Here is a 457,606-nt window from a genome sequence, read left to right as displayed (position 1 = left end):
CGCGCTCACCGGCCCCGACCACCGCTGGCTGATCCCGGCGTCGGCACTGCTCGGTGTCATCGCGCTGCTGCTGGCCGACGTGCTGGGCCGGGTCGTCGCCCGCCCCGGCGAGCTGCAGGTGGGCATCGTGCTCGCCGTCGTCGGCACCCCGTTCTTCATCGCCCTGGTCCGCCGCCGCCGGCTGGTGCAGCTGTGACCCTGGCCGCCCCGACCCGCACCCCGGCGACCCACGCCCGCCCGCGCCGCACGCTGCGCGTGGGGCCGGTCTCGACCACCTACCGCCGGCGCTCGCTGGTCGTGCCGGTGCTGGTGCTGCTGCTCCTGCTGGTGGTCGCCGCGCTCAGCCTGGGCCGCGGTGACTACCCGATCAGCGTGCCCGAGGTGCTGGGCGCCCTGGCCGGCACCGGCGAGGACACCGCGCGCTTCATCGTGCTGGAGCTGCGCGCCCCACGCGTCGCCGTCGCCGTCCTGGTCGGGCTGGCGCTGGGGGTCTCCGGCGCGCTGATCCAGACCTTCGCCCGCAACCCGCTGGCCAGCCCCGACGTGCTCGGGGTGACCGGCGGGGCGGCCATCGGCGCGGTCAGCGTGATCGTGCTGGGCGGCAGCGGCACCACCGCCGCCGGTGTGCTGGGCGGGCTCGGGCTGCCGGCCGCCGCGCTGCTGGGCGGGCTGGTCATGGCCGGGCTGATCTTCGGCCTGGCCTGGCAGTCGGGCATCGACGGCTACCGGCTGGTGCTGGTCGGCGTCGGGCTCTCGGCGATGGCTCAGGCGGTCGTCTCCTACCTGCTCACCCGCAGTGCCCTGTTCGACGCCGCCGCCGCCAACGTGTGGCTCACCGGCTCGCTCAACGGCCGCGGCTGGGACCAGGCGCTGCCGCTGGCCCTGGCGCTGCTGGTGCTGCTGCCCGCCGCCCTGGCGATGACCCGGGTGCTGAGCGTCCTGCAGTTCGGCGACGAGACGGCGCGGGCGCTGGGCGTGCGGGTGCCGCTGGCCCAGCTGGCCGTCGTCCTGGTCGCGGTCGGGCTGGCCGCCTTCGCGGTCTCCGCGGCCGGGCCGATCCAGTTCGTGGCGCTGGTCGTGCCGCAGATCGCCGTCCGGCTGACCGGCGGATCCCGGCCCCCGCTGCTGACCTCCGGGCTGCTCGGGGCGCTGCTGCTCACCGCCAGCGACCTCGTCGCCCGCACCGTGCTGCCCGAGACCTTCCCCGTCGGGGTCGTCACGGCGGTCGTCGGCGCTCCCTACCTGCTCTGGCTGCTGGTCCGCGGAAGGCGGCGATCCACCCTGTGACCGCACTCGACACCCCCACCCCGACCGCCCGGGTGCGCCTGGCCGCCGACCGCGTGCGGCTGGCCTACGGCGACAAGGTCGTCGTCGACGACCTGGACCTGCAGCTGACCGACGGGTCGTTCACCGCGATCGTCGGCCCCAACGGCTGCGGCAAGTCCACGCTGCTGCGCGCGCTGGGCCGGCTGCTGCGCCCGACCGGGGGCAGCGTGCTGCTCGACGGCCGGGCGATCACCTCCACCTCCACCCGCGAGGTGGCCAAGGTCCTGGGCATGCTGCCGCAGACCCCGCTGGCGCCCGAGGGGCTCACCGTCGCCGACCTGGTCGCCCGCGGCCGGCACCCGCACCAGAGCTGGCTGCGCCAGTGGTCCAGCGACGACGAGGCCGTGGTCACCGAGGCGCTCACCTGGACCGACATGGCCGACCTGGCCGACGCACCCGTCGACGCGCTGTCGGGCGGGCAGCGGCAGCGGGCGTGGATCTCGATGGCGCTGGCGCAGGGCACCGACCTGCTGCTGCTCGACGAGCCCACCACCTACCTCGACCTCGCCCACCAGGTCGACGTCCTGGAGCTCATCGCGCGGCTGCACACCGAGCGCGGCCGCACCGTCGCCGTCGTCCTGCACGACCTGAACCTCGCCGCCCGCTACGCGCAGCGGCTGGTGGCGATGAAGGACGGCGTCCTGGTCGCCTCCGGCACGCCCGAGGAGGTGCTCACCGAGCAGCTGCTGGCCGAGGTGTTCGAGCTGGAGGCCCGCGTCGTCCCCGACCCGGTCACCGGCACCCCGATGGTGGTGCCGGTCCGCCGCCTGCGCCGCTAGTCGCGCGGGTCCTGCGGCCGGCCGGCCGGGGCCTCCTCCGGCAGCGGGGCCACGCTGTTGGGCAGCAGCCCGCGCGCCGGTTCGACCACCAGGTGGAAGTCCTCGCCGTGCCGGCTGATGCCGGCGACGACCGCCCGCTCGACCGCGTCGCTGGCGTAGGCCCGGCGCAGCACCAGCGGGTCGGAGCGGAGGTCCTTCGCCAGGGCCACCGCCATGCCCACCATCACCAGCGCGAAGGGCAGCGCGGCGATGATCGTCAGGTTCTGCAGCCCGGTCAGTGCGTCGTCCCCGCCGGCCAGCAGCATGATCGCCGCGACGGCGCCCATGACCACCCCCCAGAAGACGACGATGCCGCGACTGGGGTGCAGCGTGCCGCGCTGGGACAGCGAGCCCATCACGACCGAGGCCGCGTCGGCGCCGGAGACGAAGAAGACGGCCACCAGCACCATGACCAGCACCGTGGTGACGGTGGCCAGCGGGTACTGCTGCAGCACGCCGAAGAGCTGTCCCTCCGCCGTCGCCTGTCCGGCCACGTCGGTGCCGCCCTGCTGGGCGGCGATCCCGGCGCCGCCGAAGACGGCGAACCAGACCAGGCTCACCGTGCTGGGGACCAGCAGCACGCCGGTCACGAACTGGCGGATCGTGCGGCCGCGGCTGATCCGGGCGATGAACAGCCCGACGAACGGGGTCCAGCTGATCCACCAGGCCCAGTAGAAGACCGTCCAGCCGCGCAGCCACTCGGCCATCGCGTCGCCACCGGTGGCCTCGGTGCGCCCGGCCATCCGGCCCACGTCGGAGACGTAGGCCCCGATCGCCTCGGGCACCAGGTTCAGGATCAGCACCGTCGGTCCGGCGACGAAGACGAAGAGCGCCAGGACGACGGCCAGCACCATGTTCGTCGTCGACAGCCACTGGATGCCCCGGGCGATCCCCGACACCGCCGAGACGACGAACGCCGCGGTCAGCACGGCGATGACCGCCACCAGCACGCCGTTGCCCACGCTGCCGGCCCAGCCGAGGACCTCCATCCCGCTGCCGATCTGCAGCGCACCGAGCCCCAGCGAGGCGGCCGAGCCGAACAGCGTGGCGAAGACGGCCAGGACGTCGATGAGCGTGCCGGCCGGCCCCTCGGCCCGACGGCGCCCGATCAGCGGGATGAAGGCGGCGCTGATCAGCTGCCGCCGGCCGCGGCGGAAGGTGCCGTAGGCGATGGCCAGCCCCACGACGGCGTAGATCGCCCACGGGTGCAGCGTCCAGTGGAAGAGCGTGGTGGCCATCGCGGTGCGCACCGCCTCGGCGCTCTCCCCGGCGACGGTGCCGGGCGGGGGCGTCACGTAGTGCGCGAGCGGCTCGCTGACGCCGTAGAACATCAGCCCGATGCCCATCCCGGCGCTGAACATCATGGCCACCCAGGACACCGTCCGGAACTCCGGCGCCTCACCGTCCCGGCCCAGCCGGACGTGCCCGTACCGGCCGGCGGCCAGCCAGACGACGAACACCACGAACGCCGACGCCAGCAGCACGAACAGCCAACCGAGCTTCGTCTCGACCCAGGTCAGCGCGGTCCCGCTGGCACTGCCGAGCCCGGTCGGCGTGGCCAGGCCCCAGACGACGAAGGCCAGGGCGACCACGGCGGCGAACCCGAAGACGGCGGTGTCCAACCGGCCGTGGCCGTCGGCCGCGGTCGGCGGCTGGGCGAGCGCGGGGTGCTGGTGACCGTGGGTCGTGCGGGCGCGCCCGCGGGGTGGAAGAGGTGTGCTCACTGGCGGGTGCGGCCCCCGTGCGGGCGCCTCTCCTCTCGGCTCGGCGACGTGCCGGCCGTCCCGGGGCTGGAGACACCGGCCTGTGCGCTCACGATGCGCCGGACACGGACGCACCGCAATCCGGGGTCGATCGGGCTCCGGTGACCGTGAGTCACCGGAGTCGTGCACCCCGCCGTCGCCGTGACGGCCGCCGCAGGCCACACTGGACGGCGATGGACGTGCTCTCCGAGGGACCGGTCAGTGACGCGCTCTACTGGGTGCGGGGGCCCGGTCTGCACGCCCTGCTGATCGTCCTGGGCGCGGTCCTGCTGGCCCGGCTGGTCAGCTGGGCGGGGAAGCGGATCACCGACCGGATCGACGCCGCCGCGACCGACTCGGACGCCCTGGTGCGGTCCGAGGCCGCCAAGCACCGGCACTCGCTGACCCAGGTGCTGACCTGGGCGGCGATCGTGCTGATCTGGTCGGTCGCGATCTTCTTCGTCCTGGACACCCTGGGCCTGCCGGTCACCGGACTGGTCGCCCCCGCCACCGTGCTCGGCGTGGGCCTGGGCTTCGGTGCCCAGCGCATCGTCGGCGACGTGCTCGCCGGGTTCTTCCTGATCACCGAGCGGCAGTACGGCTTCGGCGACGTGGTCGCCATCCAGGTCAACGGCGGCGGCGACCCGGCCGAGGGCACCGTGGAGGACGTCACCCTCCGGATCACCCGGCTGCGCTCGGTGAACGGCGAGGTCGTCATCGTCCCCAACGGGCAGATCGTGAAGGTCGTCAACCTCTCCCGGGACTGGGCGCGCGCCGTGGTCGACGTCCCGGTGCCGGCCACCGCCGACGTCAACCGCGTCCAGCAGGTGCTGCGCGAGGTCGGCGAGCGGGCCTTCGCCGACCCCCGGCTGCACCGCCTGCTGCTCGACGCCCCCAGCGTGATGGGCGTGGAGAGCCTGGCCCTGGACGAGGTCAACCTGCGGATCGTGGCCCGCACCCTGCCCGGCAAGCAGTTCGAGGTGGGTCGTGACCTGCGCGCCCGGGTGGCGCTGGCGCTGTCCCGCGAGGGCGTCTCGCTCCGGGCCACCGCGCAGGAGGACGACGTCCGCGACGAGGCGCTGGCCGAGGACCGGGCCCGCAGCGGAGGTGCCGCGTGACCCGCCCGTCCGACGACCAGCCCACCACCGTGCTCCCGCAGCAGACGGTCGAGCAGCCCTCGGTGACCACCTCGCCGGCGACCCGCCGCAGCTACACCTGGCACCGCCGGATCCCGGCGCGGATCGGCCGGGCCCGCAGCTCCACGGTGATCATCGGTGCGCTGTTCGTGCTGCTGGGCGGGCTGAACTTCGTGCTCCCCACCGACCCCTACGTCACGGTGCCCACCGAGTACGGCGACGTCCGGGTGCGGTCCTCCCAGCTGGCCCGCACCCCGACCCCCACGCCCACGCCGACCTCCGAGGCGCCGTCCGGACCGGTGCCGACGGAGGAGCCGGAGACCTCCGCCCCCGCGCCGACCACCAGTGCCCCGGACACGACCGCCGGCGAGGACGAGGAGACGACCACGCCGGCACCGTCGCCGACGAGCAGCGGTGCGACGGAGGACGAGGAGACGACCGCGCCGACGACGACCGCGGAGCCCACCTCGAGCGCCCGGTCGGGCTCGACCTCGACCAGCGCGCCCACGCGGACGGCGGAGACGGCCACCCCCACGGGCACCGCCGACCCGACCGGCTGAGCCCTCAGGACGAGGTGACGACCGCGATCCCGGGCTCCCGGCCGATCGCGGCCAGCGCCGCCCCGGCGTCGTCCAGGCCGAGCTGCTGGGTGACCAGGCGCTCGGGGTGCAGCCGGCCGGCCGCGATCAGCGACAGCATCGCCGGGTAGTCGGCGGCGGCCATGCCGTGGCTGCCCAGGACCGCGAGCTCGCCGGCGATCACCAGCTCCATCGGGACCTCCGGGCGGCCCAGCGCCGGGGGCAGCAGGCCCACCTGCACGTGCCGGCCCCGGCGGCGCAGGCTGCGGATCGAGTTCAGGCAGGTCACGGCCGCGCCCAGGGCATCGATCGAGACGTGCGCCCCGCCACCGGTGAGCTCGGCGACGGCGGCGGGCACGTCGACGGACCCGGACACCACGTGCTCGGCACCGAACCGCCGGGCCAGCTCCAGCGCGCCCGGCGCCACGTCGACGGCGACCACCCGCGCGCCCGCGGCGACCGCGACCTGGACGGCGGACAGCCCCACGCCGCCGCAGCCGTGCACGGCCACCCACTCCCCCGGCCGCACCTGCCCCACCCCGGTGACCGCGCGGAAGGCGGTGGCGAACCGGCAGCCCAGGCTGGCGGCGGTGGCGAAGGACATGCCCTCGGGCAGCGCGACCAGGTTGACGTCGGCGGCCTCGAGCGCGACGAACTGCGCCAGCGAGCCCCAGTGGGTGAACCCGGGCTGGGTCTGGTTCGCACACACCTGGCCGGCACCCTCCCGGCAGGGCGCACAGTGCCCGCACGCGCAGACGAACGGCACGGTCACCCGGTCCCCGACCGCCCAGTCCCGCACCCGGTCCCCGACCGCGGCGACGGTGCCGGCGAGCTCGTGACCGGGCACGTGCGGCAGGACGACGTCGGGGTCGTGGCCCAGCCAGCCGTGCCAGTCGCTGCGGCAGATCCCGCTGGCCCCGACCTCGACGACCACGCCGTCCCGGGACGGCGTCGGGTCGGGCACCGTCCGGACGTCGAGCGGACCACCGAACTCCTCGAACACCAGCGCGCGCACGGGTCAGAGCCTGCCACCGGCGACCCGTCGTCCAAGTTTCAGGCAGGCTGATACCGTCGCCGAACCAACGCCTGGAGGGGCCATGACCGCACTGCTGCTGAGCGTCCACGTGATCGCCGCGATCGTCTTCGTCGGGCCGGTGACCGTGGCCGTGAGCCTGTTCCCGCGCTACGCCCGCGAGGCCGCCGGCGCCGGTGCGCCCGGCGCCCTGCCCGCGGTGCACCTGCTGCACCGGATCACCCGCGTCTACGCCGTCCTGGCCCTCGCGGTGCCGGTGTTCGGCATCGCCACCGCGCTGGCCCTGGACGTGCTCGGCCAGTCGTGGCTGGTGGTGTCGATGCTGCTCACCGCGGCCGCCGGCCTGCTGCTGGCACTGGTGGTGCTCCCCCGGCAGGCGTCGGTGCGCGCGGCCCTGGACGCCGGGAGCGGGGACACCGACGTGCGCGCGCTCGCGATGGGCGCCGGGGTGTTCAACCTGCTGTGGGCCACGGTCGTCGTGCTGATGATCGTGCGCCCCGGCTCGACGACGGGGGTGTGAGCGTGGACCTGCGCTGGCTCCGGCTGGCCTCCTGGGTCGAGACCGTCTCGCTGGTCGTGCTGCTGGTGAACCTCGCGACGGCGCACGCCGCGGCGGTGGCGTCGCTGATGGGGCCGGTGCACGGCTCGGCCTACCTGGCCACGATCGCCACGGCCTCCCTGCTGCCGCTGCCCCGGCACACCCGGCTGCTCACCCTGGTGCCCGGCATCGGCGGGCTGCTGGCGTTGCGCCGGACGGCGGCGGCGAGCACCGCACCGGGGGACTGAGGGCTACTGTCCCTGGCCGATGACCGAGCAGCCGCCCGCCCCGCCCTCGGACAGCCCGGTGATGCTCACCATCCTGGCCGGGCGCGCATGGGAGGCCCGGCTCAACACCGCGCTGCGGGCCCACGGGCTCACGCTGCGCCACCTGGGTGCCCTCGGTCACCTGGCCGGCACACCGGGGCTTTCCTACACCGACCTGGCGCGCCGGGCCCGGGTCACCGTGCAGAGCATGCACGCCACGGTCGCCGCGCTGACCGCGCTGGGCGCCGTCGCCGAGCCCGGCGGCGGCCGCGGCCGGGCCGCCCTGCTGGAGGTCACCGACCGCGGGCGGCAGCTGCTGTCCACCGGCCGGGACGTCGTCGCCGCCCTCGACGCCGAGTTCACCGCGGCCCTGCCCCCGCCGGCCCGTGCCGGACTGCCGCTCGGGCTGCTCGCCGGGCTGCAGGCCGCCCGGGACGCCCCCCCGGCAGACTGACGCCGTGGACGACCTCACCGCTCTCCGGCAGTCCTGCGACCGCGCACTGGCCGGGCACGGGCCGCAGACCGCCGCCGACCTGCTGGCCACCGTGCCCGCCGACACCGCGGTCGACCGGTACGGCGCAGGCGGGGTGGTGGCCGAGCTGGAGGCCGAGGTCGCCGGGCTGCTCGGCCAGGACGCCGCGGTGTACCTGCCCAGCGGCACGATGGCCCAGCAGGCCGTGCTGCGGGTGCACGCCGGGCGGCGCGCGCGGCAGACCGTCGTCTTCCACCCGCAGTGCCACCTCGAGGTGCACGAGGGGCAGGCGCTGGAGCGGCTGCACGGGCTGCTGGGCCGCCCGGCCGGGCACCGCGACCGGCTGCTCGCCCTCGCCGACCTGGAGGCCGTGGCCGAGCCGCCCGCCGCGCTGCTGCTCGAGCTGCCGCAGCGCGACCTGGGCGGGCAGCTGCCCGCCTGGGACGACCTGGTCGCGCAGACCGGCTGGGCCCGCGGGCGCGGTGCCGCGGTGCACCTGGACGGCGCCCGCCTCTGGGAGGCCGCCGCCGGGTACGGCCGCCCGCCGGCCGAGGTCGCGGCGCTGTTCGACACCACCTACGTCAGCTTCTACAAGGGCATCGGCGCGCTGGCCGGGTGCGCCCTGGCCGGGCCGGCCGACGTCGTCGCCGAGGTGCGCGAGTGGCGCAGCCGGATGGGCGGCACGCTGTTCGGCATGTGGCCCGGCGCGGCCTCGGCGCTGACCTGCCTGCGCCGCCGGCTGCCGCTGTTCCCCGGCTACCTGGAGCGGGCCCGCGAGGTCGCCGCCGCGGTGCGCGACCTGCCCGGCGTCGCCGTCGTGCCCGACCCGCCGCAGACGCCGATGCTGCACCTGCTGCTGCGCACCACGCCCGAGGGGTTCACCGCCGCCGCCCGCAGCCTGGCCGAGCAGGGGCTGTGGACGTGGGAGCGGGCGATGCCCACCGCCGACCCGGCCGTGCAGCGGGTCGAGCTGTCGATCGGCGACGCGACCATGGCGCTCACGGTCGAGGAGGTCCGGGCCGCCATCTCCACGCTGGCGGGCAGTTCAGCCACGCTGGCCGGCAGCTCGGCCACGCTGGCCGGCTGACGCACCGACAGGCGACCGGCCGGTTGCCTCGTGCACTCACCCCGGCGGTCGGACGCCGCGTGGCAGACGTCGGGGGCGTCGCATACCGTCGACCGCACGCGGTGCTCCATCCAGACGTAGCGCGGTCCCCCGTCGTCGCCGGTAGTCGGCACCAGCCCGGAGCAGCCCGGGACCCAGCAGAGAGACCAGATGACCGCAACGACTCTGGAGGGCTCCACGCCTCCCCCCGCCCGGGAGCCCCGCCCCGAGCGCACCCGTGACCGTCAGGTGAGCGTCTACGCCGAGCTCTCGCAGCAGGTGAAGGACGCCGGGCTGCTCGACCGCCGGAGCCGGTGGTACGTGGTCATGATCGCGCTGACCGCGCTGGCGTTCTCCGCCGTCTGGGTCGGCATCGTCGCCCTCGGCGACTCCTGGTGGCAGCTGGGCATGGCCGTGGCCCTGTCGCTGGTGCTCACCCAGTTCGCCTTCTTCGGCCACGACACCGCCCACCGGCAGGCGTTCGGGTCGCACGCGGTGAACGAGTGGTCGGCCCGGGTGCTCTCCTGCGGGATCACCGGCATCGGCTACGGCTGGTGGATGCAGAAGCACAACCGGCACCACAACGCGCCCAACCAGATGGGCAAGGACCCGGACATCGTCTCCGAGGTGCTGGCCTTCACCCCCGACGACGCCGCCGAGCGGACGACCGGGCTGCGCGGCTGGTTCACGCGGCACCAGGGCTGGGCGTTCTTCCCGCTGCTGGGCTTCGAGGGCACCGCGCTGCACGCCAACAGCATCGCGACGCTGTTCCGGGAGAAGTCGATGCCGCGGCGCCGGCTCGAGCTGTCGATCATCGCCGTCCGGCTCATCGCCTACGTGGTCGTGGTCTTCCTGATCATGCCGCCGCTGCTGGGCGTGGCGTTCATCGTCGTCCAGCAGGCCGTGTTCGGTCTGCTGATGGGCGGGTCGTTCGCGCCCAACCACAAGGGCATGCCGATCGTGCCGAAGAACGCCAAGGTCGACTTCCTGCGGCGTCAGGTGCTCATGTCCCGCAACATCCGCGGCGGCCGGGTCACCGACTTCATGATGGGCGGCCTGAACTACCAGATCGAGCACCACCTCTTCCCGAGCATGCCGCGGCCGAACCTGAAGAAGGCCCAGCCGCTGGTGCGTGCGCACTGCGCCAAGCACGGGATCAGCTACACCGAGACCTCGCTGGTCGGCTCGTACCGCGCCGTCGTGCGGTACCTGAACCGGGTCGGCATCGCCGAGCGCGACCCGTTCACCTGCCCGCTGGTGGCCTCGACCCGCAACTAGGTCGACCCGCTGCGACGGCCCGGCTCCCCCAGGGGGCCGGGCCGTCGTCGTTCACGCGGTCAGCAGGACCAGGACGACGACCAGCAGGAAGAACGCGGCGACGGCGGCCAGCCCCGCCCAGTGCCGGCGCTGGGTGCTGACGCCGTCCAGGACGCCGGCCAGGAAGCCCTCGGGCACCGCCACGTCCCGCCCGGCCAGGTGCGTGCGCAGCGCCGCCTCCACCCCCGCGGACGGCCGGTCGTCGGGCGGCAGCAGCTCCTCGACCCGGTCCAGCGCGCGCAGGGTGTCAGGGGCGACGGTCTCCTCCGGGACGCCCAGTTCGGCTGCCGTCTGCTGCACCGAGCGGCCCTCGCCCAGGCGCAGGACGAGCACCGCACGCTGCTGCGCGGGCAGCCGGCCGAGGGCCGTGGTCAGCGCACCCCGCACCGGCGGGGCGGGGACCGGCGCCAGGGACAGGCCACGCAGCAACGGCGTGGCCGCCACCGCCTCCCGCAGCTGGGTGCGCCGGTGCCAGCGGGGGTGCTCGGCCAGCAGTGCGGCGCGCGCGGCCGCAGGCCGGTCGGTGGTGGACAGCTCACCCCACCGGCGGTGGACGGCGCCCAGCGCGGCCGACGCGAGCTCGACGGCCTCGGTCGGGTCCCCGGTCAGCAGGACCGCCGTCCGCAGCAGCGCCGGGGCCTGGTCGGCCACGAACGCCGCGAACGAGCCGTCGTCGGTGCTGCGCATGCCGGCCCCTCCCGCCGTCGTGGGTGCCATGGTCACCCACGACGGACCGGGGTCAGCTGCTGGGCACCGGTTCCGGCCAGCCCGCCAGGTGCCCGATCCAGGCCAACGCCAACCAGGCACCGGTCAGCGACCCGGTGACCGACCCGTCGGTCAGCTCCAGCCGCCAGGGCGACGTCGACTGCCGCGGTCGCCGCGACCCGGTGCCGGGCACCGCACGCACCACCCGCCAGGTGTCGACCGGCAACCGGCGGGCGGGACGCCCGGGGCCTGCGACCCAGACCGCCTGCCGGGTGGCCTCCACCGGCTCGGCCGGCGCGGAGTCCGGCCAGCGCAGCTCCAGGACGCCGAGGCCCAGGTAGTCGGCCGGGTCGGAGGGCACCGCCCAGCTCGCGGGCCGGGCACCGAGCGCGGCGTCGGCGCCGAGGGTCATGACCGCGGAGACGGCGTGGAACACCCCGCCCAGCACACGGCCGACCCGGGCCTCCGGCGGCGGGTCCTCCGCCGTCCAGTCGACCAGCCGGCGCAGTTCCGCATCGCTCACCGGGTCAGCGTGCCCGACCGGGCCGCGCCCCGCCTGCGCACCACGACGGTCTGCCGGAGCCACCGCCCCCGGAGGGGCGTGCGCGGGAGGGGTCAGAGTGAGATCTCGGCGATGATGTGCGGGATCTGCGGCGGCAGCTCACGGGCCAGGAAGCCCAGCCGCCCGACCGAGGCCGCCAGCCGCTCCCCCGCCCGACCGTGCAGGTAGGACGCCCAGACGGCGGCCTGCGCCGGCTCGGCCCCGCGGGCGAGCAGACCCGCGGTGACGCCGGCGCGCACGTCACCGGACCCGGAGACGCCGAGCCCGGCGCCTCCGCTCTGGTCCTGCCACAGCCGGCCGTCGGGGTCGGCGACCCAGCTGGTCGCCCCGCCGAGGCCCACCACGGCGTGGGCCTGCTCGGCGAGCCGGCGGGCCGCGCCGGCCGGGTCCTCGTCGATCTCGTCGGCGTCGGTGTGCAGCGCGATGGCCAGCTCGGTCGGGTTCGGGGTGAGGACGACGCGGCCCGCCAGCCGGTGCAGGCAGCGGGGGTCGGCGGTGACGGCGGCGAGCCCGAGCGCGTCGAGGACGACCGGGCAGTCCAGCTCGGGCAGCAGCCGCTCGACGAACTCGCGGGTCTGCGGCTCGTCGGCCATGCCGGGCCCGACGAGCACCGCGGACGCCGACCGGGCCAGGTCCAGCACCAGTTCGGCGGAGTCGCCGCGGATGGCGCCCTCCTCGGTCGAGGGGACGCCGCGCACCAGCGCCTCGGGCAACGCGATGGAGATGTGCGGGGCGACCTTCGACGGGACGACGACCTGCAGCTTCCCGGCCCCGGACCGCAGCGCCGCCTCGGCGGCCAGCGTCACCGCGCCGAGGGTCTCGGTGCTTCCGCCGATGACCAGGATGGAGCCGCGGGACTCCTTGCCGCCGGTCGGTTCGGGCAGCTGCCAGCTGCGCAGCACCGGGGGCGTGACCAGCGTGGTCTCAGGCTGGGGACGGGACATCGTTCTCCTCGGTCACGGGGGCGCCGTCGCCCGGGCCTGCGTCGAGCAGGTGCTCCACGCCGTTGAAGCCGGCCAGGGCGAACGCCCCGCCGTCGGTGGACTCGTAGCGGGTGACCGAGGTGTTGGCGACCTGCTCGGTGCGGTCGACGTCCAGCAGCTGCGGCTCGCTCAGCTCCTCGAGCACGTAGCGGAAGACCATGACCACGGCCTGGTGCGAGACGCACATCAGCCGCTCGCCGTCGTGCCGCAGCGCCTCGGTGGCCAGCAGGCTGCGGATCCGCAGCGCGACGTCGGCCCAGCTCTCCCCACCCGGTGGCCGGTAGTAGAACTTGCCCAGCAGGTCGCGGCGGCGGGCCTCCTCGGGGAACTGCGCCCGGATGCCGTCGCGGGTCATGCCGTCGAAGGCGCCGAAGTCGCGCTCCCGCAGCCGCTCGTCGTAGCGGATGGTCAGCTCCAGCCCGCTGGCGTCGACCGCCCGCCGCGCGGTGGCGGCGGCGCGGGCGAACGGCGAGCTCAGCACGGTGGTGGGCTGCTGGTCCGCCGGCAGCCGGGCCAGCCACGCGCCCAGCGCGTCGGCCTGCTCCTCCCCCGTCGGCGACAGCGGGACGTCGGGGTCGCGGACGTCGAGGGTCAGCCGCTGCGCCCCGCTGCGGTGCGCCTGCGCGTCGGCCAGGTTGCCCGTGCTCTCGCCGTGCCGCACCACCCACAGCGCACTCGGCCCCGGTCCCCGTGCCATCGCGTCGTCCCGTCCGTCGTCGCGGCGCCCCTGCTGAGCACCGCCCGCCGTCCGACAGCCGATCACCCCCGTCGGCAAAGCGCGAGCCGGGGGCTGGACGCCGTCCGGGCGGGTGCGCAAGATGACCGGATGGCCTCCGAGGACGCGTTCGAGCGCCGGGCCTTCGCCACGCCCGCGGAGTTCGACAGCTGGCTGGACGCCGAGCACGACCGGGCGCCCGGGCTGTTCGTGCTCATGGCGAGGAAGGCCTCGGGCATCCCGTCGATCACCGCGCCGGAGGCGGTCGAGGTGGCGCTGTGCCACGGCTGGATCGACGGGCGCAGCAACCGCGTGGACGACGTCTGGTTCACCGTGCGCTACACCCCGCGCCGGCCGCGGAGCGTCTGGTCGCAGAAGAACGTGGCCACGGTCGCCCGGCTCGTCGCCGACGGGCGCATGCGTCCGGCCGGGCTCGCGGCGGTGGAGGCCGCCCAGGCCGACGGCCGCTGGGAGCGCGCCTACGCCGGACCCGCGACGATCACCGTCCCCGACGACCTGGCCGCGGCGCTGGCCGCCGAGCCCGCTGCGGAGGCGGCGTTCGCCGCGCTGGACGGCACGAACCGGTACGCGGTGCTGTGGCGGGTGCACACCGCCGCCACGCCGCAGACCCGGGCCAACCGGGTCGCCGCCCTGGTCACGATGCTCGCCGAGGGCCGGCGCCTCCACTGAGGAAGGACCCCACTGCCCCCCACCACTCGCAAGCTCGCGGTGGGCCCCTGCAGCGGGGCCGGTTCAGCCGGTGACGCGGCGGGCGCTCACGTAGCCGCCCTTGTCGACGCTGGTCACGGCGACGGGCTTGCCGGTGACGCTGGCGTGCACCATCTGGCCGTTGCCGATGTAGAGGCCGACGTGGCTGATCGGCGAGTAGAAGAAGACCAGGTCGCCGGGCTGCAGCTCGGCGCGCGACACCGCGACGCCCATCCCGGACTGCGCGCGGCTGGAGTGGGGCAGGGCGACGCCGGCGGCCGCGTAGGCGTACTGGGTGAGCCCGGAACAGTCGAAGGTGTCCGGACCACTGCCGCCCGTGGCGTACATGTCGCCGAGCTGGGCCAGCGCGGTCTGCACGGCGACGCCGGCGGCCGCGGTCGGCGCGGGGGCGGGGTCCGCCGCGGTGACGGCCGGGCCGGCCAGCGCGGTGTGCACGCGCACCTGGTCGGCCGCGGTGAGCCGGGCGAAGTCGCTCTCGTACCCGGCGAGCTCGTCCTCCAGCTGCTCCTGCTGGGCCTCCAGGTCGATCGCGGCCTGGGCAGCGGCAGCGGCGGCCGCGGCGGCGTCGCGCTGGGCCTGCTCGGCGGCGGCCCGGGCGGTCGCGGCCTGGGCGACGACGGTGTCGGCGTGCGAGGCGAGCTTGTCCAGCGTGCTCATCTGCTCGACGAGGTCGTCGGCCGAGCCGCTGGTGAGGAAGGCGGCGAGCTTGCCGCGGGTGGTGCCCACGTAGCCGGTCTGCGCGATGGAGCGGAGCTGCGGCTCCAGGGCGTCGAGCTGGGCCTGCGCGGCGGCGACGGCGACGGCCGCGGCGTCCGCGGCCGCCCGGTGCTGCGTGACGGCGTCGGTGGCCTCGTTGACCTTCTCCCCGATCGCCTCGAGCTGCTTGCCGGTCTCGGTGACGGCCTGGCGGGCCTGCGCCGGGCTCGTGGGGGCGGCCGAGGCGGCGGGGGTCAGCAGGACGACCGCGGCACCGGCGCTCAGCGTGAGCGCGGCGGTGCGGGTCCACGTCCGCCGAGTCGTTCGATGCACCAGGTGCCTCCGTCTGCGCGCGTCGCGCCCGGGAGGGGCGACATCACCACGCGCTTGTCGCAACGGAACGTAGGGAGGCATCTGCAGTCGGTCGGCCCGCCGCGCCGGGGGTCGATCGGTCCGCAGGGACCCTCAGTCCCACAGACCCCGCGCGCCACTCCGGTCCCGCGGCGAGCCACTCCTGCCCCACGCGTCACCGAGCAGCCGGCGGCGGGAGCGGGGGCGGGCGGGGGCGACGAGCCGGTCGGCGACGGCGCCGGTCACGAACGAGTAGACGGCCTTGCCGGCCACGTCGACGACCTGGTCCTGCCGGGACCACGTCCACGGCGGCGCCCCCACACCCGTGGCGTTCTCCAGCGTCTGGTCGACGGCCAGGCGCACCGAGGTGTGCCAGGCGTTGGCCCGCCAGCCACGCAGCCCGGCGGCCGACCAGACCCCGCGCAGGGCACCCACGGCCGCGCCGGTGCCCCAGTGCATGAGGTGGTTGCGCACCAGCGGGCGCGCGGACTCCGGCAACCGGACGCCGGTGGTCAGCGCGGTGAGCGTGCGGGCGGGCACGTAGCTGTTGGGCCGGTGCGTCACCTGCTGTTCCAGCTTCTCCGCCGTCGTCATCGCCGCCACGCCGACCAGCCCGGCCACCGCGCCCCGCACCGCTGCTCTCGCCCACATGGACAACGGCCTACCCCCACCGCCCCGGCCGCAAAGGCACTCCGCCGTCCTGACCGCCGGGACCCTCGCCGTCCCGGCCGATGGGGTCCGGGCCCGGGACGACGACGAGCCGCCCACCGGGTGACCGGTGGGCGGCTCGTACGGACGTCGGGGAGGTCAGCCGGCGGCGGGCTCGGAGGAGTCGAGGGCGTCGAGGGCCGCGACGTCGCGCAGGATCGCCTGGAGCTCGGCGGAGGTCCACGCCTCGCAGCAGTCGCAGGTGCCCGTGGGCGTGAAGCTGTGCAGGCCGAGGCTGCCGCCGGCCTGGTCCTCGGCGAGGGCGAGCTGGCCGTCCTCGGGGTTGCGGTGGCACCGGCACGACGAGGCGCACATGCCCAGCCCCCACCCGGAGACGATCACCGACGCACCGTGCTCGTGGACCTTGCCCAGCTGGAAGATGGAAGGCTTCTGGTTCGTCATGTCGGGCTCCCCTCGCCGTCCTGCCGTGGTGGCAGGGGGTCGTCGTCGGCGTGCTGGGGGGAAGTAGACAGGAACCGTGTTTCATGTCCGCGCTACGGGGGCATGAAACGCGGTTGCTCTGTTTTTCTGGGCCCAGTCGTCACGCTCGTCACAACGGACCCGTCCGTCACAGCGACGCGTAGAGCTCCAGGTGCGCCGCCGCAGCAGCGTCCCAGCTGTGGCCCTGGGCGAGGGCCCGACCCGCCGTCCGGCGCTGCTCGCCGACTTCCGCCAGCAGGCCGTCGGCGAGGCCGGCCGGGTCGGCGGCGAAGGTCGCCGCCGTGCCGAACACCTCCCGCAGCACCGGCAGGTCGCGGGTGACCACCGGGACGCCGGCCGCCAGCGCCTCCATCGCGGCCAGGCCGAAACCCTCCTTGACCGAGGGGAAGGCGAAGACGTCGGCGGCGGCGACCAGGGCCGGCAGCTCGCCGTGGTCGACCGGCCCGAGGACGACGGGCGCCACGCCCAGCTCCGCGGCGCGCTCGAACACCCGGGCGCGGTAGTCGCGGTAGTCGAAGAGCGTCTCCCCGCCGGCGACCACCAGGGACAGCTCCGGGCGCACGGCCTGCACCCGGGCCATCGCCTCGACCAGGTCCAGGGTGCCCTTGCGCGGCTCGATGCCGCCGACGGCCAGCACGTAGTGCCCCAGCCGGTCCCGCCAGACGCGCCGTCCCGCCTCCCCCGCGGGCCCGGCCGCGGCGGTGAACCGGTCGGCCTCGACGCCGTTGGGGATCACCGTGGCCACCCGGCCCCAGCCGGTCGCCACCTCGGCGGCGACCGCGGCGGAGACGCAGACCAGCGCGTGCGGGGTGACGACGGCGCGCTCGTGGCAGGCGGCGAGCTCCGGGGTGGTGAAGGTGTCCAGGTGGTGCACCGTGCGGACGCAGTCGGGGACGGCGTTGGCGCTGATGCAGTCCTGCGCGTGGACGACGTCGTAGGACTCATCGAGGAAGGCGGCTCCCAGGACCTGGATGGACCGCAGGATGCGCGCGCCGACGTCCTCACCCGGCACGTCGGGGAACGGCACCAGTCGCAGGGTGACGGCGGGGTTCACGGGGCGGAAGAAGGCGGCGTCACCGCCGCGGCCCAGCGACCAGACGCTCACGTCGTGCCCGGCGCGGGCCATCGCCTCGGCCAGCGCGAGCGTGTGCACGACCCCACCGCGCGGCCGGGTGGAGTAGGTCAGCAGCGCGACCCTCATGCGTAGGCCTCCGGCCGGCGTTCCCGCAGGTGGTCCAGGACGGTGCGGGCGCGGCCGACCTCACCGGCGACGTCCAGGTCGGCCAGCGCCAGTCCGGCCTTGGCCCAGGTGCGGGCCAGGACGTCGCCGCCGGGCCCGACCACCTTGGACTGGCCGAGGAAGCGCAGCCGGCCCATCGTCCCGGTCTGGTTGGCCGACACCCAGACCACCTGGTTCTCCGCGGCGCGGGCGCAGTCGTAGAGGTCGAACAGCCGGGACTGCCGGTCCTGCACCAGCCGGGGCGCGCGGTTGGTGAGGCTGGCCGGCCACGCCGAGAGGCAGGCCAGCAGCTGGGCGCCGTCACCGGCGAGCGAGCGGGCGGCCTCGGGGAAGGTCTTGTCGTAGTCGATGAGCATGCCGATCCGGCCCAGCGGGGTGTCGAAGGCGGTGAACGCGTCACCCGGTGCGTAGGCGGGCAGCTCACCGGCCGGCTGGTGCACCTTGCGGTGCCGGCCCAGGACGCCGTCGCCGGTCACGCACACCGCGCTGTTGAAGTGCTGCCCGCCCGCGGACTCGCGGTAGCCCAGGCAGACCACGACGTCCCCGGCGGCCTCGGCGACCCGGGCCAACTCGGGCGCGGCGGCGTCCAGGGCCGGGGGTAGTCCGGTGTCGTCGCCGCGGCCCAGGTCACCGAGGTACCCGCCGATCGTGGCGTCGGGGAAGACCAGCAGCTGCACGCCCCGGTCGCGGGCGTCGGCCAGGATCGCCTCGACCTTGGTCAGGCACTGCCCGACGTCCCGCCCGAAGTGCGCCGCGACCGCCGCGACCCTCACGCCATCCGGGCCGCCGACGAGGCGGCTGCCACGGCCAGCGAGCGGGTCAGGCCGGTCGGGGCGCCGGTGAGGTCGGTGATCCGGTCGGCGACGAACTCCGCGTCCCGGGCGATGCCGGCGAACCGGCCCGAGCCCCAGGTGTGCAGCCAGGGCAGGCCCAGGACGTACAGCCCGGGTGCGGAGGTGACGCCACGGACGTGGGTCGGGTAGCCCGCGCCGTCGAACACCGGCACCCGCACCCAGCTCCAGTCGGCGCGGAAGCCGATCGCCCACACCACCGAGGAGATCGCGGCCACGTCCAGCGACGTCGGGTCGGCGTCCGGCGCCCAGACCGGGGTGTACCGCGGCTCGGTCGGGGCGTCGGTGCCGGTGCGCTCGATGTGCGCGTCGACCAGGTTCTTGGCGTTGTCGTCGACACGGTCGGCGGCGTCCAGGTGCCGGGTCAGGTTCGGGGCGAAGGACAGCACCCCGCCGTCGAGCCCGGTGAGCGTGCCGTAGAGCTGCATGCCCTCGGTGGCGAACCGGCGGAGGTCGATGTCGCGGCCGCCGTCCCGGCCGGTGACGTAGTGGTTGGTGCCCATCCGGGCGGCCTCGCCGTCGCGGTGCTGCTCGACGGGCATGTCGTAGTGGCCCATGTCGTGCAGCCACCCGACCATGTCGCGGCCCCGGTACCGGCGGGCGATCCGCGGCGCGCTGCCCACGGCCAGGTGCACCCGGCGGCCGGCCAGGTGCAGGTCCTCGGCGATCTGCGCGCCCGACTGCCCGGTGCCGACGACCAGGACGTCGCCGTCGGGCAGCTGGCCGGGGTTGCGGTAGGCCTGCGAGTGCAGCTGGGTGACCCGCTCGGGCAGCTGCGCGGCCCAGGGCGGCAGCACCGGCAGGTGGTAGCCGCCGACGGCCAGCACGACCTGGTCAGCGGTGACGTCCCCGGCGCTGGTGGTGAGCAGGTAGCCGCCGTCCGGGGCGGGGGCGAGCCGGGTGACGGCGACGCCCTCGTGCACCGGCGGGTCGAAGGAGGCGGCGTAGCTGCGCACGTACTCGACGATCTCGTCGCGCAGCATGAAGCCGTCGGGGTCGTCGCCCGCGTAGGGCCAGCCGGGCAGCTGGCACTGCCAGTTGGGCGTGACCAGGCAGAAGGTGTCCCAGCGGGCGTCGGCCCACTCGTGGGCGATCGTCTCCCGCTCCAGGACGACGTGCTCGATCCCGCGCTGCACCAGGTGCCAGCTGACCGACAGCCCGGCCTGGCCACCGCCGACGACGGCGACCGGTACCCGGGCGGGCAGCCCGGTGCGGATGGGCTGGACCTCGGTGAGCGTCATGCCCCCACCAGCGCGCCGTAGGCGTCGGGACGGCGGTCGCGCAGGTGGCCCATCGACCGCCGCGCCCCGTCGAGGGTGGCCCGGACATCGACGGTGGCCACCGCCATGCCGGGTGCGACGCCGGTGGTGGCCAGCACGTCCCCGCCGGGCCCGACGACCTTGGCGCTGCAGACGAACCGCAGCCCACCGAAGGAGCCGGCCTGGTTCGCCGACACCCACACGATCTGGTTCTCCAGCGCCCGGGCCTGGTCGAAGAGGTCGAAGCGGCGGGTCCAGCGGTCCTCGGCCAGGTCGGTCGCGGCGGCGGTGCGCGAGCCGGGCCAGGCCGACATGCAGGCCACGATCTCCGCGCCGTCCATGGCCAGCGTGCGGGCGGCCTCGGGGAAGGCCTTGTCGTAGCAGATCATCATGCCGATCCGGCCGACCGGGGAGTCGAAGGCGCGGAAGCCGTTCCCGGCGGTGTAGCTGTTGCCCTCCCCCAGCGGCTGGTGGACCTTGCGGTGCACCCCGAGGACGCCGTCACCGGTCACCGCGACCGCGGTGTTGTACCGGGTGCCGCCGTCGGCCTCGCAGAACCCGGCGGTGACCACCATGTCCCCGGCGATCCGGGCCAGCCAGGCGACCTCGGGGCCGTCGACGTCCAGGGCGGGCGGCAGCGCGTGCTGCGGGAGCACCTGCGCGACGCCGTGCTCGCCGAGGTCGGCGAGGTACCCGCCGAGGGTGGCCTCGGGCAGCACGAGCAGCTGCACGCCGCGGCTGCGCGCCTCGGCGACGAGCTGTTCGATCCGGGCGAAGACCTCACCGAGGTCGCGCCCGAAGGGGGCGGCGACGGCGGCGACCGTGGTGGTGGGCATGGGTGCTCCTGTCCTCAGGCCGCGCCCAGGCCGGTGACCGGCCCGGGGACGGCGGTGGTGAGCGAGCCGTCGGGCCAGCGCAGCTGCACGCCGGCGCCGGGGACGAGCTCGCCGCAGACGGCGGTGGTGGCAGGCCCGGCGTCGGCGACGGGTGCGCCGGGGACGTCGGTGGTGAGGAAGGCGGTGCCGGGGAAGCAGGTGGCCCAGTCGCCGGCGCTGGCCGCGGCCGGCCGCGGGACGGCGGCGACGTCGAGCACCGCACCGCAGCCGCTGGCCTCGGCGAGCATGCCCAGGGTGCCGACCAGCCCGGCCATGGAGACGTCCTTGGCCGCGGCGGGGGCGGTGCGGGCGACGAAGGAGCCCATCGCCTGCAGCTCGGCGGTCGACCGGCTGCTGGTGGAGTCCCACTGCCGGCCGGTGTGCCCGCGCCGCCAGCCCCCGCCGAGGTCGGCGGTCAGCCGCACCTCGTGCCCGGCGCGGCCACCGCCGGCGGGCACCGGCCGGGACGTCCGGCCGAGCGCGGTGACGCTGAGGGACGCCGGGACGCCGAGCTGGGTGTGCCCGCCGAGGACCGGCACGCCCCAGGCCCGGCTGGCGTCGCGCAGGCCGGCGAGCACCCGGGCGGCGAAGGAGGCGTCCCGGGCACCGACCGCGTCCAGCAGCCCGAGCGGGGCGGCACCCATGGCGGAGAGGTCGTTGACGTTGACCAGCACCCCGCACCAGCCGGCCCACTCCGGGTCGCGCTCGACCATCGAGGGCAGGATCGCGTCGCACGCGGCGATCACGTCGGTGCCGGGCACCGGGGCGCCGTCGTCACCGACGAACCCGGCGCCGCCCAGGTGCAGGCCGCCGAGCAGCCCACCGAGCGGGGACTTGGTCGCCCGGGCGAGTGCGGCGATCCGCCCGATCGGCCAGGTCATCGTGGTGTGCGGCCGCCCGCCGAGGTCGGCGGCGCCGGTGGCCCGCCAGCCGAGCCGGGTGAACAGGACTGCGTACCGGTCCTGCACGGTCGCGTCGAAGCGCAGCACGCCGGCGGCCTCGGCCCGGGCGCAGGCGGCGGTGACCAGCGCGGCGCCCAGCCCGTGCGGCGCACCCGGGGTGACGACCAGCCGGGAGCCTGTCCACCAGCCGACGTCGGGCGCACCGGGATCGGCCGGGGCCAGCCGGACGCCGCCCAGCACCGCGCCGGTTGTTCCACGTGCAACCAGGGTGACCGCGCGCGGGTCGTCGTCCGTGCCGTCGCGGTCGGTGCCGGCGAACAGGCCCTGCTCCTCGACGAAGGCCCGCTGCCGGAGCGCCCGGTGGGCGGCGAGCCCGGCGGCGTCGGCCTCCTCGACCTGCCAGGCCGGACCGGCGGGGACGTGGCGGAAGTCGACGAGCAGCACGCTGCGCTCCAGCGCCGCCCGCTCGTCACCGGCGGCCATGTTCGCCAACACGGCCGCTCAGGCCCCGGCCGACTGGAGCGCGCTGCACGCGCCGCAGGCCGCGCAGCCGGCGCCCTGGTCGGCGCCGCGCATGTCCAGCCGACGCAGGCCGGCGGCTACCCGGTCGGTCACGTCCTGCAGCACCGCGGGGTCCGGGGCACCGACCCCGTCGGCGACGGCGAGGGTGCCGGCCAGCGGGCGGTACGGGACGACGAAGGGGTAGACGCCGGCCTCGGCCAGCTCGAGGGCGCCGGCGACCAGCTCGTCGGGGTCCTCCCCCAGCCCGACCAGCAGGTAGGTCGAGACCCGGTTGCGGCCGAACACCCGCACCGCCTCGGCCCACGCCGCGCGGTACTGGCTCATCGGCACGCTGGCCTTGCCCGGCATCCAGCGCGCCCGGACGGCGTCGTCCAGCGACTCGACGTGGATGCCGATCGCGGTGGCGCCGGCCTCCTTGAGCTCGGTGATCGCGTCGAGGTCCTCGGGTGCGGGTGGCTCGCACTGCACCTGGATCGGGAGCCCCGGCACCGCCGCGGTGATCGCCCGCACGCAGCGGGCGAGGTGCCGGGCGCCGCGGTCCCGGCCGTTCGTCGTCCCGGTCGTCATGACCATCTGCCGGACGCCGTCGAGCCGGACCGCGGCCTCGGCCACCTCGGCCAGCTGGGCCGGGGTCTTGACCGCGGTGGTGGAGCCCGCGGCGAGTGAGGCCTCGATGGCGCAGAACCGGCAGCGGTCGGCCTCGGCGTACCGGATGCAGGTCTGCACGACGGTGGTGGCCAGCACGTCACGCCCGTGCAGGCGGGCGAGCTTCTCGTAGGGCACGCCGTCGGCGGTGGTCAGGTCGTAGAAGCGTGGCCGGTCGATCGGCGTGGCCTCGAGCCCGAGGTCGGCGCCGTCCAGCAGCAGCCGGCCGCCGCTGATCGAGTACGGGGAGTCGGGGTTGAGCGGCAGTGCCGCGCCGTGCCCGCCGAGCAGCACGTGCCCGTCGTCGCTGGGGCCCGCACCCGCCCGGCGGGTCACCTGCGCGTCGACCCGGACGCCGAGGATCGCGACGTCCACCCGGGTCGACGCTCTCGTCGGCGTCTGGGTCATGACGGCGGGATCAGAGGTTGTAGGTCGAGTTGATGATGGCGCCCTTGCGGGCGTAGTGGATGAGCGCGTCCTGCACGTCGAGGGGGTGGCAGGGGATGGTGCCGGCGATGAGGTCCTCCTCGCGGAGGCCGTGCAGGCTGAGCCCGAAGCGGCAGACGTAGACCGTGCCGCCCTCCTCGATGAAGCGCTCGATCTGGTTGTTGATGTTCTGCTCGCCCGGGAAGCCGGAGTCGCCGGTCGTCGGGAAGCCGCGGGTGGCCATCGCGTTCATGGCACCGGGGCCGTAGAAGTACAGGACCGACTCGTAGCCCTTGCGGAGTGCGCGCAGCGCCTGCAGGCAGGCCACGAAGGCGACCGAGGACTCGTGCGCGATGCCGTGCACGAGCGTGAAGTAGGACTCGCCCTCGCCGGCCTGGTAGTCGGGGAAGATCTTGGTCGAGCCGTAGATGTTGCTGCCCTTGGGCAGCGAGGGGTGCGCGATCTCGCCCTTGCTGGTGTCCTGGGCGGCCTTGAGGTCCGCGTCGCTGATCAGCGGGGTGCCGGTGGTGGCGGGCAGGGTCGTGGTCATCGTGATCCTCCGGTGGGTGTCAGAAGCCGTGCAGGGACTCGAAGTTGCGGCGGAAGAACAGGTCGGTGAGCTCGCTGCCGCCGGTGGCCGCGAGCAGGCGGGCGTGCTCGCCGGCGAAGTCGCCCCAGGGCTGGTCGGAGGCGAACAGCACCCGGTCGGCACCGACGCCGCGGCGCTCGATCTCGGTGGCGAACCAGCGCGGGGCGAAGCCGATGGCCCAGCTGGTGTCGGTGTAGACGCGCTTGCCGGCGGCCACCCAGTCGAAGAAGAGGGAGCCGATGAGCTTGATGTGGCCGCTCATCCCGCCGCCCATGTGCACCAGGTGGACGGCGACGTCGTCGGCGTAGCGGTCGACCAGCTTGCCGACCTGGTCCAGGTCGCTGGCCGCACCGGGGCTGGTGTGCACGTGCACGACCAGGCCGTGATCCCGTGCTGCGCCGAAGATCACGTCGAGCTGGGGGAGGCAGCCCGGGTCGTCGACGCCGCCGCCGAGCAGGAAGGACAGCTTGAGCGCGGCGACGCCGTCCTCACCGGCGAGCGCGAGCGCCTTCTCGGTGGCGACGGCGTCCTGCGGGCGGGGGCTGGTCCACAGCCCGGCCACGATGCGGTCGTCGCGCTGGGCCGCCTCGACGACCAGCTCGTTGAGCGCGAAGGACGCCGTCGGGTCCGGGACGCCGTAGTTGGGGATGACCAGCGCACGCTCGGTGCCCTCGGCGTCCAGGTCGGCGATCAGCTCGTCGATCGTGGCGCGCGCGGTGGTGTCGGGGTTGACCGGCGGGCCGCCGTAGAAGGGGAACGCGGGGAGCACGCCGAGGTGCCGGTGCGCGTCGTGCACCAGCCGCGGGGCCCTCGTCGTCATGGCGAGAACGGTGCTGGGCGCGCGTGTCGCCGTGGTGACGTCCGGAACGAGATGCCGTTACGAAGGCCGCACCACGGCCCTCCCCGGTTTCCGCCGCGTGGCCGAGTCCGCACGGGGTCGCGGATGTGCGCTCATGGCCGCCTCCCGCGGGGTGAGACGGCCACGAGCGCACGACGGCGAGGCCCGGGTCCGCGAGTGTGCGCTCAGCGGGGTCCGCGAGTCGTCAGGACCCCGCTGGGCGCACGGTCGGTGCGTCAGGCCAGGTCGAGCTCGACCTCGGGGTAGAGCGGGTGGGCGTCGACCAGCTCGGCAGCGCGGGCGCGCACCCGCTCGGCGACGGCCGGGTCGAGCCGGTACTTGACCTTCGAGTCGCCCTCGGCCCGGGTGTTGCTCAGGACGTCGACCATCAGGTCGCCGACCTCGGCCAGCTCGGCCTCGCGCAGGCCGCGGGTGGTCAGCGCGGGGGTGCCCAGCCGGATGCCGGAGGTGTACCAGGGGCCGTTCGGGTCGGCCGGCACCGAGTTGCGGTTGGTGACCAGGCCGGCGTCCAGCAGCGCCGCCTCGGCCTGCCGACCGGTGAGCCCGTAGGCGCCCACGTCGGCCAGCACCAGGTGGTTGTCGGTGCCCCCGGTGACCAGCCGGGCGCCGCGCCGCAGCAGCTGGTCGGCCAGCGCCCGGGCGTTGGCCACGATCTGCTGCGCGTAGTCGGCGAACTCCGGACGCCGCGCCTCCGCGAGCGCCACGGCCTTGGCCGCCATGACGTTGGGCAGCGGGCCGCCCAGCACCATCGGGCAGCCGCGGTCGACCGAGGGGGCGTACTCCTCGGTGCACAGCACCATCCCGCCGCGCGGTCCGCGCAGCGACTTGTGCGTGGTGGTCGTGACGACGTCGGCGTGCGGCACCGGGTCGAAGTCGCCGGTGAGCACCCCGCCCGCGACCAGCCCGGCGAAGTGGGCCATGTCGACCAGCAGCGTGGCGCCCACCTCGTCGGCGATCTCGCGCATCGCGGCGAAGTCGACCCGCCGCGGGTAGGCCGAGTAACCGGCGACCAGGATCAGCGGCTTGAACTCCCGCGCCCGCTCGCGCAGCGCGGCGTAGTCGATGAGGCCGGTCGCCGGGTCGGTGCCGTAGCTGGACTGCTCGAACATCTTCCCGGAGATGTTGGGCCGGAAGCCGTGGGTGAGGTGGCCGCCGGCGTCCAGGCTCATGCCGAGCATCCGCTGGTCGCCCAGCGCCCGGCGCAGCTGGGCCCAGTCGGCCTCGCTGAGCGCGTCGACGTTCTTCACCCCGGCCCCGGCCAGCGCCGGGGTCTCCACCCGGTGGGCCAGGATCGACCAGAAGGCGACCAGGTTGGCGTCGATCCCCGAGTGCGGCTGGACATAGGCGTGGTCGGCGCCGAACAGCGCGCGGGCGTGGTCGGCGGCCAGCCGCTCGACGGTGTCGACGTTCTGGCAGGCGGCGTAGAACCGCCGTCCGGGCGTGCCCTCGGCGTACTTGTCGCTGAACCAGTTGCCCATCGCGAGCAGGACGGCGGGCGAGGCGTAGTTCTCGCTGGCGATCAGCTTGAGGCTGGAGCGCTGGTCGGCGAGCTCCTGACCGATGGCGGCGGCGACGGCCGGCTCGACCTGGGCGATGACGTCCAGGGCGCTGGTGAAGGCGGCGGTCTCGCGGGTGACGGTGCTGGTCACGGGGGCTCCTCAGGTCGAACGGGAGCCCAGGCGCGCGGCAGACGTCAGGTCGACGGGGCCGCTCCCCGGTGGTCGATCCCACCTGCGATGCGCCAGTCACGGCCCACCCCGAGGTTAACCGGGCCGGCGGCGACGCACCAGGTCCCCCAGTGCGCACTGATCGGCGTCCACGACCCGGATCAGACCCCGACGAGTGCGCAGCGGCGTGCGATCGGTCACGGTGTCGGGACGTCCGTGCAGCCCAGGCGCCCGTGGGCCGTGCGACGGACCACGCCGGATGGTTGACCTCTCAATCGCGCCCTACCGTCGGGGGACCGGGCAGCGCGCCGGCCGGGCCCCCACTGTCGCGGGCCGCTGGCGCCCCCACCCCACGGACGAGGAGCACCCCATGAGCACGAAGACGACCACGCGCCAGGACGTCGGCCTGCTGGCCCTGCGCGTCGGCCTGGGCGGCACGCTGTTCGCCCACGGCGCCCAGAAGCTGTTCGGCTGGTTCGGTGGCCACGGCATCGCCGGCACCACCGGCGCGATGACCGCGATGGGCTTCCAGCCGGCGAAGACCAGTGCCGTGCTCGCCGGGCTCGGCGAGGCCGCCGGCGGCGCGCTGCTCGCGGCCGGTCTGGCCACGCCGGTGGCCGGTGCCGCAGCCACCTCGACGATGATCGCCGCCGGCGCGGTGCACAAGGACGGCGGGTTCTTCGCCACCGAGGGCGGCTTCGAGTACACCGCCCTCCTGGGCCTGGCCGGCGCAGCGCTGTCGATCGCCGGCCCGGGGCGGTACTCCCTGGACGAGGTCCTGGGCGACCGGCTCAACCGCCCGTGGATGGCCACGACGGCGCTGACCGCCCTGGGCGGGGCCGCCGTCGCCCTCGTCGTCCGGCGCAACCAGGCGGTCAAGGCGGCAGCAGTGCCCACCGCCGACGACCAGCTCGCCGCCAGCGACCTCGGCGAGCACGCCGGCGCCTGACCCCGCTCCCGGTCGGCCGTGCGTGAGTCCCGCGGCCGGCCGGGGTAGGGGCTGGCCATGTCCATGAGCGCACCGTTCGACCCGGTCCAGCCCAGCACCGACGACGGCATCCCCGCCGCTGACGCCGGCAACGGCGCCCCGCCGCCCGCCGAGGGCTTCGGGATCGGCGGCGAGGAGCCCGACCGCCCGGAGCAGACCGGCGCGGAGTCCCCCGTTGCCGACCGTGGGTCCGACACCCCGTTCCGGACCCCGGACCCCACCGAGGTCCACCCCGCCGACTGACCCACCCGGGGGCCATGTCCGCGAACATGGCCCCGCCCCTGGGGGCGAAAGTGGCCACTTTCGTCTTCAAGGGCGTCAGCTGGCGCCCCTCACAGGGGGCGTCAGCTGGCGGGGCTGACGGAGCTCATGTTGAAGTCCGGGATGCGCAGCATCGGCATCGCGGCGCGGGTGAACCAGTCGTTCCACTCCCGGGGCAGGGTCCGCTCCGTGACGCTGGCCTCGGTGGCGCGGGAGAGCAGGTCGACCGGGGACTCGTTGAACCGGAAGTTGTTCACCGCCCCGACGACCTCGCCGTCCTCGATCAGGAACACGCCGTCGCGGGTGAGGCCGGTGACCAGCAGGGTCTGCGGGTCGACCTCGCGGATGTACCAGAGCGTGGTCAGCAGCAGGCCGCGCTCGGTGCGGGCGATCATCTCCGCCGTCGTCGCGGTGGCCGTGGGGTCCTCGAGGACCAGGTTGTCCAGGGCCGCCACGGCCGGGGCGCCCTGCTTCTCCGCCCAGGAGCGCGGGCGCACCAGGTTGGTCAGCACGCCGCCGGAGATCCAGTCGACGGCCGGGGTGGCCATGCCGTTGTCGAACACCGACGCGCTGCCCGAGGAGCCGCCGACCACCTGGAACGGCGAGGTCTCCAGCCCGGGGGCGTGCGGGTCGCTGCGCAGGGTCAGCGGCAGCGTGGCCAGCCGGTCGCCGATCCGGTTGCCGCCGCCGGCCTTGGCGTAGACGCTGCGGCCCTCGTCGGCGTCCCGGGCCTCCATCGCCCAGTAGGCGACGATCATCAGGTCGCTGACCGTGGACGGCGGCAGCAGCGTCTCGTACCGGCCCGCGGGGAGGTCGATGCGGTTGGCCGACCAGGCCAGCTTCTGCGCGACCTCGGCGGCCAGGTCGGCCACCGAGACGTCGGTGAAGTCGCGCGTGCCCACCCCGGCCCACACCGAGCGGGAGAAGTCGGCGCTCTTGCCGTTGAGCTCGACCCGGCCGGTGGGCTGGTCGTGCCGCAGCCGCAGGCCGGTCGAGGTGCCCAGCCAGGTGCTGGCCAGCTGGTGCTCGGCGAACCCGAACAGCAGCTCGCCGCGGTCACGGGCCTCGCCGAAGGCCTCACCCAGCGCGGGGGCGAAGTCGGCGAAGACGTCGATCGAGGTGGTCGCCGCGGGGGCGTCCCAGTCCCCCGACCCGGCCGGCGCCTCGGTGAGCAGCGGCATGGCGTCCTCGGCGGGGCCGGCGTCGCGGGCGGCCTGCTCGCTGGCGGCCACCAGCTCGGCGACGTCCGGCGTCCCGGTGCGGGCGACCGTGCCGACCGCCGTGCCGGAGCCGGTGTCGACGAAGGAGACCACCACGACCTGGCGCGAGCGCATCGCGCCGTTGGTGGTCAGGCTGTTGCTCGCCCAGCGGAGGTTGGCCTCGGAGCTGTCGGTGACGTAGACGACCTGGCCGTCGACGGTCGAGGCCGCCAGCGCCTGCTCGACGATCTTCTGCGGGCTGATGTTGCTCATCGCTCCGCTCCTCGCTCGCCGGCGCTCGCTGCGATGCTCACTCGCCGACTCGCTGGCGCTCGCCGGCCGAGGTGCTGGCTCATCGCCCACCCTCCTGCTTCGTGTTGAGGATGGTCGTGTTCTCGAACAGTGCGCTCGGGCAGCCGTGGCTGACCGGCGCGACCTGCCCGGGCTGGGCCTTGCCGCAGTTGAACGCCCCGCCGAGCACGTAGGTCTCCGGGCCACCGACCGCGGTCATCGAACCCCAGAAGTCCGTCGTCGTCGCCTGGTAGGCGACGTCGCGGAGCTGGCCGGCGAGCTGCCCGCCCTCGATCTTGTAGAACCGCTGGGCGGTGAACTGGAAGTTGTACCGCTGCATGTCGATCGACCAGCTGTTGTCGCCGACCACGTAGATGCCGCGCTCGACCCCACCGATCAGCGCCTCGGTCGAAGGGCCCTGCGGATCGGGCTGCAGGGACACGTTGGCCATCCGCTGCACCGGCACGTGGGCGGCGGAGTCGGCGAAGGAGCAGCCGTTGGAGCGCTCCATCCCGCGCAGCCGGGCCATGTTGCGGTCGACCTGGTAGCCGACCAGCACGCCGTCGCGGATCAGGTCCCACTGCTGGCCGGCCACGCCCTCGTCGTCCCAGCCGACGGTGGAGAGCCCGTGCTCGGCGGTGCGGTCGCCGGTGACGTTCATCAGCGGCGAGCCGTACTGCAGGTTCCCCAGCTTGTCGACGGTGGCGAACGACGTGCCGGCGTAGGCGGCCTCGTAGCCCAGCGCCCGGTCCAGCTCGGTGGCGTGCCCGATGGACTCGTGGATGGTCAGCCACAGGTTGGAGGGGTCGACGACGACGTCGTAGCGGCCGGCCTCGACCGAGGGCGCCTTGACCTTCTCCCGCAGCAGCTCCGGGAGCTGGGTCAGCTCACCGCGCCAGTCCCAGTGCTCCCCGGTGAGGAACTCCCAGCCGCGGCCCACCGGCGGGGCCAGCGTGCGCATCGACTCGAAGGTGCCGGTCGCCCGGTCCACGGTCGAGGCGGTGAACTCCGGGTGCACCCGCACGCGCTGCTGCCGGGTGCGGGTGCCGGCGGTGTCGGCGTAGAACTTCTGCTCCTTGACCTGCATGACGCTGCTGCTGACGTGCTCGACGCCGTCGGCGGCCAGCAGCTGCTCGGACAGCTCGGTCAGCAGCGCGGTCTTCTCCGCGTCCGGGACGGCGAACGGGTCGACCTCGTAGGCCGACACCCACTCCCCGTCGGCGTACACCGGCTCGGGGGCGAGCGCCACGCGGTCGGTGTTCATCGCCGCCGACACCCGGGCGACGGCGACGGCCTCCTCGGCCAGCCGCACCGCCTCGGCCGCGGTGAGGACGACGCCGGCGGCGAAGCCCCAGGTGCCCTCGTGCACGACCCGGACGGCGAGCCCGAGGTCCTCCCCGTCGGCCAGCGCCTCCAGCCGGGCGTCGCGCAGCCGCACGGTCTGGGTGCGGATCCGCTCGACCCGCAGGTCGGCGTGCTCGCAGCCCAGGTCGACCGCGCGGGTCAGCGCCGCGTCGGCGAGGGCGGACAGCGGGAGCGCGAGGAAGGACTCGTCGACGGAGCGTTCACCAGCCACGCACTGTGTCTACCAGGCACGGTCCGCACGGGCGTGCCGTCAGCCCAGCTCGCTGTCCACCCAGCACCAGCGCCACGCCTCGTCGGGCTCGGCGCTGACGATCACCGGGTGCCCGACCGCACCGAAGTGCGCCGCCGAGTGCCTGCGCGGCGAGGAGTCGCAGCAGCCGACGTGGCCACAGGTCAGGCAGCGGCGCAGGTGCACCCACGTCGTCCCCTCGCGGACGCAGTCCTCGCAGGCCGCGGCCGGGTCGGCCTCCCCCACCGGTGCCAGCCGCAGGTGCGCGCACTTCGCCTCGCGCGGCCGCGGGACCAGGGCCCGGTCCCGCTCGGTCGACTCCAGCTCCTCGTGCCGGTCCAGCAGCGACTCCTCGACGTCGATCTGGCCCAGCGCCGCCTCCAGCACGTTGCCCGGGGCGGAGCCCGCGTCCCGGGCCGCGACGACGACGTCCCGCTCGGCGTCGAGCATCTCCATCCGCAGCCGCGCGTAGATGCTCGAGGGCGTCTCCTGGTCGGCCAGCGGCCGGCCGAGGCGCTCCCAGCTGGCGTGCGACCGGGCGATCGAGCGGTCGCGGAGCCGGTGGACGACGCCGTCGGGCTCGTCGCCGGTGACCAGCTCGTCCAGCCGCCGCAGCCCGGCGGCGTTGGCGGCGTCGCTGAGCTCGGCGGCCCGCAGCGCGTCCTCGGCCGGGTCCGGTGCCGGCAGCCCCACCTTGCGCACCAGCCAGGGCAGTGTCGAGCCCTGCACGAGCAGGCTCCCGACGACGACGGTGAACGCCGCGAGCAGCAGCACCTCCCGGTCGGGCACGTCCTCGGGCAGCACCTGCGCGGCGGCGAGGGTGACCACCCCGCGCATGCCCGCCCAGGACACCAGCCCGGCGACGGCGGGGCTCCACGCCTCGCGGCGCATCCACGGCGTCCCGACGGCGAGGACGCCGGCCAGACCGAAGACGAACGCGAACCGGATGACGATCGTCGCCACCAGCACGCCGAGGCAGACGAGGACGATCCGCCCGGTGCCCAGGCCGCTGTCGGCCGCACCCGAGAGCAGGCCGGGCAGCTGCAACCCGATCACCAGGAAGACGCCGTTCTCCAGCACGAAGGCCACGGTGCGCCAGGTGATCGCCTCGGTGACCCGGGCCGACGCCGTCTGGATCTTCGGCGACCAGTGCGCCAGCGTCAGGCCGGTCACGACGGTGGCCAGGACGCCGGAGGCGTGCACCTCCTCCGCGGCGAGGAAGGCCAGGTAGGGGGCGACGAAGGACACCAGCGTGTCGAGCACCGGGTCCTTCAGCCGGGCCCGCGCGAAGCCGAGCACCGCGGCGACCACCCCGCCGACCAGCGCCGCCCCGACCACGGCCCAGACGAACTCCCCGGCGACCTCGGGGGCCGAGGGCGAGGAGGTCAGCGCCGAGACCGCGACGCTCAGCGCGATCAGCGCGGCGGCGTCGTTGACGAGGCTCTCGTGCTCCAGCAGCGTGGACACCCGCCGCGGCAGCCCGAGCCGGCGGCCCACCGCCGAGGCCGCGATCGCGTCCGGCGGGGCCACCACGGCGCCCAGCGCCAGCGCGGCCGCCAGCGCCACGCCGGGCAGCAGCAGCCAGGTCACCCAGCCCACGAACAGCGTCGTCACCACGACGAGCACGACGCTCATCGCGATGATGCTCGGTTTGTTGTGCTTGAAGTCGAACAACGACGTGCGTGACGTCGTCGCGTAGAGCAGCGGCGGCAGGATGGCGAAGAGGACGACGTCCGGGTCGAGCTGCACGTCGGGCACGTGCGGCAGGTACGACGCCGCGGCGCCGACCACCACGAGCACGAGCGGGGTCGGCCAGCCGAAGCGGTCGCAGGCGACGGCGACCACCCCGACGGCGATGACCAGGGCCACCAGCTGGGCGGTCAGCTCCATGGGGTCCGTTCCGTCACGGGGACGATCTTCTCAGTGCAGGTGCGACGTCCAGTCGGCCGGCACACGACCCGCCGGACCGGGCGCCGGCTGGTCGGCCGGGTGCGCGGTGGGCGCGACGAGCTGCGGGCCGCGCGCGAACTCGCCCGCGCCGTAGTCCCAGAACCAGTCCTCGCCGGGCTCGAAGCTCTGCACCACGCGGTGGCCGGTGCCCGTCGCGTGCGCGGTGGCGTGCTGGTTGGGCGAGGAGTCGCAGCAGCCGACGTGCCCGCAGGCCGCGCAGCGGCGCAGGTGCAGCCACCACGAGCCGGTGGCGTCGCAGTCCACGCAGCCGGTGCCGCTCGGCGGGACGGTCGGGTCGATCTGGTCCATGGGGTGCTCCTCGGGGGATCGGTGCCGCCGGCAGTCTGCCCGCCCGCGGGAGGTCTGGGGAAGGTCGTGCCCTGCTGCCGGGCCGGGAGCAGGGCACGAGGGGTCAGGCCTGGTCCTCGCCGCCGTCGAGCACCAGCTCGTTGCCGGTCATGAAGCTGCTCTGGTCCGAGGCGAGGAACAGCGCTCCGGCGGCGATCTCCGAGGTGTGCGCGACCCGCCTGAGCGGGATGCCGGCGGCCATCCCCTGCAGCATCTGCTGCGCGGCGGCCGAGTCCGGGGCCAGCGCCACCAGCCCCGGCGTCTCGGTCGGGCCGGGGACCAGGGTGTTCACCCGGATGCCGCGGCCGGCGAGCTCGACGGCCCAGGTCCTGGCGAAGGAGTGGACCGCGGCCTTGGAGGCGGCGTAGACGCTGAAGGACGGCGTCCCGTGCAGGGTGGCGGTGGAACCGGCCAGCACGATCGACGCGCCGTCGTTGAGCAGCGGCAGCGCCCCCTGCACGGTGAACAGGGTGCCGCGGACGTTGAGGTCGAAGGTCTGCGCGTAGTGCTCCGGGGTGATCTCCCCGAGCGCGGCGAACTCCCCGCCGCCGGCGTTGGCGAACACGACGTCCAGGCCGCGCCCGGCGGCGGCGATCTCGGCGAACAGCCGGTCGATCGCGGCGAGGTCGCTGGCGTCGCCCTGCACGCCGACCGCGCCGTGCCCGATCGAGGCGACGGCCTCGTCGAGCGCGTCCTGGCGGCGGCCGGTCAGGAACACGTGCGCGCCCTCGGCGGCGAACCGCTGGGCGGTGGCCAGGCCGATCCCGCTCGTCGCGCCGGTGACCAGTGCCGTCCTGCCCTCGAGCTGTCCCATGGTGGTGCCTTCTCTCGTGTCGGGGCGGGGTGACCGCCGCCCCGGACAACAACGTGACATGTCATCTGTTCCCGGACGGCGGAGGCGCCCATCGGCGCCCCCGCCGCACGCTCAGCCCTCGAGCACGGTCCAGAGCTGGGCGATCCGGCCGTCGACGACGCGGGCGACGTCCAGGCCGCCGAGCACCGGGTCGCCGTCCGGCGGGCCGAGCCGCCACGGCCGCATGCCCAGGTCGCCGATGCCGCGGAACGGACCGCTGGGGGTGAACCGGAACCCGGGCCCCTGCGCCAGCAGCCCGGTCACCGTGTCCGCCAGCGCCGCGCGCCCGGTGACCGTGGCCGCCGAGTCGGTGAACACGACGTCCTCGGCGAAGACCTCCGCGATCACGGCGGCCCGCCGGTCGGCGTCCGGCTCGTTGAAGACCTCGTCGACCATCCGGGTCAGCAGCTCCTCGGGGGTGGGCATCAGTCGGTGCCCAGCACGCCGCGCAGGAACGCGATGCCCTGGTTGATCGCGGCCTCGGCGGCGAAGGTGTGCCGCAGCGGCTGGAGGCCCACGAAGTCGTGGATGATCCCGCCGTAGCGCACCGCGGTGACCGGGACGCCGGCCGCGCGGAGCTTGGCTGCGTAGGCCTCACCCTCGTCGCGCAGCACGTCGGCCTCGGCCACGATCACCAGCGCCTGCGGCAGCCCGGCGAGCTCCTCGGTGGTGGCGCGCAGCGGGGAGGCGGTGATCTCGGCGCGCTGGGCCTCGTCGGTCGTGTACTGGTCCCAGAACCACTGCATGCCCTCGCGGGCGAGGAAGTAGCCCGTGGCGAACTGCTCGTAGGAACCGGTGTCGAAGGCGGCGTTCGTGACCGGGTAGTAGAGCAGCTGGCCCTGGAACTGCACGCCGCCCCGCTGCTTGGCCAGGATCGTGGCGACGGTGGCCATGTTGCCGCCCACCGAGTCGCCGGCCACCGCCAGGCGCGCCGGGTCCAGCCCGTTCTCGGCGCCGTTCATGGCGATCCAGTCGGCGACCGCCCACACCTGCTCGACCTGGGTCGGGTACCGGTGCTCGGGCGCCAGGTCGTAGTCGGGGAAGACCACGGCGGCCTGCGTGCCGACGGCGATCTCGCGCACCAGCCGGTCGTGGGTCACCGGGCCGCCGAACACCCAGCCCAGGCCGTGCACGTAGAGCACGACGGGCAGCGGGCCGGTGGCGCCCTTCGGCCGGACGATCCGCACCCGCACCTCACCGGTCGGGCCGCCGGGGACGACGAGGTCCTCGACGTCGGCCGGGGGCAGCACCGGCGGCGGGTCGGTCTGCACCTGGACGGCGATCTCGCGGCCCTTCTCCGGGGCCAGCTGGTACAGGAACGGCGGGGTCGAGTTGGCGTCGGCGAAGGCCTGCGCGGGCGCTTCGAGGACGGGCTTGACGGGGTCGGACACGGGGCTGCTCCTCGGCTGGGTCTCCACGGGAGACGGTCGGGGTCGACACTGACCGGACCGTCGAGCGGAAGTTACATGACATGTCACCAACTGCGGGAGCCCCCGAACCGGTCCTGACCGATGAACAGCAGGAGACCTGGTTCGCCTACATGCGGGTCGCGCTGCGGCTGACCTACGAGATGAACAGCCAGCTCCAGCGGGACAGCGACCTGTCGCTGCCGGACTTCCACGTGCTCAACGCCCTGGCCGACTCCCCGGGCGAGCGCCTGCAGCTGACGGCCCTGGCCGCCCGGATCAGCTGGGAGCGCAGCCGGCTCTCCCACCACCTGCAGCGGATGAGCGACCGGGGCCTGGTCGAGCGCGCCCCCTCGACCACCGACCGGCGGGCGACCGACGCCGTCCTCACCGACGCCGGCCGGGCCGCGGTCGCCGCCGCCACCCCCGCGCACGGCGCGTTCGTGCGGGCGGCGTTCTTCGACGGCCTGGACCCCGCGCTGCTCACCCCGCTGCGGACGGCCATGGAGCAGGTGCACGAGCAGGTGATCGCCCACGGCACGCTGCCCCGGCCCGCCCAGCTGCAGCACCGCCTGCCGGGGTTGACCCCGCCCGGCTGAGGGGTAACCGCCGCACATGCCCGACGCACCGGACGACGTCACGCTGACCTTCGGCGGCACCGCCACGACGCTGCTGCGCCTGGGCCCGTTCACGCTGCTGACCGACCCGAACTTCCTGCACCGCGGCCAGTGGGCACACCTGGGCTACGGCCTGCGCAGCCGGCGGCTCACCCAGCCGGCGCTGCTGCCTGCGCAGCTGCCGGCCCTGGACGCCGTCCTGCTCAGCCACATGCACGGCGACCACTGGGACCGGGTCGCCACCCGGTCGCTGCCCAAGGCCACACCCGTGATCACCACGCCCGAGGCGGCCGGCTGCCTGGCGAAGCGCGGGTTCACCGACACCTCGGACCTGCGCGCCTGGCAGACCCACGAGCTCACCCGCGGGGACGCCGTCCTGCGGGTCACCAGCGTGCCCGGCGTCCACGGGCCCGGCCCGCTGGCCCGGCTGCTGCCGCAGGTGATGGGCAGCGTGCTCGAGCTGGTGCGCGGCGGGGCGGTGACCTGGCGCGGCTACGTCACCGGCGACAGCCTGTTCCGGCCGGTGCTGGGTGAGGTGCTGCAGCGCTGCGGCCCGCTCGACGCGCTGGTCCCGCACCTGGGCGGCACCAAGGTCGCCGGCCTCACCGTGACCATGGACGCCCGGCAGGGCACCGACCTGGTCGAGCTGCTGCGCCCACCGGTCACCGTGCCGGTGCACTACGACGACTACGGCCTCTTCAAGAGCCCGATCGGGGACTTCGTGGCCGAGGTGGCCGCCCGCCGCGCGCCGGGTGAGATCCGCGTCGTCGGCCGCGGCGAGACGGTGTCCCTGCGCGCGTAGTGGAGCCCCAGCGGCTCACTTCTGGCGCGCCGGGACTCCATCGCGGACACGGCGGGCGGTGCGGCGGGCGTCCCGGTCGACGCCGTCGATGATCGAGCTGTTGACCCGGGTCTGCCAGGGCAGCCCCATCCAGTGCAGGCCCGGCACCGGCGAGGCGCCCCGGTCGTGCAGCGACAGCCCGGCGTCGTCCAGGGCGCCCGGGACGTCGACCCAGCCGGCCTCCGGCAGCGACCCGGTGCACCACAGGACGGCGGACACCCCGACCGTGCGGCCGTCGTCCAGCCGGAGCGCGGCACCCTCGGCGCCGACCACCCGCCCGGTGAGCCAGCCGATCGCGCCGTCGTCCCGCAGCCGGGCGAGGTCCCGGCCGCCGATCGCGTCGCCGCGCCGGCGGACGCCACGGGCCACCCGGCTGTCGCTGCCGGCGTTGAGCAGCCCGGACAGCAGCAGCCACCAGTAGACGCTCACGCCCAGCCGCCGCTCGGACAGGAAGCGCGGCTCCCGCGGCGCGACCACGGTGACCTGGTGCGTGGCGGCCAGCTCGACGGCCAGCTGCGCGGCGGAGTTGCCCGCGCCGACCACCAGCACCGGCCCGGGTGGGACGTCGGCGGGACGGCGGTAGCGCGAGGAGTGCAGCTGGTGCACCGCCGGGTCCAGCTGCTGGGCGGCGGCGGGCACCTGCGGGCGGGTGAACGGGCCGACGGCGAGCACCACCTGCCGGGCGTGGACCGGTCCGTCCGGCGTCTGCGCGCAGGAGCCGTCCGGGTGCCGCGTCAGCCGGGTGACCGGCGTGGCGGTGCGCACGGGCACCCCGAGCCGGGCCGCGTGGTCGCGCAGGTGGCCGGCCATCTCGGTGCGGCTGGGGGTGGGCGTCGGCCCGGCCGGGAAGCGGCCACCGGGGAGCTGGCTGAACCGGCGCGGGGTGAACAGCTGCAGGCTGTCCCAGCGGCGCAGCCAGCTGTCGCCCACCTCGCCGGCGTCGACGACCACGACGTCCCGGACGCCCTTCCGGGTCAGCCACCAGGCCGCGCCCAGCCCCGCCTGGCCGGCGCCGACGACGAGCACGTCGTGCACGGACGGCGGGGGGCTCGCCGGCCCGATCGTGCCACTCGACACTCGCCCCTTGACACGTTGGCTAACGCTGCTAGCTTTTGGCTAACGCAGTGAGCCACTGCGGCACCGGATGCCTGGAGGCAGACATGACCGAGTACCTGACCGTCGACGGCGGCACCCTCGCCTACGAGGTGACCGGCACGACCGGGCAGCTCCTCGTGCTCGCCCACGGCATGGGCGACAGCCGGGAGGCCTACCGCTCCCTCACCCCCGCCCTGGTCGAGGCCGGCTACCGGGTCGCCGCGGTGGACCTGCGCGGGTGCGGGGAGTCCAGCGCCGAGTGGGCGTCCTACTCCCGCACCGCCATCGCCGGCGACCTGCTCGCCCTGGTGCGCCACCTGGGCGGCCCGGCCGTGCTGGTCGGTCACTCCATCGCCGGCGGGGCGGTCACCATCGCCGCGGCCACGGCGCCGGAGCTGGTCACCGCGGTGGTCGAGCTGGCGCCGTTCACGCGCAAGCAGTCGATGAGCCTGGGCGACCTGCGGGTGGCCTCCTACCGCCGCGGCATGGTGCACCTGCTCGGCGCCACGGTGTTCGGCAGCGCCGCCCAGTGGACCAAGTACCTCGACGTCGCCCACCCCGGCACCAAGCCCGCCGACTGGGACACCCGCACGGCCCGGATCACCGCGATGCTCGCCGAGCCGGGCCGGATGAAGGCGCTGCAGGCGATGGGCAAGACCCCGCCGGTGGACGCCGGGGCGCAGCTGGGCAACGTCCGCTGTCCGGTCCTGGTGGTGCAGGGCAGTGCCGACTGCGACTGGGTCTCCCCGCAGGCCGAGGGCGAGGCGATCGTCGCCGACCTGCCCACCGGCCTGGGCCGGCTGGAGATGGTCGAGGGCGCCGGGCACTACCCGCACGTCCAGGCCCCGGCCCGGGTGGCCACCGCGATGCTGACCTTCCTGGCCGGCGCGCGTGCCTAGGGCCGGACTCGGCACGGCCGCGGTCGTCGCGGCCGGCGCCGACCTCGCCGACGAGGTCGGCTTCGCCGGCCTCACCATGGGCCGGCTGGCCGAGCGGCTCGGCGTGCGCACCCCCTCGCTCTACAAGCACGTCGCGAGCCAGGAGGACCTCAACCGCCGGATCGCCGCCCTCGCACTGGACGAGGCCGCGGTCGCGATCGGTGCGGCCGTCCAGGGCCGGGCGGGCCGGGACGCGCTGCGAGGGGCGGCCCGGGCGCTGCGCGACTTCGTGCTGGCCCACCCCGGCCGGTACGCCGCCACCATCGGCCTGGACCTGACCAGCCCCGACGACCCGGTCGCCCTCGCCGCGGCACGGAGCCTGGCGCCCTTCAGCGCTGTGCTGCGCGGCTACGACATCGCCCCGGGCGACGCGACCCACGCCCTGCGCGCGCTGCGCAGCATCTTCCACGGCTTCGCCACCATCGAGGCCGGCGGCGGCTTCCAGTGGGGCACCGCGACCGACGAGAGCTTCGACTGGCTCGTCGACCTCGTCGACCTGGGCCTGCGTGCCCGGCCCGCTCAGCAGACCCCGCCCACCCCCGCCCCGACCGCACACCGTGGAGCACCGTCGTGACCAGCACCCTGTCCGCCACCCCGACCGCCCCCGCCGCGACCGCTCCCACCGTGACCACGGCTCCGGGCGTGGTGACCGGCCAGCCCCGCGTCTGGCTGCAGGCCGAGGGGCTGGCCCTCGCCGTGGCCGCGCTCGTCGTCCACGGCACCACCGGCACCTCCTGGCGGCTGGTCCCGGCGCTGTTCCTCGTGCCCGACCTCGCCGCGTTCGGCCACCTCGCCGGCGACCGGGTGGGCGCGTGGACCTACGACCTGGCGCACACCGCCCCGCTGCCGGTGGCCCTGCTGGTCGCGGGCCTGGCCTGGGACGTCACCGGGCTCACCGTCGCCGGCGCCGTGGGTCTGTTCCACCTCGGCCTGGACCGCGCGCTGGGCTACGGCGTGAAGTACGACTCCGGCTCCGGGCACACCCACCTGGGCAGCAAGGGGCCCGGCCACTCCCGAGCACAGCACCGCTGACCCCCGCGCACGGACCGGCGGGGGGTGCGGGAGCCCGCCGGGTCAGGCCCCGCCGGACGGGGAGCGGGTGCTGAACTGGCGCCGGTAGTCCGACGGCGACGTGCGGAAGGCCGCCGCGAAGGCCTGGCGCAGGGTCACCGGGCTGCCGAAGCCGCACGCGGTCGCGACGTGGTCGACCGGGGCGTCCGTGGTCTCCAGCAGCCGGCGGGCCAGGTCCAGGCGACGCGACCGGACCCAGACCGCCGGCGTCGTGCCGGTCGAGGCCTGGAAGGCGCGGATGAACGTGCGACGGCTCATGTGGGCCGCCGCGGCCAGCTCGGCCACGGTCAGCGAGCCGTCCAGGCGGGTGAGCGCCCACGCCTGGACGTCGGCGATCGGGTCCTGCTCCGCCGAGGCCGGCAGCGGCCGCTCGATGTACTGCGCCTGCCCGCCCAGCCGGTGGGGCGCCACGACCAGGCTGCGGGCGACGCGGTTGGCGGCGTCCGCACCCAGCCGGACCCGCACCAGGTGCAGGCAGGCGTCGAGGCCCGAGGCGGTGCCCGCCGAGGTGAGGACGTCCCCGTGGTCGATGTAGAGCACGGCGGTGTCGAGGGCGACGTCGGGATGCCGGTCGGCCATCGCGCCGAAGGCCGCCCAGTGGGTCACGGCACTCCGCCCGGACAGCAGCCCCGCGTCGGCGACCGCGAGGGCGCCCAGGCAGAGCCCGGCGACGGTCGCGCCCCGCGCATGGCCGGCGCGGAGCACGTCCTGCAGCGCCGGGGTGGCGGGGCGACCGTCGGCTGACCACGAGGGGACGACGACGACGTCGGCGTCCTCGGCGGCGGCCGGTCCGGCGACGTCCCCGATCCGGTGGCCCTCCGCCGTCCGGATGCTGCCGGGCCGGTCGCCGAACAGGACGGTCTCCCACGCACCCAGCCCCTGCCGGCGCACCTCGTCGAACACCATCTGGGGCACCGCGAGGTGGAACATCGTCACGCCGTCGAAGGCGTGGATGGCGATCCGCACGGCACTCCCTCCGGTTGGCACAGTCCCATCGCAAGTGTGCCCCTGTGCCGATGTCCCGGATCCTGCGACGAGCGCAGAGTGGGGCCGTCCCCACCGCCGTCCCCAGGAGACCCCATGACCTCCCCCCGCCGCGCCCTCGTCGTCATCGACGTCCAGCAGCAGTACTTCTCCGGCCCGCTCGAGATCGAGTACCCGCCGCACGCGGAGTCCCTGCCCCGGATCGCCGCGGCCCTCGACGCAGCGGACCGGGCCGAGGTCCCGGTGGCCGTGCTCCAGCACACCGCCGGCGAGGGGGCGCCGGTGTTCGACCCGACGACGCCGGAGTGGCAGCTGCACCCCGAGGTCGCGCAGCGCGTGCAGCCCGGGTCGTTCCACGCGGAGAAGCAGTACGGCACGGTCTTCGCCGGGACCGGACTGCTGGACTGGCTGCGGGAGCGGGACGTCGACACGCTCACCCTGGTCGGCTACATGACCAACAACTGCGTGCTCGCCTCCGCCGCCGAGGCCGAGACGCACGGGCTGGCCGTCGAGGTGCTCTCCGACGCCACCGGCGCGATCGGCCTGTCCAACGAGGCCGGCTCGGTCGACGCCCGCACGGTGCACACCACCCTGCTGGCCCTGCTGCACTCGAACTGGGCCGCCGTCACCGACACCGCAGGGTGGACGCAGGCGGTCGAGGCCGGGACCACGCTGCCCGGGTCGAACCTGGTCGTCTCCGCCACCCAGGCCGCCGCCGGCTGACGCCCGGCGGCCACCGCACGCGAGCAGGTCCCCCGCTCCGGCCTCGCGCCTGCCCGCCGCACGGTGCGGCGGGCAGGCGGTCGGACCCGCCCCGAGGGGCCGGGGCGTGCCGCGGCCCGGTGGGAGTCAGCCCGCGACGACGGCCAGCTCGTTGGGCGTGGCGTCCAGCTCGACGGAGGCGACGACCTCGCCGGTGGCCAGGTCGAGGGCGTGGACGGCGTCGGCGGCCGGCTCGGTCACGTAGGCCATGCCGTCGTGGACCTTGATCGCCGGGTGCGGGTCCTGCCACTCGGCCGGCCCCTCCCACGGGTCGATGACCGGGTGGCTGGCCAGCAGCGCCCCGCTCGTCTCGTCCATGACGTGCACGGCGCCGTCGGTGCCCAGGAGCACGGCGTCGTCCTGCGGCCCGCGGGCCAGGTCCCGGAACGTGTACTGGACACCCTCGGGCAGCGGCACGACCTGCAGCCGGTCGGCCGCGGTGTCGATCAGGGTGACCGCCGACAGCAGCGACCCCTCCGCGTCCGGGTCGCTGCGGTAGTCGCCGAGGGCGACCGGGGAGGTCTCGGTGGTGAAGACGTTGCCGGTGCGGCCGAACTCGTCGGGGGCGTCGAGCTTGGTGAACTCCCCGTCGTAGACCAGCACGCCGTCCTCGCAGCCGAAGACGGCGACCTCACCGGCGACCGTGCCCTCGCCGTGGACGCCCGGGCAGTTCTCGGCGCGGGCGGTCTCCTGGCCGGCGGGGTCGAGCACCCGGACACCGGTGCGCCCGTCCTCGGTCCCGAGGGTGGTGAGCAGCGTGCCGTCCTCGAGCTCGATGGCCACGCCGTGGTGGGCCGCCTCGGACTCCCACGAGCGGGTCTCCGGCAGGCCCTCGGAGTCCAGCAGGGCGGCGGTCTCGAAGGAGGTGATGTCCCCGGTGCCGTCGGCGAAGAGGATCGTGCGGTCGCCGTGGACGACGACGTGCCCGGCCTTGGCGGCGGTGAAGACGTCGTCGGTCAGCTCCGGGCCGCCCGCGTAGGAGGTCCCACCGTCGGTCCACACCCCGGCGTCGAGGACCTGGAAGCCCTGCTCGGTGGTGACCAGGGCGTGCCGGCCGTCACCGGCGGCGTTGACCCGGGTGAACCCCTCGATCGGCAGGTCGCCGACCACCTCGAGGGTGGCCGCGTCGAGGACGAGCAGGCCCCCGTCGTAGGTGAGGGTGAGCCGCGGCTGGGCGGCGGGGACCTCGGCGGCGGCCTCGGACACCGCAGCCGCGGACGGCGCGGCGGACGGCGTGCCGGCGGCAGCGGAGGAGTCGGAGGAGCAACCGGTCAGGAGCAGGGCGGCGACGCCGACACCTGCCACCCCGACCGGGAAGGACGTGCGTGAGCTGGTCATGCCGGACACCTTATCTAGAACGATTGTCATGTTCATGGGTGGGTCAGCGGAGCCCGGCGACGATGTCCTCGGTGTTCGACCGCATCATCGCCAGGTACGTCTCCGCCCCCTCCCCGGGCCCGGACAGCGACTCGGTGAACAGCGGGGTGACGGCGACGTCGACCGCGGCCTGCTCGGCCAGCACCTGCGCCAGGCGGTCCGGCTGGGAGGAGTCGACGAAGATCGTCCGCACCCCGGCCTCGCGGACGCTGGTCGCCAGCTCGGCCAGGTCACTGGCGCTGGGCGCGGCCAGCGTCGTCCCGCTGGGCACGACCGCCCCGACCACGGTGAAGCCGAAGCGGTCGGCCAGGTAGCCGAAGACGTGGTGGTTGGTCACCAGGTCGCGGCGGTCCGCGGGCACCTGGGCCAGCTGGTCGGCCATCCAGGCGTCCAGCTCCGCCAGCTGCCCCTGGTAGTCCGCGACGTCGGCGGCCAGCACGTCGGCGTCCAGTCCGTCGACGTGCTCGGCGAGGGCGTCGGCGAGCACGCCGGTGACCGTGGCCATCCGCGCCGGGTCGGTCCAGAAGTGCGGGTCGACCCCGGAGGCGTCCTCGCTCACCCACTGCAGGGGCTCGATCGCCGCGCCGGCCTCCACGACCGGGACCCCGTCGGCGCGGGCGGCGTCGACCTGCGTGGCCAGCCCCTCCTCCAGACCGAGCCCGTTGGAGACCACGAGGTCGGCACTGCGCAGCCGCGCCGCGTCCTGGGCCGACACCTCGAAGGAGTGCGGGTCCGCCCCGCGCGGCATCAGGGTCACCACCTCCGCCTGCTCCCCCACCAGCTCCCCGACCACGTCGCCGAGGACGTCGGTGGTCACCACCACCAGCGGCCGGTCCGTGGCGCCGGCGCCACAGCCGGTGAGCGCGCCGGCGGCGACCAGCAGGGCGGCAGCCCCGCCCAGCCCGCGCCTCATCGGCCGGTCTCGGCGACGAAGGCCGGGGTGACGGCGGTCGGCAGGGTGCGGGCGATGCGGGCGCCGTCGGCGTAGTCGATCTCGTGCACCACCCGCGCCGAGGGCACGTTGACGTAGGCCCGGTCGGCGTCGACCTCGACCGTCATCGCGGCCAGGTCCTCCGGTGCGGCGGCCAGCACGTCGGTGGTGGCGGTGACGCCGGTCGCCGGATCGACGACCAGCACCCGGCCGGCGTCGTCGAGGGCGACGACGCGGTCCTCGCCGTCGTCGACGGCAACGGCGTGCAGGAGCGGTGACGGGGTGCGGACCAGCTGCCAGCTGCGGGCCCGGGTGTCCAGCAGCCACAGCCCACGGTCCCCGGACACGGCGGCCACGGTGGGGCGACCGGGTCGCTGGGCGAACGAGGTGGCCCGGTCGGCGGGGTCGACCGGCTCGGGGTAGGGCAGCGTCTCGAACACGACCTGCCCGTCGGCCTCGGTGGCCAGCACCGCACCGTCGGCGCAGGAGACCACCACCCCGACCCGGGTGCTCGCCCCGCCCTGCACGTCCGGGCACGGGACCTGCGCACCCGCGATCGGCTGCCCGGTGGCGTCGAGCGCGAGCACCTGGTCCCCGGTGCTGCTGACCAGGGAGCTCCCGAGTGGGAGGAGCACCCCGTCGTGGGGCGTCGCCGTGGTGCTCGCGGTCTGCGCCACCTCGCCCTGCCCCAGGGCGAGCCGGTCCAGGACGACGCCCGCGCCGGCGTCCGGGGAGAAGAGGGTGGTCACCTGCTCCGAAGAGCCCACCCGCACCTCACCGGCCCACTCCAGCGTGCCCACCACCCGCGGCTCGGCCCGGTAGTAGTGGGTGTGGTCGCCGTGGTCGACGGTCCAGGTGCCGGAGTCGACGACGGTGAGCGTCCCGGCGGGCTCGGAGGCGGCGAACAGGAAGCGTCCGTCGCTGACCACCGAGGCGGTGGGGCCCACCGTCCCCAGCGGGACGTCCTCACCGGTCAGCAGGTCCAGGCTGGAGGCCGCACCGGCCCGGTCGAGGTAGCTGATCCGCAGTTGCGCCTCGGTGAGCTCCTCGGCGCCGGCCACGAACCCGTGGACGGTCTCCGTCCCCGCGGGGACGGCCGCCTCGTCGGCGGCGGGGTCGCCCGAGGCGCACCCGGCGCTGAGCAGGGCCAGGGCGAGCGCGGGCGCGAGACGGCTCGCGCGCCGGGGGGCGCGGTCGGTGCGGGACACGGGGGATCTCCAGAGGTCGAGGACGGAGGTGGTTCAGCGGGGGACGGCGGCCCGCACGGCGACCGACACCGCGACCAGCGCGACGGAGCAGCCGGCGATCGAGGCGCCGCCGGCGGTGCTCGCGTGCCAGGACAGCAGCAGGCCGGCGACCACGGCGGTGACGCCGAAGGCCGCGCCCAGGGCCATCGTGGAGGGGACGCGGTGGGTCCACTGCCGCGCCGCCGCGGCCGGGGCCAGCAGCAGCGCCACCACGAGCAGGGACCCCAGCGCCTGGAACGAGGCGACGATCGCCGCGGTCACCAGCAGCCCGAGGACGACGTTCGCCACGTCGGGGCGCAGCCCCAGCGTCGTGGCCGTCCGCCGGTCGAAGGCCAGGGCGACGAAGGCGCGGTGGGAGACCGCGCACACGGCGAGGATGAGCAGCAGGGCGACCGCGAGCGTGGTCAGCTCGCCGGTCTGGATGGCCAGGACGTCGCCGAAGAGGATGGCGGTGAGGTCGGTGGCGAAGGACCGGGACCGGGAGACGATCACGACGCCCAGCGACAGCATGCCGACGAACAGCAGGCCGGTGGCGGTGTCCGAGGACAGTCGTGTCCGGCGGGCCACGACGCCCACCCCGACGCTCATCACCCCGGCGCTGGCCGCCGCCCCCACCAGCAGCGGCCAGCCGGCCAGGGCCGCCACCGCCACCCCGGGCAGCATCCCGTGGGCCACGGCCTCGCCCAGGAACGCCATCCCGCGGACGACCACCCAGGTGCCGACCACCGCGCAGATGACCGCGGCCAGACTCCCCCCGAGCAGCGCGCGCTGCAGGAAGGGGAGCGCGAAGGGGTCGGTCAGCCAGGCCACGTCCAGGGACCCTACCTGCTAGTGATTCTCACTATCGATAGTGTGGGTGGGTGGACTTCCCGACCGTGCGGCTCGAGCAGCTGACCGTCCGACGCGGCGCGGTCCTGGCCCTGGACGGGGTGGACGCGGTGTTCCCGGCCGCCGCGGTGACGGTGCTCGTGGGCCCCAACGGGTCGGGGAAGTCGACGCTGCTCGACGTCCTCGCCGGCGCCCTCCCCGCGACGTCGGGGCAGGTCCTCGGGCTGCGGCAGCTGACCGTCGCCTACGTGCCGCAGCACAGCGCCGTCACCCCGGACCTGCCGATCACCGTCGCCGAGACCGTCGCCATGGGCCGGTGGCGCGAGCGCGGGCTGCTGGGGCGGCTGCGGGCCGGCGACCGGGCCGTCGTCGACCGGTGCGTCGAGGTGATGGGCCTGCAGGACCTGCGCACGGCGCCGCTGACCCGGCTGTCCGGCGGGCAGCGCCAGCGGGCCCTGGTCGCCCAGGGCCTCGCCGCCCGTGCCGACGTCCTGCTCGTGGACGAGCCCACCGCCGGCGTCGACGAGGCCACCCGGCGCGCCCTCCTGGACGCGCTGGACGCCGAGGCCGCACGCGGCGCGGTGGTCGTGCACGCCACCCACGACGAGCCCGCCGTGGCCCGGGCCGACCACCGGCTGGCGCTGCGGGACGGGCGGGTCGAGGACCACCGGGGCGCACCCACGGCCGGTGGCCGACCTCCTCGGTGGTGACGGGGGACCTGCCCGCCGACGGTGACGTCCGACCTCCGGAGCGCCTGGCGTCGGCGGGGTGAGCGCACCCGCAGACTCCTCGTCCGTCCCGAGCGCCCGGTGAGCCGCGAGACGGGCGTCTGGGACCTGCTCGTCGTCGGCGGGGGCACCGCCGGCATCGTCGCGTCCACCACCGCGGCCTCGCTCGGTGCCCGCGTCCTGCTGGTCGAACGGGAGCGCACCGGCGGCGACTGCCTGCACACCGGCTGCGTGCCGTCGAAGGCGCTGCTCGCCTCGGCGACCGCAGCGGCCGACGCCCGCGGCGCCGCCCGGCTCGGGGTCGACGTCAGCGGCGTGGAGGTCGACTTCGCCCGGGTCATGCTCCGCGTGGAACGGGCCCTTCGACGGCGGCGGCTCCTGGCCGGACCTCGGGACGACGTCCCAGCTCTGCGACGGCTGGGTCACCGTCGTCCTCGGCGACCACCTCCACGCCTGGGCGACCGGGGACGTCCCCACCGCCGGCTGACGGAGTCCCAGCGCGCCAGAAGTGAGCCGCTGGGACTCCACTAGCGGCCGGCGAGGCGCATCGCGCGGGTCTGGACGTCGGCGCGCAGCGCGGCCTCGTCGACCGTGGTGCTCACGCCGTCGGCCACGACCTGCCGGCCGGCCACCCAGGTGTCGCGCACGTGCCGGCTGCCCACCGACCACACCAGGTGGGTGAGCAGGTCGGTGACCTCCCCGACGGGGACGAACGCGATGTCATCGGTGTCGACGTGCACCAGGTCCGCGCGCCGCCCGGCGGTCAGCTGACCGAGGTCCGGCCGGCCGATCGCGTCGGCCGCGGCGCCGGTGGCCAGCCAGAACGCCTCTGGGGCGGTGAGCGCCATGGCGTCCCGCTCACGCAGCCGGGCCAGCTGGGCGGCCAGCCGCAGGTCCTCGAACAGGTCCAGGTTGTCGTTGGACGCCGGGCCGTCGGTGCCGATCCCGACCCGGATGCCCAGGTCCAGCATGTCCCGCAGCCGGGCGGTGCCGCTGGCCAGCTTGGTGTTGCTGCCCGGGCAGTGCGCCACCGCGACGTCGTACTCCCGCCACAGCTCCAGGTCGCCGTCGTCCATGTGCACGCAGTGCGCGCCGAGCACCCGCCCGCCCAGGACGTCGTGGCTGGCCAGCAGCTGCGGCACGCTCAGGCCGTGGGTGGCCAGCAGGTCGGCGCCCTCGCCGGTGGTCTCGGCGACGTGGACGGTCAGCAGCAGGTCGTGCGCACGGGCGGCCTCGGCGGCCTGGGTCAGCACCGGCAGCGGCACCGTGTACGCCGAGTGCGGGCCGATGCCGAACTCGACCTGCGCGTCCGAGGCGGCGGCCAGCCGGACGGCGGTGTCCAGCTGCTCGTCGAAGGTGCCGAAGCCGGGCAGCCCGATCAGTGGGTTGGCGACCACCGCCCGGGCGCCGGTGGCCCGCAGCGCCGCGGCGATCTGCTCGGGGTGGAAGTACATCTCCACGCTGGTGGTGACGCCGTGCCGGAGCATCTCCGCCGACGCCGCGGTCATCGCGACCTCGACGTCGTCGGGGGTGAGCCTCGCCTCACGCGGCCACATCACCTCGCGCAGCCAGCGGTCCAGCGGCAGGCCCTCGCCCTGGCCGCGGAACAGCACCATCGGGGAGTGCGCGTGGGTGTTCACCATGCCCGGCACCAGGACGCCGGACAGCGCGGTGACCTCGGCGTCTGCGGCCTCCGGGGCCTCCGCGGCGGGGCCGACCCAGCGGATGACGCCGTCGTCCACGTCGAGCACGGCGTCGGGCACGACGGTGCCGGCGCGGTCCCCGACCACGACGGCGCGGGCGGTGAATCGCTGCACCATGGCGCGCACCCTACGGTCGCCCCCCGGCGCGGGGCCGGACGGCGCACAGGAGTCGCCGATACCGTGTGGCCCATGTCCGTCCTCGCCGCTGCCGCATCCGACGAAGGCGGGATCACCGGCTTCCTGCTCGACCTCGTCGAGAAGCTGGGTGCGCCCGGCGTCGGCCTCACCATCCTGATCGAGACGGTCATCCCGCCGATCCCCAGCGAGGCGGTGCTCGGCGCGGCCGGGGTGCTGATCAACGACGGCCGGCTGAACGTGGTGCCGGTGGTCCTGTTCGCCACGCTCGGCTCGGTGGTCGGGGCCCTGGTCCTCTACTGGATCGGCCGCGCCCTCGGCCCGCGCCGCTCGCACGCCTTCCTCGACCGGCTGCCGCTGGTCGAGACCGCCGACGTCGACAAGACCTTCGCCTGGTTCGAGAAGCACGGCCGGTCGGCGGTGTTCTTCGGCCGGATGGTGCCCATCGTGCGCAGCTTCGTGTCGGTGCCCGCCGGGGTGGTGAAGATGCCGCTGCCGCAGTTCCTGCTGTTCACCACCGCCGGGTCGCTGATCTGGAACAGCGTGCTGATCGGGCTGGGCGTGGCGGCCGGCGACTTCGTCCAGGCGAACCTGCACTACCTCGACTACGCCGTCGTGGCCGCGGTCGTGGCCTTCGTGGGCTGGTTCTTCTACCGCAAGTTCAGCGGCCGGATGGACCGGCCGGCCAAGGCCGGTGCCCACCTGCCCGCCGACCCGCGGGACGACGAGACCCGGTGACCGGCGGCCGCACCCGTCCCGCGGTCGTCGCCTTCGACGTCAACGAGACCCTGCTCGACCTGGCCCCCGTCGGCGCGGCGCTGGTCGAGCAGGGCGCGCCGTCCGACGTCCTGCCCGTGGTCTTCGCCCGCACGCTGGCGACCGGGTTCGCCGGCGCGGCGACGGACACCTGGTTCCCGTTCCGCGCCGCCTTCGAGTCCTCCGTCGCCCAGGTCACCGGTCTGCCGGGCGCGGCCTGCGCGGCCGTGGCCGACTCGTTCATGGAGCTCTCGCCGCACCCGGACGTCGAGCCCGCGCTGCGTCGGCTCGTGGGTGCGGGCGTACGGGTCGTGACCCTGAGCCACGGGGCGCCCGGCGTCGCCGAGGCCGGGCTGACCCGCGGCGGCGTGGCCGTGCTGGTCGAGCAGATGCTGACCTCGGAGTCGATCCGGGCGTGGAAGCCCGCCCGCGAGGCCTACCTGTGGGCGGCCGGGGTCTGCGGTGTCGCAGCCGAGCAGATGGCCCTGGTGGCCGCGCACTCGTGGGACGTGGCGGGCGCCCGGCGTGCCGGGCTCACCACCGGCTTCACCTCGGGGCGGTCGGAGCGGGTGTTCGCCGACGTCCTCGGCGCCCCGGACGTGCAGGGCGCCACCCTGGTCGAGGTCGTCGACGCGCTGCTGGCCCTCCCGCCCCGGTGAGGGTGGTCGACACCCCGCTGGGCCCCGCGCACGTGCACCGGCACGAGCCGGACGACGGGGTGCGCGGCACGCTCGTGCTCGGCGGCGGCGCGGGTGGGGGCGTGGACGCCGCCGACCTGGTCGCGGTGGCCGGGGCCGGCTGCGCGGTGGGCTGGCGGGTGCTGCGGGTCGAGCAGCCCTGGCGGGTCGCCGGGAAGCGGATCGCCCCGGCCCCGGCCCGGCTCGACGAGGGCTGGACGGCGGTGCTCGCCACCCTCCGGGACGACGCCGCGCTGACCGGGCCGCTGGTGCTCGGTGGCCGCAGCGCCGGCGCCCGGGTGGCCTGCCGGACGGCGTCGGCGGAGGGGGCGTCCGGCGTGCTGGCACTGGCGTTCCCGCTGCACCCACCGGGCCGGCCGGACAAGAGCCGCGCCGCCGAGCTCGCGCTGGCCGGCGTCCCGCTGCTGGTGGTGCAAGGCGCGACCGACGCGTTCGGCGGCCCGGACGAGGTCACCGCCGTGCTGCCCGCGGGCGGCCGGGTGCACGCCGTCGCGGGGGACCACTCGCTGAAGAAGGACGTCGCCGCCGTGGCGACCGCCGCCGCCGACTGGCTCAGCACGCTCTAGTGGAGTCCCAGCGCATCGTCTTCCGAGCGCTGGGACTCCCTCAGCACCTCAGCGCTTGCGGCGGCGCAGCACCAGGGCGAGGAGCAGGGCCAGCAGGCCCGCGCCGGCCGCCGGGGCGGCGTACCGGGAGAGCGCCGAGACGTCGCTGGCCTGCAGCCGGTCGATCGGCTTGGGGTCCACCTCGGACAGCGGACGGCGCGGGGAGTCCGGCGCACCCTTGGCCGGGCCACCGCCGGCGGGCCGGTTCGGCGGGGCGGTGGTGCCGGTCGGCGGCTTGCTCGGCGCCTTGCGCGGGGTGACCGGGGCGTTGACCGGAGCAGTGCCGCTCGCCGCCGGAGCGGTGCTGCTCGCCGCCGGAGCGGTGCTGCTCGCCGCCGGAGCGGTGCTGCTGGCCGCAGGGGCGGCGTTGGCCGCCGGAGCGGTGTCGCCGGCCGCCGGAGCGGTGCTGCTCGCCGCCGGGGCAGTGCTCGCCGCCGGGGAAGCGCTGACCGCCGGAGCCGTGTCGCCGGCCGCGGGCGCGCCGCTGCCTGCCGGGGTGGGGCTCTCGGCCGGCAGCGTGATGGCCTGCGTCGCCGGGTCGTCGGTCGCCGGGGAGTCGGCCGGCGGGACGCTGGCCGCGATCGGCGTGGTGGCCGGGCCGGCCACCGCCGGGACGACCGGCTGGGTGCCCGTGCTGGTCGGGCCACCGGCGGGGGCGTTCTTGCGCGGTGGGGTGAGCGGGTCGGGCAGCGTGCCGGCGGCCTTGGCCGGTGCTGCCTTCTTCGCGGGTGCCGCCTTGGCGGGCGCGGCCTTGGCCGGCTTGGCCGGGGTGGCCTTCTTCGCCGGGGCGGTCGCGTCCTGCTCGGCGGCGGCGGCCTTGTCGGCCGCCGCGCCGGCGACCTTCTTCGCCGCGGCGCCGGCCTTCTTGGCCGGCCCGCCGGCCGGGGTGTCGCCTGCAGATCCCTCGATCGACATCGCTGCCTCCTCCACCACTCCTGCGGTCGTCGCCGCCACCTTGGCCACCGCGGCGGTGGCCTTCTCCGCGATCGTCGGCTCCGCCGAGCTCGCGGCTGCCGGCTCCGTCGTGCCCGCGTCACCGGCGGCGATCTGGGTCGCGAGCCTGTCGGCGAACTGGTTGAGCATCTTGCCCGCGACGTCGGTCATCACGCCGCGGCCGAACTGGGCCGGGCGGCCGGTGATGGTCAGGTCGCTGGAGACGTCGGCGCGGGTGCTGCCGCCCTCGGCGGTCAGGGTGACCGTCACCGTCGCCGAGGCGGTGCCGTTGCCCCGCTGGTCCTTGCCGCGGGCGCCGAGGACGACGCGGTGCGCCGACTCGTCGGCCTCCACGACCGTGAGCTTGCCCTGGTAGGTGAGGTTGATCGGGCCGAGCTTGACCTTGATCCGGCCGCTGGACTCCGGGCCCTCGACCGAGTCGAGGTCGGCGCCGGGCAGGCACGGCAGGCTGCGCTCGGGGACCCTCAGCGCCCGCCACGCCTCGTCGATCGGCACGGGCAGGGTGAAGGTGTTCTCGAGCTGCACTGCGGGACCTCCGTGGACGGGCGGCGACGGGGGCGGGACGGCGATGTCGACCGGCGCCCCTACATCCGACCATGCCCGGGACCGCGGCGCAGTCGCGGGCCCGACGGCGCGCCGCAGCAGCTGCCCCGGTGGTGTGACGGACCGGTCCGGTCCCACCCTGGGAGGGGTCAGCCGGCGGCGGGGGTCCGGTGCCGCAGCCGCGCCGAGGCGGCCAGGAACACCAGACCCAGCGCGGCGAGCCCGACCCCGACGGCGCTGGGCGCCCGGTAGCCCAGGCCGGCGGCGATGACCAGTCCGCCCAGCCAGGCGCCCAGGGCGTTGGCGGCGTTGAGCGCGGAGTGGTTCAGCGCGGCGCCCAGCATCTGCGCGTCGCCGGCGACCTCCATCAGCCGCAGCTGGAGCAGCACGACCATCGTGGAGGCCGCGGCCGCGACGGCGAACACGGTGACGGTCAGCGCGACGATGTCACCCGCGGCCAGCACCATCACCCCGAGCAGCAGCCCGACGGCGACGGTGGCCCCGACCAGCGAGCGGAACAGCGCCCGGTCGGCGAGCCGGCCGCCCAGCGCCGTCCCCAGGACGCCACCGAGACCGAAGGCCAGCAGCACCACCGGGACGAAGCCCGCCGACGTGCCGGCCTCGTCGGTGACGGTGGGGGCGATGTAGCTGTACATGGCGAACATGCCACCGAAGCCGACCGTGGCCACCAGCAGCGTCAGGACCACCTGCGGACGGCGCAGTGCGCCCAGCTCGGAGCGGATCGTCGCCTCCGACCGCCCCGGGATCGACGGGACGACCGCGAGCACCGCGACCACCGACAGCGCGCCCACCACGACCACGGCCCAGTAGGCCGACCGCCAGCCCAGGTGCTGCCCCAGCCAGGTCGCCGCGGGCACGCCGGCCACGTTCGCCGACGCCAAGCCGAGCATCACCGAGCTGACCGCGCGGCCGCGCTGGTGCGCCGGCACGAGCGAGGCGGCGATCAGTGAGGCCACGCCGAAGTAGGCGCCGTGCGGCAGGCCGGCCACGAACCGGGCCAGCACCAGGCTGGTGTAGCCGGGGGCCACGGCGCTGAGGGTGTTGCCGGCGACGAAGGCGGCCATGAGGCCGATGGCCAGCGACCGGCGCGGCAGCCGGGCGCCGAGCGCGGCGATCGTCGGTGCGCCGACGACCACGCCGAGGGCGTAGGCGGAGATGAAGTGCCCGGCCGAGGGGATGCTCGCCTGCACGCCGTCGGCGATGTCGGGCAGCAGGCCCATCGTCACGAACTCGGTCGTGCCGATCGCGAACCCGCCGAGGGCCAGCGCGACGATCGCCAGCACCGCCGTCCGGGTCGCGGGGAGGGGCGGGGCCTGCGTCGTCGCGACGGGAGGGGCTGCACTCACAGCAGGGGCCAAGACGCGGCCCGGCGACGACATTCCCGTCGTCAGGGGACGACGTCCTCCTCATCCGGTGATGACGTTCCCGGTTGGGCAACAGCTCCGGCCCCGACGTGCCGATCATCCCCGGAGGACCACAGACAGGAGCTCTCCATGGCGGCACAGCGGCGTCCGGCCCCGGCGACGGGCACCCGCCCGGCAGCACGCAGGACCACGCGGCCGGCGGCCCGCCGCCGTGCGCAGCGCCGTCCGGGCAGTGCCGTCGGCTGGCTGGCCCCGGTGCTGCTGGTGAGCGCGGTCGCGGTGGTCGCCGGCGTCCAGGTGGCCCCGGTCGTGGTCGAGCTGACCGCCTCGGGCACCGAGGTGACCAACGGCGTCGCCCGCGAGACCCTGCTGACCACCACGCTGCCGGACACGAGCATCGCGATGTCGGGCACCGGGCAGGCCGGCTTGGGCGGTGAGGAGGTCTCCGCGGTGGCCGCGCAGGGCGCGCGCAGCAGCCGTTTCGCCGTCCCGCAGCCGCCCCGGCCGGTCGGCATCACGATGCCGACCGACGTCTCCTACGGGATCGTGCCGGGGTACACGCAGCGGCCCGACGCCTGCGGCAGCTCGACCACGCCCCGGCGGATCGTGCCCAACGCGGTGGCGGGTGCGGGGTCGGCGACGGTCACGTGGCTGGCCGACGCGCGCGAGGAGGTGCTGTCCTACCGGGTCTCGGCGGTCAGCCAGGAGCTGGTCGAGGGCGAGCAGGCCGGCCCGGTGCCGGTGGTGGTCGCCAAGCCCGGCACCTGCTCGGAGCTGGCCGCCACCATCCCCGGTCTCGTCCCGGGCGACGCGTACGTGATCTGGATGGAGGAGGAGGTGCGCTCCCCCTCCACCGGGGTGGCGCGGATGGTGCACGTGGGCACCTCCGACCCGGTCGTCATCGGCTGACGACCGGGCCGGGAGGTCAGTGCGCGACGACCGCGGCGCTCTCGGCGTCCGGCTCCTCGAGCTGCCACGGCCGGACGACGACGACCAGGACGGCGATGGCGAGCACCAGCGAGCCGACGATCACCGTGCCCATGGCCACCGCGTCGTTGCCGAGCAGGCCGACCAGCGGGGAGACCGCAGCGCCCACGCCGAACTGGACCGCGCCGAGCAGCGCCGCGGCGGTGCCGGCCTTGTCACCGTGCCGGGACAGCGCGAGCGCCGGGGCGTTGGGCAGGGCCAGGCCGACGGCGAACAGCACCGCCCACAGCGGGACGGCGACACCGAACAGGCCGCCGGTGTCGGTGAGGGCCAGCAGCAGCAGCGCACCGCCGGCCAGGGCACCGGCGACCGTGCCGGCGACCAGGATCTTGGCGGTGGAGAACCAGCGCAGCAGCACCGGGTTGAGCTGGGTGGCGGCGATCAGCCAGATGGCGCCGGCGCCGAAGAGCAGGCCGAACTGCTGCTCGTCGAGGCCGAACTCGTCCTGGTAGACGAAGGAGGAGCCCGACACGTAGGCGAACAGGCCGGCCATGGTCAGGCCGGCGACGAGCACCAGGCCGACGTAGGCCCGGTCGTGGAACAGCGAGCCGTAGCTGCGCAGCGTGCCGGCGACGCCGTTGCTGCTGCGGCGCTCGGGCGGCAGGGTCTCGCGGACGGCGAAGAAGCCCATGGCGATCAGCAGCACGCCGTAGACCGCCAGCAGGCCGAACACCCCGCGCCATGAGGTGAAGCGCAGGACCTCCCCGCCGATGGTGGGGGCCAGCACCGGCGCGACACCGAGCACCAGGAACAGCCGGGACAGCATCGTGGCCGCGGCCCGGCCGTCGAACAGGTCACGGACGACGGCGATCGCGATGACCGCACCGGCCGCGGCACCGGCGCCCTGGAGCACGCGCAGCAGGCCGAGGACGGCGACGTTCGGGGCGACGAGCACCAGCAGCGAGGCCAGGACGTGCAGCGACGTCCCGATCAGCAGCGGGGTGCGGCGGCCGTGGCGGTCCGACAGCGGGCCGAGCACCAGCTGGCCGAGCGCGAGCCCGACCAGGGTGCCGGTGAGGGTGAGCTGGACCGCCGAGGAGGTGGTCTCCAGCTCGTCGGTGATCGTCGGCAGCGCCGGCAGGTACATGTCGATGGTCAGCGGGCCGAGCGCGACGAAGGCGCCCAGCGTCAGCGCCGTCCGGGCGGTCTTCGGCTTCTCGGCCTTCGGCGACGGCAGCCCGTCGAGCTCTGCCTTCGTGACCGGCCGGGCGGCTGATCGCGTGTTGTCCTGCGTGGTGGTCACGGGGTCCCCTCATCGGTGCAGTGCGCACGCGGGACCGACGCTGGCCACGTTCGCGGTACGGAGAGCCACAAGCATGCACAGAGCAACGACATTCCCGCACCCGGCGAGGCGCCCCCGGGTCAGCGTGTCGCGAGCACCTCGCCGGTGGTGGTGAGCGTGATCAGCGGCGCGTAGAGGGCCATGGCGGCCAGCGCGCGCTCGTGGTCGGCGTCGGTGGCCCCGGCGCAGGCGTCCGTGACCACCTGCACCGGAACGCCGGCGTCGGCGGCCGGGAGCGCGGTGGACAGCACGCAGCAGTCGGTCGACACCCCGGCGAGCACCAGCGGCCCGTCGCCGGCCAGCGCGGCGAGCTCGGGGCCCCACTTGCCGAACGTGGTCGCGTCGAGCACCGGGGCCTCGCCGGGGTCGTCGACGAGGGCGTACAGCGGCGCGTCGGGTGGCTGCAGGGCGAAGGGGAACTGCGCGTAGTACGGCACCCACGCACCGCTTGGCTCGGCCGGCGCCACGAAGCGGGTGTGCACGACCCGGCCGGCGAAGGCCGCGGTCAGCCGGCGGATGGCGGGGTGCACCGCGGCGAACCCGGGCGCGCCCCACGGCGAGCCCGGGTCGGCGAAGACGTGCTGGACGTCGATCACCGCGAGCAACGGCGTCACGCGGCCTCCTGCGCCCGGACCGCGCCCCGGCGCAGCAGCAGCGTGCCGAGGAACCCGACGGCGAGGGCCACCAGCACGCCGAGGTTGGCGTAGGCCCAGGTGCCGTCCCGGCCACCCAGCCCGACCGGGCCCAGCAGGTAGCCCTGCCAGTCCAGCCACCCGGCGTAGGAGTTGGTGACCAGGCCCCAGCCCAGCACCGTGCCCAGGGCCAGCAGCAGCAGCGGCACCGGCTGGGCGGCGCCGTAACGGCCGCGCGGGTCGTAGAGGTCGGCCTCGGCGTAGTCGCGGCGGCGCAGCAGCAGGTCGGCCAGGAAGATGCCGCACCAGGCGGCGACCGGGACGCCGAGGGTGATCAGGAAGCCCTGGAACTGGGTGAAGAAGGTGCCCTCGGCGAGGAAGACCACCCAGACCGCGCCCAGCACCATCAGCACGCCGTCGATGGAGGCCGCCACCGGACGGGGCACCCGGGCGCCGGCGGCCAGCAGCGCCAGGCCGGAGGAGTAGATGTCCAGCAGCGCGCCGCCGACCAGGCCGAGCACGGCGACGACGGCGAAGGGCACCAGGAACCAGGTGGGCAGCAGGGTGGCCAGCGCGCCGATCGGGTCGGCGGTGATCGCCTCGGACAGCTCGGCCGAGGAGCCGGCCAGCAGCAGGCCGAACACCAGCAGCAGCACCGGGGCCAGGGCCGAGCCGAACGTCGTCCAGCCCACGACGCCGCGGGTGGACGCCGTCCGCGGGAGGTAGCGGGAGTAGTCGGCGGCGGCGTTGACCCAGCCGAAGCCGTAGCCGGTCATCACCAGCACCAGCGCGCCGACGAACAGCGCCGTCGAGCCGCTGGGGACCGCGCTGACCGCCGCCCAGTCGACGTCGTCGAGCACGAGGGCCAGGTAGACGACGGTGAGCACGCCGGTGACCACGGTGATCACCGCCTGCATGCGCATGATCAGGTCGAAGCCGAGCACGCCGCCGACCACCACGAGCGCGGCGACCACGAGCAGCGCGACCACCTTGGTGGCCGTCCCGCCGCCCCAGCCGAGCTCGGTGAGCACCGTGGCGGTCGCCAGCGTGGCCAGCGAGGTGAGCACGGTCTCCCAGCCGACGGTCAGCACCCAGGACAGGACGGCGGGGACGCGCCCGCCGGTGACGCCGAAGGCCGCCCGGCTGAGCACGAGGGTGGGCGCCGAGCCGCGCTTGCCGGCGATGGCGACCAGGCCGCAGAGGGCGAAGCTGGCGACGATGCCGACGACCCCGGCGACCACCGCCTGCCAGAAACCGATGCCGAAGCCGAGGGTGAACGCGCCGTAGGACAGCCCCAGCACGCTGACGTTCGCCCCGAACCAGGGCCAGAACAGCTGCCGCGGCGTGCCCTTGCGCTCGGCCTCGGCGATCACGTTGATGCCGTTGGTCTCCACCGCCAGCCGCGGCGTGGGCGCCTCGTACGGCGGCTGTCCGCCGGTCACCTGGTGCGCCATCTCGTCTGCTCCGTCCTGACCGGCGGTCCCGGGTCCTCGCGGCACCGTAACGACGCCGGTCCGGATCCGCTCCCGCGAGGAGGGACCGGGCCGTCGCCGTTCCCGTCGGGCCGCCCCGGCAGCACGCTGGGGACGACGACGGCGCCGGACCCAGGTGGGTCCGGCGCCGTCGGGGGCGGGGGTGGTCAGCCGCGCTGGCGCGCGCCGTACCGCTGGTTGAACTTCTCGACCCGGCCCGCGGTGTCCAGCACGCGCTGGTTGCCGGTCCAGAACGGGTGCGAGGAGGCGCTGATCTCGACCGGGACCACCGGCAGCGTCTCGCCGTCCAGCTCGATCGTCCGGCTGGTCTGGACCGTCGAGCGGGTCCGGAAGGTCTCGCCGGTCGCGGTGTCCTGGAACACGACGGTGCGGTACTCGGGGTGGATGCCGTTTCGCATGGGAGCTCCTGGGGTCTGCGCGGGACGTCCACCCCCGGTGGGGCGGGCTGATCGCGACACTCCTGAGAACCGTTCCACCACCCCACCTGTTCCCACCCGGCTCGAGCCGCGTCACCGGACGTGGAGCCGCGCCGCAGCGCGGCTCGACGCCAGGTCAGGCGGGTCGACCCGCCTGGCGCAGCGTCGAGCCGTGTGCACATGCGGCTCCTCCCTGCCGCGCGCGGGTCGACCCGGGCGGGCCGACGCGGAGCCGCGCCACGGCACGGCTCCACGTCCGCTCACGCGGGTCGAGCCGGACGGCGACCAGACGTCGGCAGCACGCCCGGACGACGCCAGGTCAGAGCCGGGGGTCGACCGGCTCGCTCTCCAGCGCCAGGACGGCGAACACGCACTCGTGCACCCGCCACATCGGCTCGCCGCGGGCCAGCCGCTCCAGGCCCTCGAGCCCCAGCGCGTACTCCCGCAGCGCCAGCCCGCGCTTGCGGCCCAGGTTCCGCTCGCGCAGCCGGACCAGGTTCGCCGGGGCCGTGTAGTCGGGGCCGTAGACCAGCCGCAGGTACTCCCGGCCGCGCACCTTGAGCCCGGGCTGGACCACGCCCCGTCGTCCCCGGGTCAGGTTCCCCGCGGGCTTGACCACCATGCCCTCGCCGCCGTCCGCGGTCAGCGCCGTCCACCACTCGGTGGCGGCCTGCTCGGCGGCCGGGTCGGTGACGTCGAGGACGTGGCTCGCCGTCGACCGCAGCAGCTCGGGGTCGGCGGCGGCCAGCCGGTCGGCGATCGACAGGTGCCAGGCGTGCGGCCGGTCGGCGAAGGTGCGCCCGGCCGCACCGAGCAGCTGGAAGGCGGCGAACGCGGTGCCGGTGAGCCCGTCGGTGGGCCAGCAGTAGCGGCGGTAGGCGTCGGTGAAGGCCTGCGCGTCGGCGGCGCGGGTGCGCTGGCGGTCGAGCAGGGCACCGACGTCCAGACCACGGCCGGCGGCCCGGGTCAGCACGTCGACGGCCACCGGGAGCGCGCCCCGGGCGGCCGCCCCGACCGAGGCGTACTGGTCGCGGACCAGGTCGCCGGCCTTGACCGACCAGGGCAGCAGCTCGCCGTCGAGCAGCACCCAGTCGCTGTCCAGCTCGTCGAACACCCCGGCGTCGGTGACGGCCGTGGCCAGCCGGGCCAGGAACGCCGTCGTCAGCTCCGCGCCCAGGAACGCCCGGCCGGTGCGGGTGTACAGCGCGCCGCGCTCCCCCACCGGCCGTCCCGGGTCGCCGGTGGCGTCCGCGCGTCGTACCAGGGCCACCGCGCGCGAGCCCATGTGCTTCTCCTGGCAGACGACCTCGGCGACGCCCTCCCCGCGGTAGTAGGAGAACGCCTCGGCCGGGTGCTCGAGCAGGTCCTCCCGGGCCGAGGTCGCCACCGGGCTCATCGTCGGCGGCAGGTAGGCCAGCTGCTGCGGGGCCAGGGCGAACCGGCTCATCACCTCGATCGCGGCGGCGGCGTTCTCCTCCCGCACCGTGACCCGGCCGGACAGCCGGGTCTCCACGGTCCGCTTGCCCAGCACGTCGGCGACGTCGAGCACCTCGGCCGGCCGCTCCGGCGCCGGCTCGGCGTCGGTGGGGAAGGGCCGGGCCGGCTCGTACCAGGTGCGCTCGGCCGGGACGTCGACCAGCTCGCGCTCGGGGTAGCGCAGCGCGGTGAGCCGGCCGCCGAACACGCAGCCGGTGTCCAGGCACATCGTGTTGTTGACCCACTCGGGCTCGGGCACCGGCGTGTGGCCGTAGAGCACCATCGCCCGCCCGCGGTAGTCCTGCGCCCACGGGTAGCGCACCGGCAGGCCGAACTCGTCGGTCTCCCCGGTGGTGTCGCCGTAGAGGGCGAAGCTGCGCACCCGCCCGCTGGCCCGGCCCTGCAGCTCCTCGGTCAGCCCGGCGTGGGCGACCACCAGCGCGCCGCCGTCCAGCACGTAGTGGGAGACCAGTCCGTGGCAGAAGTCGGCGACGTCGGCGCGGAACTCCTCGCTCTCCTCGGCCAGCTGGGCCAGCGTCGTCTCCAGGCCGTGGGTGACCTGCACGTCACGGCCACGCAGCGCCTTGACCAGCTTGTCCTCGTGGTTGCCCGGGACGCACAGGGCGTGCCCGGCCCGGACCATGCCCATCACCAGGCGCAGCACGCCGGGTGAGTCCGGGCCGCGGTCGACGAGGTCGCCGAGGAACACCGCACGCCGTCCGGCCAGCGGGACGGCGTCCACCGCCCGACCCTGCTCGTCGCGGGTGACCGTGTAGCCGAGCCGGCCGAGCAGCTGCTCGAGCTCGGCGCGGCAGCCGTGCACGTCGCCGACCACGTCGAACGGGCCGGTCTCGGAGCGCAGGTCGTTGTAGGCCCTCTCGTAGCTGATCACCGCGGACTCGACCTCGTCCACGCTGCCCAGCCGGTGCACCTTGCGGAAGCCCTCCCGGCCCAGCCCGGACAGCCCGCGGCGCAGGTCGGCGCGCTGCCGGGCGATCACCGACCGGTCCAGCTGCCGGTCGGTCCGGGTGGCGTTGCGTTCCAGACAGACGCCCTCGGGGACGTCGAACACGATGGCCACCGGCAGCACGTCGTGGTCGCGGGCCAGCTGCACCAGCGAGGCGCGGTCCTCCTTGCGGACGCTGGTGGCGTCGACGACGGTGAGCTTCCCGGCCCGCAGCCGGGTGGCGGCGATGAACTGCAGGACGGCGAACGCGTCGGCCGTGGCGGCCTGGTCGTTCTCGTCGTCGGAGACCAGGCCCCGGCAGACGTCGCTGGAGAGCACCTGGGTGGGCAGGAAGTGCCGGCGGGCGAAGGTGGACTTGCCCGAGCCGGAGGCACCGATGAGCACCACCAGCGACAGCTCGGGGACGGCGAGCTCGGTCATGCCGCCACCCCCCGGTCGAACACCGCGAGCTGGGTGGGCGGCCCGACCTCGGGGTCGTCGGGGCCGATGCCGAGGAACCGGACGGCGTAGCCCCGTCGTCCGGCCACGCCCTGGGCCCAGTCGGTGAACTCGGCGCGGGTCCACTCGAAGCGGTGGTCGCGGTGTCGCATGCCCCCGGCGGCCAGCGCCGGGTAGCGCACGTTGTGCTCGACGTTCGGGGTGGTGACCAGCACGGTCGCCGGGGCGGCGGCGGTGAACACGGCGTGCTCCAGGGCGGGCAGGCGGTCGGGGTCCAGGTGCTCGACGACCTCCATCAGCACCGCGGCGTCGTAGCCGGCCAGCCGCGCGTCGGTGTAGGTCAGTGCGCCCTGGAGCAGGATGAGCCGGGCGCGCTGGCGCTCGGGCATCCGGTCCAGCCGCAGCCGGCGGGCGGCGAGCTCGAGGGCCCGGGCGCTGACGTCGACGCCGACCACCTCGGTGAACGAGGGCTCGGCGAGCAGCGCCGGCAGCAGCGCGCCGCTGCCGCAGCCCAGGTCCAGCACCCGGTGCGCCCCGGCCGAGCGCAGCGCGGCGAGCACCGCCCCCTGCCGCAGCTGGGCCAGCTGGGCCAGCGGGGTCGGCGGGTCGGTGACCTCGGGGGCGTCGTCGAGGACCTCGGCGTCGTCCACCTCGGCCAGCCGGGCCAGGGCGGTCCCGGTCAGCCGCTTCTGGTGCGCCAGGTAGCGAGCGGCGATCAGCTCGCGTTCGGGGTGGGCGGCCAGCCAGCCCTCGCCGGCGCGCAGCAGCTTGTCGATCTCGTCGGCGCTGACCCAGTAGTGCTTGGCGCCGTCGAGCACGGGCAGCCCGACGTAGAGGTGGTTCACCGCGTCGGCGACGCGATGCGTGCCGGTCAGCCGCAGGTCGACGTGCCGGGAGGCGCCCCACTCGGGGAACCGCCCGTCCAGCGGCAGCTCGGTGGCCTGCACCCGCCAGCCCAGCGGGCCGAAGAAGCGCTCGGCCAGCTCGGCCCCGCCCCGGCAGGACAGCGCCGGCAGGTGCACCTCCAGCGGCAGCGGGGTGTCGGCCAGCTCCGGGCGTTCCTTGCTCACCCCGCGGCGGGCGCTGGCGAACACCTTGCCCAGCGCCACGGCCAGCAGGCTGGAGGCCGCGTAGGGGCGGTCGTTGACGTACTGCCCGAGCGCGAACCCCTCGCCGTCGCCCTTCCCGCGCACCAGCGCGATCGGGTCGACCTCCAGCAGCAGCACGACGGTGCAGCGGTCGTCGGTGGCCTCGGGGTAGAAGACGTGCGCCGTCCCGGTGGAGACCTCCACCTGCTGGGCCCGCGCGGGGTTCTTGTGCAGGAGGAAGCCCAGGTCGGTGGCCGGCCGGTGGGTGGTCGACAGCATCAGCAGCACCGCGGCAGTCTGGCCGGTCCGGGCGCCGGGAGCCATCGACTTGCCGGTGACCCACTCGTGACCTCGGTGTGCTTAGGTGAGCCTCACCTGACCGTCTCAGCAAGGAGCACGATGTCGTCCCGCCCCGCCCTCCGCAGCTCGGCCGTCCTGGCTGCCGCTCTCGTCCTCGCCGGCTGCGGCGGTTCCGACACCGGGAGCAGCAGCGAGGGCAGCGCCGCCCCGAGCAGCAGCTCGTCCTCGGCCTTCCCGGTCACCGTGACCACCGCGTTCGGCGACGTCGAGGTGCCCGAGGAGCCGGTCCGGGTCGTCGCGCTGGGCTGGGGCGACGCGGAGACCGCGCTGGCCCTGGGCGTGCAGCCGGTCGGCGCCAGCGACTGGCTGGCCTTCGGGGGCGAGGGCGTGGGCCCGTGGGCCGCCGGCGAGTACGACCAGGCGCCGGAGATCATCGAGACCCTCGAGCCCAGCTACGAGGCGATCGCCGCGCTGCAGCCCGACCTGATCCTGGACACCAAGTCCCCGGCCACGCCGGAGCGGTACGAGGCGCTGTCGGCGATCGCCCCGACCATCGGCCAGCCCGAGGGCGTCGACCCGTACCTCACCACCTACACCCAGCAGCTGGACCTGGTCGGCCAGGCGCTGGGGAAGACCGCCGAGGCCGACGCGGTCGCCGCCGAGGTCGACCAGGCATTCACCGACGCCGCCGCCGCCCACCCGGAGTTCGAGGGCGTCGAGGTGGCCGTGGCCGCCTACGGCTCGACCGGCTTCGGCGCCTACGTGCGCGGCGACGGCCGGGTGGACTTCATGGAGCAGCTGGGCTTCGTGAACGCGCCGGCCGTACAGGACCTGGCCACCGAGAGCTTCTTCGTCCCCGTCAGCGAGGAGCAGCTGCCGCTGCTGGACGCCGGCCTGACCGTGGCGTTCCCGATCTTCGTCGACGCCGCGCAGATCACCGGCAACCCGCTGTGGCAGGCGATCCCGTCGGTGCAGGCCGGCCACAGCGTCGTGCTCGAGGACCTGACGCTGGCCAACGCCTTCTCCCTCGCGACCCCGCAGAGCATCCAGTACGCGCTGGAGAACGCCGTCCCGCTCTTCGCCGACGCGCTCTGAGGCACCCGCGCCGGGCCGACCCAGCTCGCGGGGTCGGCCCGGCGCTGTTCCACGTGCAACACCGGTGTCAGGCCCGTCCCGCAGGGGCACCCCCGGACCATGACCTCACCCGATGCCCACAAGGTCGCCGAGCTGATCTCCGGTCAGCGGATCGCGATGCTCACCACCTCCGCCCCGCAGGGCACCCTGACCAGCCGCCCGATGGCGCTGCAGGAGGTCGAGTTCGACGGCGACCTGTGGTTCTTCGCCGAGCGCAGCTCCCGCAAGGTCGGCCACCTCGACGCCCACCCCGAGGTCAACGTGACCGTGGGCTCGGGCAGCACCTGGGTGTCGCTGACCGGCCGGGCCGTCGTGGTCGACGACCCGGCGAAGAAGCGCGAGCTGTGGAACGGCGGGGTCGAGGCCTGGTTCCCCGACGGCCCGGACGACGCCGCGATCGTGCTGATCAAGGTCGAGGGCAGCTCGGCCGAGTACTGGGACACCCCCGGCGGGCGGATCGCCACCGCGCTGAGCTTCGCCAAGGCCAAGGTCACCGGGCAGCCCTACGACGGCGGTGAGAACGAGACCGTCCGGCTCTGACCTCCGACCGGCAGCAGGCTCACAGCCGCAGCCGGGCAGGCGTCCAGGAAGGGCGACGACGGTGGGGACACGTCCCCACCTGGAGGTCCTCGTGCTCACCGTCGCCGTCCTGATCGTCTTCCTGCTGCTGCTCACCACCGCCGACCTGCTGCCCGGTCAGCCGGACGCGCCGGGACTGGTCGCACCCCGAGCCTGACCCGACGTGCGGGCGGGCTGCCGGCCGGTCAGGCTGCCCGCATGCCGAACGAGCTCCGGTCCTTCGCCAGCCGCTCGTACACCGTCGACCCGCAGCTCCGTCACCGGACGGCGGAGGCGACGCTGACCGTCCGCGGCCCGGACGGCCGGCCACTGGTGGACGCCGAGGTGACCGTCGCGCAGGTGCGGCACCGCTTCCTGTTCGGCTGCATCGGCTTCGACCTGGTGCCCCTGGCCAACGGCGAGGCCGACGCGCCGGGCTCGGTGTTCGGCGGCGCGGCCGACCCCGCGCAGGCCCAGGCGCTGGCCGACCGGTGGCTGGAGGTCTTCAACGCCGCGACCCTGCCGTTCTACTGGAGCGAGTTCGAGCGCGAGCGCGGCCGCCCGGACACCACGCGGCTGCGCCGGGCCGCGGAGTGGTTCACCGAGCGCGGCGTCGTCGTGAAGGGCCACCCGCTGGCCTGGCACACGCTGGCCCCGGACTGGCTGCTCGGCAGCTCGAGCGCGGCGATCGAGGCGGCGCTGCGCGCGCGCATCCGGCGCGAGGTCACCGACCTGGCCGGCGTGGTCGACACCTGGGACGCGATCAACGAGGTCGTGATCATGCCGGTGTTCGACAAGTACGACAACGCGCTCACCCGGCTCTCCCGCGACCTCGGCCGGATCAGGACGGTCCAGCTGACCTTCCAGGAGGCGCGGGCGGCGAACCCCTCGGCCACGTTGCTGCTCAACGACTTCGACATGTCCACCGCCTACGAGTGCCTGATCGAGGGCTGCCTGGAGGCCGGCGTCCAGATCGACGCCCTCGGCCTGCAGAGCCACATGCACCAGGGGTACTGGGGCGAGGACCGCACCCTCGAGGTGCTGGAGCGCTTCGCCCGGTACGGGCTGCCGATCCACTTCACCGAGTCGACGCTGCTGTCCGGCGACCTGATGCCCCCGGAGATCGAGGACCTCAACGACTGGCAGGTCGACGAGTGGCCCTCCACCCCTGAGGGCGAGGCCCGGCAGGCCGAGGAGGTCGTGCGCCACCACCGCACGCTGCTGTCCCACCCCGCCGTCCAGGGCTCCACCTACTGGGGGATCACCGACGCCGGTGCCTGGCTCGGCGCCCCGGTCGGCCTCCTGCGCGCCGACGGCACGCCCAAACCCGCCTACGACGCGCTGCACGACCTGGTGAAGGGCGAGTGGTGGCTGCCGCCGACCACGCTGCGCACCGACGACGCCGGCCGGGTGCCCGTGACCGGGTTCCTCGGCGACTACGCGGTGTCCGGCCCGGGCGGGACGGCGGAGGTCGCTCTGGACCAGGCCGGCCCCGTGGACGTCGAGGTGCGGCTCAGCTGACCACGGCGGACCCGGCCGGCATCGCGCGCCGCCGCCGCACCGGAGACGACACGGTGCATCCCGCGGGGCGCCGTCAGGAGCCAGGTGCGGACCTGCTCAGGCTCCCGCGCGCCGGGGCCGGGCGACCAGCCTCGGGTCAGGGAGCCCGGGAGCGGGACCGGCGACCGGCCCCGCTCCCGGGATGCCGCTCAGAGCGACGAGTTCTTCTCCACGATGCCGCGGCGCACCTCGGCGGGGCGCTGCTGCTCCCCGGCGTAGGAGGTCACGACGACGAGCGCACCGGTGATGGCCGGGATGGCCCACTGGAGCTGGTCGAGCTTCGCCTGCGCGGCCGCGACCTCGCCCTTGGCGGTCTTGGAGGCCTTGGTGCCGCGCTTCGACGGCGTCGCGCCGTTCTGGGAGACGATCTTGCCGAGCACGCGGCTGTAGGCGGTGACGCCCAGGGCAGCGGCGGTGAGCAGCGTCTTGACCGTGGACATGCCGGCCACGCCCTGCTGCTGGGCCATGCGGTCCTTGTTGCCGGCCAGCTGACCGACGCTGCCGATCAGGTGGGCGCCGATGGCGGCGGCGTTGACCGGGGTCCAGCGGTCCCAGCCGGCGTTGGCGACGGCGCCGGTGGCCTTGTCGCTGCCGGCCTCGGCCGCAGCGGCGTTCAGGGCGACGGCGTTGGCGAGCGTGCCACCGAACCAGGCGGCGAGACCGACGTCGTGCAGGGAACGGGACAGGGTGTTGGCCATGCGGGTGCTCCTAGGAGAGAGGGGTGGGGGTGGTCAGCGGCCGAGGAGGCCGCCGAGGCCCCCACCGCCACCGCCGGCGAACTTGGCGACGAGGTCCATCGGGTTGAGCCCGAACTTCTGCAGCAGGCCCGCGTGCTGGTCGGTGTCGACCTGGTCGGGCAGCTCCGAGTCGGCCTGCGCGGCCTGGTCGTTGTTGCCCTGGGACTTGAGGAGCTCGAGGATCTGGCTCTTGTCGATGTTCATGAGCCCCCGGTACCCGCCCGGACCGGTTGCACCCCTCCGATCTGCCCCGAACTCACCGGGATCTGGTGGGGAGCACGCGCCGGCGGGGTGGGCCCGCCGCGGTCATGCCGACGGACCCACCCGCTCAGGCGGTGAAGGCGCGCAGACCGTCGAGCAGGCGGTCGACGTCGGCGTCGTCGTTGTAGGGCGCCAGCCCGACCCGCAGGCCGCCGGTGTCGCCGAGCCCCAGGTGCCGGGATGCCTCGATCGCGTAGAACGAGCCGGCCGGGGCGTTGACCCCGCGCTCGGCGAGGAACCGGTAGGCGTCGGCAGCGCTGCGGCCGGCGAAGGTCAGCAGCAGGGTCGGCGTCCGGTGCTGCGCGCGGGACCACACCGTGACGCCGGGCAGGTCGCGGACGCCGTCCTCGATGCGGGTGCGCAGCCGGTCCTCGTGCTCCTCCAGCGCGGCCATCGCCGCGACCAGCCGGGTGCGCCGGTCGCCGTCGGGGCCGGCCAGGCCGGCGAGCAGGTCGATGGCGGCGGTGGTGCCGGCCAGCAGCTCGTAGGGCAGGGTGCCCAGCTCGAACCGTTCCGGGACGGCGTTGCTGGAGGGCAGCAGCTTGTCCGGGTGCAGGGTCTCCAGCAGCTCCGGTGCCGCGACCAGGCAGCCGCAGTGTGGGCCGAGGAACTTGTAGGGCGAGCAGACGAAGAAGTCCGCCCCCAGTGCGGTGACGTCGACCGGGGCGTGCGCGGTCAGGTGGACGCCGTCGACCCAGGTCAGCGCGCCGACCTCGTGCGCCAGGGCGGTGATCGCGGCGACGTCGGGGCGGGTGCCGATCAGGTTCGACGCGCCGGTGACCGCGACCAGCCGGGTGCGCTCGGACAGCAGCGCGCGCACCACCTCCGGCGCCAGCTCACCGGTGGCGGGGTCGAAGTCGGCCCACCGCACGGTCGCCCCGGCGGCCTCGGCGGCCTGCACCCACGGGCGGACGTTGGCGTCGTGGTCGAGCCGGGTCACCACCACCTCGTCGCCGGCGCCCCAGCCGGTGCTCAGCACGCGGGCCAGGTCGTAGGTGAGCACGGTGGCGCTGCGCCCGAAGACGACGCCGCCGGGCACTCCGCCGGTGAGGTCGGCGACCGCCTGCCGCGCCTCGCGGACGACGGCGTCGGCGTTGCGCTCGGCCTGGGTGACCGTGCCGCGGTTGGACATCGGCTGGGTCATCGTCGCGGCGATCGCGGCGGCCACGACGTCGGGCGTCTGCGACCCACCCGGGCCGTCGAAGTGTGCCGCCCCGTCGGTGAGGGCGGGGAAGTGCGCGCGGAGCGCGGCGACGTCGAACGCCCCGACGTCAGTGGGCACGGTGACGGTCATGCCCTGATCCTGCGGCACCCGCCGCGTCCCGGCCCACCGGCCCCGGCGACCGGTCCGCGCGCTGCCCGGTCGCGCCGTCAGGGGCCGAACTGCGCGGGGTCGGTCATCACCTCGACCAGCGTCGGGTGGTCGGCCCGGCGGGAGCGGTCCAGGCACTCCCTCAGGTCGGCGAGGGAGTCGACCCGCTGGCCGGGCACGCCGAAGGCGGTGCTGACGTCGGCGATGCGGGGACCGGCGATGTCGACCCCCGGCCAGCGCTGCTGCTGGACCGCGACCCCGCCGAAGCGGCGCAGCGCCGCGCCGACCGCGGCGTAGCTCTGGTTGTTCATCACCACGTAGGTCACCGGCAGGCCGCTGCGGGCCGCCGACCACAGAGCCGGCATGCCGAACTGGAAGACGCCGTCCCCGAGCACCGCGGCGACCTGCCGGCCCGGCATGCCCATGGCGATGCCGAGCGCCGCCCCCATCCCCCAGCCGAGCGACCCCGACGTCGACACGAAGTAGTCGTCGCCGGTGTGCTGGTGCGCCCGTTGCTGCAGGATGCCGCCGGCGGTGGTCGCGTCCCCGACCAGGGCCGTGCCGTGCAGCGACTCGGCGATCACGTCGACGACGTCGGCCGGGTGCAGCGGCGCCCCATGGGCGGTCGTCGGACGGCGTTCCACCGGCGGAGCGGGGGGCGCCTCGCGGGCGGTGGTGGCCGGGAGCGCCGCCGCGAGCGCCCGGAGGACCAGCCGCTGGTCGCCGACGAGCCCCGCGGTCACCCCGTGGACCATCCCGATGTGCCGGGGGTCGGTGTGGCTGTGCACCAGCGGCACGCCCGGCGGCAGCGGCGGCACCTTGGCCGGCTCGAACTCGTTGAACACCCGGGCGCCCAGGAAGACCAGCAGGTCGGCCTGCTGGACGAGCGGGTGGCCGATCTCGTACTGGCCGCGGAAGAGCCGGTGGTCGGTCGGGAACCCCGGCCGCTCGAACCCCCGTCGGTCCTCGTGGACGACCGGGGCGCCCAGCTGCTCGGCGAGTGCCACGAGGTCCTCGACCGCACCGGCCCGGCCCACCTCGCTGCCCGCGACCAGCAGCGGCCGCTCGGCCGCGGCGATCAGCTCCGCCGCCCGCTCCACGGCGTCCGGCGAGGGCGCCGTCCTGGAGTCGAACTGGAAGCCCCGCACCGCCGGCGGGTCGACGTGGTCGCCGCTCTCCAGCAGGTCCTGGGCCAGGGCCACCCACACCGGGCCCGCCGGCTCGGTGACCGCGGTCCGGAAGGCACGGTTGACGTCCTCGGGGACCGCCTCGGTGGTGAGCGACTGCCAGTCCGACTTCACGTACTGGTGCACGAGGTCGCGCATCCGGCGGCCGGTGGTGAACCCCTCCCGGGCCTGGATGGAGCTGGCCTTGATGCCGTTGAGGACCACCACCGGTGAGTACGCGAGCTGGGCCGCGTAGAGGTGGCTGAGCCCGTTGGTGAGCCCGACGTTGGCGTGCAGGTAGGCGACGCTGGGTGCCCGGGTCACCCGGGCCAGCCCGTCGGCCATCGAGACGGCGACGCCCTCGTGCGTGGTCAGGACCAGCTCGACGTCCCGGCGGGTGACCAGCGCGTCCAGGACGGCGGCCTCCGTGCTCCCGGGGCAGGTGAACAGCTTGTCCGCCCCCCAGTCACGGATCACGTCGAGCAGCGCCTCGGCGGGGGGACGGGACATGCGCGGGGCTCCTCGGGTGGAGTGGTGCTGGCACGGGCGGCCGGGCTCAGTGGTGGGCGGTGACCAGCTCCATCAGGTGCCGGCGCAACTGGCCGAAGGTCTCGCTGGAGCGGGTGACCAACTGGTCCCGCGGTCGGGCCAGGGGCACCGTGACGATCTCCTCGACCACGCTGGGCGGACTGCTCAGCACGACCACCCGGTCCGCCAGGTAGACGGCCTCGTCGATGTCGTGGGTGACCAGGACGACGGTGATGCCGAACTGGGCGCGGACCTGCAGGATGAGGTCCTCGAGGTCGAAGCGGGTCTGGGCGTCGACGGAGGCGAACGGCTCGTCCATCAGCAGCATGTCGGGCTGGTGGGCCAGTGCGCGGGCGATGGCCACGCGCTGCTGCATGCCACCGGACAGCTGCCACGGGTAGCTCTTGCCGACGTCGCCGAGGCCCACGGCGTGCAGCACCTCGCTGATCCGCGCCTCGCGCTGCTCCTTGGCCACCCCGGCCACCTTGAGCGGCACCGCCACGTTCTTGCTGACCGTGAGCCAGGGGAACAGCGAGCGGCTGTAGTCCTGGAACACCACGCTCAGCCGGTCGGGCACCGCCTGCAGGGGGGTGCCCTCGAAGCGGACCTCACCGGTGGTCGGGTGCAGCAGGCCGCTGAGGCAGCGCAGCAGCGTCGTCTTGCCGGCGCCGCTGGGGCCCACCACGCAGACGAACTCGCCCTTGGCGACGTCGAAGGAGACGTCGGAGATGGCCAGCCGCTCGCTGGGCTTCCCCACGTTGTAGGCCTTGCGCAGGGCGCTGACCGACAGCACCGGGCCCTCACCGGTGCCCGGCTGCGCGGGTGTGCCTGCGGGGGTGGGGACGGCGTGCGACATCGGGGTCAGCCCTTCTGCTCGACGGCGCGGGCGCCGATGTACCAGCCGAGGACGACACGCTCGACGGCGATGAAGAGGAACGTGAGTGCGCTGCCGACGAGGGCCAGGACGATGATCCCGGTCCACATCGTGGTGATGGCGAACCGCTGCTGGGCCTCGAGGATGAAGAAGCCGATGCCCTCGGTGGAGGCGATGAGCTCGCTGACCACCATCATGATCACGGCGATCGAGAGGCTGTGGCGCAGACCGGCCATGATCTGGGGCATCGCACCGGGCAGCACCACGCTGCGCACGGTGGTCAGCGGGGACATGTGCAGGACCTTGGCGGTGTCGAGCTTGATCGGGTCGATGCCGCGCATGCCGTCGAGGGTGTTCAGCATGGTCGGCCAGACGGCCGCGAGGACGACGATCGTGATCTTCATCGGGGAGCCGATGCCCATGATCGCCACGATGGCCGGCAGCAGGGCCGCCGTCGGGATGACGTAGACGAAGTACAGCACCGGGCTCACCGCGTGCCCGACCCGCTGGAACTTCCACAGCAGCGCGCCGATCGCGACGCCCAGGACGCCGGCGATCGTGTAGCCGATGGCGAAGTGCCGCAGGCTCGAGTACAGGTCGCTGCGGGCCTCCCCGACGACCCAGGTCTCCCAGAGCCGCTGCACGATGTTCTGCAGCGGCGGGAAGAACGTCGACGTGCTGTCCGCCGAGAGCACCCACCAGAGCACGAGCACCAGGGCGAAGAACCACAGCCGCCACAGGCCCTTCAGCCGCTGCAGCGGCCCTCCCCGGCGTCGTGGCGAGCGGGCCGTGAACTGCTGGGAGGGGGTCGTGCCGGCCGCCACCACGGGGTCCGACGTCGAGGGGACGTCCGCGGAGCCGGTGGGCTCCGGGCGCGCGAGCGAGGGGGCCTCGAACCGGGGAGGGGTGGTCATGTCAGGCCGCCTTCGCTGCCAGGTTGCGCTGGCTCTCGTGCCAGTGCAGGAGCCGCTGTTCGAGGGCGACGAACGCAGTGGTCACCAGCACCCCGGTCACGCCGGTGAGCAGGATGAACGCGTAGGTCGCCGGGAGCCGGTCGGGACCGGCGTTCACCGACGTCAGGATGCTGAGCCCGAGGCCGCGTGCGCCGCCGACGAGCTCGGCGATGATGGTCAGGATCAGGCCGACCGCCGCCGCGACGCGCAGCCCGGTGGCGATGAACGGCGCCGCGCTGGGCAGCGTGACCGTGGTGAACTTCCGGAAGCCCCGCAGCCGCAGGACCGCCGCGGTGTCGCGCACCACCGGGTCGACCGCGCGGACGCCGTAGATGGTCTGGATGGCCAGCGGCCAGAAGACGCCGAAGGCGACCAGGAAGACCTTCATCTCCAGGGTGGCCCCCCACACGACGATGGCCAGCGGCAGGATCGCGATGACCGGCACCGTCTTGAGGAACTCGATGACCGGGATGACGCTGAGGTAGGCGAAGCGGTTCAGCCCGAGCAGCGTCCCGATCGTGATGGCCAGCGAGCAGCCGATGAGCAGGCCCAGCCCCCAGCCGCGGACGGTCTCCCAGACGGCCAGCCAGAGGTCGGAGTCGGTCAGCTGGCGGCCCAGCTCGGCCATGGTCGCCGTCATGCTCGGGAAGGACGACGAGTCCAGGACGCCCGCGACGCTGAGGAGCTGCCAGCCGGCGAGCACCGCCGCGATCACGCCCAGCCGGGCGAGCGTGCGGAACCAGCCGGTGTCGACGGCGTTCACGTCCGACCTCCGGGTGACTCCCGTGGGATCTGGTCACGCATGCGGACTCCGTCCTCTCTGTGGTCGGTGGGCTGTCGTCGGGCGGCGAGCAGGGCGGCGGACCTCAGCGGGCGGGCCCGGGGAACCCCGAGACGTCGACGTGGTCGGCGATGGTCTGCAGCTCCGTGCACGCCTCCAGGGCGTTGATGCCGTGCCCGCGGCCGATCCCGCTGCCCTTGAAGCCGCCGAAGGGCATGGACACGTCGGAGGCACCGATCCGGTGCACGTTGAGGAAGACGCTGCCGGACTCCAGGCGGCGGGCGACGCCCAGCGCGTGCTCCCGGTCCCGGCTCCAGACCGAGGCGGCCAGCCCGAACTCGCTGTCGTTGGCCAGCCCGACGACCTCGTCGTCGGAGTCGAAGGGCAGGACGGGGACCACCGGGCCGAACTGCTCGCAGGTGACCAGCTCGGCACCGGGCGCCACGTCGGTCACCACGCTGGGCAGCAGGAAGTACCCGTCGTCCCAGCCGTCGGGGTCCAGCTTGCTGCCGAGGGTGGTCACCGTGGCGCCCGCGGCGCGGGTGCGCTCCAGCAGGCCCTGGATCCGCTCGAACTGCGGCCGGTTGTTCACCGGGCCCATCGAGCTGCGGGGGTCCAGGCCGTCGCCGACCACCAGCCGGTCGACCGCAGCGGTGTACCGCTCCACGAAGTCGGCGTGGTGGGACCGGTGCACGTAGATGCGCTTGACGTTGAAGCAGATCTGACCGCTGGCGGTGAAGACGCTCTGCACGAGCTCGTCGACGAGCCCGTCGTCGACGGTCGCGCTCTCCAGCACGATGGCCGGGTCGTTGCCGCCCAGTTCCAGGCTGAGGTTCTTGAGGTTCCCGGCGGCCGCGCGCATGACCTGCTGGCCGGTGGCGGTGCTGCCGGTGAAGAAGACCTTGCGGATCCCGTGGTGCTCGGCGATGGCCGCGCCGGCCTCCCCGCCGCCGGGCACCACGTTGACCACGCCCTCGGGCAGGTTCTCGGCCAGGACCGTCAGGACGGCGCTCAGGGTGAGCGGGGCGAGCTCGGAGGGCTTGACCACCAGGGTGTTCCCGGCCAGCAGCGCGGGGGAGATCCCGAGGAACGCCAGGTAGACCGGGCTGTTCCACGGGACGATCACCCCGGTGACGCCCATCGGGCGCCGCCCGGACCAGACGGTGCCGCGCGCGTCGGAGCGGAACACCTCGTCCTCGGCCAGCCGGTCGGCCAGGCCGGTGTAGTACCGGAGGATGTGCGCGGCGCCGCCGACGTCGACCCGGGACTCCCACAGCACCTTGCCCTGCTCGCGGGTGAGCAGCTCGGCGAGCGGGCCGGCGGCCGCGCTGACCGCGTCGGCCGCGGCCGACAGCCGGTCGGCCCGCTCGTGGGGGCTCATCCGCGACCAGGCCGGGAAGGCCGCCGCGGCGGCGGTGACCGCGCGGTCGACGTGCGCGGCGGTGCCCAGGGCGACCCGGCCGACGACCTCGTGGAGCCGGGCGGGGTTCACGACGGGCTGGGAGTCCGCGTCGAGCCGCTCCCCGGCGACCAGGACGGCCGACTCGTGGGCGTCGGCGACGCCCGCTGCGGTGAGGACGGCAGTGCTGGGCGACTGCTCCATGGTGGTCCCTCGGTCGTCTGCGGGTGGGTGCGGGGAGGCGGGGAGGTGGTGCGGCCGGCCGGGTCGGGGTGGTCGCACGGGACCGCCCCGACCCCGCCGGTCAGGGCTGGAAGACCAGCTCGGCCGGGTCGACGGTGCTGTCGATGGAGCCCTGCTCCTGCATGAGGTCCTGGATCTCGCCGATGGACTCCAGGTTGATCTCCGGCACGAAGTTCGACGGCATGACCTGCGCCTGGGCCTGCTCCTCGGTCAGCTCCAGGTACTCCACGAGCGTGGCCTTGGCCTCGTCCTGGTGCTCCCCGGCGTAGACGATGGCCTCCTGCATGGCCTTCTGGAACCGGGTGGCCACGTCGGCGTTGTCCCCGAGGTAGGACGAGGTCGCCGCGTAGCAGTAGACGGTGCCCTCCGGGAACAGGTCGGAGCTCGGTGCGGCCAGCTCCACCGCGCCGGCGTCCAGGGCCTGCTCCAGGAACGGCGAGGTGATCACCGCCGCGTCGACCCGCCCGTCGGCCAGGGCCTGTGGCATCTGCGGGAAGGGCAGGGCCACGTACTCGGTCCCGGTGGCACCGGTGTCCTCGATCAGCTTCTTCGCACCGATCAGGTTGATGCTGGCCAGCTGGACGACGGCCACGCTCTTGCCGCCCAGGTCGTCCAGGGAGTCGATCCCGCTGTCCGCGGCCGCGACCAGGGCACTGGAGTCCTCGGTGGGGCTGATCTGACCGTCGACCGGCGAGACGCACTTCAGGGCCGTCCCCTCGCGGGCGGCGTTGATCAGGACGGGCGTGGTGACGAACCCGAACTGGGCCTGGTCGGCCACCAGCGAGGCCACGACCGGGACCGGCGAGGCCGCCCGCTCGATGTTGACCTTGATCCCGTTCCGCTCGAAGGTGCCGTTCTCCATCGCCAGGAAGAGCACGGCGTTCGGGGTGAACGGGACGATGTTGACGGTGACCTCGGTCAGCTCACCGCTGCCGCCGGCCGCTGCGGGGGAGTCACCTCCGCCGTCGCTGCCGCAGGCAGCTGCCATCGTCGCGACGGCAGCCAGGGCGGTGACCTTCAGACCTGTGCGCACTCGGACCTCCATAGGTGGTGTGCGATGGCCGTGACGGCGGTCAGGAGCGGCGACTGCTGCCACGAACAGCCTCCGGAGAGGCTCGTGCCTGGCGGTTCACCAGGCGAGACACAACTCACACTATGGGTCTCAGCGCGACGTTGTCCACGTATGTGGACGCCGGTGGGCGATAGTTCCGCAGAGAGGAACAAACAGCCCACCTCCTCGATCATGAGGGGTCGCGCAGCCGCTCCTCGATCAGTGCCGCACCCCGCAGGACCGCCGGCGCGAGGGCGCGGATCCCCTCGACGTCCACCATCCGGCTCACGGGGGCGACGACGCCGAGCGCGGCCAGCGGCTGCCCGACGGTGTCCCGCAGGGCGACCGCGATCGCGCAGACGCCGTCGGTGCTCTCCTCCCAGTTGAGCGCGTACCCCCGGTCACGGATCTCGGCCAGCTCCTCGCGGAGCACCGAGAGGTCCGCGATGGTGGCGGCGGTCGTCCCGGAGGGCAGCTCCCCGTCGGGGTAGCGGCGGCTCAACTCCGCCTCGGAGAGGCCGGCCAGGATCGCCTTGCCCACGGCTGCGGCGTGCGCCGGACGGACGACCCCGGTCCGGTTCCCGACGCGCACGATCCGCTGGCTCTCCGCGCAGTCCAGGAAGCGGACGGTCGCCCCCTCCAGGACGGCGAGGCTCACGGTCTCCTGCGTCTCGGCGCGCAGCTCCTCCAGCACGGGCCGGGCGACCTGGCGGATGTCGATGCGGTTGACCGCGGCCAGCGCGATCTCGTACAGCGCCGGGCCCGCGCGGTAGGCACCGTTGGGCCGGTCCTGCAGCACGAACCCACGCCGGCGCAGGGCCGTCAGGAGCCGGTGCGCGGTGGAGCGGGCCACCCCCAGCAGCTCCGCGGCCTCCGCGACGCGCAGCACCTGGTGCTCGCCCATCAGCTGCAGGAGCCACAGGGCCCGGTCCACGGACGTCCCGGCGAGGTCGGCCGGGGCGGCGTCCGTGTCGCGCTCCGGTGCGGACGAGGGCTGGACGCCTCGCTGGACGGAATTCGGCATGGCGGGATCTTAGGTCCGGGCCGACCACCCGCCGCGATGTCGGCGGTTCGCACCGGCTCCGGCCCGGCCGATCTGTAGCGCTGTCAGGACATCTCGCCCTGTTCGTTCCGCTCAGAGAAACTCGTATGTCACATTCCGTGATCTGCGGTGTAGCTTCTGCACGTCCTGACCGGTCCGGAGACCACGTACCGGGTCCGGCGCCACCGGCCGTCGAGCGCGTGGCCACCCGGCGAGCACCGGCCGTGCGGTGCGACCACCGGCGCGGGACAGCTACAGCAGGCACCGCCGTCTCACTCGAGGAGCGACCCGCATGAGCACCGACCCCACCACCCCCCAGACCGGCGGCCACCAGGGCTACCTCCGCATCGCCACGGAGGAGGCCTTCGCCACCCAGGGCCTCTTCGACGCCTGGGCGCGCTACATGGACCACCCGGACGCCGACCCCGGCTTCGTCGGGCTGGCGGGCTTCTACACGACCAGCCAGGCCGACCGCCCCAGGATCGTCAAGGAGCGGCTGCTCGACCTCGGTGCGCGCCGGATCGCCGACATGGACGCCGCCGGCATCGACCGGGCGCTGCTGCTGCTGACCGCCCCGGGCGTGCAGTGGCTGGACCGGGCCGAGGGCGTGGCGCTGGCCGCTGCCGCCAACGACGAGCTGGCCGACGCCTGCCGCCGGCACCCCGACCGGTTCAGCGGTCTGGCCGCCGTGGCCCCGCAGGACCCGGCCGCCGCGGCGGAGGAGCTGCGCCGCGGGGTGACCCAGCTCGGCCTGCACGGCGGGGTGGTCAACGGCCACACCCAGGGCCGCTACCTGTCCGACCCGGAGTTCTGGCCCATCTTCGAGGCCGCCGAGGACCTCGACGTCCCGATCTACATCCACCCGACCGGTCTCCCGAAGGGCATGCTGCAGCCCTTCCAGGAGGCGGGCCTGGACGGCGCCATCTACGGGTTCGGCGTGGACACCGGCCTGCACCTGCTGCGGATCATCACCGCCGGCGTCTTCGACCGGTTCCCGCGGCTGAAGATCGTGGTGGGTCACGCCGGGGAGGCACTGCCGTTCTGGCTGTTCCGGCTGGACCACATGCACGCCGCCAACGTCTCCGCGCAGCGCTACGAGTCGATGAAGCCGACCCAGCGCACGGTGAGCGAGTACATGCGCGAGAACGTCTACATCACCACCAGCGGGATGGCCTGGGAGCCGGCCATCCGGTTCTGCCAGCAGGTGCTCGGCGCCGACCGCGTCATGTACGCGATGGACTACCCCTACGAGTACGAGGTCTCCGAGGTCCGCACCCACGACGACCTCGACATCGACGCCGAGACCAAGAAGATGCTCTTCCAGACCAACGCCGAGCGGGTCTTCGGCCTGGGCGTCCGCGCGCAGGCGTGACGACCGTGGCAGCGGTCCGGTGACCGGCCGGTCGGAGGCCGGCCAGGTCGTCGTCGTCGGCGGCGGCCCGGTCGGCACGGGGCTGGCCATCGGGCTGGGCCGGCTGGGCGTCCGCTGCGTCGTCCTGGAGCGGCGGGCCGACCCGCAGCCGGTGCCCAAGGGCCAGAACCTGACCCAGCGGACCATGGAGCACATGCGCGCCTGGGGCGTGGAGGAGCGCATCCGGGCCGCCCGCACCGTCCCGCTGGAGCACGGTGCCCGGGGGCTGACCGCCTACGGCACGCTGCTCGGGGAGCACACCCACGAGTGGCTGCGCCGCAGCGCCGTCCGCCGGTTCTACGCCACCGAGAACGAGCGGCTGCCGCAGTACGCCACCGAGCGGGTGCTGCGTGAGCGGGTGGCGGAGCTGCCCACCGTCTCGGTCCACCACGGCTGGCGGGTGGAGGAGGTGGGCCAGCACGAGGGCGGGGTGCTGGTGCGCGCCCGCGACGACGCCGGGGAGCTGCTGGAGGTGGCGGCCGAGCACGCGGTCGGCTGCGACGGCAGCCGGTCCGTGGTCCGGGAGGCAGCCGGCATCACCCAGGCCGGGACCGACCACGAGCAGCTGATGGTCCTGCTGGTGTTCCGCTCGACCCGGCTCGACGAGCTGGTCGAGCGGCACCCGGGCACGTCGTTCTTCAACGTGCTGCACCCGGACCTGCAGGGCTACTGGCAGTTCCTCGGCCGCGTCGACGCCCAGGGCACGTGGTTCTTCCACGCCCCGGTGGCCTCCCAGGCCGCCGACCGGTCGGCGGACTTCCGGCCACTGCTGTGGCGGGCGGTCGGAGCGGAGTTCGACGTCGAGGTCGAGCACGTCGGCTTCTGGGACATGCGGTTCGCCCTCGCCGACCGGTACCGGGAGGGCCGGCTGCTCATCGCCGGCGACGCCGCGCACAGCCACCCGCCCTACGGCGGCTACGGCATCAACACCGGGTTCGAGGACGCCGCGAACCTGTCCTGGAAACTGGCGGCCACCCTGGCGGGCTGGGGCGGGCCGCACCTGCTGGACTCCTACGACGCGGAGCGGCGGGCCGTGTTCGCCTCCACCCGGGACGACTTCATCGCCCGCTCCATCCAGGTCGACCGGGACTTCCTCGCCACGTTCGACCCCGACGTCGACCGGGCGGCCTTCGAGGCGGCGTGGGACCAGCGGGCGGCGGCCGCCGCGGCCGAGGTGGCGACCTTCGAGCCGCACTACGAGGGCTCCCCGATCACGGCCGGGCCCGGCGGGGGGCACCCCGGCGCCCGCGGCCGGCACGAGACGCGGGCCCGCCCCGGGCACCACCTCGCCGCGCAGCCCGAGGGGACCGACGCCGACCTGTTCGACCGGCTGACCGGGGAGGGGTTCGTGCTGCTGCGTGCCGGGGCCGGCGGGGACGACCTGGTCACCGCCGCCGCACGGGCCGGGGTCCCGCTGCGGGTCGTCGACGTCCCCGGGGACGTGCGGGACTCCTACGGCGCGGACCTCGTGCTGGTGCGCCCCGACCAGTTCGTCGCGTGGGCCGGGGACCGGTGCACCGACGCCGGGGCCGTCCTCGCCACCGCCACGGGGCACGCCGTCGCCTGAGCGCGGGCGGCCCTCAGGCGACGGCGGCCACGACCCGGTCCGGGCGCACCAGCACCGACCGGCGCCCGAGCCAGCGGACCAGCTCCGGCGACCCCAACTCCGCCACCGGGAGCACCCGTCCGGACCAGCTCGGGGGCACCGGCCCGCCGGCGGTGAGCACCGCCCAGCCCGGGCCCAGCAGGTCGTCCAGCCGTCGTCCACCGGCGACCGGCGGCTGGGGCAGCAGCCCGCCGACCGGCGACCCGGGCGCCACCCGCCGACGGCGCACCAGCGGGCCGGGGCGCAGCGGTGGGGTGCGGCTGGAGGAGGCGAACGCGGCCAGCCGCGGCACCCGGCGCACCCCGGCCAGCACGGTCCGGCGCACCCAGCTCGCCCGCGCGCCCCCGCCGGTCATCAGCCGGCCCAGCAGCACGGCGAGCCGGATCATCGCGGTGGCGTGCGGGGCGCGCTCGGCCTGGTGGGTGTCCAGCAGGGCGTCGTCGGCGCCGCCCAGCACCTCGGCGAGCTTCCAGGTCAGCTGGTGGACGTCGCGCAGCCCCAGGCCCAGCCCCTGCCCGATGAACGGCGGGGTGAGGTGGGCGGCGTCCCCGCACAGCAGCACCCGGCCGCTGCGCCAGCGGTCGGCCACCCGGGCGGCGAAGGTGTACTCGGCGGCGCGCAGCACGGTGCAGCCGGCCGCACCGAAGCGCGCCAGCAGCGCGGGCAGGTCGAGGTCGGCCGGGGTCTCCCCCGCGGCCAGCCGGAACTCCGCCCGGTAGCGGTCACCGGCGACGGGCATGAAGGTGGCCGGCCGGACCGGGTCGCAGACCTGGTGCACGCCGGGCCAGACGTCCAAGGGCGCATCGGCGACCAGGTCGACCACCAGCCAGCGCTCGGACGGTCCGAGGTCGCGCATCCACGACCCGATCAGCCGCCGCACCGTGCTGTTGGCCCCGTCGCAGCCCAGCACGGCGTCGGCGACCAGCACCTCCTCGGCACAGGTGACCCGGTCGGCCACGGTGAGCCGGACCGGTCCGGCGTGCTGGGCCAGGTGCACCAGCTCGACCCCGCCGCGCAGCCGGGCGCGGGGCTCGGCGGCCAGCGCCGTGCGCAGCACCGCCTCCAGGTCGGGCTGGCTGAACATCGACGCCTGCGGCCAGCCGTGCTCCCCGGCCCCGCGGCCGAACTCGGCGAGCGTGCGGTGGTCGCCGTCCAGCAGCCGCAGCCCGGCCATCGGCCGGCTGACCGCGGTGAACGCCTCGGCCACCCCGGCGGCCTGCAGCACCCGCAGCGCCTCGTCGTCCAGGTGCACGGCGCGCGGCTCGGGCCAGGGCTCCTCGTGCCGGTCCAGCACCAGGACGTCGACGCCCCGGCGGGCCAGCAGCAGCGCCGCGGTCACCCCGACCGGACCAGCGCCGACCACGACCACGGTCACGCCGGCCGGCCCTTCCAGTGGGTGAAGACCTGCTCGAGCTGTCCGGGGTCCAGCGGCTGCCCGGGCAGCGACCCGTCGGCGCCGGGGCGGAAGCCGTCCATCACCAGGGCCAGCACCCGGCGCCACTGGTCGGGGGCGACCCCGCGGGCGCGGTCCAGCACCGCGCCGACCAGGACGGGCACGAGGGCGACGTCGGCCACCTCGACGTCGGCGCGCACCTGGCCCAGCTCCTTGGCGCGGGACAGCAGGTCACCGACCACCGGGCTGATCCGCTCGGTCGCCCGCACGGCCAGCGAGGCGGCCTGCGGACCGAGCAGGTACTCGTGCAGCCCGCGGTCCTCGGCCTGCATCTGCAGCATCGCCTCCAGGAAGGTGGTCAGCCCCCGCCACGGGTCGGCCCGGGCGCCCGCGGTCTCGGCCAGCTGGACGACCTGCTCCACCTGGTCCTCGAAGAGGGCGAGCAGCAGGTCCTCCTTGCGCGGGAACCGCCGGTAGACGGTGCCCACCCCGACCCCGGCGGCCCGGGCCACCTCGTCGTGGCTCACCGCCAGGCCGGTCTCGGAGAACAGCCGCCGGGCAGCGGTGAGGACCCGCTGCCGGTTGCGCTCGGCGTCCCGCCGCAACCGGGTGGGGCCCTGGTCGTCCACGTCGTGCTCCCGGGGGGTCAGCGGGCCGCGAGGACCTCGGCCGCCGACGTCCAGTGCCGGACGCCGTACCGGTCGTTGTCGACGGACTGGAGCGTGCCGTCGCCGCTGAACATGCTGTCGAAGTACTGCATGCCCTGCCAGGCCGGGTAGAGGGCCTCGCGGTCGCGGGAGGCCAGCTTGCCGATCCGGGCCATCGTGCGCAGGAAGCCGATGCCGCCGGCGTACTGCGGCCTGTACGTCTCGCCGGTCAGCTCGGTCATCGTGTGAGCGAGGTCGCGGGAGGACACCGTGCTGCCGGCCACCTCCAGGAAGCGCGGCGTGGTGGGGTCCAGCGCGACGTCGGCGGTGAACGCGGCGGCGTCGTCCTTGGTGGTGAAGTCCAGCGGCTGGTCGGCGTCGTGCCAGTAGAGGACCCGGCCGCGGCCGAAGAGCACCAGCGGGGCCTGGCCGGTGAGCATGTCGGCGAAGGCGCCCACCAGCACCGACGTCGCCTGCAGCGGCGCGGCGTCCAGGCGGGTCATGAACTCCCGGCGCAGCTCGAGGTTGCGGTTGGTGCCGGCCGGCAGCCGCCGGTAGTCGGCGGAGTAGTCCGACGGGACGAACCGCGGGACGCCGGCGGAGACGGCGGCGGTGAGCAGCTGGGTCTGGGCGTCGAGGACGACCGGCCGCAGCCCGCTGAGGGCGGAGACGACGACGTCGGCGCCGGTCGCGGCGGCCTGCAGCGCGGCGGCGTCGGTGTAGTCGGCGGCCACCACCTGCAGGCCGAGGGACTCCAGGTGCGCGGTCTTGGCCACCGACGCCCCGGGCCTGGTCAGGGCGCGCACGGTGGCGCCGCGGGTGACCAGCGCCGTCGCGATGCGCTCGCCCAGGTCGCCGCTGGCGCCGGCCAGCAGGACGGTGGGCATCAGCGGGCAGCCCGGCTGCTCGGGCGGGTCACGGCGGACGTGGACGAGCTGCTCCGGTTCACCGGGCCACCGTAACACCAAGCGGAGAGCCCGCTCCGCTTCCGTGCCCGTCCCGCACGCGCCCCGGCACCGGGGCGCGTGCGGGAGGTCTGGTCAGGCGCCGAGGTCGCTGAGGTCCAGCGCGTCGGTCGGTGCGACGATCTCGACCGTCTCGCCGAACCCGTCGATGGTCACCGACTCGGCGTCCGCGCCGGTGGTCGTGGTCCTGAGCGGGTACTGCGGGTCCCCGGCGGCCACGTACACCTCGTTGCCGCCCTCCTGCGTCACGACCAGCACGTCCTGACCGTCGAGCTGCTCGGTCCGCACCTCGTCCTGGTAGGCACCGTCGCTGGGGTTGCGGAGCTCCTCGGCGAGACCGGCCAGGGTCACCTCGGCGAAGTCCGCGGCCTGCTCGGCGGGCACGACGACCCACCGGCCGTCCAGCATGGCGACGGCCTCGGCGGGGGCGCCGGAGGAGGTCCAGAAGTCGGCGCCGGCCTGGAGGTAGCTGACCCCACCCACGGAGAGCACCTGGACCGTCTGGTCACCGATGGTGATGCTCCCCGACACGTCCTCGCCCTGCAGCTGCAGGTCCAGGCTCTGCGCCTCGGCGCCGGTGCCGACGGTGCCCGACGCGTGCGCCGAGCCGGCCTGCTCCAGCGCGTCGGCCGCCGCGGCGGCGACCTCGCTGCCGGTGCGCGACTCGCTGCTGGGGGCGGCCGACGAGCTGGGGGCCGAGCTGGCGGCCGAGGACGTCGCGGCGGCCGCCGGCGCCTCGTCCGAGCCGCCGCAGCCGGCGAGCAGCAGGGCCGCGAGGCCGGCGGTGAGCCCGCCGGCGAGTCGGGTGCCGAGCCGGTGTTCGATGCGCATGGTTCTCCGTCCGTGGGACCGGCGACGCGCTCCTCGCGTCCCGGCGCGCACAGCATGCGCACAAGCCCACACTCCGCGTCCACCGTGCTCACTCGGGCGTGTCGGGTGCACACGTGCAGGTGGACGACCCACGACGACGGGGTCACGGACGGCGCGGCACGCTCCCGGCCGTCGTCGTGGTCCGCACCCGGGGCCTGCAGCGGTCAGCGGCCGGCGCGCTCGTCCAGCACGCCCGCGGTCAGGCAGACCAGCCCCCAGACGGCGGCCGAGGCGCTGACCAGTCCGCGCCGCCGCTCCCCCGCCAGGGCGACGGCGAGCGCCGCGGCGTCGGTGAGGTCGGCGGCCACCCGCCCGGCGACCGCGCGCCGGCGCAGCCGCCCGGCCGGCGCCGTCGCCAGCGCCACCCCGAGGACGACGTCGCGGGCGCAGACCATCCGCACCAGCGCGCGGCTGGAGGCGGTGACGTCGAGCCCGCAGGGCACCAGCAGCGCGGCAGGTGCCACCAGCACGGCGGCGGAGAAGGCAGCGGTGGCGGTACCGGCGAGGGCGGTCAGCGTGGGCACGGGCACTCCTGGTGGTCGGGGTCGGTGGTCGTCAGGGCCGGGCGGGCCGGGAGCGCAGCGCGATCAGCCCGGCGACCACCATCAGCACCGCGACCACCCACATCCCGGTGCGGAAGCTGCCGGTCAGGTCCTCCAGCCAGCCGGTCACGTACGGGGCGGCGAACCCGGCGAGGTTGCCGAAGGAGTTGACCAGCGCGATGCCGGCGGCGGCGCCGACCCCGGTGAGCAGCCGGGTGGGCAGGGTCCAGAACACCGGGATCGCGGCGTAGATGCCGACCGCGCAGACGGTGATGCAGGCCATCACCGCCAGCGGTGAGTCCATGTACAGCGCGGCGGCGATCCCGGCGGCGCCCACGAACACCGCGACCGCGACGTGCCCCTCCCGCTCGCCGGTCCGGTCGGAGTGCCGGGCCCACAGCACCATCGCGACGGCGGCGAACGCGTAGGGGACGGCGGTGACCAGCCCGACCTGCAGCAGCGAGAACGTCGTCCCGAACTGCTCCTGGAAGCCGCGGATCACCTGCGGCAGGAAGAAGGCCAGCACGTAGAGGCCGAAGACGATGCCGAAGTAGACGCCGCTCAGCGCGAGCACCCGCGGGTCGGTGAGCGCCTGCCGGGTGGGCACCTCGCGGCCCACCGCCTCGGCGTCCTCGGCGGCCAGGTGCGCCTCCAGCGCGGCCCCCTCGGCGGGGGTCAGCCAGCGCGCCCTCGTGGGCCGGTCGGGGAGCAGGAACAGCACGACCACGCCGAGGACGACGGCGGGCAGCCCCTCGACGAAGAACATGAACCGCCAGCCCGCGTCGAAGCCCAGCAGCCCCTCGCCGTGCTGGATGAGCAGCGTGGACAGCGGGCTGCCGATCACCGACGACAGCGGCACCGCCAGGAAGGTGAGCGCGACGATGCGGGCGCGCTCGGGCCGCGGGAACCAGTAGGTGAGGTACAGCAGCACGCCCGGGAAGAAGCCGGCCTCCGCGATGCCCAGCAGCACCCGCACGACGTAGAAGCTGAGCTCGCCCTGCACGAACGCCGTGGCCGAGGCGACCAGGCCCCAGGTGACCATGATCCGGGCGATCCACAGCCGGGCCCCGACCCGGTGCAGCACGATGTTGCTGGGCACCTCGAACACGAAGTAGCCGATGAAGAACAGCCCCGCGCCCAGCCCGTAGGCCGCCGAGCTCAGCCCGAGGTCGGCGTTCATGTTCAGCGCGGCGAAGCCGACGTTGACCCGGTCCAGGTAGTTGACCAGGTAGAGCAGCACCAGCAGCGGCAGCAGCCGGCGGGCGGCCTTGCGCACGACGCGACGGTCGACCTGGCTCACCTCGGACACGCGGGGACCCTATGCGGGGCGGCGGGCCGCCGGCCGCACGGCCGCACCGGCGCGGGCGGCGTCCAGCGGGACGGCGGAGCGCAGCACGGCCGGCCCCAGCCGCAGGACGCCGTCGGTGCGGGGCCGGCAGCGCACGCCGCCGCGGCCGCGCATCCCGCGGTGCGCGCCGGGGCCGAGCACCAGGTCCATCCACGCGCACGGGTTGGCCGGCCGCCCGCCGTCCAGGTGCACCTCCCCCGCGCCGCAGTCCAGGCTGAACGACTGACCGCGCAGCGCCTCGACCTCGGCGCCGCGCAGGACGACGTTGCGCCGGGCCGCCAGCGGGTCCCACGGTCCGCTGCCCAGCTCGGTGGCCAGCTCCTCCAGCGACTCGACGGCGAGCACGGTCACCGAGGCGTCGCGGTGGGCGGGCCGGGCGAAGTAGCGGTCGCCCACGACGCCGAGGTCGGCCCGCACCTCGATGCTCTCCTGCGACTCCACGGGCAGCGCCGCCGTCCCGGCGTCCGGGCGGCCGTCGTAGCGGTGCACCGGCGCGGCGAGCAGCCCGACGACCTCGACGTCGTGGTGGAACGGCAGCTCCACCACCTCGCCGGTCAGTCGGCGGTCTCCATCGACTCGAGGTAGTCGTCGTAGCCGGCGATGACGTCCTCCAGGTCGATGACCTCGGGGAAGTCGGCCACCTCCTGGTGCTTGCGCAGGAACAGCACGGTGCGCCGCACGACGTCCTCCTCGTCGTCGCTGCCCAGCCGGTCCATCACCTCGGGGGAGACGGTCACGAAGGTGCGGACGTCCTCCAGCTCGCTGGGCTGCACCACCAGGTAGGAGTTCTCGCCCTGTGCGTCGATCTCGATGTCGTCGTCGGCCATGCCCCCGCCCTACCCGCACCGGCCAGCACAAACGCCCGTCCGGACGTGACGAGGGGGACGTCACCGGCCGGTGACGTCCCCCTCGCGTGCCGGTCGGGTCAGCCGGCCATCGTGGCTGTGCTCATCAGGCCATCGTCGCGATGTCGATGACGAAGCGGTAGCGCACGTCGCTGGCCACGACCCGCTCGTAGGCCTCGTCGATCCGGTCGGCGGAGATGACCTCGATCTCGGAGCCCACGCCGTGCTCGGCGCAGAAGTCCAGCATCTCCTGGGTCTCGCGGATGCCGCCGATCATCGAGCCGGCCAGGCTGCGGCGGCCGCCGAGCAGCGGGAACGCCGGCACCTGCAGCGGCTGCTCGGGCAGACCGACGTTGACCAGCGCGCCGTCCAGCTTGAGCAGGCCCAGGTAGTCGCCCATGTCCACGTTCGCCGAGATCGTGGAGATGATCAGGTCGAAGGTGTTGGCCTGCGAGGTGAAGGTGTCGGGGTCGCTGGTGGCGAAGTAGGCGCTGGCGCCCAGGCGCAGCCCGTCCTCCTGCTTCTTCAGCGACTGGCTGAGCACGACGACCTCCGCGCCCATGGCCGCGGCGATCTTGACGCCGACGTGGCCGAGCCCGCCGAGGCCGACGATGCCGACCCGCTTGCCCGGGCCCGCGTTCCAGTGCCGCAGCGGGGAGTAGAGCGTGATCCCGGCGCAGAGCAGCGGGGCCGCGGCGTCGAGGGCGATGCCCTCGGGGATGTGCAGCGTGTACTCCTCGTCGACGACGATCTTCTCGGAGTAGCCGCCCTCGGTGGGCCGGCCGTCCTTGCCGATGGCGCCGTAGGTGTCGGTGAAGCCCTTGAGGCAGTACTGCTCCTCGCCGGCCAGGCAGTGCTCGCACTCGCGGCAGGAGTCGACCATGCAGCCCACGCCGGCGCGGTCGCCGACGGCGAACTTCGTGACCTCGGAGCCGACGGCGGAGACGGTGCCGGCGATCTCGTGACCGGGGGTGAGCGGGAAGAGGGTCTCGCCCCACTCGCCGCGGGCGGTGTGGATGTCGGAGTGGCAGATGCCGGCGAACGCGACGTCGATGAGCACGTCGTGCGGGCCCAGGTCGCGGCGCTCGATGGTGGTCGCCGTGAAGGGCGCTCCGGAGGAGGCGGTGGAACGGGCGTTGACGGTCAGCACGTGGTGGTTCTCCAGGGATGTCGAGAGGGGGACGTGGAGCGGTCCGGCGCACCCAGGACACGGGTCCGTGCGCCACGACGCGGCAGTGTTCCCTCCTCCTTCCCCGCAGGCCCCCACCGCATGCCTGGCGGGTGGCGTGCCCTGCCCCGGCCGCCCGACGGCGACCGGGGCAGGGGACGGTTCAGCCGCCGGCCCCTGCGAGCGCCCGCGGTCCGGCGGACCGCACGCCGGCGATGGGCAGCCGCACCGTCATCGTCGTCCCCACGCCCGGCTCGGTCCGGAACGACAGCGTCCCCCCGTGCCCGTCCTGCACCACCGTGCGCGCCAGCGGCAGCCCCTGCCCGGTGCCGCGGCCGACGGCCTTGGTGGTGAAGAAGGGGTCGAAGACCCGCGAGCGGACCTCCTCCGGGATGCCCACGCCGTCATCGGAGACCGAGACCACCACGTCGGCCCCGTCCCTGACCGTGCGCACCCGGACGACCCCACGCCGGCCGGTCTCCTCGACCGCGTCCGCGGCGTTGACGACCAGGGCGACGAAGGCCTGGTTCAGCTCGGCGACGTCGCACCACACCGGCGGCAGCTCACCGAGCTCCAGCTCCACGTCGGCCACCTGGGCCACCTGGTGCTGGGTCACCGTCACCGCCGCGCTCAACGCCTCGTTCAGGTCCGTCGGCACGTGCTGCCCGTGCCCGGGGTGGCTGAACACCCGCATCGCCCGGACGACGGCGGCCACCCGGTCGATCCCGGCCAGCGTCTGCGCGACGGCGCTGGGCACCTCGGTCTGCAGGAAGCCGATCTCGACGTCCTGCTCCGCGGCGCGCATCGCCGGCAGCAGGTCCGGGCTCCCGCCCGTCGCCGGGTCCTCCAGCGTCTCCCGGTACACCTCCACCAGGCCCATCAGGTCCTCGAACGCCTCGGCCAGGAACCGGGCGTTGTCCCCGACGTACTGCATCGGGGTGTTGATCCCGTGGGCCAGCCCCGCCGACAACCGCTCCAGCGACTCGCGCTGGGACGCCGCGTCCCGGGCCCGGCGGGCCGTGATGTCCCGGCTGCACACGAGGACGTCGAGCACCTGCCCGTCGTCGTCGCGCACCACCGTCCAGGTGGCCTCGACCCACACCCAGTGCTCGTCCCCGTGCAGGACGCGGAACGTCGACTCGCCACCGTCCCCCGCGGCCAGCTGGTCGCGGATGCCCGGCAGGTCGTCCGGGTGGACCAGCTCGGCCCAGTTGCGGCCCAGCACCGTCTCCGGCGACCACCCGAACAGTGCCTGGGCCGCCGGCGACACGAAGGCCAGCGCGCCCGAGGCGTCGTGCCGGCTGATCGCGTCGCGGGTCGCCCCGACCAGCAGCCGGTACATCGCCTCCGACCGCGCCAGCGACGCCTGGGCCTCCTGGACGTGCCGGGTGCGTCGCTCGGCCTGCGCCTGCAGGCTGGCGGCCTCCAGCACCCGGCTGAGCAGGTCGGCCAGCAGGCGCAGCCCCGGGGCACGGGCGAGGAGCTCGTCGGGACGCCGCCCCGGGTCGATGCCGCAGATGGTCCCGAACAGCGTGCCGTCCGCCGCCCGGATCGGCGCGCCGACGTAGGAGCCGATGGTCAGCGTCCGGGCGGCCGTGGTCCCGGCGTACTCCGGCACCGCCATCGCGTCCGGGGCGATCGCCGGTGCCGTGCCCGCGACCATGTGCTGGCACATCGACTCAGACCACGCCACCGAGTCCCCGGCGACCTTGCCGTAGGCGTCGTCCCGGACGGACAGGTACACCTGCCGCCCGTCGACGACCCGGGTGACGGACCAGAACGCCATCGGGACGGTCTGCGCGAGGAAGTCGACCACCTGGTCGGAGGCCTCCTCGAACGGGAGCAGCGCCAGGCCGCTCTCTGGCGACGTCATCACGCACCGCCCTCCGTGTCCGGGCCCCCGTCGGAGGACGACGCGGCGCCGGCGATCGGCAGCCGGATGGTCAGCGTTGTGCCGACGCCGGGTTCGGTGTCCAGGGACAGCGTGCCGCCGTGTCCGTCGGTGACGACCGAGCGCGCCAGCGGCAGCCCCTGCCCGGTGCCGCGTCCGACCTCCTTGGTGGTGAAGAAGGGGTCGAAGACCTTCGCCCGGATGTGCTCGGGGATGCCGCCCCCGGTGTCGCTGACCGAGATCAGCACGTCCGCGCCGTCCACCCTGGTGGCCACCCGGATGAGCCCGTGCCGTCCGGTCTCCTCGATCGCATCGGCGGCGTTGACGATCAGGTTCAGGAACACCTGGTTGAGCTCAGCGATGTTGCACCGCACCGGCGGCAGCTCCCCCAGGTCCAGCTCCAGGTCGGCGACCTGGTGGACCTGGTGCCGGGTCACCGTGACCGTGGCGGTCAGCGCCTCGTTCAGGTCGGCCGGCACGTGCTCGTCGTGCCCGGGGTGGCTGAAGGTCTTCATCGCGCGGACGATCGTGGCGACCCGGTCGATGCCGGCCAGCGTCTGGGTGATGGCGCTGGGCACCTCGCTCTCCAGGTAGTCGATCTCCATGTCCCGCTCCGCCGCCTGCATCGCGGGCAGCCGCTCCGACCAGGGCACCGCCGTCTCGGCGGTCAGCGTCTGCCGGTACAGCGCCACGAGCCCCATCAGGTCCGTGAACGCCTCGGACAGGAACCGGGCGTTGTCCCCGACGTACTGGATCGGGGTGTTGATCTCGTGCGCCAGGCCGGCCGACAGCCGACCCAGGGACTCCAGCTTGGAGTCCTGCTGGGACGCCGCCTCCCGCGCCCGGCGGGCGGTGATGTCCCGGCTGCACACCAGCACCTCGCTCACCCGGCCCCGGTCGTCGCGGATCACCGTGGACGTCGACTCGACCCACACCCAGTGGCCCTCGCGGTGCTGGACCCGGAAGGTCCACTCCCCACCGCTCCCGCCGTCACCGCCCAGCACCTCGACGAAGAGGTCGTCGATGTCCTGCGGGTGCACGAGGTGCGCCAGGTTCCGCCCGATCAGGTCGCCCGGGGTCCAGCCGAACAGCTCCTCGACGGCCGGGGACACGAAGGACATGTCGCCCGAGGGCGTGTGCCGGCTGATCACGTCACGGCTGGCCGCCACCAGCAACCGGTACATCGCCTCCGAGCGGGCCAGCGAGGACTCCGCGCGCCGCAGCGCACTGACGTCCCGCAGGAACGTGTGGAACCGCGATCCCCCGGCCCACGGGACGCGGGCGATGGACGCCTCCAGCTCGGCCTCGGTCCCGTCCCGGCGCATGACGCGCATGTCCTTCACCACGAGGGGGAAGTCCGCGCCGTCCCGGGACACCAGTTCGGCCAGGGGTCCGCGCAGGTCCGGACGGGTCCCGTCGACGACCAGCAGGTCCAGGAAGGAGCGCCCGAGCATCTCCTTCGCCGTCCAGCCGAGGGCCTCCTCGGCCGCCGCGTTCCAGGCGGTGACCGTGCCGTCGGCCTCCGTACCGACGAAGCCGTCGGTGTTGGCGGCCAGCGCCCGGCCGAGGTCGTCCTCGGACGGCGCCGGCTCCACGACGGCGAACTTGACGACGGCCCCGACCACCTCGCCGTCGACGAACACCTGCTGGATGCGCCAGTCGGCGTTCAGGTACGTCCCGTCCGCCCGCCAGAAGCCGCTCTCCGCGCTCGTCGGTGCCGTGCCGCTGCCGGCGGTCGCGATCGCGACCCCCATCGGGCACTCGTGGTAGGGGTAGGGGTTCCCGTCCTCGTGGGTCGCGTGCAGGAGCTCGTGCATGTTCTGCCCCAGGAGCTCCGCCGCCGGGTACCCGAAGAGCCGCTCGGCCGCCGGGTTGACGTACCGGCACCGGCCCTCGAGGTCGAAGGAGTAGATGCCGTCGAGGGAGGCGTCGAACACGGCGCGGTAGGGGCCCGTCGGGGCGAGCGCGTCGGCGACCTCCGCGGCCGTGAGCGTCCGGGCCGGGGCGGTCATGACGGCGCCCCGCCCGTCACGCGCACCGTCGTCCCGATCCGGCCCTGGTCGGAGAAGTTCTCCAGCCGCTGCACCAGCGAGGAGGTGACCTCCATGCCGCGGCCGACCAGCAGCAGGCCGGTGTCGGTGACGACGTCGTCGAACACGACCATGCCCGGGACGAGCTCGTCGACCGTCACGTCGCGCGGGGTGAGGGTGCTGCCGATGTCGTCGTGGGCCCGGGAGAGCGCGTCCAGCACGGCAGGGTCGTAGGCCCCGGCGTCGGAGCGCAGGGTGGCGATGGTGCGCTGCACCGACCGCTGCTGGGACATGCCCCGGTCGAAGTCCAGGGCCACCTTCAGGATCCGGGACGCCAGCGGCAGCTGCTCGCCGACGGGCACACCCAGGCGTGAGCCGACGCCGTCGAACCGGGCGGTCTGCCAGCCGATCGCCTCGGCGACGCCCTCCAGGCGGGGGATGGTGGTCACGAGGTCCCGACTGAGCTGGGGGACGCGGTCGACCATGGCCCGCTCGTCCTCGTCCAGCGGGCGTCCGGCGTCGAGCTTGGCGTGCACCTGCGCCGGCAGCGCCACCGCCCCGAGCAGGGCCAGCTGCGCGGTGATGTGCACCTCCCACGGCTCGTCGAGCGCCAGCGCCTCGGCCACCTCGGTGGCGGTGGTCGAGACCCGCAGCGCCCGCGCGAAGGCCACCGGCTGGGCCAGCGACAGCGTGGCGGCCAGCGCGTCGACGGTCCGGCGCAGCGTGGTGGCCAGCAGCTCCTTCTCCGCCGTGACCAGCCGGTTCAGCTCGACCGCGCTGGTGAGCTCGTCCAGGACGACGTCCGGCGGGCAGGGCTTGGTCAGGAAGCGGTAGATGTTGCCCTCGTTGACCGCGGCGATCGCCGACTGCGTGTCGGCCTGACCGGTGAGCAGGATCCGCACCACGTCCGGGTGCTGGGCCCGCACCCGGGACAGGAACGTGGCGCCGTCCATCTCCGGCATGCGCATGTCCGACACCACGACGGTGACCGGTTCGGTGGCCAGCAGCTCCAGGCCCTCGGCGCCGCTCAGCGCGGTGTGCACGGTGAACTTCTTCCGCAGCTGCCGGCGCAGACCGTCGAGGATGGCCTGCTCGTCGTCGACCAGGAGGATCGACGGGAGGGCGGTCGACGGGCTCGGCGCGGTCGGGGACAGCATGGGGTACCTCTCTCACAGCACGGGGTGCCACTGGGGCAGGTGGTGCTGCCGTTGTCGGCGTGACCGGGGTCTCCCTTGAGCCCAGGCGCCGACGAGCGGGCCCAGACGCGGACAACGTCCCCTCGGCGGGTTGGATGGTCGACATGCCGACCTCCCCCCACCTGGACCTGGGCGACGACCTGCGGGCCTTCGTCGACGCCTCGCCGTCGCCGTTCCACGCGGTCGCCGAGCTCGCCCGCCGGCTGCGCGCCGCCGGGTTCACCGAGCTGGCCGAGGCCGACCGGTGGGCGCTGGCCCCGGGCGGGGAGCACTTCGTCGTCCGGCACGGCAGCCTGATCGCCTTCCGGGTGGGCAGCGCCCCCTCGGCCGAGGCCGGGCTGCGGCTGGTCGGGGCGCACACCGACTCCCCCACGTTCAAGGTCCGGCCGCACTCCGACGTCCGGCAGGCCGGGTACCGGCTGGTCGGCGTCGAGCCCTACGGCGGCGGGCTGTGGCACACCTGGCTGGACCGCGAGCTCACCGTGGCCGGCCGGGTCGCGCTCCGGGGCGGGACGACGGCCCTCGTCCGGCTGCCCGGGGCGCCGCTGCGGCTGCCGTCGCTGGCGATCCACCTCGACCGCAGCGTCCGCGACGGCCTCACCCTGGACCCGCAGCGCGAGCTGGTGCCGGTCTGGTCGAACGACCTGAACTGGCCCGACCTGCTGGAGGGGATCGCCGCCGAGCTCGGCGCCGACCCGCTCGACGTCGTCGGGCACGACCTGGTGCTCGCCGACACCCAGCCCGCCGCGCGGACCGGCGCCGACGGCACCTGGGTCGCCGCGCCCCGCCTCGACGACCTGGCCTGCTGCCACTCCGGGCTGACCGCGCTGCTGGCCGCCCCGGCAGGCCGGCGCACCCAGCTGCTGGTGTGCAACGACCACGAGGAGGTGGGCAGCGGCTCGATGTCCGGCGCCCGCGGCAGCTTCCTCGAGGACGTGATCGGCCGACTGGTCGCGGTGACCGACGCCGGCGACGTCCAGGCGCTGCCCCGCACGATCGCCCGGTCCCGGCTGGTGTCGGCGGACATGGCGCACGCGGTGCACCCGACCCGCTCCGACCGGCACGAGCCCGACCACCGCCCGCAGCTGGGCGGGGGGCCGGTGCTGAAGGTCAACGCCAACCAGGCCTACGCCACCGACGCGGCCTCCAGCGGCTGGTTCGCCGAGCGGGCCGCGGACGCCGGGGTGCCGGTGCAGTGGTTCGTCACCCGGGCCGACCTGCCCTCGGGCAGCACGATCGGCCCGCTGACCGCGACCCGGCTGGGCATCCCGACCGTCGACATCGGCGCCCCGATGCTGGCGATGCACTCCTGCCGTGAGCTGGCCTCGGCCCGCGACGTCCCGCTGATGGTGGGCGCCCTGACGGCCTGCCTGGCCGACTGAGCCGTTCAGCCCGCCTGGCAGACGCCCGGCTCGAGGTCGGCCGGCAGCTCGCCGGCCTCGCACACGGCAGCCCGGTCGGCCGGCTGCCACGCGCCGCCGGCGTACCGGAAGACCTGCACGACCGGCCCGTCGGTCGGCCCGGAGATGCCGATGACCGCCCAGCTGCCCGAGCACACCGGGTCGGTCAGCTGCACGCCCGGCCCCTGGCTCGGCGCGACGGCGGCCAGGACGGCGGCGTCCGGGCAGGCCGGGGCCTCCGCCGCACCGGTGGCGGACGGGGTCGCGGCGGCCGCGGCGGAACTCGCGGCCGACGCGGACGGGACCGCGGTGGACGGCGCCGGCGCGGCGGGCTCGACGTCGGCGGAGCAGCCGGCCAGCAGCGCGATCACCGGCAGGACGAGCGCCGACCGTCGGGACGGGCGGGTGCGGGTGCCCGTGGACCAGCAGCTCCCCGGCCGTGAACGGAGCGCACGGGGGTTGGGGACGCCGCGCGCTGGGCAGGCCCGTGCACGGATCGCGCCTCAGCCTCGGGCACCCGGTTCCTGGACGAGGTGGGACGAACTGTGCGCGTGACCTTCGTGGTGCTGGGCGGGACCGGTGACCTGACCGGGCGCCTGCTGCTGCCGGGCCTGGCCGAGCTGTTCGGGGACGGGGGCGGCGACGGCGTCGACCTGCTCGCGGTCAGCCAGCAGGACTGGTCCGACGACGACTACCGCGACTGGGCACGCGCCCGGCTGGCCGAGCACGCCGGGCACGTCCCGGAGGAGACCCGGGAGCGGCTGGTCGCCCGGCTCGCCCACCACCAGGGCGACGTGACCACCCCGGCCGACCTGACCGAGGCGCTGGGCCGGGTCGATGGTCGGCCAGTCGTCTACCTGGCGCTGCCCAACACCGTCTTCCTGGCCACCCTCGAGGCGCTCACCGGGGTCGACCTGCCCGAGGGGACGACGATCGCGGTGGAGAAGCCCTTCGGCCGGGACGAGGCCGACGCCCGCGCGCTCAACGCCGTCCTGCACCGCCTGGTCCCCGAGCAGCGCACCTTCCGGGTCGACCACTTCCTGGCCATGCAGACCGTGCTCAGCCTGCTGGGGCTCCGTTTCGGCAACCGGCTGTTCGAGCCGATCTGGAACGCCCAGCACGTCGACCGGGTCGAGATCGTCTTCGACGAGCCGCTGGCGCTGGAGGGCCGCGCCCAGTACTACGACACCGCCGGCGCGCTGCGGGACATGCTGCAGAACCACCTGCTCCAGCAGCTGGCGCTCATCGCCATGGAGCCACCGCACGCGATCGACGGGGCCAGCCTGTCCGCCCGCAAGGCCGACGTGCTGCGCGCGGTGCGCCCCCCGGCCGACATGGCCCGGGACACCGTGCGGGCCCGCTACACCGCCGGCACCGTCGAGGGCCGCGAGCTGCCCGACTACGTCACCGAGGACGGCGTCGACCCGGCGCGGGAGACCGAGACCTACGCCGAGTACACGGTGACCATCGACAACTGGCGCTGGGCCGGGGTGCCGTTCCGGCTCCGCACCGGCAAGGCGCTGGGCTCCAGCCGGCAGGAGATCGCCATCTGGTTCAAGCCGGTGCCGCACCTGGCCTTCGGCCGCGGGACCCCGGAGCCGGACGTCCTGCGGATGAGCTTCGACCCCGACCACATCTCCCTGGAGATCAACCTCAACGACGCCGACGACCCCTTCGAGCTCGACCGCCGCGCGCTGGACATCGAGCTGCCGCCGGCGCCGCTGTCGGCCTACGGGCTGCTGCTGAAGGAGATGCTGACCGGCGAGCGCACCCTGTCGATCAGCGACGTCGAGGCCGAGGAGAGCTGGCGGATCGTCGAGCCGATCCTCGCGGCGTGGGCAGCCGGCGAGGTGCCGCTGCAGGAGTACCCGGCCGGCTCGGCGGGCCCGGTACCCGGCGGAGGTGCCGTCGCGCCCTGAGCCGACCGGTCCGCCGGGGACGGCGCCGGGGGCACCGGCCACCGGCCCGTGCGCGCGTAGGTTCGGCACGTGACGAGCGGAGCGCAGGAGACGGGCAGCGCCCAGACCGGGGAGAGCCTCGGCGACGTCTTGAGCCGCGTCGCCCGCGAGCTGCAGCACGAGCACGGGGACGTCGAGGGCACGCTGCAGGGCATCACCCGCGCCGCCGTCGACACCGTCCCCGGCGCCGACGAGTGCGGCATCAGCTACGTGGTCCGCCGGCGCGACGTCCAGCCCCGCGCCTGGACCAGCGACCTGCCCCGGGAGCTCGACGCCCTCCAGGGGACGCTGGGCGAGGGTCCGTGCCTCGACGCGATCTGGGACCACCGGGTGGTCTCGGTGCCCGACGTGGCCGGCGAGGGACGCTGGCCGCAGTTCACCCGTGGGGCGGCGGCCCGCGGCGTCGGCAGCCTGCTGTGCTTCCAGCTCTTCGTCGAGGGCGACGCCCTCGGGGCTCTCAACCTCTACGCGCGCCGCGCGGGCGCCTTCGACGCGGAGTCCGAGGACGTCGGCCAGCTGTTCGCCGCCCACGCCGCGGTGGCGCTGGCGGGGGCCGAGCACGAGTCGAACCTGCGAGCCGGGATGGACCACCGCGACCTCATCGGCCAGGCCAAGGGCATCCTGATGGAGCGGCACCGGCTGACCGCCGTCCAGGCGTTCGACCTGCTCGTCCGGACGTCGTCGCTGACCAACCGCAAGCTGCGGGACGTCGCCGACGAGCTGACCTCGACCGGTCACCTGGCGACCACGGGCGGGGAGTGAGCTACTCCCGCACCACCCAGACCTCGGCCGGGCCCTTCGGGGTGTCGTGCATCTGCGGCGGGGTGGACCGCTCGTACACGCCCAGGTACTGCGGCCCGTCGTAGACCAGGACCGAGGAGAGGACCGCCTCGTCGGGGACGTCGTCGACCTGGCCGTGGCGCGGCCCGCCCCAGTGGAAGATCAGCGGCATGGGGGAACGCTAGCCCGCCACCGGGCGGGCGTGACCACGAGGGCGCCTGCCCGGCCCTACGATCCGGACACCCGCCCGCAGGAGGAGCCGTGCCCGACGCCCCGCACCCCACCGGCCCACCGCCCGACGGCCTGCACGTCGAGCGGCACACCACCGGGTCGCTGCGGGCCCGCGGGCTGGTGGTCGGCGGGCAGCCGCACGGCTGGTGGGAGTGGTTCCGGCTCGACGGCAGCCTGATGCGGTCGGGCACCTTCGACCACGGCCGCACCGTCGGCACCTGGACGACGTACGACCGCAGCGGCACCCCCTACAAGATCACCGAGAAGGGCGACTAGGCGCGCTCCCGCGTCCCGTAGATGCCGGTGGCCTGGGCGGCGTCGAGCCGGGCGTCCTCGGTGCGGACCACCGACAGCTGGGTGCTCTCCGGCGGCAGCACGGTCTGCCACAGCCAGTCGGCGGCCACCCGCACCCGGTTGGCCATCGCCGGCAGCGCGTACAGGTGGTACCCGCGGGTGACGACCTTGGCCAGCGGACCACTCAGCGGGATCCCCAGCGGCTTGGCCACCGCGTCCCAGCCGCCGAGGTCGGCGACCAGCCCGAGGTCGCGGTGCCGGTAGGGCCGGGCGGTGCCCACCCCCAGCGAGGCGGCGATGTTGCGACCCAGCGCCACCCCCTGCCGCTGCGCGTGCTGCGCCGTCGGCGGGGTGTCGGGCAGTCCGTCGTCGCCCGGGCCGGCGGCGAGGTCGGGCACCGCGGCGGCGTCGCCCGCGGCCCAGACGCCGCGGACGCCGGGCACCGACAGCTCGGGGTCGACCACCAGCCGGCCCTTGCGCAGCGGCAGCCCGAGCCCGGCGACCAGCGGGCTGGCCGCGATGCCGGCACCCCAGACCAGGGTGCGGGTGGGCACCGTCGTCCCGTCGGTGAGCGTCACGGCGCGGTCGCTGGCCGAGGCGACCGACACCCCGAGCCGGACGTCGATCCCGCGCTCGTGCAGCAGGTCCAGGGCCAGCTTCCCGAGCTTGGGCCCGAGCTCGGGGAGCACGGCCTCGGCCACGTCGACCAGCACCCAGCGCACGTCCTCGGCGCGGGTGCGGTCCCAGCGGCCCTCGATCGTGCGCAGCCAGCGCTGGGTCTGGGCGACGAACTCGGTGCCGGTGTAGCCGGCGCCCACGGCGACCACCGACAGCAGCTCCGCGCGGCGCGCCCGGCCCTCGGGGGTGTCGGGCTCGGCGTCGGCGACGTCGAGCTGGTGCAGCAGGTGGTCGCGCAGGTAGACGGCCTCGACCAGCGTCTTCAGCCCACGCGCCTGCTCGGCCACGCCGGGGATGTCGAACCGGCGGGTGACCGAACCGGGCACCAGGACCAGCTGGTCGAAGCGCTCGGTGCGGGGCTCGTCGGCGGCGTCCTCGAGCGAGGGGCGCACGGTCACCGTGCGGGCGCCGAGGTCGACGGAGGTGACCCGGCCGAGCACCAGCCGCACGCTCGGCAGCGCCCGCCGGAGCGAGACGGCGATGTGCCGGGCCTCGATCACGCCGGTGGCGACCTCGGGCAGCAGCGGGCTGTAGAGCAGGTAGTCGTTCGGGCTGACCAGCACCAGCTCGACCCGGCCCGGCGGCAGGTGCCTCTGCAGGTGCCGCAGCGCGTAGAAGGCGGCGAACCCGCCACCGACCACGACGATCCGGGTGGGCTGTCCCTCGGTCACGCGCATCTCCTCGGTTCGGCTGCACCCGGACAGTGCCCGCCCGGGCGGCGGGTACGCACACCGGGTCCTGGGAGACTCGCCGGGTGGCTCCCCGACGCTGCCCCTGCGGCACCGGCCTGACCTACGCCGAGTGCTGCGGCCGCCTGCACGACGGGACGGCGATGGCCGGCACGGCCGAGCAGCTCATGCGCTCCCGCTACAGCGCCTTCGTCGTGGGCGACCCGGCGTACCTGCTGGCCACCTGGCACCCCTCGACCCGGCCGGGCCGGCTGGAGCTGGACCCCGACGTCCGCTGGACCGGGCTGGAGGTGCTGGGCGGCACCGGCGGGTCACTGCTGGCGACCGAGGGCGCCGTGACCTTCCGGGCACACTGGGTCGCCGGCGGGGTCCGGGGCACCCAGGAGGAGGACAGCCGCTTCGTCCGCGAGGGCGGCCGGTGGGTCTACCTGGACGGCGACGCCCGGTCCTGACCTCGCGGGTGGGGGTTCCACGTGGAACCCTGCCGGAGCTGCCCGGGCGGGCCGCGCCGACGTCGTCCCGTCGCCGAGACCAGGAGGCCCCGATGCCCCACCTGCTGCACCTCGACTCCTCCGCCGACCCGCGGCACTCGTCCTCCCGCGAGGTCACCGCCGCCTTCCTGCGCGGGTGGCGCGGCCGCGGCCCGGGCTTCACCGTCACCTCCCACGACCTGCACGCCGACCCGCCGCCGCACCTGCCCGACGCCGCGCTGCACTGGGCCCCGCGGCTGCGCACCGCCGGTGAGGTGGTCGACCCGGCCGCCGAGGCGCGCCAGCGGCACTACCTCGACGAGCTGATGGCCGCCGACGTCCTGCTGGTCGGGGCCCCGATGTACAACTGGTCGCTGCCCTCGACCCTGAAGGCCTGGATCGACCACGTGCACGTGCTCGGCACCACCGTGCCGTTCGGCGACTACGAGGCACGGCCGCTGGCCGGGCGGTCCGCGGTGGTGGTCTCCAGCCGCGGCGCCAGCTACGACGCCGAGGGCGAGCAGGCCAGCTGGGACCACACCGTGCCGCCGCTGGAGCTGGTGCTGGGCCGGTCGTTCGGGATGACGGTCTCGGTGATCACCCTGCAGCTCACCCTGGCCGACCGCGTGCCGGCGATGGCCGACCTGCGCGGCCGCGCCGCGGCCGAGGCCGACGCCGCCCGCAGCTACGCCGAGGAGCTGGCCGAGCGCATCGGCTGAACTGGTCCGTCCTCCGGGCGGAGGACACCCGGTCGGGGATTCGCCGGCCCGACGGGGACCCGCCAGGCAGGGGCCACCCCGCGGACACCTCCCACGCCCAACCTGGGCAGGGTCCGGGCCCCGTCCAGGGGCTCCTCGACACCCGAGGTGTCGCCGTGACCGCTGCCCCGACCCAGGCACGGACCAGGACCCAGCCGGGGGCGCCGACCGCCTCCCCCTGCACGCCGGCCTGCGCCGCCGACCCCCGCCCGACCGTGGACGCCGCCACCCGCCGCCGCCGCGCGGTGCGGCTGGCCGGCGCCCTGGCCGGGACCGCCCTCGCCGCCCTGCGCGCGCCGGCGGCCGGTGCCCGCGGCCGCCGCCGGCTGCTGACCTGCGCCGCGGCGCGGGTGCTGACCGCCGCCGGGGTCCGGGTCGAGGTCACCTCCTCCCCGGTCGCCTGGCCCCGCGCCGGCGCCGGCCGCGGACCCGGACAGCTCGTGGTCGCCAACTCCGTCTCCTGGGTCGACCACCTGGCGCTGCTCACCGTCGTCCCGGGCGTGCCCGTCACCGGGACCGGGCCGGCCGGGTGGCCGGTGCTGGGCGGGCTGCTCCGCCGCGCCGGCGCGGTGCCGGTCGACCCGGCGCGGCCGCGCACCCTGCCGCGAGCCGTCGGGCAGGTCGCCGACGCGCTGCGCGGGGGGACCGCGGTGACCGTGCGCCCCGAGCGGACGACGTCGTGCGGTGTGGACCTGGGCCGGTTCGGCACGGCCTTCCTGCAGGCGGCCGTGGACGCCGCCGCCCCGGTCTGCCCGGTCGCCGTCCGGTACCGGGTCGACGGCGGCGCCGGCACCACCCTGGCCGCGCACCTGCCCGGTGAGCCGTTGCGCCGCAGCCTGTCCCGGGTGCTCGCCGCCCGCGGTCTGGTGGTCGAGGTGCACCTGCTGCCGGCCCTCGACCCGGCCGGCGCAGACCGCCGCGAGCTCGCCGCGCTGGCCGAGTACGCGGTCGCCGCGGTCACCGAGGCCCGCACCCCGGTGGTCGCCGCGCACCCCCGCCGTCCCCGGGTGCCGACACCCGTGGTCCCCCGCCGCCGGGGAGCAGCGAGTGCTGCATGAGGCTCCGCTCCCGGTCGGCCTGACCACCGGACTGCGGGTGGTCGTGGTCGCCGAGACCTTCCTGCCGGCGGTCAACGGCGTGGTCAACTCCGTGCTGCGGCTGGTCGACCACCTCGCCGTCCGCGGGCACGACCCGGTCGTGCTGGCCCCCTCGGGCCGCAGCTACGAGTCCCGCTGCGGTGCCCGGGTCGAGGTGGTGACCGTGCCGTCGATGCGGCTGCCGCGGTACCGCCAGCTGACCCTCGCCCGCCCGGCCGCCGACCTGACCGCGGTGCTGGGCGGGATGGCCCCCGACGTGGTCCACCTGGCCTCGCCGGCCGTGCTCGGCCTCGCCGCCGGCCGGGCCGCCCGGGCCCTCGGCGTCCCGTCGGTCGCGGTGTTCCAGACCGACCTGGCCGCCTTCGCCCAGCGCTACCGGCTGCCCGGCGGCCCCGCGGCCGCCTGGCGGTACCTGCGCACCGTGCACGGGACGGCGGACCTCACGCTCGCCCCGTCCTCGGCGGCCGCCGCCCTGCTGGCCCGGCAGGGCATCGGGCCGGTCGCACTGTGGGCCCGCGGCGTCGACCTCGACCAGTTCTCCCCCTGCCACCGCGACGAGGCGCTGCGCGCCGAGCTCGCCCCCGGCGGCGAACTGCTGGTGGGCGTGGTCGCCCGGCTGGCGGTGGAGAAGCGGCTGGAGCTGCTCGCCCCGCTCAGCGAGCTGCCCGGGGTGCGGCTGGTGGTCGTCGGCGACGGCCCGCAGCGCCGGGCGCTGGCCCGCGCGATGCCCCGGGCACGGTTCCTCGGCCAGCTCGGCGGGGCGGAGCTGGGCGCCGTCGTCGCCTCCCTCGACCTGTTCGTCCACCCGGGCGCCGACGAGACGTTCTGCCAGGCGGTGCAGGAGGCGCTCGCCGCGGGCGTCCCCGCCGTGGTCGCGGCCTCCGGGGGCCCGCTGGACCTGGTGCGGCACCGGGAGAACGGCTGGCTGTGGGCCGGCGACGACCCGCAGGTGCTGGCCGCCATGGTCGCCGGGCTCCGCGACGACCCCGCGACGCTGCAGGCCGCCGCCGCGGCGGCCCGCCCGTCGGTGGCCGGGCGCACCTGGGGGCGGATCGGCGACGAGCTGATCGGGCACCTGCAGCGGCTGCGCACCGCCGTCCCGGCCGGCGCGCCGCGCTGAGCCCGGCGTCCCCCGACGGGGCGGTCCCTGCGCGGCGGGAGCGGCCGCGACCAGGCAGGATCGTCCCCGACAGCCCCCTTGACCGCGCGGAGTCCCGTTGAGCCAGCACGTGCGCCACAGCGTCCCCGAGGGCACGCCGTCCCCCGTCATCGACCTGTCCCAGTGGCGGCTCAACGCCCTGCCGGACACCAACTCCGACGAGGACTGGGACGACGACCGCGAGCTGTTCGACCCCCAGGGCAACCGGGTCGACACGTGGCGGGAGAACTACCCGTACAGCGAGCGGATGCTGCGCCGCGACTACGAGATCGAGAAGCGCGAGCTGCAGATCGAGCTGCTCAAGCTGCAGGGCTGGGTGAAGGACACCGGCCAGAAGCTGGTGCTGGTGTTCGAGGGCCGCGACGCCGCGGGCAAGGGCGGCACGATCAAGCGCTTCACCGAGCACCTCAACCCGCGCGGGTCCCGCACGATCGCCCTGGACAAGCCCAGTGAGCGCGAGCGGACCCAGTGGTACTTCCAGCGCTACGTGCAGCACCTGCCGGCCGCCGGCGAGATCGTCATGTTCGACCGCTCCTGGTACAACCGCGCCGGCGTCGAGCGGGTGATGGGCTACTGCACCGCTGACGAGTACCTGCTCTTCATGCGCCAGGCCCCGGAGTTCGAGCGGATGCTCGTCGACAGCGGCATCCAGCTGGTCAAGTTCTGGTTCTCGGTCACCAAGGGCGAGCAGCGCAGCCGGTTCATCGTGCGGCAGATCGACCCGGTGCGGCAGTGGAAGCTCTCCCCCACCGACCTGGCCAGCCTGGACAAGTGGGACGCCTACACCGAGGCCAAGGAGGCGATGTTCGTGCACACCGACACCGAGCACGCCCCCTGGACGGTGATCAAGAGCAACGACAAGAAGCGCGCCCGGCTGGCCGCACTGCGGCACGTGCTGGCCCGGTTCGACTACACCGACAAGGACCACGACGCGGTCGGCGTCCCGGACCCGCTGATCGTGGGGGCGGCCGCCGACGTGATCGAGGAGGAGGTCGTCGCCCCGGTCATGCCCCGGCCCGGCGACGAGCTCCCGCTCAGCGGGAGCTGACGCCCCGGCACCGCTGACCGGCGCCGGACAGCACAGCGCCCGCCCCGGCGGACCGGGGCGGGCGCTGTCGTGGTGCGGGGTGGGTCAGCGGTTGTCGTTCCGCCCGAGCGCGTCCTTGGCCTTGTCGGCCAGGCTGCGGTCGTCGTTCGTGCGACCGGTGGTGGTCGTGTCGTTGCCGACGATGCCGTCGGTGTCGACCTGCTCCTTGCGCACCGTGTCGGTGACCTGCTGCTGCTCGGTCACCGTCTCGGTGCCCAGGCGCACACGCTCGACCGGCACGGCCTCCTTGGCGACCACGGGCTGCTCGGCGTGGAGCACGACCTCGTGCTCCTCCTCCGAGATGGCCGGGCCGCTCATCGCGTCGCCCATGTTGGCGTCGGTGATCGGCTCACGCTGGATCGTGACCTCCTCGTGCGACACGGGGACGGTCTGCGTGACGTTCTCGGTCACGACGTACTTGCGCAGACGCGCACGCCCGGCCTCGACACGCTGGGTGCCGACGCTGAGGCGCTCCTCGGACAGCGTCATCGCGTCGTCCGTGGTCGGGCCGGAGGTGTCGTGACCGACGGTCCCGTGCTGGTTGCGGTCCTGCGCCCCGGCCAGGCCGGTGGTGCCGGCCGTGCCCGCGGTGCCGGCCGTACCAGCGGTACCGGCCGTACCAGCGGTGCCGGCGAAGCCGGAGGTGTTGGACGTCGTGGTGTCCGTCGTCGTGGTGTCCGTCGTCATGGTGTTCGACGTCGTGGTGTTCGACGTCGTGGTGTCACCGAGGGAGTAGTGCCGGTACAGGGCGCTCTCCTCCTCAGGGGACAGGTGGCCGTCCTGGTCGATCTTCGGCGCGTCCTTGACGGCGGCCTTGGAGACCGGGACGCGCAGGCCGTCACCGGTGAGCTCGCCGTCCCGGATCGGGACGAAGGTCTCCTTAGAGCCGAACAGACCGGTCTTCACGGTGACCCACTCGGGGTTGCCGGACTGGTCGTCGAGGAAGACCTCGGAGGCGGTGCCGATCTTGTCGCCGTCGTTGTCGTAGACGTTGGCGCCGATGACGCGGTCGAGCATGTCAGTGCCGATCATGGGGGCTGCTCCTCAGCTCGGGGACGTTCTTGCTCCTCACGCTCTGTGCCCCTCATCCGGCCCCGGAAACAGCCGGTGGGTGAACAACTGGAGGACGTGCTAGGGCGTGTCGCCCCCGCCGCCGTCCAGCCACGGCACATATGCGCTGGTCAGCCCGGCCGTCCGCCGCCTGACTCGCCGGGCGCCGGCCGGCGCGGACACGCCGTGCAGTCCGTCGTCCGGACGGCTGCCGGGCGTGTCGTCCAGGAACCGGCCCGGACGGCCGTGAGCATGGGGACGTGCCTCCCCGTTCGCAGTACGACGACCTGGTCCACCCGCGCACCCAGAAGAAGCCCTCTCCGCAGGTCGAGGCGGAGAAGGACCTCGTCGTCGAGGACCCCAGCAGCGGGTTCGTCGGCGCGGTGGTGCGCTGCGAGAAGGACGTCGTCCACCTCGAGGACCGCTTCGGCAAGGTCCGGGCCTACCCGCTCGGCCCCGGTTTCTGGGTCGACGGCCGGCCGGTCGTGCTGGTGCGCCCGAAGGTGAACACGATCTCCGGGCCGCAGCGGAGCGCGTCGGGGTCGACCTACGTCGTCGGCGCCCGGGCCCGGGTCGCCCGCGAGGGCCGCATCTACGTCGAGGGCAAGCACGACGCCGAGCTGGTGGAGAAGGTCTGGGGCCACGACCTGCGGATCGAGGGCGTCGTCGTGGAGCCGCTGCACGGCGTGGACGACCTGCCCGGCATCGTCCGGGAGTTCCGGCCCTCGTCGGGACGCCGGCTCGGCGTGCTCGTCGACCACCTGGTGACCGGCTCGAAAGAGACCCGGATCGCCGAGCAGGTCACCGGCACGCACGCGCTCGTCGTCGGCCATCCGTTCATCGACATCTGGCAGGCGGTGAAGCCCTCCGTCGTGGGCATCAAGGCTTGGCCGACGGTGCCGAAGGGCGAGGACTGGAAGACCGGCGTCTGCCGGCGCCTGGGCTGGGAGGACGACACGGGTTACGTGTGGGCGCAGCGGATCCTGGCCCGGGTCACCCGGTGGACCGACCTGGAGCCGGTGCTCATCGGCCGGGTCGAGGAGCTCATCGACTTCGTCACCGAGGACTGACGAAGGACCTTCCTGCCCCCACCACTCGCAGGCTCGCGGCGGGCCCCTGCAGGAAGGCCGAACGGCCGCCGTCCCGGAGGACGGCGGCCGTGGCGTGTGCGGGTGAACGGAGTGGGTCCGTGGGCGTCAGCGCCGCGGATCCACTCCGCTGTGTCACTCGGGGATGTAGTTGAACGTGTCCGGGTCGGGGCCGGTGCGCTCGTTGCGGTTCAGCATCGTGATCTCGCGCAGGTCGTCCTCGGTGAGCTCGAAGTCGAAGATGTCGAAGTTCTCCTCGACCCGGCTGCGGGTGACCGACTTCGGGAAGACGATGTCGCCGCGCTGGACGTGCCAGCGCAGCGTGACCTGGGAGGCGGTCTTGCCGTGACGCTCGGCCACCCGCAAGATCGTCGGGTCGTCGAGCACCTTGCCCTGGGCGATCGGCGACCAGGCCTCGGTGGCGATCTCGTGGTCGGCGTCGAAGGCCCGCAGGTCGTCCTGGGTCAGGTACGGGTGGACCTCGATCTGGTTGACCGCCGGGCGGATCTCGGTCTCGCCGAAGAGCTTGCGCAGGTGGTGGGCGTTGAAGTTCGAGACGCCGATCGACTTCGCCCGGCCGGAGCGGTAGATCTCCTCCATGGCCTTCCAGGTCTCGACGTAGTCGACGTCGATGCCCGGCAGCGGCCAGTGGATGAGGAACAGGTCCACGTCGTCGAAGCCGAGGGCCTCGAGGGTGCCGTCGAAGGCGCGCAGCGCGTCCTCGCGGGCGTGGAAGCCGTTGTTGAGCTTGGAGGTGATGAAGACCTCCTCGCGCGGGACGCCGGAGTTGCGGATGCCCTCGCCGACGCCCTTCTCGTTGCCGTACATCTCGGCGGTGTCGATGTGCCGGTAGCCGACCTCGAGGGCGGTCTGCACCGCCTGCGCGGTCTCCTCGGGCTTGACCTGGTAGACGCCGAAGCCCAGCTGAGGGATCTCGACGCCGTTGTTCAGGGTGATCGTGGGCACGGAGGCCATGGAGCTCTTCTTCCTGTCGACTGCGTGCGGTGCGGCGGCGCGCGGACACCCGGAGGTGGCACGCCGACCTGCAGGGCACCTACCCGGCCGATCCGCCGGCTACCCGCGAGGCATCTCACCGAGGCTGCGGGAATGGAGTCCCAGCGCTCGGGGAGTGATGCGCTGGGACTCCCTCAGCAGCTCAGAGCTGGGCGGCGACCATCGGCTCGAGGGTCAGCTCGGGGTTGCGCTGCTGGAGCGTGCGCAGGTCCCACTTGTCCATGAACAGCGCCAGCAGCTCGCCGTCCTCACGCTGGAGCACCTCGACCCCGCGCGCGGCGGCGACGGCGGGCGCGGACGCCGCGTCCGTGCGCACCGCGATCGTGTACGGCAGGTGGTCGATGGACACCGGCGCCCCGAACTCCTGCTCCATCCGGTGGACGGCGACCTCGAACTGCATCGGCCCGACGACGGCGAGCACGGGGGCGGCGTCCCCGCGGCGGTCCGAGCGGAGCACCTGGGCCACGCCCTCGGAGTTCAACTGGCCGATGCCGCGGCGGAACTGCTTGAACTTGGCGGTGTCCTTGCCCCGCACGACGGCGAAGTGCTCGGGGGCGAAGGTGGTCAGCGGCGGGTACGTCACCTTGGCGTCGGCGTAGAGGGTGTCGCCGACGTGCAGCGCGTTGGCGTTGACCAGGCCCACGACGTCGCCGGGGTAGGCGGTGTCGACGCTCTCCCGGTCCCGGCCGAAGACGTGCTGGGCGTACTTGGTGGCGAAGGGCCGGCCGGTGGTGGCGTGGGTGACCACCATGCCGCGCTCGAAGACGCCGGAGGCGATCCGGATGTAGGCCAGCCGGTCGCGGTGCGCGGCGTCCATGCCCGACTGCACCTTGAACACGAACGCGCTGAACGGCGCCTCCACCGGGCGGGCGGCGCCCTCGACGTCCGGCCGCGGGGTGGGCGCGGGCGCCAGGTCGACCAGGATGTCCAGCAGCGCACCGACGCCGAAGTTCGACACGGCCGAGGCGAAGATGACCGGCGTCGTCTCCCCGGCCAGGAAGCGCTCCTGGTCGTGGTCGGCCTCGGTGGCGTCGAGCAGCTCGCTCTCCTCGACCGCCGTCGTCCAGGCGTCGCCCTCGCGGGCCAGCGCGGCCGCGGGCGGCAGCACCTCCTCGGGGGCGATGGTGGCGCCACCGGCGGTGCGGGTGAAGCGGTGGTAGGTGCCGTCGCGGCGGTCCACGACGCCGCGGAAGTCACCGGAGATGCCGACCGGCCAGGTCAGCGGGGTGGGCACCAGGCCGGTGCGCTCGCTGACCTCGTCCATCAGCTCGAGCGCGTCCTTGCCCGGGCGGTCCCACTTGTTGACCACGGTGATGACCGGGATGCCCCGGTGCTTGCAGACCGCGAACAGCTTCATGGTCTGCGCCTCGAGGCCCTTGGCGGCGTCGATGAGCATCACCGCGGCGTCGACCGCGGTCAGCACCCGGTAGGTGTCCTCGGAGAAGTCGGCGTGGCCGGGGGTGTCGAGCAGGTTCACCACGGCGTCGCGGTACTCGAACTGCAGCGCGGCGGAGGTGATGGAGATGCCGCGCGCCTTCTCCATGTCCATCCAGTCCGACACCGTGCCCCGGCGGCCGGCCTTCCCGTGCACCGCACCGGCCGAGCCGATGACCCGCGCGTGCAGCGCGAGCGCCTCGGTCAGCGTGGACTTGCCCGCGTCGGGGTGGCTGATCACGGCGAAGGTGCGCCGGCGGGCGGCCTGGGACAGCACCTCGGGCAGCGGGGCGCTCGTGGTCTGGGTCGCGGTCATGCTCTCTCCCTCGTCCCGGCTGCGGCCGGGGGTGTTCCTCGTCGATCGTGCAACGCCGCCGGGCCCCGGCGGATGCCCACGGTCAGAAGTAGTCGAGCAACTGGGCGGCCGGACCGCTCGCGAGCAGGTCCAGCGCCGCCGGGTCGCCCGGCCCGCCGGCCAGCCCGGCCTGGGCCACGGCCCGCCCGGAGGTGCCGCCGCAGTACAGGACGGCGAAGCCCCGCACGTCCAGCACCAGGTCCGGCTCGCCCCGCGCGGGCACCAGTGTGCCCTCTCCGCCCTCGATCCCCAGCTCCCAGTCGCCGGTGTTCCACGGCGCGAGGGCGTCGGTGAGCCGGAAGGCGACCCGCCCGCGCACGTGCGCCGGCCAGCCGCGGGCCTCGACCGCGCGGACGACGTCGACCGGGCGGAGCATCCAGGCCGTCGTCCCGGGGTCGGTGACCCGCTCCAGGGGGAGGACGGCGGAGACCGCGTCGCCGGCCAGCAGCGGCACCCGGACGGTGCGGGCGACCGTGCGCCAGCCGGCCAGCACGCCGACCAGCGCCCGGGCCGCCGCCGGGGTGACCGCGAGCAGCTGGCGGACGTCGAGCCGGGCGTCGGGCCCGTAGCCGCGGCCGCGGTCGAGCACCAGCGCACCGGTCAGGACGCCGTCCTCGTACGCCAGCGTGACGGCGTCCGGGGCCTGTGCTGGCGGCTCGTCGAAGAACCCGCCGCGCCGGGTGAGCAGCCCGTCGCGCTCGCGGGCCAGCCGCTCGTAGAGGTCGGTGACGGCGGGGGAGTCGTCGGCGTCACCGGGGCGCAGCGCCACGCCCTCGTCGTCGCGCGGGCGGGGCAGCGAGGCGGTGTCCAGGTCGGCCGCGCGCAGCATCCCCCCGACCTCCCAGCCCGCGGACCGGTAGACCGCCGAGACGGTCGGGTAGAGCGTGCTGACCGCGGCGCCGCGGTCCCGGGCCTGGGCGAGCACCGCGCCCAGCAGCTCCCGGGTCAGGCCACCGCCGCGGCTCTCCGGGGCCACGGCGACGCCGCTGACCCCGGCCGCGGGCACCCGGCGTCCGCCCCACCAGTGCTCGTGCGGCAGCTCGACGATCTTGCCGAGCAGCCGGCCGCGCTCGTCGAAGGCGCCCAGCCGGGAGACCCCGGGCACCACCCGCATCGTCTGCGGCGGTGGCTCGGCGGCGCCGCCGAAGGCCAGCCGGCCCATCTCCCAGGCCGGCACGAGCTCGTCGCGGGTCAGCTCGCGGACGACCACGGTCACGCCGCCACCTCGGCGGCGACGGGACGGCGCAGCACGGCCCAGGCGACCACGGCCAGCAGCCCGGTGAGGGCGGCACCCAGCGCGGGGACGGCGAACGCGGACTCGGCCCCCCAGTGGTCGACCGCCGCGCCGGCCAGCGACGAGCCGGCGGTGACGCCGACGGTCAGGCCGGTCGTCGTCCAGGTCAGGCTCTCGGTGAGCGAGGCACGGGAGACCCGGGACTCGACCACCGACAGGCCGGAGACCAGCACCGGGGCGATGGTGAGCCCGGCCAGGAACGCGATGCCGATCAGCGCCGGCAGCGACCCGACCAGGTGCAGCGCCTGGGCCGCGACGGCGAACAGCACCGCCGTCCCCAGGAACCGGGTGACCAGCGACCCGGGCAGCTTCGCGATGCCGTAGACCAGCCCGGCGACCAGGCTGCCACCGGCGTAGGCCGAGAGCGCCAGGCCCGCCGAGGCCGGACTGCCCTGCTCCTCGGCGAAGCCCACGACCACGACGTCCACGGCACCGAACACCACGCCCACGGCCAGGTAGGTGACCGCGATGACGACCAGCCCGGGGCTGAGCACCGCGGGCCGCGCCTGACCGGCGACCCGGGGGACGACGGCGGGGGCGGTCGACTCCAACCGGGAGAGCACGAGCGCGCCGGCGACCCCCAGGAGCAGCCCGGTCAGGTAGCCCAGCGGCGGGGCGACCAGCGCGGCGAGGAAGGTGACCAACGGCGGCCCGACGACGAAGACGACCTCGTCGGCCACCGACTCGAAGGCGAACGCGGTCTGCCGCTGGGCCGGCTCGGGCAGGGCGTTGGCCCAGCGGCTGCGCACGACGGACCCGACGTTGGCCGAGCAGAGGCCGGCGAGCACTGCCAGGACGAACCAGGTCCAGCGTGGTGCGTCGGTGACCACCGCGGCGACGAAGGCCAGCCCGCCGGCCAGCGACAGCAGTGCCGTGGCCCGCACCACCGGCCCCTGGCCGCGGCGGTCCATCGCCCGGGCCCACTGCGGGCTGCCCACGGCGAAGGCCAGCGTGTTCGTGCCGGCGACCGCGCCGGCGAGGGCGTAGCTGCCGCTCTGGCCCTCCACGAGCAGGACGGTGCCCAGCCCGGCCGTGGCCATCGGCACGCGGGCCAGCAGCCCGGCGGAGGAGAAGGCACGGGTGCCCGGGACGGCGAACAACCGGGCGTACGGGGCGAACACGGTGCGGGCTGGCACGTCTGCTTCTCGCGCTTCCTGGCCACAGGCGAGTGCGGGGGTGCCCGCCGGACCCTCGGGTGGCTCCCCGAACGTAGCAGCCGGGCCGATCGCCGGCGGGCACGTCGGAGGGTGCGGGGACCACGGCCGACGCGCCGACCGGGTCGGCGGGTGCGACCCTCGACGCGCGTCGCCCGGCCCGGTCCCGGCGTGCGAGCCGCCCGACGAGCGCAGGAGCAGATGACCGCCGACGAGCCCACCGTGTGGGCGCACCGACCGCTCCCGGCGGCCACGGGCGGCCGCGGCACCTGGTCCTGGGACATCGCCCGCCCGCCCGACCTGACCGCGGCGCGCCGGACGCTGCGCCGGGGCCTGGCGGAGCAGCCGCTGCCCTCGGGCGCGGACGAGGACGACGTCGACCGCCTGCTGCTCGCCTTCGAGGAGCTCACCTCCAACGGGCTGCGCCACGGCGGAGCCCCGATCCGGGTCCGGGTCGACGGGTGCGGCGACGGCTGGCTCATCGACGTCAGCGACGCCCGGCCCCACCAGCCGCCCGTCTCGGCCGTGGACCGCGACCCGGCGCTGGGCGGTCTGGGACTGCACCTCGTCGCCCGGCTGTCGGCCGCCTGCGGCTGGGCGGTCAGTGGCCGCCGCAAGCACGTGTGGGCGGCGCTGCGACCAGCGGTCTGATCCACAGACGCACGGCCGACACGGGCAGGTGCTGGACTTCCTTGAACGTTCATGGATCAATGTGTGAGCCGATGCACACGCACGGTGATCACAGCTCCAGGAGGCCCCGCCCGTGTCCCGACGCACCCCTCGTCGCCTGCTCGCCGTGCTGGCCCTGTCGACGTCCGTCCTGCTCCTCCCCGGTGTCGCCCAGGCCAAGGGCGGGGACGACGGCGCCGTGACCGAGGACGGCGGTGGCGGTGGCGCCGTCAGCGGCGACTTCGCCGTCACGGTGAACGGCCGTACCTCCAACCCGGCCGCCGGCAAGGACTTCCGGGTCAGCGGCGTCGCCCCGACCAGCCCGGTCGTCGTCACCGGCCGCAACGTCACCTTCCGGATCGACCCCACGACGCTGGGCGTGTACGACTACACCCTCACCGGTGCGGCCAGCCCGGAGCGGATGGTGACCGCACCCACCGTCGTCTTCGCCTCGAAGGTGCCCGTCCTCACCCCGGCCCAGCGGACCGCCGTGCGGATCTCCGAGCTCCGACTGCGCGACGACAACCTCGTCGTGGTCTTCTCCACCGCCGCCGGGAAGCTGAAGGTCCAGGCCAAGGACGCCCCGCAGGGCGGGATCTTCCAGATGGAGCAGGAGTTCGGCACCCCCGTCGAGTTCGTGCACACCCTCGGCGCCGGCCTCTTCTACTTCGTCAACGAGTTCACCGGGAAGGTCAACTTCGGCGACGGCGTGGACGCCGACGCCACGCACCAGATGCTGCTGGGCAAGGACAGCCCGCAGGTGGCCACCAAGCTCGCCCAGACCGCGACCAGCACCCGCTGGTCGGTGACCTCCGGCGGCCGGATGGGCGGCGTGCTCGGCGAGGACGCGATCGAGCTGTCCGCCGGGGCTACCGACTGCACCAGCGACTGCCAGGCCCGCAACCGCGTGCAGGGCTCGCTGCCGGTGCCGCCGGACCCGACGAACCCCGTCCCGATCGGCTGACCCACGTCCGCCGTCCCGTGCAGACTGCCAGCACGGGACGGCGGAGGTCGTCCGCACCGACGCGCGGGGGTGCCATGCGGCTGGTCCTGGTCAGGCACGGGCAGACGACGTCGAACCTGGTGCACGCACTCGACACCGCCGAGCCCGGTGCGGAGCTGACCGCCCTGGGCCAGCAGCAGGCGGCCGCGCTCGTGGGCGACCTGGCCGCCGAGGAGGTCGACGTCCTGGCCGCCTCACCGCTGCGGCGGGCGCAGCAGACCGCCGCGCCCCTCGCCGCCGCGCACGGTCTGACCGTGCTCACCCTCCCGGGCCTGCGGGAGATCGGCGCCGGCGACCTGGAGATGCAGCAGGGGCCCGAGGCCGTGGCGCGCTACCTCGACGTCGCCTTCTCCTGGGTCGGGCACGACTCGCCGGAGCGCCTGCCCGGTGGGCCCGCGGGCGTCGAGGTGCTCGCCGGGTTCGACGCCGCCGTCTCGGCCCTGGAGGGCCACGGCACGGCGGTCGCGGTCAGCCACGGCGCGGTGATCCGGGTCTGGCTGGCCGCCCGGGCGCGCGGCCTGACCCTCGCGGGGGTCCGTGACCGCCCACTGGCCAACACCGGCGTCGTGGTGCTGGAGGGCAGCACGGCCGACGGGTGGGAGCTGCAGGGCTGGCACGAGCGGTCCGGCGCCGAGCAGCCGCTCACCGGCACCGGCGACGCCGGGGGCGCTCCGCGGGACGCCCTGGGACAGGAGCCCCCGCCCGGCCACTGAGCGCCGAGCAGGCCGGGCCCGCCAGCGCGCCACTCCGGGTGGGGCGACGGTCACGTCCACAGCTCCGCGGGCCATCGCGCACTACATTCGGACTGTGACGACCTCCAGCCCGCTCCCGGACCCGCAGCTGCGCCCGCAGCTCGTCCCGGTCGCCGCGGGCACCGGCGGGCTGGTCGACCGGCACGGCCGGACGGCGACCGACCTGCGCGTCTCGCTGACCGACCGCTGCAACCTGCGGTGCACGTACTGCATGCCGCCCGAGGGCCTGCAGTGGCTGCCCAAGGTCGAGCAGCTCACCGACGACGAGGTCGCCCGGCTGGTCCGGATCGGCGTCGAGCACCTGGGCATCCGCGAGGTCCGGTTCACCGGCGGCGAGCCCCTGCTCCGCCCCGGCCTGCCCGGCATCGTCGCTGCCGCGACCGCGCTGCTCCCCCGCCCCGAGGTCAGCCTCACCACCAACGCCGTCGGCCTGTCCCGGATGGCGCCGGCCCTGGCCGCCGCGGGCCTGGACCGGATCAACGTCAGCCTGGACACCCTGGACCGCGACCGGTTCAAGCAGCTCACCCACCGCGACCGGCTGCCCGACGTCCTCGCCGGGCTCAAGGCGGCCAAGGACGCCGGCCTCACCCCGGTGAAGATCAACACGGTGCTGCTGAAGGGCATCAACGAGGACGACGCCGTCCCGCTGCTGGAGTACTGCCTGGAGCACGGCTACGAGCTGCGCTTCATCGAGCAGATGCCGCTGGACGCCCACCACGCGTGGACCCGCAGCGAGATGGTCACCGCCGAGGACATCCTGGCGAAGCTGACCGCCACCCACACCCTGGTGCCCGACGTCGAGGAGCGCGGTGCGGCCCCGGCCGAGCGCTGGCTGGTCGACGGCACCGGCCTCACCGTCGGCGTGATCGCCTCGGTCACCCGGTCCTTCTGCGGGGCCTGCGACCGCACCCGGCTCACCGCCGACGGCCAGATCCGCAACTGCCTGTTCGCCCGCGAGGAGTCCGACCTGCGGACGGCGATGCGCGAGGGCGCGAGCGACCAGGAGCTGGCCGACCGCTGGCGGATCGCCACGCTGACCAAGCTGCCCGGGCACGGCATCGACGACCCGAGCTTCCTCCAGCCGTCGCGGCCGATGTCCGCGATCGGGGGCTGAGCACCGTGAGCCGACCGGGAGCGAGCATCGCAGCGAGCTCTGCGAGCGAGGAGCGGAACGACCGTGGAGGCGAACCGATGGGCACGGTGACCGTCCGGTACTTCGCCGGGGCCCGCGCCGCGGTCGGCGTGGACACCGAGACCCGCGAGGCCGGCTCGCTCGAGGAGCTGGTCGGGCAGATCGTCGACGCCCACGGCGAGCGCCTGGAGAAGGTGCTCACCGCGTGCTCGTTCCTGGTGGACGGAACCAGCACCCGGGACCGCGCGTTGGTGCTCTCGCCCGGCGCGGTGGTGGACGTGCTGCCGCCCTTCGCCGGCGGCTGACCGGGCAGACTGCCCCGGACGGGGCACCGGCGAGAGGAACCACGATGAGCGTGTTCGACAAGGCGAAGGCCAAGGCCGAGGAGCTGCTCGGCCGCGCCGAGCAGGTCTACGGGGAGTCCCACGGCGACGCCGCGGCCACCATGGACGGCGAGGCGCGCCGGCTCGAGGCCGAGGCCGAGGAGGAGCGGGCCGAGGCCCGGTCCCGCCACGACGGCGACGACGGCCTGGCCGGCGCCCGCTAGTCCCGGCTCAGGCCAGCAGGCGGATGGCGACCAGGGCGACGTCGTCCTCCGGGCGGCCGTCGACCAGCCGGGCGATGAGCTGGTCGCACAGCTCGTCCAGCGAGGCCCCGGCCAGCTCGGTCGCGGCCTCGCGCAGCCGCTCCATGCCGTCGTCCAGGTCGCCGTCCCGGCGCTCGATCAGCCCGTCGGTGTAGAGCAGCACGGTCGACCCGGCCGGCAGCGTCAACACCGCCTCGCTGCGCTCGGCCCCCGGGTCGACGCCCAGCAGCAGCTCACCGCGCCACGCGGCCGGCGCGGCCAGCGTGCCGTCGGGGTGGATGACCAGCGGGGGCAGGTGCCCGGCGTTGGTCCACCGCATCCTGGTCAGGCCCTGCCCCGCCTCGGCAGGGGTCCGCTCGAACCGGGCCACGGCCGCGGTGGCGTAGGTGCCCAGCGACAGCAGCTCCATCGAGGAGTCCAGCCCGCGCAGCACCTCGACCGGGCCGGCGTCGCTGTAGGTGGCGATGCCGCGCAGCAGCGCACGGAGTTGGCCCATCGCGGCCGCGGCGGCCGTGTCGTGGCCGACCACGTCGCCGATGACCAGCATCAGGGACCCGGAGGGCTGCCGGAACGCGTCGTACCAGTCACCGCCGATCCGGGCGGCCTCGGCGGCCGGGGCGTACCGGACGGCGATCTGCGCACCCTCGTGCTGCACCGGGCGGGTCAGCAGGCTGCGCTGCAGGGTCTCGGCGAGCTGGCGCTGCTGCCGGAACAGCCGGGCGTTGTCCAGCGCCTGCCCGATCCGGTCGGCGACCTGGCGGGCCACCAGCAGGTCGGCGTCCACCGGCTCACGGCCCCGGTCGAAGCACAGGGTGAGCACGCCCAGCACGCGGTCCCGGCCCCGCAGCGGGATGGCCAGGCCCGAGCCGGTGTCCAGCTGCTCGATCAGGTCGCGGGCCGGGCCCGGCGGCAGCAGGGCGAGCACGTCGGCGACGGGGGAGACGACGGTCTCCCCTGCCAGCGCCCGCACCACCGGCGCCCCGGCGGGCACCGACGCCAGCCGCACGGCGGCATAGCGCGCCACGACCGCACGGCGATCCGGGTCGGCGTGCCACCAGCCGACGTCGTGCGGGCGGTCCTCCTCGTCGACGACGGTGAGGACGCACCAGTCGGCCAGCGCGGGCACCAGCAGCTGCGGGAGCCGGGCTGTCGCGCTGCCGTCGTCGACGCTGCCGGCCAGCTGGGCGCTGACCCGGGCCAGCAGGGCCAGCCGCTCCTGCGCCTTGCGGCGGTCGGTCACGTCGGTGAAGAAGAGCGCGAGCCCGGTGCCGGTGGGCACGGCCTGGGCCTGGAACCACTGGTCGTACGGGGCCGGGTAGTACGCCTCCACCGACCGGGGTTCCCCGGTGGCGAGGGCCTCCCGGTAGGTCCGGCCGAACTCGTTGCGCTCGTTGTCGGGGAAGGCCGTCCACATCGACACGCCCACCAGCTCGGCCCCGGGGTGCCCGAGGGAGCGCTCGGCGGCGGCGTTGACGTAGGTGATCGTCCAGTCGGCGTCCAGGGCCAGGTAGCCCACCGGCAGCGACTCGACCAGGCGCACGACATCGTCCTGCTCGCGCACCACGCCGTCCTGCTCCGCCACCGGACCCCCGTCTGCTGCCTGCGCACTCGCGGCGGCTCCGCAGAGGTCACCGGCGCCCCGGGCGGGGACGCACCGGTCCAGTTATGTCACGCACGACAGACCAGGGCAAGCGCCCCGGTCGAGAGCCGCCTCACGGGCAGGCGACCCACTCCTCCTGGCCGTCGGAGAAGACCTGCCGCTTCCAGATCGGCAGCCGCGCCTTGACCTCGTCGACCAGCTCCGCGCAGGCGGCGAAGGCCTGCCCGCGGTGCGAGGCGCTCACCGCGCAGGCCAGCGCGACGTCGCCGATGGCCAGCAGCCCGATGCGGTGGGAGACCGCGACGGCGTGCACGTCGGGGCGGGCGGCGAACTCGGCGGCGATCTCGGCGATCAGCGCCGGCGCCGTCGGGTGCCCGGTGTACTCGAGCTCGGTGACCGACCGGCCGCCGTCGTGGTCGCGCACGACCCCGGAGAAGGAGACGACGGCGCCGGCGGCCGCCCGCTCCACGGCCGCCTCGTGCTCGGCGACCGACAGCGGTTCCTCGGTGACCCGGGCGAGCAGCGTGTCCACGGCGGCGAAGGTACGCGGTCAGGCGGGCGGGACGTCGAGATCGGTGGGGTCGGCCAGGCCGGTGCAGTCGACCTCGGTCACCTCGTGCGCGGCGAGGTACGCCCGGGCGCCCTCGTCACCGGTCGCCGTCGCCGCGACCCCGGCCCAGTGCTCGCGGCCCAGCAGCACCGGGTGGCTGCGGACGCCGTCGTAGGTGGCCACCGCCAGGGCGCCGGGCTCGGCGTGCGCGGCCACCCGGGCCAGGGCGGCCGGCGTCATCCCGGGCATGTCGACCAGCTGCACCAGCACCGCGTCGACCCGGCCGGGCCAGCCGCGCAGGCCGTCGAGCCCGGTGCGCAGGCTGGAGGCCATCCCGGACTCCCAGTCGGCGTTGGCCAGCACGGTGGCCCCGGTGAGGTCCGCGGTGCGCCAGACGTCGACCGCCCGGGCGCCGAGGACGACGAGCACCGGGTCGCACACCGCGGCCGCCGTCCGGACCGCCCGCTCGACCAGCAGGCTGCCCTCGAACTCGACCAGCGCCTTGGGCATGCCGTACCGCCGGCCGCCGCCGGCGGCGAGCACCAGGCCGGCCACGGGTGCGTCGGAGGTCATCCGGCGGCCGCCGCGCGGACCTGCTCGCTCGTCAGGCAGGGCTCGGCCTGGTCGCTGGCGTGGGCGACCCGGGCCAGCAGGCGGCGCAGCTGCGCGCTCTCGTCCTCGTCGAGGTCACCGAGGAGCCGGCCCTCCACCGTCCGCAGCGCGGACCGCGACCGCTCCAGCGCCGCGCGCCCCTGGTCGGTGACCACGACCTGGCGCACCCGCCGGTCGGCAGGGTCGGGGCGGCGGGTGACCAGGCCGGCGTCCTGGAGCTCGTCGACCAGGTAGGTCATCGCCGTCTTGTCGATGGCCAGCCGCTGGGCCAGCGCGAGCTGGGAGGACGGCGGCCCGGCGTGCACCGCCACCAGCACCTGGTAGCCGCGCGGGCCGCCGGGCAGGTCGTCGACCGCGGTGAGCGCGGTCTGCCGGAAGGCCGTGGCCACCCGGTGCAGCGACCACCCCAGCTCGTCCTCCAGCCCGGGGACGTCCTGCTCGCGGCTGCTCGTCACCGGTACATCGTACGGCGGTGCTACCGTCCTGCCAACAGATCGTCTGACTTACAGACGATCTCACCGGACGACGATTACGAGGCAGCCGGACATGAGCACGACCACGCACCCCGAGCACGACGTGACCGCCGACGACGCGGTCCGCCCGTTCACCATCGACGTCCCGCAGGCCCAGCTCGACGACCTGCAGCGGCGGCTGGACGCCACCCGCTGGCCCGACGCCGAGACCGTGGCCGACACCAGCCAGGGCCCGCAGCTGGCCAAGGTCCAGGCCCTGGTCGAGCGCTGGCGCACCGGCTACGACTGGCGGGCCACCGAGGCGCTGCTCAACGGCTGGGAGCAGTTCGTGACCACCATCGACGGGCTGGACGTGCACTTCCTGCATGTGCGGTCCCCCGAGCCGGGTGCGATGCCGATGGTCATGACCCACGGCTGGCCCGGCTCGGTCTTGGAGTTCCGCAAGGTGATCGGGCCGCTGACCGACCCGGTCGCGCACGGCGGCCGCGCCGAGGACGCCTTCTCGCTGGTGATCCCGAGCCTGCCCGGCTTCGGCTTCTCCGGGCGGCCCACCGGCACCGGCTGGGACCTGCCGCGCACCGCCCGCGCCTGGGTCACGCTGATGGCCCGGCTCGGCTACGACCGCTTCGTCGCCCAGGGCGGTGACCTCGGCGCCGGGGTCACCGAGGAGATGGCCGCGTTGACCGCGACCACGCCCACCGGCCTGGCCGGCATGCACCTGAACATGGCCATGTTCTGGCCCACGCCGCAGGAGATGGCCGAGGCGACGCCGGAGGAGCAGCAGATGCTCGTCGAGGCGCAGTACTACGACCAGGTGCTGTCCGGCTACGCCAAGCAGATGTCCACCCGGCCGCAGACCATCGGCTACGCCCTGACGGACTCCCCGGTCGGGCTGGCGTCGTGGATCTACGCCATGTTCCAGGACGTCGGCGGCGCGCACGGGGACGCCGAGGCGGTCTTCGAGGTCAACGAGATGATCGACGACGTCATGCTCTACTGGCTGACCAACACCGCGGCGTCCTCGGCCCGGATGTACTGGGAGCTGACCCAGGGCCAGTGGGGGCCGCCGGCCGGTGCCGCGCCAATCGACCTCCCGACCGGGATCACGATCATGCCGGGGGAGTACGTGCGGAAGTCCCGCCGCTGGGTCGAGCGCCGCTACACCGACCTGCTGCACTTCGACCAGGTCGCCGCAGGCGGGCACTTCGCTGTCCTGGAGCAGCCGGAGTTGCTGGTGGAGGAGATCCGGACGACCTTCCGCCGGCTGCGCTGACGCTCAGCGCAGGCAGAGGGCTCAGCGCGGGTAGACGGCGACCTCGGAGGCCTTGACCGAGGCCCACACCTGCGCACCGGGCGCCAGGCCCAGCTCGGCGAAGGAGGCGGCGGTGACGTCGGCGGTCAGCGCCACCTCCCCGGCCAGGTCGCAGCGCACCACCGAGCCGTGCGGCGTGGCCGAGACCAGGGTCAGCGGCCAGACGTTGCGCGGGCTGCCGGCCGGGCGCTCGAGGTACAGCGCCACCGACTCCGGCCGGACGGCGACGAACACCGGCCCGCGCGCCTCCTCGGCCACCGCGACCGCGCCGCCGCCGTCGAGGGCGACCGTCGTCCCCGCGCCCGTGCCGGCCAGCAGCACCAGCCCGACCAGCCGGGCCACGTAGTCGGTGCGCGGGCGGCGGGCCACCTCGGCGGGGGTGCCGGCCTGCACGACCCGGCCGTCCTCGACCACCACGACCCGGGTGGCCAGCGCCATCGCGTCGACCGGGTCGTGGGTGACCAGCACCGCGCTGCCGGCGTAGTCGGTGAGGTGCCGGTGCAGCTCGGCCCGCACGGTGAGCCGGGTGCGGGCGTCCAGCGCCGACAGCGGCTCGTCCAGCAGCAGCACCCGCGGCTCCCCCACCAGCGCCCGGGCCAGCGCCGCCCGCTGCGCCTGCCCGCCGGACAGCTGGCCGGGACGGCGGTCGCCCAGCCCGGCCAGCCCGACCCGGTCCAGCCAGGCCGTGGCCGCCGCGCGGGCCGCCGCCCGGGGGACCCCGCGGGAGCGCGGCCCGAAGGCCACGTTCTCGGTCACCGACAGGTGCGGGAACAGCAGGTGGTCCTGGAACACCATGCCGATCGGCCGCCGGTGCGGGGGCAGGTGCGCGGTGTCGTCGTCCCAGACCCGGTCCCCGTCCACGACCACCCGTCCGCCGTCCGGGGGGAGCAACCCGGCGAGCACCCGCAAGATCGTGGACTTGCCTGCACCGTTCGGCCCGAGCACCGCCAGCACCTCGCCGTCGGCCACCGACAGCTGGACGTCGACCTCCAGCGCCCCCCGCCGCACCACGACGTGCGCCTCCAGGCTCACGTCGCTGCCCCCGATGGAGTCCCAGGGCGCCAGAAGTGGACCGCTGGGACTCCATGGGCGGTCACGCACTCACCGTCCGGCCCAGCCAGCGGCCGCGGAGCAGCAGCAGGGTGGCCAGCGAGACCGCCAGCAGCACCAGGCTGAGCACGATCGCCGCCTCCGGGTCGCGCTGCAGGGCCAGGTAGACCGCCAGCGGCATGGTCTGCGTCGTGCCGGGGAAGTTGCCGGCGAAGGTGATCGTGGCGCCGAACTCCCCCAGCGCCCGCGCCCAGCACAGCACCGCCCCGGCGGCGACCCCCGGGGCCACCAGCGGCAGCGTGACCCGGCGGAACGTCGTCCAGCGGTCGGCGCCCAGGGTGGCCGCGGCGTCCTCGAAGCGGGCGTCGGCGGCACGCAACGCGCCCTCGACGCTGATCACCAGGAACGGCATGGCCACGAAGGTCTCGGCGACCACGACCGCGGCGGTGGTGAAGGGCAGCGAGAACCCGGTCGCCTCGAACAGCCAGCGACCCACGATGCCCTGCCGGCCGAGCACCAGGAACAGCGCGACGCCACCGACCACGGGCGGGAGCACCAGCGGCACGGTGACCAGCGCCCGCAGCACCGACCGCCCGCGCAGGGTCGACCGGGCCAGCACCCAGGCCAGCGGGACGCCGAGCAGCAGCGAGACGGCGGTGGCCAGCGTCGCCGACACCAGCGACAGCCGCAGCGCCTGCCCCACGCCCGGGCTGGCCAGCTGCGGGCCGATCTGCGACCACGGCGCCCGGACGACGAGGCCGGCCAGCGGCAGCACCAGGAAGGCGACCGCCAGCAGGGCCGGGACCAGCAGCGGCGCCGGGACACCGCCGTCGCGGCGCCGGCGGCTCACGCGGGCGGGAAGCCGGCGGCGCCCAGCGCGGCCTGCCCGGCGTCGGAGCGCACCAGCTCGCTGAAGGCGCGGGCCGCGGCCGGGTTCGGCGCGGCGGTCAGGACGGCGGCCTCGTAGCGGTTCACCGCCTGCTCGCCCTCGCGGAACGCGAACGCCACGACCCCGTCCCCGGCCGCCGCGACGTCGGAGACGTAGACCAGCCCGGCGTCCACCTCGCCCAGCTCCACCTTGGTCAGGACCGCGCGGACGTCCTCCTCGTAGGTGTCCGGCGTGGCGGGCTGCCCGGCCGCGGCGAGCACCTCCGCGGCCGCGGCACCGCAGGGCACCTCCTCGGCGCAGACGGCGAGCGTCACGTCGGAGGTGAGGACCTCGGCCAGCGACGGGAGGCCCGGCTGCCCCTCGGGCGGGCGCAGGCCGGCGGGGTTCGCCGGCGGGACGGCGAGCATGAGCCGGTTCGCCGCGAAGCCCTTCGGGTCCTCGACCAGGCCGGCCTCCTGCACCCGGGCCATCTGGGTCTCGTCGGCGGCGGCGAACAGGTCGGCCGGGGCGCCCTGGGTGAGCTGGGCGGCCAGCGCCGAGCTGCCGGCGAAGCTGAACTGGACGTCGACCTGGGGGTGCTGCTGCTCGAACTGCTCGCCGAGGGTGGTGAAGACGTCGGTGAGCGAGGCTGCGGCGAAGACGGTCAGCGTGCCGCTCAGGCCCTCGTCGGCGGTCGACGCGGTGTCGGTGGCGGTGCCGGTCGCGGCACCAGCCGGTGCGTCCGCCGCCGGGGGACCGGTGCACGCGCCGAGGGCCAGGACAGCCGCCGCGGCGACGGTCAGTCGCAGGGACCGGTTCGACATGACAGCTCCCGGGCAGGGGTGACCCGGGAGCGGCGCATCCGCAGGTGCGGAGATCCTACGGCCGATGTGCCGCAGGTGAGAAGGAGCGCCCGGGCGTGGGCCCGGCGGGACGACGACCATTGCCCCGCACAGCGGTCGGGCCTAGCGTGGCCGTGTCGCCGGTCACACCGTCGTGCCGGTCGCTCAGGAGGCGAAGCATGACCACGTACCCCGCACCCGGCAGCCCGGACAGCACGGTCACCCTCAAGGCCCGTTACGACAACTGGATCGGTGGCGCGTGGACCCCGCCGGCGAGCGGGCAGTACTTCGAGAACCCGACGCCGGTCACCGGCCAGGTCTACTGCGAGGTCGCCCGCGGCACCGCCGCCGACATCGACGCCGCGCTGGACGCCGCGTGGGGCGCCTTCGAGACCTGGGGGAAGACCTCGGTGGCCGAGCGGTCGAACATCCTGCTCAGGATCGCCGACCGGATGGAGCAGTCCCTCGAGCAGCTGGCCGTCATCGAGACGTGGGACAACGGCAAGCCCGTCCGCGAGTCCCTGGCCGCCGACCTGCCGCTGGCCATCGACCACTTCCGCTACTTCGCCGGCGCCGTCCGTGGGCAGGAGGGCGGGATCTCGCAGATCGACGAGGACACCGTCGCCTACCACTTCCACGAGCCGCTGGGCGTCGTCGGCCAGATCATCCCGTGGAACTTCCCGATCCTCATGGCCACCTGGAAGCTCGCACCGGCGCTGGCGGCGGGCAACTGCGTCGTCCTCAAGCCGGCCGAGCAGACCCCGGTGTCGATCCTGCACCTGGTGGAGCTGATCGCCGACCTGCTCCCGCCCGGCGTCCTCAACGTGGTCAACGGCTTCGGCGTCGAGGCCGGCAAGCCGCTGGCCTCCAGCAACCGGATCCGCAAGATCGCCTTCACCGGGGAGACCACGACCGGGCGGCTGATCCTGCAGTACGCCTCGCAGAACCTGATCCCGGCGACCCTGGAGCTGGGCGGGAAGAGCCCGAACATCTTCTTCGCCGACGTGATGGACGCCGACGACGACTTCCAGGACAAGGCGCTGGAGGGCTTCACGATGTTCGCCCTCAACCAGGGCGAGGTGTGCACCTGCCCGTCCCGGGCGCTCATCGAGCGGTCCATCTACGACGACTTCCTGGGCCTGGCCGCGATCCGCACCAAGGCCGTGCGTCAGGGCAACCCGCTGGACACCGACACGATGATCGGCGCGCAGGCCAGCAACGACCAGCTGGAGAAGATCCTGTCCTACCTCGACATCGGCCGGGCCGAGGGCGCCCGGGTGGTCACCGGTGGAGAGCGGGCGATGCTGGGCGGGGACCTCAACGGCGGCTACTACGTCCAGCCGACGATCTTCGAGGGCCGCAACGACATGCGGGTCTTCCAGGAGGAGATCTTCGGGCCGGTGCTCTCGGTGACCGGCTTCGACGGCTACGCCGACGCCATCTCGATCGCCAACGACACCCTCTACGGCCTCGGGGCCGGGGTGTGGAGCCGCAACGGCAACACCGCCTACCGGGCCGGACGGGACATCCAGGCCGGCCGGGTGTGGACGAACTGCTACCACACCTACCCCGCGCACGCGGCCTTCGGCGGCTACAAGGCCTCCGGCATCGGCCGGGAGAACCACAAGATGATGCTGGACCACTACCAGCAGACCAAGAACCTGCTGGTCAGCTACAGCACGAAGGCCCAGGGGTTCTTCTGACCGGCCCCGCGCCCGTCGACCGGGTCGCGCTCACCCCGGGGGCGGCGGACGTCGTCCGTCGCCTCCGGGCCACGCACGGCCCGCTGATGTTCCACCAGTCCGGCGGCTGCTGCGACGGCTCGGCGCCGATGTGCTTCCCGCGGGACGAGTTCATCGTGGGCGACGACGACGTGCTGCTCGGCCTGCTCGACGACGCCCACCCCGACGAGCCGTCGCCGGCGCACCGCCCGGGGGAGCCCATCCCCGATGAGGTGAGCCCGGTGTGGATCTCCGGCCCGCAGTACGCGGCCTGGGCGCACACCCAGCTGCTGCTCGACGTCGTCCCCGGGCGGGGTGCCGGGTTCAGCCTGGAGGCACCCGAGGGCGTCCGGTTCCTCACCCGCAGCCGGGTGTTCGACGAGGCCGAGCGGCAGTGGCTGGACAGCTGCCCGGCGCCGCGGGGGCGGGACGTGACCTGACCTCAGGGCACGTCGATGCTCACCTGGGTGGCCTTGACCGTGGCGACGGCGCGGACGCCGGGCTCCAGGCCGAGTTCGTCGGCGGCCTCGCGGGACATCAACGAGACCACCCGGAACGGCCCGGCCTGCAGCTCCACCTGCGCCATCACGGTGTCGCGCACGACCCGGGTCACGATGCCGGTGAGCCGGTTGCGGGCCGAGGAGGAACGGGTGGCGCCGGGCTGCGGCGCCTCGTGCAGCTCCGCGGCCAGCCGGGCCAGGTCGGCGCCGTCGACCTGGATCGGCCCGCCCTCCCGGGTCGCGGCGATCCGCTCGCCGTCGATCCAGCGGCGGACGGTGTCGTCGCTGACGCCGAGCAGTGCCGCGGCCTCTGCGATCCGGTAGGAGGTGGGCATACCCGGGAGGCTAGTTCCGCGGATGCGGCCCGACAACCAGCCGAGGACCGCAGCTGCGGACGGCAGAACTACACGGTTGTAGGCAACCCGGTAGAGGTGCCTAACCCCGCCCCTGACCTGGGAGTCGTTTGTCGATCTCAGGGCCCGGGAAGTCGGTGCCGGTGACCGCGACCGTCCAGCGTCCCGCCGCCCCGACCACCAAGGCCGGGGGGTCGGCGTCGGTACGCACCCGCCGCATCCGGCAGGTCGCCCGCGACGTCCTCGGCTTGACCGGCTTCCGCCCCGGTCAGGAGGACGCCATGAAGGCCGTCGCCGCCGGGCACGACACCCTCGCCGTGCTGCCGTCGGGCGCGGGCAAGTCCGCGGTCTACACCGTCGCCGGCCTGCTGCTCGACGGCCCCGTCCTCATCGTCTCCCCGCTGATCGCCCTGCAGCGCGACCAGGTGCAGCGCCTGGAGGAGCTGGGCGAGGACGCCGTCGGCCGGGCCGCCGTCCTCAACTCCGGACTGTCGGCGCTCGAGCACCAGGCCGTGCTCGACGGCATGCGCGACGGGACGGTCCGTTACTGCTTCCTCGCCCCGGAGCAGCTGGCCAAGCCCGAGGTGGTCGAGGCCATCCGCACCTCGGCGCCAGCGCTGTTCGTCGTCGACGAGGCGCACTGCGTCTCCGCCTGGGGCCACGACTTCCGCCCCGACTACCTGCGCCTGGGCGGGGTCGTGCAGCAGCTGGGCCACCCGACCGTGCTCGCGCTGACCGCGACCGCCGCACCCCCGGTGCGCGCGGAGATCGTCGAGCGGCTGGAGATGGCCGACCCGGAGGTCGTCGTCGCCGGGTTCGACCGGCCGGAGATCCGGCTGGAGGTCGAGCACCACGCCGACGCCCAGCACAAGCACCACGCGATCCTGGACAAGGTCGCCGAGCTCAGCCAGCAGGGCATCGGCATCCTCTACAGCGCCACCCGCAAGGGCACCGAGGAGTTCGCCCAGGCGCTCACCGGCCGCGGACTGCGCGCCGCGGCCTACCACGCAGGGCTGAAGAAGAGCGACCGCGAGGAGGTCCAGCGCCGGTACATGGACGACGAGCTGGACGTCGTCGTGGCCACCACCGCGTTCGGGATGGGCATCGACAAGCCCGAGACGCGGTTCGTGGTGCACGCCGAGCCCGCGGACTCCGTCGACAGCTACTACCAGGAGATCGGTCGCGCCGGCCGGGACGGCGAACCGGCGGTCGCCGTCCTCATGTACCGCCAGGAGGACCTGGGCATCCGCAAGTTCTTCGCCGCCGGGGCACCGGCCGAGCAGGAGCTGCAGCAGGTCGCCGGGCTGGTGCGCGCCGGCGCCGAGGCCGGGATGGACGGCGTCGACGTCCACGAGCTGCGCGCGGAGACCGGCCGGGCGGCCACGCCGCTGGTGCGCGACCTCAACCTGCTCGAGCAGGCCGGCGCCGTCGTCCTCGACGACGACGGGACGGCGTCACCGGCCCCGGACGCCCCCGCGCCGGGCGAGGCCGCCGCGGCCGCCCGACTCGTCGCCCAACAGCACATCAAGGTCGACGAGAGCCGGATCGAGATGATGCGCGGCTACGCCGACACCACCGGCTGCCGCCGCCAGTACCTGCTCGGCTACTTCGGCGAGCAACTCGACGAGCCCTGCGGGAACTGCGACAACTGCAGCGCGGGCTCCTCCCACCAGCAGCACACCGCCGACGCCGACCACCCGTTCCCGATCGACTCAGCGGTCGAGCACTCCGAGTGGGGCCCGGGCCTGGTCATGCGGCACGAGGACGACCGGGTCGTCGTCCTGTTCGAGGAGGTCGGCTACAAGACCCTGGCCCTGCAGGCCGTGATCGACCACGAGCTGCTCCGCCGCCGCGCCGGCTGAACCGGCCGCGGTCGTCTCGGCCAGCAGCCGGCGGAAGTCGGCCAGCCGCACCGGCTTGACCAGGAAGCCCTGGACGCCGGCCGCGGCGAACGCGGCGCGCTGGTCCTCCCCGGTGCTGGCCGTCAGCGCGACCAGGGTGGTCGCACCGGCGGGGCCGGGCAGCGCGCGGATGGCGGTGGCCGCCTCGACGCCCGACATCCGGGGCATCTGGTTGTCCAGCAGGACCAGGTCGAAGCGCTCGCGCTGCACGGCCGCCACGGCCTCGTCGCCGTCCTCGACCGTGACGACCTCGGCACCGGCGGTGCCCAGCAGCGCGGCGGCCACCATGAGGTTGACCTCGTTGTCGTCGGCGATGAGCACCCGCGGGGCCCGGTGGGTGGCCGGCTCGGCCGCTGGCGCCGGGCCGGGGGGCACCTCGCCCGACGGCCCGGAGGAGACGGGGGCCGTCGAGGTCGCTGCGGTGGGCAGCTCGACGTCGACGACGAAGGTCGACCCGCTGCCGGGCGTGCTGTGCACGTCGACCCGCCCGCCCATCAGCTCCACCAGCTGCTGGCTCAGCGCCAGCCCGAGGCCGGTGCCGCCGTACCGCTGACCCTGCGCGCCCTGCGAGAAGGGCTGGAAGAGCCCGGCCAGCTCGGCCGCGCTCATGCCGGCGCCGGTGTCCCGGACCGACAGACGCAGCCGGGTGCGGTCCCGGCCGCCCGGGCCGAGCTCCACGGAGACGGCGACCTCGCCCCGGGCGGTGAACTTCACCGCATTGCCGACCAGGTTCATCAAGACCTGCCGGAGTCGGCCCGGGTCGCCCACGAGCCGCTCGTCGGCGGGTGCGTGCAGGGACACCGACAGCCCCTTGCGGGCCGCCACCGGGGTCATCGCGCTGGTCACGTCGCGGGCCACGTCGCCGGGGCTGAACTCCTCGCTGGCCAGCTCGACCGCGGTGGTCTCCGCCTTGGACAGGTCCAGCACGTCGTTGAGCAGCCGCAGCAGTGCCTCGCCGGAGCTGCGCGCCACCGCGACGTACCCGCCCTGCCGGGCGGTCAGCCGCTCCAGCTCGAGCAGCTCCAGGGTGCCCAGCACGCCGTTGAGCGGCGTCCGGATCTCGTGGCTGGCCGCCGCCAGGAAGGCGGTCTTGGCCCGGGTGCTGGCCAGCGCCTGGTCGCGCGCCTCGATCAGCTCTCGGCCCCGGGCGCGTTCCTCGGTGACGTCCTCCAGGGCCACGACGGCGCCCAGGACGCGGCCGGTGGCGTCCCGCATGACGCGGCCGTCCACCGACAGGGTGCGCGGGTCCCGCCCCTCAGCGGCGATGACCAGCGGGACGCCGTGCACGTCCTCCCCGGCCAGCACCCGGCGCAGCGGCAGCTCCTGGGCGGCCAGCGGGGTCCGGCCGTCCGCCGCACGCAGCTCGGCCCCCGTGAGCCACTCCGCGGGGTCGACGTCGGCCTCCCCCGTGCGGCCGTGCAGCTGGTGGGCGGCGCGGTTGAAGGCGGTGAGCCGGCCCTCGGCGTCACAGGCCACGATGCCGACGTCGATGGTCTGCAGGATGGCCGTGGTCAGCGCGGCGCGGCGCTCGGCGTCGTCCCGGGCTGCGCCGAGCGCCACCTCCGCGGCGACCCGGTCGGTGACGTCCCGGAGGAAGGCGTTGTAGCGCCAGCCGTCCCGGCCGCGGTTGCGCCAGAGCGTCAGCTCGACGGGGAGCCGGCTGCCGTCACGCCGCTGCCCGGTCACCTGGACCTGCTGGCCCAGGATGCGGGCCTCCCCGCCGCCGCGGAGCCGGTCCATGCCCGCCCGGTGCGCCGCGCGCATCTCGGCCGGGATGATCAGGTCGGACAGGTCGCGGCCGACGGCCTCCTCCCGCGACCAGCCGAAGGTCTCCTCGGCCGCGGGGTTCCAGTCGACGACGCGGTTGTCCTCGTCGATCGAGACCAGCGCGTCGGCGCAGGTCTCCACCAGGCCCGCGGCCTGCTCGGCGACCTGGGCGAGCTCCTGGGCGGCGTGCACCCGGTCGGTGACGTCCCGGGCGGCCGTGTGCAGCTCCCGCACCCGGCCCACCTCGTCCAGGATCGGGGCCAGCCGGGCCTCCAACCAGCGCACCGACCCGTCGGCGTGCCCGGCGCGGAAGAGCACCGCACCGGCGTCGCGCCCGGCCAGGACCTCCCGGACGGCCTCCTCGACGGCCGGCAGGTCCTCGGGGTGGATGCGCAGCAGGTCCGCGGCCCGGACGCCGGTGACCGGCTCGTGGCCGAGCACGTGGCGCAGCGAGGGGGAGACGTAGTGGACGGTGCCATCCGGGGCGTGCCGGCAGAGGACGTCGGCCGACCCGTCGGCCACCAGCCGGAAGAGCGCTGCCTGGGCGGCCGCCTCCCGCGCCTGCTGCGCCTGCTCGATGAGGACGGCGGCCTGCCGGGCCAGGTCCGCGAGCGCCTCGGTCTGCCGCACGTCCAGCCGGCCGGGCTGCTCGGCGAAGACGCACAGCGAGCCGATGGCCACACCCCCGGTGAGCACGATCGGCGCCGAGGCGTAGGACCGCACGCGCCCGATGCGGCCGTCGACCCACGCGTTGCCGGCGAATGCGGGCTCCAGGAGCGTGTCCGGCACGTGCCGCAGGGCGGGGTCGCGCAGGGCGGCTGCACACATCGAGTCCGACGCGGCGGTGGCGGCCACGGCGGAGCTGCCGTCGGCGATCTGGTGCTGGTACGTCTCGTCCAGCAGGTTCACGACGGCGGTCGGGGTGCCGCACAGGGCCGCCGCCACCCGGGTGAGCGCCTGCAGCTGCTCCACCGGGGCGTGCTCGGGCAGGCCGTGGGCGCTCAGCAGGTCCGCGGCGCCCGGCACGGGCGAGGGGCACGAGAGGACCGGGGAGGAGGACACACCTCTCCATCGGCTCCAGCACGCCCTTCCTGGAGCCCACCCCTGTGCACCGGCTGCCCGTGTCCTGACGTCCCCCGGCGAGGTGAACCTGCCCACCCGGCAGGCGCTGACCGTGCGTGACCGGCGCGCACACTGCGATCATGGGCCCAGGGACCGGGCAGGACGTGCCCGGCCGGGAGGAGTGCGCACGTGAAGGTGCTGGGCATCAACGCGATCTACCACGACCCGTCGGCGGCCCTCGTCGTCGACGGAGTGGTCGTGGCCGCGGCAGAGGAGGAGCGCTTCAGCCGTCGCAAGCACGGCAAGCGCCCGCTGCCGTGGAGCGCCTGGGAACTGCCGGAGCTCGCCGCGGCCTGGTGCCTGCGCGAGGCCGGCATCCGCCCCGAGGAGCTCGACGCGGTCGCCTACTCCTTCGACCCGGAGCTGATGGGCACCCCGGAGGAGTCCGGGCTGTTCGACGACGGCGACGTCATGCGCAAGAAGTACGCGGAGATGGCCCCGGACTTCCTGGCCCACGCCCTGCCCGGGCTCGACCCGGCCAAGGTCCGCTTCGTCAAGCACCACGTCGCGCACGCGGCCTCGGCCGGTCTGGCCGCACCCGCCCGCGCCGGCCTGCGGGACAACTCGGTGCTGGTGCTCGACGGCCGCGGCGAGGCGCACAGCCACCTGGCCGGCCGCTACCGCGACGGCCAGCTCGAGGTGCTCGCCGGCCAGGCGCTGCCGCACTCGCTGGGCCTGATGTACGAGGACCTCACCGACCACCTGGGCTTCCTGCGCAGCTCCGACGAGTTCAAGGTCATGGCGATGGCCTCCTACGGCAAGCCGCGCTTCGTCGGCGCGCTGTCGGAGTTCATCCGGGCCACCGACGACGGCGGCTTCCGCACCGACAAGGTCGACTACTCCGAGTTCGCCCCCCGGCTGGGCAGCGGCGAGCAGTGGACCGAGGCGCACGCCGACCTGGCCGCCAGCGTCCAGCAGCGGCTGGAGGAGGTCCTCATCGACCTCGCCACCTGGGTGCACGCCCAGACCGGCGACGAGGTGCTCACCCTGGCCGGTGGGACCGCGCTCAACTGCGTGGCCAACACCCGCATCCTGGCCGAGAGCCCGTTCGAGCAGGTCTGGGTGCAGCCGGCCGCCGGTGACGCCGGGACCGCGCTGGGTGCGGCGCTGCACGTGGCCCGCGAGCTCGGCGAGGAGACCCAGCCGATGCCCGGTGCCGCGCTGGGCCGCGGCTGGACCGACGAGCAGATCGAGCAGGTGCTCATCACCGCCTCGATCGACTACGAGCGCCCGGACGACGTCGCCGAGGCCGTGGCCGAGGTCCTCGCCGACAACGGCATCGTCGCCTGGTTCCAGGGCCGCAGCGAGTTCGGCCCGCGCGCGCTGGGCCGCCGCTCGCTGATGGCGCACCCCGGCTTCGAGGGCAACCTCGAGCGGATGAACGACGTCAAGGGCCGCGAGCAGTTCCGCCCGGTCGCGCCGATGGTGCTGCTGGAGAAGGCCCCGGAGATCTTCAGCCGCGGCCCCATCCCCTCGCCGTACATGCTCTTCGTGCACGACGTGGCGCCGGAGTGGCGGGAGAAGATCCCCACCGTCACCCACGTCGACGGGACGGCGCGCATCCAGACGATCGACCCCGAGGTCGACCCGCTGGTGCACCGGATGATCTCGGCGTTCGAGCGGCGCACCGGCCTGCCGATCGTGGTCAACACCAGCCTGAACACCGCCGGACGCCCGATGGTCGACGACCCGCGGGACGCCCTGGAGTGCTTCGGCTCGGCCCCCGTCGACCTGCTCGCCATCGGCCCGTTCGTCGTCCGCCGCCCGAAGGCGACGCCCCGACCGGCCTGAGCCACCGCCGTTCCGGAACGCCCCGTCACCCCTTCGGGTGACGGGGCGTTTCCGCTGGTCGGTACAGGGAACCCACAGTGACGGCCCACCCAGCCCCAGTGGGCTCTCACATCTTGGAGGACCCATGTCCACTGCAGACCTGCCCGGCGCCGGCTCCCGCGGGATGACCTGGCCGCAGCAGCTGTCCCTCGCGTTCGGCGTGATCTACACGCTGATCGGCGTCATCGGCTTCTTCATCACCGGCTTCAGCGACTTCTTCGGCAACCACAACGGCATGGACATGGCCCACGAGGGCGACACGCTGCTCGGGTTCATGATCAACCCGGCGCACAACGTGGTCCACATCCTCATCGGCCTGGCCGGGATCGCCCTGTCCCGCACCCTGAAGGGCGCGCGGACCTACGGCCTGCTGCTCCTGGTCGGCTACGGCGCCGCGTTCGTCTACGGCCTGTTCGCCGTGGGTCAGGACTGGGACTTCCTGAACCTGAACTGGGCGGACAACATCCTGCACGTCGTGACCGCCGTCGTGGGCGCGATCATCGCCTTCGGTCCGGTCAACACCGTCACCGTCGAGCGCGGGCGGGACGCCTCGCTGCGCTGACCCCGCCCGGGGCCACCACCCCGGACCAGCACGCCACCGCCCGGACACCTCTCGGTGCCCGGGCGGTGGCGTGTCCGGGGCCGGGTCAGCGCGGGCGGGCCCGGCGCAGCAGGAAGGCGCCCACCCCGGCGAGGACCACGCCCACCCCCAGCTGGGCGATGCCCACCCCGGCGCGGTCGCTGCCGAACCAGGTGGGCGTGGAGAGCACCAGGACGACGGCGACGCCCAGCACGAAGAGGGCGACCAGCCGTTCGCGCCGGCTGCGGGGGTCCGGTGAGGTCATGCCCCGACCCTAACGAGGGCCCCGTCGGCCAGGATGGGGCGACCGTGCCGCCGCCCCGGTGCGCCCACCCGACCCGACAGGAGCCCCATGAGGATCGCCATGACCAGCGTCTTCGTCGACGACCAGGAGAAGGCGCTGCGGTTCTACACCGACACGCTCGGCTTCGTCGTCAAGAACGACGTCGCGGTGGGGGAGCACCGCTGGCTCACCGTCGTCTCGGCGCAGGGCCCCGACGGCGTGGAGCTGGTCCTCGAGCCCGACGCGCACCCCGCGGCCCGGGCGTTCAAGCAGGCGCTGGTCGCCGACGGCATCCCGTTCACCGCCTTCGCCGTGGACGACGTCCGCGCCGAGCACGAGCGGCTGACCGCGGCCGGCGTCGTCTTCACCCAGCCGCCGCTGTCCATGGGGCCGATGACCGTCGCCGTCCTCGACGACACCTGCGGCAACCTGATCCAGCTCGCCGGGGCCTGACCGTCCGGACGCCGGCGGACGGGCGTCAGCGGCTCCGGTTCGGCGGCTCGCCGGCGGCCAGGGCCGCGGCGGCCTGCACCGGGTCGTAGGCGCAGGCGTCGGTGACCTCGGAGGCGACGCCGCCGTTGCCCCCCGGCGACGGGGTGGCCGCCGGCGGTGCGCTGGGCGTGGCCGGTGCCGGGGCCGCCGACGTGACCGGGGCCGGGGTGGTGGTGTCGGCACCACCGGTCGGCACGGGACGCAGCGCCTCCTGGACCAGCGCCCGGATCCGGGCGTAGTCGGGGTAGGCCGGGTTGATCACCGTGTCGTCGAAGACGACGCTGCGGATCCCGGCCTCCTTGACCTGGAACGCCAGGTCCACGACGTCGCCGAGGACGTCGGAGGGGACGTCGGAGCTGACGATGTCCTGGGTGGTGCGGGCCAGCTCCTGGTACCGGGACAGCAGCGTCACCGGGTCGGCGGCGTCGACGATGGCCTGCAGCACGCACCGCTGGCGGTCCATCCGCAGGTAGTCCGACAGGCCGTACCGCCCGCGGGCGAAGTCCAGCGCCTCCACGCCGCCCATCAGCTGGTCGGGGCCGGGGGCGATGTACCGGTCGGGGAGGGCGCCGGTGGCCGTGTCGCCGTTGACCGGCACGTAGTAGTTCACGTTCAGGCGCAGCCCGCCCAGGGCGTCGACCAGCCGGCTGAACCCGTCGAGGTTGACCAGCACGTAGTAGTCGATCTTCAGGCCCAGGGCCTCACCGACGCCGAGCTTGAGGAAGTCCGCGCCGGCGTCGTCCGTGGGGCCGAGGACGTCGGGGTGCTGGGCAGGGCCGTTGCGGTAGACGGCGTTGAGCAGGCTCTCGGCCTCGCTGCCGGCGTCGAACCCGTCGGGGTAGACCGCCGCGAGCGGGCTGGACGCGGGGAAGGGGAGTTCCTCGAGGTTGCGCGGCAGGCTGAACAGCGTCGTCGCACCGGTGTCGACCTGCACGTTGGCCACGATCACCGTGTCGGTGCGCACGCCCTCGCGCCCCTCGCCGCCGTCGCCGCCCAGCAGCAGGATGTTGACCTCGTCCTGGCCGCCGAAGGCGTTCGACCGGTCGACGGGCTGGGTGACCGTGGCGCTGTCGCCGTCGTCGAAGACGCTGTCGACGAGGTCGCGCTGGGCGGTGGCCAGCTGCACGCCCCACGCGGCCGGGACGACGACGGCCGCGCACAGGAGCGCCACGACGCCGGTGCCCACGCCCCGCTGCCAGGGGCGCAGCCGCCGCGGCCGCACCGCGAGGTACCCGGTGACGACGACGGCCAGCCAGCCCAACGCCAGGACGACGATCCCGGCGATGATCCAGCGCAGCGCGGTCGAGTCGACGGCCAGCCGGACGACGTCCCGCTGGGCGTAGGTGGCCAGGAGGACCCCGCCGGCGACGAGCAGCAGGAACAGGGCGAGCAGGACGGCGCCGACCTTGCGGCGGCCGGTGGCCAGGAACGTCGTCCCCGGGACGACGGCGCCGGCGATGGTGAGCAGCAGGGCCGAGCCGAAACCGGAGGCCCGCCGGGCGGACCGGCGGTGCGCGTGCGGGGCGCGATCGGGGTCGACGTACAGCGAGCTGCCGGTGCGGTCCGGGAGGTCGGAGGGGTCGGTGCCGTGCCGGGACCGCCGGGGCGAGGGGGTCTCCTCGCTCACGCGACGATCACGCGCGCCGGGGAGTCGGTCATCTGACCATGATCGCACCGATCCCGCCGCGCGCCACCAGCCTGACCTCCCACAACTCCCCCACAGGAGGTGGTATCGGCCACGGCGTGTCGAGCGCGCCGGAACGTCCCGTACCGAGCCGCCGTTGCCCGGGTCACGTACGTTACGAGGTCCACAGGCGTTCCCGAGGAGGCCACCGTGTCGAAGACGCCGACCGAGGCAGCACTGCTGATCGAGCTGGAGTCGGTGGTGGAGGAGAACCTCGACCGGCACATCGGGCTCGCGCAGGAGTGGCACCCGCACGACTACGTCCCGTGGTCCCAGGGCCGCGACTTCGCCTTCCTGGGTGGTGAGGACTGGGCGCCGGAGCAGTCGAAGCTGGACGAGACCGCCAAGGCGGCCATGTTCACCAACCTGCTCACCGAGGACAACCTCCCCAGCTACCACCGGGAGATCGCCACCCGCTTCGGCCGGGACGGCGCCTGGGGCACCTGGGTCGGCCGCTGGACGGCGGAGGAGAACCGGCACGGCATCGCGCTGCGCGACTACCTGGTGGTCACCCGCGGCGTCGACCCCGTCGAGCTCGAGCGGGCCCGGATGGACTACATGACCTCGGGCTACGACTCCGGCGACAAGACCGCGCTGGAGGCCGTCGCCTACGTCTCCTTCCAGGAGCTCGCGACTCGGGTCAGCCACCGCAACACCGGCAAGGCGACCGGTGACCCGATCGCCGACCGGCTGCTCGCCCGGATCGCCAAGGACGAGAACCTGCACATGGTCTTCTACCGCAACATCGTCTCCGCGGCGTTCCACATCGCCCCGGACGAGACGATGCGCGCGGTCGCCGACGAGGTCATGCGCTTCGAGATGCCCGGCGCCTCGATGGCCGGGTTTCGCAAGAACTCGGTGCTGATCGCCAAGGCCGGCATCTACGACCTGCGACTGCACCACGACGAGGTCATCTCCCCGGTGCTGCGCGCCTGGAAGGTGTTCGAGCGCACCAACCTGGGCCCGGCCGGCGAGCAGGCCCGCGAGGAGCTCGCCCAGTTCATGACCGGCCTCGACGCACAGGCGACGAAGTTCGTCGAGAGCCGCGACCGCATGCGCGCCCGCATGCAGGCCCGCTCCGACACCGAGATCACCCCGCTCGCCCAGGCGTAGGCGGAGTGCGTCCGTCGGCCCGAGCCGCACGGACCCACTCCGCCTAGGCTCGGGAGCCGTGCGCCTCGCGACCTGGAACGTCAACTCCATCCGCAGCCGAGCCGACCGGGTGGAGGCGTGGCTGCAGCGCAGCGACGTCGACGTCCTGGCGCTGCAGGAGACCAAGTGCAAGGACGAGCAGTTCCCCACCGAGCGCTTCGAGGCCCTCGGATACGAGGTGGCCCACGTCGGCCACTCGCAGTGGAACGGCGTCGCCCTGCTCTCCCGCGTGGGGTTGACCGACGTCCAGGTCGGCTTCCCGGGGATGCCCTCGTGGGCCAAGGACGACGCCGAGCCGGTCGCCGAGGCCCGCGCGATCGGCGCGACCTGCGGCGGGGTGCGGGTGTGGAGCCTCTACGTGCCCAACGGCCGCTCGCTCACCGACCCGCACCTGGACTACAAGCTCGCGTGGCTGGAGGCGCTGCGGGTCGACGCCGCCGGCTGGCTGACCGAGGACGCCGAGGCCCAGGTCGCCCTGGTCGGTGACTGGAACATCGCCCCGCAGGACGACGACGTGTGGGACATGGCCGTCTTCGCCAACTCCACCCACGTGTCCCCGCCCGAGCGGGCCGCGTTCGCCGCGATGGTCGAGGCCGGGTTCGCCGACGTCGTCCGGCCGCACACGCCCGGGCCCGGCGTCTACACGTACTGGGACTACACGCAGCTGCGCTTCCCGCGCCGCGAGGGCATGCGGATCGACTTCGTGCTGGGCTCCCCCGCGCTGGCCCGCCGGGTGTCCGACGCCCGGATCGACCGCGAGGAGCGCAAGGGCAAGGGCGCCAGCGACCACGCTCCGGTCGTCGTCGAACTGGCCGACTGACCCCACCCCGGCCGCCCGTCCGACCCGGCCGACACCCCGGCGGCGGTTCCGCGGAACCGCCACCGGTCCCCCACCTGCGGGCTGACCTGCCGGAACTGTCAGCGGACACCGCTAGCGTCGAACACGTGTTCGATTCGGCGCCCGCCCCGTCCACCGTCCCTGCTGCCGGCACCCGGCCCGTCGCGGCCTCCGCAACGGCTCCGCCCGTGCCGTTGGACGAGCTCGCCGACCAGATCCTCACCGGCGCCGTGCGGCTGGCCGCGGCGACGGCCGCCTGGCTGGCCCTGGTGGCGGAGTTCGACGAGCGGGAGGGCTGGCAGGGCATCGGGGTGACCTCGTGCGCGCACTGGCTGGCCTGGCGGTGCGGGCTCACGCCGGGCACCGCGCGGCAGCACGTCCGGGTCGCCCGGGCCCTGCGCCGGCTGCCGGTGACCGCGGCCGCCTTCGCCGGTGGCGAGCTCTCCTACTCGAAGGTGCGGGCCCTCACCCGCGTCGCCGAACCCGGCACGGAGGCCGAACTGGTCGAGTTCGCCCGGCACGCCACCGCCTCCCAGGTGGAACGGACGGTGCGCGCCTGGCGCCGGGCCGACGACGTCACGGCCGGCCGGGTCGCCGACTGTCGCCGCTTCTCCTGGTGGACCGACGACGACGGCATGGTCTCCATCCAGGTGCGCATGGAGGCCGAGCACGGCGCCGAACTGCTGGCCGCGATCGAGTCCCTGGCCGAGCGGGACGCCCGCCGCGACCGTGCCGCCCGCCGCCGGCCAACCCCCGACGACGCGATCTCCGACCCCACGACCTGCGACACCACGACCTCCGATGCCACGACGACCGAGCCCACCGACGGGGAGTGCACGGACGGCAGCCCGGACGTCGTCCCGCTCCCGGTGCTCACGGAGCGGCGCTGCCGGGCACTCACCCGGCTGGCCGCAGCCGCGGCGGACGCCGACCGGCGGGCCGGTGATCCGCCGCGCCGCGAGGTGGTCGTCGTGGTGGACGCCGCGGTCCTGGCCGACGACGAGGCCGCCGGACGGGCGCACCTGGAGGGCGGTGCGGCGCTGAGCCCGGCCCAGGCCCGTCGGCTGGCCTGCGACGCGGCGGTCACGGCGGTCGTCACCGACGGCGGGGAGGTGCTGGCCCAGGGGAGGGCCCGCCGGTACGCCACCGCCGCCCAGCGCCGGGCGCTGATGGTCCGGGACGGCGGGTGCGCCCGGCCGGGGTGCGAGGAGACCCGCATCGAGCGGCTGCACGCCCACCACCTGCGGCACTGGCTGCACGGCGGCCGCACCGACGTGTCGAACCTGGTGCTGCTGTGCGACGTCGACCACGGACTGGTCCACGAGCACGACCTGGCGGTGGGTCGCCGCGGTGGCCGGCTGGTGGCCGTGGCACCTGACGGACACCACCCCTGGGGCCCGTTCCCCGACCTGGCCGGCAGCTCGGACAGCAGTCCCGGGGCCGAGGTGCACCAGCTGCGGTCCCGCGGGACCGCCGACGACCCGCTGCACGACCTCCTGCCGGCCGACGTCCGACTGCCCCGGGCGCTGCCCTCCGACGGCGAGCGGATGGACCTGCAGCACGCCGTCTGGGCCCTGGTCGCCTACCGGGACGGGGTGCGACGACGCGCCGCGTGACGGAAGGAGTGGGCTGGTCCAGCCGTTGGAACAGGCGATGACCACCGCGCTCGCCGCCCCGCCCGCCGCCGCCGTTGACGCCCCGCTCGCACCTGCACCCACCCGCCTGTGGACGCCCTCACGCGTCCTGGTGACCCGTTCCGCCGCCGAGCGCCCGCACGGCCGGCGCATCATCGACCGCCTCGAGGCCGCCGGGGTGTCGGACATCGAGCTGCTCACCGGCGATCGGCTGCCCAACCTGCGCGGTGACGGCGACCGCGCGGCGTTCATGGCGGCCAAGCAGACCCTGGCCGTGGTCGTCCCGCCGGCGTCCAAGCGCAAGCTGCAGCCGATCCCGCCGTCCGCGGACTGGCGGTTCGACCTGGCCGAGGGGTGCCCGGCGCACTGCCAGTACTGCTACCTCGCCGGCTCGCTGACCGGCCCGCCGATCACCCGTGTCTGGGCCGACCTCGACGAGGCGCTGGCCGACCTCGACGGCTACGTCGGCCACGGTGTGATCACCTCCGGCACCGCCGAGCGCGGCATGGAGGGGACGACGTTCGAGGCCTCCTGCTACACCGACCCGCTGGCGCTGGAGCACCTCACCGGCGGGCTGGCCACCGCGGTGGCGTTCTTCGGCACCCACGACTGGCCGGGCCCCGTGCAGCTGCGGGCGACCACCAAGTTCGACGACGTCGCCGGGCTGCTCGACCTCCCGCACAACGGCCGCACCCGGCTGCGTTTCTCGCTCAACGCCGCCTCCGTCGACCGGCGCTTCGAGGGCGCGACCGCCAAGGTGCCCGCCCGGATCGCGGCGCTGTCGGCCGTGGCCGCCGCCGGCTACCCGGTGGGCCTGACCATCGCGCCGATCATGCCGGTCGAGGGCTGGCGCGAGGAGTACGGGCAGCTGCTCGACGACGTCGCCGCCGCCCTGCCCGCGGGCACCGACCTCACCGTCGAGTGCATCACCCACCGGTTCACGCCGAACAGCAAGGCGACGCTCACCGACTGGTACCCGCGCACCAAGCTGGAGATGGACGAGGACCTCCGGACCACCAAGCGCGGCAAGTTCGGCGCGGTCAAGCACGTCTACCCCAAGGACGTGATGACCGAGCTGCGCAGCTGGTTCACCGGCGCGCTGGCGGAGAAGCTGCCCGAGGCCCGCGTCCTCTACTGGACCTGAGCGGTCAGTCCTCGGCCCGGGCGCGGATGGCGATGAGCGCGACGTCGTCCGCCGCCCCGGCCGCGGGCAGCAGTTCCTCGACGACCCGGTCGCACAGGCCCTCGACGTCCAGCCCGAGCACCGCGGCGCGGGCCAGCACGGCGACCAGCGCGGTGAGCCCGCGGTCCAGGTCGCGCTCCCCCTCGGCGGCACCGTCCTGCTCGATCAGCCCGTCGGTGTAGAGCAGCAGCGTCGTGCCGGGCGGCAGCGTCGTCTCGTGCTCGGGGCGCTCCCGGTCGGGCAGCACGCCCAGCGGCAGCCCGACCGGGTCGGTGAGCACGTCCACGGTCCCGTCGGGGTGCAGCAGCAACGGTGGCGGGTGCCCCGCGGAGGACCAGCGGACGACGTGGCGACCCTCGGTGATCCGGGCCACCAGGGCGGTGGCGAAGACCGTCTGGCCCAGGGTCTCGCAGGCGGCGTCGACGGTGCTGAGGACGCCGGCGGGGGAGCGCGTGCCGTCGTGACCGGCCATCCGCAGCATGGTCCGCAGCTGGCCCATCGTGGAGGCGGCGTCGACGTCGTGGCCGGCGACGTCGCCGATCACCAGGCTGGTCGCGCCGGTGGCGTCGACGAACGCGTCGTACCAGTCGCCGCCCACCAGCTGGGCGAGGCCGGCGGGGCGGTAGCGGGAGGCCAGGCGCAGGTCGTCGGGCTGGGGCAGCAGCGCGGGCAACAGCGCCCGCTGCATCGTCTCCGACACGGTGCGCTCCCGGGCGTGCACGCGCGCGTTCTCCACCACCAGGGCGGCGCGTTCGGCCAGCGCGGTGACCAGGTCACGGTCGGTGTCGCTGTAGGGCGGTGACCCCTGGGTCCGGGCGAGGGTGAGCACCGCGGCCACCCGGCCCCGGCTGCGCAGCGGCACCACCAGCGAGCTGGCGATCCCCAGCCGGTCGACGGCCTCCCGCTGGGCGGTCGTCAGGCCGGGGTCGCTGGCGTCGACCAGCTCGGCGCGGCCGGTGGAGGCCACGTGCCCGGGACCGACGGCCTCCCCGACCCGGCGGCCGACCGAGCCGACCCACTCCTGGAGGAACGCCAGCTGAGCCGGGTCGGTGTGCCGGGCGGCGACCGGCAGCAGCCCGCCGTCGCGCTCCACGGTGCACACGTAGGCGAGGTCGCCCAGGTCGGGCACGGCCAGTGCGGTGATCGCCTGCCAGACGCCGTCGGGGTCCAGGCCCGCGGTGAGCAGCTCGCCGATCCGGGCCAGGACGGCCGCCCGGTCGGCCTCCGCCCGCGCCAGCGCCCCGGCCTGCTCGGCCTCCAGGGTCGTCGCCCGCAGCTCCACCTCCCGGGAGGCGATGGCGGCCAGGTCGGCCAGCAGCTCGGCGTCGGCCGCCGTCCAGTCGTGCACCTCGGTGTCGATGAGGCAGAAGCTGCCCAGCACGTGCCCGTCGGGGGTGCGGATCGGGTGCCCGGCCCAGGCCCGCACGTGCATGTCGTCGATGGCGGGGTTGAGCCGGGTCCGGTCGTCCAGCCGGACGTCGGGCAGCAGGAGCGCGTCGCCGCCCAGCACGTGCTGGCAGAACGAGTCCTCCAGGGAGCCCTGCACCGGCGCTCCCTCGGGGAGGCCGTGCCGGCTGAGCCAGTAGGAGCGCGCGTCGTCGACGATCGTCAGCAGCACGATCGGCGCCCCGGTGAGCCGGCGCGCGAGCGCAGTCAGCCGGTCGAAGGACACCGTGGACTCGGCGTCGAGCAGTTCGGTCGCGTGGACCGCTGCCAGCCGCTGGGGGTCGGCGGCTGCGGTCACCTCGGGCGGTGCTGCACGAGGCCGACCGGCACCGGCCCGGGCCAGGCGGCCTCCAGGGCCTCCGCGGTCTCCTCGCGCAGCTCGGTGGCCGCACCGACGGTGTTGACCCGGACCGGACCGCCGGTCGCGGGCGCCTCGCGCACGTCGGCGACGACCACGGTGATGTTGTCCGTCGGTGGCCCGGCCAGCGCGGCGTCCCGCAGCCGCGCGGCGGTCTCGGCCGGGGTGCCGCCGGCGTCGAGCAGGTCGCACAGCACCTCGGGCGGGACGACGTCGGAGAGCCCGTCGGAGCAGACCATCACCCGGTCGCCGGGGCGGGCGTCGAGCCGGAGGACGTCGACGGCGGCCACGTCGTCATAGGCGCCGTGCAGGGCGGCGTAGACCGCGGAGCGCTGGGGGTGGACCTTCGCCTCGGCCGGGGTGAGCGAGCCGGCGTCGATCAGCGCCTGCACCAGCGTGTGATCGGTGCTGACCTGCTGCAGCCGTCCGTCAGAGAGCAGGTAGCCGCGGGAGTCGCCGATGTGCAGCAACGCCAGCCCCTGCGCGTCCACGAGCAGCGCGGTCATGGTGGTGGCCATCGTGCGCAGCCGCGGGCGCTCGGTGTAGGCCGCCCGGATCCGCTCGTTCGCGCTGGCCACGATCCGCAGCGGGTCGTCGGCGCCGTCGCCGGTGCTGCCGGTGGCCAGCGGGGCCAGCCAGTTGGCCACCAGCGAGGACGCGACGGCCCCACCGACGTTGCCGCCGACGCCGTCGGCGATGGCGATCAGCAGCGGCCCGGCGATGGCGGAGTCCTGGTTGTCCGGCCGCGGACCCCGGGTGGAGACGGCCGCGCTGTCCAGCACGAGCACCGCCCCACCTCCTCGTCCACGCCCGACCTGCGCGCACGCTGCACGCAGGGATCGACGAACGGTAGATCACCGACCCCGGCGACGCCCACGAGCAGCGCCGCAGGAGGGCCCGCGGCCCCCACCGGACCCTCGCACACCACCTGGAGCGGGCACGTACCGTCGGTCCCCGTGCTCGTGCTGCTGCCCCCCTCGGAGACCAAGCACCCCGGCGGGGACGGCGCCCCGCTGGACCTCGCCGCGCTCACCGCGCCGGAGCTGACCCCGGTGCGCGAGCAGCTGGTCGGGGCGGTCGTGGACCTGGCCGCCGACGTACCGGCCGCCCGGGCGGCGCTCGGCCTGTCCGCGGCGCAGGACGACGAGGTGGCGCGCAACGCCGTCCTGCGCACCAGCCCGACGATGCCGGCGATCGAGCGGTACACCGGCGTCCTCTACGACGCCCTCGACGTCCGGTCGCTCACCCGGGCGCAGCGGGCCCGGGCCGCCCGCCGGCTGGCGGTGGGCTCGGCGTTGTTCGGCGTGGTGCGCGCCGAGGACGCCGTCCCGGCCTACCGGCTCTCGGCCGGCAGCGCCCTGCCCGGGCTGCCCACCTTGCGCGCGCTGTGGAAGCCGGTGCTCACCGACGTGCTGGCCGGCACCGACGAGCTGGTCGTGGACCTGCGCTCGGGCGCCTACGCCGACCTGGCGCCGGTGCCGGGTGCGGTGACGGTGCAGGTGCTCAGCGAACGGCCCGACGGCACCCGGGCCGTGGTCAGCCACTTCAACAAGGCGCACAAGGGCCGGCTGGCCCGGCTGCTGGCGACCACGACCGGCGAGCCGGACTCCGTCGTCCGGCTGCGGGCGCTGCTGCGCCGGGCGGGGTTGCACGTGGAACACGACCGCGGGACCGAGCTGACCCTGGTGGTCCCGGCGGCCGCGGTGACCCGCTGAGCGGAGGTCAGTCCCGCTCGGTGCCGGCGGCGCGGTAGGCCCCGCCGCGGCCCGGCGTGGCGGCCGGCAGGTGTGCCCGGGCCTCCTCGAGCTTCTCCTGCCGGCGGGCGAGGAAGACGGTGACCACCAGGAACAGGCCGGACAGGATGAGGATGACGGCGGTGAAGGCGTTGAGGAACGGGATGTCGACGCCGGCGATGGTGAGCACGCCGATCACGATCAGCACGAGCGCGGCCAGCACGGCGCCGGCGGCCCGCAGCGGGCTCTTGCCGACCTCCTCGATGCCCTGCTCGGCCTTCTCCTGGGCGTAGTCCAGCGGCTTCTTCGCCCACTGGAAGCGGGTGGCCAGCACCGCCAGCCCGGCGAAGATCACGATGAACCCGGGCCCGGGCAGGATGAGCAGCCCGATGCCGGCGAGGGTGAGCAGGCCGCCGAGGACGGCGATCACGACGGTCTTCATCGCCCGGTTGTGCCCTACCCATCGGCGGGTCATGCGTCGGGTCGTGCGTGTCGTACCTCGCCGCCACGATGGCCGCATGACCTCACCCGGCGACCTCGCCGACCGCACCGGCCTCGACGAGCTGCTGCTCGGCGTCCCGGTCCCGCTGCCGGAGCTGCGCGCGGGCCCGGCGACCGTGCGGCTGGACTACACGCACTTCAGCCTGCGGATGCGCCCCGACCGGCGGCTGGCCGCGGTGACCGCGGTGGGCGTCGACGGCGCCCTGTTGCGCGACGTGTCCCGGGAGGGGATCGAGTGGCGGCTGGACCCGCGCTTGCCGGCCGGGCAGCAGACCGGCCCGCAGGTCTACGCCCGCAACGACCTCGACCGCGGGCACCTGGTGCGCCGGACCGACGCCGTCTGGGGCACCGCGGCGGAGGCACGGCAGGGCAACGAGGACACCTTCCACTACACGAACGCCGCTCCGCAGGCCGCCGCCTTCAACCAGGGCGAGGAGCTGTGGCTGGGGCTGGAGCAGCACCTGCTCACCCATGCGGCCACGTACCAGCGGCGGCTGGTCGTGGTCACCGCGCCGGTGCTCGACCCCGACGACCCCGTCTACCGCGGCGTCCAGCTCCCGCTGCGGTTCGTGAAGGTCGCCGCCTTCGTCGACGACGGCGGGCTCGCGGCCACCGGCTACGTCCTCGACCAGACCGCTCTGGTCGGCACCCTGTCCCGAGCGGTCGGCGAGCCGCCGCCGCTGGGCGCGTTCCGCACCTTCCAGGTCCCGGTCGCCGACGTCGCCGCGCTCACCGGCCTGGACCTCGACCAGCTCGCCGCCGTCGACCGGCTGCCGGCCGTGGCCGGTCAGGCCGCCGAGGAGCCCGGCGTCCCGGCGGGCTGGGTCCGGCTCACCGACCTCACGCAGGTGCGCTGGTGACCCTCAGCGCCGGCGGCGGAGGCCGCGCAACGTGCGGACGGCGACGACCAGCTCGGCCAGCTCGTGCCGGTCCCCGCCGGCCACCTCGGCCAGCTGGGCGGCCGAGCGCTGCTGGGTGACGTCCCAGGCGTCCGCCCAGCGCTGCACCAGGTCGACCGCGACGGCCTCCTCGTCGTCGCCGGGGTGGGACTCGCGCAGCGCCAGGACGTCGGCGGTCAGCGCCGCCTGCTCCGCGGCCAGGTCGTCGCGCAGGCTCGCCCGGGCCATCGAGGGCCAGCGCCGGTCGCGGGGGAGGGCGATGACCAGCTCGCGCAGCGGCACCAGGCCCAGCAGCTCGGCCAGGCACTGCGACACCTGCGCGGCCAGCGCGATCGGGGCGCCGGTGTCCTCCACGACCACGGCCAGGTCCAGGGCCGTGGGCAGCAGCGGGGCGACCGCGACCTCGGCGGCCAGCTCCGGCGGCACCCCGGCCGCGCGCAGCCCGGCGGCCCGCTCGGCGTGGGCCTCGGCGTCGGCGCCCAGCAGCCAGCCCGACAGCCCCGCGCACACCTCGGCCACCGGGGCGGCGAACCGCTCGGTCACCGCGGCCAGACTGGCCGCGGGCTCCGCGGTCAGCTCCGGCACCCGCAGCAGCCAGCGGGTGGCCCGCTCGGCCAGCCGGGTCGCCTCCAGGCGCAGCTGCACCTGGACGGCGGCCGGCACCCGGTTGTCCAGGTCGCGGGGGGAGTCCCACAACCGGTCGACGTCGAACACCGCCCGGGCCACCGCGTGCGCCCGCACCACCGCCGACAGCGGGGCACCGGTCTCCTCGGCCAGCCGGAACAGCCCGGTCACCCCGGCGGTGTTGACCGTCCGGTTGGTCAGCGCGGTGGTGACGATCTCCCGGCGCAGCGGGTGGCTGGTCAGCGCGGTGGGGAAGCGGCGGCGCAGCGGCTCGGGGAAGTAGTCGACGAGCAGGTGCTCCAGCGCCGGGTCGTCGGGCAGCCCGGAGTGCAGCACCGCGTCGGTGACCTCGATCTTGGCGTAGGCGAGCAGCACCGCGAGCTCGGGGTTGCTCAGCCCCTGCCCGTCCCGGCGGCGCTCGGCCAGCGCCCGGTCGTCCGGCAACGCCTCCACCGCCCGGTCCAGCCGTCCCGAGCGCTCCAGCGCGCGCAGGTACCGCTGGTGGGCGTCGAGCAGCCCGCGGGCCGCGGCCGACTCCCCGGCGAGCGTGGCGTTCTGCGCGTAGTTGTCGCCGAGCACGCCGACGGCGACCTCGTCGGTCATCTCGCCCAGCAGCCGGGCCCGCCCGACCGGGTCCAGCCGGCCCTCGTCGGTCACCCGGTTCAGGGCGATCTTGATGTTGACCTCGTGGTCGGAGGTGTCGACGCCGGCGGAGTTGTCGATGGCGTCGTTGTTCACCCGGCCCCCGGCCAGCGCGTACTCGATCCGGCCGCGCTGGGTCAGCCCCAGGTTGCCGCCCTCGCCGACCACCCGGACCCGCAGCTGCGCACCGTCGACCCGGACGGCGTCGTTGGCCTTGTCGCCCACGTCCAGCGCGCTCTCGGTGCCGGCCTTGACGTAGGTGCCGATCCCGCCGTTGAACAGCAGGTCGACCGGGGCCAGCAGCACCGCGCGCACCAGCTCCGCGGGGCTGAGCGCCGTCACGTCGTCGTCCAGGCCCAGCGCGGCGCGCATCGGCCCGGACACCGGCACCGACTTCGCGGTCCGGGGCCAGACCCCACCGCCCGCGCTGATCAACGAGCTGTCGTAGTCGGCCCACGAGGAGCGGGGCAGGCCGAACAGCCGCCGCCGCTCGGCGAAGGAGGCCGCCGGGTCGGGCGTGGGGTCGACGAACACGTGCCGGTGGTCGAAGGCGGCCACCAACTGCAGGTGCTCGCTCAGCAGCATCCCGTTGCCGAAGACGTCGCCGGACATGTCGCCGATGCCGACGACGGTGACCTCCTGGCTCTGCACGTCGACGCCGAGCTCACGGAAGTGCCGGGTGACCGACTCCCAGGCACCGCGGGCGGTGATGCCCATCGCCTTGTGGTCGTAGCCGACCGAGCCGCCGGAGGCGAAGGCGTCGCCCAGCCAGAAGCCGCGCTCCAGCGCCACGGAGTTGGCCAGGTCGGAGAAGGTCGCCGTCCCCTTGTCGGCGGCGACCACCAGGTAGGTGTCGTCGCCGTCGTGCCGGACCACCCGCTCGGGCGGTGCGACCCGGCCCTCGACCAGGTTGTCGGTCAGCGACAGCAGCGCGCCGATGAACAGCCGGTAGCAGGCCTTCCCCTCGGCCAGCACCGCGTCGCGGTCGGCCCCCTCACCGGGACCGCGCAGGACGACGAAGCCGCCCTTGGCCCCGGTCGGCACGATCACGGTGTTCTTCACCGTCTGCGCCTTGACCAGGCCGAGCACCTCGGTGCGCAGGTCCTCGCGGCGGTCGCTCCAGCGCAGCCCACCGCGGGCGACGGCGCCGAAGCGCAGGTGCACGCCCACCACCCGCGGCGAGCTGACCCACACCTCGCGGGCCGGCCGCGGCTCGGGCAGGTCGGGCAGCGCGTGCGGGTCGAGCTTGAGGGCCAGCGGGGCGGTCCCGGCGAGCACCTCGGCGGTGAACGCCGTCGTCCGCAGGGTCGCCTGCACCGCCGACAGCAGGGCGGTGAGCACCCGGTCGGCGTCCAGGCTCTCGACCTGGCCGATCGCCTGGGTGAGGGAGTCGACCAGGGCGGCGGTGCGCACCTCGCGGCCGGCGGCGAGGTCGGGGTGGAAGCGGGTCTCGAACAGCGCCACCAGCCGGGCGACGACGCCGGGGTGGGTGGCCAGCACCTGCTCGACGTAGGCCGCGCCGAACGGGAGCCCGCCCTGGCGCAGCCACTGCACGTAGGCGCGCAGCACCGCCACCTGCCGCCAGGTCAGCCCGGCCAGCAGCACCAGGGCGTTGAGGCCGTCGTCCTCAGCCCGGGCGGACCAGACCGCGGCGATGGCCTCGGTGAACCGCTCGGGCAGCGTGCCGGCGAGGGGCACGGTCGAGGTCGGTGCGGCCAGGCCGAAGTCGTAGACCCAGGCCATCGGGGCACCGATGCGGTCGATCTCGTAGGGCCGCTCGTCGACCACGTCGACGCCCATGTGCTGCAGCACCGGCAGCACGTCGGACAGCAGCAGCCGCTCGCCCACCCGGTAGACGGTCAGTCGGCGGTCGCCGTCGGCGGCGTCGGCGGGTGCCCACAGCCGCAGGTCGGTCCCGCCGACGGGGAGCCGGTCCAGCCGGGCGAGGTCCTCGACGGCGGCCCGGGCGGGGAAGTCCTCCTGGTAGGCGGCGGGGAAGGCGTCGGCGACCCGGGCGAGCAGCCGGGGAGCGTCCTCGCCGTACCGGGCGGCGAGGGCGTCGGCGAGGTCGTCGGTCCAGCTGCGGGCGGCCGCCGACAGCGCCGCCTCCAGGGCCGGGACGTCGACCTCGGGCAGGGTCGGGGAGCTGTGCCGGCGGACCGGCACCCGGACGACGAAGTGCAGCCGGGACAGCACCGACTCGCTCGACCGCACCGTGAACTCGACGTTCGTGCCGCCCAGGGTCTCCAGCAGCAGCCGCTGCATGGTCAGCCGCACCTGCGTGGTGTACCGGTCGCGGGGCAGGTAGACCAGCGCGGAGAAGAACCGGCCGAAGGGGTCCCGGCGCAGGAACAGCCGGGTCTGCCGGCGCTCCCGCAGGTGCAGCACGGCCAGCGCGACCGGCAGCAGCTCCTCGGTGTCGACCTGCAGCAGCTCGTCGCGGGGGTAGGTCTCCAGGACGTCGAGCAGCTCCTTGCCCGAGTGGCTGTCCGCGGGCACCCCGGAGCGCACCAGCACCGCCGCCGCGGTGCGCCGCACGAGCGGGACGTCGCGCACGCTGCTGTGGTGGGCCTCGGTCGGGAAGAGCCCGACGAGCAGCAGGCGCGCGGGGTGCCCGGTCTCCCCGGGCAGGTCGACCACGACCAGGTCCAGCCAGGCCGGGCGCTGCACGGTCGAGCGGGCGTCGCCCTTCGTCACCAGCACCCGGCGCGTCATGGCCTCGGGGGAGGCGAGCGCGGCCGGGGCGACGGAGGTGGCCCGCTCCGGCGAGCTGCGCAGCACGCCGAGCTCGGAGCCGGGGACCACGGTGGCGGTCGGCCCGTCCGCGCCGCCGCCCAGCTGGACGGTGCGCGCGCCGAGGAACAGGAAGTTGCCCTCGGTCAGCCAGCGCAGCAGCGCTGCGGCCTCGACCGGGTCGTCGGCCGGGTGCGCGGCGGAGTGGGCGGCGTCCCCGGCGGGCGGCAGCCCCTCGAGGACGTCGGCGACCTCGCGGGTGCGGGCGATCAGGGCCGCGGCGTCCAGGTGGCTGCGCCGGACGTCGGCCAGCACCGTGGCCAGCCCGGCGAGCAGGTCGGTGGCCGACTCCTCGTCGACCTGGCCCGACAGCACCACGGCCATCCAGGACTCGGCGAGCGCGTCGGCGCCGCAGGCCCCGGCGTCCGCGCTGTCGCAGAAGGCGAGCAGCCGGCCGGCGGCGTCGCGGCGCACGACCACGACCGGGTGGACGACGTGCTCGGGCGCGATGCCCTGGCGCACCACCTCGGCGGTGACGGAGTCGACCAGGAACGGCATGTCGTCGACGACCACCCGCAGCACGGCGGGCCCCCCGGCGGTGCGGTGGACGTCGAGCAGCGGCATGCCGACCGGTCGGGCGGCGGCCAGCCGGAGGTGGTCGACGGCCAGCACGGCGAGGTCGGCCGGGTCGTGACCGACGACCTCGGCGGCGGGCTCGCCGGCGTAGAAGCGGTGCACCAGGGTCGCGGCGTCCGCCGGCCCGATCCCGGGGACGTCGTCGGGCTCCTCGGCGAGCAGCCCGCCCGCCGCGGCCGCGGCCAGGTCCAGCAGCCGGCGCTTGGCGTGCTGGGCGGCCTCCAGGGAGGCCATGTCGACCGGGCCGTCGGCGGTCATCGACGGCGAGGGCAGGAGGTCAGGAGCAGCGGACCGATCGGACTCCGTACCCAGGCCAGCCATGCTCACCGACGCTAGCCGCCACCCCGCCGCGCTGCACGCACATCGGCGTGCCGCGCCGGGTCCCAGGCGTCAGCCGCGGACCTTCAGCGGCAGCAGCAGCTCGGCGATCCAGCTGAAGACGGCGATGAGGAAGCCGCCCAGCAGCGCGGCCACGAAGCCGTCGACGCTGAACCGGTCGGACAGGGCCGCGGTGAGGCCGAGCAGCGCGGCGTTGACGACCAGCAGGAAGAGGCCGAGGGTCGCCATGACGAACGGCAGCGCGAGCAGCCGGACCACCGGGCCGACGATCGAGTTGACGACGGCGAACAGCAGCGCGACCCACAGGTAGGTGCCGGCGCTGCCGAGGGTGGCCTGGTCGTTGCCGAGGACGTCGATGCCGTCGACCAGCCGGGTGACCGCGAAGATGATCACGGCCAGCACGACGACCCGCAGGGCGAACTTCCCGATCGTGTTCACGGCGCGCACGCTAGCGCCCGGCGGTCGCTGGGGCCGCCGTCCGGCGTCCTCGCGCGTCGCGGTCGGTCCCCCGACCGGGTGGGGGTCGGACAGGAGGGCGGCCTGGGCTCCGCACGGCGGCTGGAGCTGCTGCCGATCGGGGGGACCGAGCTGCTGCGCGCCCTCACGCCGTACCGCTGACGGGAACAACTCCCGCTCCCACCTGCTTGTACGGGGTGCCGGTCCGGACAGACCCCCGGGCCCCACCCCAGCGTCGCCGCGAGCGACCACTCGCCGAGAGGCGGCTGACGGACCGGCCATCGCGCGCCCCGTCGGGCCCAGCCCCCGGCGGGGCGCTGCGCACGTCCCGGCCCGGCGAGCGTGCGCGTACCGGGCACTGCGGACGGCGACGAGCCCGCTGGGCGCACACCCGCCGATGCCGGTGCGGCCTCCACGACACTTGCGACACTGGCCGGGTGGCTCCCGTCCCCGCAGTCCCGGCCGGACGGCGGCTCCCCCGGGGTGCGGTGCTGCGGGCCGCGGCCCTGCTGTGCCTGCTGACCGCCGGCATCGTGGTGGCCGTCCTCGTCGACGTCCCGGACGTGGCGACGGTGCGCGGCTGGCTGGACCGGCGCGGCCCGTCGGGCTGGGTGCTGCTGCTCGCCGCGTTCTCCCTCGCCCCGCTGGCACCGGTGCCCCGCACCGCGCTCTCGGTGCTGGCCGGGGTGCTCGCCGGGTTCTGGGGCGGCCTCGCCCTGTCGCTGGGCAGCGGCGTGCTGGCCGCCCTGGCCGGCTTCGGTCTCGCCCGCTGGCTGGGCCGGGAGACGGTGACGCGGCTGGCCGGGCCGCGGCTGGCCCGGGCCGACGCCCTGCTCACCCGCCGGGGCGCCGTCGCCGTCCTGGTCGGGCGGCTGCTGCCGGTCACGCCCTTCACGCTGGTCAGCTACGCCAGCGGCCTGTCCGGCATCCCGCTGGGCGCCTACCTGCTCGGGTCGACGGTCGGGATGGCACCGGGCACCATCGCCTACGTCCTCCTCGGCGCGACCGTCGGCTCTGCGGGGGACGGCGGCGGGCTGCTGCTGGCCCTGGTGCCGCTCTCGGTGACGCTGGTCGGGCTGGGGCTCGCGCGCTGGTGGCAGGTCCGGCGACGCCGGGCGACGGCCTGAGTTCGAACACGTGTTCGAGATCGGTGCTAGGGTCGGGACACGAGCACGGCGACGGTCGCGCCGCCCTCTGACGGCGTCTGGCGCTCTCTAGCAGGAGAGCTAGAGAGCCTGAGACGGCGGTCGAGACCGTCGTCGATGCCCTGGTCTACGCCTGTCTAGCTCCAGGGCAAGAGGACGGCATAGCCTCCTCGACATGGACCCCGTCCGGAACCCGTACGCCCCCGGCGCCGGACAGCGCCCACCCGAGCTGGCCGGCCGGGACACCGAGCTGTCGGCCTTCGACGTCGTCCTGGAGCGCATCGCCCGCGGCCGGCCGGAGCGCTCGCTCGTGCTCACCGGGCTGCGCGGGGTGGGCAAGACCGTGCTGCTCAACCAACTGCGCTCGGCGGCCATCACCCGCGGCTGGGGCACCGGCAAGATCGAGGCCCGGCCCGAGCAGTCGCTGCGCCGTCCGCTGTCGGCCGCGCTGCACATGGCCCTGCGCGAGCTCCGACACCCCGACCAGGAGTCCACCGACGCCGTGCTGGGCACCCTCAAGGCCTTCGCCCAGCGGCAGGCGCCCGCGGACGCCAAGGTGCGCGACCGCTGGCAACCGGGCATCGACGTGCCGGCCACCACCGGCCGGGCCGACTCCGGCGACATGGAGATCGACCTGGTCGAGCTGCTGAGCGACGTGGCCGGGATCGCCGCCGACGTGGGCAAGGGCGTGGCGCTGTTCATCGACGAGATGCAGGACGTGCAGACCGATGAGGTCTCCGCCATCTGCGCCGCCTGCCACGAGCTGAGCCAGCAGGGCGCCCCGCTGATCGTCGTCGGCGCCGGGCTGCCCCACCTGCCCGCGGTGCTGTCGGCCTCCAAGAGCTACTCGGAGCGGCTCTTCCGCTACCTGCGGATCGACCGGCTCGACCGGGACGCCGCCGACCGCGCGCTGCTGGCCCCTGCCGAGCGGGAGGACGTCACCTTCGAACCCGCCGCGCTGGACGCCCTCTACGACGCCGCCGACGGCTATCCCTACTTCGTGCAGGCCTACGGCAAGGTCACCTGGGACGTCGCCGCCTCCTCCCCCATCACCGCGGCCGACGTCGCGATGGGCGCCCCGGCCGCCGAGGCCGAGCTCGCAGTGGGCTTCTTCGGCTCCCGCTACGACCGCGCCACCCCCGCCGAGCGGGAGTACATGCACGCCATGGCCGAGCTGGGCGGCCCCACGGGCGCCGCGGTCGGGACGTCGGACGTCGCGGTCACCCTGGGCCGCAAGCCCGCCTCCCTCTCCCCCGCCCGCGACTCGCTGATCAAGAAGGGCCTGGTCTACTCCGCCGAGCGCGGCCAGATCGCCTTCACCGTCCCGCACTTCGGCCGCTACCTGCTCAGCCACGCCACCGACTGACGAAGGACGCGTTCCGTGCGCGGTGCACGCGCTGCGGCACGGGCAACGCGTACGGACGACGTGTGACGCAGGCAGCGGGCGCTCGGCGACTGACCACCCGGGCGGCCGGGTACCGGCGGCTGCGCCGACGGACCCGCCCGGGGGACGGGCGGGGAGGACGACGTGCCGATCTGGTTGGAGGCCGGTCTCTGGGGGCTGCTCGGCGGGGCCGCGCTGGTCATCGGCGCGCTGATCGCCTGGCTGGTGCGGGTGCCCGACGGGGTCGTGGCCGGCGTGATGGCCTTCGGGTCGGGCGTGCTCATCTCGGCGGTCGCCTTCGACCTGATGGCCGAGGCGGCCGACACCGGCGGGCTGGTCCCGACCGCACTGGGCTTCCTGGGCGGTGCGGTGGCCTACCTGGGGGCGAACGCGCTGCTGGCCCGGCGCGGGGCCCGGCACCGCAAGCGGTCGGGCGGTCAGCAGCCCTCGGAGGACGAGCAGCAGGGCAGCGGTGCGGCGATCGCGGTCGGCGCGCTGCTCGACGGCGTCCCCGAGTCCGTCGTCCTGGGCGTGGGGCTGCTCGCGGGCGGGACGGTGAGCCTGCCGGTGCTGGCCGCGGTGTTCATCTCCAACGTCCCCGAGGGGCTGTCCAGCGCGGCCGGGATGAAGCGCAGCGGCCGGTCGGCGCGGTACGTGTTCGGGGTCTGGACGGCGATCGCCGTGCTGAGCGGGCTCGCGGCCCTGCTGGGCTACGTCGCCCTCGGCGATGCGCCACCGGAGGTCATCGCCGTGATCACCGCGGTCGCCGCCGGCGCGATCCTGACGATGATCGCCGACACGATGATCCCCGAGGCGTTCGAGACGACCCGCAGCTGGACCGGGCTGATCACCTCGCTGGGCTTCCTGGTGGCCTTCACGATCCACCTCGCCTAGCGGTGTTCCACGTGCAACCAGCGCCGGACCGGAGCAGGGTGGCGGCGTGAGCACCCCCGCCGACGTGCGCCTGCCCGAGGAGATCACCGTCCCGGTGGAGGGCGGTGACCTCGCGGCGCTGTACTGGGCGGCCGACGCGCCGGCCGCACCGCTGGTCGTGCTGGTGCACGGCATCACCAGCAACGCCATGGTCTGGGCGCCGGTGGCGTCCGCGCTGGCCGGTGGCTGCCAGGTCGTCGCCCCGGACCTGCGCGGGCGGGGCCTGAGCGCCGGCCTCCCCTCCCCCTACGGCCTGGGCGTGCACGCCGCCGACGTCACCGCACTGCTGGAGGCCTTCGGGGCCGACGACGACGCCGGTGCCGACGTCACCGTGCTGGTCGGCCACTCGATGGGCGGCTTCGTCGCCACCCTGGCCGCCGCCGGGGCCGCCCGCGGCCTGGTGCACGGTCTGGTGCTCGTCGACGGCGGGCTGCCCTTCCCCGTGCCGCCGGCCGCGGACACCGACACGATGCTGGCCGCCTTCCTGGGCCCGACCCTGGACCGGCTGGGCGCCACGTTCCCCGACGAGGCCGCGGTGCTGTCGTTCTGGGCCGACCACCCGACGGTCGGCCCGTGGGTCGACGACCCCGACGTGGCGGCCTTCCTGGCCCGCGACCTGACCGGCACGGGACCGCAGCTGCGCAGCGCCGTCTCCCCCGAGGCGGTGCGCGCCGACGGCGCGGACATGCTGCGCAACGAGGCGGTGCTGGAGGCCACCGCCGACCTGCCCGTGCCCGCGACCCTGCTGTGGGCGACGCGCGGCATGGACGGCGGCAAGCCCGGCCTCTACGACGAGGGTCGGCTGGCCGACATGGGCCTGGCGGCGGCGCGGATCACCGCCCGCGAGGTGCCCGACACCGACCACGACTCGCTGCTGTGGAGCCCGCAGGGCGTCGCGGCGGTCGCCGCCGCCGTCCGGGAGGCCGCGGCGCGCACCGACTGAGCGCCGGTCAGCGCCCTCCGGGGTGCACGCGGACGGCCAGCAGCGCCACGTCGTCCTCCGCGCCCTGGGCGAGCAGCTCGGCGAGCAGGCCGTCGCACAGGTCCGGCAGCGGCTCCCCGGCCAGCGCGGCGACGGCGGCCCGCAGCCGGGCCCGCCCGGTGTCCAGGTCCTCGGTGCGGCGCTCGAACAGCCCGTCGGTGAACAGCAGCAGCGTCGACCCCGGCAGCAGGTCGACGACGCCGTCGGCGCGCTCCCCCGGCCAGTCGGTGCCCAGCGGCGGGCCGACGGGCGCGTCGAGCTCGACGACCGTGCCGTCGGGCTGCAGCAGCATCGGCACGGGGTGGCCCGCGGTGGCCCAGCGCAGCCGGCGCCCGCCCGCCCGGTCGGCGGCGGACCCGACCCGGCCGACCAGCGCGGTGGCCAGCGTCGCGACGCCCAGCCCGGCGACGGCCCGGTCGGCGCGGCCGAGGACCTGCGCGGGGCGCTCCTGCCGGTCGTAGGCGATCGCCCGGACCGTCGTCTTCAGCTGGCCCATCGTGGCGGCGGCCTCGAGGTCGTGGCCGACCACGTCGCCGATGACCAGCACGGTGTCGCCGTCGGGCTGCTGGAAGGCGTCGTACCAGTCGCCACCGATGGCGATGCCCTTGGTCGCCGGCCGGTAGCGGACGGCGATCTCCAACTGGTCGGGCTGCACCGGCTCGGACAGCAGGCTGCGCTGCAGCCGCTCGGCCACCCGCACCTGCGCACCGGCCAGCCGGGCGTTGTCCAGCGCCAGCGCCGCGCGGAAGGAGGCGACGGCGGCGGTGCTCAGCTCCAGGTCGGTGAACGGGCCGCGGTCGGGGCCGTTGACCAGGGTGAGCGCGCCGAAGAGCTCCTCGCGGGCGATGAGCGGGTACACCGCGACCGCGCTGGGCTGCAGCGCCCGGACCGCCTCGAGCGCCCGCGCGTCGCCGACCATCGTCGTCATCACCTCGTCGGTGAGCTGCTGGATGACCACGGGCGTGCCGTCGCACAGCGAGGTCGGCACCGGGGCGTTGGGCCGGTTGGTGCGCACCCGCAGGTCGGCGTAGCGGTCGACGGCGGCCTGCCGGGCGGGGTCGCTGTGGGCGCGGCCGATGTCGCGGCGCACGCCGTCCTCGACCACGGAGACCAGGCACCAGTCGGCGAGGGTGGGCACCACCCGGTCGGCGAAGCGGTGCACCGCCTCCTCGACGTCCAGGGTGGAGGTCATCGCCTGGCTGATGTCGCCCAGCAGCATCAGGTGCCGGCCGGCCAGCGCCGCCTCGGCCGCGGCCTCGGCGGCGTGCGCGGCCTCGACCTCGCGGGCGGCGGCGGCCTCCTCGCGGGCCTGCTCGGCCCGCCGACGCGCGGTGACGTCGTCGTAGGTGACGACCAGGCCGCCGTCGGTGCGGAAGGCGTCGACCTGGAACAGCACCCCGAGCGGGGCGAACCAGGCCTCGAACCCGGCGGGCTCGCCGGTCTCGGCGACGTGCCGGTAGTGGCGCTCGAAGTCGCCGCCCCGGGCCTCGGGGAACTCCTCCCACACGACCCGGCCGACCAGCTCCGCGACCGTGCGGCCCAGCAGGGCGGCGCCGGAGGGGTTGATGTAGCTGAACCGCCAGGCGTCGTCGAGCACGAAGAGCGGACGCGCCATCCCCTGCACCGCCCGCACGAGCAGGTCGGCGGGCGCGGGCGCCCCGGTGACGGTCATCAGGACACTCTGCACCATCGCCGCGGGCGCGCCGGGGAGCGCCGCCCCGGGGTGCCGCCGCGGGTCACCCGGCCAGGTGACCGCGCGGCGGCTGCCGGGTCAGCGCGGGGACGGCGTCTCGCCGGTGCCCCGGGCGCCGCTGGCGGCACCGAGCCCGCGCTCGTCGGCGTGCACGTCGCCGTACCCACCGCCGTGCCCACCGCCGTGCCCGTGGCCGTCGTCGACCATGGTGGCCTCGTCGAAGGGGCGGTCCCCGGCCAGGACGGCGTCCAGCTGCTCGCGGTCGAGCTCCTTGGTCCAGTGGGCGACCAGCACGGTGGCGATCGCGTTGCCGGAGAAGTTGGTGACCGCACGCGCCTCGGACATGAACCGGTCGATGCCGACGATCAGGCCGACGCCCTCGAGCAGCTCGGGACGGTGCGAGGACAGGCCGCCGGCCAGCGTCGCCAGGCCCGCGCCGGTGACGCCCGCGGCGCCCTTCGAGGCGATGATCATGAAGACCAGCAGGCCGACCTGCTCACCCAGTGACAGCGGGTCGCCCAGCGCCTCGGCGATGAACAGCGAGGCCATCGTCAGGTAGATGGCGGTGCCGTCGAGGTTGAAGGAGTACCCGGTCGGCACCACGATGCCGGCGACGGGCTTGGAGACCCCGACGTGCTCCATCTTGGCGATGAGCCGGGGCAGGGCGGTCTCGGAGGAGGACGTGGAGACGATGAGCAGGAACTCCCGGCCCAGGTACTTGAGCAGCTTCCACACGTTGATCCGGGTGAAGACCCACAGCACCGCGCCCAGCACGCCGAAGACGAAGATCAGGCAGGTCGCGTAGAAGCCCAGCATCAGGACGGCGAGGCTCTTCAGCGCGTCGACGCCGGTGGCCCCGACCACGGCCGCGATGGCGCCGAAGGCACCGATCGGCGCGACCCACATGATCATGGACAGCACCTTGAAGACCAGCCGCTGGAAGTGGCCGATCCCGCGCAGCACCGGCTCCCCCGCGGTCCCCATGGACTGGATGGCGAACCCGACCAGCAGCGCCACGAGCAGCGCCTGCAGGACCGAGCCGTCGGTCAGCGCGGAGACCAGCGTCTCGGGGATCAGTCCGAGGATGAAGTCGGTGGTGCCGCCAGCGCCCTCCGCGGTCTCGGCCAGCGACGAGCCGCGCCCACGCAGCTCGTCGGACAGCTGCAGGCCGTCGCCGGGGTGCAGCAGGTTGCCCACGACCAGGCCGATGGTCAGCGCGAAGGTGGACATCAGGATGAAGTAGCCCAGCGCCAGGCCGCCGACCTTGCCGACCTGGGCGGCCTTCCGGATCGAGCCGATGCCCAGCACGATCGTGCAGAAGATGACCGGCGCGATCAGCATCTTGATCAGGTTGACGAAGGCGTCGCCGAGCCACTTGAGGCCCACGGCGAAGTCGGGGAAGACCAGCCCGACGACGATGCCCAGGGCCACCGCAGCGATCACGGAGAGGTAGAGCCAGTGGGTGCGGTCCCGCCGGCGGCTGGGGGTGCCGGTGTCGGCACCCCGGTCGGGAGGCGTGCTGCCTGTGGCCATGACTGCTCCTGTGGAGTCGGCGACCGGGCTGCTGGCCTCGGATCAGGTCACCCGGACGGCGGGCGACCCGAGCACCTTCACCCGCACCGTGATCGACGTCACCCATTAGTCCATAACGTTCACAGCGGGGACCCCTCCCGGTGGACACTCGGCGCGTGCACCCTCCCGCCCCTCCCGGCCGCCGGCCCGGGCGCGGCAGCCTGGCCCGCCAGCTGCTGCTCCTGCAGGCCAGCGTCGTGCTCGTCGTCGTGGTCGTCGCCAGTGGGGTGGCCTACGGCTCTGCCCGGACGGCGGTGCGCGAGGCCGCCGAGGCCGAGGTGCTCGGCATCGTCGAGAGCCTGATCAACTCGCCGTTCGTTCGCACCGCGGTCTCCGGCCCGGACGCGACCGCGCTGCTCGAGCCCTACGTGGAACAGATCAGGGCCGACACCGGGACCTCCTTCATCACCGTGCTGGCGCCCGACCGCACCCGGTACACCCATCCCGACCCGTCCCAGATCGGCCGCCCCTTCCTCGGCACGATCGCCCCGGCCCTGGCCGGGCGGACGTTCACCGAGACGTACTCCGGGACGCTGGGACCCTCTGTCCGGGCCACCGGGCCGGTGCTCGACGAGCGCGGCCAGGTGGTCGCCCTGGTCTCGGCCGGCATCACCGTCACGACCATCGGCGACGACCTGCAGGGCGCCCTCCCCGGCATCGCCTGGACGGCGCTGGCGACGCTGGCCGTCGGCGGGCTGGGCAGCTGGGCGATCAGCCGCCGGCTGCGCCGGCAGACCCACGGCCTGGGGGCGGCCCCCCTGGCCCGGATGCTGGAGTACTACGACGCCGTGCTGCACGCCGTCCGGGAGGGGTTGCTGCTGGTCGACGGCGACTGCCGGGTGCAGCTGGTCAACGACGAGGCCCGGCGGCTGCTCGACCTCCCCGAGGACCTGACCGGCCGGCACGTCACCGACCTCGGGCTGCCCGCCGGGCTCACCGACGTGCTCACCGGGCAGCGGCTCACCGTGGACGCCGTCCAGGTCACCCGGTCCCGCGTGCTGGTGGTCAACCAGGCACCGGCGCGGCAGGCCGGGCGGACGGTCGGCACCGTGGTCACCCTGCGCGACCACACGGACCTGCAGGCGCTGACCGGTGAGCTGGACAGCGTCCGCGCCTTCGCCCACTCGCTGCGCGCGCAGTCCCACGAGGCGGCCAACCGGCTGCACACCACCATCTCCCTCGTCGAGCTGGGCCGCACCGAGGAGGCGATCGAGTTCGCCACCACCGAGCTGGCCGTCGCCCAGCGGCTCACCGACGAGGTCGTCGCCGCCGTGGACGAGCCGGTGCTGGCTGCCCTGCTCCTGGGCAAGGCGGCCGCGGCGCACGAGCGCGGGGTGTCCCTGGTGGTCGACCCGGACTCGGCTGTCGGCAGCACCGGGCTGCCCGGCGGCGACCTGGTCACCGTCGTGGGCAACCTGCTGGACAACGCGGTGGACGCGGCACTGGAGGGTCCGCCGCCGCGTGAGGTGCACCTGCTGCTGGAGGCCACCGGGGCGGCGCTGGAGGTGCGCGTCGAGGACACCGGCCCCGGACTGACCGCCGACCAGGCACGGCGGGTGTTCGACCAGGGATGGACGACCAAGCAGGCGCCCGCGGGTGCGCCGGCCGGCCTGGGGCGGGGTCTGGGCCTGGCACTGGTGGCCCAGACCGTCCGCCGCCACGGCGGCACGATCGAGGTGCGTCCCGGACCGGGCGCGGAGTTCACCGTCACCGTGCCGCTGCCGTCCCCGGCGACCGCCCGGTGACGGGCGCCCCACCGGTCCGGGTGCTGGTGGTCGAGGACGAGCCGATCGCGGCCGAGGCGCACCGGCTCTACGTCGACCGGACACCCGGCTTCACCGCGGTCGGCGTCGCCGGCACGGGCGCGCAGGCCCGGCAGGCGCTGACCCGGCAGCCGGTGGACCTCGTGCTGCTGGACATGCACCTGCCCGACGCCCACGGCACCGACGTCGTCCGCTGGTTGCGGGCCACCGGCCAGGACGTGGACGTGCTGGCCGTGACCTCCGCCCGGGAGCTGTCCACCGTCCGCGCCGCGGTCTCCGCCGGGGTGGTGGGCTACCTGCTCAAGCCGTTCACCTACCCCGCACTGCGCGACCGGCTGACCGCCTACGCCGCCTACCGGGACCGGCTGGCCGGCACCGGTGACCTGGACGGGCAGGACGACGTCGACCGGGTGCTCGGCGCCGTGAGCACCCCCCGCCCGGCGGCCCTGCCCAAGGGCATGTCGCCGCAGACGCTGGAGGCGGTGGTGGCCGCGCTGCGCGGGGGCACGGACACCGCCGACGGGCTGTCGGCGGCCGAGACCGCCGAGCTGATCGGCGCCTCCCGGATCACCGCGCGGCGCTACCTCGAGCACCTGGCCGACGCCGGGCTGGCCACCCGCAGCCCCCGGTACGGGACGGCCGGGCGCCCGGAGGTCGGCTACCGCTGGCGCTGACCGCCCCCGGGACGCCACCACCGACACGACAGGACCGGGGGAGCGGGGCGGCTGCCCTGCTCCCCCGGTCCCGGGGTCGTGCGGTGGAACGGTGGGTCAGTGCGCCATCACGATCGACAGCGCGCCCTTGCCGTACCCGGCCACCTCGGCGGTCAGGTCGATGCGGTTGAACGCGGCCGCCAGGCCGGCGATGTCGCCGGGGAGGGCCTCGCCGGGCGCGTAGAGCTTGTACAGCTTCGAGTGGGTGATGCCGCCGCCGTTGAACAGCGCCGCCATCACGTTGACCACCTCGTACAGCACCTCCAGGTGCATGTCCGAGAGCTCGCCGTCGTCGATGGCGTCCTCGAGGCCGCCCTTGGGCAGCAGCGCGAAGGCGCCGGCGCACCACGCGGCGAGGGGGACGTCCACCAGGACCAGCGCGGTGGTGGCCAGCGTCGGGTCGACGTAGACGGCCACGGCCGGCTTGTCGTTGAGCGAGAGCGGGTCGCCCGGTCCCACGGTGACGTCCTTGCCGATCAGCCCCTCGATCAGGTCCCGGACGTCCTTGGGGTTGGGCAGCAGCGCCGGCGCGGTGGGGGCGGTCACGAGAGGACCCCGTCCAGGGCGTCGCGGAAGGTGTCCTCGGTGAAGGGCTTGGCGATGAGGAACAGAGCGCCGGCGTTGGCCGCCTTGTCCCGCATCTCCGGCGAGCCCTCCGAGGTCACGAAGCCGAAGGGCACCTGGGAGCCCGAGGCGCGCAGCGCCTCGAGGCACTCGATGCCGGTCATCTCGGGCATGTTCCAGTCCGAGAGCACCAGGTCCGGCTTCTCGGCGGCGACCATGTCGAAGGCCTCCTTGCCGTCGGCGGCCTGGATGATGTCGTGGTCGTCGTACCCGGCCTGACGCAGGGTTCGGATGACGATCTGCCGCATGACTCGGCTGTCGTCGGTCACCAGGATCTTCACTGCTGCGGCACCTCGTTCCGCTCGGTGTGCGGCGCCACGGTGACGCCCTGCACGGAGATGGTCAGGGACTGGCCACGCCACTGGCCGGTGAGACGGCGGACGTCGTCCAGCCGTCCGGTCGGCGGCGCGGTCCCGATCTGGGGCAGCCCGAGGGCCGAGGGCCCGGGCAGCACGGACTTGATGTTGCCGCCGAGCACGTTGGCCAGCTCCCCCAGCGCGTCGGCGACGTCCTCGTCGTCCACGACCGTGGGCGGCCGGGTCATCAGCACGTTCTCGGTGAGCGCCGCGGCCGTGGCCGGGGCACAGGTGAGGACGACGGCGCCGTTCCACGGGCCGGAGATCGTCACCCAGGCGCTGACGACCTCGGCCGGCGGCGCGACGGGCACCGGCACGAAGGCCTCGCCGTCGCCCACCAGCGAGGGCCAGACCTCGTCGGCGATGCTCTGCACCGTCTCGACGTCCAGCAGCTCGGTGATCGGCTGGGCATGGGACAGGGTCACGCGGACACCTCCTCGGGGAGCAGGCCGAGCAGCGCGAGCTTGTCCCGCATCGCGTCGGCGGTGAAGGGCTTGATCAGGTACTCGTGGGCCCCGGCGGCCAGCGCCTTGACGATCTGGCCGGTCTCGCTCTCGGTGGTGACCATCATCAGCGTCACCTGCCGGTGGGCGGGGTTGGCGCGGACGGCCATGACGAACTGCAGTCCGTCCATCACCGGCATGTTCCAGTCGATGCAGCACAGGTCGGGCGTGAAGCCCTCCTCGAGCACGTCGAGGGCCTGTCGGCCGTCGCCGGCCTCGCGGACCTCGTAGCCGAAGTCCTTGAGGATCGTGCCGACGATGCGCCGCATGGCGCGAGAGTCGTCGATCACCAGAGCGCGCATGGTCAGGCTCCCTTCCGGGGTCGGTAGGCGGAGCCGCGGCCGAGGACGACCCGCTCCCAGTTGTCGTCGACCCCGAGGGTCGTCTCGGCGGCGCCGAGGAACAGCCAGCCGTCAGGCCGCATGATCTGCCGCACCCGGCCGAGGATCTGCTGCTTGGTGGCCAGGTCGAAGTAGATGAGGACGTTGCGCAGGTAGACCACGTCGAAGGTGCCCAGCCGCGGCAGCGGGGCCGCGAGGTTGCACTCGCTGGCGGTGACCATGCGGCGCAGCGCCGGCGCGATCTCCCACTCGTTGCCGGCGCGGGTGAAGTGCCGCACCAGCATCGAGGCCGGGAGGCCGCGGTTGACCTCCAGCTGGCTGAACCGGCCGGCGCGGGTGCGCTCGACCATCTGCCGGGAGAGGTCGGTGGCGGTGATGGCCACCCGGGTCGCGGCGTTGGGCAGCGCGTCGGACAGCAGCATCGCCAGCGTGTAGGCCTCCTGCCCGCTGGAGCAGGCCGCCGACCAGATCTGCAGCCGCTCGTCGGGACGGCGGGCGGCCAGCAGCTGGGGGAGCACGGTGGAGGTGAAGGAGGTGAACGGGTCGCCGTCGCGGAACCACGACGTCTCGTTCGTGGTCAGCGCCTCCACGATCCGCCGGGTGACCGCCGGGTCGGGCGTCTTGCGGACGCTCTCGACCAGCTCGCTCACCCCGGACAGCCCGCGCTGCTGGGCCATCGGGAGCAGCCGGGCCTCGACCAGGTACTCCTTGCCGGGCTGCAGGACGATCGCGCTCTCGCGGTGGACCAGCTGGCGCACCCAGTCGAAGCTCGTGGTGGTCAGGGTCATCGGATGCCTCCCATCGGTACGGCGGCGCGGCCGGCGGCGGACAGCGCACCGGGTCGCGGGGTGGGCAGGAGCCGGATGATCGCCTCGGCGACCCGGCCGAGCGGCAGTACCTCGTCGGCGAAACCGGCCTGGGTGACGGCGCCGGGCATGCCCCAGACGACCGAGGACGCCTGGTCCTGGGCGACGACGCTGCCGCCGGCGTCCCGGATCAGGCCGGCGCCGATGCGACCGTCGGAGCCCATGCCGGTGAGCACGACGCCCAGCACGGCGCCGTCGTAGGCGGCGACCGCGGAGCGGAAGAGGACGTCGACGGCCGGGCGGCAGAAGTTCTCCGGCGGGGCCTGGTTCAGCGCGGTGCGCCGGCCGGCCCCGTTGGTGCCCACGGTCAGGTGGAAGTCGCCGGGGGCGATGTGCACGGTGCCCGGGGCGAGCGGGGTGCCGTCGACGGCCTCGACCACGTCCAGGGCGCACAGCCGGTCCAGCCGCTGGGCGAACTGCCGGGTGAAGACCGGGGGCATGTGCTGCACCAGCAGGACGGGCACCGGCAAGTTCGCCGGCAGCAGCGGCAGCACCTTGGTCAGCGCCTCGGGGCCACCGGTGGAGGAGCCGATCACGAGGACGGCGGGGGACTTGGGGGCGCGGGTGCGGGCGGCCGGCGGGCGCACCGCGACCGGCGCGGCGGCGGCCACCGGGGCGGCCGCGGTGAGCGGGCGACCGGTGAGCGCCTTGATCTTGGGGATGAGCTGCTGGCGGACGCTCTCCATCGACTGCGCGACGCTGCCGACGTTGGCCGGCTTGGTGACGTAGTCGTTGGCGCCGGCGGACAGCGCGTCCAGGGTGGCCGACGCGCCGCGCTCGGTGAGCGTGCTGAACATGATGATCGGGACGCGGTTGCGCAGGCCACGGATGGCCCGGACCGCCTCGATGCCGTTCATCTCCGGCATCTCGATGTCCATCGTGATCAGGTCGGGCTTGAGCTGGTCCAGCTTCGCCACGGCCAGCCGGCCGTTCACGGCGGTGCCGACGACGTTGATCATCGGGTCCGCGGAGAGCACGTCGGTCACGATCTTGCGGACGACGACGGAGTCGTCGACGACCATCACCTTGATCTGTTCCACGCGTTCCCCCGCAGCCGTAGGTACCGGCCGGTGGGCCGCTCCCTCCCTGTATCGGCACGGGGGTGCCGGGGCTTGAGCGGACCAGGGGTCTCGTCCCGGATCAGGGGGTGGTGGCCCCCGGGGAGGTCAGCTCCCCTGCGGCAGCGCGCGCCCGGTGACCATCGCCCAGGGCGAGCCGAGCACGGTGAGCGACTCGTCGTCGAGCAGGTCGGCCATCGCCAGCCCCTGCACGCAGCCGGCGAGGGCGTTCCAGACGCCCTCGGCGCCGTCGCGCGGGGTGAAGCCGCCCTCGACGAACGCCGAGACGGTCATCAGCTGGGCCGCGGCCAGGGTGCGGGTGCGCCCGGAGACGTGGGCGGCCCAGGCGGCGCCGTGCATGGCGGCGGCCCAGGGGCGGCGCTGTGCACGACCGGCGTCCACGGCGGCCCGCCAGCGGCGGCGGTCCGTGTCGCCGGCGCCGCGGACGGCGTCCAGCAGCTCGGCCAGCCCGGTGGCCATCGGCCCGAGGTCCGGCCGCGGGCCGGGCTCCCAGGCGGTGCCGGTGGCGTAGGAGCCGGTCAGCGCCCGGCGGGTCGGGGCGTCCAGGGCCTCGGCGGCCCACCAGCCGGTGGCGGCGTCGGCCAGCACGTCGGCGGCGAGCGCGGCGACGGCGGGGTCGCAGTCGGCGACGACGGGGTGCTCCGGGCCCAGCACGTCGTCGCGGACGAGACGCTCGAGGGCCGGGGTGTTGCCGATCGTGCTGCGCTCGAGGAGCGTGACCAGCTGCGCCGAGCGGTCGTCGAGGTCCCCGGTGGGCTCGCCCATGTCGCGCAGCTGGGGGACCCCGGCGGCGGCGAGCTCGTGCGCGCGGCGGGCCCGGACGGCCAGCGCGGCGCGCTCGGCGTCGGAGCGGCCGGCGGCGGCGTGGGCACCGGCGAGCCGGTGCAGGGTGTCGGCGTCGGCGCCGAGGCCGGTCAGCAGGACGTCGGCGACCTGTGCGCCGCCGGACAGTCGGACCAGGTCGAAGCCGAGCGTCGCTGCGCTGACCAGGGAGTAGGGCACGTCGCCTCCAGGTGGGTGGTGCGGCAAGCGTGCGGGGACACCGCCACCTGCTGCCACGCCCCGCTCACCCGCTCGCGGGACGGCGAGGAGGGAGCGCCGCGCGTTCCTGTCCGACCGTCAGTGCCCGATCACAGCGTGTTCCAACCGCTGTCACCCGGTCGTGGCGCGCCGGTCGGGTCGCGCCAGGGCCGGCCGGCCGTGGCACGGGCTCAGCCGGTGCGGGCGCCCCGGGCGGAGTCGGCCAGGGCGACGGCGTCGTCCGCGCCGTCGAGGGCCTCCAGCAGGGCCTGCCCCTGGCGCAGGTGGGCGGTGAGCATCCGCCTGGCCACGGCGAGCAGCTCGGCGGTCTGCGGGTCGCACAGCGAGCAGATGACGTTGCTGCCCGACCGCCGACTGTCGACGATGCCGGCCCGGCGCAGCACGGTCACCTGCTGCGACAGGTGCGACAGCTCCAGCCCGGTGGCCGCGGCCAGCTCACCCACGGTGTGGTCGCCCTCGGCGAGCAGTTCCAGCACCCGGATGCGCGCCGGATGGGCCAGGGCCTTGAAGAGGTCGGCCTTGGCCTCGGCCAGCGGCCGGCCGGGGGTGAACGGCATACGCCCAGCATAGGGCGGCCGGGTAGCGTCTGACCGACTTGAGAGAGTCGTCAAGTCATCGAACTGACGAACTGGCAGAAGAGGTGCGATGGCCCGCTGGTGGCGGACGGACGACGAGAGCACGGACACCGACGCCCAGACCCTGGAGACGATGCCCATCGGCCTCGTCGAGCTGGACACGGAGTGGACGATCCGGTTCGTCAACCGCGCGGCGGAGTCGATGCTCGCCGTCCCACGGGAGGGGCTGGTGGGCCGGTCGTACTGGGAGGCCTTCCCGGCCAACGTCGACAGCGAGTTCGGCCGGGCGTACCACCGGGCCGTCTCCACCCGGCAGCCGCAGACGGTGGAGGCGTTCTACCCCGAGCCGTTGAACCAGTGGCACGAGGTGCAGGCGGTGCCCACCGCCCAGGGGCTCTGGCTGTACTTCTCCGAGATCACCGCCCGCCGGGCGGCCGTCGAGCGGCTGGCCCTGCTGGCCCAGGTGAGCGACGAGCTGGTGGGCACCCTGGACGCACCGGCCGCCGTGGGCCGCATCCCGCGGCTGCTGGTGCCGGCGCTGGCCAGCTGGGCCACGCTCACCCTGCTCGGCGAGGACGGCAGCCTGACCGACGCCGGCGGGGTGCACGCCGACCCCGCCCGCACCCCGCTGGTGCGCCGGTACGCCACTGCCGTGCTCGAGTCCTCCCCCGCGACGGCGCCGCTGCTGCGCGCGGTCACCACCAGCACCCCGGTGACCCTGTCCGGCACCCAGCTGACCGGCCCGGCCCTGGGCACGGTGGCCACCGGGGACGCCCGCGAGATGCTGCGGCTGCTCGGCCCGGACACGCTCACCGTGCTGCCCGTCCGCGGCCCCGACCACGTGCTCGGGGCGCTCACCCTGGGCCACGACCGGCACCGGACGGTCGACCCGGCCGACCTGGCCACCGCCGCCGAGGTGGCCGACCGGGCCGGACTGGCCCTGGACAACGCGCGGCTGTACGAGCAGCAGCGCCGGCTGGCCGAGGAGCTCCAGCGCAGCATGCTCACCGCGCCCCCGGAGCCCGACCACGCCGAGATCGTGGTGCGCTACCTGCCGGCCGCCCAGGCCGCCCGGGTGGGCGGCGACTGGTACGACGCGTTCGTCCAGCCCGACGGCGCGACCACGCTGGTGATCGGCGACGTCGTCGGCCACGACACCGCGGCCGCGGCGTCCATGGGCCAGCTCCGCAGCATGCTGCGGGGCATCGCCGTCACCGGCGACGCCGGCCCGGCGCAGCTGCTGGCCCAGCTCGACGCCGCGATGACCCAGCTGCAGCTGCACACCTACGCCACGGTGGCGCTGGCCCGCTTCGAGCAGAGCACCGACGACCTCGACCGCGGCATCACCCGCATGCGGTGGGCCAACGCCGGCCACCCGCCGCCGCTGGTCGTCCACCCCGACGGCACGGTCGCCGAGCTCGCCACCTGGCGCGGCGACCTGATGCTCGGCGTCGACCCGACGGTGCAGCGCAGCGAGTCGGTGATCAGCCTGGACCGGGGGACGACGGTCCTGCTCTACACCGACGGGCTCATCGAACGCCGGGACTCGGTGCTCGACGACGGCATGGCCCTGCTCCGGGCCGCCGCCGCCCGGCTCGCCGACCGCCCGCTGCAGGAGCTGTGCGACCGGCTGGTCGAGGAGCTGGTGCACACCACCCCCGACGACGACGTCGCACTGGTCGCCATCCGGCTGCACCGGCAGGACCGCCGGCGCCCGGCCGAGGCCGGCCCCCGCGCCGTCCCGCCGACCGTCGGTCCCGACCCCGCCGACGGCTGAGCGGCCGGCACGGCGGCCGGGGACCCGTCAGCCGGGTCGGCCGCCGGCCGTCAGGGTGAAGACGACGCCGCCGCGCTCGTCCTCGGCGACCGTCTCCTGGGGCTCGGTGACGACCACCAGCCCGAGCCGGGCGGCCGCCCGGTCCAGCGCGGCGCGGGCCCGGTCGCGGACCAGCCCCCGGTCGCCCGCGGACACCTGCCACACGCCCGGGGGCACCACCAGCCCGACGGTGACCGTCTCCACGGGCCCGGGGGCGCCGTCCTGGGCGCCCAGCAGGGTGACGATCTCCTCCTGGAGCGTCAGGACCCGCTCGACCCGGCCCCGCAGCGGGTCCGGTCCGACCCGCAGCTGCAGCGGCACCCCGGGGACGTCCTGCCCGGCGCGCCGGGCGGCGTCGTTCAACTCGTCCGCCGCGTCCCCGAAGTCGGAGGTCAGCCGCGCGAGCTCGTCCAGGTCCACGGGCGACGAGGGTAGACCGTCTGTGTTTACAACGTAAACCGGCCGGGTCACCGACCGGGTCCAGCGGGAGGGCCCCTCGCCCGGCACGGGTGCGACGGTGCCGGGCGAGGGGCCGGGTCCTCAGAAGGTGAACCGGGCGACGCTCCCCCGCAGGTCGCCGGCCATCCGGGACAGCTCGTCCACGGCCAGCCGGGTCTGGCCCAGCGCCGAGGTCGTCGCCGAGGCCGCCGTGGACACCCCGGTGATGGTGGTGGCGATCTCGGTCGAGCCGCTGGCGGCCTCGGCGACCGAGCGGGACATCTCGCTGGTGGTCGCGGTCTGCTCCTCGACCGCCGAGGCGATGGTCAGCTGGAAGTCGTTGATCTGCCCGATCACGCCGGAGATGCCGCCGATGGCCGCGATGGCCCGGGTGGTGTCGGCCTGGATGGCCTCCACCCGGCGGGCGATGTCCTCGGTGGCCTTGGCCGTCTCCTGGGCCAGCTCCTTGACCTCGTTGGCGACCACGGCGAAGCCCTTGCCGGCCTCCCCGGCCCGCGCCGCCTCGATCGTGGCGTTGAGCGCCAGCAGGTTCGTCTGCTCCGCGATCGAGGTGATGGTCTTGACCACGGCCCCGATCTCCTTGGAGCTCGCGCCGAGGGCGGTGATGGTCTCGGTCGTCGACTCGGCCTCCCCCACTGCCTGGGCGGCGACCCGGGCGGCCTCGTTGGCGTTCTGGCTGATCTCCCGGATCGAGGCACCCATCTCCTCGGCACCCGCGGCCACCGTCGCCACGTTGCGGGACACCTCGTCGGCGGCGGCGGACACGACACCGGACTGCGCCGAGGTCTCCTGCGCGGAGCCGGAGATCTGCGCCGCGGACGCCGACAGCTCCTCGGCGGAGGCGGCGACCGCGTCGGCGGAGGCCACCACCGAGGTCATCACCGAGCGCAGCCCGGTCATCGCGTCGTCCAGGGCGGCCGCCGTGCGGCCCACCTCGTCACGGGAGCGGACGTCGGCGGTGCGGGTGAGGTCGCCGACGGCCAGGCCCTCGGCGGCGTGCTGCACGCGCTGCAGGCCGGCGGTGATCCGCCGGGCGATGACGACACCGATGGCCAGGGCGAGGACGGCGCCGGCCACCACGGTGCCCAGCAGGACCCAGCGGGTGTGCTCGTAGGAGGCGGTCGCCGCAGCGGCGCTGGCGGAGGCGTTCTCCTGGCGCAGCGCGGCGAGCCGGTCCAGGTCGCTGACGATCGCCTCCGCGATGGGGGCGACCTCGGCGTCCCGCTGGGCGGCCCAGGCCGTCAGGTCGCCGCTGTCGGCGAGGGCGTCGAGCGCCGGGAGGGCCGCCTTGTACTCGTTGAGGCTGCCCAGCGCGCTGTCGATCAGCTGGCGGCTCTCCGCCGTCGGGTGGGTGGCGAGGTAGTGCGAGGCGGCCCGGGCGAGCATGTTGAACGCCTCCTGCCGGTCGCCCATGTACCGCTGCCGGGCGGCGGAGTCGGTCGCGACGGCGTAGTTCACCGAGGACAGCCGCAGGGCGTACAGCTCGGCCCGCACGGCCTCGACGTCGGCGGTGCCGACCAGCTCGTCGCGGTACATGCGCTCGGTCGCGTCGGCCGAGCCGCGCAGGCTGGTCAGCCCGACCAGGCCCACGCCCACGGCCACCAGGACGGCGACGGCCACCGCCGACAGGATCTTGGCCAGGATGCCGCGCACGCGGAACCGGGCGAGGACGGATGGTGCGCTCACGGGTGTGCCTCCTGGGGCGGTGGTGCCGGCGAGGCCGGCAGCGGTGTGGTGGATCGTCGGGCAGCCCGACCGGCACGGACCTGCTCCTCAGCGGCGTGTCGGCGCGTCGACCTGCACAAAGACCACTGACCACCGCTCCCGGGCGACGAGTCGACACGGGCCGGTGACCGCACCGCCACCCGCCCACGACGACGACGGCCGCCGCCCCTCCGGAGAGGTGCGACGGCCGTCATCAGGCGTTCCCGGCCCCGTCCAGAGGCTCGCCCCGAGCCTGCGAGGGGGGAGGAGGACGGGGTCCTTTCAGTAGGTGAAGCGGGCCACGCTCCCCCGCAGGTCGCTGGCCATCCGGGACAGCTCGTCGACGGCCTGCCGGGTCTGGCCGAGGGCCTGGGTGGTGGAGCTGGCGGCGGTGGAGACGCCGGTGATGTTGGTGGCGATCTCGGTGGAGCCGCCGGCGGCCTCCTGCACCGACCGGGACATCTCGTTCGTCGTCGCGGTCTGCTCCTCCACGGCGCTGGCGATGGTCAGCTGGAAGTCGTTGATCGAGCCGATGATCTCGCTGATCCGGCCGATCGCGGCCACGGCCCCGGAGGTGTCGCCCTGGATGGCCTCCACGCGACGGGCGATGTCCTCGGTGGCCCGGGCGGTCTCCTGGGCCAGCTCCTTGACCTCGTTGGCCACGACCGCGAAGCCCTTGCCGGCCTCCCCGGCCCGCGCCGCCTCGATCGTGGCGTTGAGCGCCAGCAGGTTGGTCTGCTCGGCGATGCTCGTGATGACCTTGACGACGTTGCCGATCTCCCGCGACGAGTCGCCGAGCTTCACGACGGTGGCGTTCGTGGTCTCGGCCTCGGCGACGGCCTGGGCGGCCACGCGGGCGGCCTCGTTGGCGTTCTGGCTGATCTCCCGGATCGAGGCACCCATCTCCTCGGCACCCGCGGCGACGGTGGCCACGCTGCGGGAGACCTCCTCGGCGGCGGCCGAGACCACACCGGACTGGGCGGAGGTCTCCTCGGCCGAGGCCGAGATCTGCGCGGAGGAGGCGGACAGCTCCTCCGAGGCGGCGGCGACGGCGTCGGAGGAGGCGGCGACCGCGGTCATGACCTGACGCAGGCTGGCGACCGCGTCGTCCAGCGCGCGGCCCATCGTGCCCAGCTCGTCCGTGGTGGTCAGCCCACTGCTGCGGGTCAGGTCTCCGGCGGCCAGGCCCTCGATGACGTCGCGCACCCGCTGGGTGGCCCGGGCGACCCCGGTCGCGACGAACCAGCCGAGCAGGAGGGCCAGGGCCATCCCGACGACCAGGACCACGAGGACGAGCGTGCGCGCCGAGTCGGCGGCGCCGGCGGCCTCCTCCGACGCCTCGACGGCCAGCTGGGTCTCGGCCGCGCGGAGCTCGTCGAGCACCTCGGTGGCCTCGGTCAGCAGCAGGTTCGAGTTGTTGGCAGTGACCCAGCCGGGCACGTCGTTGGCGAGGGCCAGCGGGGCGAGGGTGCTCTGGGAGAAGGCCTGCCAGTCGTCGACCAGGCCGCCGGCCTCCGCGGCGAGGGCCGCGCGGTCGGCGTCCACGTCCAGGCCCGTGTAGGCGTCCTCGTCGCCCTGGTAGGCGGAGAGGATCTCGGGGATCCGGTCCAGTGCCTGCTGCGTGTCGGCGGGGGTCTGGGCGAGAGCGGCGTTGCGGGAGGCGACCCGCAGCTGCTGGATGTCGTCGGCCATGTCCCCGACGACCGCGACCGCGGCGACGTGGTTCTCCACCAGGTCAGCGGTGTTGGCGGCACCCTCGTTCACCGACTGGATGCCGACGACCCCGATGCAGGTGCCCGCGACGGCGGCGGCACCGACCGCGGCGAGCACCTTGGTCCGGACACTGCGGTCGCCCCAGACGGAGCCGGATCGTGCGAGCGGGTGTACGGACATGGGTCTCTCCTGGGAGTGGGGTGGGGAAGGGTCGAACAGGGGGAGTGGGCCCGCCGGGGAGTGTGGGTACCGGCGGGTTCCGGAACAATGGTGGACCGGTCGGGGAATGGCGCACCCGACGTCCGTGTGCGTGTCGCGGGAACGGTGGAGAAAGGACGGCGACCGTCCCGGGGAACTGCTTTGTCGACAATCCCCGGGAATGGCCGACGCAGACGCGGGTCCGACGGGTCAGTACGTGAAGGTCGCGATGCTGCCGCGCAGGTCGCTGGCCATCCGGGACAGCTCGTCCACGGCCAGCCGGGTCTGACCCAGGGCCGAGGTCGTCGCCGAGGCCGCGGCGGACACCCCGGTGATGTTCGTGGCGATCTCGGTGGAGCCGCCGGCGGCCTCCTGCACCGACCGGGACATCTCGCTGGTCGTGGCGGTCTGCTCCTCCACGGCGCTGGCGATGGTCAGCTGGAAGTCGTTGATCTGCCCGATCACCCCGGAGATGCCGCCGATGGCCGTCACGGCGCGCGTCGTGTCGGCCTGGATGGCCTCCACGCGGCGGGCGATGTCCTCGGTGGCCCGGGCGGTCTCCTGGGCCAGCTCCTTGACCTCGTTGGCCACCACCGCGAAGCCCTTGCCCGCCTCACCGGCCCGCGCGGCCTCGATGGTGGCGTTCAGCGCCAGCAGGTTCGTCTGCTCGGCGATGCTGGTGATGGCCTTGACCACCGCGCCGATCTCCTGGCTCGAGGTGCCCAGCGCCTGGATCGTCTCCGTCGTCGTCTGTGCCGCCACGACCGCCTGCGAGGCGACCCGGGTGGCCTCGTTGACGCTCTGGCTGATCTCGCGGATCGCCGAGCCCATCTCGTCCGCGCCGGCGGCGACCGTCGCCACGTTGCGGGAGACCTCCTCGGCGGCCGCAGAGACCACCGACGACTGCACCGAGGTCTCGTCGGCCGAGGCGGAGATCTCCGCCGCCGACGCCGACAGCTCCTCCGACGCCGCTGCCACCGCGTCCGAGGACGCCACGACCGCGGCGACGACGCCACGCAGGTGCTGCTGGGCGGTGCGGAGCTCGGCGGCCATCCGGCCCACCTCGTCCTGCGCGGTCACACCGGAGTCGACGGTCAGGTCGCCGGTGGCCATGGCCGCGAGCGAGGCCTGGACCCGGCCGATCGGGCGGGACAGCGAGCGCTGGGTGAGCAGGCAGATGCCGGCGATGACCAGCAGGCCGGCGACCGCGGTGAGCACACCCAGCCGGGCGGAGCGGGCGATCGCGGCCTCGACCTCGGCGTCGGCGGCGTCCGAGGCGGCGTGCATGACGTCCTTGGCCTCGCTCACGGCGACGTCGGAGACGTCGTTGGCGGCCTGGATCTCCTCGTACCGCAGCCGGGCGCCGGCCTGGTCGGCGACCGCGCCGTCGGTGAAGGTGCCGATCGCGGCGGTGTAGGTCGCGAAGGTGTCCCGCAGCCCGGCGACAGCGGTGGCGGACTCCCCGGTGAGCGGCACCTCAGCGAGCTCGGCGAGCAGGCCGTCGGCGGTCTGGGTGTCGTCCGCGAGGTCGGCCAGCTGCTCCCGCGGGTCGGGGTTGACCAGCGCCTTGAGCCCGTCGACCTTCAGCTCGCTGGCCCGGGTGTCCAGCTGCAGGACCAGGGTCTCCGCCTCGGCCACGGCGGACCGGGTGGCGCTGGCGTCCCGGACGGCGGCGTTGGAGGTGAGGAGGCTGGCGAGCAGGGCGCCGAAGGCCACCAGGACGACGCCGAGCAGGACGCCGAACTTGACGACGAGCCGGCGGCCGGCGAACCAGGCGAGCGGGCCGGAGGGTGCAGAGGAGCTCATGGCGGTTCTCCAGGACGACGACGGACCCCCGGTCCTGGGTGGACGGTGGGGGGCGGAGAGCACCACACACCGCCGTTCACCGCGCGGTCGACCTGTGTTCTCCGAGTGCCATCGTGGGGCAATCGATAACGCGCGTTACCGCTTCCCGCGCCGTGTCGCAGAGTGCGGCGGAGAAAGGGCGGCCACCCGACAGGAGAGGGTTCTTGTCGACAATCCCCCGACCATTCCGGGAATGCACCCGGCACACACGACCGCGGCCGCTGTCCGCCCGGGGAAGGGGACGGGACAGCGGCCGCGGGGGTCGGTGTGGTCGGGGGGGTGCAGCCCCCTTCCAGGGGCCCGCCCTGAGCCTGCGAAGGGCGGGGAGGAAGGGGGTCCTTCGTCAGTAGGTGAAACGGGCGACCGTGGTGCGCAGGTCGCTGGCCATGCGGGACAGCTCGTCGACGGCCTGCCGGGTCTGGCCCAGCGCCTCGGTGGTCGAGCTGGCCGCGGTGGAGACGCCGGTGATGTTCATGGCGATCTCGGTCGAGCCGCCGGCGGCCTCCTGGACCGACCGGGACATCTCGTTGGTGGTGGCCGTCTGCTCCTCGACCGCGCTGGCGATGGTCAGCTGGAAGTCGTTGATCGAGCCGATGATCTCCGAGATGCGGCCGATGGCGGTGACGGCGCCGCTGGTGTCGCCCTGGATCGTCTCGACCCGGCGGGTGATGTCCTCGGTGGCCCGGGCGGTGGCCTGGGCCAGCTCCTTGACCTCGTTGGCGACCACGGCGAAGCCCTTGCCGGCCTCCCCGGCGCGGGCGGCCTCGATGGTGGCGTTGAGGGCCAGCAGGTTGGTCTGCTCGGCGATCGAGGTGATGACCTTGACGACGTTGCCGATCTCGCGGGAGGAGTCGCCCAGCTTCACGACGGTGGCGTTGGTGGTCTCGGCCTCGGCGACGGCCTGCGCGGCGACGCGGGCGGCCTCGTTGGCGTTCTGGCTGATCTCCCGGATCGAGGCACCCATCTGCTCGGCACCCGCGGCGACGGTGGCCACGTTGCGGGAGACCTCCTCGGCGGCGGCGGAGACGACGCCGGACTGGGCGGAGGTCTCCTGCGCCGAGGACGAGATCTGGGCGGAGGAGGCGGACAGCTGCTCGGAGGCGGCGGCGACGGCGTCGGAGGAGGCGACGACCGAGGCCATCACCGAGCGCAGCGACTCCTGCGCGGCGGCCAGCGAGGTGGCCATCTGGCCGATCTCGTCGGCGTCGCGGACGTCGGGCACCACGGTCAGGTCGCCGGTGGCCATCGCCTCGACGGTCGCCTGCACCGAGCGGACGGTGGACAGCAGCCGGCGGATCATGAAGACGCCGAGCCCGGCGGCCAGGAGCACCCCGACCAGGGCGGTCGTGACCACGAGGACCACCGCCTGGTCGACCTCGGCGGCTGCCTCGGCGTTGCGGGCCTGGGCCTGGGCCGACTGGGCCACGCCCTCGTCCTCGAGCGCCTGGGAGAAGTCGCTGACGATGGGGGACGCGACGTCCTTGTAGATGCGGCCGAAGCCCTCGAGGTCACCGGCGTCGGCGGCCGGGATCAGCTGGGTCTCGTTGATCTCGACCAGCTTCCTGAACTCGGTCTCGAACGTCGCAGCGGCGGTCTGGTCGATGACGAAGGGGGTGTAGGAGGTGACGGCGGCCTGGAGGTCGGCCAGCTTCTCCGCCGCCTGCTCGCTGATGGCCGGCCGGTCGGCGGGCGTGTAGACCGGGTACTGCAGCACCCGGGAGCGGTAGGCGGCGACCGCGCGCTGCATGGCGGCCAGGTCGTTCAGCGGCCGGAGGTTCTGGGTGTAGATCTCCTCCTGCACCGCGTGCATGGCGCGCATCCGGGAGATCGACAGCACGTTGGTGCCGGCGACGACCACGACGAGCAGCGCCAGGACCGCACCGATCTTCAGGCCCAGCGGCCGGTCGGTGAACCAGCGGGTCCACCGGGCGGGAGAGGCGGCGTTGGTCATGGTCTGGCTCCTGGCTGGCTGGTGTGGTCGGTCCGGGCCCGTCGGGCGGGGTGGGTCTCGTGCGGCCCCCGGGGTGCCGGCTCGGCGGCCGGGGGAGTGGTGCGGGTGGAGCGGTGCCGCCCCACCCCCGGCGGACCGGGAGGTGGGGCGACTGGGTCCTCGTTCAGGTGCCGACGGCCCGGTTGACGTCCAGGGACAGCAGCAGCTGGCCGGCGAGCTTGTAGGCGCCGCGGATCAGGTCGCGGGCGCTGCCGTCGAGGGTGTCCGGCGGGGCCTCGAAGTCCCGCACGTTGACGTCGACGACGTCGGCGATGCTGTCGACCAGCAGGCTGACGGCCTCGCCGTGCAGCCGGACGACGATCACGACCGGCTGCTCCCCGGCCGGGCGGGCCGGGCGGCCGAGCCGCTCGCGCAGCTCGATGGCGGTGACGACCTGGCCGCGCAGGTTGATCAGCCCGGCGACGGCCGGCGGGGCCAGCGGCACCCGGGTGATGCTCTGGCTGCGCAGCACCTCCTGGACGTGCTCGACCTCCACGCCGTAGAGGTCGCCGTCGAGCCAGAAGGTGGCCAGCTGGCTGGTGACGGGCACGGTGCGGGCGTCGGTGGCGGTGCTCACGTCAGACCTCCATCAGGTGGGCGCCGGCGGCCTCGAGGGCGGCGAAGGCGTCGGGCATGCCGGGCGGGGGGTTGTAGAAGGCGGGGTCGGCGGCGAGGATCGCGGCCCGCACGTCGAGCAGCTCGGTGACCCGGTCGCCGATGACGGCCGAGCCGAGCAGGCCCAGGTCGTCGATGTCGCTGTGCACCGAGGCCTCGCCGTCGACGATGTCGAGGATCTCCTCGACCACGATGGCCACGCTGCGGCCGCGGTCGGCGTAGACGATGACCTCGAGGGTCTCGCGGTCGTCGTTGCCGAAGGCGCCCAGGTGCCGGTCCAGCCGGACGATCGGCAGGATCGCGCCGCGGTACTGCACGACCTCCCGCGACCCGACCCGCTCGACGGTGTCGCTGCGCACCTGCTCGAGGCGGGTGACGGTGTCCAGCGGGATGGCGACCCGGCGGCCGCCGCCGATGGCGGCCAGCAGCATCCGCTGGCGCTCCTGGCTGGCGATCGCGGCGGTGATCGCCGCGCGGGTCTCCTGCCGGTCCGCGGACTCGGCGCGCAGTGCGCGGCGGGCCAGCGCCTGGACGTCGAGGATCAGCGCGACGGCGCCGTCGCCGAGGACGGTGGCGCCGGAGTACAGCCCGATCGCCTTGAGCTGGCTGCTGACCGCCTTGACGACGATCTCCTCGGTGTTGATGACGCGGTCGACCACCAGGCCGAAGCGGCGCCCCTCCGAGCGGAGGACGGCGATGACGACGTGGCCGTCGTGCCGGTCGGAGGGCAGGCCCAGGACGTCGGCCAGGCGCACGAGGGGGAGCAGCTCGCCGCGGAGGCGGTAGACCGACGCACCGCCGACCTCCTCGACCGCGGCCGAGGCCTTCTCGGCGTCCAGGGCGACGAGCTCCTGCAGGCTGATCTGCGGGATGGCGTAGCGGTCGCCGGCGCACTCGATGGTCAGCGCCGGGACGATCGCCAGGGTCAGCGGGATGCGCAGCCGCATGCAGGTGCCGCGACCGACGACCGACTCGACCTCGATGGTGCCGCCGATGCCCTCGATGTTGGTCTTCACCACGTCCATGCCGACCCCGCGGCCGGAGACGTTGGTGACCGCGGCGGCGGTGGAGAAGCCCGGGGCGAAGATCATGTTCAGCAGGTCCTGCGGGCTCATCCGGGCCACCGTCTCGGGCGTGAGCAGGCCCTTGTTGACGGCGCTGCGGCCGATCTTGGCCGGGTCGATGCCGGCCCCGTCGTCGGCGACCTCGACCACGACCTGGCCGCTCTCGTGCCGCGAGCGCAGGGTGAGCACACCCTCGGCGGGCTTGCCGGCGGCGATGCGGTCGGCGGTGGCCTCGATGCCGTGGTCGACGGAGTTGCGGACCAGGTGGGTCAGCGGGTCCTTGACCGCCTCGAGCAGGGTCTTGTCCAGCTCGGTGTCCTTGCCCTCCATCTCCAGCCGGATGTTCTTCTGCAACTGGAGGCCGAGGTCGCGGACGACGCGGGGGAGCTTGGACCAGATGTGGTCGATCGGCTGCATGCGCGTCTTCATCGCGCTCTCCTGCAGCTCGCTGGCGATCAGGTTCAGCCGCTGCGAGGCGCGGATCAGGTCCTGGTCGTTCTGCCGGCCGACGTACTGGACGATCTGGTTGCGGGTGAGCACGAGCTCACCGACGAGCAGCATCAGGTTGTCCAGCAGGTCGACGTCGACGCGGATGGTGCTGTCGGCGACGCCGCGGCCCTTGGGGCCGGCCTCGGCGGTGCCCGGCTCGGGGGCGAGCGGGGCGGCGGGCGCAACGGCGGCAGGCGGCGGGGTGACCGGCGGGGCCGGCGGCACCGCGGCGACGGGTGCCGGGACGGCGACGGTCTCCACCGCCGGCACCGGAGCCGGCGCCGGGACGGCGGCCTTGGCGCGGGAGGCACGCTTGGCAGGCGCCCGCTTGGCGGCGGGCTTCTCGGCCTTCGCGGGCGCCGCGGCGGGGGCCTCGGCGGCCTCCACCACGGACTCGGCGGCGACGACGGCCTCGGCGGCCTCGACCACGGCCGTCTCGGCGGCGGGGGTGGGGACGTCCTCGAGGGCGGCGGCGAGCACCGCGACGGTGTCGGCGACCTCGACGGTGCCCTCACCACCGGTGGCCTCGATGGCGGCCAGCAGCGCCCGGATGATGTCGGTCATCATCAGCAGCGCACTGGTGCGGGACGGCGTCAGGTCCAGTGCACCGTCGCGGAGCCGGGACAGCAGGTTCTCCCCGACGTGCGCGACCTCCTCCAGCCGGTTGAAGGCGAGGAAGCCGCTGGTGCCCTTGATGGTGTGGATCGTGCGGAAGATGCTCGAGAGCCGGTCCCGCGACCGAGGGTCCTGCTCCAGGGCGACGAGGTCCTGGTCCAGCTGGTCCAGGTTCTCGTGGCTCTCCACGAGGAACTCCTCGACGATGTCGTCCAGACCTTCCACGCCTGCCTCTTCCCTTGGTGCGCCGTGCGGGCCTGTCCCGTCCGGTGATGGCTGTTTCGGCGCCCCCGGGTCCACCTGAAGGTGAATCAACGGGAATGCGCACGCCGTTCTGGAATGGCCTGGTCAGACACTCGGAATGGTTCTTCGTGGCTTTGTCGACAATTCCTGACAGTGACCGTCCGCGCTGGTCAGCGGCGGGACTGCGGCGTACAGCAGTCAATCGGCAGGGCCCCGGACGACCGTGACCGCCGTCCCTGGGGGAACGGCGGTCACGGTGGGGGAGCAGGGCCGCAGAAGGCCCGGTGAGGCGGGTGGGACGGGCGGGTTCAGCCCTCCCGGGGCGGGCTCTTGACGGCCAGCACCGGGCAGTCGACCTCGAGCAGGATCCGCTGGGCGGCGCTGCCCATGAGCAGCTTCCCCACCGCGGACCGTCGGCGCAGGCCGATCACCAGCAGCTCGGCGGAGGTCTCGGCGACCACCGCGGCCAGCTCCTCGGCGACGTCCCGGCCGTGCACCGGCTGGCGCACCTCGAACGAGACCCCCGAGCCGGCCAGCTCCTCGTGCAGCCGGGTCAGGGCGTCGCCCTGGAGGAAGTCCTCGTCGACCAGGGAGTCACCGCGGGAGGCGTTGACCACCACCAGCCGGGCACCGCGCTGCCGGCTCTCCCGGATCCCGTGCGCCAGGGCGGCCTGGCCCCGGGGGTTGGGGACGTGCCCCACGACCACGACGGCGTCGTGCTGCTGGGTCATCGTGCGCTCCTCTCCTCGATCTCGGCATCGGCGTGCTGCAGGTCGTGCGGGGTCGTCCGGGGGCCGCGCACGGCCCGGAGCACGATCGGCACCACCAGGGCCAGCAGCGCCAGGAGGAGCACGATCCGGCTGAACCAGGTGTCGACCAGCACGCCCAGGTCACCGTCGCTGATCGCCAGCGCCCGGCGCAGGTTGGCCTCCGCGATCGGCCCGAGGATCAGCCCGATCACCGCAGGCGCCACCGGCCAGCCGTAGCGTCGCATGACGAAACCGAGCAGGCCCAGGATCAGCAGCAGCACCAGGTCCAGCGGGTCGGCGTTGACCGCGTAGGAGCCGAGCGAGGCGAAGACCAGGATGCCGGCGTAGAGGTAGGGCCGGGGGATCCGCAACAGCTTCACCCACACGCCCACCAGCGGCAGGTTGAGCACCAGCAGCATCGCGTTGCCGATGAGCAGCGAGGCGATGAGCGTCCAGACCAGCGGGCCCTCGGTGGTCAGCAGCGTGGGGCCGGGCTGGATGCCGTAGCCCTGGAAGGCGGCCAGGATGATCGCCGCCGTCGCCGAGGTGGGGATGCCCAGGGTGAGCAGCGGGACGAGCACGCCGGCGGCGGCCGCGTTGTTGGCCGCCTCCGGCCCGGCGACGCCCTCGATGGCGCCCTTGCCGAACTCCTCGGGGTGCTTGGTCAGCTTCCGCTCGGTGGCGTAGGACAGGAACGTCGGGATCTCCGCACCGCCGGCCGGCAGCGCCCCGAACGGGAAGCCGTAGGCGGTGCCGCGCAGCCACGGCTTCCACGACCGGCGGAAGTCCTCCCGGGTCATCCAGTTGCCCTTGTGGTCGATCACGTGCACCGCGCCGCGGCGCAGCCGGGAGGCGACGTAGAGCGCCTCCCCGACGGCGAACAGCGCGACCGCGACCACCACGACGTCGATGCCGTCGGACAGCTGCGGCACCCCGAGGGTGAACCGCTCCTGCCCGGTGATCACGTCGGTGCCGACCAGCCCGAGGTACAGGCCCAGGCACAGCGAGGCCAGCCCGCGCAGCGGCGAGGAGCCCAGCACGGTGGCCACCGCGACGAAGGCGATGACGGTGAGGGCGAAGTAGTCCGCGGCGGTGACGCCGATGGCCAGGTCGACCACGGTGGGAGCGACCAGCGCCAGCAGCAGGGTGGCGATGGTGCCGGCGACGAAGGACCCGATGGCCGCGGTGGCCAGCGCGGCGGACCCGCGCCCGGCCTTGGCCATCCGGTTGCCCTCGAGCGCGGTCATGATCGAGCTGGACTCGCCGGGGGTGTTGAGCAGGATCGACGTCGTCGACCCGCCGTACATGCCGCCGTAGTAGATGCCGGCGAACATGATCAGCGCACTGGTGGGCTCCAGCACGTAGGTGGCCGGCAGCAGCAGCGCCACCGTCATCGCCGGCCCGATGCCCGGGAGCACGCCGACTGCGGTGCCCAGCAGGACGCCGAGCAGGGCGAACAGCAGGTTGAGCGGGGTGATCGCGTCGGCGAACCCGCCCAGCAGGTCGTCGAAGGCCATCAGAACCAGCCCGTCAGGAACTCGAGGACCGTGCCGCCGGGCAGCGCCACGTTCAGTGCCTTCACGAACACGATCCAGGCCACGCAGCCCAGGGTCAGCCCGATGAGGAAGGGCCGGACGACGCCGACGGCGCCCAGCGCCCAGGACACCGCGGCGAACATCAGCGCCACCGCCAGCGGCCAGCCGATCACGTTGATCAGCAGGGCGTGGGCCAGGAACGCGACGGCGATGACCGCGACCGCGCGCCAGTCGGTGGGGGCGTCGGGGTCGACGTCCTCGCTGTCGTCGGCCGGGCCGCGGTCGCCGCGCAGCACGCGGAAGGCGAGCCCGACGCCGGTGACCAGGGTCAGCGCGCCGACGGCATAGGGGAAGAAGCGCGGGCCGACCGTGTTGCTCGAGCCGGGCACGGCGATCGCGCCGGCGTCGACCAGCAGGTAGACGCCGAGCGCGCCGAGCAGCACCGCCATCACGAGCTCGCCGGTCTGCCGTCCGGTCTGCTCCGGCGCCTGCGGGGGAGTCACCGCGGTGCTCACGAGACCTCCTCGCCGGCGCTGGTCGGCCGCGTTCGCGGAGCTGCTGTGCACATGGGTGGACTCGCGAGCCCGTTCACTCCTCGATCAGCCCGATCTCGATCAGCACCTGTCGCACCCGTGTCTCCTCCGCGGCGAGGAACTCGCCGTACTCGTCGCCGGTCTGGAAGGTGTCCAGCCAGCCCCGGTTGGCCAGCGCCTCGGCCCACTCGTCGGTGTCGTGCGCCTGCTGGACCACCCCGATGAGGTCGGCCCGGGCGTCCTCGCTCATCCCCGGGCGGGCCATCAGCCCACGCCAGTTGGTGACCTCGACGTCGAAGCCGCTCTCGATGATCGTGGGGACGTCGGGCACCTGCCCGGACCGCTCGGCCGTGGACACCGCCAGGCCCTTGAGCGTCCCGGCGGTGACCTGCGAGCCGTAGTCGGCGGTGCCGGAGATGCCGGCGGCGACCTGGTTGCCCAGCAGCGCCGACAGCGACTCACCGCCACCGGAGTAGGGGATGTAGTTGACCTCGCGCGGGTCGATGTCGGCCGCCTGGGCCAGCAGCCCGGCCAGGATCTGGTCGGTGCCACCGGCCGAGCCGCCGGCGATCGGGGTGCCGCGCGGGTCGGCCTTCCACGCCTCGACGAAGGAGGCCAGGTCGTCGTAGGGCGACTCCGCCGGGACGACGATCAGCTCGGTCTCACCGATCAGCTGGGCGATCGGGGTGACGTCGGTGAGCCGGGTGCTGGAGTCGTTGGTGTCGACGGCGCCCACCATGACCAGGCCCATCATCATCAGCAGCGCGTCGTCGTCCTGGCGGGCCAGCTGGCCCAGGCCGATGGTGCCGCCGGCGCCCTCGACGTTGAAGACCTGGACGTTGCGGGCCACGCCGCTGGACTGGATCACGCGCTGCAGGGTGCGGGCGGTGGTGTCCCACCCACCGCCGGGGCTGGCCGGCACCATCATCCGCAGCCGGGAGAGGTCCCCGGGCTGCACGACGGTGCCCGCGCAGCCGGCCAGCACCCCGAGCGCAGGGGCGGCCAGCGCGCCGGCGAGGAACGACCTGCGGGTCAGCGGCACGGTCGGGGGACCTCCGGTCCGGAGGTGACGGTGATCACCCACCGCACGCTATGCCCTGGGCAGATCCGAGTCACCCCCGCCCCGGATCAGGCGTCCAGCGCCCCGGCGAGTCGCGTGAGCAGGTCGCGCACGCCGTCGAGGTCGGGCACCCGGAAGCGGGCCACCGTCGCGCCGTCGCCGACCTTGACGCTGACGCCGTCCGGCGCGATCGCGGCGAAGCCGTCCTCGTCGGTGACGTCGTCGCCGAGGTACAGCACGCCCGCCGCACCCAGCTCGGTGCGCAGCCGCACGAGCGCCGACCCCTTGTCGGCGTCGGTGACGGCCAGCTCCAGCACGTCCTTGCCGGGCTTGGCGGTCAGCGACGAGTCGGACCCGGGGCCGGCGGCGGCAGCGGCGAGCAGGCCGGCGGCGGCGTCCCGGTCGGTCACCGTGCGCACGTGCACCGCGGCGCTCGCCGGCTTGACCTCCAGCCGGGCGCCGGGCACGGCGGCCACCAGCGGGGCGAGCGCGTCGGCCAGCGCGTCGCGGCGGGCGGCCAGGTCGCCGGGCAGCGGACCGTCGAACTCCGCACCGTGGCTGCCGACCCAGCGGAAGGGCCCGGTGAGCCCGCTGGTCGCCTGCAGGTCGGCGACCCCGCGCCCGCTGACCAGGGCGACGGTGACCCCCTCCACGACGGCCAGCCGGGTGAGCAGGTCGGCGACCCCGGGCTCGGGCACGGCCGTGCCCGGGTCGTCCCGCAGCCGGGCGAGCACCCCGTCGTAGTCGCTGGCCAGGAGCAGCGGCCGCCGCACGGCCAGCTCGTCGAGCGCGGCCTCCAGCGTCGTCACACCCGCACCCGTCACACCTGGGCCTGCAGCGACTCGATGTAGGAGTTCGCCCAGTGGTCGAGGTCGTGCTCGGTGATGTGCGCGCGCATCGCCCGCATCCGCTCCGCGGCCTCGGCCGGGTCCATCCGCAGCGCCCGCAGCAGCTGGTGCTTCACCCCGTCGATGTCGTGCGGGTTCACCAGCAGCGCCTGGGTGAGCTCGGCGGCGGCACCGGCGAACTCGCTGAGCACCAGCACGCCCTGGTCGTCGCCGCGGGCGGCCACGTACTCCTTGGCGACCAGGTTCATGCCGTCGCGGTACGGGGTCACCAGCATGACGTCGGCGGCCCGGTAGAGCGCGGCGAGCTCCTCGCGCGGCATCGACTGGTTGAAGTACTGCACCGCCGGCCCCGCGGTCGAGCCGTGCAGGCCGTTGATGTGCCCGACCTGCTGCTCGATCGTCTCGCGCATGGTCACGTAGTGCTCGACGCGCTCACGGCTGGGCGTGGCCACCTGCACCAACACGGTGCCCGGTGCGGTCACGGCGCCGTCGTCGAGCAGCTCGCCGAAGGCCTCCAGGCGGACGCCGATGCCCTTGGTGTAGTCCAGCCGGTCGACGCCGAGCACGATCTTGTCCGGCCGGCCCAGCTCCTCGCGGATCTCCGCGGCGCGGGCCAGCACCTCGGGGGAGCGGGCCAGCTCGTCGAAGGAGGAGACGTCGATGGAGATGGGGAACGACTTGGCCGTGACCGTGCGGCCCTCGTAGGAGACCGTGCTGCCCTCGGTGGGGAGGTCGTGCAGCCGGTGGGCCAGGTCGAGGAAGTTCGCCGCCGCGGCCGGCTGCTGGAACCCGACCAGGTCGGCCCCCAGCAGGCCCTCGATGATCGCCGAGCGCCACGGGAGCTGGGTGAACAGCTCGAAGGGCGGGAACGGGATGTGCAGGAAGAAGCCGATGGTCAGGTCGGGACGCCGCTGGCGCAGCATCGCCGGCACCAGCTGCAGCTGGTAGTCGTGCACCCACACGACCGCACCCTCGGCGGCCACCTCGGCGGCGCGGTCGGCGAACCGCTTGTTGACCTCGACGTAGCTGTTCCACCAGCTGCGCTGGTACTCCGGCTTCTCCACCACGTCGTGGTAGAGCGGCCACAGCGAGGCGTTGGAGAAGCCCTCGTAGTAGCGGTCGACCTCCTCGGCCGACAGCGGCACCGGGACCAGCTGCATGCCGCCGGACTCGAAGGGCTCCGGGGCGTCCCCGGCCGCGCCCGACCAGCCCACCCACGCGCCGCCGCGACCGGCGACGAAGGGCTCCAGTGCCGTCACCAGGCCACCGGGGCTGCGCTGGTAGCGCGTCGTCCCGTCGGCGTCGGTGACCTGGTCGACCGGCAGTCGGTTGGCGACCACGACCACCGGACTGTCGGCCCGGACCTGCGTTCCCGCTGAATCGCTCATCGCCGCCGACCCTAGGGGACGCGCGCGTCCCGTCGCGCGGTGGAGCGAACGGTCACCGGACCGACAGCCAGCCCAGCGCCGCGACGCCCACGCCGAGCACCAGCGACCCGGCCACGTAGCCGGCCGCCCGCAGCACCACCCGCTGCTCGACCAGCCGGACGACGTCGGTGCCGAAGGTGGAGAAGGTGGTCAGCGAGCCGCAGAAGCCGGTGCCCACGAGCGCCACGACGGCGGGCGGGACGTCGCGCAGGCCGAGCAGGACGCCGAGCACCGCACTGCCGACGACGTTGACGGTGAGCGTGCCCAGGACGCTGGCCCCGCCCCGCCGGGCACCGGCCACCCGGTCGGCGAACAGCCGCAGCGGCGCCCCGACGACCGCGCCGAGCACCACCAGCAGCGCGGTCACCGGCGCGCCTCCCGCGGGACCGGGACCGCGCGGCCCAGCCGGACACCGGCCGCCGCGGCCAGCACCCCGCCGACCACCGAGACGAGCACGTAGCCGACGGCCGCGGCCCCGCGGCCGGCGTCGGCCAGCTGCACGGCGTCCACGGCGAAGGTGGAGAACGTCGTCCAGCCGCCCAGGACACCCGTGCCCAGGAACGGGCGCAGCCAGGGCGAGCGCGGGTGCCGGGTGAACAGCGCGGAGGCCAGCAGCCCGAGCAGCAGGCAGCCGGTCAGGTTGACCACCAGGGTGGCCGTCGGCCAGGCGCCGGGGTCGTGGGGGAGGGCCAGGCCGAGCACCCAGCGGGCCAGCGAGCCCAGCGCACCGCCGAAGGCAGCGGCGACGTAGCCGATCAGCGGTCCTCCCCGGGCCCCCGGCCGCCTCCACGGCGACCGGGGGCAGCATGCCACCGGGGGCGCTGTTCCACGTGGAACGGACGCCGCCCCGGCCCGGGGCGGCGTCCGGGTGGGTCAGGAGGCGGCGGCCTCGATGTCGTCCATGACCAGCTCCGCGGCGGTGGGGCCCGAGGCGCTGCTCCACACCGAGCCGTCGACCTCCGATGTCGTCCCGGCCTGGACGGCGCCCAGCTGGGTGAAGGCCGGCTGGCTCTTCGCGGCCTCCAGCGCGCCCTTGCCGTCAGCACCGAAGGCGGCGACGAACAGCCGGTCGGCGTCGACCTGGCCGAGGTTCTCCAGCGACAGCGGGTCGCTGTGCGGCTTCGCGCCCAGGTCGGAGACGGGCAGCGGGTCGGCGCCGGCGGCCTGCAGCAGCGAGCCGGGCATCAGCGCGGAGTTCATCACCACCGCGCCGTTGGCCATCCAGCGCAGCACGGCGGCGCTGCCGTCCAGCGAGCCCGTGGCGGCCACCGCCTCGGCCCGGGCGGTGATCGCGTCCAGGTCGGCGGTGAGCTCGTCGTCGGCGCCGAGCGCCTGGGCGTAGACGTGCAGCGGCTCCTGCCAGTCCCCGCCGGTGGCCGTGTCCGGGACGACGGTCGGCGCGATCGCCGTCAGTGCGTCGTACTGCTCCTGGGCCAGGCCGGCCGCGGCGAGGATCAGGTCGGGCTCGGCCTCCAGGACCGCCTCCAGGTTCGGCTCGGCCACCGTCGCGACGACCGGGACGGCCGCGGCGGCCTCCCCGAGGTACGCCGGAGCGGCGTTCCCGCCGCGGCTGGCCGTGGTGCCGACCGGGGTGACGCCGACCGACAGGGCGACGTCGAGGGCGTTCTCGGCGAGGGTGACCACGCGCTGGGGGTCGGCCGGGACGGCGACCTCACCGAAGGCGGTGCTGACCGTGGTCTCCGACGATGCCGCCTCGCTGGCCGCGTCGGGCGCCGAGGCGGCCGACTCGGCGCTCCCGCACGCAGCGAGCGCCAGGGCGGCAGCGGCCAGGGTCGCGGCGGTGCGGACCGGACGGCGGCGCGCTCCAGGCAGATGGGTCACAGGGGTCCTCCACGGTTCGGGTACGGCACCGTCCGTCGGCACCGCGGCGGTAGGTTAGCCTGGCCTAACAGTCGGCCGACGAGGCCGGGGCGGAACGGGGGAGCAGGGTGCGTCCGGTGGTGGTGCGCGGCCTGGTGCCGGCCCTGGTCGTCCTCGCGGTGGCCGTGCTGGCCAGCCTGGCCGTCGGCGCCGGGGACGTCGGACCGTCGCGTGCGCTGGCCGTCCTGGCCGGTGGCGGGGACGCCGACGCCCGGTTCGCCGTCCTCCAGCTGCGGGTGCCGCGGACCGTGGTGGCCGTCGCGGTGGGCGTCGCGCTCGGGGTGGCCGGCGCCGTCCTGCAGACCGCTGCGCGCAACCCGCTGGCCGAGCCCGGCCTGCTCGGGGTCAGCGCCGGGGCCTCCTTCGCCGTCGTGCTGGTCATCGCCTCCGGGGCCAGCGCCGCCTCCCTGGGCCCGTGGGTCGCCGTCCTCGGCGCGGGGGCCGGGTGCCTGCTGGCGGTGGGCGCGGCCCGGCTGCGCGGCGCCGGTGACGACCCGGTGCGGCTCGTGCTGGCCGGTGCGGCGCTGTCCGCGCTGCTGTCCGCGGCGACCTCGGTGGTGCTGCTGCTGGACCAGCGCACCGCCGACGAGGTCCGGTTCTGGACGGTGGGCTCGGTGGCCGGCCGCGACCTCGGCACCCTGACCCAGGTCGGCCCGGTGCTGGCCGTCGGCCTGCTGGTCGCCCTGCTCGCCGCCCGGCCGCTGTCGGCCCTCGCCCTCGGCGACACGGTGGCCCGCGGGCTGGGCCACCGCCCGGCCCGGGCCCGCGCGCTGGCGATGGTCGCGGTCGCGCTGCTCGTCGGGGGCGCGGTGGCCGCCGCCGGCCCGGTCGTGTTCATCGGGCTGGTCGTGCCGTTCCTGGCCCGCGCGCTGGTCGGCCCGGACCTGCGCCGGGTGCTGGCGGTGACCGTGCTGCTGGGCCCCGCGGTGGTGCTGCTGGCCGACGTCGCGTCCCGGCTGCTGGTGCGGCCCTACGAGATGCCGCTGGGCGTGGTCACCGCGATGATCGGCGCCCCCGTGCTGGTGGCCGTCGTCCGGTCGACCCGGATGCCGGCGCTGTGACCGCGACCCTGCCCCGCCCCGCCGCCGCGCCCGCGCCCCCGGGCACCTGGCGGCTGGCGCTGCTGGGCCGCTCGGTGCTCCTCGACCGGCGGGCCGCCCTGGCCGCCGTCGTGCTGGCGGCGCTGGTGGTCGCCGCGGTCGCGGTGAGCCTGGCCGTGGGCACGGCCCGGCTGCCGCTGGCGCACACGCTGCCGGCGGTGTTCGGCTCCGGCAGCGACCGGGAGGTCCTGCTCGTGCAGCGGCTGCGGCTGCCCCGGGTGGCCGCCGCGCTCGCCGTCGGTGCCGCGCTGGGCACCGCCGGGGTGCTGCTGCAGACCCTGGCCCGCAACCGGCTGGCCACCCCGGACACGGTCGGCCTCAACGACGGCGCGACCGCCTTCGCCGTGGCCAGCGTCGTCGCCGTCTCCACCAGCGTCTCGCCGTCGGCGTTCGCGCTCGTGGGCGCGGCGACCGCCGCCGCGCTGGCGCTCGGGCTCGCCGGCGGCGCCGGCACGCACGGCTACCGGTTCCTCGTGGTCGGGCTGGGGGTCGGCGCCGCACTCGGCGCGGTCACCCAGCTGATGCTCGCCCGGGCCGCCATCGACGACGCCAACGCCGCCTTCCCGTGGAGCGTCGGCAGCCTCAACAGCCGCTCCGCCACCTCGGTGGCCGTGCTGGCCGTCGGGCTGGCCGTGGCGCTGCCGGTGGCGATCGTGCTGGGCCGGCAGCTGCGGTTGCTGCGGCTCGCCGACGCCGTCGTGGTCGGGCTCGGCACCCGGGTGAAGCGGGTCCGGCTGGCCGTCATCGCCACCGCCGTCGTCACCGCCGGGCTCGCCGTGGCCACCGCGGGGCCGCTGGGGCTGGTCGCCCTGCTGGCCCCGGAGATCGCCCGCAAGGCCGCCGGGCCACGGGTCGTGCCGGTGTTCGGCGCGGCGCTGGCCGGTGCCCTGGTCGTGCTGCTCGCCGACCTCGCCGGCCGCACCGTCGCCGCGCCGCTGGAACTGCCCGCCGGCCTGGTCACCGCCGTGGTGGGCGGGCCGTACCTGCTGTGGCTGTTGCTGACCACCCGATCGAGGAGGCTCGCGTGAGCACGCTGGAGGCACCCCGCCCCACCCGGGAGGACGCCGGAGCCGACCCCGCCGACCTCGCCACCGAGGCCCTGGACCTCGGCTACGACGGCACCCGCGTCGTCCACGCCCTGGACCTGCGGCTGCCGCCGGGGCAGGTGACGGCGATCGTCGGGCCCAACGGGTGCGGCAAGTCGACCCTGCTCGGCGCGCTGGCCCGGGTGCACGAGGCGCAGGGCGGCGCCGTCCTGCTCGACGGCCGCGACCTCGCCACCCTGCGGCCCCGGGACGCCGCCCGGCGGATCGGGCTGCTGCCGCAGACCGCCGCGGCTCCCGACGGGCTGACCGTCCGCGACCTGGTGCGCTACGGCCGGCACCCGCACCAGGGGCTGCTGCGCCAGTGGTCGCCCGAGGACGCCGCCGCGGTGCAGCGGGCACTCGAGGCCGCCGACCTGCTCGACCTCGCCGACCGGCCGCTGGACCAGCTCTCCGGCGGGCAGCGGCAGCGGGCGTGGATCGCCATGGTCGTCGCTCAGCAGACCGCGGTCGTGCTGCTCGACGAGCCCACCTCCGCGCTCGACCTGGGCCACCAGCTGGAGGTGCTCGAGCTGGTGCACGACCTGGCCGCCCAGGGCCGCACCGTCGTCCTGGTGCTGCACGACCTGTCCACCGCCTGCCGGCACGCCGACCACCTGGTCGCCATGCGCGAGGGGCGGGTGGTCGCCGAGGGCCCGCCCGCCGAGGTCGTCACCACCGGGCTGGTGCGCGAGCTGTACGGCGTCGAGGCCGCCGTGCTGCGCGACCCGACATCCGGGACGCCGGTGGTCTGCCCGGTCCGCCGGGTCGCCACAACTGGTTGACCCGTGCACATCGCGGGCACCCACCGGTCATGCAGATGCGACAGCTCCGCGACCTGACCGTCGCAGCCCAGGGCCTGGGCTGCATGGGGATGAGCGAGTTCTACGGGACCGGCGACCAGGCGGAGGCCGAGCGGACGATCCAGCGCGCCCTCGACCTGGGCGTCACCTTCCTCGACACCGCCGACATGTACGGCCCGTTCACCAACGAGCGCCTCGTCGGGCAGGCGATCGCCGGCCGCCGCGAGGAGGTCACCCTGGCCACCAAGTTCGGCAACGAGCGCGGCGAGGACGGCTCCTTCCTCGGCATCAACGGCCGGCCCGAGTACGTGCACGCCGCCTGCGACGCCTCGCTGCAGCGCCTGGGCGTCGACGTCATCGACCTCTACTACCAGCACCGCGTCGACACCACCGTCCCGATCGAGGACACCTGGGGCGCGATGGCGGAGCTCGTCGAGGCAGGCAAGATCCGGCACGCCGGCATCTCCGAGGCGGCCCCGGACACCATCCGCCGGGCACACGCCGTCCAGCCGGTGACGGCGCTGCAGACCGAGTACTCCCTGTGGTCCCGCGACCCCGAGGACGACGGCGTGCTGGCCGTCTGCGCGGAGCTGGGCATCGGCTTCGTCGCCTACTCCCCGATCGGCCGCGGCTTCCTGTCCGAGCAGATCCGCAGCATCGACGACCTGGCGCCCGACGACTTCCGCCGGCACAACCCCCGCTTCCAGGGCGAGGCGTTCGCCCAGAACCTCGAGCTGGTCGACCGCGTGCGGGAGATCGCCGAGGCCAAGGGCGTCACCGCCACCCAGCTCGCGCTGGCCTGGGTGATGGCGCAGTCCGGGCGCGACGGCAACCCGACGATCGTGCCGATCCCGGGCACGAAGCGGGTGTCCTACCTGGAGGAGAACGCCGCGGCCGCGGACGTCGAGCTGACCGCCGACGACCTGCGCGCCCTGGACGAGGCCGCCCCCGCCGGGTCCACCGCCGGCGACCGCTACCCGGACATGTCCTCCGTCCACCGCTGAAGAAGGACCACCGTTCCCCCCACACCTCGCAGGCTCGGCGCGGGCCCCTGAACGGTGGCCGAGAACCACGGCGTGTGAACGGTGGTCTGACGGCGCGGGAGGATGGGGGCGTGCAGTCCTCACCTCCCGGCCGGCGCCGATGAGCACGCCCCTGGTCGTCGTCCTCACCGTCGTCGCCGTCGCCCTGGCCGGGGTGGGTGCACTCAGCACGGTGCTGCGCCGGCGGATCGGCACCGCGCACCTGGCCGTCGCCGGGGTGCTGGAGCTGCTGCTGGTCGTGCAGGGGGTGCTCGCCGTCGTGCGGCTCGTCGGCGGGCACCGCCCGGCCGAGCTGACCACCTTCGCCGCCTACCTGGGCAGCGTGGTCCTGCTGCCGATCGCTGGCGTGCTGTGGGCGCGCACCGAGCCCACCCGCTGGGCCGGCACCGTGCTCGGCGTCGCCGCGCTCACCGTCGCGGTGATGCTGTGGCGGCTGGTCGACCTCTGGGCGGTCACCGGTGGCTGACTCCCCGCTGGGCGGGCCCGCGCCCGAGCCGACCGGCACCGACACCGCCCGCGGTCCGGGCCGGGTGCTCGTCGCGGTCTACGGCGTCTTCGCCCTGGCCGCCGGCGCCCGCGCCGTCGTCCAGCTCGCGGTGCAGTTCGACGAGGCGCCGGTCGCCTACCTGCTATCCGCGGTGGCCGCGGTCGTCTACCTCGTGGCCACCGTGGGCCTGGCCCGCGGTGGGCGCAGCGGACGCCGCACCGCGATGGCCGCCTGCGGGGTCGAGCTGGCCGGGGTGCTCGTGGTCGGCACGCTCTCCCTGCTCGACCCGGCTGCCTTCCCCGACGCCACGGTCTGGTCGGGGTTCGGCCAGGGGTACGGCTACGTCCCGCTGGTGCTGCCGGTGCTCGGGCTGCTGTGGCTGCGCCACCTGGCCGAGCTCGACGCCACGCAGGGGCGGCCCGGCCCGGGCTGACCGGGCCGGGCCACCGGCGTCAGAACTCGCCGCCGAAGTCCCCGCCACCGCCGTCGAAGCCGCCGCCGTCCTCGTACCCGCCGGCGTCGTAGTCGGCGCCACCGCCGTCACCGCCGTTGTCGCCGCCACCGTCGTCGGCCTGCTCGCCGTCCTGGTAGCCCTCGGCGTAGGCCTCCTCGTCGCCGCCCCCGAACAGGCCGCCGTCCCCGAGGCCGGTGTCGAACAGCGCGTCGGCCACCGCGGTGCCGACGACGAGCCCGCCGATCGTGCCCAGCATGCTGCCGCCGATCATGCTGCCCATGCCCATGCCGCCCCCGCCGAAGCCGCCGCCCCGTCCGTAGCCGCCCCCGCCGTAGCCCGGGCCGTAGCCGCCCTGGCCGTACCCGCCCCCGCCGTAGCCGCCCTGGCCGTAGCCGGGGCCGTAACCACCGCCGCCCCCGCCGAAGACGCGCTCCAGGGTGCCGGGCTGGCGGATCTCGGCGCGGGTGGCGGCGCGGGCGAGGCTCTGGGCGTCGTCCCCGCGGGGCCGCTCGGACGCCGGGCTCGCGGAGGCCAGCTGCTCGAGCACCTGCGCGCGCTGCTCGGGGGTCAGCTTGGCGAACGCCTCGGCGTGCGCGGCCTCCACCTGGTCCGGCGGGGCGGTGCGCAGCAGGTACCTGTAGCGCTCGATCGCCTGCTCGTCGGCCGAGCGGGCCGGCCGCTGCCCGCCGGTGGGCGCCGCGGGGGCCGGCTGCCGGGCGTACCCGTAGCCCCGCTCCTCCCCGGCGTACTGCTGCCCGGGGCCGTACGGCGAGCTGCTGCGCTGGCCGCGCCCGAACAGCCGGTCCAGGAGTCCCATGACGCGTCCTCTCTCGTGGTCCTCGTCCGGCGCTCGGCGCCGGCGTCGGTCGTCCCTACCCCGCACGGCGCCGGGTGACGCACCACCCGAAAGGCGTGCTCAGGCGCGGGGTCAGTGGTACGCAACGGACCGCCTCGGTAGGCTCGTGCGGTGCCGTCCGACAGACGACCGGGGGACCACGTCCCTGGCCAGGTCCCCCCCGAGGCCGCTGCCGCTCTGGCCAGCACCCTGACTGCGGGCACCGACCCGACCGATCGCACGCAGCAGGCGTCCGTCGTGGGCGCTGCCGAGGCGGTGGTCACGGGGAGTGACTCCGAGCGCGGTGCGCAGGCGGCCCTGCCGGGCGTGCTCTCCGACGTCCCGGTCGCCGTCCTGGTGATCGACCAGGCGGCCGGCACCGTCACCTACGCCAACGCCGCCGCCAACGAGCTCGCCGGCAACATCGGGCTGCCGGTCCCGGTCGACACCTGGGGCGCCTCCGCCGGGCTGACCGACCTGGGCGGCGCCCCGCTGGAGGACACCGGCAGCCCGCTGTCCCTGGTCGCCGCCGGGCGCCCGGTCGCCGGCGAGGCGGTCCGGCTGTCCCCTCGGCGCAGCTCCGACGAGAGCCGTGCCGCCGAGGCCGAGCCCGACCAGGTGCTGTGGGTGACCGGCTTCCCGCTGTCGCAGGACGGCAGCGAGCAGCGGCTGTCGCTGGTGGTCTTCCTCCAGATCGACGAGCCCGGCGCCTCCGACGACCCCGACGCCCAGCTGCAGGCCCTGCGCGAGCGCGCGGTCATCGCCACCGACATCGCCTTCACCATCACCGACCCGCGCCAGGAGGACGACCCGCTGGTCTGGGTCAACCCCTCGTTCAGCCGGATCAGCGGCTACTCCTACGAGGAGAGCGTCGGGCGCAACTGCCGCTTCCTGCAGGGCCCGGCGACCGACCCCGACAGCGTCGACCAGCTGCGCAAGTCGCTGCAGGGCCGGCAGCCGGTCACCACGACGCTGCTGAACTACCGCAAGGACGGCACGGCCTTCTGGAACCAGCTGTCGATCACGCCGGTCTTCGACGGCGAGGGCGAGCTGGTGAGCTTCGTCGGCGTGCAGACCGACGTCACCGAGCGCGTGCGCGTGGAGGACGACCGGCGGGCCGCCTTCGCCGCCGAGCGCGCCGCCCGCCGGGACGCCGAGCAGGCGCACGCCGCCGCCGACGCCGCACGGGTGCAGGCCGAGCGGGCGCAGAGCCGCCTGGCGCTGATGGCCGAGGCGACCAGCACGCTGAGCGCCACCCTGGACATGGACGACCTGCTCGGCCGGCTGGCCTCGCTGTGCGTGCCGCTGCTGGCCGACTGGGTGTTCATCACCCTGGTCGACGAGAACGGTGCGGTCACCGGCACCTCCGCGTCCCACCGGCGCGGCCTGGACGAGGAACTGGGCCGCTTCGCCGCGCTGCGCGTCGCCGACCTGCCCGAGGCCGCGCCCATCCGCCAGGTGCTCACCTCCAAGGAGCCGGTGCTCCTCCCGGAGATCCCGCCGGAGGTCATGGTCGCGGCCGCCCCGGACCCGGCGCTGCGGGCCCTGATGGCCGAGCTCGGCACCTCCTCGCAGCTCACGGTGCCGCTGGTCGCCCGCCGCCGGACACTCGGTGCGCTCACCCTCGTCGCCGAGTCCCAGGCCCGACGCTTCGGCGCCGACGACGTCGACCTGGCCCGCGACCTCTCCCGGCGCGCGGCCATGGCGATGGACAACGTGCGGCTCTACCAGCAGGAGCACACCGTCGCGGAGACGCTGCAGCGGTCGCTGCTGCCCGAGCTCCCGACGATCCCCGGGGTCACCGCCGCGGCCCAGTACCTCAGCGCGTCCAGCAGCGCGGAGGTGGGCGGCGACTTCTACGACATGCTGCACCTGCCCGACGGCAGCGTGGGGATCGCGATCGGCGACGTGGTCGGTCACGACGTCGCCGCGGCCGCGGCGATGGGCCACCTGCGCGGGCTGCTGCGGGCCTGCGCCTGGGACGCCGGCGAGGGCGACACCGGGGAGATCCTCGGCCGGGTCGACCGGCTGGTGCAGGGCCTGCACGTCGCGCCGATGGCGACCATGCTCTACGGGCGCGCCGTCCGCCCGACCGGGCCGGGGGAGCCGTGGCGGATGCAGCTGGCCAACGCCGGCCACCCGCCTCTGCTGCTGCGGCACGTCGACGGCAGCGTGGAGATGCTCGACGGCATCACCGGACTGCTGATCGGCGTCGACGCCACCCACGTGCGCGCCTCCCGCGAGGTGGCCATCCCGCCCGGCTCGACGCTGGTCGCCTACACCGACGGGCTCATCGAGCGGCCCGGCGAGGACCTCGACCAGGGGATCGCCTCGCTGGTGAGCCGGCTGCGCACCGCACCGGTGGACGCCTCACCGGTCGAGCTGTGCGTGCACGCGGTGGGGCCGCACCCCGACCGCCGGGACGACGTCGCGGTCATCGCCGTCCAGTTCGCCTGAGGAGGGACCCCCTCGCCCCCCACCGCTCGCACCGCTCACGGCGGGCCCCTGCGAGGGGGCCGCCGTCAGGTCGTCTCCGGGGTCCCGCCGCTGAGCAGGGCCGCCTGGAGGCCGTAGCCGCCGCGGTGGAACAGCAGTGGCGTGCGCGAGGCGTCCGCACCGAGGTCGAGCACGCGGGCCACGACGATCGTGTGGTCACCGCCGTCGTGCTCGGCGAACAGCTCGCCGTCGATCCAGGCCACGACCCCCTCGAGCACCGGCGAGCCGTGCGCGCTGGGCGCCCAGTCGACGCCGGCGAACTTGTCGGTGCCCGAGCGGGCGAACTGCCCCGACAGGGCCCGCTGGTCCTCCGACAGCACGTTGACGCAGAAGCGCCCCGCCTCGCGCAGCCGCGGCCAGGTGGTGGAGGTGCGCGACGGGGCGAAGGTGACCAGCGGCGGGTCCAGCGACAGCGAGCTGAACGACTGGCAGGTGAACCCCACCGGGCCCTCGGTGCCCAGCGCGGTCACGACGGTGACCCCGGAGGCGAAGTGCCCGAGCACGTCGCGCATCACCCTCGGGTCGATCACCTGGGCGGGGACGTCCGGTTCACCAGTCACACCGCTGATCCCACCACGGGCCCGGGGCCCGTCCCGCGAGGGGCGGCTCCGTTCCGCAAGCCGACGTCGCCGCCGAGGCGGTGCGGCTGTTCCCCCGGGTGCTGGGCAACGGGCACGCCCCACCGTCCCGGGTGGCCCTGGCCCCCTCGCTCACCGTGCGGGAGAGCACCGGCGGCTGAGCCCGGACCGGCGCCTCAGCCCGGCCAGCGGCGCAGCACCTCGCCGAACGCGGCCGTGGCCTGCTGCAGCTCGGCGACCTCGACGTGCTCGTCGACCGCGTGCATCGCCGCCGGCGTCCCCGGGCCCCAGACGACGATCGGTGCCTCGCCGACCACCGGCCGCAGGACCGAGGCGTCGGTGAAGTAGGTGGCCGGGGCGGACTCCACCGGGGCCGGCAGCCCCGTCACCCACGGGTCCCCGGCGGGCGTGCGCACCGGCGGGAGGTCGACCAGCACGTCGACCCCGGCCACCTCCGGCTGGGCCCGCCACCATCCGAGCAGGGCGGCGCCGTCGCCCACGGTCCGCTGGTCGACCACCACCTCGGCGCGGTCGGGCACCACGTTGGGCACCGTGCCGCTGCGCATCACCCCCGGGTTCCAGGTCTCCTGGCCGAGGAACGGCTCACGGGCCAGCGGCAGCGCACCCCCCGCCCGGCCGAGGACGGCGACGAGGTCCAGCAGCGCGTTGTGGCCCCGCTCCGGCGTGCTGCCGTGGGCGGCCACGCCCTCGGCGCGGACGGTCAGCCACAGCGCACCCCGGTGGCCGAGGACCACCCGGTTGCCGGTGGCCTCGGGCACCACGACCGCCCCGACCGCGAGCTCGGCGACGGCCGCGGACGCCGCAGCCGCCCCCCGCGAGCCGATCTCCTCGTCGCTGGTGAGCAGCAGCGCCACCGGCGTCCCCTCCGGTGCGGCGGCCAGGGCGGCCACCGCGGCGACCAGGCCGGCCTTCATGTCCGACCCGCCGCGGCCCCAGACCCGGCCGCCGTCCAGCTCGGCCCCGAACGGGTCGCGCTGCCAACCGCCGGGGTCGGTGGCCGGGACGGTGTCGACGTGGCAGGCCAGCAGCAGCCGTGGCCGTCCCGGGTCGGTCGGGGAGGTCAGCAGCGTCCACGGCTGGTCCCGGTCGGTCCCCTCCTGCCGCTGCAGGTGCGGGGCGGCGGCGCCGAGCACCTCGGCGACCACCCCCAGCACGTCCCGCTGGGCGGCGGCGTCACCGGAGACGGTGGGCCGGCGCACCAGCTCGCGGACCAGCTCGACGACGTCCGGTGCGGTGCTCACGGCCCGATCATGACCGGTCCGGGGTTCCACGTGGAACCCCGGACCGGTCAGCTGCGCCCGGCGGGCACCGGCTCCCGCACGGCGTCGAGCCGGGCGCCCTCGACGTCCAGGTCGGGGAGCAGGCGGTCCAGCCAGCGCGGCAGCCACCAGGCCGAGCGCCCGACCAGCGCCAGCACCGCCGGCACCAGGGTCATCCGGACGACGAAGGCGTCGACCAGCACGCCGACGGCCAGGCCGAAGGCGATCGCCTTCACCGTCACGTCGTCGATGTGCACGAAGCTGGCGAACACCGCGAACATGATCAGCGCAGCCGCGACGACGACCCGGGCCGCGTGCCGCATGCCGGCCACGACCGACTCCCGCGGCGCCCCGCCGTGCACGAACTCCTCGCGCATCCGGGAGACCAGGAAGACCTCGTAGTCCATCGCCAGGCCGAAGAGCACCGCCATGAGCAGGATCGGCATGAAGCTGATGACCGGACCGGTGGCCGGCACGCCGAAGACGTCCATCAGCCAGCCCCACTGGAAGACCGCCACGACGGCGCCGAAGGAGGCGCCGACCGACAGCAGGAAGCCGAGTGCGGCCTTCACCGGCACCAGGACCGAGCGGAAGACCAGCAGCAGGAGCACCAGCGCCAGCCCGACGACGACCAGGGTGAACGGCAGCAGCGCCCGGGTCAGCCGGTCGGAGACGTCGATGGCCACCGCGGTCTGCCCGGTGACCGCCACCTGGGCGCCGGTGCGGGCCTCCAGGTCGGTGCCCGTCTCACGCAGCGCGGTGACCAGGTCGGTGGTGGCCTCGTCCTGTGGGCCGCTCTCGGGGACCACCTGCACGATCGCGTTGGTGCCGCCGGGCAGCAGTTGCGGTGCGGCGTAGACGACGTCGTCCAGGCCGCCGTCGAACTGCCCCGGTGTGCCCGTGGGCGTGCCGCCGATGGTCACGGCCGCCTCGTTCGCGGTCTGCTCGGCGGTCGCGGGGTCCAGGTCGCTGAGGAAGACCAGGATCGGCCCGTTGACGCCGGGGCCGAAGTACCGGCTGACCGCGTCGTAGGCCTGCCGCTCGGTGGTCTCGGCCGGGGCGGTGCCGGCGTCGGGCAGGGCCAGCCGCAGCTGCAGCGCGGGGATCGCCATCACCAGCAGGCCGACCACGCAGACGGCCACGGTGAGCGCCGGACGCCGGGTGACCAGGGCGGCCCAGCGGGCGCCGCCGGTGCGTGCGGGGGCGCCGGCGTGCTCGGCCAGCGCCTGCTCCCGGCGGGCGGCCCGGGAGCCGGGCTTCGGCACGAGCCGGGCACCGGCGAAGCCGAGCAGCGCCGGCAGCAGGGTCAGCGCGACGAGGACGGCGACCAGCACGGTGCCGGCCGCACCCAGGCCCATCACGGTGAGGAACGGGATGCCGACCACCGCGAGCCCGGACAGCGCGATGATCACCGTCAGGCCGGCGAAGACGACGGCGGAGCCCGCGGTGCCGGTGGCCCGGGCGGCCGACTCCTCCGGCTCCATGCCGGCGGCCAGCTGCGAGCGGTGCCGGGACAGGATGAACAGCGTGTAGTCGATGCCGACCGCCAGGCCGATCATCAGCGCCAGCGTCGGGGCGGTGGACGACAGCGTGATCACCCCGGACAGCGCCAGCAGCCCGGTGAGCCCGATCCCCACCCCGACCAGCGCGGTCAGCAGGTTCATCCCGGCCGCCAGCAGCGAGCCGAAGGTCAGCACGAGCACCAGGACGGCGACGACGACGCCGACGAGCTCCGTGGGGCCCACGGTGACCGCGCCGGTGTTGAACGCGTTCCCGCCGACCTCCACCTCCATGCCGGCCGCGGTCGCCGCGCCCGCGGCCTCCTGCAGCTGCTCGAGGGCGTCACCGGAGAGCTGGTCGGCGCTCACGCCGTACTGCACCGACGCCAGCGCGGCCCGGCCGTCGGGGCTCACCGCCTGGGTGGCGAACGGGTCCTGCACCGCCGCCACCTGCTCGACCGTGCCGGCCGTGGCCACGACCTCGCCGATCGCCGCCGCGTACTGCGGGTCGAGGACCGTCGCGCCCTCCGGGGCGATGAACACCAGCTGGGCACCGGCGCCGGCAGCTCCCGGCGAGGCCTCGCGGAGCTGGTCCAGCGCCGCCTGGGACTCCGAGCCGGGGATGGTGAACTCGTCGTCGAACTCCCCGCCGACGGTCAGGAACAGGGCGATGACGGCACCCAGCACCACCACCCAGGCCGCGGAGAACAGAGCGCGCCGCCGGTAGGCGGCACGGCCCAGGCGGTAGAGCAGGGTGGACATCGGTTCTCCAGGATCAGCCGGGTCGGGAGGTGGTCGGAGTGGTGCTCACGGCGCCGCGGACGAGCATCAGCAGCGCGTCGCGCCGCATCCTGTCGGCCTCGGCCGGGTCGGTCAGGGACAGCACGGTCATGCCGGCGTGCAGGGCGAAGACCGCCCGCATCAGCTCGGCGGCGGGCACCCGCAGGTGCAGCCCGGCCTCGGCCAGCGCCGGGGTGATCAGCGCGACGAGGCTGTCCTGCAGCTGCCGGCGGTACCGGCGGAGCACCTCGGCGGCCTCGGGGTGGCGGGCGGCGTGCAGCACGTACTCGGTCGTGACCAGCGTCCAGACCCGGCCGACCCGGAACAGCGCGAGGCTGCGGTCGACGGCGGCGGTGACCGGGTCCGGCTCGTCGACCAGGCCGGTGAGCATGTCCGCGGCGCGGGCGAGGTCGCGCTCGACCTCACGGTGCATCAGGGCGGCGAACAGCTCGTCCTTGCTGCGGAAGCTGGAGTAGAAGGCGCCGCGGGTGAACCCACCGCGGCGGCAGACGTCCTCGACGCTGGCGGCGGCGAAGCCCTGCTCGGCGAAGGTCTCGAGCGCAGCGTCCAGCAGTCGCTCGACGGTGTCCTCCCGGCGCCGCCTGGGCCGCTCGGCCTCCGCGTCGGTCACGATGCAGGACTGTATTGGATGCAGCGGTGCATCGGTGTCCTCGTGACCTGCCGTCTGGCTCACTGTCGACGTCCTCCGGCCGGGACTCCCCAGGCCAGCAGCAGAGGCCGCCTTCCGGCACCGGGGTCGGTGCAGGAGGACGGCCTCTGCTGAGCTCACCCGAGCGCGGCCGGCCCGGGCGGGGCGCCCGTCAGGCCAGGGCGCGGCCCACGGCGACGGCGCGGGTGTCGGGGGCGGCGAGCCGGACGGCGTCGGCCGCCAGGTCGTCGCCGGCCTCCTGGGACCGCCGCTCGGCGTCGACCCGGGCGCGGTAGCTGTCGACCTCGCTGGCGATGCGATCGGCGTCCCAGCCGAGCACCCCGGCCACGGCGCGGGCCACCGGCTCGGCCGACTCCACGCCGCGGTGCGGGGTCTCGATGGAGATCCGGGTGCGCCGGGCCAGCAGGTCGTCCAGGTGCAGGGCGCCCTCGTTGGCCGCGGCGTACACCATCTCGACCATGAGGTACTCCTCCGCGCCGGGCACCGGCTGCAGCAGCGCCGGGTCCGCGTCGGCCAGGGCCAGCACCTCCGGGGTCAGCGAGCCGAACCGGTTGAGCAGGTGCTCGGCGGCGAAGTGCGGGATGCCCCAGCGCTGGCTGAGCGTGTCGAGGGAGTTGACCATCGCCTTGTAGCCCTCGGCGCCGACCAGCGGGATGTCCTCGGTGACGCTCGGCGGCACGCGGCGGGTGACGTCCTCGGCCACCGCGTCGACGGCGTCGGCGGCCATCGGCCGGTAGGTCGTGTACTTGCCGCCGGCGACGGCGATGACGCCGGGCATCGGGCGGGCGACGGCGTGCTCGCGGGAGAGCTGGCTGGTCGACTCCTCCTCACCCGACAGCAGCGGGCGCAGGCCGGCGTAGACGCCGGTGATGTCCGCGTGCGTGATCGGCACCGACAGCACCTCGTTGACGTGCTCGAGGATGTAGTCGATGTCGGCCTTCGACGCCGCCGGGTGCGCCTTGTCCAGCGACCAGTCGGTGTCGGTGGTGCCGATGATCCAGTGGCTGCCCCACGGGATCACGAACAGCACCGACTTCTCCGTGCGCAGGATCAGCCCGGCCTCGCCGTTGATCCGGTCGCGCGGGACGACGATGTGCACGCCCTTGCTGGCGCGCACGTGGAACCGGCCGCGGCCGCCGACCAGGGTCTGCAGGTCGTCGGTCCACACGCCGGTCGCGTTGACCACGACCTCGCTGCGGACGTCGACCTCCTGGCCGGTCTCGACGTCACGCACCCGGGCGCCGACGACGCGGCCGCCGGCGTGGGTGAAGGAGACGACCTCCGCGGAGTTCAGCACGGTGGCGCCGTAGGCGGCCGCGGTGCGGGCCACGGTGAGGGTGTGCCGGGCGTCGTCGGCCTGCGCGTCGTAGTAGCGCACCGCGCCGACGAACGCGTGCTCCTTCAGCGCGGGGAACATCCGGCGGGCGCCGGTGCGGGTCAGGTGCTTCTGCCCGGGCATGGGCTCGGACAGCGCACCGAAGCGGGCCAGGCCGTCGTAGAGCGCCAGGCCGGCGGTGACGTAGGGCCGCTCCCAGCCGCGGTGGGTCAGCGGGTAGAGGAAGGGCACCGGCTTGACCAGGTGCGGGGCGATCCGGTTCACCGAGAGGTCGCGCTCGTGCAGCGCCTCGCGGACCAGGCCGAAGTCGAACTGCTCCAGGTAGCGCAGCCCGCCGTGGAACAGCTTGGAGGACCGGGACGACGTCCCGCTGGCGAAGTCACGGGCCTCGACCATCGCCGTGCGGAGGCCGCGGGTGGCGGCGTCCAGCGCGACACCGGCGCCGGTCACCCCGCCGCCGACGACGAGGACCTCGAACTCGCCCTTGGCCAGTTCGGCCCAGGCCTCGGCGCGCTGCTGCGGACCGAGCGGGGGGACAGCGGTCATGTGTGATGCTCCTCGTGCCGGACCCGGGACACCTCGATGTGGCCTCTGGCATCCCACGGTAGGTCGGGACCGGCGTCCACGCCGAGGGTCGCCGTCCGACGATGTCGCACAGCTCGTGGCGCTCCGCCGCGGTGCGTCATGGCCTACGGTCGCGCCGTGCCCGGCAGCGTGCAGTCCATCGAGCGGGCGGCGGCGATCCTGCAGGTCGTCGCCGGCTCCGGCGGCACGCTCGGGGTCACCGACATCGCCGAGGCCGTGGGGCTGGCCAAGACCACCGCACACAGCCTGCTGCGCACCCTGCTGCAGGTGGGCTTCGTCGAGCAGGACCCGGCGACCGGCCGCTACGCCCTGGGGGTGGCGCTGCTGCGCCTGGGGTCCACCCTCGACACCAACGAGCTGCGCGCCCGGGCGTCGAACTGGGCCGACGCCCTGGCCGCCCGCAGCGGGCACGCCGTCCGGCTGGCCGCGCTGGCCGGCGACGAGGTCGTCGTCGTCCACCACGTCTTCCGGCCCGACGACTCCGCCCAGCTGCTGGAGGTCGGCACCGCGCTCCCGTCCGGCTGCGCGCTGGGCAAGGTCCTGCGCGCGCACAGCCACCCGCACACCGGGTCCCGATCGGGGGCCCGCTCGTCCGCGGTCGCCACGGAGCTCGCCGAGGTGCGGGCCCGGGGCTGGGCCGCCGACCGCGTCGAGCACCAGCCCGGGGTCGGCGGCATCGCCGCCCCCGTGCGCGGCGCCGGCGGGCTGGTGGTGGCCGCCCTGGGCATCACCGGGGCCCAGAGCGCGCTGTTCGACGTCCGCGGCACCCCGCGCCCGCTCGTGCTGTCGATGGTCACCGACGCGGCGCACGCGGTCTCCCGCGAGCTGGGTGCCCCCGGTGCCTGAGCGGTACGTGCTCGCCGTCGACCAGGGGACGACGTCGACGCGGTCGCTGGTCTTCGACCGGGGCGGGCGGATGGTCGCGGTCCGCCAGCGGGAGCACCGCCAGTACTTCCCGCGCCCGGGCTGGGTCGAGCACGACCCGATGGAGATCTGGGCGAACACCCAGCGCACCGCCGCCCAGGTGCTGGCCGACGTCCCGGGCACCGGCGAGGTGATGGCGCTGGGCATCGCCAACCAGCGCGAGACCACCGTGGTGTGGGACCGGGACACCGGCCGGCCGGTGACCCGGGCGCTGGTCTGGCAGGACACCCGCACCGACGAGCTGGTCACCGAGCTGGCCGCGCGGCCGGGTGCCGCGCTGGTGGCCGAGCGCAGCGGCATGGCCATCGCCGGCTACTTCTCCGGGCCGCGGCTGCGCTGGATCCTCGACCACGTCCCGCGCGCCCGGGAGCGGGCGGAGGCCGGGCAGCTGCTGTTCGGCACGATGGAGACCTGGCTGATCTGGAACCTCACCGGCGGCCCGGACGGCGGCGTGCACGTCACCGACGTGACCAACGCCAGCCGCACGCTGTTGATGGACGTGCGCAGCTGCCGCTGGGACCCCGACCTGCTCGCCTTCTTCGACGTCCCGGCCGCGATGCTGCCCGAGATCCGCCCCTCGGTCGGCGTCCTGGGGACGGCGACGGCGCTGTCGCCGGCGCTGCCCATCACCGGGGCACTCGGCGACCAGCAGGCGGCCCTGTTCGGCCAGACCTGCTTCGCCCCCGGCGAGGCCAAGTGCACCTACGGCACGGGCAGCTTCCTGCTGCAGAACACCGGAACCGAGCTGGTGCACACCCGCTCGGGGTCGATCAGCACGGTGGCCTACCAGCTGACGGGGGAGCCGGTGCACTACGCGCTGGAGGGCTCGGTGGCCGTGGCCGGCGCCCTGGTGCAGTGGCTGCGCGACGGGCTCGGGCTCATCTCCTCGGCCGCGGAGGTCGAGACGCTGGCGCGCACCGTCAGCGACAACGGCGGCTGCTACGTCGTCCCGGCGTTCTCCGGGCTGCTCGCCCCGCACTGGCGTGGCGAGGCCCGCGGGCTGGTCGCCGGGCTCACCTCCTACGTCACCAAGGGGCACCTGGCCCGCGCCGCGCTGGAGGCGACCGGCTGGCAGACCCGCGACGTCGTCCGGGCGATGGCGGCCGACTCCGGCCTGTCGCTGCCGGCGCTGCGGGTGGACGGCGGGATGACCACCAACAACCTGCTCATGCAGTTCGTCGCCGACGCCCTGGACACCCCGGTGGTGCGGCCGATGGTGGGGGAGACGGTCTCCCTGGGTGCGGCCTACGCCGCGGGGCTCGCCGTCGGGCTGTGGTCGGACGTGGAGGCGCTGCGGCGCAACTGGCACCGGGCGGCCCAGTGGTCGCCGTCCCCGGAGCGGGCACGCGCCCTCACCGCCGAGTACCCGACGTGGGAGCGGGCGGTCCAGCTCAGCATCGCGTGGGGTGCTCCCTGACCTGGTACGACCATGTCGCACCGCTCGTGTTGTCCGGGTCACACCGGCCCTCATACGGTCCGCACCACACCCGGTGACGGTGATCACCACGCCGGGTGGGACATCCACGGCCCGCATCGGAGCGGGCCCGTTGTGAGGAGCGCCTACACGTGGACAGCGTCGGTCTGCTGACCGTCTTCGCCAGTGAAGTCACCGGAACCGCCATCCTGATCCTGCTCGGCGTCGGCGTGGTCGCCAACGTCCTGCTGGCCAAGTCCGGCGGCCTCGGTGGCGGTTACATCGTCATCATCTTCGGCTGGGGGCTCGCCGTCTTCGCCGGCGTCTACGCCGCGGCCACCTCGGGAGCCCACCTGAACCCGGCGGTGACCGTGGGTCTGTGGGCCAGCGGGGCCGACGAGTACGCGCCGGGTGTGCCGGTGACGTTCACGGCCACCCTGGTCTACTTCGCCGGCGAGCTGGTCGGCGCGATCCTGGGCGCGATCCTCGCCTGGGCCGCCTACCGCAAGCACTACGACGCCGAGCCCGACCAGGGCACCATCCTCGGCACCTTCTCCACGGGCCCGGCGATCAAGAGCCCCGTGGACAACCTGGTCACCGAGATCATCGGCACCTTCGTGCTGATCTACATCATCCTGCGCTTCGGCGACACCCCGGTCGCGCTCGGCCCGCTGGCCGTGGCCCTGCTCGTCGTCGGCATCGGCGCCTCGCTCGGTGGGCCCACCGGCTACGCCATCAACCCGGCCCGCGACCTCGGCCCGCGCATCGCCCACGCCCTGCTGCCCATCAAGGGCAAGGGCGGCAGCAACTGGGGCTACGCCTGGGTGCCGATCGTCGGCCCGCTCATCGGTGGCGCGCTCGCCGGCGCCTTCTCCCACGTCTCCCTCTGACCTCCCCCACCCGCCCCCACAGGGCGAAAGTGGCCACTTTCGCCCTCTCCGACCAGGAGGACACCGACATGCCGCAGTACGTCGCAGCCATCGACCAGGGCACCACGAGCACCCGGTGCATGCTCTTCGACCACGACGGGAAGGTCGTCGCGGTCGGGCAGAAGGAGCACGAGCAGATCTTCCCGCGGGCCGGCTGGGTGGAGCACGACCCGGAGGAGATCTGGGTCAACACCCGTGAGGTCGTCGGCCAGGCCCTCGCCCGCGGCAACGCCAGCAACTCCGACATCGTCGCCGTCGGCATCACCAACCAGCGCGAGACGACGGTCGTCTGGGACCGCACGACGGGCAAGCCGGTCTACAACGCGATCGTCTGGCAGGACACCCGTACCGGGAAGATCTGCGAGGAGCTCGGCGCCCTCGGCGGCGGCGCCGAGCGGTACAAGGACAAGGTCGGCCTCCCGCTGGCCACCTACTTCGCCGGGCCGAAGGTGCGCTGGATCCTCGACAACGTCGACGGCGCGCGGGCCAAGGCCGAGGCCGGTGACCTGCTCATGGGCACCATCGACTCCTGGCTGATCTGGAACATGACCGGCGGGGTCGACGGCGGCAAGCACCTCACCGACGTCTCCAACGCCTCCCGCACGATGCTGATGGACTACCGCACGCTGGCCTGGGACGCCGAGATCGCCGCGGAGATGAAGATCCCGGTGTCGATGCTGCCGGAGATCCGGTCCAACTCCGAGGAGTACGGGGTCGGCCGCAAGTCCGGCTTCCTCGCCGGGGTGCCGATCGCGGGCTCGCTCGGTGACCAGCAGGCGGCCACCTTCGGCCAGGTCTGCTTCACCAAGGGCATGGCCAAGAACACCTACGGCACCGGCAACTTCATGCTGCTCAACACCGGCGAGGAGGCCGTCCCGAGCAAGAACGGGCTGCTCACCACGCTGTGCTACCAGCTCGGCGACGCCAAGCCGGTGTACGCCCTCGAGGGCTCGATCGCCGTCACGGGGTCGCTGGTGCAGTGGGTGCGGGACAACCTCAAGATGATCTCCAGCGCCCCGGAGATCGAGACCCTGGCCCGCGAGGTCGAGGACAACGGCGGCTCCTACTTCGTGCCGGCGTTCTCCGGTCTGTTCGCCCCGCACTGGCGGGCCGACGCCCGCGGCGCCGTCGTCGGCCTGACCCGCTTCGTCAACCGCGGCCACCTGGCCCGCGCGGTCCTGGAGGCCACCGCCTACCAGACCCGCGAGGTGCTCGACGCGATGAACGCCGACTCCGGGGTCGACCTGACCGAGCTGCGGGTGGACGGCGGGATGGTCGGCAACGAGCTGCTCATGCAGTTCCAGGCCGACATCCTCGACGTCCCGGTCATCCGGCCGGAGATCGCCGAGACGACGGCGCTGGGCGCGGCCTACGCGGCCGGGCTCGCCGTCGGCTTCTGGTCCTCGCTGGACGAGCTGACCGCCAAGTGGGCCGAGGACAAGCGCTGGTCGCCGGCCATGCCCACCGAGGAGCGCGAGCGGCTGTACCGCAACTGGCAGAAGGCCGTCACCAAGTCCCTGGACTGGGTCGACGACGACGTCAGCTGAACGCCGGGGCGCCCGTCGTCCCGGACACGACCGTGTGCCCCGTCGTGCACAGCACGACGGGGCACACCCGGGGGCAGACCTCCCCCGACCGGCCCGCGTCCCGCGTGGGCCTCGTTGCACTCGAGCCCTCGAGGAAGAGGATCGAACATGAAGGCTGCTCTACCGAAGACGTTGTTCACGATGGCCCTGGCCGCGGGCCTGACCGGAGCACTCGCGCCGGTCGCGGCGGCCACCGACGCCGAACCGGCCCCGCCGGGGGAGTTCGGCGCAGCAGCCGCCGTCACCGGGCCGCTGCCCGTGACGGCGGAGTCGTACCCCTTCGGCGCGGCGGACCGGACGGAGGTCCCCGAGGACCTGGCTGCGTCCGGTTACGTCGAGGAGGAGTTCCTGGCCAGCGGCACGTCCAACGTGTACAGCTGGCCGGCCGACGCACCGGCGGTCGTGCGCACCGCGGATGCGCCCTACACGACCCGCGTGCTCGTGCGACGCCCCGCCGAGGGCGCCCACTTCAGCGGCAACGTCGTGGTGGAGATGCTCAACCCCTCCAACCTCTTCGACCTGAACATCGGCTGGGCGGTGACCCATCGCCAGCTGGTCGAGAACGGGGACGCCTGGGTCGGGATCACCGCCAAGCCCGTGGCGGTCGATGCGCTGCAGACCTTCGACGCCGAGCGGTACGGGCAGCTGTCCTTCGCCAACCCGCTCCCGGTGACCGACCCGGCCAACTGCACGACCGTGGACGCGGACGCCGATCCCGCCACGCCGGAGACGCCGCTCCCCGCGGACACCACCCAGGCCACCGAGAACGGCCTCATCTGGGACGTCTACACGCAGGTCGGCAACTGGCTGCGGGAGGACGACCCGACCAACCCGCTCACCTACGGGGGAGCCGAGACCCGGGTGGAGCACGCGTACGGCTTCGGCTACTCGCAGACCGGTGGGTACCTGGTCAACTACATGAAGGCGGTGCACCCGCTCGTCGTGGCGGAGCAGGGCGTGCCCACCTACGACGGCTACCTCCTCGGCGTGGCCGGCGGCGGCTTCGCCGGTGCCTACCCGATGAACCAGTGCGAGGCCGCCCCGCCGGCCGACGACCCGCGCCGGGACCTGTACGGGATCGGGGTCCCGGTGGTCCAGCTGATGTCGCAGTCGGACTACCTGCGCGGCATCGGCTCGCGCCGTCCCGACAGCGACACCGCCCCGGACCGCTTCCGGCACTACGAGATGGCCGGTGCCGGTCACGCCACCCCGGACGAGCTGTACTTCTCCGCCTCGTCGGAGGACATCGTCGCGGCCGGCCGGACGGTGCCGCCGGTGGCCTGTGACCAGGGCCCGCGCAGCCGCTTCCCCAGCTCGATCTTCTTCGACGCGGCGCTGCGCAACCTCGACCGCTGGGTCCGGGACGACGTGGCCCCGCCGAGGGCGGACCCGATCGTCGTGCGCAACGGCGAGCCGGTGCTCGACGAGTTCGGCAACGTGCAGGGCGGCCTGCGCTCCCCGTACCTCGACGTCCCCCGGAGCACCTGGTTCGGCACCGCGACCGGCGCCTCGTTCTGCTACATCGCCGGCTACGAGGTGCCCTTCGACCAGGCCAGGCTCGACGCGCTGTACCCGACGCCGGAGGACTACGTGTCGCAGGTCTGGGACAGCGTCCACGACCTCGAGGAGGCCGGTTTCCTGACGTCCTCCGACGCCCGGCGGCTCTTCGCCGAGGCCGAGGACGTGGCCGGCGAGTAGACGCCGCTCCACCGCTGTCCTGCCACCGCCCCGCCGGCGAGCCACGCCGGTGGGGCGGTGCCGTGTCCGCAGTACGACCCGCGGAAGAACTAGCTTGTCAGACTGACTAGTCAGCCGTACTGTCTAGCTCGTGACGGACGAGCGGTGGCCCGGGGAGTGGATGCGGGGCGTGCTGTCGCTGTGCGTCCTGCGGGTCGTCGCCGACGGGCCCACCTACGGCTACGCCATCGCCGCGCGCCTGGGCGAGGCCGGGCTGGGCTCGGTCAAGGGCGGCACCCTCTACCCGATCCTGACCCGGCTGGAGGCCGAGGGGCTGGTCTCCTCGTCCTGGGAGGCCGGCGACGGGGGCCCGGGACGGAAGTTCTTCACGCTGACCGGGAACGGCGCCGAGGCGCTGCGCGAGCGGTCGGAGCAGTGGCAGGTCTTCACCGAGCGGGCCGCCGGCCTGCTGTCCACCCCCTCCCTCCCCGTCTGAGGAGCCCGTCATGGGACGCGTCCTGAACAGCACCGACCAGGCCTGGCGCGACGACCTGCTGCTGCGGCTGCGGCTGCTGGACGTGCCCGGCGCCCGGATCGGGGAGGTGCTCGCCGAGGTGGAGAGCCACGTGGCCGAGACCGGTGAACGCCCGCGGGAGGCCTTCGGGACGCCGAAGGAGTACGCCGGTCAGGTCGCCGCCGCGCTGGGGGTCACCCCGGTGGGCCCGTGGGCGCAGGTGCGCTCGGGGCTGTCCTGGCGGGACCTGTGCCTCGCCGTCGTGTGCGGCCTGTCCGGCTACGCCTTCGCCACCGCCCTGTGGGCGCTGGGGGCGGGGGAGCCGACCACCGTCGGCCTGCCCACCTGGCTGGTCGCCCTCACTGCCGCGCTCGTGCTGGGCGGCTGCGCGCTGCGCTTCGTCCTGCAGGCCCGGCACAGCCCGGACGCCGACCCGGTGGTCGACCCGCGCGACGGTGCCGACATGGTCCCGTTCGGCGGGCGACAGGTCGCGCTCCTGGTCGGCCTCCCGCTCCTGATGCTGGTCGGGATGGTCGCCGGCGGCCTGCTGACCCGGTGACCCGAGGCCGACCGCTCAGCCCTTCCCCGCGGCGGCCCACCGCTGGACGACGCGCTGCCCGCTCAGCGACGCGGTGACGACCGGCAGGACGAGCCGTACGGACCCTGTCCGTACGGCTGCCCGTGGGGAGCGGGCTGGCCGAACGGGGGCTGCCCGTACGGGGACTGCCCGTACGGAGCAGGCTGCCCGTCCTGCGGTCGCCCCTGCTCCCATGCGGTCACGGCCGGGAGTCTGTCAACGCCCGGCCGTGTCGCACAGCACGCCTCACCCCTTCAGGGCGGCGCTGACCACCTCGCGGGCCTCGACCTGCACCTGGGCCAGGTGCTCGGGGCCCTTGAACGACTCGGCGTAGACCTTGTAGACGTCCTCGGTGCCCGACGGGCGGGCGGCGAACCAGGCGTTCTCGGTGGTGACCTTCAGCCCGCCGATCGCGGCGTCGTTGCCCGGGGCGCGGGTGAGCTTTGCGGTGATCGGCTCACCGGCCAGCTCGGTCGCGGTGACGGCCTCGGGGGAGAGCTTGCCGAGCGCCGCCTTCTGCTCGCGGGTGGCCGCCGCGTCGATGCGCGCGTAGGCCGACTCACCGAAGCGTTCCGTCAGTGACGAGTGCAGCTGCGAGGACGAGCTCCCGGTGACGGCCTGGATCTCCGAGGCCAGCAGGGCGAGCAGGATGCCGTCCTTGTCCGTGGTCCACACGCTGCCGTCCCGGCGGAGGAACGAGGCGCCGGCGGACTCCTCGCCGCCGAAGCCGACCGAGCCGTCGAGCAGGCCGGGCACGAACCACTTGAACCCGACCGGCACCTCGACGAGCGTGCGGCCCATGTCGGCCACGACCCGGTCGATGAGGGAGCTCGACACGAGCGTCTTGCCGACGGCGGTGCCCGCGCCCCACTCCGGCCGGTGGGCGAACAGGTAGGAGATCGCGACGGCGAGGAAGTGGTTGGGGTTCATCAGCCCGCCGTCGGGGGTGACGATGCCGTGCCGGTCGGCGTCGGCGTCGTTGCCGGTGGCGATCTGGTAGTCGTCCTTGGCGCTGATGAGCGAGGCCATGGCGGACGGCGAGGAGCAGTCCATCCGGATCTTGCCGTCCCAGTCCAGCGTCATGAAGCGCCAGGTCGGGTCGACCAACGGGTTGACGACGGTGAGGTCGAGCCGGTGCCGCTCGGCGATGGCGCCCCAGTAGTCGACGCTGGCGCCACCGAGCGGGTCGGCACCGATGCGCACGCCGGCGCCGCGGATCGCGTCGATGTCGAGCACGGTGGGCAGGTCGTCGACGTAGGTGCCGAGGAAGTCGTAGGACTGCGCGGCGGCGCGCGCCCGGGCGAACGGGATGCGCTTCACGCCGTCGAGGCCGGCGGCCAGCAGCTCGTTGGCCCGGCGGGCGATCCAGCCGGTGGCGTCGGTGTCGGCCGGACCACCCGAAGGCGGGTTGTACTTGAAGCCGCCGTCGCGGGGCGGGTTGTGCGAGGGGGTGACGACGATGCCGTCGGCGAGCCCGGTGGTCCTGCCGCGGTTGGCGGTGAGGATCGCGTGGCTGACGGCCGGGGTCGGCGTGTACCGGTCGGCGGCGTCGACCAGGACGGTGACGTCGTTGGCGGCGAGCACCTCCAGGGCGCTGACCCAGGCCGGCTCGGACAGCCCGTGGGTGTCGCGGCCGACGAACAGCGGGCCGTCGTACCCCTGCTGCGACCGGTACTCGCAGATCGCCTGGGTCGTGGCCAGGATGTGCGCCTCGTTGAAGGCGCCGTCCAGCGAGGACCCCCGGTGGCCGGAGGTGCCGAAGACGACCTGCTGGGCGACGTCGGCCGGGTCCGGCTGCACCGCGTAGTACGCGGTCACCAGGTGCGGGACGTCGACCAGGTCGGAGGGCTGCGCGGTCTGTCCGGCGCGGTCGGAGCTCATGGTCCGATCTTGGCTCCCCGGACCCGTTCCGCGCGACCCGGGTCACCCTCTCCGGCGAGGCGGGCCGCCCTCAGGACAGCTGGGGCTGCTTGTCCAGGACCACCCAGACCACCTTGCGGTCGGCCGCGTAGTGGACGCCGTGGTCGAGGGTCAGGTCGGCGACCACGTACAGGCCGTAGCCGCCCTGCCCCTCCCGCCGGCCGCGCGCCGGGGTGGGCCGCCGTCCGGGGGCGCTGTCGGTGACCAGGACGATCCAGCGGGTCTCCTCGTCGGCGATGTGCAGGCTCGCCGGCGGCGCGCCGTGGCGCAGCGCGTTGGAGGCCAGCTCGTCGACCACCAGGACCGCCCGCTCCACGACGTCCTCGACGGTCGGTCCCGGCTCCACCGAGGACTGCAGGAAGTGCCGCAGCTGCTGGCGGACCCCGCTCAGGCCGCGCAGGGACGCCAGCTCCAGGGTCAGCCGGGAGCCCGAGACCGCCGGGACCGGGCTGTCGCTGTGCCAGCCGGCGTGCGCTGCGGCGTACTGCGCGGGGGCGCGGCCGGACGTGCCCGCCGACGCCCGGTCCAGCCGGACGGCGACGAGCGCGACGTCGTCGGCGGGCCGGCCGTCGACGAGCCGGTCGACCACCCGGTCGCAGAGCTGCTCCAGCGGCAGGTCGGCGGCCTCGGCGACGACCTCGCGGAGCGCGGCCACCCCGGCGTCCAGGTCGCTGCCCGGCCGTTCGACCAGACCGTCGGTGTAGAGCAGCACGGTCGCCCCGTCGTCGAGGTCGAGCACGCTCTCCCCGCGGGTGCTGGACGCGTCGACGCCGAGCATCAGCCGGCCGGGCGCCTCCGGGACCGGGACCGGGACGCCGTCGGTGTCCAGGACCACCGGGGGCGGGTGACCGGCGCTGGCCCAGCGCAGCCGGGTGGCGCCGGACGCCGACCGCTCGAGCCGGCCCATGCCCACGGTGGCGTAGGTGGCCAGCCCGAGCTGGGCGATCGCGGTGTCCATGGTGTCGAGCACCTGCGCCGGGCCCGCCGCACCGGACATGGCGATGCCGCGCAGGAGGCTCCGCAACTGCCCCATCGTGGCGGCGGCACCGATGTCGTGGCCGACCACGTCGCCGATGACCAGGTCGACGGAGCCGTCCGCGTGCCGGAAGGCGTCGTACCAGTCGCCGCCCACCTGGGCCGTGCCGGTGGCCGGCAGGTACCGGACGGCGGTCTGGCAGTGGTCGGGCTGCACGGGCTCGGTCAGCATGCTGCGCTGCAGGTCCTCCGCCAGCCGCCGGCTGCGCTCGGCCGACCTCCGCTCCTGGGTGAGCACCTGCACCCGGTCCAGCGCCTGGGCGCACTGGGCGGCGAAGGCCTGCACCAGTTCGATCTCGGCGTCGGAGAAGCTGCGCTCCTCGCGCCAGCCTGCGGACAGGGACCCGAGCAGCCGCCCCGCGGTGGTCAGCGGCACCACGATCCACGCCTGCTGCCCGGTCTGCTCGAACGCCTCCCGCATCCCCGGGTCCCAGGCCTCGGCCTCGGCCCGGCCGGCGAAGACCAGGGTCTCCCCGGTACGCGCGGCCCAGGCCGCGGGCAACCGGCCACCGAGGCCCAGGGTGCCGTACCGGCGCTGGGCCCCCTCTCCCATCGACGGGGTGAGCGTCAGGTCCACGACCCCGCGCTCGTCGTCGCGGAGGGCGATCCCGCCGCCGTCGGCACCGATCGCGGCCAGGCCGGCGCCGGCGAGGACGTCGGTGACGTCCGCGACCGTCTCGGCCGCCGTCGACTGCAGCACGACCTGGGCCATCGCGGCGAGCCGGCGCGCGGTCTCCTCCTGGGCGGCGAGCACGGCCCGCAGCTCCTGGGTGCGGGCGAAGAGATCGGCCTCCAGCACGTCCAGCCGGGCCCAGCCGCCGTCGTCCCGGCGCTCGGCCAGGCGCTCCCGCTCGGCCAGGAACTCGGTCACGTCCTCGACCCGCTGCAGCACCCACTGCGTGCGCCCCGCGGCGTCGAGGACCGGCGCGCTGATCAGCGACCAGGCGCGCGGCACCGACCGGCCCAGCGCGTGGTCGTGCACCTCGTAGTGGAACAGGGGCATGTGGTCGGGCACACCGGTGTCCCGGGCCCGTTCGAACGACGCCTGCAGCGGGTTGACGCCGTCGGGGTCCAGGGCCTCGGGTGCGGGCGGGAAGGCGTCGAAGACGTAGCGCCCCACCAGCTCCTCGCGGGTCCGGCCGAGCAGCTCCAGGTAGGCGGCGTTGGCCTCCACGATCACCAGGTCTGCCGACATGACCAGGTAGGCGGTCGGCTGCCTGGCGAACACCGCGGCGAAGTCGACCGCAGTCGACACCCCCCGGGCGCCCGTCTCGTCTCTCACCAGCTGGTCCCCGCCCGTGTCCGTCCGTGTCGGCGCGCCGTCGACCGCCGCGCCCCGAGCATCATCGCCTACCTCCGGCGACCGCACCGGACCACGCGTGGGGCGGGCCTCCCCGGCGAGCCGGCCGGACTGTCGCCGGACCGCCGTAGCCTGTCGGGGTGCTCGGGGACTGGCGGGAGATGGTCACCGACTCGGCCCTCGCCGACGCCGTCGGGCCCGACGTGCTCGACCGTGCCCGGCGGTACGTGGCCCGCGCGGTGCTCGACGTCCGGGTCGCCGAGGACGCGCGGCGGGTCACCGGGCTGGTGCAGGGCGGCGGCGACGTGCCCTACCGGACGACGGTGGTGCGCACCGACGGCGGCCGGGTGGGCTGGGCCGGCGCCTGCACCTGCCCCGTGGGCGACGACTGCAAGCACGCCGTGGCGGTGCTGCTCTACCTGCGCCCGCAGGTCCAGCGTGCGCCGGGCGGCGTGCTGTCCCGGCCCGGGCGCACCTGGGAGCAGGAGCTCGAGGAGCTGGTGGCGGCGGCGGCCGAGCGCGTCCCGCGCACCGCCGTCCCGCTCGGGCTCCAGTTCGAGGCGGTCGAGCAGGAGCCGGGCCGGGGACGGGCCTCGGTGGGCGCCCCGGGCACGCGGCAGCGGCTGGTGCGGCTGCGTCCGGTCACGCCGGGACAGCGCGGTCAGTGGGTGCGCAGCGGGGTGTCCTGGAAGCAGCTGCAGTACGACAGCGTCCAGGCCGGCTGGGACCGGGCCCACCTGGCGGCGCTCCGGGCGCTGTACGCCACCCACCAGGCCGCCCGTGGGCAGTACTACTCCTACGCGCCGGTCGACGTGTACCTGCACGAGTTCGGCCCGGGCCTGTGGCGGCTGCTGGCCGAGGCGGTGGCCGACGGCGTCGCGCTGGTCACCGCCGACCGCCCGCCCCGGCCGGTGGTGCTCGCCGCCGCGGACGCCGACGTCGCCGTCGACCTGCGGCAGGGCGAGGAGCGCACCGAGCTGTCCGCGCTGCTGCGCGTCGACGGCCGACCGGTCGACCCCGCGGCGCTGTCCTTCCTCGGCGTCCCGCCGCACGGGGTCACCGTCGACGGCCCCCGCCGCGACCAGGCGGCCGAGGGCGCCCCCGGGCTGGTGCTCGCCCGGCTGGACTCACCGGTGCCGCCGGCGCTGGCCGGCCTGGTGGCCCGCGGCGGGTCGATCGGCATCCCCGCCGCCGACGTCGACCGGTTCCTCCGCGACTGGTACCCGGGCCTGGCCCAGACCGTGCCGGTCGTCTCCGTCGACGGCTCGGTCGACCTGCCCGACGTCGCCCCGCCCCGGCTGGCCGTCGACGCCCGGTACCCCGGCGACGGCACCGTCCGCGTGTCCTGGGAGGTGCGGTACGGCCCCGACCGGTCGCACCCACCGGGCTCGCCGTCCACCCCCGGCGACGGCCGCGACCCCGCCGCCGAGCAGGCCCTGGTCGAGGCGCTGCCCGGTCCGGTCGGCGGCCTGCCCGAGCTGTGGACGACGGAGCGTGAGCTGGCCGCGTCGGTCGAGCTGGCCGGCGTGGAGGCGCTGGAGTTCACCACCGAGGTGCTGGCCGCGCTGCGCGCCGACCCCGGCGTCGACGTGACGGTGGAGGGCACGCCGCCGGACTACCGGCAGAACACCTCCGCCCCGCAGATCAGCTTCACCGCCCGGGACACCGGGGAGTCCGACTGGTTCGACCTGGGCGTCAGCGTCACCGTCGACGGCCAGAGCGTGCCGTTCGAGACCCTCTACAAGGCCCTCGCCGCCGGCCGCACCCGGCTGGTGCTGCTCAGCGGCACCCACTTCTCGCTGATGCGCCCGGAGTTCGAGCAGCTGCGGCTGCTGATCGAGGAGGCCCGCGAGCTGCGCGACGTCCCGGGGGAGGGCGTGCAGGTCAGCCGCTACGCCGTGGGGCTGTGGGAGCAGCTGATGGGCCTGGGCGTGGTGGAGGCGCAGAGCGAGCGCTGGACGCGGGACGTGCGCGGGCTGCTGGACGCCGAGCTCGCCACCCCGCCGCCGGTGCCGGCGGGGCTGGCCGCGGAGCTGCGGCCCTACCAGCACGAGGGCTACGGCTGGCTGTCCTTCCTCTGGGACCACCGGCTCGGCGGGGTGCTCGCCGACGACATGGGCCTGGGCAAGACGCTGCAGACCCTCGCCCTGCTCGTGCGCGCCCACGAGGCCGGTGAGCTCGACGAGGCCCCGGTGCTGGTGGTGGCCCCGACCAGCGTGATGTCGACCTGGTCGCGCGAGGCCGCCCGCTTCGCCCCGGGGCTGCGGGTGGTCACCATCGCCGAGACCGAGCGCCGCACCGGCCGGACGCTGGCCGAGAAGGTCGCCGGGGCGCACGTGGTGATCACCTCCTACGCGCTGTTCCGGATCGACGCCGAGTCCTGGACCGGGCTGCCGTGGCGGGCGCTGGTGCTCGACGAGGCGCAGTTCGTGAAGAACCACCAGTCGCGCACCTACCAGTGCGCCCGGCAGCTCACCGCCCCGGTGAAGTTCGCGCTCACCGGCACGCCGCTGGAGAACAGCGTGATGGACCTGTGGGCGCTGACCTCGATCGTCGCGCCCGGGCTGTTCCCCGACCCGTCGCGGTTCACCGAGTTCTACCGGCTGCCCATCGAGCGGGACGACGACGCGGAGAAGCTGGCCCTGCTGCGCCGGCGGATCCGGCCACTGGTGCGCCGGCGCACCAAGGAGATGGTCGCCGCCGACCTGCCGCCGAAGCAGGAGCAGGTGCTGGAGGTGGTGCTCAACCCCGAGCACGAGAAGCTCTACCAGACCCACCTGCAGCGGGAGCGGAGCAAGGTCCTCGGCCTGGTCGAGGACATGTCGAAGAACCGGATGACCATCTTCCGGTCGCTGACCCTGCTCCGGCAGCTGAGCCTGGACCCGGTGCTGATCGACCCGGCCTACGCCGACGTCCGGTCCAGCAAGGCCGACGCCTTCCTCGACCACGTACGCGAGGTCGTGGCCGAGGGCCACCGGGTGCTGGTCTTCAGCCAGTTCACCCGCTTCCTGCGCAGCATCCGCGACCGGCTCACCGACGAGGGCATCGACTGGGTGTACCTCGACGGCAGCACCCGCGACCGGGACGCCGCCGTCCAGGACTTCCGCACCGGGACAGCCCCGGTCTTCCTGATCAGCCTCAAGGCCGGCGGGTTCGGGCTGACGCTCACCGAGGCCGACTACGTGTTCGTGCTCGACCCGTGGTGGAACCCGGCGGCCGAGGCCCAGGCCGTCGACCGGGCGCACCGGATCGGCCAGGACAAGACGGTGATCGTCTACCGGCTGGTGGCGGTGGGCACCATCGAGGAGAAGGTCATGGAGCTCAAGGCCCGCAAGCAGGCCCTGTTCTCCCGCGTCGTGGACGACGGTGCCCTGGCCTCGGGCGCACTGACCGCCGACGACGTCCGCGGCCTGTTCAGCTGACCTGCGGGACGTCCGGAGGTCGTCGTCCGGGAGGGTTGAGCCGCCTGGCCGACCGTTGAGCCGTGCCGTGACGCGGCTCAACGGTCAGTGACGCGGCTCGACCCCTGGTGGGTCGGTGTTCGAGGTCCGCCCACCGGCAGAAGCGCCGCGGCCTGGGCCTCGGCGCCGGACATCAGCTGAAGTCGGAGGAGGCGGCTGCGACGAAGACGACCAGGAAGACCGCGAGGAAGCCGATGCCGACCCAGCCGAGCACGATGCCCGCGGTCGCCATGCCGCCGCCGCTCTCGCCGCGCTCCCGGATCTGCCGCTTGGCGACGTAGCCGAACACCAGCGCCAGGACGCTGCCGATCCAGTAGAGCCAGAGGATGCCCAGCACCATCGAGGCGATGGCCATCCCGTTGGTGCGCTGCGGGGGCGGGTAGCCGTACCCGTACGGCGGCGGGCCGTAGGGCTGGGCGTAGGGCTGCGGGACCTGGGGCTGCTGGCCGTACGGCGGGACCTGTCCGTGGGGCTGGGCGGTGGCACCGTGCGGCTGGGGCGCCTGCCCGTACGGCTGGGCAGCCTGCCCGTACGGCTGGGCAGCCTGCCCGTACGGCTGGGCAGCCTGCCCGTACGGCTGGGACGACTGCCCGTACGGCTGAGCAGCCTGCCCGTACGGCTCCTGCCCGTGGAGCGGCTTGTCGAACGGCTCCGTCGGGTGCCGCTTCGCCGCCTCGTCGTCCTGGCTCATCTGCTCGTCCCCCGCGCTCGGGTGCCGCCCCGGCGGGTCGGACCACTGTGGCCCGGACTGTAGGAGCCCGCGCGACCGCCGACCACCCGCCACGCTCCGAGGGGTGAGCGCGGCCGCACCCGGGTCGAGCCGGGCCGAGCAGGGTGGAACCGCGTGCGCACGCGGCTCCACCCTGCCTCGTGCGGGTCCACCCGCGGAGGACGGCTCAGCGGTCGACGCGGGCCGCGGTCCGGCGGACGGCGAGGCCCTGCAGCAGCAGGCTCGCCGCGAGCACGGCCCCGACGCCCTCGCCGGCGCGCAGCCGCAGGTCCAGCAGCGGCTCGCAGCCCAGCGCCTGGAGCACCAGGTCGTGCCCGCGCTCCCGGCTGCGCTGTCCGGCGACCAGGCTGGCCTGTACCGCGGGCTCCAGCTGGACGGCGGCCAGCGCGGCCAGCGACGCGGCGAACCCGTCGACGACGACCACCGCCCGCACCTCCGCCGCCCCCAGGGCGACCCCGGCGAGCACGGCCAGCTCCGGACCGCCGAGCTGCGCCAGCCCGGTCAGCGGGTCGGGAACCCGGCCGGCCCGGGCGACGGCGGCGGTGACCACCGCGGCCTTGCGGGCCAGCATCGCCGAGTCCGCGCCCGAGCCGAGACCCACCACGGCCGCCGGTTCCACGTGCAACAACGCACAGGCGAGCGCTGCGGCCACGGTCGTGTTGGCGACGCCGACCTCGCCGAGGGCCACCAGACCGGTCGCGCCGGCCTCCCGCCCCAGCGCCCGGCCGGCCGCGACCAGGGCCGCGGTGTCCTCGGCGGTCATCGCAGGGGCGTCGACGAGGTCCCCGCGCGGGCCGGCCGGGCGCGCGCCGACCGCGCCGGGCACCGGTCCACCGGCCACGCCGGCGTCCACCACGACCGCCGTCAGCCCCGCGCCGCGGGCGGCGGTGACCCCGACCGCCGTCCCGGCGACGGCGGCCTCGGTGACGTCCCGGGTGACCCGGGGGTCGAAGGCGGAGACGCCGTGGGCGGTGACCGGGTGGTCGGCGGTGGCCAGCACCAGCACGCCGCCGGTGACCCCGCCCCGGCCCAGGGCGACGGCCCGGTCGACGGCGGCATCCAGCACGCCGAGCGAGCCCGGCGGGGTGAGCAGCCGGTCCCCGCCGTCCCGGGCGGCGACGACGTCGGGCTGGTCGGGGCCGCGCAGCGCAGACGGCGGGGGAGCCGCACCGGCCCAGCGGTCGGTCATCACGACGTCGGCCAGCGGCAGCCGCTGCGACCAGCCGGCCCGCTCCAGCCCGGGCGCGGGCGGGCGCTCGTCGGGCCAGCCCAGGCACAGCCAGCCGAGGGTCTCCACGCCCTCGGGCAGGCCGAGCAGCTCGGCCAGGTCGGCGGGGCGGAACAGGGTCACCCAGCCCATCCCCAGGCCCTCCGCGCGGGCGGCCAGCCACAGGTTCTGGATGGCCGCGGCGCAGCTCCACAGGTCGGCGTCGGGGTAGGTGGCCCGGCCGAGCACCCCGGCGGCCGCGGTGCGGCGGTCGCAGCAGACGACGACGCCGAGCGGGGCGTCGCGGACGCCCTCCAGCTTCAGGTCCAGCAGCCGGCGGGCGGCGTCGGGCTCCAGCTGGGCGGCCTGGCGCAGCCGCTCGCGGTCGGTGAGGACGGCCGCGCGGTCGCGCACTCCGGGGTCGGTGATGACGACGAAGCGCCACGGCTGGCTGTGCCCGACGCTGGGTGCGGCGTGGGCGGCGGTGAGCACCCGCTCCAGGACGTCGGCCGGGACCGGGTCCGGGCGGTAGCGGCGGACGTCGCGGCGCGCGGCGACCACGCGGTGCAGGGCGTCGCGCTCGGCCGGGTCGAACGCCCAGCCGGCCGGGTCGGCCGCCCGTTCCGAGGCCGCCGTCGGGTCACCGATCAGCGGCACCGGCCGGGGGTGGACCGTCACGTCTCGACCTGCTGCAGGAACCGACGCAGCGTCTCCACGAACACCTCAGGGGCCTCGGAGTGCACCCAGTGCCCGGCGTTCTTCACCCGCACCAGCCGCACGAGCGGGAAGAGCCCGGCCATCCGCGGGCGGTCGGTGTCGAGCACGTAGTGGGAGTTCGCGCCGGCGATCCACAGCACCGGCCCGTCGAAGTGCGCGCCGGCCGGGGGCTCGGGGAAGCCGCGCAACGTGGCCAGGTCCCGGCCCAGGACGTCGAGGTTGAGCCGCCACCGCCAGCCCCCGCCGTCCCGCACGAGCGACTGCAGCAGGAACGACCGCACCATCGTGCTCGGGACGGCGGGCCGCAGTGCGGCGTCGGCGTCCTCCCGGGTGGCCAGCGAGCCGAGGTCGATCGCCTTCATCGCGGTGATGAACGCCGCGAACGGGGAGGCCTCCTCGTCGGGGTCCTCGGTGCGCCCACCGGTCTCCGGGTACTCGACCGGGGCCATGTCGACGACCACGAGGGCGCGCAGCAGGGCGGGGGAGCGCAGCGCGAGCAGCATGGCGACCTTGCCGCCCATCGAGTGCCCGACCAGGGTGACCGGCTCGCCGAACGCCGCGAGCTCGGCGGCGAGCAGCTCGGCCATGTCCAGGTAGTCGACCCGCTCGGTCCACGGCGAGTGCCCGTGGTTCGGCAGGTCCAGCAGCGTGACGCGGTGGCCGTCCTCGGCGAGCTGCCGGGCGATCGTCGTCCAGTTGCGGCCCTGGCCGAACAGCCCGTGCACGAAGACCACCCGCGGTCCGGTGTCGCCGAGGGTGCGGGCGGCCAGCCGGACGGGATCGGTCATGCCCCCATCCCATCAGACGCCGCGGACCCGATGTCGCTGCCGCGGATCGTCGGTGGCCCCGCCTACCGTCGCAGCGACCGGCCGCTCGACCCCAGGAGAACCCGTGCCCGGACGCCGACGGCGCTCCACCAGCTCGTCCCGCACCACCACCGCACGCGCGACCACACCTGCGAAGAAGGCCGCGCCGGCGAAGAAGTCCACGCCGGCGAAGAAGGCGACCGCCGCGAACAAGGCCGCTCCCGCCCGGAAGGCCACCCCGGCGAAGGCGGCGTCCCGCACGAGCGCCCCCCGGACGACGGCGGCCGCGAAGGCAGCCGCCGGGCTGCCGACCGCGCCGGCCGGGCAGCGGGTGTGGGCGCTGGCCGTGCCGTTCCGCGCCCCGGCGCCCGGCGCGACCTGGCACGCCGGGCTGTCGACGCACGTGTACGTCGGGGCGTCCCTGCCCGCGGCGCTGGCGCCCTACGACCCGGCCCCCCACAGCTTCGAGCGGTTCGTCGAGGACGAGCTGAACGCCGACCCCCGGCCGGTGCCGCCGGGCCGGCCGATGACCCCGCGGGCCGAGCAGACCACCGGGGCCGCCGTCATCGCCGCACACGCCGCCGCCGGCGGGAGGATGTTCCTGCTGGGTGACGACCCCGGTGTGGGCAAGACCGGCACCGCCGTCCTGGCCGTGCAGCAGATCGCCGCCCAGCGCCCGGTGCGCACCGTGCTGGTGGTCGCCGACCGGCCCGCGGCGATCACCGTGCCGCACTGGGCGCGGTCCATCGCGGCCTTCGGCGATGCCGGGCTGCGCTGGTGCGTGACCACCTGGGACCGGCTGGGCAAGGTCAACGGCGCGCTCAAGGCGACCGGCGGCCGGTTCGACGTCGTCATCGCCGACGAGGCGCACATGGTCCGGCACACCACGACCCAGCGGTGGAAGCACTGGAAGGCCGTCTCCGGCGCGGGCCGGGTCAAGGACGCCCCCTACGTGCTGCTGGCCACCGCCACCCCGGCGCACTCACCGCTCGAGCTGCCCTACCTGGCCCCGCACTTCGCCGCGGTCCACGGCGAGCCGCTGAAGGAGTGGGCGGACCTCCCCACCCGGCTGGCCGCGCACGGGTTCCACGTGGAACGTGCGCGCTACGGGTGGAGCTGGACCGAGGACGCCGACGAGCGCCGCGCCGACCTGACCCGGCTGCGCAGCTGGCTGGCCGACACCGACCCGCCGGCCACGCTGCACCGCCCCGCCCCGTGGGGTCCGGTGTCGGTGACCGGCACCCCGGTCGAGCTCACCCCCGCCGAGCGCGCGCAGTACGAGGCGGAGTGGTCGGAGTTCCGGGCCGAGATGCAGCTGGCCCGCCGCGCCCGGCAGAGCGCCCGCGGCCGGGCGGCGCTGCTGCGGTTCCGGCAGAAGGCCGGGCTGATCCGGGCCGCGGCCACCGTCGACTGGGTCAAGGCGCAGGTCGAGGCCGACCGGCAGGTCGCCGTCTCCGTGGAGTTCGTCGAGACCGCGGCCGACCCGATCCGCGAGGCACTGCTGGACGGCGGCATCGCGGTCGCCGGCATCTACGGCCGGGACCGCTTCGACGTCGAGGCCGAGCGGCTGCGGTTCCAGACCGGGGAGGCACCGGTGTGCGTGTTCACCGTGACCGCCTCGATCAGCCTGCACGCCGCCGAGCAGCTGCCCGGCGGGCTGACCGCCTCGACGACCCCGCGGGTGGGGCTGTTCCACCAGCCGCGGTTCTCCGGGATCGCCGCCCGCCAGCTCACCGGCCGCACCCACCGCGACCACCAGGTCTCCCCGTGGCGGGTCGCCTTCGCCGCCGACACCGTCGAGGAGGACGTCGCCCGGGTGATGGTCGAGCGGCTCGCGGTCACCGGCTCCACCGCCGGCGGCGACACCGCCGGGCTGCAGCAGATCGCCGAGCTGCTCGAGGCCGACTGGCTGCCCCCGGCGTCCCTCACCGGCACCGACTGACGCACCCCGGGGCGGGAGTGGCCACTCCCGCCCCGGGGTGCCCGGGAGGGCAGAGGGCAGAAGTGGCCACTCCCGCCCCCTCGGGGCGCGGGGGTCAGCGGGCGGGGAGGCGCATGGGGAGGTGGAGGATGCCGTCCTCGTCGTAGTCCGGGCCCGAGCGGCGGAAGCCGAAGCGCTCGTACCAGCCCTCCAGGTACGCCTGGGCGCCGATGTCGATCTGCCGGCCCTCGCTGAGCTCGATGCCGCGCTCGACCAGCCGGGCCGACAGCCCGCGGCCGCGCGCGGACACCGCGGTGGCGACCCGGCCGATGGCGCGGTCCTCGCCGTTGTGCAGCAGCCGGATGGTCGACAGCACCGTGCCGTCGCCGTCGGCGACCCAGAGGTGCTGCGTGGTGGGCTCGGTGTCCCGGCCGTCGAGCTCGGGGTAGGGGCAGGCCTGCTCGACCACGAAGACGTCGACCCGCAGCCGCAGGACGCCGTACAGCTCGGCGGGGGTCAGCTCGGCGAAGCGGGCGGTGCGCAGTTCGGTCACCGGGAGATGGTGACCGGTGCCCGGACGACGTCCGGCGTCGGGTCGGTCAGCCGGCGGCGGCGTACTGGGCCGCCACCTCGGCGTCGGTCAGGGCCGACGCGTAGATGCCCAGGTGCGCGATCGAGCCGGCGAAGTACCGGCTCGTCGGCATGTCGGGCCAGCCCTCGAGGCTGTCGTAGCCGGCCCGGAAGTACCCGGAGACCGGCTCGGCGGCGTTCATCGCGGGGTTGGAGACGACGATCTTGCCGTCCACGTAGAGCCGCGCGCCCGTCCACGGGGAGAACGTCGCGGTGACCAGGTGCCACGCGCCGTCGTTGTAGGTGCGCGGGCTGGTGATCGTCTGCGGACTGCCCCGGTAGACGCCGAACTTCAGAGTGCCGGCGTTGGTCATGTAGACCATCCGGTCCTTGGTCGTGGAGGTGTCCCCGTCGGTGCCGTTGCCGAAGCCGACCAGGTACCCGCCGCGGGTGGTGGTGGTGCGGAACCACAGCTGGGTGCTGAAGGTCTGCGGGTTGGCGACGTTGATGGGGGTGTGGACGAAGCCGGAGGCGCCGTCCAGGGTCACCGCGCGGGAGGCGCTGTTGCAGGCCGGTCCCGGGGCGCCGAGGGTCACGCCCCCGGCGTAGGTGCCGTTGCCGGGGTAGCTGCCGCGGTTGACCGCCACCGTGCCGCTGGTCTCCTGCAGCGGGAGGTACTGAGCGGCGGACTCACCGCTCGCGGCCGAGGAGCAGGTGAACCAGGGGACGGCGGCGAAGGAGTTGGCGTGGTTGGCCGTCGTCCCGCTGAACGCCGCCACCGCCGTGGTGGGCAGCAGGACGGCCACGACGAACGCGGCCGTCGCCCCGCGCACCGCCGTCCGGGCGAGGCGGCGGGGCCGGGGGCCGTCGTCGCCCGGGGGCACACCAGGACCAGGGGACGCGTCGGCCGCCGCGTCGTCGGGCGCGTCGTCGGGGGAGCGGTGCAGCAGGGCCAGGCCCATCAGTGCGACCAGCGCGAGTGCGGCGCCGGACAGCGGGAGCCAGCGGCCCTCCGCGGCCCACACCACGGGCAGGCCCAGGGCGGGCAGCCGCAGCGCGCCGACGCCGTGCACCGCCGCCGCGTCGACGAGCGAGGCGTCGGGGGTGACGTTGGCATCGCCCCGCAGCTGGAGCAGTCCGCTGTCGGTGACGGCGACCAGCCGGTGCAGCCGGAGGCCACCGGGGACGTCCGGGTCGTCGACGAGCAGGACCTGGCCGGGCTCCAGGGCGGCGGTGGCCACCGGGCGGACCAGGGTGACGTCGCCGGGCTGGACGCTGGGCGCCATGGAGCCGGACATCACGACGGTGGACTGCCAGCCGGCCACCGCGGGGACGACGGAGACCAGCACGAGCAGCACCAGCGCGCCCAGGACGGTGCGGGCCAGCGCGCTGATGACCAGTGCGCCACGGGAGTCCCGGAGCGCGGGCAGGGAGGCGCTCACGAGAACCTCGACTCCCAGACGAACGTCGCGCCGGCCGTCCCGCCCTGGGCGGACAGCGGGGTGTCCTGGTCCAGGGAGACGGTGATCTCGTAGGTCCGCGTCTGACCGGCGGCGGGCGCACTCCAGGACGCCCGGCCGTTCGACCAGCTGTCCGCGGGGAGGTCGGCCAGGCGTCCGGAGAAGACCTGGGACTGGGACTGGAAACCCGTGCAGCCGGCGGTGCCGCCGCCGGTGCCGATCCGGACGCCGACGTTCAGCCAGCTGGCCAGCGACCGGGTGCTGGTCGCGCCGGTGACGTACAGCCGGACGTCGGAGGTGCGGGCGGTCGGGGCCACGGTCGAGTTGGTGGAGCGCACGACGATGCACCGGGTGCCGGCGCTGTCCCCCGGCTTGAGACCGGTGACGGTGAACAGCCGGCCCTCGGCGTCGTCGTCGGTGAGCGTGATGGTGGCCGCGCCCGCCGTGGCCCGCAGGGCGGCCGTCGAGTCGGTGAAGCCGGCCGAGGCCGACTGCCAGACCACGGTCACGGCCAGCAGCAGGGCGCCGGTGGCCGACGCGACCGCGGCGAGCCGGGCCCGCGCGCGGCGGGACCTGGGGCGACGAGCGGTGGCGCTGCGCATCCTCGGTCCTCCCGGCGTCGGTGGGTCAACGGCTCCTGCGGTGGTCCCGCAGCAGTGACGCTAGGGGCAACGACCGGATCAAGGCAGACGTTGAGTGACTCGGTCACCCCGCAGGGTGACCATCCCGGGGCATGACGACGCCCCACCGGGTGGCCTCGGGACGCCGGGCCACCCGGTGGGGCGGGGGGGACGGAGCGGTCAGCGGTGCCCGTCGGCCGAGGCGCCGTTGCTGCTGGGACCGTTGCTGCTGGCGCCGTCCAGGACCACGCCGTCCAGCGGCACGTGGGTGACCGGGGCCGCGGGGCTCCCGTCGGACGCGCCGACGCCCAGCCGGCGCAGCATCGCGGCGACGTCCAGGCCGGTGAGGTCACCGGTGATCTGCATGCCCTGTGCCACGTTCGCCGCGACCGACCGGCCCAGCGCACCGGCGCCGTCGGCGGAGATGACCGTCATCTTGTCCACCGCGGCCAGCGGGGCCGACGCCGCGGACACCACGTCGGGGAGCACCTTCACCAGCAGGTCCAGGATCGCGGCCTCGCCGTAGTTCGCGAACGCGTCGGACCGGGCGTCCATCGACTCGGCCTCGGCCTTGCCGCGGGCCAGGATGGCGGCGGCCTCGGCCGCACCCTCCCGCTCGACGGCGTCGGCGATGGCCTCACGGCGCAGCTTCTCGGCCTCACCGCGCTTGGCGCCCTCGATCGCCTCGGCCTCGGCGAGCGCGCTGCGGCGGGCGCGCTCACCCTCACCGGACAGCCGCGCCTGCTCGGCGGCGGCCTGGGCTGCGGCGATGGTGGCCTGACGCTGGGCCTCGGCGGTGAGGATCGCGGAGTTCTTGCGGCCCTCGGCCTCCTGCTCCACCCGGTAGCGCTCGGCGTCGGCCGGACGGCGCACCTTGGTGTCCAGCTGCGCCTGGGTGAGGGTGGCGGTGCGCTCGGCGACCTTCTCCTGCGCGGCCAGCACCTCCTGGTCCTGGGCGGCCTGGCTCAGCGGGCCGGCCGCGGCGGCCCGGGCCTTGGCGGCGTCGATCTCCGCGTCGATCTCGGCCTGCTTGAGCGCCAGCTGCCGCTGGGAGATGGCGATGGCCTCGTCGGCCAGCAGCTGCTCCTGCTGCGCCGCCTGCCGGGCGCGGGCCTCGGCGATGGAGGCCTCCTTGAGCACCCGGGCGGCCTCGGGCCGGCCCAGGTCGGCGAGGTAGGTGCCCTCGGCCTGGATGTCCTGCAGCTGGAAGGTGTCCAGCACCAGGCCCTGGCCGGTGAGGGAGGACTCTGCCTCCTCGGCCACGGCGGAGGCGAACGCCGCCCGGTCGCGGATGATCTCCTCGATCGTCAGCCGCCCGACGATGGAGCGCAGCGCACCGGCCAGCACCTCGGAGGTGAAGGTGTCGATGCCCTCCTGCTGGTTGAGGAACCGCTGGGCGGCGGCCCGGATCGCGCCCTCGTTGCCGCCGACCTTGACGATCGCCACGCCCTCGAGGTCGCACTTGACGCCCTGCAGGCTCACCGCGCCGCGGATGCCGACCGGGATCCGGCGGCTGGACAGGTCGATCGAGTGCAGCTTCTGCACGACCGGGAGCACGAAGACGCTGGCCCCCATCACCACCTTCTGCCCGCTCATGTCCCGGCTGACCGCGCCGTCGGTGCTGGTGACCGAGCGGCCCTGCCGGCCGGTGACCAGGAACGCCTGGTTGGGGCCGGCGACCTTGATCCGGGAGAGCACGAGCAGGACGAGCAGCAGCACCAGCAGTGCGATGCCGCCGATGGCGATGAGCAGGGTCACGGGGTTCCTCCGGTGTCTGGGAAGGGGGTCGTCTCCGGGGCGGTCGAGACGACGTGCACGGAGGTCTCCGTGGGGGTGTCGACGACGTAGACCGGCGTGCCCGCGGGCAACGGGACGTCGCTGCGGGCGTGGTACTTGAGCTGCTGGCCGGCGACCGCCAGCCGCACCTCGCCGAACCCGCCGGCCGGGACCCGGCTGACGACGACGCCCTGGGCGCCGAGCAGCCGGTCGGGGGTGAGGGTCGGTTCGGTGGGCATGTCGCGCAGCGAGGCCGACAGCCGGACGGCGCCGGCGGCCAGCGGCAGCGCGACCACCAGCCCGGCGACCAGGGCGAGCAGCACGGTGGCCGCCCCCGGCAGCTCGGGCAGCAACGCGGTCGCCGCGGCCCCGCCGAAGCCGATGCCGCCGAGGAAGGCCGCGATCGCGGGTACCGAGAACGGGCCGTCGGCGTCACCGAGCTCGGCGATCTCCCCGGCGAGCAGGGACACGACGAGCACGAGCAGACCCAGCCCGCCGACGGCGAGGAAGGCCACGGCGACGGGGTCCACGTGGGCCTCCTCCTGGGGTCTCGGGCGGCCAGACTCCCAGGTCAGCGCATCGCGGACAACCTGTCTCACCCCTCTGGGGGCGGGAAACGGACGGTGCCGTCCGCGTCCTCAGCCGGCAGCGGCGTACTGGGCGGCGACCTCCGCGCGGGTCAGCCGGCCGGCGAAGACGCTCAGGTGGGCGATGGAGCCGGCGAACCAGTGGCTGGTGGGCACGTCGGGCCACCCCTGGAGGCTGTCGTAACCGGCCCGGAAGTACCCGGTGTTGTTCTCCGCCGCCGTGATCGTGGCGTCGGAGGCGACGATCGAGCCGTCGACGAAGAGCCGGATGCCGGTGTCCGTGGAGAAGGTGGCGGTCACCAGGTGCCACTTCCCGTCGTTGTAGGCCGCCGGCGAGATGACGGTCTTCGGGACACCGTCGAAGACGCCGAAGCGGAGGTGCCCGGTGGTGGTCATGTAGACCATCCGGTCCTTGACGCTGGACGTGGCGCCGTTGGTGCCGTTGCCGAAGCCGATCAGGTGGCCGCCGCGCGTGGTCGTGGTGGAGAACCACAGCTGCGTGGAGAAGGTCTGGCCCGGCGGCAGCGCGACGGTGACGCCGGTGTGGACGAAGCCGGAGGAGCCGTCCAGCCGGACCGCCCGCGAGGCCCCGGTGCACGGTGGACCGTCCACCCCGTGCGTCACCCCGCCCGCGTAGGTGCCGTCACCGGTGGCGGAGCCGCGGTTCCGCGCGACGGTCCCGCTGCTCTCCTGGAGGTCCAGGTACTGCGCCGCGCCGGCCGACCCGGAGGTGCAGGTGTAGTACAGCGCCGAGCGGAACACGTCGGGCCCGTTGGCCGTGGCGGCGGTGTAGGCCGCCGCGGCGGTCCCGTACGCGGCCGCCCCGGTGCCCGGCAGCAGGACGGCGACGGCGAGGACCGCCACCGACCGGCGCCGCACCCGCCGGGGACCCCGGTCGGGCCGCTGGTCGACCGACGGGCGGTGCAGCACCGACAGGCCCAGCAGGGCGGCCAGCGCCAGCCCGGCGCCACCGAGCGGCACCCAGCGCTGCTGTGCCGCCCACAGGACCGGCAGGCCGAGGCCGGGCAGCCGCAGGGCGGCGACCCCGTGCACCGCTGCCGGGTCGACGAGCGAGCCGTCGGCCGTCGGGTTGGCGTCGCCCCGCAGCCGCAGACCGCCGTCCTCCACCGACACCAGGCGGTGCAGCAGCAGTCCGCCGGCGCCGTCCGGGTCGTCGACGAGCAGCACCTGCCCGGCCGCGAGGTCGGAGGTGTCGACCGGCCGGGCCACCGTGACGTCCCCGGGCTGCACCCGGGGTGCCATCGACCCGGACGTGACCACCGCCGCCTGCCAGCCGACCACCGTGGGGACGGCGGCGACCAGCACGGCCAGCACGAGCGCGCCCAGCACGGTGCGGGCCAGCACGCTCACGACCAGCGCCCCCGCGGTGCCGCGCAGACCGGTGCGCACGGCGCCGGGCGCGGAGGGGACGGCAGGGGTCATGGGCAGGTGCTCTCGGGACGGGGACCACGCCGGGGCCGGCGCGCTCAGGGGGGGGCCGGTCCGGGGACGCGGTGGTCTCGACGGGGTGGACGTGAGCGGCGCCGGTCACCGGGGTCCTCCGCCGACCAGCCGTCGGGAGTCCTCCCGGCGGCCGAGCATAGGGCGGGCCGGATACGGAACCGGGCAGTTGTGGCCGTGTCGCAGGGGGTGTCGGCCGGAGCACGACGGCGCGGGCGGTCCCGGCGGTGGTGTTAGCGTCGCCCGCTGACACGGGGTGTCCCGCCCGGGACTGAGAGCACACCCGTCGAACCTGCTCCAGCTCCGGCTGGCGAAGGGATGTCACGGCGTGGACGCCACCTCTCTGCGCGCTGCACACGCGGCGCTGCGCAACAGCTCCCCCCTGGTGCACTGCCTGACCAACACCGTCGTCCAGACGATCACCGCCAACGCGCTGCTCGCGGTGGGCGCGGCGCCGGCGATGGTCGACGAGCCGGCCGAGGCCGGCGAGTTCGCCGCGGTCGCCTCGGCGGTGCTGGTCAACGTGGGCACGGTGCACCAGCGCACCGCCGAGGCCATGCGCATCGCCGCACGGGCCGCCGGGCAGGCCGGCACCCCGTGGGTGCTGGACCCGGTCGCCGTCGGCGGGCTCGCCTTCCGCACCGGGCTGGCGGCCGAGCTGGTCGGGCTGTCGCCCGCCGTCGTCCGCGGCAACGCCTCGGAGGTCATGGCCCTGGCCGGTGCCGGCACGGGCGGCCGCGGCGTGGAGAGCGTCGACGGTCCCGAGGACGCGCTGGAGGCCGCCGGCGAGCTGGCCCGGCGCACCGGGGCGGTCGTCGCGGTCAGCGGCCCGGTCGACGTGGTCACCGACGGGCACCGGGTGGTCCGGGTCGGCGGCGGCTCGGTGCTGCTCACCCGCACCACCGGCGCCGGCTGCGCGCTGGGCGGGCTGGTCGCCGCCTACGTCGCCGCCGCCGGGGACGCGCTCACCGGCACCGTCGCCGCCCACGCCCACGTGGCACTGGCCGCCGAGGCCGCCGCCGCGACCGCGGCCGGCCCGGGCACCTTCGCCGCCCTGTGGCTGGACGCCCTCGACGCCGTGGACGGCGACGCGCTGACCCGGGCACAGGTGAGCTGGTGACCCGCCGACTGGACCCCACGCTCTACCTGGTCACCGACACCCTGCTCTGCGCGCCCCGGTCGGTGCCCGCGGTGGTGGCCGAGGCCGTCGCCGGCGGCGTCACCGCCGTCCAGGTGCGGGACAAGACCGCCAGCCGGCGCGACCTGCTGGCGCTGACCCGCGCCGTGCAGGAAGTGCTCGAGATGACGCCGCACGTACCGCTGTTCGTCAACGACGCGGTCGACGTCGCGCTGATCACCGGCGCCGACGGCGTGCACGTCGGCCAGGACGACCTGCCCGCCGACGAGGTCCGGGCGCTGCTCGGGCCCGACGCGCTGATCGGGGTCTCCACCGGCAGCGACGCCGAGCTCGACGCCGTCCTGGCCCTCCCCGACGGCACCGTGGACCTGGTCGGCATCGGCCCGGTGTGGGCCACGCCCACCAAGCCCGACGCGGGGGAGTCGCTGGAGCCCGCCGGGGTCCGCGCGCTGGCCGCGCGCGCCCGGGCCGCGGGCCTGGTCGCGGTGGCGATCGGCGGCATCCACGCCGACAACGCCGCGCTCGTGACCGGCGTCGACGGCCTCTGCGTCGTCTCCGACGTCTGTGCGGCCGACGACCCGGCCGAGGCGGCCCGGCTGCTGCGCAAGGAGATCGGACGATGACGGCCGCGGTCGCGCTGACCGTCGCCGGCAGCGACCCCAGCGGGGGCGCCGGGGTCCAGGCGGACCTGAAGACCTTCAGCGCACTGGGTGCCTACGGCACCGCGGTGCTCACCGCGCTGACCGCGCAGAACACCCGGGGGGTCACCGGGGTGCACGGCGTCCCGGCGGACTTCGTGGCGCAGCAGCTGGAGACGCTGTTCGCCGACGTCACCGTGCACGCCACCAAGCTCGGCATGCTCGGCACCGCCGACGTCGTCCGGGAGGTCGCCCGGGTCCTGGCCGGCCGGCCCGGCGGACCGGTGGTCTGCGACCCGGTCATGGTGGCCACCAGCGGTGACCGGCTGATCTCGGCCGAGGCCGTGGACGCCGTGCGGGCCGACCTGCTGCCGGTCACCGACCTGCTCACCCCCAACGTGCCCGAGGCGGCCGCACTGCTCGACGTCGCACCGGCCACCACGGTCGAGGAGCTGGCCCCGCAGGCCACGGCACTGCTCGCGCTGGGGCCGGCGGCGGTGCTGCTCAAGGGCGGCCACCTGGGCGGGGACACCAGCGTCGACGTCCTGGTCACCGCGGGCGGGGTGCTGGAGACCCGGCGCCCGCGGGTGGACACCACCTCCACCCACGGCACCGGCTGCACGCTGTCCTCCGCCCTGGCCGCACTGGCCGCGCAGGACCGGCTGGCCGGCCGCGAGCCGGACTGGGCGCCACTGGTCGACCGCGCCCGCGACCACCTCCAGTCGATGTTGGAGGCGGGTGCTGCTCTCGGCGTCGGCTCCGGCCACGGCCCGGTGCACCACTTCGCCGGGTGGTGGGCGGCGTGAGCTTCACCGACGACGCCTGGGCCGCCACGGCGGCCCTGCGGACGGCGATCGAGGAGCTGGCCTTCCTCGCCGAGCTGGGCGACGGCACGCTCGCCCCGGCGGCGTTCCGGCACTATCTGGAGCAGGACGCCCTCTACCTCGCCGGGTACGCGCGGGCGCTGGCGCTGCTGGCCGCCCGGGCACCGGACCCCGACGCCGCCGCCTTCTGGGCGGACTCCGCGTCGGTGACCCGCACGGTCGAGACGGCACTGCACGCCGACCTGCTGGGCTCGGAGCTGCTGGGCCCTGCGTCCGCGGAGCTGCTGCACTCACCGACCTGCCTGGGCTACGTCTCCTACCTGGTGGCCACCGCCGCGACGGCGTCCTACGAGGTGGCCGCGGCGGCGGTGCTGCCCTGCTACTGGGTCTACGCCGACACCGGCGTGCGGCTGGCCGCGACCGCCCGCAGCACGCCCGGGCACCCCTACGCCCGCTGGGTCGCCACCTACGACGACCCGGCGTTCCAGGAGTCCACCCGCCGGGCGCGGCAGCTGGTCGACGACGCCGCGGCGGCCACGCCGTCGGCGGTGCCGGCGATGCACCGGGCGTTCGCCCTGGCCACCCGGTACGAGCTGGAGTTCTGGCGGTCGGCGCACGAGCAGGAGAGCTGGGCCCACCCGCTGGGCTGACTCAGCCCTCGTACAGGACCTCGCGCAGCACCCGGGCGGCCAGCTCGTCGCCGCCGGCCGCGGCGATGGAGAAGTGCTCGATGGCACCCTCGACGTCACCGGCGCCCAGCAGCAGGACGCCGAGGTTGTGGTGGGAGTGGATGTCCCCGCCCTCGATGCCGGCCCGGTAGGCGGCCTCGGCGGCGACGACGTCGTCCAGCTCCTCGCGGTAGATGTTGCCCAGCGGCAGCCAGCTGGCGACCTCACCGCGGACGGCGCCGCGCTCCAGGACGCTGCGGGCCTCCTCGACCCGACCGGTGACGCGGAGCAGGTCGGCCAGGCCGGCGCGGGCGGAGTGCGAGTGGTCGGCGCCGGCGCGCAGCTGCGGCTCCAGCGCCGGGTCGCGGCTCTCCACCCAGCGCCAGCAGGCGAGGGTCCCGGCGGCGGTCGGGTTGCCGGCGTCGGCGGCCAGCTGCGCCCAGTGCCAGGACTCCAGGTGCCGGCCGGCCTCGCGCAGCAGGTGCGCCAGCTCGAGCGCGGCAGGGGCGTCACCCCGCTCGGCCGCCTGGCGCAGCGACCGCTCGCGGAGGGTCTCGACGGTGTCGGGCCCGTCGGCGGTGGGGCCCTGCGCGGACGCGGCGGGGTCGCCCGGGGACCGGGCGACGAGGTGGTCGTCGTCCGAGGGGAACTGGGGGTCCAGGGGCACGTGGGGAGTCTGGCGTGCCCGGGGGCCCGCGCGCCTCACCCCAGCGGGCTGGTCCACCCGTTCAGGGGGTCCAGTCCGGGGGGTCGCCCGGCTGCAGCGCCGGGTCGTCGGCGGCCAGCGTCCGCACCGGGCCGGGCCTGGTCAGCGGGCCCTCGAAGCGCACCGTCACCCGGTTCAGCCCGCTGCCCCACACCCAGCCCGCGCCCAGCTCGGGGTGGACGACGTCCTGGCCGGGGTACCAGGCGTGCACCGCCGGTCCCGGCCGCGGGTCGTCGGGCACCGGCTCGACGTCCGGCTCGTCGGCGACGGGCTCCACGACCGGTGCGGCCTCGGTGGCGAAGAGGTCGCCCTGGGCGTAGGGCGAGAGCCCGGAGACGCCGACGCCGAGCAGCCGCAGCCCGCCGGTGCGGTCGACGGCGGCCAGCAGCCGGTGGGCGACCTCGGCGATCTGCCGCGGGTCGTCGAGGGCGTGCGCGAGGGTCTGCGAGCGGGTGAGGGTGCTGAAGTCGTAGCGGCGGACCTTGAGGGTCACCGTGCGCCCGGAGGTGCCCGAGCGCTGCAGCCGCGTGCCGACCCGGGCCGACAGCGCGTCGACCTCGGCGGCCAGCCGGGCGGGGTCGGTGACGTCGCGGGCGAAGGTCTCCTCCGCGCTGACGGACTTGGCCTCCCGGTCGGCGACCACCGGACGGTCGTCGTCGGCGCGGGCCAGCCGGTACAGCCCGGCGCCGTTGGCCTGCCCGACCAGACTGGTCAGGTCGACGAGGGAGAGCCGGTGCAGGTCGCCGACGGTCTTCACCTTGATCTGGGCGAGCCGCTCGGCGGTGACCGGGCCGACGCCGCCCAGCGCGCGCACCGGCAGCGGGTGCAGCACCGCCAGCTCCGTCCCGGCCGGGACGACGGTCAGCCCGTTCGGCTTGTCCAGCTCCGAGCCGATCTTGGCCAGCGACTTCGACGTCCCGATGCCCACCGACCCGGTGACCCCGCCGGTGGCCGCGGCCAGGCGCGCCTTGAGGTCGGTCGCCATCGCGGTGAGCCCGGCGACGCTCAGGTCGTGCCCGCCGGCGGCCAGGTCGACGTAGGCCTCGTCGATGGAGACCGGCTCGACCAGCGGGGACAGGTCGCGCAGCAGCGCCATGACGACGTCGGAGGTGCGCCGGTAGGCGGCGAACCGGCCGCCGAGGAACGCCGTCCCGGGTGGGCAGAGCCGCCGGGCCTCCGCGGTGGGCATGGCGCTGCGGGCGCCGAACGCACGCGCCTCGTAGGAGGCGGTGGCCACGACGCCGCGCCCGCCGGTGCCGCCGACGACCACCGGCCGGCCGCGCAGGGAGGGCTTGTCGCGCTGCTCGACCGCGGCGAAGAAGGCGTCGAGGTCCAGGTGCAGGATGCTCGGTTCGCGCCGCACGTTCCTCCCCCCTCCGCCGGCGTCCCGGCCGACCGTCGATGATGCCCCCATGGTCGAGCCGAGCGCATGGACGCAGATCACCCAGTCCGACCCGGAGCACTCGCACCGCTACGTCGAGCGGTTCCGCGCCATGGCCGCCCGCGGCGCGGACCTGGCCGGGGAGGCGCGGATGGTCGACGCGATGCTGCCGCGCGGGGCCCGGGTGCTCGACGCCGGCTGCGGCCCGGGCCGGGTGGGTGCGGTGCTGCACGCCGCCGGGCACACCGTGGTGGGCGTGGACGGCGACCCGGTGCTCATCGCCGCCGCCGAGGCCGACCACCCCGGCCCGCGGTGGCTCGTCGGCGACCTGGCCGAGCTGGACCTGGGCGAGCAGTTCGACGGCATCGTCTGCGCCGGCAACGTGATGGCGTTCCTGGCGCCCGGCACCCGGCAGGAGGTGCTGCGACGGCTGCGGGCGCACCTGGCCGACGGCGGCCGGGCGGCGTTCGGCTTCGGCGCCGGCCGCGGCTACGAGTTCGAGGACTTCCTCACCGACGCCCGGGCGACCGGCTGGGAGCCCGACCTGCTGCTGTCCACGTGGGACCTGCGTCCGTTCACCCCGGACGCCGACTTCCTCGTCGCCGTCCTCCGTTGACCTTCTGAGGGCGAAAGTGGCCACTTTCGTCCCGTCGTGGGGGCCAGCCGGGACGGCGCCCTCCTGGTGGCCGTGCTCTCCCCGGTGTAGGCACGGGGCATGACGTACCTGCCCGACCCGGCCACCTGGTCCCGCGCCGCAGACCAGGGGTCCGCCGGCCGCACCCGGTTCATCGCCACCGGGAGCCAGACCCGCGGCGACCTCGGCCTGTTCGAGGTGACCATGCCGCCGGGCGGCAGTGGGCCGGGCCCGCACCTGCACCGCACGTTCAGCGAGTCCTTCCACGTGCTCAAGGGGTCGCTGGCCGTGCTCGCGAACGGCGCGTGGACGACCGCGCACGCCGGTGACCTGGTGTACGTGCCCCGCTCGGGGGTGCACGGCTTCCGGTCGGCCGGGCCCGACGTCGGCGCCCGCTTCCTGATCCTGTTCACCCCCGGCATCCCGCGGGAGGAGTACTTCACCGGGCTGGTCGAGCTGCACGCCGACGGCCGGACGCCGTCCACCGAGGAGCTCGACGCCTTCGCGCTGGAGCACGACCAGCTCAACCTCCGCGACTGACCGCTCTCCGGGAGCGAAAGTGGCCACTTTCGCCCTCAGGGGGCTCAGGCGAGGGAGAGGTGGGTGGCGGACCGGCGGAGGGTGACCGTCTGGCCGTAGGAGAGGTCCAGGTGGTCGGCCTCCAGGCCGTCGCCGAAGACGACCAGCCGGTCACTCTCGACGGTCACCCGCAGCGCGTCGTCCGGGCCGAGCAGCCCCTCGGTGGACGACGTGCCGGTGACCGGCGACGGCCACGCCTCGCGCACGAACCAGGTCAGCTGGGGCTCCACCGGGCCGGGCAGCCGCAGCGCACTGTGCCGCTCCAGCCACACCGACCGGCACCAGCCGGTCGACCCGGTGCCGGTGGCCACGATCAGCCCGGACGACGCCTGACGCTCCGGCTCGGCCCCCGGGGCGGTGAGCCGCCAGCGGGCGGTCTGGTGGGTGGGGGAGCCCACGTAGACCTCGTTGAGCGCCCGCAGCGACTGCCCGTCGTCGGTGACCGCCTCGACCATGGTCAGCGGCGTCGGGGCCGGCCGGTCGCGCAGCAGCGCGGCCACGTCGTCCGGCCGGTGCCGCACCAGCACGCCGGGGTTGCGGCCGGGCTCGGGGTCGACGCCGATCACGGTCTGCCCGTCGAGGTACTTGGCGACGTTGGCCACCAGCCCGTCCTGGCCGACCACCAGGACGACGTCGTCGGGGGCGAACAGGAAGCGGGGGAGGTCGGCGCGCTCCACGCTGCCGCGGCGCCAGTCCAGCGGGATCCCGGCGGTCGCGGTGGCCACGGCCTGCGTCTGGGCGGCGTCCCGGGCCCGGACGTCGTCGACGTCCCGGCCGCGGGTGCGGAGGAAGAACGCGGCGGCGGCCGGGGTGCCGTGCCGGGCCACCAGCTCGGTGAGCTCGGTGGCCCGGGACACGACGACCACCCGCGGGGCCAGGCTCATCGCGCGCCCAGCTTGGCCAGCACCGGGGCCAGCAGGTCGGGGGTGAGCACCAGGCTCTCGATCCGCGGCAGGTTCGCCGCCAGCTGCTGTACCGCCTGCGCGACCAGCACCTCCGGCGCGACCCCGGCGTAGGCGGCCAGCTCGGCCTCCTTCGCCTCGGCGGCGGCCGCGCCCAGCACCCGCTGGGTCTGCGCCCGCACCGCCGCGGCCCGCTCGTCGCGGCGGGCCTGGGCCTCGCTGGCCACCTCCGCGGCGGCCGCGGCCTGCTCGGCCTCCCGCCGGGCGTTGACGCCGCGCTGGCCGACCAGCTCCTCCTCGCGGCGGGCCAGCTCGATCTGGTTGGCCAGCTCGTTCTCGCTGATCGACCGCTCGCGCTCGACGGCGTTGGCCCGGCGCTCGTAGGTGGCCCGGTCGGCCTGCTGCTGCACCTGCTCGCGGGTCGGCGTCTGCAGTGCCCGCTCCAGCTCCGGCTCGGGCCGGATGGCCACCACCCGGACGTCGATCACCGCGATCCCGGTCTCGGCCAGCCGGGCGTCGGCGGCCAGCCCGCGGGCCACGGCCTCGCGCACCGGCGTGACGCCCCGGGTGAGGGTGGTGGTCAGATCGGTGACGGTGAGCAGGTCGAGCGCGTGCTGCTGGGCCGACTCGGTGAGCAGGCCGGCGACCTGGTCCAGCGGGGTGCCCCGCCACCGGCCGGTCTCCGGGTCGATGGAGAAGTCGACGCGGGCCGCGGCCAGCGCCGGGTCGGTGAACCGCGAGGTCAGCGTCATCTGCACGGTGACGTCCTGGAAGTCCGCCGTCCGGGCGTGGAACAGCAGCGGCAGCTCGCGGTCGTCGACCGGGATCTCGCTGAGCACCGCCGACAGCGGGCGGAACCAGAAGCTGGCGCCGGTGCCGGCGTGCACGGTGCGGCCGTTGCGGACGTGCTGCACGTGCGCCGTCGCCGAGCCCCGCAGGTGGCGGGTGAACGGGTAGCGGGTGATGTCGGCCATCAGGGACTCCTCGGTCGTGCCGTTGTCGTCGGAATGACGATAAGTGCTCACCTCGCTTCTCGTCAAGCCGACGATTAGTCTCGTGCCGTGCCCGGCTACGACCCGACCGACTTCCCCGCCGTCGCCGTCACCGTCGACCTGGTGGCGCTGACGGTGGCCGCCGACGAGCTCGCCGTCCTGGTGGTGCGCCGGGGGGAGGAGCCCTTCGCCGGGCAGGAGGCACTGCCCGGCGGGTTCGTGCAGCCGGACGAGGACCTGCTGGCCGCGGCGCAGCGGGAGCTGGCCGAGGAGACCGGCGTCGGCCCGGCCAGCGCCCACCTCGAGCAGCTGGCCTCCTACGGGACGCCGGGCCGCGACCCGCGGATGCGGGTGGTCACCGTCGCCCACCTCGCCCTGGTCGCCGACCCGCCCGCGCCACGGGCCGGCTCGGACGCGGCGGCGGCCCGCTGGGCGCCGGTCGCCGAGGTGTCCCCCGGGCTGGCCTTCGACCACGACACCGTGCTGCGGGACGGCGTCGAGCGGGCCCGGGCCAAGCTGGAGTACAGCTCGCTGGGCGCGTCGTTCTGCGCACCGGAGTTCACCGTGGCCGAGCTGCGCCGGGTCTACGAGGCGGTGTGGGGACGCCGGCTGGACCCGCGCAACTTCCACCGCAAGGTCACCGGCACCGCCGGCTTCCTGGAGCCGACGGGGGAGACGACCACCCGGGACGGCGGCCGGCCGGCCCAGCTGTACCGCCGTGGCCCGGCGGCGGCGCTGCACCCGCCGCTGCTGCGCACCGACGGCTGAACGCCGCGCAGCCGGCACCGTCGGCCGTGCGGAAAGGGGCTGCGCGCGGCGTGCGACCACCGCTACGGTCCGGCGTCGTCCGGTACGTGCGCACAGGGCGCCGACGACGAACGGGAGACCGCGATGACCACCCTCGCCCCGGGGAGACCCCACCTGCTGCGGCCCGCGCGGGCCACCGTCACGCTCGTCCTGGGCCTGCTGGCCGTCCTGCTGCTGTCCGCGGCACCGGCCCGGGCATCCGCCCTCGGCGCACCGGCGGCGGTGGCGGACGCCAGCCCCATCGCGGTGAAGTACGCCGCCTCCGGTGGGCCCTCGGGCCCGCTGGGGGCACCGACCACCGCTGAGGTCTGCGGGCTGGTCCGCTCGGGCTGCTACCAGCACTACGCCGGCGGCTCGATCTACTGGTCACCCACCACGGACGCCCGGATCGTCACCGGGCCGGTCCGTGACCGCTGGGCCGCCACGGGCTGGGAGATGGGCCTCGGCTACCCGACCCGGGACACCTTCTGCGGTCTGAAAGGCGGTGGCTGCGGTCAGCACTTCCAGTTCGGGTCCATCTACTGGTCCCCGGCCACCGGGGCGTCCCGGGTGACCAGCGTCGTCCTGGAGAAGTGGACGTCCACCGGCTGGGAGAACGGTGTGCTCGGGTACCCGACCACCGAGTTGTTCTGCGGCCTGCCCGACGGCGGGTGCGGCCAGCACTTCCAGGGCGGCTCGATCTACTCGACGCCGGCCGGTGGCCCCGTGGTGGTCAGGACCGCGATCCGCGACCGGTGGGCCGCGCAGGGCTGGGAACGGGGCCCGCTGGGCTACCCGACCAGCGACACCTTCTGCGGGCTGCGGGACGGCGGGTGCGGCCAGCACTTCCAGGGCGGGTCGGTCTACCGGTCGGCGTCCACCCCGGCCGTCGTCGTCCCGACCGTCTTCCGGGACGCCTGGGCAGCGCAGGGCTGGGAGAACGGCCAGCTCGGCTACCCGACCGGGGAGACCTTCGACTACCGCGGCATGCTCGCCCAGTCCTTCCAGGGCGGCACGCTGGTGCGGCTGGCCGACGGCCGCGTGGTGCGCGGCTGAGCGGGGGAGTGACCCCGGCGCCGCGGCGCCGGGGTCACTCGCAGGCGACGCCGTCCCCGTCGCCGTCCATGGTGTCGGACCAGCCCGGGTCGCCGCGGTGCAGTGGTGCCGCGCCGGCGGCCCGGACCGCAGCGCAGTTCGCGAAGGGCTCGGTGACGGGGGCGCTGGACGGTGCCGCGGCGGTCCCGGCCGCCGGTGCGGCGTCCGGGCCGGGGACCGGCTGGTCGGGGCAGGTGTCCAGCACCCGGGTGATCGCGTCGTGCTCGGCCTGGGTCACCCACAGCCCGTACGTGGCCTTCACCGCGACCTGCCGGGCGACGTAGGTGCAGCGGTACCCGGTGACGTCGGGCAGCCAGGTGGCCGCGTCGGCGTCGCCCTTCTGGCGGTTGGCGGAGTAGTCGACGGCCAGCAGGTTGAGCGGGTCGTTGGCGAAGGCTGTGCGACGGGCCTCGTCCCAGGCGAAGGCGCCGGTCTGCCAGCCGTTGCTCAGCGCGACCACGTGGTCGATGTCGACGCTGCTGCCGTCGCCCTTCTCGAAGCGGATCGTCTGCCCGGTGTAGGGGTCGGCGAGGGTGCCGGTGACCACGACGCAGTCGCTGCCGGCCTTCAACGCCTCGTCGACGAGGTCGCGGGCCAGGACGTCGTTGCGGGTGTCGCAGCCGTTGCGGTCGACGTCGGCCCACTGCTGCCCGAACTGGTCGCGGTCGTACCCGGTCTCCGGGGCGCGGCCCTTGACCGCGAGCCGGGCCAGGACGTCGACCGCGGGCTCGCCCGCGGTGGGTGCGCCGGGCTGTGCCTGCCGGGCCGCCTCGGAGACGGCGTCCGGGGTCGTGGCGGGGGTGATGGTCTGGCAGCCTGCGGTGCCCAGCGCCGTGGCGGCGAGCAGGACGGCGATGCGGTGTTTCACGTGGATCCCCCGGGAGTCGATCAGCTCCCGACGCTACGAGCGGACCGGGCCGATCCTCCGCAGCGACGCGCGGTCACCCCGGGTGAGGACGGCGACAGGGGCCGGGCGAGGAGTTCGCCCGGCCCCTGTCGGTTCACCGTGCTGCGGTGGGGCTCAGCCCTTGCCGCCCTTGTCCTTGCCGCCGCCCTTGCCGTGGCCGCCGTCGGACGTGTCCTGCCCGGCCTCCACCTCGGGGGTCTCGGGCTCCTCGACCTCGTCGTCCGCGTCCGAGTCCTTGCCGGCACGGGCGGCCTCCGAGACGGCCTTGCCGTGGTCGCGGCCGGTCAGGGTCTTGTCATGGGCGACCGCGGAGACGGCGGCCCCGTGGTTGTCCGGGTGCGTCTCCTCGGCGCCGTCCTCGGGGACCTCGGGCGTCTCGGCCTCGGGGACCTCGGGCGTCTCGGCCTCGGGGACCTCGGGGGTCTCGGGCTCCAGGATCTCGGGGGTCTCGGGCTCGGGCACCGGCTCCGGAGCCGGCTCGGTGGGCGCCGGCTCCGGCGTGGGCTCGGTGGGTGCGGGCTCCGTGGGCACCGGTGCGGGCTCGACCGGGTCGGTCGGCGCGGGCTCGGTCTCCTCCGGCTCGGTGACGACCGGCTCGCTCACCGGGGGGTCCGCGGGCTCCGTGGAGACGTCGGAGATGCTGGCGACGGGGTTCGACTCGACGGCCTGCGCCGTGGCCGCAGCCCCACCCCCGACGACGACGAGTGCGGTGGCGCCGGCAGCGACCTTCGCGGCGAGGCCAGCGGTGCCGACCTTGCCCAGCAGACCGGTGAGAAGTGCGTGCACGAGGGAACTCCCTGGATTGGTGGACGGGGGGCGTCACGGTGGTATCGACACCACCCGGTCTCGCCTGAAGGCGATTCACCCGTCCGTGCACGCCGTCCTGCTGCGGCGCTGGTCAGCGGGCGGTGAGCGTGCCGCTCTGAAGACCTGGGTTCGTGGGGTCGGTCAGCCGACGGTGAGGACGCCACCCTCGAAGGCCTGCGCGGTGCCGTTCGGGACGGCGTAGGCGGCTCCGATCGGGTAGCCGTACCGGCCCGACTCCCAGCCCGACGCTGCCCAGGCCCGCTCGATGACCGTCGGGACCGCGACGCCCCCGGCGCCGGCCGCGCGGGTGTAGATCGAGCCGCCCCGGAAGTGCTGCCCGCAGCCGCCGTTGCGCAGTCCACAGAACGCCTCGGACGTCGGCAGCCCCAGCCCGCCACGCTCCCAGCCCTGCGCGGCGTAGGCCCCCAGGAGCGAGCTCGGCACGAGGTGGAGGTTCCCGTTGTACGTGTAGACCGTCCCACCCTGGAAGGCCTGTCCCCGGGTGTACAGGCCCTCGAACTTGTCGCTGGTCGGGTAGCCCAGTCGTCCGTTCTCCCAGCCCTCGGCCGCCCAGCGGTCGCGGAACGGCAACATCACCGTGAACGTCCCCGACCGGGACGTGTACACGGAACCGCCCATGAAGTGCTGGCCGCAGCCCCCGTCGCGCAACCCGCAGAAGGCCGGCGTGGTGGGCGTGTTGAGGACACTCCTCTCCCAGCCGAGTGAACCCCACTTGGCACGGATGGGGTCGGGCACCACGATCGTCTGACCCACCGACGCGTAGATCGACCCACCCTCGAAGTGCTGACCGTCGCCCCACGACTGCGTGCGGAAGGCGCCGCTGGTCGGGTAGCCCAGCGCCCCGTTCTCCCAGCCCTGCGCGGCCCACAACTCTCGCCGCGCACCGTCGACGACGAAGGTGCCAGCCGGCGTGGAGTAGACGGACCCGCCGCGGAAGTGCTGACCGCAGCCGCCACCGCGCAGCCCGCAGAACGTGCTCGAGGTCGGGTAGCCCAGCGGGCCCCGCTCCCAGCCCTGCGCGGCCCATCGGTCCGCCACCGGGCCGGCGACGACCGCGCTCGTGACGTAAGGGTCGGAGCTGGAGTAGACGGCTCCTCCGGTGAAGCGCTGGATGCAGCCGTCCTCACGGAGGGTGCACTCCTCCTCGGTCACCGGGAAGCCCATCGGGCCGCGCTCCCAGCCCAGAACGCGCCAGTCGTCCCTCGCCTCCTCGTCGACCAGCAGCGCACGACCCACAGGCGGTGACCAGTAGATCGACCCGCGCTCGAAGTGCTGCCCGCAACCGCCACCGGCGAGCCCGCAGAACGTGTCCGCGGTGGGCTGGCCGATGGTGCGGTAGGCCGGCTCGGCGCCACTGGCTGCCCACCTGGCGAAGACCGCGGGGTCGGTGACCGCGTAGGTCCCCCCGAGCCGCGCCCAGCTGATCGCACCGCGCTCGTAGTCCTGTACGCACCTGTACGCGTAGTCCAGCCCGTCACAGGAGAGCGAGCCGACGGCGGCCCCCAGGGTCCCCGACGGCCCACCCAGGGCGGCGTACTTCGCGGCGACGGCGACCCTCGCCGGCTCGTTGTCGTCAGCCGCCGACGCGACACCCGGCGTCCCGCACAGCACACCCACCACGGCCGCGGCCGCCACCGCCCACGACCACCGACGACGACGCAGCCCCGTGGGCACCGACACGTGCACTCTCCTGCCCTCGTGCGACGACCGGCGCCCGGGCGGACGAGGTGTGCCGCGGCAAGGTAGCCGGAGGAGAGGCGTGGAGGGAACCGCCTGGTGAGGGCGGCGTGTCGAGTCGACTCGGGGCGGTGACCGGTCGGCTAGTTCGCCATGTCGACGAAGCGGCTGTAGTGGCCCTGAAAGGCGACGGTGACGTTGGCGGTCGGGCCGTTGCGGTGCTTGACCAGCATGATGTCGGCCTCGCCGGCCCGCGGGGACTCCTTCTCGTACATGTCCTCGCGGTGGATCATCATGACCATGTCGGCGTCCTGCTCGATCGAGCCGGACTCACGGAGGTCGGACAGCATCGGCTTCTTGTCCTGACGCTGCTCCGACCCACGGTTGAGCTGGCTCATCGCGATCACGGGGAGCTCGAGCTCCTTGGCCAGCAGCTTGAGCGCACGGGAGAACTCCGAGACCTCCTGCTGGCGGCTCTCGACCTTCTTGCCCGAGGTCATCAGCTGGAGGTAGTCGATGACGATCAGCTTGAGGTCGTTGCGCTGCTTGAGCCGCCGGGCCTTGGCCCGGATCTCCATCATCGTCATGTTCGGTGAGTCGTCGATGTAGAGCGGGGCGTCGGCGATCTCGCCCATCCGGCGGGCCAGCTTGGACCAGTCCTCGTCCGACAGCGAGCCGGCGCGCATGTGGTGCAGCGGGACCTTCGCCTCCGCCGACAGCAGACGCATGGTGATCTCGTGCTTGCTCATCTCGAGCGAGAAGATCGCCGCCGGCATGTGGTGGTGCACCGACGCCGACCGGGCGATGTCCAGGCCCAGGGTCGACTTGCCCACACCGGGGCGGGCCGCGATGACGACCATCTGCCCGGACTGCAGGCCGTTGGTCAGCTCGTCGAGGTCGCGGATGCCGGTCGGGACGCCGCGGGCGGTGCCACCGCGGGAGGCGATGGCGTCCAGCTCGTCCATGGTGGGCTGCAGGACGTCGGCGAGACGCGAGTAGTCCTCGCTCATCCGCTTCTCGGTGACGTCGTAGATCTCCTGCTGCGCGCGGTCGACGATGTCGTCGACGTCGCCCTTGCCGCCCGCCGCGCCGTAGCCGAGCTGGACGACGCGGGTGCCGGCCTCGACCAGCCGCCGCAGCACGGCCTGCTCGGCGACGATCGCGGCGTAGTAGCCGGCGTTCGCCGCGGTGGGCGTGGAGGCGATGAGGGTGTGCAGGTAGACCGCGCCGCCCATCTTGGACAGCTGGTCGGTGCGGTTGAGCTCGGCGGCGACGGTGATCGCGTCGGCGGGCTCACCGCGGCCGTAGAGGTCCAGGACGACGTCGAAGACGATCTGGTGGGCCGGGCGGTAGAAGTCGGCACCGTGCAGGACCTCCACCACGTCGGCGATGGCGTCCTTGCTCATCAGCATGCCGCCGAGCACGGACTGCTCAGCAGCGACGTCCTGAGGGGGCTGCCGGTCGTACTCCGGAGCCGCGGCCCGCGGCCTGCTGATGTCGTCGAGTACCGCCACGTGGTCCCACCCTCCTCTGCCGTGCTCGGGGTGCCCGGGGGCTCCTCGGCGCGGCGCGTCCTGCTCGAACATGTGTTCGGCACACGACTACCACCGGGTGCCGACAGTCCTCGGTCCGGCGGGAGCTGGGGACGACGGTAGGAACCGGGGAGGGGGTCCGTCCAACACCGCTGTGCACGCCTCTCTGCACAACTTGTGGACAAGTCGGTGGATTGCGGTGGTCACCGTGTGGAGACGGCGGGGGACCGGAGTCCGTCGGGTGCCGTCAACCCGCCCGTCACCTGCACTCCGCTCTGTCCCGGGGTGTGGACAGGAGAAATCCGCCGACCGGCGGGGTGTTCTCCACCACCGGCGTGTCGGGTCGTCACCGCTGGTCACACGGGCACCGCACGCGGTGGTCCAGCCGCTCGGCCACGGGTGGCGGAGCACACCGACCACCACCTGCGGACCGCCCGGGTCGACCCCGCCGTCCACGGGCCGTCGGAGGCGCCGTGTCGACACGGGGGACGGGTGACCGGGCCCGGGAACGCCACGAGGGGCGCCGGACCGGAGTCCGACGCCCCTCGGGCGACCTCCTGCAGGAGCAGGAGGTGGTGGTTCAGCCGGCGACGACGTCCAGGGTGACCGGGACGCTGACCTCGGGGTGGACCCGCACCGTGACGGTGTGGGTGCCGACGCTCTTGATGCTGCTGGGCAGCTCGATGCGACGACGGTCCAGCTCCGGGCCACCGGCGGCGGTGACCGCAGCGGCCACGTCGGCGGTGGTGATGCGGCCGAACAGACGGCCACCGTCACCGGAGCGCGCGGGCAGGGTCACGGTCAGCCCCGAGAGGCGGGCGGCGAGCGCCTGGGCCTCCTCGAGCGTGCGCACGTCACGCGCGTCACGCGCACGACGCAGACCGGCGATCTGCTTCTCGGCCCCGCGGGTGGCGATCATGGCCAGCCCACGCGGCAGGAGGTAGTTGCGGCCGTAGCCGCCCTTGACCTCGACGGTGTCGCCGGAGGAACCGAGACCGGTCACCTCGGCGGTCAGGATCAGCTTCATGGTGCTCATGGTCAGCGCGCCGTGGAGGTGTAGGGCAGCAGTGCCATCTCGCGGCTGTTCTTCACGGCCACGGCGACGTCACGCTGGTGCTGGCTGCAGTTGCCGCTGACGCGGCGGGCACGGATCTTGCCGCGGTCGGAGATGAACTTCCGCAGCAGGGTCGTGTCCTTGTAGTCCACGTAGGTCGCCTTGTCCTTGCAGAACTGGCAGACCTTCTTCTTGATCTTGCGGGGGGGAGGCTTCGGCACTTGGGGTTCTCCTGGGAGATCAGTTCAGAGATGTGAGTGGGCGCCCGTGAGGGGCCCGGTTCAGAAGGGAGGCTCGTCCGAGGACGCCGGGGGAGTCGACCAGGGGTCGCTCGCACCGCCGCCGGAGAAGCCGCCGCCGCCGCCACCGCCACCGTTGCCGCCGCCGAAACCACCGCCGCCGCCGCCACCCTCGCTGCGTGCAGCGCGGGTGACCTTGGCCGTGGCGTAACGGAGCGAGGGGCCGATCTCGTCGACCTCGAGCTCGATGACGGTGCGCTTCTCGCCCTCCTTCGTGTCGAAGGAGCGCTGCTTGAGCCGCCCCGACACGATGACCCGCGAACCGCGGGTGAGGGACTCGGCGACGTTCTCCGCCGCCTGACGCCAGACGTTGCACCTCAGGAACAGCGCCTCGCCGTCCTTCCACTCCTGCGACTGACGGTCGAAGGTGCGGGGGGTCGAGGCGACGGTGAAGTTGGCGACGGCGGCGCCGGACGGGGTGAACCGCAGCTCCGGGTCGGCCGTCAGGTTCCCGATGACGGTGATGACGGTCTCGCCGGCCATGGTCAGTGGACCTCGGGCCGCATCAGCTTGGTGCGCAGGATGGACTCGTTGAGGTTCAGCTGGCGGTCCAGCTCGGCGACAGCGGCAGGCTCGGCCTGGATGTCGACGATGGCGTAGATGCCCTCGACCTTCTTCTGGATCTCGTAGGCCAGCCGACGGCGGCCCCAGATCTCGGTCTTGACGGTGCCACCGGAGTTGGTGACGACGGTCAGGAAACGGTCCAGGCTGGGAGCGATGGTGCGCTCCTCGAGCTCGGGGTCGAGGATGATCATCAGTTCGTAGTGACGCACGGAGAACCCCACCTCCTCTGGTCTCAGCGGCCGCAGGGGATCTGCAGCAGGAGGGTCGTACACGCGTCGCCCACCCCGCCGTGACCCACGGGAGCGGGCAGCAGACGGGACGAGCACCGCACAGGCTACCAGCGCGGCCACCTCAGGTCCTCCGCGCTGTGGACGGGCCGGTTCAGCGGGCCCGGGCACCGGCGCGCGCACTAGGGTCGCCGGGTGGCTGAGCAGCTGATCGGTGTGCACGTCGGACCGGGCCTGACCGAGGACAACGAGCTGGACGACGGCGGCCCGCTGGCCCGCGCCGCGGAGATGGACGCCGACGCCGTCCAGGTGTTCCTCGCCGACCCGCAGGGCTGGAAGAAGCCGCTGCCCCGCCCGGACGCCGCGGACCTGCTGGCCTCCGACGTCGCCGTCTTCGTGCACGCGCCCTACATCGTCAACGTCGCCTCGACCAACAACCGGATCCGCATCCCCAGCCGCAAGCTGCTCGCCCAGCACGCGGCGGCCTCGGCGGCCGTCGGGGCGACCGGCATGGTCGTGCACGGCGGGCACGTGCTCGCCAAGGACGACCCGGCAGCCGGCGTCGACAACTGGCGCAAGACGTTCTCCCGGCAGGCCGACGAGGGCGGGTTCGGCGTCCCGGTGCTGATCGAGAACACCGCAGGCGGGGACAACGCGATGGCCCGTGAGCTGGCCGCCGTGGCCAGGCTCTGGGACGCCGTGGGGGTGTTCGGCGCCGGGTTCGTACTGGACACCTGCCACGCCTGGGCCGCCGGCTGGGACCTCACCCGCGTGGTGGACGACGTCCGGGCGGTCACCGGGCGGATCGACCTGGTGCACCTGAACAACAGCCGCGACCCCGCCGCCTCCGGGCGCGACCGGCACGCACCGCTGGGCGCGGGGAAGATCCCGCTGGAGCTGCTGGTCGGCGTCGCCCGCGCCGCCGGCGCCCCGGTCGTGCTGGAGACCCCCGGTGACGCCGCCGGTCACGCCGAGGAGATCAGCCTGCTCCGCGAGGCCCTCGCCTAGGCGGCCACGAGCCGCCGGCGGCGCAGGACGAACCGGTCGGGGGTGCCGTCGAGGACCCCGCCGGCGGGGTCGTCGGTGCCCGGCCAGCTGCGCCGCACCAGGTCGGCGTCCGGGCGCCAGACGTCGCGCACCACGAGGCCGGCCAGCACCAGGACGACGACGTCCCGCACCCCGACGGACAGGTAGAACCACTCGACGCCGATGCCGCGGTTGTCGGTGCCGAGGTAGTACAGCATCGTGGTGAGCCAGACCAGGGCCTCGGTGACCTGCCAGACGAGCAGCTCACGCCAGCGCGGCCGGGCCAGCACCGCCAGCGGGAGCAGCCACAGCGAGTACTGCGGACTCCACACCTTGTTGAACAGCAGGAAGGCCGCGACCAGCAGGAACGCCAGCTGCGGCACCCGCGGGCGCACGGGTGCCGCCAGCGCCAGGAAGGCCACCCCGGCCGAGGTGGCGATCATCAGCACCGCGACGGTCGCGTTGAGCACCGACGGCGTCTGCCCGGTGGCCAGCGGCCCGTCGAGGGCCTGCCCGTCGGTGAGGTCCAGCAGCATCGCCCAGATGCTCTCCGGGTTGGCCGGACGGGTGTCGCTGAGGCTGAAGAACCGGGCCCAGTTCTCCGGCGCGGCCAGGGCGACCGGCACGTTGACCACCAGCCAGGCGAGAGCCGCCGCCACCGTGGTCGCCGCCCAGGCCCGCAGCCGGCCGGCGCGCAGGCACAGCACCAGCAGGGCGCCCAGCAGCAGCACCGGGTAGAGCTTGGCGGCGATCCCCAGGCCGATCAGCACACCGGCCAGCACCGGACGGCGACGGGCCCAGGCGAGCATCCCGAAGGTGGTCAGCGCGACGGCGAGTGCGTCCCAGTTGGTGAAGGCGTGCACCAGCAGCAACGGCGAGAGGCCCACCATCGCCGCGTCCCAGGGACGGCGTCCGGTCAGGCCCAGGACGCCGCGGGTGACCAGCAGCGCCAGCGCGGACAGCAGCAGGCAGGTGGCGACGTAGTACGTCTCCACCGGCACGGTGTCCGGCAGCAGGCCCGGACCGGCGGCCAGCGCGTCGTAGGCCCGGCCGACCACCGCGGCCAGCTGCATCAGGCCACCGGTGAGCACCGGGTACTCGACCGCGGAGTCCAGGTAGGGCACCAGGCCCTCGTCCTGGCCGTGGATGCCGAACAGCGGGACGGCGTCGTTGTAGCAGAGGTGGGTGTACTGCTTCGAGCCCGACCAGTCGCCGTCCGCGCACGGCGCCTGCTTGGCCCAGGCCAGCCCCAGCACCGCCACGGTGAACAGCAGGCACACCCGCAGCGGCGTCCAGAACAGCGCCTGACCGGTGACGGCGTGCCGGCCCCACGGGCCACCGACGGCCTCGCTGGCCTGCGCGACCACCGGGTCCACCCAGCTGGGGACGACGCGGTCGGGCTCACCCGGGACGGCGGCGTCGGCCCGCCGGCGGGTCACCGCGGAGGCGCCCGACGCGACGGGCCCGCCCTCCGGGAGTGCAGAGGACGGGCCCGTCGACGGTGCGGTCACGCGGTCAGTGTGCCCGCGTCAGTTGGTGCTCTGGGTGGGGACCGGCTGCACCGGACCCGACGGCACGGGCTGCTCGGTGTCGGGTTCCTCGGTGACGGGCGCGGGCGTGGTCTCCGCCGCTGCCGAGCTGCTCGCCGCCGCGGCCGACCTGCTCGCCTCGGCTGCCGCCTGACGCGCCCGCTCGGCCTCCGTCCTCGCCCGGTCCCGAGCCCGCTGCTCGGCCGCTCCGGTGGTCGGGGCGGCGGCGGTCGAGGACGCCGGTGCGGGGCGCTCCTGCTGCACCTGGGTCGCCTGCGCCTCGCTGCTGGTGGCCGGCGCCTCGGTCGTCTCCTCGGCGGCGTCGGTCACCGACGAGTCGGCCTTGATCACCGCCTTGGTGGGCAGCGGCTCCTCCGGGGTGCCGGCCAGCACGGTGTCCATGAACTGCTGCCAGATCGCACCGGGCAGGCCGGAGCCGTAGATGATGTCGTCCTGGGCGTTGCGGATGGGCGCGATGCCCTGGGTGCCCATCCACACGGCCGTGGAGATCGACGGGGTGAACCCGACCATCCAGGCGTCGGAGTTCTCCGCGCCCAGCCCCTGGGTGCCGGTCTTGGAAGCCACCGGGCGGTTGCCCTCCAGCAGGCGCTTGGACGCCTTGGCCACCCCGTCCATGGAGAACGTGGTGTCGCTGGCGACGTCGGCCGGGATGACCGACCGGGCGTTCTCGGCACCGGTCACGGTGCGCACGACCGCGCCGGTGCTGTCGGCGACCTGGGCCACGAAGTGCCGCTCGTGGTACATCCCGCCCGCGGCCAGCGTGGCGAAGCCGACGGCCTGGTCGATCGGGCGGACCTCGTACTCACCGATGCCGATGGCCCCACCGGTCTGGCCGTTCTGCGGGCTGGCCAGCGTCGGCTTGCCGCGCAGCGTCTCCGGCACGGTGGCGTCGTCCGGCCAGGTCGCGTCGATGCCCATCGCCGCCCGCGCCTGCTCGGCCACCTTCGCCGGGCCCATGTCGAAGGCCAGCCCGTAGAAGGTGGTGTTCAGCGACCGGGTGACCGCCTCCTTGATCGTGCAGGCGGCGCACTGCGCGTTGTTCGAGTTCACGACCTCGCGCTCGCGGTCCTTGAACTCCTGCGGGGACGTGCCGTCGCGCTTGGAGTCGACGCTGAAGCCGTTCTGCAGCGCCGTGGCGACCGTGTACGGCTTGAACGACGAACCCGGCTGCTTGTATGCCTGGGCGTAGTCGGTGGTGTCGACGGTCGGGTCGTCGCTGCCGTGCTGCTTGTTGCCGTAGTATGCCAGCACGCCACCGGTGCGGGGGTCGATCGCCACGAGGGCCTGCCGCAGGTCCTTGTCCTCGCCCTCCATCACGTCGTTCACCGCGGCGACGGCGGCCTCCTGGTGGCCCTTGTTGATCGTGGTGGTGACCCGCAGGCCGGCGCCCTCGACGTTCTCGAAGCCCATGTCCGGGGAAGCCAGCTCGTCGAGCACCTGCTCGACGATGAGGCCCTCCGGCCCGGACGGGATGCCCAGGTTGGCGCCCTTCTTGGGCTGCACCGGTGGGTAGACCATCGGCGTCCGCGCGGCCGGGTCGACCCAGCCGGACTCGACCATGGCGTCGAGCACCAGGCCCCAGCGCTTCTGCGCGCCCTCGGGGTTGGTCTCGGGGTCGTTGGCGCTGGGGTTGCGGATCAGCACCGCGAGCACCGCGCCCTGCTCGGCGGTCAGCTGGGACGCCGGCACGCCGAAGTAGGTGTTCGCCGCGGTCTCGATGCCGTAGGCGCCGCGGCCGAAGTAGATGGTGTTGAGGTAGTTCTCCAGGATCTCGTCCTTGGAGTACTCGTTGTCCAGCTTGACCGCGAGGAAGAGCTCCTTGAACTTGCGGCTGAAGGTCTGGTCGGAGTTCAGGATCGCGTTCTTCACGTACTGCTGGGTGATCGTCGACCCGCCCTGCGTGGAGCCGCCGGTGACGTTGTTGTAGGCCGCCCGGGCGATGCCGGTGAAGGAGATGCCCGGGTCGGAGTAGAAGCCCTTGTTCTCCGCGGCGAGCACGGCGTTCCGGGCCGGCTCGGAGATCTGCGCGAGCGGGACGCTGGTGCGGTTCTCCCCGTCGGACAGCCGGGCCATCTCGGTGACGCCGTCGGAGTAGTAGAGGACCGTCGTCTGCTTGTTGGTGATCGACTCGGGCGAGGGGACGTCGGTCGAGGCGTAGACGACGCCGACGAACACGCCCAGCAGCACGAGCATGCTGAGGAAGGCGCCGGCGAGGAACTTCAGGAACCGCCGCCGCCGCTGCTTGCCGGTGCGCTTGCGCTTCGCCCCACCCGGCGGACGGCCCGGGCCACCACTGCCCGAGCCACCCGGACGACGTCCCCCGGTCGGCGGCTTGGCCGGGGGTCGCCCGCTGCCGCCACCGGACCGGGCCGCCGGCGGACGTGCCTCACCGCTGCGGGAGGCCGTCGCCCGGGTGCGGCTCGGCGGCGCGGGCCGACGCGGTGCGGCGCCGCCGCCACCGTTCGCCGACCGCGCCGCCGGAGGGCGGCGCACCGAGCCGGCACTGGGGCCGACGCGACTGGTCTCGTCGAAGGGAGGCACGCGGTGGCCCCTTTCCTGCTGCTCGAGGGATGTCGGGTGGCGAGGGTGTCGCCCCGCCCGGCATCACCCAGGATGCCGTCTCTGGCTGTGTGCGGGCAGCGCACGGACCGGGATCCGGCTCCTGTGCACCACACGGCACACCGGACCCAGCCGTGCGGCGTCGACCGCTCCGTCGCGACGCGGCGCCGGCGCTGCGTGGTGGCCGTCCCGGGCCGGCCGGACCCCGGGGTCCGCCACCGCCCGTCGTCCGGGCACCGCCGTCAATGTACGCAACCCACGGCCCGTGCAGGCACTCCCGCGATGTCGCCATGGCCACGCGACGGGACGTCCCGACTTGCGGTCTGCGCCACACTCCGATGTATCGTCTCGATACATCGACCAGCCGAGAGTGAGGTGACACGGTGCTCGAGTTCGCCATCCTGGGGTTGCTGCACCAGTCGCCCGTGCACGGCTACGAGCTGCGCAAGGAGCTCGCCGCCGTCCTGGGCGGGCGGCGCAGCATCTCCTACGGCTCGCTCTATCCCGCGCTCAAGCGCATGCACGCCGCCGGGCTCATCTCCAGCGACGAGCCGACCCCGCGGGCCCTGCTGCCCGCCGACGCCCCGACGCTCACCGGCCGGCGCGGCAAGGTCGTCTACACGATCACGCCCGCGGGGCGGGAGCGCTTCGCCGACCTGGTCAGCGAGGCCGGCCCCGAGGCCTACGACGACGAGGGCCGCTTCGGGGTCCACCTCGCCAACTTCGCCCACACCGCGGCCGACGTCCGGCTGCGGATCCTCGAGGGCCGCCGCCGCACGCTCGAGCGCCAACGCGACCGGCTCCTGGAGTCGCTCCGCCGCACGCAGGAGCGCCTGGACCGCTACACGCTCGAGCTGCAGCGGCACGGCCTGGACTCCGTCGACCGCGAGGTCCGCTGGCTGACCGAGCTGATCGACAGCGAGCGCACCGACCCCGGTGCCGCACCGCCGGCGACCGAGCCGCCGGCCCCTCGGACAGCACCACCCGCACCGCACAGCTCGACCAGCACCACCTGATCCGCACCGCACATCGTCCGGGCCCCGCGCGGGGCCCGCCGGAGGGAGACAGTCCATGGCATCGGTCAAGGTCGCCATCGTCGGCGTCGGGAACTGCGCCGCCTCGCTCGTCCAGGGCGTGGAGTACTACAAGGACGCCGACGAGACCGCCACGGTCCCCGGCCTCATGCACGTCCGGTTCGGTGACTACCACGTCTCCGACATCGAGTTCGTCGCCGCGTTCGACGTCGACGGCAAGAAGGTCGGCCGCGACCTGTCCGAGGCGATCTCCGCCAGCCAGAACAACACGATCAAGATCGCCGACGTCCCGCCGCTCGGCGTGACCGTCCAGCGCGGCACCACCCTCGACGGGCTGGGCAAGTACTACCGCGAGATCGTCGAGGAGTCCGACGAGACCCCGGTCGACGTGGTCGCCGCCCTCCGCGAGTCCGGCGCCGACGTCCTCGTCTGCTACCTGCCCGTCGGTTCGCAGCAGGCCGCGGAGTTCTACGCACAGGCCGCCATCGACGCGAACGTCGCCTTCGTCAACGCCCTGCCCGTCTTCATCGCCGGGACGCCGGAGTGGGCGCAGAAGTTCACCGACGCCGGTGTGCCGATCGTCGGCGACGACATCAAGAGCCAGGTCGGCGCCACCATCACCCACCGCGTGCTGGCCAAGCTCTTCGAGGACCGCGGCGTGCAGCTCGACCGCACCATGCAGCTCAACGTCGGCGGCAACATGGACTTCAAGAACATGCTCGAACGCGAGCGCCTGGAGTCCAAGAAGATCTCCAAGACCCAGGCCGTCACCAGCCAGGTCGACCGGGACATGGGCAAGGACAACGTCCACATCGGCCCCTCGGACCACGTGCCGTGGCTGTCGGACCGCAAGTGGGCCTACGTCCGCCTCGAGGGCCGCGCGTTCGGCGACGTCCCGCTGAGCCTGGAGTACAAGCTCGAGGTCTGGGACTCCCCGAACTCGGCCGGCATCATCATCGACGCCGTCCGCGCCGCGAAGATCGCCAAGGACCGCGGCATCGGTGGCCCGATCCTGTCGGCGTCCTCGTACTTCATGAAGAGCCCGCCGGAGCAGTACGACGACAGCACCGCGCGGGACGCCGTCGAGGCCTTCATCCGCGGCGACGTCGAGCGCTGACGCAGGTCCCACACAGGGCCCCGGACCTCACGGTCCGGGGCCCTGGTCTGTTCGGCCTCCTCGCAGGGGCCCGCCCCGAGCTCGCGAGGGGTGGGGGGCGAGGAGGTCCTTACGCTTGAGCCCATGCGCTCCCTCCGCCGTCCTCGTCCGCTCGCGCGCCTGTCCTCCCGGGTCGCGGTCCTCGGCGTGGTCGCCGCACTGCTGGCCGGCTGTGGTGCGGACGAGGCCGCGCAGCGGACGCCCGGTGACCCGGTCAGCACCCAGGAGGCCGAGGTCCTCAGCCAGGTCCTGTACGCCGACCGCGAGGCCGGTGGCGCCGACTTCGAGGTCCGCGCGCCCTACGCCCAGGGCGCCGAGCTGACCCTCACCGGCGAGATCGACTTCCAGGGCGGCATCGGCCGTGCCCAGGCCGTGACCACCTACGGCGACGGCCGGCCCGAGGAGACCCGCACGCTGTTCTTCAGCGAGGAGGAGCTCTACCAGGGCGACGTCCCGGGGCTGGCCGAGGCGCTCAGCGGCGCCGGGCTCCCGGCCGCGACCTACGTCCGCCGGCCGGTCACCGCCACCGGCGCCAACGGGACCGCCTCGCTGCTGGACGTGCTGGTGCAGATGGTCACCCGCCTGTCGGCCGACACCGCCGACGACCCGGGGTCCTTCGGTGAGTACACCTGGCGGGGCGCGCAGCAGATCGACGGCGAGCTGGCCTCGCTGTTCCAGAGCGGCACCGGCGCCACGATCGCCGTGGGGACGGAGAGCCGGCTGCTGCTGCAGTACGTGACGCGGCTGCAGGACTTCGACGTCACGATCGACCTGTCCGACCACGGCGAGCGGGAGATCCCGCTGCCCGCCGACGCCGACACGGTCGACCTGACCGCGCACCCGGAGATCGCCAGCACGCTGGGCCTCTGACGAAGGACCCCGGACAGCACAGGAGGGGGCGGCCTCTTCCCCAGGTCGCCCCCTCCTGCGGGTCCCTTCCTACCAGCCCACGGCCCGCAGCGGGAGTCGACACGCGAGGGAGTCGACCCGACACGGGGGGTTCAGTTGGCGGAGGGGTCCGCGGGGGCCGTCGACAGCACGCCGAGCCGGCCGGACTGACGGCGCAGCACCGACCGCCACAGCTCGGGACCGGACGCGCCGGTCAGCAGGTCGCCGGGCAGCCCGGTCACGCAGGCCCAGGCGCCATCGGCGAGCTCGTCGGCCAGCTGCCCGTGGGACCAGCCCGCGTACCCGGCGAAGACCCGCAGGCCGCCGATCTCGCCGTCCAGCTCGTCGGGGTCGCTGTCCAGGTCGACCAGGTGCACCGCGCCGGCGACCTGACGCAGGCCGCTGTCCGCGGGCAGCGGGTCACTGCCCCGGCGGGTGGCCAGGCACAGTGCGGTGTCGGCCTCGACCGGGCCACCGATGTGGAAGACCTCCGGCGCCACGGCCAGCTCGGACCAGCCCGGCAGGACGTCGCCGATGCGCACCTCGCTCGGCCGCCCGAGCACGACGCCGATCGTGCCGGTGTCGGCGTGGTCGAGCACGTAGACCACCGCGCCGGCGAAGGTCGGGTCGACCAGACCCGGCAGCGCGACCAGCAGCGAGCCCGGGCGGACGTCGTCCAGGCACCCCACGGAGAGCGCGGGGACGTCACTGGACCGGCGTCGTCCGGCTGCCTGCTCGGCGGCGGGACGACGCTCGGGATCGGGTGACGAGGGCACCGGGTTCATCCCCTCCAGTGTGCATCAGCCAGGGCGGTGAGGGGCGGCACACCGACCCGCTCCCTGCGAGCGTGCCCGCCGTCCCCAGGCGCCCGCGCCGGGCTGGCACCTCACCAGCAGCGACGTAGTGTTGTCGGAGTGCAGCAGGCGCCCACCACCGTGCGTCACCTCCTGCTGCGCGGTGACTTCCGCCGGTTGCTGGCCACCCGCCTGTCCTCCCAGTTCGGCGACGGCGTCTTCCAGGCTGCGCTCGCCGGGACGGTGCTGTTCAACCCCTCGCAGGCCACCGACCCCGTCGACGTCGCGGCCGGGTTCGCCGTCCTGCTGCTGCCGTACTCGCTGGTCGGACCGTTCGCCGGGGTGTGGCTGGACCGCTGGAGCCGCCGGCAGGTGCTGATGGTCGCCAACCTGGTGCGCGCGGTGCTCGTGCTGGGCGTGGCCGCGCTGATCCTGGCCGGGGTGACCGGGCCCGGCTTCTACGTCGCGGGGCTGCTGGTCTTCTCGGTCAACCGGTTCGTGCTCTCGGCGCTGTCGGCCGGGCTGCCTCACGTCACCGACGAGCCGTCGCTGGTCTCGGCGAACGCGCTGACCACGACCTCGGGCGCCATCGCCGCGGTGCTGGGCGGCGGCCTGGCGATCGGGTCGACCGAGCTGGCCGGGTCCGGCGCGGGCAGCTACGCCCTGCTGGCGCTGGTCTCGGCGGTGCCCTACCTGGTGGCCTCGGCGGTCGTCTCCGGCTTCCCGCGGCCCTACCTGGGGCCGGACCACCTGACGCTGGCGGCCACCGTGAGCGCCCGCGACGTCCTGCACGGGATGGTGGCCGGCGCCCGGCACATGCTCGCCCACCCCCCGGCCACCGCCGTCCTGTCGGTGATGGCCGTGCACCGGGTGTTCTACGGGCTGCTCACGCTGATGACCCTGCTGCTCTACCGCAACGAGTTCACCGACGAGTCCGGTCTCTTCCCCGGTGGGCTGGCCGGGCTGGGCGAGGTCCTGGCCGCCGGCGCGGCCGGCACCCTGCTGGCCGCGGCCGTGACCCCGGCGGCAGTGCGCCGGTGGGGCAAGGCGCCGTGGGTGATCGGGCTGCTGCTGCTCGCCGGGGTCGGCCAGCTCGTGCTCGGCGGGCTGTTCACCCCGCCGGCGGTCGTGGCCGCCGTGCTCACCCTGGGCTTCGTCGCGCAGGGCATCAAGATCTGCGTCGACACCACCCTGCAGGAGTCGGTGGACGACGACTTCCGCGGCCGCGTGTTCTCCGCCTACGACACCCTGTTCAACGTCACCTACGTGGTCGCCCTGCTGGTCGGCGCGCTGCTGCTGCCCGCCTCGGGGGTCAGCTGGCCGGTGCTCATCGCCGTCGGCGCCGGCTACCTCCTCACCGCCCTCGCCTTCTCCCGCTGGTCCAAGCGGAGTGGATTCGTCGAGCTGACACCGGCTCATCCACTCCGCTCAGTGCACGAGGGCCGCGATCTCCCGGCCGCAGGACACCCGGTCGGCTCGCAGCCGCTGCACCGGGAAGCGCAGTAGCACCAGCCCGGCACCGTGCAGGGCGTTCTGCCGGCGCAGGTCGGCGGCCCAGTCCTCGGTGCTGAGGTGCCAGGCACGCCCGTCGGCCTCCACGCCCACGCCGTGCTCGCGCCACAGGGCGTCGACGGAGAACCGGCCGGCTGGTGTGTCGACGGGGGCGTTCCACTCCGGCTCCGGCAGTCCGGCGGCGACGACGACCCGGCGGAGGTCGCTCTCGCCGACCGAGCGCATGCCCCGGCGGGCGTCCTCCAGCGCGGACCGCAACCAGGGCCCGAGTCGCCGGCCCAGCGCCCGCGCCTCGGAGAAGAGGTCGTCGACCGAGACGAGTTCGCGCTGGAGCGCGTCGGAGACCACGTGCTCGACGTCGGACCGGCGCCGTGCGCCCAGGCTGACGTCGACCACTGCCCGGGCAGCGGTCGTCACCGGCAGACCAGCGACGACCACCGGCTCGAGGGGACGCCGGCTCTGGTGGACGACCACGAAGCCGTGCGAGGCCATGTGCTGACCGTGGGGGCGGGACACCTCGACCATCCCCGTCTCTGGCGGTGCGGCGAAGACGCCGGTCACCCCCGCCGTGCGGCGACGGGGCGGCAACTCGTCCACGCGTGCTCCCCACAGCACCAGCGCGCTGTGGTGGGACAGGCACGCGTCGGGCCCGGCGAACTCCAGGCCGACCTGCCACCGCTCACGGCGGGTCAGCCCGCCACCGTGCGACACGACCACCCCGCGGACCGGCTCCTGCCAGCGGCCGGTGCGCACCGCCGTGCGGACCCGCTGGTCGCTGATGCCCGCCGCCCGCAGGTCCCGCCGGTGGGCGACGCAGCGGTCGGTGGGGAAGACGGAGGCGCTGGGCACCACGGCAGGGTGACGGCGAACCGGTCACCCGCGCCGGCGCCGTCCACAAGTGGAGTGGATCCGTCGGCGTCACCGCGACGGATCCACTCCGCTCACGAGGTCTTGTTGCGCCACCAGGTGAGGAGCTCGGCCTCGGCCACGTCGGGGTCCAGGGGGCCGCGCTCGAGGCGGAGGTCCTTGAGGAAGCGCCAGGCCTCGCCGACCTCGCGGCCCGGCGGGATGTCCAGCAGCTCCATGATCCGGTTGCCGTCGAGGTCGGGCCGGATCCGCCCGAGGTCCTCGGCCTGCGAGATGTCCTCGATGCGCTCCTCGAGGGAGTCGTAGGTCGCCGACAGCATCGCCGCCCGCTTCTTGTTGCGGGTCGTGGAGTCCGAGCGCACCAGCTTGTGCAGCCGGGGGAGCAGGTCACCGGCGTCGGTGACGTAGCGGCGGACGGCGGAGTCGGTCCACTCGCCGTTGCCGTAGCCGTGGAACCGCAGGTGCAGGAACGTGAGCCGGCTGACGGCCTCCACGACGTCCTTGGGGTACTTCAGCGCGGTCAGCCGGCGGCGCACCAGCTTGGCGCCGACCACCTCGTGGTGGTGGAAGGACACCCGGCCGCCGGACTCGTGCCGGCGGGTGGCGGGCTTGCCGATGTCGTGCAGCAGTGCGGCCAGCCGGAGCACCAGGTCCGGGGACCCCGCCTGCGGGTCGGCCTTCTCCAGCGCGATCGCCTGGTCCAGCACGATCAGCGAGTGGGCGTAGACGTCCTTGTGCTGGTGGTGCTCGTCGATCTCCATCCGCAGCGCGGAGAGCTCCGGCAGCACGACGTCGGCCAGCCCGGTGGACACGAACAGGTCCAGCGCCTCGCTGGGGGAGTCGTTGAGCAGGGTGCGGGAGAACTCGTGCTGCACCCGCTCGGGGGTGATCCGGCCCAGCTCCGGGGCCAGCGCGGTCATCGCCTCGACGACCTCGGGGTCGGGCATCAGCTGCAGCTGGGCGACGAAGCGCACTGCGCGCAGCATCCGCAGCGGGTCGTCGGCGAAGGACTCCTCGGCCCGGCCGGGCGTGCGCAGCCGGCGGGCCAGCAGGTCCCCGAGGCCGCCGAAGGGGTCGGTGACGGTGCGGTCCTCGCCGAGGGAGACGGCCATCGCGTTGACGGTGAAGTCCCGGCGGGCCAGGTCGTCGACCAGGGAGTCGCCCCAGGCGACCTCGGGGTTGCGGGACTCCCGGTCGTACCGGTCGGCCCGGAAGGTGGTGATCTCCAGCCGTTCCCCGCGCACCTCCGCGCCGACCGTGCCGAAGGCGATGCCGGTGTTCCACGTGGAACTGGCCCAGCCGCGCAGCACCTCCAGCGTCTGCTCCGGGCGGGCGTCGGTCGTCAGGTCCAGGTCGCCCGTGGGCAGCGCGGCGTCGTCGGCGGCGGCCAGCAGCGCGTCGCGCACCGACCCGCCGACCAGGTGCACCTCGAACCCGGCCGCGGTGAACCGGCGGCCCACCTCGGCGAGGACCGGCGAGAGGTCCACGAGCTCGCGGACCGTCGCCTGCACCGCCGCGGGGACGGGCTGGGCGGGAGGGCGACGCGGATGCTCGACTGACACGACGAGCGAGGGTAGTGCGGTCGCGCGCGCTACCCTCTCCGCATGGCTGGGACGGGCGGGCGACAGCGCCCCGGCCGCCGACTGCGCCGGGTCGACGAGACCTCGGCCGGCGGCCTGGTGGTGGCCGACGACGCACTGACCGGACCCTGCGCTGCCCTGATCGGGCGCACCGACCGGCGCGGCCGCCTGCTGTGGTCCCTGCCCAAGGGCCACATCGAGGAGGGCGAGACGCCCGAGGACACCGCCGTCCGCGAGGTCGCCGAGGAGACCGGCATCATCGGCGAGGTCGTCGCCCCGCTGGGGATCATCGACTTCTGGTTCGTCGCCGACGGGCGGCGGGTGCACAAGACCGTCCACCACTTCCTGCTCCGGGCCACCGGTGGCGCGCTGTCCGACGAGGACGTGGAGGTCACCGAGGTGGCCTGGGTGCCGCTGACCGAACTGGGCGGCCGGCTGGCCTACGCCGACGAGCGCGCCCTGGTGGAGCGCGCGCCGGGCCTGCTGGCCGACACCGCGTGAGGCGGCGGGCCGCCGGCCGCGCCGACGGCCGCCCCGGCCTCGGCGTCGCCTCCTGCACGTCGTCCCGGGCCGCCGGGCGCACCGCCGTCCTCGGGGCGGTCCTGACCGTGCTGACCGGCGTGGTCGGCCTGCCGGCCGCACAGGCCGAGCCGGGCGGGCCCGTCCGCACCACCGCCGCCGCCGAGGCCCCCCGCCCGGTGCGGGTGGTGGTCCAGCGGCTCGAGCCGCGCACGGTGGTCCCGGGCGCACCGGTCCAGCTGGGCCTCACCCTGGTCAACGACGGCACCACCACCTACCGCGACCTGTCGGTGCGGCTGCAGCGCGGCGACGTGCTGCGCACCCGGGCCGGCCTGGACGCCGAGCTCGACTCCGCCGACACCGGTGGGGCCACGGCCGCCGCACCCTGGCAGGAGGTGGCCGGCGAGCTGGCCCCCGGGCAGTCCCGCACCGTCGAGTACGCGACCACCGCCGAGGCCCTGCAGCTCACCGAGGACGGCGTCTACCCGGTGCTGGTCAACGTCAACGGCAGACCCGAGGACGGCGCCGAGGAGCGGGTGGGGGAGCTGGCCACCCAGCTGGTCTCCCGGGTCGCACCGCCGGCCGACCCGCCCCGGCGGACGACGGTCGCCTGGCTCTGGCCGATCACCGACCGGCCGCACCGCGACCCCACCGGTGCCTTCGTCGACGACCAGCTCGCCGCCGAGGTGGCCGAGGGCGGCCGGCTCGACCGCGCCCTCGACGTCCTGGACCGGCTGCCCCGGGTGCCCGGTGGGACCCGGCCGGCGGTACCGGTGACCCTCGCCGTCGACCCCGCGCTGCTGGAGGAGCTGGCGGTCATGGCCGCCGGCCCCTACCGCGTCGGCGACGCCGACGGCACCGGCACCGCTGCCGCCGCCGCCCTGCTCGAGCGGCTGCGCGCCGCGGCGGACCCCTCGGTGGTCGTGCTGCCCTACGCCGACGTGGACGGCGACGCGCTGGCCGCCGGCGGGCTGACCGAGGTGCTGGCCCGCTCTCTCCCCGGCACGCCGGAGGGCACCGCCCGCCAGCCCGGGGTCCCCGGCGCCACCGAGGCCACGACCGGCAGCGCGGGGGCCGCGATCGTCCGGGACGTGCTCGGGGTCGAGCCGCGCACCGACGTCGCCTGGCCGGTCGAGGGCGCGGTCCGCCCCGACACCCTCGCGGCGCTGCGCACCGGCGGGGCGCGCGCCGTGGTGCTGGCCCAGGACTCGCTGACCGAGGGCGACCGCGCCGTCGGTGCTGAAGGGGGCTCTGCCGTGCCAGCGAGCAGCCTGCCCACCGCGGCGGGGCCGGTGACCGCCCTGGTCGCCGACCAGCGGCTCACCGACCTCGTCACCGACGCGACCGGCGGGTCGGCCGGCGGGCGGTTGACCGAGCAGAGCTTCCTGGCCGAGCTTGGCGCGCTGGCCACCCAGGCCGCGGACGCCCCGGCGACCCTGCTCGTCGTCCCCTCGCGCCGGGTCGACCCCGACCCGGCGACGGTCGCGGCGATGATGACCGACACGGTCGAACAGCCGTGGCTGACCGCCGTCCCGGTCCCCGACCTGGTCGGCGCGGGAGCGGCCGCCGACGCACCTGGCCCCGGCCCCGCCGGCGACCTGGTGCCCGAGGCCGGGACCGACGCGCCGCTGTCCGCCGACGACGTGGCCGTGATCGCCGCGGCGGCGCGGGTGCGCGACGACTTCACCGCCGCCGTCGGGGAGCCGGCCAGCGTGCTCGCCGGCTACGACGCCGCCATCGCCCGGGCCGCCTCGGCCGGCTGGCGGGGCGACCCGGTGGGGTTCACCGCCTCGGCCGCCCGGCTGCGGGACTCGATCGACTCGCTGCGCCGGCAGGTCACCCTGGTGGCCCCGGTCGACGGCACCTACAGCCTCGCCTCACGGGACGCCCCCCTGGTGCTCACCGTGCGCAACGACCTGCCCTTCCCCATCGACGTGGAGCTCGAGCTCATCACCCGCGAGAACGTGCAGCTGACCACCGAGGACATCGGCGTCACCACCCTGGAGCCCGAGTCCCGCCGCCTGCTGGAGGTGCCGGCCCGCGTGCAGCAGTCCGGCGGCTTCGCCGTCACCGCCCGGCTGACCACGCCCGGCGGTGAGCTGCTGGGCGAGGAGGTGCGGATGCAGGTCAGGAGCACCGCCTACGGCCCGATCACCCTCGGCCTCACCATCGGCGCCGCGGGCCTGCTCGGCCTGCTGTTCCTGCGCCGAGCCGTGCTCTTCGTACTGGCCCGCCGTCGCGGCGAGACCACCGGGGACGAGTCCCCGGCCGGTGGCGCCGGCGTGCCGCCCACCCGGAGCCCGGTGTGAGCAACGGTTCCCGCGCCGGCTCCCCGGAGGACCAGCGCGCCGACGCCGGGTCCTGGCAGCCCGCCGACCCGCAGCGGCACGACGACCAGCAGCGGCCTGGCGACCGTCCCCGTCCGGACGGCGCCGCCCGCCCACCCGCGCGGCCGGATCGCCCGGTCCCGCCCGTGCCCCTTCCGCCGCCCCCGTACAACGGCGCCCGCGGCGTCCCCCCGTCGTCCCCGGCCGGGGCCGCTGCCCCGGCGGTCCCGGTGCCGCCGCCGTCCCGCGACGTCCCGCCGTCCCGGGGCACGGGTCCCGCCGGCGACGCCGGGCCCGGACCGGCCCGGTCCGCCGCCCCGGCGCCCTCGCGCGACCGGGTGCCGCCGCGACCGCTGCCCCTGCCGCCGAACTACCCCTCGGCCCGTCCCTCGGGTGCCGGGCCCCGCACCGGCGCGGAGCTGCCCCAGGCACCCGGCCAGGTCCGTCGTCCGCTCCCGCCGGTCACGCCGCTGGACCCGGCCCCGGTGGCCGGCCTGCCGCCCGTCGTCCCGCGCCGGCGCACCGACCTGCCCCCCGTCCCGCCGCCGACCCGGGTGCGGCGGTTCGTCCCCGGCCCCGACGACACCCAGCTCATCCCCGCCTTCCCGCCGGTCCAGCAGGTCGACGAGGACGACGAGGAGGTCGCCGACCGCGAGGGCGCCCCCGGCGGCAGCAAGGGGATCCTGCGGGCCGCCGGCACCATGGCGGTCGCGACGCTGGTCAGCCGGCTCACCGGGCTGCTGCGCACCGTCGTCATCGCCGCCGCGCTGGGCGTGACCCTGGTCAACGACGCCTACAACACCGCGAACACCCTGCCCAACCTGGTCTACGAGCTGCTGCTGGGCGGCGTGCTGTCCTCGGTCGTCGTCCCGCTGCTGGTCCAGGCGCAGGTCAAGGACCGCGACGGCGGCGTCGGCTACACCCAGCGGCTGATGACCATCGCCACCGTCGGGTTGCTGGTGATCACCGGCCTGGGGGTGCTGGGCGCACCGCTGCTCACCCGGCTGGCCGACATCAGCGGGGACGCCGACCAGGTGTCGCTGGCCAACTGGCTGGCGAGGCTGCTGCTGATCGAGATCGTCTTCTACGGCCTGGGCGCGCTGGCCGCCGCGGTGCTCAACTCCCGCGGGGTGTTCGGCGCACCGGCCTGGGCGCCGGTGCTCAACAACCTGGTGGTCATCGCCACCGGTGCGCTGTTCATCGCCGCCAGCGGCCCCGGTGAGCTCACCCCGGTCACCATCAGCGACTACCAGGTGTGGCTGCTCGGCATCGGCACCACCGCCGGCATCGCCGTGCAGTCGTTGATCCTGCTGCCGCTGCTGCGCAAGGTCGGCGTGCCGCTGCGCCCGCGCTGGGGCCTGCGCGGCACCGGGCTGCGCGAGGCCGGCTCGCTGGGCATCTGGGTGGTGGCCTACGCGGCGATCAGCCAGGTCGGCGTGATCATCGCGATGCGCGTGGCCAACGCCGCCGGCCGGGAGGGCGGGCTGGGGTCCAGCGCCTTCGCCATCGCCAGCCTGCTGTTCCAGATGCCCTACGGGATCATCGGCGTCGCACTGCTCACCGCCCTGCTGCCCCGGATGAGCCGCGCCGCCGCCCGCCAGGACCTGGACGGCGTCGTCGCCGACCTCACCCTGGGCACCCGCCTGTCGGCCACCGGGCTGCTGCCGGTCACCGCCGTCCTGGTGGTGCTCGGCCCGGCGGTGGCCACCGTCGCCTTCGGCTGGGGCAACACCAGCGTCGAGCAGGCCCACTCGATCGGGATCGCGCTGGCCTGGGGGGCCTTCGGGCTGCTGCCGATGGCGGTCACCCTGCTGCAGCTGCGGGTCTTCTACGCCATGAAGGACGCCCGGACGCCGACGTTCATCCAGCTGGCCATGGTCGCCGTCCGGGTGCCGCTGCTGCTGCTGGTGCCGGTGCTGGTCAGCCCCGAGCACGTCGTCGCCGGGCTGATGATCGCCACCAGCACCACCTACCTGATGGGCTGGCTGGCCGGCAGCGTCGCCCTGCACCGCGCGCTCGGTGTCCGCGCCGGCCCGGACGCAGGCCGGACGGTCGCCCGGATGGCCCTGGTCTCCGCCGTCGCCGGCGTCCTGGGCTGGGTCGCGGTGTCCCTCGCCGGCCGATCGCTGGGGGAGTCGGTCCCGGGCTCGCTCGGAACGGTCCTCCTCGGTACCGTGGTCATCGGCAGCGCGGTGGTCGCGGGTGCCGTGGTGGTCGGTGTCCCCGAGGTGCGGGACGGTCTGGCCGGTGTCCGGGCGAAGCTCGGGCGATCACGGTGACCAGACCACCGGTGCCGAGCACGGGGGCGCCGTCCCCGGCAGGACAGGGCAGGGGGTCGGCAGCGTCCGTGACGTCGACGACCACAGGCCTGCCCGACCGGTACCGCCCGCTCGACCAGGTCGCCCCGGACGAGGAGACGCCCACCGGCGTCATCCGCTCCTGGCGGGCCCGGGACCGGGTGCTCAACCGCGACGTCGCGCTGCGCGTGCACACCCCCGGCGGCCCCGCCGCCCGCGAGTGGATCACCCGCGCGCTCACCGCCGGCGGGCTGGCCACGCCGGCACTGGCGATGGTCTACGACGCGGCCGAGGGCACCGGCGGCACCGAGCCCGGTGGCGCGGCCTACGTGGTCAACGAGTGGATCGAGGGCACCCGGCTGTCCGACCGGCTGGCCGAGAGCGGCCCGCTGGGCGAGCGCGAGGCCAGCGCCGTGGTCCGCCGGCTGGCCGAGGGCGTCGCCGAGGCGCACCGGGTCGGGCTCGCCGTCGGCGGGCTCACCGCCGAGCACGTCGTGCTGCGCCCCGGTGGCCTCGTCGGGCTGCTGTCTGTGCCGGCCGCGACCAGCACCGAGGAGGGCGACATCGCCGCCCTCGGGGCCCTCCTGGAGCTGTGCCTCACCGGCGGCGGCCCCACCCCGATCGCGTCCCCCGACCTGGCCGCCCTGGTGCGCCGGGCCCGCTCCACCGACCCCGCGAACCGGCTGTCCAGTGCCGGCGCGATGGTCGCCCTGCTGGCCGAGCGCCCGCGCACCGCCCCGCAGGAGGCCGCCCGTCCCGACGGGCTGACCGACAGCGGCTGGATGCGCCGGCTGCGCGACCGCCGCGACCTCGCCGACGCCGAGGAGACCGGCGGTCCCGTCCGGCTCGACCCGCACACCCTCCCGCCGGTCCCCGGTCGCGCCATGGCCCGCCCGCTGGCCTCCCGCCACGCGGCCGAGGTCGACGACGAGGACGACCTGGACTGGGAGACGACCTTCCCCGACGACGAGGAGGAGCTCGACGACGAGCCGGCTCCCACCGCCCGTCGCCGGCTGGCCGTCATCGGGCTGCCGCTGCTCGCCCTCGCCGTCATCATCGCGATCGGCTGGTGGGTGGGCAGCAACGTGCTCTCCGTCGCCTCCAGCAACGTCGACTCGAACGGTGGCCGGACGGTGCCCGGCGCCGGTGCCACCGCCGGCTCCTCCGCCGCAGCGCCGGCGCCCCCGGCGGCCACCCCGGGCACCCCGCTGCCGGTCACCGACGCCACCGTCTTCGACCCCCTGGGCGACGGCGAGCCGGAGAACGACGGCGACGTCCCGCTGACCACCGACGGCGACCCCGCCACCGCCTGGGCGACGCTGAACTACCGGAACTCCGCCGACTTCGGCAACCTGAAGGAAGGCGTCGGGGTCCTCTACGACCTGGGCAGCGAGCAGCCGGTGAGCAGCGTCGAGCTGCGGACCACCCGGCCCGGTTCCTCCGTGGAGATCCGCACCGGGGGCACCCCCGACAGCGACCTGGAGGACTTCACGGTCGCCGCCAGCGGCGACCTCACCGGCACCGACGACCTGGCCTTCCAGGCGCCGATCACGACCCGCTACGTGCTCGTGTGGGTCACCGGCCTGGTGCCCCAGGGCAGCACCTTCAGCGCCGACCTCGCCGAGGTCACCCCCCGCTCCGCCGGCTGAGCGCGAGCCACCGACCACCCCGTCCGGGGTGGCGGGCCGCCCGCCACGGGCCCGGCAGCAGGGTCTGCGGGGAATGCCCGACCTAGGCTGTCGGTTGTGCCGACCGTGACGAACGACCAGCCCGCCCCCGGCCCCGCGGTCTCCACCGACCCGGCGCACCCGGCGATCCCCCCGGCGGAGCACGACGGCGTCCGTGACCTGATCATCATCGGGTCCGGCCCTGCCGGTTACACCGCTGCCACCTACGCCGCCCGCGCGAACCTCCACCCGCTGGTGTTCGAGGGCTCGCAGTTCGGTGGCGCCCTGATGACCACCACCGAGGTCGAGAACTTCCCCGGCTTCCCCGAGGGCATCCAGGGCCCGCAGCTGATGGACGACATGCGCACCCAGGCCGAGCGCTTCGGCGCCGAGCTGGTGCCCTCCGACGTCACCGAGGTCGACCTCACCGTCAACCCCAAGATCGTCAAGGTCGGTGGGGTGGAGCACCGCGCCCACGCGGTGATCATCGCGACCGGCTCGAAGTACCGGTACCTCGGCCTGGACAACGAGCAGCGCCTGCTCGGCCACGGCGTCTCCGCCTGTGCCACCTGCGACGGCTTCTTCTTCCGCGACCAGGACATCGTCGTGGTCGGTGGTGGTGACTCCGCCATGGAGGAGGCCACCTTCCTGACCCGCTTCGCCAAGACGGTCACCGTCGTGCACCGCCGCGAGGAGCTGCGCGCGTCGAAGATCATGGTCAAGCGCGCGCAGGACAACGAGAAGATCCGCTGGGCCCTGGGCAAGCAGGTCACCGACGTCCACGGCGAGGGCGCGGTCTCGGCCGTCGAGCTCACCGACGTCGCCACCGGCGCCACCGAGCAGCTCCCGGTCACCGGCCTCTTCGTCGCGATCGGCCACGACCCGCGCAGCGAGATGTTCGCCGGCCAGGTGAAGCTGGACGACGAGGGGTACGTCGTCGTCGACCACCCGACCACCCGGACGAGCATCGACGGCGTCTTCGCTGCCGGTGACGTCGTCGACCACATCTACCGCCAGGCGATCACGTCGGCCGCCACCGGTGCGGCCGCCGCCATCGACGCCGAGCGCTGGCTGGCCGACACCTTCGACGAGCGCTGACGAAGTAGCAGGACCCCTTCGTCCCCCACGCTTCGCAAGCTCAGCGCGGGGCCCTACGAAGGGGCCGAGGGCATAGAACCGGCGACCGGCCGGTTCCACCACCAGCACCTCCGAGCAACCAAGGGAGCCACCATGGCAGGCAAGAACACCGTGACCGTGACCGACGCCAGCTTCGCCACCGACGTGCTGGGCAGCGACAAGCCCGTGCTCGTCGACTTCTGGGCCGAGTGGTGTGGCCCGTGCAAGATGGTCGCCCCGGTGCTGGAGGAGATCGCGGCCGAGCACGCCGACAAGCTCACCATCGCCAAGCTCAACATCGACGAGAACCCGCAGATCGCCCGCGACTACCAGGTCATGTCGATCCCGACCATGACGGTCTTCCAGGGCGGCAAGCCGGTCAAGAGCATCATCGGCGCCAAGCCCAAGGGCGCCATCCTCTCGGACCTGTCCGACTACATCTGACGAAGGACCTGCTCGCCCCCCACCATTCGCAGGCTCATGGTGGGCCCCTGCGAGCAGGCCATGGGCCCGTTCGTCCCTCGGGACGGGCGGGCCTCGTCCGTTCCCGGGGTGGGGTCGCGGCGTCCGTGGGCGGGTGGTCTGACGGCGTCAGGTCACCCGGTGCGCACACGTCGGTCACCACGGGCCACAATCGACGTCCGTACGCCGGCCGTCCCCCGACCGGAATCCGACCGTAGAGGAGCGACGAGCGCCGCATGGACGTCCTGCGACCCGGCAGCACCGGCCCCGCGGTGGCCGAGGTGCAGGCGGTCCTCCGGTCCCTCGAGCTGCTCGACGGCGACCCCGCCCAGCCCGCCGGCCCCACCGCCGAGTACGACCCGGCGACCGAGCTCGCCGTCCGGCACTTCCAGCAGGTCCGTGGGCTCTCCGTCGACGGGCGGGTGGGCGACGAGACCTACCGCGCCCTGCACGAGGCCCGCTGGTCCCTCGGTGACCGCCTCCTCCGGTACGACCCCGAGCGGCCCGTGCGCGGCGACGACGTCCGCCGGCTGCAGGAGCTCCTGCTCGAGCTGGGCTACGACGCCGGCCGCGCCGACGGCATCCTGGGCGCCGAGACCGAGTCGGGGCTGCGCACCTTCCAGCGCGACTACGGCCTGACCGCCGACGGCACCTGCGGGCCGGCCACGCTGCGCGCCCTCAAGCAGCTGGGCCGCCGGGTCACCGGCGGGCGGCCTCAGCTGCTGCGGCAGAGCGCGTCGATGGTGGCGTCCGGCTCGCACCTCATCGGCCGGGTCATCGTCATCGACCCCGGTCACGGCGGCCCGGACACCGGGTTCACCGCGGGGGAGACCACCGAGGCCGACCTGGTCTTCGACCTCGCCTCCCGGATCGAGGGCCGGCTGGCCGCCGCGGGCGCGACCGTCTACCTGACCCGGGGGCGCGACGGCGACCCCGCGGCCGGTGACCGCACCACGTTCGCCAACGACACCCGAGCCGACCTGTTCCTGTCCCTGCACATGGAGGCGCACGGCTCGGCGCACGCCCGGGGCGTGGCCAGCTACTACTACGGCACCGGGTCCGGGGCCAGCTCCACCGTCGGCGAGGAGTTCGCCAACCTGGTGCGGCGCGAGGTCATCGCCCGCACCGGCCTGCTCGACTGTGGCTCGCACCCCAAGACCTGGGACATCCTGCGGATGACCCGGATGCCGGCCGTCCGCGTCGACTGCGGGTACCTCTCCCACCCCGTCGACCGGTTGCTGCTCCTGGACGCCCGCACCCGCAGCACCATCGCCCAGGCCGTGGTCGCCGCCGTGCAGCGGCTCTTCCTGCCGGCCGACGCCGACCCGGCGACCGGCACGTTCCTCCTCCCCGCCCGGCGCTGACCAAGGACCTCCCGGCCCCCGGCCGCGTCCCGAGGCTCGCCCCGAACCTGCGAGGGGTGAGGAGGACGTCGTCCCCCCACTCGCGGCGGGACCCTGCAGGGAGGCCGGGCCGACGCAGGGCCGGGCGGCTCGCCGGGGACGGACCGGTCCGGCTGCGCTCCAGCCGCTTACACTTCGACAGGTGACCCCTCCTGTGCCCGACCCCTCGGTCGGTCCCGGTCAGGCCGGGGCGCGCTCACCGGGTGCGCCCTCGCACGTCTCGCTGCGGCATCCGCGGTTGGACCCCCTGGCAGACCGGTACGCAGCACGCACCCACGGCATGAAGAGCTCGGAGATCCGGGCCCTGTTCTCCGTGGTGAGCCGGCCCGAGGTGGTGTCGCTGGCCGGTGGCATGCCCGCCGTCACCGCCCTGCCGCTGGACGTCGTCGGCTCCATGATCGGCGAGCTCGTCTCCGGCATGGGCGCCCAGACACTGCAGTACGGCTCCGGTCAGGGCGACCCCCGGCTGCGTGAGCGGATCTGCGACGTCATGGCCCTCGAGGGCATCCTGGACGCCTCACCCAGCGAGGTGGTGGTCACCGTCGGCTCCCAGCAGGGGCTGGACCTGGTGACCCGCGTGTTCGTCGACCCCGGTGACACCATCCTGGCCGAGGGGCCGTCCTACGTCGGCGCCCTGGGGGTCTTCCAGGCCGCTCAGGCGCAGGTCCGGCACGTGGAGATGGACACCGACGGGCTCATCCCCGAGGCGCTCGAGCAGGCGCTCATCGAGTGCCGCGCGCGCGGCGACCGGGTCAAGTTCCTCTACACGGTGCCCAACTACCACAACCCCGCCGGCGTGACCCTCTCCGAGGAGCGACGCGAGGCGGTCATGGCGATCGCCGAGCAGTACGACCTGCTCGTCATCGAGGACAACCCGTACGGCCTGCTGGGCTTCGAGCACGAGCCGATGCGCGCGCTGCGGGCCCGCAACGACGAGCGGGTCATCTACCTCGGCTCGTTCTCCAAGACGTTCTCCCCGGGCCTGCGGGTCGGCTGGGTGCTGGCGCCCCTGGCCGTGCGGGAGAAGCTGGTGCTGGCCACCGAGGCGCAGGTGCTCTGCCCGCCCTCACTGACCCAGTACGCCGTCGCCCGCTACCTGGACACCCAGCCCTGGCAGCAGCAGATCAAGGTGTTCACCGAGCTGTACCGGGAGCGCCGCGACGCCACGCTGGAGTCGCTGGCGGCACTGATGCCCCGCGGCACCACCTGGAGCAAGCCCGACGGCGGCTTCTACGTGTGGCTGAAGCTGCCGGAGGGCCTGGACGCCAAGCTGATGCAGCCCCGCGCGGTCGCCGCGCACGTGGCCTACGTCCCGGGGATCGGCTTCTACGCCGACGGCTCGGGCCGTGAGCACATGCGGCTGTCCTACTGCTACCCCGAGCCCGACCAGATCCGCGAGGGCGTGCGCCGGCTGGCCCGGGTCATCGAGGCCGAGCTGGACCTGCACTCGACGTTCGGCTCGGTCGACACCGGCACCTTCCGGGCGGTCACCTCCACGCCTCGGTCGTCGTCCCGGTCGGCCTACCCGCCGCCGGTGATCGGGCCGGCGAACGGCGCCGAGGGCGGCGAGCCCTCCCTCTGACGACGACCCACCGACAGTTCCGTCATTGACGGAACTGTCGGTGGGTGAGGAGTCACTCCTGGTCGGAGCGTCCGGTGATCTCAGGGGCCATCATCCCGATGATGCGCTGCAGGTCGTCGACGGAGCCGAACTCCACGACGATGCGTCCCTTGGCCCGGCCGATCTGGATCTTCACCTTCGTCTCGAACATGTCCGACAGCCGGCCGGAGAGGTCCTCGACCCCGGGGGCGCTGATCTTGCGGGTCTGCCGGCGGGCAGCGGTGGGGGAGTCGGCGACCGCCATCGCGACGGCCTCCTCGGTGGCGCGCACCGACATCCCCTCGGCCACGATCCGGGTGGCCAGCGCGTCCTGCGCCTCCGCCTCGGGCAGGCCCAGCAGCGCACGTGCGTGACCGGCGGAGATGACCCCGGCCGCGACCCGTGTCTGGACCTTCACCGGCAGCTTCATCAGCCGGATGGTGTTGGTGACCTGGGACCGGCTGCGGCCGATCCTGCTGGCCAGCTCCTCGTGGGTGGCGCCGAACTCCTCCAGCAGCTGCTGGTAGGCGGCCGCCTCCTCCAGCGGGTTGAGCTGCACCCGGTGGATGTTCTCCAGCAGGGCGTCGCGCAGCATCGCGTCGTCGGTGGTGTCCCGCACGATCGCCGGGACCGTCTCCAGCCCCGCGGCCCGGGCCGCCCGCAACCGGCGCTCGCCCATGATGAGCTCGTACCGGCCGCTCGCGCCCTCCCGGACGACGATCGGCTGCAGCAGGCCGAACTCCCGCACCGAGTGGGTGAGCTCCTCCAGCGCCTCGTCGTCGAACACCTGGCGGGGCTGCTTCGGGTTCGGGACGACGTCGCCGACCGGGAGCTCGCGCAGCTGCGCCCCGGGGACGCCGGCCACCTCCTCCAACACGCGGGCGGGCAGCTCGTGCACCGACGCCGCGCGACCCTCCGCCGCACCGGTGACGGCCGCCTCCGCCGCCTCGGCGGCCCGGGCGGCGGGCGTGGCCGTCGCCGCAGGCGCGCTCGTGGGGATGAGGGCCGCCAGGCCCCGGCCGAGACCGCCGCGCTTCGTCACTGGTCCTCCTCGCTCGTGCCCGTGGTCCGCTGACGCGGCCCGGGGGTGGTGCTGGGGCCCATGGGGCCCGGCGTGGCCGCAGCGCGGCTCACGTGGCGTGCCGTCCACGGGGCGTGGGCGCGGTCACCGGCTCACCGAGCACCATGGCCGCCACCGAGGGCGGACCGGCGACCGGCGGCGGGGGAGGCGGCGTCGTGGGCTGGGCCGTGGCCGCCGGGAGCAGGGCGCCGCGCTCGGCGAACTCACGGGCCGCCTCCACGTAGCTGGTGGAGCCACGGGAGCCCGGGTCGTAGGTCAGCACCGACTGGCCGTAGCCCGGCGCCTCGCTCACCCGGACGTTGCGGGGGATCGCGGACTTGAGCACCAGGTCGCCGAAGTGGTTGCGCACCTCGTCGGCCACCTGGTCGGCGAGCTTGGTGCGCCCGTCGTACATGGTGAGCAGGATGGTGCTCACCGCGATCCCCGGGTTGAGGTGCTGGCGCACCAGGTCGATGTTCGAGAGCAGCTGGCCCAGGCCCTCCAGCGCGTAGTACTCGCACTGGATGGGGATGAGCACCTCGTCGCCGGCCACCAGCGCGTTGAGGGTGAGCAGCCCCAGCGACGGCGGGCAGTCGATGAGCACGTAGTGCGGCCGCTCGGTGGCGGGCAACTCGTGCAGATAGGTCTCGATCGCCCGGCGGAGCCGGTGTTCACGGGCCACGACGGAGACCAGCTCGATCTCCGCGCCGGCCAGGTCGATCGTCGCCGGGACGCAGAAGAGGTTGGGGCTGGCCGTGGTCGGGTGGGTGACCTCGGCGAGGGTGTTGTCGCCGACGAGCGCGTCGTAGATCGAGGGGGTGCCGATCGTGTGCTCGACGCCGAGGGCGGTGCTCGTGTTCCCCTGCGGGTCCAGGTCGATGACCAGGGTGCGCAGCCCGTAGAACGCGAGCGCGACGCCGAGGTTCACCGTGGACGTCGTCTTCCCGACGCCGCCCTTCTGGTTGGCGATCGTGACGACACGGATGCGGCCGGGCGCCGGGAACGGGTCCTGGTCGGCCGCGTGCAGCACCCGGGTGGCCCGCATGGCCTCCATGGCGATCGGGCTGTCGAAGTCCGGACCGACGGCCTGGTCGGCGGCGAGACTGGAGCGCAGCCGCTCACCGGGGTCAGTCATCGGTGCGTCCTCCTCACCACCGTGTTCCACGTGGAACGTCGATGTGTCGATCGTGCTCGTTCCACGTGGAACGAGCTCACCCGGACCTGCGTGCGGTCCGGGCAGGACCACTCCGGGTCATGACGACCACGGTAGTGGCTGCCGAGCCCAGCTCCCCGCCGACCGCGCGCGTGTGGACGTCCCGCATCCCCGCCGCCTCGAGCTCGGGGACCAGACGGGGTACCTCCGCGGCGGCCCGCTCGCCCACCAGGGCGATCAGCTGGGCGCCCGGGACCAGCAGTCCCTTGCACCAGCCCACGAGCCGGGGCAGCGGCGCGACCGCCCGAGCGGTGACGACGTCGACCGGCCCCACGGCCCGGACGACGGAGCGCTCCTCGGCGCGGCCGCGGACGATCCGCCAGGGGGCCTCCAAGGCGGTGACCACGTCGGTGAGGAACTCGACGCGGCGCGCCATCGGCTCGACCAGGGTCAGCGTCAGGTCCGGCCGGGCCAGCCCCAGCGGGATGCCGGGCAACCCGGCGCCACTGCCGACGTCGACCACCCGGGCACCTGCCGGCACGGCCTCGGCCAGCGCCGCGCTGTTGAGCAGGTGCCGGTCCCACAGCCGCGGGACCTCGCGCGGCCCGATGAGCCCGCGGGTGACCCCGTCCCCGGCCAGCATGGCCACGTACCGGACCGCCGCGTCGGTGGCCGCACCGAACACCGCTGACGCCACCGCGGGCATCTCCGGAACGTGATCGGCCGGATCGTCCTGCTGCTCGACCGGAGTGTCCGGGCCGGTCACGCGGTCACCCCGGCGGGCACACCGGGTCGCCGGGGCGCCGGGCCGCTGGCCTGGCCGCTCACCGGTCGGGCAGGACCACGACGCGGCGGTTGGGCTCCTCGCCCTCCGACTCGCTGTGCACCCCGGCCGCGCCGGCGATGACGTCGTGGACGACCTTGCGCTCGAACGGGTTCATCGGCGCCAGGCGCTCGGGCTGCCGGCTCTGCCCCACCCGCTCCGCCGCGGCCGAGGCCAGGGCGGTGAGGTCGGCGCGCCGCTTGGCCCGGAAGCCGCCGATGTCGAGCATCAGCCGGCTGCGGATGCCGGTGGACTGGGCGACCGCGAGCCGGGTCAGCTCCTGCAGGGCCTCCAGCGTGGCGCCCTCCGGCCCGATCAGCGTCTTGAGCTCGCCGCCCACGACCGCGACCGAGGCCCGGTCACCCTCGACGTCCAGGTCGATGTCGCCGTCGACGTCGAGGATGTCCAGCAGGCGCTCGAGGTAGTCGCCGGCCACGTCGCCCTCGCGGACGAGCAGGCCCTCACCGCTGTCGTCGTCCTCGTCCTGGTCGTCCTCGTCGACGTCGACGGGCTCGACCACGGCGTCGACCGAGGCGGCGTCGGCGTCGGGCAGGGCCGGGTCACCGGACCCGCCGACCGGGGTCAGCACCGCGTCCGAGGTCGCCTCGGCGGTCGTGGCGGTGTCGCTGTGGGGTGCACTCATGTCAGGTCCTCCGTGTGGTGCAGGCGGCCGGGCGAACCCGGTGGTCGAGAGCCGGGCACGCGACGGGTGGTGGCCCGGGTGCCCAGGCCGGTCAGCGGCGCTTGCTGCGCTTCCCGCGGTTGGCCGGGCCGGCGGCCGAACGGCTGCCCGAGGACCCGGACCGCGGCCGGTTGGCACTGCCGGACGGACGCCCGTTGGCCGAGCCCGCCGCGGTCGCGCCGGTCGCGGACGAGCCGGTGCCGACGGCGTCCGCTGCCGGGGGGACGACATCGCCCTCGACCGGGGAGGGGTCGACGACGGAGCCGTTCGCGTCCACCGTCGAGGCGGGGGCCACGGTGGCCGGCTTGCCGGCCTTGGGGCGGACGGGCTTGGCGCCGGGCTTGGGGGCCAGCGTCTTCGGGTCGATGGCCGGCTTCTCGGCGGCGGCCTTGGCGAGCGCGTCCGGGGAGCCCGGCATCGGCAGCGCCTTGAGGATGTAGAACTGCTGGCCCAGCGTCCACAGGTTGTTGGTGAACCAGTAGAGCAGCACGCCGATGGGGAAGAAGAAGCCGGAGACGAAGAGGCTGATCGGCATGCCGTAGAGCAGCAGCTTCTGCACCATGGCCGCCTGGCCCTCGACCGGGCCGGAGCGCTTCTGGATCTGCTTTTGCGTGAAGAAGGTCGTGAAGCACATGACCACGATCAGCACGAGCGCGACGATGCGGATGTTGCTGTAGCTGCCGCCGGTCAGGCCGAGGATGGCCTGCTCCTTGGCGCCGTCCATGTTGAACGAGGCGGAGATCGGCGCACCGAGCAGCTTGGCGCTCGCGGCCTGGTCGGTGAGCTCGTCGTCCCAGCTGTAGAGCCCGTCCTTGCCCGGGGCGAGCCGGCGCAGCACGTGGAAGAGCGCGATGAAGACCGGGATCTGCGGGAGCAGCGGCAGGCAGCCGGCCAGCGGGTTGACCCCGCGCTCCTTCTGCAGCGCCATCATCGCCTGGCTCAGGCCCTGCCGGTCACTGCCGTACTGCTTGCGCAGCTTGGCCATCTCCGGCTGGATCTCCTGCATCGCGCGCTGGGACTTGACCTGCTTGACGAACAGGCGGAACAGCAGCACGCGGATGGTGATGACCAGGAAGACGATGGACAGCGCCCACGTCCACCCGCTCGCCGGGTCCAGGAAGGTGGAGAACGCGGAGTGCCACGTCTTCATCACCCAGGCGATCGCGGTGTACATCCAGTCAAGCAACGCCAGCCTCCTGCTGCGCGGACCGGCGGGGAGCCGGCGGGGTGGCTCGGCCGGGGCGGCGTGCGCCCCGAGCCGGTGGAGCAGGTGCCGCGGGAGGTGCCGACGACTGCGCCGAGGTGGACGACGAGCGGCCCTCCCCGACGGTTCCATCGGCCTCGGACCGGGCAGGTCGTGCGGGCACCAGGTCGAGACCGCCGGGGTGCCAGGGGGCGCACTTGGCCAGCCGCTTCACGGCCAGCCAGCTGCCCCGCGCCGCGCCGTGCACCTCGAGGGCCTCGGCGGCGTAGGCACTGCAGCTGGGCTCGAAGCGGCAGCGCGGCGGGAACGCCGGGCTGATCGCGCGCTGGTAGAAGCGCACCGCGGCCAGCAGGGCCCGGGCGGGGGAGGCGGTCACGGCCGTGCGGCCCGCGGGCGGCTGCCCAGCAGCCGGTCCAGGCCGGCGTCCAGGTCGCGCGCGAGGACCGCCGAGCCGGCGTCGGCCGCCTCGGGACGGGCACGGACGACGAGGTCGGCGGTGGCCGGGAGCCGGTCGAGCTCTGCCGCCACGAGGTGGCGCAGCTGCCGGGTCACCCGGTGCCGGCAGACGGAGTTGCCCACCGTCTTGCCGACGACGAAACCGGCCCGCGGCCCGGCCGGGACGTCCAGCGGACGCCCGGCCGTGGCGACGGGCCGTTCGGGGAGGTAGTGCAGCACCAGGGTCGGGCGCCCGGCACGACGGCCGGACCGCACGACCGCGGTGAAGTCCGGCCGCCTGCGCAGGCGTGCCTGCGCCGGCAGCACCTCAGGCGGAGAGCTTGTCGCGACCCTTGCCACGGCGGGCGGCGAGGATGGCGCGGCCGGCCCGGGTGCGCATGCGCAGCCGGAAGCCGTGGGTCTTGGCCCGGCGGCGGGTGTTCGGCTGGAAGGTGCGCTTGCTCACGAGGGACTCCTACTGCTGACGACGTCGGTGCGGCGCGGACCCGGACGGGCAGCGCACGCGCGGGGGACGGGCAGGTCGCCGACCCCGGGGGCCCGCGACCGGCACCCGGCACCCCGGGGCTGGTCTGCTGCGCGCGGGCCCCGGGCCGCACCCCGGGTGGAGCGGGTGCGACGGGTCCTGCACACAGACTCCGACCAGCATAGCCGAGGACCGGCAGGTGCCGGGCGGTCGGCCCACCCGCCCGTGCCGCACCGCCGTGCGGGCGCTGGTACACCGCCCTCGCCCTCACCGTCCCCGTCCCCACCGCACCGCCGTCCGGGCCTGGGGACGACGGACGCGGCCACGGTGGGTGCCCGGGCGCCGGGACGTGTGCGCGGCTCGTTGCCGGGCTGTGGATGGGGCTGTTAGCGTCGCCGTCGCCCCGTGTTGGACGAATGGTCGTCGGTCCGTATGCCCACGCCGTCGTCCGACCGGTCACCAGCTCACTCCCCGACCACCCACCCACTGCGCTGACCAGCGGCGACGCAGGACCCGGCCGTCGGCACCACCGACACCGGCACCCGCGTCGCCGACCGTGCACAGACTGTGGACACTCATGTGGACGACGCCCTCCCGGGTGTCCACACCTGGGGAGTGGACGGGGGATCCAGCCGTTCACCGATCGTCGTCCGTCCCCTGTGGACGGACGCACCCGGCGGGACCGGGGCGCAGCACCCGGAGCACGAGGAGGGACACAGTCGATGGCCGACTCCACGGTCGACCTGGCGACGGTCTGGGACCAGATCCGCGAGCGTCTGGCGACCAGCCTGTCCCCGCAGCAGAACGCACTGCTCAACCTCACCCGGCCGCTGGGCCTGGTGGAGGACACCGCCGTGCTCGCCGCGCCCAACGAGTTCACCCAGACCGTGCTGGAGTCCCGGATGCGGATCCAGCTCGCCGAGGCCCTCTCGGCCGAGTTCGGGCGGGCCATCCGGGTCGCGGTGCAGCTGGAGGACGTGCCGGCGACGCAGGCCACCGAGGCGACCGCGCCCGCCCGCGGGCAGGAGGAGCGCCGCTGGGCCCCGGCCGAGCGCGAGCGCCTCGCCCCCCTGGGTCAGGCCCCGGACTGGTCGGCCGACGAGCGGATGGCCCAGGACCAGCTCGCCCAGGACCGCATCGCCCACGACCGAGCCTCCGCCGAGCTCGCCGCCCGGGAGCGGGCCGCCTCCGACCGGGCCGCGGAGGACCGGGCCGACCGTGACCGGGTCGACGACGGGCGCAGCGCCTTCGGGGTGCGCACCGACGCCGTCCGGGCCGAGGCCTGGCTGCCGGAGTCCGGCGACGGCCGCGACTGGTCCCGCGGGTCGGTGGCCGAGGAGACCCCGCGCGAGGCCGCGGGCGAGGCCGCGGGCGAGGACAGCGGAGCCGGTGTCGGCGTCCAGGCCCGCCTCGCCCCCTGGGACCGGGAGTCCGACGACCGCGGGGACCGCCAGGCCGGCAACGACGACCGCCGGCCCGCCGACCGCTCGGCCCGCGGCGGTGGCGCCGTCCCGCTGTTCGCCGACCGCCGTCCGGGTGGGCTGGACCCGGGTCTCAACGCCAAGTACGTGTTCGACAGCTTCGTCATCGGCAACAGCAACCGGTTCGCCCACGCCGCGGCGGTCGCCGTGGCCGAGGCGCCGGCCCGGGCCTACAACCCGCTGTTCATCTACGGCGACTCAGGGCTGGGCAAGACCCACCTGCTGCACGCGATCGGGCACTACGCGGCGCGGATGTTCCCCAACGTGCGGGTGCGCTACGTGAGCACCGAGGAGTTCACCAACGAGTTCATCAACCTGGTGCACTCCGGCCGGGCCGAGGACTTCCGCCGCCGCTACCGGGACATCGACTTCCTGCTGATCGACGACATCCAGTTCCTGGAGCGCGCCGAGCGGACGCAGGAGGAGTTCTTCCACACCTTCAACACGCTGCACAACGCCAGCAAGCAGATCGTGATCACCTCCGACCGGGCGCCGAAGAAGCTGACGACGCTGGAGGACCGGCTCCGCACCCGCTTCGAGTGGGGCCTGATCACCGACGTCCAGGCACCGGACCTGGAGACCCGCATCGCGATCCTGCGCAAGAAGGCGTGGGGGGAGCGGCTGCAGGCACCCGACGCCGTCCTGGAGTTCATCGCCAGCAAGGTGCAGACCAACATCCGCGAGCTCGAGGGCGCGCTGATCCGGGTCACCGCCTTCGCCAGCCTGAACAAGCAGCCGGTCGACCTCGCGCTGGCCGAGCTGGTGCTCAAGGACCTGATCAGCGACGAGCAGGGCCCGCAGATCACCGCGGCGATCATCATGGCCGCCACCGCCGAGTACTTCTCGGTGACCATGGAGGAGCTGCAGGGCGCCAACCGCAGCCGCACCCTGGTCAATGCCCGGCAGATCGCCATGTACCTGTGCCGTGAGCTGACCGAGCTGTCCCTGCCCCGGATCGGGGCCTCGTTCGGCGGCAAGGACCACACCACGGTCATGCACGCGGTCAAGAAGATCACCGGCCTGATGAGCGAGCGCCGCGCGACCTACACCCAGGTCACCGAGCTCACCGCCCGCATCAAGAGCCGCGCCCGCCAGTAGCGCCGAGCGCCGGGTGCCCGTCCCGGCCGGCGGGGGGACGACGTCCGACGTCCCCCCGCCCCCAGCCCGTTGCCCACAGGCGAGGGGCCTCGGCGTCCGCCCACAGGGGACACGGACGCCTCCGCGACGGGGTCGGACGGTCACCGGTTGTCGACAATCGAGCCGCCGGACCGCCGTCCCCAGCTGTCGACACAGGCTGGGGGAACACCGTCCCGGGGTCGCCGCGGCGTCCGTCCACATCGCCGATCCCGCGCTCGACCTGCACGTTCACCGGTCCAGGGGGTGCAGCAGGCGGTCCTCCGACCCCCGGGACGGTCGCCCACCGACGTCCCGTGTCGCCTTGTCCCCAGATCTGTACACAGGTTGGGGAGAGCGGTCGTCGTCGTGGACCGATCAGGCCCGCACCCCGTCCGCGCAGGTCAGGCCGTCACCCGTCGTCCCCGTGATGTCCCCCGGGAGTCCACATGTCGACACCTGCGGCCGGTGGACAACCCGTGCTTCCCCTGGGGATGGGGACGGACCTGCGGGTTTCCGGGGGAGACGGGGTGGAGAGACGCCGACGACGGTGCAGAACTGTCGAGTTGTCCACGTGTCGACACAGGTACGGGGCTCTGGGCCCACAGCGGGCCAACAGGGGGAAACCGCGGTTGACCTGCGAGAAGGGCGTCGTTCCCCAGCATCCACACCCGTGATGACGAAGATGAGCTATATCTGCCGAGGAGTTCTCGAACCACATTCAGGCTGGGGAGTGCCGGGCAGGGCTCCGCCCGCTGCCCGGCACCAGGGCAAGAGCACGCTCCACCAGGGACGAGAGACAGCACCCGGGGAGTCCGGGAGCGGGGGACTGGTCAAGCAGGGGGGCGCTCGGGGGAGGATGACGCCCACACCGCGCCGCAGGACCCAGCGCAGACCAGCACGGCACACCAGCAAGGGGTGGATCACGAGATGAAGTTCCGGGTGGCACGCGAGGTGCTCGCCGAGGCCGTGGCATGGACGGCACGCAGCCTGCCGCCGCGGCCGTCGGTGCCGGTGCTGGCCGGGATCATGCTGGAGGTCCAGGGCAGCCAGCTGTCGGTCTCCGGCTTCGACTACGAGGTCTCCGCCCGCTCGGAGATCGACGTCCAGTCCACCGAGGACGGCCGCACCCTGGTGCCGGGCCGGCTGCTGGCCGAGATCACCCGGGCCCTGCCGCCGCACCCGGTCGACGTCGTCGCCGAGGGCGCACGGATGTCGATCACCTGCGGCAACGCGCGCTTCAGCCTGCCGACGCTGCCGGTGGAGGACTACCCCTCGCTGCCGTCGATGCCCTCGGCCGCCGGCGTGGTCGACAGCGACGCCTTCGCCGAGGCGGTCAGCCAGGTCGCCGTGGCGGCCGGGCGCGACGACACTCTGCCGATGCTCACCGGCGTCCGGCTGGAGATCGAGGGCGACGTGGTCACCCTCGCCGCCACCGACCGCTACCGGCTCGCCGTCCGCGAGTTCGCCTGGCGCCCGGAGACCCCGGGTCTGTCCGCCGCTGTCCTGGTCCCGGCGCGCACGCTGGCCGACGCCGCCAAGACGCTGACCAGCGGACCGGAGGTCGTGCTCTCGCTGTCCTCGGGCGGCTCCGGCGAGGGCATCCTGGGCATGTCGGGCAAGGACCGGCAGACCACCACCCGGCTGCTGGACGCCGAGTTCGTCAAGTACCGCGCGATCATGCCCAACGAGTCGTCCTCCTTCGCCGAGCTGCCGGTCGGGCTGTTCACCGACGCCGCCAAGCGCGTCGCCCTGGTCGCCGAGCGCGGCACCCCGCTGCGCTGCGAGTTCACCCCCGGCCAGGTCACGCTCAAGGCCGGCGGCACCGACGACGAGGGCCAGGCCGAGGAGCGCTGCGACGTCGTGTTCGACGGCGACCCGCTGACCATCGGCTTCAACCCGACGTTCCTGCTCGACGGGCTGGCCGCGGTGCACACCCCGCGCGCCCGGATGGACTTCACCACCGCGCTCAAGCCCGCGGTGCTCTCCGGTGTCAGCGAGCAGACCGGGGACGACGACCGTCCGGCGGAGCGCCCCGGCAGCTACCGCTACCTGATCATGCCGGTGCGCCTGCCCGGCTGAGGCCCCGTCCCGAGGCTCGTCCCGAGCTCGCGAGGGATGAGGAGGACGGGGTCCTTCCGGCCCCCACGCCACGCTCCGCGCGGCGCGGGTCCCTGCAGCGAGGCCGCAGCGGACCCGGCCTCCGGCGCGTCCGGGGACCCCGGCGCGCGTCCGGGGCACCGGGCGAGCACGATGGGCGCCGGTGAGCCCCGGCCCCTGCGGCCGGCGGCACAGGACCCGGCAGCGTGGCGGGGACTCCTGGACACGCAGGACGACGACCGAGGGACCGACCGCGGCACACCGCGGGCCGGCGCAGACATCGAGTACGAGGAGGACCGGCGTGCAGCTGGGCATGATCGGGCTGGGCAAGATGGGCGGCAACATGGCCGAGCGCGTGCGTCGCGCCGGCATCGAGGTCGTCGGGTACGACCGGGCGCCGGGCACGCGCGACGTCGACAGCCTGCAGGGGCTCGTCGACGCGCTGCAGGCACCGCGGGTGGTCTGGGTGATGGTCCCCGCCGGTGACCCGACCCGGGCGACCGTCCGCGAGCTCGGTGAGCTGCTGTCCCCCGGCGACGTGGTCGTCGACGGCGGCAACTCGAAGTACACCGACGACAAGGTCCACGCCGACGAGCTGGCGGAGAAGGGCATCGGCTACGTCGACGCCGGCGTCTCCGGTGGTGTCTGGGGTCTGCAGAACGGCTACGCGCTGATGGTCGGCGGGACCGCCGAGGACGTCGCGAAGGTCCAGCCGGTCTTCGACGCCCTCAAGCCGCCGGCCGAGGCCGCCGAGGGTGCGCCGGTCAACCCGGGCGCGGGCTTCGTGCACGCCGGCCCGGTCGGCGCCGGCCACTTCGCCAAGATGGTCCACAACGGCATCGAGTACGCGATGATGCAGGCCTACGGCGAGGGCTACGAGCTGCTGGAGAAGGTCGACCTGATCCAGGACGTCCCCGGCGTCGTCGCCTCCTGGACCCAGGGCACCGTCATCCGCTCCTGGCTGCTGGACCTGCTGGTCCGTGCGCTGCAGGAGGACCCGGAGCTCGAGCGGATCACCGGCTACGCCGAGGACTCCGGCGAGGGCCGCTGGACCGTCGAGGCCGCGATCGACAACGCCGTCCCGATGCCGGCGATCTCCGCCTCGCTGTTCGCCCGGTTCTCCTCGCGTCAGGACGACTCCCCGACGATGAAGGCCGTCGCCGCGCTGCGCAACCAGTTCGGTGGCCACGCGGTGCGCTCGATCGACACCGGCGCAGCCGAGAAGCCCGCCTGACGAAGGACCCCCTCGCCCCCCAGCACTCGCAGGCTCGTGCTGGGACCCTGCGAGGGGGCCTGACCCCGTCACGCACGTCGAGCGCGGGGACCCGTACGCAGTCCGTTCCAGCACGTCGTCGGAGGTCCGAGCGATGTACCTCCGGCACCTGCAGGTCGGCCAGTTCCGCAGCTGGGAGCTGGCCGACCTCGCGCTGACCCCCGGGCCCACGGTGCTCGTCGGCCGCAACGGGCAGGGCAAGACGAACCTGGTCGAGGCGGTCGGCTACCTGGCCACGCTGGGCAGCCACCGCGTCTCCGCCGACGCCCCCCTGGTGCGGCACGGCGCCACCCAGGCCGTCGTCCGGGCGGCGCTGCGCAAGGACGAGCGCGAGCTGCTCGTCGAGGTGGAGATCAACCCCGGCCGGGCCAACCGGGTGCGGGTCAACCGCGCACCGCTGCAGCGCCCGCGTGAGCTGCTGGGCCTGGTCCGGACCGTGCTGTTCGCCCCCGAGGACCTCGCGCTGGTGCGCGGCGACCCGGCCGAGCGCCGCCGGTTCCTCGACGACCTGCTGGTCAGCCGCACGCCGCGGCTGGCCGGCGTGCGCAGCGACTACGACCGGGTGCTCAAGCAGCGCAACGCCCTGCTGAAGACGGCGAAGCTCGCCCGCGGCAACGCCCTGGCCACCCTGGAGGTCTGGGACGGCCACCTCACCGAGCTCGGCGGGCAGCTGCTGGCCGCCCGGCTGCAGCTGGTCGCCGACCTCGCCCCCTACGTCACCGACGCCTACGCGGGGGTGGCCGGACCGGGCGCCGACCGGGCCGCGCTGGGCTACACCAGCAGCGTCCCGCTGGCCGGCGACGGCACCCCGGCCGACCCCGACCGCGCGCTGCCCCGCGCCGACGAGCTCGCCGCGGCCCTGCGCGACCGGATCGCCGAGCGCCGCAAGGAGGAGGTCGACCGCGGGATCACCCTGGTCGGCCCGCACCGCGACGACCTGGTGCTGCACCTGGGCCCGGCACCGGCCAAGGGCTACGCCAGCCACGGGGAGTCCTGGTCCTTCGCCCTCGCGGTGAAGCTGGCGTGCTTCGCGCTGCTGCGCGCCGAGGGCGACGACCCGATCCTCGTCCTGGACGACGTCTTCGCCGAGCTGGACGCCGGACGGCGGTCCGCGCTGGCCGAGGTCGCCGGCAGCGCCGAGCAGACGCTGATCACCGCCGCCGTCGCCGAGGACGTGCCCGTGGCGCTGCGCGGCACCCGGGTGCAGGTCGCCGACGGCCGGGCGACCGTGCTGCCCGCCGAGGCCGACCCGGGAGCCGGGTCGGTGTCCGACGACGAGGAGACGGGAGAGGTCCACGGTGGCTGAGGAACGACCGGCACGCCCCTCCGACATCGCCCGGGCCGCGCTCGAGGCCGCCCGCGCGGCGTCGGCGTCCCGGCCCCAGCCCACCCGCCGCCGCATCGCCGGGCCCCGCCGCCGGTGGACCGGCCCGGGTCCCGGCGCCGACGACCCGCAGACCCTGGGCTCGCTGGTCGACTCCCTGATCAGCCAGCAGGACTGGACCGCCCGCACCCGGGTCGGCAGCGTCTTCGGCCGGTGGGACGCCTTGGTGGGGGCCGACATCGCCGCACACTGCCGGCCGGAGTCGCTCAGCGAGGGCGAGCTTCTGGTCGTCGCCGAGTCCACCGCGTGGGCCACCCAGTTGCGGCTGCTGGCCCCGAGCATCCTCGGCCGGCTGCGCGCCGGGGTGGGCGGGGACGTCGTGACCCGGCTGCGCGTTGTGGGTCCGACGGCGCCGAGCTGGAAGAAGGGCCCGCGCACCGTCCGCGGCCGGGGGCCGCGCGACACGTACGGCTGAGGTGCCCGCGACGGGGACCCGGCGAGGCAGACGCACAGCGAGACGCAGACGCACAGCGAGACGAGGAGCACCCGGCGATGAGCAGCCCGCGCGACCGTGACGGCGACGGCTTCGAGGACGGCCGACCGGCCGGCTGGCAGGAGCCGGCTCACCTGGGCGGTGACCCCGTCCCCGGCGGGCCGGTCCCCGGTGACCCGACCCCGCGTGACCCCGCCTCGAGCGACCCGGCCGGCCCGGGCACGCCCGGCGGCACCGGGTCCACCGGCAGCACCGCCGCCGACGGCGCGGGCTGGCAGCCGGCCGGGTGGGACCTGCCGGCGGTCGAGCCCGACCGCCCCGGCCTGCCCGCCGCTGCCCCGGCCCCCGCGCCGGCGCCGACCTCCTGGCCGGCCGACGAGCCGGTGACGAAGGACGACCCGGACGCCGGCCGCCCCCGCCGCGGTCTCGGTGGTCTCGGCGGCCTGTTCGGCGGCCGGTCGCGCGCCGGGGACGACGAGCGGAAGGACCCGGCCGAGGACGACCGCCCGGCCGACGAGCTCGAGCAGTACGACCAGGGCCCGGCGCCGGACCCGACCGACCCCTTCGGCACCCTGCAGTGGGCGCAGCAGTGGGGCTGGGTCCCCTCCGACGGCACCAGCCCGCAGGACGCCGAGCTGCTCCCGCTGCTGCAGAGCGCGCCGGTGCGGCCCGGGCGCGAGGACCGGCCCAGCCGCGTGCTGCGCGGCCGTGGCGACGGCCTGGACCTGGTCGCCTTCGACATCGCCTCCCCGGTGGGGCGCTCCTGGGTCAGCACCCACGCGGTCACCGCCGCCCCGGTGCTCGGCGCGGTGCCCACCTTCCGGCTCTCCCCGGCCCGGCTGTGGCGGCACGGCACCGGCGGCATGCTGCAGATCCCCAGCCCGGACCCCGAGTTCGACCGGCGCTGGCTGCTGATGGCCGTCGAGGACGGGCCGCAGGTGCGCCGGCTGGTCGCCGACCCGCTGGTCCGCCAGTCGCTGCTGGGCACCGACGACGGCGACGAGCTGTGGTCGGCCGCCGGCTTCGTGGCCGCCGTCCGCCCGGACCCGAACCGGCCGCAGCTCATCGAGCACCACGCCCGCCTGCTCGCCGCCCTCGCCGGCGCCCTGGCCGCTGCCGGGTGACGACCGGGGAGACCGCACGGCCGACGGCAGCACGGGAGGAGGCGCGAGGGGAGGAGGCGCCAGGGGGGAAGCCGCCGACGGCGGGGCTGCGCGAGCTGCTGCCGCTGCTGCGCCCGCACCGCCGCGCGCTCGCCGCGGCGGCCGCGCTGTCGCTGGTCTCCGCTGCCGCGGCGCTGGCCCAGCCCGCGCTGGTCGCCCGGGTCATCCGGGCGGTCGGCTCCGGGGAGGCCGTGCTGCCCGGGGTCCTGGCGCTGGTCGTCGTCCTGGTGCTGGCCTCGGTGCTCGGCGCCGGCCAGCAGTTCCTGCTCCAGCGGACGGCGGAGGGCGTCGTCCTGAGCACCCGGCGGCTGCTGACCGACCGGCTGCTCCGGCTGCCGGTCGCCGAGTACGACCGGCGGCGCACCGGTGACCTGATGTCCCGGGTCGGCTCGGACACCACCCTGCTGCGGGCCACGGTCACCAGCGGCGTCGTGGAGCTGGCCGGGTCGGTGGTGGTCGGCGTCGGTGCGCTGATCGCGATGGCGGTGGTCGACGTCTGGCTGCTGCTGGTCACCGTGCTCGCGGTGAGCGTCGGGGTGACGGTGGCGGTGCTGGCCTCCCGCCGGGTCCGTGAGCTGTCCCGGCAGGCGCAGGAGCAGGTCGGGGAGATGAGCTCGGCGGTGGAGCGTGCGCTGTCGGCGGTGCGCACCATCCGCGCCAGCGGGGCCACGGAGCGGGAGGTGGCCACCGTCGGCACCAGCGCGGAGCGGGCCTACGGCGCCGGGGTGCAGGTCGCCCGGCTGCAGGCGCTGGTCTCGCCGGCCGCCGGCATCGCCGTGCAGGGCGCGTTCCTCGCCGTCCTCGGGCTGGGCGGGTACCGGGTGGCCACCGGCTCGATCGCCGTGGCCGACCTGGTCGCGTTCATCCTCTACCTGTTCCTGCTGATCAGGCCGCTGGGTGAAGTGATCAGCAGCTACACCCAGCTGCAGACCGGGCTCGGTGCGCTGGCCCGCGTGCAGGAGGTGCTCGCCCTCGACCCCGAGCACGACGACGTGCCCGAGCGCCCGGGCCGCTCGTCGGTGGTGCTCCGCGTGCCGTCGGCCGCCGACCCGGTGCCGCTGCTCGAGCTCGACGGCGTCGGCTTCGGCTACCCCGACGGCACCCCGGTGCTCAGCGACGTCTCCTTCGCCGTCCCCGCCGGGAGCCGGGTCGCCCTCGTCGGCCCGTCGGGTGCGGGCAAGTCGACCGTCCTCGCGCTGGTCGAGGGCTTCTACCCGCTGTCGGCCGGCGCCGTCCGGTGGGCCGGCACCGACACCCGCGAGCTGCCGCGGGCCGCGCTGCGCGCCCGGATGGGCTACGTCGAGCAGGAGGCGCCGGTGCTGGCCGGCACCGTGCGGCAGAACCTGCAGCTGGCCACCCCGGACGCCACCGACGAGCAGCTGTGGACGGCGCTGGCCGACGTCGGGCTCACCGGCGTCGTCGAGCGCTCCCCGCTCGGGCTCGACGTCCCGGTCGGGGACGACGGCGTGCTGCTGTCCGGCGGGGAGCGCCAGCGGCTGGCCATCGCCCGGTCGCTGCTGTCCCGGCCGGCGCTGCTGCTCCTCGACGAGCCCACCGCCAGCCTCGACGCCCGCAACGAGGGCCTGCTGCGGGACACCCTGGCCGCCGCGGCCGCCGACCGTGCCCTGCTGGTGGTCGCCCACCGGCTGTCGACCGTGCTCGACAGCGACCGGATCGTCGTCCTGGACGCCGGCCGGGTGGTCGCCTCGGGCACCCACCACGAGCTGGTCGACACCAGCCCGCTCTACCGCGAGCTCGCCACCGCCCAGCTGCTCGTGTAGCGGGCGCGTTGCGTCTTCGTTCCACGTGGAACGAAGACGCGCTCGGGGGTCGACAGGTGACCGGAGGCACAGGAACATCCCTGGCACGACACAGGGAGGCACCACGATGGCCGAGGCCGTGCGCACCGAGGACGAGTCCGCGAACGGTCAGCCGAGCCTGAAGCGGGTGATGGGGCCGGGCCTGCTGCTGCTGTTCATCGTCGGCGACATCCTCGGCACCGGCATCTACGCCCTCACCGGCCAGGTGGCCGCCCAGGTGGGCGGTGTGGTGTGGCTGCCGTTCCTGGTCGCCTTCCTCGTCGCGCTGGTCACCGCCTTCAGCTACCTGGAGCTGGTCACCAAGTACCCGCAGGCCGCCGGCGCCGCGCTGTACACGCACAAGGCCTTCGGCATCCACTTCGTCACGTTCCTCGTGGCGTTCGCGGTGATGAGCTCGGGCATCACCTCGGCCTCCACCGCCGCCCGGGCGTTCAGCGCCAACGCCGCCGACGTGTTCGGGCTCGGCTTCGACTCCGGCATCGGCATCACCCTCATCGGCCTGGGCTTCATGGGCCTGGTCGCGCTGGTCAACCTGCGCGGCGTGGGGGAGAGCGTCAAGGCCAACGTGGTGCTCACCTGCGTGGAGCTCACCGGCCTGCTCATCGTCATCGGGGTGGGCGCCTGGGCCCTGGGTGCGGGGGAGGGCGACTTCTCCCGGGTGACGGAGTTCGACACCGGTGAGCGGTCCCTGGTCGGCGGGGTGATCGCCGCGACCGGGCTGGCCTTCTTCGCGATGGTGGGCTTCGAGGACTCGGTGAACATGGCCGAGGAGTGCAAGGAGCCGCGGAGCATCTTCCCCAAGGTGCTGCTGGCCGGGCTGCTGGCCACCGGCCTCATCTACGTGCTGGTGTCGATCTCGGCGATCGCGCTGGTGCCGGCCGACCAGCTCAGCCAGGGCGACACGCCGCTGCTGCAGGTCGTCGAGGCCGGGGCGCCCGGCTTCCCGATCGGGCTCTTCGGTGTCATCACGATGTTCGCCGTCGCCAACTCCGCCCTGATCAACATGCTGATGGCCAGCCGGCTGGTCTACGGCATGAGCAACCAGCACGTGCTGCCCCCGCTGCTGGGCCGGGTGAGCGCCACCCGCCGCACCCCGACCACGGCGATCCTGTTCACCACCGCGCTGGCCTTCGGGCTGATCACCTTCGTCGGCGCCGTCCCCGCACTCGGCGGGACGACGGCGCTGCTGCTGCTCGTCGTCTTCACCGTCGTCAACGTCGCCGTGCTGGTGCTGCGCAAGGACCCCGTCGAGGGCGACCACTTCCGCACGCCCACCGTGCTGCCGGTCGTCGGGGCGCTGGCCTGCGCATTCCTGGCCACGCCGTGGGCCGGTCGGCCCACCGAGCAGTACCGGATCGCCGGCGTCCTGCTCGGCATCGGCGTCCTGCTGTGGGTGGTCACCGTGCTGGTCAACCGGCGCACCGGGCCCGCCGTCCCGCCGCTGGACCCCGAACGGTTCACCTCCGGCGGCCCCGTCAACTGAAGGAGCCCCTCGCCCCCCACGACTCGCACGCTCGTCGCGGGACCCTGCGAGGGGGCCGACGGTGCCCGTGCGGGAGCCGCCGGTGCCGACCGAGGACGGCGTGTCCGGGTGGGGGGCAAGACCGGTGGTGGCGGATGGGTCGTGAGGGGCTCTCGCGTGACGTGAGGGCGTGGACGGCCGGTCCTGGCGTCCGCGACCCGGTACTCTGGAGGTGACACACCGCCAGCAGCCCTCTCAGAGCCGCCCTGCGCCGGTCGACGCCTGCGTCGACGTGGTCGCCCCCGGCCGAGCGGCTGCGCAAGAGAAGGGCCCCACGTGGTCGCAGCGCCCCAGAACGAGACCGCCTACTCCGGCAGCTCCATCACCGTGCTGGAAGGGCTGGAGGCGGTCCGCAAGCGCCCCGGCATGTACATCGGCTCGACCGGCGAGCGCGGCCTGCACCACATGGTGTGGGAGGTCGTGGACAACGCCGTCGACGAGCACCTCGCCGGCTGGTGCGACACCGTGCGGGTCACGCTGCTGGCCGACGGCGGCGTCCGGGTCGAGGACAACGGCCGTGGCATCCCGGTCGACATGCACCCGGTCGAGAAGCGCCCCACCGTCGAGGTCGTGCTGACGATCCTGCACGCCGGCGGCAAGTTCGACGGCAAGAGCTACGGCGTCTCCGGTGGTCTGCACGGCGTCGGCGTCACCGTGGTCAACGCGCTGTCCACCGAGCTCGACGTGACCATCTGGACCAAGGGGTCCGAGTGGCACCAGCACTACGACCTGGCCAAGCCGGGCACGCTGACGAAGGTCGGGCCGACCGACAAGCGCGGCACCGCGATCACCTTCTGGGCCGACGGGTCGATCTTCGAGACGACCACGTTCTCCTACGACACGATCGCCCGCCGCCTGCAGGAGATGGCCTTCCTCAACAAGGGCCTGAAGATCGTCCTGCGCGACGAGCGCCCCGGGCACAGCAAGGTCGAGTCCGGCGTCGGCGAGGAGTCGCTGGCCGAGCACGCCGCCCCGGTCGAGACCGTCGAGGAGGCCTTCGAGCCCACCGAGGTCACCTGGCAGTACGACCAGGGCCTGGTCGACTACGTCGCCTACCTCAACCGCCGCAAGTCCCCGATCCACAAGTCGGTCATCGGCTTCTCCGCCGAGGGCGTGGGCAAGAACGACACCGCGATGTCGGTCGAGGTCGCGATGCAGTGGTCGGACGCCTACTCCGAGTCGGTGCACACCTTCGCCAACATCATCAACACCCACGAGGGCGGCACGCACGAGGAGGGCTTCCGGGCGGCGCTCACCTCGATCGTCAACCGGTACGCCAAGGACAAGGGCATCCTCAAGGCCAAGGACGACGCCCTGACCGGCGACGACATCCGTGAGGGCCTGGCCTGCATCGTCTCGGTGAAGCTGGGCGACCCGCAGTTCGAGGGTCAGACGAAGACCAAGCTCGGCAACACCGAGGTCAAGGGCTTCGTCCAGAAGGTCTGCAACGACCAGATCGGCCACTGGTTCGAGTCCAACCCGGCCGAGGCCAAGTTCATCATCACCAAGGCCGCCTCCGCCGCCCGCGCCCGCCGCGCGGCGCAGGACGCCCGCAAGCTGGCCCGCAAGAGCCTGCTGAGCGTCAGCGGGCTGCCGGGCAAGCTCTCGGACTGCCGGTCCACCGACCCGCGCAACTCCGAGGTCTACATCGTCGAGGGCGACTCGGCCGGCGGCTCGGCCAAGTCCGGCCGCGACTCGATGTACCAGGCGATCCTGCCCATCCGCGGCAAGATCATCAACGTCGAGAAGGCGCGCATCGACCGGGTGCTGAAGAACACCGAGGTCCAGTCGATGATCACCGCGTTCGGCACCGGCATCCACGACGAGTTCGACCTCACCAAGCTCCGGTATCACAAGATCATCCTGATGGCGGACGCCGACGTCGACGGCCAGCACATCACCACGCTGCTGCTGACCCTGCTGTTCCGCTTCATGCGCCCGCTGGTCGAGGCCGGCCACGTCTACCTGGCCGCGCCGCCGCTGTACAAGATCAAGTGGGGCGGCAAGGTCGGCCTGGAGTACGCCTACTCCGACCGCGAGCGCGACGCGCTGCTCAAGGCCGGCGCCGAGGCCGGCCGCAAGATCCCCAAGGACGACGGCATCCAGCGGTTCAAGGGCCTGGGCGAGATGGACGCCAAGGAGCTGTGGGAGACCACCATGGACCCCGACACCCGGATCCTGCGCCAGGTCACCCTGGACGACGCCGCGGCCGCCGACGAGATCTTCAGCGTCCTGATGGGCGAGGACGTCGAGGCCCGCCGCAGCTTCATCACCCGCAACGCCAAGGACGTCCGCTTCCTGGACGTGTGAGGACCTCCTCGCCCCCCGCCACTCGTACCTCGTGGCGGGACCCTGCGAGGGGGCCGAAGGGCCCCATCCAAGGGCCCGATCGACCAGACGGGTGACCGTCTTTGACGCCACGCCGGGGCAGTGACCAGCTGCCCGGCGTGGCGACCGCCCCGGCGATGACTTCCCACTCGCTGGTTGACCTGGGCATTTGTCCACCGCTGTGCATCGACTTGTGGAGAACCAGACGTGACCGAGACCCCCAGCCGCGACCGCGTCGAACCGGTCGACCTCCAGCAGGAGATGCAGCGCAGCTACATCGACTACGCGATGTCGGTGATCGTGGGCCGTGCGCTGCCCGAGGTGCGCGACGGCCTCAAGCCCGTGCACCGCCGCGTGCTCTACGCCATGTACGACCAGGGCTTCCGCCCCGACCGGGCCACCGTCAAGTGCGCCCGCGTCGTCGGTGAGGTCATGGGCAACTACCACCCGCACGGTGACTCGGCGATCTACGACGCCCTCGTGCGGCTGGCCCAGCCCTGGGCGCTGCGCTACCCGCTGATCGACGGTCAGGGCAACTTCGGCTCCCCGGGCAACGACCCCGCCGCTGCCATGCGCTACACCGAGGCCCGGCTGACCCCGTTGGCCATGGAGATGCTGCGGGACATCGACGAGGAGACCGTCGACTTCCAGCCCAACTACGACGGCACCAAGGCCGAGCCGCTCGTCCTGCCCGGCCGGTTTCCGAACCTGCTGGTCAACGGCTCGGCCGGCATCGCCGTCGGCATGGCGACCAACATGCCCCCGCACAACCTGCGCGAGGTCGCCGCCGCCGTCTTCTGGATGCTCGACCACCCCGACGCCGAGCCCGAAGAGGCGCTCACCGCCTGCATGACGCACGTCAAGGGCCCGGACTTCCCGACCCACGGCCTGATCGTCGGCCGCGAGGGCATCGAGGACGCCTACCGCACCGGTCGCGGCTCGGTGCGCATGCGCGCCGTCGTCACCGTCGAGGAGGACTCCCGGGGCCGGGTGCAGCTGGTCGTCACCGAGCTGCCCTACCAGGTCAACCCGGACAACCTGGCCGAGGCGATCGCCGACGGCGTCCGCGACGGCCGCCTGCAGGGCATCAGCGAGATCGCCGACGAGTCCTCCGACCGCGTCGGCCGCCGGCTGGTCATCACCCTGCGCCGCGACGCCGTCGCCAAGGTCGTGCTGAACAACCTCTACAAGCACACCCAGCTGCAGACCACCTTCGGCTGCAACATGCTCTCCATCGTCGACGGCGTGCCCCGCACGCTGCGCCTGGACGAGCTGGTGCGCATGTGGGTCATGCACCAGATCGAGGTCATCGTCCGGCGCACCCGCTACCGGCTGCGCAAGGCCGAGGAGCGCGCGCACATCCTGCGCGGCTACGCCAAGGCCCTCGACCAGCTCGACGCCGTCATCGCCCTCATCCGGGCCAGCGAGTCGGCCGAGGCCGCCCGCACCGGCCTGATGGAGCTGCTGGACGTCGACGAGATCCAGGCCGTCTCGATCCTGGACCTGCAGCTGCGCCGCCTCGCCGCCCTGGAGCGGCAGCGGATCCTGGACGAGCTGGCCGAGATCGAGGCCCGCATCGCCGAGCTGCAGGCCATCCTCGACGACCCCGAGCGGCAGCGGCAGATCATCCGCGACGAGCTGGCCGAGATCGCCGAGAAGTACGGCGACGACCGGCGCACCCAGTTCGTGGCCAACGACGGTGACGTCTCCATGGAGGACCTCATCGCCGAGGAGCAGGTGGTCGTCACGATCACCCGCACCGGCTACGCCAAGCGCACCAAGGCCGACCTCTACCGCTCGCAGCGGCGCGGCGGCAAGGGCGTCATGGGGGCCCAGCTCAAGCAGGACGACCTGGTCCAGCAGTTCTTCGTGGGCTCGACCCACGACTGGATTCTGTTCTTCACCAACAAGGGCCGGGTCTACCGGGCCAAGGCCTACGAGCTGCCCGAGGCGGCCCGCACCGCCCGCGGTGCGCACGTGGCGAACATCCTGGCCTTCCAGCCGGACGAGAAGATCGCCCAGGTCATCCAGATCAAGGACTACACGGTCGCCCCGTACCTGGTGCTGGCCACCGCCCGCGGCCAGGTCAAGAAGACCCGGCTGACCGACTTCGACTCCCCGCGCACCGGCGGCGTGATCGCCATCAACCTGCGCGAGAACGACGAGCTGGTCGGGGCCGCGCTGATCAGCCAGGACCAGAACCTGCTGCTCGTCACCCGCAAGGCCATGTCGATCTGCTTCAAGGCCACCGACGAGCAGCTGCGGCCGATGGGCCGGGCCACCGAGGGCGTTCGCGGCATCTCGCTGGCCGACGACGACACGCTGCTGTCGATGATCGTCGTCCAGGAGGGTGTCGACGTCCTGGTCGCCACCGAGGGCGGCTACGCCAAGCGCACCGGCATCGAGCACTACCCGGAGCAGAACCGCGGCGGCAAGGGCGTGCTCACCGCCGACCCCAAGGCCCGCAAGGGCGCGCTCGTGGGTGCGCTGGCCGTGGTGCTCGGTGACGAGCTCTACGCGATCACCTCCGGCGGCGGGGTGATCCGCACGCCGGTCAACGGCGTCCGGCACACCCGGGACCGGGCGACCATGGGCGTCAAGCTCATGAACTTGCCGGAAGACGTCTCCATCGTGGCGATCGCGCGTACGACGGACAACGACGAGCCCGAAGCCTAGGGTGGGGCGGATGCCAGGTCGGGTCCCGGGACGACGGCGTCCTGGTCCCGGCCTGCGCGACGACCACCGCACCGACCGCGTCGCCGTCCCCTCCGGGACGGCGCCGGTGGGTGAAGCAACGCGGCGAGGGCCGCAGGCGGACAGGAGACTGGGATGAGCGACCGGGCGCGTAGTTCGGTGCGTACCGACTCCCGTGAGGGGTCGGGAACGGCCGACGCGGATCCGGCCGGCGCCCCCCAGGTCAGCGACGTGCCGGAGCAGGCACCCGCCGACGGACCGGACGGCGCCGCGGCCGAGACGCCGGCGCCCCCGGTGGCGGGCGGGTCCACCGCCGCCACCGCCCGTCCGCTCGCCGGGCAGCCCACGCCGGCCGACGAGACCCGCGCGGTCGCGACGCCGGTGCCCCCGGTGACGCCGCCCGCGACCGGGCAGGGCAACCGGATCTCCGCCGGCGTGCGGTCCGCCGCCCGCAGCGCCGCCCCGGTGGACGCCACGCAGTCGGTCAGCCTGCCCCCGGCCGGCGTCCGCCCGGCCGAGCCGACCCGGCCGGTCGACACCGCCCGCCCGGCGGACACCCCGCGCCCCACCGCTGGTCCCCGGACCGCCGGTGACGGCACCCGGCCCGCCGGCAAGGGCCGTCGCGGCCCGCGCCGGGCCCGGCTGCAGCTGCGCCACATCGACACCTGGTCGGCGCTGAAGATCTCGCTGGTCGTGTCGATCGCGCTGTTCTTCGTCTGGATGGTCGCCGTGGGCGTCCTCTACGGCGTGCTCAGCGGGCTGGGCGTCTTCGACAGCGTCAACGACCTCATCGGCCAGGTCAGCACCTCCACCGGTGGGGTCGCCACCGAGTCCTTCACCATCACCGCCGGCCTGGTCTTCACCGGCGCCGCCGTGATCGGTGCGGTGAACATCCTGCTGCTGACCGCGCTGTGCACCGTCGGGACGTTCGTCTACAACCTGTGCTCCGACCTGGTGGGCGGCCTCGAGCTCACCCTCGCCGAGCGCGAATGAAGGACCCCCTCGCCCCCCACCGCTCGCAGGCTCACGGTGGGGCCCTGCGAGGGGGCCGACCCCGGAGCCCCCTGTCAGGGGGCTCCGGGGGGCCAGGTAAGCTGTTCATCGGTCCACGGGCGTGTAGCTCAGGCGGTTAGAGCGCATCCCTGATAAGGATGAGGCCGGAGGTTCAAGTCCTCCCACGCCCACCCGTGCACCGACGGCGGGGGAACCCAGGACCACGCGGTCCGGTTCCCCTGCCCGAGGTCCCCCGAGCGGTCACCAGCGCCGCGGTGGCCACCACAGTCCGAGGAGGTCCCGCGTGCTGAAGAAGCTGGTGGTGGCAGCGCTCGCTGCCGGTACCGTGGTGGCGGTCCGCAAGCGCACGTCCACCAAGGGCGAGGCCGACCTCTGGGCCCAGGCCACCAGCGGCCCGGACGCGGTCAGCACCCCCCGCTCCTCGTGATCCACCTGCACTGAACCACCCGGTGCGCCCGCCGCGCCGCCCGGGGACGTAGCTCAATTGGCAGAGCACCGCCTTTGCAAGGCGGGGGTTAGGGGTTCGATTCCCCTCGTCTCCACTCCCTCACCAGGACGACGGGGCCCCGTGCAGGACCCGGGGCCGTCCTCCTGCGCGGCCGCCGCCGACCCCGCACCACGTCGGTGCCGCGGCGTGCACCGGCCGACGACCACCTCCGCGACGTCGAGGGTCCACCGTGCGTCGAGTCGGGTGCGAGCAGGGGCGCGTGTGGTCCAGGTCGACGCCGGGCACCGGCCCCGTCCGCGGTCGCACCCGGGCCGACGGGGCCCGGCGGCCCGCCCGCCCGTGCGCGGCACGGCTGCCCGGGCGGCTGCAGGAACGGGCACCCAGCGGGGCGGGGGTGGTCAGTGGGAGAGTGGTCCCGTGACTGAGCAGACTCCCGCAGCACGGCGTGCCGTCCTGCACACCAACCGTGGCGACATCACCGTCGACCTGTTCCCCGACCACGCGCCCAAGACGGTCGCCAACTTCGCCGAGCTGGCGGAGGGCACCCGCGAGTGGATCGACCCCCGCACCCGGGAGAAGACCACCGCCAAGCTCTACGACGGCACCGTCTTCCACCGCGTCATCGACGGGTTCATGATCCAGGGCGGCGACCCGCTCGGGCAGGGCACCGGCGGCCCGGGCTACAAGTTCGGCGACGAGTTCCACCCCGACCTGGCCTTCAACCGCCCCTACCTGCTGGCCATGGCCAACGCCGGTCCGGGCACCAACGGGTCCCAGTTCTTCATCACCGTCACCAACACCCCGCACCTGAACAACAAGCACACGATCTTCGGTGAGGTCTCCGACGAGGCCAGCAAGAAGGTCGTCGACGCCATCGCCACGACGCCCACCTCCCGCGGCGACAAGCCGGTGGACGAGGTCGTCATCGAGTCCGTCGAGGTGCAGCGCAGCTGAGCACGGCTGAGGGCAACGGGGGCGCCGGCGCGGGAGACCCGCAGCCGGCGCCCCCTGCCGCGACCTGCTACCGGCACCCCGACCGACCCACCGGCGTCTCCTGCGTGTGCTGCGGGAGGCCGATCTGCCCCGAGTGCATGAACCCGGCCTCGGTCGGCTTCCAGTGCCCGGACGACGTCAAGGCCGGCAACGCCGGGGTCCGGCGGCCCAAGCGCACCACCGGACTGCGGGTCGCCAGCCGGCGCTTCGGCCCGGTCACGCTGACCCTGATCGGGGTCAACGTGCTGGTGGCGCTGGCCACCGCCGTCTCCGCGGTGAGCCAGGGGGTCAACCCGCTCCGCAGCTTCGCCTCCCCGCTGCAGAACGCCTTTGCCACCGCGCCCGTCGCCATCGACCAGGGCGAGTGGTGGCGGGTGGTCACCAGTGCCTTCACCCACGTCAGCCTGGTCCACCTGGTGTTCAACATGCTCGCGCTGCTGGTCTTCGGCTCCGAGCTCGAGCGCCAGCTCGGCCGCGGCCGGTACCTCACGCTCTACCTGGTGTCCGCCCTCGGCGGCGCCGCGGCGATCCAGCTCTTCGCCCCGCCGTACCAGGGGGTCGTGGGCGCCTCGGCGGCCATCTACGGCCTGCTGGGCGGGCTGGGCGTACTGCTGCTGTCCCGGCGGGAGGACCTGCGCGGCCTGCTCACCCTGCTGGCCATCAACCTGGTGGTCAGCTTCCTGCCCGGCATCTCCTGGCAGGGGCACCTCGGCGGCCTCGTGGCCGGGGCGCTGGTGGCCGCGGTGATGGTGTTCGGCCGGCGCAACCGCCCGGTCGTCCTCGGCGGGACGGCCCTGCTGGTCGTCGTCCTGCTGGTCCTGGTGTTCGGCGGGCTGCGCTAGCCCCTCCCGCCGCGGAGACCAGCGGTCAGGAGCCGGCCCCGGCGGCGTGCAGCACACCAGCGACCACGCCGGGGTCGGCGCCCAGCTCGCGGCGCCCCAGCACGACCAGGACGGTGTCGTCGGTGCGGTCCTCCAGCTCCAGCGTGGTCGACCGCACGCCCCACCGCCGCTGGCTGCGCACCTGCGCCCGCAGTGCCGGCCAGGCGATCGCCGTGCTGCCGGTCAGCGCCCGCGCGGTCACGCCGACCGCGTCGGCCCGCAGGCGGGGCCGCACCAGGGCGTCGCGGAGGGCCAGGCCGAGCAGCAGCAGCGCGGCGCCCCCGACCAGCACCCGGCCGACCGGGTCGACCACCAGGGCGGCCAGCGCGAGTCCGAGGCCAGCGACCGCCACCGCGACCGTCTCGCCGACGCGGGGCGACCACTGCACCCGGCCAGCTTGTCACCCCGTACGGCCCGGCTGCCGACCCGGCGCGTGCGCGGCCCCGGCGGGCTCGTCGTCCACAGGCGGACCCACCGTCGAAGGGCCGGATCCTCACCGAACAGCGTCGTTCGCTCACTGGCTGGAGTTGTCGACAAGAGGCCGGGACACGCCGACGAACAAGCCGTCACGCTGTTGGTTTGCGATCGCCGGAGGCGGGTAGTAGGGCGCCGCCGACCAGGGGAACACCCCTGTTTTCCCACAGTTGTGTACACAGCTGGGGACGGACTTCCACGGGTGTAGTCACCCCCGTGTGGTTTGCGCCCCAGTGGTCACACCAGGGGCATCCGTGCAGGTCAGCCGCGCATGACCGGGCTCGCAGACTCCACATGTCGTGGACAACCCCGTGGACGGACCGCCAGGCAGCCTGTGGACAAATGCCGCGGCTGTGCACAGACGATGTCGGCGCCGACCGCTGACGAGCGTCTGACCTGCACGTTGACCGCTTTGTCGACTCTGTCGCGGGGTGACCGCAGCGCTCCGTACGGTCACCGTCGTCGTCCCCAGCGCGGCGGACGACGGGACCGCCGGGAGCCCGTCCTGGAGGCGCCCCGGGAGCGTGCCCCGGGGACGACGAAGGCCCCCGTCCGGAGCGGACGGGGGCCTGTCGGACCGAGGGTCAGGGCGCGGTCAGCGCCAGCGCATCGACATGATGAGGCCGGCCACCATGAGGCCGAAGCCGATGGCGAAGTTCCAGGGGCCCAGGGTGGTCATGAGGCCGATCCGGTCGCCGGCGACGTAGTAGACGACGATCCACAGCAGCCCGACGAGCATCAGCGCGACCATCAGGACGGCGTACCAGCGGGGGCTCGGCTGGACGGCGCGCGCCCGGGCGGCCGACGAGGGGAGGACCCCCTCCGGCGGCGTGTACACCGACTTCTTGCGCACCTTCGACTTCGGCACCTGCGGACTCCCTCCCGGGCCGTGGCCTGTCGCCCCGGCGTGAACTGCGTCCAGCCTAAGCTGCAGGGCGAGCGGAGCAGCTCTCCCGTGCGGGCCGGGTCACCTGATCCGGCGCCCGGCGGAGCCGCGCGGAGCCAGCAGGGGAGGTCGACGTGCGCCGGTCGGTCGGCTCGCTGCGGATCAGCCCGTGGACGGCGCTGGTGCCCGTCGTCGCCCTGGTGGCCGGGTTCATCTTCGCCACCTCGAGCACCACGGCCCAGGGCACCGACCTGCGCGCCGGCCAGAGCTCCCGGCTGACCGACCTCATCGCCCAGCGCGAGGGCTCGGTCGCCGACCAGCAGGCGACGCTGGCCGCCCTGCAGGCCGACGTGCAGGCGCTCACCGACCAGGCCGCCGGGCGCAACGGCGCCGTCGCCGAGGCGCAGGCGCTCGGCCGTTCGGGGCAGCCCTCCGCCGGTCTCACCGCCCTCGCCGGGCCCGGGCTCACCGTCACCCTGGACGACGCCGAGCTCGAGCCCAACGGCGCGCTGCCCACCGGCGCCGGGCCCGACGACGTCGTCATCCACCAGTCCGACGTCCAGGGCGTGGTCAACGCGCTGTGGGCCGCCGGCGCCGACGGGGTGTCGATCATGGGCCGGCGGCTGACCGCCACCAGCGCGGTCATCTGCGTCGGCAACACCCTGCTGCTGCAGGGCCGCACCTACTCGCCGCCCTTCGTGGTGACCGCGGTGGGCAGCGCGGAGGAGATGCGTGACCAGCTCGACGCCTCGGGGCAGGTCCGCGTGCTGCGGGACGCCGCCGACCGCTACGGGCTCACCTACGACGTCCAGGACGAGCGCACCGTGACGCTGGCGCCCTACGACGGCACCCTGGACATGCAGTACGCCCGCGCCGACTGAGCCGGGCGGCGGGTGACGTCCGCGGGCCGGGCGTGTACACCTGGACCCGGCAGCGCGCGCCCTGGCGCCCGCCGGTCCTGTCGTCGTCGTCCCCTGGAGCCCTGAACCAGCCGTGAGCCTCCCTGACGCCCCTGCCGCCGGCACGGAGCCCGCACCGGTCCGCCCGGTGCTGGTCGTCGACAACTTCGACAGCTTCGTCTACAACCTCGTCCAGTACCTGGGCCAGCTGGGCGTGCCCAGCCTGGTCCGGCGCAACGACGCGGTCACCGTCGCTGAGCTCGAGGACCTCGACGTCGCCGGGGTGCTGCTCTCGCCCGGCCCCGGCACCCCCGTGGACGCCGGGGTGACCGTGCCGATGGTGCGGGCGGCCGCCGAGGCGGGCCTGCCCGTGCTGGGCGTCTGCCTCGGCCACCAGGCCATCGCCGAGGCCTTCGGTGGCGTCGTGGGCCGCGCACCGGAGCTGCTGCACGGCAAGACCAGCCAGGTCGTGCACGACGGCGTGGGCGTGCTGTCCGGCCTGCCCTCGCCCTTCACCGCCACCCGCTACCACTCGCTGGCCGTCGAGGCCGACACCGTCCCCGACGAGCTCGAGGTCACCGGGCACACCCCGTCGGGGATCGTCATGGCGCTGCGGCACCGTGAGCTGCCCATCGAGGGCGTGCAGTTCCACCCGGAGTCGGTGCTCACCGAGGGCGGCCACCAGCTGCTGGCGAACTGGTTGGTGGGCTGCGGGCTGGCCCCCGACCCGGCGCTGGTCGAGGCGGCCTCGGCCGCGACGCGGAGGCTCAGCACCGCCACCGTCTGAGCCGGTGACGACAGCGGGCCCCTCACCCGGTCGGGAGAGGGGCCCGCTGTGTTCCTTGGGGGTCAGCCCGCGGGGGTGGTGGTGGGGGTCGCCGGTGCCGAGCTCGACGGCGGGGTGCTGCTGGGCGTCGCCGGGCTGCTGCTGGTGGCCGGCGGAGTGCTGCTGGGCGCCGGCTCCTCCTCGACCGGGACGGGGACGGCGATCTGCAGCTCGATCGAGTCGTCGACGGAGACCGACGAGCCCGGGCCCGGGTCGGTGTCGATGACGCTGCCCGGGGCGACGGTGTCGTCCTCTCGGTTGAACTCGGTGATGAGCCCGTTGTCGATGCCGGCGCTGATCAGCCGCTCCCGGGCGGCGGCCGTGGTGAGCCCGCGGACGTCGGGCAGGTCGATCGTCCCGGTGGACACCTGGAGCGTGATGTCGGCGTCCGGGGCGGCCTGGGTGCCGGCGGGCGGGTCGCTCTCCACGACGGTGCCCTCCGGCTGGAGGCTGTCGACCTGGTCGGTGCTGATGCTGCCGGTGAAGCCGGTGGCCTTGAGCCGGTCCCGGGCGTCGGCGGTCTCCCGGCCGGCCAGGTCCGGCACGGTCAGGCTGTCCGGGCCGGCGCTGACCACGAGGGCGACCGGCGACCGCTCGGCCAGCTGGGTGCCGGAGGTGGGGTCGGTGCGCACGACCTGGCCCTCGGCGACCGTCGCGCTGGCCTCGTCGGTGACCTCGCCGACGGTCAGGCCGGCCGTCGTCAGCGCCGTCGTGGCCTCCTCCTCCGTCTGCCCGACCAGGTTGGGGACCGCCACCTGGACGACGGCCGGGGCGGTGGGCTCCCGGTCGCCGCCGCTGTTGAAGACCACGATCCCGGCGATGACCAGCCCGAGCAGCAGCAGCCCGCCGACGACGGCGGCGATGAGGGTGCGCCGCTTGCCGCGGCCGTCGTCCTGCTCGTCCCACTGGTCGTCGTACCGGCCGGCGGAGGTGGCGCCGATGATCGTGGTGCGGTCGGCCTCGCTCATGACCGGCGTGGCCTCGACCCGCTGGCCGGCGACGGCGCGCAGCAGGTCGGCCCGCATGTCGGCGGCCGACTGGTACCGGTTGGCCGGGTTCTTGCTCATCGCCTTGAGCAGGATGGCGTCGAGGGCCGGGGGGATCTCCGGGTTGATCGTCGACGGCGTCCGCGGGTCCTCGCGCACGTGCTGGTAGGCGACCGCCACGGGGGAGTCGCCGGTGAACGGCGGGGTGCCGGTGGCCAGCTCGTAGAGCAGGCAGCCGGCGGAGTAGACGTCGGAGCGGGCGTCGACGCCCTCGCCGCGGGCCTGCTCGGGGGAGAGGTACTGGGCGGTCCCTATCACCGCGGCCGTCGAGGTCATCGTCGCGGCGGAGTCGGAGACGGCGCGGGCGATGCCGAAGTCCATCACCTTGACCGTGCCCTGCGGCGTGATCATGACGTTGCCGGGCTTGACGTCGCGGTGCACGATGCCGTTCCGGTGGCTGAAGTCCAGGGCGGCGCAGATGTCCGCGGTGAGCGACATCGCGCGCTCGGGGGGCAGGCGCCCCTCGGTGCGCAGCAGGTCGCGCAGCGTCTCGCCCTCGACGTACTCCATGACGATGTAGGGGGTGGCGCCGGTGGCGGTGCGGTCCTCGCCGGTGTCGTAGACGGCCACGATCGCCGGGTGGTTCAGCGACGCCGCGGCCTGGGCCTCGCGGCGGAAGCGCACCTGGGACGACGGATCGCGGGCGAGGTCCTGGCGCAGCACCTTCACCGCGACCTCACGGCCCAGCCGCAGGTCCCGCCCGCGGTGCACCTCGGCCATGCCGCCCCGGCCGAGCACCCCACCGATCTCGTAGCGCTCGCCGAGCACCTGGGGGGTGGTCATCGGGATCGGGGGTCCTCTCGGGGAGTGCGGAGCGGTGGTCGCGACGCCGGGACCACCCGACCGCGGAGCGGCGGGCCGTCGGCGAGCCTAATCGCTGGCCGGAGCCCCACCGGGAGGACGCGGACGGCGCGGAACGCGTGTGTCACCGGTGGCTCACGGGGCGGTCGACGTGCCCACGGCCTCGCCCAGCGCCGCGGTGGACTCGGTCGTCGTGGACTCGGTCGTCGTGGGCGCGGCCGAGCTCGTGGGCGCTGCGCTCGTGCTCGCCGTGGTCGCGGTCGTCGTCGGGGCGGTGGTCACCGGAGCGCTGCTGCTGCCGCCGGACGGGACAGGCGCGACGGGCGTGCGGCTGGTCGACGTGGCGCTGGGGACGGGTGCCGGCCGGCCGCCACCACCGGGGGCCCCGCCGCCAGCCGAGGTGGGCGCGCTGGTGGTCTGCTGCCCAGCGTCGCTCGTCGGCGCGGTGCTGGTCTCCTCCGCGGGGGGCGCGTAGTCCTCGGTCGCGTAGTAGAGCGTGACGATCGAGCCGCGGTCCACCTGCGAGACGTCGGGGTCGACCGCGGCCACGTCGTCCTCGGCCAGCTCGATCCCGGCCGCGGCGAGCTGCTCGTCGGTGGCCTCCTCGGCGGCGACCACCAGCCCCGCGGTCTCGAGCAGGTCGGTCACGTCGTCGAGGTTCTCGCCGATGTAGGACGCCGGGTCGATGGTGACCAGGTCGGTGCCCGTGGGGCCGGCCGGTGCCGAGGTCACCGCGGACGGTGTGGAACCGGTGAGGGCAGCGGTGCCGTCGGCGTCCCGCTCGTCCCCGCCGGAGTTCAGGACGACGACGCCGGCGACCGCCAGCGCGAGCAGCAGCGCCACGGCCGCGGCCCACAGTGCGCGGGTGCGGCGGCCGCCCGCGGGGTCGTCGTCCTCGCCGTCCCAGTCCTCGGCCGGGGTCGCCCCGCCGCCGGTCGGGGGACCGTGCAGCGGGGGCATGGTGCGTGGGCCCGTGGCGGGGATGACCCCGGTCGCGGCGTCCGCCACCGGGATCACCGTGGTCGCCGCGCCGTCGGCGGCGAGCACCTGGGTGACGCCGGTGGGCGGGGGCACCGCGCGACCGGCGGCGACCTCGCGGACGGCCGCGGCGAAGGCGCCGCCGTCGGGGAAGCGGGCGGCCGGGTCCTTGGACAGCGCCCGGTCGATGAGCTGGCGCACCGCGGGGGGCACGTCGCCCGGCAGCGGGGGCGGCGGCCGGTTGATCTGGGCCAGTGCGATGGCCACCTGCGACTCGCCGTCGAAGGGGCGCACACCGGCGACGCACTCGTAGCCGAGGACGCCGAGGGAGTAGACGTCGGAGGCCGCGGTCACCACGTGGCCCTGCGCCTGCTCCGGCGACAGGTACTGCGCGGTGCCCACGACCATGCCGGTGCGGGTCAGCGGGGCGGCGTCCCGGGCGTAGGCGATGCCGAAGTCGGTCAGCTTCACCACGCCGTCGGGGCGGACCAGCAGGTTGCCCGGCTTGATGTCCCGGTGCACCATCCCGGCCGCGTGCGCGGCCGACAGCCCGTCGCCGGCCTGGCCCAGCACGTCGAGGGTCTGCTCGGCGGTGAGCCGGCCGCGCTCGGCCAGGATCGTGACCAGCGGCTTGCCCTCGACGAACTCCATGATCAGGTAGGCCAGCCGCTGGCCGTCCTCGGTGGTCTCGCCGTAGTCGTAGACCGAGGCGATGTTCGGGTGCGACAGCGCCGCGGTGTGCCGGGCCTCGTTGCGGAACCGGATGAGGAAGCTGGAGTCACCGGTGTACTCGCTCTTGAGCACCTTGACGGCGATGATCCGGCCCAGCGTGCGGTCGCGGGCCTGCCAGACCTCGCCCATGCCGCCGGTCGCGATCGGCTCGGTGACCTGGTACCGGCCGGCCAGCACGGTGCCCACGCGGACGGCCATCAGTTCCCCTGTCCGAGGCGGGCTTCCAGCACGGCGCGCGCGATCGGTGCCGAGGTGTCGCCGCCGGTGCCGCCACCGTTCTTGACGAAGACCGCGACCGCGATCGTCGGGTCGTCCGCCGGCGCGAAGCCGATGAACCAGTTGTGGTCCGGGGCGTCCGTGCCCGTCTCCGCCGTCCCGGTCTTGCCGGCGACCTGCACGCCGTCGATGCGGGCCCGGCGGCCGGTGCCGTTGTCGACCACGCTGCGCATCATCGTGGTCAGCTGCTCGGCGACCTCCGCCGACACCGGCTGCGACATCTCCTCCGGGTCGGTCTGGTCGATGACCGACAGGTCCGGCGCCTGGATCGAGTCGACCAGGAACGGCTTCATCAGGCTGCCGTCGTTGGCCACGGCCGAGGCGATCATCGCCGCCTGCATCGGGGTCAGCTGCACGCTGGACTGACCGATCGAGCTCTGCCCGAGCTGGGCGTCGCCCTCGAACGTGCCGAGGGTGCTGCCCGCGACCTCCAAGGGCATGTCGAGGGTCTCATCGTCGATCCCGAACGCCGCGGCCATCTCCCGCACCCGGTCCTCGCCGAGGTCGATGCCCAGCTGGGCGAAGGCGGTGTTGCAGGAGATGGTCAGCGCGTCGATGAGCCGCTGCTGGCCCGAGGGGTCGCAGGCCTCGTTGCCGAAGTTCTGCAGGTCGGTGGTGGTGCCGGGCAGCACGTAGTCGCGGGGGGCGGCGATCACCGTGTCGGGCGTGTAGTCACCGCCGGCCAGCGCCGCGGCCGAGACGACGACCTTGAAGATCGAGCCCGGGTGGTTGCGCTCGTCGGTCGCCTGGTTGCTGCGCGGGTCGACGGCGCCGGAGCCCTCCTCGGGGGTGATCTCCGAGTCGTAGGCCCGCACCGCGTCCGGGTCGTGCACCGACAGCCGGTTCGGGTCGTAGGTCGGGGTGCTGGCCAGGGCCAGGACGGCGCCGGTCGCCGGGTCCAGGGCCACGACGGCGCCGGTGACGCCGTCCAGGCCCTCCATCGCCGCCTGCTGGACCGCGGGGTCCAGGGTCAGCTCGACGTTGCCGCCGGAGGGGTCGCGGCCGGTGAACAGGTCGGCCACCCGGCGCCCGAAGAGGCGGTCGTCGTCCCCGTTGAGCACCGCGTCCTCCGCCTCCTCCAGCCCCTCGGCGGTGCCGAGGATCGACTGGTAGCCGGTGACCGGGGCGTAGAGCGGGCCCTGCGCGTAGGTGCGGGTGTAGCGCAGCGGGTCGTCGGGAGCGCTGGGCACCGAGGAGGCGATCTCGTTGCCGGCCACCACGATGGCGCCGCGCTCGCGGTTGTACTGGTCGGAGATCCGGCGGGTGTTGCGCTCGTTGTCGCGCAACCCGTCGGCCCGCACGACCTGGATGACGTTGACGTTGACGATCAGCAGGGTGAACAGCACCAGGACGGCGATGGCCACCTTGCGCAGCGGGGCGTTCACGGCCCGACCACCTCCGTGGGCGCCTCGGTCAGCTTGGCCACCGGTGCCGCCGGCGGTGCGGACGGGCGGCGGGCGGCGTCGCTGATCCGGACCAGCAGCGCGATCAGGCCGAAGTTTGCGACCAGCGAGGAGCCGCCGTAGGCGACGAACGGCGTGGTCAGGCCGGTCAGCGGGAGCAGCCCGGTGACCCCGCCGAGGACGACGAACACCTGCCAGGCGAGGGCGAAGGCCAGCCCCGCGGCCAGCAGCTTGCCGAAGCCGTCGCGGACCACGAGCGAGGTGCGCAGGCCGCGCTCGACCAGCACCAGGTAGAGGACGATCAGCGCGACCAGGCCGAACAGGCCCAGCTCCTCGCCGATCGCGGCGGCGATGAAGTCGCTCTTGGCCACCGGCACCTGGTCGGGGCGCCCGCCGCCCAGGCCCGCGCCGAACAGCCCACCGGTGCCGAGGCTGAACAGCGACTGGACCATCTGGTAGCCGCCGGTGTCGGCGTAGGCGAACGGGTCAAGCCAGGTGTCGACGCGCACGCGGACGTGCGAGAAGGCCTGGTAGGCCACGTAGGCGCCGCCGGAGAACAGCAGCAGGCCGATGACCAGCCAGCTGGCCCGCTCGGTGGCGACGTAGAGCATCACCACGAAGATCCCGAACAGCAGCAGCGAGCTGCCCAGGTCGCGCTCGAAGACCAGCACCAGGATCGAGGCCACCCAGGCCAGCAGCACCGGACCGAGGTCACGGCCCCGGGGCAGCTCCAGGCCGGCCACCCGCCGGCTGGCCAGGGCGAGCACGTCGCGCTTGTCGACCAGGTAGGCGGCGAAGAAGACGATCAGGCAGATCTTGGCGAACTCACCGGGCTGGATGGAGAAGCCGGCCACCCGGATCCACAGCTTGGCGCCGTTGATCTCGGAGTTGGGCAGCACCGCGGGGATGGCCAGCAGCACCAGGCCGACCAGCGCCAGCGTGTAGGCGAAGCGGGCCAGCACCCGGTGGTCGCGGACCACCACCAGCACGGCGATGAACAGCGCCAGCCCGACCGTGGCCCACAGCAGCTGGACGGGGGCGTCCTCCCCGGAGTTGTTGCGGCCCAGGGTGTTCCCGGCGATGTCGAGCCGGTGGATCATCACCAGGCCCAGGCCGGAGAGCATCGCGATGCAGGGCAGCAGCAGCGGGTCGGCGTAGGGGGCGAAGCGGCGCACCACCAGGTGGGCGACCAGCCACAGCGCGCTGAACCAGATGCCGAAGGTGGCCAGCTCCGGGCGGAGCGCGTCGGTCAGCGTCAGGTCGACGATGCACTGCGCGGCCATCGTGAGCAGGACGGCGAAGCCCAGCAGCAGCAGCTCGGTGTTGCGCCGCTTCGGGGTGGGTCCGGTGCCGACCGGGGCCGCGTTCGGGTCCGTGCCGGCAGCGCTCGTCAGCCCAGCCACTAGTCGGACTCCCGGCAGTCCACCCCCGGCTCACCGGAGCGGGACTGTCCCGTGACCGGAGCCGAACTGGTGGTCGCGGAGGAGGTGAGGACCGGGTCGCTGCTCGTGGGCGCGCCGCCGGACGTGGTGGGGAGTGCGGGGTCGGTGACCGACGGGGCGCCGGGGAGGCCCACGGTCGGCGGGGTGCTGCTGGGGGCCGGGCTCGTGGTGGCCGGGCTGGAGGTGGGGGTCGGGCCGGCGGAGGGGCAGGGGGGCAGCTGCTGACCCTCCAGGTTGGCCAGGATGCGGTCGGCGTCGGCCCGGTCGGCTGCGTCGATCCCGCCGGCGACCCGGTTGCGGGCGGCCTGGGTGAGGTCACCGGTGGCCAGGGTGGTCGCCGTGTCGAGCCGGTAGAGGTCCACCCCGACGACCGAGGTGTCCAGCCCGCGGAAGACACCGACCCGGTCGCCGTCCGCGGTCTCGGCGACCCCGATGAACCAGTGCCCCATCACGAACAGGTAGCCGCCGATCGCGGCCGCGCCGAGCACCACCACCGCCGTCAGCGCGATCAGGGCCGTGCGCAGCGGACGGCGGCGGCGGACCGGCGGGGAGACGGTGGCCTGGACGGCGGTCGGGGTGCCGGCCGGCGGTTTGGACAGCGCGGCGCGCCCGGCGGCCGAGCGCGGGTCGACCTCGCGCTGGCCGACGTTGTCCCCGGCGGCGCCGTCGATGACCGGGTCGATGCGGGCACCGCGGCCGTCGTCCTCCACGACGTCGGCGACGATGCAGGTGATGTTGTCCGGGCCGCCGCTGCGCAGCGCCAGCTCGATCAGCCGGTCGGCGGTGGCCTGGGCGTCGGGGTCGCGCATCGCCTGGGCGATCGTCTCGTGGCTGACCACGCCGGAGAGGCCGTCGGAGCACAGCAGGTAGCGGTCGCCGGACCGGGCGTCGCGCATCGACAGGTCGGGCTCGACGTCCTGGCCGTTGAGGGCGCGCAGCAGCAGCGAGCGCTGCGGGTGGCTGTTCGCCTCCTCCTCGGTGATTCGGCCCTCGTCGATCAGCGACTGCACGAAGGTGTCGTCGTGGGTGATCTGGGAGAGCTGCCCCTCGCGCATCAGGTAGGCGCGGGAGTCGCCGACGTGGCACAGGCCCAGCCGGCCGCCGGCGAACAGGACGGCGGTGAGCGTGGTGCCCATGCCCTCCAGCTGCGGGGACTCGCGGATCACCTCGCGCAGGTGCTCGCTGCCGTCGAAGACCGCCTGCCGCAGCGCCTGGAGCAGGTCGCCGGACGGGGCGTCGTCGTCGAGGTGCTCGAGCGCGGCGATGACCACCTTGCTGGCCACGTCACCGGCCGCGTGGCCGCCCATGCCGTCGGCGACGGCGAGCAGCCGTGGCCCGGCGTAGACCGAGTCCTGGTTGGTGCCGCGGATGAGCCCGCGGTCGGAACGGGCCGCGTAGCGGAGGACCAGGGTCATCGTCCCTCCTCGCTGGGGCTCGTCGGTGCCTGGACCCGGGGTGCGCTGCTGCTGCGTGACCGTACGAGCCCGGTCACGTGCGGAGCTCCAGGACGGTCTGCCCGATCTTGATCGGCTGCCCGGACCCGACCAGCAGCGGACCCTGCACGCGCTGCTGGTCCAGGTAGGTGCCGTTGGTGGACCCGAGGTCCTCGACGTACCACTGCCCGCCGCGGTTGGTCAGCCGCGCGTGCCGGGAGGAGGCGAAGTCGTCGGTGAGCACGAGGGTCGAGTCGTCGGCGCGGCCGATCAGGATGGCCTGCTCCCCGAGGGTGATCCGGGTCCCGGTGAGGGGGCCGGCGGTGACGACGAGGTGCCGGGGGCCCCGGGAACCCCGCTTGCGGGCCGGTGCCGCGCGGGGCGGCACCGACGCCACCCGGCCGGTGCGGCCACCGAAGAGGTCGGCACGCACCACCCGGAAGGCGGCGAAGACGAACAGCCACAGCAACAGCAGGAAGCCGAAGCGGAAGGCCTGGAGCACGATCTCCGACGTCACGATGCCATCCCGCTCGCGACGGTGTGCACCGACCCGGTCACGCGCCGTCCTGGCGGTAGACCAGCACCGAGTGGCCGACGCGGATCACGTCGCCGTCGAAGAGCTCCTGGAAGCCGACGCGCCGGCCGTTGACCAGCGTGCCGTTGGTCGAGCCCAGGTCCTGGACGGCCACGTGGTCGCCGTCGAGCTGGACGTCGGCGTGCTTGCGGCTGACCCCGGTGTCGGGCAGCCGGATGTCGGCCTCGGTGCCCCGGCCCAGCACGTTGCTGCCCTGCTCGAGCACGTGCTTGGTGCCCGGGCCGTCGACGACGAGCAGGTGGGTGACCTGGGCCGCGGGGTGGCCGGTGACCGGCGGGCCCGCGACCGGGGCGGCGCCGCGCAACGGGGGGAGCGGGGGGACACCCGGCGGCGGGGGTGCCATCGCGGCCGGCGCGGCGCGGGGGCCGTCGTCGCCGACGTGCGAGGCGACCTCGAAGACGCCGGTGCGCAGGTCCTCGTCGCGCTCGAGGCGGACCTCGACGTCGCCGAAGGTCTGGTAGCCCTCGCCCTCGATGTGCTCGCGGACCATGTCGGCGAGCTCGCCGGACAGCTGCTCGGACCACTCGGCCAGGTTGTCGTGGTCGGTGGGGCCGAGGGTCACGACGAAGACGTTGGGGGCCAGGACGCGGCCACCGCCGAGGACGGAGCGCTGCTCGTCGGCCTCGCGCTGCAGGGCGTGGGCGATCTCGGCCGGGTGGACCTTGCCCTTGAACACGCGGGCGAACGCCAGCCCGACCATGCCCTCGAGCCGTCGCTCGAAGCGCTGCAGCACACCCACAGTCGCTCCCTCGCGTTCGGCTGACCTCCCCTGCACCTGAGCGCCGATCGTAACCGGGGGAGGGTCGCCGGACCGTGCGCGCAGGCGCGAGTCCGGCGCACGGGGACGTCCGCCCGGGCTCGCTGGACCGTTCTACCAGGACGGCGCCCCGGGCGCCCCGGGCCGCGCCGGGGGACCCGTGTCGGGGGTGGTGGACGGGAGCCCGGCGGGCGGCTGCTAGAGTTCTCCCTCGCCAGGGCAAGTGGCGGAATGGCAGACGCGCACGGTTCAGGTCCGTGTGTCCGAGAGGACGTGGGGGTTCAAGTCCCCCCTTGCCCACCCAGACTGCTCCTCCGGGAGCGGGGACAGAGCGCCGGATGCCGACAGGCACCGGCGCTCTCGTGCGTCCGGGGTCAGCCTGGCAGCCGGCCGGGTCAGCCGGGCAGCCGGTCGCGGCCGGCACCCCGGTGGGCGGCCAGGCTCTGGCTGAGCAGGACCGCGCCCCAGGGCCCGATGACCCACACCGGCCACGGGTAGAGCACCTGCCCGGCGTTCACCGAGGTCACCGTCCACACGACGAGCACGATCACCGCGGTGACCGCCCAGTTCCGCCACGCGGCGGCCAGGTCGTCCCCGCCGGCGTGGGCAGTCCGCGCGCAGGCGCCGGACGCCGCCACGGGCTCCGCCGCCGCCAGGCCCACCGGAGCGGGCGTCACCGGCAGGTCGGTGGTCAGCTCGGCCAGCTCGCCGTAGGTGCGGGCCGCGTAGGCCCGGGACAGCCGCTCGTCGTACTCGGTGACCGTCAGTCGGCCGGTGGACATCGCGGCACCGAGACGGTCGGCGACCGCGGCCCGGTCGACGTCGGCGGCACGCAGGTGGGGCTCGGGCACGGGGTCCTCCTCGGATCGGCGTCCTCAGTGTGGTGCCGGACCCGGCCGCGGGACCACTGACGTCTGTCACCACCTGACGGCACGTTCCACGTGGAACGGACGCCGGTCGGCTGTGGTGAGCTGTCCTCCCCGGCCGTCTCCCCTGGAGGACCCCATGTCGCTGGACCCGTCGTCGCCCGAGCAGCTCTGGCCCCGCACCGAGCCGCTGGAGACCGAGGTGACCGCCGGCGACGCCCGGCTGGTCGTGGACCTGCGCGGCGGGGGGCTGCGCGAGCTCGTCGTGGGCGACTGGCCCGTGCTCGACGGCTACCCCGCCGGCACCGTGCCCGCGGGACGGCGCGGCGGCGTGCTGCTGCCCTGGCCCAACCGGCTGCGTGGCGGCCAGTGGTCCTGGCGCGGCCGGGACCTGCAGTTGGACGTGGTCAGCGAGGCCTCGCCCAACGCCGTCCACGGCCTGGTCACCGCCCAGCGGTGGGAGGTGCTGGCGCAGCGGGAGGACGCGGTCACCGTCGGGACGACGATCGAGCAGCGCACCGGCTGGCCCTTCCGGCTGGCCGCGGCGGTCGACTACGCGCTGGCGCCGGGGCAGCTGACCGTCACGGTGCGGGTGCGCAACGCCGGCGACCAGGACGCCCCCTTCGGAGCGGGCATGCACCCCTACTTCTCCGTCGGCGCGGACGCCCCCGGTGACGTGTCGGCCGCCGAGCTCTCCGTGCCGGCCCGCACCGCCCTGGTGCTCGAGGGCGGCCTGCCCACCGGCGACAGCCGGCCCTTCGACGGTGCGATCGGCCGGATCGGGGACCTCCCGATCGACACGGCGGTGACCGACCTGGTGCGCGACGACGACGGCTGGGCGCGCACCCGGCTCAGCGGCCCGGCCGGTGCGCTGACCGTCGCGGTCGACGGCGCCTGGCCGTGGCTGCAGGTCTACACCGGCGACACCCTGCCGGCCGACCAGCGGCGGCGCAGCGTGGCCGTCGAGCCGATGACCTGCCCGCCCAACGCCCTCGCCGACGACGTGGACGTGCTGGTCGTGGCGCCGGGGGAGACCTGGTCGGGCAGCTGGACGCTGGAGTGGACGCCGGCGTGACCGGTCCGCTCGAGGTCCTCGAGGTCTGGCGGTTCCCGGTGAAGTCGCTGCTGGGCGAGCGCCTGGAGCGGGCCGACCTCGGGCCCGAGGGCGTGAGCGGTGACCGTGGCTGGGCGCTGTTCGACGTGACCACCGGCTTCGGCCTCACCGCGCGCCGGGTGCCCGAGCTGCTGTTCGCCGCCGGCCGGCTGCGCGCCGACGGCACCGCGGAGGTGGTGCTGCCCGACGGCACCACCACCGCCGAGGACGACGTCCTCTCCGACTGGGCCGGTCGCCGGGTGACCCTGCGGCCGGCCACCGAGGTGCACGGGGACCGACGCTACGAGGACCCCGCCGACGTCGACGACGAGGGCGGGCGGTGGAACCCCTTCTCCGGGGCCGACGGCGCCTTCCACGACAACGCCGACGCCCGGGTGACGCTGCTGTCGACCGGCACCCTGGGCGACTGGGACCGGCGGCGGTTCCGGGCCAACCTCGTCCTGGCCGGTGCCGGGGAGGACGAGCTGGTGGGCCGGCGCGTGCAGGTGGGCACCGCGGAGCTGGACGTCGTCCGGCGGGTGCCGCGCTGCGTGATGACCACCCGGCCGCAGGGCGGCGGGATCGCCCGGGACACCGGGGTGCTCAAGACCGTCCACCGGGAACGCGGTGGGGCGCTCGCCGTGGGCGCGCTGGTCACCCGGCCGGGCACGGTCACGGTGGGCGATGAGGTCGCCGCGGGCTGAGCCGGGGAGGATGGGCGGGTGCGCACCATCGAGCTCCGCTCCGGCGAGGAGTCCATCCGGCTGGGTCAGCTGCTGAAGCTGGTCGACGCCGTGCCCTCCGGCGCCCAGGTCAAGGACGTGCTGGCCGCGGGGGAGGTGCGGGTCAACGGTGAGGTCGAGGACCGCCGCGGCCGGCAGGTCCACCGCGGCGACGTCGTCTCCGTCACCGATCAGGAGGACGTGCAGGTCAGCTGACCGGTACGACCCGGGCGCGCTGGGTGACCGACGCGGCGGTGCGCGGGTGAGTTCACACAGATGTCACACAACTGGCGAGCGGACTCCGGGCGAGCAGGGAAGCTGGGGGCAGCCCGGGCGGCGGTGCTGCGGAACCCGCCGCCCGGGACACTCTTCCCCCTCGTCGGCCCTGTCGGTCAGGCGAGGGCCGGCAGGCGCATCTCGGCGACGAGCGCCCGGTGGTCGCTCCCGGGCACGTGCACGACCTGCAGCCACTGCGGCGTGATCCGCTCGTCGACCAGCACGTGGTCCAGCGTCAGCCGCGGGCGGCCACCGCGGACCGGTGACCAGGTCGACCGCAGCCCGGCACCGGTCGCGCGGGCCACGTCGACCCAGCCGTGGCGCAGCAGCCGGCGGAACGAGGCGTGGTCGGGCGTGGCGTTGAAGTCGCCGGTGAGCACCCGCAGGACTCCGTCCTCGGGGTCGGGCAGCTCGCGCAGGTCCTGCTCCCAGTCGGCGACCCGGGCCGGGCCCTGCAGCGGCGGGTGGGTGTGCACCGCGGTGAGCTCGACGTCGAGGGCGCCGGGCACCGTCAGCCGGACCGCGGGCTGGCCGAAGCGGCCCGGGACCATCGTCCGCTGCTGGACCTCCAGCCGGGTCCAGACCGCACCCCCCGACCCCGGCGGCTGGTCGGGCCCGGCCGGCATCACGTGGCCGTGCGGCAGCAGGTCGGCGATCCCGGCGTCCACGAGCGAGGTCACCCCCTCGGGGGTGACCTCCATCAGCGCCACGACGTCGGCGTCGTGCTCCCGGACGAGGGCGACCACCGTCGCGGCGTCGGCGCGGCCGTGCAGCGTGTTCAGCGAGACGACCCGCAGTCGCGGCCCGGCGGCGTCGGAGACCGGCGCGCTCGGCCGTGCCCTCGGCAGCACGGTGGCGCCGAGCACGAGGGCCGACCCGGCGGCCAGTGCGGTGACGCCCCGCGACCGGCTGAGCAGGGCCGCGGTCAGCGGCAGCACCGAGGTCAGCGCCGCCTGCGGGGTGAAGGACAGTGCCGGCACCAGCGGGAAGCCCCGCTCGGCACCGAGCGCCCGGAGGGCGGCGAACCCGGCCCACGGAGCGGTGAGCGCGAGCGCGACGCGGGCAGGGACACGCGGGGAGGGGCTCACGGTGTCATCGTGCCGGGCCGGGGCGGACCCGTCGTGCAGCGGTGCCGTGTTCATCTTGGTCCTGTAGGACGGACGCCGGACGAGGGCAACGCAACGGTGACGCAGAGTTGAACGAGGAGTGAACGCCATGGCTGACGTGCAGCTGGAGATCGAGCAGAAGTTCGACGTCGAGGAGACGTTCGTGCTGCCCGACCTGTCCGGGGTGCCCGGTGTGGCCGAGGTCCGCGAGCCGGTCGAGCACCACCTCGACGCCGCCTACTACGACACCGCCGACCTGCGGCTGGCCCGCGCCCGGGTCACCCTGCGCCGGCGCACCGGCGGCACGGACGCCGGCTGGCACGTGAAGCTGCCGGCCGTGGCGGGCGCCCGCCGGGAGCTGCACTCCCCGGTCGGCCGCGCCGCCAAGACCCCGCCGAAGGCCGTGCTCGAGCCGGTCCTGGGCATCGTGCGGCAGGCGCCGGCCGCCCAGGTCGCGCTGCTGCGCACCCGCCGGGTGGTCACCGAGCTGGCCGACGCCGAGGGCCGGGTCCTGGTCGAGGTCGCCGACGACCACGTGACCGGCACCGCCTACCCCGCCGGCCCCGGCGAGGCCGCCGTCGTCACCACGTGGCGCGAGGTCGAGGTGGAGCTGGTCGACGGTGACGAGGCGGTGCTCGGGGCCGTCGCCGAGGCGCTCCTGGACGCCGGTGCCCGCCCGGCCGACTCCCCGTCCAAGCTCGCCCGGGTGCTCGGTGACCGGTTGACCGCGCTGGTGCCGGAGCGACCGGCCGCCGAGGCGCCGCGGAAGAAGGACAAGGGGAAGAAGGGCAAGAAGGGGAAGGGCGAGCGGCGCGCACCGGCTGCGGCCGCGGGCGACGTGGTCGCCGCGGCCCTGCGCAGCCAGGTCCAGGCGCTCTCCGACGCCGACCTGATGGTCCGCACCGGCCAGGCCGACGGCGTGCACCAGGTGCGGGTGGCCTGCCGCCGGCTGCGCAGCACGCTGGCCGCCTTCCGGCCGGTGCTCGACCGCACGCAGACCGACCCGGTGCGCGAGGAGCTGGCCGTCGTCGGCTCGGCGCTGTCGCCCACCCGGGACGCCGAGGTGGCCGTGGCCCACCTGCGCGAGCTGGTCGCTGCGCAGCCCGTCGAGCTGGTGCTCGGTCCGGTCGCCGCCCGGCTGCAGCAGGCCGCGGTCAAGGACGAGGCCGCCGGTGACGCGGCGGCCCGCAAGGTGCTCTCCGGGGCGGCCTACCTCCGGCTGCGGGAGGACCTCGACGCCCTGGTCGCCGAGCCGCCGCTGACCGAGACCGCTGTGCGCCCGGCCGACGAGGTGCTGCGCGAGGTGCTCGCGCGCACCACCCGCCGGCTGCAGCGGTCGGTCGAGCTGGCCGAGGGCGCCACCGAGGACGAGGCGCTGCACGACGTCCGCAAGGCCGCCAAGCGGCTGCGCTACACCGCCGAGGCCGCGGTGCCGGTGCTGGGCCGGCCGGTCGCGGAGCTGGTCACCGCGATCAAGGGCGTGCAGGAGGTGCTCGGCGACCGGCAGGACACCTTCATCACCCGCCCGCTGTGCGTCCAGCTGGGGCTGCAGGCCTTCGCCGCCGGGGAGAACGCCTGGACCTGGGGCCGCCTGCACGCGCTGGAGCAGGCCCGGTCCGAGCAGGCCGAGCGGGAGTTCTGGGTGCGCTGGCCCCAGCTGCGCCCCGCGCTGCGGGCCGCGACGAAGTAGCGTCGGGCGGACCGTCCGCCACCGCCCGAGGAGTCCCCGCTGTCCCTGATCCGACTGCTGGGGTTCGGCACGGTCGTGCTGCTGGCCATGGCCCTGCTGCACGGCTACCTCTGGTGGCGGCTGGTCCGCGGCACGACCACCCCTGGGCGCACCCGGCGGCGGCTGACCCTGCTGCTGGCCGGCCTCATGCTCCTGGTCGTGCTCACCGTGGTGCTGCGCGGCCAGGTGCCGCTGGCGGTGGCCACCCCGCTGAACTGGGTCGGCTACAGCTGGCTCGGGCTGGCGTTCTACCTGTTCCTCGCCGTCCTGGTGACCGAGCCGGTGCGCCTGGTGGCCCGGGTGGTGCAGACCGTGCGGCGCCGGCGGGCCCCGGCGGTGCCCGGGCCCGCCACCGTCGAGCCGGCCGCCGTCGAGCCGGCCGCCGTCGAGTCCCCCGCTGTCGAGCCGGTCGCGGCGGCCCCGGCCGGGAGCTCGGCCGTCCCCGATCCGGGGCGGCGGCTGTTCCTGGCCCGCACGCTCGCGGTGGGGGCCGGCGCGGTGGCGGTGGGGACGGCGGGCACCGGTGCGGTCTTCGCCAACTCCGCGCCCGTCGTCCGGCGGATCCCGATCCACGTCCCGCGGCTGGACCCGGCGCTGGCCGGGTTCCGGATCGTCACCTTCTCCGACGGGCACCTGTCCGCCACCTACGGCGGGCGGCGGTTCGAGCGGGTGGTGGAGACGGTCAACGCCCAGCGCCCGGACGTCGTGGCGATCGTCGGTGACCTGGTCGACGACTCGGTCGAGGAGCTCCGCGAGGACGTCGCGCCGCTGGGCGACCTGGTCAGCGACCAGGGCGTGTTCTTCGTGACCGGCAACCACGAGTACTTCGTCGACACCGCCGCCTGGCTGCGGCACCTGCCCACCCTGGGCGTGGAGGTGCTGCGCAACGAGCGGGTGGCGCTCACCCGCGGCGGGGCCACCTTCGACCTGGCCGGCATCGACGACCGGACGGCGGCCGCCTCCGGGCTGGTCGGCCACGGCGCCGACCTCGACGCCGCGCTGGACGGCCGTGACGACGCCGTCCCGGTGGTGCTGATGGCCCACCAGCCGGTGCAGGTCGAGCAGGCGCGGCTGGCCGGGGTGGACCTGCAGCTGTCCGGGCACACGCACGGCGGCCAGCTGTGGCCCTTCGACTACTTGGTGAAGCTGGACCAGCCGGTCACCGAGGGCTGGTCGCAGCAGGGCCCCACCCAGCTGTACGTGACCACCGGCGCCGGGTACTGGGGCCCGCCGATGCGGGTCGGCGCCCGCCCGGAGGTCACCGTCATCGAGCTCCAGCCCGGCCAGCCGGTGCGCCCGCGCCGCTGACCTGCGGGAGGTGTCCTGCGGACAGTCGAGCTTTGCCCCCAGGTGGGGGCAGGGCTCGACTGTCGTGAGGACCAGGTGGTCCCCGGGGTCACCGGCCCGGTCCGGGCCCCACCGCGCGTGGACGGGCCCCGTCAGCCGGTGAAGGCGGAGAGCTCGGCGAGACGGTCCGGCGGGACGGTCTTGAGCCGGGCGACGGCCTCCTTGAGCGGCACCAGGGCGATCTCGGTGCCGTGCAGGGCGACCATGTTGCCGAAGTCGCCGCGGTGCGCGGCGTGGGCGGCGTGCATGCCGAAACGGGTGGCCAGCACCCGGTCGAAGGAGGTCGGGGTGCCGCCGCGCTGCACGTGGCCGAGCACCGTGGTGCGCACCTCCTTGCCGCTGCGCGCCTCCAGCTCCCAGCCCAGCTGCTGGGCCACGCCGGTGAACCGCCGGTGCCCGAACTCGTCGATGCCGCCGTCGCGCAGCTCCATGGTGCCGGGCTTGGGGGTGGCGCCCTCGCTGATCACCGCGATGACGTGCGTGTCGCCGCGGTCGAAGCGGGCGCTGATCAGCTGGCAGATCTCCTCGACGTCGAAGGGCTGCTCGGGCATGAGGATCAGGTGGGCCCCGGCGGCCATCCCGGCGTGCATGGCGATCCAGCCGGCGTGCCGGCCCATGACCTCCACCAGCAGCACCCGCTGGTGGGACTCGGCGGTGGTGTGCAGCCGGTCGATCATGTCGGTGGCGATGCTGACGGCGGTGTCGAACCCGAACGTCAGGTCGGTGCAGTCGATGTCGTTGTCGATCGTCTTCGGGACGCCGACCACCGGCACGCCCTCGTCGGCGAGCCAGGCCGCGGCGGTCAGCGTGCCCTCGCCGCCGATCGGGATCAGCACGTCGATGCCGTGGGACTCGAGCACCTCGCGGGTGCGGCCCAGCCCGTCGTGCAGGGCCTTCGGCGCCGCGCGCATGGTGCCCAGCGTCGTCCCGCCGCGGGTGAGCAGCCGGTCGACCTTGCCGATGTCGAGCGGGGTGGCCTCGTCGTCGAGCAGGCCGCGCCAGCCGTTGCGGAAGCCGATGACCTCGCTGCCGTACTCGATCACCGACGTCCGGACCACCGCCCGCAGGACGGCGTTGAGGCCGGGGCAGTCGCCTCCGCCGGTCAGCACTCCGATGCGCATGAGCTCTCTCCTCCGGGCCAGGCAGTGGTCCAGACCACACCGTACGTCATGACGTCTTGACGACCGGACGTGTGCCGTACCGTTGCGCTCCGTGTCGAGCTCCGAAGGGGGACCCAAGTACCTCGCCGTGCGCGAGGCGCTGCGGCGTCGTGCCTCGGCGCTGCCCGAGCACACCCTGCTCCCTCCCGAGCCGGTGCTGTGCGCCGAGTACGGCGTCAGCCGGATCACCCTGCGCCGCGCGGTCGACGGGCTGGTGGCCGACGGGCACCTGGTGCGTGAACAGGGCCGCGGCACCTTCGTCAGCCGGCCCGGGATCCGGCACGAGTACCGCGAGAGCTTCGTGCACCGGATCGCCGGCTTCCACTCGGTGATGACCGAGCAGGGCGCGCAGGTGGGCACCACCGTGCTGACCCAGCGGGTGGTGCCGGCCGCGCCCGCGATCGCCGCCGAGCTGTCGATGGGGCCGGCCGAGGACGTCGTGGAGCTGGTCCGGCTGCGCAGCGTCGACGGGCTGCCCAACCACGTCGTCCGCAGCTTCCTGCCCGCCTCCCGCTACCCGAAGGCGGCGACCGAGGACTTCGGGCACGGCTCGCTGTACGAGTTCCTGCGCCGGGAGTACGAGGCCGACCTGGCGCACGCCCGGATCATGGTCGACGTCGGGACCGCGGCGGCCGACGAGGCCGGCGTCCTGGACGTGACCACCGGCTCCCCGCTGCTGGTCGTGCGCACCACCGTGCGCGACCGCAGCGGCCACCCGCTGGTGCACTCCTTCTCCCGGTTGCGGCCCGACGTCAGCCAGGTCGAGTTCGAGGTCTCCGTCGGCGGTCGGTGAGCCCGTCGCCGGGGTAGGGGGCTGTCATGACCGTCAGCTACTTCGCCCTGTACCAGACCCCGGACGACCCGACCGGCTTCGAGGAGCGGTACGCCGCCGTCCACGCCGGGCTGGTGGAGACGACCGCCGGCCTGGTCGAGAACCGCGTCCACTCGGTCACCCGTCAGGTCGTCGGCAGGCCCGCGTACCACCTGGTCGCCGAGTTCGTCTTCGACTCCCAGGACGCGCTGGACGCCGCGCTGGCCTCCGCCGAGTGGGCCTCGGCGTGGGACCAGGTGCCGGGCGGGACGGACTCCGTGGCGATGTTCGCGGCCCGGCCGCACGGTGCGGGGGCCGTGGACCCCGGCTGAGACGCCCGGCCCGGGTGCTCGAGGGCCCGGGTGTTCGGAGAGCTCAGGTGACCGGGTCCGCCGGGCCGGTGGCCAGCCACCGGCGGTGCTCCTGCAGCAGCTGCCGGTCCAGCGCGTGGCCCACGTGCAGGGCCAGGTCGGCGGCGACCGCGCACACCGAGGCGTCCAGCTCGCGCCGCTGGGTCCAGCCCAGCGCCAGCGCCCCGATCGCGCTGTGCTGGCCCAGCACCAGCGGCGCGGCCAGCACCGTCTCGGTGTCGGGGCCCAGCGGCGCCAGCTGCGGGAACTCGCCGCTGCCCTCGGCCCGGGTCGCCACGGTGACCAGCCGGCGCTCGGTCATCGCGGCGGTGAGCGGGTGCGGGTCGGTGAGCGCCAGGGTCGCCACCGGCTCGGCCGGGGGCGGGGCGCCGGCGGTCACCGACCAGACGCGCACGTCGGTGCAGCCGGACTCGGCCACGCCCAGCAGCACCGTGCGGCTGCCCAGCGGTGAGCGCACGAACCGGTCGACCGCGCGGAGCACCTCGGGCAGCGAGCCGGCGGTCAGCAGTGCGCCGCTGAGCCGGGCGACCAGCCGGGTGCGGTCGGCCTCGGCCTCGGCCTCGACCAGCATGCTGCGCGCGCGCTCGGCCGCGGCCCGGGCCGTGCCGTCGTCCCGGACGGCGGCGGCCAGGGCCTCGCGCTCGGCCAGCTCGACGGCCTGCACCTGCAGCTGGCGGGAGCCCTCGGCGGCCAGCCGGCTCAGCGTGTCCAGCTCGGCCGCCGTCCAGTCCCGGGGCTGCAGGTCGCAGGCGACCAGGACCCCGATCGGCCGGCCCTGCGCCCCCCACAGCGGCATCCCGGCGTAGGCGACCACGCCCAGCTCCTGCACCGAGGGGCTCTCCGCGGTCGCCGGGTCCTCCCGCGCGTCCCGCAGCACCAGTGGTCGCCCGGTCGCGGTCACCCGCTGGCTCAGCGAGTGGCTCAGCGGCATCGACCGGCGGGTCGCCCACGGCTCGGGCAGCCCGAAGGCCCCGGGGAGGACCTGGCCGGCCTTGGAGACCAGGACGACGAGCGACCGGTCGACACCCAGCGTGCGGGCCACGGTCGCGGCCAGCCGGTCGAATCCCTCGTCGGCCACCGCCGGGAGGGGGGCCCAGGTGGGCAGTTCGTAGTCGGTGCCCATCGCGTCCCCCTGCCTCGTGTCGTCGCTGTCGGCCGACCTGAGAACGCTCACCCGTTGGGAGCAGGCAGATGCTGTCAGACTCCAGGTGCCTGTGCCGGACGCCGGGAGGGGGCGATGTGCAGCAGTTGGGTGGACGTCCGGTGTCCGGCGTGCGCGCCGTGCTCGACGACCGGTCCGTGACCAGCGTCTTCCAGCCGATCGTGGAGCTCGACAGCGGCACGGTGGTCGCCTACGAGGCGCTCGCCCGGGGCCCGGAGGGTCCGCTGCACGCACCCGACGACCTGTTCGCCGCCGCCCGGGCCGAGGGGTGCCTGACCGAGCTGGACCAGGCCTGCCGGGCCGCGGCGCTGCGGGGCGCGGTCCGCGCGGGCCTGCTCGCGCCGCTGACCGTCTTCGTCAACGTCGAGCCCGACGCGCTGGACGAGGAGCCGCTGGCCACGCTGTTCGACCGGACCGACCGCTGGGCCGGCAGCCTGCAGGTGGTCCTGGAGATCACCGAGCGGGCGCTGGCCGCCCGACCGGCGGAGCTGCTGCGCACCGTGGCCCGGGTCCGCGAGCACGGCTGGGCGGTCGCCCTGGACGACGTCGGCGCGGAGTCGCTGTCCCTGGCGTTCATGCCGCTGCTGCGCCCGGACGTGGTGAAGCTGGACCTGCGGCTGGTGCAGGAGCGCCCCGGCCCGGCGATCGCGGAGATCATGAACGCGGTCAACGCCTACGCGGAGTCCAGCGGCGCGGTGCTGCTGGCCGAGGGGATCGAGAACGACCAGCACCTGGCCACGGCCCGGGCGCTGGGCGCGACCCTCGGGCAGGGCTGGCTCTTCGGCCGTCCCGGCACCGGGCTCGCGGCCGGCCGGCGGGCGGGTGCGCTGCGGCTGCCCCCACCGCACCCCGTCGACCCGCCGTGCGACGCCGTGTCGCCGTTCGCGTGCCTGCCGCCCGGTGCGCCGGTGCGGGAGGCGCCCAAGGCGCTGCTGGTCGAGGTGAGCAAGCAGCTGGAACGGCAGGCCATGCGGCTGGGGGAGACCTCGGTGCTGGTCACCGCCTTCCAGACCGCCGGGCACGTCACCCCGGCCACCCGGCTGCGCTACCGGGACGTCGTCGAGCGGGTGGGGTTCGTCGCCGCGCTGGCCGAGGACCTGACCGGCGAGCCGATCCCGGGCCTGCGCAACGCCGACCTGCGGGCCGACGACCCGGTGCGCAGCGAGTGGGACATCGTGGTGCTGAGCCCGCACTTCAGCGCCGCCCTGCTGGCCCGCGACCTGGGCGACACCGGGGCGGAGAGCGAGCGGCGCTTCGCCTTCGCGCTGACCTACGAGCGGGACACCGTCGTGCGCGCCGCGCGGGCGCTGCTGTCCCGGGTGGCGCCCCGGCCGGAGGAGCCCACGGCACCCGCCCCGGCGGCCGTCCCCCGCCTGAACGTCCCGCTCGGGGCCGGTGACCCCGGCGAGGGGCTGCTGCACCGGGCGCTGGCCGCGATCGACACCGGGGTCACCGTCGTCGACCTCCGGCTGCCCGACCAGCCCCTGGTCTACGTCAACCCCGCGTTCGAGCGGATGTCGGGCCATCCCGCCGCGGAGGTGCTGGGCCGCAACTGCCGTTTCCTCCAGCTGCCGGACACCGACCCGGCTGCGGTCGGCCGGCTCCGCGCCGCGATCGAGGCGGGGGAGGAGGTGCGCGAGGTGCTGCTCAACGGCCGGGCCGACGGCAGCACGTGGTGGAACGAGTGCCACCTGACCCCGGTCACCGACGCCGACGGGCGGGTCACGCGGTACATCGGCGTCCAGACCGACGTCACCGCGCAGGTGGAGGCCGAGCGCGCCCTGGTCACCGAGCAGGAGCGCAGCCGGCGCTACGAGCTCCAGCTCGCCCGGCTGGACGCCCGGCTCGGGAGCGCCCGGGTGCCCCTGCCGGCTCAGACGTCGACGGACTCGCCGGGGCTCAGCCGCTCGTAGGGCGTGGGCTGACCCGGGCCGCGCTCGCCGAACAGGCCGGCGAGCAGACCGAGGCCGGTGTCGTTGAGCAGCCCGTCGTGCACCGCGAGGGCCCGCTCGGCGCGCACCTCGCGCAGGTAGTCGATCAGCTCCCCGGTCCTGGACCAGGGCGCGTGCGCCGGCAGCAGCAGCGTCGGGACGGCGACCTCCGGGACGGTCAGCGCGTCGCCGGGGTGGAACACCTGCCCCTCCACCAGGAACCCGACGTTGCGCACCCGCGGGAGGTCGGGGTGGATGACCGCGTGCCACTCGCCGTGCACGGAGACCTCGAAGCCTGCGGCGGTGACGGTGTCCCCGTGGCCGACGGCGTGCACCCGGGCGTGGTCCAGCTGCTCGGCGACCGAGGTGTTGGTCCACACCTCCAGGGCCGGGTCGGCGTCCAGGGCGGCCCGCACCTTCGCCGGGACGAGGTGGTCGGCGTGCTCGTGGGTGACCAGCAGCGCCGAGGCGCCGGCCCAGGCGTCGTCCGCGGTGAACGCGCCGGGGTCGACGACCAGCCGGCGGTCGTCGGCGGAGAGGACGACGCAGGCGTGTCCGTGCTTGGTGAGCTGCACCGGGACCTCCAGGGGGTGGGGTGGGGTCTGCACCGTCGCATGCCGGGGCGCGCACGTGTCGGGCAGGCATCCGGTCGTGTGACGTCCGGGTTGCACGCTCAACCACGGGCGGTCGGCTGCCGACAAGAGGTCATGAGCACCTCGACCCCGACCCTGGTGGCAGCGCGCAGTCGAGCGCACGGACCGGCGGCGGCCCTGTGGCACGCGGTGGAGGTGCACCGGCCCGCGGCCGAGGTCGACGCCGCGTGCGAGCTGACCCTGTGCGGCGCGCTGGCGCGCGTGGACACCGACCAGCACTGGCCGCCGGCCGCGCCCGACGTCTGCCCGGCCTGCGCCACCGTCTGACCCCGCGCACCGCGGCGACCGGGCGCCACCGCTGCCGGTGAGGCGCCGGCCGGGTGCCTCGTTACCGTTCCCGGGTGCACCTGGCGCTCGAACTGCTCGTCCTCGCGTTCGGCAGCGCCTCCTACGTCGTCGGCGCCCGCGACGTCCTCGTCCGGGGGTACGCGCCGAGCGTCTTCAGCCGGGTCGTCTGGCTGCTGCTGGCCGGCATCAGCTCGGCCGGGGTCGTCGCCAGCGGGAGCGGCTCGGGAGCGGTCCTGCTCGCCGGCGTCTTCCTGGTGGGCAACGCCGTCATGTGCCTGCTCAGCCTGTGGAAGGGGACCCGCGAGGTCGGCCGCCTCGAGTACGCCTGCCTGGCGATCCTCGCGGTGAGCGTCCTGGTGTGGCTGGTCTTCGACGCCCCGGTGGTCAGCCTGGTCCTCAGCCTGCTGGCGCACCTCGTCGGCGGCGTCCCGACCTACCGTCGCGCGTGGCGGCGACCCGCCAGCGAGAGCGCCGGCTTCTGGTCGCTGTTCTTCGTCGCCAGCGTGTTCAGCCTGCTCGCGACCTTGGGGGAGCCGGCGCAGTCCCTGGTCTTCCCGCTCTACTTCGTCCTGTTCGACGGGGGCATGACCGCACTGGCCCTGCGGCGTCAGCGGTAGCGGACCGTTCAGCAGGGCGGCCCCTGGACGACGACGACCGGTCGCCCGTCGGCGAGACGGAACAGCAGGACGTCGCCGGCGACGTTGCAGTCCCGTCCCTCCGCCCGCCGCTCCTGTGCCGCGAACGCCGGTCGGTCGGCCGCCGGGACCCACTCGACCAGCGAGTCGCACGGCCACACGCCGACCAGCGCGTCGTCCCGTCTCAGCCACGGGCGGGCTGCGCGGTGGGTCACCCGGCGTCCGTGGGTCAGCAGCTCCCCGTCGGGGGCGTGGAGCACGTCCTCTCCGCCGGACACCGGTTCATCCTGACGCGGCGCGGGCGTGCGGTCCACCGAGATGACCGCGTCGGTGGCCGGTAGGACGAGCGGCCCCACCCACCCGGTCCTGGCCGGCTGAGGCCTCAGCGGCCGGTGAACCGGGCCGGCCGCTTGGCCAGGAACGCCTCGACGGCCTCGCGGTGGTCGGCGGTCGCGCCCAACTCGCCCTGCAGTCCCGCCTCCAGGGCCAGCGTCGTCTTCAGCGTGTCGGTGCCGGCGGTGGCCAGCACCGTCTTCACCGCCCGGTACGCGGCCGTCGGTCCGGTGGCCAGCCGGGTGGCGAGCGCCTGCGCCTCGGCGTGCACCTCCTCTACCGGGACGACGCGGTGCACCAGACCCCAGCCGGCGGCGGTCTCGGCGGTGAAGGGCTCGGCCAGCAGGAGCAGCTCGGCGGCCCGGGACCCGCCGACGCAGTGCACCAGCCGGGCGGCGACCGCCGAGTCGCTGGACAGCCCGATGCCGGCGAACGCGGTGCTGAGCTTGGCCCCGGCGGCGGCGACCCGCAGGTCACCGGCCAGCGCCAGCCCCAGCCCGGCCCCGGCACAGGCACCGTTGACCCCGACGACCACCGGCACCGGCACCGCGGCCAGCGCCAGCAGCAGCGGGTTGTACTCGGCGGCCACGACCCCGAGGGAGTCGGCGGCCCCGCCGCGGAGCACCTCGGCGTGCTCGGTGAGGTCCTGGCCCAGGCAGAACGCCCGACCGCTGCCGGTGAGCACGACCGCGCGCACCGACGCGTCGGCCGAGAGCTCCCGGACGACGGCCAGCAGCTCGGTGCGCAGCCGGGAGGTCAGCGCCGGTCGCAGCAGGGTCAGCGTCGCGACGCCGCCGGTGTCGGTGCGGGTGACGGTGGGCTCGGACATCGTCGTCCTCTCGGTCGTGCGGCGCGGTGGGGCGTCCCCGAGAATTCTCCGGCCCCGGTTCAACGCCCGGGCCTCGGGCTGCGTACTCCCTGACGACGGTCCTCCACGGGGCCGGCGCGGACGGCCCGGCCCTGGTCCGTCCAGGCAGTACCGACACCAGGAGATCACCATGTCCAGGATGCGCACGCGGGTCGCCACCGGAGCGGCTGTGCTCGGTCTCGTGCTGGTCACCGCGCCCGCCGCCCTCGCCACGGGGAACGGCCAGCCCGGGAGCCAGCCCGCCGCCAGTGGGTCCCAGGGAGACCGGCTGAAGGCGGTCGGCCTGACCCCCGACGGCCTCCGGCTGGTCTCCTTCGACACCGACCGGCCGGAGCGGGCCCGCGACCTCGGCGGCGTCCGCGGCCTGGCCGGGGACACCCGGCTGGTGGGCATCGACCACCGCCCGGCCAACGGCAAGCTGTACGGCGTGGGCGACAAGGGTGGGGTCTACACGCTGGTCGACGCGACGGCCACGAAGGTCTCCCAGCTGAGCACCGCCCTGGCCGGCACGGCCTTCGGGGTGGACTTCAACCCCGTGGTCGACCGGCTCCGGATCGTCAGCAACACCGGCCAGAACCTGCGGCACAACGTCGACGCACAAGGCGGCACCCTCGTCGACGGCACGCTCAGCTACCCGGCGGTGGCCCCGGCCACCACGCCCACGACGGCCACCGGCGTCACCGCGGCCGCCTACACGAACAACGACGCGGACGCCGCGACGGCCACGACGCTGTTCGACGTGGACACCGCGCTGGACCAGGTCGTCATCCAGTCCCCGGCCAACGCCGGGGTGCTGGCCGCCACCGGCAAGCTCGGGGTCGACGCCACCGGGGACGCCGGCTTCGACATCTACAGCTCGGTGCGCAAGGGCAGCACGGTGGACCTGTTCCCCTACGTCACCCTGCGGGTCGGGAACCGGTACGGCCTCTACGAGGTGTCGCTGCTGACCGGCCGGGTCACGGCGGAGGGCGACTTCCCCCGGGACCGCCAGGTCAGCGACCTGGCGATCGTGCCCAACCAGCGCTGACCGTCCCAGCCGGCCGACCCTGCCGCCCACCCCGCCGACCGGCGAGGTGGGCGGCAGGGCCGTCTCCGGGGACCGGGGCTGTACCGGCGGACGACGGCCACCTAAGGTGAGCCTTCCCTACGTCGGACGGCGCGGGATCTGGATCCGGAGGTCCCCATGGGGCAGGTGTTCGCCGCCAGCTACCTCATCGGTCTGCGTGAGGGCCTGGAGATGGTCCTCATCGTCAGCGTGCTGGTCGCCTACCTGGTCAAGACCGGACGTCGCCGGCACCTGCTGCCCGTGTGGGCCGGGGTGGGCGCGGCGGCCGCGCTGTCGATCGGCTTCGGCTGGGCGCTGAGCTACGTGTCCACGACCGTGCTCGGCGGCCCCGAGCAGGAGCTCTTCGACGCGGTCACCTCCGTGCTCGCCGTCGCGCTGGTCACCTGGATGGTGTTCTGGATGCGGCGCACCGCCCGCCGGCTGTCCGGTGAGCTGCGCGGGAAGCTGGACGGCGCGATCGGGCTGGGTGTCGGCGCCGTCGTCGGCATCGCGTTCCTCTCCGTGGCCCGCGAGGGCCTGGAGACGACGCTGCTGTTCTTCGCCTCCGCGCAGGGCGCGACCACCTCGGCGCCGCTGCTGGGCCTGGGCGCCGGCCTGCTGACCGCCGTCGTCGTCGGGGTCGGCCTGTACGCCGGGGCGATCCGGATCGACCTGTCCCGGTTCTTCATGGTCAGCGGTGCGCTGCTCGTCCTCGTCGCCGCCGGGATCTTCAAGTACGCCGTGCACGACTTCCAGGAGGCCGGCGTCCTGCCGGGGCTGTCCACGCTGGCCTTCGACGCCTCCGGCTGGCTCGACCCGGGCAGCTGGTACGGCGCCCTGGCCGCCGGCCTGTTCAACATCACCCCCCAGCCCACCGTGCTGGAGACCCTCGCCTGGCTCGCCTACCTGGTGCCGGTGCTCGTGCTCTTCCTCCTCCCCGCCCGCAAGAACACGGCCGGCAGCACGCCGGCCCCCGTCGTCTCGGAGACCCCGCAGCATGTCGAAGCCCGCTCGTAGGCGTACCGCCCTGGCCGTCCTGGCCGGGCTGACCACCCTCACCCTCGCCGCCTGCGGGGACGAGGGGGCCGACGCCCCCGGCGCCGCCGCCCCGGCCGCCGACGACATCGCGGTCGCCGCCAGCGACGACGCCTGCGACGTGGCCTCGACCGAGCTGCCCGCCGGCGTCCACCAGTTCACCGTCACCAACTCCGGCAGCAAGGTCACCGAGTTCTACGTCTACGCCGACGGCGACCGGGTGATGGCCGAGGTCGAGAACATCGCCCCCGGCGTGGCCCGCGAGCTCCGCGTCGAGCTGCCGGCCGGTCAGTACGAGACCGCCTGCAAGCCCGGCATGATCGGCGACGGCATCCGCTCGGCGCTCGTCGTCTCCGGCGAGGCCCCCGCGCTGAGCCAGGACGAGTCGCTGGCCCAGGCCGGCGTGGACTACCAGCGCTACGTGCAGTCCCAGACCGGCGCGCTGCTGGAGCGGACCACCGCCTTCACCGACGCCGTCAAGGCCGGCGACATCGAGGGAGCCAAGGCGCTGTTCCCGGTCGCCCGCACCTACTGGGAGCGGATCGAGCCGGTCGCGGAGGTCTTCGGTGACCTGGACCCGGTCATCGACGGCCGCGAGGGCGACCAGGCCGAGGGTGAGGACTTCACCGGCTTCCACCGCATCGAGAAGGCGCTGTGGGAGACCGGCGACGTCTCGGACATGGGGCCCTACGCCGACCGGCTGAAGGTCGACGTCGGGGAGATCGTGACGCTGGCGAACGACGTGACCCTCGACCCGCTGCAGCTGGCCAACGGCGCCAAGGCGCTGCTCGACGAGATCGCCACCGGCAAGATCACCGGCGAGGAGGACCGCTACAGCCACACCGACCTGTGGGACTTCTCGGCCAACCTCGAGGGCTCCGAGGCCGCCGTCCAGGCGCTGCGGCCCTACCTGGAGACGCACGACGCCGAGCTGGTGGCCGAGATCGACGAACGGTTCGCCGCCACGGAAGAGGAGCTGGCCCAGTACCGTTCCGGTGACGGGTGGACGTCCTACGAGCAGCTCACGCAGGACCAGCTGCGCGGGCTCAGCGACTCCATCACCGCCCTGACCGAGTCGGTCAGCCAGGTCGCCGCCGTCGTCGCCGAGAAGTGAGTCCACGTCTGCCATGAGCGCTGAGGGTCTGTCACGCCGCCGGTTCTTCGGGCTGGCCGGTGCGGGTACGGCGGGGGTCATCGCGGCCGGCGCCGCCGGTGGGGCGATCGGGCGGGCCACCGCCGGTGAGCCGGTGGCGCCCGCGGCGTCCACGGCCACCGACGCCGTCCCCTTCACCGGGGAGCACCAGGCCGGCATCGTGACCCCGGCGCAGGACCGACTGCACTTCGTCGCCCTCGACGTGATCACCGACGACCGCGCCGAGCTGGTCGAGGTGCTGCAGGCCTGGACGGCGGCGGCGCGGCGGATGACCGCCGGGCAGGACGCCGGCGAGGTCGGTGCGGTCGAGGGCGGCCCGTACGCCGTCCCCGACGACACCGGTGAGGCGCTGGACCTCCCGCCGTCCGGGCTGACCCTGACCATCGGGTTCGGGCCGACCCTGTTCACCACCGCCGACGGCGTCGACCGCTTCGGGCTGGCCGACCGCCGTCCCGCGCCGCTGGCCGAGCTGTCGGCCTTCCCGGGCGAGGCGATCGACCCGGCGATCAGCGGCGGCGACCTGTGCGTGCAGGCCTGCGCCAACGACCCGCAGGTCGCCGTGCACGCCGTCCGCAACCTGGTGCGGCTGGGCGCCGGCGTGGTCAGCGTCCGCTGGTCGCAGCTGGGCTTCGGCCGGACGTCGTCGACCTCGAGCGCGCAGGCCACGCCGCGCAACCTGTTCGGCTTCAAGGACGGCACCGACAACCTCAAGGCCGAGGCGCCCAAGGCCCTCGACCAGTTCGTCTGGGTGGCCGACGGCGACCCGGGTGCCGACTGGCTGGCCGGCGGGTCCTACGTGGTGACCCGGCGGATCCGGATGCGGATCGAGCAGTGGGACAGCGCCACGCTCGTGGACCAGGAGGAGACGATCGGCCGCACCAAGAAGGCCGGCGCGCCGCTGGGCCACGCAGCGGAGTTCGACCCGGTGGACCTGGCCGCGTTGCCCGCGAGGTCGCACGTCGCCCTGGCCCACCCGACCAACTCCGGGACGGCGATCCTGCGCCGCGGCTACAGCTTCGTCGACGGCACCGACGGGCTGGGCCGGCTGGACGCCGGGCTGTTCTTCATCGCCTACCAGCGCGACCCGGGGACCGGGTTCGTGCAGGTGCAGCGCAACCTGCGCACCGACGCGATGAACGAGTACGTGCAGCACACCTCCTCAGCGGTGTTCGCCTGCCCGCCGGGGGTCACCGGCCCCGACGACTGGTGGGGTCGCGCGCTCTTCTCCTGACCGCACCGCCGGCAGCACGGCGCGGCTGTGCTCGACGTTGCCGACCCACACGGCCTCCGGGTGGGTGTCGACGCCGGCCACGACGTCCTCGGCGGTGCGCAGCTTCGCGACCTTGTGCACCAGTACGCCGAAGCCGACCTTGGCCACGACGTCGGCCGCGGAGTAGGCCAGCTGGATCGTCGTCAACCAGGCGGCGGTGACGTCGACGAACACCGGGATCGCATAGACCAGCGGGTAGACGCCGAAGCCGGCCAGCAGCACGATCGTGGCGTTGCGCAGGCTCACCGCCGCCTCGCGGCCCATCGCGGGCAGCGACGAGCGCACCGCGCCGATCAGGGCGACGTAGAGGTAGGCGTAGAAGACGCAGCTGACCAGGCCCCACACGACGAGCGCGGTGGTGTCCCGGCCCTCGTCGACGACCTGGGCGCCCAGGTGGCCGGTGAGGATCATCAGGAACGCCGCCGTCATCGAGCTGGCCCGCAGCGACCGGACCCGGGCGCCGGCCAGCGCGCACACGGCCAGCAGCTCGGCGGTCAGCAGCGGCACCGTCACCGACCAGTCGACGTAGCGCGGCGACAGCGCCAGCCGGGCCCGGTCGTTGGGCACGTAGCCGGCGTCGGTGAGGTCGAAGCCGCTGCCCCAGCGCAGGAACAGCAGCAGGTAGGACACCGTGGCCACCGCCCCGATGCACAGGCCGGCCAGCACCGCGGGGCGGTACCGGACACCCACCTCGCCCCGGCTGGTCCAGCTGTACAGGGTGTAGGCCAGCAACGCGAAGCCCGCACCGGCCAGGGCGTACTCGACCAGGTCGTACTGGGCCCGGCTCAGCGTCTGCAGCTCGGGGATGGGGGAGTCGGCGAGGAGCACGGACCCGACTACCCCGGCGCCGCGGCGGGGAACCGCACCGGCTTGCCCTGCCGGTGCCCGAGCGGCCAGGCTGCCGGCATGACCCGCGTGGTGTTCGCGCCGGACTCCTTCAAGGGCACCCTCGGTGCCGCCGAGGCCGCCGACGCGCTGGCCGACGGCTGGCGCCGGGTCCGCCCGGACGACGAGCTGCTCACCGTGCCGCTGGCCGACGGCGGTGAGGGCACCCTGGAGGCGCTGGGCCACGACGTCCCGCGCAGCGCCTGGCGCACCCAGCCCGTGACCGGCCCCGACGGCCGCCCGGTGGACGCCGCCTGGCTGCTGCTGCCCGACGGGACGGCGGTGGTGGAGATGGCCCGGGCCGCGGGCCTGCCGCTGCTGGCCGAGCTCGACCCGCTCGGGGCCACCACCCGGGGCCTGGGGGAGCTGCTCGCCGCGGTCGTCGCCGACCCGGCCGTGCACCGGGTGCTGCTCACCCTCGGCGGCTCGTGCACCACCGACGGCGGCACCGGCGCACTCGCGGCGCTGGGCGCCCGTTTCACCGACGCCGACGGCGCCGACCTGCCGCCCGGGGGCGCGGCGCTCGCCCGGCTGGCGCACGTGGACCTGACCGGCCTGGTGCCCCCGCCACCCGGCGGGGTGCGCTGCCTGGTCGACGTCACCGCACCGCTGCTCGGCCCGCTCGGTGCGGCCGGGCAGTTCGGGCCGCAGAAGGGCGCGTCGCAGGCAGAGGTCCTCCAGCTGGACGCCGCGCTCACCCGGCTGGCCGACGTCCTGGGCGGGGACCGCGAGGCGCCGGGGGCGGGCGCGGCCGGCGGCACCGCCTACGGCTTCGCGACCTGCTGGGGAGCGGGCTCGGTCAGCGGCGCCCGCGCGGTCGCCGAGGCCGCCGGACTGGACGCCGCGCTGCGGGGTGCGGCCCTGGTGGTGACCGGTGAGGGCCAGTTCGACGACCAGTCGCTGCGCGGGAAGGTCGTCGGGCACCTGGTCGAGCGGGCGGGGGCCGCCGGGGTCCCGGTGGCCGTCGTCGCCGGCCGGGTCGCGGGAGACGGCGCGCTGCCGGTCGCCCGGGCGCTGTCGCTCACCGACCTGGCCGGCTCCGGGGCCGCGGCGATGGCCGACCCGGCGCGCTGGCTCACCGCCGCAGCCGCGCAGCTGGCCCGGGAACAGCCCCTCTCGACATGACGTTGGGGCGCCTGGGACGATTGTTGCGTCCCAGGTGTGTACGACCGCCCCTCCGGGGGCATCCCTCCGCCCGGTGCGTCCAGCCCGCCAGCGCCGGACGGTCGGGATCAGCACCGGACGAGCAGGCAGTGACGAGGGGACGGCGCACGTGACGGAGCCCATGAGGAAGGTCCTCGGGAACCGCTACGAGCTGCGCACGCTGCTCGCGGCCGGGGGCATGGGGCAGGTCTGGAGCGCCCAGGACCAGCTGCTCGGCCGGCCCGTCGCGGTCAAGGTCCTGCGCAGCGAGTACACCGGCGACGAGGTCTTCCTCGCCCGGTTCCGCTCCGAGGCCCAGCACGCCGCCGCGCTCAGCCACCCCAACATCGCCGCCGTCTACGACTACGGCGAGGAGCCCGCGGTCGACGGCTCCGACGAGCACCTGGCCTACCTGGTGATGGAGCTGGTCGAGGGTGAGTCGCTGTCGGTCCAGCTGGCCCGCGTCGGGAAGCTGACCCCCGACCGCACGGTCGACGTCCTGCGCCAGACCGCCGCCGCCCTCGCCGCCGCCCACGAGGCCGGCGTGGTGCACCGCGACGTCAAGCCGGGCAACGTGCTGGTCCGCGAGGACGGCGTCGTCAAGATCACCGACTTCGGCATCGCCTGGTCCGCGGGCAGCGTGCCGCTGACCAAGACCGGCCAGGTCGTCGGCACCGCCTCGTACCTGTCCCCGGAGCAGGCCGCCGGCGCGCACGCCACCGCCGCCAGCGACGTCTACTCCCTGGGCATGGTCGGCTACGAGTGCCTCACCGGCCGGCGGGCCTTCGACGGCGACAACTCGGTCACCATCGCCCTGCGGCACCTGCGCGACCAGCCCGAGCCGCTGCCCGAGGCCGTCCCGGCCGCCATCCGCACCCTGGTCGAGCGGGCGATCGTCAAGGACCCGGCGCAGCGCTACCCCGACGGCGCGGCCGTGGTCGCCGCCGTCGACGAGGTCCTCGCCGGCCGTCAGCTCCCGCCCGTGCAGCGCACCGACACCCAGAGCTTCTGGCTGCTGCCCGACGCCGCCGCCTACTCCGGTGCCTCCACCGCGCGCGCCGCTGCGGCCCCCGCCGGCGGGAGCCGGCTGAGCCGGATGCTGGTCCCGGTGCTGGCGCTGCTGGTCGGCGCCGGGGTGGCCACGGCCGTCCTGCAGACCGTCGCCCCGAGCGGGGAGACGACCGCCACGGCCGCCGCGATCGGCGCCGGCGGGCCCGGGCCGGTCGCCCCCACCTCCGCCACGGTCGAGGTCGTGGCCGCCGACCACGTCGGCCGCCCCGTCGCCGAGGTGCAGACGCAGCTGGAGGGCCTCGGCCTGCGGGTGCAGCTCGAGGAGGTCGTGACCGCCGACGCCGAGCCCGGCACCGTCGTCGCCGTCGTCGTCCTGGCCGACGGCACGACCGTGGTCCTGAGCTACGCCGTGGCCCCGGAGACCGCGGTCGCCCCGTCGCCGACCGCTCCGCGCCGGTCCGCCGAGCAGGTGGTCCAGCGCCCGGTCGACACCCCGGCCGCCACGCCCACCACCGCCTCGTCCACCCCCGCGCCCTCGACGACGGCCCCGCAGCCCGCCACGCCGACGCCGACCCCGACGACGAGCGCCCCGGCGGAGGAGACCACCGAGCCCTCCGAGGAGCCGGCGCCGGAGGAGACGACCCCGGTCGAGGAGTCCGACCCCACCGAGCCCACCGAGGGCACCGTGGAGCCCACCGACCCCGGCGAGACCGAGCCGGCCCCCAGCCCCACCTCCCCGGCGCCGACCACCGGCGACGAGGACGGCGACGCGGGCAACTGGAACGGCAACGGCAATGGCAACGGGAACGGGAACGGCAGGGGCGAGGACAAGGGCAAGCCGAAGGACGGCGAGGTCAGCGCCCAGGGCTGACGGTCAACCGCGGGCCCTGCGCCCCGGGAGCACCCGGCGTCCGGCGGCCCGGCCGCCCAGCACCAGGCAGATACCAGCCGCGGCCAGCGCGACCTGTCCCGGCCCCGCCTCGGGCCCGCCCAGCAGCACGCCGGCGGCCACCGCGCCCAGTGCGGCGGTGAGCAGCCGGTCCCGTCCGCTCCGCAGCCCGGCCACGGCCAGGACCACGGCGGCGACGACCGCCACCCGGGCGGGGACGTCGGCGCCGGTCAACGGACCGTCCCAGCGCAGCCCCAACGCCGCGGCGGCCAGCACCGCCGCGGCGGCCGACCAGCCCCGCGCCGGGGTCACTCGGTGCGCCCCGGCGCCAGCCACACGGCCGCTGCCGCGGCGGCGAGGGCGGCGGTCAGCCAGAAGCCGCGGTCACTGACCACCAGCGGGAGCCCGACCAGCACCCAGAAGGCACCCAGCGCCGCGACGCCGCCGGCACCCACCTGCCACGCCGTGCGCACGGGCAGGCCACGGCCCAGCAGCCCGACCACCGACGGCACCAGGGCCACGAGTGCGGCGAGGGTGGCGAAGGCCGACCAGGTCGGCACCGCGGCCCACAGCGAGGTCGTCCCGTCCTCGAGCACCAGCCCGGTCTGCAGCAGGATCAGCGCCAGTGCGCCCAGGCCCAGGGCGGCCAGCACGCGGCTGCCCCGGCCACCGGCCGCGCGCCGCACGCCGGCCAGCCGTTCGCCGGCGCGGTGCGCGGCGCCGGGCCCGGCGGTGGGCTCGTCACCGGCGGGGTGGCCCGGCGCGGTGACCGGGTCGGTCTGCGGGTGCGGCTCCGAGGCGGCGACCGGGGCGGTCAGCGGTCCGGGCACCGGCGGCGGGGAGTGCAGCCCCGCGGCGGGGGAGTCGGCTGCCGGCCCGGGGTGCTGGTCGCCGGCGGGCGGCTCGTCGCGGACCGCGGGGAACTGGGCGGTGCGGAACGGCTCCGGCGCGGCGGCCTGCTGCTGGCTCGGCGGCACCAGGATCGACTGCGTACGTGGGCCCGACGCCGGCGGCGGGGCACCCGGCAGGTCGCCGGCGGACGCGGCCGTGCTCCCGGTGCTGCCGTCGGTGTGTGGCTGGGGCTCGGGGATCGGCGGGTGCGGCTGGCTCATCGGACCTCCTCGGTGGGCGCCGGACGCACCGGCGGCCCCGGTCCCCACCGGTGCGGAGAGCTGGACAGGGCGGGAGCCACCGTAACCGCGGGCCCGTCGGCCGCAGGCCGTCCCGCGCCGGTCGGGGCCACCCTGCCCGGCCGCCGTCGCGCGCCTAGGGTCGGTGCGTGACAGCGCGCGCAGGCATCGTGGTGACCGGCACCGAGGTGCTCACCGGCCGGGTGGCCGACCGCAACGGGCCGTGGCTGGCCGAGGCGCTGCGGGGCCTCGGGGTCGACGTCGGCGCGGTCGTGGTGGTCGGTGACCGGCCGGACGACCTCACGGCGGCGCTGGCCTTCCTGGCCGGCAGTGGGGTCGACCTGGTGATCACCACCGGCGGCCTCGGCCCCACCGCCGACGACCTCACCGCCGCGGTGGTCGGTGACCACCAGGGGCGTCCCTCGGTGCTGGACCCGGAGCTCGAGCAGCGGATCGCCGACGTGGTGGCCCGGCTCAGCGCCCGCCGCGGCTGGCACACCGACCCGGCGGCCACCGCGGCCGGCACGGCGAAGCAGGCGATGGTGCCCGCGGGGGCCACGGTCGTCGAGCCGGTCGGCACCGCACCCGGGCTGGTCGTCCCGGTGGCGGAGGGGCGCAGCGGCCCGCCGGTGCTGGTGCTGCCCGGCCCGCCGTCGGAGCTGCAGGGGATGTGGCCGGCCGCGCTGGCCACCGAGCCGGTGCGCCGCGCGCTCGCCGGGGCCACCGAGCTGCGGCAGTCGACGCTGCGGCTGTGGGGCACCCCGGAGTCGGAGCTGGCCGCCACCCTCCGCCGGGTCGACGACCAGCTCGCCGGCCTGGAGGTCACCACCTGCCTGCGCGACGGCGAGCTGGAGATCGTCACCCGCTACGGCCCGGACGCCGCCCCGGCCCACGCGCGGCTCCGTGCGGCCGTCGAGGAGGACTTCGGCGCCACCCTGTACAGCGACGGTCCGACCCTCGACGAGCTGGTGACCGTCGCCCTGGCCGACGCCGGCCTGCGGGTCGCGGTGGGCGACTCCTGCACCGCCGGCCTGGTCACCGCCCGGCTCACCGCCCCGGCCGGCGCCTCGGCCTGGCTGCTGGGCGGCGTGGCCGCGTACGCGAACAGCGCCAAGGAGCAGCTGCTCGACGTCCCTGCCGAGCTGATCGCCGCCCACGGCGCGGTCAGCCCCGAGGTCGCCCGCACGATGGCCGACGGGGCGCGGCACCGGTTCGGCGCCGACGTCGGGATCGGCGTCACCGGCATCGCCGGGCCGGGCGGCGGGACGCCGGACAAGCCGGTGGGCACCGTGCACCTCGCCGTCGTCGCGCCGGAGCAGGTGCTCACCCGGTCCGTCGTCCTCCGGGGTGGGCGGGACGCCGTCCGGGAGCGGACGACGACCCTGGTGCTGCACCTGCTGCGCGAGCTGCTGCTGGGCGGGCCGCCGGCGTGACCGGCCGCGGTTCCACGTGGAACGACCGGGGCACTGGCCCGAGGTGACCACGCTGACCCTGCACGCCACCGGCCCCGTCGACCCCGCGGAGGCCTGGGACCGCTACCTGCACCCCGCCCGCTGGTCGAGCTGGTCGCCGTACATCACCGGCGCGGACACCGACGCGGCGACGATCACGCAGGGCGTCACCGGCCGGGTGCTCGGTCCGGCGGGCGTCTCGGTGCCCTTCCTGGTCGACGAGGTCGACACCGCCACCCGGCGCTGGCGGTGGACGGTGCAGGTCGGCCCGGCCCGGCTCACCCTGCTGCACTGGGTCACCCCCGGCCCGGACGGCGGGACGACGACGGGCCTGCGGGTGCGCGGGCCGCTGCCCCTGGTGGTCGGCTACGCCCCGGTGGCGCTGCTGGCCCTGCACGGGCTGGTGCGCGCCTGAGTGCGGCCCCGTCGCCGCGGCCTCGTACCGTGCGCCCTGTGAGCTCACCGTCCCGCGTCCCAGGTGGAGCGGTGACCGCGCGCGTCCGCCGCCGGGCGACGGCCCCGGCGGGCACACCGGTGGCGCCGACCCGCCCGCCGGTCCGCACCACGGGCGAGGACCGGCACACTGGGCGGGTGACCGACAGCCTCGTCGAAGAGACCCGACCGGCCGACGGGTACGACCAGCCCTCGCTGGACGGCGCCCGCCCGCCGCTGGACCTGCTGGTCTGGGACGCGCCGAACATCGACATGACGCTGTCCAACGTCATCGGGGCCCGGCCGACCGCGGCGTCCCGGCCGCGCTTCGACGCGATCGCCGCCTGGTTCGTGGACGGCGCCTCGGAGCCGCAGACGGAGGTGGAGGCCGCGGTCTTCGCCAACGTCCCGCCGCAGCACGCCACCTCGCTGCAGCGCTGGGTCGAGGCACTGCGCAGCTTCGGGTACGCGGTCTTCGCCCGGCCCAAGCTGCAGCAGGACGACGACATCGACCAGTCGATGCTCGACCACATCAGCGTCCGCGCGCACAGCCACCAGCTGCGCCGCCTGGTGGTGTTCTCCGGTGACGGCCGCAACTTCGCCGAGCCGTTGGAGGACCTCGCCCGCTCGGGCACCGAGGTCGTCGTCGTCGCCTTCAGCGAGGTCGCCGGCTACGCGATCAGCTCGGAGCTGCTGCGCTTCATCGACATCGAGGACGTGCCCGGCGCGTTCGCCGCGCCGCTGGACCGTGTCCGGCTCGACGCCCTGCCCGTCGACGGTGCCTGGCTCAAGCCCACGAAGAGCCTGCGCGACGCCGCCAGCGCCTTCACCGCCCGGCGCGGCTGAAGGCCCCCTTGCCGGGTCCCGCCGCGAGCTCGCTCGTGGTGGGGGGCAAGGGGGTCCTTCGTCAGCGGCGGGCGAGCCGCCGGACGCCAGGGGTGTACGCGAAGCCGTAGTAGTTGAACACCTCGGGCTCGGACTCCGCGGGCAGCTCCCCGTCGGTGTCGATCGACGGGGCGTTCTTCGCCAGGTCCTTGCTCACCTGGACCGTGATGTGGTCGGGCGCGACCGTGGCGTCGGTCAGCGGCACGAAGGTCAGCTTGTGCCGGCCGATGAAGCCGGTGACCACGGCGGCGAAGAACGGCTGGTCGGTGGTCGTGTCGACGTAGACCGACTCCAGGGTGCCGATCTTGGCGCCGGTGGGGTCGACGACGTTGAGGGTGCGCCAGTCACGGATGTTCTCGGCCGGGAACACAGGGTCTCCTTCGATCGCGGGCAACTGCTCCCGTGTGCCCATCCCCGGCGGTGATCAACCCCTGGCAGGCCGCTGACCTGGGAATCCGGTACCCCCTGGGGGTGTTCCACCTGGTGTGGACGAGGCAACGAGGAGGACGCCGTGAAGGGTGACCGCGTGGAGGTCGTCGTCGATGCAGGCGGCAGCGTGCGCACGTACGACATCGAGGCGACCCGGGCCGGTCGCCGGGTGGAGACCACGCACGGCCGCGGGGTCGTGGAAGTCGCCGAGGTGACCCGGGGCGGCACGACGGTGCGCACCGCCCGGTTCATGTCCGGCCGGGTGCTCGCCCTGGTCGAGCACCCCGCGCCCCGCCCCGGCGCCGAGGACGACGACGCGCCGGTGACCCGGCTCCGCGCCACCGCGTGAGACCGGCGGCCCGGCCGCAGGAGCTGGTGGTCGTGGTCGGGCTGCAGGCGTCGGGGAAGTCGACGTGGGTGGCCGGGCACCTGGCCGGCACCCACGTCGTGGTCAGCAAGGACCACTGGCCGCGCGCCCGGCACCGCGAGGCGCGGCAGCAGCGGGTGGTCGCGGAGCTGCTGGCCGAGGGCCGCAGCGTCGTCGTCGACAACACCTCGCCGTCGGTCGCCGAACGCGCCCCGCTGATCGCGATCGCCGCAGCGGCCTGCGTCCCCGTGCGGGCGGTGTTCCTCGACGTCCCGCTGGGGACGTGCCGGGAACGCAACGACGCCCGCACGGGTGCTGCTCGCGTGCCCCTGGTCGGGCTGCATGCTGCCGCGGGCCGGCTGGTCGCCCCCACGACGGCCGAGGGCTTCACCGAGGTGACGGTCGTCCGTGCAGTGGGCGGCGAGGGGGTCCTTCCTCAGGCCGCCGGGCCGGAGGAGGAGCGGGGGCGGGGGACCGCAGCCGCGGCCATCCCGGAGGGGAGCATCGCCCAGACGTGCTTGCGGCCGGGCTCGGCGGCCCAGCCGTAGTCGACCGACAGCTGGGCGACCATCGGCAGCCCCATGCCCCCGTAGGCGGGGTCGCGGTCGACCGCGGGCTGCGGCGGGGAGTCGGGGTTGCCGTCGGTGAGCACGATCAGCCAGCCCGTGGGCAGCGCGTGGATCACCGCCTCCACCGAGCCGCCGCCGTGCCGCAGGGCGTTGGAACTCAGCTCCTCGAACGTCAGCAGCAGGCCCTCACGGGCGTCCTCGGTCGACCGGGCGGCCAGTGAGGGGTGGGCGAGGCGGGCGCGCAGGTCCATCCGGACGCGAGAGGCGTCGTGCACCGTGGGCAGCTCCCACCGCCAGACGTCGCCCTCCTCGGAGGGGACGGGTGCGGAGGGCCAGACCAGTGCACTCACTCTTCGGTCCTCCCGCTGGGTCGGTGTCTCCGGCACCCATCGTGGCCGACGCCGACGTCTCCTGCACCACAGGGGGGTCCCGACGGGAGTCGTGTCGCTCAGCGGGACGGCGGGGCAGGGCTCTCGTCGACGGCGCCGGGGGTCCTGCCGGCGGGCCCGTCGGGCGTCTCGGGCATGCCCTCCACGTCCAGTCGTTCCAGCAGCCCGGTGAGCTCCAGCGGACCGGTGACGATGCGGCTGGTGGCCACGACCCGCACGTGCTTGCCGGCGGCCTCGGGGTGCTGGCTGACCCAGACGAGCGCGGTCACGCCGGCCGAGCCGAAGAAGGTGACCCCGGACAGGTCGATGGTCAGCACCCGCGCGGCCCGGCGCAACGCCTTGAGGAGGGTGGCCTGCAGCAGCGGGTTGCCGGCCGCGTCGAGCTCGCCGTGCACCTGCGCGACGAGCTGACCGGGCTCGGGCCCGTCGGTCAGCGCCACGTCGAACGACGCTGGTTCAGCTGCCGGCCTCACGGTGTTGATGGTTCCTCCTCGTCCGTCCGGGACGTCGTGCCCCGGGTGATCCTCTGCTCCGGCGCTGGTGGAGCGGGAGGGCGACCCTGCTCCGCTACCCCGATGGGGGTGCGCCACGCCTGCCGGCCGTCGATCACCTGGGGTTCCGCTCCGGTGGCGTTCCGTCCCCTCGTTCGCGGTCCCCCGCAGGCTGTGACACCGTGACACACCCGGACGACGAGGGCCGAGCCCAGGCCCGTCGTCCCGCGCGGGGGACGGCCTCCCGCGTGCGGCTCCTCGGGCGCGGCCACCGTGCCGCCGGAGGACCGCCGGGCGCCCCCGTGGCGACGAACGTCCCGGCACCCTCGAGCCGGGCGGAGGAGGAGCCACCTCGGATGTGGGACTACGTGCTGGACCGGCGCGGCCAGATCGCCCAGCAGGCGCTGCAGCACCTCAGCCTGGTCGTGCAGTGCGTGCTCCTGGGCACGGTGATCGCGCTGCTGGTCGCGATGGCGGTCTACCGGAGCCCCCGGGCCACCGCACTGGCCAACGGGGTGTCCGCCGTCGGGCTGACCATCCCGGCCTTCGCGCTGCTGGGCATCCTGCTGGCGCCCTTCGGCTTCGGCATCACCCCGGCGGTCATCGCCGTCACCTTCTACGCCGCGCTGCCGGTGCTGCGCAACGCCGTCGTTGGGCTGGCCGGGGTCGACCCGTCGCTGGTCGAGTCCGCCCGCGGCATGGGCATGAGCCGGCTGGCCACCCTGCTGCGCGTGGAGGTGCCGCTGGCCTGGCCGGTCATCCTGGCCGGCGTCCGCACGTCCACCCAGATGGTCATGGGCATCGCGGCGATCGCCGCCTACGTGCTCGGCCCGGGCCTGGGCGGCTTCATCTTCACCGGGCTCTCCCGGCTCGGTGGCGCCAACGCCGTCAACTCCGCGCTCACCGGGACGATGGCCGTCGTCCTGCTGGCCCTCGTCCTCGACCTGCTGCTCGTGCTGGCCGGTCGCCTCACCACCCCCAGGGGGATCCGTGTCTGACACCAAGGCGCCGGCCGGCGCCACCGTCGCCTCGAGCGGACGGCGGGCCAGCGGCCTGCCGATCCGGCTCGAGGGCGTCACCAAGCGCTACCCCGGGCAGGACAAGCCGGCCGTCGACGCCGTCACCCTGGAGCTCCCTGCCGGCAGGACGACGATGTTCGTCGGCCCCTCCGGCTGCGGGAAGACCACGCTGCTGAAGATGATCAACCGGCTCATCGAGCCCACCAGCGGCAAGATCTTCCTGGGCGACGAGGACGTCACCGGGCAGGACCCCGACCAGCTGCGCCGCCGGATCGGCTACGTCATCCAGGCCGGCGGGCTCTTCCCGCACATGACCGTGGGCGCCAACGTGGCCCTGGTGCCGAAGATGCTCGGCTGGGAGAAGAAGAAGGTCGCCGGCCGCGTCGACGAGCTGCTGGACCTGGTCGGGCTGGACCCCACGGTCTACCGCGACCGCTACCCCCGGGAGCTCTCCGGCGGGCAGCAGCAGCGCGTCGGCGTCGCCCGCGGGCTGGCCGCCGACCCGCCGGTGCTGCTGATGGACGAGCCGTTCGGCGCCGTCGACCCGATCACCCGCCAGCGCCTGCAGGACGAGATGCTGCGCATCCAGGACGAGCTGGGCAAGACCATCGTCTGCGTCACCCACGACTTCGACGAGGCCGTGAAGCTCGGCGACAAGATCGTCGTCTTCGACGTCGGGGCCCGGGTCGTGCAGCACGGCACGCCGGAGGAGGTCCTCAGCGACCCGGCCGAGCAGTACGTCGCCGACTTCGTGGGCGCCGGGGCGACGCTGAAGCAGCTGACCCTGGCCCGGGTCGAGGACGTCGAGCTCCGGCAGGTCACCACCGCGACCGTCGGCGGCGACTCCGCGGCTGCCGTCGCCGTGGCCCGTGCGGCCGGCGACGACTTCGTGGTCGTCCTCGACCAGCGGGGCCGTCCGGTCAGCTGGCCCACGCTCGCCGAGCTCGGCCGGACGACGTCCGTGCCGGGCACCGTCGACGCGCGTCTGCCGGTCGTCGGCCTGCGCTCGACCCTCAACGACGCACTGGACACCATGCTGGCCGCCAGCCAGGCAGGAGTGGTCGTGATGGGCAACCGCGACAGCCTGGCCGGCGTGCTCACCATCGAGAGCGTCATGGCCGCCATCCGGCAGGCCCGCGCGGCGGTCGCCGGGTGACCGCGGCGACCACCGGCCGGCCCGGCGTCGACACCGCCGGGGCCGGCGCGGCCGCCGACGCCCGGGACACCGCTGCCCCGGCGAAGGCCCGTGGTGGCTGGCGGGCACTGGCCGTCCAGCCGCTGCTGGTCCTGCTGGGTGTCGCGGCGTACCTCGTGTGGCGGGCCACCGCGACGCTGACCGAGACCGAGGCCCGTCAGCTCAACGCCACCGCGCTGTGGACCAGCATCCGCGAGCACCTCTCGCTGACCCTGGTCGCCGCGGTGCTGGTGCTGGTCATCGCCATCCCGCTGGGGATCGCGCTGACCCGCGGCCCGTTCCGCCGGCTCAGCCCGCTGGTGCTCGCCGTGGCCAACACCGGCCAGGCCGCACCGGCCATCGGCCTGTTCGTGCTGCTGGCCATGTGGCTCGGGTTCGGGTTCCGGACGACGGTGATCGGCCTGGTGCTCTACGCCGCGCTGCCGGTGCTGCGCAACACCATGGTCGGCATCCAGCAGGTCGACGCCCGGCTGGTCGAGGCCGGCCGGGGCATGGGGATGAGCGCCGCGGCGGTGCTGTTCCGGGTGGAGCTGCCGCTCGCCGTCCCGGTCATGCTCGCCGGGGTGCGCACCGCGCTGGTGCTGCTGGTGGGCACCGCGACGCTGGCCACCTTCATCGACGGCGGTGGCCTGGGCGTGCTGATCAACACCGGCATCACGCTGAACCTGAACTCGCTGCTGGTCTCCGGGGCCGTGCTCGTCGCCCTGCTGGCGCTGGCCGTCGACTGGCTCGGCCGCGTGGTCGAGCACGTCGCCCGACCGAAGGGGCTGTGATGGGCACCCGTCGCACGTGCGCCGTCGTCCTGCCGCTGGTCGGCGTCCTGCTCACCGGCTGCGGCCTGCAGAGCGCCAGCACCTTCACCCCGCAGGCCTCGGCCGGTGCCATCCAGCCGATCGCCGGGGTGGACGGCGACCCGATCACCGTGGGGTCCAAGAACTTCACCGAGCAGCTGGTCCTGGGCAAGATCGCGGTGATCGCGCTGCAGGTCGCCGGCTTCGACGTCGCCGACAGCACCAGCATCCCGGGGGCGGCGCCGTCCCGGGCCGGTCAGCTCAGCGGCAAGATCGACATGCAGTGGGAGTACACCGGCACCGGGTGGCTGAACTACCTGGCCATGCCCGAGGGCATCCCGGACCAGCAGGAGCAGTACGCGGCGGTGCGGGACGCCGACGCCGCCAACGGCATCAGCTGGCTGCCGCCGGCGGAGGCGAACAACACCTACGCCTTCGGCATCCGCAGCGAGGCGATCGCCGAGCTGGGCGGGGTGGCCTCGCTGTCCGACGTGGCCGCGCTGCCGGTCGAGCAGCGGACGTTCTGCGTGGAGTCGGAGTTCGCCACCCGCAGCGACGGCTTCGAGCCGATGCTGGAGACCTACGGCATCCCGCTCGGTGACCCGCAGGGCGTTCCGCGGGAGAACGTGCGGGTGCTGGACACCGGTGCGGTCTACACCGCCACCGACCGCGGCGACTGCAACTTCGGCGAGGTCTTCACCACCGACGGCCGGCTCGAGTCCCTGGACCTGACCGTGCTCGAGGACGACCAGGGGTACTTCCCGGCGTACAACATGGCGCCGGTGGTGCGCACCGAGACGCTGGACGAGCACCCCGAGATCGCCGACGTCTTCGCCGAGATCACCCCGCTGCTGACCGACGAGGTGATGATCGGGCTCAACGGCCGGGTCGACGTCGGCGGCGAGGACCCGGCGGACGTCGCCTACGAGTGGATGCGCAGCGTCGGTCTCGTCTCCTAGGTGGAGTGGGTCCGTAGCGGTGACCGCGACGGACCCACTCCGCTCAGTCCAGCGAGGCCAGCCGGCTGACCAGGAACTCCACCGCGGCGTCGCTGTCGACGCCCTCCGCGACGGCGACCGCCGTGTCCGAGGTGGACGGCGACCGGCGGTCCACCAGCGTCTGCCCGCGCCCGGCGCCGGGGCTGGTGTCCACCACGACGTCCCGCGGCACGGTGCGCAGGGTGCCCGGCACGATCGCCTCGGTGAGCGCCAGCGCGTCGTGCACCACCACCCCGTCGATGCCGTAGCTGGTGCGCGCGTGGTCCAGGTACTGCCGCAGGACGGCGGCGGCCTGGGCGCCGATCGGCCCGGCGGCGGCGAACCGGGCGATGCCGGCCTCGGTGAGCACCGTGGGCAGGGTGACGTCCAGCCCCACCAGCACGGTGGGCAGCCCGGCGGCGAACACGACCGCGGCGGCCTCGGGGTCGGCCCAGATGTTGAACTCCGCGGCCGCGGTGACGTTGCCGCCGCGGCCCGCCGAGCCGCCCATCACCACCAGCCGGCCGATCCGGGCGGCGGCGTCGGGGTACACCGACACCAGCAGCGCGATGTTGGTCAGCGGGCCGATCGCAGCCACCGTGACCGGGCGGTCGCTGCCCATGAGCAGCTCGGCCAGCGCCACCACGGCCGGCCGGGGGTCCACCGCGGCGACCGAGGGCGGCAGCACGACGCCGCCCAGCCCGGCCTCACCGTGCACGTGCCCGGCCCGCCGGGCCAGCGGCACCACCAGGGAGCTGCGGGCACCCGCGGCCACCGGGACGTCGGAGCGGCCGGCCAGGTGCAGCACCCGCAGCGCGTTCTCCGTGGTCTGCGCCAGGTCGACGTTGCCGTGCACGGTGGTCACCAGCTGCAGGTCGACCTCCGGGCTGGCGAGGGCGAGCAGCAGCGCCAGGGCGTCGTCGATGCCGGGGTCGGTGTCGACGACCAGGGGCAGCGGGGGAGGGGTGTCGGGCACCCGGTCATCCCACCAGACGCGCCGACACGCCGGTGTGCCGCCCGGGCCGCCGAGGTCATCGACCCCGGAATCCGCGCTCGACCTGGGCTTTCACGCCCGTGCTGTCGACAAGTGGCCGGGCCTGAGGGGGGTCGTCGACCGCTGCGCGGGGGTCGCACAACAGTTCGGTCACGCGCCCCGGCGGGGGTGTCCCGGACGGGCTCTGCGAGGTGTCCGCGTCCGTAACTTCTCCCTCAGCCGCGGTCCCTTCCCCGACCGCGGCGACGACGAGAGGGAGGCACGCGATGGACGAGGTCCGACCGGTTCCCGGCGACTCGCCCGTCGCCGTCCGCGTGCTGGTGCGCGACCACGCGGTGCGCGGCAGCGCCGCCCAGCGTGAGGCGGCACGGCGACGAGAGCTGGCCGCCCGCCCGGCTCCGCGCCGCACGCTCGCCCAGCGCGAGGCGGACGCCCGGACCGCGCCGGTCCGCACCGTCCCGGACCCGAGCGGGACCGTCCGCCGCCGTGTCGACGGCAGCACGGCGCCCGCCGGCCCCGCGGTCGACCCGCTCGAGCTCCTGGCCGCCGGGCACCTCGCGGCCGCCTGGCTCGCCGCCGAGCTGGCCGCCACGGCGTCGGGCACCGCCGAGGCGTGTGGCACCGACACGGCGACCAGTGGGTCCGGTGCGGCCACGCCGGCTGGCGCGCCCCGTGCGGTCACGGCGCCCGGCGCCACCGCCCCCACCCCGACGGCCTGCGCGCCGTCGACCGTTCCGGCCGGAACCGCCGGGTCCCCCGTGCCCGTGGTCGTCGCGACCCGGCGCAGGACGATCACCACCCGCGCCTCCCACTGGGGCGCCGGCCCCGGAGGCGCCCACCTGGCGTGGGGCCCCGCCCCCCGGGTCCACCGGCTCACCGAGGGCGCCGACCGGCTCCTGCCCACCGCGGCCGCCCCTGTGCGGCCGGTGGCCGCCGCCCCGCCCCGTGCCGCCGTCCCGCCCTGTGCCGTCGTCCCGGTCCGGTCCGACGTCGCCCGGACGGCCGTCCTCGACGCCGAACTGGAGGAGGCGATCGCCTTCGCCACCGACTTCGACACCGACCTGCTCACCACCCGCGCCCGGCTCGCCCCCCGGCCCTTCCGGCTCACCGCCCCGGTCCGCGGGGTCCTCGCCCGGCTGCGCCGGCTGACCCGTGCCGCCGCCGGCTGGGGCGCCGGACCCGCCGGCGCCCACCTGGCCTGGGACCGGCCCGTGCTGCCCCCGGTGCACCGGCTGACCCTCGCCCCCGAGCAGTCGCCGGCCGGCCCCGCCGCGCCCCGGCCCCTCCCGGCCGACCTGCGGCACCGCGCACCGGACGGCGACGAGCCCGTGCCGCTGCGCGAGCAGCCCGGCACCCCCACGCGCCCGGCCCCACCGCAGCGCTCCGCGTGGACCGGCGGCGTCCGGTCGCCGCTCTCTAGGGTGGCGGCATGTTCACGACTCGGCCGGAGCTCGCCGGCACGTTCGGGATGGTCGCCTCCACGCACTGGCTCGCCAGCGCCGCGGGCATGGCGACCCTCGAGGCCGGTGGCAACGCGTTCGATGCCGCGGTCGCTGCGGGACTCACCCTGCAGGTGGTCGAGCCGCACCTCAACGGGCCGGGGGGCGAGGTCCCGGTCCTCTTCGCCCGGGGCCCGCGGGCAGCCTCCGGCGCGGGGGAGCCCGTCGTCCTGTCCGGACAGGGGACCGCCCCCGCCGGCGCCACGATCGAGGCCTACAGCCAGCTGGGTCTCGACCTGGTCCCCGGCACCGGCCTCCTCGCCGCGACCGTGCCCGGCGCCATGGGCGCCTGGCTGACCCTCCTGCGCGACCACGGCACCCTGCCGCTGGACGCCGTCCTCCGCTTCGCCCTCGAGTACGCCGAGCACGGCCACCCGCTCCTCCCGCGGGTCGCCGCGACCGTCGCCTCGGTCTCCGCGCACTTCCGTTCCCACTGGCCGACCTCGGCCGCCACCTGGCTCGCCCCCGACGGAGCTCTCCCCACCGCCGGCCGCCTGTTCCGCAACCCGGTCCTCGCCTCGACCTACCGCCGACTGCTCGACGCAGCGCGCGGACCCTCCCGAGAGGCGCAGATCGACGCGGCACTGGCGGCCTGGTACCAGGGGTTCGTCGCCGAGGCGATCGACGAGTTCTCCCGGTCCGCTGTGATGGACGACTCCGGTCGTGCCCACAGCGGCTTCCTCACCGGAGCAGACCTCGCCGGCTGGCGCCCGACGTACGAGCCGCCGGTCACCCTGGACTGGCGTGGGTGGACGCTCGCGAAGGCCGGGCCGTGGTCCCAGGGCCCGGCGCTGCTCCAGGCGCTCGCGATGCTGGACGGCGTCCCGGCGGCGGGTCCCGGGGCCGGGTACGCATCGGGCACCGCCGATGCCGACCTGGTCCACGCCGGCGCGGAGGCGGTCAAGCTGGCGATGGCCGACCGCGAGGCCTGGTACGGCGACACGGCAGAGGCACCGGTGGACGACCTGCTGTCCACCGACTACACCGCACAGCGGCGGGCGCTGATCGGCGACCGGGCCAGCACCGAGCTGCGGCCCGGCTCGCCCGGGGGGCGCCCGCCGCGGCTGCCCCGGTTCGTCACCGAGACCTCGGGCCGGGAGCGGCCGTCGGCGGCAGCGGTCGCCGGGGTCGGCGAGCCCACCGTCGACACCCGCGGCACCACCCGCGGCGACACCGTGCACGTCGACGTCGTCGACCGCTGGGGCAACATCGTCTCCGCCACCCCCTCGGGCGGCTGGCTGCAGAGCTCGCCGACGATCCCGTCGCTGGGCTTCCCGCTGGGCACCCGGGCGCAGATGTTCTGGCTGGAGCCGGGTCTGCCCAACTCCCTGGCGCCCGGCAAGCGGCCCCGCACCACGCTCACGCCGTCGCTGGCGCTGCGCGGCGGTGTGCCGACGATGGCCTTCGGCACGCCGGGTGGTGACCAGCAGGAGCAGTGGCAGCTGTGCTTCTGGCTGGCCCACACCCTCGGCGGGCTGGACCTGCAGGCCGCGATCGACGCGCCGGCCTGGCACACGACCAGCTTCCCGTCCTCGTTCTACCCGCGGGAGATGACGCCCGGGGAGCTGGTCGTGGAGTCCCGGCTCGGCGAGGACACGATCGCCGAGCTGCGCCGCCGCGGCCACCAGGTCAGCGTCTCCGACGCCTGGTCGCTCGGCCGGATGTCGGCGGTGTCGATCGACCACGAGACCGGCGTGCTGCGGGCCGGCGCCAACCCGCGCGGCATGCAGGGGTACGCGGTCGGCCGCTGAGCAGCGACCTCGGCTCCCCGGCGGGCCGCGCCGGGGGGTGCCGGGGCACTCCGGCATGATCGGCCCGGGCACGGGCGCGCAGGACGCCGCCGGTGCCACGGTGCCGCGGTGTGAGGCTGGAGCGGGGGTCGAGCGATGTCGCTGCAGGACCGCGACCGGATCGCGGCCGGCGGTCGCATGGCGGTCGCGTCGACCAGCGGGCCGGGGCTCCAGCGCCTGCTGGACCTCGCCGCCGCCCTGCTGGCCGCGCCCTCGGTCGGGGTGGCGCTCGTCGGTGAGGTGCAGACCGTCGTCGGCACGTCGGGCCGGCCGGTCTGGCAGGTCGGCGTGCAGCGTCGGCTGAGCGACACCCTCGGCAGGACCGTCGTCGCCGCGCGGGCGCCGCGGGCCTACGCCGACGCGCGTGCCGACCCCCGGGTCGCCGACCTCCCGGCCGTGCGGGCCGGCGACGTGGTCGGCTATCTCGGCGTCCCGCTGTTCGAGGCGACCGGCGAGCACGTGGTCGGCGTCCTGGCGGCCTTCGGGCCGGAGCCGCGGACCTGGACCGACGCCGACGTGGCGATGCTGGTCCAGCTCGCCGGGCCGGTCGTCTCCGAGCTCGAGCTGACCGCGATGACCGCTGAGCTGGAGCGCAGCCGGCTGCGCGGCGACCTGGCCATCGAGGCGGCCGGCATCGGCATCTTCGACTGGGACCTGGCAGCCGACCGGCTCGACTGGGACGAGCAGATGCTGCGGCTGCTGGACTACGACCGCGAGGGGTTCCCGGGCACCATCCGCGCCCTCCTCGACCGGCTCCACCCCGACGAGGTCGACCGGGTCAGGTCGGTGATCGACGCCGCCGTCGCCGCGGGAGGGCCGTTCGAGCTGGAGTACCGCGCCCTGCTGCCCTCCGGCGAGGAGCGCTGGATGGCGAGTCGCGGGCGGGCGCTGCGCGACGGCACCGGGGCGGTGACGCGGCTGCTGGGCGCTGTCCAGGACGTGACCCGGCAGCGCCACGGCGAGGCGGCAGTGGCACGGGTGCTGGAGTCGATGCCGGCGGCCTTCTTCTCCCTGGCCCGGGACTGGCGGTTCAGCTACGTCAACGCGGAGGCCGAGCGCCTGCTGGGTCGCACCCGGGAGGAACTGATCGGCGGGGACATCTGGGAGCTCTTCCCGTCTGCGGTCGACAGCGACTTCGAGGTGCACTACCGCGGGGCGATGGACACCGGCGAACTGGCGGTCTTCCAGGCGTACCACCCCGCGCCGCTGGACGCCTGGTACGAGGTCCGGGCCTGGCCCAGCGCCGACGGGCTGTCGGTCTACTTCCTGGACGTGACGCAGCGGCACCGGGCCGAGGAGACCGCGCGCCAGGAGACCGAGCGGCTGGCGCTGCTCGCCCGGGTCACCGACTCGCTGTCCGACGCACTGATCTCCCGCCGCGGTGGCCGGGGGGCGCTGGCGCAGCTGATGCAGGCCGTGGTCCCCGGGCTGGGCGACTGGGTGATCGGCAGCCTGGTGGAGGACGACGGCCGACTGCGGGACGTCGGCGGCTGGCACCGCGACCCCGAGCTGCGTCCGGTGGTGGACCGGTACGCCGAGCTGCGCCTGGGTGCCCTGCGGTCGACCGCCCCGATCGTGGCCGCCCTGGCGACCGGTGAGCTGACGGTCGTACCGGACGTGGCCGCCGCCGTCGGGAACGGTCTGCCTCCCGGTGCCGTCTCCGAGGCCTACTGGACGTTGGACCCCGCGACGGCCGTCGCGGTCGCGCTGATCGCCCGCGGCCGCGTGCTCGGGGCGATGAGCGTCTACCGGTCGCGGGACCGCGCGCCGATGGACGCCGCCGAGCAGGCCCTGCTGAAGGAGGTCGCCGACCGGGTCGCGCTGGCGCTGGACAGTGCCGCGCTGCACGAGCAGCAGCGCCGGATGGCCGAGGAGCTGCAGCGCAGCCTGCTCACCGCCCCGCCGGAGCCGGACCACTCCGAGATCGTGGTGCGTTACGTCCCCGCCGTCCAGGCCGCCCAGGTGGGCGGCGACTGGTACGACGCCTTCCTGCAGCCCGGTGGCGCCACCGTGCTGGCGATCGGTGACGTCGTCGGGCACGACACGGTCGCGGCGGCCGCGATGGGCCAGCTGCGCAGCCTGCTGCGGGGCATCGCCTACAGCAGCGGCGGTGGCCCGGCCGCCGTCCTGTCCGACCTCGACCGGGCGATGGCTGGCCTGCAGGTGCGCACCCTGGCCACCGCGGCGGTGGCCCGGCTCGAGCAGACGGCCGAGGAGCGCGCGCAGGGCCTGACCCGGCTGCGCTGGTCCAGTGCCGGCCACCCGCCGCTGCTGGTGCTGCACCCCGACGGCCGGGTGGAGGAACTGGCGACCGAGCGGGCCGACCTCCTGCTGGGCGTGGCGCCTGAACGCCCCCGCCGGGAGCAGGTGCAGGTGCTGCGACGTGGGGCGACGGTGGTGCTCTACACCGACGGGCTCGTCGAGGGCCCCGACCTGCCCCTGGACGACGGGGTGTCCCGGCTGCGGCAGCTGCTCGGCGAGCTGGGGGAGCTGCCGCTGGACCAGCTCTGCGACCAGCTGCTGCAGCGGATGCGGCCGGGCGGCTCGGAGGACGACGTCGCCCTGGTGGCGGTGCGGCTGCACCGCGAGGACCGCCCCCGCCCGCAGGCCGCCGGCCCGGAGGTCGTGCCGCCCACCCCGTGAACGGACGGGCTCACCGGCGGGGGAGCAGCGCCCAGACGCTCTTGTGCCCGTCGGCGCTGTGCCAGCCGTGCGCGTCGGCCATCTCGGCGATCAGGTAGAGGCCGAGGCCGCCCTGGCTCGGGTCGCGCCCGACCGCGGGCTGCGGCGGCTGCTGCGCGTTGGCGTCACGCACCTCGATGAGCCAGGCGTCGGGGGTGCGACGGACCCGGGCCTGCACGCCCCCGCCGCCGTGCCGCAGGGCGTTGGAGGCCATCTCGTCGAAGGCCAGGACGACGGCCTCGTCGAGGTCGGTGGCCTCCTGGTCACCGGCGGACTGGGCGGCCAGACCGCGCCGCAGTTCCGAGCGGACCCGGGGCAGCTCAGCGACGTGCGCGAGCTCCCACGACCACCCGTCCTCGCCCGGTGGCGGGGGGGACGACGGCCACGCGAGGCCGGCCGACTCGCCCGTCACTCGGTCTCCTTGCGCTCTGGCCGCTGTGTGCTCAACGGCGAACCCCTGTCTTGTCTCCACGGCGGCAGCCCAAACCACGACACGCCTGTGATCTGCGACTCATGGTGCGACCGTCCTGGGCGCGGCAGGGTCGGGGCCGACGGACGTCCTGCGGGCACCGTAGAGCACCGCGGTCCTCCGCAGCAGCTCAGGCACACGCGGCGAGGTAGCGCGTCACCACCGAGGGGTCCCGCATGACCGCCCCCATCACGGCCACGCCGTGGGCACCGGCGGCGCGGCACCCGGCGACGTCCTCCGGTGTCACGCCGCCGAGGGCGAACACCGGGGGGCCGAGCGGCACCAGCGCGGCCAGCCCGGCGGCCCCGAGTGCCGGTCCGTAGCCGGGCTTGGACGCCGTGGCCGCCAGCGGGGACAGGAAGGCCCAGTCGCAGCCCTCGGCCCGCGCCCGGGTCAGCTCGGCCGCCGAGTGGCAGGACCGGCCCAGCAGCGCCGGGCGGTCCCGGGGCAGCGGGTCGGCCGCGGACAGGTGGACCGCCGCCCGCCCCGCGCCGCCCGCCGCACCGGCCCAGACCAGGACGCCGTCCACCGGGGCGAGCAGGCCGGCGAGCTGCTCGGCGAGGGCGGCGCGCTCGGGCGACGGGAGGTCCTTGTCCCGCAGCACCACCGCCCGGGCGCCGGCGTCGACGGCCGCGGCCACGGTGTCGACCAGGCCCCCGGCGCACTGGGTGCGGTCGGTGAGCACCAGCAGCCGCGGCAGCCTCACAGCTCCGGGCGCCCGGCCGTGGCCGTGGACTCCTGGGCGTGGAAGCGGCGGGGGATGCGGCCGGCCCCGCGGGCGAGCCGGCCGCCCTCGACGGCCTGGCGCATGGCCAGCGCCATCCGCTCCGGGTCCCGGGCCCGGGTGACGGCCGAGGCCAGCAGCACCGCGTCGCAGCCGAGTTCCATGGCCAGGGCGGCGTCGGAGGCGGTGCCGATCCCGGCGTCGAGGACCACCGGCACGGTGACCATCTCGCGGAGCAGCGAGATCGAGTGCGGGTTGCGGATGCCCAGGCCGCTGCCGATCGGGGAGCCCAGCGGCATCACCGCGGCGCACCCGGCGTCCTCCAGGCGGCGGCCCAGGACCGGGTCGTCGGTGGTGTAGGCGAAGACCTTGAAGCCCTTCAGCACCAGTTGCTCGGCGGCGTCGAGCAGCTCGACGGCGTCGGGCAGCAGGGTCTGCTCGTCGCCGATGACCTCCAGCTTCACCCAGTCGGTCCCGAAGGCCTCCCGGGCCAGCTCGGCGGTGCGCACCGCCTCCCGGGCGGTCCGGCAGCCGGCCGTGTTGGGCAGCAGTCGGACGCCGACCCGGTCGAGCACCTGCATCATCGAGTTGCCGGCGACGGCCTCGACCCGGCGCAGGGCCACGGTGACCAGCTGGGTGCCCGAGGCGCGCACGACCCGCTCCAGGGAGTCCATGCTGGGGAGCCCACCGGTGCCCAGCACCAGCCGCGAGGTGAAGGTCTCCCCGGCGATCGTGAACGGGTCGCCGGCCTCCTCGGCGGCCAGCGCCGGTGCCAGCTCGTCGGTCAACGGGGTGGTGGTCATGCGTCAGCCTCCTGCGGTGGGGGCGAGCACCTCGACGGCGTCGCCGGGGGACAGCCGGGTGGCGGCCCAGGTGCTGCGCGGGACGACGTCGCCGTTGCAGGCCACCGCGACCCGGTCGTGGCCGGAGCTGCGCTGGGCGACGAGGTCGGCCACGGTGGCGTCCTCGGCCAGGTCGACGGGGGAGCCGTTGACGGTGACGTTCACGGCGAGGTCCTCTCGAGCGGGTCGGCGCGCGCGAAGCGGTCGACGGTGAAGGGGGCGGCCAGCTCCGGGACCTCGCCGGTGGCCAGGTGCTCGGCGACGACGTCCCCGGTCACCGGGGTGAGCAGGACCCCGTTGCGGTGGTGACCGGTGGCGAGCACCAGCCCGGGCAGGCCGGAGGGGCCCAGCAGCGGGGCGTTGTCGGCGGTGCCGGGCCGCCAGCGGGCCAGCGTCTCGACCAGCTCCAGCTCGGTCACCCCGGGCACGACCTCGATCGCGTCGTGCAGCAGGTCGTGCACGCCGCCGGCGGTGACGGTGGCGTCGAAGCCGCGGTCCTCGGTGGTGGCACCGATGATCAGCCCGTCGCCGGCGTAGGGCACCAGGTAGACGTGCCGGCCGCGCACCAGCGCCCGCACCGTGCCCTCGAGCAGCCCCTCGGCGCCGGCCAGCCGCAGGATCTGCCCCTTGACCGGCCGCACCGGCAGCGGCGGGACACCGGGCAGCCCGCCGCTGTGCGCGCCCAGGGCCAGGACCACCTGGCCGGCCGGCAGCTCCCGGCCGCCGTCCAGGACCACCCCGGTGGCCCGGCCGCCGGAGACCCGCAGCTCGCGCACCCGGGCGCGCAGCACCTCGACGCCGCCGGCCTCGGCCGCGGCGAGCAGGCCGGCGTGCAGCGCCCGGCCGTCGACCGAGTGGTCGCCGTCGACGGCCAGCCCGCCGCGCACCCGCGGGGTCAGCGAGGGCTCCCGGCGGCGGGTCTCGCGCGGGGTGAGCCGCTCGGCGGCCAGGCCCAGCTCGCGCTGGTAGCCGTGCAGCGCGTCGAGCTCGCGCACGTCGTCCTCGTCGAACCCGACGACCAGGGTGCCCACGGTGCGCAGCCCGACCGGGCGCCCGCCGGCGGCCTCCACCTCGGCGGCGAAGTCCGGGTAGCGGCGCAGGGAGGTCAGGCAGAGCCGGAGCAGGTCGGTCTCGCCGTAGGCGGCCTCGGTGACCGGGGCGAGCATGCCGGCCGCCGCCTGGGAGGCGCCCGCGCCGGGGGACTCGTCGACGACGGTGACCGACAGGCCGCGCTGCGCCGCGCGCCAGGCGACCGACAGCCCGATCAGCCCGCCGCCGGCGACCACGACGTCGGTGGATGCCACGGGCTGCTCCCAACGCCGGCATTACCCGGCAGGTCCAGGCGGTCGGCGGCGCGTCAGCCACCCTCTCAGCCCGGTCCCGCCGAGCTCCCGCACACGGCCGCGAGCCGTGCCCGGCCACCATAGCCCGGTCCGTAGGGTGCTCTCCGTGCCCTTACAGGACGGGACCGTCCGGTGACCGACGAGCCGCTGGTGGCCACCGACGGGCTGTCGGTCGGCTACGGCGGGGAGCCGGTCTGCGCGCCGGTCTCGCTGGCCATGCTGCCGGGCACCGCCGTGGGGCTGGTCGGCCCGAACGGGGCCGGCAAGTCCACCGTTCTGCAGACGATGGTCGGCCTGCTGCCCGCGCTGGCCGGCACGGTCACCTTCGCCGGGCAGCCGGTCGACGAGCGATCCGCCGACTTCCGCCGCGCCGTCGCCGGCGTGCTGGACGACGACGCGTTCTTCCCCTCGCTCACCGGCGCGGAGCACCTGCTGCTCACCGCGCGGGCGCACGGCGTCGTCGACGCGGAACAGGTCGTGGCCGACGAGCTGGCCGCCTTCGGGCTCACCGAGCGGGCCGGTGCGCTGCCCTCGGCGCTGTCCTCGGGGCAGCGGCGGCGGCTGGCGCTGGCCGGGGCGCTCGTGCGCCCGGCCCGGCTGCTGGTGCTCGACGAGCCCGAGCGCCGGCTGGACACCGTCATGCGCCGCGCGCTGGCCGACCGGCTGGCGGCCCTGGTGGCCGCGGGCGCCACCGTGCTGTTCGCCTCGCACGACCCGGCCTTCCTGGACACGCTCGCCGACGCGGTGCTGGTGGTCGGCGACGACGAGTGCCGGCTGGTCGAGCCCGCGGACGCGGTCGCCGAGCTGCGCGAGGACTGATGGCGGTCCTGGCGCGGACGGCGGAGGAGTGGGACGGCGCCGCCGTCCGCCGGTTCACCCGGCGGGCCACCGCGGCCCGCGCCGACACCCGCTGGTGGACCCGGCTCGGTGACCTGACCTCCGGGCTGACCTCGGCCGCGATCGCGGTCGCGGTGGGCGGTGGGCTGGTCTCCGGGCTCCAGGAGCAGATCGCCGCCCGGCCGCCGGTCCCCGCGGCGGTGCTGCCGGGCGGGCTGACCGCGACCGCGGTCGCCGTGGCGGTGGCGGCCGGGCTGGTCGCCCTGTTCGCCCGGCTCGGGCCGGTCAGCGCGACCCCGGGCGTGGCCGCCTGGTGGCTGCCGCTGCCGGCCGGCCGCCGCGCGCTGCTGCGCGGGGAGCTGCGCCGGGGACTGGGGCTGGCCGCCGCCGTGGCGGTCGGCGTCGCGCTGCCGGTGGCGCTCACCGCGACCCGGACGCTCGGCGGGGTGCTCACCGGGCTGGTCGCCGGCGGGCTGCTCGCGGTGGTCGCGGTCGGCGCGCTCGTCGTCCGGCAGGCCGGGAGCGGCACCCGCTGGGTGCCTGCCGCCGCCGGGGGCGTGGTGGCGGCCACGCTGGTCCTCCCGCCGGTGGTCGGCTGCCTGGCCGCGGCGGCGGGTGCCCGGGTGGCCTGGCCGGCCGGGCCGGCGCTGCCGTGGGGGGCGGCAGCGGCGCTGCTGCTGGTGCTGGGCGCCGGCGCCGTGCTGGCGGTCGTGCGCGCCGACCGCCGGCTGGAACAGCTGTCCGCCGCTGCGCTGCGGGCGTCGGGGGAGACCGTGCAGTACGCGACCGCCTCGGTGTTCTCCCTGGACACCCGGGAGATCGGCCGCGCACTGCGCAGCCCGGTGCGCCGTCCGCGCCGGGCGCTGCACGGGCGGTGGGTGCGCCGGGCCGAGCACGCCGTCGTCGCCGGTGACCTCGCAGTGCTGGCCCGCTCGCCGTGGCGCTGGGGGCAGCTGGCCGTGGGGGCGGCGCTGCCCGTGCTCGCCGCCCGCACCCAGGGGCTCGGCGAGCTGCCGGCGCTGGTGGCGGTGGCCGTGGTGCTCGGCTGGTGGACCGCGGCGACGGCGGTGGGGGAGCCCAGCCGCCGGGCGTCGTCCGCACCCGGTGCCGACCGGTCGCTGCCGCTGGCCGCCGAGGTCGTCGTCCGCTGCCGGGCGGTGGTGCCGGTCGCCGTCCTCGCCGTCGTCCTCGGGGTCTCGGCGCTGCTGGTCGGGCAGGGCGCGGGCTCGCCGGTGGCCTGGCTGGCCCTGGGGGTCGCGGCCGCCCCGGCCTGGGCCGGCGCGGCGGTGCGCGCCGGCTACCGCCCCGACCTGGACTGGTCGGGCCCGGTGGTGTCCTCACCGATGGGCGCGCTGCCGACCGGGGTCGGCGCGACCCTGGTGCGCGGCCCGGACGTCGGGGTGCTGGGCACCGTGCCGGTCGGGCTGGCCCTGCTGCTCGGCGCGGTGCCGTGGTGGCTGGTGGCCGTCCAGCTCGGCTGGTCGGCGGCGCTGGCCGCGTTCGCCGTCCTCACCTCCGGGCAGCCCGACTGACGGGACCCGGCCCGGCTCGACCCGCCGCAGACAGGGTCCAGCCGCCGGCGCAAGCGGCTGGACCCTGCACCGGGCGGGTCGACCTCCCCGGGACCGTGGACGGCGGTCAGCCGAGGGCGGCGTCCCAGTGGCCGGTGAGCACGCTCGCGGTGAGCGCGGCGGCGCAGACGAGCACCACGGCGACGACGAAGGCGGTGTCCTGCGGGCGCAGCTGTGAGCCGCGGGCGTTGGTGCGGACGGTGCCGGAGTCGAAGCCGCGGGCGTCCATCGCCGTGGCCAGCCGGGTGCCCCGCCGGATCGCCCCGACCAGCAGCGCGAACGACGTGCTCGCCAGCAGCCGGGCGTGGGCGACCGGGCTCGCGCCGGCGTCCACCCCGCGGGCGCGGCGGGCCAGCCGGATCGTCTCGAACTCCGCGGCCAGCAGCGGTACCAGCCGCAGCGCGGCCAGCGCGCCGTAGGCGAACCGGGTCGGCACCCGCCAGTGCAGGGTCAGCGCGTCGGCAAGCCGCACCGGGTCGGTCGAGGCCACCAGCAGGATGCCCGGCAGCGACAGGGCGACGACCCGCAGCCCCCAGGTCGCGCCGCTCACCCACGCGTCCGCGCCGGACAGCGACCCGAACGCCACGTTGACCCAGGCGACCCCGACCGCGCTGAGCAGCAGCGGCCAGGTGCGCCGCAGGACGTCGCCGGGGCGGGTCAGGCCGGCCGCCGGCAGCAGCGCGAGCTCCGCGGCCAGCAGCACCGCCGGGGTGACCAGGTCACCGCTCACCAGCAGCACGACGGTGACCACCACGATCGCGGTCAGCTGCGCGACCGGGTTGACCGCCGACAGCGGCACCGGCCGGGCCGGGCCGAGCGCCAGGGGCAGGCTCACGCGGCCACCGCCGCGCCCAGCGCCAGCACGTCGTCGGCGAGCGCGGTGACCACGCCGGCGTCGTGGGTGACCAGGCACAGCGCCCGGTCGCCGTCCTGCTGCTCGGCCAGCAGCGCCACCAGCTCCGCCCAGGTCTCCCGGTCCTGGCCGAAGGTGGGCTCGTCGAGCACCAGCACCCGCGGGTCGGTGGCCAGCGCGGTCGCCACCGACAGCCGCCGCTGCTGGCCGCCGGAGAGGGTGAACGGGTTGGCCTCGGCGAGCGCGGCCAGCCCGAGCCGCTCCATCAGCTCCTCGGCACGCGCGGTGTCACCGGCGCCCAGGGACAGCTCGTCGCGGACCCGGCCGGTGAGGAACTGGTGCTCGGGCTGCTGGAACACCGTGCCGATCCGCTGCACCAGCTCACCCGCCCGCCACCGGTGCGGCGGCCGCTCCGGGCGGCGCAGCCCCGTGGTGAGCGCCGGGCCGGCGGTCACCCGGCCGGTGGTCGGCGCCCGCAGGCCGGCCAGCAGCAGCGCCAGCGTGGACTTGCCGGTGCCGTTCGGGCCGGTGACGGCCAGCGTCCGGCCCGCGCGCAGGACGACGTCGGTGGGCAGCAGCCCGGGGGCGTCGCTGCCGCGGTGGGTGTACCCGGCTCCCTCGGTGGCCAGCAGCTGCTCGCCGGGGGGGTGCTGCTGCCGCGCGGGCAGCCGCGGGGGCGCCGGCCGCCAGTCCCGGCCGTGCTCGACGGTGCCGCCGCCGGGCAGCAGCTCCACCACCCGGTCGACCAGCGGCAGCCACGACTCGACGTCGTGGTCGACCACGACCAGCGTGGCGTCCCGGGCGTCGACGGCCCGCAGCACCGCGGTGCGCACCTGGGCCGCACCGTCCGGGTCGAGCTGGGCGGTCGGCTCGTCGAGCAGCAGCAGCCCCGGCCGGGCGGCCAGGGCACCGGCCAGCACCAGCCGCTGCTTCTGCCCGCCGGACAGCGCGCCGGTGGCCCGGTCGCGGCCGAGGTCGAAGCCGACGGCGTCCAGCGCGGCGTCCACCGCCGGCCAGATCAGCGCCGGTGGGGTGCCGGTGTTCTCCAGCCCGAAGGCCACGTCGTCCCCGGCCCGGGTCATCACCAGCTGGGAGTCCGGGTCCTGGAAGACCATGCCGACCCGCTGCCGCCGCCGGTCGGGCACGGCGCCGTCGACGGTCAGCTCACCGATGGGGTCGCCGGCCTCGGGGTCCAGCAGGCCACCGAGGGCCCGCAGCAGGGTCGACTTGCCCGAGCCGGAGGCCCCGGTGAGCAGCACGCGCTCACCGGGGGCCACCGTCAGGTCGACGTCCCGCACCGCCCACGCCTCGCGGGTCGCGTGGCGGAACCCCCAGCCGGCCAGCCGCAGTGCGGCCGGCGCCGTCATGCGCGAGTGCGGCCGGAGGTGAAGGAGGACAGCGCGCCGCTGGCGCGCAGCGCGCGGGTCAGCGCCATGCCGCCGATGCCGGCGATCACCACGGTGCTGCTGACGACCAGCAGCAGGTAGACCGTCTTCCAGCCCACGGTCCAGTCCGGGTAGTAGTAGCCGAAGTCCAGGAACGTGGCGGCCAGCCCGGCCAGCGCCGCGGCCAGCAGCGCCTGCAGCCAGCCGAAGCGGCGGTAGCGGAACGCGGCGAAGCCCAGCTCGGCGGCCAGGCCCTGGAGCAGGCCGTAGAGGATGACGGTGCTGCCGAAGTGCGAGCCGAGCAGCGCCTCGACGACGGCGCCGACCAGCTCGGCGAACACCGCCGCGCCCGGCTTGCGGACGACGAGCGGTGCGACCACCGCGGGCAGCAGGAAGACGCCGTAGAGCACCGCCTGGGCGGGCGGGAAGCCGGCGAACGCGGGACCCGTGGCCGCGAAGACCAGGGCCCACAGCCAGAAGACGAGGCCGAAGGCCACGCCCAGCACGGCGGTGACGATGATGTCGACGGTGCGCCACGAGGACGTCCCGGGGGCAGCGTCGATCGGTCGGACGGCCTTCTCGGCCATGGTGCTCCTCCAGACTCCCTGCGCCGGCATGACCCGGATCAGGTTCGAGGGTCTGCGGTCTCCCGCACTCTCAGCGCCAAGGCGCTCCCCTGTCGTGTGTGTGGCCGGAGCCTAGACCGACGGCGCCCGACCGCGCGGGTCGAGCTCCCTGACCGACCGGTTCACCGCGCCCCGGGGCGGCCCACCGGTCGGCGGGGTGGCTCAGCCCTGCCGACGCTCCGGCCCGCCGTGCAGCCCCCGTCGGGCCATCGCCGCCGTCAGCGCCGTCCAGACGTTGACCGGTAGCACCCGGACGACCTTCATCAGCACCGCCATCGGCAGCGGGAAGACGATCTCGGCGCGGTCGCGGGCGATGCCGTCGGCGATGGTGCGCGCGGCGGCCTCGGCGCTGACCTTGAACGGCATGGGGAAGCGGTTGCGGTCGGTCATCCGGGTGGCGACGAAGCCGGGGTTCACCGTCTGGACGACGACCCCGCGCGGGGCCAGCGACCCGCGGAGGCTCTCCAGCAGGTTGATCAGCGCCGCCTTGCCCGCGCTGTAGGCCTCCGAGCCGGGCATGCCGCGGTACCCGGCGACCGAGGCCACGCCCACGACCCGCCCGGACCCGGCGGCGATCATCTGCGGGACGACGGCCTCCATCGTGTGCACGGCGCCCATCACGTTGACCTGCAGGTGGTCGGCGAACAGCTGGGAGTCCCACGGTTCCACGTGGAACGACGACCAGGTGCCGGCGTTGAGCACCGCGACGTCCAGCCCGCCCAGCGCCTCACGCACCGCCTGCCCGGCGGCGACGGTGGCCGCCCGGTCGGTGACGTCGACCGGGACGACGGCCATCCGGCCCGCCGCCACCTCGGCCAGCTGGTCGGCGCTGCGGGCGCTGATCGCCATCCGGGCGCCGCGGTCGGCCAGCTCGCGGGCCAGCGCGGCGCCGATGCCGGTCGAGGCGCCGGTGACCCAGATGCGTGCTCCGGACAGCTCCATGGGCACAGCGTGGAGGATGGCGGGCATGGCAGCGCGCAAGGGGTCGGGGAAGCAGGCGCCGTCCGGCTCGGTCGGGCACGGCGAGTTCGTCGCCTACCCCGGTGGGCCGACAGCGATCTACGACCTGCTGGAGCGGCTGTCCGAGGCGGCCGCCGACGCCCCCGAGTACGGCACGCCGGGGATCAGCCTGGACCGCAAGCGGCTCACCGTCCGCTGGTTCGGCGAGCCGCCGGCGGCCGTGCAGCGGGTGCTGGACAGCGCCGAGGGCTTCGAGCTGACCGTCGCGCGCACCGAGTTCCGCCCCGCCGACCTGCGGGCCGAGGCCGGGCGGCTGCTGGCCGAGCACCCCGGGCTGGTCACCAGCGCCCGGGAGCGCCCTGAGGGTGACGGCATCGACGTCCTGGTCGCCCCGCCCGCCGCCGAGGCCGCCGGCGGTGCCGGTGCAGCGCTCGAGCAGGCCGGCGTCCGGGCCGCCTTCCCGCTGGTCGCCGAGGCCGGCGAGGCGCCCGCTCCCTGAGCCCCCGTGCCGGGGCGTATGTCGTCCGGCAGGTCACACCCCACCGCTTTGCATGATCATGCAGTCGTGTGAATAATGTGTCTCGTGTCCAAGGTCCTGACCTCCCTGCCCGTCGGCGAGCGCGTCGGCATCGCCTTCTCCGGGGGTCTCGACACCTCCGTCGCGGTCGCCTGGATGCGCGACAAGGGCGCGGTGCCCTGCACCTACACCGCCGACATCGGCCAGGCCGACGAGCCCGACATCGGCTCGGTGCCCGGTCGCGCCACGACCTACGGCGCCGAGATCGCCCGGCTGGTCGACTGCCGCGCCGCGCTGGTCGAGGAGGGCCTGGCCGCGCTGACCTGCGGGGCGTTCCACATCCGCTCCGGTGGCCGCAGCTACTTCAACACCACCCCGTTGGGCCGCGCGGTCACCGGCACGCTGCTGGTGCGCGCCATGCTCGAGGACGGCGTCCAGATCTGGGGCGACGGGTCGACCTACAAGGGCAACGACATCGAGCGGTTCTACCGGTACGGGCTGCTGGCCAACCCCTCGCTGCGGATCTACAAGCCCTGGCTGGACGCCGACTTCGTCACCGAGCTCGGCGGCCGCAAGGAGATGTCGGAGTGGCTGGTCGCCCACGGCCTGCCCTACCGGGACAGCGCGGAGAAGGCCTACTCCACCGACGCCAACATCTGGGGGGCCACGCACGAGGCCAAGGCGCTCGAGCACCTGGACGCCAGCGTGGAGATGGTGCAGCCGATCATGGGCGTCCGCTTCTGGGACCCCGAGGTCGAGATCGCGACCGAGGACGTGACGATCGGCTTCGAGTACGGCCGGCCGGTCACGATCGACGGCAAGGAGTTCGCCTCCCCGGTCGACCTGGTGCTGGAGGCCAACGCCATCGGCGGCCGGCACGGCCTGGGCATGTCCGACCAGATCGAGAACCGGATCATCGAGGCCAAGAGCCGGGGCATCTACGAGGCGCCGGGGATGGCGCTGCTGCACGCCGCCTACGAGCGGCTGGTCAACGCCATCCACAACGAGGACACCCTGGCCAACTACCACTCCGAGGGCCGCCGGCTGGGCCGGCTGATGTACGAGGGCCGCTGGCTGGACCCGCAGGCGATGATGCTGCGCGAGTCGCTGCAGCGCTGGGTCGGCATGGCGGTCACCGGTGAGGTGACGCTGCGGCTGCGCCGGGGCGAGGACTACTCGCTGCTGGAGACCTCCGGCCCGGCGTTCAGCTACCACCCGGACAAGCTGTCGATGGAGCGCACGGTGGACTCCGCGTTCGGCCCGGTCGACCGGATCGGCCAGCTCACCATGCGCAACCTGGACATCGCCGACTCCCGCGCCAAGCTCGAGCAGTACGCCGCGATGGGCATGGTCGGCGGGGCGACCCCGACCTCGATCGGTGCGGCGCAGGCGGCGTCCACCGGGCTGATCGACGCCTCGGAGGCCGGCGGGGCCGAGGCCATCGCCTCCCGCGGCGGGATCTCCGCCCACGACGAGCTGCTCGACCGGGCCGCCATGGAGTCCGGCACCGACTGAGCGACCCGCCGGGCCCCTGCGCGCAGGAGCCCGGCGGACGCCGTCAGCCGGCGGCGGGGCCGTAGGTCAGGTGCGCCACGCCGTTGCTCAGCGACTCCACGCCCAGCAACGCCAGCGTCTGCGCCGTCCCCTCGGGGAAGAGCCGGATCCCGGTGCCCACGGCCACCGGGTAGACGTAGAGGTGCAGCTCGTCGACCAGGCCGTCGGCGAGCAGCGCGCGCACCAGGGTGGCGCTGCCGCTGACGTACAGGTCGCCGTCCGCCTCGTCCTTGAGCGCCCGGATGCGGTTGGCGTCGTAGCCGCCGACCACGGTCGAGTTCCGCCAGACCGACTCGGCGTCGGTCAGCGTCGAGCTCACGACGTGCTTGCGGGTGTCGTTGAAGAACGGCGCGCCCGGGTCGTCCTCGACGGTGCGCGTCGACCAGGCCGGGGCGAACATCTCGAAGGTCGTGCGACCCAGCAGGATGCCGGTCGAGGACCCGGTCAGCACGCCGATCGAGGCGGCGAGGTCGTCGGGGAAGCCGAAGTCCATCGTCCACATCGGGACGTCGACCACGCCGTCGACGGTGGTGAACTCGTGGACCTTGATCGCGCCCATGTGCGGTGGCTCCTCAGCGTCAGGACCGGCCGGCGCCGGTCACGTCACCCGTCCAGACGTCGGACGGCGCAGTTTCTCATCGGTCCGCCCGTCAGGACAGCACCGCGGCGGTGGTCGCCCGGATCACGCAGCGGCGGTCGGGGACCGGGGTGGCGTGCGTTAGGTTAGGCAACACTCACCCAGCAGCCGGCGTCCGCCGTGTCGACCCGCTGGGCGTCCCGCAGGTGGGCGCACGCCCGTACCGAGCACCAGGAGCACCCGCATGAGCACGCCCATCGGCCGGTCCGGCCTCCTCGCCACCGCCCTCGCCGCCGTCTGCGCGCTCACCGCCTGCGGTGCCTCCGAGCCGGTCCCGCAGGCGAGCGCCGCGCAGGCCGGCGAGGGCGGCACCACCTACCCGCTGGTGCTGGACAACTGCGGGCAGCAGGTGACGGTCGAGGCCCCGCCGCAGCGCGTCGTCTCCCTCGACCAGGGCGCCACGGAGATCTTGCTCTCCCTCGACCTGGGCGACCGGGTCGTCGGCACCGCCTCCTGGACCGACCCGGTGCTGCCCGAGCTCGCCGACGCCAACGCCTCGGTGCCCCGGCTGGCCGACAACGCGCCGAGCTACGAGGTCGTCCTCGGGGCCGACCCGGACTTCGTCACCGCCTCCTTCGGCCGGCACTACCTCACCGGCGGGGTCGCCGAGCGCGCGCGCTTCGCCGAGACCGGCATCGACTCCTACCTCTCGCCCACCGACTGCGAGGACGGGCGGAGCATCAACGGCGGCGGCACGCGCACCCGCCCGCTCACGGTCGACGCCCTGTACCAGGAGATCCGCGAGCTGGCCGCCGTCTTCGACGTCCCGGCCCGCGGCGAGGCGCTGGTCACCCGGCTGCAGGAGCGCGCCGCCGCCGCGACCGCCCGGATCGAGCAGTCCGACGTGACGATGGCGTTCTGGTTCGCCGACACCAAGAGCCCCTACGTCGCCGGTGGCTTCGCCTCGGCCGACCTGCTGGCCAGCACCGTGGGCGCGACCAACGTGTTCGGCGACCTGGCCGAGGACTGGCCCGCCGTGGGCTGGGAGACCGTGGTCGAGCGCGACCCGCAGGTCCTCGTCCTCGGCGACCTGCTGCGCGACCGGTTCCCCGGTGACCGGCTGGCCGACAAGGAGTCCTTCCTGGCGGCCGACCCGCTGACCAGCACGATGCCGGCGGTGCAGGAGGAGCGCTACATCGCCCTGCACGGGGCCGAGATGAACCCCTCCATCCGGTTCGTCGACGGACTGGAGAAGATCGCCGACGGGCTGGCACGGCTCGGGACGACGTCCTGAGCACCGGTCCCGCCGTCCTCACCACCGACGGGGCCACGACGCCGGCGGCCGGCGGGCGACCGCGCCGCGCGCTCGGGACGGCGCTGGTCGCCGTCGGGCTCGTCGCGGTGGTGCTGTCCGTCGCGGCCGCGATCACCCTCGGCCCGGCCGACGTCTCGCTGGTCAACGTCCGCGACGTGCTGCTCAACCACCTGGGCCTGGCCGAGGTCCCGGTCCGGGCGGCGAAGGACGCGATCGTCTGGGAGGAGCGGCTGCCCCGCGCCCTGACCGCGGCCGCGGTGGGTGCCGGGTTGGGCATCTGCGGGGCGGTCCTGCAGTCGCTGCTGCACAACCCGCTGGCCGACCCGTTCCTGCTCGGCATCTCCTCCGGCGCCTCCACCGGTGCCGTGCTGGTCGGGGTGCTCGGCCTCGGCGGCACGGCGATCGGGCTGTCCGGCGGCGCCTTCCTCGGGGCGGTGCTCGCCTTTGGTCTCGTCGTCCTGCTCGCCCAGCTCTCCGGCGGCGGCACCGACCGCGTCATCCTCGCCGGGGTGGCGGGCACCCAGCTGTTCTCCGCGCTGACCTCCTTCGTGGTGTTCGCCTTCGCCGACTCCGACGAGACCCGCGGCGTCATGTTCTGGCTGCTGGGCTCGCTGGAGGGGGTGCGCTGGGACGACGTCGCGCTCTGCGGCGCCGTCGTCGTCCTGGGCCTGGCGCTGTGCCTGGGCTCGGCGCACACCCTCGACGCCTTCTCCTTCGGCGACGACGTCGCCGCCTCCCTAGGCGTGCACGTGACCCGGGCGCGGATGCTGCTGCTCGTGCTCACCGCCGTGCTCACCGCGGCGCTGGTCAGCGTCGCGGGCGCCGTGGGCTTCGTCGGGCTGGTCCTGCCGCACGCCGCGCGCTTCCTCGTCGGCCCCCGGCACGCCCGGCTGATGCCGGCCACGGCGCTGATCGGCGCCGTTTTCATGGTCTGGGTCGACGCGGTGTCGCGGGTGGCCTTCCAGCCCACCCCGCTGCCGGTCGGCGTCGGGACGGCGCTGGTCGGGGTGCCGGCGTTCGTGCTGATCCTGCTGCGGCGCCGGCGGGCGCGGTGACGCTCGAGGCGCGCGGGGTCCGCTGGCACCGGGGCGGGGCGCTGGTCGTCGACGGGGTGACCCTGACCCCGGCCCCGGGCAGCACGGTCGGGCTGCTGGGGCCCAACGGCTCGGGGAAGTCCTCGCTGCTGCGGCTGCTGAGCGGCACCGCCCGGCCCGACGCGGGCGTGGTCACCCTGGACGGCGCCGCGCTCGGCTCGCTGCCCCGCCGGGAGGTCGCCCGCGCGGTCGCGGTGGTCAGCCAGCACGCCGACACCGACACCGACATCCGGGTGCGGGACGTCGTCCGCCTGGGCCGGATCCCGCACCGGGGGTTCCTCGGGTCGGCCGGCGCCGGGGACGAGGGGGCGGTGGCCGCCGCACTCGCGCACACCGGCCTCACCGACAAGGCCGACCGGCTCTGGCACACGCTCTCCGGGGGCGAGCGCCAGCGCGTGCAGATCGCCCGGGCGCTGGCCCAGGAGCCGCGGGAGCTGCTGCTGGACGAGCCGACCAACCACCTGGACATCCGCCACCAGCTCGAGCTGCTCGCCCTGGTCGCCCGGCTGCCGGTCACCAGCGTCATCGCCCTGCACGACCTGAACCTGGCGGCGCTGTTCTGCGACGAGGTCGTCGTGCTCGAGCGCGGGCGGGCCGTGGCCGGAGGCCCACCGCGCGAGGTGCTCACCGCCGAGCTCATCGCGCGGGTCTACGGCGTGCGCGCGCTGGTGGGCACCGACGAGCGCGGCCGGCTCAGCGTCCTGTTCGAGCCCGGCGCCCCCGACGCCACCTCCTGACCCTGGCTCGCGCCGTCGAGGCGTCGGCCGCCGAGGGGCCCCCGAGGCGCGGACCCCAGGGCGCTGTCCCGCTCCGCCGCTGTCCCGTTCGTGCCTCGTGCGGTCTTCCCCCCGCTCCTGCGGTCCTGCAGCAGCGCAGGAGCGGGGGGAAGACCGCAAGAGCGGGCTGGTCAGCCGAGGAACGTGCTGACCAGCAGGTAGCCGTTGAGCGCGATGATCAGCGCCGCGACGACCGACCCGGCGACCGTGGTGACCCGGCGGTTGACCCAGCCGCCCATCAGGTCCTTGCGCGAGGTGAGCCACAGCAGGGGCACCAGGGCGAACGGGATGCCGAAGCACAGCACGACCTGAGACCAGACCAGCGCCTTGGTCGGGTCGACGCCGAGGCCCAGCACCAGCAGCGCGGGGGCCAGCGTGATCAGCCGACGGACCAGCACCGGGATGTGCTTGCGCAGGAAGCCGGCCATCACCACCTGCCCGGCGTGCGTGCCGACCGAGGAGCTGGCGAACCCGGCGGCCAGCAGGGCGACGGCGAAGGCCAGCGCCGCGCCGTTGCCGAGCCGGTCGCCGAGCCCGGCGTGGACGCTCTCCAGTGACTCGATGCCGTCGCCGGGGGTGAACAGCTGGGCGGCGATCACCAGCATCGCGGCGTTGACCAGCCCGGCCAGGCCCATGGCGAGGACCACGTCGAGGCGCTGGGCCCGGAGCAGCCCGCGCCGTCCGGAGTGCGTCTTCCCGGCGGTGACCGTGTCGCCGTACCGGCCCGGCGTCAGCGCGGAGTGCACGTAGATGACGTGCGGCATGACCGTCGCGCCCAGGATGCCGGTGGCCAGCAGCAGGCTGTCGGTGCCGGCGAAGCTGGGCACCAGGCCGGACGCCGCGCCGCTCGGGTCGACCCCGGCGCCCACCAGCGTGTAGCCGAGACCACCGCCGATGACCAGCAGCAGCCCGGTGATCACCCGCTCGAAGGGCCGGAAGCCGCGCGACTGGGCGGCGAGCAGGACGAAGGCGACGACCGCGGTGATGATCCCGCCGATCCACAGCGGCACCCCGAAGAGCAGGTTGAGCGCGACCGCCCCACCGACGATCTCGGCCAGGTCGGTGGCGATGGCCACCGCCTCGGCCTGCGCCCACAGCCCCCAGGTGACCGGCCGGGGGAAGCGCTCGCGGCAGCAGGTGGCCAGGTCGCGCCCGGTCGCCAGCCCCAGCTTGGCGGTCAGCGTCTGGATGAGCATCGCCATCAGGTTCGCCACGACGATGACCCACAGCAGCGTGTAGCCGAACGAGGCGCCGCCGGAGAAGTTGGTGGCGAAGTTGCCGGGGTCGACGTACGCGACGGCGGCGACGAACGCGGGTCCGAGCAGCGGCCACATCCGCCGCTTCGCCTGCGGGGCGGGGCGGGGGCCGCGGGGCAGCGTGCTGGGGAGGACGGCGGCCTCGGTCTTCGACAGGTACACGTGCCCTCCCGGGGCTGGGGTGCGGGGTCGTCCCTCCTGTCCTGCCCGGCGCGGGAGGGCCATCGGGGCCGACCTGTGGCCCCCGGGGGTCAGGCCAGGCTCACCTGGCCGGGGCACGGACGGATCGCTGCCCGCCCGTGCCCCGTGGCGGTCAGGCCGGGACGATGAGACCGCTGGTCGCCGTCCGGGCGGTGGTGAGGCGCTGCTGCACGTCGGCCCAGTTCACGACGTTCCACCAGGCCTTCACGTAGTCGGCCTTCACGTTCTGGTAGTCCAGGTAGAACGAGTGCTCCCACATGTCGAGCAGCAGCAGCGGCACGAGGCCGGCCGCGAGGTTGCCCTGGTGGTCGTAGAGCTGGTTGATCAGCAGCTTCTGGCCGACCGAGTCCCAGGTCAGCGCGGCCCAGCCGGAGCCCTGCACGCCCATCGCGGTGGCGGTGAAGTGGCCCTGGAAGCCGTCGAAGCCGCCGAACTGGTCGTCGATGGCGGCGGCGATCTCACCGTCGGGGCGGCCGGCGCCGTCCGGGGTCATGTTCGGCCAGAACACCGAGTGGTTGACGTGCCCGGCCAGGTTGAAGGCCAGGTTCTTCTCGTGCAGGTTCACCGTGGCGAAGTCGCCGGTCGAGCGGGCGTCGGCGAGCTTCTCCAGCGCGGTGTTGGCCCCGGCCACGTAGGTGGCGTGGTGCTTGTCGTGGTGCAGCTCCATGATCCGGCCGCTGATGTGCGGCTCGAGGGCGGAGTAGTCGTAGGGCAGGTCGGGCAGGGTGTACTCGGGCACGAGGTCTCCTCGGGTCGGAACCGGACACCTCGGTCATCCCCGCCCGGACCGTCCTCCCCGTGCCGTCCGGTGGCCCCCCGGGGTCAGCCTCGATTCGGCTGGCGGACCAGGGTCCAGATCGGCAGCTCGTGGTCGACCGCCGTGCGGGTGGCGTGCGTGACGGCGAAGCCCGAGCGCTGCAGCCAGCGGACGACGGTGGAGGTGTAGACCGTCGCCGCGGCCGGCACCCCCTCGGCGTCGCAGCGGTCGAGCACCGGCTGCAGCACCGCCGCGCCGAGTCCCGCGTGCCGGGCCGAGGGCCGGGTGCCGACCGCGTGCAGCCACCAGTGCGGCTCGTCCGGCCGGCCCAGCGCGCCCAGCCGCTGGCTGGCCAGCACCACCGGCTGGCGGGCACCGAACACCCGCGGCAGGTCCCGGTCGATGACCGCCTGCAGGTCCGCGGCCGGCTCCCCGGCGTCCGGGGCGACCCAGGCGGCGACCGCGCTCACGTCGTCGGTCACCCACGCCGTCCCGGCCAGGACCGGGACCAGCCCGCCCCACAGCTCGCACCAGCGGGACAGTCGCTGGGTGCGGCCGTCCTCCGGCAGCGCCCAGCCGGTCCACCGGTAGTCGGGGTAGGCCTGCGACAGCGTGGCGGCCATGCGGGGGACGTCGGCGCGGGTGGCGAGCCGGACGACGGGGGGAGTGCTCACGCCCCCGATGAGACCACGTGCGGGGCGGTCCAGCCGCCGCACGCGGGAGGACCGCCGCTGACACACGGCGCGGGTAGCGTGCGCCGGGGTTGATCGACCGGGAGCAGGGGGCACGACCGTGGACGACGTGGTGGTGGGTGCGCTCCCGGTGGTCCTGCCGGAGACGGTCAGGGCGGCCTCGGACCCGGCGTTCGAGCGGTTCGCCCGCCTGGCCCGGCAGACGCTGGGCGTGCCGGTGGCCCTGGTCTCCTTCGTGACCGCCGACGAGCAGGTCTTCCCCGGCGCGCTGAGGCTCCCCGAGCCCTGGCAGGGCACCCGCCGGACGCCGCTGTCGCACAGCTTCTGTCAGCACGTGGTGCGCACCCGCGCGCCGCTGGTGGTCACCGACGCGCGCCTCGACCCGCTGGTGTGGGAGAACCTCGCCATCCGCGACCTGTCCGTGATCGCCTACCTGGGCGTCCCGCTGGTGGGTGCCGAGGGCGACGTCGTCGGGTCGCTGTGCGCGATCGACGACCGGCCCCGGGACTGGACCGGCACCGAGGTCGCGGTCCTGCAGGACCTCGCCGACGCCTGCAGCTCGGAGCTGCAGCTGCGCACACTGCGCGCCCGGGCCACCGAGGCCGCGCTGCGGGCGGCCCGTGCCCAGGCGCGGGCGGAGGTGTCGCTGGCCGACCGGCGCACGGTCGCCGAGACGCTGCAGCAGGCGATGCTCACCCACCTGCCCGAGCCCGACCACCTGGAGATCCGCGCCCGGTACGTGCCCTCGCACGCGGGCGACCAGGTGGGCGGCGACTGGTACGACGCCTTCCTCACCGCCGAGCGGGCCACGGTGCTCGCCATCGGTGACGTGACCGGCCACGACATCCGGGCCGCGGGCACGATGGGCCAGCTGCGCACCCTGCTGCGCGCCTTCGCCTACGACCGCGGCGAGGAGCCCTCCCAGACGCTGAGCCGGCTGGACCGGGCGATGACCGGGCTGGACGTCGCGGGCCTCGCCACCGTGCTGCTGGCCCGCATCGAGCAGGACGCCGGGGCCCGCGCCGAGGGCGCGTGGCTGCTGCGCTGGTCCAACGCCGGCCACCCGCCGCCGGTGCTGCTGCACCCCGACGGCACGACCACGCTGCTGGACCGGCGCCCCGACGTGCTGGTGGGGGTCGACGCCGGCCGGCGCCGGCACGACTGGACCGTCGAGCTCGCGCCCGGGGACACCGTCGTGCTCTACACCGACGGCCTGATCGAGCACCGCGACTGGGGCGCCGACATCGACCTCGGCATCGCCGCGCTGCGCCGCACGCTCACCGAGCACCACCACCTGCCGCTGGACCAGCTGCTGGACACCGTCGTGGACCGCAACGGCGACGGCCGCGAGGACGACATCGCCCTGCTCGCGGTGCGCTGCCACCCCGAGGACCGGGCCCGCCCGGCCGAGGCGGGGCCGAGCAGCCTGCGGGCGATCGGCTGACGCCCACCGGCGGCGTGTGGTCTCCTGGGCAGGAGATGACACCGCCCCCGAGCTCCCGCGGGCGCTGGGACGTCGTCGTCGCCGGTGCCGGGCCGGCCGGGCTCGCGGTCGCCGCGGCGTGCGCGGTCCGCGGGCTGCGGGTGGCGCTGGTCGCCCCGCACCTGCGGCCCTGGCACCAGACCTACTGCCTGTGGGCCGACGAGCTCGACGCGGCGACCACGGCCCTGGCCGGTCCCGCGGGCGGACCCGCCCTCGGCGCCCGCTACCCGGCCACCGTCGTGCGCACCAGCACCGGGCAGCGGGACCTCGGCCGCGGCTACGCCCGGCTGCACAACGACGTCGTCCACGGCCTGCTGCTCGACCAGTTCGCCACCGGCGGCGGGGTGACCGTGCCGGGCACGGTGACCGGCGTCCAGGACGACGGCCGCCAGGTGACGCTGGCCGACGGGACGACCCTCACCGCCGGGCTGGTCGTCGATGCCCGGGGCGGTGGACCGGGCAGCGCCCAGCAGCGGGCCTGGGGCGAGCGGGTCACCGGCGACGTCGGCGACCTCGTCCCGCCCGGCAGCGCCCTGTTCATGGACTGGGTCACGCTGCGGGAAGCGGCGGTGCCGCAGCCGCCGGTCTTCCTCTACGGGATGGCCCTGGACGACGGCACCACCCTGCTGGAGGCCACGTCGCTGGCCGCCCGCCCGCCGGTGCCGCTGCCACACCTGCGCGACAGGCTGCACCGGCTGATGGCCGAGGCCGGCCTGCGCACCGCCGAGGAACCGGAGAAGGTGGCGATCCCGCTGGACGCCGCGGTCCGGCGCGGCGCCGGCGTCCCGGTCGGGGCCGCGGCCGGCCTGGTGCACCCGGCGACCGGCTACAGCGTGGCCACCTCGCTGCGCACGGGGGCCGCCGTCGCCGACGCGGTGCTGGCCGGGGCCGACGCCGACGCCGTGCGGGCGCTGGTGCGCAGTGCCCGCCGGCGGGCGACCCTCGGGCTGTTCGCGCTGGGCCGGGAGGTGCTGCTCGGCCTGGACGAGGAGCAGACCGACACCTTCTTCTCGACCTTCTTCACGCTGCCCCCGTCGGCCTGGAACGCCTACCTCGACACCGGGTCCTCTCCGGCGGACGTCGCGGCCACGATGTGGCGGGTCGCCCGGGCGCTGCCGCCGGCGGGCCGCCGCTCCCTGGCCACCGGCGTCGCCCGGGCGGTCCGGCCCCGCAGCCGGGCCGTCACCGCCTGACCACCCGCAGCGTCTGCAGCGACGGGTCGGCGGCGTCGGGGACCAGCATCCCGGCGACCACCCCGCTGGTCAGGTAGTCGACGGCCTCCTGGCTGATCCGCTCGCCGGGGCACAGCACCGGGACGCCGGGCGGGTAGGGGCTGATCATCTCGGCGGCCACCCGGCCGACGGCCTGGTCGACCGGCACCTGCTCGACCGGGGCGAAGAACGCGTCGCGCGGTCGCATCACGCTCTCCAGCTCCAGCGAGCGCGCCGGCGGCAGCACGACCGGCGCCTGCTGCTCCATCGACGGCGCGGCCGCGACCAGCTGCTGCAGCGACTCGACCAGCCGGTCGACCATGGTGTCGTCGTCGGCGTGGGTGAGCCGGGCGCTGAACCGGCAGGCGTCCGCGGACCCCACGTCGACCTGGCACTCCGCGCGCAGCCAGTCACCGGCCTGGTAGCCGGAGATGCCCAGCGGCCGGACGTCGATGGTGAACACCAGCGGGTCGAGGTCGAACGCGCCGCCGGGGCGCACCACCTCGCGGCCCATCAGCGACAGCCCCTCGATCCCCTCGACCGCCGTCCGGAGCCGGGCCGCGCGCTGCAGGGCGGCGCCGAGCAGCTCCTCGCCCTGCTCGACCATCTGCCGCCGCCAGCCGTCCAGGGTCAGGTAGACCAGCGAGGAGGAGCTGGTCGTGCCCAGCAGGTCCTCGCGCTGCTTGAGCACCGAGGGGTCGACCCGGTCGCCCTTGAGGTGGAAGACCGAGCTCTGCTCGATCGCCGCGCCCATCTTGTGCACGCTGGTGACCACCAGGTCCGCGCCCGCGTCCATGCCCCACGCCGGCAGGTCGGGGTGGAAGGGCAGGTGGGCGCCCCATGCCTCGTCGACGATCAGCGGGACGTCGAACTCGTGACAGACCGCAGCGACGCCCGCGATGTCGGCGCAGCTGCCCCAGTCGGTCGGGGTGATCAACAGCATCCCCTTCGCGTCGGGGTGCGCCTCGAGGGCGGCGCGGACGTCGTCGGGCTCCGGCGGGTGGGCGATCGCCAGGTCGGTGTCGAAGTGCGGGTGCACCCACACCGGCACGATGCCGCTGACGATCACCCCGGCCATCACCGACTTGTGCGCGTTCCGGCTGATCAGCAGCTCCTCGCCCGGCCCGGCCACCGACATGATCGCGGTCTTGACCGACAGCGAGCTGCCACAGGTGGAGAAGAAGGTGGTGTCGGCGTCCACGGCGTCGGCCATCAGGTCCTCGGCCTGGCTGACCACCCCCTGGGACTCCCGCCGGTCGTCGAGCCCGTTGAGCGTGAGGACGTCGGAGGCGAACACCCCCTCGCCGACCACCTCGACCACCCGCGGGTCGGCACCACGGCCCTGCTTGTGGCCGGGCGGCCCGAACACGAGGTCGCCCCGCTCGCGGAAGGCCTGCAGCGACTCGATCACCGGTACGCGTGAGTGGTCCATGCGGGCGCGCTACCCACGTCGGGTCGATGACACCCCGCCCGGCAGGTACTTGAAGTCTCAATCACCTGCGCGCACACTGGGGTCCCATCGACCCGCAGGAGCCTCACGATGCCCGTCCAGCGCCTCAACCACGCCGTCCTCTTCGTCCGCGACGTCGACCGCAGTGCCACCTTCTACCGCGACGTCCTCGGCTTCCGCGTCAAGGTCGAGATGCCCGGCCGGGCGGTGTTCCTGCAGGCCGAGGGGTCGACCAACGACCACGACCTGGGCCTGTTCGCGGTGGGGGAGCAGGCCGGCCCGTCCGGCGCCGGGCGCAGCACCGTCGGGCTCTATCACCTGGCCTGGGAGGTCGACACCCTCGGCGAGCTGGCCCGCATCCGCGGCGCGCTGGCCGAGGCCGGTGCCCTGACCGGCGCCTCCGACCACGCCACCACCAAGGCGCTCTACGCCCAGGACCCCGACGGCATCGAGTTCGAGGTCTCCTGGCTGCTGCCGGCCGACCTCATCACCCCTGAGATCGAGGCGCTGGGGGCCACCACCCGCGCGCTGGACCTGGCCGGGGAGATCGCCCGCTACGGCGCCGACACCCGCGGCGGCATCGGGGTCAGCGTCCCCGCCTGAGGCGGCGCGCCGGGCGGCGCGACCTGCCACCCGGCCGAGATCTGCGTTCTCGTGGTCTCTCTGGCGGGGAAGCCCCGAGAGCGCAGATCTCGACGGACGCCGTCCGTGGGTCAGGGGCGGAGGAGCAGGATGCTGCTGACGGCGGTGGCGAGCAGCCGGTCGGCGGCGTCGACCAGGCGCGCCTCGGCCAGCGCCGTCCGGCTGCCCAGGTGGGTGACGGTGCCGGTGCAGCGCACCCGGCCGGTGTCGACGGTGATCGGGCGGAGGAACTTCACCGTCAGGTCCAGGCTGGTGTAGCCCACGCCGGCGGGCAGCCTCGAGTGCACGGCGCAGCCGGTCGCGGAGTCCAGCAGGGTGGCGTAGACGCCGCCGTGCACCGAGCCGATCGGGTTGTAGTGGAACTCCGCGGGCTCCAGGGCGAAGACGATCCGGCCCTCCTCGACCGACTCGAGCTCGAAGCCCAGGGTGGCGATCACCGGCGGGGCGGGCAGCTCGCCGGCCGCCATCGCCCGCAGCACCTCGATCCCCGAGGACGTGCGGGCGGCGGCGACCGAGGCCCTCGGATCGCCCCAGGAGTAGGTCCGTTCGCGCATCGGTTCACTGCTCACCCGGCGGACCGTATCCCGGCCCCGCTGCAGGGCCCGCCGCGAGCGTGCGAGTGGCGGGGGCGGGGGGTGCTTCGTCAGGCTCCGGCGGGCCAGCGGAAGAGCTCGTCGCCGGCGGCCACCGAGGCGCCCGCGGTCACCGGCGGCATCGAGTCGGCGGCGGCGTCCATCACCACGACCGGGCTGACCGGCGACATGCCCGCGGCGCGCACCGCCGCCACGTCCACGGTGACCACCCGGTCGCCGGCGGCGACGTCGTCGCCCTCGGTCACGTGCAGCGTGAACGGGGCGCCGTCCAGCCGCACCGTGTCGATGCCGACGTGCACCAGCACGCCGCGGCCCTCCGGGGTCAGCACGATGAACGCGTGCGGGTGCACCTTGAGCAGCCGCCCGCCCACCGGGGCCACGACGTCGACCAGCCCGGCGTCCGCGGCCGGGTCGATGCCCACGCCGGCGCCCACCATCGAGGCGGCGAACACCGGGTCGGGCACGTCGGTGATCGGCAGCACGGTCCCCGGCAGCGGGGCGGTGACGAGCAGGCTCACAGCAGGTCGTTGACGTCGTCGGCCAGCGAGTCCGCCTCGGGTCCGACGACGACCTGGACGATCCGCCCGGCGACCAGCACGCCGTGGGCGCCGGCCTGCTTCAGCGCGACCTGGTCGACCAGGGACGGGTCCTTGACCTCGGTGCGCAGCCGGGTGATGCAGCCCTCGACGTCGTCGATGTTGGCGGCGCCACCCAGTCCGGCGACGATCTGCTCGGCCTTGCCCATGGAGCTCTCCTCCCGGCGGCCCGGGGGCCGCGATCACGTCGTGGAGTCGTACAGGTAACGGCATCCGACCGGCGGCGTCCAGGGTGTTGACAGGCGGTGGGCGCGCCCACCATCCTCCCGGATCAACTGGTCATGACCGGACGGTACCGGTTGGTCGACGTCCGAGGGAATGGCCGGCGAACAGCTCGGCAGTTCGTGTCGTCCCGTCCCGCGCACCCACCCGAGGAGAGCCCCATGGCCAGCCTGACCGCCGCACCACCGAAGGAGCGTCGAGGCCTCGCCGGCCTCCAGCGCCTGGGCCGCAGCCTGATGCTGCCCATCGCCGCGCTGCCCGCCGCCGGCCTGCTGCTGCGCCTGGGGCAGGACGACATGATCGGCCGCTGGGAGTCCCTGGAGACCGTCGCCGCGGTGATGGCCGCCGCCGGCAACGCCCTGTTCGGCAACCTGCCGCTGATCTTCGCCGTGGGCATCGCGATCGGCTGGGCGAAGAAGGCCGACGGCTCGACCGCGCTCGCCGCGGTCGTCGGCTACCTGGTGCTGTCCAACGTCTTCGAGGCGATGAGCCCGGTCGTCCTGGGCGCCGCGGCCGAGGGCGAGGACCAGGAGCTGATCAACTTCGGGGTGCTCGGCGGCATCCTGGTCGGCATCATCACCGCCACGCTGTGGCAGCGCTACTACCGGATCAAGCTGCCCACCTACCTGGGCTTCTTCGGTGGCCGGCGGTTCGTCCCGATCATCACCGCGATCGTGATCATGCTGCTCGCGGTGGTCATGTCGTTCCTCTACAAGCCCTTCGACAGCGCGCTGACCAGCCTCGGCGAGGCCGTGGACGGCAACACCGTCGTCGGCGGCGGCATCTTCGGCACGGTCAACCGCCTGCTCATCCCGCTGGGGCTGCACCACATCGTCAACACCGTCGTGTGGTTCTCCCTGGGTGACTTCACCGTCGGCACCGAGACGTTCAGCGGCGACATCCCCCGGTTCCTCAACGGCGACCCGGACGCCGGGACGTTCACCACCGGCTTCTTCCCGATCATGATGTTCGCCCTGCCCGCGGCCGCCATCGCCATCTGGCACGAGGCCCGGCCGGAGCAGAAGAAGATCGTCGGCGGCATCATGCTGTCGACCGCGCTCACCGCCTTCCTCACCGGCATCACCGAGCCGCTGGAGTTCTCCTTCCTCTTCGTGGCCTGGCCGCTGTACCTGGTGCACGCGCTGCTCACCGGCACCTCGCTGGCGCTGACCAACGCCCTCGGCATCCACGACGGCTTCAGCTTCTCCGCCGGCGCGATCGACTACCTGCTCAACTTCGGCATCGCCACCAAGCCGCTGCTGCTCATCCCGATCGGGCTGGGCTACGCGGCGATCTACTACGTGGTGTTCCGCTTCGTGATCCGGAAGTGGAACCTCAAGACGCCGGGCCGCGAGACCGACGCCGAGGCCGTCGTGAGCAGCACCGACGACGGGGCCGCCCCGGCCGCGACGCCGGAGACGGTCGCGCCGAGCAGCACCACCGAGCCCAGGACGCAGTCCTGACCGACCGGCCCGCCCCCGTGCTGCGGGGCCGGCTGGTCACCGGCGGCTCGGTCACCGACGACGGCATCGTCGCCGTCGTCGGTGACCGGGTCTCCTGGGCCGGGTCGGCGGCGGACTGGGACGGCGAGCTGCCCCCGCCTGCCCCGGACCGGCTGCTGCTGCCGGGCCTGGTCGACCTGCACTGCCACGGCGCGGCCGGTGCCGGGTTCCCCGACGACGACGTCGACGGGGTGCGGACCGCCGCCGCCCACCACCGCGCGCACGGGACGACGACGCTGGTCGCCAGCCTGGTCTCCGCCCCCGCCGCGGTGCTGCACGAGCGGCTGGCGCTGCTCGCCCCGCTGGTGCACGCCGGTGAGCTGGCCGGGGTGCACCTGGAGGGGCCGTTCCTCTCCCTGGCCCGCTGCGGCGCACAGGACCCGGCCGCACTGGTGCCCGGCGACCCGGAGCTGCTGCGGTCGCTGCTGGCCACCGGGGTGGTCGTCTCGACGACGCTGGCGCCGGAGACCGCGCACGCCGCCGAGCTGGTCGCCGTCCTGCGGGAGCACGGTGCGCTGCCCAGCTTCGGGCACACCGACGCCACCGCCGGGGTGACCACCGCAGCGGTCCGGGCCGCATCCGCGACCGGCCCGCTGTCGGCCACCCACCTGTTCAACGGGATGCCCCCGATGCTGTCCCGCGCCCCCGGCCCGGTCGCGGCCTGCCTGGCCGCCGCGGCCCGCGGTGAGCTGGTCGTCGAGCTGATCGCCGACGGCGTGCACCTGGCCCCGGAGACGGTGGCCGCCGTGTTCGACCTGGTCGGTCCCGGACAGGTCGCGCTGGTCAGCGACGCGATGGCGGCCGCCGGCATGCCCGACGGCGCCTACCGGCTGGGGGCGCTGTCGGTCGAGGTCAGCGGGGGAGTGGCCCGGCTGTCCGGTGGCGAGGGCCCCGGCGCCATCGCCGGCGGGACGGCGCGGCTGGTCGACGTCGTCCGCTGCGCCGTGGCCGCCGGTGTGCCGCTGGCCGACGCCGTCCTCGCCGCGACCGGCACGCCCGCCGGGCTGCTGGGCCGCGACGACGTCGGCCGCCTCGTCCCCGGTGCCCGCGCCGACGTGCTGGTCACCGACCCCGACCTGATCCCCACCGCCGTCCTCCGGGCCGGTGCGTGGGTGCCCCGAGAGGAGAGCTGACCGTGGAGGTCGTCCTGCTGCCCACGCCCGAGGACTGCGGGCGGGTGGTCGCCGACGCCGTCGTCGGCTCGGTGCTGCCCGCACTGGCCCGGAGCGGGCCGGTCGTGCTCGGCCTGGCCACCGGGTCCTCGCCGCTGCTGGCCTACCAGGAGCTGTTGCGCCGGCACCGCGACGAGGGGCTGTCGCTCACCGGCGTGCAGGCGTTCCTGCTCGACGAGTACGTCGGCCTGCCCGCCGGACACCCGGAGTCCTACCGCGAGGTCATCCGCCGCGAGCTCACCGACGCCCTGGGGCTGGACCCGGCGGTGGTGCACGGCCCGGACGGCGCCGCGGCCGACCCGCTGCAGGCCGCCCGGGACTATGAGGCGCAGCTGCTGGCCGCCGGCCCGGTCGTCGTCCAGGTGCTGGGCATCGGCAGCAACGGGCACGTGGGCTTCAACGAGCCCGGCTCCTCGCTGGCCAGCCGCACCCGGGTCAAGACGCTGACCGAGCAGACCCGCACCGACAACGCGCGGTTCTTCGGCGGGGACGTCGACGCCGTGCCCCGGCACGTGATCACCCAGGGGCTGGGCACGATCCTGGGCGCGCAGCACCTGGTGCTGGTGGCGACCGGGGAGGGCAAGGCCGAGGCGGTCGCCGCCGCCGTGGAGGGGCCGCTGACCGCGTCCTGCCCGGGGTCGGTCCTGCAGCTGCACCCGCACGTGACCCTCGTGGTCGACGAGGCGGCCGGCAGCCGGCTGGTCCGCGCCGACCACCACCGCTACGTGCTCGCCCACAAGCTGGCCTCCCAGGGGTGGTGAGCGCGGCGGCGTGGGGACCCGGCCGCACTGGCACGATGACGGCCGTGTCCGAGCCCCTCATCGTCGACGGGGTGGTGCCCAAGCACGAGCAGCTGCGGGGCCGGCTGACCGAGCTGGCCGCCCGGCTGCCCGCCGGGTCGCCGCTGCCGGGGGAGCGCCAGCTGTGCGTGGAGCACGGGGTCAGCCGGATCACCGTCCGCGAGGCGATCGGGCAGCTGGTCAGCGAGGGCGTGCTGGTGCGGGTGCGCGGCAAGGGGACCTTCGTCGCCGAGCGGGCCGCCCGCTCGCAGCTGCACCTGGCGTCCTTCACCCAGGACATGCGCCGGCTGGGGTTGCGCCCGGGCACCGTCGTCCTCGACGTCGCCCGGCTCGCCCCGCCGCCGGCGACCCGGCGCGCGCTGCAGCTGCCGGCCGGTGCCCAGGCCTGGCACGTGCGCCGGCTGCGGCTGGCCGACGAGCAGCCGATGTCGATCGACGACGGCTGGTACGACGCGCAGAGGTTGCCCGACCTGGACCGGCAGGACCTCACCGGTTCGCTGTACACCCTGCTGGCCGAGACCTACGGCTGCACGATCGACCGGGCCGAGCAGACGGTGCGGGCCACCGACGCCGACCGGGAGCGCGCGGCGCTGCTGGGGATGTCCACCGGCCGGCCGGTGCTGGTCTTCGACCGGGTCTCCTACAGCGGCGACCGCCCGGTCGAGCACGCCGAGACGACCTACCGCGGCGACCGCTACGAGGTGCAGATGACCGTGGGGCTCGGCGACGGCTGACCCCGCTCATGGAGTCCCAGCGCGTCAGGAAGTGAGCGCTGGGACTCCATCGGCCCCGCTGCAGGGCGGGGGGCAGCAGGGTCCTCCGTCAGGCGGCGGCGCGGGCGCTGGTGAGCAGGCGGCCGTGCTCGGCGGCCTCCCGCTCGGCCGTCTCCTTGAGCTCGGCGGCCATCTCGGTGAAGGAGTCCAGCGCCGGGTTGACCCCGACCAGGGTGAAGTCCCGCTCGACGACGCGCAGGTCCATGCCCCAGACGTCCTCGAGGATGCGGCGCATCCAGCTGGTGGCGTGGTCCCAGCCCTCGCGCGGGGTGCCGGCGCTGTAGTTGCCGCCGCGCACGGTGACCAGCACCGCGGGCTTGCCGATCGTCGGGGCCTCGGCGCGCGGGCCGAACCGCGGGTCGGTGATGACCATGTCGACGTAGGTCTTCACGTGCTGCGAGACGCCGAAGTTGTACAGCGGGACGGCGAACAGCAGCGCCTCGGCATCGGCCAGCTCGTCGGCGAGCGTGGCGGCCAGGGCGGCGGCCTCGCTCTGGGCCGGGGTGCGCTGGTCGGCGGTCAGGTAGGACCCGCTGACGGCGTCGGCCCAGGCGGTGGCCGGGAGGGGCTCGGTGCCGACGTGCCGGCGGGTGACCGGGGCGTCGGGGTTCCCGGCCCGCCACTCGCGCTCGACGATGTCCGCGATCGCGCGGCTGGCCGACCCCTCGACCCGGATGCTGCCGTCCAGACGGAACAGAGACATGACTGACTCCCCGATTGCTAGTCGCTAGCCGTTTGCTAGTACTTCGGGAAAGCTAGCACTACGAGAAGCGAAGTGCACGGGGTCGCCACGCCGTACGATGGCGGGGTGACCGAGGAGCTGCTGCACACGCCGACCGCGTGCGACGGCGCCCTGGTGCGGGCCTTCGGCTTCCTGGGCAAGCGCTGGAACGGGCTGATCATCGGCGTGCTGGCCGGCGGTCCCGCGACCTTCTCCGGGCTGCGGCGGGCCGTGGGCGGGATCAGCGACTCGGTCCTGTCCGACCGGCTGACCGAGCTCACCCGGGCCGGGCTCGTGCAGCGCACCGTCGACGACGGCCCGCCGGTGTCGGTCGGCTACCAGCTCACCGAGGCCGGGCAGTCGCTGTCACCGGTCCTCGAGCAGCTCGCCACCTGGGCCCGCACCAGCCTCCCCGAGCAGGAGTGCACCGGCCGCTGCTGACAGGTCAGCAGCCGCAGCTCACCGCGGCCGGTGCGGTCAGCGGGTCGACGGGGGAGTGCTCGACGCCGTCCGCGGTCTCCACGGCGAGGCCCTCGCGGGCCCAGTACTCGAAGCCGCCGATCATCTCCCGCACCCGGTAGCCGAGGTGCGCGAGCGCCAGCGCCGCCCGGGTCGCGCCGTTGCAGCCCGGCCCCCAGCAGTAGGTGACCACCGGGACGGCGGGGTCGAGCTCGGCCGCCGCCCGTGCGCCGATCTCCCGGCCGGGCAGGTGGACCGCGCCGGGGACGTACCCCTGCGCCCAGGACTCCGCGCTGCGGCTGTCCAGCAGCACGAAGCCCGGCGCACCGGACTCGAGCGCCGCGGAGACGTCGGAGACGTCGGTCTCCACCGCCAGCCGACGGGCGAAGTGGGCGGCGGCGACGGCGGGCAGGGTCGTCCAGTCCAGGCTCATGCCGCCCATCGTGCGAGCTGCCCGGAGTCGTGGCGAGGCTCCCGACCGCCGTCCTCCGCAAGGAAACGGCCAGGGCGCGACGCCGACTGACATGTCAGTACGTCAGCCGCCCGGCCGGCGGCGCCGGGGGCGCTGCTGGGCGGCTCGGGCGTCGAGCAGGGCACGGGCACTGGTGGCCACCACCAGGTGCTCGTGGGACGTCGGGTCGTCGACCGGGCGCCCCAGGAGCGACTCGATGCGGGCCAGCCGCTGGTAGAGCGACTGGCGTTGCACGTGCAGCGCCTCGGCGGTCCGGGTCCTGCTCCCGCCGTGCCGGAGGTGGACGGCGAGCGTCTGCACCAGGTCGCTGCCGTGCGCTGCGTCCCAGGCCAGCAGCGGCGCCAGTGCGTCGTCCACCAGGACGGCCAGCGCGCCGTCGTCCAGCCGGCCCAGCAGCCGCAGCAGCGTCAGGTCGCGGGTGGCCGCGGTCCCGCGTCCGAGCAGCGTGGCCACCGGCAGCGCGTCGTGCGCCTCCCGCAGCGACCTGCCGGCGTCGGCCACCGGGACCTCGGGACCGACCGTGGTGACCGCCCCGGCGGAGGGGAGCACCGCCGCCAGCCACCCGGCCGGGTCCGGGCGGTCCGGCGCCGGCGGGACGGCGACCAGCCCGACGGCCTCGCCGCGGACCCGGTCGGCGAGCAGCTCCAGGCCGTGGGTCTGCGCCAGGTGGGCCCAGGTCGCCAGCACCTGCCGGGGATCGGGGGCCGAGGCGGCGATGCCCAGCACCCGCGCGTCCGGCGAGGGGTGGAAGCGCGCCAGGCCGGCGCGGACCAGCAGCTCCCGGGCCCCGGGCACGGCGTCGGCGAGGAGGTCGGCCAGCAGGGGCGCCGCGAGGTCCCCCGGCGACCCCGTCCCCGACTGGCCGACCGCCACCGCCGCGACGCTGGCCAGCCGCGCGGCCAGCACCCGGAGCCCGGGCAGGTCGGTGGCCGGGCCGGGGCCGAGGAGGACCTGCCCCCAGTCGACGTCCCAGATCCGCACCGGGGAACTCGCTGCGGGCCGGCGGAGCAGCCGCTCGGTGGCCCGCTGGTCGCCCAGCCCGGCAGCGGCGACCACCTGGCCCGACCGGGTGACCAGCGCGGCCGGGCCGCCGGTCGCGGCCGCGGCGCAGGACACCACGGCGGGGGTCCCCCCGCCGGCCGCGAGCGCCTGGTGCACCTGGTGGACCACGTGGTCGGCCATCCGCAGCCGGGGCGCCTCCGCGTGCAGGATCGCGCCGTTGGCCTCCTCGGAGATGCGGATGAAGGGCACGACCTGGCGCAGCACGTACAGCGGCAGGCCGTGCCGGGTGGCCTCGTCGAGGATCTCGTCCGGCAGGTCGGTCAGCGACCGGCCCAGCTCCATCGCCACCGCGGCCACCCGCCGGGCCGCCAGCTCGCGGACCCAGTGCCGTCGTGCCCCGGCGTCCACCCCGGCCAGGCCGAGTCCGGTGGTGAGCAGCAGGTCCCCGGCCGACAGCAGCGGGCCGATCTCGTAGATCTCGCTGGAGTGCACCCAGCGGACGGCGGTGCCGAGCTGGGCCGGTGCGACGGCGACCTCGGGCCGGGCCTGCCGGACCGAGGGGAGCAGCAGGAACTCGGCCAGCGTCAGCGCCACGACGTCCCCTCCCGGCCGGACAGGACGTCCTGGACCGGGGCGATGATCCCTGACGGGGTGCTCATTGCCCACCCCCTGCTGTTCAGCAACGCTCCCCTCAGGCGCAACCCGCACCCGCGGAGGTGTGCAGCACCCGAGGAGGCACCCATGACCGACCCCCGGCAGCAGGACCAGGACCGCGCGTGGCTGGAGGTGGCCCTGGCGGAGGCCCGGGCCGGGCTCGCCACCGGCGGCGTGCCCATCGGTGCCGCGCTGATCGGCCCGGACGGCACCGTCTGGGGCCGCGGCCACAACCGGCGCGTGCAGGACGGCGACCCGTCCGTGCACGCCGAGACGGCGGCGTTCCGCGCGGCCGGGCGCCGCCCCTCCTACCGCGGCGCCACGATGGTGACCACGCTGTCGCCCTGCTGGTACTGCAGCGGGCTGGTGCGCCAGTTCGGCATCACCCGGCTGGTGATCGGTGAGGCGCAGAGCTTCTCCGGCGGGCACGACTGGCTCGCCGAGCACGGGGTGGAGGTCGTCGTCCTCGACGACCCGGCCTGCACCGAGCTGATGACCGAGTTCATCGCCGCCGAGCCCGCGGTGTGGAACGAGGACATCGGCGAGGACGTCGTCCCGTCGGAGGCCGGCCGATGAGCACCAGCACGAGCAACCAGGCCGGGGCCCCGGCCGGTGCCGTCGACCCGGACTACCCCATCGACCCGGTGCCCGCGTCCGCGCGGCAGTCACTGTTCTCCCTGTCCGTGGTGCTGCTGGGCTTCACCTTCTTCACCCCGACGATGCTGGCCGGCGCGCAGATCGGGGCGGCCTTCACCGCCGGCAGCCTGGTCTGGGTGCTGCTCCTGGGCAGCGCGGTCCTGGGCGTCTACGTCGCCGTGATCGGGGGCATCGGCGCCCGGACCGGGCTGACCACCGTGATGATGTGCCGTTACACCCTCGGCACCCGTGGCTCGAAGCTCGCCTCGCTGCTGCTGGGCGGCACCCAGATCGGCTGGTACGGCGTCACCGTCGCCACCCTCGCCCAGCTCACCGCCAGCGCCCTGGGCTGGGAGGGCCGCGGGCCGGAGGTCGCGCTGATGGTGGTCGGCGGCGCGGTGATGGGCGCGACCGCGTACTTCGGCTACCGCGGCATGTACGCGCTGTCGCTGGTCTCGGTCCCACTGCTGCTGGTGCTCGCCGGGTGGGTCACCTGGCGGTCGCTGCAGGAGGTGGGCGGCTGGAGCGGGTTGGCGGCCATCGTGCCGACCGAGTCGATGACCGTGGCGGTCGCGGTGACGATCGTCGTCGGCACCTTCGCCTCCGGCGGCACGCAGGTCCCGAACTGGACCCGCTTCGCGCGCACCCCGTCGGCCGGTCTCTGGGCCTGCCTGGTGGCCTTCTTCCTCGGTGAGCTGCTGATGCTGGGCTTCGGCTCGATCGGCGCGCTGGCCTTCGGCGAGGGCGACTTCGTGCTGGTGCTCTACCAGCTCGGGCTGGTCGGGTGGGGGCTGGTCTTCCTGGTCGCCAACCTCTGGACGACGAACGACAACACGGCCTACAACTTCGGCGTGGCCGGCGCTGAGATCGCCGACTCCCGGTCGAAGAAGCCCTTCGTCGTGGGCGGCGTCGTCCTGGGCACGCTGCTGGCCGTCACCGGCATCTACGACAACCTCATCGACTACCTGGTGTGGCTGGGCATCCTGATCCCGCCGCTCGGCGGCGTGGTGATCGGCGACTTCCTGGCCCGGTGGCGCGGTGGCATGTCCGGTGACACCGCGCTGCTGCCCGGCGTCGAGTGGCGCAACGTCGGCGTCTACGTCGTCGCCTCGCTCGCCGCCTGGGCGAGCAACGAGGCCGAGTGGGGCATCCCGCCGGTGATCGGCGTGCTGGTGGCGGTCGCCGGGGTGCTCCTGGTGCAGCGCGGACGGCGCCCGGCTCCCGTCGGCTGAGCCGACTGCGGCACGGGACGGACAGCAGGGGTGGGGACCGCGGTCCCCGCCCCTGCTGTCGTGCGTGGCCTTGACACGACGGCCAACTGACATGTCAGATGTCAGTTGTGCCGATCGAACCCGTCTCCCGCGTGCTGCTGCGCGACCAGGCGGTGACCCTCATCCGGTCGGCGATCCTCAGCGGTGAGCTGCCGCCCGGCTCGGTGGTCAAGGACAGCGCGCTGGCCGGCCGGCTGGGCCTCTCGGTCGCCCCGGTGCGCACGGCCCTGGCCCGGCTGGCCGACGAGGGCCTGGTGGAGAGCAAGCCGCAGAGCCACACCCGGGTCACCCCGCTGGTCCTGCGGCAGGTGCGCGACGCCGCGGTGGTGGTCCGGGCGATGCACGAGCTCGCCGTCGCCGAGGCGGCTCCCGCGGTGACCGCCGCGGACGTCACCGCGATGCGGGCGGCCAACCGGCGGTTCGCCGTCGCCGTGGCCACCGGTGACCTCGACACCGCGCTGGCCGCCGACGACGAGCTGCACGAGGTCCTGCTGGCCCGCTGCGGCAACGGCGCCGTGCGGGCCACGATCGACCGCTTCACCCCCGCCGTCCGGCGGCTGGAGCGGCAGCGCTTCGCGGCGGCGCACGGCCACGGGTCCGTCGTCCTGCACGAGCGACTGATCAGCGCCTGCGCGAACGGCGACGTCGCCGCCGCCGTGTCCACCACGACCGAGATCTGGACCGCCCTGCTGTCCGAGCTGGAGGAGACCCCCGATGAGCGTTCCTGACCCCGCCCGGCCCTCCCTGGGGGACTTCCCCCGCCACCCGCTGCTGTTCGGACCCTCACCGGTGCACCGTCTCGACCGGCTGACCGCGCACCTGGGTGGTGCCGCGGTGTGGGCCAAGCGCGAGGACGTGAACTCCGGGATCGCCTACGGCGGCAACAAGACCCGCAAGCTGGAGTACCTGGTCGCCGACGCCCTGGCCCAGGGCTGCGACACCCTCGTCTCGATCGGCGGGGTGCAGAGCAACCACACCCGGCAGGTCGCCGCCGTCGCCGCGCACGTCGGGCTGAAGTGCGTGCTCGTGCAGGAGAGCTGGGTCGACTGGCCCGACGCCGTCTACGACAAGGTCGGCAACATCCTCATCTCCCGGCTGGCCGGCGCCGACGTCCGGCTGGTGAAGGCGGGCTTCGGCATCGGGTTCAAGGAGAGCTGGGAGACCGCGCTCGCCGAGATCACCGACCGCGGGGGCAAGCCCTACCCGATCCCGGCCGGCGCCTCGGACCACCCGCTGGGCGGGCACGGCTTCGCCAACTGGGCGCACGAGGTCGCCGCGCAGGAGGCCGAGCTCGGCGTCTTCTTCGACACCGTCGTCGTCTGCTCGGTGACCGGCTCGACCCAGGCCGGCATGGTCGCCGGCTTCGCCCAGCTCGAGGAGGCCGGTGCCCGGCCGCGCCGGGTGCTGGGCATCGACGCCTCCGCCAAGCCGACCGAGACCCGCGACCAGGTGCTGCGGATCGCGCAACGGACGGCGGCCGCGATCGGCGTGGAACGAGAGCTCACCCTCGACGACGTCGAGCTCGACGAGCGGTACCACGCCGGGATCTACGGCATCCCGGACGCGACGACGATCGCGGCGATGGAGCTGGCCGCGCGCACCGAGGGCATGGTCACCGACCCGGTCTACGAGGGGAAGTCGATGGCCGCGACGATCGACCTGGTCGGCCGCGGCGAGATCGACCGCTCGTCCACCGTGCTCTACGCCCACCTCGGCGGCCAGCCGGCCCTCAACGGCTACAGCGCGCTCTTCTCCTGAGTGAGCGTTGCCCGGCCACTCGGCTGGGCAGCGCCCCTCCTCACAGCGGGACGGCGAGACCCTCCGGACTCGGCTGGCGCAGCGCCTCGGCGATCGAGGGCCGCATCGGCTCCAGGCCGGTGCCGGCCAGGACGACGTCCCGGACGAAGGCGTGCCAGGCACCGGAGCGGCGGACCATGCCGTGCCCGCCGACGACGGTGAACCGGGCGACCCGGGCGCCGGCGCGGCGGGCGCGCACGGCGAACTCGGCCGACAGCCGGGCGGGCACCCAGCGGTCGCCCCGGCCGTGCAGGATGGCCACCGTCTGGTCGCGCAGGTGCATCACCGGCTCACCGGGCGGCGTCCAGGGGGCCAGGGCGCAGACCGCGGTGACCGATGGCTCGCCGCCGGCGCGCAGCGCGGCCCGGCCGCCCATCGAGTGCCCGACCAGCACGATCGGGACGTCGGTGCCGTGCTGCTCACGCAGCTGCCCGATCGCCCAGCGGACGTCGGCGTGCGCGTCGGCGGCCTCACCGTTCCACCCGGCCACGCGGTAGCGGAGCAGGGCGGTGGCGATGCCGCGCTCGGCGGTGGCCGCGTGCACGTAGGTCTCGATGGCGCGCATCCGCACCAGCGACAGCGCCCGCTCCTTGGGCGGTTCGATGCTGGCGACCGTGCCGCCGTGACAGAACAGGGCGATGCCCCGGGTCTCCCCGGTGGCGGCACGCTGCTCGAGCGCGGGCCGGCGCGGTGCGGGCCGGTCGGCGTCGGGGGTGACGGGGTCCGTCACCTCAACGGCGCTTGCGGCCGCCGCGCAGCCGGTCGCGCGTGCGGTCACCGAGGGCGCCCGCCTTGAGCAGCCCCTTGCTCACCGAGGTGGGCCCGTTGCGCCGCTCGAGGGTCTGGCCGAGCTTGCGGAGCAGGCCGCTGGCGATCGGGACGATGAAGGTGAGCAGGACCCAGGTGCGGAACCGGCGGGTGAGGAAGAGCCACATGATCAGCCCTCTGCCCGGATCGGCGGCTGCGCAACCGGGCCGGCCGGGAGCGGTCGCCCCCCGCCGAGGCGTGACCGGGCGCCGGGGTCAGTGCAGTCGCACGCAGATGACGGCGACGTCGTCGGAGGGCGTGTCGGCCAGCCGCATGAGCACGTCGCACAGGTCCGCGGGGTCGGCGTCGTCCGGCTGTGCGGTGAGGGTGGCCAGGAGCCGGTCGATCCCCTGGTCGAGGTACTGGTCGTGGCGTTCGATGAGGCCGTCGGTGTAGGCGACCAGCGTGCTCCCGCGCGGTGCCCAGACCGTGGCCGAGGCGCGGGTCGTGGTCGCGTCGACGCCGAGGATCAGCCCGTGGACGTCGTCCAGCAGGTGGACGGTGCCGTCGGGGTGGCGCAGGACCAGCGGCGGGTGCCCGGCGTTGGCGACCTCCAGCCGCCACCGGTCCTTCCCGCCCGTGGGCCGGTGGGCGTGCACGTGCGTCAGGGTGGCCAGCCCCGGGACCGAGAGCACGTCCATCAGCTCGTCGACGCGGGCCAGCACGTCGGCGGGGTCGGGGCGGGTGGCGTCGTGGGCGCTGGCCCGCAGCAGGCCGCGGAGCTGGCCCATGGTGGCCGCCGCGTCGACGTCGTGGCCGGCGACGTCGCCGATGCTGATCCCGATGCTGCCGTCGGGCAGGGGCAGCAGGTCGTAGAAGTCCCCGCCCACGGCCGCGGCGGCGGACGCCGACTCGTACCGGGCCGCGGCCTGGACGTCGGGCAGGTCGGGGAGGGTGGGCAGCAGCGCGCGCTGCAGGGCCTCGGCGACCGAACGCTGCCCCTGGTAGAGCCGGGCGTTGTCCAGGGCCAGCCCGGCCCGGCCGGCCAGGTCGCTGAGCAGCTCCACGGCGTCGCGGTCGAAGGCGCCGGTGCGGGCGCTGGTGAGCACCAGCACCCCCAGGGTGGCGTCCCGCGCCTGCAGGGGCAGGGCGACGAGGGACCCGATGGCGAGCTGGTCGATGAGCTGGTGGACGGCGGAGTCGGGGTAGCGCGCCCGGGCGTCGGCCGCGGACACGTCCGGGACCACGGTGGCGCCCCCGCTGCGCAGCGAGTCGGCCGCGGGGGAGTGCGGTGTCAGCGGGCGGCCGGTGACCCTCCTGCCCAGCCGGGAGAGCTCGTCGTCCAGGCCGTCCCGGTGCCGGAGCACGGTGGAGGTGACGACGTCGTCGCTGCCCAGCCGGGCGATGAACACCGAGTCGGCCAGGGTGGGCACGCACAGCTCGGCGATGCGCTGCATGAGGTCGTCGACGTCCAGCGTGCCGGTCAGCGTCGCCGACGCCTCGCTCATCAGCTGCAGCCGCCGGCGGGCGGTCTCGGCGGTCTGCCGGGCCTGCCGCTCCGCCTGCAGCGCGGCCTCACGCTGGTGCTCCAGCCGGACCTGGGTGCTCACGTCGTGCTGCACCCCGACGAAACTGGCCAGCTCGCCGGCGCCGTCGAAGATCGGCGTCAGGGTCAGCTGGTTCCAGAACGTGGACCCGTCGGCCCGGTAGTTCAGCAGCGTCACCGTCTCCTGACGCCCGGCCGCGACCGCCTCGCGGACGGCGGTCACCGCGTCCGGGTCGGTGTCCGGGCCCTGCAGGAAGCGGCAGTTGAAGCCGATCGCCCGGTCCGCGGGGTAGCCGGTCACCGCGGTGAACGCCGGGTTGACCCAGACGAGCGGGTTGTCGGGGCGGCGGGCGTCGGCGATGGTGAAGCAGACCTCGGTGGCCTGGATCGCCTGCTCCTGCAGCCGGCGCAGCTCCTCGTCGGTGTCCCGCGCCACCGGTGCCCCGGCGGGCCCGCCGCCGTCGAGCGGGAGCAGCACCACCAGCGAGAGGTCCCGGTGGGCGTGCTGGTCGGCGCCGGGTGGCGCCGGGTCGCGGTCCAGCGGCAGGCCGGTGATCGACAGCAGCTCCGGATCGGCGCCCGCGGCCGGGTGCACGCCGGGCAGCCGCACCGGTTCGCCGTCGACCGGCAGCCCCCGGGTGATGCGCGACAGCGGGGCGTCGGCGCCGTCCAGGGCGCCGCCGGAGGCGTCGGTCAGGCCGGCCGCGGCCGCCCAGGCGTCGAGGCCGACGGGCAGCCCGATGTCACCGGCCAGGGCGATCGCGGCCCGGTTCGCGAAGGTCACCGTCCCGTCGCGCCGGTCGACCAGCAGCACGGCGACCACGGACCCGCCCAGGACGGCGGGCAGCGTCCCCGCGTCCCCGGGCCCGGTGGCGGCGGCCGAGGTGGCCTGGGCCAGCACGTCCGCCCGGGCGTCGCGCTGGGCGGCGGTCAGCCGGTCCCGGCGCGGGTCGACCGGACCTGCGGAAGGGCCCCCGGCCTGCTCCTCGCTCGGCACCGGGGGGCCTCCGTGACGTGCTCCGTGCATGGTCGAACAGTAGGTGACGCACGACCGACCGGCGGTCGAGCGGCCAGGGGAGGTCCGGGTGGCCGGACTACCCGGCGGCGGTCAGCGCCTCGCGCACCGACGGCCAGCCGGCGAGCGTCTCGCGGACCGCGGGGTGGGCCTCCTCCGCCAGCGCCTGCGCGTGCGCCCGGGCCAGCACGTCGTCCAGCTCCACCGGCGCACCGGTGGCAGCCGACTCGACCGCCGCCTCGACCATGGCCAGGCTCATCACGTTCTCGTGCACCTCGCCCATCGGGGTCTCCCCGGTGCGCAGCGCGGCGCAGAACACCTCGAGGGCGCCGGCGATGTCGCTGTGCGGCGAGCGCGGCCGGTCGGTGGCGACCAGCCCGTCGGCGTCCAGCACCGGCTCGGTCTCGCCGTCCCACAGGGCGGTGCCGCGCTCGGCGCTGACCCGCCAGCTGCCGTTCCAGGACGTCTCCGCGCCGGGGGCGCACCACGAGCCGGTGTAGGAGTACCGCGAGCCGTCGGCCATCGTGAACAGTGCCGTGGCGTTGGCGTCCCCGGCGTACCAGCTCCACGGCGGGTTCCACGTGGAACAGGACGCCGACACCGGCTCGGCGCCCAGCAGGTACCGCGCGGTGTCGAAGGCGTGGATGGCCATGTCCACCAGCAGCGGCTGGTCCATCGCGTCCCGGAACCCGCCGAAGTGCGGCGCCTTGAAGAACTCCGTGGTCAGCGTGCCGACCGCGCCCAGGTCCTGCACCAGGCCGTGCAGTGCCGCGACCCGCGGGTTCCACCGCCGCGACTGGCTGACCATGAACAGCTCGCCGCTGACCTCGGCCGCCGCGGCCAGCGACAGCGCCCGGGACAGCGTGTCCGCGGCGGGCTTCTCGCCCAGCACCGGCAGGCCGGCCAGCAGCGCCGCGGTGGTGACCGGGTGGTGGGCGACCGGCACGGTCACGTCGACCACCGCGGCCGCACCGGTCTGCGCGGCCAGGGCGACCGCGTCGGTGCCGATCGGCAGCTCGGGCCGGCCCAGCTCGGCGGCGGCCCGGCCGGCGGCGGCGGTGTCCAGGTCGACGATGCCGACCAGCTCCACCTCGGCCGAGGCCTCGAGCGTGCGCAGCCACGCCCGGCCCATCGCGCCGGCGCCGACGGCGACCACCGGCAGGGGTGCGTGCTCCCCGCAGTCGATCCGGCGGTGGGTCACGCTCCGCCGTACCCGTGGCCGGTGAAGAAGTCCTCGGTGTCGTAGCGCAACAGGGTCGGGTACGCCCGCTCCGGGCGGTCGGTCCGGGCCCACTCGACGGCGTTGGAGATGACCCGGCGCACGCCCTCGTGGAAGTAGACGGGGTAGTCCTGGTCGCCGGGGCGGAAGTAGAAGATCTTCCCGTGCCCGCGCCGGAAGGTGCAGCCGGAGCGGAACACCTCGCCGCCGGAGAAGGTCGACAGGAACACCAGCTCGTCGGGGGCGGGGATGTCGAAGAACTCCCCGTACATCTCGTCCTCGTCGATGACCATCGGGTGCGGGACGCCGCGCGCGATGGGGTGCGTCGGGTCGACCGTCCACACCAGCTCGCGGTCGTGCGCGCTGCGCCAGCGCAGCGTGCACGTCGTCCCCATGAGCTTGGTGAAGATCTTGGACCAGTGGCCGGAGTGCAGCACGACCAGGCCCATCCCCGACAGCACGTGCCGGTGCACCCGCTCGACGACCTCGTCGGAGACGTCGGCGTGCGCCGCGTGGCCCCACCAGGTGAGGACGTCGGTGCCGGCCAACACCTCCTCCGTGAGACCGTGCTCGGGGTCGCCGAGGGTCGCGGTGCGCACCACGACCCGCTCGCCGAGGTTGGCCTCGATGCCCTCGGCGATGGCACCGTGCATGCCGGTGGGGTAGCGGGCGGCCACCTCGGGCTCGCGCTGCTCGTGCACGTTCTCGCCCCACACGGTCACGCGCAGGGGCTGGGCGGGGACGGTCACTTGACGGCACCTCCGGTGACGCCCGCGGCGATGTACCGCTGGGCGAGGACGAGCAGGACGACGGCCGGCACGGAGGACAGCACGGCGGCGGCCATGACGGTGCTCCAGTCGCTGACGTAGGTCCCGATGTACTGGTACAGCCCGAGGGTGATCGGGCGGACGTCGGCGTTCGTCGTCAGCGTCAGGGCGAAGAGGAAGTCGCCCCAGGTGAAGAGGAACGTGAACATCCCGGCGGTGATCAGGGCGTTCCGGCTGATCGGCAGGATGATGGAGAAGAAGGCGCGGATCGGGCCGGCGCCGTCCATCCGGGCCGCCTCGGTGAGCGAGGGCGGGATGCTGGCCATGAACGACCGCATGATGAGGATGCCGAACGGGATGCCGGCGCTGGAGTTGGCCAGGATCAGCCCGGGGATCGAGTTGAGCAGCCCCAGGTCGTTGTAGGCGCTGTACAGGGCGTTGGCCACGACGATCCCGGGGATCATCTGGCTGATCAGGATGCCGAACAGCACGATCCCGGCCCCGGGCACCTTGAAGGTGGCCAGCGCGTAGGCGGCCGGGGCGGCGATGAGCAGGCTGACCACGACGCTGCCCACCGAGATGACCAGGCTGGTCATCAGGTTGGCGCCCTGGTCGCTGAACGCGGTCGCGTACCCCTCGAAGCTCAGCGAGAAGGGGAACCACGAGGTCTGCGCCGCCGAGCCCGAGGGCTGCAGCGAGACGTTGAGCATCCAGTAGAGCGGGAAGAGCAGGACGGCCAGGATCGCGATGCCGGCGACGGTGTAGCCCCACGGACCGCGGGCGCCGGCGGTCCGCCGCCCGGACTTCTTCTGCGCGGGGGCGGTGTCGGGCAGGGGGAGGGCGGTGCTCAGCGACACGGGGACCTCACTCGTCCAGGGCGCGGCGGTTGGCGCGCAGGTAGAGGACCGCGAACACCAGCGAGACGACGATGAGGATGTTGCCGGCAGCAGCACCCTGGCCGAAGTCGAACTCCTGGAAGCTCAGGTTGTAGGACTGCGTGGCGATGGTCTGGGTCGAGTTGGCCGGCCCGCCCTGGGTCAGGCCCAGGATGATGTCCAGCGCCTTGAGCGTGTAGACGACGCCGAGCACCAGCACGACGGTGACGACCGGGCGCAGCAGCGGCCAGGTGACGTGCCGGAAGGCCCGCCAGCGGGTGGCGCCGTCCAGGGCCGCGGCCTCGTAGAGCTCCTCGGGGATGTCCTGCAGCCCGCCGTAGAGGATCGTCGTGTTGAACGGGATCCCGATCCAGATGTTGATCGCGACCACGGTGATCAGCGCCAGCGAGGTGCTGGTCAGCCAGCCCGGGTTGGCGTCGGTGACGCCCAGGCCGCCGAGCACCTGGTTGAGCACGCCGGTGTCCTTGTCCAGGATCCAGCGCCACACCGCACTGGCCGCGATGAGCGGGATCAGCCAGGGGAGGAGCAGCAGCGAGCGCAGCAGCCCGGACAGCGGGAAGCGCTTGCGGAAGAACAGCGCGATGGCCAGGCCGATGACGAACTGGCCGGCGATCGAGCCGACGGTGAACAGCACCGTGTTGACCGCGGCCTTGGTGAACACCGAGGAGCCGATGACCTCGCGGTAGTTGTCCAGGCCGACCCACGGCGCCTCGCCGGTGACGAAGGTGCGGGTCGTGTAGCGCTGGAAGCCCATCAGGGCGTTCTGCACCACGGGGTAGCCGAAGAACAGCAGCATGTAGACGACGGCCGGGACGAGGAAGCCGATCTGCAGCAGCCGCTCCCGCGACCGGGTCGAGGTCCGGCGCGGACGCGGCTCCTCGACCTCGGGCCCCGCCGGGCGGGCGGCGCTGGTCGCGCCGCCCGCCCGCTGCTGGGTGTCAGCCATTCTGTGCCTGCTGGAGCGCCTCCTCCGGCGAGGCGCCGCCGGTGAGGGCGGTCTGCACCGCGGTGTAGATCGCGGTGGCGGCCGTCGGCCACTCGTCCTGGAGCTTCGCGGTGCGCGAGCGCAGGTCCGGGACGACGTCGACGAAGGCCTGCATGCGCTCGTCCTGGGCCACGACCTGCTCGCCGAGCTCGGCCTTGGTGGGCACCGAGCTGTTGGTCAGGGCGTTGTCGACCATGTTCTCGTCGGAGTTGACGCACTGGACCACGGCTGCGGCCTTCGCCTTGCGGGCGTCGTCACCGGTCTCGGGCACGGTCCAGGTGGCGCCGCCCAGCGGGGCGACGACGGTGCCGCCGGCCTCGGGGGCCGGCAGCGGCACGACCTGGTACTTGACCTCGGGGTTCTCGGCCAGCACCGGGAACTGCCACGGACCGTTGATCATCATCGCCGCGTTGCCGGCGATGAACTGGTCGTTGACGTCCTCCTGGCCCCAGTTGAGCACCGACTCCGACGCCGACCCGCTGGAGAGCAGGTCGACCCACAGCTGCAGCGCCTCGGCGGTCTCGGGGGTGGCGATGTCGGTCTCGTCGCCGCCGTTGGACCACATGAAGGGCAGGAACTGCCAGGTGCCCTCGTAGGTCGGCGGCGCGGAGAACGCGATGCCGTAGCGGTTGCCCTCGGTCAGCGCCGCGGCCGCCGTCTTCAGCTCGTCCCACGTGGTGGGGGGCTGGATGCCGGCCTCGGTGAGGATGTCCTCGTTGTAGAACAGCGCCAGGCTCTGCGTCGTGGGCTGCAGGCCGTACAGCTCGTCCTCGAAGGTGTTGGCGTCCACGACGCCCTGGCTGATGCCCTCGGCGGTGACGCCCAGCTCGCCCAGCGGCGCCAGGGCCCCGGCCGCGGCCAGCTGGCCGACGTCGGGGTTGTCGATGCTGAGGATGTCCGGCAGCGTCTGGGACGACGCCTGCTGCAGGGTCCGGGCGATGATGTCGCCGCCGGGCACCGAGTTGCGCTCGATGGTGACGCCGTTGGCCTGGCCGCAGCTGTCGAGCAGCTCGCCGTAGTAGGTCGCGCCGGGGTCGGTGACGAAGGTGTCCTGCACGGTCAGGCTGGTCACCTCACCGCCCGCGCCGCCGCCGGCGGCGGCGTCGGAGTCGCTCCCGCCGCAGGCCGCGAGGGCCAGGGGTGCGGTCAGTGCCAGTACTGCCGCGCCGACGGTGCGGTTCTTCGCTCCACGTTGAGCCATTGCCGGTCCTTCCGGGAGTGCCGGCAGCCTCGCCGGTCACACGGGCTGTGGCGACGGCGTCGCCACAGTGGTGCGGAACGACGTCGATGCGTATCGACGCCGGTCGAGCTCAGGCCCGGGTGGGCCTGCATCGGGCGGCCGTGCGGCCGCCGGAGTCAGGGGGCGGCGAGGGTGGTCTCCCGCCGGGTCAGCCGCGGGGCCACCAGCTCCACCCCGCCGGCGGGGCCCTCGCGGCCGCGCTCGAGGTGCCGGAACAGGATCTGCATGGCGCGGGCCGAGACGTCCCGCGGCTCGGTGGACACGTTGGTCACCGGGGGGACGGTGGTCATGGCCACCGCGTCGGTGCACAGGCCGACGACCGTGACGTCCCGGCCGGGGAGCACGCCCCGCTCGGTCAGCGCCTGGACGACCCACGGCACCGCGGAGGAGGCGGGGACCAGCAGGGCCGGCCGCGGGCCGCCGATCCGCAGCGCCTCGGCGACGGCCGCCCGGGCTCCCTCGCGGGAGACCTCGACCGGGCTCACCGCCAGGTGCTCGACCCCGGCGGCGGCGGCCGCCTCCACCGCCGCCCGCTCGAAGCGCCCGACGTAGTTGGCCCCCCGGGCGATCTCCTCGGCGGACCAGCCCAGGACGACGACGCGGTCGTGGCCGGCAGCGACGACCTCGGCCACCGACAGCCGCGCGGCCTCCGGGTAGTCCAGGTCGACGCAGGGCAGGCCCTGGGGGTCGTCCGGGATGCCGATCAGGATGACCGGGACCCGGCTGGCGGCCGCCACCGGCAGCCGGGCGTCGGCGGCGGCGATGTTCATCAGCACGATCGCGTCGCACAGCGACCGACCGGCCAGCCGGGTCAGCGCCGCGGTGCCCTCGTTGTCGGTGACCAGCAGGACGTCGTGGTCCTCCGCTCGCGCGCACCCGGCGATCGTCTCGATGAAGGGCAGCAGCGCGGTGGTGTCCCCGGCCGTCCCGAAGGGGACGACCAGGCCGACGACCTGGGTGCGCTGGCTCGCCAGGGCCCGGGCGCCGGCGTTGGGCTGGTAGGTCAGCTGGTCGATCGCCGCCTGGACCCGCTTGCGCGTGTCGGCCGAGATGGGCCGGCGGCCGCTCATGACGTAGGAGACGGTGCTCTGCGAGACGCCCGCGAGGCGGGCGACGTCCCGGCTGGTGAACGCGGCCATCACCACCCCCTCCGATCATCATCGATACGGATCGACTGCGGAACCGGACGTTAGCAACGTCACGCTCGGCAGCGCAAGACCCTCTTTCCACGACGATCGGCTGACCTGGGAGCTCTCGCGGGCGACGGCTTGCCGAGGCGCGGGGCGGTGCCCTACCGTCCCTCCGCAGCAGCCGTCGAAGCGTATCGACGGGCCACTCGACGACGAGGCGGACGCACACGCATGAAGTTCACCGACGGCTACTGGCAGGACCGTGCGGGCTTCTCCGTGCTCCGCCCCCGCGACGTCCGGGCGATCACCGCCGCGGCCGACTCGATGACCGTGCTGGCCCCGACCGCGGTGATCCGCGAGCGCGGCAACACGCTCAACCAGCCGGCCGTCACGATCACCTACAGCTCGCCGGCCCCGGACGTGATCCGGGTGCGTATCGAGCACTGGGCCGGCGGCGTCCCGCGGCGTCCGGAGTTCGCGGTCGCCGAGGACCCGTCCCAGCACGTCAAGGTCGAGGTGGACGCCGAGGCAGGCGTGCTGACCTCCGGCGGGCTGTCGGTGCGGGTGCCGCGCGGGCCGGGCTGGCTGGCCGAGTTCGTCGCCGACGGCCGGGTGCTCACCTCCAGCGGGTCGAAGTCCGTCGGCATCGTGACCACCGACGCCGGTGAGCACCACGTGCACGAGCAGCTCGCACTGGCCGTCGACGAGCACGTCTACGGGCTGGGGGAGCGGTTCACCCCGTTCGTGCGCAACGGCCAGGTGGTCGACGTCTGGAACGCCGACGGCGGCACGTCCAGCGAGCAGGCCTACAAGAACGTGCCGTTCTACCTCTCCGACCGCGGCTACGGGGTCTTCGTCGCCCACCCGGAGCACGTCTCGTTCGAGGTCGCCTCCGAGGTCGTGTCCCGCACCCAGTTCAGCGTGCCGGGGCAGACGCTGGAGTACTACGTCGTCAACGGCCCGACGCCGAAGGACGTCCTCCGCCGCTACACCGCGCTCACCGGGCGGCCGCCGCAGGTGCCGGCCTGGTCCTACGGGCTGTGGCTGTCGACGTCGTTCACCACCGACTACGACGAGGCCACCGTGACCTCGTTCATCGAGGGGATGGCCGAGCGGGACATCCCGCTGAGCGTCTTCCACTTCGACTGCTTCTGGATGCGCGAGTTCCGCTGGTGCGACTTCGAGTGGGACCCGGAGGTCTTCCCCGAGCCCGAGGAGATGCTGGCCCGGCTCAAGGCGCGTGGCCTGCGGGTCTGCGTGTGGATCAACCCCTACATCGCCCAGGCCTCACCGTTGTTCGCCGAGGCCGCCGCGCAGGGCTTCCTGGTGCGCCGGGCCGACGGCAGCGTGTGGCAGTGGGACATGTGGCAGGCCGGCATGGGCCTGGTCGACTTCACGAACCCCGGCGCCGTCGCCTGGTACCAGGGCAAGCTCCGCGGCCTGTTGGACATGGGCGTGGACGCGTTCAAGACCGACTTCGGTGAGCGCATCCCCACCGACGTCGTCTGGCACGACGGCTCGGACCCGCAGCGGATGCACAACTACTACGCGCAGGCCTACAACGCCGCCGTGTTCGACCTGCTGCGCGAGGAGCGCGGCGAGGGCGAGGCCGTCGTCTTCGCCCGCTCGGCGACCGCCGGCGGCCAGCAGTTCCCGGTGCACTGGGGCGGTGACTGCTTCTCCACCTTCGAGGCCATGGCCGAGACGCTGCGCGGCGGGCTGAGCCTGGGGCTGTCGGGCTTCGGCTACTGGAGCCACGACATCGGCGGCTTCGAGGGCACCCCGGACCCGGAGGTGTTCAAGCGCTGGGTCGCGTTCGGGCTGCTGTCCTCGCACAGCAGGCTGCACGGGTCGAGCTCCTACCGGGTGCCGTGGGCCTTCGACGAGGAGGCCGTCGACGTGCTGCGCTCCTTCACGCAGCTGAAGCTGTCGCTGATGCCCTACCTGGGCGCGGTGGCCCGGCAGGCCAGCGAGGACGGGCTGCCGATGGCCCGCGCCATGCTGCTGGAGCACCCCGACGACCCGACGACGTCGTTCCTGGACCGGCAGTACCACCTGGGCGAGTCGCTGCTGGTCGCGCCGGTGTTCTCCGCCGACGGCACCGTCCGGTACTACGTGCCGGAGGGGGAGTGGACGTCGCTGCTGTCCGGGGACGTCGTCGCCGGCCCGCGCTGGGTCACCGAGCAGCACGACGCGCTGAGCCTGCCGCTGCTGGTGCGCCCGGACACCGTGCTGCCGGTCGGTGCCCGCAGCGACCGGCCCGACTACGACTGGACCGACGGCGTCGTCCTGCGCCTGTACCGGCTGCGCGACGGGCACCGCTCGCAGGTCGTCGTCCCCGGTGACGGCAGCGGTGGCGCGGACGCCGTCTTCACCGTCGAGCGCACCGGTGACCTCGTGACCGTCACCGCCGCGCACGCGCCGGGTGCCTGGAGCGTGCAGGTCGCCGGCGACGCCGCGACGGCCGTCCCGGCCACCGGGGCGGCGTCGGTGCAGCTGCGCCTCTGACCGCGCCGCGGCCCGGTCCCCGGACCTCCCGCCCGGCCGGGGTCGCGCCCCCGGCTCCCCAGGGGCCGGGGTCGCGACGACTTTGGCCCCTGGGGGCGCGCGGGGGAGAGTGGACGGCGTGACCTCCAGCGACGCGCCCGACCTGTTCGCCCAGCTCCGCCGCGAACCGGACGTCGAGGCCCCCGAGCTGGTCGCCGTCGACGCCACCGACCGGCTGCTGCTCGACGAGGCCGCGGACGCCCTGGCCGCGGGTCCCGACGCGGTCGCGGTCGTCGACGACTCGCACGGCGCACTGACCCTGGGTGCGGTCGTGCTGCACGGCGCCGTCTCCCCACGGGTGGGCACCGACCTGCTGCTCGGTGAGCTGGCGCTGGCCGCCAACGCCGAGCGCACCGGCCACGCCGGCAGCTACCGGCTGCTGCCGCTGGGCCCGGAGCTGGTGCGCGGGGCCACCACGGTGCTGGCCAAGGCGCCCAAGGGCCTGGACGCGCTGCGCGAGCTCGCCGAGGTCGTCGCCGCCGACGCCGACCCGGACGTGACCCTGTTCGTCGGTGGGCGGGTCAAGCACATGACGCGGGCGATGAACGACGTCCTGGCCGAGTCCTTCACCGAGGTGCGGGCCTCGCTGGGGCGGCAGAAGTCCCGGGTGCTCGTCGCCCGCGGGCCGCGGGCCGGCGTCACCCCGTCGTTCCCGCAGTGCCGCGAGCACGCCGAGCTGGGGCTCACCGTCTGCGCGCACGGCGCCGCGTTCGCCGGCGCGAAGGTCGACCGGGGCACCCAGGCGCTGCTGGCGGTGCTCGCCGGTGCGGTGCCCGACGCCGCGACCGCCCTGGACCTCGGCTGCGGCACCGGCGTGCTGGCCGCGGCGCTGGCCTCCGCCCGGCCGGGCCTGCGGGTGCTGGCCGTCGACCAGTCGGCGGCCGCGGTGGCCTCGGCGCAGGCGACGGCGGCGGCCAACGGGCTCACCGACCGGGTCACGGTCACCCGGGACGACGCCGGCAGCGGCCTGGCCGAGGGCAGCGTGGACCTGGTGGTCTGCAACCCGCCGTTCCACTCCGGGGTCGCGGTCGACGAGACCGTCGCGCACCGGCTGTTCGAGGGGGCGGCGCGGGCGCTGCGCCCGGGCGGGGAGCTGTGGTGCGTCTACAACTCCCACCTGCCGCACCGCCAGGCGCTCACCCGCCTCGTCGGCCCCACCCGCCAGGTGACCCGCAACCCCACCTTCACCGTCACGGCCAGCACCCGCCGCTGACGGCCCCCTCGCCCGCACGTGCCGTCGGCCCCGTCCAGAGGCTCGTCCCGAGCGTGCGAGGGATGAGGAGGACGGGGTCCTCCTTCAGTGGCCGGAACCGCCGCGGGAGACGACCGGGGGCAGGGTCGACCACGGGAAGTCGATCCAGGCCTCGGTGCGCTTCCAGGCGTAGTCGCAGGTCACCAGCGACCGGGGCTTCTCGTAGACGACCGCGGTGCGCACGTCGGTGACGTGGCCGGCGCAGAAGTCCTTGACCAGCTCGAGGGTCTTGCCGGTGTCGGCGACGTCGTCGGCGATGAGCACCTTCGCGCCGGTCAGGTCGACCACGTCGAGGGTCGGCGGCAGCACCACCGGTAGGTCCAGCCGCTGGTCGACGCCGGTGTAGAACTCCACGTTCATCACGAACAGGTTCTTGACGTCGAGCGCGTAGCCCAGCGCCCCGCCGAGGAAGAGCCCGCCGCGGGCGATCGACAGGATGATGTCGGGCTCGAAGCCGTCGTCGGCGACCTGCTGGGCGAGCTCACGGGCGGCCCGCCCGAAGTCCTCGTAGGTCAGGGTCTCGCGGGCGGGCTCCGGTGCGCTCACGCGGTGATCGTCGCAGTCCGCGCGGACGGGGGCCAGGCCGCCGTCCTCACGAGGCGGAGGTGCCGGTCGTCATGGCCAGCTCCTCGAGGGTCAGCCGCCGCTCCAGCACGGCCTCGGCGACGTCGTCGAGCACCGCGTCGTGCCCGTAGGCCCAGCCCCGGAGCAGCGCCAGCGCGTCGGGGCTGGGCAGTCCCAGCCCCACGTTGACGAAGCCCACCGCCTGCCAGACCTGTGCCCGGCGGCCGGCGCCGGGGGCGTCCAGCCAGGCCGGGCCGTCCTCGGTGTGCGGCTCGGCGGCCATCGCAGCGGCGAACGCGTCGGACAGCGCGGCGGTGACGGTCAGCGAGTCGGCCAGCCCGAGCGCCCGGACGTCGCCCGGTGCGTGCAGGTACATGTCCAGCGCGCCGACGTCCTGCAGGCCGCCGTGCAGCGGCAGGGAGATGACCCCGCGCACGGGGGTGTGCGCCACGAGCACGTCGTGGTAGCTGGGCCAGCGGGCCCGCAGCTCCGCCTCGTCGGCGAGCACCGGCATCCCGGTGGCGTGCGCGCTGAGGCAGGGACCCTCCCCGAGGGTGAACTGCAGCCGCTCGGCGGTGGCTGCCGTCGGGTCGCTGGAGCCCAGCGGCAGCCGCCGCTCGGCGGAGAAGTAGACGCTCAGCCCCACGCCGTCGACCGGCAGGACGGCGGCGCAGGCCCGGGCCAACCGGTCGGGCAGCAGCTCGGGGCCGGGCAGCTCCAGCTCGGCGGCGGTGACCTGGGCAGCGAACTCCCGTGCGAGGTCCATGGTGTCCTCCCGGCGGGGCCCGGGCAGGACCGGCCGCTTGCTGGACCCCCCGCCACAGCGAGGGCGCCGCGCCAGTGGCCACTACCCCGGCCGGTCGGGGTCCGACACACCGGACGAGGTCGGCCTGACCGCCGTCCCGGGGGGCGGGGACCGGTCACCTGCTCAAGCAGCTGCACCGGGGGCCGATGCAGAGGGTGGGACACCACTCGAGGAGGTCACGTGTCACCCCGTCCGTCGCGCGCCGGCCGCTCGTCCGCAGCCGTGGGTCTGCTGACCGTGCTGCTGACCTCGGCTGCCGCCGTGGCGCCGACCGTGGCCGCGGCTCCGGTGACCTCGCCCGTCCCGGCGTTCTTCATGAGCCAGGTGCGGTCCGGGGACAGCGGCTCGACGCTGCGGGTGCTCGCCCAGGACCGGTACGCCCATGCCGGGGCGGGCGGGGTCACCGTGTCCGACGTCGGCGGGGAGTCGCCCTACGAGTACAACGCGGTCGGACACCGGGCGGCCGACGGGCACCTCTACGGGATCGTGCGCTCCGGCCCGAGCAGCGACCAGCTCGTGCGCGTGGGGTCCGGCGGCGAGGTGACCCTGCTCGGCCCGGTCGACGGGTTGCCGGCCACGCCGGGGAGCGATGCGTACCTGAGCGGCACCTTCGGTGAGGGCGCCTACGCCGACACGCTCATCGTCAAGGACAACAACGGGGCCGGGCGGTTGTACCTCGTCGACGTCGCCGACCGGGTGGTGACCGGGTCGGTCGCGCCGTCCACCACCGTGCGGCTGTTCGACTTCACCTGGAGCGCGGGCCACCTGTGGGGCGGGGAGGTCGACGGCGGCACCAGGAGCGTCGTCCGGCTGGACGTCGCGACCGGGGCGGTCACGCGGATCCCCGCCGGGTCGGTCCTCCCGGCCGACGACTCCGGCGACTACGGGGCGGCATGGCGGTACGGCAACGGGAACATCGCGCTGCTGAGCAACGGCAGCGGCGTCATCACGCAGGTCCGGATCGGCGGTCCGACGTCGGCCTCCCCGACGCTCACCGCCGTCGCACACGTGCAGGCCGACCCCGGGGGGAGCAACGACGGCGCCAGCACGCTGGCCACGCAGCCGGCCGACCTGGTGCTGGCGGCCCCCACGCCGGGTCCCGTGCACCCGTCCAGCCCGGTCTCCTGGACGGTGACGGTCCGCAACGCCGGCCCCGGTCCCTCCTCGGGTTCCACCGTCACCTTCGCGGTGCCCACCGGGCTGACCGCGCTCCAGCTCCCTCCCGGGTGCACGGTCCCCGCCGGGACGGTCACCTGCGTGGTGGGCCCGCTGGTCGACGGTGGCTCCGACGACTTCACCTTCACCGCGACCTCCCCCGCCGCCGGAGCGGTGTCGGTGTCCGCGCCGATCGGCGTGCTGGGCAACGAGGAGGACCCCACCGTCAGCAGCGCGCTCCTGGTCCTCACCCCGGACCAGGTGCTCACCTCGAGCGGCGTCGGCACGCAGGAGCAGACCGTCCTCCCCGGTGTCCCGGCCGGCGGCGCGGTCACGCTGCTCGACGGCACCACCCCGGTCCCGACCCTCGACGTCCCGGGCGGGCGCTACGCCGTGGACGACGACGCGCTGACGTTCACCCCTGCGTACGGCTGGTCGGGCACCGCGGCGACGGCGAGGTTCCGGGTCACCGACGGCTCGGGTGCCACCGGCGTCGGCGGGTACACCGCGACCGTGCAGCCCCCGGCACCTCCCGCGGCGCCGGCGCTGACCTCGAGCGGCACGGGGACGGCGCCCCAGCAGGTGGTCCTGCCGCCGGCCCCGGACGGTGGCTCCCGCACCCTGCTCGACGACGACGACGCCCCGGTGTCGCGGGTCGTCCGCCCCGGGCAGGGCACGTACGACCACGACGCGTCCTCCGGCACGGTCACCTTCACCCCCGTCCTCGGCTTCCAGGGGCCGGCCACCCCGGTCCGCTACCGGCTCACCGACGCCTACGGCCAGTCGGCCACCGGGACCGACGCCCCGGTCGTCGGCCGGCCGGCCGGGCCACCGGCCGGCGCCGTGCTCACCTCCCGCGACGTCGGCACGACGCCGCAGCAGGTCGTCCTCCCCGCGGCACCGGCCGGCGGGTCGAGGACGCTGCTGGACGGCGCTGGGATGCCGGCCGCCGTGGTCGACGTGCCCGGCGAGGGCCGCTACGTCCTGGACCCGGCCAGCGGCACGGTCTCCTTCTCCCCGGTGCTGGGCTTCGCCGCCGTGGGCAGCGTCGCGTACCGGTCGACGGACGCCTACGGGTCCTGGTCCGACGGGTCCTACCGACCGGAGGTGCTCCGGCCGGAGCCGCCGGCCCCCGTCGCGGAGGCCACCACCGGGGTCGGCACCGCCCAGCAGCAGACCACCTCGCCGACGGTCCCCGAGGGTGGTGTCGTCACCGTCCTCGACGGTGAGGGCCGGCCCGCGACGTCGGTGACCCTGCCGGGCCAGGGCACCTACCGCTGGGACGCGCCCGCCGGCTCGGCGGTGTTCGACCCGGAGCTGGGGTTCCACGGCGCCGCGTCACCGCTCACCTACCGCGTGACGGACGCCTACGGGCAGTCGGTCGACGCGACCTGGACCCCGACGGTGCTGGCGCCCGCTCCACCGGTCGCCGAGCCACGGACGTCGACGGGAGTCGGGAGCTCGGTCCATACGGTCCTGCTGCCCGAGGCCCCGGTGGGCGGCGCCCGGACGCTGGTGGACGTCGACGGGGCCCCCGCGGCGACGGTGGTGCTCCCCGGCCGGGGGACGGTCGAGCTCGACCCCGTGACCGGGTCGGCCGTGTTCCGGCCGGCGCCCGGGTACGACGGCACGACGGTGATCACCTACCGGCTGACCGACGCCTACGGCCAGACCGCCGACGGCCACTGGTCGGCCACCGTCACCGCGGCGGCGCCCCCCGCCGACGCGCCGCTCCCGCCGGCCCCAACCCCGGCCCCGATCCCGGCCACCTCGACCCGGCCGACCTCGACGTCGCCCGTGGTGACCTCACCCACCCCGGGCCCGGCCACCTCGAGCCCACCTGCCCCGCGCGCGCCTGCCTCGGCGGCGCCCGCATCGACCCCGTCCGCCCCGACCCCGCCCACCCTCGGCGCCGCGGACGAGCCGACGTCGGCCCCTGTGACCCCGGGGTCACCCGAGCTGGCCTGGACCGGCGCCGACCTGCAGGTGCTGGCCGGGCAGGGCGTGGCGTCGGTCGCCCTCGGCCTGGTCCTGCTGGTCGCCGGCCGGGCTCCGCGCACCCACCCGGCCGGTCCGGCGGGCCGCGACCGGTCCCCGCGGGGGCGGCACGCGGCCGGGGGGACCAGTCCCCGGCGGCGCACCACCGGTGGGGGGCGCCACGCAGCCGGGAGAGCCGCCGTCCGGAGGCGGTCCGCCGGTCGGGTCGGCGGCCGGCCGGCCGAGAGCTGACGGTCGGTCCTCCCGGTCAGCAGAACCCGGGCGTGGCCTGCCAGGCCACCGGCGCGGCCGGCACCTCGTCGCGCAGCACGGTGCCCTCGATCAGCCCGTAGGGCCGGTCGTCGGCGTGGTAGACGACCGCGCCGGGCCCGTCGAGGTCGTTGTCCAGCCCGAACGCCGACAGGTCCTGCAGGAAGTGGTGCTTGTTCGGCATCGAGAACCGGATCTCGGCCACGTCGGGGTGCGCGGTGAGCGCCGCCTCGCCCATCGCGAACAGCGTCTGCTGCAGCGCGAGGGAGTGGGTGGCGGCGAAGGTCTCCAGCAGCGTCGTCCGGACGGCGTCGTAGGTGCCGTTCCAGTCGACGTCGGTACCGGTGTACCGCCACCGGGCGGTGACCGCGGTGGCCAGGATCCGGTCGGTGGTCTCCGGCAGGGTCGTGTACCGGTCGCGGGGGAAGCCCCAGAACTCCGAGCCGGTGCTCTTGAGGACGACGAGGTCGGTCAGCCCGGCCAGCACGTGCACGTCGTCCCCGTCCACCGTGACGACGGCGGTGCGCACCTCGCCCCCGGGACGGCGGAAGGCGTGGTCGTGCGGCTGCCCGCCGACGCTGATCCGGTCCCAGCCGTAGGACTCGATCGCCACGCGGGCGCCGGTGACCCAGGGCTGCGAGCCGGTGAAGTGGTCGGCCAGCCGGATCCCGAACTCCTCGGGGGAGCCGATGCCGTCGCGGGCGAAGGCGAACACGGTGTTCTTCTGCGCGTCGGTGGTCAGCACGTGGGCGTTGTCCCCGGCGGTGTGCGCGGCGGCGAAGTCACCCCGCAGCGCTGAGCTCACGTTGAGGTCGACCAGGGAGTGCCGCGGGGTGGAGCGGTCGACCGCGACGACGCGGACCTCCGCTTTCCCGTACTGGTTGGGTCCGAGCACGATCGCCATGAGTGCACCCTGCCCTGCTCGCGTTGCGCCGATGTTGCACGTGGAACCGGAGTGGACCCGTCGCGGTCACGCCGACGGATCCACTCCGTCAACTGCCTCGGTACGTGGAGTACGCGAAGGGGGAGAGCAGCAGCGGGACGTGGTGGTGCTCGGCCGGCTCGCGGACGGCGAAGGTCAGCACGACCTCCGGCCAGAACGTCTCCTCACCCCGCGCCGCGGCCCACGCGCCGGTGCCGAACACCAGCCGGTGCGGGCCGGCGCCGGTCGGGCCCTCGACGAGCCGGCAGCGCCCGTCGGCGTCCGTCGTCCCCTCGGCCACCGGCCCCTCGGCCGAGTGCAGCGCGACGGCGACCCCGGCGGCGGGCCGGCCGGTGACGGAGTCCAGGACGTGCGTCGAGACGCTCACCGCATCGCCTCGCGCACCCGCAGCGCGGTGATCTCCACCAGCTGCGCCTGCACCTCGACCCGCTCGGCCTCCGGGGTGTTGGACAGCCGGCGCTCCAGCTCGCGGCGCATCTCCTCGGGCGACCGCCCCGCCGCCCGGACGAGGAAGACGTGCCCGAAGCGCTCCTCGTAGGCCCGGTTGCCCTCGGCGATCGCGGTGCGCACCTCGTCGTCGGCGTCGGCCATGCCGCTCTGCTCCCGCCGGGAGGCCTCCGCCGAGGCCGACGCCCCCTCGACCCGGTCGCCGATCCGCGGGTGCGCGTCCAGCGCCGCGGAGACGTGGCCCCAGGACAGCGCCCGTGCGAGCTCGGCGGCCCGGGTGACCAGGGCGCCGACCGAGGCGTAGGGCCGGCCCGCGGTCAGCACCATGGCGAACGCCGGGGCGCCCAGCCAGCCGAACGCCTGCTCGGCCGCCTCCGCCTGGGGTGCGTCGTTGAAACGGGCCAGCGCATCGTCGCCACCGGGTTTGGTCACGTGGGGCAGGATGCCAGCTCAGTCGCCCTGCACGAGCACCTGAGGAGGTCCGGTGGTCCCCGAACACGTCCTCGCCGAGCTCGACCGGCGGCTGGACCCGGTCGACGCCGCCCGGCTGGCCGCCTACCCGGGGGAGTCGTCGTCCCGGCAGCCGGTACACACCTGCTACGTCCCGGCCGACGCCGTCGTCCCCGGGCTGACCGGGCACTGGGGGGCCGCGGCGCTGGCCGCGCTCGACGAGCACGGCCTGCCCGACCTCGGCCTGGACGCCGCCCTGGTCGCCGACGTGCTGCCGCGGGTGCGGGCCAAGCTGGCCACCGAGCCGGTGGAGGACCTGCGGGTCGACGCCGAGGACGGCTACCGGGGCGGCCCGGACGCCGAGGACGGCGACGTGACCGCGGCGGCGGCGGTGCTGGCCGCCGAGCCGGGGCTGCCGGTGTCGCTGGGGGTGCGCGCCAAGTCGCTGGAGGGCCCGACCCGGCACCGCGGGGTGCGCAGCCTGGACCTGTTCCTCACCGGCCTGGCCGCGGCCGGGCGCGAGCGCGCGGTGGTGACCCTGCCCAAGGTCACCGCGGTCGAGCAGGTCGCCGCGTTCCTGCCGGTGCTGGACGCCCTCGAGGCCGGCACCGGCCTGGGGCTGGACCTGGAGCTGCAGGTCGAGACCCCCCAGGCGGTGCTGGGTGCCGACGGGACGACGACGCTGGCCCGGATGCTGCACGCCGGCGCGGGCCGGGTGACGGGGCTGCACTACGGGACCTACGACTACAGCGCCGCGCTGGGCATCGCCGCGGCCCACCAGTCCTCCGACCACCCCGCGGCCGACGTCGCCAAGCAGGCGATGCAGGTCGCGGTGGCCGGCACCGGGGCGCGGGCGGTCGACGGCTCGACCAACGTGCTGCCCGTCGGGGGCACCGCCGAGGTGCACGCGGCCTGGCGGCTGCACGCCGGGCTGGTGCGCCGCGCCCTGGAGCGCGGTTTCCACCAGGGCTGGGACCTGCACCCCGCGCAGCTGGTCACCCGGTACCTGGCCACCTACGCCTTCTACCGGGCCGCCCTCCCCGCTGCCGCCGCCCGGCTGTCGGCCTACGTCGGCCGGGTCGAGGGCGGCGTGCTCGACGAGCCCGCGACCGCGCGGGCGCTGGCCTCCGTCGTGCTGCGGGGGCTGGACTGCGGTGCCCTGGACGTCGCGGAGGTCGAGGCGGCGACCGGCCTGGACCGCACGGTGCTCGACACGCTCGCCGGCCGGCGGGGGACGACACGTGGTCCTGGCTGACCGTGGGCAGGGGGCCGGTCGCGCTGGGTCCAGCGATGGTCCGGATCACCCGGACGAGGGGGTCAGGCCCGGGCCCCCGGCTGCCGAGATCAGTGGTGGGTGGGGCGAAGATGCCACCCGTCCCTGCGAGGAGTCGGCGTGAGGCGAGGTGTCGTGAGCGTGCTCGGAGGTCATCCACCGCGCTGGCTGCAGCGCGCCCGGGCCGGCAGTGCCGGGGCGGGCGCCGGCGCCCTGACCGCTGAGCGCACCCACGGCCACACCGCAGCCGTGGTCGGGTCCTCGGCCGAGCTCCTGGACGTGGCGCTGCCGTGGCTCGCCACCGGCCTCGCCGACGGCGACCTCACCGTACTGGCCTGCGACCCGGAGACCACCGACCAGCTGCGCGACGCGCTCGGCGCCGACGGTGCGGACCTGGTCAGCGACCCCGGCATCGCCCTGCACGGCACCCGCCCGCCGGACGCCGTCGGTGCGCTCCGCCTGCTGGTGGAGCGTGCGGGGGAGTGCACGACGGGCCGGGTGCGCGTCCTCGGGATGCCCTCCTTCGGCTCCGCCGCGCGTGACCGGCACGAGACCCAGCGCTTCGAGGCCGTGCTCAACCTGCTCTTCGCCGGGGCCCCCGTCGACCGCCTGTGCGTGTACGACCGGCGGGTGCTGTCGCCGGACGCGGTGGCCAGCGCCACCGCCACCCACCCGCACCTGCTGGCCGGCGGCAACGTCTTCACCAACCGCGGCTACCGGCGCCCGGAGACGTACGTCCGGTCGCTGCCGATCCCGCGCGAGCCGATGGAGGAGCGCCCGCCGGCCTTCGCCGTCGACGGCGCCCGGTCGCTCCCGCACTTCCGGCACCAGCTGCGCGCGGCGCTGGCCGCCCACGTGCCCGACCGGGAGCGGTGCCAGGACCTGCACCTGGCGGTCAGCGAGATCGCCGCCAACGCCTTCCGGCACGGCGTCCCCCCGGTCTCGGCCCGCGTCTGGGCCTCCGCCGACCGGGTCGTCTGCACGATCACCGACCGGGGCACCGGGGCCGCCGACGAGCTGGCCGGCTTCCAGCCCGCCCACGGCACCGACCTCTCCCGCGGCGGCATGGGCCTGTGGCTGGCCCGCAAGCTGTGGGACCACGTCGACCTGGTCGCGGCCCCCACCGGCCTGACCGTGCGGCTCAGCACCTCCCTGCGCTGACCCGCCCGCTCGGTCGTGGCGCCCCGTGGTGCCGGTGCCCGGCAGCTACCGTGGCGGGGTGATCGTGGTCACCGCGGCCGGGGGGCCCACCGGCACGGCCGCCGTCCGTGAGCTGCGCAGCCGGGGCGAGCAGGTGCGTGCGGTCGTCTCGCGCCGCGGCCCCCGCCCGGAGCTCACCGCCCTCGGGGCCGAGGTGGTCGTCGCCGAGCTGACCGCACCGATGTCCTGGTCGTCCGTGCTGGCCGGCGCCGACGCGCTGTACCTGGTCTGGCCCGCCTTCGACCCCGACGAGGCCGAGGGGGCGCCGGCGCTGTTCGCCGAGGCGCGCCGGGCCGGCGTCCCCCGCGTCGTCTACCACTCGGTGCTGCGCCCGCAGCTGCGCGCGCTGCCGCACCACGCCGCCAAGGACCGCGCCGAGGAGGCGCTGGACACCAGCGGTCTGCGCTCGTGGCGGGTGCTGCGGCCCTGCACCTACGCCGGCACCGACGACGACCAGCTCGCCGCGGTCCGGGCGTCCGGGGTGCTGCGCAGCCCGTGGGGCCTGCGCACCGGGCAGTCGCTGGTCGACCTGCGCGACGTCGCCGAGGCCGCCGCGGTGCTCCTCCTGGAGGACGGCCTGGACGGCGGCACGTTCGAGGCCGCCGGGCCCGAGGCGCTGACCGCCCCGCGGATGGCCGAGCTGATCGGTGAGCGGTTGGGGCGTGAGGTCGTCGCCGACGACGTCGTCCCGGGTGGCGAGGTGCCCACCTCGTACGTGGCCCGCTGCCGGCGCACCACGTACGACCACCACCGGGCGCACGGGTTCGTGGGCAGTCCCCGCGTGCTGACCAGCCTGCTCGGCCGCCCGCCCCGCGGCTACGCCGAGCACCTCGCCGACCTGGACCTGTAGGCGCCCCTCCGAGGAGGGGGTGCGTCAGCTGTGCTCGGTGCGCCGGTGGGTGGACTCGTGGACGACGTCGGGGCCGTCGTCCCGGCGGTCGACGACGGTGAACCGGTGCCACAGGCCCGACAGCTGCAGCGGCCGGGCGACCGTGGTGGAGTGCACGACCAGCGGCAGCTCGATCCCGCGGGGCTGGACCATCTTGTGCAGCTGCACCAGCGAGGCGATGCCGGCGGAGTTCATGAAGGTGACCCCGCAGGTGTCCAGCTGGACCTTCTTCAGCGTGGGGGCGCCGAGCATCAGGTCGGTCATCGCCCGGACCAGCGGCCGGCGGGCACCCTCGGTGAGCTCGCCGACGACGCGGATCTCGGCGGTCTCCGCGTCGTGCTCGGTGACGGTGACCTCGACGGTGTCCTCAGCATCGTCCATGCCCCGTCCTTGCCCGGGAGTGCCCCGGTTCACTCCTCGGACGCCGCGCCGCGGTCCAGGAGCAGCAGCGAGAGCGCGGCCAGCGACGGGGCGTCGGTGAACCGCCCGTCGCCGACCATCGCGCGCAGCTCGGCCTCGGACACGAACTGCTGGCGCATGTCGGCCTCGGTGTCCTCGCGCGCGGTGGGGCCGGGGGTCAGGTCACCGGCCAGCCAGACGTCGGTCTGCTGGTCGGTCAGGCCCGGGGCGATGTCGATCCGTCCCAGCAGCCGCATCGCCCCGGCACGCAGGCCGGTCTCCTCGGCCAGCTCGGCGCGGGCCAGCTCCTCCGCCGTCCCGCCGCCACCGCTGGGCCAGGTGCCCTGCACGAACTCCCAGGACCGGCGGCCCAGCGGGTGGCGGAACTGCTCCACCAGCCAGAAGCCGCCCCGCTCGGCGGCGATCACCAGTGCGGCGTCGGGCTTCTCGACCACGCCGTAGATGCCGGCGGAGCCGTCGGGTCGTTCCACGGCGTCCTCCCGCACCCGTATCCAGGGGTTCCGGTAGACCTCTCGGCTGCTCGTCGTCCGCACGCGACCTAGCCTGGCAGACCGGGAGGACGACGATGACCGAGCGCAAGCCCGAGGGCATGTCGTTCGGGTCCTGGGTCGAGCAGCAGATCGCCCAGGGCCGGGAACGGGGTGCCTTCGAGGGCCTGGCGGGGGCGGGCAAGCCGTTGCCGCGCCGGGACAGGGAGAAGAGCAGCTACGAGTGGGCCCTGGAATGGGCCCGCCGTGAAGAGGCCGACCCCGTGTCGATGCTGCCCTCGGGGCTGGTGCTGCGCAAGGAACGCGAGGACCTCCCCGCGCTGGTCGCCGCCCAGCCCACCGAGGAGCGGGCGCGGGCGGTGGTGGAGGCGCACAACGCGCGCGTCGACCAGTACTACCGGCGGCCGGTCGAGGGTGTCTGGATCGCGGTGGGCATGGCCGACCTGGACGAGGAGCTGGCCCGGTGGCGGGCGGAGCACCCCGCCGTGCCCGAGCCGCCGGTCGAGGTGCCGGCGCCACCCGCGCCGTCCCGCCGCCGGGGCTGGTGGCGGCGCCGGGCGGGCTGAGGCTCAGTCCTCCTCGTCGTCCTCCGCCTGGTGCCGGGCGGCCAGCTCGCGGGTGGCCATGCCGCCCTCCCCGCCCTCGTCGTGCTGCCCGGGGTGCAGGTTGACCTGGTCTGGGTCGTGCGCGGGTCCGGTCACGGCACCGAGCCTGCCCGTCCCGTCCCCGGGAGGCCAGCGCTGGCCACGCGGGCCGGTGGGTGCCTGACGCCCGATCGCCTTGTCGACCTGCAGGAACGGTCGTCGCGACATCTCCGCGGCGTGCCGCGCGGCGTGCGTGGCGGCACCACGCGGGCTGTCAAGGTCCACCGCGTCGCGTGACCAGTGGGGTCGCTGTGACGGACGGTGCGGGGGTGACGGGATGCGTGGTGCTCGATGGGGCGCGCGGCCACGACGGACGGCGCCCGGTGCGGTCGGTGCCCTCCTGGCCGGGCTGGTGGTGGGCATCGTCCCTGTGACGTCGGCGACCTCGGCCGCCGCTGCCCAGACCCCCGCGTCGTGCAGCGCGAGCGTGGCACTGGCCGACGGCGGCTTCGAGCTCCCCGTCATCCCGGACAACAGCTTCGCGTTCCTCCCCGAGAACCAGGTGCCGGGCTGGCGGACCACGGCCACCGATGGCCTCATCGAGCTGTGGCGGGCGCCCTTCCAGGGGGTGCCGGCCGCGGCGGGCAGCCAGTTCGCCGAGCTCAACGCCACCCAGCCGTCGACGCTCTACCAGGACCTGCCGACCACCCCCGGGCAGACGCTGCGCTGGGAGCTCGCGCACCGCGGCCGGTCGGGCACCGACGTCATGTCCGTCGTCCTCGGTGCACCGAGCGGGCTGCTGACCGGACAGGGCAACCTCAGCGACGGACGGACGGCGTGGGGCGTGCACTCGGGCACCTACACCGTGCCGGCCGGCCAGACCACCACCCGGTTCGGCTTCCGCGCCGTCACGTCGGCCGGCGGCAACCCCTCCGTCGGCAACTTCCTGGACAACATCTCCTTCGGCACCGGGCCGTGCGTGGTGGCCACCACCACCGCGACCACCCGCTACGGCGGCCCGACGGCCAACGTCGGTGAGCTCCTCACCTACACCGTCAGCGCGGCCAACGCCGGCGGCAACCCGGCCAGGAACGCGGTCGTCACCGACGTGCTCCCGGCCGGCGTCACCTTCGTGCCCGGGTCCATCCGGGCGATCACCGCCTCGGCGACGGAGGTCCGCTCGGACGCCGCCGGAGACGACCAGGGGGAGTACGACGCGGCCACCCGGACGGTGCGCGTGCGGGTGGGGCTGGGGTCGACCGCGACCGCCGGTGGCGTCATCCGGCCCGACGACAACCGCAGCATCTCCTACCAGGTGCGGGTGGACACCGCGAGCGCCGAGTCGACGATCACCGACGACGCCACCGTCTCCTTCGACGACGACCTGGCCGGCCAGCGGCGCACCTCGACGTCGAACCAGGTGGTCACGCGGGTCGACCCGGCAGCGGACCTCGCCGTGACCGCCACCCAGGTCACCCGTCCGCTGGTGGCCGGACGCACGGCCGAGTACACCGTCGCGCTGGTCAACAACGGGCCCAGCACCGAGCCCGACGCACGGGTCACCGCCACGCTCCCGGAGCTCGACGGCGCCACGGTGAGCACGGCGGACGGCACGTGCACGCTGTCCGGGCAGACGGTCACGTGCGACTACGACACCCTCGCCGTCGCGCAGTCCCGGTCGCTGACCATCACCGGCACCGTGCCGGCGGGCGCGGCGCCGGGCGCGCAGTACGCGTTCCTCACCGCGACGGCCTCCGGCACGTTCGACCAGGTGGCCGGCAACAACGTCCGGACGACGAGCGACACGGTCACGACCTCGGCCGACCTCGGCGTGACCCTGAACAGCAGCGGCGGGGCCATCGCCGGACAGGACGTCACCTACACGTCCGTGGTCACCAACGAGGGGCCGTCGGTGGCCCGGGGCGTCCGGCTGGTGGACCCGTTGCCGGTGGGGGCGTCCTTCCGTTCCGCGAGCGTCGACGGGACCCCGGTCAGCTGCGTGGTCGACCCGGGGACCGGCACGGTGGAGTGCCCGCTCCCCGACCTCGGCCCCGGCGCCTCGGCCACCGTCGAGATGGTGGTCAGGCTGTCGGCGTCGGGCAGCGACGTGGTCGACAACAGCGTGGTCGTGCTGGCCGAGACCCCCGACCCGGACGTCACGGACAACAACGCCTCCTACGCCGACCCGGTGGGCGAGCGGGCCGACCTCGCTGTGGCCCTGGACCTGCACACCGCCGTCCCCGGCCGGGTCAGGCCCGGCGAGACCTTCACCTTCACCCTCGCCGTCACCAACCTCGGTCCCTCCACCGCCCAGCACGTGTCGTTCCTCAGCGTCCTGCCGCCGGGCATCGACATCACCGACGTCGCCGGGGTGCCGTGCAGCACCACGACGTCCGGCTGCACGATCCCGGAGATCGCGGTGGACGGGACCGAGACCCTGACCGGCACCGCCGCGGTGCGTCCCACGGCGCCGGCCGGTCTCGCGTCGGCCACGGCGACCGCCGTGTCCCCGGTGCAGGACGTGGAGCCGCGCAACGACACCGCCACCGTCTCCCTCGAGGTGTACCTGGAGGCGGACCTGTCGGTCACGCAGGAGGCGGCCGACCCCCGCGGGCCCGACCTCGTCGCCGGCGAGCCGGTGCACGCCGTCGTCACCGTCCACAACGCCGGACGGACCCGCGCCGACGGCGTCGTGCTGCGGATGCCCGTGCCCACCGGGCAGCCGGTGCCGGAGCTGGGCGCCGGTGGCGGGACCTGTCACTACGAGGGCAGCGTCGTCGGCGGGGTCTCCGCCGACGGGGCCGTCGTGGTCTGCACCCTGGAGACCCTGGCGGTGGGCGCCGACTGGACGGTCACCTCGGACACGGTGCTGCGCGCCTCGTCCAAGGACGACCGGTTCACCCGCACCCGTCGGGTCTCCGCCGCCTCACCCGACCCGGACACCGGCGACAACGTGCACGTGCTCGACCGGCCCCAGGTGCGGCGCTCCGACATCGACGTCCGCATGACGGCCAGCGCGCAGCGGGTGGTGCAGACCCAGTCGGTGTCCTTCCAGGTCGTGGTGACCAACCGTGGTCCCTCCGACGCGCGGGACCTGCTGCTGCGCAACGCCCCGCACCCCGGTGTCCTCGTCACCTCCGGCGCCCCCAGCTCCGGTGCCTACAGCGCGGCCAACGGGTCGTGGCGGGTGCCGTACCTCGCGGTCGGCGACGAGGTCACCCTGGACGTCGTCGGGACCGTGCAGTCGGCGGACCCGGTGGTCGACGAGGCGCTGTTCCTGTCGGCGGAGGACGCGGACCCGGTGCGCGGCAACGACACCGCCTCGGTGACGGTCGACGTCGTCCCGGCAGCCCGTTCGCTGACGGTGACGCCCCTGTCGACGGTGGCCGCGCCGGCCGATGCCGCGGGGGTCCGGTCGGGCGACGGCATCGCGTACCGGTACCTCGTCGCCAACGACGGCAACGTGGAGATGACCGGTGTCGAGGTCACCGACCAGCTCGTCGGGGCAGCCACCTGCCCGCAGTCGTCGCTGGCACCGGGAACCGCCATGACCTGCACCGCACTGGCGACCCACCGGGTGACCCAGGGCGAGTTCGACGCCGGGCAGGGCGTCGTCTCCGCCGCCACGGTGACCGGCAGCGCGCCGGACTCGACCACGCCGCTGGCCTTCGGCCCCGTGGTGGCCACCGTGCCGGTGGGCCCGGCCACCCCGGCGCTGACCGCGGTCGCGGTGGCCCACCGCCCCGGTGTCGGTCCGAGGGACGCGCTGGTCGACGGGCAGTCGGTCCTGTGGAGCGTCTACGTGACGAACACCGGGGACGTCACCCTCAGCGACCTCACGGTCGAGGCGCTGGTGTCACCGGCGGCGGTGTGCGCCCGGACGAGCCTGCCCCCGGGCGCCTCCACCACCTGCACGGCAGCGGCGTACTCGGTCACCCCTGCCGACGTCACGGCCGGTGTCCTCGAGTACCGGCCCACCGTGACCGCGGCCGAGCCGCGCGGTGGCCCGCGGGCCAGTGCGTCGTCGTGGGTGTCGAGCCCGTCCGATCCCGCGCCGGCGCTGGAGACGGCCGTGTCCCGGGTGCCGGGCGGCGCCGCGCTCCCCGACGTCGGGGACGTCGTCCAGTGGCGCCACCGGGTGACCAACGTCGGCAACGTCGGCGTCCGGGACGTCGCGGTGGTCGACGCTGACGGCGGCCCGACCGCCTGCGCGGCCGCGCTGCTGCAGCCCGGCGCCTCGGTGCTGTGCCCCGTCCAGGTCACCCACGTGGTGACCGAGGCCGATCTCCTGGCCGGCCGGGTGACCCACACCGCGACCGCCCGCGGAGACGCCGCCGGGACGTCGGTGGAGTCCCTCCCCGACACCGCCTCGGTGCTGCTGGCCGCGGTCCGTGCGGAGATCGGCATGACGACCACCGTCACGACCGCCTCGGGCACCGACCCGGTCGAGGCCGTGCGTCCCGGTGACGAGCTGCTGTACCGGTTCCTGGTCCGCAACAACGGCAACGTCCGCCTCACCTCGCTGGAGGTGCGGGACTCCGCCGGTGTGCCCACGACCTGCCAGGCGGTGACGCTGGCGCGTGGTGAGACCACGACGTGCGCGGTGTCGGCGCCCTACCGGGTGACCGCCGAGGACGCGCGGACCGGCCGGCTGGTCCGGTCGGCGACGGCGGCCGCCGACCCGCCGGCCGGGTCGGGTGCGCTGCTGGCCAGCCACTGGGCGGAGGTCGCCGTCACGGTGGTCCCGCCCGACCCGGTCCCCGCGCCCGGCGACACCGCCCCGCCGGTCGGCCCCCCGGTCGCCCCTCCGGTCCCGCTGCCGGACCCCGCTGTCCCGTCGGCCCCGGCTCCGGTGCCCGCCCCGTCGATCGACGTCCTCGCGCCGGTCGCGGCCCCCGCCGACCAGGAGACCCCGGCCGCCGGGGCAGCCGGTGGCACCCCGGCCACCGGGGCACCCGGTGGCACCCCGGCGGCCGCGGGGTCCGGCAGCACGCCGACCGTCCCGCCCGCGGCCCTGGCGTCGACCGGCACGGACGTCGGTCCGCCGCTGGTGCTCGGTGCGCTGTCGGTCCTGCTCGGGTCACTGCTGCTGCTGCTGGTGCTGGCCCGCCGGCGGGTGGTCAGCCGCCGCTGGTGACCACCCGCCGGCCGGCCCGGGCCGGGGTGCTCAGCGCCTCGGCCCGGCCGGGACCGCGGCCAGGCGTTCCCGCAGGAACGCGACCACCTGCTCGCGCGCCTCGTGCGTGGGGTGCCCGGGCGTCTCGACGTCCGCGCTGGTCAGCACGCTGTGCTCGTTGGGCCCGATGCCGGCCTCGTTGCCGGGCCGGGAGTTCAGCTGCACCGGCAGCCAGCCGTCGCCGAAGGTCGCCCGCAGCGCGCGGAAGCGGTCCCGGGGCGAGGCGGTGTCCTCGCTGAACCGCAGGCCCATCAGGCACAGCCCTTCGCTGCGCACCCGCTCGCTGATCACGTCGGCCTCCCGCGCCGACATCCCGATGTCGCGGCGGTGGCCGGCGGTGAGCGGGAACGGCACGCCGGGCTGACTGGCCACCGGCGCCAGGACGGCGGGCTCGGCGGCCGAGGCCAGGGCGAAGCCGCCGCTGAAGCACATGCCGATCACCCCGACGCCCGGGCCGCCCACCCGGTCGTGCAGCCGGCGCGCGGCGGCCCGCACGTACTCCGCGACCGGCCGGTCGGCGCGCGTGGCGAAGGCGCGGAACTCCCGGCTGATGCAGGCCGAGGCGATGCTGCGGGCGGCATAGCCGGGGGACAGTGGCCGGCCGGGCTCACCGAACAGGCTGACGACGTCGACGGTGAAGCCGGCACCGACCAGGTGGTCGGCCAGGCCCAGCACCGCCGGCGTCATGCCGGGGAGCTCGGGCAACAGCACCACCCCGGGGCCCGAGCCCCGCGAGTGGATCGTGTGGGTGAGGCCGGCGTTGGTGAAGGACTCCTCGGTCCAGCCGGCCAGCACGTCGGGGGACGAGTCGGGGGATGACGGCACTGTCATCGCCTGATGGTGGACCCACCGGGTGCCCGCGGTCGAGACCCCCTCGCGCGCGGGTCGCCGCCGGGCCCCGCCACTGCGCAGACGTCGGGGTCACACCGCATGCGGAGAGCCCGACGACTGCGCACCACCGCCTGCGGGGCGGGAGCTCAGTCGGTGAGCGCCCGCAGCATCCGGGCGAGCTCGGCGCGGTCGTCGGCCGACAGCCGCGTGAACAGCTCGCCCGCGTCGGCGCCGCGGGCGGCGTCCACCTCCTGCTGCACCTGCCGGCCGGCCGGCGTGGGCGTGAGCACCACCGCCCGCCGGTCGGCCGGGTCGGGGGAGCGCTCGACCAGCCCGCGCTCCTGCAGCCCGTCGGCGACCTCGGTGGCCGAGCGCGGGGCGATCCGCAGCGCCTCGGCCAGCTCCGACAACCGCACGCCGTCGCGCCCGCACACCACCCGCAGCGCGCGGGCCTGGTGGGGGGAGAGGTCCCAGGGGGCGAGGGCGGCCATGAACCGGCGGCGCAGCGTGCGGGCCACGCCCATCACCAGCTCGCCGAGCACCGCCGTCCCGTCGTCGGGCGGGGAGGCGGTCATGCGGGAATCCTAGCGACATCGGTGCGGTTACCACACCGTGAGGTAACCTCACCATCGACAGAGAGGGGTGGTCGCCATCGCCGACACCACGACCCCGGGCCGGGGAGGCGGGCGCCCGGGCGGGCGGCCCGACCCGGCCGACCGCGCCCAGCTCGACCGCTCGCCCGTGCGCTGGAGCCGGGTCGCCGGGCTCTTCCGCCCGTACCGCTGGCAGCTCGCCCTCGTGGTCGGGCTCATCGTGGCCAGCTCCGCCATCGCCCTGGCCAGCCCGTTCCTCGTCCGGCTGGTGATCGACGAGGCCCTGCCCCGCCAGGACGTGCGGCTGCTGGCCTGGGCGGTGGGCGGCATGCTCGCCGTCGCCGCGGCCACCGCCGTCCTCGGCGTGCTGCAGACCTGGATCTCCACCACCGTCGGCCAGCACGTCATGCACGGGCTGCGCACCTCGGTCTTCACCCACCTGCAGCGCCAGTCGCTGGGCTTCTTCACCCGCACCAAGGGCGGGGAGGTGCAGTCGCGGCTGACCAACGACATCGGCGGCATGCAGTCGGTGGTCACCTCCACCGCGACCTCCTTCGCCGCCAACCTCACCACCGTCGTCGGGACGGCGGTGGCGATGGCCGCGCTGAGCTGGCGGCTGTCGCTGCTCTCGCTCGTCGTCCTGCCGCCGGCGATCTGGCTCACCCGCCGGGTGGCGGTCATGCGCCGCTCGATCACCGCCCAGCGCCAGCGGCACCTCGCCGACCTGCACTCCCAGGTCGAGGAGGGGCTCAGCGTCAGCGGCGTCCTGCTCGGCAAGACCCTGGGCGCCGGGCCCGCGCAGTCCCAGCGCTTCGCCGCGACGTCGGACGACCTGGTCGGGCTCGAGGTGCGCTCGCAGCTGGCCGGGCGGTGGCGGATGGCGACGATGAGCATCGTGTTCGCCGGCATCCCGGCGCTGATCTACCTGGCCGCGGGCCTCCCGGCGACCTCCGGTGGCATGACCATCGGCACGCTGGTCGCCTTCACCACGCTGCAGGGCGCGCTGTTCCGCCCGCTGATGGGCCTGCTGGACATCGGCGTGCAGCTGACCAGCTCGATGGCGCTGTTCAGCCGGGTGTTCGAGTACCTGGACCTCCCCGTCGACATCGACGACCCGGCGTCGCCGGTGCGGCTGGACGACGTCCGCGGCGAGGTGCGGTTCGACCGCGTCGGCTTCCGCTACCCCGACGGCCACCGCGACGCGCTGTCCGGCGTCGACCTCACCGTGCCCGCCGGCGCGACGCTGGCGCTGGTCGGGGAGACCGGCTCGGGCAAGTCCACGCTGGCCTCGCTGGTCGCCCGGCTCAACGACCCGACGTCGGGGCGGGTCACCATCGACGGCGTCGACGTCCGCGACCTCACGCTGGCCGACCTGGCCCGGGTGGTCGGGGTCGTGGCGCAGGAGACCTACCTGCTGCACGGCACCATCGCCGAGAACCTCCGGCACGCCAAGCCCGACGCCACCGACGCCGAGATGGTCGACGCCGCCCGCCGCGCCCAGGTGCACGACGTCATCGCCGCGCTGCCCGACGGCTACGAGACCGTGGTCGGCGCCCGCGGGCACCGGTTCTCCGGCGGGGAGAAGCAGCGGCTGGCCATCGCCCGCACGCTGCTGCGCGACCCGCGGGTGCTGGTGCTCGACGAGGCCACCAGCGCGCTGGACAACGAGACCGAGCGGGCCGTGCAGGCCGCGCTCGACGAGGCCAGCCGCGGCCGGACGACGATCACCATCGCCCACCGGCTGTCCACGGTGCGCGACGCCGACCTCATCGCCGTCCTGGACGCGGGTCGGGTCGTCGAGCAGGGGACGCACGAGCAGCTGCTGGCCGAGGGCGGTCGCTACGCGCGGCTCGCCGGCGCCGCCGTCCGCCAGGCCGAGCTCGTCGCCTGACCCGCCGACCGTGCACTCAGCGGGCTCCCCGGCCCGCCGGGACCCCGCTCGGCGCACAGTCGACGGCTGCCACAGCGCGCACCGGGCGTCGGCGCAGGGGTCCTGCGCCCACCGTCGTGCGCTCATGGCTGCCTCCGGGCCGGGGAGACGACCACCAGCGCACGACGGCGGACCCGCTCGCGACGGAGTGCGCCGAGGCCGGGGCCCGCGGGCCGGACCCCGCCGGGATGCACCGAGGCCCGGCCCCCGCGGGGGGACCGGGCCTCGGTGCGTCAGGCGGTGATCAGCCGTGGGCCTTCTTGGACAGGGCGTCCCAGGTGTTCCACTCGGCCAGCCGCGACTCGTAGTCGGCGGTGGCGATGCCGAGGGGGGCGTCGCCGAAGAACACGCGCAGCGGCGGGTCCTCGGCGTCGACGATCTCCAGCACGGCCTCGCGGGTGGCGACCGGGTTGCCGGGCGTGCCACCCAGCCGGGCCTTGCGCTGCTCGGCGGCCTTGACCCGGAACTCGTCGTAGGCCGGGTTCTCGGCGGCGTGCTTCGCCGAGGCGCCGCCCCAGTCGGTGGAGTACCCGCCGGGCTCGATGAGGGTGACCTTGATGCCGAAGTCGGCGACCTCGGCGGCGAGGGACTGGGTGAAGCCCTCCAGCGCCCACTTCGAGGCGTTGTAGATGCCGATGTTCGGGAACGCGGAGATGCCGCCGATGCTCGACACCTGCAGTACGTGCCCGCCGCCGTTGGCCCGGAGGAAGGGCAGCGCGGCCTGGGTGACCCAGAGCGCGCCGAAGACGTTGGTCTCGAACTGCTCGCGGGCCTCGGTCTCCGAGATCTCCTCGACCATGCCGAACTGGCCGAAGCCGGCGTTGTTGACGACCACGTCCAGGCCGCCGAAGTGGTCGTGCGCCTGCTGGACGGCGGCGAAGTCGGCTGCGCGGTCGTTCACGTCGAGCTGGATCGGCAGCACGCGGTCGCCGTACTGCGCCACCAGGTCGCCCAGGGTCGCCGTGTCGCGGGCGGTGGCCGCCACGTTGTCGCCGCGCTCGAGGGCCGCGATCGACCACTCCTTGCCGAAACCGCGGGATGCGCCGGTGATGAACCAGGTCTTCGCCATGGGTCTTCCTCTCGTCGTGGGGTCCGGGGGAGGCGGCGTCGGGGGCGCACGGGCCCGGGACGGCGTCGTCCTCGCCCCTCCGGAGGTGCCCAGCACCGGACGGCGCCCCGGTGTTCCGTCCTGCAACCACTTCCGGCGCCGGGACGTGAGGAAGACCGCACCCCGGAATGTTGAGCGAGGGCAACGACCTTGCCCAGGACATGGACCTGTTCTCCCCCGTGACCCTCGGCGACCTCGAGCTCGCCAACCGCGTCGTCATGGCCCCGCTGACCCGCATGCGCGCCGGTGCCTCGGGCGTGCCGAACGACCTGGTCGTCGAGCACTACGCGCAGCGCGCGAGCATCGGCCTGATCATCACCGAGGGCACCTACCCCCGGTTCGAGTCGCAGGCCTTCGTCGGCCAGCCCGGCATCGTGACCGACGAGCAGGTCGCCGGCTGGGCGCGGGTCGCCGAGGCCGTGCACGCCCGCGGCGGCCGCATCGTGATGCAGGTCATGCACGGCGGTCGGGTCACCCACCCCGACACGAACAACGGCCACCGGGTCGAGGCCCCCTCGGCCATCGCGATCGACGGCGAGACCCACACCACGAGGGGCAAGCAGCCCTACCCGGTGCCGCACGCGCTGACGGTCGAGGAGGCCGCCGAGGTCCGCGACTCCTTCGTGACCGCCTCCCGCCGGGCGATCGAGGCCGGCCTGGACGGCGTGGAGGTCCACGGCGCCAACGGCTACCTGCTGCACGAGTTCCTCTCCCCGGCGGCCAACACCCGCGACGACGTCTACGGCGGGTCGCCGGAGAACCGCGCCCGCTTCGTCGTCGAGGTCGTCACCGCGGTGGCCGAGGCCATCGGCGCCGGCAAGGTGGGGCTGCGCATCTCCCCCGAGCACAACATCCAGGGCGCGCTGGAGACCGACCGGGACGACGTCCTGGCCACCTACGGCACCCTGCTCGACCAGCTCCGCCCGCTGGGCCTGGCCTACCTGTCGGTGCTGCACGCCGAGCCCGCCGGTGACCTCGTCCAGGAGCTGCGCCGCCGCTTCGGTGGCCCGCTGATCGCCAACAGCGGCTTCTCCACCGTGACCACCCGCGAGGAGGCCGTGGCGCTGATCGAGGCCGCGCACGCCGAGGCCTGCGCGGTCGGCCGCCCGGCCATCGCCAACCCCGACCTGGTCGAGCGCTGGCAGGGCGGGCACCCGGAGAACGAGCCGAACGGCGCGACCTTCTACGCCGAGGGCGCGGAGGGCTACACCGACTACCCGTCCCTGCAGCTCAGCCAGAGCTGACGCAGGACGGCGGGGCCCGGCGGCGACCGGCGCCGGGCCCCGCCGCCTCCGGTCACCCGGAGAAGACCTCCATGAGGTGCGCCCGGACGGCGTGGTCGGACACCGGCCGGGTGCGCAGGCCGACGTGCCCGTCGGGTCGCACCAGGTAGGCCGCCGTCCCCGGGCCCGCGACACCGTAGGCGGCGGCGAAGCCGCCCCGTGCGTCGCGGACGACCGGCAGGTCGACCAGCGGCGGGACGACGGTGTCCGGCGCGGCGACCAGGTACGGGCGCACCTGACCGCCGGTCGACCGGCGCACCGACCCGGCCAGCTCCTCCAGCGCGGCCAGCTGCTCCGCGTCCACGCCGGACCCGGCGTACATCAGCAGGGTGGCCGCGGTGCCCCGGGTCAGGTCGAACAACCGCAGGTCGTGAGCGACACCGAACCGGCGCAGTCCCAGCACGTCCGGCGCCCGGTGGCCGGGCAGTGGACCACCGGTGAAGGCCGTGCCGTCGGTGACCTCCGCGACCAACGGGCTGTCCGCGTAGTTCATGGTCATCTGCATCTCGAGCAGGAACTGCTCCCGCTCGTCGTCCATGTCCATCTCGTCGGTGAACGCGACGGCGACGGCCCGGTCGACGATCGCCTTGCCCGCCGGGCGCCGCTCGGTGTCGTAGCTGTCCAGCAGCCCGGGGGCGGCCAGTCCCCGGACGGCGAGCGCCAGCTTCCACCCCAGGTTCCAGGCGTCCTGGATGCCGGTGTTCATGCCCTGCCCGCCCGCCGGCGGGTGCAGGTGCGCGGCGTCGCCGGCGACGAACACCCGGCCGTCGGAGTAGCGGTCGACGATGCCGTGCTTGACCCGGAAGACCGACGACCAGCGCAGGTCGGTCGCGGTCGTGCCCGCCGGACCGAGGTCGTCGATCGCGGCCTGGATGTCGGCGAGGCCGGGCGGGTCGTACTCCTTCCAGAACCCGGGCGGCACGACGCCGGACCCGATGGTCTGCTGGAGCCGCTGGGGGGCCAGCGTCGCGACCCGGTAGCGGTTGCGGCCGGCGAGCGGCACGCAGACCAGCATCCCGGTGAAGTCGCCGTCCTCCTCGATCCGGACCCAGCGCACCAGGTGGCCGGCCGGCACCTCCTCCGCCCCGGTGCCCCAGTCGACGTCGACGTCGCCGAGCATGAACAGCTGGGGGAACATCGACAGGCCGCCCTCGAAGGTGAGCCCGAGCTGCTCGCGGACCGCGCTGCCGGCACCGTCGGCCCCGATCAGGTACTGCGCCCGCACGGTCCCGGCCCGGCCGCCGGGGTGCTCCAGCTGGGCGGTCACCCCCTGGTCGTCCTGCAGGAAGCCGCGCAGCTCGACGCCGCGCTCCACCCGGACCCCCAGCGACGCCAGCTTCGCGCCCAGCAGCCGCTCGGTCTCGTACTGCGGCAGCCCGAGGTGGGCGAAGGGCAGCTCCTCCAGCCCGGACCAGTCCACCTGGTGGGTCCGCTTGCCGTTCACGAACACCGTCTGGCCGTGCAGCCACGTGCCGACGTCCATCGCCTCGGTCACGATGCCCTGGTCCTCCCAGATCTCCATCGTGCGGCAGTGGACGCCGATCGCCTTGTCCGCCTGGGCGGACGCCTCGCTGCGCCGGTCGACCACCCGGACGGCGATCCCCCGCCGGGCCAGCTCGATCGCGGCGGTCAGCCCGGTCGGCCCGGCGCCGACGACGAGCACCTCGGCGGCCGGTGGGGTCGCGACGGCCGCTGCGGCCCGCGGAGGGGCGGGGGCGGCCGCGACCGGCACCGGGGTCCGGGGTGCCGGTGCGACGGGAGCCGGTACGGGGACGGCCCGCTCGGTCGCGGTCCTCAGGACGCCCCCGACGCCGCGGACGCCGGCCTCCGGTGGCCGGTGCCGGATCTCGTAGAGCTTCCGCTCGAAGAACACCGACAGCCACCGGATGATCGGGCCGGTCCGGTCGGCGTGCGAGGGGTCGTCGACCCAGTTGCGGAAGTCCTGGTCGGACTCCCACTCGGCGAAGATGTGGTACAGCCCCGTGCCGGGTTCACGGAGCAGCTCCTCCCGGATCAGCCCCGGCGTCCCCTGCAGGCGTCCGGCGACCACGGCGTACGCGCGCTCGAACGCCTCCTCCTCGCCCTCACCGACCCGGGTGCTGATGTCGATGCGGACGTGGGCGGCCTGCTCCCCGCCGGCGATGCCGTAGCGCAGCTCGTAGGTGCTGCGGTCGGCGTCCTCGCGCAGGTCCCGCATGGCCGCGGTCAGTGCCTCGCGGGCGCTGGAACGGCCGAAGGCGTCCGCGGCCGCCCGGTCGGCCCAGTCGCCGGCGATCAGGAAGGTGCGCGGGTCGTCGGCGTCGCGCATCAGCTCCTGCCGGACGTTGCCCGGCTCCCCGGCGATGGCGACCGCGGCGGTGCGCCACGCCTCCTCGAACCGCTCCTCGCAGCCCTCGCGGACGCGCATCCGCAGCAGCGTGCGGACCGCCCCACCCGGCCCGGCCGTGTCCTGTCCGGTCGTGTCCTGCCCGGCCGTGTCCTGCCCGGTGGCGGTCGTGTCCTGCACCGTCGTCATGACGTCCCCTCTGGCTGGTGTCGGCGCAGCACCAGGCTGCTGTTGAAGCCCCCGAAGCCCCGGGCCAGGACGACGACGGTCCGCACGTCCTGCACCCGGCTCTGCTGCACGAGGTCCACGCCCGGCGCGTCCACCGGGTCGTCGAGGTGCGCGGTGCCGGGCACGATGCCGTCCCGGATCGCCAGCAGCGCGGTCGCCACGTTGAGCGCCGAGCCGCCGGCCATCAGCCGCCCGGTCCAGGACGACGGCGCCGTCACCGGCACCGGCGTGGCCCGCCCGCCGAACACCCGCTGGAGCGCCTCCAGCTCCAGCGCGTCCAGCTCCGGCAGCCCGGCCCCGTCGGCGAGGACCAGGTCCACGTCGTCCGGGGTGATCCCGGCGTCGGCCAGCGCGATCCGGATCGCCCGGGCGTACTGGGTGGCGTCGGGTGCGGGGTCCTCGTGGTGGTGGGCGTCGTGCGTGGCGCCGTAGCCGGCGACCTCACCCCAGACGTGCTGGGCGCCCCGTGCCCGGGCGGCGCCGGGCTCCTCCAGCAGCAGGATCGCGCCGCCCTCGCCGATGACGTGCCCGTTCGCCCGGCGGTCGAAGGGCTTGTAGGCGTCCTCGGGCCGGGTGGCCGTCGACAGCCGGCCGCTGGTCGCCTGGCAGAGCAGCGCGTACGGCGTCACCCCGGCCTCGGTGCCCCCGACCAGGACGGCGGGCGTGCCGCGGCGCGCCACCCGGCGGGCCCAGCCGATGCTGTCCAGGCCGCCGGCACCCTCGCTCACCACGACGCCCGAGGGGCCCTTGTAGCCGTCGCGGATGGAGAGCTGGCCGGTGCTGGCGGCGTAGAACCAGGCGATCGACTGGTAGGCGCCGACCGACTTGGGTCCCTTGGCCCACAGCCCCTGGATCTCGTGCTGGCTGAACTCGTTGCCGCCGGACCCGGCGGCCAGGAACACCGAGGTCGCGTAGGCGTCCTCGGGGGCCTCGTAGCCCGCGTCCTGCGCGGCCAGGGTGGCGGCCGCCAGGGACGTCCAGGTCCAGCGGTCGGTCTGCACCATCAGCTGCGGTGCCACGAACTCCTTGGGGTCGAAGTCGCGCACCTGCCCGGCGAGCGTCACCCCGTACTGCTCGGTGTCGAAGCCCTCGATCGGCCGGATGGCCGGCTCCCCGCGGAGGAGTGAGGACCAGTGCGCCTCGACGCCGACGCCGGTGGGCGCGACGACGCCGATCCCGGTGACCAGCAGCCCGGTCATGCGGTCCTCCTCGTCGGGGACGCCAGCACGATGGCCGACTGGAAGCCGCCGAAGCCGCTGCCCACCGACAGGGCGACGTCCACCTTCTGCTCGCGGGCGGTGTTGGGCACGTAGTCCAGGTCGCACTCCGGGTCGGGCACCCCGTAGTTGGCCGTCGGCGGCACCACACCGCGCTTGACCGCCAGGGCGGTCGCCGCGATCTCGATCGACCCGATCGCGCCGAGCGAGTGGCCGACCATCGACTTGATCGAGCTCATCGACACCTGCTGGGCGGCCGGGCCGAGGCTGCGCTTCACCGCGGCGGTCTCGTGGCGGTCGTTCTGCTTGGTGCCCGAGCCGTGGGCGTTGACGTAGCCCACCTCGTCCGGGTCGATCCGGCCCTGGTCCAGCGCCAGCCCGATGGCCTCGGCCATCTCGATGCCGTCGGGGCGCAGCCCGGTCATGTGGAAGGCGTTGCAGCGGTTGGCGTAGCCGCTGACCTCGCAGTAGACCTCCGCGCCGCGCTGCCGTGCGTGTCCGAGCTCCTCCAGCACCAGGACGGCGGCGCCCTCGCCCATGACGAAGCCGTCCCGGCGGGCGTCGAAGGGCTTGGAGGCGTGCTCGGGGTCGGCGTTGTTGGCCGTGGTGGCCCGGATGGTGTCGAAGCAGGCCATCGAGATCGGCGAGATCGGCGCGTCGCTGGCACCGGCGATGACCACGTCGGCGTCGCCGTCCTCGATCAACTGGGCGCCGTAGCCGACCGCGTCGATGCCCGAGGTGCAGCCGGTGGAGACCACGGTGGCCGGACCGTGGGCGCCGAAGCGCACCGCGAGCTCCGTGGCCCCGCAGCTGGGCACCAGGGCCTGGTGCAGGAACCGCGAGGCGTACCGGGGGTCGACCAGCCAGTGCGTCCCCGCGTCGCTGACCGCGACGTACTCGTTCTCCAGCCGCATGGTCGCCCCGACCGCGCTCCCCAGGGTCACGCCGACCCGGTCGGGGTCCGGGGCGTCGTCGGCGCCGCCGGCACCGAGGGTCAGCCCGCTGTCCGCGACGGCCTCGTCGGCGGCCACCATGGCCATCTGCACGAACCGGTCGTTGCGGTGCACCTCGTGGGCGGTGAGCCCGAGCTTGCGCCCGTCGAAGTCGACCTCCGCCGCCACCTGCGACCGGAAGCGGCTGGGGTCGAAGAAGGTGATCCGCCGGGTGGCCGTCCGGCCGGCGGTGATCATGTCCCAGAAGCCCTCGCGGCCCATCGACCCGGGCGCGACCACGCCGATGCCGGTGATGACGACCCGGCGCCGGTCGGCGCTCACCGGACGCCCATGGAGCCGGGGGAGGGCTCGGTGTCGACGTGGCCGAGCTCCGGCCGGGGGGCCAGCGGCCCGGCGAGGAAGACGAAGAAGGCCGTGGCCGCGCCGTCGTTGACGATGCGGTGCCGCACCCCGATCGGGACGTGCAGCGCCGACTCCCCGACCAGCCGGCGCTCCTCGCCGTCCAGGGTCACCAGCACGTCGCCGGAGACGCAGTAGAGGAACTCCTCCGAGTAGGGGTGCCAGTGCTCGGTGACGACCTCCCCCGGCTCGAGGGTCAGGGTGCCCAGGAACCCGGCGGTGGCCCCCACGCTGGTGGGGGACAGCAGCACCCGGATGTCACCGCCGCGGCGGCGGTTGGGGACCGTGTCGGCCCGCGACACGGTGGGCCCGCAGCGGACCTGCGCCGTGGGGTGCTGGATCGTCGTCATCTGTCTCCTCCGGTGGGTGCCGGACCCGTCAGCGCGGGTTCGGGGGCTGCGATGGGGGTGGACGCACCGGGCCCGGTGGCCAGGTACAGGGGCAGGCGCGGGTGGACCTGCCGGACGAGGGGCCCGAGCACGGGCACGGAGCCCACCTCGACGACCCAGGTGGCCCCGGCGCCGACGAGCGCGTGCGAGGTGGCCTCCCACTGCACCGGCGAGGTCAGCTGTGCCTGCAGGCACCGGGCCAGCCGGCCGGGGTCGCGGGTCGGCTGCGCGTCGGCGTTGGGGACCACCGGGACGACCGGGACCGACCAGTCCAGGTCGGTGAGCGCGGCGGTGAGGTGGTCGGCGACCGACTGGACCAGTGGGCCGTGGCAGGGCGCCCGCCCGCACAGCCGGACCAGGTCCAGCCCGGCCGCGGTGACGGCTGCGCGGGCCTGCTCCAGCTGTTCCCGACGGCCGGAGAGCACCACCTGGGCCGGGCCGTCGAGGGACGCCACGCAGAGCCCGCCGTCCGCCCCGGTGGACGCCACCACCGCTCGGGCGACCTCCTCGGCACCCGGCCCGACCACGGCCGCCATGCCCGCCCAGGAGGGGCGCGGCGCGTGCGTGAGGGCCTCCGCACGCAGGCCGACGAAGGCCACCACCTGCTCCAGCGGCAGGGCGCCGGCGGCGACCAGCGCAGCGCACTCCCCGACGCCGTGACCGGCCACGACGACCGGCTGCAGGCCGGCCGCGACCAGGCTGCGGTACCCCGCCACCCCGGTGACCAGCGCCGCCAGGTGCGCGGCCAGCGGGTCGGAGAGGTTGAGCGGGTCGCCCCACCAGGCGACGACGTCGCGCCCGAGCACGTCGGAGGCCTCGGCCACCACCTCGCGGGCGACCCCGTCGACGAGCCAGGCGTCCAGGCCGCCGGGACGGGCGCTGCACTCGCCCGGGAGGACGACCGCGGCGCCCGCGCCGCCGGTCATGTCGCCGGCTCCGCGCGCCGGGCGGCGGCCTCCACCTTGTCGCGGATCACGGCCATCTGGACCTTGCTGTTGGCGTCGATGCGCTCGGTCATGCCGGCGGTGTCGATCGGCGCCTCCGGCCGCATCCGGAAGTCCTGCTGCCAGCGCATCCGGGTGCCGGTGCCCTCCGGCGCGTAGTCCCACCGGATGTCCATGAACTCGAACGGGCCGGGCTCGACCCGCTTGGCCACGACCACGTGCGCGTCCTCGTCGAGGGTGCGCTCGGAGACCCAGCTCCACACCCGGCCGGACTCGTCCGGGTGCATCTTGAGCCGGAAGCGGAACGTCGAGCCGTGCTGGGCCAGCACCTCCACCTCGGCGTACTCGGTGAAGAGGTCCGGCCAGGACGGCAGGTCGTTGGTCATCCGCCAGACGTGGTCGATGTCCGCGTCGATGAGGATCGAGTTGTCGGTGTGGCCGACGGTGCGGCTGTCGTTCTCGAGGGTGCTCACTGGGTCCTCCGGCTGTGTGCCTGGGTCAGGGGGTCTGGCGGGGGCGGCCCCCTCCAGGGGCTCGCGCCGAGCGCACGAGGGGTGAGGGGGACGGGGTCCTTCTTCAGGCCATCTGCGACTGCGCCGAGGAGACGGTCGCGACGATCTCGCCGAGCGTGTAGCGGTCCGGGTCGTCGTCGGGCATCTCGGTGTCGAAGCGGTCGTGCAGCTCGGTCTGCATGGACAGGAAGGCGAGCGAGTCCAGGCCGATGTCGGCGAAGTGGGCGTCGGGGTCGGTGGTGCGCGACTCCGGCGGGAGCCCGGCCTTCGCGGCGAGCAGGTCCATCAGGTCCTCGAGGGTGAACGGGCTGTCGGGCATGGCGGTGTTCCCTTCATCGGTGGGTGGACGGGACGACCCCGGCCGGTCGGTGCCGGACGGCGCGGGGACGAGCTGGAGCGGACCGTGGGCGGCGGGCATGGGCGTCGCCGGGGACGCGGCCAGGGCAGCCGCGGAGGCCAGGAGCTCGGGCAGGCTGCGGTCGAGGAACTCGATGTCGTGCCGGTCGGCGCGCACCTCGGGGTGCCGGAGCATCGCGCGCTGCAGGGCGATGGTGGTGCGCAGGCCCGGGCCCTCGACCCGCAGCTCGGCCAGCGCCCGGTCCATCCGGCGGACGGCCTGGTCGCGGTCGGGGGCCCAGACGACGAGCTTGCCCAGCAGCGAGTCGTAGTGCGGGCTCACGTCGTCGCCCTGCCGGTAGCCGGTGTCGAACCGGGTCCACGGCCCGCCGGGGACCTGCAGGACGTCGAGGTGGCCGGGGGCCGGGGCGAACCCGCGGGCCGGGTCCTCGGCGTTGATCCGGCACTCGATCGCCGCACCCCGGGTCACGACGTCCTCCTGCTGCAGCTGGAGCCGGCGGCCGCCGGCGACCAGCAGCTGCTCCCGGACGAGGTCGACGCCGGTGAGTGCCTCGGTGACCGGGTGCTCGACCTGGATGCGGGCGTTCATCTCCATGAAGTACGCGCCGGCGGCATCGACGAGGAACTCGACGGTCCCCGCGCCGGTGAACCCCACCGACAGCGCACCGCGCACCGCCAGGGCACCGATCTCGGCGCGCCGCTCGGGGGAGAGGTGGGCCGCCGGCCCCTCCTCGAGCAGCTTCTGGTGGCGGCGCTGCAGCGAGCAGTCGCGCTCGCCGAGGTGGATCCCCGCGCCGTGCCCGTCGCAGAGGACCTGCACCTCCACGTGGCGGGCGCCGGTCAGGTAGCGCTCCACGTAGACGGCCGGGTCGCGGAACACCGCGCGGGCGACCGCCCGGGTGGCGGTGAAGGCCTCGGCGAACTCCTCGGGTGCCGACACGACGGTCATCCCGCGGCCACCGCCCCCGGCGGCCGCCTTGATGATCACCGGGTAGCCGATCTCGTCGGCGATCGCCAGCCCCTCCTCCGCCGTCCGGACCGGCTCGACCACACCGGGCAGCAGCGGCAGGCCGGCCTCGGCCATCAGCCGGCGGGCCGTGGCCTTGTTGCCCATCTGCTGCATGACCTCCGGCGGGGGACCGACGAAGGTGAGCCCCTCCGTGTCGCAGATCTCGGCGAAGTCCGGGTCCTCGGAGAGGAACCCGTAGCCGGGGTGGACGGCGTCCGCGCCGGTGCGCAGCGCGGCCTCGATGAGGTTGGGCACGTGCAGGTAGCTGTGCCGCGGGGCGGGCGGGCCGATGTGCACCGCCTCGTCGGCCATCTCCACCACCGCGGAGTGCCGGTCGGACGTGGAGTAGGTGGCGACGACCTCGATGCCCAGCTCCCGGCAGGCGCGCGCGATCCGGACGGCGATCTCGCCGCGGTTGGCGATGAGCAGCCGGCTGATCACTGCGCCGCCCCCGTCGGACGGAGGTACATCAGGACCTGCCCGTACTCCACCGACTCGGCGTCCCCGGCCAGGACCTCGGTGACGACACCCGCCTCGTCGGCCACGATCGGGTTCATCAGCTTCATCGCCTCGACGATCGCGAGCGTCTGTCCGGGTTCGACGGCATCGCCGACCCGGACGAACGGGTCGGCGTCCGGTGCCGAGGCGAGGTAGAAGGTCCCGACCAGGGGTGCGGTGACGGCGACCACGTCGTCCGGGACAGCGGGCGCGACGGCCCCGGCCGGGACGTCCCGGCCACCCGGGGTGCTCCGCAGGGCAGGCCCGCCCTCGCCGGCGGGACGGTCCTCGGCCGCCCACTCGACCTCGATGGCGATGTCACCGCTGCGCACGGTGAGCCGGCGCAGGTCACCGGGCAGGCTGCGGGCGAGCTCGACCACCTCCTCGCTCAGCGACCGGGTCGTGTCGTCCGCCGGCACCGGGGCGCCGCTCAGCACGGGCCGGGGGGCGAACTCGCTCGGGTGCACGGTCAGCACCCCGCCGGGACGACGGGCTGCAGCGAGCGCACGCGGCGGCCGCCGTGGCCGTCCATGCCGGACAACCGGCGCGACCGTTCGGCCAGCAGGGTGTCCACGTCGGTCCCGGACAGCTCGTCCAGCTCGCGGACGAGTGCTGCGCGGAGCAGGTCCGCCGCCGCGACCGGGTCGGTGTGCGCGCCGCCCGGTGGCTCGGGGACGACGGAGGTGGCGATGCCCGACCGGTACAGGTGGGTGGCGCCCAGCTGCATGGCCCGCGCCGCGGCGGGGGCCGCCGCCGCCGTCCGCCAGAGGATCGCCGCGCACCCCTCCGGGCTGATGACCGACAGGTAGGCGTTCTCCAGGACCAGCAGCCGGTCGGAGGTGCACAGGGCCAGCGCGCCACCGCTGCCGCCCTCGCCGGTGACCACGGCGACCACGGGCACCCGCAGCCGGCTGCTGCGCATGATGATCTCGGCGATCGCGTGGGACTGCCCGCGCTCCTCCGCCTCCGGCCCCGGGTGCGCCCCCGGCGTGTCGACGAGGGTGACGACCGGCAGCCGGTGGGCCTCGGCGTGCCCCAGCAGGCGCAGCGCCTTCCGGTAGCCCTCCGGGTGCGGCATCCCGAAGTTGTGGGCCACCCGCTCGCGGACCGAGTGCCCCTTCTCGTGGCCGATCACCACGACCGGCCGGCCCCCGATGGCGGCCACCCCGCCCACCACGGCGGGGTCGTCGCCGAAGGCCCGGTCGCCGTGCAGCTCGACGAAGTCGTCGAAGGCGGTGTGCAGGTAGTCCAGCGTCGTCGGCCGCTCGACGACCCGCGCCCGCTGGACGACGTCCCAGGGGTCGGTCTCCGCCGGCGGCGGGCCGGCGACCTCGGCGAGGACGGGGTCCGGTCCGTCGGCCGGTGCGTCCTCGGCCGGGACGCCGGCTGCGTCCTGGCCGTGCAGGGTGAGCAGCCGGATGAGCACCGGTCGCAGGTCCGCCCGGTTCTCGACCCGGTCCACCAGCCCGTGGGCGAGCAGGAACTCCGAGGTCTGGAAGTCGCGGGGGAGCTCGGCGCGGATCGTCTCCTGCACCACCCGCGGGCCGGCGAAGCCCACGTGGGCGCCGCGTTCCCCGATGAGCACCGACGCGAGGGTCGCGAAGGAGGCGGACACACCGCCGTAGGTGGGGTCGGTGAGCACGCAGACCGAGAGCAGCCCGGCCTCGCGGAGACGTCCGAGGGCCTCGCTGGCACGGGCCATCTGGAACAGCGAGAAGACGCCTTCCTGCATCCGGGCGCCACCGCTGGCACAGACGACCACCAGCGGTCGACCCAGCGCCAGCGCCAGCGCCGCGGCCCCGCTCACCCGCCGGCCCACCTCGACGCCCATGCTGCCGCCCAGGAAGCCGAAGTCCATGACGGCGAGCACCAGCGGGGTCCCGCCGATCCGCGCCTCGCCCACCAGGACCGCCTCGGACTCACCGGAGCGGTGCGCGGCGTCGCGGAGCCGGTCGGCATAGGGGCGCAGGTCGGTGAAGCAGAGCGGGTCCGAGTCGCCGCGGACCGCGTCGGTCTCGGTGAAGCTGCCGGCGTCGACGAGCATGTCGATCCGGGCCCGGGCGCTCAGCCGCAGGTGGTGGTCGCACTCCGGGCAGACGTACAGGTTGCGCTCCAGCCGCTTGTTGTAGAGCAGCCAGCCGCAGGACGGGCAGGAGGTCCAGCCGGTGTGCACCGGCGGGGCGGGCACCCCGGGTGTCGTCAACGAGGAACGGGTCATGACTGCCTCTCAACCGAGTCTCGTCGCCCTCACGCGGGCGACGAGGTCCAGTGGTAGAAGCGGTGCGCCATCGCGTCCTGCGGTGAGCGCCAGTTCGGGTCGTACGGCTCGATGTAGGGCCTGAGCTCGTCGCTCACCGCCCGGAACGACGGCAGCGACTGCGCGACCTGCATCGACTCCGACGGCGGTCGGTCGAAGCCGATCAGGTGCACGTAGAGGCCGTGGAACTGGAAGAGGGACCGGTGACGCACCCCGATGTCGTGGGGCATCGACGTCGCGTCGGAGCGGCCGAAGACGGCGGCCACCTCGTCGGCGTCGGTGGGGGCCATCTTCGCGATGATCATCGTCTCGTGCACGGCTGCTCCTGCGGCGCTGGCGGGACCGGACTGACACCGCAGACGCTAGGGCGGTGTCCGGGCCGCCGGCATCGGCCGGAAGGGCCGTTTCCGGGCTGCGCCGGAGGTGGTGGGGCCGGTCGGTGCGGGCCCCACCCGGAGGGGCAGGCGAGGGGGTGGTACCGCCCTCCGGACCGGACGGGGACGCCCGGCGGTCGGTCGACGGCCCCTCCCCGAGGTGCCCGTCTGCCACCTCCTGGGGCCGGGCACCCCCTACTCCGGGATGAACCGGTGGCCCGTCGGCGACGACGCGCGGTCAGCCGGTGGCGCTGTGCTGGGGCATCCCCTAGCTTGCGGTGGCACCGACCCAGGGCCCCCTGCCAGGTCGGGTGCCTGCGAGAGCGGAGTCGAGCGCATGGGCGTCAACCCGGTTCCCGGCGCGGCCGGTGCGGAGCCGGGTGGGCAGGCGCCGACCTCGCGCACCGGCGGTGGCCCCGGGCCACCCCGCTGGGGCGAGGAACCGGTGCCCGGCGGGCCGGTACGGGTCCGGGGCGCGGCGCCGTCGATCCGGGTGCTGATCTGCGACGACCACGAGGTGCTCCGCCGGGGTCTGCGCGCCGTCCTGCTCCGTGCTGCCGACGTCACCGTGGTCGCCGAGGCAGCCGGTGCCGCGGAGGCGCTCCTGCTCGCCACCAGCACGCGCCCGGACGTGACCCTGCTCGGGCTGGGGGCGCGCGGCCCCGTCGTCCAGGAGCTCGTCCGGACCCTGACCGCGCTGGGCACGCGGGTGGTCCTCCTCGGCGAGCCCGGACCGGGCGGGGACCTCATCGACGCACTGCAGGCCGGCGCGAGCGGGTACGTGCACACCACCGTGAGCGCCCAGCGCCTGATCGACGGGGTGCGGGCCGTCGCCCAGGGCGAGACGGTGCTGGACGCGGCCGCCACCGGGGAGCTGCTGCACCGTCTCGACGACTGGCCGCGGCCGGCCGCCGGGGGGCAGTCCCCGTCCGGCGGACCGCTCACCGCCCGGCAGCAGGCGGTCTCCCGGCTCGTGGCCGAGGGCCTGACCAACGCCGAGATCGCCGAACGGCTCAATGTCAGCCGGGCCACGGTCAAGGGCCACGTCACCGTGGCCCTGCGCCGCCTCGGACTCCGGGACCGGACGCAGCTGGCGATCCACCTGCACCGGGCCGGCCGGCAGGGGGACGGCGGCGCCGACCCCGAGTCCGGGCCCGTGACTGCCGGACCGGGACCGTCCACGTGACGATGGCCACCTGTGCGTCCGCTGTGTCCGGGGCGAGCGGAGACGGTCTGTGCGGTCCAGTTGTGCGCTACGGTCTCGCCGACTACGTGACGGGGGCCTGCCGTATCGCTCGCTGAGACGAGAGACGACGACGGCGGCGCTCGCGGGACGGGGGAGACGTGATGAGGACGGACCACGGCGGGTCCGGGACGGTTCGCGGCAGGCTGGAGCTGCAGCCCCTGGCGGACGACCCGAGGAGCCGCCTGCGGGGTGACGGGGCGAGCCCGCCGGGGCTGCGCGCGGCCGGAGGGGCTGCACGGCCGCGGGCGACCCGGCCGCCGCGACCGCTCGTGCGGGTGGTGCTGTGTGAGGACCAGGAGGTCTTCCGACTCGGCCTGCGGGTGGTCCTGGAGGCGCAGCCGGACATGGCAGTCGTCGCCGAGACCAGCCGCTTCACCGAGGCGCTCTCGGTGATCGACGGCCCGGGGGTGCAGGTGGTCGTCGTCGGGCAGGGGCTGGTGGGCTGCTCGAGCCTGCCCGTCCTGCGTGACCTGTGCCGGCGCGGGACCGCGGTGCTGATGCTGGCCGACGCCGGGCACGCCCCCGACGCGGGGCTGATGGACCTGCTCCAGGCGGGTGTCCGGGGGTACCTGCCCCGCCGGTCTGCGGCCCCACGGCTCGTGGAGGCCGTCCGCGCCCTCGCCCGGCAGGAGACCGCGCTCGACCCCGCCGTGGCCAGCCAGCTCGTGCGCTACCTGACCGGTGACGTCGTCCCCGCCGACGCCGAGGACCGGGCGCTGGACCGGCTCACCGAGCGGCAGCGCGACGTGGCTGCGCTGGTGGCCGAGGGCCTGAGCAACGAGGAGATCGCCAGCCGGCTGTTCCTGAGCCTGGCGACGGTCAAGAGCCACCTCACGGCCGTGATGCGCCGCCTGGACGTCCGGACCCGGACGCAGCTGGCGATCCTGCTCAACCGCGACCACTCCCCGGCGGCCTGAGGGAGGGCCGTCCTCCCCGCCCTGCGCGAGCTCAGGGCGGGGAGGACGAGGCCTGGGGGGCGACGGAGGTCAGGCGATGTCGCGGCGGGTGAGGAGCAGGCCGGTGAGCGCGGTGGAGACCGCGAGGAAGGCCGCCAGCACCCACGCTGCCTGGCCACCGTCGACGATGGCCGCGACACCCGGGGTGCGCAGTGCCGCGCCCTCCCCGGCCAACGCCGCCACGAGCGACCCGGCGTTGACCCCGGGCAGCACCGCCTGGGCTGCGTCGAAGACGCCGAGCAGCGGCGCGGCCACGTTGACGATCAGGTTCTCGACGGCCAGGACCCACACCAGCCCCAGCGCGATCGGCAGGGCGGTGCTCCGCAGCGCCGTCCCCAGCAACATCCCCAGCGCGCCCCAGGTGGTGGCGATGAGCAGCCCGCCACCGAGGGCGCGGACCAGCTGGGCGGGACCCGGCCAGTCGACGGCTGCCGAGGCCCCGCCGGCGATGGCCCGGGCCGCCAGCGCGGTGAGCAGGAAGCTCACCAGCACGGTCGCGGCCAGGACCACGACCAGCGCCAGCAGCTGGCCGGCGAGCAGCGTCAGCCGGCGCGGCCCCTGCCCGAGCAGCGTCGTGAGCGTGCCCCAGGTGTACTCGCTCCCGGCGAGCAGCGCGCCGAGGGTCAGCAGCAGGGCGCCGCCGAACAGCGGGAGCCCGGACAGCGAGTTCTCGACCAGGCGGTCGGGCAGCGTGCTCGCCAGCAGCGCCTCCGGTGGACTGCCCTCGTAGGAGGCGCCGCGCTTGTAGCTGATGTAGGGGACGAGGGTGCTGAACACCAGTTGCAGGGCCGGCCACAGCCCGAGCAGCACCCAGGTGGCGGGGCGACGCAGCAGCTTGAGCAGCTCAGCGGCGACGATCCCCCGGAGGGGTGCCGCCGTCGGCTCCGGGGACGGCGAGCCGCCCTGTGGCGTCCGGGTCCCGGTCGCCGTGCTCATCGGACGGCGCCCTGGGGCAGCCGCTGGGCGCGCTCGTGCGGTGCGTCCGGCGGCGGTGCGGCAGCGAGCTCGGACCCGGTCATCTGCAGGAAGACCTCCTCCAGGGTCTGCGCCTCCTGGCGCAGACCGGTCACCTCGACGTCGGCCAGGACGAGCGCGCGGTTGATCCGCGCGGCGTCCTCCGCGCCCGCCTGGACGACCAGGACGCCGTCCTGCACCGCCACCCGCTCGGCGCCCAGCAGCCCGGCCGTGACCGCGGCGGCCCGGTCCAGGGGCTCGGCCGCCACGACCAGGCGGCGGAGCCCGAGCAGGTCGCGGACGCTGCTCTCCACGACCAGGCGCCCCGCGGAGACCACCGCGACCCGGTCGCACACCTGCTCGACCTCGCCCAGCAGGTGGCTGGACAGCACGACGGTGCAGCCGTCGGCGGTGAGCCGCTGCAGCAGGGCGCGCACGTCGGTGATGCCGGCGGGGTCCAGCCCGTTGGTGGGCTCGTCGAGGATGACCAGCTCGGGGCCCTTGAGCAGGGCGGCAGCCACCCCGAGGCGCTGCTTCATGCCGAGCGAGTAGGTGCTGTAGCGGTCACCGGCGCGGTCGGTGAGGGCGACGGTGCCCAGGACCGCGTCGACCCGGCCTGCCGGCGCCCCGGCGTACCGGGCGAGGACGCGGAGGTTGTCCCGGCCGGAGAGGTAGGGGTAGAAGCCCGGGTTCTCGATGAGCGCGCCGACCTGGGCGCCCGGCGAGCCCGCCGGCCGGCCCAGCACCGTCGCGGTGCCGCTGGTCGGCCGGATGAGCCCCAGCACGGCCCGCAGGGTGGTCGTCTTGCCCGCGCCGTTGGGGCCGAGGAAGCCGTACACCTCCCCGCGCCGCACGGTCAGGGACAGGTCGTCGACGACCGTGCGGCTGCCGTACCGCTTCGTGAGCCCGTCCAGCACCACGACGTCGTCACGGACCGCGGTCCCGGGGCCGGACGTGCCGCCGGTCGTCTCGTGTGCGGGCTGCATGGGCGGGACTGTGCCCCTGGGAGCGGTGACCTGTCGACCGTTCCGCCGGAGGAGGACGCGCTTTCCACCGCGTGGACGGGACCGTCCCGCCCGGGGGCCCCTGCGCGTACGACCTCGGCACTGCCCGGTCGTGTCCTCAGGTCGCGGTCGGGTCCGGCCGGAGGTCGGGTCTGCCACTTGAGAGGGGCCCAGGACTCGACTCCCGTCGGCTTGGACCAGCCGGTCGCGTCGCACAGGGTGGTCCTCGCCAAGCGACCGGGTGCGGATCCGCGGACCACCCGGCTCGTCGACCAGCGCGGCTCGATCGGGAGGCAGTCATGCACGGCACCAACGAGGTCCGGAAGGTCAGAGGTCCGTGGTGGGCCCGCGGTCGGGCGGTGATGGTGGCCGCCGCACTGGTGCTCGCCGCGCTGCCGGCGACCACCGCGGCCGCCGGCGGTCACCGGGGCTCCACGCTGGTGGTGCGCCAGGGTGAGTCGATCCAGGCAGCGGTCGACCGGGCCCGGTCCGGGGACACCATCAAGATCCAGGCGGGCACGTACCAGGAGGCGGTCTGCGTCCACCGCAAGGGGCTGACCGTCGTCGGAGCCGGCGCGGGCCGGACCACGATCAGCTGGCCGGAGTGGAACAGGGTCAGCGACCTGCCGGCGGTCCCCAGCACCCCGTGCTGGACCGCGCAGGAGGCTGCCGACGCCGAGGGCGACCCGACCACGCTGGCCGACGACGTCTCCGGTCTGTTCTTCCTCGACCCCGACCGGCCGGTCACCGTCACGGGGCTGACGACCAAGAACCACCCGGCGAACGGGATCGCCACGTGGCGGGCCCGCGGCTTCGACGTCCACGACACCGCGAGCATCGGGCACGAGCGCTACGGCGTGCTCGCTGCCGCGTCGAGGCACATCTCGATCACCGGCAACCGCGAGCGGGGGGTCGTGCGTGCCGCGCCGGTCCTCGGCGGCACCGCCGGGATCAGCATCGGTGACTCCGACCGCGCAGGGGCGGTGATCCGCGCCAACCGCGTGGAGGGGTTCAACCTCGGCGTCTTCTTCCGCGAGTCGCGCGGCGGTGAGATCGTCGGCAACACCGTCACCGGCAACTGCGTCGGGATCCTGGTCTTCGACGACTCCGCCACCGAGGTCCCCGACACCCGGGGGAGCGTCGAGGGCGGTGACGTCACGATCCACAAGAACTCCTCGGTCGCCAACAACCGCTACTGCATCGCCGGGCGGAACGGCAGCCAGCTGGTCTCCGGGGTCGGGGTGTCCGTCACGAACGCCGACTCCGTCCGGATCACCAGGAACACGATCACCGGCAACCGCCCCGTCGTCCCGAGCGGTGCCGCACCGATCAACTACCCGGCCGGTGGCCTGAGCCTGGTCAGCTTCTCGCCCCCGCCGGGGACGAGCCCGGCCGGCGCACCGGACCCCGGCCTGGTCTCCCACGTCAAGGTCACCGGCAACACCTTCGCCGACAACGCGCCCGTGGACATCTGGGTGACCCGGCCGATCCCGAACACCCTGCTGCGCGGGACCGGACCGGGGGTCGTCATCCAGGGCAACCGCTGCACCACCAGCGACCCGGCGGGGTACTGCGGGCGCTGACCGACCCGGGCTCCGGCCCTCGAGGGCCCCGTGGCAGCCGCCACGGGGCCCTCCTGGCGTCCGGGCGGCCGAGCGGGTCCGGGGACGCCGACGGGCACCGTGCGCAGTGGCGCACGGTGCCCGTCGAGGGACTGCGGGGGAGAGGTCAGGCCGCGCGCTGGGCGGCGAACTCGGTGGTCTCGGCCTCGGAGAAGTGCCGGCCGCGGGTCGACACGGGCACGGCCCGCAGCGCCTCGGCCGGGGTGGCGAACTCGGCGGTGGCCGGCTCCGCGTCGGTGGCCGGCACCTCGGCCTGCACCTCGACGTCGGTCTCGGCCAGGGTCTCGGCCTCGATCGGGGTCTCGACCGGGGCCTCGGTCTCGTCCTCGACCGGGGCCTCGGCCTCGGCCTCGGCCTCGTCGGTGACCTCGGTGTCGGTCGAGGCCTCGACCGGCGCGGGGACCTCGGCCACCGGCTCGGGGGAGAGGACCACCGGGTTCTCGGCGATGTCGACGACCTCGGCCAGCCCCGCGGCGTGGATGCGGGCGATGGACTCCAGGGCGCCGGCAGCCAGCTCGGCGATGACCTGCGCGTCCGTGGTCGCCTGACCGGCCTCGGCAACGGCGTTGATGCTCATGTCCTCCTCCATCGGCAGTCCTCGGCCCGGTCGGTACCGGCCGGGCCGGGCGATCTGCGGACGGCGCGGCGGAACGGGTTCCGGTGCCGGCGGCACAGTGCCAGGCTGCCGGGGGTGAGCACCCGGTCCTGGCTGTCGCTGTGGTCGCAGGACTCCGCGCTGTCCATCGCCTCGGTGGGGTCGTTCCTCTCCATCGGCAGCGTCGGCTCGGTCCTCTCGATCGGCAGCGTGGGCTCCTCGACGTCCCTGTTCTCCGTGGGCAGCTGGCTCTCGGTCGGCTCCGTCCTGTCCGCGCAGTCGGTGACGTCGGTGCGGGCCTGGCGCTCGGTCGGTGGCGCCCGCACGGCCGGGTGCGCCGCCGCGGCCACCGTCCTCGCCGCCGTCCTGGTCCGGGGGCGCTGAGTGGCCGCCACCGTCGAGGAGTACCTGGCCGGGCTGCCCGCCGACGTCCGGGCCCGGCTCGAGGAGCTGCGCGGCGTCGTCCGCGAGGTCGTCCCGCAGGCGGGGGAGGCGATCAGCTATGCGATGCCGGTCTTCACCCTGGACGGCGCCCCGCTGCTGCACGTCGGCGCGTGGAAGCACCACCTCGGCCTCTACCCGGTCCCGCGGCTGGACCCGGAGCTCGAGGCCGAGGTGGCGCCGCTGCGCAGCGGTCAGGACACCGTGCAGCTCCGGCACACGGCCCCGCTGCCGCGCGACCTGCTGGTCCGGCTGGTGCAGGCGATGGTCGACCGCCGCGGCTGACGCCGGCTCAGGCGGCGTCCTCGAGCACCAGCGGGCCGGCCGCGAGCCGGGAGAACGCCGGCTCGTCGGCCCGCCACACCTGCCGCGTCACCGGGGCGCCGAAGGACGTGGGGGCGGCGAGGGAGAAGCCCAGGTGCCGGAACCGGGTGGACAGGGCGACCAGGTGGTCGACCTCGGCCAGCGTCGGGCGGCCCAGCGTGCCGTGCCCGCGGTGTCCGGCCAGGCCCAGCAGCAGCGTCTCGGCCAGGCAGGCGAAGGACTGGTCCCCCGGCAGGCCGATGTCCCCGCCGCGGCGGCGGATGCCGGGCGTGGCGACGATGCCCCCGTCCAGCACCAGCACGTCGGGCCGCCGGCGGGGCAGGTCGGGGGAGGTGTTGCGTGGCTGGGTGTCGTCGATGACGACCGTCCCCTCGCCCAGGTGCTCGCTGCGCAGCAGGGCGTCGGTGGCGCTGGTCAGCAGCACCACCAGCCCGGCGCCCCGGACGTCGGCCATGTCCCGCGACGTGCGCACGGCCCCCGCCCCGAGGTCGTCGACCTCCGCGGCCAGGGCGGTGAGCGTCGCCGCCGTCCGGCCGACGAGCAGCAGGTCCGGGACGCCGGCCCGGGCGAGCAGCCGGGTGACCGCGGAGCCCACCGACCCGGTGGCGCCGACCAGGGCGACGCCCGGCCGCGGCGCCGAGGGCAGCGCCCGCAGCACCGACTCGGCGGTGATCGCGGCGGTGAAGGCGTTGCCGTTGGTCACCCCGACGTCGGTGCGCGCGCGGAACAGCTCCCCGCCATCGGTCGCCGTCGCCGTCAGCGCCCCGAGGCCGACGACGCCGACGCCGGCCGCCGCGGCCCGGTCGACGGCCGCGGTGATCCGCCGGTGGGCCAGGGTCCGGTCGCCGAGCAGCTGCCGTGGGGTGAGCGGCACGCCCACGACCTGGCCGGTGGGGGAGTCGGGCCGCTCGGCCAGGGCGGTGGTGGCGAGGGTGAACGGCGGCAGCGGCAGGTGCCGGAAGGCCCACTCGAACGCGGGGACGGGCACCCGGCGCAGTGCCGGCACAAAGCGGCCCACCTCGGCGGCGACGTCGGTACGGGGGTGCACCAGGAAGGTGACGGGGACGGCTGGCTGCGTCGGGACGGGCACGGCTGCGGACCCTAGGGCCGCCCGGTGTCCGGCAGGTGACTGCCTGCGTTGATCCAGGTCACACGGTCAGCCGGCCAGCGCCTGGGTGTCCTGGTGGAGCACGGGGAGGACGCCGGCCGGTGCCGGGCGCCCGAAGTGCCAGCCCTGCCCGTCGTCGACGCCGAGCACCCGGAGCACGGCGTGCTCGGCCGCGGTCTCCACGCCCTCGGCCACGACCCGGACGCCGCCGCCGTGGGCGAAGTCGACCAGGGACTCGACCAGCCGGGCGAGCACCGGGTCGGTGTCCAGGCCGCTGACGATGCTGCGGTCGATCTTGATGACGTCGGGGTCGGTGACCACGATGTGCCGCAGGCTGCTGAAGCCTGCGCCCACGTCGTCGATGGCCAGCCGCATGCCGGCGGCACGCAGGGGCGCCAGCGCGGCCTCCAGCGCGGCGTAGTCCGCCACCTGGTCGTGCTCGGAGAGCTCCAGCAGCACCCGCGGGAGGGGCAGCGAGGCGAGCAGGTCCACACACTGCGGGGTGAGCAGCGTGGCGGGGGAGACGTTCATCGAGACGTATCCGGGGACGTGGTCCAGCAGCGCGGCCGCGCGGGCCAGGGCCTGCAGCTCCAGCCGGTCGCCCGCGCCGACGCTGTGCGCCTCGGCGAAGACGGTGTCGGGGGCGCGGTCCCACTCGCCGGGGAAGCGGCTGAGCGCCTCGGCACCCCGGCGCTCGCCGGTGGCCAGGTCGACGATCGGCTGCAGGACGACGACCGGGCCGCCGGCGGCCATCACCGGCAGGATCCGCTGCTCGATCTCGGTGCGCCGCTGCTCCTCGCGCAGCCCCGGCTCGATGATCACCGACGCCGCGTCGGCCAGCACCTCCATCAGCGCATGGTCCCTGGTCGACAGCTCGGGGTCCGAGCGCAGGCCGAAGGCGCAGAAGGTCCCGTAGACCGTGCCGTCGCTGAGCCGCACCGGGGCGGTGACGTAGCTGCGGATCCGCGGGATCCGGGCCGGCCGCAGCCTCATCGCGGCGGGGAAGTCGGTCACGTCGGGCATCACCGCGGGCAGGTCGCCGTCGAGCACGGCCTGGCAGAAGCTGGTGTCCTGCGGCTGGGTGAGCCCGTCCCGGAACACCAGCGGCATCGAGGACTCGACGATCTCGAGGTGCTGGGTCGCGCCGTCCAGCCGGCTGAAGAAGGCCACGCTCAGGCCGAGCGATCGCCGCGCGGTCTGCAGCAGGTCGGCGATCTGCTGCTCGGTCTCCGAGCGCTGTCTGCGCACGAGGGTCTCCCTGGTCGGTGGCCCCCCGCCCCGTCGTCTCGAGGTGGTTGCCCGACCCCACCATCGGCAGCGCGGGTGCGGACCTGCAGAGGCCGGCCCGTGCCTCACCCGGTCGGGTGCCGCCCAGGTCAGGCGGGGGTCAGCGCGGTGGCCGGGCGGACGGCGGACGGCGTCCCGAACCCCCGGGTGACCAGCCGGACGGCGAGGCTCATCTCCCAGGCGGTGACCGGCAGGGCGGCGACGAACCGCCACGGGGACGTGTCGTCGACCAGCCCGGCCATCACCGCGGTCGAGGACAGCAGCACCAGCGGCCCGCCCACCAGCCCGAGGACGGCGATCCAGCGCGGCACCAGCCGGGCCCGGTGCACCAGCAGCGCGAGCAGCAGGCTGTTGACGCCGATGACCAGCCCGGGGCCGACGAGGAAGGTCCAGTCGTGCAGGGCGACCAGGGCCCGGGCGACGGCGACGTCCTCCGGGCCACCGCCCTGCCGCAGGGTGACCAGGGACAGGGTGGCCACGGCGCCGGTGGTGATGACCGCGGCCTCCAGGACCCGGCCGCAGACGTAGCCCAGCGCGAGGCTCTCGCTCTCCCGCCGGACCACCGGGTACACGCAGACCGCGGTGCCGATGCACGAGGCGGCCAAGAGCACCTCCAGCCAGCCGCCGAGGAGCACGCGCCCGTCGGCCCCGGCCCCCAGCACGTAGCCCGGGTCGGTCAGCGCGGGCTGGTAGAGCACCAGCCCGGCGATCGCGGCCACCGCCGCCACCACGAAGAAGACCCCGGCCGCCCGCGCGTTGCCCCTGTCCATCACGTCACCTCTCGTCGGCGGTGTACGGCGTACACCCGCATGGCGGGACGGTAGGTGTACGACGTACACCTGTCAACGGGGTACGGTGCGCCGGTGGCCGACCAGGCGCGGCGGGTGCCGCTCAACCGCGACCGGGTGCTCGCCGCAGCCGTCGGCCTGGCCGATGCGGCCGGCATCGAGTCGCTGAGCATGCGGCGCCTGGCCCAGGAGCTCGGCGTGGTCCCGATGGCGTTGTACAAGCACGTGTCGGACAAGGACGCGCTGCTCGACGGCATGGTCGACGCCGTGCTCGGTGAGATCGAGCCGGGCGCCCCCGGGGCGGACTGGCGGGCGGCCGTGCAGCAACGGGTGCTGGGGGCCCGGCGGGCGGTGCTGCGGCACCCGTGGGCGCGCAGGGCGATCGAGTCGCGGACCTCCCGGACGCCCGTGGTCCTGGACCACATGGAGGCCCTGGCCGCGGCCTTCCGCGCCGGTGGCTTCTCCGCCGACCTGACCCACCACGTCATGCACACCCTGGGCAACCGGATCTGGGGCTTCAGCCCCGAGCTGTTCGACGCGCCGCACGACCCGGCCGCACCAGCCCCGGGTCCGGCCGAGCAGGAGGCGCGGGCCGCCGAGTTCGGCCGGCGGTTCCCGACCATCCTGGAGATCGCGGTGGCCGCCACCCGGGGTGACCTGGGGGCCGTCGGCGGGGGCTGCGACGAGCAGTTCGAGTTCGAGTTCGCCCTGGACCTGCTGCTCGACGGCTTCGAGCGGCTCCGGGACCAGGGCTGGACGTCTGCCGGCGATCCCCGTCGGGGCGGGGTGTGACCGGCCCGGCGCGACACAGCCGGTCCCGCGGGCCGGACCGGGTGGTGCCGGTGGCGTGCCATGATCTCGACGGCGGCCGCCGGTGTCCCGTGCCGCGCGCACACCCGTGTCCCGGGGGAGAGGTGTCACGCTGACCCGTCGACTGGCCGAGCTGCTGTCCCGCGGTGTGCGGTCCGAGCACCAGCGAGCGGTCCTGGAGCACGACTGGGCGGCCACCGCACTGGGCGACGTCGAGACCTGGTCGCCGACGCTCTTCGCCACCGTGGGCACGTGCCTGAACTCCCGCTTCCCGATGCTGCTCATCTGGGGCCCGGACCTCGTGATGGTCTACAACGACGCCTACGCCCCGCTCCTCGGTGCGCGGCACCCGGAGGCGCTGGGCAGGTCGCTGTCCGACGTGTGGGCCGACATCTGGCCGACCCTGCGCGGCATGGTCGAGCAGGTGCACGGCGGGGAGGCGACCTTCAGCGAGGACCTCCTGCTCGTCACCAGCCGGGACGGGTTCGAGGAGGAGACCTACTTCACCTTCTCCTTCAGTCCGGTCGTCGAGCCCGGCGGACACGTGGCCGGCATCCTCGACACGGTCGTGGAGACCACGTCGCGGGTGCTCGCCGCCCGCCGGATGTCGGTCCTGCAGCAGCTGGGCAGCCTGCCGCGCTCGGTGCACGGGAGCACCGAGGCGGCCTGCGCCGCCGCGCTCGAGGTGTTGGCCTCGGCCCGGGCCGACTGCCCGTTCGGACTGGTCCACCTGGTGGAGGACGACGGCCACGGTGCCCGGCGGACCGGCGCCTTCGGCCTGGACCCGGGGCGTTCGCCGTCCGACGACGCACTCCAGGCGGCCGTGCGACAGGCGGTCGCCACCGGCGCGGTGGTCCCGATCGGTGACCTGGGCGCCCGACTGCCCGGTCTCACCGGCACCGGCGCCGGCCCGGTCGGTCCGGCGGCCGTGGACACCGCCTTCGCCCTGCCGCTGACCGCGGCCGGCCGCGACCGCCCGGTCGGGGCGCTCGTGCTCGGCGCCAGCCCGCACCTGCGGGTGGACGCGGAGTACCTGACCTTCCTGGAGCTGGCCGCCGGACAGGTGGCCGCAGCGGTCGCCGACGCCCAGGCCGTGCTGGCCGAGCGCCGGCGCGCCGCCGAGCGGGCCGAGCTGGACCACTCGCGGGCGCAGTTCTTCACCGAGGTCGCCGTCACCCTGCAGCGCGCCGTCCTCGGGCCGACCGTGCTCCCGGCCGGCTTCTCGGTCCACTACGAGCCGGCCGCGGGCACGCTGGAGGTGGGCGGCGACTGGTACGACGTCGTCGACCTGCCCGGTGGGCTGTTCGGCGTGGTCGTGGGCGACGTCGTCGGGCGCGGGCTCGACGCGGCCGCCGTCATGGGCCAGCTGCGCAGCGCCGGGCGGGCGCTGCTGCTGGAGAGCCGCTCCCCGGCGCACGTGCTCTCCGCGCTGGACCGGTTCGCCGCGCTGGTGCCCGGCGCCACGTGCAGCACCGTGTTCTGCGGCGTGGTCGACCCCTCGGCGGCCACGCTGCGCTACAGCAGCGCCGGGCACCCACCCGCGATCCTGGCCGACGAGCAGGGCCGGGCCGAGCTGCTGGAGGGTGCGCGCGGTCTGCCGCTGGCGGTGCTGGAGGGCGCCGACCGGCCCGAGGCCCGGGTCAGCCTGCCGCCGGGCTCGACGCTGCTGCTCTACACCGACGGGCTCGTCGAGCGCCGCGAGGAGGCGCTGGACGAGGGCATCGGCCGGGCGGTGACGGCGCTGGTCGCCGGCCGGCACCTGGCCACCGACGTCCTGTCCGACCTGCTCACCGACCAGCTGCTGGCCGACGCACCCGACGACGACGTGGCGTTCCTGCTCTACCGCACCCCCGGCTGACCCCTCGGGCCGGCGATACGGGCCGAACTCCCTTGCCCGCGACCACCGGAGCGGCCACGCTGCGCCGCATGCACTTCCTGGACGGCAGCGAGGGCCCGGACGACGAGTGGGAGCGCCGGCACAGCGCCCCGGAGAACGAGGCGCCCGTGGCGGTGCCGGTCAGCGCGGTGCTCGCCCGCAGCGACACGGCGGCGGTCACGCTGACCGGGGTGCAGGTGTTCACCACCGGCCTCACCTTCACGCTCGGTGTCCGGTGCCGCCCGGAGGCGCTCGGGTCCGGGGACATCAGTGACCTGCTCTGGGGTCACCGGGGCCCGGGCCCGCAGGTGCTGGTCGGGGTGGAGCTGGCCGACGGCCGCCGCGCGAGCAACGTGCCGGGCAGCGTCCACGCCTTCGCCGACCCCGGTGACCTCGACGGGCTGGTGTTCCACCACGGCTCGGGGTCCGGTGGCCAGCTGTCGGCCGAACAGGTGTGGTGGCTGAGCCCGCTGCCGCCGGCCGGGCCGCTGCGCCTCGTCGTCCGCTGTGACGCGCTGGGCCTCCCGGAGACCGTCACCGAGCTGGACGGGACGGCACTCCGCGCCGCCGCCGAGCGCGTGGTCACCCTCTGGCCGTGGGTCTCCCCGCGGGGGGTCGAGCCGCCCCAGCCCCCGCCGGGGCCCGAGCTGCCCGCGGACAGCTGGTTCGCCCGCACGTGAGCCTCGTTCACCGCGGGGCCGGCCCGGGTAGTCGGGCACGCAGGTGACCGGTCCCGGTCACGACGCCCACGGGAGGGACTGGCCATGGCTGCCTGCGAGGTCTGCGGCAACGACTACCGGCTCAGCTTCGAGGTGCACGCCGCCGGCGCGGTGCACACCTTCGACAGCTTCGAGTGCGCGATCCACGCGATGGCACCCATCTGCGAGCACTGCGGCGTGAAGGTCGTCGGCCACGGCGTCGAGGCCGACGGCGTCTTCTTCTGCTGCGCGTCCTGCGCGCGCATGCACGGTGAGCTGGCCAGCGCCCAGGAGCTGGTCGACCACGCGGGTCTGGCGCCGGACGAGCGCTGAGCCGTGGACGTCGTCCGGACCAGCAAGCGGCTGTCCCGGGTGCTGCGGCACGACCCGTGCAGCGTCGGGCTGGCCCTGGACGAGCACGGCTGGGTGCCGGTCGCCGACCTGCTGACCGCGCTGCGGCTGACGCGGGCCGAGCTGGACGACGTCGTGGCCGGCAACGACAAGCGGAGGTACGCCTACGACGAGACCGGCACGCGGATCCGGGCCAGCCAGGGGCACAGCGTCCCGGTCGACCTGGGCCACGCCCCCGCCGTCCCGCCCGCGGAGCTGTTCCACGGCACGGTCGAGCGGTTCCTGCCCGCCGTCCTGGCCGAGGGGCTGCGCCCGATGGGCCGGCACGCGGTGCACCTGAGCCCGGACCGGCAGACCGCGGCGGCGGTGGGGGCGCGGCGGGGGAGACCGGTCGTCCTGCGGGTGGACGCGGCGGCGATGACCCGGGACGGCGCGACCTTCACCCGCTCGCCCAACGGCGTCTGGCTGGTCGACGCCGTCCCGCCGCGGTACCTGGCGCGGACCTGACGCTCAGCCGACCGGCTGCCCGGCCGCGGCGATCAGCTCGGCCACCCCGGCGTCCAATGCGGCCTGTGCCTGCACCGGGTCGGCGAGGTAGCCGGCCACCATGGCGCCGTCGCGCAGCACCAGCCACCGGCGGGCGGCGTCGGCCGGCTCGGGGTGGCCGACCGTGGTGAGCGCCGTCCGGACGCTGCCCTCCAGCCACTCCCGGTGCACCCGCACGGCCTGGCGCACCGCGCTGGCCGGGTCGGGGTGCTCGGCGGCGGCGTTGATGAAGGCGCAGCCGCGGAAGCCGACGCCGCACACCGTGTCCCCGACCAGCGAGGTGAGCGCGCGCAGCCAGCCGGCCGCTGCGGCGGCGTCGGCCGGCACCTCGCCGGCCCGCTCGCGCACCGTCGCGTCGACGCCCCGGAGGTAGGCGACCACGAGGTCCTGCTTGCCGGGGAAGTGCCGGTAGAAGGTGGCCCGGGTGACGCCTGCCTCGGCGACCACGCGGTCGACCCCGACGCCACGGATCCCCTCGGCGTAGAAGAGCGCCGAGGCGGTGCGCAGCAGGCGCTCCCGGGCCTCCGACGTCGGAGTCGCGGTGGTCATGGTGATCACGGTAACCCCCTGTTGACGCTGGTCAGGGCGCGTGCTGGAATCAGGGGGAGCAGGGAGAACGACCGTTCTCTCTCCCGGACGTCCGACCAGGAGGCCCAGCCATGGCTGCCGTCTACACCGCCCTCGCCACCGCCACGGGGGAGGGCCGCAACGGCCACACCCGCACCTCCGACGGCTCCATCGACCTCGACCTCAAGGTGCCGGCCGAGATGGGCGGCCCCGGCGGTGGCGCCAACCCCGAGCAGCTGTTCGCCGCCGGCTACGCCGCCTGCTTCCACGGCGCGCTCAAGATGGTCGCCGGCAAGCAGGAGGTGGCCTTCACCGACTCCGCCGTGACCGCCGAGGTCGGCATCGGCCCGAACGACGCCGGCGGCTTCGGCCTGGAGGTCACCCTGCACGTCGAGCTCGGTGGCATCGACCAGTCCGCCGCCGAGGCCCTCGTCGAGGCCGCCCACCAGGTGTGCCCGTACTCCAACGCCACCCGCGGCAACATCCCGGTCACCCTCGAGGTCGAGACGGCTTGATGACCGGCCCCGCTCCACGCAGGGGCTGCTGAGACCCGGGGGAGGGTGGTGCCGTCAGGGCCTGCCCTCCCCCGTTCGCGTCCCGGGTGGAATCCCACCGCCGCCGGGCGCCTTGGGACGGGCATGCAGATCGACCTCTCCGGGCGCACCGCCCTCGTCACCGGCTCCTCGCAAGGCATCGGCCTGGCCATCGCCACCGGTCTGGCCGGGGCCGGCGCCGCCGTCGTCCTCACCGGACGTGACGCCGCGAAGCTCGACGCCGCCGCAGCCGGCATCGACGGGCAGGTCACCACCGTGGCCGGCGACGTCACCACCGACGAGGGGACGGCGCAGCTGCTCGAGCAGGTGCCGTACGTCGACGTCCTGGTCAACAACCTGGGCATCTTCGGCGCCAAGCCCGCCCTGGAGATCACCGACGACGAGTGGCGCCGCTACTTCGAGACCAACGTGCTGACCTCGGTGCGGCTCACCCGCGCCTACCTGCCCGGCATGGTCGAGCGCGGCTGGGGCCGGGTGCAGTACATCGCCAGCGACTCCGCCGTCGTGGTGCCGGCCGAGATGATCCACTACGGGATGACCAAGACGGCGCTGCTCGCGGTCTCCCGCGGCTTCGCCAAGGAGGCCGCCGGCTCCGGGGTCACGGTCAACTCGGTGATCGCCGGCCCGACGCACACCGGCGGCGTCGAGGACTTCGTCCGCTCCCTGGTCGGCGACGACCTGTCCTGGGACGACGCGCAGCGCGAGTTCATGCGCACCCACCGGCCCCAGTCGCTGATCCAGCGGCTGATCGAGCCCGAGGAGATCGCGAACATGTGCGTCTACCTGGCCTCCCCGCTGGCCTCGGCCACCACCGGCGGCGCACTGCGGGTCGACGGCGGCTACGTGGACGCGATCCTGCCGTAACGCGGGCCCGCCACCCTGGGCGGCATGACGTTCGCCGTCCCGGTCGTGGACATCTCCAGCTACGTGCACGACGGGACGGCGGAGCAGCTCGCGGCCACCGCGGCGGCGATGGACGCCGCCTGCCGCACCGTCGGGTTCGTGCAGGTCGTGGGCCACGGTGTCCCGGACGCCGTCGCCGCCGGGCTGGCCGGGGCGATGGACGACTTCTTCGGGTTGCCGCTGGCGGCGAAGAACGGCTGGCGCACCCCGCCGGAGGTCAACCGCGGCTACAGCCCGCCCAAGAGCGAGTCGTTGTCGCTGTCCCTGGGCGTGGAGGCCGCGAGCCGGATGAACGACTTCTTCGAGGCGTTCAACGTCGGCGCCTCCCAGGCGACCTACCCGCACGCGCCCGGGCTGCCGCAGCCGGACTACGCGGAGAACACCTGGCCCGACGTCGCCGGCTTCGAGCCCGCCGTCGAGGCCTGGTTCACCGAGGCCGCCCGCGTCGCGCGCACCCTCACCCGGGTCTTCGCCGACGCCCTGGGCCTGGCACCGGACTTCTTCGACCGCCTCACCGGGCACTCCCTCGACGTCCTGCGGATGAACAACTACGCCCTCCCGGAGGGCACCGTGCGCCTCGACGGCGACCTGACCGGCATGGGCGAGCACACCGACTACGGCATCGTCACCGTGCTGTGGGCCGACCAGGTCGCGGGCCTGCAGGTGCTCGGCGGCGACGGCGGCTGGTACGACGTGATGCCGGCCGAGGGCGCCCTGCTGGTGAACCTCGGCGACGTCACCGCCCGGCTGACCAACGAGCGGTGGCTGTCGACGCTGCACCGGGTCAAGCCGCCGATCGTCGACGGCACCATCCAGCGGCGCCGGTCCGCGGCCTTCTTCCACGACGGGGACGTCGACGCGCTGATCACCACCCTGCCCTCCTGCCTGGAGCCCGGTGAGGAGCCGCGCTACCTCCCGCTGACGGTGGGGGAGCACGTGGCCGCCAAGCTGCGCGGCTCCCGGGCCGGGGTGGTCAACACCGCCGCCGACCGCGAGGCCGCCCGGGTGCTCGCCGCCCGGTCGTAGCGTGGGGCGCGTGTCCCGCGTCCTGATCACCGGTTCCACCGACGGCCTGGGCCTGCTGGCCGGACGACTGCTCGCCGCCGACGGCCACGCCGTCACCCTGCACGCCCGCAGCGACGCCCGCGCGGACGACGCCCGGGCCGCGCTGCCGGCCGCCGAGGGGGTGCTGGTCGGTGACCTCTCCACGATCGCCGGTGTGCGGGCGGTCGCCGCGCAGGCCGAGGACGCCGGCCGGTTCGACGCCGTCGTCCACAACGCCGCCGTCGGGTACCAGGAGCGGCAGCGGGTCGAGACCTCCGACGGCCTGGCCCACGTCTTCGCGGTCAACGTGCTGGCCCCCTACCTGCTGACCGCACTGATGACCCCGCCCGACCGGCTGGTGTACCTCAGCTCGGGCATGCACCGCGGCGGCGACCCGTCCCTCGGCGACCTGCAGTGGACCCGCCGTCGGTGGAACGGGTCGCAGGCCTATGCCGACAGCAAGCTCTGGGACGCCGTACTGTCCGCGGCGGTGGCCCGGCGCCGGCCCGACGTGCTCGCCAACTCCGTCGACCCGGGGTGGGTGGCCACCCGGATGGGCGGGCCCGGGGCGTCGGACGACCTGGCGCAGGGCCCGGTCACGCAGGCCTGGCTCGCCGTCTCCACCGACGACGAGGCCCGCACCAGCGGTGGCCACTGGTACCACCGCGCCCGGCGTGCGACCCACCCCGCGGTGTCCGACGTCGCCGTCCAGGACGGCCTGCTCGCGGCCTGTGCGGAGCTCAGCGGCGTCCCGCTGCCCTGATCCCGGCGCGTCGCGGGCTGCGGCTGCACCGGTTCCACAGCCGGGCGTGTGATCCTGGGGGTTGGTCGATCGCACCCCATCCCCCAGCGCGCCCCGGAGGTCGTCGATGGAGCCCGGCGAGTCCGCGAGGCCGTTGCCTCCCCGGCTGGACCCCCGCGCGGGGAAGACCCCGCGCACGCCCCGCGGCGCCACGGCGTCCCGGTCCGCGGAGGTCGAGCCGGTGAGCCCCACGCGCCGGCTGGCCGTCGGCGTCCGGGCGCTGGCCGCCGTGCTGAGCGTCCTGGTGCTCGCCGGCAGCGGCTGGGGCTGGTACCTGGCCAAGGTCGCCGAGGCCAGCCTGAGCCGCACCGACGCCATCCCGACAGACGGCAACGTCGACGCCGCGGGCAACGGCGGCGAGGCGATGAACCTGCTGCTGGTGGGCCGGGACTCCCGCGCCGGGCTGACCCCCGAGCAGCAGGCCGAGTACGTCACCGGCGACACCGCCGGGCTGCTCAACACCGACACGATGATGCTGGTGCACGTGCCCGCCGACGGGTCCGCGGCCTCCTTCGTCAGCCTCCCGCGAGACCTCTACGTGCCCATCCCCGGCAGCGGCGAGGGCAAGCTCAACTCCGCCTACGGCGGTGGCTACAACGCCGCCGAGGGCGAGGAGGCGGAGCGGGACGCCGCGGGCGCCCAGGCGCTGATCCGCACGGTCAGCCAGCTCTCCGGCCTGCAGATCGACCACTACGCCGAGATCAACCTCCTCGGCTTCATCAACCTGAGCACCATCGTCGGCGGCGTCGAGGTCAACATCTGCGAGGCCGTCGACGACACCGTCACCGGCGCGCACTTCGACGCCGGCCCCCAGACCCTCAGCGGCAGCCAGGCGCTGCTGTTCGTGCGGCAGCGGCACGGCCTGCCCAACGAGCTGGACCGGCAGCGCCGCCAGCAGGTCTACATCGCCGGCATGCTGCGCAACCTGCTGTCGAAGGACCTGCTGCTGGACCTGTCCAAGCAGCAGCAGATCGTCAAGCAGGTGGGCAGCAGCGTCACCTTCGACGACGGCCTCGACGTGTTCGACCTGGCGGCCCAGCTGCAGTCGGTGCAGCCGAGCGACATCAGCTTCCAGACCCTGCCCGGGCTCAAGGACGACACCATCGACGGCGCCGCCGTGCTGGTGCCCGCGGACCCGGCCGCGCTCAAGGACTTCTTCGCGTCGCTGAGCGAGCCGGCGGAGGAGCCGGCCGCCGAGACCCCCGCGCCGGTCGCCCCGGTCGCGCCGTCCGAGGTGACCGTCAGCGTGCTCAACGGCTCCGGTGTCACCGGCGCTGCGGCGACCGCGGCGACCGCGCTGGGCACGGCCGGCTTCGTGGCCAGCAGCGGCGGCAACGCCCCGGCGAACACCGACCGCACCGCGATCGCCCACGCCCCCGGTGACGAGGGCAAGGCCGCGGCGCTGGCTGCCCAGGTGCCCGGGGCTGCGGTGACCGCCGACGCCACGCTCGCGGCCGGCACGGTGCAGCTGACGCTGGGCAAGGACTTCAACGCCGTCGGCCAGGCGGTCGACGCCCCGCCCCCGGTCCCGGTCGAGCCCGGCACCTACGCCTCCAGCGAGCGCACCGCGGACGACACCAGCTGCATCGCCTGACCCCCGCCGTCCCGGACCCCCGGGACGGCGGACGTCACCAGAGGACGCGGTCGACCGGGCGGACCGCGGTCGGGGGCTCGGCGCCGATCATCTCGGTGAGGTCGATCTCCACGGTGCGCGTGATCGCCGTCATCGGGACGTCGTAGACCGTGTCGGCGAAGGGCTCCGCGAGGTCGTCGCCGACCTGGACGGCGAGCAGGAACATCAGCGCGACCAGCCCGGAGCCGATCGGGGTGGCCCAGCCCAGGTCGTTGACCAGGGCGAAGGGCAGCACGACCGCGAGCAGCTGGCTGAAGAACCGGGGCAGGAACCGGTACTGGACCGGCATCGGGGTGTTCCTGATCCGCTCCAGCCCGCCCTGGGCGTTGGACAGGGCCACCAGGGTCGACTCCAGCTGGACCAGCCGGAGGTCGCTGATCTTCCCCTGGCGGGCCCCGGCGCCGAGCAGCCGGCCGACGTGGGTGAGCACGGCGTTCTGCCTGTTCGTCGACCCCTCCACCGCAGCGGCCACGTCGGCCGGCAGGTGGCGGCGGGCCTCCACCGGGAACGGCTGCCCCCGCAGCGCCGTCCGCAGCACGTGGACGTAGGCGATCTGCGCCTGCACCACACCACCGGCCAGGCCGCGCCGGGCACCGTCGACGTCCTCGTCGATCAGCACCAGCGCCTCCCGGGCCAGGCTCCGGGAGTTGTTGACCACCTGGCCCCACAGCGTCCGGGCCTCCCACCACCGCTCGTAGGCGGCGTTGACCATGAAGCCGACGAACAGTGCGATCGCCGTCCCGAACAGCGTGGTCGGGATCTCCAGGCTGGAGAAGTGCGTCGCGTCGTTGAGGTACAGCGCCGTGATCAGCACGTCCCACGCCAGCAGCAGGGTGAACGGGACGGCGATGCTCCGCAGGGCGTGCACGGGGCGGGGCAGGCGCGAGATGATCACAGTGACTCCGGGGTCGGCAGGCCGGCCGTCGGCCCCGTCGCCGCTGATGCTCCCCGAGCCGCACCGCCGTCCGCGCGACCGGACGGCGTGAGCCCGCCCACGCCGTCCGGTGGGCCCGGGACGGCGGGGCGGGCGTGGTCTCAGGCGGCGACGGCCTCGGACCGGCGGGGGAGCAGCACGGGGAGCGCGAGACCGGCGAGGGCACGGACGTCGTCCTCGTCGTCGTCCGTGGCCGACCAGCTGGCGGGCTCGACCAGGGCGACGGGCTCGTCGTCCTCCACCTCGGTGGCCTCCGTGACCGGGGCGTCCCAGTTCTCGGCCAGCGCGGCGATGGTCGCCATCGCCTCGTCGAACAGCTGCTCGACGAGTGCGTGGCCGGCGGACGCGACCGCCTCGGTGGAGAAGGTGCCGTCGAAGAGGAGTCCAGTCACGCCGTGGTCATCGGCAGTCGACACGTCGACCCTGACGACCGGTGGCTCAGCGGCGCCAGAAGTCGAAGCGGTCGCGGCCCGGGCGGAAGCCGGCCTGCTCGACGACGTCGACAGCCAGGTCGAACCGCTGCCCGACCAGCTGCGGCTGGTGCCCGTCGCTGCCGAAGCTGACCGCGTCGCCGCCCTCGTCGCGGTACCAGCGCAGCAGCTCCACCGACCACAGCGGGCTGGTGGTGTTGACCTCCAGGGCGCGGCCGCCCGCCGCCAGGGCGCGGAACACCGCCCGGTACTCCTCCTCGAACACCGCCTCCGGGTACGCGTCGCGCCCGCCGGGCCAGTAGCGGCGCGGGAAGTCGCAGTGCGCGAGCACCTGGAAGACGTCGCTGCTCTCGATCATCGTCACCATCTCGGTGAGGTAGCGGCGCATCGTGGCGACCAGGTCGACGTCGGGTGCGTGCAGCACCCGGTTGACCCCGATCAGCCGCCCGTCGACCGGCAGCGAGTGCAGCGACCCCAGGACGCGGTCGACCGGCGAGGCCTGCAGGTGTGCCGCGACGCTGGCGCCGAACAGGTGCGGCTCCCCGGCCTCCACACCGGACCAGACCCGCAGTTGGGGAAACCGCTGCCGGGCCTCCCAGATCGTCTCGGCGTAGACGTCGACGTCGATGGGCAGCTGGTTGGCCGGGTGCCGGTCGGTGAGCCCGTCGGTGGTGGCGCGGTCGCCGGGGCTCCACACGGTGAAGTCCAGGTGCTCGGTGAAGGCGATCGCCGGCAGGCCGATCGCCACGGCGTGCTCGCAGGCGCGCAACAGCGAGGCCCGGGGCCCGGTGTCCCACGAGAACTCCGAGTGCACGTGGTTGTCGGGCGGCAGCATCCTGCCCATCCAACCGCCCGTCCACAGCGAGCGCACGCCGGGTCCCGGAGTGTCGGTGCCGCCGCCTACGGTCGGGTCATGACGACCGCTGTGCAGCCCGATCTCGCCGACGAGGCGCTGGGCGTCCTGCGCGAGCTGACCGGCCGCCCCGACGCCGTCTTCCGCGAGGGCCAGGACGACGCGGTCCTCGCGCTGGTCGAGCGGCACCAGCGGGCGCTGGTGGTGCAGCGCACCGGGTGGGGCAAGTCGGCGGTCTACTTCGTCTCCACCGCCCTGCTGCGCCGACGCGGCGCCGGCCCCACCGTGCTGGTCAGCCCGCTGCTGGCGCTGATGCGCGACCAGGTGGCCGCCGCGAGCCGCGCCGGCATCAAGGCGGTGGAGATCTCCAGCTCCAACGTCACCGAGTGGGACGACATCAACGCCCGGCTCGCCGCCGACGACGTCGACGTCCTGCTGGTCTCCCCCGAGCGGCTGACCAACCCCCGCTTCCGAGACGAGCAGCTGCCCGCCCTGGTCGAGCGGTGCGGCCTGTTGGTGGTCGACGAGGCGCACTGCGTCTCCGACTGGGGCCACGACTTCCGGCCCGACTACCGCCGCATCCGCGACCTGCTGGGCCAGCTGCCCGCGGGCACGCCCGTGCTCGCCACCACCGCCACCGCCAACGAGCGCGTGGTCGCCGACGTCGCCGAGCAGCTGGGCGCCGGTGGCGTCGAGGTCACCACCGTCCGCGGCCCGCTGGCGCGCGACTCGCTGCGCATGGGCGTGCTCCGGCTGGACTCCGACCGGGCCCGGCTGGCCTGGCTGTCCGCGCACATCGGCGACCTGCCGGGCAGCGGCATCGTCTACACGCTCACCGTCGCCGCGGCGGAGGAGACCGCCGCCCTGCTCCGCGACGCCGGCCACGAGGTGCGGGCCTACACCGGCCGGCTCGACGACGCCGACCGCAAGGACGCCGAGGAGGCGCTGCGGGAGAACCGCGTCAAGGCCCTGGTCGCCACCTCGGCCCTGGGCATGGGCTTCGACAAGCCCGACCTCGGCTTCGTCGTGCACCTAGGGGCGCCGTCGTCCCCGGTCAGCTACTACCAGCAGGTCGGCCGCGCCGGCCGCGCCGTCGACCACGCCGACGTCCTGCTGCTGCCCGGCCCGGAGGACATCGCGATCTGGCAGTGGTTCGCGACCTCGTCCATGCCGCGGGAGGACCACGCCGCCGCGGTGCTCACCGCCATGGCCGACGGCAAGGCGTGGTCGGTCGCCCGGTTGGAGACCGTGGCCGACGTCCGGCGCTCGCGGCTCGAGCTGCTGCTCAAGGTGCTCGCCGTCGACGGGGCGGTCGAGCGGGTGCAGGGCGGCTGGCGCTCCACCGGCGTGCCGTGGGTCTACGACGCCGACCGGTACGCCCGGGTCACCGCGACCCGGGAGGCCGAGCAGCGCTCGATGCTCGACTACGCCAAGCCCGTCGACACCGCCGAGTGCCGGATGGCCTTCCTGCAGGAGGCCCTCGACGACCCGACCGCGGCCCCCTGTGGGCGTTGCGACGTGTGCGCCGGCCCCTGGTACCCGACCGACGTGCCGGCCGGCGCCTCCGAGGCCGCCTCGGCCCGGCTGGACCGGCCCGGGGTGGAGCTGGCGCCCCGCGCCCAGTGGCCCACCGGCGCCGACCGGCTCGGCGTCGAGGTCAAGGGCAAGATCGCCGCGGGGGAGCAGGTGGCCACCGGCCGCGCCGTCGCCCGCCTCACCGACCTCGGCTGGGGACAGAAGCTCCGCACCCTGCTGGGGGACGACGGGGTGGGTGGGGTCGCCTCCCTCGCCGAGGACCTCGAGGCCCCCTCCATCGAGGAGGACCCGGATGCCGCCTTCGACGTCGCGCACCGGGTGATGAAGCCGGGCCTGGCCTCCGACGCGCCGCCGGACGAGGAGCTGCTCAAGGCCTGTGCCCGGGTGCTGGGCGCCTGGGACTGGGCCCAGCGCCCCGGTGCGGTCGTGGCCGTCCCCTCCCGGCGCCGGCCTGCCCTGGTGAGCGGCGTGGCCGAGGGCCTGGCCCGGATCGGCCGGCTGCCCTACCTGGGCGCCCTGGACCTCGTGCACGGTGGCCCGACCGGCGGGCCCGGGGGCAACAGCGCCTTCCGGTTGGCCGGGGTGTGGCAGCGGATCGTGGTCGGACCGGAGCTGCGTGCCCGACTGGCCGAGCTCGGTGACGCCCCGGTCCTGCTCGTCGACGACCTGGCCGACTCCCGCTGGACGATGACGGTCGCCGGCCGCGAGCTGCGCCTGGCCGGCGCCGCCTCGGTGCTGCCCTTCGTCCTGGCCCTCTCCGCCTGAACGGCCCCGTCCCAGAGGCTCGCCCCGAGCTCCCGAGGGGGGAGGGGGCGGGGTCCTTCAACTGTCCACAGGTTTTCGAACACCTGTGCGAAACCGGTAGTAGCCTCCCGGCATGTCGCTCGCGCACCAGCCGTCCATGTGGGACGTCGCTGAGGAGGCCTCGCCCACCCCGCTCGCCGGGCGGGTGGTCCGGCACCCGCTGAGCCAGTGGGCCTGGGTCGACCACCTGCCCGGCTGGGTCGAGGGCTCGGACCAGGTGTTCGACGTCCTGCTGGGCGACATCGGCTGGCGGGAGGACCGCCGCCAGATGTACGACCGCGAGGTGGCCGTGCCCCGGCTGCTCCGCTGGTACGGCGGTGAGGAGCCCCTGCCGCACCCGGCCCTGACCGCTGCCCGGTCGGCGCTCAGTGCGCACTACCGCCCCGAGCTCACGGAGGACTTCGTGACCGCCGGCATGTGCCTGTACCGGGACGGCCGGGACAGCGTCGCCTGGCACGGCGACCGGATCGGCCGGAGTCGCACCGAGGACACGATGGTCGCGATCGTCTCGTTCGGGTCGCCCCGGCCGCTCCTGCTCCGTCCGGTCGGTGGCGGGGAGAGCCTGCGTTTCACCCTCGGCCACGGGGACCTCGTGGTCATGGGCGGCTCGTGTCAGCGCACGTGGGAGCACTGCATCCCGAAGACGACGCGGGCGGTCGGACCGCGCGTCAGCGTCCAGTACCGCCCACGCGGGGTCGCCTGAGCCGTGAAGGCCCTGCTCAGAGCCCGTGCGACGGGGTGGCTGGACCCCCCTTCAGACCCCCCGTGCAGACCCCCTCAGAAGGCGTGTATCGTTCTCCATGCACCAAGCGAGAACGGACCGGGCCGCAGGGCCTGGGAAACCGCCGGACAGAACCCCTGAGGTTCGACTGCTGCGGAACTTGGTGTAAGGTGGAATCACCGCTACGAAGAACGGCCGAGCAATCGGTCGGGGAACGTGCGCGTCCGCTCCTTGAGAACTCAACAGCGTGCCGAAAGTCAGTGCCAAGTAACAAATCCCCATGCGATGTCTTCGGATGTCGTTGGGTTCCTTTGGTTGATTGAACGAGAGTGCCAACTCTTGGTCTCAGCTGCGATCAAATCATCTACGG

General features: G+C 74.8%; 429 protein-coding genes, 3 tRNA genes, 2 pseudogenes and 3 riboswitches (1 of these 437 cut by a window edge). Of the genes and pseudogenes, 196 read left to right on the top strand and 238 right to left on the bottom strand.

Annotation, left to right across the window (positions count from 1 at the left end):
* The 3 genes in view from O2W14_RS02165 to O2W14_RS02155 are tightly spaced (each overlapping or abutting the next) and all read left to right on the top strand, a layout consistent with a single transcriptional unit that may run on beyond the window.
* Nucleotides 1–196, top strand: partial view of a FecCD family ABC transporter permease gene (locus tag O2W14_RS02165; protein ID WP_269174447.1) — the end only. It extends 866 nt beyond the left edge of the window; 196 of the gene's 1,062 nt are visible here — the last part of the coding sequence; the start codon falls outside the window, past its left edge; its stop codon occupies nt 194–196.
* Nucleotides 193–1,287 (top strand): FecCD family ABC transporter permease, encoded by a 1,095-nt coding sequence (locus tag O2W14_RS02160; RefSeq protein ID WP_269174446.1) that lies wholly within the window; start codon nt 193–195, stop codon nt 1,285–1,287. The genes O2W14_RS02165 and O2W14_RS02160 overlap by 4 nt, the downstream gene beginning before the upstream one ends.
* Nucleotides 1,284–2,105 carry an ABC transporter ATP-binding protein gene (locus O2W14_RS02155; protein ID WP_269174445.1) on the top strand — a complete coding sequence of 274 codons (822 nt, stop codon included), beginning with the start codon at nt 1,284–1,286 and terminating at the stop codon, nt 2,103–2,105. The genes O2W14_RS02160 and O2W14_RS02155 overlap by 4 nt, the downstream gene beginning before the upstream one ends.
* On the opposite strand, the gene O2W14_RS02150 is transcribed toward O2W14_RS02155, so the two are convergent.
* Nucleotides 2,102–3,868, bottom strand: coding sequence for a BCCT family transporter (locus O2W14_RS02150; RefSeq protein ID WP_269174444.1), 1,767 nt, complete (start codon nt 3,866–3,868; stop codon nt 2,102–2,104). The two genes, O2W14_RS02155 and O2W14_RS02150, sit on opposite strands and share 4 nt — an antisense overlap.
* Before the next feature lie 212 nt (nt 3,869–4,080).
* Here O2W14_RS02150 and O2W14_RS02145 point away from each other — a divergent pair, with 212 nt between their 5' ends.
* Both O2W14_RS02145 and O2W14_RS02140 read left to right on the top strand, forming a co-directional pair.
* Entirely contained in the window at nt 4,081–5,004 is a 924-nt protein-coding gene (locus O2W14_RS02145) for a mechanosensitive ion channel family protein (RefSeq protein WP_269174443.1), read from the top strand.
* Nucleotides 5,001–5,582: a hypothetical protein gene (locus O2W14_RS02140; protein ID WP_269174442.1), complete on the top strand. Its 582-nt coding sequence runs from the start codon at nt 5,001–5,003 to the stop codon at nt 5,580–5,582. The genes O2W14_RS02145 and O2W14_RS02140 overlap by 4 nt, the downstream gene beginning before the upstream one ends.
* A gap of 4 nt (nt 5,583–5,586) precedes the next feature.
* Here O2W14_RS02140 and O2W14_RS02135 read toward each other — a convergent pair whose 3' ends face one another.
* The gene (locus O2W14_RS02135) at nt 5,587–6,615 is read right to left on the bottom strand and encodes a zinc-binding dehydrogenase (RefSeq protein WP_269174441.1); all 1,029 of its coding nucleotides are present in this window, start codon (nt 6,613–6,615) and stop codon (nt 5,587–5,589) included.
* An 82-nt stretch (nt 6,616–6,697) separates the two neighbouring features.
* Here O2W14_RS02135 and O2W14_RS02130 point away from each other — a divergent pair, with 82 nt between their 5' ends.
* The 5 genes from O2W14_RS02130 (at nt 6,698) to O2W14_RS02110 (ending at nt 10,292) form a co-directional block, all read left to right on the top strand.
* On the top strand, nt 6,698–7,153 hold the full coding sequence (locus O2W14_RS02130) for a hypothetical protein (protein ID WP_269174440.1): 456 nt from the start codon (nt 6,698–6,700) through the stop codon (nt 7,151–7,153).
* A 2-nt stretch (nt 7,154–7,155) separates the two neighbouring features.
* Nucleotides 7,156–7,419, top strand: a complete 264-nt coding sequence (locus O2W14_RS02125; RefSeq protein ID WP_269174439.1) for a DUF3817 domain-containing protein — start codon at nt 7,156–7,158, stop codon at nt 7,417–7,419.
* A 19-nt stretch (nt 7,420–7,438) separates the two neighbouring features.
* A complete protein-coding gene (locus O2W14_RS02120) occupies nt 7,439–7,891 on the top strand; it encodes a MarR family winged helix-turn-helix transcriptional regulator (RefSeq protein ID WP_269174438.1) in 453 nt (150 codons plus the stop codon).
* Nucleotides 7,892–7,895: 4 nt separating this feature from the next.
* On the top strand, nt 7,896–8,996 hold the full coding sequence (locus O2W14_RS02115; RefSeq protein WP_269174437.1) for a threonine aldolase family protein: 1,101 nt from the start codon (nt 7,896–7,898) through the stop codon (nt 8,994–8,996).
* A 189-nt stretch (nt 8,997–9,185) separates the two neighbouring features.
* The gene (locus O2W14_RS02110; RefSeq protein ID WP_269174436.1) at nt 9,186–10,292 is read left to right on the top strand and encodes a fatty acid desaturase family protein; all 1,107 of its coding nucleotides are present in this window, start codon (nt 9,186–9,188) and stop codon (nt 10,290–10,292) included.
* 51 nt (nt 10,293–10,343) lie between these two features.
* Here the strand turns inward: O2W14_RS02110 and O2W14_RS02105 are convergent, their stop codons facing one another.
* From O2W14_RS02105 to O2W14_RS02090, 4 genes are all read right to left on the bottom strand, one after another.
* Nucleotides 10,344–11,018, bottom strand: coding sequence for a sigma factor-like helix-turn-helix DNA-binding protein (locus O2W14_RS02105; RefSeq protein ID WP_269174435.1), 675 nt, complete (start codon nt 11,016–11,018; stop codon nt 10,344–10,346).
* A 52-nt stretch (nt 11,019–11,070) separates the two neighbouring features.
* The gene (locus tag O2W14_RS02100; protein WP_269174434.1) at nt 11,071–11,559 is read right to left on the bottom strand and encodes a hypothetical protein; all 489 of its coding nucleotides are present in this window, start codon (nt 11,557–11,559) and stop codon (nt 11,071–11,073) included.
* Between the two features lie 92 nt (nt 11,560–11,651).
* A complete protein-coding gene (locus O2W14_RS02095; protein WP_269174433.1) occupies nt 11,652–12,542 on the bottom strand; it encodes an NAD(P)H-hydrate dehydratase in 891 nt (296 codons plus the stop codon).
* Complete coding sequence (locus O2W14_RS02090) at nt 12,523–13,278, bottom strand: histidine phosphatase family protein (RefSeq protein WP_269174432.1); 756 nt, start codon at nt 13,276–13,278, stop codon at nt 12,523–12,525. The genes O2W14_RS02095 and O2W14_RS02090 overlap by 20 nt, the downstream gene beginning before the upstream one ends.
* Before the next feature lie 129 nt (nt 13,279–13,407).
* On the opposite strand from O2W14_RS02090, the gene O2W14_RS02085 reads away from it, so the two are divergent.
* Nucleotides 13,408–13,986: a YdeI/OmpD-associated family protein gene (locus O2W14_RS02085; RefSeq protein ID WP_269174431.1), complete on the top strand. Its 579-nt coding sequence runs from the start codon at nt 13,408–13,410 to the stop codon at nt 13,984–13,986.
* A 63-nt stretch (nt 13,987–14,049) separates the two neighbouring features.
* Here O2W14_RS02085 and O2W14_RS02080 read toward each other — a convergent pair whose 3' ends face one another.
* The 12 genes from O2W14_RS02080 to O2W14_RS02025 form a co-directional block, all read right to left on the bottom strand.
* On the bottom strand, nt 14,050–15,054 hold the full coding sequence (locus tag O2W14_RS02080; protein ID WP_269174430.1) for a C40 family peptidase: 1,005 nt from the start codon (nt 15,052–15,054) through the stop codon (nt 14,050–14,052).
* A gap of 132 nt (nt 15,055–15,186) precedes the next feature.
* Entirely contained in the window at nt 15,187–15,723 is a 537-nt protein-coding gene (locus O2W14_RS02075) for a hypothetical protein (protein WP_269174429.1), read from the bottom strand.
* A 156-nt stretch (nt 15,724–15,879) separates the two neighbouring features.
* Nucleotides 15,880–16,182, bottom strand: a complete 303-nt coding sequence (locus O2W14_RS02070; protein ID WP_269174428.1) for a hypothetical protein — start codon at nt 16,180–16,182, stop codon at nt 15,880–15,882.
* Nucleotides 16,183–16,348: 166 nt separating this feature from the next.
* Complete coding sequence (locus tag O2W14_RS02065; protein ID WP_269174427.1) at nt 16,349–17,422, bottom strand: MSMEG_0565 family glycosyltransferase; 1,074 nt, start codon at nt 17,420–17,422, stop codon at nt 16,349–16,351.
* The gene (locus O2W14_RS02060; RefSeq protein ID WP_269174426.1) at nt 17,419–18,234 is read right to left on the bottom strand and encodes a carbon-nitrogen hydrolase family protein; all 816 of its coding nucleotides are present in this window, start codon (nt 18,232–18,234) and stop codon (nt 17,419–17,421) included. The genes O2W14_RS02065 and O2W14_RS02060 overlap by 4 nt, the downstream gene beginning before the upstream one ends.
* Nucleotides 18,231–19,553, bottom strand: coding sequence for an MSMEG_0569 family flavin-dependent oxidoreductase (locus O2W14_RS02055; protein ID WP_269174425.1), 1,323 nt, complete (start codon nt 19,551–19,553; stop codon nt 18,231–18,233). Before O2W14_RS02055 ends, O2W14_RS02060 begins: the two co-directional genes overlap by 4 nt.
* Nucleotides 19,550–20,407: a carbon-nitrogen hydrolase family protein gene (locus O2W14_RS02050; RefSeq protein ID WP_269174424.1), complete on the bottom strand. Its 858-nt coding sequence runs from the start codon at nt 20,405–20,407 to the stop codon at nt 19,550–19,552. Before O2W14_RS02050 ends, O2W14_RS02055 begins: the two co-directional genes overlap by 4 nt.
* A gap of 14 nt (nt 20,408–20,421) precedes the next feature.
* Entirely contained in the window at nt 20,422–21,831 is a 1,410-nt protein-coding gene (locus O2W14_RS02045; protein ID WP_269174423.1) for an MSMEG_0567/sll0787 family protein, read from the bottom strand.
* Between the two features lie 18 nt (nt 21,832–21,849).
* Nucleotides 21,850–22,890: an MSMEG_0568 family radical SAM protein gene (locus tag O2W14_RS02040; protein ID WP_269174422.1), complete on the bottom strand. Its 1,041-nt coding sequence runs from the start codon at nt 22,888–22,890 to the stop codon at nt 21,850–21,852.
* A gap of 43 nt (nt 22,891–22,933) precedes the next feature.
* Nucleotides 22,934–23,491, bottom strand: a complete 558-nt coding sequence (locus tag O2W14_RS02035) for an MSMEG_0572/Sll0783 family nitrogen starvation response protein (RefSeq protein WP_237496471.1) — start codon at nt 23,489–23,491, stop codon at nt 22,934–22,936.
* 19 nt (nt 23,492–23,510) lie between these two features.
* Complete coding sequence (locus tag O2W14_RS02030) at nt 23,511–24,350, bottom strand: amidohydrolase family protein (RefSeq protein WP_269174421.1); 840 nt, start codon at nt 24,348–24,350, stop codon at nt 23,511–23,513.
* 254 nt (nt 24,351–24,604) lie between these two features.
* Nucleotides 24,605–26,038: a glycine hydroxymethyltransferase gene (locus O2W14_RS02025; protein ID WP_269174420.1), complete on the bottom strand. Its 1,434-nt coding sequence runs from the start codon at nt 26,036–26,038 to the stop codon at nt 24,605–24,607.
* A gap of 17 nt (nt 26,039–26,055) precedes the next feature.
* Nucleotides 26,056–26,148, bottom strand: a riboswitch (ZMP/ZTP riboswitch).
* 278 nt (nt 26,149–26,426) lie between these two features.
* Between O2W14_RS02025 and O2W14_RS02020 the strand changes: the two genes are divergently transcribed.
* Both O2W14_RS02020 and O2W14_RS02015 read left to right on the top strand, forming a co-directional pair.
* Nucleotides 26,427–27,005 (top strand): DoxX family protein, encoded by a 579-nt coding sequence (locus tag O2W14_RS02020; RefSeq protein WP_269174419.1) that lies wholly within the window; start codon nt 26,427–26,429, stop codon nt 27,003–27,005.
* Between the two features lie 63 nt (nt 27,006–27,068).
* Nucleotides 27,069–27,287, top strand: a complete 219-nt coding sequence (locus tag O2W14_RS02015) for a hypothetical protein (protein WP_269174418.1) — start codon at nt 27,069–27,071, stop codon at nt 27,285–27,287.
* Nucleotides 27,288–27,388: 101 nt separating this feature from the next.
* On the opposite strand, the gene O2W14_RS02010 is transcribed toward O2W14_RS02015, so the two are convergent.
* The 7 genes from O2W14_RS02010 to O2W14_RS01980 form a co-directional block, all read right to left on the bottom strand.
* A complete protein-coding gene (locus O2W14_RS02010; RefSeq protein ID WP_269174417.1) occupies nt 27,389–28,777 on the bottom strand; it encodes a metallopeptidase TldD-related protein in 1,389 nt (462 codons plus the stop codon).
* A 79-nt stretch (nt 28,778–28,856) separates the two neighbouring features.
* A complete protein-coding gene (locus O2W14_RS02005; protein ID WP_269174416.1) occupies nt 28,857–30,371 on the bottom strand; it encodes a TldD/PmbA family protein in 1,515 nt (504 codons plus the stop codon).
* Nucleotides 30,372–30,410: 39 nt separating this feature from the next.
* Complete coding sequence (locus tag O2W14_RS02000) at nt 30,411–32,279, bottom strand: cation:proton antiporter domain-containing protein (protein ID WP_269174415.1); 1,869 nt, start codon at nt 32,277–32,279, stop codon at nt 30,411–30,413.
* 30 nt (nt 32,280–32,309) lie between these two features.
* Entirely contained in the window at nt 32,310–32,648 is a 339-nt protein-coding gene (locus tag O2W14_RS01995; RefSeq protein ID WP_269174414.1) for a UBP-type zinc finger domain-containing protein, read from the bottom strand.
* A gap of 103 nt (nt 32,649–32,751) precedes the next feature.
* Nucleotides 32,752–33,501, bottom strand: coding sequence for an SDR family oxidoreductase (locus O2W14_RS01990; protein ID WP_269174413.1), 750 nt, complete (start codon nt 33,499–33,501; stop codon nt 32,752–32,754).
* 111 nt (nt 33,502–33,612) lie between these two features.
* Nucleotides 33,613–33,966, bottom strand: a complete 354-nt coding sequence (locus O2W14_RS01985; RefSeq protein WP_269174412.1) for a nuclear transport factor 2 family protein — start codon at nt 33,964–33,966, stop codon at nt 33,613–33,615.
* On the bottom strand, nt 33,966–34,931 hold the full coding sequence (locus tag O2W14_RS01980) for an alpha/beta hydrolase (protein WP_269174411.1): 966 nt from the start codon (nt 34,929–34,931) through the stop codon (nt 33,966–33,968). Before O2W14_RS01980 ends, O2W14_RS01985 begins: the two co-directional genes overlap by 1 nt.
* Nucleotides 34,932–35,011: 80 nt before the next feature.
* Here O2W14_RS01980 and O2W14_RS01975 point away from each other — a divergent pair, with 80 nt between their 5' ends.
* Together O2W14_RS01975 and O2W14_RS01970 are read left to right on the top strand one after the other, a co-directional pair.
* The gene (locus tag O2W14_RS01975) at nt 35,012–35,545 is read left to right on the top strand and encodes a MarR family winged helix-turn-helix transcriptional regulator (RefSeq protein ID WP_269174410.1); all 534 of its coding nucleotides are present in this window, start codon (nt 35,012–35,014) and stop codon (nt 35,543–35,545) included.
* Nucleotides 35,546–35,561: 16 nt separating this feature from the next.
* Nucleotides 35,562–36,365, top strand: coding sequence for an MBL fold metallo-hydrolase (locus tag O2W14_RS01970; RefSeq protein WP_269174409.1), 804 nt, complete (start codon nt 35,562–35,564; stop codon nt 36,363–36,365).
* Between the two features lie 15 nt (nt 36,366–36,380).
* Here O2W14_RS01970 and O2W14_RS01965 read toward each other — a convergent pair whose 3' ends face one another.
* Nucleotides 36,381–37,439: a flavin-containing monooxygenase gene (locus O2W14_RS01965; protein ID WP_269174408.1), complete on the bottom strand. Its 1,059-nt coding sequence runs from the start codon at nt 37,437–37,439 to the stop codon at nt 36,381–36,383.
* Nucleotides 37,440–37,564: 125 nt separating this feature from the next.
* Between O2W14_RS01965 and O2W14_RS01960 the strand changes: the two genes are divergently transcribed.
* From O2W14_RS01960 to O2W14_RS01950, 3 genes are read left to right on the top strand one after another with little or no spacing between them, the layout of a single operon-like run.
* A complete protein-coding gene (locus O2W14_RS01960) occupies nt 37,565–38,398 on the top strand; it encodes an alpha/beta fold hydrolase (RefSeq protein ID WP_269174407.1) in 834 nt (277 codons plus the stop codon).
* The gene (locus O2W14_RS01955) at nt 38,391–39,011 is read left to right on the top strand and encodes a TetR/AcrR family transcriptional regulator (RefSeq protein ID WP_269174406.1); all 621 of its coding nucleotides are present in this window, start codon (nt 38,391–38,393) and stop codon (nt 39,009–39,011) included. Before O2W14_RS01960 ends, O2W14_RS01955 begins: the two co-directional genes overlap by 8 nt.
* Nucleotides 39,008–39,469 (top strand): DUF4260 domain-containing protein, encoded by a 462-nt coding sequence (locus O2W14_RS01950; protein ID WP_269174405.1) that lies wholly within the window; start codon nt 39,008–39,010, stop codon nt 39,467–39,469. Before O2W14_RS01955 ends, O2W14_RS01950 begins: the two co-directional genes overlap by 4 nt.
* Before the next feature lie 42 nt (nt 39,470–39,511).
* Here the strand turns inward: O2W14_RS01950 and O2W14_RS01945 are convergent, their stop codons facing one another.
* Nucleotides 39,512–40,474 carry a GlxA family transcriptional regulator gene (locus O2W14_RS01945; protein WP_269174404.1) on the bottom strand — a complete coding sequence of 321 codons (963 nt, stop codon included), beginning with the start codon at nt 40,472–40,474 and terminating at the stop codon, nt 39,512–39,514.
* 114 nt (nt 40,475–40,588) lie between these two features.
* Here O2W14_RS01945 and O2W14_RS01940 point away from each other — a divergent pair, with 114 nt between their 5' ends.
* The gene (locus tag O2W14_RS01940; protein ID WP_269174403.1) at nt 40,589–41,215 is read left to right on the top strand and encodes an isochorismatase family protein; all 627 of its coding nucleotides are present in this window, start codon (nt 40,589–40,591) and stop codon (nt 41,213–41,215) included.
* Nucleotides 41,216–41,341: 126 nt separating this feature from the next.
* On the opposite strand, the gene aztD is transcribed toward O2W14_RS01940, so the two are convergent.
* Genes aztD through aztB form a run of 4 tightly spaced genes read right to left on the bottom strand, consistent with a single transcriptional unit; the run spans nt 41,342 to nt 45,619 of the window.
* On the bottom strand, nt 41,342–42,592 hold the full coding sequence (gene aztD / locus O2W14_RS01935) for a zinc metallochaperone AztD (RefSeq protein WP_269174402.1): 1,251 nt from the start codon (nt 42,590–42,592) through the stop codon (nt 41,342–41,344).
* A gap of 43 nt (nt 42,593–42,635) precedes the next feature.
* On the bottom strand, nt 42,636–43,544 hold the full coding sequence (gene aztC / locus O2W14_RS01930) for a zinc ABC transporter substrate-binding protein AztC (RefSeq protein WP_269174401.1): 909 nt from the start codon (nt 43,542–43,544) through the stop codon (nt 42,636–42,638).
* Nucleotides 43,541–44,770: a hypothetical protein gene (locus O2W14_RS01925; RefSeq protein WP_269174400.1), complete on the bottom strand. Its 1,230-nt coding sequence runs from the start codon at nt 44,768–44,770 to the stop codon at nt 43,541–43,543. The genes aztC and O2W14_RS01925 overlap by 4 nt, the downstream gene beginning before the upstream one ends.
* A gap of 33 nt (nt 44,771–44,803) precedes the next feature.
* Nucleotides 44,804–45,619 carry a zinc ABC transporter permease AztB gene (aztB, locus tag O2W14_RS01920; RefSeq protein WP_269174399.1) on the bottom strand — a complete coding sequence of 272 codons (816 nt, stop codon included), beginning with the start codon at nt 45,617–45,619 and terminating at the stop codon, nt 44,804–44,806.
* Nucleotides 45,620–45,669: 50 nt separating this feature from the next.
* Between aztB and aztA the strand changes: the two genes are divergently transcribed.
* Both aztA and O2W14_RS01910 read left to right on the top strand, forming a co-directional pair.
* A complete protein-coding gene (aztA, locus tag O2W14_RS01915; protein ID WP_269174398.1) occupies nt 45,670–46,347 on the top strand; it encodes a zinc ABC transporter ATP-binding protein AztA in 678 nt (225 codons plus the stop codon).
* 99 nt (nt 46,348–46,446) lie between these two features.
* Nucleotides 46,447–46,896, top strand: a complete 450-nt coding sequence (locus O2W14_RS01910; protein ID WP_269174397.1) for an FAD-dependent oxidoreductase — start codon at nt 46,447–46,449, stop codon at nt 46,894–46,896.
* Here O2W14_RS01910 and O2W14_RS01905 read toward each other — a convergent pair.
* A complete protein-coding gene (locus O2W14_RS01905) occupies nt 46,893–48,185 on the bottom strand; it encodes an amidohydrolase family protein (RefSeq protein WP_269174396.1) in 1,293 nt (430 codons plus the stop codon). The two genes, O2W14_RS01910 and O2W14_RS01905, sit on opposite strands and share 4 nt — an antisense overlap.
* Nucleotides 48,186–48,257: 72 nt before the next feature.
* Here O2W14_RS01905 and O2W14_RS01900 point away from each other — a divergent pair, with 72 nt between their 5' ends.
* From O2W14_RS01900 to O2W14_RS01890, 3 genes are read left to right on the top strand one after another with little or no spacing between them, the layout of a single operon-like run.
* Nucleotides 48,258–48,941 carry a DedA family protein gene (locus O2W14_RS01900; protein WP_269174395.1) on the top strand — a complete coding sequence of 228 codons (684 nt, stop codon included), beginning with the start codon at nt 48,258–48,260 and terminating at the stop codon, nt 48,939–48,941.
* Complete coding sequence (locus O2W14_RS01895) at nt 48,938–49,618, top strand: HAD family hydrolase (protein ID WP_269174394.1); 681 nt, start codon at nt 48,938–48,940, stop codon at nt 49,616–49,618. Before O2W14_RS01900 ends, O2W14_RS01895 begins: the two co-directional genes overlap by 4 nt.
* On the top strand, nt 49,615–50,223 hold the full coding sequence (locus tag O2W14_RS01890; protein ID WP_269174393.1) for an alpha/beta hydrolase family protein: 609 nt from the start codon (nt 49,615–49,617) through the stop codon (nt 50,221–50,223). Before O2W14_RS01895 ends, O2W14_RS01890 begins: the two co-directional genes overlap by 4 nt.
* A gap of 48 nt (nt 50,224–50,271) precedes the next feature.
* On the opposite strand, the gene O2W14_RS01885 is transcribed toward O2W14_RS01890, so the two are convergent.
* Together O2W14_RS01885 and O2W14_RS01880 are read right to left on the bottom strand one after the other, a co-directional pair.
* Complete coding sequence (locus O2W14_RS01885; RefSeq protein ID WP_269174392.1) at nt 50,272–51,741, bottom strand: SRPBCC family protein; 1,470 nt, start codon at nt 51,739–51,741, stop codon at nt 50,272–50,274.
* A gap of 167 nt (nt 51,742–51,908) precedes the next feature.
* The gene (locus tag O2W14_RS01880; protein WP_269174391.1) at nt 51,909–53,063 is read right to left on the bottom strand and encodes an MFS transporter; all 1,155 of its coding nucleotides are present in this window, start codon (nt 53,061–53,063) and stop codon (nt 51,909–51,911) included.
* Between the two features lie 210 nt (nt 53,064–53,273).
* Between O2W14_RS01880 and O2W14_RS01875 the strand changes: the two genes are divergently transcribed.
* Nucleotides 53,274–54,053: a hypothetical protein gene (locus O2W14_RS01875; RefSeq protein WP_269174390.1), complete on the top strand. Its 780-nt coding sequence runs from the start codon at nt 53,274–53,276 to the stop codon at nt 54,051–54,053.
* Nucleotides 54,054–54,069: 16 nt separating this feature from the next.
* On the opposite strand, the gene O2W14_RS01870 is transcribed toward O2W14_RS01875, so the two are convergent.
* The 6 genes from O2W14_RS01870 to O2W14_RS01845 form a co-directional block, all read right to left on the bottom strand.
* On the bottom strand, nt 54,070–55,374 hold the full coding sequence (locus O2W14_RS01870) for a multidrug effflux MFS transporter (RefSeq protein ID WP_269174389.1): 1,305 nt from the start codon (nt 55,372–55,374) through the stop codon (nt 54,070–54,072).
* 119 nt (nt 55,375–55,493) lie between these two features.
* On the bottom strand, nt 55,494–56,027 hold the full coding sequence (locus O2W14_RS01865; protein ID WP_269174388.1) for a cysteine hydrolase family protein: 534 nt from the start codon (nt 56,025–56,027) through the stop codon (nt 55,494–55,496).
* Entirely contained in the window at nt 56,024–57,499 is a 1,476-nt protein-coding gene (locus O2W14_RS01860) for a purine-cytosine permease family protein (protein WP_269174387.1), read from the bottom strand. Before O2W14_RS01860 ends, O2W14_RS01865 begins: the two co-directional genes overlap by 4 nt.
* Nucleotides 57,500–57,684: 185 nt before the next feature.
* Nucleotides 57,685–57,936, bottom strand: a complete 252-nt coding sequence (locus O2W14_RS01855; protein ID WP_269174386.1) for a type B 50S ribosomal protein L31 — start codon at nt 57,934–57,936, stop codon at nt 57,685–57,687.
* A 337-nt stretch (nt 57,937–58,273) separates the two neighbouring features.
* On the bottom strand, nt 58,274–60,817 hold the full coding sequence (locus O2W14_RS01850) for a polynucleotide kinase-phosphatase (protein ID WP_269174385.1): 2,544 nt from the start codon (nt 60,815–60,817) through the stop codon (nt 58,274–58,276).
* Nucleotides 60,814–62,202 (bottom strand): 3' terminal RNA ribose 2'-O-methyltransferase Hen1, encoded by a 1,389-nt coding sequence (locus O2W14_RS01845; protein WP_269174820.1) that lies wholly within the window; start codon nt 62,200–62,202, stop codon nt 60,814–60,816. The genes O2W14_RS01850 and O2W14_RS01845 overlap by 4 nt, the downstream gene beginning before the upstream one ends.
* Before the next feature lie 120 nt (nt 62,203–62,322).
* Between O2W14_RS01845 and O2W14_RS01840 the strand changes: the two genes are divergently transcribed.
* The 4 genes from O2W14_RS01840 (at nt 62,323) to O2W14_RS01825 (ending at nt 65,436) form a co-directional block, all read left to right on the top strand.
* A complete protein-coding gene (locus O2W14_RS01840; protein WP_269174384.1) occupies nt 62,323–63,318 on the top strand; it encodes an iron-siderophore ABC transporter substrate-binding protein in 996 nt (331 codons plus the stop codon).
* A 99-nt stretch (nt 63,319–63,417) separates the two neighbouring features.
* Nucleotides 63,418–63,897 carry a pyridoxamine 5'-phosphate oxidase family protein gene (locus O2W14_RS01835; RefSeq protein WP_269174383.1) on the top strand — a complete coding sequence of 160 codons (480 nt, stop codon included), beginning with the start codon at nt 63,418–63,420 and terminating at the stop codon, nt 63,895–63,897.
* 61 nt (nt 63,898–63,958) lie between these two features.
* Nucleotides 63,959–64,093, top strand: a complete 135-nt coding sequence (locus O2W14_RS01830) for a hypothetical protein (RefSeq protein WP_269174382.1) — start codon at nt 63,959–63,961, stop codon at nt 64,091–64,093.
* 41 nt (nt 64,094–64,134) lie between these two features.
* Entirely contained in the window at nt 64,135–65,436 is a 1,302-nt protein-coding gene (locus O2W14_RS01825) for an endo-1,4-beta-xylanase (RefSeq protein ID WP_269174381.1), read from the top strand.
* 188 nt (nt 65,437–65,624) lie between these two features.
* Here the strand turns inward: O2W14_RS01825 and O2W14_RS01820 are convergent, their stop codons facing one another.
* From O2W14_RS01820 to O2W14_RS01775, 10 genes are all read right to left on the bottom strand, one after another.
* Nucleotides 65,625–66,173, bottom strand: a complete 549-nt coding sequence (locus tag O2W14_RS01820) for a hypothetical protein (protein ID WP_269174380.1) — start codon at nt 66,171–66,173, stop codon at nt 65,625–65,627.
* Nucleotides 66,174–66,206: 33 nt separating this feature from the next.
* A complete protein-coding gene (locus O2W14_RS01815; RefSeq protein WP_163610050.1) occupies nt 66,207–66,416 on the bottom strand; it encodes a hypothetical protein in 210 nt (69 codons plus the stop codon).
* Nucleotides 66,417–66,540: 124 nt separating this feature from the next.
* Nucleotides 66,541–67,767 (bottom strand): cysteine desulfurase-like protein, encoded by a 1,227-nt coding sequence (locus tag O2W14_RS01810; RefSeq protein WP_269174379.1) that lies wholly within the window; start codon nt 67,765–67,767, stop codon nt 66,541–66,543.
* A gap of 77 nt (nt 67,768–67,844) precedes the next feature.
* Complete coding sequence (locus O2W14_RS01805; protein ID WP_269174378.1) at nt 67,845–69,461, bottom strand: thiamine pyrophosphate-binding protein; 1,617 nt, start codon at nt 69,459–69,461, stop codon at nt 67,845–67,847.
* A gap of 46 nt (nt 69,462–69,507) precedes the next feature.
* The gene (locus O2W14_RS01800; protein WP_269174377.1) at nt 69,508–70,335 is read right to left on the bottom strand and encodes an ABC transporter ATP-binding protein; all 828 of its coding nucleotides are present in this window, start codon (nt 70,333–70,335) and stop codon (nt 69,508–69,510) included.
* Between the two features lie 5 nt (nt 70,336–70,340).
* A complete protein-coding gene (locus O2W14_RS01795; RefSeq protein WP_269174376.1) occupies nt 70,341–71,267 on the bottom strand; it encodes an ABC transporter permease in 927 nt (308 codons plus the stop codon).
* Between the two features lies 1 nt (nt 71,268).
* A complete protein-coding gene (locus O2W14_RS01790) occupies nt 71,269–72,069 on the bottom strand; it encodes an ABC transporter permease (RefSeq protein WP_269174375.1) in 801 nt (266 codons plus the stop codon).
* A gap of 103 nt (nt 72,070–72,172) precedes the next feature.
* On the bottom strand, nt 72,173–73,690 hold the full coding sequence (locus O2W14_RS01785) for an aldehyde dehydrogenase family protein (protein WP_269174374.1): 1,518 nt from the start codon (nt 73,688–73,690) through the stop codon (nt 72,173–72,175).
* Nucleotides 73,691–73,790: 100 nt separating this feature from the next.
* Nucleotides 73,791–74,762 carry an ABC transporter substrate-binding protein gene (locus tag O2W14_RS01780; protein ID WP_269174373.1) on the bottom strand — a complete coding sequence of 324 codons (972 nt, stop codon included), beginning with the start codon at nt 74,760–74,762 and terminating at the stop codon, nt 73,791–73,793.
* 208 nt (nt 74,763–74,970) lie between these two features.
* The gene (locus O2W14_RS01775) at nt 74,971–75,804 is read right to left on the bottom strand and encodes an IclR family transcriptional regulator (protein ID WP_269174372.1); all 834 of its coding nucleotides are present in this window, start codon (nt 75,802–75,804) and stop codon (nt 74,971–74,973) included.
* Between the two features lie 310 nt (nt 75,805–76,114).
* Between O2W14_RS01775 and O2W14_RS01770 the strand changes: the two genes are divergently transcribed.
* Both O2W14_RS01770 and O2W14_RS01765 read left to right on the top strand, forming a co-directional pair.
* Nucleotides 76,115–77,194, top strand: a complete 1,080-nt coding sequence (locus O2W14_RS01770) for an amidohydrolase family protein (RefSeq protein WP_269174371.1) — start codon at nt 76,115–76,117, stop codon at nt 77,192–77,194.
* Between the two features lie 19 nt (nt 77,195–77,213).
* Nucleotides 77,214–78,800, top strand: coding sequence for an FAD-dependent monooxygenase (locus O2W14_RS01765; protein ID WP_269174370.1), 1,587 nt, complete (start codon nt 77,214–77,216; stop codon nt 78,798–78,800).
* 13 nt (nt 78,801–78,813) lie between these two features.
* Here the strand turns inward: O2W14_RS01765 and O2W14_RS01760 are convergent, their stop codons facing one another.
* From O2W14_RS01760 to O2W14_RS01705, 12 genes are all read right to left on the bottom strand, one after another.
* Nucleotides 78,814–80,214, bottom strand: a complete 1,401-nt coding sequence (locus O2W14_RS01760) for a bifunctional 3-(3-hydroxy-phenyl)propionate/3-hydroxycinnamic acid hydroxylase (RefSeq protein WP_269174369.1) — start codon at nt 80,212–80,214, stop codon at nt 78,814–78,816.
* The gene (locus O2W14_RS01755; protein ID WP_269174368.1) at nt 80,211–80,861 is read right to left on the bottom strand and encodes a TetR/AcrR family transcriptional regulator; all 651 of its coding nucleotides are present in this window, start codon (nt 80,859–80,861) and stop codon (nt 80,211–80,213) included. The genes O2W14_RS01760 and O2W14_RS01755 overlap by 4 nt, the downstream gene beginning before the upstream one ends.
* A gap of 17 nt (nt 80,862–80,878) precedes the next feature.
* Nucleotides 80,879–81,766: an NmrA family NAD(P)-binding protein gene (locus O2W14_RS01750; RefSeq protein WP_269174367.1), complete on the bottom strand. Its 888-nt coding sequence runs from the start codon at nt 81,764–81,766 to the stop codon at nt 80,879–80,881.
* A gap of 153 nt (nt 81,767–81,919) precedes the next feature.
* A complete protein-coding gene (locus O2W14_RS01745) occupies nt 81,920–82,675 on the bottom strand; it encodes a hypothetical protein (RefSeq protein WP_269174366.1) in 756 nt (251 codons plus the stop codon).
* A gap of 203 nt (nt 82,676–82,878) precedes the next feature.
* Nucleotides 82,879–83,238 carry a hypothetical protein gene (locus tag O2W14_RS01740; RefSeq protein WP_269174365.1) on the bottom strand — a complete coding sequence of 120 codons (360 nt, stop codon included), beginning with the start codon at nt 83,236–83,238 and terminating at the stop codon, nt 82,879–82,881.
* 31 nt (nt 83,239–83,269) lie between these two features.
* A complete protein-coding gene (locus O2W14_RS01735; protein ID WP_269174364.1) occupies nt 83,270–84,565 on the bottom strand; it encodes an MFS transporter in 1,296 nt (431 codons plus the stop codon).
* A 9-nt stretch (nt 84,566–84,574) separates the two neighbouring features.
* Nucleotides 84,575–85,147 (bottom strand): MOSC domain-containing protein, encoded by a 573-nt coding sequence (locus tag O2W14_RS01730; RefSeq protein ID WP_269174363.1) that lies wholly within the window; start codon nt 85,145–85,147, stop codon nt 84,575–84,577.
* A gap of 11 nt (nt 85,148–85,158) precedes the next feature.
* The gene (locus tag O2W14_RS01725) at nt 85,159–85,431 is read right to left on the bottom strand and encodes a hypothetical protein (protein WP_269174362.1); all 273 of its coding nucleotides are present in this window, start codon (nt 85,429–85,431) and stop codon (nt 85,159–85,161) included.
* A gap of 124 nt (nt 85,432–85,555) precedes the next feature.
* Nucleotides 85,556–86,599, bottom strand: coding sequence for an NAD(P)-dependent alcohol dehydrogenase (locus tag O2W14_RS01720; RefSeq protein WP_269174361.1), 1,044 nt, complete (start codon nt 86,597–86,599; stop codon nt 85,556–85,558).
* Nucleotides 86,600–86,780: 181 nt separating this feature from the next.
* A complete protein-coding gene (locus O2W14_RS01715; protein WP_269174360.1) occupies nt 86,781–88,490 on the bottom strand; it encodes an ATP-binding protein in 1,710 nt (569 codons plus the stop codon).
* Nucleotides 88,490–90,520, bottom strand: a complete 2,031-nt coding sequence (locus O2W14_RS01710) for a PAS domain-containing sensor histidine kinase (RefSeq protein WP_269174359.1) — start codon at nt 90,518–90,520, stop codon at nt 88,490–88,492. Before O2W14_RS01710 ends, O2W14_RS01715 begins: the two co-directional genes overlap by 1 nt.
* Nucleotides 90,517–91,695: an HD domain-containing phosphohydrolase gene (locus O2W14_RS01705; RefSeq protein WP_269174358.1), complete on the bottom strand. Its 1,179-nt coding sequence runs from the start codon at nt 91,693–91,695 to the stop codon at nt 90,517–90,519. Before O2W14_RS01705 ends, O2W14_RS01710 begins: the two co-directional genes overlap by 4 nt.
* Before the next feature lie 143 nt (nt 91,696–91,838).
* Here O2W14_RS01705 and O2W14_RS01700 point away from each other — a divergent pair, with 143 nt between their 5' ends.
* Nucleotides 91,839–93,116, top strand: coding sequence for a M18 family aminopeptidase (locus tag O2W14_RS01700; RefSeq protein ID WP_269174357.1), 1,278 nt, complete (start codon nt 91,839–91,841; stop codon nt 93,114–93,116).
* 5 nt (nt 93,117–93,121) lie between these two features.
* Here O2W14_RS01700 and O2W14_RS01695 read toward each other — a convergent pair whose 3' ends face one another.
* Nucleotides 93,122–93,505, bottom strand: coding sequence for a hypothetical protein (locus O2W14_RS01695; RefSeq protein ID WP_269174356.1), 384 nt, complete (start codon nt 93,503–93,505; stop codon nt 93,122–93,124).
* A gap of 180 nt (nt 93,506–93,685) precedes the next feature.
* On the opposite strand from O2W14_RS01695, the gene O2W14_RS01690 reads away from it, so the two are divergent.
* Together O2W14_RS01690 and O2W14_RS01685 are read left to right on the top strand one after the other, a co-directional pair.
* Nucleotides 93,686–95,053 (top strand): glucose-6-phosphate dehydrogenase, encoded by a 1,368-nt coding sequence (locus O2W14_RS01690; protein ID WP_269174355.1) that lies wholly within the window; start codon nt 93,686–93,688, stop codon nt 95,051–95,053.
* A 69-nt stretch (nt 95,054–95,122) separates the two neighbouring features.
* Nucleotides 95,123–95,854: a GAF and ANTAR domain-containing protein gene (locus O2W14_RS01685; protein ID WP_269174354.1), complete on the top strand. Its 732-nt coding sequence runs from the start codon at nt 95,123–95,125 to the stop codon at nt 95,852–95,854.
* 1 nt (nt 95,855) lies between these two features.
* Here the strand turns inward: O2W14_RS01685 and O2W14_RS01680 are convergent, their stop codons facing one another.
* Nucleotides 95,856–96,044 (bottom strand): hypothetical protein, encoded by a 189-nt coding sequence (locus O2W14_RS01680; protein ID WP_269174353.1) that lies wholly within the window; start codon nt 96,042–96,044, stop codon nt 95,856–95,858.
* An 89-nt stretch (nt 96,045–96,133) separates the two neighbouring features.
* On the opposite strand from O2W14_RS01680, the gene O2W14_RS01675 reads away from it, so the two are divergent.
* Nucleotides 96,134–96,379, top strand: a complete 246-nt coding sequence (locus O2W14_RS01675) for a toxin-antitoxin system YwqK family antitoxin (RefSeq protein WP_269174352.1) — start codon at nt 96,134–96,136, stop codon at nt 96,377–96,379.
* On the opposite strand, the gene O2W14_RS01670 is transcribed toward O2W14_RS01675, so the two are convergent.
* The gene (locus O2W14_RS01670) at nt 96,376–97,746 is read right to left on the bottom strand and encodes an NAD(P)/FAD-dependent oxidoreductase (protein WP_269174351.1); all 1,371 of its coding nucleotides are present in this window, start codon (nt 97,744–97,746) and stop codon (nt 96,376–96,378) included. The genes O2W14_RS01675 and O2W14_RS01670 overlap by 4 nt on opposite strands.
* An 83-nt stretch (nt 97,747–97,829) precedes the next feature.
* Between O2W14_RS01670 and O2W14_RS01665 the strand changes: the two genes are divergently transcribed.
* The 5 genes from O2W14_RS01665 to ppk2 all read left to right on the top strand — a co-directional run bounded on the left by O2W14_RS01665 (nt 97,830) and on the right by ppk2 (nt 102,296).
* A complete protein-coding gene (locus O2W14_RS01665; protein ID WP_269174350.1) occupies nt 97,830–98,216 on the top strand; it encodes a YchJ family protein in 387 nt (128 codons plus the stop codon).
* Nucleotides 98,217–98,308: 92 nt separating this feature from the next.
* Nucleotides 98,309–98,953 (top strand): FMN-dependent NADH-azoreductase, encoded by a 645-nt coding sequence (locus O2W14_RS01660; protein ID WP_269174349.1) that lies wholly within the window; start codon nt 98,309–98,311, stop codon nt 98,951–98,953.
* 155 nt (nt 98,954–99,108) lie between these two features.
* Entirely contained in the window at nt 99,109–100,050 is a 942-nt protein-coding gene (locus tag O2W14_RS01655; protein WP_269174348.1) for a lysophospholipid acyltransferase family protein, read from the top strand.
* Nucleotides 100,040–101,209, top strand: a complete 1,170-nt coding sequence (locus O2W14_RS01650; RefSeq protein WP_269174347.1) for a glycosyltransferase — start codon at nt 100,040–100,042, stop codon at nt 101,207–101,209. Before O2W14_RS01655 ends, O2W14_RS01650 begins: the two co-directional genes overlap by 11 nt.
* Before the next feature lie 97 nt (nt 101,210–101,306).
* Nucleotides 101,307–102,296: a polyphosphate kinase 2 gene (gene ppk2, locus O2W14_RS01645; protein ID WP_269174346.1), complete on the top strand. Its 990-nt coding sequence runs from the start codon at nt 101,307–101,309 to the stop codon at nt 102,294–102,296.
* Nucleotides 102,297–102,380: 84 nt separating this feature from the next.
* Here the strand turns inward: ppk2 and O2W14_RS01640 are convergent, their stop codons facing one another.
* On the bottom strand, nt 102,381–103,367 hold the full coding sequence (locus tag O2W14_RS01640; protein ID WP_269174345.1) for a PRC and DUF2382 domain-containing protein: 987 nt from the start codon (nt 103,365–103,367) through the stop codon (nt 102,381–102,383).
* A gap of 278 nt (nt 103,368–103,645) precedes the next feature.
* Here O2W14_RS01640 and O2W14_RS01635 point away from each other — a divergent pair, with 278 nt between their 5' ends.
* Nucleotides 103,646–104,455 (top strand): DUF3097 domain-containing protein, encoded by an 810-nt coding sequence (locus O2W14_RS01635; RefSeq protein ID WP_269174344.1) that lies wholly within the window; start codon nt 103,646–103,648, stop codon nt 104,453–104,455.
* 153 nt (nt 104,456–104,608) lie between these two features.
* On the opposite strand, the gene O2W14_RS01630 is transcribed toward O2W14_RS01635, so the two are convergent.
* The 4 genes from O2W14_RS01630 to O2W14_RS01615 all read right to left on the bottom strand — a co-directional run bounded on the left by O2W14_RS01630 (nt 104,609) and on the right by O2W14_RS01615 (nt 109,706).
* A complete protein-coding gene (locus O2W14_RS01630) occupies nt 104,609–105,448 on the bottom strand; it encodes an aldo/keto reductase (protein ID WP_269174343.1) in 840 nt (279 codons plus the stop codon).
* Nucleotides 105,449–105,629: 181 nt separating this feature from the next.
* Nucleotides 105,630–107,237 carry a peptide chain release factor 3 gene (locus tag O2W14_RS01625; protein ID WP_269174342.1) on the bottom strand — a complete coding sequence of 536 codons (1,608 nt, stop codon included), beginning with the start codon at nt 107,235–107,237 and terminating at the stop codon, nt 105,630–105,632.
* Nucleotides 107,238–107,319: 82 nt separating this feature from the next.
* A complete protein-coding gene (locus O2W14_RS01620) occupies nt 107,320–108,492 on the bottom strand; it encodes a GNAT family N-acetyltransferase (RefSeq protein WP_269174341.1) in 1,173 nt (390 codons plus the stop codon).
* Entirely contained in the window at nt 108,489–109,706 is a 1,218-nt protein-coding gene (locus tag O2W14_RS01615; protein ID WP_269174340.1) for an MFS transporter, read from the bottom strand. The genes O2W14_RS01620 and O2W14_RS01615 overlap by 4 nt, the downstream gene beginning before the upstream one ends.
* Before the next feature lie 219 nt (nt 109,707–109,925).
* Between O2W14_RS01615 and O2W14_RS01610 the strand changes: the two genes are divergently transcribed.
* The 6 genes from O2W14_RS01610 (at nt 109,926) to O2W14_RS01585 (ending at nt 113,827) form a co-directional block, all read left to right on the top strand.
* Nucleotides 109,926–110,375, top strand: a complete 450-nt coding sequence (locus O2W14_RS01610) for an ATP-binding protein (RefSeq protein WP_269174339.1) — start codon at nt 109,926–109,928, stop codon at nt 110,373–110,375.
* Nucleotides 110,376–110,487: 112 nt separating this feature from the next.
* Nucleotides 110,488–111,357 (top strand): hypothetical protein, encoded by an 870-nt coding sequence (locus O2W14_RS01605; RefSeq protein WP_269174338.1) that lies wholly within the window; start codon nt 110,488–110,490, stop codon nt 111,355–111,357.
* Between the two features lie 74 nt (nt 111,358–111,431).
* Nucleotides 111,432–112,109 (top strand): histidine phosphatase family protein, encoded by a 678-nt coding sequence (locus O2W14_RS01600; protein ID WP_269174337.1) that lies wholly within the window; start codon nt 111,432–111,434, stop codon nt 112,107–112,109.
* A gap of 94 nt (nt 112,110–112,203) precedes the next feature.
* Nucleotides 112,204–113,262 (top strand): GTP 3',8-cyclase MoaA, encoded by a 1,059-nt coding sequence (gene moaA / locus O2W14_RS01595; RefSeq protein ID WP_269174336.1) that lies wholly within the window; start codon nt 112,204–112,206, stop codon nt 113,260–113,262.
* Between the two features lie 77 nt (nt 113,263–113,339).
* Nucleotides 113,340–113,585 (top strand): MoaD/ThiS family protein, encoded by a 246-nt coding sequence (locus tag O2W14_RS01590; protein WP_269174335.1) that lies wholly within the window; start codon nt 113,340–113,342, stop codon nt 113,583–113,585.
* Between the two features lie 44 nt (nt 113,586–113,629).
* A complete protein-coding gene (locus tag O2W14_RS01585; protein ID WP_269174334.1) occupies nt 113,630–113,827 on the top strand; it encodes a hypothetical protein in 198 nt (65 codons plus the stop codon).
* A gap of 7 nt (nt 113,828–113,834) precedes the next feature.
* Here the strand turns inward: O2W14_RS01585 and O2W14_RS01580 are convergent, their stop codons facing one another.
* From O2W14_RS01580 to O2W14_RS01565, 4 genes are all read right to left on the bottom strand, one after another.
* Nucleotides 113,835–115,448, bottom strand: a complete 1,614-nt coding sequence (locus tag O2W14_RS01580; RefSeq protein WP_269174333.1) for a SpoIIE family protein phosphatase — start codon at nt 115,446–115,448, stop codon at nt 113,835–113,837.
* 130 nt (nt 115,449–115,578) lie between these two features.
* Nucleotides 115,579–115,998, bottom strand: coding sequence for a molybdenum cofactor biosynthesis protein MoaE (locus tag O2W14_RS01575; RefSeq protein ID WP_269174332.1), 420 nt, complete (start codon nt 115,996–115,998; stop codon nt 115,579–115,581).
* 18 nt (nt 115,999–116,016) lie between these two features.
* Complete coding sequence (locus O2W14_RS01570) at nt 116,017–116,589, bottom strand: nucleotidyltransferase family protein (RefSeq protein ID WP_269174331.1); 573 nt, start codon at nt 116,587–116,589, stop codon at nt 116,017–116,019.
* On the bottom strand, nt 116,586–117,083 hold the full coding sequence (locus O2W14_RS01565) for a MarR family winged helix-turn-helix transcriptional regulator (RefSeq protein ID WP_269174330.1): 498 nt from the start codon (nt 117,081–117,083) through the stop codon (nt 116,586–116,588). Before O2W14_RS01565 ends, O2W14_RS01570 begins: the two co-directional genes overlap by 4 nt.
* 91 nt (nt 117,084–117,174) lie before the next feature.
* On the opposite strand from O2W14_RS01565, the gene O2W14_RS01560 reads away from it, so the two are divergent.
* Nucleotides 117,175–118,374, top strand: a complete 1,200-nt coding sequence (locus tag O2W14_RS01560; protein WP_269174329.1) for an epoxide hydrolase family protein — start codon at nt 117,175–117,177, stop codon at nt 118,372–118,374.
* A gap of 21 nt (nt 118,375–118,395) precedes the next feature.
* Here O2W14_RS01560 and O2W14_RS19980 read toward each other — a convergent pair whose 3' ends face one another.
* From O2W14_RS19980 to modA, 4 genes and pseudogenes are all read right to left on the bottom strand, one after another.
* Nucleotides 118,396–118,851, bottom strand: coding sequence for a TOBE domain-containing protein (locus O2W14_RS19980; RefSeq protein ID WP_442928824.1), 456 nt, complete (start codon nt 118,849–118,851; stop codon nt 118,396–118,398).
* A 120-nt stretch (nt 118,852–118,971) separates the two neighbouring features.
* Nucleotides 118,972–119,412 (bottom strand): annotated as a pseudogene (locus O2W14_RS19975) (ATP-binding cassette domain-containing protein); the annotation flags it as partial.
* Between the two features lie 94 nt (nt 119,413–119,506).
* Complete coding sequence (locus O2W14_RS01550; protein WP_269174327.1) at nt 119,507–120,313, bottom strand: ABC transporter permease; 807 nt, start codon at nt 120,311–120,313, stop codon at nt 119,507–119,509.
* Nucleotides 120,310–121,155, bottom strand: a complete 846-nt coding sequence (gene modA, locus O2W14_RS01545; protein WP_269174326.1) for a molybdate ABC transporter substrate-binding protein — start codon at nt 121,153–121,155, stop codon at nt 120,310–120,312. Before modA ends, O2W14_RS01550 begins: the two co-directional genes overlap by 4 nt.
* 197 nt (nt 121,156–121,352) lie before the next feature.
* Here modA and exaC point away from each other — a divergent pair, with 197 nt between their 5' ends.
* Together exaC and O2W14_RS01535 are read left to right on the top strand one after the other, a co-directional pair.
* On the top strand, nt 121,353–122,876 hold the full coding sequence (gene exaC, locus O2W14_RS01540) for an acetaldehyde dehydrogenase ExaC (RefSeq protein ID WP_269174325.1): 1,524 nt from the start codon (nt 121,353–121,355) through the stop codon (nt 122,874–122,876).
* Nucleotides 122,873–123,334 carry a DUF779 domain-containing protein gene (locus O2W14_RS01535; RefSeq protein ID WP_269174819.1) on the top strand — a complete coding sequence of 154 codons (462 nt, stop codon included), beginning with the start codon at nt 122,873–122,875 and terminating at the stop codon, nt 123,332–123,334. Before exaC ends, O2W14_RS01535 begins: the two co-directional genes overlap by 4 nt.
* Nucleotides 123,335–123,336: 2 nt before the next feature.
* On the opposite strand, the gene O2W14_RS01530 is transcribed toward O2W14_RS01535, so the two are convergent.
* Nucleotides 123,337–123,729, bottom strand: a complete 393-nt coding sequence (locus O2W14_RS01530) for a TOBE domain-containing protein (RefSeq protein ID WP_269174324.1) — start codon at nt 123,727–123,729, stop codon at nt 123,337–123,339.
* 161 nt (nt 123,730–123,890) lie between these two features.
* Between O2W14_RS01530 and O2W14_RS01525 the strand changes: the two genes are divergently transcribed.
* Nucleotides 123,891–125,609: a RecQ family ATP-dependent DNA helicase gene (locus O2W14_RS01525; protein ID WP_269174323.1), complete on the top strand. Its 1,719-nt coding sequence runs from the start codon at nt 123,891–123,893 to the stop codon at nt 125,607–125,609.
* Nucleotides 125,610–125,651: 42 nt separating this feature from the next.
* On the opposite strand, the pseudogene O2W14_RS01520 reads toward O2W14_RS01525, so the two are convergent.
* A pseudogene (locus O2W14_RS01520) lies at nt 125,652–128,387 on the bottom strand (PAS domain S-box protein); the annotation flags it as partial.
* Nucleotides 128,388–128,666: 279 nt separating this feature from the next.
* Here O2W14_RS01520 and O2W14_RS01515 point away from each other — a divergent pair.
* Entirely contained in the window at nt 128,667–130,328 is a 1,662-nt protein-coding gene (locus O2W14_RS01515) for a carbamoyltransferase family protein (protein ID WP_269174322.1), read from the top strand.
* A gap of 124 nt (nt 130,329–130,452) precedes the next feature.
* Nucleotides 130,453–130,929, top strand: coding sequence for a DUF4383 domain-containing protein (locus tag O2W14_RS01510; RefSeq protein ID WP_269174321.1), 477 nt, complete (start codon nt 130,453–130,455; stop codon nt 130,927–130,929).
* Between the two features lie 85 nt (nt 130,930–131,014).
* On the opposite strand, the gene O2W14_RS01505 is transcribed toward O2W14_RS01510, so the two are convergent.
* Nucleotides 131,015–131,212 (bottom strand): hypothetical protein, encoded by a 198-nt coding sequence (locus tag O2W14_RS01505; protein WP_269174320.1) that lies wholly within the window; start codon nt 131,210–131,212, stop codon nt 131,015–131,017.
* 87 nt (nt 131,213–131,299) lie between these two features.
* Between O2W14_RS01505 and O2W14_RS01500 the strand changes: the two genes are divergently transcribed.
* Complete coding sequence (locus O2W14_RS01500) at nt 131,300–131,683, top strand: VOC family protein (protein ID WP_269174319.1); 384 nt, start codon at nt 131,300–131,302, stop codon at nt 131,681–131,683.
* 25 nt (nt 131,684–131,708) lie between these two features.
* Here O2W14_RS01500 and O2W14_RS01495 read toward each other — a convergent pair whose 3' ends face one another.
* Nucleotides 131,709–133,349: an LCP family protein gene (locus tag O2W14_RS01495; protein ID WP_269174318.1), complete on the bottom strand. Its 1,641-nt coding sequence runs from the start codon at nt 133,347–133,349 to the stop codon at nt 131,709–131,711.
* Between the two features lie 207 nt (nt 133,350–133,556).
* On the opposite strand from O2W14_RS01495, the gene O2W14_RS01490 reads away from it, so the two are divergent.
* From O2W14_RS01490 to O2W14_RS01475, 4 genes are all read left to right on the top strand, one after another.
* A complete protein-coding gene (locus O2W14_RS01490) occupies nt 133,557–134,519 on the top strand; it encodes an acyl-ACP desaturase (protein WP_269174317.1) in 963 nt (320 codons plus the stop codon).
* A gap of 58 nt (nt 134,520–134,577) precedes the next feature.
* A complete protein-coding gene (locus O2W14_RS01485; protein WP_269174316.1) occupies nt 134,578–135,378 on the top strand; it encodes an exodeoxyribonuclease III in 801 nt (266 codons plus the stop codon).
* A gap of 206 nt (nt 135,379–135,584) precedes the next feature.
* Nucleotides 135,585–137,012, top strand: a complete 1,428-nt coding sequence (locus O2W14_RS01480; protein WP_269174315.1) for an HNH endonuclease signature motif containing protein — start codon at nt 135,585–135,587, stop codon at nt 137,010–137,012.
* Nucleotides 137,013–137,049: 37 nt separating this feature from the next.
* Complete coding sequence (locus O2W14_RS01475) at nt 137,050–138,174, top strand: SPL family radical SAM protein (protein WP_269174314.1); 1,125 nt, start codon at nt 137,050–137,052, stop codon at nt 138,172–138,174.
* A 4-nt stretch (nt 138,175–138,178) separates the two neighbouring features.
* Here the strand turns inward: O2W14_RS01475 and O2W14_RS01470 are convergent, their stop codons facing one another.
* Entirely contained in the window at nt 138,179–139,957 is a 1,779-nt protein-coding gene (locus O2W14_RS01470; RefSeq protein WP_269174313.1) for a GAF domain-containing SpoIIE family protein phosphatase, read from the bottom strand.
* A complete protein-coding gene (locus O2W14_RS01465; RefSeq protein WP_269174312.1) occupies nt 139,954–140,805 on the bottom strand; it encodes a PP2C family protein-serine/threonine phosphatase in 852 nt (283 codons plus the stop codon). The genes O2W14_RS01470 and O2W14_RS01465 overlap by 4 nt, the downstream gene beginning before the upstream one ends.
* 168 nt (nt 140,806–140,973) lie before the next feature.
* Here O2W14_RS01465 and yaaA point away from each other — a divergent pair, with 168 nt between their 5' ends.
* On the top strand, nt 140,974–141,732 hold the full coding sequence (yaaA, locus tag O2W14_RS01460; protein ID WP_269174311.1) for a peroxide stress protein YaaA: 759 nt from the start codon (nt 140,974–140,976) through the stop codon (nt 141,730–141,732).
* Between the two features lie 7 nt (nt 141,733–141,739).
* Here yaaA and O2W14_RS01455 read toward each other — a convergent pair whose 3' ends face one another.
* Nucleotides 141,740–142,192, bottom strand: a complete 453-nt coding sequence (locus tag O2W14_RS01455) for a PGPGW domain-containing protein (RefSeq protein ID WP_269174310.1) — start codon at nt 142,190–142,192, stop codon at nt 141,740–141,742.
* Between the two features lie 76 nt (nt 142,193–142,268).
* On the opposite strand from O2W14_RS01455, the gene O2W14_RS01450 reads away from it, so the two are divergent.
* Nucleotides 142,269–143,111 carry a DNA/RNA non-specific endonuclease gene (locus O2W14_RS01450; protein ID WP_269174309.1) on the top strand — a complete coding sequence of 281 codons (843 nt, stop codon included), beginning with the start codon at nt 142,269–142,271 and terminating at the stop codon, nt 143,109–143,111.
* 3 nt (nt 143,112–143,114) lie between these two features.
* On the opposite strand, the gene O2W14_RS01445 is transcribed toward O2W14_RS01450, so the two are convergent.
* Nucleotides 143,115–148,043, bottom strand: coding sequence for an NAD-glutamate dehydrogenase (locus O2W14_RS01445; RefSeq protein ID WP_269174308.1), 4,929 nt, complete (start codon nt 148,041–148,043; stop codon nt 143,115–143,117).
* Between the two features lie 132 nt (nt 148,044–148,175).
* Nucleotides 148,176–148,562: a phage holin family protein gene (locus tag O2W14_RS01440; RefSeq protein ID WP_269174307.1), complete on the bottom strand. Its 387-nt coding sequence runs from the start codon at nt 148,560–148,562 to the stop codon at nt 148,176–148,178.
* A gap of 455 nt (nt 148,563–149,017) precedes the next feature.
* Here O2W14_RS01440 and O2W14_RS01435 point away from each other — a divergent pair, with 455 nt between their 5' ends.
* The 4 genes from O2W14_RS01435 to O2W14_RS01420 all read left to right on the top strand — a co-directional run bounded on the left by O2W14_RS01435 (nt 149,018) and on the right by O2W14_RS01420 (nt 152,985).
* Nucleotides 149,018–149,707 carry a TVP38/TMEM64 family protein gene (locus O2W14_RS01435; RefSeq protein WP_269174306.1) on the top strand — a complete coding sequence of 230 codons (690 nt, stop codon included), beginning with the start codon at nt 149,018–149,020 and terminating at the stop codon, nt 149,705–149,707.
* A 193-nt stretch (nt 149,708–149,900) separates the two neighbouring features.
* Nucleotides 149,901–151,091, top strand: coding sequence for an ATP-binding protein (locus O2W14_RS01430; protein WP_269174305.1), 1,191 nt, complete (start codon nt 149,901–149,903; stop codon nt 151,089–151,091).
* 162 nt (nt 151,092–151,253) lie between these two features.
* On the top strand, nt 151,254–152,003 hold the full coding sequence (locus tag O2W14_RS01425; RefSeq protein WP_269174304.1) for a ZIP family metal transporter: 750 nt from the start codon (nt 151,254–151,256) through the stop codon (nt 152,001–152,003).
* A 46-nt stretch (nt 152,004–152,049) separates the two neighbouring features.
* The gene (locus O2W14_RS01420) at nt 152,050–152,985 is read left to right on the top strand and encodes an alpha/beta fold hydrolase (RefSeq protein ID WP_269174303.1); all 936 of its coding nucleotides are present in this window, start codon (nt 152,050–152,052) and stop codon (nt 152,983–152,985) included.
* Nucleotides 152,986–152,992: 7 nt separating this feature from the next.
* Here the strand turns inward: O2W14_RS01420 and O2W14_RS01415 are convergent, their stop codons facing one another.
* Both O2W14_RS01415 and O2W14_RS01410 read right to left on the bottom strand, forming a co-directional pair.
* Nucleotides 152,993–154,696, bottom strand: a complete 1,704-nt coding sequence (locus O2W14_RS01415) for a SpoIIE family protein phosphatase (RefSeq protein ID WP_269174302.1) — start codon at nt 154,694–154,696, stop codon at nt 152,993–152,995.
* A gap of 99 nt (nt 154,697–154,795) precedes the next feature.
* Entirely contained in the window at nt 154,796–156,250 is a 1,455-nt protein-coding gene (locus tag O2W14_RS01410) for a cation:dicarboxylate symporter family transporter (protein WP_269174301.1), read from the bottom strand.
* 155 nt (nt 156,251–156,405) lie between these two features.
* Here O2W14_RS01410 and O2W14_RS01405 point away from each other — a divergent pair, with 155 nt between their 5' ends.
* Nucleotides 156,406–158,034: a sensor histidine kinase gene (locus O2W14_RS01405; RefSeq protein WP_269174300.1), complete on the top strand. Its 1,629-nt coding sequence runs from the start codon at nt 156,406–156,408 to the stop codon at nt 158,032–158,034.
* Nucleotides 158,031–158,726: a response regulator gene (locus tag O2W14_RS01400; RefSeq protein WP_269174299.1), complete on the top strand. Its 696-nt coding sequence runs from the start codon at nt 158,031–158,033 to the stop codon at nt 158,724–158,726. Before O2W14_RS01405 ends, O2W14_RS01400 begins: the two co-directional genes overlap by 4 nt.
* Before the next feature lie 96 nt (nt 158,727–158,822).
* Here O2W14_RS01400 and O2W14_RS01395 read toward each other — a convergent pair whose 3' ends face one another.
* The 8 genes from O2W14_RS01395 to O2W14_RS01360 form a co-directional block, all read right to left on the bottom strand.
* Nucleotides 158,823–159,311, bottom strand: coding sequence for a hypothetical protein (locus O2W14_RS01395; protein ID WP_269174298.1), 489 nt, complete (start codon nt 159,309–159,311; stop codon nt 158,823–158,825).
* Nucleotides 159,308–159,670 carry a response regulator gene (locus tag O2W14_RS01390; RefSeq protein ID WP_269174297.1) on the bottom strand — a complete coding sequence of 121 codons (363 nt, stop codon included), beginning with the start codon at nt 159,668–159,670 and terminating at the stop codon, nt 159,308–159,310. Before O2W14_RS01390 ends, O2W14_RS01395 begins: the two co-directional genes overlap by 4 nt.
* Nucleotides 159,667–160,170: a chemotaxis protein CheX gene (locus tag O2W14_RS01385; RefSeq protein ID WP_269174296.1), complete on the bottom strand. Its 504-nt coding sequence runs from the start codon at nt 160,168–160,170 to the stop codon at nt 159,667–159,669. The genes O2W14_RS01390 and O2W14_RS01385 overlap by 4 nt, the downstream gene beginning before the upstream one ends.
* A complete protein-coding gene (locus O2W14_RS01380; RefSeq protein WP_269174295.1) occupies nt 160,167–160,550 on the bottom strand; it encodes a response regulator in 384 nt (127 codons plus the stop codon). Before O2W14_RS01380 ends, O2W14_RS01385 begins: the two co-directional genes overlap by 4 nt.
* Before the next feature lie 2 nt (nt 160,551–160,552).
* Entirely contained in the window at nt 160,553–161,377 is an 825-nt protein-coding gene (locus tag O2W14_RS01375; RefSeq protein ID WP_269174294.1) for a CheR family methyltransferase, read from the bottom strand.
* Entirely contained in the window at nt 161,374–162,495 is a 1,122-nt protein-coding gene (locus O2W14_RS01370) for a protein-glutamate methylesterase/protein-glutamine glutaminase (RefSeq protein ID WP_269174293.1), read from the bottom strand. Before O2W14_RS01370 ends, O2W14_RS01375 begins: the two co-directional genes overlap by 4 nt.
* A 126-nt stretch (nt 162,496–162,621) precedes the next feature.
* Nucleotides 162,622–163,536, bottom strand: coding sequence for a hypothetical protein (locus tag O2W14_RS01365; RefSeq protein WP_269174292.1), 915 nt, complete (start codon nt 163,534–163,536; stop codon nt 162,622–162,624).
* A 209-nt stretch (nt 163,537–163,745) separates the two neighbouring features.
* Nucleotides 163,746–164,132 (bottom strand): ArsR/SmtB family transcription factor, encoded by a 387-nt coding sequence (locus O2W14_RS01360; RefSeq protein WP_269174291.1) that lies wholly within the window; start codon nt 164,130–164,132, stop codon nt 163,746–163,748.
* 88 nt (nt 164,133–164,220) lie between these two features.
* Here O2W14_RS01360 and O2W14_RS01355 point away from each other — a divergent pair, with 88 nt between their 5' ends.
* A complete protein-coding gene (locus O2W14_RS01355; RefSeq protein WP_269174290.1) occupies nt 164,221–165,927 on the top strand; it encodes a SpoIIE family protein phosphatase in 1,707 nt (568 codons plus the stop codon).
* Nucleotides 165,928–165,954: 27 nt separating this feature from the next.
* Here O2W14_RS01355 and O2W14_RS01350 read toward each other — a convergent pair whose 3' ends face one another.
* From O2W14_RS01350 to O2W14_RS01275, 16 genes are all read right to left on the bottom strand, one after another.
* Nucleotides 165,955–166,386, bottom strand: a complete 432-nt coding sequence (locus tag O2W14_RS01350; RefSeq protein WP_269174289.1) for a hypothetical protein — start codon at nt 166,384–166,386, stop codon at nt 165,955–165,957.
* Between the two features lie 120 nt (nt 166,387–166,506).
* Nucleotides 166,507–168,111, bottom strand: a complete 1,605-nt coding sequence (locus tag O2W14_RS01345; protein ID WP_269174288.1) for a methyl-accepting chemotaxis protein — start codon at nt 168,109–168,111, stop codon at nt 166,507–166,509.
* Between the two features lie 300 nt (nt 168,112–168,411).
* On the bottom strand, nt 168,412–170,022 hold the full coding sequence (locus tag O2W14_RS01340) for a methyl-accepting chemotaxis protein (RefSeq protein ID WP_269174287.1): 1,611 nt from the start codon (nt 170,020–170,022) through the stop codon (nt 168,412–168,414).
* A 228-nt stretch (nt 170,023–170,250) separates the two neighbouring features.
* Nucleotides 170,251–171,846, bottom strand: coding sequence for a methyl-accepting chemotaxis protein (locus O2W14_RS01335; RefSeq protein WP_269174286.1), 1,596 nt, complete (start codon nt 171,844–171,846; stop codon nt 170,251–170,253).
* 382 nt (nt 171,847–172,228) lie between these two features.
* Complete coding sequence (locus O2W14_RS01330; protein WP_269174285.1) at nt 172,229–173,836, bottom strand: methyl-accepting chemotaxis protein; 1,608 nt, start codon at nt 173,834–173,836, stop codon at nt 172,229–172,231.
* A gap of 163 nt (nt 173,837–173,999) precedes the next feature.
* Complete coding sequence (locus tag O2W14_RS01325) at nt 174,000–174,452, bottom strand: chemotaxis protein CheW (RefSeq protein WP_269174284.1); 453 nt, start codon at nt 174,450–174,452, stop codon at nt 174,000–174,002.
* Between the two features lies 1 nt (nt 174,453).
* Complete coding sequence (locus O2W14_RS01320) at nt 174,454–176,883, bottom strand: chemotaxis protein CheA (RefSeq protein ID WP_269174283.1); 2,430 nt, start codon at nt 176,881–176,883, stop codon at nt 174,454–174,456.
* Between the two features lie 326 nt (nt 176,884–177,209).
* The gene (locus tag O2W14_RS01315) at nt 177,210–177,632 is read right to left on the bottom strand and encodes a universal stress protein (RefSeq protein ID WP_269174282.1); all 423 of its coding nucleotides are present in this window, start codon (nt 177,630–177,632) and stop codon (nt 177,210–177,212) included.
* The gene (locus tag O2W14_RS01310; protein WP_269174281.1) at nt 177,629–179,167 is read right to left on the bottom strand and encodes a tripartite tricarboxylate transporter permease; all 1,539 of its coding nucleotides are present in this window, start codon (nt 179,165–179,167) and stop codon (nt 177,629–177,631) included. Before O2W14_RS01310 ends, O2W14_RS01315 begins: the two co-directional genes overlap by 4 nt.
* Nucleotides 179,167–179,700 (bottom strand): tripartite tricarboxylate transporter TctB family protein, encoded by a 534-nt coding sequence (locus O2W14_RS01305; RefSeq protein ID WP_269174280.1) that lies wholly within the window; start codon nt 179,698–179,700, stop codon nt 179,167–179,169. The genes O2W14_RS01310 and O2W14_RS01305 overlap by 1 nt, the downstream gene beginning before the upstream one ends.
* A 73-nt stretch (nt 179,701–179,773) precedes the next feature.
* Nucleotides 179,774–180,760: a Bug family tripartite tricarboxylate transporter substrate binding protein gene (locus O2W14_RS01300; RefSeq protein WP_269174279.1), complete on the bottom strand. Its 987-nt coding sequence runs from the start codon at nt 180,758–180,760 to the stop codon at nt 179,774–179,776.
* An 86-nt stretch (nt 180,761–180,846) separates the two neighbouring features.
* The gene (gene otsB, locus O2W14_RS01295) at nt 180,847–181,587 is read right to left on the bottom strand and encodes a trehalose-phosphatase (protein ID WP_269174278.1); all 741 of its coding nucleotides are present in this window, start codon (nt 181,585–181,587) and stop codon (nt 180,847–180,849) included.
* Between the two features lie 11 nt (nt 181,588–181,598).
* Nucleotides 181,599–183,014: an alpha,alpha-trehalose-phosphate synthase (UDP-forming) gene (locus O2W14_RS01290; protein WP_269174277.1), complete on the bottom strand. Its 1,416-nt coding sequence runs from the start codon at nt 183,012–183,014 to the stop codon at nt 181,599–181,601.
* Nucleotides 183,015–183,066: 52 nt separating this feature from the next.
* Entirely contained in the window at nt 183,067–183,420 is a 354-nt protein-coding gene (locus O2W14_RS01285) for a fluoride efflux transporter FluC (RefSeq protein ID WP_269174276.1), read from the bottom strand.
* A complete protein-coding gene (crcB, locus tag O2W14_RS01280; protein WP_269174275.1) occupies nt 183,417–183,866 on the bottom strand; it encodes a fluoride efflux transporter CrcB in 450 nt (149 codons plus the stop codon). Before crcB ends, O2W14_RS01285 begins: the two co-directional genes overlap by 4 nt.
* Nucleotides 183,867–183,926: 60 nt before the next feature.
* Entirely contained in the window at nt 183,927–184,895 is a 969-nt protein-coding gene (locus O2W14_RS01275; RefSeq protein ID WP_269174274.1) for an ABC transporter substrate-binding protein, read from the bottom strand.
* Nucleotides 184,896–185,002: 107 nt separating this feature from the next.
* On the opposite strand from O2W14_RS01275, the gene O2W14_RS01270 reads away from it, so the two are divergent.
* From O2W14_RS01270 to O2W14_RS01245, 6 genes are all read left to right on the top strand, one after another.
* Complete coding sequence (locus tag O2W14_RS01270; protein WP_269174273.1) at nt 185,003–185,995, top strand: FecCD family ABC transporter permease; 993 nt, start codon at nt 185,003–185,005, stop codon at nt 185,993–185,995.
* Nucleotides 185,992–187,062, top strand: coding sequence for a FecCD family ABC transporter permease (locus tag O2W14_RS01265; RefSeq protein WP_269174272.1), 1,071 nt, complete (start codon nt 185,992–185,994; stop codon nt 187,060–187,062). The genes O2W14_RS01270 and O2W14_RS01265 overlap by 4 nt, the downstream gene beginning before the upstream one ends.
* Nucleotides 187,059–187,901, top strand: coding sequence for an ABC transporter ATP-binding protein (locus O2W14_RS01260; RefSeq protein ID WP_269174271.1), 843 nt, complete (start codon nt 187,059–187,061; stop codon nt 187,899–187,901). Before O2W14_RS01265 ends, O2W14_RS01260 begins: the two co-directional genes overlap by 4 nt.
* Nucleotides 187,902–187,930: 29 nt before the next feature.
* Entirely contained in the window at nt 187,931–188,923 is a 993-nt protein-coding gene (locus tag O2W14_RS01255) for an aldo/keto reductase (protein WP_269174270.1), read from the top strand.
* A 139-nt stretch (nt 188,924–189,062) separates the two neighbouring features.
* A complete protein-coding gene (locus tag O2W14_RS01250; RefSeq protein ID WP_269174269.1) occupies nt 189,063–189,428 on the top strand; it encodes a hypothetical protein in 366 nt (121 codons plus the stop codon).
* Entirely contained in the window at nt 189,421–189,882 is a 462-nt protein-coding gene (locus tag O2W14_RS01245; protein WP_269174268.1) for a hypothetical protein, read from the top strand. Before O2W14_RS01250 ends, O2W14_RS01245 begins: the two co-directional genes overlap by 8 nt.
* Nucleotides 189,883–189,901: 19 nt before the next feature.
* Here O2W14_RS01245 and O2W14_RS01240 read toward each other — a convergent pair whose 3' ends face one another.
* On the bottom strand, nt 189,902–190,720 hold the full coding sequence (locus O2W14_RS01240) for a hypothetical protein (protein WP_269174267.1): 819 nt from the start codon (nt 190,718–190,720) through the stop codon (nt 189,902–189,904).
* Between the two features lie 276 nt (nt 190,721–190,996).
* On the opposite strand from O2W14_RS01240, the gene O2W14_RS01235 reads away from it, so the two are divergent.
* Nucleotides 190,997–193,195: a SpoIIE family protein phosphatase gene (locus tag O2W14_RS01235; RefSeq protein ID WP_269174266.1), complete on the top strand. Its 2,199-nt coding sequence runs from the start codon at nt 190,997–190,999 to the stop codon at nt 193,193–193,195.
* Nucleotides 193,196–193,260: 65 nt separating this feature from the next.
* On the opposite strand, the gene O2W14_RS01230 is transcribed toward O2W14_RS01235, so the two are convergent.
* The 5 genes from O2W14_RS01230 to O2W14_RS01210 form a co-directional block, all read right to left on the bottom strand.
* Nucleotides 193,261–193,794: a flavin reductase family protein gene (locus O2W14_RS01230; protein ID WP_269174265.1), complete on the bottom strand. Its 534-nt coding sequence runs from the start codon at nt 193,792–193,794 to the stop codon at nt 193,261–193,263.
* A gap of 194 nt (nt 193,795–193,988) precedes the next feature.
* Nucleotides 193,989–195,074 (bottom strand): M20 family metallopeptidase, encoded by a 1,086-nt coding sequence (locus O2W14_RS01225; RefSeq protein WP_269174264.1) that lies wholly within the window; start codon nt 195,072–195,074, stop codon nt 193,989–193,991.
* A gap of 47 nt (nt 195,075–195,121) precedes the next feature.
* The gene (locus tag O2W14_RS01220; protein ID WP_269174263.1) at nt 195,122–197,353 is read right to left on the bottom strand and encodes an MMPL family transporter; all 2,232 of its coding nucleotides are present in this window, start codon (nt 197,351–197,353) and stop codon (nt 195,122–195,124) included.
* A gap of 13 nt (nt 197,354–197,366) precedes the next feature.
* Entirely contained in the window at nt 197,367–198,065 is a 699-nt protein-coding gene (locus O2W14_RS01215) for a TetR/AcrR family transcriptional regulator (RefSeq protein WP_269174262.1), read from the bottom strand.
* A 127-nt stretch (nt 198,066–198,192) separates the two neighbouring features.
* A complete protein-coding gene (locus O2W14_RS01210) occupies nt 198,193–199,923 on the bottom strand; it encodes a glycerol-3-phosphate dehydrogenase/oxidase (protein ID WP_269174261.1) in 1,731 nt (576 codons plus the stop codon).
* Nucleotides 199,924–200,079: 156 nt separating this feature from the next.
* Here O2W14_RS01210 and O2W14_RS01205 point away from each other — a divergent pair, with 156 nt between their 5' ends.
* From O2W14_RS01205 to O2W14_RS01175, 7 genes are all read left to right on the top strand, one after another.
* On the top strand, nt 200,080–200,808 hold the full coding sequence (locus O2W14_RS01205) for an IclR family transcriptional regulator (protein WP_269174260.1): 729 nt from the start codon (nt 200,080–200,082) through the stop codon (nt 200,806–200,808).
* Nucleotides 200,801–202,303 (top strand): glycerol kinase GlpK, encoded by a 1,503-nt coding sequence (gene glpK / locus O2W14_RS01200; RefSeq protein WP_269174259.1) that lies wholly within the window; start codon nt 200,801–200,803, stop codon nt 202,301–202,303. Before O2W14_RS01205 ends, glpK (O2W14_RS01200) begins: the two co-directional genes overlap by 8 nt.
* Nucleotides 202,304–202,452: 149 nt before the next feature.
* On the top strand, nt 202,453–203,190 hold the full coding sequence (locus O2W14_RS01195) for an MIP/aquaporin family protein (RefSeq protein ID WP_269174258.1): 738 nt from the start codon (nt 202,453–202,455) through the stop codon (nt 203,188–203,190).
* A gap of 29 nt (nt 203,191–203,219) precedes the next feature.
* Nucleotides 203,220–204,776, top strand: coding sequence for a glycerol kinase GlpK (gene glpK, locus O2W14_RS01190; protein ID WP_442928817.1), 1,557 nt, complete (start codon nt 203,220–203,222; stop codon nt 204,774–204,776).
* Between the two features lie 147 nt (nt 204,777–204,923).
* Complete coding sequence (locus O2W14_RS01185; RefSeq protein ID WP_269174257.1) at nt 204,924–206,513, top strand: alpha/beta hydrolase domain-containing protein; 1,590 nt, start codon at nt 204,924–204,926, stop codon at nt 206,511–206,513.
* A gap of 130 nt (nt 206,514–206,643) precedes the next feature.
* Entirely contained in the window at nt 206,644–206,988 is a 345-nt protein-coding gene (locus O2W14_RS01180) for a PadR family transcriptional regulator (RefSeq protein ID WP_269174256.1), read from the top strand.
* A gap of 10 nt (nt 206,989–206,998) precedes the next feature.
* Nucleotides 206,999–207,565: an HAAS signaling domain-containing protein gene (locus tag O2W14_RS01175; RefSeq protein WP_269174255.1), complete on the top strand. Its 567-nt coding sequence runs from the start codon at nt 206,999–207,001 to the stop codon at nt 207,563–207,565.
* A 264-nt stretch (nt 207,566–207,829) separates the two neighbouring features.
* On the opposite strand, the gene pgm is transcribed toward O2W14_RS01175, so the two are convergent.
* Both pgm and O2W14_RS01165 read right to left on the bottom strand, forming a co-directional pair.
* On the bottom strand, nt 207,830–209,464 hold the full coding sequence (pgm, locus tag O2W14_RS01170; protein WP_269174254.1) for a phosphoglucomutase (alpha-D-glucose-1,6-bisphosphate-dependent): 1,635 nt from the start codon (nt 209,462–209,464) through the stop codon (nt 207,830–207,832).
* A gap of 70 nt (nt 209,465–209,534) precedes the next feature.
* Entirely contained in the window at nt 209,535–211,820 is a 2,286-nt protein-coding gene (locus O2W14_RS01165; RefSeq protein WP_269174253.1) for an ATP-binding SpoIIE family protein phosphatase, read from the bottom strand.
* 158 nt (nt 211,821–211,978) lie between these two features.
* On the opposite strand from O2W14_RS01165, the gene O2W14_RS01160 reads away from it, so the two are divergent.
* Complete coding sequence (locus O2W14_RS01160) at nt 211,979–215,260, top strand: DEAD/DEAH box helicase (protein ID WP_269174252.1); 3,282 nt, start codon at nt 211,979–211,981, stop codon at nt 215,258–215,260.
* A 172-nt stretch (nt 215,261–215,432) separates the two neighbouring features.
* Here O2W14_RS01160 and O2W14_RS01155 read toward each other — a convergent pair whose 3' ends face one another.
* The 3 genes from O2W14_RS01155 to O2W14_RS01145 form a co-directional block, all read right to left on the bottom strand.
* A complete protein-coding gene (locus O2W14_RS01155; protein WP_269174251.1) occupies nt 215,433–215,990 on the bottom strand; it encodes a DUF4190 domain-containing protein in 558 nt (185 codons plus the stop codon).
* 205 nt (nt 215,991–216,195) lie between these two features.
* The gene (bluB, locus tag O2W14_RS01150; RefSeq protein WP_269174250.1) at nt 216,196–217,914 is read right to left on the bottom strand and encodes a 5,6-dimethylbenzimidazole synthase; all 1,719 of its coding nucleotides are present in this window, start codon (nt 217,912–217,914) and stop codon (nt 216,196–216,198) included.
* A complete protein-coding gene (locus tag O2W14_RS01145) occupies nt 217,911–218,741 on the bottom strand; it encodes an alpha/beta fold hydrolase (RefSeq protein ID WP_269174249.1) in 831 nt (276 codons plus the stop codon). Before O2W14_RS01145 ends, bluB begins: the two co-directional genes overlap by 4 nt.
* A 103-nt stretch (nt 218,742–218,844) precedes the next feature.
* Here O2W14_RS01145 and O2W14_RS01140 point away from each other — a divergent pair, with 103 nt between their 5' ends.
* A complete protein-coding gene (locus O2W14_RS01140; protein WP_269174248.1) occupies nt 218,845–220,701 on the top strand; it encodes a helicase in 1,857 nt (618 codons plus the stop codon).
* 94 nt (nt 220,702–220,795) lie between these two features.
* On the opposite strand, the gene O2W14_RS01135 is transcribed toward O2W14_RS01140, so the two are convergent.
* The 6 genes from O2W14_RS01135 to O2W14_RS01110 all read right to left on the bottom strand — a co-directional run bounded on the left by O2W14_RS01135 (nt 220,796) and on the right by O2W14_RS01110 (nt 227,136).
* Complete coding sequence (locus tag O2W14_RS01135; protein ID WP_269174247.1) at nt 220,796–221,233, bottom strand: GNAT family N-acetyltransferase; 438 nt, start codon at nt 221,231–221,233, stop codon at nt 220,796–220,798.
* A gap of 46 nt (nt 221,234–221,279) precedes the next feature.
* Nucleotides 221,280–222,692, bottom strand: a complete 1,413-nt coding sequence (locus tag O2W14_RS01130; RefSeq protein ID WP_269174246.1) for a LamG-like jellyroll fold domain-containing protein — start codon at nt 222,690–222,692, stop codon at nt 221,280–221,282.
* On the bottom strand, nt 222,689–223,312 hold the full coding sequence (locus O2W14_RS01125; protein WP_269174245.1) for a hypothetical protein: 624 nt from the start codon (nt 223,310–223,312) through the stop codon (nt 222,689–222,691). The genes O2W14_RS01130 and O2W14_RS01125 overlap by 4 nt, the downstream gene beginning before the upstream one ends.
* 198 nt (nt 223,313–223,510) lie before the next feature.
* Nucleotides 223,511–225,088, bottom strand: coding sequence for a flotillin family protein (locus tag O2W14_RS01120; protein WP_269174244.1), 1,578 nt, complete (start codon nt 225,086–225,088; stop codon nt 223,511–223,513).
* Complete coding sequence (locus tag O2W14_RS01115) at nt 225,085–225,636, bottom strand: hypothetical protein (RefSeq protein ID WP_269174243.1); 552 nt, start codon at nt 225,634–225,636, stop codon at nt 225,085–225,087. Before O2W14_RS01115 ends, O2W14_RS01120 begins: the two co-directional genes overlap by 4 nt.
* Before the next feature lie 108 nt (nt 225,637–225,744).
* Complete coding sequence (locus tag O2W14_RS01110) at nt 225,745–227,136, bottom strand: LamG-like jellyroll fold domain-containing protein (protein ID WP_269174242.1); 1,392 nt, start codon at nt 227,134–227,136, stop codon at nt 225,745–225,747.
* A 260-nt stretch (nt 227,137–227,396) separates the two neighbouring features.
* Nucleotides 227,397–227,490, top strand: a riboswitch (TPP riboswitch).
* On the opposite strand from O2W14_RS01110, the gene thiM reads away from it, so the two are divergent.
* The 4 genes from thiM (at nt 227,483) to O2W14_RS01090 (ending at nt 230,404) form a co-directional block, all read left to right on the top strand.
* Nucleotides 227,483–228,274: a hydroxyethylthiazole kinase gene (gene thiM, locus O2W14_RS01105; protein WP_269174241.1), complete on the top strand. Its 792-nt coding sequence runs from the start codon at nt 227,483–227,485 to the stop codon at nt 228,272–228,274. (Overlaps the previous riboswitch by 8 nt.)
* The gene (thiE, locus tag O2W14_RS01100; RefSeq protein WP_269174240.1) at nt 228,271–228,915 is read left to right on the top strand and encodes a thiamine phosphate synthase; all 645 of its coding nucleotides are present in this window, start codon (nt 228,271–228,273) and stop codon (nt 228,913–228,915) included. The genes thiM and thiE overlap by 4 nt, the downstream gene beginning before the upstream one ends.
* Nucleotides 228,912–229,736 carry a bifunctional hydroxymethylpyrimidine kinase/phosphomethylpyrimidine kinase gene (gene thiD, locus O2W14_RS01095; protein WP_269174239.1) on the top strand — a complete coding sequence of 275 codons (825 nt, stop codon included), beginning with the start codon at nt 228,912–228,914 and terminating at the stop codon, nt 229,734–229,736. Before thiE ends, thiD begins: the two co-directional genes overlap by 4 nt.
* Nucleotides 229,733–230,404 (top strand): TenA family protein, encoded by a 672-nt coding sequence (locus tag O2W14_RS01090; protein WP_269174238.1) that lies wholly within the window; start codon nt 229,733–229,735, stop codon nt 230,402–230,404. The genes thiD and O2W14_RS01090 overlap by 4 nt, the downstream gene beginning before the upstream one ends.
* 1 nt (nt 230,405) lies before the next feature.
* Here the strand turns inward: O2W14_RS01090 and O2W14_RS01085 are convergent, their stop codons facing one another.
* Together O2W14_RS01085 and O2W14_RS01080 are read right to left on the bottom strand one after the other, a co-directional pair.
* Nucleotides 230,406–231,089 (bottom strand): hypothetical protein, encoded by a 684-nt coding sequence (locus O2W14_RS01085; RefSeq protein WP_269174237.1) that lies wholly within the window; start codon nt 231,087–231,089, stop codon nt 230,406–230,408.
* Between the two features lie 61 nt (nt 231,090–231,150).
* Nucleotides 231,151–232,491, bottom strand: a complete 1,341-nt coding sequence (locus O2W14_RS01080; RefSeq protein ID WP_269174236.1) for a DNA polymerase IV — start codon at nt 232,489–232,491, stop codon at nt 231,151–231,153.
* Nucleotides 232,492–232,540: 49 nt separating this feature from the next.
* Here O2W14_RS01080 and O2W14_RS01075 point away from each other — a divergent pair, with 49 nt between their 5' ends.
* Nucleotides 232,541–233,125 carry a class I SAM-dependent methyltransferase gene (locus O2W14_RS01075; protein ID WP_269174235.1) on the top strand — a complete coding sequence of 195 codons (585 nt, stop codon included), beginning with the start codon at nt 232,541–232,543 and terminating at the stop codon, nt 233,123–233,125.
* 99 nt (nt 233,126–233,224) lie between these two features.
* Nucleotides 233,225–233,683: a cupin domain-containing protein gene (locus O2W14_RS01070; protein WP_269174234.1), complete on the top strand. Its 459-nt coding sequence runs from the start codon at nt 233,225–233,227 to the stop codon at nt 233,681–233,683.
* 44 nt (nt 233,684–233,727) lie between these two features.
* On the opposite strand, the gene O2W14_RS01065 is transcribed toward O2W14_RS01070, so the two are convergent.
* Together O2W14_RS01065 and O2W14_RS01060 are read right to left on the bottom strand one after the other, a co-directional pair.
* The gene (locus tag O2W14_RS01065) at nt 233,728–234,606 is read right to left on the bottom strand and encodes a hypothetical protein (protein WP_269174233.1); all 879 of its coding nucleotides are present in this window, start codon (nt 234,604–234,606) and stop codon (nt 233,728–233,730) included.
* A complete protein-coding gene (locus O2W14_RS01060; RefSeq protein WP_269174232.1) occupies nt 234,603–235,649 on the bottom strand; it encodes an SPFH domain-containing protein in 1,047 nt (348 codons plus the stop codon). Before O2W14_RS01060 ends, O2W14_RS01065 begins: the two co-directional genes overlap by 4 nt.
* Before the next feature lie 36 nt (nt 235,650–235,685).
* On the opposite strand from O2W14_RS01060, the gene O2W14_RS01055 reads away from it, so the two are divergent.
* Together O2W14_RS01055 and O2W14_RS01050 are read left to right on the top strand one after the other, a co-directional pair.
* Nucleotides 235,686–236,384 (top strand): NUDIX hydrolase, encoded by a 699-nt coding sequence (locus O2W14_RS01055; protein ID WP_269174231.1) that lies wholly within the window; start codon nt 235,686–235,688, stop codon nt 236,382–236,384.
* A 123-nt stretch (nt 236,385–236,507) separates the two neighbouring features.
* Entirely contained in the window at nt 236,508–237,458 is a 951-nt protein-coding gene (locus O2W14_RS01050; protein ID WP_269174230.1) for an LGFP repeat-containing protein, read from the top strand.
* A gap of 34 nt (nt 237,459–237,492) precedes the next feature.
* Here O2W14_RS01050 and O2W14_RS01045 read toward each other — a convergent pair whose 3' ends face one another.
* From O2W14_RS01045 to rpsF, 8 genes are all read right to left on the bottom strand, one after another.
* Complete coding sequence (locus O2W14_RS01045; RefSeq protein WP_269174229.1) at nt 237,493–238,365, bottom strand: GmrSD restriction endonuclease domain-containing protein; 873 nt, start codon at nt 238,363–238,365, stop codon at nt 237,493–237,495.
* Between the two features lie 153 nt (nt 238,366–238,518).
* The gene (locus O2W14_RS01040; RefSeq protein WP_269174228.1) at nt 238,519–239,190 is read right to left on the bottom strand and encodes a hypothetical protein; all 672 of its coding nucleotides are present in this window, start codon (nt 239,188–239,190) and stop codon (nt 238,519–238,521) included.
* Between the two features lie 162 nt (nt 239,191–239,352).
* A complete protein-coding gene (locus O2W14_RS01035) occupies nt 239,353–240,912 on the bottom strand; it encodes an LGFP repeat-containing protein (protein WP_269174227.1) in 1,560 nt (519 codons plus the stop codon).
* A 140-nt stretch (nt 240,913–241,052) separates the two neighbouring features.
* Entirely contained in the window at nt 241,053–242,423 is a 1,371-nt protein-coding gene (dnaB, locus tag O2W14_RS01030; RefSeq protein ID WP_269174226.1) for a replicative DNA helicase, read from the bottom strand.
* 598 nt (nt 242,424–243,021) lie between these two features.
* The gene (rplI, locus tag O2W14_RS01025; protein ID WP_269174225.1) at nt 243,022–243,468 is read right to left on the bottom strand and encodes a 50S ribosomal protein L9; all 447 of its coding nucleotides are present in this window, start codon (nt 243,466–243,468) and stop codon (nt 243,022–243,024) included.
* A gap of 11 nt (nt 243,469–243,479) precedes the next feature.
* Nucleotides 243,480–243,716, bottom strand: coding sequence for a 30S ribosomal protein S18 (gene rpsR, locus O2W14_RS01020; protein WP_163610177.1), 237 nt, complete (start codon nt 243,714–243,716; stop codon nt 243,480–243,482).
* A 60-nt stretch (nt 243,717–243,776) separates the two neighbouring features.
* Nucleotides 243,777–244,277: a single-stranded DNA-binding protein gene (locus tag O2W14_RS01015; protein ID WP_269174224.1), complete on the bottom strand. Its 501-nt coding sequence runs from the start codon at nt 244,275–244,277 to the stop codon at nt 243,777–243,779.
* A gap of 2 nt (nt 244,278–244,279) precedes the next feature.
* The gene (gene rpsF, locus O2W14_RS01010) at nt 244,280–244,567 is read right to left on the bottom strand and encodes a 30S ribosomal protein S6 (RefSeq protein WP_163610179.1); all 288 of its coding nucleotides are present in this window, start codon (nt 244,565–244,567) and stop codon (nt 244,280–244,282) included.
* 213 nt (nt 244,568–244,780) lie between these two features.
* On the opposite strand from rpsF, the gene O2W14_RS01005 reads away from it, so the two are divergent.
* Complete coding sequence (locus O2W14_RS01005) at nt 244,781–245,593, top strand: deoxyribonuclease IV (protein ID WP_269174223.1); 813 nt, start codon at nt 244,781–244,783, stop codon at nt 245,591–245,593.
* Here O2W14_RS01005 and O2W14_RS01000 read toward each other — a convergent pair.
* Together O2W14_RS01000 and O2W14_RS00995 are read right to left on the bottom strand one after the other, a co-directional pair.
* Complete coding sequence (locus tag O2W14_RS01000) at nt 245,590–247,122, bottom strand: glycosyltransferase family 87 protein (protein WP_269174222.1); 1,533 nt, start codon at nt 247,120–247,122, stop codon at nt 245,590–245,592. The two genes, O2W14_RS01005 and O2W14_RS01000, sit on opposite strands and share 4 nt — an antisense overlap.
* An 18-nt stretch (nt 247,123–247,140) precedes the next feature.
* Entirely contained in the window at nt 247,141–249,702 is a 2,562-nt protein-coding gene (locus O2W14_RS00995) for a transglycosylase domain-containing protein (protein WP_269174221.1), read from the bottom strand.
* Between the two features lie 401 nt (nt 249,703–250,103).
* On the opposite strand from O2W14_RS00995, the gene O2W14_RS00990 reads away from it, so the two are divergent.
* From O2W14_RS00990 to O2W14_RS00980, 3 genes are all read left to right on the top strand, one after another.
* On the top strand, nt 250,104–250,736 hold the full coding sequence (locus O2W14_RS00990; protein WP_269174220.1) for a PadR family transcriptional regulator: 633 nt from the start codon (nt 250,104–250,106) through the stop codon (nt 250,734–250,736).
* A 55-nt stretch (nt 250,737–250,791) separates the two neighbouring features.
* Complete coding sequence (locus O2W14_RS00985) at nt 250,792–251,871, top strand: inositol-3-phosphate synthase (protein WP_269174219.1); 1,080 nt, start codon at nt 250,792–250,794, stop codon at nt 251,869–251,871.
* 123 nt (nt 251,872–251,994) lie between these two features.
* Nucleotides 251,995–252,780 (top strand): hypothetical protein, encoded by a 786-nt coding sequence (locus O2W14_RS00980; RefSeq protein WP_269174218.1) that lies wholly within the window; start codon nt 251,995–251,997, stop codon nt 252,778–252,780.
* Between the two features lie 131 nt (nt 252,781–252,911).
* Here O2W14_RS00980 and O2W14_RS00975 read toward each other — a convergent pair whose 3' ends face one another.
* Nucleotides 252,912–253,583, bottom strand: coding sequence for a YqgE/AlgH family protein (locus O2W14_RS00975; protein ID WP_269174217.1), 672 nt, complete (start codon nt 253,581–253,583; stop codon nt 252,912–252,914).
* A 129-nt stretch (nt 253,584–253,712) separates the two neighbouring features.
* Here O2W14_RS00975 and O2W14_RS00970 point away from each other — a divergent pair, with 129 nt between their 5' ends.
* On the top strand, nt 253,713–255,098 hold the full coding sequence (locus O2W14_RS00970) for an MFS transporter (RefSeq protein WP_269174216.1): 1,386 nt from the start codon (nt 253,713–253,715) through the stop codon (nt 255,096–255,098).
* Here O2W14_RS00970 and O2W14_RS00965 read toward each other — a convergent pair.
* Both O2W14_RS00965 and O2W14_RS00960 read right to left on the bottom strand, forming a co-directional pair.
* The gene (locus O2W14_RS00965) at nt 255,021–255,953 is read right to left on the bottom strand and encodes a hypothetical protein (RefSeq protein ID WP_269174215.1); all 933 of its coding nucleotides are present in this window, start codon (nt 255,951–255,953) and stop codon (nt 255,021–255,023) included. The two genes, O2W14_RS00970 and O2W14_RS00965, sit on opposite strands and share 78 nt — an antisense overlap.
* A 92-nt stretch (nt 255,954–256,045) precedes the next feature.
* Nucleotides 256,046–257,533: a CCA tRNA nucleotidyltransferase gene (locus O2W14_RS00960; RefSeq protein WP_269174214.1), complete on the bottom strand. Its 1,488-nt coding sequence runs from the start codon at nt 257,531–257,533 to the stop codon at nt 256,046–256,048.
* A 42-nt stretch (nt 257,534–257,575) separates the two neighbouring features.
* Here O2W14_RS00960 and O2W14_RS00955 point away from each other — a divergent pair, with 42 nt between their 5' ends.
* From O2W14_RS00955 to O2W14_RS00920, 8 genes are all read left to right on the top strand, one after another.
* Nucleotides 257,576–258,052, top strand: a complete 477-nt coding sequence (locus O2W14_RS00955) for an NUDIX hydrolase (RefSeq protein WP_269174213.1) — start codon at nt 257,576–257,578, stop codon at nt 258,050–258,052.
* Nucleotides 258,049–260,379 (top strand): DUF6049 family protein, encoded by a 2,331-nt coding sequence (locus tag O2W14_RS00950; RefSeq protein ID WP_269174212.1) that lies wholly within the window; start codon nt 258,049–258,051, stop codon nt 260,377–260,379. Before O2W14_RS00955 ends, O2W14_RS00950 begins: the two co-directional genes overlap by 4 nt.
* A 164-nt stretch (nt 260,380–260,543) precedes the next feature.
* On the top strand, nt 260,544–262,676 hold the full coding sequence (gene murJ, locus O2W14_RS00945; RefSeq protein ID WP_269174211.1) for a murein biosynthesis integral membrane protein MurJ: 2,133 nt from the start codon (nt 260,544–260,546) through the stop codon (nt 262,674–262,676).
* Nucleotides 262,677–262,744: 68 nt separating this feature from the next.
* Nucleotides 262,745–264,343 (top strand): protein kinase family protein, encoded by a 1,599-nt coding sequence (locus O2W14_RS00940; RefSeq protein WP_269174210.1) that lies wholly within the window; start codon nt 262,745–262,747, stop codon nt 264,341–264,343.
* Between the two features lie 96 nt (nt 264,344–264,439).
* Entirely contained in the window at nt 264,440–265,459 is a 1,020-nt protein-coding gene (gene trxB, locus O2W14_RS00935; RefSeq protein WP_269174209.1) for a thioredoxin-disulfide reductase, read from the top strand.
* A gap of 132 nt (nt 265,460–265,591) precedes the next feature.
* Complete coding sequence (gene trxA / locus O2W14_RS00930; protein WP_269174208.1) at nt 265,592–265,921, top strand: thioredoxin; 330 nt, start codon at nt 265,592–265,594, stop codon at nt 265,919–265,921.
* A gap of 254 nt (nt 265,922–266,175) precedes the next feature.
* A complete protein-coding gene (locus O2W14_RS00925; protein ID WP_269174207.1) occupies nt 266,176–267,303 on the top strand; it encodes an N-acetylmuramoyl-L-alanine amidase in 1,128 nt (375 codons plus the stop codon).
* Between the two features lie 319 nt (nt 267,304–267,622).
* On the top strand, nt 267,623–268,924 hold the full coding sequence (locus O2W14_RS00920) for an aminotransferase-like domain-containing protein (protein WP_269174206.1): 1,302 nt from the start codon (nt 267,623–267,625) through the stop codon (nt 268,922–268,924).
* Between the two features lie 52 nt (nt 268,925–268,976).
* On the opposite strand, the gene O2W14_RS00915 is transcribed toward O2W14_RS00920, so the two are convergent.
* From O2W14_RS00915 to rpmH, 8 genes are all read right to left on the bottom strand, one after another.
* Nucleotides 268,977–269,984, bottom strand: coding sequence for a ParB/RepB/Spo0J family partition protein (locus tag O2W14_RS00915; protein ID WP_269174205.1), 1,008 nt, complete (start codon nt 269,982–269,984; stop codon nt 268,977–268,979).
* An 88-nt stretch (nt 269,985–270,072) separates the two neighbouring features.
* On the bottom strand, nt 270,073–271,137 hold the full coding sequence (locus O2W14_RS00910; RefSeq protein WP_331253567.1) for a ParA family protein: 1,065 nt from the start codon (nt 271,135–271,137) through the stop codon (nt 270,073–270,075).
* A gap of 76 nt (nt 271,138–271,213) precedes the next feature.
* Nucleotides 271,214–271,861: a 16S rRNA (guanine(527)-N(7))-methyltransferase RsmG gene (gene rsmG, locus O2W14_RS00905; protein WP_269174204.1), complete on the bottom strand. Its 648-nt coding sequence runs from the start codon at nt 271,859–271,861 to the stop codon at nt 271,214–271,216.
* Between the two features lie 118 nt (nt 271,862–271,979).
* Nucleotides 271,980–272,621 carry a Jag family protein gene (locus O2W14_RS00900; RefSeq protein ID WP_269174203.1) on the bottom strand — a complete coding sequence of 214 codons (642 nt, stop codon included), beginning with the start codon at nt 272,619–272,621 and terminating at the stop codon, nt 271,980–271,982.
* A 91-nt stretch (nt 272,622–272,712) separates the two neighbouring features.
* Nucleotides 272,713–273,846, bottom strand: a complete 1,134-nt coding sequence (gene yidC / locus O2W14_RS00895; RefSeq protein WP_269174202.1) for a membrane protein insertase YidC — start codon at nt 273,844–273,846, stop codon at nt 272,713–272,715.
* Nucleotides 273,839–274,240, bottom strand: coding sequence for a membrane protein insertion efficiency factor YidD (gene yidD, locus O2W14_RS19970; protein WP_269174201.1), 402 nt, complete (start codon nt 274,238–274,240; stop codon nt 273,839–273,841). Before yidD ends, yidC begins: the two co-directional genes overlap by 8 nt.
* On the bottom strand, nt 274,237–274,626 hold the full coding sequence (gene rnpA, locus O2W14_RS00885; RefSeq protein ID WP_269174200.1) for a ribonuclease P protein component: 390 nt from the start codon (nt 274,624–274,626) through the stop codon (nt 274,237–274,239). The genes yidD and rnpA overlap by 4 nt, the downstream gene beginning before the upstream one ends.
* Nucleotide 274,627: 1 nt before the next feature.
* A complete protein-coding gene (gene rpmH, locus O2W14_RS00880; protein WP_163610199.1) occupies nt 274,628–274,765 on the bottom strand; it encodes a 50S ribosomal protein L34 in 138 nt (45 codons plus the stop codon).
* 740 nt (nt 274,766–275,505) lie between these two features.
* Here rpmH and dnaA point away from each other — a divergent pair.
* From dnaA to O2W14_RS00800, 16 genes are all read left to right on the top strand, one after another.
* Nucleotides 275,506–277,362, top strand: a complete 1,857-nt coding sequence (gene dnaA, locus O2W14_RS00875; RefSeq protein WP_269174199.1) for a chromosomal replication initiator protein DnaA — start codon at nt 275,506–275,508, stop codon at nt 277,360–277,362.
* Nucleotides 277,363–278,307: 945 nt separating this feature from the next.
* Nucleotides 278,308–279,459, top strand: coding sequence for a DNA polymerase III subunit beta (gene dnaN, locus O2W14_RS00870; protein WP_269174198.1), 1,152 nt, complete (start codon nt 278,308–278,310; stop codon nt 279,457–279,459).
* A gap of 181 nt (nt 279,460–279,640) precedes the next feature.
* Nucleotides 279,641–280,711: a phosphogluconate dehydrogenase (NAD(+)-dependent, decarboxylating) gene (gene gnd / locus O2W14_RS00865; RefSeq protein WP_269174197.1), complete on the top strand. Its 1,071-nt coding sequence runs from the start codon at nt 279,641–279,643 to the stop codon at nt 280,709–280,711.
* 133 nt (nt 280,712–280,844) lie between these two features.
* Complete coding sequence (gene recF / locus O2W14_RS00860) at nt 280,845–282,056, top strand: DNA replication/repair protein RecF (RefSeq protein WP_269174196.1); 1,212 nt, start codon at nt 280,845–280,847, stop codon at nt 282,054–282,056.
* On the top strand, nt 282,049–282,549 hold the full coding sequence (locus tag O2W14_RS00855) for a DUF721 domain-containing protein (RefSeq protein ID WP_269174195.1): 501 nt from the start codon (nt 282,049–282,051) through the stop codon (nt 282,547–282,549). Before recF ends, O2W14_RS00855 begins: the two co-directional genes overlap by 8 nt.
* 77 nt (nt 282,550–282,626) lie before the next feature.
* Nucleotides 282,627–283,691 (top strand): hypothetical protein, encoded by a 1,065-nt coding sequence (locus tag O2W14_RS00850; protein WP_269174194.1) that lies wholly within the window; start codon nt 282,627–282,629, stop codon nt 283,689–283,691.
* Nucleotides 283,688–285,511 carry an ABC transporter ATP-binding protein gene (locus tag O2W14_RS00845; RefSeq protein WP_269174193.1) on the top strand — a complete coding sequence of 608 codons (1,824 nt, stop codon included), beginning with the start codon at nt 283,688–283,690 and terminating at the stop codon, nt 285,509–285,511. The genes O2W14_RS00850 and O2W14_RS00845 overlap by 4 nt, the downstream gene beginning before the upstream one ends.
* Before the next feature lie 106 nt (nt 285,512–285,617).
* Nucleotides 285,618–287,033 (top strand): APC family permease, encoded by a 1,416-nt coding sequence (locus O2W14_RS00840; RefSeq protein ID WP_269174192.1) that lies wholly within the window; start codon nt 285,618–285,620, stop codon nt 287,031–287,033.
* 315 nt (nt 287,034–287,348) lie between these two features.
* Nucleotides 287,349–289,382: a DNA topoisomerase (ATP-hydrolyzing) subunit B gene (gene gyrB, locus O2W14_RS00835; protein WP_269174191.1), complete on the top strand. Its 2,034-nt coding sequence runs from the start codon at nt 287,349–287,351 to the stop codon at nt 289,380–289,382.
* A gap of 225 nt (nt 289,383–289,607) precedes the next feature.
* On the top strand, nt 289,608–292,076 hold the full coding sequence (gene gyrA / locus O2W14_RS00830) for a DNA gyrase subunit A (protein ID WP_269174190.1): 2,469 nt from the start codon (nt 289,608–289,610) through the stop codon (nt 292,074–292,076).
* Between the two features lie 249 nt (nt 292,077–292,325).
* The gene (locus tag O2W14_RS00825; RefSeq protein ID WP_269174189.1) at nt 292,326–293,087 is read left to right on the top strand and encodes a DUF3566 domain-containing protein; all 762 of its coding nucleotides are present in this window, start codon (nt 292,326–292,328) and stop codon (nt 293,085–293,087) included.
* Nucleotides 293,088–293,204: 117 nt separating this feature from the next.
* A tRNA-Ile gene (locus O2W14_RS00820) sits at nt 293,205–293,278 on the top strand.
* Nucleotides 293,279–293,391: 113 nt separating this feature from the next.
* Nucleotides 293,392–293,535, top strand: coding sequence for a DLW-39 family protein (locus O2W14_RS00815; protein WP_269174188.1), 144 nt, complete (start codon nt 293,392–293,394; stop codon nt 293,533–293,535).
* A gap of 42 nt (nt 293,536–293,577) precedes the next feature.
* Nucleotides 293,578–293,650: transfer RNA gene (locus O2W14_RS00810), tRNA-Ala, on the top strand.
* A gap of 323 nt (nt 293,651–293,973) precedes the next feature.
* Nucleotides 293,974–294,510, top strand: coding sequence for a peptidylprolyl isomerase (locus tag O2W14_RS00805; protein WP_269174187.1), 537 nt, complete (start codon nt 293,974–293,976; stop codon nt 294,508–294,510).
* Nucleotides 294,511–294,647: 137 nt separating this feature from the next.
* Entirely contained in the window at nt 294,648–295,391 is a 744-nt protein-coding gene (locus tag O2W14_RS00800) for a rhomboid family intramembrane serine protease (RefSeq protein WP_269174186.1), read from the top strand.
* A gap of 25 nt (nt 295,392–295,416) precedes the next feature.
* Here O2W14_RS00800 and O2W14_RS00795 read toward each other — a convergent pair whose 3' ends face one another.
* Together O2W14_RS00795 and crgA are read right to left on the bottom strand one after the other, a co-directional pair.
* Nucleotides 295,417–295,818 carry a PH domain-containing protein gene (locus O2W14_RS00795; protein ID WP_269174185.1) on the bottom strand — a complete coding sequence of 134 codons (402 nt, stop codon included), beginning with the start codon at nt 295,816–295,818 and terminating at the stop codon, nt 295,417–295,419.
* Nucleotides 295,819–296,499: 681 nt separating this feature from the next.
* Nucleotides 296,500–296,772 carry a cell division protein CrgA gene (gene crgA, locus O2W14_RS00790; protein WP_269174184.1) on the bottom strand — a complete coding sequence of 91 codons (273 nt, stop codon included), beginning with the start codon at nt 296,770–296,772 and terminating at the stop codon, nt 296,500–296,502.
* 152 nt (nt 296,773–296,924) lie between these two features.
* On the opposite strand from crgA, the gene O2W14_RS00785 reads away from it, so the two are divergent.
* Both O2W14_RS00785 and O2W14_RS00780 read left to right on the top strand, forming a co-directional pair.
* The gene (locus O2W14_RS00785; RefSeq protein ID WP_269174183.1) at nt 296,925–297,671 is read left to right on the top strand and encodes a DUF881 domain-containing protein; all 747 of its coding nucleotides are present in this window, start codon (nt 296,925–296,927) and stop codon (nt 297,669–297,671) included.
* Between the two features lie 112 nt (nt 297,672–297,783).
* A complete protein-coding gene (locus tag O2W14_RS00780) occupies nt 297,784–298,476 on the top strand; it encodes an aminodeoxychorismate/anthranilate synthase component II (RefSeq protein ID WP_269174182.1) in 693 nt (230 codons plus the stop codon).
* Between the two features lie 62 nt (nt 298,477–298,538).
* Here the strand turns inward: O2W14_RS00780 and pknB are convergent, their stop codons facing one another.
* The 7 genes from pknB to O2W14_RS00745 all read right to left on the bottom strand — a co-directional run bounded on the left by pknB (nt 298,539) and on the right by O2W14_RS00745 (nt 307,960).
* The gene (pknB, locus tag O2W14_RS00775) at nt 298,539–300,344 is read right to left on the bottom strand and encodes a Stk1 family PASTA domain-containing Ser/Thr kinase (RefSeq protein ID WP_269174181.1); all 1,806 of its coding nucleotides are present in this window, start codon (nt 300,342–300,344) and stop codon (nt 298,539–298,541) included.
* Nucleotides 300,345–300,497: 153 nt separating this feature from the next.
* On the bottom strand, nt 300,498–302,270 hold the full coding sequence (locus tag O2W14_RS00770; protein ID WP_269174180.1) for a serine/threonine-protein kinase: 1,773 nt from the start codon (nt 302,268–302,270) through the stop codon (nt 300,498–300,500).
* On the bottom strand, nt 302,270–303,733 hold the full coding sequence (locus tag O2W14_RS00765; protein ID WP_269174179.1) for a peptidoglycan D,D-transpeptidase FtsI family protein: 1,464 nt from the start codon (nt 303,731–303,733) through the stop codon (nt 302,270–302,272). Before O2W14_RS00765 ends, O2W14_RS00770 begins: the two co-directional genes overlap by 1 nt.
* Nucleotides 303,730–305,154: an FtsW/RodA/SpoVE family cell cycle protein gene (locus O2W14_RS00760; RefSeq protein ID WP_269174178.1), complete on the bottom strand. Its 1,425-nt coding sequence runs from the start codon at nt 305,152–305,154 to the stop codon at nt 303,730–303,732. Before O2W14_RS00760 ends, O2W14_RS00765 begins: the two co-directional genes overlap by 4 nt.
* Entirely contained in the window at nt 305,154–306,608 is a 1,455-nt protein-coding gene (locus tag O2W14_RS00755) for a PP2C family protein-serine/threonine phosphatase (protein WP_269174177.1), read from the bottom strand. Before O2W14_RS00755 ends, O2W14_RS00760 begins: the two co-directional genes overlap by 1 nt.
* Nucleotides 306,609–306,681: 73 nt before the next feature.
* On the bottom strand, nt 306,682–307,143 hold the full coding sequence (locus tag O2W14_RS00750; protein WP_269174176.1) for an FHA domain-containing protein FhaB/FipA: 462 nt from the start codon (nt 307,141–307,143) through the stop codon (nt 306,682–306,684).
* Between the two features lie 37 nt (nt 307,144–307,180).
* Nucleotides 307,181–307,960 (bottom strand): FhaA domain-containing protein, encoded by a 780-nt coding sequence (locus O2W14_RS00745; RefSeq protein WP_269174175.1) that lies wholly within the window; start codon nt 307,958–307,960, stop codon nt 307,181–307,183.
* 235 nt (nt 307,961–308,195) lie between these two features.
* Here O2W14_RS00745 and O2W14_RS00740 point away from each other — a divergent pair.
* A tRNA-Leu gene (locus tag O2W14_RS00740) sits at nt 308,196–308,278 on the top strand.
* Nucleotides 308,279–308,373: 95 nt separating this feature from the next.
* Here O2W14_RS00740 and O2W14_RS00735 read toward each other — a convergent pair.
* The gene (locus O2W14_RS00735; protein ID WP_269174174.1) at nt 308,374–308,829 is read right to left on the bottom strand and encodes a DUF1707 SHOCT-like domain-containing protein; all 456 of its coding nucleotides are present in this window, start codon (nt 308,827–308,829) and stop codon (nt 308,374–308,376) included.
* Nucleotides 308,830–308,983: 154 nt separating this feature from the next.
* On the opposite strand from O2W14_RS00735, the gene O2W14_RS00730 reads away from it, so the two are divergent.
* From O2W14_RS00730 to O2W14_RS00720, 3 genes are read left to right on the top strand one after another with little or no spacing between them, the layout of a single operon-like run.
* Complete coding sequence (locus O2W14_RS00730) at nt 308,984–309,919, top strand: aldose epimerase family protein (protein WP_269174173.1); 936 nt, start codon at nt 308,984–308,986, stop codon at nt 309,917–309,919.
* Complete coding sequence (locus tag O2W14_RS00725) at nt 309,916–310,641, top strand: MOSC domain-containing protein (RefSeq protein WP_269174172.1); 726 nt, start codon at nt 309,916–309,918, stop codon at nt 310,639–310,641. Before O2W14_RS00730 ends, O2W14_RS00725 begins: the two co-directional genes overlap by 4 nt.
* 18 nt (nt 310,642–310,659) lie before the next feature.
* Nucleotides 310,660–310,875, top strand: a complete 216-nt coding sequence (locus O2W14_RS00720) for an RNA-binding S4 domain-containing protein (RefSeq protein WP_269174171.1) — start codon at nt 310,660–310,662, stop codon at nt 310,873–310,875.
* 176 nt (nt 310,876–311,051) lie between these two features.
* On the opposite strand, the gene O2W14_RS00715 is transcribed toward O2W14_RS00720, so the two are convergent.
* Nucleotides 311,052–312,023 carry an endonuclease/exonuclease/phosphatase family protein gene (locus O2W14_RS00715; RefSeq protein WP_269174170.1) on the bottom strand — a complete coding sequence of 324 codons (972 nt, stop codon included), beginning with the start codon at nt 312,021–312,023 and terminating at the stop codon, nt 311,052–311,054.
* 127 nt (nt 312,024–312,150) lie between these two features.
* On the opposite strand from O2W14_RS00715, the gene O2W14_RS00710 reads away from it, so the two are divergent.
* Nucleotides 312,151–313,731 carry a CYTH and CHAD domain-containing protein gene (locus O2W14_RS00710; protein ID WP_269174169.1) on the top strand — a complete coding sequence of 527 codons (1,581 nt, stop codon included), beginning with the start codon at nt 312,151–312,153 and terminating at the stop codon, nt 313,729–313,731.
* 87 nt (nt 313,732–313,818) lie between these two features.
* Nucleotides 313,819–315,078, top strand: coding sequence for a metallophosphoesterase (locus O2W14_RS00705; RefSeq protein ID WP_269174168.1), 1,260 nt, complete (start codon nt 313,819–313,821; stop codon nt 315,076–315,078).
* 131 nt (nt 315,079–315,209) lie between these two features.
* Here the strand turns inward: O2W14_RS00705 and O2W14_RS00700 are convergent, their stop codons facing one another.
* The gene (locus tag O2W14_RS00700) at nt 315,210–316,238 is read right to left on the bottom strand and encodes an ATP-dependent 6-phosphofructokinase (RefSeq protein ID WP_269174167.1); all 1,029 of its coding nucleotides are present in this window, start codon (nt 316,236–316,238) and stop codon (nt 315,210–315,212) included.
* A gap of 91 nt (nt 316,239–316,329) precedes the next feature.
* Here O2W14_RS00700 and O2W14_RS00695 point away from each other — a divergent pair, with 91 nt between their 5' ends.
* Both O2W14_RS00695 and O2W14_RS00690 read left to right on the top strand, forming a co-directional pair.
* Nucleotides 316,330–317,070, top strand: a complete 741-nt coding sequence (locus O2W14_RS00695) for a GntR family transcriptional regulator (RefSeq protein ID WP_269174166.1) — start codon at nt 316,330–316,332, stop codon at nt 317,068–317,070.
* A gap of 26 nt (nt 317,071–317,096) precedes the next feature.
* Complete coding sequence (locus O2W14_RS00690) at nt 317,097–317,420, top strand: EthD family reductase (protein WP_269174165.1); 324 nt, start codon at nt 317,097–317,099, stop codon at nt 317,418–317,420.
* A 43-nt stretch (nt 317,421–317,463) separates the two neighbouring features.
* Here O2W14_RS00690 and O2W14_RS00685 read toward each other — a convergent pair whose 3' ends face one another.
* The gene (locus O2W14_RS00685; protein ID WP_269174164.1) at nt 317,464–318,582 is read right to left on the bottom strand and encodes a GAF domain-containing protein; all 1,119 of its coding nucleotides are present in this window, start codon (nt 318,580–318,582) and stop codon (nt 317,464–317,466) included.
* A gap of 140 nt (nt 318,583–318,722) precedes the next feature.
* Here O2W14_RS00685 and O2W14_RS00680 point away from each other — a divergent pair, with 140 nt between their 5' ends.
* Nucleotides 318,723–320,534 (top strand): EAL domain-containing protein, encoded by a 1,812-nt coding sequence (locus O2W14_RS00680; RefSeq protein WP_269174163.1) that lies wholly within the window; start codon nt 318,723–318,725, stop codon nt 320,532–320,534.
* Here the strand turns inward: O2W14_RS00680 and O2W14_RS00675 are convergent.
* Entirely contained in the window at nt 320,495–321,160 is a 666-nt protein-coding gene (locus O2W14_RS00675; protein ID WP_269174162.1) for an MBL fold metallo-hydrolase, read from the bottom strand. The genes O2W14_RS00680 and O2W14_RS00675 overlap by 40 nt on opposite strands.
* Nucleotides 321,161–321,259: 99 nt before the next feature.
* Between O2W14_RS00675 and O2W14_RS00670 the strand changes: the two genes are divergently transcribed.
* Together O2W14_RS00670 and O2W14_RS00665 are read left to right on the top strand one after the other, a co-directional pair.
* Nucleotides 321,260–321,472, top strand: a complete 213-nt coding sequence (locus tag O2W14_RS00670; RefSeq protein WP_269174161.1) for a hypothetical protein — start codon at nt 321,260–321,262, stop codon at nt 321,470–321,472.
* Between the two features lie 74 nt (nt 321,473–321,546).
* A complete protein-coding gene (locus O2W14_RS00665; RefSeq protein WP_269174160.1) occupies nt 321,547–322,110 on the top strand; it encodes a hypothetical protein in 564 nt (187 codons plus the stop codon).
* An 8-nt stretch (nt 322,111–322,118) separates the two neighbouring features.
* On the opposite strand, the gene O2W14_RS00660 is transcribed toward O2W14_RS00665, so the two are convergent.
* Both O2W14_RS00660 and O2W14_RS00655 read right to left on the bottom strand, forming a co-directional pair.
* Nucleotides 322,119–322,406: a hypothetical protein gene (locus O2W14_RS00660; RefSeq protein WP_269174159.1), complete on the bottom strand. Its 288-nt coding sequence runs from the start codon at nt 322,404–322,406 to the stop codon at nt 322,119–322,121.
* 104 nt (nt 322,407–322,510) lie between these two features.
* Nucleotides 322,511–323,290, bottom strand: coding sequence for an enoyl-CoA hydratase-related protein (locus O2W14_RS00655; protein WP_269174158.1), 780 nt, complete (start codon nt 323,288–323,290; stop codon nt 322,511–322,513).
* 169 nt (nt 323,291–323,459) lie between these two features.
* On the opposite strand from O2W14_RS00655, the gene O2W14_RS00650 reads away from it, so the two are divergent.
* From O2W14_RS00650 to efeB, 4 genes are all read left to right on the top strand, one after another.
* The gene (locus tag O2W14_RS00650) at nt 323,460–324,356 is read left to right on the top strand and encodes a DUF4394 domain-containing protein (protein WP_269174157.1); all 897 of its coding nucleotides are present in this window, start codon (nt 323,460–323,462) and stop codon (nt 324,354–324,356) included.
* 156 nt (nt 324,357–324,512) lie between these two features.
* The gene (efeU, locus tag O2W14_RS00645; RefSeq protein ID WP_269174156.1) at nt 324,513–325,391 is read left to right on the top strand and encodes an iron uptake transporter permease EfeU; all 879 of its coding nucleotides are present in this window, start codon (nt 324,513–324,515) and stop codon (nt 325,389–325,391) included.
* The gene (efeO, locus tag O2W14_RS00640; protein WP_269174155.1) at nt 325,372–326,523 is read left to right on the top strand and encodes an iron uptake system protein EfeO; all 1,152 of its coding nucleotides are present in this window, start codon (nt 325,372–325,374) and stop codon (nt 326,521–326,523) included. Before efeU ends, efeO begins: the two co-directional genes overlap by 20 nt.
* A 13-nt stretch (nt 326,524–326,536) precedes the next feature.
* A complete protein-coding gene (efeB, locus tag O2W14_RS00635) occupies nt 326,537–327,793 on the top strand; it encodes an iron uptake transporter deferrochelatase/peroxidase subunit (protein ID WP_269174154.1) in 1,257 nt (418 codons plus the stop codon).
* On the opposite strand, the gene O2W14_RS00630 is transcribed toward efeB, so the two are convergent.
* The gene (locus O2W14_RS00630; RefSeq protein ID WP_269174153.1) at nt 327,722–328,660 is read right to left on the bottom strand and encodes a bacteriorhodopsin; all 939 of its coding nucleotides are present in this window, start codon (nt 328,658–328,660) and stop codon (nt 327,722–327,724) included. The genes efeB and O2W14_RS00630 overlap by 72 nt on opposite strands.
* A 78-nt stretch (nt 328,661–328,738) precedes the next feature.
* Between O2W14_RS00630 and O2W14_RS00625 the strand changes: the two genes are divergently transcribed.
* Both O2W14_RS00625 and O2W14_RS00620 read left to right on the top strand, forming a co-directional pair.
* A complete protein-coding gene (locus O2W14_RS00625; protein WP_269174152.1) occupies nt 328,739–329,842 on the top strand; it encodes a glycerate kinase in 1,104 nt (367 codons plus the stop codon).
* A 160-nt stretch (nt 329,843–330,002) separates the two neighbouring features.
* The gene (locus tag O2W14_RS00620) at nt 330,003–331,742 is read left to right on the top strand and encodes a serine/threonine-protein kinase (protein WP_269174151.1); all 1,740 of its coding nucleotides are present in this window, start codon (nt 330,003–330,005) and stop codon (nt 331,740–331,742) included.
* Nucleotides 331,743–331,745: 3 nt separating this feature from the next.
* Here the strand turns inward: O2W14_RS00620 and O2W14_RS00615 are convergent, their stop codons facing one another.
* Together O2W14_RS00615 and O2W14_RS00610 are read right to left on the bottom strand one after the other, a co-directional pair.
* Complete coding sequence (locus O2W14_RS00615; RefSeq protein WP_269174150.1) at nt 331,746–332,072, bottom strand: hypothetical protein; 327 nt, start codon at nt 332,070–332,072, stop codon at nt 331,746–331,748.
* Entirely contained in the window at nt 332,069–332,872 is an 804-nt protein-coding gene (locus tag O2W14_RS00610; RefSeq protein WP_269174149.1) for a hypothetical protein, read from the bottom strand. The genes O2W14_RS00615 and O2W14_RS00610 overlap by 4 nt, the downstream gene beginning before the upstream one ends.
* Before the next feature lie 167 nt (nt 332,873–333,039).
* Between O2W14_RS00610 and O2W14_RS00605 the strand changes: the two genes are divergently transcribed.
* The 3 genes from O2W14_RS00605 (at nt 333,040) to O2W14_RS00595 (ending at nt 335,619) form a co-directional block, all read left to right on the top strand.
* Nucleotides 333,040–334,323, top strand: a complete 1,284-nt coding sequence (locus O2W14_RS00605; RefSeq protein ID WP_269174148.1) for a competence/damage-inducible protein A — start codon at nt 333,040–333,042, stop codon at nt 334,321–334,323.
* A gap of 43 nt (nt 334,324–334,366) precedes the next feature.
* Nucleotides 334,367–334,756 (top strand): SRPBCC family protein, encoded by a 390-nt coding sequence (locus tag O2W14_RS00600; RefSeq protein WP_269174147.1) that lies wholly within the window; start codon nt 334,367–334,369, stop codon nt 334,754–334,756.
* Between the two features lie 176 nt (nt 334,757–334,932).
* Complete coding sequence (locus tag O2W14_RS00595; protein WP_269174146.1) at nt 334,933–335,619, top strand: NYN domain-containing protein; 687 nt, start codon at nt 334,933–334,935, stop codon at nt 335,617–335,619.
* 61 nt (nt 335,620–335,680) lie between these two features.
* On the opposite strand, the gene O2W14_RS00590 is transcribed toward O2W14_RS00595, so the two are convergent.
* A complete protein-coding gene (locus O2W14_RS00590) occupies nt 335,681–336,028 on the bottom strand; it encodes a PRC-barrel domain-containing protein (RefSeq protein WP_269174145.1) in 348 nt (115 codons plus the stop codon).
* 141 nt (nt 336,029–336,169) lie between these two features.
* Here O2W14_RS00590 and O2W14_RS00585 point away from each other — a divergent pair, with 141 nt between their 5' ends.
* A complete protein-coding gene (locus O2W14_RS00585; protein ID WP_163610245.1) occupies nt 336,170–336,436 on the top strand; it encodes a hypothetical protein in 267 nt (88 codons plus the stop codon).
* Nucleotides 336,433–337,002 (top strand): ATP-binding protein, encoded by a 570-nt coding sequence (locus O2W14_RS00580; RefSeq protein WP_269174144.1) that lies wholly within the window; start codon nt 336,433–336,435, stop codon nt 337,000–337,002. The genes O2W14_RS00585 and O2W14_RS00580 overlap by 4 nt, the downstream gene beginning before the upstream one ends.
* Here the strand turns inward: O2W14_RS00580 and O2W14_RS00575 are convergent.
* Both O2W14_RS00575 and O2W14_RS00570 read right to left on the bottom strand, forming a co-directional pair.
* Nucleotides 336,891–337,373 carry an ATP-binding protein gene (locus O2W14_RS00575; protein ID WP_269174143.1) on the bottom strand — a complete coding sequence of 161 codons (483 nt, stop codon included), beginning with the start codon at nt 337,371–337,373 and terminating at the stop codon, nt 336,891–336,893. The two genes, O2W14_RS00580 and O2W14_RS00575, sit on opposite strands and share 112 nt — an antisense overlap.
* A gap of 98 nt (nt 337,374–337,471) precedes the next feature.
* Complete coding sequence (locus O2W14_RS00570) at nt 337,472–337,852, bottom strand: STAS domain-containing protein (RefSeq protein WP_269174142.1); 381 nt, start codon at nt 337,850–337,852, stop codon at nt 337,472–337,474.
* 407 nt (nt 337,853–338,259) lie between these two features.
* On the opposite strand from O2W14_RS00570, the gene O2W14_RS00565 reads away from it, so the two are divergent.
* From O2W14_RS00565 to O2W14_RS00550, 4 genes are read left to right on the top strand one after another with little or no spacing between them, the layout of a single operon-like run.
* Nucleotides 338,260–338,901 (top strand): ABC transporter permease, encoded by a 642-nt coding sequence (locus tag O2W14_RS00565; protein ID WP_269174141.1) that lies wholly within the window; start codon nt 338,260–338,262, stop codon nt 338,899–338,901.
* A complete protein-coding gene (locus O2W14_RS00560; RefSeq protein ID WP_269174140.1) occupies nt 338,894–340,078 on the top strand; it encodes an ABC transporter ATP-binding protein in 1,185 nt (394 codons plus the stop codon). The genes O2W14_RS00565 and O2W14_RS00560 overlap by 8 nt, the downstream gene beginning before the upstream one ends.
* The gene (locus O2W14_RS00555; RefSeq protein ID WP_269174139.1) at nt 340,075–340,890 is read left to right on the top strand and encodes an ABC transporter permease; all 816 of its coding nucleotides are present in this window, start codon (nt 340,075–340,077) and stop codon (nt 340,888–340,890) included. Before O2W14_RS00560 ends, O2W14_RS00555 begins: the two co-directional genes overlap by 4 nt.
* The gene (locus tag O2W14_RS00550; RefSeq protein WP_269174138.1) at nt 340,890–341,867 is read left to right on the top strand and encodes a glycine betaine ABC transporter substrate-binding protein; all 978 of its coding nucleotides are present in this window, start codon (nt 340,890–340,892) and stop codon (nt 341,865–341,867) included. The genes O2W14_RS00555 and O2W14_RS00550 overlap by 1 nt, the downstream gene beginning before the upstream one ends.
* A 43-nt stretch (nt 341,868–341,910) precedes the next feature.
* Here O2W14_RS00550 and O2W14_RS00545 read toward each other — a convergent pair whose 3' ends face one another.
* On the bottom strand, nt 341,911–342,861 hold the full coding sequence (locus tag O2W14_RS00545; RefSeq protein WP_269174137.1) for a nucleoside hydrolase: 951 nt from the start codon (nt 342,859–342,861) through the stop codon (nt 341,911–341,913).
* Nucleotides 342,862–344,308: 1,447 nt separating this feature from the next.
* Here O2W14_RS00545 and O2W14_RS00540 point away from each other — a divergent pair.
* Together O2W14_RS00540 and O2W14_RS00535 are read left to right on the top strand one after the other, a co-directional pair.
* Nucleotides 344,309–346,129, top strand: coding sequence for a gamma-glutamyltransferase family protein (locus O2W14_RS00540; RefSeq protein WP_269174136.1), 1,821 nt, complete (start codon nt 344,309–344,311; stop codon nt 346,127–346,129).
* Between the two features lie 135 nt (nt 346,130–346,264).
* Entirely contained in the window at nt 346,265–348,811 is a 2,547-nt protein-coding gene (locus O2W14_RS00535) for a SpoIIE family protein phosphatase (protein ID WP_269174135.1), read from the top strand.
* Nucleotides 348,812–348,821: 10 nt separating this feature from the next.
* Here O2W14_RS00535 and O2W14_RS00530 read toward each other — a convergent pair whose 3' ends face one another.
* From O2W14_RS00530 to thiO, 5 genes are all read right to left on the bottom strand, one after another.
* Nucleotides 348,822–349,262 carry an ATP-binding protein gene (locus O2W14_RS00530; RefSeq protein WP_269174134.1) on the bottom strand — a complete coding sequence of 147 codons (441 nt, stop codon included), beginning with the start codon at nt 349,260–349,262 and terminating at the stop codon, nt 348,822–348,824.
* 187 nt (nt 349,263–349,449) lie between these two features.
* Complete coding sequence (locus tag O2W14_RS00525; RefSeq protein ID WP_269174133.1) at nt 349,450–350,025, bottom strand: thiamine phosphate synthase; 576 nt, start codon at nt 350,023–350,025, stop codon at nt 349,450–349,452.
* Nucleotides 350,022–350,846: a thiazole synthase gene (locus O2W14_RS00520; protein ID WP_269174132.1), complete on the bottom strand. Its 825-nt coding sequence runs from the start codon at nt 350,844–350,846 to the stop codon at nt 350,022–350,024. Before O2W14_RS00520 ends, O2W14_RS00525 begins: the two co-directional genes overlap by 4 nt.
* A gap of 3 nt (nt 350,847–350,849) precedes the next feature.
* On the bottom strand, nt 350,850–351,050 hold the full coding sequence (gene thiS, locus O2W14_RS00515; protein ID WP_269174131.1) for a sulfur carrier protein ThiS: 201 nt from the start codon (nt 351,048–351,050) through the stop codon (nt 350,850–350,852).
* Nucleotides 351,047–352,189 (bottom strand): glycine oxidase ThiO, encoded by a 1,143-nt coding sequence (gene thiO / locus O2W14_RS00510; protein WP_269174130.1) that lies wholly within the window; start codon nt 352,187–352,189, stop codon nt 351,047–351,049. The genes thiS and thiO overlap by 4 nt, the downstream gene beginning before the upstream one ends.
* A 171-nt stretch (nt 352,190–352,360) precedes the next feature.
* On the opposite strand from thiO, the gene O2W14_RS00505 reads away from it, so the two are divergent.
* A complete protein-coding gene (locus O2W14_RS00505) occupies nt 352,361–353,047 on the top strand; it encodes an ABC transporter ATP-binding protein (RefSeq protein ID WP_269174129.1) in 687 nt (228 codons plus the stop codon).
* On the top strand, nt 353,047–354,597 hold the full coding sequence (locus tag O2W14_RS00500; protein WP_269174128.1) for a DUF6297 family protein: 1,551 nt from the start codon (nt 353,047–353,049) through the stop codon (nt 354,595–354,597). The genes O2W14_RS00505 and O2W14_RS00500 overlap by 1 nt, the downstream gene beginning before the upstream one ends.
* A 106-nt stretch (nt 354,598–354,703) precedes the next feature.
* Here the strand turns inward: O2W14_RS00500 and O2W14_RS00495 are convergent, their stop codons facing one another.
* The 4 genes from O2W14_RS00495 to O2W14_RS00480 form a co-directional block, all read right to left on the bottom strand.
* On the bottom strand, nt 354,704–355,471 hold the full coding sequence (locus tag O2W14_RS00495; protein WP_269174127.1) for an energy-coupling factor transporter transmembrane component T family protein: 768 nt from the start codon (nt 355,469–355,471) through the stop codon (nt 354,704–354,706).
* Nucleotides 355,468–356,856: an ABC transporter ATP-binding protein gene (locus O2W14_RS00490; RefSeq protein ID WP_269174126.1), complete on the bottom strand. Its 1,389-nt coding sequence runs from the start codon at nt 356,854–356,856 to the stop codon at nt 355,468–355,470. The genes O2W14_RS00495 and O2W14_RS00490 overlap by 4 nt, the downstream gene beginning before the upstream one ends.
* Nucleotides 356,853–357,461, bottom strand: coding sequence for an ECF transporter S component (locus O2W14_RS00485; protein WP_269174125.1), 609 nt, complete (start codon nt 357,459–357,461; stop codon nt 356,853–356,855). Before O2W14_RS00485 ends, O2W14_RS00490 begins: the two co-directional genes overlap by 4 nt.
* Nucleotides 357,460–357,562, bottom strand: a riboswitch (TPP riboswitch). (Overlaps the previous gene by 2 nt.)
* Nucleotides 357,563–357,662: 100 nt before the next feature.
* Nucleotides 357,663–358,442, bottom strand: coding sequence for an SDR family NAD(P)-dependent oxidoreductase (locus O2W14_RS00480; RefSeq protein ID WP_269174124.1), 780 nt, complete (start codon nt 358,440–358,442; stop codon nt 357,663–357,665).
* A gap of 25 nt (nt 358,443–358,467) precedes the next feature.
* Between O2W14_RS00480 and O2W14_RS00475 the strand changes: the two genes are divergently transcribed.
* Nucleotides 358,468–358,959, top strand: a complete 492-nt coding sequence (locus O2W14_RS00475) for a hypothetical protein (RefSeq protein WP_269174123.1) — start codon at nt 358,468–358,470, stop codon at nt 358,957–358,959.
* A gap of 84 nt (nt 358,960–359,043) precedes the next feature.
* The gene (gene argG / locus O2W14_RS00470; protein WP_331253566.1) at nt 359,044–360,492 is read left to right on the top strand and encodes an argininosuccinate synthase; all 1,449 of its coding nucleotides are present in this window, start codon (nt 359,044–359,046) and stop codon (nt 360,490–360,492) included.
* Nucleotides 360,493–360,535: 43 nt separating this feature from the next.
* Here the strand turns inward: argG and O2W14_RS00465 are convergent, their stop codons facing one another.
* The gene (locus tag O2W14_RS00465; protein ID WP_269174121.1) at nt 360,536–361,090 is read right to left on the bottom strand and encodes a dihydrofolate reductase family protein; all 555 of its coding nucleotides are present in this window, start codon (nt 361,088–361,090) and stop codon (nt 360,536–360,538) included.
* Between the two features lie 262 nt (nt 361,091–361,352).
* On the opposite strand from O2W14_RS00465, the gene O2W14_RS00460 reads away from it, so the two are divergent.
* From O2W14_RS00460 to O2W14_RS00450, 3 genes are all read left to right on the top strand, one after another.
* Nucleotides 361,353–362,402, top strand: a complete 1,050-nt coding sequence (locus O2W14_RS00460) for an ABC transporter substrate-binding protein (protein ID WP_269174120.1) — start codon at nt 361,353–361,355, stop codon at nt 362,400–362,402.
* Nucleotides 362,403–362,509: 107 nt separating this feature from the next.
* A complete protein-coding gene (locus O2W14_RS00455) occupies nt 362,510–363,478 on the top strand; it encodes a FecCD family ABC transporter permease (RefSeq protein WP_269174119.1) in 969 nt (322 codons plus the stop codon).
* Nucleotides 363,475–364,254: an ABC transporter ATP-binding protein gene (locus O2W14_RS00450; protein WP_269174118.1), complete on the top strand. Its 780-nt coding sequence runs from the start codon at nt 363,475–363,477 to the stop codon at nt 364,252–364,254. Before O2W14_RS00455 ends, O2W14_RS00450 begins: the two co-directional genes overlap by 4 nt.
* A 170-nt stretch (nt 364,255–364,424) precedes the next feature.
* On the opposite strand, the gene O2W14_RS00445 is transcribed toward O2W14_RS00450, so the two are convergent.
* From O2W14_RS00445 to O2W14_RS00435, 3 genes are all read right to left on the bottom strand, one after another.
* Nucleotides 364,425–365,711, bottom strand: coding sequence for an Nramp family divalent metal transporter (locus O2W14_RS00445; RefSeq protein ID WP_269174117.1), 1,287 nt, complete (start codon nt 365,709–365,711; stop codon nt 364,425–364,427).
* A 151-nt stretch (nt 365,712–365,862) separates the two neighbouring features.
* Nucleotides 365,863–366,489 carry a superoxide dismutase gene (locus O2W14_RS00440; RefSeq protein WP_269174116.1) on the bottom strand — a complete coding sequence of 209 codons (627 nt, stop codon included), beginning with the start codon at nt 366,487–366,489 and terminating at the stop codon, nt 365,863–365,865.
* Nucleotides 366,490–366,572: 83 nt separating this feature from the next.
* Nucleotides 366,573–367,181, bottom strand: a complete 609-nt coding sequence (locus tag O2W14_RS00435) for a GNAT family N-acetyltransferase (protein WP_269174115.1) — start codon at nt 367,179–367,181, stop codon at nt 366,573–366,575.
* A gap of 118 nt (nt 367,182–367,299) precedes the next feature.
* Here O2W14_RS00435 and O2W14_RS00430 point away from each other — a divergent pair, with 118 nt between their 5' ends.
* Both O2W14_RS00430 and O2W14_RS00425 read left to right on the top strand, forming a co-directional pair.
* Nucleotides 367,300–368,643 (top strand): PP2C family protein-serine/threonine phosphatase, encoded by a 1,344-nt coding sequence (locus O2W14_RS00430; protein WP_269174114.1) that lies wholly within the window; start codon nt 367,300–367,302, stop codon nt 368,641–368,643.
* Nucleotides 368,644–368,678: 35 nt separating this feature from the next.
* The gene (locus O2W14_RS00425; RefSeq protein WP_269174113.1) at nt 368,679–369,875 is read left to right on the top strand and encodes a lycopene cyclase family protein; all 1,197 of its coding nucleotides are present in this window, start codon (nt 368,679–368,681) and stop codon (nt 369,873–369,875) included.
* Here the strand turns inward: O2W14_RS00425 and O2W14_RS00420 are convergent.
* Nucleotides 369,865–371,325 carry an aminotransferase class I/II-fold pyridoxal phosphate-dependent enzyme gene (locus tag O2W14_RS00420; RefSeq protein ID WP_269174112.1) on the bottom strand — a complete coding sequence of 487 codons (1,461 nt, stop codon included), beginning with the start codon at nt 371,323–371,325 and terminating at the stop codon, nt 369,865–369,867. The genes O2W14_RS00425 and O2W14_RS00420 overlap by 11 nt on opposite strands.
* A gap of 108 nt (nt 371,326–371,433) precedes the next feature.
* Between O2W14_RS00420 and O2W14_RS00415 the strand changes: the two genes are divergently transcribed.
* The gene (locus O2W14_RS00415; RefSeq protein ID WP_269174111.1) at nt 371,434–371,946 is read left to right on the top strand and encodes a VOC family protein; all 513 of its coding nucleotides are present in this window, start codon (nt 371,434–371,436) and stop codon (nt 371,944–371,946) included.
* A 110-nt stretch (nt 371,947–372,056) separates the two neighbouring features.
* Here the strand turns inward: O2W14_RS00415 and O2W14_RS00410 are convergent, their stop codons facing one another.
* The 3 genes from O2W14_RS00410 to O2W14_RS00400 all read right to left on the bottom strand — a co-directional run bounded on the left by O2W14_RS00410 (nt 372,057) and on the right by O2W14_RS00400 (nt 373,323).
* Nucleotides 372,057–372,554 (bottom strand): PaaI family thioesterase, encoded by a 498-nt coding sequence (locus tag O2W14_RS00410; RefSeq protein WP_269174110.1) that lies wholly within the window; start codon nt 372,552–372,554, stop codon nt 372,057–372,059.
* 74 nt (nt 372,555–372,628) lie between these two features.
* A complete protein-coding gene (locus O2W14_RS00405) occupies nt 372,629–373,096 on the bottom strand; it encodes a PTS sugar transporter subunit IIA (RefSeq protein WP_269174109.1) in 468 nt (155 codons plus the stop codon).
* The gene (locus O2W14_RS00400; RefSeq protein WP_269174108.1) at nt 373,093–373,323 is read right to left on the bottom strand and encodes a PTS glucose/sucrose transporter subunit IIB; all 231 of its coding nucleotides are present in this window, start codon (nt 373,321–373,323) and stop codon (nt 373,093–373,095) included. Before O2W14_RS00400 ends, O2W14_RS00405 begins: the two co-directional genes overlap by 4 nt.
* Nucleotides 373,324–373,557: 234 nt before the next feature.
* Between O2W14_RS00400 and O2W14_RS00395 the strand changes: the two genes are divergently transcribed.
* Genes O2W14_RS00395 through O2W14_RS00380 form a run of 4 tightly spaced genes read left to right on the top strand, consistent with a single transcriptional unit; the run spans nt 373,558 to nt 377,604 of the window.
* Nucleotides 373,558–374,859: a PTS transporter subunit EIIC gene (locus O2W14_RS00395; RefSeq protein WP_269174107.1), complete on the top strand. Its 1,302-nt coding sequence runs from the start codon at nt 373,558–373,560 to the stop codon at nt 374,857–374,859.
* A gap of 17 nt (nt 374,860–374,876) precedes the next feature.
* On the top strand, nt 374,877–376,031 hold the full coding sequence (locus tag O2W14_RS00390; protein ID WP_269174106.1) for an N-acetylglucosamine-6-phosphate deacetylase: 1,155 nt from the start codon (nt 374,877–374,879) through the stop codon (nt 376,029–376,031).
* A gap of 2 nt (nt 376,032–376,033) precedes the next feature.
* Nucleotides 376,034–376,831 (top strand): glucosamine-6-phosphate deaminase, encoded by a 798-nt coding sequence (gene nagB / locus O2W14_RS00385; RefSeq protein ID WP_269174105.1) that lies wholly within the window; start codon nt 376,034–376,036, stop codon nt 376,829–376,831.
* 44 nt (nt 376,832–376,875) lie between these two features.
* Nucleotides 376,876–377,604 carry a GntR family transcriptional regulator gene (locus tag O2W14_RS00380; protein ID WP_269174104.1) on the top strand — a complete coding sequence of 243 codons (729 nt, stop codon included), beginning with the start codon at nt 376,876–376,878 and terminating at the stop codon, nt 377,602–377,604.
* 88 nt (nt 377,605–377,692) lie between these two features.
* Here O2W14_RS00380 and O2W14_RS00375 read toward each other — a convergent pair whose 3' ends face one another.
* Nucleotides 377,693–378,346 (bottom strand): FMN-dependent NADH-azoreductase, encoded by a 654-nt coding sequence (locus tag O2W14_RS00375; protein ID WP_269174103.1) that lies wholly within the window; start codon nt 378,344–378,346, stop codon nt 377,693–377,695.
* A gap of 105 nt (nt 378,347–378,451) precedes the next feature.
* Here O2W14_RS00375 and O2W14_RS00370 point away from each other — a divergent pair, with 105 nt between their 5' ends.
* Nucleotides 378,452–378,805 carry a winged helix-turn-helix transcriptional regulator gene (locus O2W14_RS00370; RefSeq protein WP_269174102.1) on the top strand — a complete coding sequence of 118 codons (354 nt, stop codon included), beginning with the start codon at nt 378,452–378,454 and terminating at the stop codon, nt 378,803–378,805.
* A gap of 4 nt (nt 378,806–378,809) precedes the next feature.
* Here O2W14_RS00370 and O2W14_RS00365 read toward each other — a convergent pair whose 3' ends face one another.
* The gene (locus tag O2W14_RS00365) at nt 378,810–379,256 is read right to left on the bottom strand and encodes a rhodanese-like domain-containing protein (protein ID WP_269174101.1); all 447 of its coding nucleotides are present in this window, start codon (nt 379,254–379,256) and stop codon (nt 378,810–378,812) included.
* 102 nt (nt 379,257–379,358) lie between these two features.
* Nucleotides 379,359–380,891: a helix-turn-helix domain-containing protein gene (locus O2W14_RS00360; protein WP_269174100.1), complete on the bottom strand. Its 1,533-nt coding sequence runs from the start codon at nt 380,889–380,891 to the stop codon at nt 379,359–379,361.
* A 147-nt stretch (nt 380,892–381,038) separates the two neighbouring features.
* Between O2W14_RS00360 and O2W14_RS00355 the strand changes: the two genes are divergently transcribed.
* The 4 genes from O2W14_RS00355 (at nt 381,039) to O2W14_RS00340 (ending at nt 384,616) form a co-directional block, all read left to right on the top strand.
* Nucleotides 381,039–381,527, top strand: a complete 489-nt coding sequence (locus O2W14_RS00355) for a nucleoside deaminase (protein ID WP_269174099.1) — start codon at nt 381,039–381,041, stop codon at nt 381,525–381,527.
* Nucleotides 381,524–382,819, top strand: coding sequence for a cytosine permease (gene codB, locus O2W14_RS00350; protein WP_269174098.1), 1,296 nt, complete (start codon nt 381,524–381,526; stop codon nt 382,817–382,819). The genes O2W14_RS00355 and codB overlap by 4 nt, the downstream gene beginning before the upstream one ends.
* A gap of 107 nt (nt 382,820–382,926) precedes the next feature.
* Nucleotides 382,927–383,586, top strand: a complete 660-nt coding sequence (locus O2W14_RS00345) for a GntR family transcriptional regulator (RefSeq protein ID WP_269174097.1) — start codon at nt 382,927–382,929, stop codon at nt 383,584–383,586.
* Entirely contained in the window at nt 383,573–384,616 is a 1,044-nt protein-coding gene (locus O2W14_RS00340) for a 1-aminocyclopropane-1-carboxylate deaminase (protein ID WP_269174096.1), read from the top strand. Before O2W14_RS00345 ends, O2W14_RS00340 begins: the two co-directional genes overlap by 14 nt.
* 40 nt (nt 384,617–384,656) lie before the next feature.
* On the opposite strand, the gene O2W14_RS00335 is transcribed toward O2W14_RS00340, so the two are convergent.
* The 9 genes from O2W14_RS00335 to O2W14_RS00295 form a co-directional block, all read right to left on the bottom strand.
* Nucleotides 384,657–385,385 (bottom strand): alpha/beta hydrolase, encoded by a 729-nt coding sequence (locus tag O2W14_RS00335; RefSeq protein ID WP_269174095.1) that lies wholly within the window; start codon nt 385,383–385,385, stop codon nt 384,657–384,659.
* 1 nt (nt 385,386) lies between these two features.
* Entirely contained in the window at nt 385,387–385,590 is a 204-nt protein-coding gene (locus O2W14_RS00330; protein ID WP_269174094.1) for a hypothetical protein, read from the bottom strand.
* Between the two features lie 87 nt (nt 385,591–385,677).
* A complete protein-coding gene (locus O2W14_RS00325) occupies nt 385,678–387,945 on the bottom strand; it encodes a SpoIIE family protein phosphatase (protein WP_269174093.1) in 2,268 nt (755 codons plus the stop codon).
* 97 nt (nt 387,946–388,042) lie between these two features.
* On the bottom strand, nt 388,043–389,164 hold the full coding sequence (locus O2W14_RS00320; RefSeq protein ID WP_269174092.1) for a Gfo/Idh/MocA family protein: 1,122 nt from the start codon (nt 389,162–389,164) through the stop codon (nt 388,043–388,045).
* Nucleotides 389,161–389,931: a ThuA domain-containing protein gene (locus O2W14_RS00315; RefSeq protein ID WP_269174091.1), complete on the bottom strand. Its 771-nt coding sequence runs from the start codon at nt 389,929–389,931 to the stop codon at nt 389,161–389,163. Before O2W14_RS00315 ends, O2W14_RS00320 begins: the two co-directional genes overlap by 4 nt.
* Entirely contained in the window at nt 389,928–390,806 is an 879-nt protein-coding gene (locus O2W14_RS00310; protein WP_269174090.1) for a carbohydrate ABC transporter permease, read from the bottom strand. Before O2W14_RS00310 ends, O2W14_RS00315 begins: the two co-directional genes overlap by 4 nt.
* 7 nt (nt 390,807–390,813) lie before the next feature.
* On the bottom strand, nt 390,814–391,791 hold the full coding sequence (locus O2W14_RS00305; RefSeq protein ID WP_269174089.1) for a carbohydrate ABC transporter permease: 978 nt from the start codon (nt 391,789–391,791) through the stop codon (nt 390,814–390,816).
* Nucleotides 391,784–393,031: a sugar ABC transporter substrate-binding protein gene (locus tag O2W14_RS00300; protein ID WP_269174088.1), complete on the bottom strand. Its 1,248-nt coding sequence runs from the start codon at nt 393,029–393,031 to the stop codon at nt 391,784–391,786. Before O2W14_RS00300 ends, O2W14_RS00305 begins: the two co-directional genes overlap by 8 nt.
* Before the next feature lie 155 nt (nt 393,032–393,186).
* Nucleotides 393,187–394,209, bottom strand: coding sequence for a LacI family DNA-binding transcriptional regulator (locus O2W14_RS00295; RefSeq protein ID WP_269174087.1), 1,023 nt, complete (start codon nt 394,207–394,209; stop codon nt 393,187–393,189).
* A gap of 222 nt (nt 394,210–394,431) precedes the next feature.
* Here O2W14_RS00295 and yicI point away from each other — a divergent pair, with 222 nt between their 5' ends.
* Complete coding sequence (yicI, locus tag O2W14_RS00290; RefSeq protein ID WP_269174086.1) at nt 394,432–396,708, top strand: alpha-xylosidase; 2,277 nt, start codon at nt 394,432–394,434, stop codon at nt 396,706–396,708.
* 118 nt (nt 396,709–396,826) lie between these two features.
* Entirely contained in the window at nt 396,827–397,960 is a 1,134-nt protein-coding gene (locus O2W14_RS00285) for a class I SAM-dependent methyltransferase (protein WP_269174085.1), read from the top strand.
* 84 nt (nt 397,961–398,044) lie between these two features.
* Here the strand turns inward: O2W14_RS00285 and O2W14_RS00280 are convergent, their stop codons facing one another.
* Nucleotides 398,045–398,545 (bottom strand): phosphoribosyltransferase, encoded by a 501-nt coding sequence (locus O2W14_RS00280; protein ID WP_269174084.1) that lies wholly within the window; start codon nt 398,543–398,545, stop codon nt 398,045–398,047.
* A 46-nt stretch (nt 398,546–398,591) separates the two neighbouring features.
* Nucleotides 398,592–399,329, bottom strand: coding sequence for a GAF domain-containing protein (locus O2W14_RS00275; protein WP_269174083.1), 738 nt, complete (start codon nt 399,327–399,329; stop codon nt 398,592–398,594).
* Between the two features lie 219 nt (nt 399,330–399,548).
* On the opposite strand from O2W14_RS00275, the gene O2W14_RS00270 reads away from it, so the two are divergent.
* Nucleotides 399,549–402,752: a DUF6923 family protein gene (locus O2W14_RS00270; RefSeq protein WP_269174082.1), complete on the top strand. Its 3,204-nt coding sequence runs from the start codon at nt 399,549–399,551 to the stop codon at nt 402,750–402,752.
* A 16-nt stretch (nt 402,753–402,768) separates the two neighbouring features.
* On the opposite strand, the gene pucL is transcribed toward O2W14_RS00270, so the two are convergent.
* The 3 genes from pucL to uraD all read right to left on the bottom strand — a co-directional run bounded on the left by pucL (nt 402,769) and on the right by uraD (nt 404,592).
* On the bottom strand, nt 402,769–403,674 hold the full coding sequence (gene pucL, locus O2W14_RS00265; RefSeq protein WP_269174081.1) for a factor-independent urate hydroxylase: 906 nt from the start codon (nt 403,672–403,674) through the stop codon (nt 402,769–402,771).
* Between the two features lie 88 nt (nt 403,675–403,762).
* On the bottom strand, nt 403,763–404,080 hold the full coding sequence (gene uraH, locus O2W14_RS00260) for a hydroxyisourate hydrolase (protein WP_269174080.1): 318 nt from the start codon (nt 404,078–404,080) through the stop codon (nt 403,763–403,765).
* Nucleotides 404,077–404,592, bottom strand: a complete 516-nt coding sequence (gene uraD, locus O2W14_RS00255; RefSeq protein WP_269174079.1) for a 2-oxo-4-hydroxy-4-carboxy-5-ureidoimidazoline decarboxylase — start codon at nt 404,590–404,592, stop codon at nt 404,077–404,079. Before uraD ends, uraH begins: the two co-directional genes overlap by 4 nt.
* A 52-nt stretch (nt 404,593–404,644) precedes the next feature.
* Between uraD and O2W14_RS00250 the strand changes: the two genes are divergently transcribed.
* The 3 genes from O2W14_RS00250 (at nt 404,645) to O2W14_RS00240 (ending at nt 407,933) form a co-directional block, all read left to right on the top strand.
* Complete coding sequence (locus tag O2W14_RS00250) at nt 404,645–405,865, top strand: DUF6986 family protein (protein WP_269174078.1); 1,221 nt, start codon at nt 404,645–404,647, stop codon at nt 405,863–405,865.
* A 153-nt stretch (nt 405,866–406,018) separates the two neighbouring features.
* Nucleotides 406,019–407,044 carry a sensor histidine kinase gene (locus tag O2W14_RS00245; protein ID WP_269174077.1) on the top strand — a complete coding sequence of 342 codons (1,026 nt, stop codon included), beginning with the start codon at nt 406,019–406,021 and terminating at the stop codon, nt 407,042–407,044.
* A 58-nt stretch (nt 407,045–407,102) separates the two neighbouring features.
* The gene (locus O2W14_RS00240) at nt 407,103–407,933 is read left to right on the top strand and encodes an SDR family oxidoreductase (protein WP_269174076.1); all 831 of its coding nucleotides are present in this window, start codon (nt 407,103–407,105) and stop codon (nt 407,931–407,933) included.
* Between the two features lie 24 nt (nt 407,934–407,957).
* On the opposite strand, the gene O2W14_RS00235 is transcribed toward O2W14_RS00240, so the two are convergent.
* Nucleotides 407,958–408,353, bottom strand: a complete 396-nt coding sequence (locus O2W14_RS00235; protein WP_269174075.1) for an STAS domain-containing protein — start codon at nt 408,351–408,353, stop codon at nt 407,958–407,960.
* A gap of 29 nt (nt 408,354–408,382) precedes the next feature.
* The gene (locus tag O2W14_RS00230; protein WP_269174074.1) at nt 408,383–408,862 is read right to left on the bottom strand and encodes an NUDIX domain-containing protein; all 480 of its coding nucleotides are present in this window, start codon (nt 408,860–408,862) and stop codon (nt 408,383–408,385) included.
* A 95-nt stretch (nt 408,863–408,957) separates the two neighbouring features.
* Between O2W14_RS00230 and O2W14_RS00225 the strand changes: the two genes are divergently transcribed.
* Complete coding sequence (locus O2W14_RS00225) at nt 408,958–409,446, top strand: J-domain-containing protein (protein ID WP_269174073.1); 489 nt, start codon at nt 408,958–408,960, stop codon at nt 409,444–409,446.
* Nucleotides 409,447–409,449: 3 nt separating this feature from the next.
* Here the strand turns inward: O2W14_RS00225 and O2W14_RS00220 are convergent, their stop codons facing one another.
* Nucleotides 409,450–409,581, bottom strand: a complete 132-nt coding sequence (locus O2W14_RS00220; protein WP_269174072.1) for a hypothetical protein — start codon at nt 409,579–409,581, stop codon at nt 409,450–409,452.
* Between the two features lie 370 nt (nt 409,582–409,951).
* On the opposite strand from O2W14_RS00220, the gene O2W14_RS00215 reads away from it, so the two are divergent.
* Nucleotides 409,952–414,601, top strand: a complete 4,650-nt coding sequence (locus O2W14_RS00215) for a DUF7507 domain-containing protein (protein ID WP_269174071.1) — start codon at nt 409,952–409,954, stop codon at nt 414,599–414,601.
* Nucleotides 414,602–414,631: 30 nt separating this feature from the next.
* Here O2W14_RS00215 and O2W14_RS00210 read toward each other — a convergent pair whose 3' ends face one another.
* Both O2W14_RS00210 and O2W14_RS00205 read right to left on the bottom strand, forming a co-directional pair.
* On the bottom strand, nt 414,632–415,471 hold the full coding sequence (locus tag O2W14_RS00210; RefSeq protein WP_269174070.1) for a dienelactone hydrolase family protein: 840 nt from the start codon (nt 415,469–415,471) through the stop codon (nt 414,632–414,634).
* A gap of 146 nt (nt 415,472–415,617) precedes the next feature.
* Nucleotides 415,618–416,046 carry a MarR family winged helix-turn-helix transcriptional regulator gene (locus tag O2W14_RS00205; protein ID WP_269174069.1) on the bottom strand — a complete coding sequence of 143 codons (429 nt, stop codon included), beginning with the start codon at nt 416,044–416,046 and terminating at the stop codon, nt 415,618–415,620.
* Nucleotides 416,047–416,113: 67 nt separating this feature from the next.
* On the opposite strand from O2W14_RS00205, the gene O2W14_RS00200 reads away from it, so the two are divergent.
* Nucleotides 416,114–417,955 carry an ABC transporter ATP-binding protein gene (locus O2W14_RS00200; protein WP_269174068.1) on the top strand — a complete coding sequence of 614 codons (1,842 nt, stop codon included), beginning with the start codon at nt 416,114–416,116 and terminating at the stop codon, nt 417,953–417,955.
* Between the two features lie 283 nt (nt 417,956–418,238).
* Here the strand turns inward: O2W14_RS00200 and O2W14_RS00195 are convergent, their stop codons facing one another.
* Complete coding sequence (locus O2W14_RS00195) at nt 418,239–419,063, bottom strand: SDR family oxidoreductase (RefSeq protein WP_269174067.1); 825 nt, start codon at nt 419,061–419,063, stop codon at nt 418,239–418,241.
* Nucleotides 419,064–419,233: 170 nt separating this feature from the next.
* On the opposite strand from O2W14_RS00195, the gene O2W14_RS00190 reads away from it, so the two are divergent.
* Nucleotides 419,234–420,346, top strand: a complete 1,113-nt coding sequence (locus O2W14_RS00190; RefSeq protein ID WP_269174066.1) for an alkene reductase — start codon at nt 419,234–419,236, stop codon at nt 420,344–420,346.
* A 52-nt stretch (nt 420,347–420,398) separates the two neighbouring features.
* Here O2W14_RS00190 and O2W14_RS00185 read toward each other — a convergent pair whose 3' ends face one another.
* The 10 genes from O2W14_RS00185 to O2W14_RS00140 all read right to left on the bottom strand — a co-directional run bounded on the left by O2W14_RS00185 (nt 420,399) and on the right by O2W14_RS00140 (nt 431,791).
* The gene (locus O2W14_RS00185) at nt 420,399–422,900 is read right to left on the bottom strand and encodes an FAD-dependent oxidoreductase (RefSeq protein WP_269174065.1); all 2,502 of its coding nucleotides are present in this window, start codon (nt 422,898–422,900) and stop codon (nt 420,399–420,401) included.
* Nucleotides 422,897–424,138 carry a beta-ketoacyl synthase N-terminal-like domain-containing protein gene (locus tag O2W14_RS00180; protein ID WP_269174064.1) on the bottom strand — a complete coding sequence of 414 codons (1,242 nt, stop codon included), beginning with the start codon at nt 424,136–424,138 and terminating at the stop codon, nt 422,897–422,899. The genes O2W14_RS00185 and O2W14_RS00180 overlap by 4 nt, the downstream gene beginning before the upstream one ends.
* Nucleotides 424,135–425,430 (bottom strand): beta-ketoacyl-[acyl-carrier-protein] synthase family protein, encoded by a 1,296-nt coding sequence (locus O2W14_RS00175; protein ID WP_269174063.1) that lies wholly within the window; start codon nt 425,428–425,430, stop codon nt 424,135–424,137. Before O2W14_RS00175 ends, O2W14_RS00180 begins: the two co-directional genes overlap by 4 nt.
* Nucleotides 425,427–425,858, bottom strand: a complete 432-nt coding sequence (locus tag O2W14_RS00170; protein ID WP_269174062.1) for a cupin domain-containing protein — start codon at nt 425,856–425,858, stop codon at nt 425,427–425,429. Before O2W14_RS00170 ends, O2W14_RS00175 begins: the two co-directional genes overlap by 4 nt.
* Nucleotides 425,855–426,823, bottom strand: a complete 969-nt coding sequence (locus O2W14_RS00165) for an ACP S-malonyltransferase (protein WP_269174061.1) — start codon at nt 426,821–426,823, stop codon at nt 425,855–425,857. Before O2W14_RS00165 ends, O2W14_RS00170 begins: the two co-directional genes overlap by 4 nt.
* The gene (locus O2W14_RS00160) at nt 426,820–427,314 is read right to left on the bottom strand and encodes an SRPBCC family protein (RefSeq protein ID WP_269174060.1); all 495 of its coding nucleotides are present in this window, start codon (nt 427,312–427,314) and stop codon (nt 426,820–426,822) included. Before O2W14_RS00160 ends, O2W14_RS00165 begins: the two co-directional genes overlap by 4 nt.
* A gap of 103 nt (nt 427,315–427,417) precedes the next feature.
* Nucleotides 427,418–429,160: an acetyl-CoA carboxylase biotin carboxylase subunit gene (locus O2W14_RS00155; protein ID WP_269174059.1), complete on the bottom strand. Its 1,743-nt coding sequence runs from the start codon at nt 429,158–429,160 to the stop codon at nt 427,418–427,420.
* Nucleotides 429,157–429,684, bottom strand: coding sequence for an acetyl-CoA carboxylase biotin carboxyl carrier protein (locus O2W14_RS00150; RefSeq protein ID WP_269174058.1), 528 nt, complete (start codon nt 429,682–429,684; stop codon nt 429,157–429,159). Before O2W14_RS00150 ends, O2W14_RS00155 begins: the two co-directional genes overlap by 4 nt.
* Nucleotides 429,685–429,686: 2 nt before the next feature.
* Complete coding sequence (gene accA, locus O2W14_RS00145) at nt 429,687–431,435, bottom strand: acetyl-CoA carboxylase carboxyl transferase subunit alpha (RefSeq protein WP_269174057.1); 1,749 nt, start codon at nt 431,433–431,435, stop codon at nt 429,687–429,689.
* 29 nt (nt 431,436–431,464) lie between these two features.
* Nucleotides 431,465–431,791: a TcmI family type II polyketide cyclase gene (locus O2W14_RS00140; protein WP_269174056.1), complete on the bottom strand. Its 327-nt coding sequence runs from the start codon at nt 431,789–431,791 to the stop codon at nt 431,465–431,467.
* Nucleotides 431,792–432,185: 394 nt separating this feature from the next.
* Between O2W14_RS00140 and O2W14_RS00135 the strand changes: the two genes are divergently transcribed.
* Both O2W14_RS00135 and O2W14_RS00130 read left to right on the top strand, forming a co-directional pair.
* Nucleotides 432,186–433,034, top strand: a complete 849-nt coding sequence (locus O2W14_RS00135; RefSeq protein WP_269174055.1) for a LuxR C-terminal-related transcriptional regulator — start codon at nt 432,186–432,188, stop codon at nt 433,032–433,034.
* A 329-nt stretch (nt 433,035–433,363) separates the two neighbouring features.
* Complete coding sequence (locus O2W14_RS00130; RefSeq protein ID WP_269174054.1) at nt 433,364–434,011, top strand: response regulator transcription factor; 648 nt, start codon at nt 433,364–433,366, stop codon at nt 434,009–434,011.
* 69 nt (nt 434,012–434,080) lie between these two features.
* Here O2W14_RS00130 and O2W14_RS00125 read toward each other — a convergent pair whose 3' ends face one another.
* Nucleotides 434,081–434,986 carry an ABC transporter permease subunit gene (locus O2W14_RS00125; RefSeq protein ID WP_269174053.1) on the bottom strand — a complete coding sequence of 302 codons (906 nt, stop codon included), beginning with the start codon at nt 434,984–434,986 and terminating at the stop codon, nt 434,081–434,083.
* Nucleotides 434,983–435,990, bottom strand: a complete 1,008-nt coding sequence (locus O2W14_RS00120; RefSeq protein ID WP_269174052.1) for an ATP-binding cassette domain-containing protein — start codon at nt 435,988–435,990, stop codon at nt 434,983–434,985. Before O2W14_RS00120 ends, O2W14_RS00125 begins: the two co-directional genes overlap by 4 nt.
* A 317-nt stretch (nt 435,991–436,307) precedes the next feature.
* On the opposite strand from O2W14_RS00120, the gene O2W14_RS00115 reads away from it, so the two are divergent.
* Nucleotides 436,308–437,591: a right-handed parallel beta-helix repeat-containing protein gene (locus O2W14_RS00115; RefSeq protein WP_269174051.1), complete on the top strand. Its 1,284-nt coding sequence runs from the start codon at nt 436,308–436,310 to the stop codon at nt 437,589–437,591.
* 145 nt (nt 437,592–437,736) lie between these two features.
* On the opposite strand, the gene O2W14_RS00110 is transcribed toward O2W14_RS00115, so the two are convergent.
* Nucleotides 437,737–438,207, bottom strand: coding sequence for a hypothetical protein (locus O2W14_RS00110; protein ID WP_269174050.1), 471 nt, complete (start codon nt 438,205–438,207; stop codon nt 437,737–437,739).
* 114 nt (nt 438,208–438,321) lie between these two features.
* Here O2W14_RS00110 and O2W14_RS00105 point away from each other — a divergent pair, with 114 nt between their 5' ends.
* The gene (locus tag O2W14_RS00105) at nt 438,322–438,609 is read left to right on the top strand and encodes a hypothetical protein (protein WP_269174049.1); all 288 of its coding nucleotides are present in this window, start codon (nt 438,322–438,324) and stop codon (nt 438,607–438,609) included.
* The gene (locus tag O2W14_RS00100; protein ID WP_269174048.1) at nt 438,610–438,951 is read left to right on the top strand and encodes an iron chaperone; all 342 of its coding nucleotides are present in this window, start codon (nt 438,610–438,612) and stop codon (nt 438,949–438,951) included.
* A gap of 7 nt (nt 438,952–438,958) precedes the next feature.
* On the opposite strand, the gene O2W14_RS00095 is transcribed toward O2W14_RS00100, so the two are convergent.
* The 3 genes from O2W14_RS00095 to O2W14_RS00085 form a co-directional block, all read right to left on the bottom strand.
* A complete protein-coding gene (locus tag O2W14_RS00095; RefSeq protein WP_269174047.1) occupies nt 438,959–440,080 on the bottom strand; it encodes a hypothetical protein in 1,122 nt (373 codons plus the stop codon).
* A 66-nt stretch (nt 440,081–440,146) separates the two neighbouring features.
* On the bottom strand, nt 440,147–441,346 hold the full coding sequence (locus tag O2W14_RS00090) for an EAL domain-containing protein (protein WP_269174046.1): 1,200 nt from the start codon (nt 441,344–441,346) through the stop codon (nt 440,147–440,149).
* A gap of 128 nt (nt 441,347–441,474) precedes the next feature.
* Entirely contained in the window at nt 441,475–442,155 is a 681-nt protein-coding gene (locus O2W14_RS00085; protein WP_269174045.1) for a DUF4386 domain-containing protein, read from the bottom strand.
* A 93-nt stretch (nt 442,156–442,248) separates the two neighbouring features.
* Here O2W14_RS00085 and O2W14_RS00080 point away from each other — a divergent pair, with 93 nt between their 5' ends.
* The 5 genes from O2W14_RS00080 to O2W14_RS00060 all read left to right on the top strand — a co-directional run bounded on the left by O2W14_RS00080 (nt 442,249) and on the right by O2W14_RS00060 (nt 446,415).
* Nucleotides 442,249–442,965 (top strand): TetR/AcrR family transcriptional regulator, encoded by a 717-nt coding sequence (locus O2W14_RS00080; protein ID WP_269174044.1) that lies wholly within the window; start codon nt 442,249–442,251, stop codon nt 442,963–442,965.
* A gap of 166 nt (nt 442,966–443,131) precedes the next feature.
* On the top strand, nt 443,132–444,841 hold the full coding sequence (locus O2W14_RS00075) for a SpoIIE family protein phosphatase (protein ID WP_269174043.1): 1,710 nt from the start codon (nt 443,132–443,134) through the stop codon (nt 444,839–444,841).
* 68 nt (nt 444,842–444,909) lie between these two features.
* Nucleotides 444,910–445,539, top strand: a complete 630-nt coding sequence (locus tag O2W14_RS00070; RefSeq protein ID WP_269174042.1) for a hypothetical protein — start codon at nt 444,910–444,912, stop codon at nt 445,537–445,539.
* Nucleotides 445,540–445,623: 84 nt separating this feature from the next.
* Nucleotides 445,624–445,890 (top strand): hypothetical protein, encoded by a 267-nt coding sequence (locus O2W14_RS00065; RefSeq protein WP_269174041.1) that lies wholly within the window; start codon nt 445,624–445,626, stop codon nt 445,888–445,890.
* A 3-nt stretch (nt 445,891–445,893) separates the two neighbouring features.
* Nucleotides 445,894–446,415, top strand: coding sequence for an RNA 2'-phosphotransferase (locus tag O2W14_RS00060; RefSeq protein ID WP_269174040.1), 522 nt, complete (start codon nt 445,894–445,896; stop codon nt 446,413–446,415).
* A 3-nt stretch (nt 446,416–446,418) separates the two neighbouring features.
* On the opposite strand, the gene O2W14_RS00055 is transcribed toward O2W14_RS00060, so the two are convergent.
* Nucleotides 446,419–447,003: a TetR/AcrR family transcriptional regulator gene (locus O2W14_RS00055; protein ID WP_269174039.1), complete on the bottom strand. Its 585-nt coding sequence runs from the start codon at nt 447,001–447,003 to the stop codon at nt 446,419–446,421.
* A 110-nt stretch (nt 447,004–447,113) separates the two neighbouring features.
* Here O2W14_RS00055 and O2W14_RS00050 point away from each other — a divergent pair, with 110 nt between their 5' ends.
* The 5 genes from O2W14_RS00050 to O2W14_RS00030 all read left to right on the top strand — a co-directional run bounded on the left by O2W14_RS00050 (nt 447,114) and on the right by O2W14_RS00030 (nt 451,918).
* Nucleotides 447,114–447,536 carry an organic hydroperoxide resistance protein gene (locus tag O2W14_RS00050; RefSeq protein WP_269174038.1) on the top strand — a complete coding sequence of 141 codons (423 nt, stop codon included), beginning with the start codon at nt 447,114–447,116 and terminating at the stop codon, nt 447,534–447,536.
* Between the two features lie 123 nt (nt 447,537–447,659).
* Nucleotides 447,660–448,439 (top strand): SDR family NAD(P)-dependent oxidoreductase, encoded by a 780-nt coding sequence (locus O2W14_RS00045; protein WP_269174037.1) that lies wholly within the window; start codon nt 447,660–447,662, stop codon nt 448,437–448,439.
* A 24-nt stretch (nt 448,440–448,463) separates the two neighbouring features.
* On the top strand, nt 448,464–449,504 hold the full coding sequence (locus O2W14_RS00040; RefSeq protein ID WP_269174036.1) for an isopenicillin N synthase family dioxygenase: 1,041 nt from the start codon (nt 448,464–448,466) through the stop codon (nt 449,502–449,504).
* 10 nt (nt 449,505–449,514) lie between these two features.
* Entirely contained in the window at nt 449,515–450,285 is a 771-nt protein-coding gene (locus tag O2W14_RS00035; RefSeq protein ID WP_269174035.1) for an SDR family NAD(P)-dependent oxidoreductase, read from the top strand.
* Between the two features lie 220 nt (nt 450,286–450,505).
* Nucleotides 450,506–451,918: an LCP family protein gene (locus tag O2W14_RS00030; RefSeq protein ID WP_269174034.1), complete on the top strand. Its 1,413-nt coding sequence runs from the start codon at nt 450,506–450,508 to the stop codon at nt 451,916–451,918.
* A gap of 34 nt (nt 451,919–451,952) precedes the next feature.
* Here O2W14_RS00030 and O2W14_RS00025 read toward each other — a convergent pair whose 3' ends face one another.
* From O2W14_RS00025 to O2W14_RS00015, 3 genes are all read right to left on the bottom strand, one after another.
* Entirely contained in the window at nt 451,953–452,852 is a 900-nt protein-coding gene (locus O2W14_RS00025) for a bestrophin family protein (RefSeq protein WP_269174033.1), read from the bottom strand.
* A gap of 140 nt (nt 452,853–452,992) precedes the next feature.
* A complete protein-coding gene (locus tag O2W14_RS00020; protein ID WP_269174032.1) occupies nt 452,993–453,283 on the bottom strand; it encodes a hypothetical protein in 291 nt (96 codons plus the stop codon).
* A 46-nt stretch (nt 453,284–453,329) separates the two neighbouring features.
* Nucleotides 453,330–454,157 (bottom strand): PHP domain-containing protein, encoded by an 828-nt coding sequence (locus tag O2W14_RS00015; protein WP_269174031.1) that lies wholly within the window; start codon nt 454,155–454,157, stop codon nt 453,330–453,332.
* 78 nt (nt 454,158–454,235) lie between these two features.
* Here O2W14_RS00015 and O2W14_RS00010 point away from each other — a divergent pair, with 78 nt between their 5' ends.
* Nucleotides 454,236–456,476 (top strand): RecQ family ATP-dependent DNA helicase, encoded by a 2,241-nt coding sequence (locus O2W14_RS00010; protein WP_269174030.1) that lies wholly within the window; start codon nt 454,236–454,238, stop codon nt 456,474–456,476.
* A gap of 112 nt (nt 456,477–456,588) precedes the next feature.
* A complete protein-coding gene (locus O2W14_RS00005) occupies nt 456,589–457,218 on the top strand; it encodes an alpha-ketoglutarate-dependent dioxygenase AlkB (RefSeq protein WP_269174029.1) in 630 nt (209 codons plus the stop codon).
* Nucleotides 457,219–457,606 lie beyond the last annotated feature (388 nt).

This window comes from Modestobacter sp. VKM Ac-2986 (genome assembly GCF_026967795.1).
Classification (GTDB): Bacteria; Actinomycetota; Actinomycetes; order Mycobacteriales; family Geodermatophilaceae; genus Modestobacter.
The sequence above is the reverse complement of the archived record's forward strand: the minus strand, read 5'-3'. Positions and strand labels throughout refer to the sequence as shown.

Coding starts and splice junctions, on each gene's coding strand:
- O2W14_RS01995 (WP_269174414.1), bottom strand. CDS start 32,648: ATGGACCAGATCGACCCGACCGTCCCGCCGAGCGGCACCGGCTGCGTG.
- O2W14_RS02085 (WP_269174431.1), top strand. CDS start 13,408: ATGGCCTCCGAGGACGCGTTCGAGCGCCGGGCCTTCGCCACGCCCGCG.
- O2W14_RS01430 (WP_269174305.1), top strand. CDS start 149,901: ATGGACCCCGTCCGGAACCCGTACGCCCCCGGCGCCGGACAGCGCCCA.
- O2W14_RS00070 (WP_269174042.1), top strand. CDS start 444,910: ATGCACTTCCTGGACGGCAGCGAGGGCCCGGACGACGAGTGGGAGCGC.
- O2W14_RS01820 (WP_269174380.1), bottom strand. CDS start 66,173: ATGGCCAACACCCTGTCCCGTTCCCTGCACGACGTCGGTCTCGCCGCC.
- O2W14_RS01680 (WP_269174353.1), bottom strand. CDS start 96,044: ATGCCGCTGATCTTCCACTGGGGCGGGCCGCGCCACGGCCAGGTCGAC.
- O2W14_RS00210 (WP_269174070.1), bottom strand. CDS start 415,471: ATGACAGTGCCGTCATCCCCCGACTCGTCCCCCGACGTGCTGGCCGGC.
- O2W14_RS00540 (WP_269174136.1), top strand. CDS start 344,309: ATGTTCACGACTCGGCCGGAGCTCGCCGGCACGTTCGGGATGGTCGCC.
- O2W14_RS01455 (WP_269174310.1), bottom strand. CDS start 142,192: ATGAAGACCGTCGTGATCGCCGTCCTCGGCGGCCTGCTCACCCTCGCC.
- O2W14_RS01065 (WP_269174233.1), bottom strand. CDS start 234,606: ATGAGCCTGGCCCCGCGGGTGGTCGTCGTGTCCCGGGCCACCGAGCTC.
- yicI (WP_269174086.1), top strand. CDS start 394,432: ATGAAGTTCACCGACGGCTACTGGCAGGACCGTGCGGGCTTCTCCGTG.
- O2W14_RS00620 (WP_269174151.1), top strand. CDS start 330,003: ATGAGGAAGGTCCTCGGGAACCGCTACGAGCTGCGCACGCTGCTCGCG.
- O2W14_RS01145 (WP_269174249.1), bottom strand. CDS start 218,741: ATGACCGATCCCGTCCGGCTGGCCGCCCGCACCCTCGGCGACACCGGA.
- rplI (WP_269174225.1), bottom strand. CDS start 243,468: ATGAAGCTGATCCTGACCGCCGAGGTGACCGGTCTCGGTTCCTCCGGC.
- O2W14_RS01775 (WP_269174372.1), bottom strand. CDS start 75,804: ATGCCGAATTCCGTCCAGCGAGGCGTCCAGCCCTCGTCCGCACCGGAG.
- recF (WP_269174196.1), top strand. CDS start 280,845: ATGTACCTCCGGCACCTGCAGGTCGGCCAGTTCCGCAGCTGGGAGCTG.
- O2W14_RS01625 (WP_269174342.1), bottom strand. CDS start 107,237: ATGACCGCGACCCAGACCACGAGCGCCCCGCTGCCCGAGGTGCTGTCC.
- O2W14_RS02050 (WP_269174424.1), bottom strand. CDS start 20,407: ATGCCCACCACCACGGTCGCCGCCGTCGCCGCCCCCTTCGGGCGCGAC.
- O2W14_RS01255 (WP_269174270.1), top strand. CDS start 187,931: ATGCAGATGCGACAGCTCCGCGACCTGACCGTCGCAGCCCAGGGCCTG.
- O2W14_RS02120 (WP_269174438.1), top strand. CDS start 7,439: ATGACCGAGCAGCCGCCCGCCCCGCCCTCGGACAGCCCGGTGATGCTC.
- O2W14_RS01155 (WP_269174251.1), bottom strand. CDS start 215,990: ATGAGCCAGGACGACGAGGCGGCGAAGCGGCACCCGACGGAGCCGTTC.
- O2W14_RS00170 (WP_269174062.1), bottom strand. CDS start 425,858: ATGACGACGATCCAGCACCCCACGGCGCAGGTCCGCTGCGGGCCCACC.
- O2W14_RS00690 (WP_269174165.1), top strand. CDS start 317,097: ATGACCGTCAGCTACTTCGCCCTGTACCAGACCCCGGACGACCCGACC.
- O2W14_RS19980 (WP_442928824.1), bottom strand. CDS start 118,851: ATGGCGCTGGCCACCCGGGTCGTGGTGGTCGAGGACGGCCGGGTCGTG.
- O2W14_RS02020 (WP_269174419.1), top strand. CDS start 26,427: ATGAGCACGAAGACGACCACGCGCCAGGACGTCGGCCTGCTGGCCCTG.
- O2W14_RS01795 (WP_269174376.1), bottom strand. CDS start 71,267: ATGACCACCCCTCCCCGGTTCGAGGCCCCCTCGCTCGCGCGCCCGGAG.
- O2W14_RS01340 (WP_269174287.1), bottom strand. CDS start 170,022: ATGTCCGTACACCCGCTCGCACGATCCGGCTCCGTCTGGGGCGACCGC.
- O2W14_RS01315 (WP_269174282.1), bottom strand. CDS start 177,632: ATGACCCAGCAGCACGACGCCGTCGTGGTCGTGGGGCACGTCCCCAAC.
- O2W14_RS00365 (WP_269174101.1), bottom strand. CDS start 379,256: ATGAGCCTGGACTGGACGACCCTGCCCGCCGTCGCCGCCGCCCACTTC.
- O2W14_RS01810 (WP_269174379.1), bottom strand. CDS start 67,767: ATGACCGTCACCGTGCCCACTGACGTCGGGGCGTTCGACGTCGCCGCG.
- O2W14_RS02035 (WP_237496471.1), bottom strand. CDS start 23,491: ATGACCACGACCCTGCCCGCCACCACCGGCACCCCGCTGATCAGCGAC.
- O2W14_RS00710 (WP_269174169.1), top strand. CDS start 312,151: ATGGCTGACGTGCAGCTGGAGATCGAGCAGAAGTTCGACGTCGAGGAG.
- O2W14_RS00700 (WP_269174167.1), bottom strand. CDS start 316,238: ATGCGCATCGGAGTGCTGACCGGCGGAGGCGACTGCCCCGGCCTCAAC.
- O2W14_RS00975 (WP_269174217.1), bottom strand. CDS start 253,583: ATGAACCCGGTGCCCTCGTCACCCGATCCCGAGCGTCGTCCCGCCGCC.
- O2W14_RS01530 (WP_269174324.1), bottom strand. CDS start 123,729: ATGCCCACCTCCTACCGGATCGCAGAGGCCGCGGCACTGCTCGGCGTC.
- O2W14_RS02065 (WP_269174427.1), bottom strand. CDS start 17,422: ATGAGGGTCGCGCTGCTGACCTACTCCACCCGGCCGCGCGGTGGGGTC.
- O2W14_RS00110 (WP_269174050.1), bottom strand. CDS start 438,207: ATGAGCATCAACGCCGTTGCCGAGGCCGGTCAGGCGACCACGGACGCG.
- O2W14_RS00300 (WP_269174088.1), bottom strand. CDS start 393,031: ATGGCTCAACGTGGAGCGAAGAACCGCACCGTCGGCGCGGCAGTACTG.
- O2W14_RS00980 (WP_269174218.1), top strand. CDS start 251,995: ATGCGCTCCCTCCGCCGTCCTCGTCCGCTCGCGCGCCTGTCCTCCCGG.
- O2W14_RS02030 (WP_269174421.1), bottom strand. CDS start 24,350: ATGACGACGAGGGCCCCGCGGCTGGTGCACGACGCGCACCGGCACCTC.
- efeO (WP_269174155.1), top strand. CDS start 325,372: ATGTCGAAGCCCGCTCGTAGGCGTACCGCCCTGGCCGTCCTGGCCGGG.
- O2W14_RS01750 (WP_269174367.1), bottom strand. CDS start 81,766: ATGCCCACCGTCCTGCTGGCCGGCGCCAGCGGCGACCTGGGCGAGCGC.
- O2W14_RS00395 (WP_269174107.1), top strand. CDS start 373,558: ATGGCCAGCCTGACCGCCGCACCACCGAAGGAGCGTCGAGGCCTCGCC.
- O2W14_RS00005 (WP_269174029.1), top strand. CDS start 456,589: ATGTCGCTCGCGCACCAGCCGTCCATGTGGGACGTCGCTGAGGAGGCC.
- O2W14_RS01640 (WP_269174345.1), bottom strand. CDS start 103,367: ATGATCGGCACTGACATGCTCGACCGCGTCATCGGCGCCAACGTCTAC.
- O2W14_RS00180 (WP_269174064.1), bottom strand. CDS start 424,138: ATGACCGGGCTGCTGGTCACCGGGATCGGCGTCGTCGCGCCCACCGGC.
- O2W14_RS00330 (WP_269174094.1), bottom strand. CDS start 385,590: ATGTGGCTCTTCCTCACCCGCCGGTTCCGCACCTGGGTCCTGCTCACC.
- O2W14_RS00685 (WP_269174164.1), bottom strand. CDS start 318,582: ATGGGCACCGACTACGAACTGCCCACCTGGGCCCCCCTCCCGGCGGTG.
- O2W14_RS00485 (WP_269174125.1), bottom strand. CDS start 357,461: ATGGCCGAGAAGGCCGTCCGACCGATCGACGCTGCCCCCGGGACGTCC.
- O2W14_RS01800 (WP_269174377.1), bottom strand. CDS start 70,335: ATGTCGCACGCCGTCCCCACCCCCGCAGGCACACCCGCGCAGCCGGGC.
- O2W14_RS01860 (WP_269174387.1), bottom strand. CDS start 57,499: ATGGCGCACCAGGTGACCGGCGGACAGCCGCCGTACGAGGCGCCCACG.
- O2W14_RS01700 (WP_269174357.1), top strand. CDS start 91,839: ATGCCGACCTCCCCCCACCTGGACCTGGGCGACGACCTGCGGGCCTTC.
- O2W14_RS00400 (WP_269174108.1), bottom strand. CDS start 373,323: ATGGGCAAGGCCGAGCAGATCGTCGCCGGACTGGGTGGCGCCGCCAAC.
- O2W14_RS01220 (WP_269174263.1), bottom strand. CDS start 197,353: ATGTCCACCCTGCTCTACCGCCTGGGCCGTGCCGCCTACCGGCGGCGC.
- efeB (WP_269174154.1), top strand. CDS start 326,537: ATGAGCGCTGAGGGTCTGTCACGCCGCCGGTTCTTCGGGCTGGCCGGT.
- O2W14_RS01570 (WP_269174331.1), bottom strand. CDS start 116,589: ATGACCTCCGACGCACCCGTGGCCGGCCTGGTGCTCGCCGCCGGCGGC.
- dnaA (WP_269174199.1), top strand. CDS start 275,506: ATGGCCGACTCCACGGTCGACCTGGCGACGGTCTGGGACCAGATCCGC.
- aztD (WP_269174402.1), bottom strand. CDS start 42,592: ATGACCAGCTCACGCACGTCCTTCCCGGTCGGGGTGGCAGGTGTCGGC.
- O2W14_RS01290 (WP_269174277.1), bottom strand. CDS start 183,014: ATGAGCGATTCAGCGGGAACGCAGGTCCGGGCCGACAGTCCGGTGGTC.
- O2W14_RS01985 (WP_269174412.1), bottom strand. CDS start 33,966: ATGCCCACCCCCGAGGAGCTGCTGACCCGGATGGTCGACGAGGTCTTC.
- O2W14_RS01715 (WP_269174360.1), bottom strand. CDS start 88,490: ATGACGTCGCCAGAGAGCGGCCTGGCGCTGCTCCCGTTCGAGGAGGCC.
- O2W14_RS00115 (WP_269174051.1), top strand. CDS start 436,308: ATGCACGGCACCAACGAGGTCCGGAAGGTCAGAGGTCCGTGGTGGGCC.
- O2W14_RS01815 (WP_163610050.1), bottom strand. CDS start 66,416: ATGAACATCGACAAGAGCCAGATCCTCGAGCTCCTCAAGTCCCAGGGC.
- O2W14_RS00520 (WP_269174132.1), bottom strand. CDS start 350,846: ATGACCACCACCCCGTTGACCGACGAGCTGGCACCGGCGCTGGCCGCC.
- O2W14_RS01110 (WP_269174242.1), bottom strand. CDS start 227,136: ATGACCCCTGCCGTCCCCTCCGCGCCCGGCGCCGTGCGCACCGGTCTG.
- O2W14_RS00050 (WP_269174038.1), top strand. CDS start 447,114: ATGGCTGCCGTCTACACCGCCCTCGCCACCGCCACGGGGGAGGGCCGC.
- O2W14_RS01475 (WP_269174314.1), top strand. CDS start 137,050: ATGACCACCGCGCTCGCCGCCCCGCCCGCCGCCGCCGTTGACGCCCCG.
- O2W14_RS01410 (WP_269174301.1), bottom strand. CDS start 156,250: ATGGCCACAGGCAGCACGCCTCCCGACCGGGGTGCCGACACCGGCACC.
- O2W14_RS00705 (WP_269174168.1), top strand. CDS start 313,819: ATGGCCCTGCTGCACGGCTACCTCTGGTGGCGGCTGGTCCGCGGCACG.
- O2W14_RS01415 (WP_269174302.1), bottom strand. CDS start 154,696: ATGACCGTCACCGGGGCGCCCGCGCCCGCCGACCTGCTCGTGCGGGCG.
- O2W14_RS01975 (WP_269174410.1), top strand. CDS start 35,012: ATGTCACCAACTGCGGGAGCCCCCGAACCGGTCCTGACCGATGAACAG.
- O2W14_RS00015 (WP_269174031.1), bottom strand. CDS start 454,157: ATGCTGCCGCCCGACAACCACGTGCACTCGGAGTTCTCGTGGGACACC.
- O2W14_RS00010 (WP_269174030.1), top strand. CDS start 454,236: ATGACGACCGCTGTGCAGCCCGATCTCGCCGACGAGGCGCTGGGCGTC.
- O2W14_RS02000 (WP_269174415.1), bottom strand. CDS start 32,279: ATGGAGCTGACCGCCCAGCTGGTGGCCCTGGTCATCGCCGTCGGGGTG.
- O2W14_RS01210 (WP_269174261.1), bottom strand. CDS start 199,923: ATGACCGCTGTCCCCCCGCTCGGTCCGCAGCAGCGCGCCGAGGCCTGG.
- O2W14_RS01900 (WP_269174395.1), top strand. CDS start 48,258: ATGTCCGTCCTCGCCGCTGCCGCATCCGACGAAGGCGGGATCACCGGC.
- O2W14_RS00925 (WP_269174207.1), top strand. CDS start 266,176: ATGGACGTCCTGCGACCCGGCAGCACCGGCCCCGCGGTGGCCGAGGTG.
- O2W14_RS01450 (WP_269174309.1), top strand. CDS start 142,269: ATGACCTCACCCGGCGACCTCGCCGACCGCACCGGCCTCGACGAGCTG.
- O2W14_RS00355 (WP_269174099.1), top strand. CDS start 381,039: ATGACCGACCCCCGGCAGCAGGACCAGGACCGCGCGTGGCTGGAGGTG.
- accA (WP_269174057.1), bottom strand. CDS start 431,435: ATGACCCGTTCCTCGTTGACGACACCCGGGGTGCCCGCCCCGCCGGTG.
- O2W14_RS01590 (WP_269174335.1), top strand. CDS start 113,340: ATGGGCACGGTGACCGTCCGGTACTTCGCCGGGGCCCGCGCCGCGGTC.
- O2W14_RS01510 (WP_269174321.1), top strand. CDS start 130,453: ATGTCCACTGCAGACCTGCCCGGCGCCGGCTCCCGCGGGATGACCTGG.
- O2W14_RS00900 (WP_269174203.1), bottom strand. CDS start 272,621: ATGAGTGCACCCCACAGCGACACCGCCACGACCGCCGAGGCGACCTCG.
- O2W14_RS02045 (WP_269174423.1), bottom strand. CDS start 21,831: ATGGCCGCCGGTGACGAGCGGGCGGCGCTGGAGCGCAGCGTGCTGCTC.
- O2W14_RS00655 (WP_269174158.1), bottom strand. CDS start 323,290: ATGTCCGAGCCCACCGTCACCCGCACCGACACCGGCGGCGTCGCGACG.
- O2W14_RS01705 (WP_269174358.1), bottom strand. CDS start 91,695: ATGCTGTCCCCGACCGCGCCGAGCCCGTCGACCGCCCTCCCGTCGATC.
- O2W14_RS00305 (WP_269174089.1), bottom strand. CDS start 391,791: ATGGCTGACACCCAGCAGCGGGCGGGCGGCGCGACCAGCGCCGCCCGC.
- O2W14_RS00550 (WP_269174138.1), top strand. CDS start 340,890: ATGGGCACCCGTCGCACGTGCGCCGTCGTCCTGCCGCTGGTCGGCGTC.
- O2W14_RS00205 (WP_269174069.1), bottom strand. CDS start 416,046: ATGACCGCCTCCCCGCCCGACGACGGGACGGCGGTGCTCGGCGAGCTG.
- O2W14_RS00425 (WP_269174113.1), top strand. CDS start 368,679: ATGACACCGCCCCCGAGCTCCCGCGGGCGCTGGGACGTCGTCGTCGCC.
- O2W14_RS01825 (WP_269174381.1), top strand. CDS start 64,135: ATGCCGAACGAGCTCCGGTCCTTCGCCAGCCGCTCGTACACCGTCGAC.
- O2W14_RS00800 (WP_269174186.1), top strand. CDS start 294,648: ATGAACCCGGCCTCGGTCGGCTTCCAGTGCCCGGACGACGTCAAGGCC.
- O2W14_RS01990 (WP_269174413.1), bottom strand. CDS start 33,501: ATGGGACAGCTCGAGGGCAGGACGGCACTGGTCACCGGCGCGACGAGC.
- O2W14_RS00085 (WP_269174045.1), bottom strand. CDS start 442,155: ATGGACAGGGGCAACGCGCGGGCGGCCGGGGTCTTCTTCGTGGTGGCG.
- O2W14_RS00755 (WP_269174177.1), bottom strand. CDS start 306,608: ATGACCCTGGTCCTCCGCTACGCGGCCCGTTCCGACCGCGGGCTCATC.
- O2W14_RS01375 (WP_269174294.1), bottom strand. CDS start 161,377: ATGACCCTGACCACCACGAGCTTCGACTGGGTGCGCCAGCTGGTCCAC.
- O2W14_RS00465 (WP_269174121.1), bottom strand. CDS start 361,090: ATGGGCGCGATCAAGGTCCACGAGTTCACCACCGTCGACGGCGTGGTC.
- O2W14_RS02015 (WP_269174418.1), top strand. CDS start 27,069: ATGAGCGCACCGTTCGACCCGGTCCAGCCCAGCACCGACGACGGCATC.
- O2W14_RS00120 (WP_269174052.1), bottom strand. CDS start 435,990: ATGCAGCCCGCACACGAGACGACCGGCGGCACGTCCGGCCCCGGGACC.
- O2W14_RS01725 (WP_269174362.1), bottom strand. CDS start 85,431: ATGGCCGACGACGACATCGAGATCGACGCACAGGGCGAGAACTCCTAC.
- O2W14_RS01710 (WP_269174359.1), bottom strand. CDS start 90,520: ATGACCGCCCCGGCCCGGACGCTCACGGCCGCGGAGGTCGCCGACGCG.
- O2W14_RS01855 (WP_269174386.1), bottom strand. CDS start 57,936: ATGCGAAACGGCATCCACCCCGAGTACCGCACCGTCGTGTTCCAGGAC.
- O2W14_RS00165 (WP_269174061.1), bottom strand. CDS start 426,823: ATGACCGGCGGCGCGGGCGCCGCGGTCGTCCTCCCGGGCGAGTGCAGC.
- O2W14_RS01185 (WP_269174257.1), top strand. CDS start 204,924: ATGAAGGCTGCTCTACCGAAGACGTTGTTCACGATGGCCCTGGCCGCG.
- O2W14_RS01015 (WP_269174224.1), bottom strand. CDS start 244,277: ATGGCCGGCGAGACCGTCATCACCGTCATCGGGAACCTGACGGCCGAC.
- O2W14_RS00235 (WP_269174075.1), bottom strand. CDS start 408,353: ATGGACGATGCTGAGGACACCGTCGAGGTCACCGTCACCGAGCACGAC.
- O2W14_RS01330 (WP_269174285.1), bottom strand. CDS start 173,836: ATGACCAACGCCGCCTCTCCCGCCCGGTGGACCCGCTGGTTCACCGAC.
- pknB (WP_269174181.1), bottom strand. CDS start 300,344: ATGACCACCCCCCAGGTGCTCGGCGAGCGCTACGAGATCGGTGGGGTG.
- O2W14_RS00770 (WP_269174180.1), bottom strand. CDS start 302,270: ATGGCCGTCCGCGTGGGCACCGTGCTGGCCGGCCGGTACCAGGTCACC.
- O2W14_RS00055 (WP_269174039.1), bottom strand. CDS start 447,003: ATGACCACCGCGACTCCGACGTCGGAGGCCCGGGAGCGCCTGCTGCGC.
- O2W14_RS00340 (WP_269174096.1), top strand. CDS start 383,573: ATGAGCGTTCCTGACCCCGCCCGGCCCTCCCTGGGGGACTTCCCCCGC.
- O2W14_RS01335 (WP_269174286.1), bottom strand. CDS start 171,846: ATGAGCTCCTCTGCACCCTCCGGCCCGCTCGCCTGGTTCGCCGGCCGC.
- O2W14_RS01785 (WP_269174374.1), bottom strand. CDS start 73,690: ATGGAGCAGTCGCCCAGCACTGCCGTCCTCACCGCAGCGGGCGTCGCC.
- O2W14_RS01770 (WP_269174371.1), top strand. CDS start 76,115: ATGAGCACCGACCCCACCACCCCCCAGACCGGCGGCCACCAGGGCTAC.
- O2W14_RS00565 (WP_269174141.1), top strand. CDS start 338,260: ATGTGGGACTACGTGCTGGACCGGCGCGGCCAGATCGCCCAGCAGGCG.
- O2W14_RS01175 (WP_269174255.1), top strand. CDS start 206,999: ATGGGACGCGTCCTGAACAGCACCGACCAGGCCTGGCGCGACGACCTG.
- O2W14_RS00535 (WP_269174135.1), top strand. CDS start 346,265: ATGTCGCTGCAGGACCGCGACCGGATCGCGGCCGGCGGTCGCATGGCG.
- O2W14_RS01940 (WP_269174403.1), top strand. CDS start 40,589: ATGACCTCCCCCCGCCGCGCCCTCGTCGTCATCGACGTCCAGCAGCAG.
- O2W14_RS01070 (WP_269174234.1), top strand. CDS start 233,225: ATGACGTACCTGCCCGACCCGGCCACCTGGTCCCGCGCCGCAGACCAG.
- O2W14_RS02130 (WP_269174440.1), top strand. CDS start 6,698: ATGACCGCACTGCTGCTGAGCGTCCACGTGATCGCCGCGATCGTCTTC.
- pucL (WP_269174081.1), bottom strand. CDS start 403,674: ATGGCGATCGTGCTCGGACCCAACCAGTACGGGAAAGCGGAGGTCCGC.
- O2W14_RS00500 (WP_269174128.1), top strand. CDS start 353,047: ATGGCGGTCCTGGCGCGGACGGCGGAGGAGTGGGACGGCGCCGCCGTC.
- thiD (WP_269174239.1), top strand. CDS start 228,912: ATGACGGCCGCGGTCGCGCTGACCGTCGCCGGCAGCGACCCCAGCGGG.
- O2W14_RS01380 (WP_269174295.1), bottom strand. CDS start 160,550: ATGCGCGCTCTGGTGATCGACGACTCTCGCGCCATGCGGCGCATCGTC.
- pgm (WP_269174254.1), bottom strand. CDS start 209,464: ATGAGCTCCGACCGCGCCGGACAGACCGCGCAGCCCTCCGACCTGGTC.
- O2W14_RS01745 (WP_269174366.1), bottom strand. CDS start 82,675: ATGCGCATCGAACACCGGCTCGGCACCCGACTCGCCGGCGGGCTCACC.
- efeU (WP_269174156.1), top strand. CDS start 324,513: ATGGGGCAGGTGTTCGCCGCCAGCTACCTCATCGGTCTGCGTGAGGGC.
- O2W14_RS00475 (WP_269174123.1), top strand. CDS start 358,468: ATGGCAGCGCGCAAGGGGTCGGGGAAGCAGGCGCCGTCCGGCTCGGTC.
- O2W14_RS00490 (WP_269174126.1), bottom strand. CDS start 356,856: ATGACGGCGCCGGCCGCACTGCGGCTGGCCGGCTGGGGGTTCCGCCAC.
- O2W14_RS01660 (WP_269174349.1), top strand. CDS start 98,309: ATGCCCCACCTGCTGCACCTCGACTCCTCCGCCGACCCGCGGCACTCG.
- O2W14_RS00625 (WP_269174152.1), top strand. CDS start 328,739: ATGACCCGCGTGGTGTTCGCGCCGGACTCCTTCAAGGGCACCCTCGGT.
- codB (WP_269174098.1), top strand. CDS start 381,524: ATGAGCACCAGCACGAGCAACCAGGCCGGGGCCCCGGCCGGTGCCGTC.
- O2W14_RS02070 (WP_269174428.1), bottom strand. CDS start 16,182: ATGACGAACCAGAAGCCTTCCATCTTCCAGCTGGGCAAGGTCCACGAG.
- O2W14_RS00985 (WP_269174219.1), top strand. CDS start 250,792: ATGGCATCGGTCAAGGTCGCCATCGTCGGCGTCGGGAACTGCGCCGCC.
- O2W14_RS00195 (WP_269174067.1), bottom strand. CDS start 419,063: ATGGCGAAGACCTGGTTCATCACCGGCGCATCCCGCGGTTTCGGCAAG.
- O2W14_RS00920 (WP_269174206.1), top strand. CDS start 267,623: ATGAAGAGCTCGGAGATCCGGGCCCTGTTCTCCGTGGTGAGCCGGCCC.
- O2W14_RS00850 (WP_269174194.1), top strand. CDS start 282,627: ATGAGCAGCCCGCGCGACCGTGACGGCGACGGCTTCGAGGACGGCCGA.
- O2W14_RS00135 (WP_269174055.1), top strand. CDS start 432,186: ATGGGCGTCAACCCGGTTCCCGGCGCGGCCGGTGCGGAGCCGGGTGGG.
- O2W14_RS00275 (WP_269174083.1), bottom strand. CDS start 399,329: ATGGACCTCGCACGGGAGTTCGCTGCCCAGGTCACCGCCGCCGAGCTG.
- O2W14_RS01630 (WP_269174343.1), bottom strand. CDS start 105,448: ATGGCCTCCGTGCCCACGATCACCCTGAACAACGGCGTCGAGATCCCT.
- O2W14_RS00065 (WP_269174041.1), top strand. CDS start 445,624: ATGGCTGCCTGCGAGGTCTGCGGCAACGACTACCGGCTCAGCTTCGAG.
- O2W14_RS00460 (WP_269174120.1), top strand. CDS start 361,353: ATGAGCACGCCCATCGGCCGGTCCGGCCTCCTCGCCACCGCCCTCGCC.
- exaC (WP_269174325.1), top strand. CDS start 121,353: ATGACCACGTACCCCGCACCCGGCAGCCCGGACAGCACGGTCACCCTC.
- O2W14_RS00185 (WP_269174065.1), bottom strand. CDS start 422,900: ATGACGACGGTGCAGGACACGACCGCCACCGGGCAGGACACGGCCGGG.
- O2W14_RS02075 (WP_269174429.1), bottom strand. CDS start 15,723: ATGTGGGCGAGAGCAGCGGTGCGGGGCGCGGTGGCCGGGCTGGTCGGC.
- O2W14_RS00730 (WP_269174173.1), top strand. CDS start 308,984: ATGTCGCTGGACCCGTCGTCGCCCGAGCAGCTCTGGCCCCGCACCGAG.
- O2W14_RS01355 (WP_269174290.1), top strand. CDS start 164,221: ATGGCCCGCTGGTGGCGGACGGACGACGAGAGCACGGACACCGACGCC.
- O2W14_RS00125 (WP_269174053.1), bottom strand. CDS start 434,986: ATGAGCACGGCGACCGGGACCCGGACGCCACAGGGCGGCTCGCCGTCC.
- O2W14_RS01840 (WP_269174384.1), top strand. CDS start 62,323: ATGTCGTCCCGCCCCGCCCTCCGCAGCTCGGCCGTCCTGGCTGCCGCT.
- O2W14_RS00840 (WP_269174192.1), top strand. CDS start 285,618: ATGGCCGAGGCCGTGCGCACCGAGGACGAGTCCGCGAACGGTCAGCCG.
- O2W14_RS00040 (WP_269174036.1), top strand. CDS start 448,464: ATGACGTTCGCCGTCCCGGTCGTGGACATCTCCAGCTACGTGCACGAC.
- O2W14_RS00610 (WP_269174149.1), bottom strand. CDS start 332,872: ATGAGCCAGCCGCACCCGCCGATCCCCGAGCCCCAGCCACACACCGAC.
- O2W14_RS01445 (WP_269174308.1), bottom strand. CDS start 148,043: ATGACCGCCGACGGCCCGGTCGACATGGCCTCCCTGGAGGCCGCCCAG.
- O2W14_RS01600 (WP_269174337.1), top strand. CDS start 111,432: ATGCGGCTGGTCCTGGTCAGGCACGGGCAGACGACGTCGAACCTGGTG.
- O2W14_RS02145 (WP_269174443.1), top strand. CDS start 4,081: ATGGACGTGCTCTCCGAGGGACCGGTCAGTGACGCGCTCTACTGGGTG.
- O2W14_RS01075 (WP_269174235.1), top strand. CDS start 232,541: ATGGTCGAGCCGAGCGCATGGACGCAGATCACCCAGTCCGACCCGGAG.
- O2W14_RS01610 (WP_269174339.1), top strand. CDS start 109,926: ATGACCGCCGACGAGCCCACCGTGTGGGCGCACCGACCGCTCCCGGCG.
- O2W14_RS01505 (WP_269174320.1), bottom strand. CDS start 131,212: ATGACCTCACCGGACCCCCGCAGCCGGCGCGAACGGCTGGTCGCCCTC.
- O2W14_RS01250 (WP_269174269.1), top strand. CDS start 189,063: ATGAGCACGCCCCTGGTCGTCGTCCTCACCGTCGTCGCCGTCGCCCTG.
- O2W14_RS01805 (WP_269174378.1), bottom strand. CDS start 69,461: ATGTCCCGTCCCCCCGCCGAGGCGCTGCTCGACGTGATCCGTGACTGG.
- aztC (WP_269174401.1), bottom strand. CDS start 43,544: ATGAGGCGCGGGCTGGGCGGGGCTGCCGCCCTGCTGGTCGCCGCCGGC.
- O2W14_RS00415 (WP_269174111.1), top strand. CDS start 371,434: ATGCCCGTCCAGCGCCTCAACCACGCCGTCCTCTTCGTCCGCGACGTC.
- O2W14_RS00225 (WP_269174073.1), top strand. CDS start 408,958: ATGACCGAGCGCAAGCCCGAGGGCATGTCGTTCGGGTCCTGGGTCGAG.
- O2W14_RS00955 (WP_269174213.1), top strand. CDS start 257,576: ATGGCTGGGACGGGCGGGCGACAGCGCCCCGGCCGCCGACTGCGCCGG.
- O2W14_RS01585 (WP_269174334.1), top strand. CDS start 113,630: ATGAGCGTGTTCGACAAGGCGAAGGCCAAGGCCGAGGAGCTGCTCGGC.
- O2W14_RS01560 (WP_269174329.1), top strand. CDS start 117,175: ATGAGCACGACCACGCACCCCGAGCACGACGTGACCGCCGACGACGCG.
- O2W14_RS02010 (WP_269174417.1), bottom strand. CDS start 28,777: ATGAGCAACATCAGCCCGCAGAAGATCGTCGAGCAGGCGCTGGCGGCC.
- O2W14_RS00045 (WP_269174037.1), top strand. CDS start 447,660: ATGCAGATCGACCTCTCCGGGCGCACCGCCCTCGTCACCGGCTCCTCG.
- O2W14_RS02095 (WP_269174433.1), bottom strand. CDS start 12,542: ATGTCCCGTCCCCAGCCTGAGACCACGCTGGTCACGCCCCCGGTGCTG.
- O2W14_RS01835 (WP_269174383.1), top strand. CDS start 63,418: ATGACCTCACCCGATGCCCACAAGGTCGCCGAGCTGATCTCCGGTCAG.
- O2W14_RS01905 (WP_269174396.1), bottom strand. CDS start 48,185: ATGGTGCAGCGATTCACCGCCCGCGCCGTCGTGGTCGGGGACCGCGCC.
- O2W14_RS00650 (WP_269174157.1), top strand. CDS start 323,460: ATGTCCAGGATGCGCACGCGGGTCGCCACCGGAGCGGCTGTGCTCGGT.
- O2W14_RS01850 (WP_269174385.1), bottom strand. CDS start 60,817: ATGACCGAGCTCGCCGTCCCCGAGCTGTCGCTGGTGGTGCTCATCGGT.
- O2W14_RS01500 (WP_269174319.1), top strand. CDS start 131,300: ATGAGGATCGCCATGACCAGCGTCTTCGTCGACGACCAGGAGAAGGCG.
- O2W14_RS01050 (WP_269174230.1), top strand. CDS start 236,508: ATGACCACCCTCGCCCCGGGGAGACCCCACCTGCTGCGGCCCGCGCGG.
- O2W14_RS00670 (WP_269174161.1), top strand. CDS start 321,260: ATGAGCACCTCGACCCCGACCCTGGTGGCAGCGCGCAGTCGAGCGCAC.
- O2W14_RS00910 (WP_331253567.1), bottom strand. CDS start 271,137: ATGACTGACCCCGGTGAGCGGCTGCGCTCCAGTCTCGCCGCCGACCAG.
- modA (WP_269174326.1), bottom strand. CDS start 121,155: ATGTCGAACCGGTCCCTGCGACTGACCGTCGCCGCGGCGGCTGTCCTG.
- O2W14_RS02090 (WP_269174432.1), bottom strand. CDS start 13,278: ATGGCACGGGGACCGGGGCCGAGTGCGCTGTGGGTGGTGCGGCACGGC.
- O2W14_RS00480 (WP_269174124.1), bottom strand. CDS start 358,442: ATGGAGCTGTCCGGAGCACGCATCTGGGTCACCGGCGCCTCGACCGGC.
- O2W14_RS00375 (WP_269174103.1), bottom strand. CDS start 378,346: ATGTCTCTGTTCCGTCTGGACGGCAGCATCCGGGTCGAGGGGTCGGCC.
- O2W14_RS01875 (WP_269174390.1), top strand. CDS start 53,274: ATGGCGGCACAGCGGCGTCCGGCCCCGGCGACGGGCACCCGCCCGGCA.
- O2W14_RS01240 (WP_269174267.1), bottom strand. CDS start 190,720: ATGGGACTCCTGGACCGGCTGTTCGGGCGCGGCCAGCGCAGCAGCTCG.
- O2W14_RS01125 (WP_269174245.1), bottom strand. CDS start 223,312: ATGCGCAGCGCCACCGCTCGTCGCCCCAGGTCCCGCCGCGCGCGGGCC.
- O2W14_RS01970 (WP_269174409.1), top strand. CDS start 35,562: ATGCCCGACGCACCGGACGACGTCACGCTGACCTTCGGCGGCACCGCC.
- O2W14_RS02105 (WP_269174435.1), bottom strand. CDS start 11,018: ATGCGCAGCACCGACGACGGCTCGTTCGCGGCGTTCGTGGCCGACCAG.
- trxA (WP_269174208.1), top strand. CDS start 265,592: ATGGCAGGCAAGAACACCGTGACCGTGACCGACGCCAGCTTCGCCACC.
- O2W14_RS02110 (WP_269174436.1), top strand. CDS start 9,186: ATGACCGCAACGACTCTGGAGGGCTCCACGCCTCCCCCCGCCCGGGAG.
- O2W14_RS02055 (WP_269174425.1), bottom strand. CDS start 19,553: ATGACGCTCACCGAGGTCCAGCCCATCCGCACCGGGCTGCCCGCCCGG.
- O2W14_RS01960 (WP_269174407.1), top strand. CDS start 37,565: ATGACCGAGTACCTGACCGTCGACGGCGGCACCCTCGCCTACGAGGTG.
- rsmG (WP_269174204.1), bottom strand. CDS start 271,861: ATGCCCGCGGTGGCGTCAGCGGTGTTCGGTGCGGCCACCGACGCGGCG.
- dnaN (WP_269174198.1), top strand. CDS start 278,308: ATGAAGTTCCGGGTGGCACGCGAGGTGCTCGCCGAGGCCGTGGCATGG.
- O2W14_RS00295 (WP_269174087.1), bottom strand. CDS start 394,209: ATGGCCGCGTTCACCAGCCGGGACGTCGCCCGCCTCGCGGGCGTCTCG.
- O2W14_RS00420 (WP_269174112.1), bottom strand. CDS start 371,325: ATGGACCACTCACGCGTACCGGTGATCGAGTCGCTGCAGGCCTTCCGC.
- O2W14_RS01310 (WP_269174281.1), bottom strand. CDS start 179,167: ATGGCCTTCGACGACCTGCTGGGCGGGTTCGCCGACGCGATCACCCCG.
- O2W14_RS01845 (WP_269174820.1), bottom strand. CDS start 62,202: ATGCTGTCGACCACCCACCGGCCGGCCACCGACCTGGGCTTCCTCCTG.
- O2W14_RS01360 (WP_269174291.1), bottom strand. CDS start 164,132: ATGCCGTTCACCCCCGGCCGGCCGCTGGCCGAGGCCAAGGCCGACCTC.